The following is a 453,749-nucleotide window of genomic DNA, read 5'->3' as shown; positions in this document are numbered from 1 at the left end:
CCGGCACCAGGGCGACCGGTCCGGAGCGGGTCATGCAACTGGCGCACGAGCGTGCTCCACAGGGCTTCGGCGACATCGACGACATCATCCCGCTCTCCGAGCGCGAACGGATCGCCGCCGACTACAAGACCGCCGCCGGTTTCCTGCCGACCATCCTGAATGAGCGCCCGTCGCTCACCCCGGCCCGATGACCGCGTTCGACGCCGCGCGCCTTGCCGCGGTCATCTCCCCGCTGCGCCGAGCTCTGCTCGCGGCGACCCGCGCCGCGGCCCGGCTTCCGGAGCTGCCCGATGCGCAGATCGACGTCATCCGCGCGCTCCCGCGAGGCACCGCACGGGGGCCGGCCGAGATCGCCGCGCAGCTGCGGCTCAGCCGTCCGACGGTGAGCAATCTGCTCGGCACGATGGAAGCCGCACGCCTCGTCGAGCGCACCTCCGATCCGTCCGACGGCCGCCGCGTCCTCGTCCAGGCTTCGGATCGCGCCCTCGACCTGTTCGCGCGTTTCGATGCCGCGAGCGCCGCCATCCTCACGCAGGCGAGCAGCATGCTCAACGCCGGTGAGCGCGCCATCCTCGCGGACGCACTGCCCGTGCTGGAGCGGCTGAGCGCGGTTCTCAGCGAAGCAGATGCCGCGGCATCCGATGCACCGACAGCTCCGGAGGAGACCTCGCCATGAGCACCCCGCACACCCTGCTGCCCGTTCCAACACTGGAATCCGCGTTCGACGTCACCGTCGAGCTGGGCCCGATCGAGGACCACCATTCCACCAGCGCGGGCTCACGACGCGTCGTGCCGATCCTCGGCGGCCAGATCTCCGGTGCGGTGGATGCGGAGATCCTCGCCGGCGGGGCCGACTGGCAGCTCATCCGCCCCGACGGCACCATCGAGATCGACAGCCGGTACACGGCGCGCACGGCATCCGGTGATCATCTTCTGCTGCATGCCCGCGGCCTGCGTACCGGGCCTCCCGAAGTGCTGGATCGCCTGCGCCGGGGTGAGGACGTCGACCCTCGCGAGTATGTCTTCCGCACGACGGTGCAGATCGAGACCGCGGCCACGCACCTGGCCGATCTGCAGCGCTCACTGTTCGTCGCTGCGGCCCAACGGCAGGCGAAGGCCGTGCGGTACCGCGCCTATCGAGTGGACTGACCCGCCGCCGTGTCGGCTTCGCTCAGGCGATCCCGGTCACCTCTGCATGCGGCATCCGCTCGCGCATCACGCGGATCGCCTCGGGGTTGTCGTCGACGAGCACGGCATCGCGGCCCAACGCCGAGGCCACAGCCCCGGTGGTGCCGCTGCCGGCGAAGAGGTCGAGGACGCGGTCGCCTGGCCGACTGGACGCCCGCACGATCCGGCGCAGGATGCCCTCGGGCTTCTGCGTCGGATAGCCGGTCTTCTCGCGACCGGTCGTCGGCACGATGGTGTGCCACCAGACATCGGTCGGCAGCTTCCCTCGCGCCGCCTTCTCGGCGGTGACCAGGCCGGGGGCCATGTACGGCTCGCGATCGACATCGTCGGAGTTGAACACGTACTCCCGCGGATTCTTCACGTAGACCAGGATCGTGTCATGCTTCGTCGGCCAGCGGCGGCGCGACTTCGCACCGTAGTCGTAGGCCCAGATGAGCTCGTTGAGGAAGCACTCCCTGCCGAAGACCGCGTCGAGCATCACCTTGGCGTAGTGCGCCTCGCGGTAGTCGAGGTGCAGGTACAGCGTGCCGTCGTCCGCCAGCAGCCGCCAGGCCTCCTCCAGCCGCGGCATGAGGAACGCGCCGTAGTCGTCGAAGCGGTCGTCATAGGTGCGCAGCATCCCGCGCACCCGCTCGTAGGCATGGCCGTGGAAGCCGTGTCGCACCTCGCTCGCGGCCGACTGCGGTTCGTAATTCAGGAGATTCGGCTCGACCCCGGTCGTTTCGGCAGTGTCTGCGCCCGGTTCGGCAGGTTCTTCCTGAGTTGTGAACGTGCGCCGGGCGGTGACCACTTGCCGCTCCTGCGTACGCCCGGTGTTGAACGGCGGATCGAGGTAGACGAGGGTGAAGGATGCCGATGGCAGGCCTCGAGCGGCGGCGAGGTTGTCGCCTTCGAGGATTGAGACGGACCCGACCGCGGGCCCTTCGACGGGCTCGGGGATCGAAGGCGTCACGGCACCCGCTGCAGCCACGCCTCGGTGGCGAACTTCGACTCCACGAGGGCTTCGGCGGCGGCGAGCTCGTCCGGCGCGACCGCGCCGTCCTCGGCATCGGTGAGAGAGCGGAAGGTGTCCTTGAACCGCTCGATGATCTCGGCGCGGCTGAGTCCGGTCTGGCTCCGCAGCGGGTCGACGCGCTTCGCCGCCGATGTCGTGCCCTTGTCGCTGAGCTTCTCGCGGCCGATGCGCAGCACCTCGGTCATCGTCTGACCGTCGATGTCGTACGACAGCGTGGCGTGGTGCAGCACTCCCCCGTTGGCGAGGCGCTTCTGGGCTGCTCCGCCGATCTTTCCCGAGGGCGACGCGATGTCGTTGAGCGGCTGATAGACGGCGTCGATGCCGAGCGAGCGCAGCGCCTGCAGCACCCAGTCGTCGAGGAACGCATAGGAGTCGGCGAAGGTCATGCCCTGCACGAGCGAGGCCGGCACGTACAACGAGTACGTGATGATCTGCCCTGCGGCCATCAGCATCGCGCCGCCGCCGGAGATGCGGCGCACGACGTCGAAGCCGTGCCGCGCAGCACCTTCGGGGTCGACCTCGTTGCGGTACGACTGGAACGATCCGATGACGACGGCCGATTCGTCCCACTCCCAGATCCGCAGGGTCGGGCGTCGGCGCCCTTCACCGACGCGCGCGGTGAGCACCTCGTCGAGAGCGAGGTTCATGCGCGGCGAGACCGCCTTGTCGTGCACGATCTCCCAGTCGAAGTCGCGCCAGCCCGGCGCGGTCACGAGAGCGCGGCGCACGGCGGTGCCGACGGCATCCGGGGTGAACCCGAGCAGCTGTGCGCCTTGAGGAAGAGCCTGCCGCACGGCGGCAGCGATGGCCGTGGCGTCCGTCTCCACCGGCAGCCCGGTCACCGCGGCATTGATGTCCTCGAGTGCGGTGTCGGGCTCGAGGAAGAAGTCACCCGCGAGGCGGAACCGGGCGATCGCCCCGTTCTCGACTTCGAGGTCGACGACGACGAGCTTTCCGCCAGGAACCTTGTATTCACCGTGCACGGATCCAGCTTAAGCCGCGGCCCGTCGAGCTGCGCTCAATCCCGAGGCGGAATGTGCTTGTTCAGCCAGGAGAGCACGTCGGCACGCACTTCGGCCTGCTGCACTTCATTGAAGATCTCATGCCGCGCGTCGGGATAGACCAACGTCGTCACGTCGGTCAACCCCGAGCGCGTGCGGTATTCCTCGGCGAGCTTGTGCACACTGCGCGGCCCGCCCACCGGGTCGTCCCGGCCGACCATGAGCAGCAGCGGGATGTCCCGGCCGAGGTCCTTCGCCGGGCGGCCGTAGAGCTTCGCCGCTTCCACCGGACCGAAGAGCTTCAGCAGCGGCACGTCGGTGGTGAGCGGATCCTCGTCGAATGCGCGCCACACCTCCGGATCTGTCGAGAGCCACTCGAAGCCGGTCGCCTCAGGTCCCGCCCAGCGCGCGTTCAGCGGTGCCGGGTTCATCATCGTCGGCGTCCGCAGTGCGGATCCGGACAGGATGACGGCGTCCCATGCCTCCGGATGCTCGTTGACCAGCATCTGAGCGAGGAACGAACCCCACGAGTGTCCGAGCAGCACGAGCGGCAGGTCAGGGTTCTCCGTGCGGATGATGCGCGTCAGCTGCCAGATCGCGTCCTTCGCGGCGCGGATTCCGCCTTTGCCGAGCCGACCCAGCTTCGCCGGCCCGTCGTGCTGACGGATGCCCGTGCGCCCGTGCCCTCGATGATCGTCCGCGTAGACGGTGAATCCCGCAGCGTTGAGTGCGGCGATCAGCGCCGGATAGCGACCCGCATGCTCGCCGACACCGTGCAGCAGCTGCACGACTCCTCGCGGCGTGCCCTGTGCGGGATGCACGTCGTAGACGATGGCGATGCCGTCAGCATCAGTGAACTCACGCGTATCCATCACGCCCCCACCCTACCCACGGGCGCCCTCGTCGTGCAGAGTGAGTCAGCGCCCGAGCGCGGTGAGCACGGCGAACGCGGTGTCCCGATCGGTGACCTCGTAGCCGCCGACGCCGTCCGAGGCCGATCCCATCCGCACGCCGCCCGTTTCGACCACGGCGCGCTTCGCGGAGAAGTGCAGAGCATCGACACCGATCGCTGCGAGCACGGGAGCGGTCGCAGCATCCACCCCGCTGCCGGCCATGATCTCGATCTGCCCCGAGGCCTCGGCGACGAGGGCGCGGAGCGTGTCGATGCCGTCGATCGCGGCCGAGGCTCCCCCCGACGTGAGCACGCGGCGGAGCCCGAGATCGCGCGCGGCCACCAGGGTCGCGAGCGGGTCGGCGGTGACGTCGATGGCACGGTGCAGGGTGACGGATGCTCCGCCGCCTGCATCGCGCAGTCGCGTCATCGCGTCGATGTCGAGGCGCCCCGCGTCGTCGAGCGCGCCGATCACGACACCGGCAGCGCCCGCTCCGACGGCCCAGCGGACGTCGCGCTCGGCGATGGCGAGTTCGTCGGCGTCGTAGTGGAAGCCGCCGGCGCGCGGACGGATCAGCACGTGCACTTCGGGACCGGCCGGGCCCGCAGCCTCGAGGGTGAGCTCCAGCGTCGCCGGCGAGGGGGTGAGCCCGCCGAGGGCGAGGGCCTGAGCGAGTTCGACGCGCGCGGCGCCGACCTCCCGGGCGATGCGCATTCCGGGGGGGTCCTGCACGGCGATTTCCAGGGCGAGCGTTCGAGTCACGACATCCATTCTGCCCCGGGCTGCCGCCGTCCCCCGCATCAGCCCTTCCCTCCCGAAGAAGATTAGATAGACTAACTAAGTAATGTCTGCGTCTGATGAATCCCTCTCCCTCACCGCCACCGAACTCCGCATGGCCACGTTCCGGCTGGCGCGACGCCTGCGATCCGCGCGCGCCGCCGACTCGATGAGCGATACGCAGCTCGCCGTGCTCGCGGGCCTGCGCATCCACGGCCGCCGCACCATCTCTGCGCTCGCCGTGAGCGAGCACGTGACGGCCCCGTCCATGAGCAGCATCGTCAACGGCCTCGAGGAGCAGGGCTGCGTCGTGCGCATCCCCGACGAGGATGACCGCCGCCGAGTGCAGGTGGAGATCACGGATGCCGGCGTCGAGATCGTCGCCGAGACCATCCGCCGCCGCGACGAACTGCTCGCGGCGATGCTCGACGACGTCGACTTCACCGACGAGGAGCTGACGACCCTCCGCGAAGCCAGCGCACTGATGCGAAGGGTGGCCGAGCGATGAGCGCGATGTTCCGCTCCTTCTCCAACGTCAACTACCGGATCTGGTTCGCCGGCGCCCTGGTCTCCAACATCGGCGGCTGGATGCAGGCGACCGCCCAGGACTGGGTCGTGCTCACCGAGCTCACCGACAACGACGCCGCGGCGATGGGCGTCACGATGGCCCTGCAGTTCGCCCCTCCCCTGGTGCTGGTCAGCCTCACCGGCTGGGTCGCCGACCGCTTCGACCGCCGCCATATCCTGCTGGTCACCCAGACCGTGCTGCTGCTGCTGGCGGTCGCGGCCGGCGTCCTGCTGCTCACCGACGTGATGACGCTGCCGATGATGTTCGGTCTTGCCCTCGGATTCGGCGTCGCCAACGCTTTCGACGCCCCGGCCCGCCAGGCGTTCGTATCCGACATGGTCTCCACCGGCGAAACGTCGAACGCCGTCGCCCTCAACTCGGCATCGTTCAATCTGGCGCGCATGATCGGCCCGGCCGTCGGCGGACTGCTCATCGTCGCGATCGGCTCAGGATGGGTGTTCATCGTGAACGCCGCCACCTTCCTCGCGATGATGCTCGCCCTCCTGATGATGCGCACGCATCTGCTCGCCCCGCGCCTCAAGAACCGCAACCGCGGCGGCCTCGCCGCCGGCTTCCGTTACGTCTGGGGACGCGGCGACCTGCGCGTCGTGTTCGTGATGGTGTTCCTCATCGGCGCCTTCGGGATGAACTTCCCGATCTTCGCGTCGACGATGGCGCTGGAGTTCGGCAGCGGTGCAGACGGCTACGGCGTACTGAGCTCGATCCTCGCCATCGGCGCCCTGCTCGGCGCGCTGCTCGCCGCGCGGCGTGATCGGGCCAGAGTGCGGGTCGTCATCCTCGCCGCCGGCGGCTTCGGCATCTCGGCGTTCGTCTCGTCCGCCATGCCCTCGTACGCCACCTACGCGGTCACCCTGATGTTCACCGGATTCATGATCGTCACGCTGCTGACGACCGCGAACGGCTACGTGCAGATCAGCACTGATCCGGCGCTGCGCGGCCGGGTGCTCGCGCTGTACATGGCCGTGATCATGGGCTCGACCCCGGTCGGCGCCCCGATCGCCGGTTGGGTGGCGGACGCGTTCGGGCCCCGCGCCGCGATCATGCTCGGCGGTACCGCTGGTCTCATCGCCTGTCTGATCGGCGCCCTGTGGGTGCTGTCATCCGGACGACTGCACCGCCGGGAGGAGAGCCGCTTCCTGCTGACGCTCGACGAGACCCGCCCGCTCAGCATCATCGACGAGATAGACCCGGTCGAGTTCAGCGACACCGCCGCCCAGACGACGCCGATCCGCACGCCGCGCAAGGACTGAAACGCGCGCTGTCAATCCCTTCCGCTGCGCGCCCCGACTCGACGTACGCTCCTGCCATGGACGAGAACATGGAACGCAGACCCTACTCCGACGACCCGGCCGAAGGCCGCTCCCGCGTCGACGAGGACGGCTCTCCCAGCGATGATCGCGGAGCGCCGCTCGGGGGCGACGACGTCACAGAGGATCAGCTGCAGGCCGACAACCCGACGGAGCGCGACACTCTGAAGTCGCTGGACCCCGACGACTCGCCGGCCTGAGTGGTGCGCGCGTCCGCTACGCCTCCAGCACCAGCCGCAGCTGCTCGACGGCCCAGTCGAGCTCGGTGGCACGGATGACGATGGGCGGCGCGATGCGGATGGTCTGACCGTGCGTGTCCTTGACGAGCACGCCGCGCTCGAGCAGCTTCTCGGCGATCTGCCGCCCTGTTCCCTTGGCCGGATCGATGTCGACGCCGGCCCAGAGTCCAGCGATGCGGACGGTGGTGACACCGTGGCCGATCAGGGGTTCGAGAGCGGCGAAGAGGTGCGCGCCGAGTGCACGGGCCCGCTCCTGGAACTCACCCGACTCCAGCATCTCGACGACGCGCAGACCGACGGCAGCGGCCAGCGGGTTTCCGCCGAACGTCGAGCCGTGCTCACCGGGGCGGATGACGCCCAGCACATCACTGTCGCCGACGACGGCGGAGACCGGAAGGATGCCGCCACCCAGCGCCTTGCCCAGCAGATACAGGTCGGGAACGACGCCTTCGCGGTCGCAGGCGAACGTCTCGCCGACGCGGCCGAGTCCGGACTGGATCTCGTCGGCGATGAACAGCACATTCCGTTCATCGCAGATCTCGCGGATGCGGCGCAGGTAGCCCTCCGGCGGGATCACAACGCCGCCTTCGCCCTGGATGGGCTCGATGAGGATCGCAGCGGTGTCTTCTGTGATGGCCGCGGCCAGCGCATCCGCATCCCCGTACGGAACCACATCGAATCCGGGCGTATACGGCCCGAAGTCGTCGCGAGCCTGCTCGTCGTCACTGAAGCTGACGATCGTCGTCGTGCGCCCGTGGAAGTTGCCGGCGGCGACGATGATGCGCGCACGGCCTTCGGCGATGCCCTTCACCCGGTAACCCCAGGCGCGAGCGACCTTGATGCCGGTCTCGACGGCCTCGGCGCCGGTGTTCATCGGCAGCACGAGTTCCTTGCCGCAGAGCGCCGCAAGGGCGGCGGCGAACGGCTCGAGCCGGTCGCTCATGAAGGCGCGGCTGGTGAGCGTGACCCGGCCGAGCTGCTCGGTCAGCGCGGCTACGAGCGCCGGATGCCGGTGTCCGAAGTTCACGGCCGAGTAGGCGGCGAGAAGATCGAGGTAGCGCTTGCCCTCGACATCCGTCACCCACGCGCCCTCGCCGCGGGCGATGTTGACCGGCAGCGGGTGATAGTTGTGCGCGACGTGCGGCTCGACGACCGTCTCGGCGGAGGTCGTCTCAGCCTCGACCGCCGTCACTTCGCACCGCGAAGCTCGAGGGTGCAGCACTTGATGCCGCCGCCGCCGAGCAGCAGCTCGGAGAGGTCGATCATGATCGGGTTGTACCCGCGCTCGCGGAGCTGCGCTTCGAACCCCTTCGCCCGCGGCGAGATGATGACGTTGTAGCCGTCGCTGGCGGAGTTGAGACCGAACACGGAGCCGTCCTCATCCGAGACGAGGATCGCCTCCGGGAAGCGCTCCTCGAGGATGGCACGGCTGGCGTCGTCGAAGGCGCCGGGCAGGTAGGCGATGTTGGCGCGCTCGGGGCCGCCGTTCTCGACGCCCTGCACGGGGTCGAGCACGGTGAGGGCGGTGTCGAGGTGGTAGAAGCGCGGGTCGACGAGGTTGAGCGATACGACCTCGCGGCCGAAGACCTCGCCCACCTCGCGGTGGCTGTCGCCAGTGGAGCGGAACCCGGTGCCGGCGAGGATCACGTCGCCGACGAGCAGGAAGTCGCCCTCGCCCTCGTTGACCTCTTCTGGGATGACGGTGTCGTAGCCAGCGCCGCGGAACCAGTCGGCGAAGGCCGGTGCCTCACCGGCGCGCTCCTCGAATCGGAACTTCGGCACGTACGCGCGGCCGTCGATGAGGAACCCGCCGTTGGCCGTGTAGACCATATCGGGGTAGTCGGCGAGCGGCTCGATGAGCTCGACCTCGTGGCCCAGCTCGAGGTAGAGGTCGTACAGCTTCTGCCACTGCGCGACCGCCTTGGCGGTGTCGGTCGGCTTCGCCGGCTCCATCCACGGGTTGATCGTGTAGCTGACGGTGAAGTGTGCGGGCGTGCACATCAGGTAGCGGCGGTGGTGCGCGGTGCGCACGGGTGCGGACGTGACGGTGGTCTCGGGCGTCGACATGGATGCTCCTCGAAAGGGGTGCGGCGGACGCTGTCCAGGGGCCCGGCGGTCCTTCGACCGGCCGCTCGTCAGAGTCGGCGCGGGAAGATGCGACCCGGGCACGCCAGTCTCCATTGTGTCACCCGTCGGCTGTGCGACGCCAGAGCGTCGCTTTCTGAGTTCAGAGAGCGCAAACGGCTGCATCCCCGCCGAATATCGAGCCGTTTGCGCTCTCCGAACCGGGGGTCAGGCCCCGCGGACGACGATCTTGCCGACGGTGTGGCCCGCCTCGATGTGAGCCAGAGCAGCAGGCGCTTCGGCGAACGGGTACTCCCGCTCGATGACGGGGACGATGCGCCCTTCGGCGGCGAGCGCGAGGAGCTTGCGCAGCACCTCCGGCCGGTTGACGGCGGCGACAGAGCGGATGCGGCGCGGCGACCCGATGGAGAGGAGGGCCGCCTTCAGCATCCGGGGCACCGGCCCCATCACATGGCCACCGTCGCCGGTGACCAGCGCCGCTGTGCCGCCGGGGGCGAGGAGCCGCTGCAGCTGTCTCAGCGGGATTCCGCCCGCGATATCGATGATCGCGTCGAACCGCCCCGCGGGCAGGTCCTCCAGTGGCTCCGTGCGGTGATCGAGGGTGCGCGTGGCACCGAGAGCCTCGATCAGGGGAGCATTGCGATCGCCGCAGGAGGCCCAGACCTCTGCGCCGCGGAGCGCGGCGAGCTGCACGGCGAAGACGCCGACTCCGCCCGATGCTCCGATGATCAGCACGCGCGGGGTGGCCCGATCAGTCAGCCCGACGCCCGCCACGTCGAGTGCCTGCCACGCCGTGCCTCCGGCGATCGGAAGGCATGCGGCGGATTCCGGCTCGAGCCCGCGCCCCATCGAGACGACACGCGAGGCGGCGACGCAGGCGTAGCCGGCGAGGCCCCCTCCGCCCGGGAGTTCGACGATCACGTCTTCACCGACTTCGGCGCCGACCACATCGGGGCCGACGGCGACGACGGTGCCGGCGACGTCCATTCCGCGCACCGGATTCTTCGGTCGGGTCAGACCGACGAACGGCCGGACGAGGAGCGGATCCCCGAGCATGAGCCGGACATCCCCGGCGTTCAACGCCGTCGCTCTGATGCGCAGCAGCACCTGGCCGCGACCGGGCGTCGGCACCGGCGTCTGTTCGAGGCGGGTCCCGTCGGCCGCCCCATAGGAGTCGCGACGCCAGACGGGCATCGTGTCGGGGATCGTGTCGGTCATGTCAGTCCTCTGTGTGGGAAGGCGCCGGATACTGGAAGAGATCGTCGAGTCCGACGGCGAAGGCGTGGGCGATCTGGAAGGCGAGTTCGAGCGTGGGCGAGTATCTGCCCTGCTCGATGGCGATGAGCGTCTGCCTCGTCACGCCGATCGTGCGGGCGAGGTCGGCCTGGGTCATCCCGGCCTCTTCGCGGTGAGTGCGGATGCTGTTGGAGACGAGTGTCGGCTTGACCATCACACGAGTCCACGACGGTAGGCGATGACCCGTGCGATGCCGCCGACGAGATTGGACACCGCGAATCCCAGGTACATCGTGTTCGCGATCCAGAACACGTCGGCGCCGACCGCGCACAGCGCGATCACGCCGAGACCGGCGATCACGAGGAATGCCTTCTCGACGCGGCCGCCCATCTGGCTGATGTCCCGGTCGCGGACGTCGGCCTTGCCGACACCGCCGTCGTCGGTGAGACCGGCGACGATGCCCGAGATGATGCTGATCACGATCATGATGGCGATGCTCACGCCGATCGTCCAGAGCATCAGGGGCAGCCAGTCGACCGCCGTGAGCGGACCGCCGGCGGCCTGCTGAAGCACGAGCCAGACGTAGACCGCCATTGAGATGACTCCGACGACGAGCCCCGCCCACGCATTGCGCTCTTCATAGACCATGACGCCTCCGATGTAAAAGATTCTTGACATGAGCGTACGCTTCGCCGTCGACTCATGTCAAGAATTCTTTACACCGCGTGAGCGCGCGATTCGTTCAAAGAGCGCAAACGGCTCCTTCTTCGCCGATTATCGAGCCGTTTGCGCTCTTTGAACGGCCGAGAATGCCAAACCGACATCAGATGACGCCGGCGCTCCAGGGATCGGGGTTGCCGTAGCGATGCGCGGTGATCGAGATCGACTGCTCGCGCACGAACGGCAGCAGCTCGATCCGGCCGGCCGAGGTCACCTCTCCGGCGTAGACCGCGAGGTCGGGGTCGCCCTCGACCGCCGAGGCCAGCATCCGGTGCAGCGCAGCGACCGATTCCCGCGAGCCGACGAGCCGCGCCCGATCGGGGCGAGGCGCAGGCTCGAACTCATTCTCGTCGACGACGGGTCGCCGCATCCGCTCCACCCATTGCTCATCGCTCTCCATGAACACGACGGCCTGGAGCTCACCGAGGGCATGCCGCACCGGGGCGGGCAGGCCGACCGGGGTGGACAGCACGAATCCGGCGCCGGCGCGCACGGCCGCGATGACGACGCGCAGCACCTCTTGCCACTCGGCATCCGCCGTCGCCCTGATCGCGACCGGCACGGGGCGATAGCGGAACAGATTGCGCTCCACCTCGAGGCGCGACACGTCTCGGACCCGCCCGAACTCTCGATCCCAGGCCAGCGCGTCCGACAGCGCTGCACGACGCAACCACTCGAAGGCCTCGAAATCGAGGGAGGGCTGTGCGGACTCGATGAGCGTGGTGATCCGGGAGTCGAGTCCGCGCAGATGCAGGGTGCTGGATGCCGCTCCGCCGGAGTTCGAGCGCCACGACCCGAGCCCGAACAGGTAGTTCGGCCCGCCGGCCTTCGCCCCCGGCCCGACGGCGGAGCGCTTCCAGCCGCCGAACGGCTGGCGCTGAACGATGGCACCCGTGATCCCGCGGTTCACGTAGAGGTTGCCGGCTTGCACGCGGTCCAACCAGAAGTCGAGCTCATCAGGATCCTGCGTGTGCAGACCCGCGGTGAGGCCGAAGGCGACGGCGTTCTGCAGCTCGACCGCCTTCGCGAGCGTCGGTGCATGCATGATGCCGAGCACCGGTCCGAAGAACTCCTCCAGGTGAAAACGCGATCCGGGTTGCACTCCGACGCGGATGCCGGGACTCCACAGCCGTCCACTCGCATCGCCGTCGGCGAGCGCCGGCTTCATGAGCCACTGCTCATCGCCTTCGAGCTCGGAGAGAGCCCAGGCGAGCTTGCCCTGCGGCTTCTCGATCACCGGCCCGACCTCGGCGAGCGGGTCGGTGGGCCAGCCGACATGCAGTGAGCGCGCGGCGTCGCCGAGCTGACGTGCGAACCGCTTGGACCGACCGACCGGTCCGACCAGGATCGCCAGCGACGCCGCCGAGCATTTCTGCCCTGCATGCCCGAAAGCGCTGCGCACGAGGTCGGCCGCGGCGAGATCGAGGTCGGCAGACGGCGTGATGATCATCGCGTTCTTGCCACTGGTCTCGGCGAGCAGCGGCAGGTCCGGGCGCCAGGAACGGAACAGCGCTGCCGTCTCCCAGGCACCGGTGAGGATGACGCGATCGACGTCAGGATGCGCGATGAGCTCGCGCCCCAGTTCCCGCTCGGCAAGGTCGACGAGTGCGAGCACATCGCGCGGTACTCCCGCCTCCCAGAGTGCCTCGGCGAGAACGGCGGCGCAGCGGCGGGCCTGATGCGCCGGCTTGAACACGACGCCGGAACCGGCGGCGAGCGCGGCGAGCACCCCGCCGGCCGGGATGGCGAGGGGGAAGTTCCAGGGCGGCGTCACCACGGTCACCTTGGCCGGCACGAATGCGGCACCGGCGACGGCATCCAGCTCCCGCGCCCTTGCCGCGTAATAGCGGGCGAAATCGATGGCCTCGCTGACTTCGACGTCGGCCTCGGCGAACACCTTGCCGGTCTCGGAGGCGGCCACCTCGATCAGTTCACCGCGGCGCGCCTCCAGCGCCGCAGCGGCGCGCAGCAGCACTTCCGCGCGCTGGGCGGCCGGGCGCGCACCCCAGCCGGCAGCGGAATCCCGCACGCGCGTCACGGTCTGGTCGAGGGCGTCGGACGCCGTGATCCTCGCGCGCTCCACGCTCAGCTTTCCGGCCGTGGATGCCGAGATCCGCTCTCGCACGAGACGCGCCCAGTCCCGGCTGGCGGGGAGCGCCGCGTCGCTGTCCGGAGTGTTGACGAAGCCGGGAGCACCACCGGCGTCTGCCGCGATCTCGTGCGCCGAGTAGACCGCCGTCTCGAGGAAGGCCTCCTCGTCGGATCCGCGAGAGATCCCGAGCACGGCCTGGGTGAGATTCGTCTCCTCGGCCGGCATCGCCGGAGCCTGGCGCACCGATTCGTGCACCGGGGCGAGGCGGTTCTGGGTGCGCCGCGGGCCGGTGCGCAGCGTCGGGTCGGTCGAGCGGTCGAGCGCGTCGAGGAACCGGTCCTGCTCCCGGACGAACAGACTCTCGTCCTCATCGAGCCGGAAGGCCGCGGAGAGGAAGTTCGCCGACGAGGCGTTCTCCTCGAGGCGCCGCACCAGATAGCTGATGGCCACATCGAACTCGGCGGGCTTGACCACCGGCACGTAGAGCAGCACCGGGCCGACCTCGCGCGACACGGCCTGCACCTGCCCCTGCGCCATGCCGAGCAGCATCTCGAACTCGATGCGCTCGCGGACTCCGCGCTCGCCGGCCAGCAGCCACGCGTAGGCGATGCCGAACAGATTGTGGCCGGCGATCCCCAGTCGCACCGCCGCGGTGTTCTCCGGCGTGAGCGCCCAATCCAGGCAGCGCAGGTAGTTCGCATCGGTGTCGAGCTTGGTGTCGTAGGTCGCCGGCGTCCACCCGTGCATGCGTGCCTCGACCCGCTCCATGGCGAGGTTCGCGCCCTTCACCAGACGCACCTTGATGGCGGCTCCGCCGTGCTCGACCCGGTCTCGCGCCCACGCCGTCAGCTCCTGCAGCGCAGGAAGGGCGTCAGGAAGATACGCCTGCAGCACGATGCCGGCCTCGAGTCCGCGCAGCCGGGGATCCTCGAGGATGCGGGTGAACACCGCGATGGTGAGGTCGAGATCGCGGTACTCCTCCATGTCGAGGTTGATGAACGTGCCATCGGAGGCAGCCGTGAGGTACAGCGGCAGCAGCCGCTCCCCCACGGCGTCGACGACCTCGTCGAACGCCCACATCGAGATGTGGCTGATGATCGCGGAGACCTTCACGGACACGTAGTCGACATCGGGTCGGCGGATGAGGTCATGGATGCCGTCGAGCCGGCGCTTCGCCTCGGCTTCGCCGAGCACGGCCTCGCCGAGCAGGTTGAGGTTGAGCTTCGCGCCCGACTCACGGATCTTCTCGATCGCCGGTCCGAGCTTCGCCGGACGGGCGTCGACGACGAGATGCCCGACCATGTCCCGGAGCACCCTCCGCGCGATCGGCACCACCGGGGTGGGCAGGATCTGCGCGACGCCGCCGCCGAGCCGCACGGCACCGCGCACGTACCAGGGCAGGAATTCGGGCACGATCGGAGCGATCCGGTGCAGCTGGGCCGCAGCGGCACCGAGACTCTCCGGCCTCATCACGCCGTCGACGAAACCGAGGGTGAAGGGCAGTCCGTTGACGTCCTGCAGCACGCCCGCCAAACGCTCGGCGGCAGGGTCGACCTCGGCGGCTCCCGCCTCGATCACCCACCGGCGGGCGAGCTGGACCGCCCGCTCGGCGAGAGGAGCGGATGCCGCGGCATCCGACGGAGTTGACGACGGCTCAGCCATGCTCTCCACCCTAGGTCTGCGGCCGTTCCGGCCGTCGGCACCGCGCCCGTGGATACCGTGAGCCACGAGGTCCTGACTCATGAGCCGCAGGGGTCGCACATGGTCGCTTCAAGGTCCTCGACGCGACCATCTGCGCCACCTCTCGGTCGAGTTTCAGCGAGGAGGGGTCGAATATGGTCGCTTCAAGGTCCTCGACGCGACCATCTGCGCCACCTCTCGGTCATGCTTCGGCAGAGTGGGGTAGCGCCACCGCGCCCGTGTCACAGGGCCTGGATGATGTCCTCCACCCGCTCCTTCGCGTCGCCGAACAGCATCGAGGCGTTGTCCCGGAAGAACAGCGGGTTCTGCACGCCCGCGTAGCCGGCGGCCATCGAACGCTTGAACACGATGACGTTCTCGGCCTCCCAGACGTGCAGCACCGGCATCCCGGCGATCGGGCTGCCCGGATCCTCGGCGGCGGCCGGGTTCACGGTGTCGTTCGCGCCGATGACGAGCACCACCGACGTCGCTGCGAAGTCGTCGTTGATCTCGTCCATGCTCAGCACGATGTCGTACGGCACCTTCGCCTCGGCGAGCAGCACGTTCATGTGCCCGGGCAGGCGACCGGCGACGGGATGGATGCCGAAGCGCACATCGACGCCGCGCTCACGCAAACGGCGCACCAGGTCGGCGACGGGATACTGCGCCTGCGCGACAGCCATCCCGTAGCCCGGCGTGATCACGACGCTCGAGGCGCTCGCGAGCAGCTCGGCCGCGCTCTCGGCGGTGATCTCTCGGTGCTCGCCGTACTCCGCATCCGATGATGTCGCCGCGACGATCCCGAAGCCGCCGGCGATCACCGAGAGGAACGAGCGGTTCATCGCCTTGCACATGACATAGGAGAGGTACGCACCCGAGGATCCGACGAGAGCTCCGGTGACGATCAGGAGATCATTGTTCAGCAGGAAGCCCGCGGCCGCGGCCGCCCAGCCCGAGTAGCTGTTCAGCATCGAGACGACCACCGGCATGTCGCCGCCGCCGATCGATGCGACCAGGTGCCAGCCGAGGGCGAACGACAGCACGGTCACCGCGATCAGCAACCACAGCTGCTGATCGTTCACGAACCAGACGGTGAGTGCGACGAAGGCGACCAGAGCGCCGATGTTCAGCGCGTTCTTGCCCGGCAGCATGAGCGGCTTCGACGAGATCTTCGCGGAGAGCTTCAGATAGGCGACGATCGACCCGGTGAAGGTCACCCCGCCGATGAAGATGCCGATGAAGACCTCGGCGTTGTGAATGCCGACGAGCTGCGGCGCGACCTCCGGGTGCGCCAGGTGGCCGTTCCAGCCGACGAGGACAGCGGCCAGGCCGACGAAGCTGTGCAGGAGCGCGATGAGCTCGGGCATCCCGGTCATCGCGACCACGCGCGCACGCCACAGCCCGATGGCCGCACCGATCGTGAGGGCGACGAGCAGCAGCACGAGTCCGATGACGGCGCCCGTGGTCCAGGCATCCGCGATCGTGAGCGCGAGAGTTGCGAGCAGAGCGATCGTCATTCCGGTGATGCCGTAGATCACGCCGGATCGTGCGGACTCGTGCCGGGAGAGCCCGGCCAGGCTGAGGATGAAGAGGAGGGCCGCGACGATGTAGGCGGCCCCGGCGAGGGCGTCGACGGTCATTTCTGGCCGCCCTTCGTGAACATCGCGAGCATTCGGCGGGTCACGGCGAAGCCTCCGAAGATGTTGATGCTCGCGAGCAGAACCGCGATCGCCGCGAGCACCTGCACGACCGGATTGGCGGACGTGACTTGCAGCATCGCACCGACGACGATGACGCCGGAGATCGCATTCGTCACCGACATCAGCGGCGTGTGCAGGGCGTGGTGCACCTTGCCGATGACATAGAAGCCGACGACGACCGACAGCATGAGCACGGTGAAGTGCTGGGGCAGCGGCGCGGGAGCGAACGCGTTGACAGCGAAGAGCGCGGCGATTCCGAGCGCGATGAGCAGGACTTTGCTCCCCGCCGACATCTTCGTGGGCGCGGCGATCTCGGCGGTGGCGGCCTGGGCGACGGCGGCCGGTGCCGCCGCGACCTGCACGGGTGGTGGCGGCCAGGTGACCTCGCCGTCGCGGACGACGGTGACCGAGCGCTGCACGACGTCGTCGAAGTCGATGGTCAGCTGCCCGTCCTTCGCCGGCGTCAGCAGGGCGACGAGATTGGCGACGTTCGTACCGTAGAGCTGCGAGGCCTGGGTCGCGAGGCGCGAGGCCAGGTCGGTGTAGCCGAGGATGATGACGCCATTGTCGGTGACGATGCGCTGGCCGGCGACGGATCCCTCGACGTTGCCGCCCTGCCCTGCCGCCATATCGACGATGACGCTGCCCGGTGTCATCCGGGCGACGTCGGATGCCGTGATCAGCCGCGGCGCCGTCCGCCCGGGGATGAGAGCGGTCGTGATGATGATGTCGACCTCGGATGCCTGTTCGGTGTATATCTCCGCGGCGCGACGGTCGTAGTCCTCGCTGGTGGCCTTCGCATAGCCATCGGTCGACGCCGCGACGGCCACGTCGACCGGCAGGTACTCGCCGCCGATCGATGAGACCTGGTCGGCGACCTCGGGGCGCGGATCGGTGGCGCGGACGATCGCGCCGAGGCTGCTGGCCGCGCCGATCGCGGCGAGGCCGGCGACGCCGGCACCCGCGACGAGAACCTTCGCCGGCGGCACCTTGCCCGCCGCGGTGACCTGTCCGGTGAAGAAGCGGCCGAACTCGTGCGCGGCTTCGACGACCGCTCGGTATCCGGTGATGTTCGCCATCGAACTCAGCACGTCCATCGACTGCGCCCGCGAGATGCGCGGCACCGCGTCGAGAGCGACCGCAGTGATGCCGCGCTGCGCGAGCGCCTCGACCAGATCGGGACGCAGCGCAGGCGAGAGCAGGGCGATGATCGTCGCGTCATCGGAGAGAAGACCGATCGCCTCGGCATCCGGTGCGGTGATCGCGAGCACGATCTCGCTCCCCCAGGCACTTGCGCGATCGACGAGCTCCGCACCCGCGGCCGCGAACTCCTCATCGGGGTACGACGCAGCGGTGCCGGCTCCGCGTTCCACAACGACTTCGTAGCCCAGCTTCCGAAGCGAGCCGACGGTCGCGGGCGTGGCCGAGACTCGAGACTCGCCTCCCGGTTCCCGCACGATTCCGATGACTGCCATTGCAACCTCCTCCGCCCGTCCGCATCGACGGGCTCCCGGGACGATCCCCGAATGTTCCCGCTCAGACTACTGACGCAGGGGCCGCCCACCGCCCGTCGGCGGGCGTATGACGCGTGAAGATTCGAGGTTCTTGAGGAAAGCGGATGAACGACAGGGCGCCCCGCCGAAGCCTTCAACGGGGCGCCCTGGGAGGCTGAGGTTGTCACACCATCAAGACCACCTCACACCTTCGCGATCGCCCCTCGCGTAGCTGTTGATCGCCGCCTGCAACGCGTTGGCGACCCGGATCATGATGTTGTACCCCTCAGTGGCATCTCCGCGCGCGAACGCATTGCGCATGTCCTGCTCGGCTCTCAGCAAGGCCGAGGCACTCGTTCCGCCAAGGTAGTTACCGACTTGCTGCATCTCGGATGCAGCATTGTTGATGAGTCTCACCGTGTGGTCGGTGGGTCTTGCGGTCCCCTTGATTCCCGCTGCACTTCTCAGAATCTCGCTCCTGGCCGCTTCGAGAACCCCAATATCGACCGGAATACCGGCGACGACTCGACTGATTGTGGGAGATTTGTCCCCCGCAGCTGACGTCTCATTCGACGCCGCGAGCGCGGGGCTGTTTCCACCCACCAGCATCACCAACACTGCGGCAGCGCCTACCATCATCGTGCACTTCTTAGTCATTTCCATGAAGCAATTCCTTTCTGTCGCGAGCGACTTTCACGACGCTACGTTGCTGCTATTCGCCTGTATGTAGGACCTTCGGGGGACATACAACGCGCGTGTCATCTGATACGGCGATCCACGATCGCTCCATGACGAGCGCCGAGGATCAGGTGGCTTGCCGCACGCGGAGACCCAGAGCTCGGCAGCTCTAAGCTGGTGCCGTGAACACGACACGGCCGGAGGGAACGGCGCATCCTGCCGATGCCACCACTACGTCGGCATCGAACGCCAGCGCACGGGCGAAGGTGCTCGGCTGGGCACGCCGCACCATCGACCTCGTGCCGACGTCGTGGCTGATCACCGGAGCCGGGGCCGTCCTCCTCGCGACGACCGCGGCCTTCGGCGGCCTCGCGACCGCGCCCGCTGATCCGGTCCCCGAGGTCGCCGTCGGCGACACGTTCAAGGGTTCGGACTTCGAGTTCACTGTCGTCGGCGTGGAGCTCTGGGACAACAACGGCAACGCAGCCGTGTTCCCCGATGAGGAGAAGGGCGAGAAGGTGCTGGTCGTCACCATCGATGTCCTGAGCACCTTCGACAAGCCACGCCGGTCATCGAGCATCAGCAATGACGGTCTACTGGATCACGTCCGGGTCAGCGGATTCGATATCCCCCCGGAGGTCAGCCTGGCCGCCGACGGAACTTTCAACGTCGTGCTCCAACCGGATGTGCAAGCGCGGCTTCTGCTCTCCTGGATCGTCGAACGCGGAGAGCTCGCGGACGACGACCACGTGACCGTCACCCTCCCTGACTCGACCCATCACGTTGGCCAGAACGTGTGGAGGGGCGTCGACTACTGGGACGACCTCCGTGTCGGCGCCACGGTCACCGCGTCCGTCTCGGCGAAGGATGTGCAATGACGGACCTCCAGAAGACCGCGCCCCGTCCTCGCCTCAGCGGACACGTCGCGCGCTGGGCGCTCACTCTCCTGCTACTCGCCGGTGCCTGGTTCCTGGTGAAGGTGACTCTCCCCGAGGGCTCCTCACTCGCACCTTTCCCGACAGTGGCCACGATCGGCGAACAAGCGTCGGCCCGCAACCTCGTCGTCACCATCACCGACGTGCATGCAGCTCGACGCGTGACGAGTTCCGAAGGCTGGTCGGCGGACGGTACGTGGCTCGTGGTCGACCTCGAAGCAGCATCGGTACAGAAACCCTCGCTCCTCAACCACGCGAATCTGTTCATCGGCGAGCGCACCTTCGCACCTACCGATCGCGGCACCACCTTCGCACGGCATCAGCTCATGACCGGCGTACCGCAGTCCGGAAGCCTGGCCTTCGAACTCCCCGCGGATGCGTTGAGGGGCACAGCGACTCTCCGGCTGGGTCTGCTGACCGCTGACGACGGAACCGTACCCTTGGACGGCGTCATCGAGTTGATGATCGATCTCGATGCCACCCCGGTCGAGGCTGAGGTGCCGTTGCAGGAGAACGGATGGGCACGATGAGCATCCCCGAGCCGATCGCCCCGCGCAACACTCCCGCGGAGCCCGCTGTCCGCCCGTCGTGGTGGAGGCGTAACGCTCTGGCGCTCGTGGCGCTCGCCCTGCTCGCCCCTTCGACCGCAGTGACAATCGGATGGCAAGGCTGGTATGAGCACTACGGCTACGGCATGCTCCCATACAAGCCGATTCTCGTGGAGAAGAAGAGCGACGCCGAGTTCATCGGAGCCACATTCGGCCCAATTCGCAGCGGTCTGATCGAAGATCTGAGCGGACTCGACGTACCCTCGGACGCCCGTTTGATCGCCGCAGCGATTCCGGTTCACACCGGCACGACCGGTGTCTCGTGCCAGGTGGTACTGGTCCAGCAGGCGACCGGCCACGAGTGGAGGCCGGCCCGCAGCGAGATCGGACTTCCGTCGAACATCGACGAACCCGAGTACTGCACGACCGCCGATACCGGGGATTACGAGCTCATCGCGCCGTTCGTGTTGCCCGATGACGTCGACGGTCCGTTCTGGGTCGAGATCCGTTCACCCGGTGAGCTTTCAGGCGGATCGTTCCTCAGATTCTCGATCGACCCCTGACCGCCGACCTCATCAGGTCTCGGCGCAGAGACGATCGAAGCGGCCACGGCGTCGGCGGAGACAGGCAGCAGCCCGGCAGCATCCGCTACCGCGCGCATCTCCTGCTCTTCGACGGACACCGATCCGGAGTCCGCACGATCGGTGCGTTTACGCAGTCGTGCGAGAGTCGCGTCGTAAGCGCCGGCGACGAGGGCGATCCTCAGAGGCTCCGTGAATAGCAGCGGCACGAGCGAAACCACCGGTATGGCGATCGACCAGAACACGAAGTCCTGCGCACCGATCACACGCGTGAGTCCCAGCTGCAGGTAGGACTCCAATGCCTTCACCGCCACGTATAGGAATGCATACGAAGCGACCAGTACCGGGCCAGCACGCCACATCAGCACGACAGCGCGCCAGAGCGGTCGGAACCGTGCTCCGAGTTCGTCCCCGAGGTCTTTCAGTCGTCGCGCGACGGGATTCGGAATCGCCTTCACATGTTCGCGAACCCGAGAAGCGAGGTCGTTTTCGACGCGCAGCTTCTCGGCGACGATCGCCTGTCCGAACACCACTCCGGCGATCGTGAGCCACGCGAGCGGAGCGAGCAGCACCGGCCCGACCTCGGTGAGAACCCAACCGATCGCCTCCCAGAGCCAGCGCAGCGGTGCGACCGCGTTGAGGATGCCTTCACGGACGTCTTCAAGAACCGCCATCGCCACGCGTGTGTCGACCCAGCTCTTCACGGTGTCGAAGAGATCACCGAGAAGGATCACCGAGAAGAACACCCAGACGACTTCGAAGTACACCGCGACCGGTGAGAACCAGCGGCTCAGGCGCGCTGACCATTTCGACCACGCCCAGCGACCGGCGAACGCCAACACGATGATGGCGACCGTCCATCCACTCAAAGGCAGATCAGTCACCGCGTCGCCCTGGGGCAGAGGTCCCGTTCCGTCCACCACCGCCTGCCACCCGAGCCCGTCGCGCACATAGAGTGCCCGCGCCGAATAGGCGTTGATGTCTTCCCGCAACAGCCCCTGCGCCCAGTACACCGCGAAGAAGGGGAGGATGCCGGCGAGCAGCGCGGAGAGGAAGGTGCGACGACGTTCGACCGACGACTCCGGAAGGGGCGCTACCTCCTGCAGATTGCGTAAACCGTCGCGCAGTACGAGGAACATCGCGACCAGGCTGATCAAGCGCGCCAGGATCGCGATCGGCAGCACGAGCAGGCCGACCGTGGCCGAGTAGGCGCCGATCGATCCGGCCGTCTGGACTACGACGTAGTGCACAAGGATGCCCGCCAGATACCACGCAATCATCGCCGGCCAGTGCCGCCACAGCACCCGGCCCGTCGTCGTCAGGATATCCAGCACGACCCGACATTACCGCGCCGGGCGGACGGAGTCAGTTCCAGACGCTCGGCGCCGTCTTCCGCACCGGCGGCAGGGCAGATGCCGCCGCCCAGTCGTGCACCCATTCGTCGATCTCGGGCACGCCCTCCGGCTTGCCGACGGCCGCGAAGAGCTCCTCGTTGCTCACGGTGCCGCCGGTGCGCCGAAGCATCCGCGCCCGCACGATCGCACGCGCGTAGATCTCGCCGTCGACGACCGCGCGGTGCTCCATGAACAGCGCCTTCTCGTCGTGCCCGATGAACCGGGACTGGATCTCGAATCGCTGCCACAGTTCCAGCGACTTGCGGAAGGTGATCGTCTCGCTGGAGACCACCGCATACCAGCCCTGCTTCTTCATCGCATCGAACAGCCCGGTGCGGATCAACTGGTCCCAGCGCCCGAGATCGAACAGCGACAGATACCTGCCGTTGTTCATGTGGCGGAGGATGTCGATATCGGAGGGGAGCGTCGTCGCTCGGATGCTCCCCACCGCCGTCGGGTCGAGGGTCTGCCCCCGCCGCACGCGGCGACGAGCGCCGAGGATCACCAGGAGAGTGCGCCAGATCACGTTCACGAGGATCGATCGTAGCCATCGGTGCACGTTTCGCGAACATCGTTGTGCGAACCCTCCATCCGGTGCGCGTGCGTCTTGGATGGCATCTGCTCGATTTCCTGTTCGCGGGAGCCGCGCGTAGAGTCGCGGCATGAGCGCCGAAGCCCACTCCGAAGTCATCGTCCGTCCGGTCCGTGATGTCGATGCGGAAGCCCTCGGTCGCGTGCACGCCCAGTGCTGGCACGAGACCTACGACCACCTGATCAGCAAGGCCGCCCTCGAGAAGGTGTCTCCGCGCCGCATGGCGGAGCTCTGGACGCACTGGGCCGCACAGGGCGAGGATTTCCGGATGAGCGCTGCGCTCGTCGACGGTGAGATCGTCGGTTTCGCCGGCTCCGGCCCCGCCCGCGACAAGGACGCCCCGGCCTTCCGGGAGCTGTACTTCATCTACCTGCTCGACGCCTGGCACGGTACGGGAATCGGCCAGCGCCTGTTCGAGTCCGCTGCCGCCGACGACGAGTCGCTGTACCTCTGGGTCGCGGAGGACAACCCCCGCGCGCACCGCTTCTACACGCGCAACGGATTCACGCTCGACGGCGCTTCGCACACCGAGCCCTTCCTCGGCGAGACGCTCACCGAGGTCCGCTTCGTGCGCTGAGCGCGTTCGCGACTCCTGAGAAACGGCTTCCCCGCTCGCGCGGGGAAGCCGTTTCTGCGTGTGCGCCAGGAGCCGTGAGGATTCCGGATACCCCGAGTCAGGCTTCGGGTTTCCCGCGTTCCTGCGGGTATGAGCGCTCGCCTAGAGTCCTAGACGCGCAGAGTCCGCGCGTCCGCTCCTCACACGAACCGAGGTCACCATGGTTGCGTCTCCCCCGCTCGCCCGCTCTGCCCGATCGACGGTCACCGATGTCACGTGGTTCTTCGCGATCGCCATCCTCCTGTGCTTCTCGCTGTCGGTTCCGATGGTCTTCCGACTCGTCCCCACGGACTTCAACAACCTGATCACGCCGCTCCTGCAGCTGACCCCTCTGCTCGCAGGGATCATCATGTGGCTCGCCCGGCGACCAGGGACGTTCCGAGAGACGTTCGCCACCGGGTGGCGCGGCACGCCTCGGTGGATCGGTATCGGTATCGGCCTCATCGCGGCGATCGCCGCGATCCAGACCGCCGTTGCACTGGCATTGGGCATCTGGGAGTTGAACCCGCTCGACCAGATCGCCGCGGCGACCATGTGGGTCGTTCCGGTCCTCCTCATGCAGTCCGTCTTCGCCATCGGCGAGGAGTTCGGCTGGCGCGGCTGGCTGGCGACGCGCGCCGCGTCGTGGGGTTTCTGGCCGCTGGCTCTGGTCAGCGGTCTGGTCTGGATCGTCTGGCACCTGCCCGTGCTCGCAGTGATCGGCGATCGACCGCTCTGGGACATCGTCATCTACTTCGCGGGCATGCTGCCGTGGGCGCCGCTCCTGCTCGCCCTGCGCTGGCGATCGGGCAGCGTCTGGCCTGCGGTGCTGGCGCACGGGGCGATCAACAGCATCCGGGTGTACCTGCTGCAGTCCGTCCCCAACGCGACGGATCACCTGCTCATCGAGGTGATCGGCTGGGTGCTCACGCTCGCCGCCGCCGCGTGGTTGATGCGCCCCCGCAAGGCGTAGCCCCTCGGGGGCTCAGCGGCCGGAGACGTTGCCGAAGAGCTTGGCGATCGGTGCGAGCACCAGGGGCCGGGCGGCGATCCAGGCGACGATGATCACGACGACGGATGCCGTGAACACCCAGAACCCGGTCCAGCCGACGGCATCCGACGACGCGAACATGTGGTTCAGGTTGCGCAGGAAGCCGGTGAGGAACACCAGCGCCACGTGCCCGATGATGAACGCGACGAAGTACAGCATCACGGGGAAGTGCACGGCGCGCGCCCATTCGACCGGGTACGCCTTCGACAGGCGCTCCGCCTTCTTCGGCCACATCCCCGACATCCGGAACCCGGTGGCAGCGGCCAGCGGCGCGGCGAGGAAGACGGTGGTGAAGTAGGCGAGCTGCTGCAGGCTGTTGTAGTTCACCCAGCCGTGTTCGGTCGGCCAGTTGAAGGAGACGTACTGCAGCGCTGCGGACAGAGCGTTCGGCAGCACCTCCCAGCTGGTCGGCACGATGCGCACCCAGTGCCCGGTGACGAAGATCAGCACGACGAAGGTCACGCCGTTCACGAGCCAGAGGATGTCCAGCGCCTGGTGGAACCACAGGGTGAGGCTGATCTTGCCCTTGCCGTTGGTACTGCCACGGGGAGCCCAGAACACGGTCGGACGCTTCTCGGTGCGCACGCGCAGGCCGGAGCGGATGATCAGCACGATCAGGAACATGTTGAAGAAGTGCTGCCAGCCGATCCAGGGCGCGAAGCCGGGGGCGACCTCGATGGCGGGGTCGTATTCGCCGGGGAACGCCGCGAGGAAGTCCTGCATGAACGGCATGCTCAGCAGCGCACGCACGAATGCGACGGCAGCGCCGGCGAGGATGCCGAGGGCGGCGGCTCCCAGCAGACCCGCGATTGCTTGCGTCCAGGTCGGGCGACGGCGATCGGATGCCGGAGTAGGAGCATGCCGCGGAGCGCTGCCGTGCCACACCGTGCGCGTGAACGGGATCGGCGCCAGTTCGCCGGCGGTGACGATCGGCGAGACCGCCTTCTGCTCGGGCGCTCGCTCTTCAGCGACGACGACCGGCGACTCGACGCCTTCGTACGCGGCCTCGTCGATCTCGCTCACCGTCGCTGCGGCGAGAGGAACCGTCCCGGCGGGCGGCCACGGGTCTCCCCCGACCGCACGCGGGAGTCCGCGCCGGACAGGAATTCCGCCATCGTCCGCGGCGCTGGATGCTGCCGCGCGGACTGCATTCCCGCCACCGGCCGTCGAGTGCGCCGCAGGCGCACTCCCGGTCGTTGAGCGAGCCGCAGGCGAGTCGGCACGCGCCTCTCCGGCGTTCGGCGCGGGCTGAAGCGTGGAATCGCGCTCCGCTGCACGCGGCGACAGCGAATCGGGAGTCGCTGTCGCGACCGCATCGGCGGGCGGCCATGGCTCGCCACCGACGACACGGGGAAGGCCGCGGCGGAGCGGGGCCACCGCGTTGCTCTCGGTCGTTGAGCGAGGGAGCGGAGCGACCGAGACGAAACGCTCATCTCCGACCGGAGACTCGGAACCGTGCTGCGTTTCGTCTCGCTCCGCTCGCTCAACGACCGGGGAAGACGCCTCCGCGGCCTCGACCACAGCCTCGGCGGCGACCTCGGCGACGGCATCCGCGGGCGGCCACGGCTCGCCGCCGATCACGCGGGGCAGTCCCCGCCGCAGCATCCGCGTCGCCATGTCTACTTCTTCCGCGCCTCGAGCGCGGCGATGATCTGGGGAACGATCGTGAACAGATCGCCGACGATGCCGAAGTCGGCGACGTCGAAGATCGGCGCCTCCGCATCCTTGTTGATCGCCACGATCGTCTTCGACGTCTGCATGCCGGCGCGGTGCTGGATCGCGCCGGAGATGCCCAGAGCGACATAGAGCTGCGGCGACACCGAGACGCCGGTCTGTCCGACCTGGTGCGACTGCGGGATGTATCCGGCGTCGACCGCCGCACGCGAGGCGCCGACGGCCGCACCGAGCGCATCGGCCAGCTCTTCGACGAGCACGAACTTCTCCTTGGAGGCGAGTCCGCGCCCTCCGGACACGACCCGGGTCGCACCGCGCAGATCGGGCCGGGAGGACGCGACCTCGACGGCTTCGACGGCTCCGGCCTTGGCCGCGATCGCGCCGGACGGTGCGACCTCGAGCGCTTCGACGACGGGGGCGGCGACAGCTTCGGCCCGCGCATCGACGGCACCCTGACGAACCGTGATCACGGCTGCGCCGTATGTCGGCGCCGAGTCGACGAGATACGCGCCGCCGTAGACCGAGTGATGCGCGACGATGCCTTCTTCGTCGCGGGAGACGCCGATCGCGTCCACCGAGAGGGCACTCTTCGTGCGGACGGCGAAGCGCCCGGCGACATCACGCCCGGTGATCGAGTTCGAGATGAGCACGGCATCCGGGCGCACCTTTTCAGCGGCCGCCTGCAGTGCGTCGACGATCGGAACAGTGAGGGCGGCGTCATCGCCCTGCGCGGTGAGTACGACGGATGCTCCCGCAGCGGCCGCCGCGTCGACGGCCGCCTGTGCGCCGCCCACCACGAGCGCCACCGGTGAGCCGACCGCCGCAGCCGCACCGATCAGCGCGGCGGTGCTCGACGCCGCATTCCCTGCCGGGTCGACGTCCACCAGGACGAGGATCGAGTTCTCGGGGTAGCTCATCGTCACACCAACCTGTTCTGCACGAGGTACTCCACCAGCTGGTTGCCGGCATCGCCCTCATCGGTGATCTTCACGCCGGCCGCACGGGGCGGCTTCTCGGCGATCGCGGTCATGATCGTGCGGGGTGCCGCCGCCGGATCTGCCGACACCTCGAGGTCGGCCAGCGAGAGCACCTCCAGGGGCTTCTTCTTGGCCGCCATGATGCCCTTGAAGTTGGGGAACCGCGCGTCCGGAAGCGCCTCCGTCACCGAGATGACCGCTGGCAGCTGAGCGGAGACCGGTTGCGCGCCGGCATCCGCCGCCCGCGTACCGGAGATGCTGTCCGCGCTGATCTCCACGGCGTTGAGCGCGGTCGCCTGCGCGAATCCGAGGTGCTCGGCCAGCATCGCCGGGATGACTCCCCCGGAGCCGTCGGTGGAGAGATTGCCGGTGATGACCAGGTCGGCCCCGCCTCGGCGGATCGCCGCGGCCAGCACCTCGGCGGTGAGTCCGAGGTCGGCTCCCGCGAGCTGTTCGTCGGCGATGTGCACCGCAGATGCCGCGCCGATCGCAAGGGCCCTGCGCACCGAAGCCGTCGACGATTCCGGCGCCATCGAGAGTGCCACGACCTCGGCGTCCGGATTCTTGTCGGCATAGCTCAGCGCGACCTCGAGAGCGCGCTCGGTGATCTCGTCCAACACCACGTCACCTGCGGACCGCTCGGCGAGTCCCGTCTCGAGATTCAGCTTGCGATCGCCATAGGTGTCCGGCACCTCTTTGACCAGGACGAAGATCTTCATCGATTGCTCCTCACGACTGTGTCGATTCTAGACCGTGATACTCAGTTTCACTTGCCATGCTACTGAGCGTCACGGCTGGTCGCTCCCGGCCGCGCCCTGCAGGATGGCCTACCGTAGAGCCGTGGCCCAACTCCGTCCGCTCCCCGTGGATCCGCTCGCCGAGGCGAAGCGGCAATGGGTCGCGCACGGATGGACGGATGCCGCGGACGGCATGACTGTGGTGATCTCGGTGATGCGCGCGCAGCAACTGCTGCTCGCCCGCGTCGAAGCGACGCTGAAGCCGTTCGAACTCAGCTTCGCCCGTTACGAGGTGCTGCGCCTGCTCGCCTTCAGCCGCAGTGGGCGCCTTCCGCTGTCGAGCGTGGTCGCGCGCCTGCAGGTGCACGCCACGACGGTGACGAGCACTTCTGATCGACTGGTGCGTGACGGACTCATCGTGCGCGAGCCCCATCCGCATGACGGTCGGGCCGCACTCCTCGCTCTGACGGATGCCGGCCGCGAGCTGGTCGAACGCGCAACGAAGGCGCTGAACTCCGAGGTTTTCGCCGCCCCCGGCATCAGCCGCGACGACGCGGCCGACCTCGTCGGGATCGTCGCCCGCCTGCGCAGAGACGCCGGCGACTTCACCGATCCTCGCCCGCAGCCCGACCCGCTCTGAGATGGCGCAGTTCCTGCTGGAGCGGATCATCGCCGCTCCCCCGGCCGAGGTCTTCGCCGCATCCCTCGACCCTGGCCTGCACGTGCGCTCGATGGCGCGGTTCGGAGAGACCATGGTGGAGGCGCCGGAAGGCGGCGTCTTCCGCGAGGGGTCGACGGTGACCTGGCGCGCGCGGCACTTCGGCATCGCGTTCCGCCTGCGCTCGGTCGTCTTCGACATCGATCCGCCTCGCGGTTTCCGCGACCGGCAGATCAGCGGGCCGTTCGGTGCGTTTCTGCACGAGCACGCCTTCGAGGAGCATCCGCGGGGCACGCTGATGCGCGACACGATCACGTTCCGATCTCCGTTCGGTCCGATCGGGCGACTCGTCGATGCGATCTTCATGCGCGCGTACATGCGACGGATCATCGATGAGCGCAACGCGGTGCTGGCTGCCGAGGTCGAGGGCCGGCGGCGTACGCTGACGTCATGACCGCGCTGCACCTGCACACCGTCCTCATCGGCCGGGGACCGGCCGCGGCGATCTTCCTCAGCGATGAGCAGGTCGCCTCTCTCGGCGCCGGCAAAGCCTTCCCCGTCGTCGTCTCCTTCGGCGACCGGAGCGCCCGGTTGCGGCTGTCGCGGATGGGAGGGGAGAACATGATCGGCTTCAGCAAGGCGACGCGGGCCGACCTCGGGCTGGAGATTGATCAGGAGATCGAGGTCACGATCACGGTGGACACGGCTGAGCGGGTCGTCGAGATCCCTCCGGCCCTCGCCGAAGCCCTGGCTGCCGAACCGGAGCTGCGGGCGCTGTTCGACGCCCTGCCGCACTCGATCCGCAAGGAGCACGCCCGCACCGTCGCCGAGGCGAAGCAGGATGCCACCCGCGAGCGGCGTCTGGCGAAGATCCTCGATGGACTGCGCGGTTGACTCCGACCCGCCCGCGGCGTGCATGACTGCGCAGTTGTGAGCCACGCTCAGCGGTTCTGGAAGTCCGGCACACGCTTCTCGCGGAAGGCCGACATGCCTTCCTTCTGATCCGCGGTGTCGAACAGCGCGGCGAAGGCCTGCTTCTCGTGCTCGAGACCCTCGGCGAGCGTCGTCTCCATCGCAGCATCCAAAGCAGCCTTTGCCGCGTAGACGGAGGGCAGCGACTTCGAGGCGATCGACTCGGCGAGCTTCGACGCTTCGGCGAGCAGATCGGATGCCGGAACGACGCGCGACACCAGACCGGCGCGCTCCGCCTCCTCGGCGCCCATGAAGCGCCCGGAGAGCACGAGTTCGGCCGCCTTGTAGTAGCCGACGGCGCGGATCAGTCGCTGCGTGCCGCCCATTCCGGGGATGACGCCGAGGTTGATCTCGGGTTGACCGAACTTCGCGGTGTCGGCGGCGAGGATGATGTCGCACATCATCGCGAGCTCGCAGCCGCCGCCGAGAGCGAAGCCGGAGACTGCCGCGATCACCGGGGTGCGCACGGCGGCGAAGTCGCGCCAGGAGCCGAAGTGGTCGGTCTCGAGCATCTCTGATGCCGACATCCCCTCCATCTCCTTGATGTCGGCACCGGCAGCGAAGGCCTTCTCCGACCCGGTCAGCACGATCGCGCCGATGCCCTCGTCGGCATCGAAGTCGACGGCGGCCGCGGTGACCTCTTCGGCCACGCGCCCGTTCAGCGCGTTCAGCGCCTGCGGCCTGTTGAGCGTGATCCAGCCCACGCGTCCCCGCTGCTCGACCAGGATCGTCTCGTACTCGGCCATCGTGCCTCCGCTTCGTCGTGGGTGGTTTCAGTATTGCGGGAGTTGCGTGATTGAGAACGCGTTTCGTCTCGGTCGCAGGCTCCCTCGCTCAACGACCGGGGGGGGAGTGCTGCGACGCGTCAGACGCGGTCCTCGCGAATGTCGGTAATGATGCCGGAGAAGTCGCGCCCTGCCCCGTCGCCGGCCGCGTACGCCGCGTAGATCTGCTGGGCGAGGCGGCCCATCTGCGCATCCGTCGACGTCTGCTCGATCGCCTGCAGCGCGAGGCCGAGATCCTTGGCCATCAATGCACCGGCGAAACCCGGCTGGTAGTCGCGGTTCGCCGGGCTGGTCGGCACCGGGCCGGGCACGGGGCAGTTGGTCGTGATCGACCAGCACTGACCGGATGCCTGCGACACGACGTCGAACAGCGCCTGGTGTTCGAGCCCCAGCCGTTCGCCGAGCACGAACGCCTCGGCGACGGCGATCTGCGAGACCGCGAGGACCATGTTGTTGCACACCTTCGCCGCCTGACCGAGTCCGGGCCCGCCGCAGTGCACGATGCGCTTGCCCATGGCCTCGAGCAGCGGCAGCGCAGCGGCGAAGTCGTCGTCGGAGCCACCGACCATGAAGGCCAACGTGCCGTTCTCGGCACCGACGACACCACCCGAGACCGGGGCATCGACGTTGCGGTGCCCCGCGGCGAGCGCGAGCTCGTGCGCGGTGCGGGCCTCATCGACGGCGATCGTCGAGGACTCGATGAACAGCGTTCCCGGCCGGGCTGCCGCCAGCAGCTCTCCCCGATAGGCGTCGATCACGTGCCTGCCTGCGGGGAACATCGTGATCACGACATCGGCGTTTGCGACGGCATCCGCACCGCTCGCTGCGACCGGGATGCCTGCCTCTCCTGCGGCCTCGACCGCGGCGGGAACCAGGTCGAAACCATGCACCTCGTACCCGGCCTTGACCAGGTTGACGGCCATCGGCAGTCCCATGTGCCCGAGCCCGAGGAAGGCGACCACTTTCGATGCGGTCGCGGTCATGATGCGCTCCGCATCGAGCCGGAGCCGGCGGGCCGCAGCATCTCTCGTCCGACGATCAGGCGCATGATCTCGTTCGTCCCTTCCAGGATCTGGTGCACCCGCAGATCACGGACGACCTTCTCGATCCCGTAATCCTGAAGGTACCCGTAGCCGCCGTGGAGTTGAAGAGCGCGATTGGCGACATCGAAACCGGCATCCGTCGCGAAGCGCTTGGCCATCGCACAGCGCATCGTCGCGTCGGGCGCGTGCTCGTCGACCGCCTGAGCACCGTCGCGGACCATGAGCCGTGCCGCCTGCAGATCGGTGCGCATATCGGCGATGGCGAACAGGATCGACTGCTTCTCGGCGAGCGGCTCGCCGAACGCGACCCGCTCGTGCACGTACTGCACGGCGCGGTCCAAAGCCCACTGCGCGCCTCCCAGCGAGCAGGCGGCGATATTGAGACGACCGCCGTTGAGCGCCGACATCGCGATCGCGAAGCCCTTGCCCGGCTCTCCCAGCATGGCGGACGCCGGCACACGCACGCCGTCGAGGATGACCTGCCGTGTGGGCTGAGCGTGCCAGCCCATCTTCTTCTCGAGGGACCCGAAGCTCAGCCCCTCGGCGTCACCGGCGACGAGGAACGCGCTGATTCCGCGCGCGCCCGGCTCACCGGTGCGCGCCATCACGACGTAGACCGCGGCTTCGCCGGCGCCCGAGATGAACTGCTTCACGCCCGTGAGCACGTAGTCGTCACCATCGCGGACAGCGCTGGTCGCGATGTTCGCGGCGTCCGAACCGGCGCCGGGCTCGGTGAGGCAGTAGCCGCCGAAATCGGTCATCGCCGTGAGCTTCGGCAACCACTCGCCGCGCTGCGAATCATCACCGTAGGTGTCGATCATCCAGACGACCATGTTGTGGATCGAGATGTAGGCGGCGACCGCCGGGTCTCCCTTGGCGAGTTCCTCGAAGATCGCGACGGTGTCGGTGCGGCTGAGGCCGGTGCCGCCGAACTCCTCGCGCACGTAGATGCCGCCGAGGCCCAACTCGCCTCCGCGCTGCAGTGACTCCCTCGGGAAGACGTGCTTCTCGTCGCGCTCATTCGCGTGCGGCGCGAGCTCGGCGTCGACATACTCGCGGACGGCGTCGAGGATCGCCTCGCGTTCTTCGGCGGTCGTGGTGGTGACGGTACTGATTGTCATGGTGGCTCCGGGAGATCAGTGCATTGTGGGGATGACGAAGCTGGCGCCATCGCGGATGCCCGCCGCCGGCCAGCGGCTGGTGACCGTCTTGGTCTTCGTGTAGAAGCGGAAGGCGTCGGCGCCGTGCTGGTTGAGATCGCCGAAGCCAGACCTCTTCCAGCCGCCGAAGGTGTAGTACGCGATCGGGACCGGGATCGGCACGTTGATGCCGACCATGCCGACGTTGACCCTGGCGGCGAAGTCGCGGGCGGCGTCGCCGTCACGGGTGAAGATCGCGACGCCGTTGCCGAACTCGTGCTCGGATGCCATCCGCAGCGCCTCTTCGTAGTCGGCGGCCCGGGCGATGACGAGCACCGGCCCGAAGATCTCCTCCCGGTAGATCGTCATGTCGGTCGTGACGTGGTCGAACAGCGTCGGGCCGAGGTAGAAGCCTTCCTCGTGACCGTCGACGCGGAAGCCGCGACCGTCGGCGAGGAGGGTGGCGCCTTCGTCGACGCCCTGCTGGATGTATCCCTCGACGCGCTCGACCGCTGCGCGGTTCACGAGCGGACCGTAGTCCACGTCCTCGGCGAGCGAGGGGCCGATGCGCAACTGTGCGACGCGCTCGGTGAGCTTCGCCGCCAGCGCATCCGCCGTTTCTTCGCCGACCGGCACAGCGACCGAGATCGCCATGCACCGCTCGCCCGCAGAGCCGTAGCCGGAACCCATCAGCGCGTCGGCAACCTGGTCGAGATCGGCATCCGGCATCACGATCATGTGGTTCTTCGCGCCGCCGAAGCACTGCGCCCGCTTGCCGTGCGCGGCAGCGGTCGAGTAGATGTACTCGGCGATCGGCGTGGAGCCGACGAAGCCGACGGCCTGGATCCGCGGATCGGTGAGGATCGTGTCGACGGCTTCCTTGTCGCCGTGCACGACGTTGAGGATGCCGGCCGGAAGGCCCGCCTCGAGGAAGAGCTCGGCCAGTCGCACCGGAACCGAAGGGTCGCGCTCGCTGGGCTTGAGCACGAAGGCGTTGCCGGCCGCGATCGCGGGGCCCGCCTTCCACAGCGGGATCATCGCCGGGAAGTTGAACGGGGTGATGCCTGCGACGACACCGAGCGGCTGCCGCATCGAGTAGACGTCGATACCGGCCCCTGCGCCGGTGGAGTACTCGCCCTTGAGCAGATGCGGCGCGCCGGCCGCGAACTCGATGACTTCGAGGCCGCGCTGGATGTCGCCCTTCGCGTCGTCGAGCGTCTTGCCGTGCTCGCTGGAGAGGAGCCGGGCGATCGCCGTCATGTCCTTCTGCACGAGATCGAGGAAGCGCAGCAGCACGCGGGCGCGCTTCTGCGGGTTGGTCGCAGCCCATTCCGGCTGCGCCGCCTCGGCGTTGTCGATGACGCGTCGCACTTCGTCGGGCGAGGCGAGCGGCACGCGCGCCTGCACCGATCCGGTGCTCGGGTCGAAGACGTCGGCGAAGCGTCCGCCGTCAGGGGTGAGAAGCGATCCGCCCACGAAGTGCGGGATAGTACGAGTCATTGTGTGACATCCCTCCGTGCCTTCATTGGCACAATGACGATGTTACTCCGGCATCCGATTATTTACTAGGAGATCCTTGTATCTGGATGACTGCACCGAAGCCACACGAATCTCCCGCCACCTCTTCCGTTGCGGCGCGGTGCACGGTAGATCTTGTTCGGTGCGCCTGATCGGCGCACAACCCGATCGCACCGTGGCGATGACCTTTCGCCCTGGCGCGCGCGAAAAGGAGAAACATGTCTCAATGGACGGCTCAGGCACGACGACGTGCCTTCGCCACGAGCACGGCGTTCGCACTCGCGGCCACCGGGTTCGTGACACTCGGATCCGGCTCGGCCACCGCGGCCCCACCGGATGCTGATGCCCCACCGGCACCGGCAGTCATCGGCGCCGACGAGTACTACATGAACTACGTGGCACCGCGGGCGGAAGGGGCATTCGACTCCTCCGATGATTCGGTGATCACCAGCGGCAACGCCAGAGGGCCCTATGGCGGCTCCCCTCTGGAGCATGCGCAGAAGAACGATGAGAAGCACGCGCACGGCAATCCGGTGGCGGCCAGGCAGCTGGCGAAGACCGAGGCCCAATCCATCAAGACGGGCAAGAGCCCGAAGGCGTTGAAGCACTCCAAGACCACTCAGCAGGCGAAGCTGCTCACGATCCTCGTCGAGTTCGACGGCACCGACGACTTCTCCGACGTCTATGTGCCCACCGAGTTCGGCGCCACGACCTGCATGCCCGGCAGCGAGCAGGGGCCCACCCTGCACAACAACATCCCGAATCCGGCGGATGCCGCACAGGCGGACAACAACAGCATGTGGGTGCCGGACTTCTCGTCCGAGCACTACAACAAGATGCTCTTCTCTGAAGACGGCATCACGGAGCGCGTGCGCACCGACCTGACCGGACCTGACGGACAGCCCGGCTTCGACATCTCCGGCTACACGATGAAGAACATGTACGAGGAGATGTCCCGCGGCGCGTACTCGCTCAGCGGCGAGGCGACGGCATGGGTCTCGGTGCCCCACTCCGAGGGCTACTACGGCGCAACGGTGTGCCACCTCAACGACGAGGGCGAGTATGAGGCCGGCCCCATGCAGGACCAGCAGGGTCACCCGGACAACCCACTCGGCCCCGGACAGCTGCCGATCGACGCGGTCGCGGCAGTCGCCGCAGACAACCCCGACTTCCCGTGGGCCGATTACGACATCGAGGACCAGGGCGACCGCGACGGTGACGGCAACGTCAACGAACCCGACGGCGTCATCGACCACGTCGTGCTGGTGCACGCGGGCGAGGACAAGTCGGGCGGCGGCGGAAAGGAAGGCACCTACGCGATCTGGGCGCACTCCTCAGCCGTGGCCGGCGGAGCCGTCATCCCCGGCACCGACTTCCAGATCTCGAACTACATCGTGCAGCCCGAGGACTCCGGCGTCGGCGTATTCGCGCACGAGTACGGTCACGACCTGGGCCTGCCCGACCTGTACGACACGTCGAACAACGGCAACTCCGACATCGACTTCTGGGATCTGATGAGCTCGGGATCGCACTCGGGGCCGATCTTCCAGTCGATGCCGACCCACATGGGCCTCTGGGACAAGTGGGTGCTCGGCTGGGTCGACCCTCAGGTCGTGAACCCCGGCGATGACACCACCACCGTCAAGGTCGGTCAGACGTCGCGCCCGAAGAAGGGCACGAAGGACGGCATCAAGATCAACCTTCCGGACAAGGAGATCGTTCTCGCCCAGCCGCACAGCGGCGCGGAGATGTGGTACTCCGGCGCGGATCAGAGTTGGGCCGATGTGCGTCTGACCCGGACGATCGAGTCGGTACCGGCCGATGCCAGGTTCTGGATGTGGAACGACTACGTCATCGAAGAGGACTGGGACTACGGCTTCGTCGAGGTCTCGGCCGACGGCGGAACCACCTGGACCGAGCAGAAGGTCTACGACGAGTCCGGTGCACTGGTCTCGACCGATGACGGCTATTCCGACCCGAACGGGCGGATGAAGGACTACGGGAACAAGAAGTACGGTCTCACGGGTTCTTCCGGTGGATGGCGTCACGACTACGTGGACCTGTCGGCGTTCGCCGGCCAGAACATCCAGATCCGCCTGCGGGAGGCGACGGATGCCGGCTTCGAAGAACGCGGATGGTTCTCGGATGACTTCGCGCTCACCAGCGCGGGCGCCGGGGTGTGGACCGACGACGTCGAGTCCGGCGACAACGGCTGGACCGCGACCGTCGAAAGCTGGACCGACACGACAGGAGCCGGATGGCACCGCGACAGCGGCACCCAGGTCAAGGCGCAGTACTACCTGGTCGAATGGCGCAACTACGACGGCTTCGATGAAGGCCTGAAGTACGGGTACACCACCGTGTACTCCGCTGAAGGCTGGAAGGTCGAGAAGGTTCCGTACAACGCGCCCGGCGCACTGATCTGGTACCGCGACACCGCCTACGGTGACGTGAACCACGTCAGCTCGAACCTGACCAACCTGCCGAGCTACGGCGCCAAGGGCGGCCTGCTGCTCGTGGACAGCCACTTCGACCCGCTGCGCCGCACCGGCGCCGAGGCTGAGCTCGACCCGTCGCTGCTGAAGAACGTGTCGACTCGCGCGCAGTCGTCGAACGCCGCATTCGGCCTGGTGCCGACCGCGTCGTTCAAGGACTGCCTGGTCGACGCCGCGCTCAGCAACGAGGCGTGCACGACCTTCGCCCCGCAGGCGCCGGTGAGCACCTTCACCGACGACCAGGGCTGGGTCGCCGGCATCGAGCTGCGCGACGGCCAGCTGCTGAACCGCCTGCGTGACGCGTCTGTGGTCGTGCCGTCGGTGAATGAAGCGCCGTACTCCACGCGAGTGGTGAACCCGGACGGCACCCCCGCAACCGACGTGTACGGCCTCGACCTCGGATTCACGGTGCTCGGCACCGGAAACCCGGCGGATGCAGGAGTCGGTTACGGCACGGTGGTCACCGTGAAGAAGTCGATGCAGAACGACACCGCGGCGCTGATCACGGTCACGCCGCCCCGCGCGGAGTGATCCCGACGGGCTGAGCACAGAAGCGCCGGTTCTGACACAGGTCAGAGCCGGCGCTTCTTTGTGGGCGACGTCCGGTCGCCTCGATTCAGGCGGCGCTACGCCGCGCGAGCAGGAGCCAACCGGCGGCGAGCAGGAGAAGTGCCGCCGCCGCGGCGAACCCGCTGAACTCTGCTTCCGCTCGATGCTCAGGCGCACGAGGAGACCTTCATCGCCGGTTCACCATCCGGACACCTTCGTTCCGTATACCTGCAGGTGCGCGGATGGACTTAGACCGGATCGGGTAGTCATTTGATTCCGCGCACGGTGAGCGCTCTCGTCGCTCCCACCGCGGTTCACAAACCGCAAGACCCCCGCCGAATCGGGTCGGCGGGGGTCTTCTCTTTCCTCTCGGTCCCTTTCAAAGAGCGCAAATGGCTCGATCTCCGGCCATTTTCGAGCCGTTTGCGCTCTTTAAAAGTTGAGGAGGGGCCTCCTGTGGACAACTTCTGCGAAGCCGGCGACGATCCTGGCACGGTGTCGCCATGGGACGAAAGCAGAATCTGCCGACACACCTCGGCTCCGCCTTCACTGTCACCGTCGCGAAAGCGAACGGAATCGGTCGAGGAAGGTTGCGCGGTTCAGACCTCGCTCGCCCCTTCCACGGCGTGCGCATTCAGACGCAGGCCGCCGATGGCCCAGACACGGTGCAGACCGATGATCCGTACGAACGACAGCGGCTCTTTCGCGTGATGCGTGCCAGAGAGTATGAAGCACGGCTTCACCCGGGGCATTGTTTCAGCCGGCAGACCGCCGCGTCGGCGTGGGGCGCCCCGCTGCCGCTCGAGGTCGACCCGCGAGGCAGACCGCTGGACTTCGCGCACCTCGACCTCCACGTGTGCGCGCTTGGTCCGGCACCGCTCCCGCGCGCGGCGGGAGTCGCCGGGCATCGCACACTGTCCAGCCTCATGACGGTGCGGGAACACAGCGGGCTTCGGCTCTCCTCACCTGCCTCGACGTGGGCGTCTCTCGGTTCCCTGTCGGTTCCCGATCTGATCGCACTCGGCGACTACTTCTGCCGTCGATGGCGGGAGAGTTATGGCCGTCCGCATGCCGGACGCGAGCCGCTGGCAACCGTCGATGACCTGAAGGCAGCCGTCGACGCCGGACGCCGGCACGGAGCATCCCGCCTCCGCGAGGCGCTCGAATGGATCCGCGAAGACTCCTGGTCGCCGCGCGAGTCCATGGTCCGGTACATCCTGGTGAGCGCCGGCCTGCCGGAACCCGAACTCAACGTCGACCTGTTCGACGGGCGCGGCCACTTCCTCGGATGCGTAGACATGGCCTATCGCGAGAAGCGGGTCGCGATCGAGTATCTCGGGATGCTGCACGGCGAGAGCTGGGCGCGTGACGTCGAGCGGATCGCTGCCCTCCGCGCCGACGGCTGGAACGTGATCGAGGTCACCTCGTCGCTGCTGAAGAACCGGGCCGAACTCATCCGCCGCGTCGCCGCCGCTCTCAGCCGCTGAGAACCCGATTCAGAGAGCGCAAACGGCTCAATCCGGGCGGTTTTTCGAGCCGTTTGCGCTCTCTGAAACCCCAGCCGGCTGCCGGAGTAGAATTGACACAGCGCCGATACCCTGGCGCATCCGCACTCGGGCGTGCCCGTGATCCGGGCACGCCTGCTTTCCTGAGGCCACGATGTCCCGCGAATCCCGCACGCTGCCCAGCGAGCCGATCACCGTCTCCATCCGTCGAGAGGTGGATCCCGCCCGCATCGCCGAGGCGACCGCATGGGTGCAGACGGGCCTGAACCTCGCGAGCAAGTATCCCGGGTTCCTCGGATCTGGGTGGGTGCGAGCCGGCGAGAACTCGCAGGTGTGGCACATGCTCTACCGGTTCGCGGGCACCGAGACCCTCGAGGCCTGGGAGCAATCCGCTGAGCGCGAGTGGTGGCTGTCGATGGGCGAGGGTTTCGTCCGCAGCGAGCGCTCGAAACGTCGCACCGGCATCGAGGGCTGGTTCGATGAGCCGGCGACCGGATCGATCACGGTGGTGGATGCCGCCACCGGTGCGACAGAGGTCGTCACCGCACCGCCGCGCTGGAAGCAGGCCGTCGCGATCTGGCTGGGATTCTTCCCGCTGAACGTCGGCTTCACCTATCTGATGAACCCGATACCCGGTTGGGGCGACGTGCTGCCGATCTGGCTGCGCGTACTCATCACCACGCTCGTGCTCACCCCGATCATGACCTATTGGGTGCTGCCGTGGGTCACGCGCTCGCTGCGGAACTGGCTCGCCCGCTGACAGACGTTTCGAATCGCTCGAGTGGAATCCGTATCAGTCCACGAGACGAACGCGATCCTCGGTCTCGACGACCTCGTGCAGTTCGGCACGCACACGCGGGGTCCCCATCCCGCGGTGCAGCACGAGCATCGTGCGCCCGTCGAACGTGTCGAACAGCATGCCGTGGCCCGCGTTGCCGTCGACCAGGGTCTCGAGCTGCTCCCAGGGTCCCGTCAGCTGTCCGTTGCGCGACACGGCCATCGTCTCGACGTAGTCGGATCCGTCGTCGCGCGGATGATAGGTCGCCCACAGCATCACGAGCGCGCCACTGCGCAGCCGCCTCAGCTGCGGACCGTCGGTGACGTACGGCATCCGGGTCCTGGCGCTCGGCGGCAGCGTTCTCAGCAGCGCCGCCTCCGAGCCGCGGAAGAGCAGAATCGGATCACCGGAGGCCGCCGTGAGGTCGAGCGCGAGCGGTACGGCCTCGATCGTCCCGTCGAAGATCTGCACCCATTCGTGCGCGTAGACCATCCACGCCGCACCGTCGTCATCGACGAACAGGGTGCCGTCGAGCGTCATGAACTCGGCCGGCGCGACGGGCGCGTCGGCGCGCAGCAGCTCGAACGGCCCGGCCGGATGATCGGCCACGGCGATCACCGTGCCCCTCGCCGTCGGAATGTACGCGGAGCCGCCGTCCTCTGCGAACGCTCGGAACCGCGCTCCACCGGGCACGTCCAGCTGCCGTGACGAGTCGTGCAACGTCGTGAACAGGTAGAAGCGACCACGGTATTCGTGGACTTCCGGCGCCCACGGCGCTTCGGTCGCGGAGGCCCATGATCCCTCCGGCACGCGGAACACGACGACCGGCTCATCATCCCAGTTATCGAGGTCGGCACTGCGGTACGCGACGACGGCCGGCTGGTCCCGCGCCGCGGTGTACAGGTAGTAGGTCGAATCCGCCGCGTACGGGAGGATGAACGGGTCGTGCGCCCAGAAGTCGTCGAGTCGTTGCATCGTCATGATCCCTTCACGAGGTGGGAGCCTCAGACGCCCGCGACGTCTGCCCGAACGGTGACGACGCTGCACGGCGGCACGTCCAGCACCAGCCGCGACCCGGTCACTGCAACGCCTTCGAACGCCGTCAGACCCACGGCGGATGGCACCTCGAAGGTGTTGTGGTCGGTCGATGATCCGGCGAGGATCTCGCTGCGCCGGATGGTGCCGATGGCCCCTGGCAGGTCGATCTCGATCCGGGCAGGGCGATCCAGCGCGTAGTTCACGGCGCTCACGGTGACGGCCCCGTCCTTGCGAGAAGCCGTGACGTCGGTGTGCGGCGGCAGCGAACCCTCGATCGGCAGCAGTGTCGCGTCGTGGTGATCGGTGTACAGCGCGAAGGCGAAGTACGTCGGCGTCTTGATCAGGCTCGGGCCGTCGGTGAGCAGCATCGCCTGCAGCACGTTGACCATCTGCGCGATGTTCGTCATCCGCACGCGCGCCGCGTGCCGATGGAAGACGTGGAAGTTCAGCGCTGCCACCACGGCATCGCGCATCGTGTTCTGCTGGTACAGGAAGCCGGGATTGGTGCCCTGCTCGACGTCGTACCAGGTCCCCCACTCGTCGACATAGATCCCGACGCGCTTCGCGGGGTCGTAGCGATCCATGATCTCGCCGTGGCGAGTGAGCAGGGTGTCCATGAACAGGGTGCGACGGATGGTCTCGTACCACGCCGCGTCGTCGAAGCCACGAGCAGCGCCCTTCACGTCCCAGTTCCCGGTCGGGAGCGTGTAGTAGTGCAGGCTCAGCGCGTCCATGTGACCCGCAGCGCGTGCCATCAGGACATCGGTCCATTCGTAGTCGTCGGCGTTGGCGCCGCAGGCGACTTTGGTGATGCGATTGTCTCCGTAGTCGCGCACGTACGTCTGGTACTGCCGGTACAGGTTCGCATAGTGCAACGGCATCATGTTGCCGCCGCATCCCCAGCTCTCGTTCCCGACGCCGAAGAACTGCACCTTCCACGGCTGCGCGCGCCCGTGGCTCTTACGCAGTTCGGCCATCGGCGTGTGGCTGTCGAGCGTCATGTACTCGATCCAGTCCTGCATCTCGGCGACGGTGCCGCTGCCCACGTTGCCGTTGATGTATGCCTCGGCATCGAGCTGGTTCAGCAGCTCGAAGTACTCGTGGGTGCCGAACTCGTTCGGGTCGACCACGCCGCCCCAGTGCGTGTTCACCATCGCGCCCCGGTCGGGCCCGATCCCCTGCAGCCAGTGGTATTCGTCGGCGAAGCATCCGCCCGGCCACCGCACGACCGGCACCTTGATGTCGCGCAGGGCCTGGATCGCGTCGATCCGCAAGCCGTTGCGATTCGGGATGTCGGAGGATTCACCCACCCAGAGACCCTCGTAGATGCCGCGCCCCAGATGTTCGGCGAACTGTCCGTAGATGCGGCGATCGATGACGGGCGAGGCAGATTCAACGACGGCGGTGATCATTCCTGCAACGTTATAGAGCCTGGCGGCGGAACCGCAAGTACTTTTTCTCACCGTTGTTTTAACCCTTGAGTATTAACGCCTCCCGTGCAACGCTGGCCGAGTGTCGATACCCGTCGACGCCCGCGCAGAGTCGCGCACCCGAACCGAACGGATCCCGATGAAGAGACAGATCGGAGCGGCCGTCGCGGCCGCCGCCCTCCTGATGGGCATCGCCCCGTTGCCCGCCACCGCAGCTCAGGGAGGCCCGCACAGTACCAACGAATTCCGCGGGGTGAACTGGGCCGACCCCCGAGACAACTATGCAGACGACGAGGTCGTGCCGTCCAGCCTCAGCACCTCCGACGACTACGACACGACATACGACAAGTCGGCCGCCATCATCGGCGAGTTCCGCGCGGAGGTCAGGGCCAACACGGTCCGCCTGCCGATCAACCCCTCGAGCGTCGGCACCGACTGGTGGGCGTCGTATCAGGCGGCCATCGACGCCTCGGTCGACAGCGGTTTCAAGGTCATCCTCAGCTACTGGGAGGCGGACAACGCGAAGGACGGGCGAGCGGACGACGCTGCCGCCTTCGACGCGATGTGGGACACCGTGGTGGCCGAGTACGGCAAGAACCCGAAGGTCTACTTCGAGCCGATGAACGAGCCGTTCGGCTACACGCTCGACGAGTGGGTGTCGCTGACATCCGGATGGCTCGACGACCATGCCGCCGTGCCGCGCAAGCGCGTGATCATCTCCGGCACGGGCTACAACGACGACGTGACCGGCGTCGGCGCAGCCGAAGAGCTGGAGGGCACGCTGCTGTCGCTGCACTTCTACGGCTTCTGGGCGAGCCACACCACGGAGGACGAGTGGAAGGCGAACCTGCTGCCCCGCATCGGCGAGTACGGCTGGCGCACCCTGGTCTCCGAGGCTGGATCCCCGATGACCACCGGCCTGAACTACGGCAACCACGAGGGCGACGTGTCGACCGCGTACCTCGGTGCTCTCACCGAGGTCACTCGCGACCAGGGGATGGGCGTCGTCTACTGGCCCGGCCTTCGCACCGGCGATTCGTACACGCTGACGGAGCAGACAGATGACGGCGGGCTCGAGGTGACGAACGAGTCCGGTCTCGCCCAGCTCCAGTGGGGCTGGGGCCTGCTCAAGAAGGAGCAGCTCAACGACCTGCCGCCGGCTCCCCCCGGTGAACCCCTGAAGAGCGTCGCGCACGGCGTGTGCGTCGACGTGCCCGGCGGCTCGACGACTCCCGGCACGCAGCTGGGCCTGTGGCACTGCAACGGGGGCGGCAACCAGTCGTTCCACGCGACGGATGCCGGCGAGCTCTCGGTCTACGGAGACCTCTGCGTCGAAGCCGTCGGCGGCCTGGTCGCGGGTAGCCCCCTCGCCATCGCCGACTGCTCGGGCGACGCGGCACAGCAGTGGCTGGTGAACGCCGACCTCACCATCAGCAGCGGCGCAGATCCAGGACTCTGCCTGGCGACGCCGGCCAACGAGTGGGGCCTCGCGCTGGCACCCTGCGACCCCGCCTCGCCGACCCAGCAGTGGACGCGCGGGTAGCCACCGCCATCATGGAGAAGCCCCGCGACCCGATCGGGTCGCGGGGCTTCTGCGTCTCACCTGCGCTCAGAGGGCGACGGGGATGTGCGTCGTCAGCAACCCCGCGTCGACGAGAGAGCGCTCGAGTGCGATCAGGGCGACGCCGGTCGCCACCGGGTTCCCCGACACCGTCGACACCACCAGCTCTACGTCTCCGCCCGCATGCCCCGGCGACTGCTCCCGCAGGTGACGGCGAGCCGGTTCGAGCAGGTGGGAGCCCAGCCCCCAAGTGGTCCAGCCGGTGAGCGTCACGACCTCGGGGTTGACGATCGCAACGAGGTCTGCGAGTGCGGACCCGAGATAGTAGGCGGTCCGGTCGAGCGTCTCCGCGACGGCCGGATCCGGCTCGGGCGCGTTCGCGGCAGCCGCGAGTGCGGCGATGAAGTCGGCCTGCAGGGCGACGTCGGCCAGCGGATGGTCCTGCGCGATCTCGCGGAGCGTCTGCTGGATGCCGGGTGCCCCGATGTACGCCTCGACGCAGCCGTTTCGCCCGCAGCGGCAGCGCCGTCCGTCGAGGACGAGCAGGGAGTGCCCCCACTCCCCCGCAGAGTTCGTCGCACCGCGCAGGATCCGCCCCTCGAGGACGATGCCCGCTCCGACGCCGGTGCCGAGGTTCACGGTGACGAGGCTGGCCGCCGAGCGGCCTCGACCGAGCCAGAGTTCGGCGGCGACCATGGCCTTCAGCGGGTTCTCGATCACAAGCGGCAGGCCGACCCGGGTGCGCAGGTGCTCCAGCTCGACGGAGTGCCAGGTCCAGTTCGGCACTAGCACCGAGACGCCGGAGGGTTCCTGCACGAGGGCGGGAAGGGCGACTCCGACGCCCAGCAGCGCATCCCGCGAGACGTTCTCCTGCAGCAGCATCCGATCGAGCGCGCCCCCGATCTCCTCGACGACGGATGCCGGGTCGAGGATGTGCTCGTCGCGCTCAGTCACCGTCGTGGCGAGCTGGGTCAGTGCGGTGTCGAAGAGCACGGTGCGCACGTAGGTCTCGGCGACATCGATGCCGACCACCCGCCCGCGGTCGCCGTTCATGCCAATCACCGCGGTCGGTCGGCCGATGCCGCCCGCGATACCGCGGGTCTCGGCGATGATGCCCTCGTCGATGAGCTCGCCGACGATGGTCGCCACCGTGGCCGGGCTCAGCCCCGTGGACTGTGCCACGCCGTTCCTCGTGGTCTGGCCCGCAGACAGGACGGCATGGAGGACGTCGACGCGCGAGTCGCTGCGGATATCCCGCGATGTCCGCCTCGCCAGCCCCATACTCACTCCCTCTGCTCGTGCACCGCGTTCCCGCCCTCACTCGGCGCACGTCGGGCGCTGTGCGCCGACCTTCGCCAGTATCCCATCACTCGATCACCACGAGGGCATCTTCCAGCCCCTCGACACGAAGCCGCACGGATGCCGGTCCGCCGGCGCGCACGAAGACGATCAGACGCCCGTCCAGCGTGCGGCGCTGCGGAAGCGCATAGGGGGTGACGTCGGCGAGATCGCCGTTCTCCAACCCGAGCAGTTCCCCGCCCTCGATACTCGCCTCCACGAGCACGTCGCCGCGCGCGACGGCACCGCCCGCGTCGCGGATGGTGCATTCGATCTGCACGATGGCCGCGGCGGGCAGCCCCGCAGCGGCGCACCGCGCTAGTGCGTCCCCGGGCGACTGCCACACAACGGCCTCGAGGTTCGCCGGCTCGCCCGCGCTCTCGAGACGATCGGTGGCGACCACGGTGCCGCCGCGCAGCGTTTGCACCTCGACGGGCCCGGTCAGCGCCGGCACCACCCCGCGCCAATAGCCGTGCTCGTCGTCCCACTCGACATCGACCTGCTGCCCGCCGACCGTCAAACGCACCTCGTCGGCCCGGGCGAAGCACAGGACCTCGGTGGGACCAGCCGCAGCGAAGTCGACCGACCGCGAGACCGGGTGGCTCCAGAACGACGTCTCCCCCTCGGTGAACGGCCGGACCACGAGATGGGCGAGCGGCTCATCCGACCACCAGCTGCGACGCAGATGCCACGTGTGCTTCGGGAAGCCGGCGAGGGTGAGCAGACCCGCACCCGACCCGTGGATGGGCCAGCCATGGGCCTCGCCGAGATAGTCGATGCCGGTCCAGAGGAACTGGCCGGCGATGAACTCGTTGCCGGTGACGGCCTGCCAGTCGGCATATCGATGGGAGTTCTCGCTGCCCAGGAACGGCGTGCCAGGGAACCGACGGTGGTCGTCCTCGTACAGGTGCTCCTTGTAGTTGTATCCGACGACGTCGAGCGGTTCGAAGAGCCCGGTGCGGCTGGAGAGCTCAGGGAACGCCGCGGCCAGCGTCACCGGCCGGGTCCGATCGCTCTCGCGGACGATCCGCGCGAGGTTCCTGGCGATCGTCGTGAGGCGGCGGATGTCAGGACGGGTGGGGTCGTACACCCGCTCGGCATCCGGCTTGTTCGCGTCGTTGTTGCCGGTCATCTCGGTGAACAGCGGGCTCGCGTACGGGTCGTTCGGATAGTCGATCTCATTGCCGATGCTCCAGGCGATGATCGACGGATGGTTGCGACCGCCCTCGACCATCGAGGTCAGATCACGTCCGTGCCATTCGGGGAAGTCGGAGGCGTAGCCCTGGTGCCGCGGCGGGTAGACGTTGTGCCCCTGCCACCATTTGTTCTTCGCGTTCTCCCACTCGTCGAAAGCCTCGTCGATGACGTAGAACCCGAGAGCGTCGCACAGCGTGTACAGCTCCGGCCCATGCGGATTGTGCGCCATCCGCACGGCGTTGCAACCCATCTCCTTGAGGGCCAGGAGGCGCCGCAACCACACCTCGACCGGCACCGCGGTGCCGAGGCAGCCGGCGTCCTCATGCAGGCAGACGCCGGTGAGAATGCGCGCGTCGCCGTTGATCGAGAAGCCGTGGTCGGGGTCGAAGCGGAAGGTGCGGATGCCGATCACCTCGCTGTACTGCGCCTCTCCCGATGCCGCGCCGCCGGTCCACGAGAGTGTCGTCGTGAGCCGCTGCAGGCGCGGGTCGTCGTCCGACCAGAGTTCCGGCTCCGCGATCCGCATGTCCGTCGAGGTCGACGAAGACGCACCGGGCGCGATCTCTGCGGACACCTCGGCGACATGGATCCGACCGGTCGTCAGGGAGGTGAGCTCGTGCCGCGCGTGCACGGCGACCTGCTCTGCCGTGCTGTTGATGAGCGTCTGCTCGATGCGGATCGTCGCCTCAGCCGCATCCGCCGCCAGTGTGGTCACCACCGTGCCGTGCTCGCGCAGGTGCACCGGCTCGTGCACCTCGAGGTCGACGCGACGCGTGAGCCCCGAACCGTTGTACCAGCGGGAATCGGAGATGTCGGTGTGGTCGACGCGCACGCTGATCACCAGATCATCGTCGGTGGCGTAGGCGAGGATCTCGCTGACGTCGAATGAGAAGCGCGCATGCCCGGACGGGCGGCGACCCAGGTGGTAGCCGTTGACCCACACCTCGGCGTTCTTGTAGACGCCGTGGAAGACGAGGCGCACCACGTTGTCTTCGCGCAGCCCGAGCCCTGCCGTGGGAACATGCGCCCGGTACCAGCCGATGCCCCCTGGCAGGTATCCGGTGCCGCTGGAGAACGTGGCGGAGAACTCCTCCTCGACGCTCCAGTCGTGCGGCACGGCGACCGCCCGCCATGGTGCGTCGTCGTACCGCTTCGCCCAGGCATCCGGGTCGTCCGCTCGCGAGAAGAGCCACTGATCGATGGTCTGCGTGTGCACGGGGTGCTATTCCTCTTCCTGGTCGCTGACGAGTGCGGATGCCGATATGTATCTCTGGAACACGCGGGCGAAGAGTGCGCCGCCCAGGAAGGCGATGCCGGCGAAGCCGATCATCAGCCAGAGCAGGCCCCACGCGGTGGCCTGCGGATAGTAGATGGTCACGATGACGCTGAGCGCGGTAAGGGCGGCGACGGTGAGCGGCGCGAGCGGATGCCGGATCGACATCCGGCGGGCGTTGCGCAGCACTTCGCCGATGCTGCCCTCGAAGCGAGCCACGTAGGGGAACACATAGAGCGCGGCCATCACGAACATGAACGCGAGCAGGTACCAGATCGCCATCAGCACGATCACGGCGATCGACGGGAGGGGGGCTGTGGTGACGACGTAGTACCAGGCGGCGAGCGCACTGCCGATGCCGGCGAGGATCAGCGCGAGCAGCGTCGACTGCTTGAGATTCCGGCGGAACGAGCGGAGGTAGTCGCCGACGATCGTGCGGTCGGTGTCGGTGGCGATCCGCATGCCCACGAAATTCAGTGCCGTGAGCGACGCGCCGATCGTGACGATGGGGAGCGATGTGAGAACGAACAGGACGTTCAGGATCATCAGATCCGCGATCCGCGTGAGGAATCGCATCAGCGTGGAATCCGGCGCGAGGATGCTGCTCGACATGTCGTCCCCCCTCTTTCTATGAGAGCTTCTGCGGGAGCCGGGCGGGCGAGATGGCCCCGCCCGCCCGGCTGTGGTGCCTGCTCAGCCCTCTCGGGCTTCGTCCCAGGCCTTGATCTGCGCTTCGACATCGGCCCTGGCGTCTTCGTAGCCGACGTCCTTGAGCTTCTGACGCATCTCGGCGATCGCCGCCGCCGGGTCGTCGAACTTGCCGTACTGCAGCTGCGGGATGTACTCGGAGAGCACGCCGCTCATGGCCGCAAGGGTCGATTCGATCGGCGTCTTGTCGACCACGAGCGTCGAGTACGGGTAGTCCTTGGCATCGGCGTCGAGCGCGTCGTAGATCTCGTCCTTGTTCGGCGCCTCGGACGTCCGCGGCAGCTCGAACTCGTCCATGCGTCCAGCCCAGAAGTTGGCGCCGAGACCGTCGGTCGACGAGTCGTAGCCCTCCGGGTAGCCGAGCTTGCCGTCGTCGGTCACGACGTAGTCGGTGCCCTCGATGCCGAAGTTGATCAGGTTGTACGCCTCTTCATCGTTGCGGAGGAGGTCGTAGACCTGCAGCGCCTTCTCCGGGTTAGACGAATTGGCGCTGACCGCCATCGCTCCATGCGTCTTGATGTCGCGGAAGTAGTTGCCGTTCTCGGACCCGAAGGAGAACAGCTTCGGGTCGGAGCCCGGCTGCTTGGTCGTCATGTTGTCGACGATCTGCCCGACGAACGTCTGCGTGTGGTGCTGGTCGGTCCCGGTCAGTCCTGCGTAGAGGAGCTCACGCGTGACTCCGTCGTAGTTCAGCGCATCCTCGCGCCACACGCCGATGTCGTTCCATTCCTTGGCGAGCTCGGCCGCGGCGAGCAGCTCGTCGCCCTCCATGTACCAGGAGGTGACATCGGTCTCGTCGCCCTCGGGCGTCTGGAACGGGAAGTAGTTGCCCGCGGTGATCTGCTGAATGGTCTGCAGGTCGGTGTGCCCCTGGAGGTATCCGGTGAGGGCGAACTCATTGGCACCGGCGACATCCCAGGGGTACGCGTCCGGCACGTTCGTCTTGATCCACTGGAAGTACGTCGTGAAGTCCTCGAACTTCGTGATCTCGCCGTTCGCGAAGCCGGCTTGAGCTGCCCAGTCTCCGCGGTAGAAGAAGCCGTGGTTGGTCCACTGCGTGTAAGCGTCCTCGGGGATGAAGTAGATCTGGTCGTTGTCGAGCTTGGTGAGCTCCCAGTCGCCTGCAGCATCCACCTGCTCCCAGGTCTTCGGCGCGTTCTCCTTGAGCATGTCCTCGCTCAGCGGCAGGAAGGCGCCCTTCTTGGCGTTCTCCCACGCGTAGAGCCAGTCGGTCGCGGTGGTGATGAGGTCGACGTTGTCGTCGCCGGAGAGGAGCTGGAGGTTGTACTGCGTCTGCCAGTCGGCCCACTCGACGTAGAACAGGTCGAGCTTCGCGTTCGCCTTCTCGACGAGCCGCTCGTTGAGCTTGTCGAGCATGGCCTCCAGGCGACCGTTGGTGGGCTTGTCGCCGAGTACGAGCATGGTGATCTCGGTCGGCGCACCCCCCTCTTGGTCGCCGTCGCCACCGGTGCAGGCGGTCAGCGCGGTCGCGCTGATGCCGAGCGCGATCAGCGCTGCCGTGGACGTGATGATCCTTCTCTTCATGTGAGACTCCTTCGGCTCATATCTGTTGGTGCGGGTGGTGTTGCTGCGGGTAGGGGCGGGGATCAGCCCTTGACGGCGCCGACGGTGATGCCGCTGACGAAGTACTTCTGGACGAACGGGTAGACGAGCAGGATCGGGCCGGTCGCGACGACCGCGCTCGCCATCTTCAGGGTGTTGCTCGGCAGGTCGGTGATGCTGACGTTGGAACCGGCGACGGAGTTGCGCAGCGCGTTCGCCGTGTTGATCACGTTGTAGAGCTGGTACTGGAGCGGTTTGAACTCGACCGTGCTGCCGAGATACAGCGACGACAGATACCACTCGTTCCAGTAGCCGAGGGCGAGGAAGAGCCCGACGGTCGCGAGTGCGGGCTTCATCATCGGCAGCGTCAGCTGCCAGAAGATGCGGAAGTCGCCGGCGCCGTCGATCTTGCCCGACTCCACGATCTCGAAGGGCACGGTGCGCATGAAGCTCTTCATCAGGATGATGAGCCACGGCGTCATCAGCAGCGGCAGCCAGACGGCGAGATAGTTGCCGCGGAGATCGAGCGTGCGACCGATCCAGAGGAAGGTCGGCGCGAGACCGGCGGAGAACAGGGTGGTGAAGTAGATGAAGAAGGAGATCTGGTTGCGGAACCGGAAGTCCGGGCGCCAGAGGGCGTACCCGGTCATCGAGATGACGAGCAGTCCCACGGCGGTGCCGGTGACGGTCATGATGATCGTGACGACGTAGGACCCGATGATCTGACCCGGCGCCTTGAAGATGTACTCGTAGGCCGTGAAGGTGAAGCCTTTGGGAAGCAGTCCGAAGCCGGTCTTCATGATCTCGGACTCGCTGGAGAACGAGGCCGACACGATCAGCACGAACGGCAGCAGGCAGAACAGGGCGAACAGCGAGACCGTGACGTACGAGATGCCGCGCAGCAGGTAGTCGCCGCGTTCGAGCTTGATGGGCCTGCCGGCCGGCTTCCTGCCGCGCGGCTTGCGCCCGGCGAGGACGATCGCCTCGGTGGTCACAGGGTCGGAGATGACGGCGGGTGCGAGTTCAGAAGAGCGCATAGTCCTTGTTCATCCTTCGTACGATCCAGTTCGCCGTCATGACGATCGCGAACCCGAACAGCGACTGGTACAGCCCCACGGCGGTGGACGTCGTGAAGTTGTTCTGCGACATGACCATGCGGTAGACCGCGGTCTCGATGATGTCGGTGGTGGCGAAGAGTGCGGCGTTGTTGCCGACGAGGTTCCAGAACAGGCCGAAGTTGCCGTTCATGATGCCGCCGAGGGAGAACAGCAGCAGGATGATGAAAGTCGGCTTGAGGCTGGGCAGGATGACGTGGCGGATGCGCTGCCAGGCGGAGGCACCGTCGATGGATGCCGCCTCGATCAGCCCCTTGTCGATGCCCATGATGGCTGCGAAGTACACGATGGAGCCGTAGCCGGTGCTCTGCCAGAGCTGGACCAGGATGATGATCAGCGGCCAGGCGCCGGCGGTGCTGTAGATCTTGACCGGATCGCCGCCGGTCTGCACGATGAGGGCGTTGAGCGCGCCGGTGTCGTAGTTGAGCAGGTTGAAGGCGATGACGCCGACGAGGACGACCGAGATGAAGTAGGGCAGGAACATGACGCCCTGGCTGATCTTCTTGAAGTACTTCAGCCGCACCTCGTTGAGCATGATGGCGATCGCGATCTGCAGGATGTTGCCGAGCACGATGAATGCGACGTTGTACAGGATCGTGTTGCGGGTCAGCAGCCAGAGTTGACCGGACTTGAGCAGGAACTCGAAGTTCTTGAGTCCGACGAACGGGCTGCCGAAGATCCCGTCGTTGTAATTGAAGTTCGTGAACGCGATCCAGATACCGGGGAGCGGCGCGTAGCTGAAGAGCAGGAAGAACGCGATCGCCGGCAGGCACATGAACAGGAGCATCCTGTTCTGGATCATGCTCCGCCACACTGATGCGCGCGGTCGGGAGGTCTGCAACTGTGCCATCTTCGCCTCTCTGCGGGATGCCATCGCTTCGTCGTCGAAGCAATTCCAAGACTAAAACTAACCGTCGATGAAAGTCAACAGAAGAAAGTGACGGGCGGCGCCGGTTGACCGACTCCGCCCGTCAGGACAAGGATCAGCCGCAGTTCTTCGCGGCGTAACCCGCCGTCACCGTCGACTCTCCGACGGAGACGACGACCTCGTCGGCGGCGATCGAGGCCTTGCGCGTCGCGGCCACGGCAGAACCCTTCTCCCCTGCGCCCACCGCTTCGACGACCCTGCGCCCGAATGGCGTCTCGACGACGGCATCCACCGGTTCGGCGCCCGCATTGTGCACACTGGAGACGAGCTGCACCTTGCCGGCGATGCAGCGCGTGGAGACCGCCGGAACGAAGTCCGAGGACCGCGCCCCGACCGCCAGGACCGGGATCTTCAGGAACGACCCCGGTGTCGCGAACGTCATCCGGACGGCCGACGCGACGACCGCGTCGAACGAGATCGACGTCGGTGCGCCATTGGCGCTCGGCACGACGTTCTGCGCGCTCGTCGCATGCCAGCTGCCCTCGACATCGCGGTACTCGACCCCCACGGCGGTGATCGTCCCCTCGATGTTCGTGAAGCCGACGCTGTCGACGATGCGGGCCGCCGCCGGCTCGACGGTGAACGTCGCCGAGTCCTTCATGGTGCCGCCGGTCCAGGTCGACCAGGAGGTCGCGGCGCTGCCGTCACAGGCGTTCCGGGCGGGCATCGTCTCCCACTCGGTCTGCGAGAAGCTCGCCGACACGGCCGTGCCCTCAGCCGAGCAGATGTCCTCGACGCCGTCGGCGCCCCAGATCTGCACCTCCGAGATGGACTGCCAGGTGTTGGTCGCCGTCTTCAGCTGCAGGCGGACGCCGTTGGTCCGCGGCAACGCCGAGACGTCGAGCGCTGCGACGGGTGCGGTTGCCGTGGCATCCTGCGCCAATTCGACGCTCACGTCCGCCGAGACCCAGGCGCCCGACGCGTCGAGGTACTCGGCCGCGATCGTCGACGGCCAGGTCGCGCCCGCGCCGTCCTTGTACGTGTGCACGACGACCTCGTCGACGTCCTGCGCCAACGGCCACGAGAACGAGAGCCAGCCGGACTTCGGGTAGACGCCGCCGCCGACCCAGTCATCCCAGCCCTTGCCCTTGACGTTGCCGTCCACGACCGTGGGCGCGAGCGTCGGACGGCTGGATGCGGACACCGCCGACTCCGGCGCGAGATTCACGACCCCTGGGGTGGCGACCTCGATCGTCCGGGTGAAGGTGCGCCCAGCCGTGAACTGCGCGTCCGCCGGGAGCGTTCCGATGATCGCCTGCGTGCCGCGCTCAGTGAACGAGCTCGCGCTCCACTCCACGGCCACGTCGGTGGTCACACCACCGACGTCGACGGAGACAGTCGCCGGGAGGGCATCCGAGAAGTCCTCGCCGGGTTCGACGGTCTCGGGAAGGCCGTCTTCGACGACGCGCCAGATCTCGGTGCCCGTGCCCTTGTCATCCCAGTACGACGCGTCCCAGCCCGCAGCCCACCTGGTCGGATCCTCGGTGGCGGGGTTGCGCATCTCGGCACGACCGTTCTCGCCGATCGTGATCGGCAGCCACACGTATGTGGAGTCGGCAGCGCCGGAGTTCCAGCGATCGCCCATGTAGACGAAGCGGCCGCCGCCGAGGTCGAGCACGTTGGTCGACTGCGATCCGAACGACGTGCGCCGGGTGTCGCCGACGGACAGCAGCCCGTCGCCCCCTTCGGGAATCGCGTTGTAGGCCACGTTCTCGTAGACGTCGCCGGTCTCGACGCCGCGGATCCAGGTGCCGAGGATGCTGTCGGCCGTGTGGTACGTCTGCGGGTTCGGTGCCCACCCGGTCGCGCCGGATGCCACGGCGTAGTACTTGCCGCCGTGTTGGAAGAGCGCGGGCGCCTCGAGCATCCCGCATTCCTTCACGATCTGGAAGTCCTCGCCGCGCACCGGAGCGTCGGCGGTGCCGTCCGCGAACAGATACGGGTAGCGGCCGTCGTCGGAGTACTGTCCGGCGTTCGCCATGTCGACGTCGGTCGTGTGCGTGACGTTCGTGTACGACGCGTCGAGTTCGGCGACGTAGAGCGAGCGGTTCTCCTCGGACGAGTAGACGATGTACGCGGTGCCGTCGTCGTCCTGGAAGACCGTCATGTCGCGCGCCTGACCGGGAACTGCGGCCGAGATGCAGGCCTTGTAGTCGGTGCGGTTCGGCATCCGATAGACACCCGTCAGGCGGAAGGGACCCGTCGGGCTGTCGGAAACCGCGACTCCCGCCATCGATCGGGCGTACATGCTGCCGCCGGCCGAGGTCTGCCCGTCGGAGTGCCACCACAGCACCCATTTGCCCGTCGACTCGTTGAAGAGCACCTTGGGCCGCTCGAAGATCGTGGTGAGCTCGGCGGCGTCGTTGGTGTTGAGGTGGTAGTTCAGCGTGGAGATGCGCTCAGCCCGCGGCTGTCCGGCGTCGTCGACGGTGTCGTAGAGCGTGTCGAAGTACTCGGACTCGAGCTCGGCGGCGTCGGACACCGAGCGCAGCACGACGCCCTCGTCGGTCCAGTTGAGCGTGTCGTAGGACTTGTAGGCGTGCACGCCGGGGCTGCCATAGTAGCCGTTGCTGCGGTCTTCGCCGTACCAGTAGTAGACGGTGCGGTCATCCTCCTCACCGGTGACCACATCGCCTCCTTCGACACCGAGTTCCTGGGCGGAGACGACCGCGCCGCCGTGCGCCTGGATGTGGGCGCCGTTGTCGTCGAACCAGTACGGCTGGAAGTAGCTCGGCGATGCACTCCCCGGGTCCTGGATGCCGGGATAAGAGGTGTACGTCGCGGGGTCGCCGGTGGGAACGGCGGCCTGCGCCGAACCCACAGCCGAAACCGTCAGTACCGCAGCGGTGCAGACCGCCATGGCGACAGCCTTCGTTCTCTTCATAACCACTCCCTTGTGATCGAAGCTTCATCGCTCCGTGTGTTGACGTTAACGGTTGACGTCAACACACATCCAAGCAGGACGGGCACTCGCCGGGCAAGCCCTTTCCCGAATGCGTCTTCCTCAGGCGTCAGTCGCGGTGCCGCAGCAGCGCGGCGCCGTGCGGCTGGAGGGTCAGTCGCAGAGCGGCGCTGCCGGGAGCAACACCGCGCGCCGCGTCGCTCTGCACGGAGACCGGCTCGAGCACGACCGCGTGACCGCTCCAGAGCTCGGTGACCGTTCCCGATGCCGGGAAACCGATGTTCACGGCATCCAACACGGCCTCGAACGGCTCGTCGCCCAGGTTGAACGCTGCCGCGTACCGCTCGCCGGCCGGTCCGTCGGCGGCCCAGAGCACGAGTCGCCCTTCGCGGAACACCTCGCGGTTCCGCGAGGACTGCCTGATCACCGCGAGCGCCTCGGCGTTCTGGAACAGGGCGATCGTGGCGGGATCCGTGGACGGCAGATCGCCGCCGATCATCAGCGGCGAGCGCGCGATGATCCACAGCGTCATCAGCGAGATGCGCTCGTGCGGTGTCAGCCGGTCGTCGCGAGGCTCACCGCGTTCGGCACGGATACCGATGCGTCCGAGCGGGAGCATGTCACCGTCCGGCCAGCCGTGCTCGCCGGCGAACGGCGCCCATCGGGCGAAACGGGCGAAGTTCGCCGCGACGTCATCCCACGAGTCCCACAGGTCGTCGCAGATGCGCCACATGTCCGCATGCGCACGCAGGTGATCGAGCCGTTCGAGCGACAGGTCGCGCCCGGGCGAGAGGCTGAGCACGATGTCGCGGCCGGACCGGCGGATGGCCTCCGCATATGCCTCGATGTCGGCCGCCTGATACGGCCAGAGCATGTCATCGGACTTGATGAAGTCGACACCCCACCCGGCATACAGCGCGAGGGTCGAGTCGTAGTAGGCCTGGGCCGCAGGGTGCGTGTGATCGATACCCACCATGTCGGGGTTCCACTCGCAGACGTTGGTCACGTCGGCGACATCGGCGGCCTGCGCATCCGTTCCGAGGATCGGCAGATTCTGCGCGACCGCCCGGCGCGGGATGCCCCGCATCGTATGGATGCCGAAGCGGAGTCCCAGCGCGTGGATACGGACTGCAAGCGGGCCGAAGCCCGCCCCGCCCGCTGAACTCGGAAATCGCACGGGGTCGGGGATCAGCCGCCCCCACTCGTCGAGCTCCAGCGGCGCATCCGTGTTGTAGCCGTGCGAGCGCGCGGCAGGATCGGACCAGTCGATGTCGACCACGACCGTGTCCCAGCCGTGAGCCAGCAGGTGCGCGGCCATGAACTCGGCGTTCGCGAGCACCTCGGCCTCGGTCACCGTGGTGCCGTAGCAGTCCCAGCTGTTCCACCCCATCGGCGGGGTTACCGTGCTCATAGCGCCCGGATGGTCCAGGAGGCGGAGTGCGTGTCTCCGGGCTCCAGCACAACGAGGTCGACGGCGGAGTTGAACGCATCGGGCGGGCACGTCATCGGCTCGACGGCGAGGCCGATTCGGTGGATGCCGTCGAGCCCTGGATTGTCGGCGGTGTGCACCTGCACCCACGGGCAATGGTCATCCCAGGTCATCGCGACACCGGTGCCGTCGGTTGCCGTCAGGCGGACCTCGGCGACGCCGTCGAAACGCGACAGCCCCGTGAACGCGTGGTCGATGAACACATCGCCGATCGCGCGGGGGGCGCGGAAGTCCCACTCCGGATGCTCCGCCACCGATTCCACGGAGACCGGACTCAGACGGTCGGGGGTCACCGTCAGCACCTCGGATGCCGGCAGCGTAAACGTCCAGTCATCGACCCGGCCGGGGCCTGCGACGAGATAGGGATGCGGTCCGGTGCCCCAGGGCGCGGCATCCGCCCCGAGGTTGCGCGCCGTGACCGTCTGCGTGAGGCCGCCGGAGTCGAGGCGGTACTCGGTCTCGACCTCGATACGGAACGGGTATCCGCCCTGCGGTTCGATGACCGCGGCGAGCACGACGCGGTCGTCCTCGACGACGCGGTCCGAGAACTCCGCCCACGACAGCAGCCCGTGCAGGGCCTGCCCCCGAGCCGGCTCGGTCAGCGGCAGCTGGTGCTCGACGCCGCCGAACGTGTAGCGGCCGTCGACGATGCGGTTCGGCCACGGCGCAAGCGTCGTGCCTCGATACCCGGGGCGCACCTCGTCTGCCTCGAACGGCACGACGAGGTCGCGGCCGTCGAGCGTGAGCGTGCGCAGCGAGGCGCCGACACTCGCGATCACGGCCTCGTACCCGTGCGCCGCGATGCGCAGCTGACGCCCCGACCGCGACACCATCAGAAGCCCTGCGCCAGACGGTAGTACGCCTGGTTCCAGCGCACCTGCTTCTGGAACTCCGGCAGGGTCGTCGCGTCATCGATCACGAGCAGCTCGACTTCGGCCATCTCGGCGAAGTCGCGGAACGCCTCGATGCCGACCGCGGTCGACATGACCGTGTGGTGGGCGGCGCCGGCCGTCAGCCAGGCCGCCGCGCTGGTGTTGAAGTCGGGTGCGGGCTTCCATACCGCGCGACCGACCGGCAGCTTCGGCAGCGACGCGCGCGGAGGCACGTTCTCGACGATGTTCGCGGTGAGGCGGAACCGATCGCGCATGTCGCTGAGGGCGACGACGACGGCAGGGCCGGGGTCGGCCGTGAAGACCAGGCGCACCGGGTCGTCCTTGCCGCCGATGCCGAGCGGGTGGATCTCGAGCGTCGGCTTCGCCGTCGTGAGCGACGGAGAGACCTCGAGCATGTGCGCGCCGAGGATGAGCTCATCCCCCGGCGTCATGTCGTAGGTGTAGTCCTCCATGAGGCTCGCACCGCCGGGCAGGCCCGCTCCCATCACGTTCGCGACGCGCACGAGCACGGCCGTCTTCCAGTCGCCCTCCGCTCCGAAGCCATAGCCCTCCGCCATCAGGCGCTGCACGGCCAGTCCCGGCAGCTGCTTCAGGGCGCCGAGGTCTTCGAACGAGGTGGTGAAGGCGCCGAAACCGCCCTCCTCGAGGAACGAGCGCAGCCCGAGCTCGATCGCCGCGCCGTCGCGCAACGACTGGTGACGATCGCCGCCCTTGCGCAGCTCGGGGACGACCTCGTACAGCTCCTCATATTCGGCGACGAGGGCGTCGATGTCGGATTCGGATGCCGCCGCGACGGCATCGGCCAGATCGTTGACGCCCCACGTGTTCACCTGGACACCGAAGCGCAGCTCGGCTTCGGTCTTATCGCCCTCGGTGACCGCGACGAAACGCATGTTGTCGCCGAAACGGGCGAGCTTCAAGGAGCGGGAGGCCGCGAGACCGGCTGCGGCGCGCTGCCAGGTGGCGAGTTCCTGTCGCACGCGCGGGTCGCTGGCGTGACCGACGATCGTCTTGCGCGGCACGCCGAGACGCGTCTGGATGTACCCGAACTCGCGGTCGCCGTGCGCCGCCTGATTCAGGTTCATGAAGTCGAAGTCGATGTCGGCCCATGGGAGCTCGACGTTGGCCTGCGTGTGCAGGTGCGCGAGCGGCTTCTGCAGCGCGTCCAGGCCGGCGATCCACATCTTCGCCGGGCTGAAGGTGTGCATCCAGGCAACGAGACCGATCACCGAATCGTCGGCGTTCGCCTCGAGGGCGATCCGCTTGATGGCGGCGGAATCCGTCAGGACCGGCTTCCAGACGATCTTCACCGGGACCTCGCCGGCCGCGTCGAGGATGCCGGCGATCTCCTGCGACTGCGCGGCGACCTGGGCGAGCGTCTCCGGGCCGTACAGGTGCTGGCTTCCAGTGAGGAACCAGACCTCGTAGCCGTCGAGGGAGGTGGTGAGCGGAGTACGGGTCATGAATGGTCCTTCAGTGTTCTGGGTGGAGATCAGAGCGATGCGACGGCGGCGGCCTCGATGGCGAGGCCTCCACGGTAACGGTCGAGATACGAGGCGAATCCGGCGACGTCGGACGGGTCGGGATCGACGACGGCGAGAGATGCGCCGGCGAAGACCTGCTGGTCGAGGTACGTCCCGAGGTCGGCAGACTCGGCGTGCGCGAGGTACGACGCCAGCACGGCGATGCCCCACGCTCCGCCCTCGGCGGCGAGTTCGCCCACAGCGACGGGAGCATCGAGTGCTCCCGCCAGGAACCGCTGCGCGACGCCGGCGGTGCGGAACATGCCCCCGTGCGCGAACATGCGGTCAAGACCCACGCCCTCGGCCGCGAGCACCTGCATGCCGAGAGCGAGCGTGCCGAAGACGCCGTAGAGCTGCGCGCGCATGAAGTTCGCCAGAGTGAAGGCGCTGTCGGGCGTGCGCACGAACAGCGGGCGCCCCTCGGCGAGACCGGCGATCGGCTCACCGGCGAGATGGTTGTAAGCGAGCAGCCCACCGGCATCCGCTTCGCCGAGCAGCGCCTCACGGAACAGCGCGTCGAACACGGCGTCGTCGTTCAGCGGGTGGCCGGCCGCTGCCGAGAAACGGGTGAAGAGACCGGCCCAGGCAGCGAGCTCACTCGCGCCGTTGTTGCAGTGCACCATCGCCACCGGGTCGCCGGCCGGCGTCGTCACGAGGTCGAGCTCGTGGTGGACATTCGCGAGCGGATGCTCCAGCACGACCATCGCGAAGATGCTGGTACCGGCGGAGACGTTGCCGGTGCGGGGAGCGACGGAGTTGGTCGCGACCATGCCGGTGCCGGCATCGCCCTCGGGCGGGCAGAGCGGGATGCCAGGCTTCAGGGCGCCGGTCGGATCGAGGAGTCTCGCACCATCGGGTGTGAGCGTTCCGGCCGCGGCACCGGCGGGGAGCACAGCCGGGAGCAGGCGGATGACCGGGGCGGGCATGCGGTCACCGACGAGGGCGTCGTATGCGGTGAGCATCCGCTCGTCATAGTCGCCCGTCGCGGAATCGATCGGGAACATGCCGGACGCGTCGCCCACGCCGAGCACGCGCTCGCCGGTGAGCTTCCAGTGCACGTAACCGGCGAGGGTGGTGACGAAGTCGAGCTGCGGCACGTGCGCCTCGCCGTCGACCACGGCCTGATGCAGGTGAGCGATCGACCAGCGCAGCGGGATGTTGACGCCCAGCAGCTCGGTGAGCTCGGTGGCCGCGACCCCGGTGTTCGTGTTCCGCCAGGTGCGGAACGGCACCAGCTGCTCACCCGCATCGTCGAAGGCGAGGTAGCCGTGCATCATCGCCGAGATGCCGATGGCCCCGAACGAGTCGGGGCGGATGCCGAAGCGATCGTGCGCGTCGGCGACGAGGTCGGCGAGCGCCGCCTGCACCCCCTGCCAGACCTCCTCGAGCGCGTAGGTCCAGAGGCCGTCCTCGAGTTTGTTCTCCCACGCGAAGGATCCCGTGGCGAGCACCTCGGTGGCATCCGCGCCGATCAGGCATGCCTTGATGCGGGTCGAGCCGAGTTCGATGCCGAGGCTGGTGCGACCGGTGAGGAGGTCGTCGCGGCCGCTCATCGGCGGGTGTCCGAGTTCTGGCCGTACACATTCTGGTACCGGTTGTAGAGGCTGTCGATCGCCTCCTGCGGGATCGGGATGAGCGGACCGGCCTCCCGCGCGTGGTGCACGGTGCGGGCGACGTCTTCGACCATGACGGCCGCCTTCACCGCATCCTTCGCGTTCACGCCGATCGTGAACGGTCCGTGGTTCTGCATGAGCACCGCGCGGCTGCGGTGCCCATGCAGGGTCTGTACGATCCCGCGGCCGATCGAATCGTCGCCGATGATCGCGAAGGGGCCGACCGGAATGGGGCCGCCGAACTCGTCGGCCATGGCCGTGATCACGCAGGGGATCTCCTCGCCGCGCGCTGCCCAGGCGACCGCATAGGTCGAGTGCGTGTGCACGACGCCGCCGACCTCCGGCATGTTCCGATACACGTAGGCGTGCGCCGCGGTGTCGCTGGACGGTGAACGGTCGCTGCCCGGCGTGCCGGGGATGACGTTGCCGTCGAGGTCGCAGAGGATCATGTTCGCCGGCGTCAGGTCGTCGTACGAGACGCCGGACGGCTTGATCACGAACAGGTCGGCGCCGGGAACGCGGCCGGAGACGTTGCCGCCCGTCCAGACGACGAGGCCGTACCGGACCAGTTCGCTGTGCAGACGTGCGACATCGGCCCGCACGGCCTGGATCGATGCGTCGATCTCGGTGGAGAAGACGGGGGCTTCGTTGCTCACGGGTACCTCTGGTTCGTCGGCGATCACTGTGACCGGTCACAGTAGTGTGTCACGGAGCCCGCCGACCGTCAAGACGACGGACGCGGTTCAGGCGCGCGGCGGCACCACCGAGTCGCGCACGATCAGCTCGGGGGCGACGGGGGCGAGGTCGGATGCCGGAGCATCTGCCCCTCCGACGACGGCGGCGACCGCACGGCGCGCGAGCTCGTCGAAGTCCTGGCGGACGGTGGTGAGCCGGGGCCAGTAGTACGCGGCATCCGGCACGTCATCGAACCCCACCACACTGAGATCGCGCGGCACGGCGAGACCGATCTCCTGAAGGCCGCCGAGCAGCCCCAGCGCCATCTGGTCGTTCGCGGCGAAGACCGCGGTGACGCCGGAATCCCGCAGCGCCGGTACGGCGGCATAGCCGGATCCCGCAGACCAATCCCCCGCGATGACCGGTCCGATCGGCAGTCCCCGCGCGGCCAGCTCGGCGGCATAGCCGTCAGCGCGCGACTCCGCCTCGAGCCAGTCCGCTGGACCGGCGAGATGCGCGATGCGGGTATGTCCGGCATCCGCCAGCGCGGCGACCGCGAGTCGCGCTCCGGCCGCCTGGTCGACGGAGAGACCGCGTGCACCGCGCCCCGCCGAGTGCAGGGTGACCACCGGCACGCCGGTGCGGAGCGCGTCGAGCACCTCGAGGGTCCGCGCGTGCGGGGCGACCACGACGATGCCCTCGACTCCCTGGGCGATCAGATGGTCGACGGCGGCGACCACCGCCCCGGCATCCCCGGCGTCGGCGAACGCGGCGCTCACCCAGTACCCGGCCCCGCGAGCGGAAGCCTCGATGGCGGCGATGCTGCGCGACGGTCCGTACTGCAGCGCATCCGATGCCAGCACGCCGAGCGTGCGCGAGCGTCGGGTGCCCAATGCTCTGGCGGCGTTGTTCATCCGGTAGCCGAGCTCGGCCATGGCGGCAAGCACGCGCTCCTTGGTGTCGGCAGCGACCTCGGGATGGTCGTTCAACACCCGCGAGACCGTCTGCCGGGAGACGCCGGCGAGCGCCGCGACATCGCGTACGCCGACGGTGCGGCCGGGGGTGCTGCGGGACTCACTCACGCCGTTGAGTGTATGACCCCGCGCCCCGGCCGCGCGCCTTCGTGCCACTCTGGTGACATGCGCATCGCTCTCACTGGCTCATCCGGCAAGCTCGGTCGCGTCGTCGCACGCGAACTGCGATCGAACGGCTACGAGGTCATCGGCATGGACCTCTCCGGCCCTCGAGGAGCCGGCTTCGTGCAGGTCGATCTGACGGATTACGGCCAGGTCATCGACGCTTTCACCGCCGTCGGCGATCGTCACGACGGCATCGACGCCGTCGTGCATCTCGGCGCGATCCCCGCCCCGGGCATCCGCAGCGATGTCGCGACGTTCCACAACAACATGCCGGCGACGTTCAACGTGTTCTGGGCAGCGGTGCGCCTCGGCATCCGTCGCATCGTGTACGCCTCGAGCGAGACCGTGCTCGGGCTGCCGTTCGACGTGCCGCCCCCGTACATCCCCGTCGACGAGGAGTATCCGGCCCGCCCCGAGTCGGTGTACTCGCTCGTGAAGACACTCGAGGAGCAGCTCGCATCGGAGCTGGTCCGCTGGCACCCCGATCTCTCGATCACGGCCCTGCGATTCTCGAACGTGATGGACCCGGAGGACTATGCGGAGTTCCCCGACTTCGACGCCGATGCCCTGCGCCGCAAGTGGAACCTCTGGGGCTACATCGACGGGCGTGACGGCGCGCAGGCCGTGCAGCGCGCGCTCGAGGTGGCCGCACCCGGCTTCGACCGGTTCATCATCGCCGCGGCGGACACCGTGATGTCTCGACCGAACGCCGAGCTCATCGCCGAAGTGTTCCCCGGCGTGCCGGTGACCCGCGAGGTCGGACCGCACGAGACTCTGCTCTCGATCGAGAAGGCGCGGAGCGTGCTCGGTTTCGAGCCGCGGCATTCCTGGCGCGACCACGGGTGAACCGCCCCGGCTACGCGCACGCGGGCCGGGGCGGACTCATCGCTTTCGCTGTCTGCGCTACTCCTTCTTGCGCGTCACCGCGCGCTGCAGCAGCACGAAGACGAGCAGGATGCCGCCCGTGATGATCGTCGTCATCTCCGGGGGGATCCCGCCGTCGCGCGTGATCAGCACGTTCATGAGCCCGAGGACCAGCGCGCCGATGACCGAGCCGAGCACGTAGCCGTAGGCGCCGGTCAGCAGCGTGCCGCCGATGACCGCCGCGGCGATCGCGTCGAGCTCCCAGCCGATGCCCGTGATGTTCTGCGCCGTGCCGAGGCGGGCCGTGTAGAGGACGGCGGCGAGACCGGCGAGGGCGCCGCTGATGACGTAGACGAGAACCTTGGTGCGCTGCACCGACAGGCCCATCAGCAGGGCGGAGCTCTCGGAGCCGCCGATCGCGTAGACCGTGCGCCCGGTGCGGGTGCGGTGCAGGACGAAGAACGCTGCGAGGACGACGATGACCGCGATGATGACGGCCGGCGTGATCACCAGGTCGTTCACCTTCGGGCCGTCGACCACCTTGAGCTGGACGCCGATCCAACGGATCGGGGAGTCCTCGCCGAGACGCTCCGGCTTGGTGCTCAGCAGCGATGCCAGGCCGCGCCCGAGGAACATCATCGCCAGCGTGGCGATGAACGGCTGCACGTTGAAGTACCGGATCAGCACGCCGGACACCACGCCGAAGAGCGCGCCGATGCCGACCATCACGACCATCACCGCGATCGCGTTCCACCCTGCGTTGGCCAGCATCACGCCGGCCACCGAGGAGAACGCGATGATCGAGCCCACGGACAGGTCGATGCCGCCGGTGATGATGACGAACGTCAGAGCCACGGCGAGCACGATCAGGTGCGCGTTGTTGATGAGCAGGTTCGACAGGGTGCTCGCCTGGAGGATGCGCCCATAGGCCACCTCGCCGTAGACGACCATGCCGACGAAGATCACGACGGAGGCGATCGTCGGCAGGACAGAAGGGTTCGCCTGGATCATCCGGCGCACCCGGTCCAGGATGGCCACAGGTTCGTCGCGCACGCGTGCCGCGGTCAGGGCGGTCATGCCTGCACCTCCTCTTTCATGGTCTTCAGCTCTGATGCTGCCGGTTTCTCCCGCCGACGCGTGCGGAACCAGCTGCGAACGCGCTCGGACTGCAGCAGGCAGAGCACGACGATCACGATCGCCTTGAACGCGGGTGTCGCCGACGAGGAGACGCCCAGGAACAGCACGGTCTTGTCGAGGGTCGCGATGAGCAGGGCGCCGACGAATGCCCCGCTGAGCGAGAACTTTCCGCCGGCCAAGGATGCTCCGCCGATCACGACCGCGAGGATCGCGTCGAGCTCCAGCTGGTAGCCGGTGCGGGAGATGTCGACGGTCATCACACTGCCGACCGACATGATGCCGGCGATCCCGGCGAGGATGCCACTCAGGATGTAGGTGGTCAGCAGCAGGCCCTTGGGCTTGATGCCCGCCATCCGGCTGGCCTTGGGGTTGATGCCGATCGCTTCGATCATCAGACCGAGCGCGCTGCGGCGCACGACCCAGCCGACGAGGATGACGATCAGCACGGCGAGGATGAACACCACGGGGATGCCGATCAGGTACCCGTTCGAGATCCACCGGAACGGATCACTGGATGCCGCGGTGTTCTGCCCGCCGGTGATCACCTTCGCGATTCCGCGACCGGCGAGCATCAGCACGAGCGTGGCGATGAAGGGTTGCAGTCCGACGTACGCCACCAGCACACCGTTGACGGCGCCCAGGATGGCGGTGATCAGCAGCGCGAGACCGGCGGCGGCGAATGCGACCCCCACCGAGCCAGAGTCGCCGGCGGCGTTGAGGAACTCCATCGACACGGCACCGGCGACGGCCATCAGCGATCCGACCGAGAGGTCGATGCCGCCGGTGGCGATGACCAGCGACATCCCGATCGCGATCATCATGATCGGCGCCGCCTGGCGCAGGATGTCGATGAGGTTTCCGACGAGGTTGCCGTTGTTGGGGTTGACTGACATCGCGAGGTACGCGGGGTCCTTCACCACGTTCAGCGCGAGCAGCGCGAGGATCGCGACGATCCCCCAGAAGAACGGCTTGTGGATGAGTTCACGCCAGAGCGACGTGCGAGATGCGGCGGTCATCGCGCCTCCTCCTTCTCGGTGATGTGGGCGATCGTATCGGGTGCCGCGCCGTCGGTCTCCTCGAGGGTCTCAGCGGCCGCATCCACCCCGTGGGCGGCGATCACGTCGACGATCTCCTGCGCGGTGATGTCCGGGCCGTTCTGGATCTCGCCGATCTTGCGATGGTCCTTGAGGACGACGATGCGCTCGGAGAGGCGCACGACCTCCTCGAGTTCGGAGGAGATGAACACGACGGCCACGCCTTCCTCGGCGAGCATCGCGACGGCCTCCTGGATCTCGGCCTTCGCGCCCACGTCGATTCCTCTGGTGGGCTCGTCGAGGATCAATAGCTCGGGCTTCGTGGCGAGCCAGCGACCGAGCAGCACCTTCTGCTGGTTGCCGCCGGAGAGGTTCTTGATCATGCGTTCCGGGTCGGCCGGGCGCACGTTGAGTTCAGCGATGTACTTTTCGACGATCGCGTCCTGCTCCTTGCGCGACATGGGCCGCGCCCAGCCGCGTTCGGCCTGGACGGCGAGGATGATGTTCTCGCGAACGGTGAGATCGCCGATGATGCCCTCGTCGCGGCGGTTCTCGGTGGAGAACGCGATGCGCCGGGCGAGCGCTTCGGCAGGCGATTTCAGATCGGCCTTCGCGCCCTTGACCGTGATCGTGCCCTCGTCGGGGCGGTCGGCACCGTAGAGGAGCCGGGCGAGCTCGGTCCGGCCCGAGCCGAGCAGGCCGGCGAAGCCGACCACCTCTCCCGGGCGGATCTCGAGGTCCGTCGCTTCGACAGCACCGCGGCGGGCGATGCCGGATGCCGAGAGCACCGGCTTCTCTCCCGCTTCGCGCGGTGCGCGGCGGCGGTTGCCGCCCAGCGACTTGAGGGTGTCGAGGTCCTTGCCGATCATCGTCGAGATGAGCGCATGCCGATCGAGATCGCGCGTGAGGTACTCGCCCTCGTACCGTCCGTTGCGCAGCACCGTGAGCCGGTCGCTGATCGCGTAGATCTGGTCGAGGAAGTGCGAGACGAAGAGGATGGCGACGCCCTGATCGCGCAGGGTCCGCATGACGGTGAAGAGGCCTTCGACCTCGGCGGCGTCGAGGCTCGAGGTGGGCTCGTCGAGGATCAGCACCTTGGCCTTGATCGCCATCGCGCGGCTGATCGCGACGAGTTGCTGAAGGGCGATCGAGAGCGTCGAGAGCGGCTTGTGCGTGTCGAGGTGCTCGAGACCGAGACGCGTGAGGGCCTCGGTCGCCGCGCGGTGGGTCGCACGCCAGTTGATGCCGAACGGGCCGCGGATCTCGTGTCCGAGCATCACGTTCTCGCCGATCGACAGGTTCGGCGCGAGGTTGACCTCCTGGTAGACCGTCGAGATGCCGGCCTCCTGCGCATCTGCCGTGCCCGCGAAGCTTCGTTCGCCGCCGGCGACGACGATCGAGCCGGCACCGATCCGGTACACACCGGTGAGCGCCTTGATCAGGGTCGACTTGCCGGCGCCGTTCTCGCCCATGAGCGCGTGGACCTCGCCCTGGAAAAGCCGGAAGTCGACGCCGTCGAGGGCTTTGACGCCGGGGAACTCGATGGAGATCCCGCGCATCTCGACGATGGGGAGTTCTTCGTTCATCGCTGACTCTCAGTTTCGAAGATGGTGTTGCCCGGGTGGCGGACGCGCCGCCACCCGGGCCGGTCGCCGGATCGCTCCGGCGGAGTGATCAGTACTTGCGGTCCGCCAGGACGGCCTTGGCCGCCTCGGCCGAGTCGAACTCCTCGCTCGGGACGACGATGTAGGAATCGACCTTCTCGCCTGCGAGAGCCTTCTCGACAACCTCGAGGGCGGTCTCCCCGAACAGCGGGTTGTACTCGTGCACGTAGCTGAGCTGGCCGTCGGCGAGCGCCGTCATGGCGTTCTTGGTGCCGTCGATCGTGGCGATCTTGACGTCCTTGCCCACGACCAGGCCCGCCTCTTCAGCTGCCTGAGCCGCGCCGAGGCCCATCTCGTCGTTCTGGGCGAACACGAGCTGGATGTTGTTGCTGTTGGCCTTCAGCATCGTTTCGAAGACGCTCTTGCCCTCTTCGGCAGACCAGTTCGCGGTCTGCGCGTCGAGCTTGGTCAGCTTCGTGTCTCCGAGGCCCTCGTCGAAGCCCTTGTTGCGCTCGTTGACGACGCCGACGCCGGCCGGGCCCTCGAGGACGACGTAGTTGCCGCCATCGGGGAAGGTGGCTGCAGCCCAGGCGCCGACCTCCTTGGCGACCTCGACGTTGTCGGGGGCGATGCGGGTGACGTAGAGGCTGTCGTCATCGGGCTCGATGCCGCGGTCGAGCAGGATGACCGGGATCTCGGCCTCCTGCGCACGCTTGAGCGAGTCCTCCCAGCCGGACGCCTCGGTGGCGGACAGCAGGATGACGTCGACGCCCTCGTCGACGAAAGACGTGAATGCGTCGATCTGCGACTTCTGGTCGAGGTTGGTGGCTGGTGCGTACTTGAGCTCGTATCCGGCGTCCTCGGTGAAGGTGTCCTGGATGTTCTGCTCGTTCGCCTCGCGCCATGCTCCCTCGGGGCCGACGGCGACGAAGCCGACGGTGGTCAGCTCACCGGAGCCGCCTCCGTTGCCCTCTTCCGGGGCCGCGGTCGAGCAAGCGGCAAGACCCAATGCGAGCGCGCCGACTGCGGCCAGCCCCAGTGCGGTGCGGATGCGCGTGTTCACGGACATGTTCTCCTCCTTGAGAGGCCGGGGTTCTCCCCCGGCAAGCGTGCGGACCGACGTGGTCCCCTGCGTGATTGCAGGACGCCTGGTCGAGCGCCCTGCGGCGATGTTACCGGGAACAATTCGTGGAACACAACATTTCTCGCAAAGTTCTTTCAAAGTCGCGGCCGCGTTCTCGTTACCGGTCACAGTCCGGTCACGATTCGTCGGTCGACCCCCTGTCTGCGGCGATCATCTCGACGACCGTGTCGACGGTCACCCCGGGGCCGTTGCTCAGCTCGCCGATCTTCTCCCGGTCCTTCAGCACGATGATGCGATCGCTCAAGCGCACGACCTCTTCGAGTTCGGAGGAGATGAACACCACCGCCACGCCGTCGCCGGCGAGCTGTGTGATCCGGCGCTGGATGTCGAGCTTCGCGGCGATGTCGATGCCGCGCGTCGGCTCGTCGAGGATCAGCACGTGCGGGCGCACCGCGAGGGCGCGGGCCAGCAGAACCTTCTGCTGGGTACCACCGGAGAGCAGCTTCACCGGCCGATCGAGGTCGGCGGGGTCCAGGTGCAACGCCTCCACGTAGGTGTCGATCAGCGTCGCAGCTTCCGACGGCGACAATGGTCGCGACCAGCCACGCAGCGCCTGCAGAGAGAGCACGATGTTCTCGCGCGCCGTGAGCTCGCCGATCAGCCCCTGCGTGCGGCGGCTCTCGGCGGTCATCGCGATGCGGTGCCGCAGCGCCGTCGAGGGACTGCGCATGTCGACTTTCGCGCCGTCGACCCATATCTCGCCGCTGTCCGCCCGGACGGATCCGCTCAGCAGGGAGGCCAGCTCGGTCCGCCCGGAGCCGCGCAGCCCCGCGAGGCCGACGATCTCGCCGCGCTGCACCTCCACATCCATCCGGTCCAGTTCGCCGCGGCGTCCCAGATCCGTCGCCTGCAGCACGGGTGTGGCGTCCGAGGCGTAGTGGTGGGCCTTGCGCTCCGACTTCAGCGCTCGCAGGCTCTCGATGTCCTTGCCGAGCATCTGCGAGATGAGGTCGGCGCGCTCGAGGTCGCGGGTCGCGTGCTCTCCGATCCAGCGCCCGCCGCGCAGCACCGTCATCCGATCGCTGATCGCGAAGGCCTGTTCGAGGAAGTGCGAGACGAACAGGATCGCGACCCCGCGTTCCCGAAGGCCCCGGATCACGCGCATCAGGATGGCGACTTCGGCCTGATCGAGGCTCGAGGTGGGTTCGTCAAGCACCAGCACCCGGGGGTCATCGACGACGGCGCGCGCAAGCGCCACGAGCTGTTTCTGCGCCGGCGAGAGCATCGACAACGGAGTCTTCGGGTCGAGGTCGTCGAGACCGAGCCGTGCCAGTGCGGCAGCCGCATCCGCTCTCGTCCGGCGCCAGTCGATGCCGAACATGCCGCGGCGCTCGCGCCCCAGCATGACGTTCTCACCGACACTCAGGTTCGGGCTCAGCTGCGTCTCCTGGAAGACGGTCGCGATCCCCGCGGCACGGGCATCGGCCACACCCGCGAAGCGGCGCTGCTCACCGGCGACGCTGACCGTTCCGGTCACCGGTGCGCAGGTACCGGTGAGGACGGCGATCAGCGTGGACTTGCCTGCGCCGTTCTCACCCATCAGCGCGTGCACCTCGCCGGGGAACAGCCGGAAGTCGACATCGTCGAGAGCGCGCACCCCGGGGAAATCCACGGTGATTCCTTCGAGCTCGACCAGCGGCTGCGGGTCGGGGAGCGCCATCAGCGCACCTCCCGCGGCGCGGCAGACGACGCCCGCGGCACGAGTTCGGTCGGGATGCGGGTCAGCGGCGGGATCTCGCGCTCCTCCATCGCAGCGCGGAGCATCTCGACGACGGCGCCGCCCAGCGCGTGGAAGTCCTGGCGCACGGTCGTCAGCGGCGGCAGGAAGTGGCGCGCCAGCGGCACATCATCGAAGCCGACGATGCTGAGGTCCTTCGGCACCTCGAATCCCTTGTCATGCAGTCCGTGGATCAGCCCGATCGCCATGTCGTCGTTGGCCACGAAGATCGCGGTGTAGTCGGGGAGGCGGTTCAGTCCCATGGCGAAGTCGTAGGCGAAGTCGGCGGTCCAATCGCCGACCACGATCGGTCGCTCCCGGATACCCCAGGACTTCGCCCTGGAGTGGAAGGCGCGTTCTCTGGCCCGAGCGTCCAGCCAATCCAGGGGGCCGGCGAGGTGCAGGATGTCGCGATGCCCGAGCGAGACGAGGTGGTCGACGACGAGCGTCGTGCCGGCGTGCTGGTCGATCGATACCGTCAGGAACGTGGGGTCGGCATCCGCCTTCACCACGAGCATCGGCACGCTGAGCGAGATCCTGCGCAACGCGGCCACCGACGACGATCGCGGCGCAATCACGCACAGCGCGTCGACGCCCTGCGTGACGAGGTTGTCGACGGCATCCTGCGGGGTGAGCGCATCGCCCTCGTGCAGCGCGACCGCTGTGACCGAGTACCCGGCGGCCCTGGCGGCGAGTTCGACGGCCCGGAGGATGCTGGTCGGACCGAAGGCCACCGGACTCTCGATGATGACGCCGATGCGCCTGGTGCGCTGAGTCGCAAGCGCGCGGGCAACGAGGTTGGGACGGTAGTCGAGCTCTTCGATGGCCTCGAGCACGCGCCGTTTGGTGTCCGGTTTGATGTTCGGGTGATCGTTCAGCACCCGCGAGACGGTCATGTGCGAGACGCCGGCGATCACCGCCACCTGGCGGATATTGGGCTTGTCCGAGCCGACGTTCACCATGCGCACCTCCGTCGGCCCCGCCTTCGATGATGTTACCGAGAACAGCTCCGGCGGCGCAATCGATGCGCAGAAGGACCCGGGCATTGCCCGGATCCTTCTGCACGTCAGAGCGTCAGAGCATCAGCCGCATGCGGCCGCCTCGGTGTCGACCTGCCGCTGCACCTGCACCTGTTCGCCGCCGACCGTGGCCGTGGCCTCGACCGTCACCTCGCCGGCCGGGATGGTCGCCGCGCGGGTGTTGATCGCGGCAGACTTTCCGGCATCCGGCAGCACCGTGCCGAGATCACGACGCCCGAAGTCGGACACCGCGGTGAAAGCGATCCCCACCGCATCCTCGTTCACCACCCGTACGGTCTGGGTCAGGTTCTTGCCCGCGACGCAGCGCGTGGTCACCTCGACCGAGAACTCCAGCGACGCGGCGGCCGTGAAGGACCAGTTGTCCACTTCGACGAGATCGGCCGTCGCTTCGGCACCCTCCGGACCGGCGAACACGAAGAACACGTCATGCTCTCCGGTGGCTCCCGTCACGGCCGCCTGCACACTCGTCCACTCACCGACGGTGCCGCCGACAGGGATCTCGGCGATGACCGGACCGTCGACGTCATCCAGGCGCACCTGGATGCTGCCGCCGGCGACGAGCGGCTTCACCGTGGCCGAGACCGTCGCGGCGCCTGCCCCGAAGTCGACTCCGGCGATTCCGGCGAAGTCCCCGTCATCGATGGCGGAAAGCATCATGTTGCCGCCGCCGTTGTGCTTCGGGAACTCCACCGAGGCGGCATCCGTCTTCGCCGTGCTGATTCCGCGCTGCCACGCCAGGGTCTCGGCCTCGAAGGTGCGATACGGATCGAAGCTCTCGACCTGCTCGACGCCGGCCCGGGTTCCGGTGACCGGCTTGATCGTGCCGTCCGCGTTGAACTCGAGCTTGTCGATGTGCACGGAGCGGTAACCCTGAGTCGCACCCGGCGTTCCCAGCGCCGCCGCCCATGCCGCACCCCTGGTTTGGGCGTGGTAGGTGAAGTACGTGCCGCCCTTGTAGTCGAACATGTCGGAGTGGTTGTTGCCCCCGTTGCCTGCGCCGAAGAAGGTCGAGGGGTTCTGGAATGCCACGCCCGCGTACTGTGCGGCCGTGAGATCCATCGGGTCATCGGTCATCATGTACGCGATCGCGCCCCGCGACGGGTACGCCCCCGGCACCTCGTTGACCTGGAAGTTCGACGAGTACGAGTAGTAGTACTTGCCGTCGTGCTTGAACATGCTCGAGGCCTCGAACATCCCGGGCCCGTCGATCTCGACCGGGTCGCCGTCGAGGGTGACCATGTCGTCCTTCAGCTTGACCACTCTGGTCGACTTCGGGTTCTGCGGTCCCTGCACGTTTGGTGAGGTGCCGATCTGCGAGTTGCCGCCGAAGTACAGGTAGCCCTGTCCGTCGTCGTCGATGAACACCTCGGGGTCGAACAGCCACATCCCGGCCGGGAATCCGCCGCCGGCGATGTACTCGGGCGACACGGTGTCCGGGATGATCTTCTTCCCGAGCGGGTCCTCCCACGGCCCGAGCGGCGAACCGCCGACGACCACGGCCGTTCCTGTTCCGCTGTCGCAGAAGTACAGGTAGACCTTGCCGTCCTTCTCGATCGCGGCCGGTGCCCAGGAGTTCCGGCTCCACGGCGCCGCGCCGCCTTCACGCGCGACGGGAACCGTGCCGTGATCGACCCAGTTGACCATGTCACTGGTGGACATCACGTTCAGCCGGGTGATCCCGCCGTAGCCATTGGACTGCGTCGGCAGTCCGTTCGCGTCCTTGCTGTTCAGGTCGTACTGCTGCGTGTCGTCCGTCGAGTAGATGTACAGGCGACCGTCGTAGACGAGGTGGTGCGGATCGGCGCCGAACTTGTGGCCGACCAGCGGGTTGTGGTCGCCGATCGGCTTGGTCTGCACGTTCTCCAGGCCTGCGAAGTCGGGCCCTTCCGGCGCGTCGGCGATCTTGATGAGAGAGACCTCGTCGACGCTGAACGCCTGCAGCGCGCTGGAGCCCCACGGCGTCTCGACGAAGAGCCAGTCCGCGGCGACGTGCTTCGCCTCGGCGGTGAACTCCCGCGAGAAGCTGCCCCACTCACCCTTGGTGAAAGTCTGGCCATAGTCGGCGCAGCCGTTGAAGTTCGCCGGGCAGAACGTGAAGTTGAACTGCTGCGTGGCGTTGCCCTCGTCGAACTTCAGCTTTCCGGTCAACCGGTACACGGCGCCGAGCTCGATCTTGCCGGTGACACTGGCGAAGGGACCGGACTGGGTGTTCGCGCGGGCCGTCGCCTGCAATGAGTGCGCACCGCTCGCGGCATCCTCGCTCAATGCCAGCGTTCCCCCGCGCGGAGCGCTCCAACCGGCGAAGTCGCTGACGAAGCGGCCATCCGGCAGCAGGTTCCCCGGTACGGCCGGCGGGTCGGCCACGGCCGTCACGACGGCGCCGGCTGCCGGCACGATGCCGGAGAGCACGCCGCTCTCGACGATGCCGGCAGGTGCGGTGTACACCGCGCTGCTGCCGAACGCCGCCATCGGCGATGCGACGAGTGCGGCGGCGCCCACCAGCGCCGTGGCGAGTCGGATCGACCTGCCTCGCGCCCGTCCGGTATGCGGCGCCGTCCTGGCGCCGTCGATGATCTTCTTCATGCGGTCTCCTCTTCGAGATGCGGCGCGAGACGCCGACAGCTCGGATGTTACCGGTATCAGAAAACGAGGAGCAACGGTTTCGAAAAGCCTTGACAGCGCTCGCGTGCGGTGCTCAGGCGCGCGGCGGCGCCGACGAGGCACGCACAACGAGCTCGGGCTGGATGAGCTCGCGCAGATCCGATTCGCCGCCGTCGATCGCGATCAGCAGCTCGCGCATCACCAGTCGTCCGAGCGCGGCGAAGTCCTGCCGCACAGTGGTCAACGGCGGCAGATAGTGGCGGGCGTCGGGGAGGTCGTCGAAGCCGACGACGCTGATGTCTTCGGGCACCCGGAGGCCGCGCTCGGCGAGTCCATGGATGAAGCCGAGCGCCATCTGGTCGTTCGCGACGAACACGGCGGTGGCGTCGCCCAGTTCGAGCGTCCGCCCGAACTCGTACCCGGAGTCGGATGACCAGTCGCCGATGGCGAGGTCGCGCACCTCAAGCCCGTCCTGTTCGAGGCAGCTCCGCCATGCCTCGGTCCGCGCCTTGGCATCGAGCCAGTCCTGCGGACCGGCGACGTGCAGGATCACCCGGTGCCCGAGGTCGATGAGGTGCCGCACCGCGGCCGTCGCACCGGCTCGCTGGTCGACCGCGACCGTGTGCATGCGGTCATCCGGCTCTTCCTTCACCACGAGCGTGGGGACGGTCGCGAGCCGCACCGCATCCAGAGACGAAGCACGCGGTGCGATCACGCACAGCGCATCGATGCCCTGGGTGACGAGCTCCAGCACCCCGGCATCGATGCCGCCGGCCTCGGCATCGACGACCGAGAACGCGCTGACCGCGTACCCCTCAGCGCGCGCCGCGGTCTCGACTGCTCGAAGAGTGCTGTTCGGACCGAACTGCTCGGGGTTGTCGACGATCGCGCCGATCCGCATCGACCTGCGGGTCGCGAGGGCGCGGGCGATCGAGCTGCGGGTGTAGTTCAGTTGCTCGATCGCATCCATGACGCGATGCCTGGTCGATTCCCGGATGTTGGGGTGGCCGTTGAGCACGCGCGACACGGTCATGTGCGAGACGCCGGCGCGATCCGCGACGTCGTAGATGCTCGGACGTGCCGAGTCGCCTGAGGGCGCCGAACCACTGCTCATGCCTCCCCCTCCCCGCGACCGCGAACATCGCAAGACTACCCGGGCGGCGGGGAAGGGCGCGCCGAGCCGCGCTGGGGCGATTCGCCCAGCGCGGCTCGATGCGGTGCGGCGCTACTCTGTTCCGGCCTCCCGTCAGCCGCAGGTGCGGGTCTCGTAGAAGGTGCTTGCGGAGTACGAGGCGTCACTCGCGGTGCCCTGCACGGCGATGGATGCCGCCGCGATCGCGCTCTGCCTGGTCGACACGGTCTGCGTCACTGTCTTACCCGCCTGCAGGGCCTTGACCGTCTTGTCGCCGAAAGGGGTTGTGATGACGACATCGGCCGCCCGGCTGTCGTCGTTCGTGACCGAGACGGCGAGGGCCACCTTGCCGGCGACGCAGCGCGTGGTGACCGCCGAGCTCAGTTTCAGGTCGGGATCGGCGCCGACTCCGGCGTAATGGAACATCACGCGCTGGTACTCCGCCGCGGTGATCGGCACGATGCCGCCGTGACGCTTCTTGATCGCACCGAGGTTGACGTCGCTCGCCTTGCTCCACACTGTGTTCGACGTGGAGGCGAGGTCGGTCGTCCGGAAGGGCACATAACCGCGACCGGTCGCGTACTGGTCGGCGAGCAGCCCGTAGAGCTGTTGCGCGCCGGCACGATCGTCGTCGTTGTACTGGAAGAACTCCGGACCCTCGAGGCAGGCGCCGGTGTAGTTCGTGCCGACGGCGCAGGTGCCGCTGCCCTGCAGGATCGACTGCAGCGTCCCGACGAGCACCCACTGCTGATCGGTGCCCGTGGCGGCCGGCAGAGCCGACGCCGTGGTCGCGGCGAGGTTCTTCGATCGCTCGATCGTGATCTCACCGTCGCCCGAGGCACGGTAGTACCAGTCACCCACCTTGATCACCGTGGTGTCGATGATGGAATGCTCGCGGTCGATCCACTTGACCGGAGTCGAGAAGGTACGGAAGTCCCGCGTGGTCGAGAGGTAGATGTCGACGCTGTCCCCGAATGCGGTGTTCCCGTCGGCGCGGGTCGCCCAATACACGTAGTACTGACCCGTGACCTCATCCCAGATCGCTTCGGGCGCCCAGGCCATCCCGGCGTTCGGGATCTCGCCGGCGACGTCCGAGAGACGCGGCTCGCTCCAGTTCACGAGGTCGGTGGATTCCCAGATCACGAGCTCGGTCGAGCCGTCCTCGGTGGCATGGGCGTTGCCCCAGCCGCCGCGGTGGTAGATGCTCAGGTCGGTCGCGATCAGGTAGAACCGGTCGCCCTCCGGCGAGCGCACCAGGAACGGGTCGCGCACGCCGCCCTCGCCCTCTCCGGCGTTGCGTTCGGTCGACAGCACCGGGGCGCCTGCAGGGCGGGTGTCGGTAAAGACCTTGGCGTCGCGGCTGGTGGCGAAGTAGATCTGCTCGTCGGACGCAGAGCCCTCCGTACCGGTGAAGTGGGCGAAGATGTAGTCGGTCGTCGCGGGCATGTCGTAGGCCGCACGAACCACGAGCGCGATTTCGCGGGTGGCGGTCTCGCCATCGATCGTCGCGGTGACGGTCAGCATGACCTTGGCGTCGCCGCCCTCGGGACGCGTCACGATTCCGGGTGCGGTCTGCGCGGTGCCGGCCACATCGACGATCGAAGGAGAGGAGCTCTGCCAGGTCAGCGCGGAGCCGTAGCGGGATCCGGATGCGGGCAGCGCGAAGTTCGAGCGGATGTCGTCGGTGCCCGCGATGCTGATCGCATCGAGGTCGCGCTGGGCCTTGTCCGAGGCCGCGGGATCCCTGAGCACAGTGACCGGGAAGGTGCGAGGCGTGCTCTGCACTCCGCGCACGGCGGAGACCGCCGTAAGGGTCACGCCCGTGTCGGACTCCGGCTGCGTCACGGTGCCGTCGGCGGCGACGATGCCGGGCTCCGACGAGGTCCACGTGACGCCGCCGGCGGTGGGCAGCGTGAGGTTCGTCTCCACGGCGTCGAGACTCTGCGCGTTCACGGCGGCGAGATCGATCGCTGCGACCGTCTCGGTCGCGGCGCTCGCGGCATCCGTCGCTGCGATCTCGGTCAGCGTCGCCGCCGGCAGTGCCTCCTCGTACACCCGGAACGTCGAGACCTTGCCCTGATACAGGGTGTCTGCGGGGTAGGCGCTCTTGCCGATGTAATTGACGGTGTGCGTCAGCAGGTCGGTGAGGTTGACGCTCGAGTCGGTCTTCTCGGCCACCTGCGCTCCGTCGATGAACAGCCGCAGGGTCGACGTGGTGCCGTCGGGGTTCTTCGCGATGGTCGCGGCGACCGACTGCCACTGCCCTTCGACGAGCTTCGTCGGCGACGTGACCGTCTGCTCACCGGACCAGTTCGTCTTGGTGATCGCGACGCGGGGTGCGACCGGCTGGATGAAGAACTGGCCCTGACCGCTCGACGGGCCGGCGGTGCCGCCGATGTTCCACAGGAACTTCGCGCCGGTGAGCGCCTGCGGCGAGGTCTCGATGACGATCGTCGCCGCGCTGCGTCCGGCCAGCAGGTCGTTCGGCATCTTCACGTGGTTGGCGCCGGTGAACTGCATGTATCCGCTGTTCCAGGCGTCACCGCCGACCACCGTGGCGTCGTTGCCGTGCGTGCTCGCATCGTGCGCGATCGTGCCGCTCTCCTCCGAGAAGTCGTACAGCGCCACGAGTGACGCCGGTTCGTCGGCTCCTGCGGCACGGACCGGTGCCGCATTCGCCGCCGCCGGGACGGTGAGTGACAGACCCCCCACCAGCACCACGCCCAGTGCGCCCGCGATCACGCGCCGGCCGCGGCTGCGCGTCTGTTCAGAACTCATCATGAGAACCCCTTCGTTCTTTCGTGCATCGGTGTGTGTGTCAGTGATTCAGCCGCAGGCGCGGGCGGAGTAGGACTCGGTGATCTCGGTCGTGCCCGATTCGCCTGTCGCCACCACGGTGGCGGAGCCCGCATCGATCGACGCGAGCCTCGTGGAGATCGCCAGCGAAGACGACCTGTCCGGCATTACCTCCGCGACGGTCTTCGTGCCATGCGGCGTGCTGATCTCCACGCTCACCGCAGCATCGTCCCTGTTCCAGGTCGTAACGACGAGCGTGACCTTGCCGGCGGTGCAGCGCGTGATGAGCGCGACCTCGACATCGGGCCCCGTCGGCGGCTGCTCCACGATCTGCGCCGGCACGCTCTCGAGCGTCGGAACGACCGGCTTCATCAGACCGTCGGCCCCGAACTCAAGCCTGTCGATGGTCGTCTCGCGGTTGTTGCCGTTGCCGCCGTGAATCGCGAACCGGTGATAGGCGATGTACCAGTCATCCGTGCCGGGGACGTTGATGATCGAGCTGTGACCGGGGCCCTTGATGCCGAGGCCCAGGTTCTTCTGCAGGATCACTCCGCGATAGGTCCACGGCCCGTTCATGCTCGTCGCCGTGGCGTACCCGACGCGGTAGTTCTCCGAGCCGGTGTCGTCGATCGCGTAGGTGAGGTGGTACAGCCCGTTGCGATGGTTGAAGAAGACCCCTTCACGGAAGTCGGTCAGCCCGGTGATCCGCTGGTAGCTGCCCGGCTTGATCGAGACCATGTCGTCGCCGAGCTCAGCGAGCACCGGTGATCCGTTCCCCCAGCCCAGGTACCACTTGCCGGTCACCGGGTCGTGGAAGGCGGCCGGGTCGATGGCCTGACCCGAGGTGACGGTCTCGTTGTTGAGGATCATCGCGCTCGGCTCCGCAATGAACGGCCCGTACGGGCTGTCCGCGACGGCGACCCCGATCGTCTTGCGATTCAGGCTCTCGTTGTGACCGCTGAAATAGAAGTAGTACTTCCCCGCACGCTCGATGATGGTCGGCGCCCACGCGTTGCCCGTGGCCCACGGCACGTTGCCGTTCGCGCCGTCGAGCGACAGGAAGGGCTGATCGGAGCGGACCCAGTCCACCAGGTCCTTCGAGCTCCACACGTAGAAGTCCTTGCCTCCCCACCCGGCGTAACCGTCAGAGGTCGCGTAGATGAAGTAGGTGTCGCCGAACACCGCGATGTTGGGGTCTGCGTAGAGACCGGGCAGCACCGGGCTGTTCACCACTCGCGCCTCGATCGTCCAGGTCGCGGTCGCGCCACCTGCGGCGGTGAGCGTGTAGGTCACCGGAGCGCTCAGATCGACGACGGTGCCGGATACCGGCGAAACCGTGACGCCGTCGGCCGCGCCGAACGTCGGTGCGAGCGCGGTCACGTCCGTTCCCTTCACCACCGGGAGCACGACCGTGTGCGCTGTCGCGTTCACGATCGGAGCCAGCTTGAGCGTTGCGGGGTCGGTGAGCGAGACATCGATGAGCTGATCCGTCACGCCGGCGTTCCCCAGCACCTCGGTGGCCGACAGCGCCCGGTCGTAGATGCGCACGTCGTCGAACCAGCCCTTGAAGTACTCGTCACCCGCGTAGAACGACTTGCCGAGGTATCCGGCGAGGTCGGTACCCAGTTGTTCCACCGTCGTGCCCAGCGCGGCGTTCTCACCGAGTTTCACACCGTCGGCGTACACCGTCATGGCGGTGCCGTCGAAGACGACATCGATCTTGTGCCACTGCCCGCTCGACACGGTGCCGGTCACTGCGGACTCGTTCTGCCACGAGTTCTGCGTGATCGCGCTGCGCACATCGGCCCCGCGCACCCGAAGGAAGTGGTACTTGTTCGCATCCGCACCAATCGCGAACGTGAAGAAGTTGCCGCTGGTCTTCTCGGACTTCACGTCCATCGACACCGTCATGGTGCTGCGCCCGTCGAAGAACCCGGCCGGGAACGCGGCGAAGCCGTCGGTTGTACCGTCCAGCCGCAACGCCTTGCCCTTCTCCGCGTCGGTGGTGACGACGGCCGTGCCGCTCGCGGTGAGGTCGGCTCCGCCGATCGAGTCCGCAAGCGTGCCGTCGTCGAAGTCGTATTCGGCGATGGGCTCCGGTTGTGCGGCTGCGAGGGCGGGCTGCGTCACGATCAGAGCACCTGCGAGGCCGAGCGTGAGCGCGGTGAGACCCGCGATGGTCCGTCTGGTGAAAGTCTGCATCATTGCACTTCCTGGGTATCCGGCAGCCGCCGGGGTGAGGATCAGAGGATGGCGCCCGAGGTTGCCTGGTCAGTCCGGATGCGACGGCGAACATTCCTGATCGCCAGGAATGCGACGCCGACGACGATCAGCACGAGGCCGATGGCCAGCAGAACCGCTGGCACCTCGCCGCCCGTCGCCGGGAGTCCGACGCAGGATTCGAGGCACGTGCGCGGGAGGATCTCGACATGGATGTAGACGCCGACCGTTCCGTCTGCGAGTTCACCGCCCTCGCGCTCCAGGGCCGCGATCGCGAACGGATTCATACGCTCTCCGTCTGGACGGAGGATTCTCTGAGCGCCTGCTCACGGCCGCGCTCCACGGCCTTCTCGATGAGGCCGTCCAATCGCCGACGCGAACGGATGCGGTTCCACAGCAGCGCGACCAGGAGAAGTCCGACACCCAGGATGACCAGGAGATGCGGCCACGGCATGGCCCAGAGGAACTGCGTGGTGGTCGCGGCAGTGACGACAGTTGTCTCTTCGGCGGATGACGACACCACCGGTGCGACGGTGAGGTCGGCGGGGAAGCCGAAAAGCGGCCACACGTCATCGACCGCTAGCGCGTACGACCTCTCCTCGCCCGGCAGGAGCTCGCTGCGACGCTCCCCCTCGGCGGGGAAGACGATCGTCTGACCGGCGACGTCTAGCGCGCCCTCGACCATCAGCCGGGTGTTGCCCGTGTTGACCACGGTGAACGTCGTCGCGATGTCACCGGGTCGGAACGGGTTCCAGGAGAGCAGATAGTCGGTCTGCATCTTCTCGACGGAGAACGCCGGCTTCAGCGGGCCGGTGACCTGAGTCATCACCTTGAACCCGACGCGGCTCTCCACGCCGACTCCGGTGCCCTCGCCGTTCGACCCGGAGACCACAGACGCGGTGATGCCGGCAGCATGGTCACCCGGCTCCGCATCCTCGGGGACCGTCAGGGAGAACGGAACCACCGCTGTCGCCCCGGGTGCGACGGTGACGCTTTCCGGCAGCGTGATCCAGGTTCCGGCCGCCACCGACTCCTCATCGGAGCGGAGCATGTCGAACCGGCCGTTCGCGTTGTAGAAGCCGTCAGCGGCGGAAAGGCGGAAGGTGACCTGCTCGGCACCGAGGTTGCGCACCGCCAGGTGATCGTCGACGGTCTCACCGGGGTCGATGGCGTGCTCCACGAACACGCGACCGTCCGGCCCGGACTCGTCAGCCGGGGTCACCGACCACGAGATCGGCGCGTCGCCTTCGGCAGCAGCCGCCACGGCGGGTGCACCGAGCAGAGTGAGAGCGGCCAGCGCACTCACCAGCAGCGAACGGAATCGCACAGAGTTCACGGGAGTCCTGATCAGGTGATGGGGGCTGGGCCGGTCACCCGGACCCAGCCCCTCGTCGGAATGGTGCTCAGAACGTGTCTTCGAAGAGCGACAGCGTCAGCAACGACGTGTAGCTGCCCGGAGCGACGTTCACGTCGGTCTTCAGGACGAGGCCGGCATTCGCCGTCCACTGTCCGGCCGCGGCCTGCGCCTCGGCAGAGTCGAGCGCGAGCTGCAGCATCTCCTGGCCGACGAGTCCTACGTTGTTCGGCACCGGCGGCGTCGGGTCATCCTTCGAGGTGGCGACGGCATCGCCGGCGGTGACCTCGCCGTTGCCCGTAGTCACCAGGGCCGGGGTCCACCCGAGGTGGTCGGGCGTGATGCTCGGCTGTCCGGCGGCTCCAGTGAAGTCACCGGCCTGACCCGTGACGTACCAGTACACGCCGGCGGGCACGTCGGTGCGGGTATCCGTCACCGTCACGTTCGGCAGGGTGCCGGTGAACTGGCGGTACGAGGCCGTCGACCCCGTCTCGGTCAGCACGGATTCGGTGCCGTCGACGGTCAGGCTCAGTGCGCCGCCCGCCACCGGGGCGATGTCGACCTTGACGTCGACGCCCGAGCTGTCTTCCTCGTCCGGCCACGCCGCGAAGGCGGCGCTTCCGACGCCCGCCAGCAGCACTCCGCCGAGGATGCCTGCGGCGCAACGTGCCGCGGTTCCCTTGGTGATCTTCATGGTTACTCCAATTCCTCGGTCGGCGTCTGCCGTGCCGAATCAGCGATCAGCCCCAGGCTGTCGGTTCGCTTCTCAGGCTTCGCATGCGACCTCGGTCGGCATCGTCGCCTTTTCGTGTTCCGTCTGTGGACCACGCTCCCGCCCCAATGTTAGCGGGAACAAAGTTAGATTAGGTAACCTCCATCCATCCGTCAAGCGTCCGTTCAGCGGCAGGTCGCGGCGAGATGGCTCACGGTCGTCCGTGTCACGATCAGTCGGCCACCGACCTCCGCTGACGCCTCGACCACGACCTCGCCGGCCGCGATCGCCGGCTGACGGGTGGCGATCGACGTCGAAGCGCTCCCGCCCGCACCGACCCGCAACCGGGCGCTGCCGAACGCGGACATGATCACGGCGTTCACCGGGGCGTCCGCACCGTTGCGCACCTTGACCACGAGCACGGCCTTGCCGGCGACACAGCGCACCGAGGCGTCGGATGTCACCTCGAGTTCGGACTCGCGCACGATGCGGATCGAGTACTCGGCGGTCGTGACGTGGTCCTGTGCGGTCGCCTTCACCGCGACGACCGTGGGTGCCTCCCCCGGCGCCACCGCCACCGTACGCGGCAGGGTGTCGTCGATCAGGATCCCGTCGACGTGGACGAGCCCGCTCGGAACGGCCGGCGTCAGCGTCAGCGCCACCTCGGTCGCCCCCACCGGCACGGTGACCGTGTAGTCAACCACCCCCGCGGTGAGCGCAGGGCTGAGGGCTCCGCCGTCGACCGCGAGGGCCGAGAGCTCGGCATCCGTCGCATAGTGGTCGACCGCCGAGGTGTACACCCCGAAGACGCCGCCGACGAAACTCGTCCCGTTGCTCTGGAAGCGCACGGTGACGATCGGGATGCGCTGCCCTTCGGCATCCAGCACATACTGGCCGTTCTGATCGCGCTTGTAGCTGTCCTTCGCCACGATGCCGTCGAGCACCTCCTGCGGGATCCTGTCGTACTGGATGTACCAGTCCTGCGCGCCGTGCGCGTCGGTGATCCGCTCGTGCTTGAGCAGGACGTCGTTGAGGTAGACGTCGAACGTGCGCCCCACGTCGCCGCCGTAGTAGCGGACGCCCAGGTGGTTCGCCGGCAGTGCGGGATCGACGATCATGTCGTATTGGAAGAAGGCGTCGGCCGCGCGTTGTCCGTCGCGGTACGGCTGACCATTGAAGACACCGACCGACGACTTGTTGTAGCGGTGGTTCTTGTCGGCCTCACTGTTGTTGTTGTCGAATGACGTCAGCGCGTCGATCGTCGTCTCGTCGATGCGCAGCTGTTGTTTCTCCCTCAGGATCAGCGCCTGCGCCTCGGCCGAGTCCGGCTGCACGAGCGTCATGTAGGTCGCGTAGCGCGCGCCGTAGAGGCTGTAGTACGGCTCGAAGGTGAGGGCGGATGCCGCCGGGTCGACGCCGTGAAGGGCGAAGCGCATCGTGGTGCGGCCGTTCGCGTTCACGCCGTCGGCGAGGCGTTCGACGTTCTGTGCGACGGCGGCCTTCCATGCGGGCGCGTCATCGACGACGACGTTCGCGTTCAGTGACTTGTCGGCCACGCCCATCTGCACGAGCACCCCTGCCGTGTAGCTCGCTTCGACGTTCGCACGGCTGAGCTCGGTGCCCAGCAGCACCGGCCCGTACTTGAATGCGACCCAGTTGGCATTCTCGGTGCCGTCATCCACCGTGACCTGCGCCGGGAGCGTGTACGCGAGCTCGTCTCCGGCCGCCACTTCCAGCGTGATGTAGCCGTCGACAGGGGCGATCTCGGTTGGAGTGCCGTTCACCGTGAGCGTGGGAGCGGATGCCGCCCACGACGGCACGCGCAGGCGCAGCAGCGTTCCCTCGGCGACGGTGGTGCCGTCGAGCGCGTCGATGGAGATGCTCACCAGCGGATCTGCCGGTACGTTCGCGGCCTGCGTCACGCGCAGGTTATGCGCCGGATCGCGGAACTCGGAGCTGTAGAACTGGTTCAGCCACACGCCGTCTGAGTCGGTGAAGTACATCGAATCGCCGAGCTTCGTGAAGCTCTCGATGCCGGTGCCGTGGTCGCACCAGAACTGGTCGAGCGGAGTGCCGAAGACCTTGGCGTAGCCGGCGGTCTGCGGCTGGAAGTATGTGACCATCCCGGTCTCGGGGTTCTGTGAAGCGAGGATCGTGTTGATGAACGTCGATTCGTAGTAGTCGGCGTACTTCAGTTGCGGCTCCACGGCGAACAGCGCATGGGTGAGCTTGAGCATGTTGTACTCGTTGCACCCTTCGGCGGTGGAGTTCTCGCCGTAGCCGGTGGTCACCCCGTTGGTGGCGTACGCGTACAGACTGTCCGCCCCGTGGAAATGCTCGGACTGGCTGTTCGCACCGTTGGCGTAGGTGTGGTCGTCGACGACGATCTGCCAGAAGTTCTTCGCCGCAGCGAGATACATCGGCAGAGCCGCCTTCTCGGCGTCGCTCAGCGTCTCATAGAGCCCGGCATCGCTCGTGAAGAGGGTGTATCGCTTCAGCGCGCCGATCAGCTTCGGGATCGTCGTGTTCGCATGCAGGCCGTTCAGGACGTCCTGCCCGTTCGCGAGCTTCTGGAACAGTGCGACCTCGTCGAAGTACTCCGCCGCCCGCTTGTGCGCCGGGTCGCGGGTGAGTTCGTACAGTTCGTATAGGGCCTCGTTCATTCCGCCGTACTCGGTGTTCAGGATCGTGGCGGGGTTGGGGAGAGACGCGGCGTAGTCGCGCACCCAGGTGCCGAATCCGGATGCCACGGACAGCGCATCGTCGGCGAGAGCCTCGGGGGCGTACTGGTGTGCGTCGATGAGCCCGGCGAGCACCTTGTGCAGGTTATAGAACGGCACGAGCAATCCGTCCTGACCGCTGGGGAGGGCGCTGATCGGGAAGGGCGCCATGAAACCGGCGCTCTCGGGGTGCGCGGCCGCCCACGCGTCCTGGCATCGCTTGAGTCCTTCGACACCCGCGGTGAGCTTGGCCAGAAGCTGCGCCTTGACCTCGGCATCCGTCGTCGTCGCGTAGGCCTGGGCGAGCGCCGACAGATAGTGGCCGAAGAAGTGGCCGGAGAACCGGGTGCCGCTGGTCCGCTCCCAGCCGCCATAGCCGGAGGCCGTGGTCGGGGTGAGCCCCGCCTGCTGATACCAGCCGTACAGGAACTTCTCCGGATCGAGGCTGAGCAGATAGTCGATCGTCTGACCGTTCGCGTTCCCCAGATACTCGTCGGTGACAGCCAGGTTCTCGAGCCCCGCATCGAGCAGGTACTCCGATGCGCCGGCCGGCGGTGTGACGGTCACCGCGAACTCCCGGGTGGCAGGCGCACTCGCACCATACGTGGCCGAGGCCGTGAGAGTGGCTGTGCCCTCCCCCTCAGCCGGAACGGTGACGTGCGCGGTCGCGCCGTCGACCTCGATGAGATCGGTGTCCGACGAAGACCACGCGACGGCGCTGCCGCTCGCGCCCTCGATCGGCAGCGGGAAGTCGACACTGACCGTGGCGGGCAGCGTCAGCGCTGCGATGTCGGCGCCGGCGACAGTGGCGGGGTCGAAATCGGCGGTACCGCGCTGCGTGAGCGCGACGACATCGTCGATCGTGGCCACGCCGTCGTAGACCGCGTAGTCATCGAGCAGGCCCTTCAGGTGCGAACCGTTGTACTGCGGTCCGTTGTAGCCGATCGTCTTCACGGTGGTGCTCTCGGAGCCCAGCACACCGCTCGCGGCGGCACTGACCGGGTACTTGACCGAGGACACCTGCCGCACGCCGTTGCGGTAGAACGTAACCGCTTTGCTCTGGTGGTCGTAGGTGGCGACGATGTGCGTCCACGTGCCGGCTGGGAAGAACGTCGAGCGGGTGCCCTCGACCGCGACCTTGTAAGGCTGACCCGACGACGGTCCGATCGACAGCGCGAGCGGGGCGGTGTCGTTCTCGCTGGTGAGATACCAGCCGTCGGAGTTGTAGGCGGCTTTGTTCCAGGAGAACACCTGCTCGCCAGTCATCGGCGCACTCGGGTTGTACCAGAACGAGACGGTCAGGTCCTGCGGCTGCAGGTAGGCGTCGGTGCCGAGGCGCAGCGCGGTGGAACCGTCGAACGCGAATGCCTGCCCGCGGATGCCGGCCGCATACACCGCCGATCCCTTCTGCAGGCCGATGGCGGCTCCGCGCGGGCTGGTGTCGGTCAGGGCACCGTCGAAACCGAGCTCGAGGACTTTGGACGATTCGATGCTGATCTCCTCTGCGGCGACCGCGGCGGGTGCGGAGCCGACGACGAGAGCACCGCCGACCAGGCATGCGATGGTGGCGGATGCCGCGACGCGGGTTCTCCGTGACATGCTGACGCTCCTCAGGTGGGTGATGACAGTTCGGGCGGCTGACGGATCAGCGAGCGCAGGTTCGCGCGGCGTACTCGGCGACGGCAGTGGTGGTGCGAACCGCTCCGTCGATCAGGGCGGATGCGGTCACCGTGACCTCACCGGATTCGACCGCGGCCAGGCGGGTGCTCGTGCTGCGACTGACGGACTTCCCTGCGGCGAGGGTTCCGGCATCCGTCACACCGAACGCCGTGGTGACGGTCAGTGAGACCGGCGTCGTCCCGGCGTTCTCGACCTCGGTGACGAGCACGACCTTGCCGGCGACGCAACGGGTGATCGCGGTCGCGGTGATGGTCGGCGTGGCGGCATCCGTCACGGTGACCTGCGCGGTGACCGTGAGCGCCCCGCTGCGAGCGAGCACACGATCGGGGGCGTTCCAGGCGGTCGAGCCGCCGGCGCCGGTCCACGAGTCGAGGTTGGCGCCGAGCGTCTGCACGATTCCGGTGACCTCGTAGGCTCCCGGTGCGGACAGGTCGACGGACGAGGTGTCCCACGAGACCGGCTGCGAAGCCGCGCCTCGGCCGTAGGCGAGTGTGATGTCGGCCTCCTGCGGAAGCGCGGCGACGAGGTCGCCGGTACCGGCGCCCGCCTCGACCTCGACCACCCCGAGATCCGCCGTGACGACGGAGACGGCATCCGCGGCTCGCACCCGGTCGTACTCGCCCTTGGTCAGCGAGACGATGCCGCCGTGCTTGGTGTGCGGGGCCATCGAGAACGAGGGGTCGTTCAGCTGCGTCCACCCGGCATCGAGATCCGTTGTGACCATGGGCCGATATCCGGTGCTCGGGATCACGTCGACGTACAGGTACCACTTCTCGTCGCTGTGGCTCTTGAAGACGGCGGGCCCCTCGACTCCGCCGGCGTTTCCGCCCGCCCATGCCGCGCCGATCTCGGTCTGCAGGGTCGTCCAGGAGGTGCCCTGCTCCCACCACCGCTCGGCCGTGGTGGACTCCATGTAGATGCCCTTGCCCAGGCCGTTGTCCTTGGTGACGCGGTAGGTCGTGCCGTCGTCCTGGATCATCGTCGTGTCGATCGTGTTGGCGCCGGTGTTGACGAAGTCACCGCCGTACGAATAGGTCTCCTGGGAGAAGTCGGTGGTGGCACCCCACAGAACCCGGTTGTGGCTCGGACCGGTGTGCGAAGCATCCGGGTACACATTCGACGACCAGTACATGACGAACGCGCCCCGACCGTCCGGGTGGTAGTCGTCGACCCACAGCGCCTCGGGTGCCCAGGCCATGCCGAGCTCGGCCACCTGGGCGCCGCTGCTGTCCAGCGCCGTGTCGAACGTGCGCGGCTCGCCCCAGTTCACCAGGTCGTCGGATTCCCAGACGACCAGGTCGGTGCTGCCCTTCGTCGTCCAGTGGCACCAGCTGGTGCACGAGCCGGAGCCGCCGTCACCGCCGAACACCCGCAGGTCAGTGGCGATGATGTAGTACCGGCCGGTCTCGGGGTTGCGCGTCAGGAACGGATCACGCACGCCGGTCGTCCCGAGCTGCGAGGCGAGGATCGGCTTGCCGCTGTTGAGCGGGTCCCACTTCTCGGGGTCGTCACCGCGCGAGACGTCGAGGTAGATCTTCTCGGCGTATCCGTCGGCATCCTCGATGAAGTGCACCATGAGGTATCCGTAGTCGTCTGCTTCGGTCGCCGCGGGCTGGATCGTCACGGGGATCTCTCTCGTCGCAGCGACTCCGCGCACCGTCGCGGTCGCGGTGAGGGTGGTCTCCACGGGCGCGGACCCTGCCGCCGGCTGCGTCACGGTGGCCGAGCGGCCGTCGGCGCCGATCACGATGTCGTCGCTCGACGACGTCCAGGTGACGGCCGCGGAAGTCGATCCCGGCAGCGTGACATGCGCGTCGTCGATGGTGACCGGGGCGAGCGCGTCCACCGCGGTCTGCGCCGCTGCCTCCATCTCGTCTGCGTGCGCTACGGCGTCTGCGATCGACACGTCTGCGACCTCTTCCTGACTCAGGGCCCGGTCGTACACCCGGAATGCGGCGACCTCGCCCTTGTAGAGCGGGTCGGGGTACGGCGCACGGCCGATGGTGTTCATGGTCTGCGCGGCGATGGAGCCGGGCGTGAGCGTCGTCGGGGCGCTGCCCGCGCGCACGCCGTCGACGTAGAAGGTGATGACGTCGGCGGCGCCGTCGATCACGCTGGTCACGCTGTACCAGCGGTCAGGGGTGAGCGGCGCGGGGCCGCGCGCGTTCACCTCTGCGCCGCCGCCGCCGGTGGTGATCGCGGTGCGCGCGGTGTCCTTCAGCGAGGCGAACCAGTATGCCGAGGTGCCCTCGCTGCCGATGTTCCAGAGGAAGTGCCAGGCGGATGCCATCGACGCATCGAACTTCGTCTCGACCGTGATCGTGGCCGATTCCTCGCCGGCGAGCAGGCTGTCGGGCAGCCGCACCCAGTCGCCGGTGCCGCCCTTGTCCCCGCCGGTGAGCACGAGAGACGATCCGGTCCAGTGCGCATCCGTGCCGTTGACGACCGTGGCGGCGCCGACGGCGCTGCCTGCGGTGTTCGGGACGGCGGTTCCGGCCTCCTGCGAGAACAGGTACTCGGCGACGAGTCCGGTGCGCGGGGCCGTGATCTCGGCACCGGACGCGCTCGTCGGACCGATCAGTCCCGGGGCGATGACCGCGGCGAGTGCGAGCGCACCGGCGCCCCGCAGAGACAGCGGAAAGCGTCGTCGCGCCGGACGGGCACAGAGAGAAGGGGACTTCGCCATCGAGGACTCCTGGTTGTGGCGGCAACACTCACTGTTACCGGTAACCAGGAACCGTAGCACAGCACGGTCGCGTCTCGCGAGGGTTTGTTTCGGCAACCTTCGCGTCACGAGAAACTCCTATGTTTCCGCCATTGTGTCCGGTAACATTCACGTACCCCGGGCATTGGATCGCACGACCCGACCACGTGCGGCCGACCGTCAACGATGACAAGGACTTTCGCATGAGAACACCCGAAACCCGCTCCCGGCGACTGCTCGCCGCCGGGATCAGCGTCGGTCTGGCAGCCTCGCTGTGCACCCTCGCCCCTGCCGCGTCTGCGGCCGACGTCCCCGCGCCGACCGCGCACTACGACATGTCCCACTCCGGCAGCACTCTGCTGGATGTCTCCGGCAACGGCCGCGACGCGACGCTCACCGGCCTGACGGACGCCTCATTCACCGACGCCGACGGCGATGCGGTGCTGCGCTTCAAGCGGGACGGATATGCGGCGCTGCCGCAGGGCCTCGTGACCGGCACGGACAACGCCTTCACCGTGGAGTACACCGTGTCGGCATCGACGTCAGGCAACCAGTTCGGCTGGGTCATCGGAGACGGCGTCGGCGCGTGGAACACCACCGCACTCGGCAACCACGTGTTCGTGAATCCGCGCTCGGCAGAGGGTTCGTACAGCGGCCAGGTCCTCTCCGGCATCCGGGTCAAGACCGGTTCGAGCAACGGCGAGGTGCGCGTTCCCGCCGGCGGCGGCCTGAACCCCGGATTCTCCACGATCACGATGGTCGGAAGCGGCGACCGGATCACCCTCTACCGCGACGGCCAGCAGATCTCGACCGTGACGCACGCCTACAGCCTCTCCTCGATCGTGCCGACGGGCAGCACCCTCGGCTACCTCGGCCGCTCGCTCTACGCGCCTGACCCGCTGCTGCAGGCGGATGTCACCGATGTGCGCTTCTGGGACACCTCACTGACCCCCGAGCAGGTGACCGCGAGCATGCCCACCGCCGAGCGGAAGGCTGCCAGCACCGACGCCCTGCTGCGACTGGATCTGCCGGCAGTCGTGCGGGGAGAGAACGCCTCGCTGGATGCGGTCCGCAGCGACCTCGTGCTGCCCGCGTCGTCGAACGGGATCACGCTCACCTGGTCGAGCTCCGACCCGTCCGTCATCTCCGCCACCGGCACGGTCTCCCGCGCCATCTCGTCCGACACCTCCGTGCAGCTCACGGCGACCACGTCGCTCGGCACCAGCATCCAGCTGACGGCCGTGGTCGTCGCACCCTCGGCATCCGCCGACCTGGACGCCATCGCCCTCGCACCGCGCACGACGGAGAACCTCCCGCTGGTGACCACCGGATCCGTGGACGGCTCGCAGATCACCTGGACGTCGTCCGATGCGTCACTGGTCTCCCCCACCGACCCCGGCTACACGGCCCCGGCCGCCGGCATGTCCGACCCGTACCGCGGAGGCGGGATCGTCAGCCGGCCGGCATACGGAGCGGGCGACCGGTCCGTGACCCTCACCGCGCACGCGACGGCGGGCGGCACGACGATCGAACGCGAATTCTCGGTCGCGGTGGCCGAACGCGCCCGCACCGCCCCAGATGCCGGCTATGCGGCGGCGTACTTCCGCTCCGACTCCGATGAGAAGATCTACCAGGCGGCGACGAGCGGCAACGACTTCTTCACCTTCTCACCCGTCAACGGCGGCGCTCCGGTGATCACATCGACGACCGATACCCGGGGACTCCGCGACCCGTACATCCTGCGCTCGCACGACGGCGACAAGTACTACATGATCGCCACCGACCTCTGCATCGGCTGCGGAACCGGCTGGGGACCGGCGCAGTCCGAAGGCAGCCTCAAGGTCGAGGTCTGGGAATCCACCGATCTCGTGCACTGGGACAGGACCAACGGCGAGAACACCGGCATCACGATCAACCAGCCAGAGGCCGGGATGACCTGGGCGCCCGAGGCGTACTGGGACGACGACTTGCAGTCGTACGTCGTCTTCTTCGCCTCACGTCTGTACTCGGACGCCTCGCACACGAACTCCGACAATCTGCACGCGCGGATGTTCGCCGTCCTGACGCGCGATTTCCAGACGTTCACCTCTCCACCGGCGACGTGGCAGGACACCGGTTTCGCGCGCATCGACTCGACGGTCACCAAGATCGGCGAGTATTACTACCGGTTCACCAAGAACGAGGACGGCGGCGCGGCCGGCCCCCTCGAAGCGGGCAAGGACATCTTCCTGGAGCGGTCGAAGGTACTGACCGCGCCGACCACGACCTCGAACTGGAACGCGGATCCCACGCAGACCTGGCAGCTCACCGACACCCGGATGACGGGGCTGGAGACGGGGCAGGCCGGCGAAGGCCCGGAGATCGTGAAGCTGAACGCCGGCGACCCGAGCAACACCGGCGGCGACGGTTATGTCTTCCTCGTCGACAACTACGGCGCCGGGGGCTACCGGGCATTCGTGACCACCGGTGACGAGATCGCGTCGAGCACGCAGGCCGATCGACTCTCGAAGCGGCCCGAGTGGAACGTGCGCCCGGCCGGCGGACTCCCCGCGAGCCCGCGCCACGGGGCGTTCGTGAGCGTGCCGCAGACGGTGCTCACCGCGATGCACGACTGGACCTCGATCGCGGCTGTCGCCTCGGCGACGGAGCTCACGGTGAATGGCCGCGAGGCCACAGCCACGGTGACGGCGGCCGACGACGGCGAGGTCGTTGGCACCGTCACGTTCTCGGGCGACGGCTGGACGCAGTCTGCGACGCTCGCGGATGCGGCGGCCACCGTCACGGTGCCCGCAGGAGTGACCTCCGTCACGGCCACCTACGACGGATACGCCGACGGCGCCGTCGCGACCTCGACGTCGACCGCCGAGACCGTGGCCGGCGACCTCGACCTCACCGCCTCGACCGCCGTGCGTTGCGTCGCCGGCAAGGCGCAGGTCGTCGTCACCGTTCGCAATCTCGACACCGTTCCCGCCGACACCGTGATCCGCACCCCGTTCGGCACGAAGACCGCCACCATCGCCGCGGGGGCTGCAGCCTCGACCTCGTTCCCGACGCGCCTCGCGTCGATCACGAGCGGCACGGCGACCGTGACCGGCATCGCCGCTGACGGCCAGCGCTACGAAGGCTCCGCGCCGATACCTCCGGGAGCCTGCGGCTGAACCACTCGGGTGCATCCGTCGTCCGACGGATGCGCCCACGGGTGGCTGAATCCGCCCGAACCCGAACACCCCAGACTGATCAGAGGAGATCATGAACGGCACCTTCAGCCAGCGCGTGCGCAGAGCGGCGGCCCTCACCGCCGCCGCCGCGACGGTCATCGCCATCGGCGTGACCACGTCACCATCTGCGACCTTCGCCGCCGACGGCCCCACCCCGCTCATCCACTACACCTTCGACGCCGCCGAGAGCGGCATCGTGGCCGATTCATCGGGCAACGGCAACGACGGCATCATCCGGCAGAGCGGAGCCGCCGTCGCAGACGGTCGGCTGTCGCTGCCGGGCGGAACGCGCGGCACCGCCGGGTATCTGGAGATCCCGACGGCGCAGCTCACCGGAAAGCAGCAGCTGACGGTGTCGACATGGCTCGCCGGTCGCTCCGGCCCCGGGAACACGGCAGCGGCCTTCATCGGCGCCCCGGTCGCCTCTGGCGCTTCGTACTCCAGCGGGTACTGGTTGCTCAACCCCGCGAACCCGAGCGGGTACGTGAAGTCGGTCGTCACCGGCACCGTGAACGCCGGTGCGCCCTGGGGCACCGAAGTCGGTCCCGGCTCCACGAACGCCGCCACCTCCGGCATCCGCACGCCAGCCACGATGTCGCTGTACACGACTGTGATCGACGGGGCGAGCAAGCAGCTCACCGTCTACGTGAACGGCACCCAGATCGCACAGCAGGCGCTGAACCGCGACGTGTCGTCGTTCGGATCGCAGCTGGTGTCGTACCTCGGCCGATCGACCTACAACGACCCTGGCTGGGCCGGCGACGTCGACGACTTCGCGGTGTACGGCGAAGCGCTCAGCGCCGCCGACGTGCAGCAGGTGTTCGCCGATCAGGCGCTCGAGCGCGCGGTCGCCGCGGTGACGGTGCCGGCCACCGCCGATGCCGATTTCACCCTGCCGACGGCTGCCAGCGGGGCCACGATCTCGTGGGCATCCGACAATGCCGCCGTCACGATCATCGGCGGCGATGCCGCGGTCGTCCGGCCCGCAGCGGGGTCGGCAGACGCAACCGCCACTCTCACCGCGACCTTCACGGCCGCTGGGGAGAGCACGACCCGCACCTATACGGTCACGATCCCCGCTGAGCTCACGGATGCCGCAAAGGCGGAGGCCGACATCGCCGCCGTCGACCTCGGCGCGACTGATGACATCCGCACCAGCATCGCCGTCCCCACGACGGGGGCGCACGGCTCGACGCTGACCTGGTCAGTCACGTCGGGTTCCGCGCACGCGGAGATCCGCGACGGGGTCAAGGCGGGTTCGGCGACCGTGTCGATCACCCGTCCGGCAGCGGATGCCGCGGCCGTCGACGTGGTCCTCACGGCCACGGCGACCAGCGGCTCGGCGACAGCCGAGCGCGAATTCACGCTGACGGTGCGCCCGATGCCCGCAGCATCCGCCGACCCGGAGGCCTATGTCTGGGCCTTCTTCACCGGTGAGGGGGCCGGCGCCGAACGCGTCAGTCTCGCCGCGTCTCAGGGGAACGACGCACTCCGCTGGAACACCCTGAACGACGGCGAGCCGATCTTCACCTCCACCCAGGGCACGCAGGGACTGCGCGACCCGTTCATCATCCGCTCGCACGAGGGCGACAAGTTCTACATGCTCGCCACCGACCTGAAGGTAGCCGGACTCCCCGGGGGCTTCACGACGGCGCAGATCTCCGGCTCCCGCTCGATCGAGGTGTGGGAATCGACCGACCTGGTGAACTGGTCGGCGCAACGGCACGTCGAGGTCTCATCGCCGTTCGCCGGGAACACCTGGGCGCCCGAGGCGTACTGGGATGACGAACTCGGCCGCTACGTCGTGTTCTGGGCATCGAACCTGTACCCCACCGCCGATCCCGCCGACCGCACCGGCGTCACCTACAACCGCATGATGTACGTCACGACCGACGACTTCGTGACCTTCTCGGAACCGCAGGTCTGGACGGACGTCGTCAACAACAACTGGGGAACCATCGACTCGACCGTCGCGAAGAAGGACGGCACGTACTACCGCTTCAGCAAGGACGAGTCGTCGATGACGCTGCGCCTGGAGAAGTCGACCGACCTGCTCGCACCGATCTCGGGAACGTACCCCGGTACGACCGGGCCGGCCGACGAGTGGACGCTGATCAAGGACGAGGTGGCCACCGGCCTGCCGAACGGCGAACCGGGCGGCACTTACACCCACGGGGAGGGACCGAGCGTGTTCCCGTCGAACCCCGGTGATGTGAACGGCTTCGACTGGTACCTGTTCATCGACCAGCCGTCCTACCACGGCGGACCGAACCACTACATCCCGTTCGGCTCGACCGACATCACGGACGGCGACTCCTGGCAGCCGTTGGGCGAGACGCTGCGCGCGAACCTGCCGCAGAACAGCGATGGGGGCAAGCCGCGTCACGGCACGGTGCTGCCGGTGACCCGCTCCGAGTACGAGAAGGTGCTCGAGGCGTACGCGCCGGCGATCGCCGTCGCGCAGGTCGACCCGATCGCGGTGTCGACGCGGGCAGGCACTGCACCGGTGCTGCCGGATGCGCGGCTGACCACGGCCGACGGCACGGTGAAGACCGCATCCGTCGCCTGGGAGGGCATGGATCCGGAGGACTATGCGACCACCGGCACGTTCACCGTTCGAGGCGTCGCTCAGGACGAATCGCGGATGCCGGTGACGGCGACCGTCACCGTGACCCCGGGAATCAGTGTCGTCGCCTCGACGCGCTGCGTGGCCGGAAAAGCGGTCGTCGTCGCGACGGTCGCGAATGCGGCGTCGCAGTCGGCGTCCGTCGTGGTGGCATCACCGTACGGGACGCGCACGCTCACCGTCGCCGCGGGATCGAGCGCCTCGGCATCCTTCTCATCCCGTCTCGCCACGGCACCAGCCGGCGAGATCTCCGGCACCGTCGACGGCGCCGTCTCGACCGCAAGCTACGGAGGTCGCTCATGCTGAAACCCATCCGCACCGCGCTGCACATCGCGCTGACCGCGGCGATCGCGCTGGGCGCTCTCGGCGCGGCCGGGGTCGCACAGGCGCCCGCCGCGCAGGCCGTCGGCGAGGACACGTTCACCAATCCGCTCGCTCCAGACACGGCCGATCCGACGATCGAGTTCCACGACGGCAACTACTACATGGTGTCGACGACGTGGGACAACAGGGTGGTGATGCGCAAGGCGCCGACGCTCGCCGCGCTCGGCACCACCAAGCCAGTCACGGTCTACTCCGACACCAACGCCGGGCGCAACGGGAACATGTGGGCTCCGGAACTCGCGCGGATCGCGGGGCCGAACGGCACGCGCTGGTATCTGATGTACACGATGGGCGTCGCGGGCAACTACGGCACTCAGCACCTGCAGGTCATCGAGAGTGCAGCCGATGACCCGATGGGTCCGTACACCTACAAGGGCCGGCCGATCCCGACCGACGACTGGAACATCGACGGCTCCTACATGGAGCTGAACGGCGAGCTCTTCGTGCTCTGGTCGGCGTTCGCGCCGGACGGGCTGCAGAGCAACTACATCGCCCGAATGTCGGACCCCTGGACCGCGACCGGACCTCTGAACATCCTGTCCCAGCCGGTCGAGGCCTGGGAGACGATCGGCCAGCCCGTGAACGAGGGACCGATCGCGTTGCAGAAGGACGGGCGAACCTGGGTCACCTACTCGGCGAGCTTCTGCGGCACCGAGGACTACCAGCTCGGCACGCTCGAGTACCTCGGGGGCGACCCGGTGCTGTCGTCATCGTGGCAGAAGAGCGACGGGCCGGTGTTCTCGAAGGCCAACGGCGCCTACGGCACCGGTCACAACGACTTCTTCACCTCGCCGGACGGCACCGAGACGTGGAATCTGTACCACGCCAACGCCCGACCGGATGGTGGATGCAGCCGCGAACGCTCGGCGCGAGCGCAGGAGGTGACCTGGGATGCAGCCGGCGAGCCCGACTTCGGCATCCCTCAGGCCACCACCACCGCGGTGATGGTGCCGAGCGGCGAGAACGCGCCGATCACGGCGCAGGTCGAAGGGGCGCGCTGGAACCTCGTCAGCCGCAGCACCGGTCAGTGCGCCACGGTGGGATCGGATGCCGACGGAGCGGCGCTCGCGCCCGGAGACTGCTCCTCGTCGCGGTCGCGCTTCGTGCTCGACTCGACCGGTGACGGATATCTGCGCCTCGTCGGCGCGGCGAGCGGTATGACTCTCGGTCCTCTCGACTGCGCCTCCGCCGAGGGCACGGCGGTGCAGCAGACACCGTTCCGCACCTCGGGGTGCCAGCAGTGGACGGTGACCCCGACGACGGGCGGCTGGTCGATGCTGACGAACCGCACGAGTGGCAAGGCTCTCGCGGCGGGCGACGGGGCGATCGTGCAGTCGGCGGCGGATGCCTCGGCCGCCCAGGACTGGGCGCTGCGCCCGGCCGGCGCTGTCGCGGTCACCTCGATCGTCTCGGGCAAGGCGCTCGAAGTGCCGAACTGCTCGAGTGCAGACGGTGCGATCCTGCAACAGCGCGAGTACACCGGTACTGCCTGCCAGAGCGTCACGTTCACGACCGCGGCGAACGGCGAATCCGAGATGCACCTCGGCTCGGCACCGGAGAAGTGCCTCGCGGTGAGCGGCGGGTCGACTGCCGACTCCGTCGCCGTCACGCAGGGCGCCTGCGGCATCGCTGGCAGCACGTGGCGAGTGCTGGTCTCGGGCGACGGTGTCATCGAGTTCCGCAACGGCACGAGCGGCAAGGCACTGGATCTCTCGTTCTGCGCCGTCTCCGACGGCACGCGCGTGCATCAGTACAGCGTGCTGAATAACGACTGCCAGCGGTTCCGGCTGTCGTCGGTCGCGCCGGATCCGGTGGCACCGGTCGTCACAGTGGAGGCCACTGCCGCGACGCGCTGCGTGGCAGGCAAGGCGGTCGTCGTCGCGACGGTGCGCAATGCGGATGCCGTCGTGCTCGACATCACCGCGACGAGCACCTACGGCACGAAGTCGTTCGCTCTCGCGACCGGCGAATCGCGCAGTGCGTCCTTCAACACCAGGGTGGCCTCGCTGCCGGCAGGGTCGGTGCAGGTCACCGCGACGGGGCCGACAGGGAGCGCGACCGTGTCTGCTGCCTACGCGGCGAAGGGCTGCTGAGTCCGGCGCCGGGTCGGCCGGGGAGAACCTGGCCGGCCCTTCGCATGGTCAATAGTGATCGGCAGGTTCGGGCCGTCGCGCTCGGGCCCGTCAGTTCAGGCCAAGCCCGTCAGGTTCCGGCCGGGTACGTCAGATTCCGGCCCACCACCTGATCAGGCCGTCATGCTCACGCACTCACCGTTACGCTCGCCCCTCGGCTCGCTATGCTCGCCCACCACGCACGACGCGGCCCACATTCGGCGGGTGTGCTCGGTGTCACCTCGATGCCCGACATTCACGCTGACCCGAAATTACTTCTGGGTCATGGGCCGCCCCTCTCCCCCGGTTCAGAAGGGCGGTGGGGTGTCATCTTCAGTGAAGATGACGGTATTCGGGGGTGGTGGCCGATCGAGGTAGACCTTCCCGGTGGGGCTGGTCCACGCGAAGACACCGCCTTCGAGTTGTTCGACGTGCCATGGGGAGTTGTGTTTGAGGACGTGATGTCGGCGGCAGAGATCTCCGAGGTTCTCCTCGCTGGTCGCCCCGCCCAAGGCTGCATCCTGATTGTGATCGATGTCGCAATCCGCGGCGGGGAGTCCGCAGGTGGGGAAGCGGCAGCGTTGATCCCGTGCCCGCAGCAGTCGCTTGAGGTGTGCAGAAGGCCGGTATCGGTCCACGGCGAGCAACCCGCCGGTGATCGGGTGCGTGAGGATCCGGTCCCACCCGGATGCAGCCCCGGCAAGCCGCCGGGCGGTGGCGGGGTCGATCGGGGTGCGACCGTTCAACTCCGCCGGAGTCGTGCCGACGCCGATCAGCGTCGTGATCGGTACGGTGACCGATACGTGCGCGGTGATTCCGGCCAGGAGAGCCTCAGGGGTGTCGTGTCCGGCGGGGGTCCCGGTGAGGAGGAGGTCGAGGGCGAGGTCGCAGCGGATCTGATCGAGCGTGCGCTCGTCACCGGCGTCCGCCTGCCCCTGCACCGCCTTCGCCATTGACGTGACCCGGTCGAACGCTCCGTGCACGAGCGCGGCGGGCCCGCGCAGACCGAACTCCGCGATCCCAGCGGCATCGTCTCTCGCCCACACGCCCCGCTCGTCGAGGGCATCCTGGTGCCGGTCCTGGATCGGACGCACCTGCAACCGTTCTGCGACCCGTCGGGCCATCCGCCCCACCCGATTCGGGGACTCCGTCTCGGCGAATTCGATCATCTGCTCCGAGTACGCGTCCCGCGCGGCCGGATCCTCAAGATGTTCGGCGGCGTCAACAATGACACGGGCATGCCCAGCGCTGATCCGCCCGGCGCCCTGCGCCTGCCACACCGACGGGAACTGCTCCACCAGGAACGATGCTTCCGTCATCCGTCGTTGCACCGTCCGGTCGCTGACCCGCAGCGCGGCACCCATCTCCGCCGCGACCGTCCGCAACGCCATGTCGCCGTAATCGGGGTGCCCGGCCTGCTGGGCGACGTCAAGAGCGACCCGGGAGCCGAGGGCGAGCATCCCGTCCCTGGCGGCCTGCAGACTACTGATCGTGCGCTCGATCTCCACGACCGAGTCGGTGAGCGCAGCCAGCGTCGCCACCTGCTCCACTGTCGCATCCATCAACGCCGTCATAACCCCCAGTACACCAGGGGCCACCGACATTCCAACCCCAGATCAGGGGGCATAACTGCCCCGAGAATCACACTTGGATAACGACGGCTCAACGGCGGTAATAGATCGACCACCTCCCCGCTGATAACGATCAGTCGCGGTGTGGTCCAGGGCTGTCAACGACCGCCTCCGTGCACGGTTCCCGACTACTCAGTGACGACGAATGCGAGACGCGGAAGCTCGCGGCCGGGAATGGAACCGCTAGGCGTGGTACCGATCCGTCGAGCACCGAATCGTAGATAGAACGACTCCGCACCGGGATCAGCGTCGAGTTCCAGGCGCGTGAACCCTGCGGCCCGCGCGGCGTGCAGGGCATGCTCAAGCAGCATTCGGCCGCAGCCGGTGCCTATCGCAGACGGATCAATGAACAACGCCGACAGTTCGCCGTCATTCGGCTCACCTCCCAAGAGGCAGAAGCCAAGAACCGTGTCGCCCTGCTCCACGACCCACATCAGTCCAGATCCGCAGACGGTCGCATCGAACGTCAGCTCAGCTCGGCACGCTTCAAGAAACTCGGCCGAGTATCCCCAGTGGCCCTTCGAACGCAACGCCAACGCGGAGATCTCGCTATGCTCCTCGGCCCTTGCCCCCCGTATGTGCAAATCACTCACGAGTCTCACTATGCACGCGATGACGCGCGAGACGCCAGCCGCTAGCGACGGCCTGCCGCAAACGATCGTTCACGGCAGGTTGACAATCCGGTTCACGCACGCTCGACACGCCTGCTGGTGGCCACCAGAACGCCTTGCCGGCAAGATCGGACACAGTAGCTCGATGACGGCCGGAGGAATCGCGGTGATTCCCCTCCCCTCAAATAGCTGTCCTCCCGAGGTCACCACGAGCGGCCGGGGCAGGCGCAAGGGACTCGCCCTCGTGGAACTCCCCCATCAGGAGTTCGTGGCGGAGGGCGCCCAGCGTGCCGTCGAGCCGACCGACGAGCGTCTCGACACCCAGCCGACCGAGTTCTGCGGCCGGCGAGACCACGACAGCCAGTTCGGGATCCGCCATGGCGGAGATCTCGATCGTCGACCCTATGAGGACGACCGACAGGTCGCGAGGGACGGATACGCCCAGCCTGCCGAGCCCGCTCACCAGACCGACTGCGGCGTGTTCGTTGAGGACGAGCATCGCCGTCGCCTCGGGCGCCTCAGCGATCAGTGTCGATGCGAATGCGCGCCCGGCGGCCGGAGTCGCCGTGCACCGGAGCGTCCGCCCGCGCAAACCGCGCGCCGCGCAGACGGCATGGAACGTCTCGTCCACGCGGACGGCCGGGCCATACCCTTCGAGACCCGGACTCTCGGACTCCTCGAGCAGGACGAAGTCCCGGTGCCCGAGCGATTGCAGGCGGTCGATCGACTGCTCGACCATGCCCTCGAAGTCGACGTCCACGTAGTCGAGGCCGGACGGATCGCGGTTGCGGCCGATGAGGGTCAACGGGGTCTTCGCGGCGAGCAGCTGATCGATCCGGTGGTCGTCGAGCTGCACCTCCATGAGGATGACGCCGTCGACGAGCCCGTCCGATGTGAGCTCGCGCAGGGAGTCGGAGTCGTTCGCCACCGGCCAGAGGACGACCGTGTACCCGAGCTCGGACGCAGCCTCGGCGGCTCCGGTGAAGAATCGGGCGGCGGTGTCCGAGAGACGGTGCTGCAGGACGGGGAACAGCAGCGCGATGATGCGCGTGCGGCGGCTGGCGAGCGCCCGCGCCACGGCGTTGCGACGGAAATCGAGTTCGGCCATCGCCGCCTCGACGCGAAGCCTGGTGCCCGGAGCAACCGGCTTGGAGTCATTCACGACGAATGAGACAGTGGCGACGGAGACACCGGCGAGCCGCGCGACGTCACGCATCGTTGCCATGAATCCTCGTTTCCCCACTGTCGATCCTCGGTCAGTCTCTCACGGATCCCGATGCAGTAAACCGGTTAAATTTCTCTTGACTTTGGCTGAGCCCCCGAGGCAAGCTGGTCTCCGAAGCGCCCAGTAAACCGGTTAACTATTCGGTGACGGGTACCACGACCTCGACCGGCGAAGGAGCCGCGATGACACCCACCGGGCCCGACACCGACCCTCGTCCCGGTCACGCACTCCGCGTCGCGATCATCGGTTACAGCTTCATGGGCACCATCCACGCGCAGGCTTGGACCACCGCTCCCCGCTTCTTCGATCTCGCTGACGGCGTCGAGCTCGTCGCCGTCAGCGGCCGCGACGCCGGCGCTGCTCGCGCCTTCGCCGACAAGTTCGGCATCGCCGACGTGGAGACCGACTGGCGCGCGCTGCTGACCCGCGGCGACATCGATGTGATCGACATCTGCACCCCCGGGCATCTGCACGCGGAGATCGCGATCGCCGCCCTCGACGCCGGCATCCACGTGCTCTGCGAGAAGCCGCTGGCCAACTCCGTCGAGGAGGCCGAACGGATGGCGGCCGCAGCCGAGCGCGCCGCAGTGAAAGGCGTGCAGGCGATGGTCGGCTTCAGCTACCGCCGCACTCCCGCGCTCGCCTACGCCAAGCGCTTGATCGAGGATGGGCGGCTCGGCACCATCCGCCACATCCGTGCGCAGTACCTGCAGGACTGGATCGTCGACCCCGAGTTCCCCCTCGTGTGGCGACTCGATGCCGAGCAGGCGGGCTCCGGGGCGCTGGGCGACATCGGCGCGCACATCATCGATCTCGCCCGATTCGTGACCGGGCACGAGCTCACCGGCGTGAGCGCCCTGTCGTCCACCTTCGTGACGGAGCGCCCGCTTCCGACCGCCTCCAGCGGTCTGAGCGCCTCCGCAGACAGCGGGTCGGGCGACGACCGGGCGATGGGACGTGTCACCGTCGATGACGCGGTCGTCTTCATCGGCCGCACCGACGGCGGCGCACTCGCATCCTTCGAGGCGACCCGCTTCGCCTCGGGACGCAAGAACGCCATGCGCCTTGAGGTCGACGGATCACTCGGTTCGATCTCCTTCGATTTCGAGCGGATGAACGAGCTCCAGTTCCACGACCACACGCTCCCGGCAGAGGAGGCGGGGTTCCGCCGCATCCTCGTGACCGAGCCGGGGCATCCCTACGCAGCAGCGTGGTGGCCCGCCGGCCACGGCCTCGGCTACGAGCACACCTTCGTGCACGAGGTCGCCGACTTCGCCCGCGACCTCGCCGCCGGCCGCGCGCCGGCACCCGGATTCGCCGACGGTCTCATCGTGCAGCGCATCCTCACCGCCGTCGCGGCGAGCGCAGCGGCCGACGCCGCGTGGACCGAGATCCCCCACTGACAGAACGACCCGCACCACCGACGCCGCACGCACCCTCACCAGGCAAAGGAGCCACGATATGAGATCCACCAGCACATCGAACCCCCGCCGGCCGCTCCGCAGGCCGCGCGTCATGGGTTCGCTCGCGATCCTCGCGATCGCCCCGCTCGCCCTGACCGCCTGTGGCGGCGGCGGCGCGGCATCCGGCGGCGACCCGGACACCCTCACCATCCTCGATTACTACAACAACGAGCCCGACAAGACTCTGGTCGGCGACGCGCTCGACCGCTGCGCCGACGAGATCGGCGTCACGATCAAACGCGAGACCGTCCCCGGCAAGGACCTCATCCAGAAGGTCCTACAGCAGTCATCGTCCAAGACGCTGCCGGACGTCCTCATGCTCGACAATCCCGATGTCCAGGAGATCGCCGCGACCGGCGGCCTGTCTCCGCTCAGCGACTACGACGTCGACACATCGGGGTTCGCGCAAGGCATCCTCGACGCCGCCAGCTACGAGGGCGAGGTCTACGGACTCGCCCCGACCGTGAACACCATCGGCCTGTTCTACAACGAGGATCTTCTCGCCGCCAAGGGCATCACCCCGCCGACCACCTGGGCCGAGCTCAAGACCGCAGCGGCCGCGCTCACCGAGGGCGACACGTACGGTCTGGCGTTCAGCTCGATCGCCACCTATGAGGGCAGCTGGCAGTTCCTTCCGTTCATGTGGACCAACGGCGGCGATGAGACGGATCTCACGTCACCCGCGGTCGCCGAGGCCCTCCAGTTGCAGGTCGACCTCGTCGAGTCCGGCTCCGCCTCGAAGAGCGTCATCAACTGGTCCCAGGCCGACGTCAACGACCAGTTCATGGCCGGCAAGGCCGCGATGATGATCAACGGACCGTGGCAGATCCCGGCGCTCAGCGCAGACGCCGACCTGAACTACGGCAGCGTCCAGGTGCCGGTCAACCAGGCCGGCCAGACACCGGTCGCACCCCTCGGCGGCGAGGTGTGGACCGTCCCGGTGACAGGCGATGACGCCAAGCAGGCAAAGGCGGCCGAGTTCGTCGAGTGCATCTCGAACGACGAGAACCAGCTCGCACTCGCCGAGGCCCGCTTCACCGTCCCGACGAAGACCGCCCTGGCGGAGCAGTACGTGGCGAAGGTGCCGGAGATGGCAGCCTTCACCGAGCAGGTCGCGAACGCCCGTTCACGCACCGGCGAGCTCGGCGAGGACTGGCCGGAAGCCGCCACCGAGATCTACACCGCCATCCAGCTCGCCCTCACCGGGCAGGCGACGCCCTCCGAGGCGTTCGAGCAGGCAGCGGCGGGCTGATCCTGGTGAGCAGCAGCATCGCCGGAAGCGGCCGGACGCACTCCCGCCGCTTCCGGCGCGAGGAGCTCGTGAAACTCGGCTTCGTCCTGCCCGCGGCGCTCTACATCGTCCTGTTCTTCGGCTACCCCGTGGTCAAGAACATCACGATGAGCCTGCAGGAGTACACGACGAAGACCTTCTTCACCGGCGAGGCGCCCTGGGTCGGGTTCGCGAACTACGCGACCGTGTTCGGTTCGCAGCTGTTCACGCCGGCCCTGCTGAACACGGCACTGTTCACGATCGGTTCGATCGCCGGGCAGTTCCTCATCGGGCTCGCCCTCGCCGTGTTCTTCAAGAGGCGTTTCCCGCTGAGCTCGTTCCTGCGGGCGATGCTGCTGCTCCCCTGGCTGCTGCCGTTGATCGTCTCGAGCGCGACCTGGCGCTCGATCCTCGATCAGGACAGCGGCGTCCTCAATGCCGCACTGGAGTCGATCGGCCTCTCCGGAGTCCCGTGGCTGACCAGTCCGTCGGTCGCGCTGCTCGCCGTGGTGCTCGTGAACATCTGGATCGGCATCCCGTTCAACGTCACCATCCTCTACGGCGGACTGCAGGACATCCCCGACGAACTGTACGAGGCGGGCGCACTCGACGGTGCCACCGGCTGGAAGGCGTTCCGCCACATCACCTGGCCGAACCTCCGGCCCGTCGTGAGCGTGGTCCTCGTCCTCGGCGTCGTGTACACGATCAAGGTGCTCGACATCATCCTCGGGCTCACGAACGGCGGGCCGGCGAACGCGACCCAGACCCTCGCGGTCCGGAGCTACCAGGAGTCGTTCGTGAACTTCGAGTTCGGTGTCGGGGCGGCGTTCAGCAACATCCTGATCGTCATCTCGCTGCTCTTCGCCATCGTGTACCTGCGCGCCAACCGCCGCGCCGTCGACGAGTAAGGACCGACCATGACCACGACCAGCATCGTCACCGGCGGGGCCCAGCGGCGTCGGCCGTTCGATCCGGCCGGCGCACGCAGGCGACCCGGCCCGCGGCGGCACCTGGGCTACACGTTCATCGGCATCGTGATCCTCGCGATCATGCTCTTCCCCGTCTACTGGATGGTGAACGCCTCGCTGCAACCGTCGGGGAACACGCTCACGGGCGACTTCTTCCCCGTCAACCCCAGCTTCGCCGGCTACGAGAAGGCGTTCGCCGACCAGGGCGGCCACCTCCTCACGAGCCTCGCGATCTCCCTCGGGACCGTCGTGCTGACCCTCGCGATCGCCGCCCCGGCCGCCTATGCACTCGCGCAGTTCCGCTTCCGGTGGATCAGCATCGCTCTGCTCGTCATCCTGATCGCACAGATGATCCCTGGCATCGTGATCGCGAACGCCCTCTACTCGGCCTACAACGATCTCGGCATGCTGAACTCCATCCCCGGGCTCATCCTCGCCGACGCCTCGCACGCGATCCCCTTCGCGATCCTCATCCTGCGGGCGTCGATGCAGACCATCCCGCCATCCATCGTCGAGGCCGCACGAGTGGACGGAGCCGGCCTGGTCCGCGCGTTCGTCTCGATCGTCGTACCGGTGAGCCGCAACGCGCTGATCACGGCCGGCCTGTTCGCCTTCCTGTTCTCGTGGAGCGACTTCCTCTTCGCCCTCACCCTCACCACCACCGAGGACGTGCGACCGGTGACGCTCGGCATCTACCAGTACCTCGGCTCGCAGGTCTCGAACTGGAGCGCCGTCATGGCGACCGCCGTGCTGTCATCACTGCCCGCCATCCTGCTGCTCGTCATCGCCCAACGGTTCATCGCGGCCGGCGCCACCGGCGGTGCCGTGAAATGACCTCGAACACACCAGACCACCCGACACATCCCCGAAGGAGCACGACCATGTCCGACACCCGAGCCACCCCCATCCGGGTCCTCGTCTGGGGCGAGAACCGCCACGAGCAGCTGGAGGAGAAGGTCCGTGCGATCTATCCGGACGGCATGCACACCACGATCAAGGAGGGCATCGAGGAGTATCTCGGCGCCGAGGCGATCGTCACCACGACGACCCTCGACGAGCCGGAACACGGCCTGACCGAGGAGGTCCTCGCCGCGACCGACGTGCTCGTCTGGTGGGGGCATGCCGCGCACCACGAGGTCTCCGACGAGGTCGTCGAGCGCGTGCATCAGCATGTGCTCGCCGGCATGGGCCTGCTCGTCCTGCACTCGGGCCACTGGTCGAAGATCTTCGGCACGCTCATGGGCACCAGCTGCACGCTGCGGTGGCGTTCCGAAGAAGACCGTGAGATCGTCTGGACGGTCGATCCCACCCACCCGATCGCACAGGGCATCCCGCACCCGTTCATCATCCCCGCGCAGGAGATGTACGGCGAGTTCTTCGACGTCCCGGCGCCGGACGAACTGATCTTCCTCTCGACCTTCACCGGCGGTGAGGTCTTCCGCTCCGGCATGACCTACAAGCGCGGCTTCGGGAAGATCTTCTTCTTCTCGCCCGGCGATCAGGACTACCCCGTCTACCACCACGAGCACGTGCGCCGCGTGCTCGCGAACGGCGTCCGCTGGGCCGTGACCCTGCGCCCGGAGCGGGCCGTGCCCGTGTTGCTGCGCTATGAGACCGAAGACTTCTACAACGGCCGCGGTTACCAGGGAGCCCTCGTCCGATGAGTGCACCGCTGAACGGAGACTTCGCCACGCTCGCGGACTCGGCAGCTCCCGTCCGAATCGTGCTCGTCGGGGCCGGAGGAATGGGCCGCGCGTGGTTGGGGACCATCCTCGCGAATCCGGCCACCGAGCTCGTCGGCGTCGTCGACCTCGATACCGCGCTCGCCGAAACAGCCGTCTCTGACGCCGGGCTGCAGCCGGGCGAGGGCGGCGTGCTCGTCGGGACCAGCGTCTCGGAGGTCGCCAGGGCGACCGGTGCCGACGCCGTCGTGAACGTGACCGTTCCCGTGGCCCACCACCCGGTGAACACGGAGGCGCTGTTCGCCGGACTGCCGGTGCTCTGCGAGAAGCCGATCGCGCCGACGGTCGCGCAGGCGCTCTCGCTCGCGGCGACGGCCGAGGCCAGTGGACAACTGCTCATGACCAGCCAGTCACGGCGGTACTACGCCTCGATCGCCGCGTTCCGTGAGCAGATCGCGTCCCTGGGAAGGCTCGGATCCGCGACGACCGAGTTCTTCAAGGCGCCGCATTTCGGTGGTTTCCGCGACGAGATGCCGCACGTGCTGCTCGTCGACATGGCCATCCACGCCTTCGACGCCGCGCGCTTCCTCCTCGGCAGCGACCCGGTCTCGGTCTACTGCGAGGAGTTCAACCCGCCGTGGAGCTGGTACGCGGCCGACGCCGCGGCCACCGCGGTCTTCGAGTTCGAGGGAGGCGTGCGCTACACGTACACCGGCAGCTGGTGCGCCGACGGACTGGAGACGTCGTGGAACGGCATGTGGCGGGTCAACGGTGAGCACGGTTCGGCCGCCTGGGACGGCGATACGGCGCCGCAGCGCCAGCTCGCCCCGCAGAACGGCGTGCCAGCGGCGATCGAGACGCCGACGGCGATGGCCACCGTGCCCGCGGAGATCGCCGGGTCCCTCGTGGAGTTCGTCGGCGCCCTACGCGACGGCCGCGTACCGTCGGGAGAGGTGCACGCGAACGTTCTGAGCCTCGCGATGGTGGAGGCCGCCGTCCGCTCCGCCGAGTCGGGGACGCGCGTCGCGATCGCCGAGGTTCTGGAGCAGGCGTATGCGCAGGCGGTCTCCGACGAGCCGCGCGACGATGTCCGCCAGGCCCTGGTCGCCTGGGGCGCTGCTGCGGACGGGCTCACCTGACCCGAGGCGGGTCGTCGTCCGTCCGGGGCCCCGGACTCAGAGACCGAGGCGCTCCAGGTACTCGTTCACGAACCGACGCTCGGGGTCGCACGACGCGGCGAGCGCGGCGAAGTCGTCCCAGCGCGGGTAGCGGGCACGCACCGCGGCGCCGTCGAGGGTGAACACCTTTCCCCAGTGCGGGCGAGCGGATGCCGGCAGCGCCGCCTCGAGGGTCGGGAGGAACTCCCGGACGGCGGCCTCATCGGGCTTCCACGTGAAGTGCAGGCCCACGGCATCCGTTCCGGAGGAGGAGCTCAGCCAGAGTTCGTCCGCCTTGACCGTGCGGATCTCGTTCACCAGCAGCAGCGGCGCGATCCGGTCGGCGAGCGAGCGGACCGCCTCGATCGCCGCGACGGCGTCGGTCCGCGGCACCAGGTACTCGCTCTGAATCTCTGCTCCGGCGGAGGGCGTGAACTCGAGCTTGAAGTGCGGCAGCCGCTGGAACCAGGCACCGGCGACGCCGCCCTGCTCGGTGCACGCCTCCGGATCGACGCCGAGGATCGGGTGCCGCTTGCCCTCGGCGGCCGCCGCGCCGAGACGAGCGGCGAGGTCGTCGCGCTGCGACTGCCCGGCTCGAGCATCCGCCCGGGTGGCCGCGACCCGCTGCTTGATCCAGATCTGGTCGGCGACGTCCGTCTGCTGCCACGTCGAGAAGATGCTGACGCTGGTTCCGGCGCCGGTGACCGCGCCCAGGTCGGCGAGGATCGCGTCCCATGAGGGATGCTCGAAGACGTGCTGAGCGATCTGGTAGGTCGGCTCGACGTCGAGCGTGACCTCGAGCACCGCGCCGAGAGCGCCGAGGCTCACGACCGCCCCGTCGAAACCCTCATCGCCGCGCGCGAGCGTGCGGATATCGCCGGATGCGGTCATGATGCTGAGGCCGCGCACGGCAGTGGACAGCGCGCCGATCCCGTCACCGGATCCGTGGGTACCGGTGGCGACCGCACCGGCGACCGAGATGTGCGGCAACGAGGCGAGGTTCGCCAGCGCGAGCCCCTCGTCTTCGAGTCGTGATGCGATGTCGCCGTAACGGAGCGCACCCGCGACCCGGACCGAGTCCCGTGCTGCGCCGACCTCGTACGTCGCCGGCATCCGATCCAGCGCGATCAGCGCGCCCGCCGTGTCAGCGATGTCGTTGAAGCAGTGACGCGTGCCGAGAATCCGGGTCTGGCCACCGGTCGCGATCAGCGCGCGCAGCTCATCGACCGACTCCGGGTGTGACACTCCAGCGGCTCGATACTCGAGGTTGCCCGCCCAGTTGCGCTCAATGCTCATCGTGTCAGGATAGCGATCGAACTACATCGTTGTACTCCGCGATCGCCCAGGCTCCCCGTTAGGCTGACCGGATGACAGCGATGCCGCCGCCGCGGGCCACGATGAAGGACGTCGCTGCCCTCGCCGGCGTCTCGCCGAAGACCGTCTCCAATGTCGTCACCGGCACTGTGGCCGTCCGCGACGAGACCAAGGCCCGCGTCGAGGCGGCAATGGCGGAGCTCGACTTCGTCCCGAATCTGAGCGCCCGAGGACTGCGCAAGGGGCGATCAGGGATCATCGCCCTCGCGCTCCCTGACCTTGCCACCGCGTATTCGGCGGAGCTCGTGCACCGCATCGTCGAAGCCGCCCATGAACGCGGGCTGGCGGTGCTGATCGAGGAGACGGCGTCGGAGCCGGAGCGCGAGAAGGAGCTGCTGTCCCGCGCCCGCGCCCAGCTCATCGACGGCATGATCCTGAATCCGGTCCGCCTCGAGGACAGCGTCGTCAAGTACGCCGACCGACTGCCGCCGCTCGTGGTGATCGGCGAGGTCGAGCAGAACAGGGCCGATCATGTGCGCATCGACAGCCGCCTCGCGGCCGCCGACGCGACGCGCCACGTGCTGTCGCGTGGCGCCCGCCGCATCGCCGTGATCGGCGCCGATGAAGACCGATCGGTCGCGACCGCGACGAGCCGACTGAGACTCGAAGGCGTCCACGATGCGCTGCGCACCGCCGGCCTCGCGGCCGATCCCGCTCTGGAGGTCAATCTCCTGCCGTGGTCGATGTCCAGTGGCGCCGAAGCAGCGCGGATCCTGCTCTCGCGCGGCGTCGATTTCGATGCGATCATCGCGCTCACCGACTCTCTCGCACTCGGCGTGCTGCATGCCCTGCATGAGCACGGCATCCGCGTTCCCGAAGATGTGATCGTGACCGGGTTCGACGATGTGGAGTTCTCGGAGTTCACCTCGCCATCGCTCACCACGATCGCGTTCGACCGCCGCGAGCTCGCCGAGGCCGCGCTGGGCCTCCTCGAATCGCGGATGGATGACCGCAGCGCCGCGCCGCGAGGCCTGACCCTCTCTCACCGGCTCATCGAGCGCGCCAGCACCGCCGGGCCCCCTGCCGGCCACCATCCCTGAACCCGCACCCCGCTTCAAAGAGCGCAAACGGCTGCATTCGGACCGTGGATGCAGCCGTTTGCGCTCTTTGAAAGCGGGGCGCTCTTGCGCTCGGATTACCACGATGTAATGATGGGTGCGCCCCCAGCCCGCAGTCACGAAGGAGTGACGAATGACGCCCCCGATAGAACCCGCAGGCCTATCCAGACGACAGTTCCTGAGCGTCGCCGGGCTGACAGCCGGCACCGCCCTCCTCGCCGGGTGCGCCCCCGGCGCCACCCTGGGCTCCGGCCCCCAGACCCTGCAGTTCTGGCACCTGCTCTCCGGCGGTGACGGCGTCACGATGTCGACGCTTCTGCAACAGGCGAACGACGCGCAGGATGCGTTCCGCATCCGTCCGACCGTGCTCGCCTGGGGCACCCCGTACTACACGAAGCTCGCGATGGCCGGCGCCGGTGGCCGTGCTCCCGATGTCGCCGTCATGCATGCCACCCGCACCGTCGGCTGGGCACCCGGCGGCCTGCTCGACCCGTGGGACCTGGACCGCCTCGCCGAGCTCGGCATCGACGGCTCGAAATTCCCGGATCCGATCTGGGAGAAGGGCTTCGTCGGCGAGAACATGTACAGCATCGCCCTCGATGCCCACCCGTTCGTGATGATGTTCAACACCGATATCTGTGATGCGGCCGGCGTTCTCGACACCGACGGCGCACTGAAGAAGACGTCTTCTCCGGAAGAGTTCGTCGACCAGCTCCGAACGGTCAGCGGCACGGCGGAAGGCCACGCGCTCTCCTACGGATACCTGGGCGACGGCGCCCAGATGTGGCGCCTGTTCTACTGCCTGTATGCGCAGCACGGGCTGGCGATGGAGCTCCCGATCGGCGGCAAGGCCATCATCGACAAGGATGCCGCGATCGAATCGCTCGAATTCATGCAGACCCTGCTCGACGGCGAGATCGCCGCGGCGCAGAACGACTACGGCAGCGCAGTGGCGGAGTTCGCGACCGGCAAGAGCGGGATGCTCTTCACCGGCGTCTGGGAGCTGCGCACCATGCAGAACGCGAAGCTGCCCTTCGATGCCACCGTCATCCCCACGCTGTACGGCACTCCGGCCGTGTACGCCGACTCGCACTCCTTCGTCCTGCCGAATCAGACCAACCCGGACCCGGCGAAGCGGGATCTCACGTACCGATTCGTCGCCGACATGCTGAAGGGCTCGTTCGGCTGGGCGGAGGCCGGGCACGTTCCCGCGTTCCTGCCGGTCACGCAGTCGCCGAAATACGACGACCTCCTCCCGCAGGCGCACTACGCCGAAGCCGCCGAGCACGTCGTCTACGACCCGACGGCCTGGTTCACCGGGTCGGGATCGAGCTTCCAGGGCGAATTCGGCGCCGCCGTGCAAGGAGTGCTGCTCTCCGGCGACGACCCGGCAGCCGCGATCGACCGCTTCGAAGCCCGCGTCAACACCCTGCTCGCGCAACCCAACCCGGCAGACCCCGAGGGGACGTGGAAGCCATGACGAACACCGCCACCTCCACACGCGCGATCGTCACCGGCGGAGCATCCGATCTCCGTCCGCGTCGCGCGGGCACCGGGCGCCGCGAGCAGCTGGTCAGCTGGGCGTTCCTCGCGCCGTTCGTCGTCGCGTTCGTCCTGTTCCTCATCTGGCCGATCGTGCACGGGATCTACCTCAGCTTCACCGACCAGTCCCTCACCGGTGCCGGCGGATCGCTCGTGGGCTTCGCGAACTATGCCGAGGCGCTGACGGACCCCGTGATGTGGCGGTCGATGGGGAACACGGTGTGGTTCACCCTGCTCTCCACGGTCCCGCTGGTGGCGATCGCCCTGCTGATGGCCGCGCTCGTCGACCGGGGGCTTCCCGGGCAGTGGCTGTGGCGACTGTCGTTCTTCATGCCGTATCTGCTCGCCTCCACCGTCATCTCGCAGATCTGGGTGTGGATCTTCAACCCTCAGATCGGCGCGGCGAACAACGTCCTCGAGGCCTTCGGACTCGAGCCGCTCGCATGGCTGCAGAACCCCGAGACCAACATGATGTCGATCGTGATCGCCACGGTCTGGTGGACGGTCGGATTCAACTTCCTGCTCTATCTCGCCGCGATGCAGAACATCCCGCCGCAGCAGTACGAGGCGGCGTCGCTGGACGGCGCGAGCACCTGGCGTCAGTTCTGGTCGATCACGCTGCCGCAGCTCGGTCCGGCCACCGTACTCATCCTGCTCCTGCAGATCCTCGCCTCGCTGAAGCTGTTCGACCAGGCGTACCAGATGCTCGGCGGCGTCGCGAGCGACACCACCCGTTCGATCGTCCAGTACATCTACGAAGCCGGTTTCACCAGCTACCGATTCGGCTACTCGGCCGCGATCTCGTACGTCTTCTTCGCCCTCATCGTCATCGTCGGCGTCGCGCAGGCCGTGGTCTCGCGCCGCCGGAAGGAGCAGCTGTGATGTCTGCCACCACTCTCGCACCCACGACCGAGACGATCGTCGCTCCGCAGGCGCGCGCGAGGCGTCGCCCGCACGTCCCCGGCCAGAAGCCGTTCGGCCCGCTGCGCATCGTCGCGTTCGCCGTGCTCGCGCTGCTCGCGATCGGCTGGCTGCTGCCCTTCCTCTGGGCGGTCGCCACCGCGTTCAAGACGGAGACGGATGCCGCATCCGGCGACCCCGGATGGATCGGCGCCTCCGGTCCGACGATCGAGGCGTTCACGGCGATCCTCTCGCAGGGGAACGTCTACACCTGGGCGTTCAACAGCCTGTGGACGTCGGCGGCGGTGACCTTGATCACCCTGGCGATCTCGGCCCTGGCGGCCTACGCGTTCTCGCGGCTCGACTTCACCGGCCGCAAGTGGCTGTTCGCCGTCATCATCGCGTCGATCGTGGTGCCGCCGCAGGTGCTGATCATCCCGCTGTTCTACCAGATGCTCACCTTCAACATGATCGACACCTACTGGGGCCTGATCCTGCCGCAGGTGGTGGCGCCGGCGATGGTGTTCATCCTCAAGCGGTTCTTCGACGCGGTCCCGATCGAGCTCGAAGAGGCGGCACGCGTGGACGGCGCCAGCCGGTTCCGGATCTTCTGGTCGATCGTGCTGCCGCTGTCACGGCCGATCCTGGCATCGGTGGCGATCTTCGTGTTCATCGGCGCGTGGAACAACTTCCTCTGGCCGTTCCTGGTCATCAACGACACCACGCTGATGACTCTTCCGGTGGGACTGCAGACCGTCATCAGCGCCTACGGCGTCCAGTACGCACAGGTCATGGCGCAGGCGGTCCTCGCCGCACTCCCCCTCATCATCGTGTTCATCATCTTCCAGAAGCAGATCGTCAAAGGCGTCGCGACCAGCGGCTTCGGCGGTCAGTGAACCCCTCAATTGGAGAGCAATGAGTAGCGCCCGCATCACCATCGACCGCGACTTCACGATCGCCGACGTCCCCCGGAGACTCTTCGGATCGTTCGTCGAGCACATGGGGCGCTGCGTGTACACCGGCATCTACGAGCCGGGGCACCCGCAGGCCGATGAACGCGGCTTCCGCACGGACGTGCTCGCGCTGGTGCGGGAGATGGGCCCGACGGTCGTCCGCTACCCGGGCGGCAACTTCGTCTCGGGCTACCGGTGGGAGGACGGCGTGGGTCCCGTGGAGGGTCGTCCCGTGCGCATCGACGGCGCCTGGCACACGATCGAGACCAACGCCTTCGGCCTGCACGAGTTCATGGACTGGGCGAAGGAGGCCGACGTCGAGGTCATGGAGGCGATCAACCTCGGCACTCGTGGCGTCGAGGAGGCCCGGTCGCTCGTCGAATACGCCAACCACCCCGGCGGAACGTACTGGTCGGACCTGCGTCGCAAGAACGGCGCCGAGCAGCCGTTCGACATCAAGCTGTGGTGCCTGGGCAACGAGCTCGACGGCCCGTGGCAGATCGGCGGCAAGACAGCCGGCGAGTACGGGCGACTGGCGCAGGAGTCGGCCAAGGCGATGAAACTCGTCGACCCGTCGATCGAGCTGGTGGCCGTGGGCTCGTCCTCCCGTTCGATGCCGACCTTCGGGACATGGGAGCACACGGTGCTCACCCACGCGTACGACGAGGTCGACTACGTCTCGATGCACGCCTACTACCAGGAGCACGACGGCGACGCCGAGTCGTTCCTCGCCGAGTCGGTCGACATGGATGCCTTCATCGAGGGTGTCATCGCGACGGTCGATGCGGTCAAGGCCGCGGGCAAGCACACCAAGCAGGTCGACATCTCGTTCGACGAATGGAACGTCTGGGACCAGGTGAAGTACAACGACGTCGAGGCAGGCGAGATCGCGAAGGCGGGGTGGCGAGAGCATCCGCGTCTGATCGAGGACACCTACGACGTGACCGATGCCGTCGTCGTCGGCACCCTGCTCAACAGCCTCCTGCGCCACGGCGACCGCGTGAAGATCGCGAACCAGGCGCAGCTGGTGAACGTGATCGCGCCCATCCGCTCGGAGGAGAACGGACCGGCCTGGCGACAGACGAGCTTCTGGCCGTTCGAGCGGATGGCGCGTCTCGCACAGGGGCGCATCCTGCGGCTCGCGGTGTCGGCGCCGCAGATCGAGACGAAGCGCTACGGCGGCGTCGATGCGGTCGACGCCGCCGCGACCTGGGATGAGGAGACCGGACGCGTCGTGGTGTTCGTCGCGAACCGCTCGCTGAGCGAGGAGAGCGACCTGACGATCGACCTGCGCGGGATGGGCGGGCTTCGGGTCGTCGGGGCCGAGACGCTCACGATCCCGGAGGGCGGCGACCGCCTGACCACCAACCTCGAGACCACTCCGGATGCCGTGCACATGGTCCCGCTCGCCGCGGCCGAGATCGTCGACGGTGCCGTCCGCGCAACTCTCCCGGCGCTCTCCTGGTCGGTGATCGAGCTGGAGGCGACTCGCGCGTAGCTCAGTCAGCGACCTCAGGCCAGCCGTCGCGCCAGGTGAGCGGTCGAAGGCCCAGAGTCGGGATGCCATCGGCGGCACCGTCGTAGAAGTGGAAGGCGAGCATGTCCTCGAACACGGACTGCCCACCCGGCCCGACGCGGGAGCCATCGGTCGTCAGCACCACGGTGCCGCCGTCGTCGAGGAGCTCGCCGCCGTCCGCATCCAGATACGGCCCCGTTACCGACTTCGATCGCCCGACGATGATCTCGTACGTGCTGTCGACGCCCTTGCAGCAGAAGTTGCGCGACAGGAACAGGTAGTACCAGCCGTCGTGCGGCACGATGTACGGCGCCTCGATCGCGTTCTCGACGAGTCCGCGATCCGCGATGCGGATCGGCTCGTCTGCGTCGGATGCACGCAATCCGCTCGGCCACTCCAGCTGCACCATATGGATGCCGGAGAAGAATGAGCCGAATGCCATCCACGGCACGCCGTCCGCATCCTCGACGATGCCCGGATCGATCGCGTTGAAGTCGGCGCCGGCAGAGGAGATCACCTCGCCTCGATCGACCCACTCATACGACGGATCCTCCGGGTCGAGAGTCGTGTTGGTAGCGAGTGCGATCACCGAATCACTGCTGCCGAAGGTCGACGCCGAGTAGTAGAGGTACCAGACGCCGTCGTGTTCGTAGAGCTCAGGAGCCCAGAGGTTGTCGACGCCGGGCACGGCATCCGACAACCAATCGGGCTTGGACGCCCAGACCTCGCCGACGTACTCCCAGCTCGCCCCGTCATCGGATCGGCGGATCTGGATGTTGCCGTCACCGATCTGCCCGTTCCCCGTCGAGTACACGTACTCGCCATCGGCCGTCTGCACGTAGGCCGGGTCGTGCACGAAGATGTCGCCGGACAGTTGGGGCGCGGCCGCGGCCGCGGTTCCGCATCCGGCCAGCGCCGCCGTCACCGCGACGACTGCGACGGCGCCGGCCAGACGCAAGAGAGGATTCATCGGATCAGCTCAGCGCGATGGCCGACCATGACACCGGCGGCAGCATGACGGTGAGCACGCCGTCGGCGAGCGCGGCGCCCTCGAGCGTCTTCAGTCCGACGCGGGTCTGGTTCTCGAGCGTGTTCTTGGCGTACACGTCGTCGTCCCAGACCGTCACGGCTTCGTCGATCGACGTCGCGCCGAGCTCGGTGACGGCGATCTGCACCTCGATGGATTCGGTCTGGCTGCGGTTCACCAGGAAGACCGCCGACTGCGGACCGTCGGTGGTGACCACCGAGTCGACCAGGGGTGCCTCGCCGTACACCTTCGTCTCATACGTGCCGACGTCGATCCGCGGCTTCACGATCTCGCCCTTCGCGAGGCGCGAGGTCACCGAGAACGGGAAGAACGTGGTCTGACGCCAGGCGTCGCCGCCCGGTTCGGTCATGATCGGCGCGATCACGTTGACCAGCTGGGCGAGCGAGGCGGATGCCACGCGGTCGTGGTTCTTCAGCAGCGTGATCAGCAGGTTGCCGAGCACCACGGCATCCGCCACGCAGTACACGTCCTCGAGCTGGCGGGGCGCGACGCGCCATTCGTCGTTGACCTCGTCGGATGCCTGGTGCTCGTCGAGGTACCAGATGTTCCACTCATCGAAGGAGAGCTTGATCTTCTTCGACGACTTCAGCTTGTTGCCGACGTGGTCGGCCGTCGCGACGACCGTCTCGATGAAATACTGCATGTCGACCGACGATGCGAGGTACGAGGCCAGGTCGCCGCCGCGCTCCTGGTAGTAGGCGTGGCAGGAGATGTAGTCCACGTGCTCGTAGGCGTGCTCGAGCACCGTGCGCTCCCAGTCGCCGAAGGTCGGCATCGACGAGCTCGACGACCCGCACACGACGAGCTCGAGAGTCTTGTCCGCGGTCTTCATCGCCTGCGCCGTGCGGGCGGCGATCTTGCCGTAGTCCTCGGCCGTCATGTAGCCGGTCTGCCACGGGCCGTCCATCTCGTTGCCCAGGCACCACATCTTGATGCCATGCGGCTCGACGGAGCCGTTGGCGATGCGCTGGTCGCTCAGCGCCGTACCGGAGGGGTGGTTGCAGTACTCGAGCAGGTCGAGGGCTGCCTCGATGCCGCGCGTGCCGAGGTTCACCGCCATCATCAGTTCGGAGCCGGTGAGCGCGAGCCAGCGCGAGAACTCGTCGACGCCGACCTGGTTCGTCTCGATCGAGTGCCAGGCCAGGTCGCGCCGCACCGGGCGCTGCTCACGCGGGCCGACCGAGTCCTCCCAGCGGAAGCCGGAGACGAAGTTGCCTCCGGGGTAGCGGATGGTGCTGGAGCCGAGCTCGCGGACGAGGTCGACGACATCGAGGCGGAAGCCGTCCTCGTTCGCCGTGGGGTGGCCGGGTTCGTAGATGCCGTCGTAGACGCAGCGGCCGAGGTGCTCGACGAACGAGCCGAAGATGCGCCGATCGATCGGAGCGACGACCGCCTCGCGGTCGATGGAGATGCGTGCCTTGGTCACGGATTTTCCTTCTCTGGGACAGGCCGGCTGCACGCGCAGCACGGCGAGGTACTCGGGCTATGGGAAACGGATGGGGATGCCGGTCAGCCGGCGTGGTCGATGCGGTCGAGTCGGCGGTCGATGAGCCGGACCGCGATCGCCATCGGAATCGAGACTCCGAGCAGCGGCAGGAGCACTGGGAAGGCCCCGACGATCGCCGCCCACGCCGCGATGACGACGAGCACACCGAGCGACATGGGAACGGACGTGAGCGGCAGAACCAGCGCGAAACGCAGCACCGGAACCGGGCGGTCGTCATAGCGGGAGAGCAGCACGACCGCGGTGATCGCGATGGTCGCGGTGCCGATCACGACGACGCCGGTGAGCATGAGCAATGCGGCGGAGAGCGGGCCCTGCAGCGTTGGCAGGAGCGCGGCGTCGGCAGCGAGCAGCAGGCCGGCGATCCCGAACGGGATGCCGGCGAGGTTGGCACGGGCGAACTCCGCCCGGTAGCGAATCCAGAAGGTGCGGACCACGCCGCCTTCCGCGGTACCGGAGAGCAGGTCGCCCTGCCGGAGCACTGCGGATGCCGCGACCGCAGCCGGCATGAGCCCGAGGATGCCGAGCCCGAGCAGCGTGCCGAGCAGGAACATCACGTTCACGGCGATCAGGGAGGTCACCACCTGCAGTACCTGCATCACGCGGCCGGTCCAGCCGAGACCGCCCAGCGCGGGGGCGGTCACGACGTCACCGCCTTCGAGCCGCTCCAGACGACACCGTTCGGGTCGATGCCGCTGAAGGCGAGGACGGTGCGCGAGGCGACCGGATCCCAGGCGCCGAACACGACCGCGTCGAGCTCGACTCCGTCACGCGTTTCGTCTCGCTCCGCGCGCTCAACGACCGGGTGCGTGACCCCGGTCGTTGAGCGAGGAGCGAAGCGACGAGACGAAACGCCCTCCACGAGGATCGTCACCGCGACAGGCTCGCCATCCGACACGGCATCCGATACGAGAGTCACCCTCTGCGCTTCGACGAGCGCGGACACCTCGGGCGCGAAGCGCACGGCATCCCACTCCCCTGCGACCTGCTCGGGCGCGGTCAGGCGCTCCGTCCCGGCCCCGGCGAAAGGATGCGGCGACACCACGGGCCAGCCGCTCCGGGTCCAGTGCACGCGGCGGATCTGCGCCTCGTGCCGCGTGGGCGCATCGGCCAGCCGCACGTGATGCACCATGAACGTCGCATCGCCGTCGGTGAAGATCGAGTTGTGCCCAGGCGCGATGAACCCGGTGCCACCAGGGAAGCGGTGGCCGCCGAGCACCTTGGTACCGGTCGCGGCAGCGCGCTCATCCGTCGGCGAGGTCAGATCGTTCCCCGCCGCATCCCGATACGGACCGGTGATCTCATCGGCGACTCCGACGCGCACGCTGTAGGTGTCGACGAGCGAGTCGTAGGAGACGAACAGCACGAAGCGATCGTCCTCCGGGCGGTACTGGATGTACGCGCCTTCGATCGCCCCGTCGACGCTGGCCGGACGCCGGGCGATGAGCGCACCGGGTTCGTCGCGGAGCCGCGTCCCCGTCTCCGCCGAGAGTTCGACGATATGGATGCCTCCGAAGAACGATCCGTAGATCATCCACGGACGTCCTGCGCGATCGAATGCGATGGCGGCGTCGATCGCGTTGTACGCGTCGCGGTCGTGCCGCGTCGCTATCACGATGCCCTGATCGGCCCAGGGACCGGCCGGGCTGCTCGCCGTGGCCAGGCCGATCGCCGAGGTGCGTGAGCCGAACGTCGAGGCCGAGTAGTACATGTGCCAGCGCGACGTGCCGTCCGCTGTCGGCCAGCGCACCACCTCGGGAGCCCACAGCCCTTCGGCACCGCTCCATTCCTTCGCCGCGGCCGGCACCTCGCCGAGCGCGGTGCCGTGGAACGACCAGGTGACGAGATCTGTCGAGGTGCGGATGTGCGCACCGACCGGGAAGTCCGAGACGCCGGCGGCGGCATCCGTCGAGAACATGTACCAGAGCCCGTCGTCGCCGCGGACCACGGTCGGGTCATGCGCGTTGCGCGCGCCCCAGGTGCTCGGGTCGTTCGTCATGGTCGACATCTCAGGCCTTCGATCCGCTCAGAGCGACCGATTCGATGATCTGCCGCTGGAACACGACGAATACGACGAGCACGGGCACCAGCGCGATGAAGGACGCCGCCATGATCAGCGGGTAGTCGGTCTGGCTGGCATAGGTGGCGTTGAAGCTCGCGATCACGAGCTGCAGGGTCTGCTTCTCGGGCGAGTTCAGGTAGATGATCGGCGCGAGGTAGTCGTTCCACATCGCCATGAACCAGAGGATGAACTGCGCCGCGATCGCCGGACGGATCGCCGGGAAGATCAAGGTGAAGAAGATCCGCAGGTAGCCGGCGCCGTCGAGCTTCGCCGCCTCGATGATCGAGTCGGGAACCGAGTCGAGGAACTGCCGGAGGAAGAAGATCATCACGATGTTGCCGAACAGGCCGGGCAGGATCAGCGGCCACAGGGTGTCGACCATTCCGGCATCCGCGAACATCTTGAACTGCGGGATCATGATCGTCGGGAACGGGATCATGATCGCCGAGAGCATCGCCAGGAACACGACGTTCTTGAACGGGAGCCGCATCTTCGCGAAGGCGAAGGCCGCGACCGCCGAGGTCACCGTGCCGACGACGGTGACGCTCACCGAGACGATGATGCTGTTCCAGATGCCACTGGCGAGCGGGCCGGCGGTCCAGACGCGGATGTAGGTCTCCCACTGCACCGGATCGGGGATCCACTGCGGCGGGAGGGCGAACACGGCCTCTTTGGTCTTCAGCGAAGTGCTGAAGGTCCACAGCAGCGGAGCGATCATCACGATGCCGCCGATGGACAGGATGATCGTGACGATGACGTTCATCGCACGGTAGGAGCGGGAGCGCGTGCCGACCGGGGCATCCGATCCGCCGGAGACGCGGCGCGGGAGCCGGCGGCGGGCGGTCACCGGTAACACGGTGGTCATCGTTCCAGGCGCTGTCTCCGTCTCGCGGACTGCCTGCATTCCAGGGGCTGAAAGAGTCATGGCTGCCTCACTCGATGGAGAACTGGGACCGACGGTTGACCTGGAACTGGATCGCCGTGATGACGAAGACCAGCAGTCCCAGCACGACCGACATCGCTGTCGCGTAGCCCATCTGGAGGTAGTTGAACGCCTTCTGCCAGATGTACCAGACGATGGATGCCGTGGAGAACTCGGGTCCTCCGGTGGGGGTCATGATGTTGATCTCGATGAAGATCTGGGCACCGCCGATGATGCTGGTGACGACGAGGAAGAAGGTCACCGGGCGCAGCATCGGGATCGTGATGTGGCGGAACTGCGAGAACGCGCCCGCCCCGTCGATGGCCGCGGCCTCGTACAGGTGCCGCGGCACCGACTGCAGCGCCGCCAGATAGAGGAGCATCGAGAACCCGAGGCCCTTCCACACGGCCATGATCACGATCGCCGGCTTCGCGGTGTCGGCGTTCTGCAGCCAGTTCGGGCCGTCGATCCCGAAGAACGCCAGCACCTGGTTGACCAGGCCGAAGTCGCCGTTGTACGCCCACTGCCAGAGGATGGCGACAGCGGCGAGCGAGGAGATGACGGGCACGTAGTACACGGTGCGGAAGAACGTGGTGCCGCGCATCTTGCGGTTGAGGGCGAGCGCGAGCAGCAGCGAGATGACCAGTCCGATCGGGATGCCGATCATCATGAACACCGTGTTGCCCATCGCCTGCCAGAAGTACGGGTCGTTCCACATCTCGACGTAGTTGTCGAGGCCGTTGAGCACCGGCTCGCCGAGACCGTTCCACTTGGTGAACGACGCGTACACGGCGAACAGCAGCGGGTAGGCGATGAAGATCAGGAACCCGAGCACCGGGACGGCGATGAAGGCGGCGGCGGCGAGATGCTCGCGCCGGTGCAGCCGGGAGCGACGAATGGTCGTCGTGGACATGGTCACCTCTTCTGTGAGACGTACGGATGGTGCCGGGGCCGGCCGTGGGGGCCGGCCCCGGGGGATCCGCTAGCCGATGCCTGCGTCGGCGTTCGCCTTGTCGAGCAGCTGCTGCATGCGCGGCTGCACCTCGGCGAGGTAGTCCTCGGCGGACTGCTCGCCGTCGAGGACGGGCTGGATGTTCTTGAAGAGCTCGTCGTACCACTCGGCGCTGTAGGTGGTGTTGGCCGGAAGCGCCCTGCCGTACTCGTTCGCGATGTCGAGGAACTCCTGCTTGTTCGCCGGCGGCAGCGTCGCGGAGGCGACCCACTCGTCGGCCATGTCCTTCAGGTTCGGCACCTGCACGCCCGCATCGACGAGGGACTGCTGCGCCGTCGGATCCGTGGACAGGTAGATCGCGAGTTCGGTCGCGATGTCGGCGTTCTTCGTCGTCTCGGCGACGGCGATGCCGAGCGTGCCCGTCCAGGTCGCGGTCTCGCCGGTGGCGCCGACCGGGTAGGGGATCAGATCCCACTCGAAGTCCAGCTTCTCGTAGGTGGGCACGTCCCACGGGCCGACCGGGAAGAAGCCGATCTGTCCCTGCATCCAGCGCTGGTAGGTGTCCAGCGTCTGCGCGTCGGAGGTGGACGGCGTGACCTTCTCGACATTGGACATGTCGGCGAAGAACTGCAGCGCCTCGGCGAACTCCGGAGTGTCCACCGTGACCTTGGTGCGATCCTCGTTCAGCCAGTCGCCGCCGTTGGACCAGACGAACGGCTGCAGATTCCACTGCACGTTGAGTCCGGTGCCCCACTGGTCGAGCGTTCCGTCGGAGTTCGTGTCGAGGGTCAGCTTCTTGGCGACGTCGACGAACTCGGCCCAGGTGTACGGGACCTCCGGGTCGGGCAGCGGGATGCCGGCCGCATCGAACATGGTCTTGTTGTAGCCGAAGGAGAACGGGCCGATGTCCTTGGGCATCGCGTAGATCGCGCCCTGTCCCATCAGCTTGCCGTCGAAGCGGTAGCTGTCGACGCCGTACTCCCAGATGTTGTCGAGGTCGACGGACTCCTCGACCTTGTCGGTGATGTCCTTGACGATGCCGGACTTGACGTAGGCCTGGACGCTGCCCGGGTCGATGTAGAAGACATCCGGGATCTGCTTGCCGGTGATGGCGGCCTTGAGCTTGGTGGAGTACTCGTCCGCCGTCGTCATGATGATCTTGACGTCGACGTCGTGGTCCTTCTCGAACTGCTCGATGGCCGCGGTGTACGCCGCCTTCTCCGCGTCGTTGCCGCGGAACATGAACGTGATGGTGTCGCCGTCGCTGCCCGCAGCGCCGCTCGAGCATCCGGTGATTGTCGCCAGGGCGACCGCTGAGACGGCCGTGACCGCCAGGATCCGTGACTTCATTGTGCTGTGTTTCCTCTCGGGAGCTGACTTCGATGTCGTCGCTCGGGCTGGGCCGCAGGAGCGATCTCTCTCGTTCTACAACGTTGTAGTAAACGTTGTAGAGACATTGTGACCCGAACGCCCCGCCCTGTCAATCGCGATTCGTCAGCGCCTGCCGCTCTCGTCGCTCACAGAGATGGAATCGGCTGGTCCAGAGACCTGGGGACCAGCGAAAAGCCTCTCCGAAGACTCGCGACGGCCAGAGGGTGGCGGGTCGGGCGACGGGCGAGGTCAGGTGGCGGGAGCGGACTCTCGGTCGAGGATGCGGAAGTCGGCCAGGAGCGTGCGCGGCGGCGCATCCGCATCTCCGGCGATGCGCGCCAGCAGCGTCGCCACGGCGGTCTTGGCGATCCACTCGCGGCCGGGATCGACGGTGGTGAGGCTCGGAATGGAGTACTCGGCCTCATCCAGACCGTCGAAGCCGACCACTGCGACGTCTTCCGGGACCTTGCGCCCCGCTTCCTGCAGCACGCGCATCGCGCCGAGCGCGAGCGTGTCGTTCAGCCCGAAGACGGCATCGAACTCGCCGCCCCTGGCGAGGATCTCGCGCATCGAATGGGCGCCGTTCGCACGATGCCAGAGCGTCGTGTACCCGACGATGTCGTCGTCGTAGGGGATGCCGGCCGCTTCGAGCGCTTCCCGGTAACCCCGAAGGCGCAGAGCCGCCGAGCCGATGACTTCGCCCTCGTGAGCACCGACCACGGCGATCCGCCGGCGCCCATGGGCGATGAGGTACTCGGTGGCCGCGCGGGCCGCTTCGACGTTGCGCATCGTGACGTGGTCCGTAGGGCCGTCGAAGATGCGCTCGCCGAGCAGCACCAGCGGGAAGCCCACGTCGAGCGCGGCGGCATCCTCCTGCCCCATGCCCAGCGGACTGAAGATCAGTCCGTCGGTGAGCTTGAGACGCGAGCTGCGCAGCAGTTCGAGTTCCCTGGTGCGATCGGCGCCGGTCTGCTCGACGAGCACGACGACGCCGGCGGCTTCGGCCTCGTGGATGACCTGGGCGGCGAGCTCAGCGAAGTAGGCGAGGCTCAGATCGGGCAGTGCGAGAGCGATCGCGCCGGTGCGGCCGGAACGGAGGTTCCGCGCGGTGAGGTTGGGCGTGTAGCCGAGTTCGGCGATCGCCGCTTCGACCTTCTCCCTGGTCGCCGGGCGGATATGCGGGTAGTCGTTGATGACATTCGAGACCGTCTTGATCGAGACGCCGGCGAGCCCCGCCACGTCGTGCAACGTCACCGCCATCCGATCCCCCTGTTCCGACATCATTCTACAACGTTGCAGAATCGTGTCATTACGACGAGATCACCCTACAGCCGCACCCGTGCGCCCTCAGACACCACCCTCGGTCACCTGGAGCACCGCCCCCACCGAGAGGTCGTCAGCCGACGGCCCCGCCGCGACCCGATACGCGCCCGCCTGCACGCGCAACGCTCCCTGGTGCAGCCAGTCGTCGACCGCGCCCTCCACGCGGATGCCGTCGTCCCAGACCGCGAGCCGCGCCGGGTCGAACCCGATCTCGACGTCGCGCTCCTCCCCCGGCTCGAGCCTGACGCGACGGTAGCCGACCAGCACGCGGCGCGGCGTCGGAATCGGCAGATCCGAGGGAGCGAGCGCGTACAGCTGCACGAGCTCCTCCGCCACGCGCGCGCCGCGGTTCGCGACGCGAACGGTGGTCCGAACCGATGCGTCCGACGGGTCTGTCGCGACCAGCGGTGCATGCCGATGCGACGGAGCCGGCGCCTCGACCGCGGGGTCGTCGAGCGTCACTCCGAGGTAGGCGACCTCGCTCAGCGTCAGCCCGTGCCCGAACGCGAAGGCGTACGGCGACGGCTGGTGCCGATAGGTCGCCCCCTGCCGCAGCGTGTCGTAGTCGAACAGGTCACCCGCCTGAGCGGCATCCGTCGGCCACGACTGCGCGAGCCGACCGCTCGGCGGCACATCACCGCTGAGCACGTCGGCGACGCCGTTGCCCAGCTCCTGTCCGCCATGACTCGACCAGACGATGGTGCCGGCATCCGCCATGCCCTCCCCGAGCACGTACGGGTAGCTCGACACGATCGCGAGCACCGCGTCGGCGTTCTGCTCGCGCGCGGCGCGCCAGACGGCGACCGCCGACTCCGGCAGCATCAGATGCGGGCGATCCTCGGTCTCGCGCCCCGAGAGGTGCGGGTCGTTGCCGACCGCGACGATCACGACGTCCGCCTCGGCGGCGGCCTCTACGACCGCGGCCTGCCCTGAGCGAATCACTCGCGCGGCGAAGCGCGACGCGTCGCCGACGGTGATGCCCTCCGCCACCAGAAGCCCGACCTCGCGCGACACCTTGACCCAGCGCCCTGAGCCGAGGTGCAGCAGCGACCACGACCCGTCCGCGTGCACGTGCTTCCGGAAGGTCTCCTGCACGACCCAGCCCCCGACGCGATCGGCGTCGGCCCGCATCGGCCACGCGCCGCCGGTGAGCAGCCGCCCGCTCGCATGCGAGCGCAGGGTCAGGATGCCGTCGCCCCAGTCGGTGAGGTCCCACATCGCGGCCTCGCCGGCAGCATCCGCCGACGCGTCCACTGCCGCGCCGTCGTGATCGGCGGCGACGTAGCGCCCGGACGCGAGGTCGCGCAGGGCGATCGTGTCGGCGCCGGTCTCGACGCGCACGGCGGCCGAGGGGTAACGGGCACCGATTCCCTGTGCGATGCCCACGGCATAGGGCGGCGTCCCGGCGTACCAGTCCGTGAGCACCAGATCGGCGAGCGGTCCGACGACAGCCACGGATGCGGGAGCCGCGAGCGGCAGCAGCGCAGCGTCGTTCCGCAGCACCACGACCGAGCGGGCGACGACCTCTCTGGCGAGGGCACGGGATGCCGGCGCGTCGATGTCGTCGGCAGTGATGCCGGCATAGGGGTCGTCCGCACCGTCGAACTCACCGCTTCGCACCCGCATCTCGAGCACGCGGGCGACCGCGCGGTCGACGTCGTCCTGGCTCAGCAGTCCTGCCTCGAGCGCACGGCGGACGTGCGCGATCGTCGGCTCGGCGTCGGCGCCGTCATCGGTGAACGAGTCCATGCCGCTGCGCACCAGGGCCGCGGCGGCGTGCTCGTGGTCCGGCTGCGCGCGCTGCACCTTCACCACGAAGGTGGGCGCGCCGGCATCCGACACCACGGCGAGCGAACCGGGCGCCCATGAGCGCGCCTCGTCGACGAGTTCGGGTTGAGTGTGGGCGGGCGTGCCGTTGACCTGGTTGTAGGCGAGCATCATGCCTCCGGCGACACCGCGCTCGATCGCGTCGCGGAAGGCCGGCAGCTCCTCCTCGTGCAGGGTGCGCAGCGACATCTCCGATGAGGTCGCCGAGCGGTCCGTCTCGTTGCTGTACCCGAGGAAGTGCTTGAGCGCGGGAACCGTGCGCCAGACGCGTTCGTGCCTTCCGCGCAGCCCCTGCGAATATGCGGCCCCGAAATGACCGGTCACGTGCGGGTCCTCGGAGTACCCCTCCTCGTTGCGTCCCCAGGCAGGATGGCGCAGCGTGTTGACGACCGGCGCCCACACGTTCAGGCTGACCAGCGGGTTCTCCGCGCGCTTGGCGCGCACCTCGGTCGCGGCCACCTCGCCGATGCGCTCGATGAGGTCGACATCCCACGTCGCCGCCATGCCGACCGGCTGCGGGAAGACGGTCGCCGTCCCGAGCCACGCCGCCCCATGAAGCGCCTCGCAGCCCGTGTGGAATGCCGACACCTGCAGCCGTTCGACCGCCGGGGCCGCCTGGTGCAGCATGGCGATGCGCTCGTCGGCGGTGAGCCGGCTCAGCAGGTCCTGTGCACGCTGGGCGACCGTCAACGACGTGTCGCGGAACGGCTCGGCGGTCATCGGGTCTCCTCGATCGTGATGGTGATGTCTCCGGCGCCCGCCGCATCGGCCGAGACGTCGCCGGCCTGCAGCGACCACGGCGCGCGGGCATCGGTGGAGCCGGCGGTGATCCGGTCGCCCTCGCGCCGCACACGGAACGCGGTCGAGGCACCATCGGCACCGAGTACGGTGACCGTGCGGTCGAAGCCGTCCGGCAGGGCGAAGCACCGCAGAGTGACACCGTCTGCCCAGTCGTAGTCCGGGCGATCATCGCGTGCGCCCCACGGCAGCACGGTGCCGGGGCGCACGCGCACGGGCAGCGAGTCGAAGCCGTGGCGTTCGCGCAGCCAGCGACGCCCGTCCTGCAGCCCGCCGTCGAGCAACGACGTCCAGTCGCCCTCGGGGAGGTAGTACTCGACGTCGCCCTGCTCGCTGAAGACCGGCGCGACGAGCAACGAATCGCCGAGCATGTACTGCGCATCGGCGTCGTAGCCGCTCCGGTCCTCGGGGAACTCGAGCACCATCGGACGCATCATCGGGGTACCGGTCTGGTGCGCCTCTTCGGCGGCGCCGATCAGGTACGGCATCAGCCGCATCTTCAACCGCGTGAACTGCCGGGTGATCTCCACCGCCTCGTCGTCGAACGCCCACGGCACCCGCAGCGACGAGGAGCCGTGCAGCCGCGAATGCGAGGAGAGCAGGCCGAACGCGAGCCAGCGCTTGAAGACGCCGGCGTCCGGCGTGCCCTCGAAGCCGCCGATGTCATGGCTCCAGTAGCCGAAGCCGCTCATCGCCAGCGACAGCCCGCCCCGCAGCGACTCCGCCATCGACAGGAACGTCGAGTCGCTGTCTCCGCCCCAGTGCACGGGGAACTGCTGCGTGCCCACCGTCGCCGAGCGCGCGAACACGATGGCCTGCCCCTCGCCGTAGCGCCGCTCGAGCGCGCGGAATACGGCCTCGTTGTAGAGGTACGGATAGTAGTTGTGCATGCGGGCGGGGTCGGAGCCGTCATGCCACACGACGCCCTCGGACGGGATCCGCTCACCGAAGTCGGTCTTGAACGTGTCGACGCCCTGCGACATCAGTCGCTCGAGGTGCTCGACGTACCAATCGGTGGCCTCCGGGTTCGTGAAGTCGATGATGCCCATTCCCGCCTGCCACAGGTCCCACTGCCAGACGCTGCCGTCGGTCCGGGTCAGCAGGAAGCCGCGCTCGCGCGCCTCCTCGAACAACCGCGAGCGCTGCGCGATGTACGGATTGATCCACGCCGAGACCTTGAGCCCGCGGTCGTGCAGGCGCGCGAGCTGCCCCTCGGGGTCAGGGAACGTCCGCGGGTCCCACTCGAAGTCCGTCCACTGGTACTCGCGCATCCAGAAGCAGTCGAAATGGAACACGCTCAGCGGCAGATCGCGCTCGGCCATGCCGTCGATGAACGCGTTGACGCTCGCCTCGTCGTAGTCGGCGGTGAACGACGTGGTCAGCCACAACCCGAACGACCAGGCCGGCACCCTGGCCGGGCGTCCGGTGAGTCCGGTGTAGCGGCGCAGCACGTTTTTCGGGGTCGGCCCGGCGATCACGAAGTAGTCGATCGTCTCGCCCGGCACGGAGAACTGCACGCGGGTGTTGACCTCGGAACCGACCTCGAAGGAGACGTTGTCGGGGCTGTCGACGAGGACGCCGTAGCCCCGGCTCGACAGGTAGAACGGGATCGACTTGTACGACTGCTCGCTGGAGGTGCCACCATCGGCGTTCCAGGTGTCGACGGTCTGACCGTTCTTGATGAGCGCGCCGAACCGCTCGCCGAGACCATAGATGCGCTCCCCCGGCTCGAGCGTCAGCTGCTGATGCACCCAGGCGCCGTCCGGCCCCGAGATGTGACCGCTCGACCGGGGCAGGGCGCGGGTGATCACGGTGTCGCCCTGCTCGAAGTCGATCTGCCACTGACCGGTGCGACGCACCCGAACGCGGAGTCCGTCGGCGTCGAGCACGCCGTACTCGTCGTCGAGGCTCACGACCGGGAGGAACCCCGGCTGGGCGGCGATCGCGAAGTCGGGGCGAGGGTGCACACCACCCGCATGGCGCTGCACCCTGGTGCGCACGACGCCGGGCGACGGTGCCGAGAACGTGATGGTCAGCATCGGACGATTGAGGGTGTCGCCGCGGTGGCGGATGCCGGCGGTGGCGGCGTACACGGTGAGCGTGCCCGCCTGTTCGTCGACACGGATGTCATCGACTTCGACCCCGAAGAGCGGAGTGAAACCCGGCCTGGTCAGCCAGTAGCCGTCGGTGAACTTCACGAGTCCGCCCTTTCGATCAAGGCCCGGACTTCGCCGGGGCGCACAGTGACGACGTGATCCGTCGCCTCCGAGGTCAGGAGGTCCACGAGTCCGGGGCGCACCGGAATGCGCTGCTCCTCGGTCCCGTGGTTGAGCAGGAAGAGCACCGGTCCGCGCTGCACGGCCTCCAGGAGGTCCGGCAGGACATCGAGCTCCGGCACGACGCCGCGCACTCCGGCGGCAGCGGCGGCCTCGCCGAGGATCTTCGACAGGACAGCATCCGAGACGACAGCGCCCAGGTGCCAGGCGGCGCCGGCTCCGCGGGAGTTCCGCGCGACTGCCGGCAGACCCGCGAGAGGACCGTCGGCGTAGGACAGCAGCACCTCGGCACCGTCCGTCCGCAGCCGCTCGCCGAGAATCGACGCTTCGGCAGCACCGTCCGTCTGCTGCCACCAGTCGCCGACGAGTTCGGCATCGTCATCGGGAAGTGCGCACCATTCCTCGCCGCTCACGCCCATCACCTCGCGCAGGAGCGCAGGCGAGCGGCCGATGAGGACGTGGGCATTGCGATCGGCAACGCCGCTGAACGGGCCGACGACGAGGTGCGCACCACGCTCCACCGCGCGCTCCAGAGCCGCAGCGGCATCCGGTTCGGTGATGTACAGCTGCGGTGCGAGTACGAGCCGGTAGCGGTCCAGATCCGCGTCGGGCGCCACCACGTCGACGGCGATACCCCTCCGCCAGAGTTGGCGGTACCAGCGGCCGAGCTGCTCCATCGCGACGAGCCGTTCCGTGGGGCGGGCCGGCTCTTCCGCGGCCCACCACGACGACCAGTCGAACACGATCGCCACCTCGGCCTCGACCGTCGACCCGACCACAGGACGCAGGAGCCGCAGATCCGCACCCTGCCGGCACACGCCGCGGAACAGGTCGGTGTCGGCACCGGCGTGCGGGAGCATCGCCGCATGGAAGCGCTCGGCCCCGGCGCTGGAGGCCCGCCACTGGAAGTAGCAGACGCCGTCCGCGCCGCGGGCGACGGCCTGCAGCGAATCGAGGCGCGCCTTCTGCGGGCTCTTCGGCAGATTGTGGGAGCGCCACGAGATCGCCGTCGTGGCCTGCTCCATCAGGATCCATGGTCGCCCGCCGCCGAGCGAGCGCATCAGATCCTGTGTGAGTGCGATGTCGACGGCCGACTGCGGGTCGGCGGGATCGGGGTACTGGTCGTCAGCGATGACATCGACGTCATCTGCCCAGGACCGGTAGTCGACGAGTGCGAAGAACCCCATGAAGTTGGTGGTCACGGGCTGCGTCGCTCCGGCCTCGCGGATCGCGTCGCGGATCTCGCGGTAGCACTCACGCAACAGGTCGGAGGTGAAGCGGCGGAAGTCCAGCGACTGCGTCGGGTTGATCAGGTAGGGCGCCCGGCGCGGCGGCAGGATCTCATCGAAGTCGGCGTAGTGCTGCGACCAGAACGCCGTCCCCCAGGCTGTGTTGACTCCGTCGACGCCGCCGTACCTCGTGTGCAGCCAGCGCCGGAACTCGCGTGCCGCCTCGTCGCCGAAGTCCACCTGACCGAACTCGTTGCCGACGTGCCACATGCGCACCGCAGGGTGGGTGGCGTAGCGCGCTGCGAGGTCACGCGAGATCGCCAGCGCGTGCTCGCGGTAGACGCGTGACGCAGGAGAGAACTGGTTGCGTGAACCCGGCACCAGCCGAACGCCGTCCTGATCGACAGGAAGCGTCTCCGGGTAGCGGATGCCGAGCCACGGCGGCGGCGATGCCGTAGGTGTGGCCAGGTCGACGGCGATGCCGGCGGCGTGCAACAGATCGAGCACCTCATCGAGCCAGGCGAAGTCGCGGACGCCAGGAGACGGCTCGATGCGGGCCCAGCTGAACACCCCGACGGTCACGAGATTCACGCCGGCCCGTTGCATCAGTTCGACATCTTCACGCCAGACCGAGGAGTCCCACTGCTCGGGGTTGTAGTCGCCTCCGAAACAGATTCCTCGTTCGGCCGTCACGGCACCGAACGAACCGGTGGCGGATGTCTCCGTCGACATTTTCTCTCTCATCTCTGCGATTGTCGAAGCGCTTCAACAACGAGACCATATACTAGCCGGGTGCCGATGTCCACGATGCTTCGCGAAGCGCTTCACATGCTGCGCTCCGATCGCGCGGCCGCGCGATGGACCGATGCCTTCCCGGTCGGCAACGGGGTGCGCGGAGCGACCTGTCAGGGCGGCCCCGGCGCTGAGCGCTTGTGGCTGAACGACATCACCGCCTGGTCCGGCCTCCCCGACCAGGACCCGCTCGCCGGCGTGGTCGATCGCGGTCCGGATGCTCTCCACGCGGTGCGCGCTGCCATCGCCGGCGGCGATGCCGCCGCAGCCGAACGGCTCCTCCAGCGACAGCAGACGCCGTGGGTGCAGGCCTTCCTGCCGCTCGGCTGGATCGACGTCGAGGTCGACGGAACCTTCGACGACGGATGCCGTCGCCGTCTCGACCTCACGACGGCGACCGCCCATCTCGAGTACGCCGGCGTGCGCCATACGACATGGGCGGACTCCGCCGGCGGGGCGATCGTGCACCGGATCGAGGCGGATGCTCCGGTGCGCGTGCGGCTGCGTGTCGGGAGCCTGCTCCGCTCCGCGGGGCCGGATGCCGGCATCCCCGACGGAATCGTCCGCGAGCTGCTGCTGCCGATCGATGTGGCTCCGGGGCACGAGACCCCGCCGGAGCCGGTCCGGTACGGCGACGGACGCACCGGCGCGATCGCCGTGCGGTCGGCGGGCCCGGCGACCGTCCAGGCCGGAACGCTGGTCACCGAGCTCGCCCGCACCCACGTCTTCGTCATCGGCACCGCGACCGCGCCGTCGATCTCCGGAGAGCCGGAGTCGGAGGCCGATGCTCCGACACGCGCGGTCGCCGTGCTGGGGCAGGTCGGATCGGATGCCGTCGCCGAGTCCGCGCGGCTGTACGGGACGCACGTCGCCGCGCATCAGGAGTTGTATCTGCGCTGTGCCTTGACCCTGCCCTCTGCGGACGGTGCAATGGAGCTCAGCACCGAACAGCGGATCGCGGCAGCGCAGGAGCGGCCGGACCCCGGCCTCGTCGCCCTGCTCTTCCACTACGGTCGCTACCTCCTGCTGTCGTCGTCCCGGCACACCGGACTGCCCCTCACGCTGCAGGGCCTGTGGAATGCCGAGCTTCCCGGCCCATGGTCGAGCGCGTACACGACGAACATCAACTTGCAGATGGCGTACTGGGCTGCCGAGACCACCGCGCTCAGCGAATGCCACACCCCACTGCTGCGCTTCATCCGGCGGCTCGCGGCCGGATCCGGCAGCACCGTCGCACGTGAGCTGCACGGTGCGGACGGCTGGGTGGCGCACCACAATTCCGACGCCTGGGGGCACGCTGCGCCGGTCGGGGCCGGTCACGGCGACCCTGCCTGGGCGTTCTGGCCGATGGGCGGGGTCTGGCTGAGCCTGCACCTCTGGGAGCGCTACGCGTTCACCGGCGACATCGATGAGCTGCGCATGCAGTCGTGGCCGGTGCTCGCCTCCGCCGCACAGTTCGCGCTGTCATGGATCCGGGATGACGGCACCCGCACGTACACGAGCCCCTCGACGTCACCGGAGAACCACTTCCTCGCCGATGACGGCACCGCGACCGGCGTGGGCGAATCCTCGACGATGGACGTCGCGCTGCTGCGGGCCCTCGCGACGGCGTGCGTGCAGGCCTCGATGGCACTCGGCATCGACGAGCCGTGGATCGCCGAGCTGCTCACCCTGACCACCGCCCTTCCCGACGCCGAGGTCGATGCCGACGGCACCCTGCGGGAATGGGACCGCCCCCGCGAGGACACCGAGCCCGACCACCGGCACCTGTCTCATCTCGTCGGCCTGTTCCCGCTTGCGCAGATCACGCCGGCCCGGTCGCCTGAGCTCGCCGCCGCTGCGGCAGCCTCGATCATCTCCCGTGGACGGGAGTCGACGGGGTGGGCACTGGCCTGGCGCACCGCGATGTGGGCACGCCTCGGGGATGGCGCGCAGGTGCTCGACCAGATCACGATGGCGCTGCGTCCTGCGGTCTCCGACGGCGGGGGCCACCGCGGCGGTCTCTATGCGAATGGATTCAGCGCGCATCCGCCGTTCCAGATCGACGGGAACATCGGCCTCACCGCCGGTGTCGCCGAGGCGCTGCTGCAGTCCCATGACGAGCGGATGCTGCTGCTGCTGCCGGCACTGCCACCGGACTGGCCGGTCGGAAGCGTGCGCGGGTTGCGCGCACGAGGGGGCGTGACCGTCGACATCGACTGGGAACACGGCGAAATCGTGAAAGTACGGTTGCGCAGCGATGGGAACACCACAATAGAGATGAGCGGGCCGGGGATCGGCATCCGATCCGTCGTCCTCACTGCAGGGCAGCCCGCTCTCATCGAGCCGAGGGAGAACCGATGGTGACCATCGCAGACGTCGCACGGGCAGCCGGCGTCTCCATCTCGACCGTCTCATACGTGATGAGCGGCAAGAGGACGATCTCTCAGGACACGAAGGAGCGCGTCGAGAGCGCCATCGATGCGCTGGAGTACCGACCGCACGCGAGTGCCCGCTCGCTCGCTTCGCGATCCACCAGTGTGATCGGCCTGCAGGCACCGCTGCGCTCGGGTGTCGACGTGCACGTCGTCATGGAGATCGTCGCCGGCATCGTGCGCGAGGCGCGGGTGCACCAGTACGACATCCTGCTGCTCACCAGTGACGACGGCGAGGGCCTGCGCCGCGCGACCGGCGCCTCGATGGTCGACGCCCTACTGTTGATGGATGTCGAGTCGGACGATCCGCGCATCGCCACCCTGCGCGACCTCTCCGCCCCCAGCGTGCTGATCGGCCTGCCGCGCGGGGCCGAGGAGCTGACCTGCGTCGACTTCGACTTCGAGAGCGCGGGACGCGCGGCTGCGGAGCGGCTGATCGCCCTCGGTCACCGCCGCGTGGCGCTGCTCGGCTCGCCCCGTGAGGTGATCGACCGGCGCACCTCGTATGCCGAACGGCTCTCCACCGGCTTCCTCGCCGTGTGCGCGGAGCGCGGTGTTCCGGCGACGGTGCACCCGTGCCCGACCACGCACGAATCCGTCGAGGTCCTGGACGCGGTCCTCGCCGAGCATCCTGATGTGACAGGCCTCTTCATCCACAACGAAGGTGCTCTGGCACACCTCGCGGCACGCGCGGCGACGGTCGAAGGGCTCGAGGCGATCGCGCTCTGCCCGGCGGATACGGCACGCACCGTGCCGACCCTGGCCGACAGCATCGACCTGCCGGCCGAGGGCCTCGGCATCGCCGCCACGCAGGCGCTCATGGCCCTGCTCGCCGGTGAGAGCACGCCGAAGGTGCGGCTGCTGCCGCCGGTTCTCGCCTCGTCGCGACAAGAGTCAGCCCTCGAGCAGGCCGAAGTCATCGCCCGATGAGGATCGACCCGAACAGCCGGTCCGTGCAGGGGCTGTCGACGTTCATCGAGTTCGTCGCGCTGAACGTGATGTATCTGGTCACGTGCCTTCCGATCGTCACGATCGGCGCCGCGACGAGCGCGCTGTTCCAGGTCACCATCCGCTATTCCGATGACGAGACCGGGCGGCCGGTCGCCGATTTCCTCCCCGCGTTCGTGAAGAACTTCCGCCGCGGTGCGCTCACCGGCCTCGCACTGCTGGTGCCGGTCGCGCTGCTGGTCTTCAGCGCCGTGTTCTGGTTGTCCACGCCGAGCGTGCTGGGAACGACCGGCGGCGTGGTCGCCGCACTCGCCGCCGTCTTCCTCTTCACCGCTTTCCTCTATGCGATGGCGCTGGTGGCGACGTTCGACGACGGCGTCCGACGCACCCTGAAGAACGCCGTGCTGCTCGCGGCTGCCGAGCCGGCACGCACCTTCGGCCTGCTGATGATCCCGGTGACGCTGGCGTGCATCAGCATCCTCTTCCCGCCGTTCCTGGTGATCATGGGAACAGTCGGCTTCTCGGTCGGCGCCTACGCCGCCGCCTTCCTCTTCCGCAGCGTCTTCGCGCGGCACCGCCGGTAACCCGCAACCCCACGCAGAACGCCCCCGGGACCACATGGTCCCGGGGGCGTTCTGCGAGGAGGGTCAGCCGGCGTCTGCCGCCACCGCCTCACGTTGCTTGTTCTGCGACTCGGCGTTCTCCATGTCGAACTCGAGCACCTTGTCGTATCCGAGACCGGCTGCCTGCTCCTGCAGCTGGGCCTTCAGTGACTCGAACTCGTCGTCGCTGGCGGCGAATGCCATCTGCCACGAGTACTGGATGACGATGGCCTTGACCTGGTTGCGGAGCGTCTCGATCTCCGAGGGGTCGGCGGGGGCCGCATAGCTCGCGCCGGGGGCGACCAGCAGCTGGTCGTTCGTCTCCAGGTACTCCATGGTGGTGGCGGCTCCGCCCATCTTGGCCGACCAGTCCTCCGAGAGCGGCGTCTTCACGAGCTCCTGGTACGACGGCCATGCCTTGTAGCTGAACGGCAGCCCGGTCTCCTCGTCGATGTCGACGGGAAGGACGGCGGTGACGTTGAGCGCGGAGGCGCCGTCGGTGTACGTGCCGCCGCCCAGCTCAGCCGGAACCTGCGCCTCACCGCTGATGAAGGCCTGCTTGCCGAGTTCGGTCAGCACCGGCTGACCGGCGTCGTCGAGCTCCCAGGTCATGCCCTGCGGGCCGGCTGCGCCCATGGTCTGGCTGTTGTTGGCGTAGGTGCCTTCGGCCGAGTACAGCCAGTCGATGAACGCCGCGATGCGCTCCGGGTCCTCGGCCTTCGAGCCGATCGCGATCACCGGCTTGCCGCCATAGGCCTCTGCTCCGTACGAGAAGATGTTGATGTCCTTGACCGGCGCGAGCTCGAAGCCCTTGCCCGCCGCGGTGTTCACATCGGTGTTGTAGGCGGCCTGACCGAGCCACGGCCACCACGAGAAGAGGACCTGTCCGTTCTGCACCTTCGACCACATGGTGTCGTAGTTCTGGGTGGTCGATTCGGGGTCGACGAGGCCGAGCTTGTTGGCCTCGTGGTAGAACTTCAGCGTGCGCATGTACTCGCCGTCATCGTCGAGGATGCCCTGGTAGTCCGAACCGTCGGCCTTCGCCAACACGAAGCCGAGCTCGTCGTAGCCGTAGAAGGTGGTCGGCTGCTTGGCGGTGACCATCATGTTGCCGTCCCAGTCCTTGAACAGCGACAGCGCGTACACCTTGCCGCCGTTGGGGGCGGTCGGCTCAAGATCCTGCATGTCCTTCAGCACCGGAACGAGATCCTCGAGGGTGTTGAGTTCCGGATAGCCGAGGGCCTTGTAGAGATCCCAGCGGACATACGGGCCGAACGTCGGGTCCAGCCCCTCAGACGGCTGGGTCGGCTTCAGCGAGGAGACCGAGGTCGGGAAGGCGAAGACGCCGTCCTTTCCGTCGTTGAGGTGCTCGACGGCCGTGTCGAACTCCTCGACGTTGCTCATCGCGGGGTAGAACGGCGCGCTGTCCATCACCAGCCCGCCCTGGACCAGCTCATCGAGCTTCTCACCCTTCTCGGTGATGATCATGTCGCCGAGATCGCCCGCCGAGACCCGCGTGTTGTAGAGGGTGTCACCGCCGCCGGCGACGTTCGGGGCGATGATGTTCAGCTTCATGTTGAACTTCTTCTTCACGATGTCGGCGAACCAGCCCTCCTGGATCCCCATGTAATTCGCGAGCCCGTCGAAGACGTCGATCGTGATCTCCTCATCCCACTTGTCGGGGAAGGAGGAGATGGACTCCTGTTGCTGCGCGTCACCTCCGGTGCAGGACGTGAGCAGGCCCGCGGCAACGAGCGCCACCGCGGTGAGCGCCACCTTGCGCTTGAGTTTCATTGCATTTCCTTTCTTGGATGCAGTGACGTCGTCAGCCCTTGACGGCGCCCAGCATGATGCCCTTCACGAAGAAGCGCTGGAACAGGGGATAGATGAAGATGATCGGCAGCACGACCAGCACGGAGACGGTCATCCTGATCGACGTCGGCGTCTGTGTGGTCGCCGCCGTGATGATGCCGGTCAGGTTGCCGCCGGAGTTCTGAGCGGCTTGAGCCAGGCTGTTGGCCTGATTGATGAACATGTAGAGCAGGTACTGCAGGGTGTACAGACTCTGATCGGTGATGTAGATCAACGTGTCCTGGAACGAGTTCCACTGGGCGACCGCCGAGAAAATAGCGACCGTCGCGAGGATCGGGGTCATGTTCGGCAGGAAGATGCGGAAGAAGATCTGCACGATGTTCGCGCCGTCCATCTCGGCCGCTTCCTGGAGCGACTCGGGCATCGCCTCGACGTACGTCTTCACCAGGATGATGAAGAACGGCTGCACGATGAACGGCAGCACGTAGACCCAGAAGTTGTTGGTGAGGCCGAGCGTCTTCATCACGATGAACACCGGGATGAGTCCGGCGCTGAAGTACATGGTGATGATGACGGAGCGGTACCAGAACTGGCGGCCCCACATCTTGCTCTGCGAGAACATGAACCCGAGGAAGGCGGAGGCGAGGACGGCGGCGAAGGTGCCGATCGCCGTGCGCCCGATGCTGACCACGGCCGCCATCGGGAGGCCGTTCAACTGCAGCACCTGCGAGTAGTTCTCGAGGTGGAGATCGACAGGGAACCAGCGCACCTGCCCGAGGGCCGAGACGTCGTTGGCGCTGATCGAGTTGATGATCAGGAAGTAGAACGGGTAGGCGCACAGGAAGGCGAGCGCGATGAAGACCGTGTAGTTCGTCATCGCGAAGATGATGTCGCCACTGCTGCGACGGCGGACCCCGAAGGTCGTGCTGCTCATGGGTGTCTCCTTCTCAGACGATGGACTGGCCGCGGACGCGCTTGGCGATCCAGTTGACGGTGAGCAGGAGAGCGACCGAGATGATGCTCTTCAGCATGCCGATCGCGGTCGCCATCGACAGGCTGTTGCCCGTGATGCCGATGTTGTAGACGTACAGATCGAGGACCTGGATGGTCTCCTTGTTGAAGGCGTTCTGGAACACGAAGTACTGCTCCATGCCGTTGTTCAGCATGTTCGCGACCGACAGGAGCAGCAGCACGAGGTAGGTCGGCATCAGCTGCGGAATGGTGATGTACCGCATCAGCTGGAATCGTCCGGCGCCGTCGATCTTGGCCGACTCGTACAGCGACTGGTCGATGCCGGCGATCGCGGCGAGGTAGATGATCGCGCCCCAGCCGAGGCCCTTCCAGACGCTCCACAACGTCATCGTGAGCCAGACGTTCTGATCGCTGTCGAGGAACTTGAGCGGCTGCGTGATGAGCCCCGCGTCGTTGAGCACGTTGTTGACGAGGCCCGAGCTGGAGAACAGCGAGAACGCGATCATGTAGACGAGCACCCACGAGATGAAGTTCGGGAGTGTGGTCAGCGTCTGCACGGCGTTGCGGAACCACGGAGCACGCACCTCGTTGAGGAAGATCGCGAAGAACAGCGGGAGGATCGAGGTCGCGATGCCGAGGAAGCTGATGGCGAGCGTGTTCAGCAGCACCTGCCCGATCTGGGCCACCTGCGTCGGTGAGCTGACGAGGAGCTCGAACCACTGCAGTCCGACGAACTCGCTGCCGGCGAGCCCGAGGGCCGGCCGGTAGTCGAACAGCGAATAGATCCAGCCGTAGAGCGGGAAGTAGGAGAAGAGGAAGACCAGCACCAGGAAGGGCAGGATGCACAGGAACATCCCCATCGAACGGCGGCCGCCGGCCTGCTGTCGCTGGCGGCGCCCACGGCGTCGGCGCGAGGTGGGCGAGTCCTTGATCACCACGGATTGGACCGCGGTCGTGTTCCCGATCGTCAAGGTCATGAGTGAACCTCCGCGTTCTCGTTGGCGGCTTCCCGTGGCTCGTACGCCACGTCCGTGAACAGCGCCGCTGTGCTCGCCGCGCGCAGACCGACCGTGCGCCCCACGAACCCACCGGCGACCTCGGTCGACAGATACCGTCCGTCCAGGCGCGCGAGTTCCCGCTCCCCGTCGGCGTCGGCGATGGCGAAGACGAGGTCGTCCGGGCCCCCGGACGTCGCTGGTCGGGATTCGATGATCAGCGACCGCGCACCGGACGCCGCGGTGCGGTCGTCGTCGATGGTGCGGGTCAGCCCGCCGATGTGAAGTGCGGCCCGCGCGCGACCGGAGTCGATGCGGACCTCGCCCCAGTGCCGATCGTCCATGCGCACGCGCACCGCGGCCGCCTCGGAGGCCTCGGTCGTCGCCGAGAATCGCCAGTGCGCGTCGAGGGTGCGGGTCGCGAGCATCGACGGTGCCCCGTTGGGCGCGTCATCCTCGACGGCGATCCGGATGCCGCCCGGTGTGCTCTCGGCGATCTCGGCGGGGGCGAAGCCCGGAGAGGTCCATCGGGGGTGCAGCGGTCCGTCGAAGCGGTCGGTGAACCCGGTCGGTGCGGGGGTGAAGGTGAAGCGGTCCGGGACGACCACAGGCCAGTCGTCGACCCAGTCGATGCCGGCGAGGAACGTCTCACGACCGTTCACGTGGAACTGAGGGGTGGCTCCGCGCGGACGGACGCCGAGATAGACCATCGCCCAGGAGCCGTCGAGGCGCTCGATCAGGTCGGCATGGCCGGCGTTCTGCACCGGGAAGGTGGTGCTGCGGCGGGTGAAGATCGGATTGTGCGGATGAAGTTCGAACGGTCCCGTCGGGGTCTTCGCCCTGGCGATGCCCACCGTGTGCCCGCGCTCCGTGCCGCCCTCGGCGTAGAGCAGGTACCACCAGTCGCCGCGCCGGAAGACATGCGGAGCTTCGGGGTACGCCAGTCCGGTGCCGCGCGAGACGGTCCGCGGCTCGTCGAGCACTGTGCCCGTCTCCAGGTCCACTCGCACCTGGGCGATTCCCGGAGCCGATGACATGTTCGAGCTGAACGTCATGTAACAGGTGCCCTCGTCGTCCCAGGCGAGGTCGGGATCGATGCCGACGGCGCCCTCGATCACGATGCCCGGCGACCACGGACCCTCGATGCTCGGGGCCGAGGTGACCAGCTGGCCGACCTTTCCTGAGACGTTCGTGGTGATCATCCAGAATCGTCCGGCGTGATGACGAAGCGTCGGCGCGTACACGCCTCCACCGGGTCCGGCGATGCCCGGGCGCAGGTTCTCATCACCGTCGAGGGCGTGACCCACCTGCTCCCACGTGGTGAGATCCGTGCTCCGCCAGAGGGGAACACCCGGCGAATACTCGAACGATGAGTGCGCGAGGTAGTACGTGTCTCCGGCCCGGCAGATCGTCGGGTCCGGGTGGAACCCGGGGACTACAGGATGCTCCGCGGAGTTCACGGCATCGGTCATCGGGGCTCCACTCGCCTTTGGGTTGGATCGCTCGCGCGCCCCTGTCGATCCTCGGGTGAGATCTGTCGAAACGCTTCGACTTAGAGAGTAAAGCGGAACCGCCGCAAGCACAAGGCCGAAAATCGAAACGCTTCGCCTTGCCAAAAAATCTTGCGCTAATGTGACGCCGGTGACCTTCACTGATCTCCCCCTCGACCAGCTCCGCTCCTTCCGCCCCGATGTGGCCGAACCCGCGGATTTCGATGACTTCTGGGCGCGCACCCTCACGGAATCGAGAGCGCTCGCGACCGCACCGCAGCTGCAGGCGGTGACGACTCCGATCACGCAGCTGATCGTCGAGGACCTCACGTTCAGCGGCTTCGGTGGCGAACCGATCCGCGCATGGATCACCCGCCCGCACTCGGATTCCCCCCTGCCGACGGTCGTCGAGTACATCGGCTACAACGGAGGTCGCGGCGTTCCGGGCGAACGTCTGCAGTGGGCGGCGGCCGGCTACGTGCACGTGCTGATGGACACCCGGGGCCAGGGCAGCGGATGGGGCACCGGGGGCGACACCCCCGACCCGCACGGCTCGGACGGCTCGGTTCCCGGGTTCATGACCCGCGGCATCCGCAGCCCCGAGACCTACTTCTACCGCCGCGTGTTCACCGACGCCGCGCTGCTGATCGACGCGGTGGCGCAGCTGCCAGCCGTCGATGCGAGCCGGATCAGCGTCACCGGTGGCAGCCAGGGCGGTGGGATCAGCCTGGCCGCCGCCGCACTGCATCCCGGTGTCGTCGCGGCGATGCCCGACGTCCCGTTCCTCTGCCACTTCCGCCGTTCGGTGGAGCTGACGCCGGAGCATCCCTTCAAAGAGATCGAGCGCTACCTCGCCGTGCACCGCGGAGTGACGAACGAGGTCTTCGGCACCCTGTCGTACTTCGACGGGGTGAACTTCGCCCGCCGCATCTCGGCGCCGGTGCTGTTCTCCGTCGCGCTGATGGATGCCGTCGTACTGCCCTCGAGCGTGTTCGCGGCGTTCAATCACTGCGGCTCTGCGGATGCCGAGATCGAGGTCTACGAGTTCAACGGCCATGAAGGCGGCCAGACCGTGCAGTGGCTGCGCCAGGCGGAGTGGCTCGCCTCGCGCGCCTGATCACGTCGGTGGTCGCTTGTCACGACTCGACTCTTGTGCGATTCGAAGCGCTTCGATAAAGTCGCGGCGGACCGTGCGGTCCGCCATCGACACGAAGGAGTGCGAATGTTGCAGGTCAGGATGAGAACCACGACGGCGATCCTCGCCGCGGGGGCGATGATCGCCGCGGGGGCGGTGGTGGCGAGCGGGCCCGCTTCTGCGAGCACGCCGGAACAGACCGGTCCCGAATACGACTGGTCGAACGTCGAGATATCCGGCGGCGGATACGTGCCAGGCATCATCTACAACCCCACCGAAGAGGGGCTGGTGTACGCGCGCACCGACATCGGCGGCGCGTACCGGCTCGATCGGGAGGCCGACCGCTGGGTGCCCCTCCTCGACCACGTCGGCTGGGACGACTGGAACTGGCTCGGCGTGCTGAGCCTCGCCACCGACCCGGTCGACACCGCACGGGTGTATGCCGCGGTCGGCATGTACACGAACGACTGGGACCCGAACAACGGCGCTGTGCTTCGGTCCTCCGACGCCGGGGAGACCTGGCAGGCGACGCCGCTGCCCTTCAAGGTCGGCGGCAACATGCCGGGGCGCGGAATCAGCGAACGCCTGCAGATCGACCCGAACGACAACGACGTGCTCTATTTCGGCGCCGAACAGCGACAGGGACTCTGGCGCTCGACCGATGCCGGCGTGAGCTTCCAGCGCGTGGAGAGCTTCCCGAACGTGGGCGATTTCGCACCCGATCCCGCCTCCGAGAACTCGTACCTCACCTCCGAGCTCGGCGTGCTGTGGACCGCGTTCGACGCGGCGTCCTCCCCCGCGGGCACCGCGACCTCGACGATCTTCACGGCTGTCGCCGACAAGGAGCACATCCTCTACCGCTCCGACGACGCCGGCGCGACCTGGGCCGAGGTCGAGGGCGCCCCGACCGGGTTCCTCCCCCAGCGCGGCGTGATCGACGAGAGCGGTCGATTCCTGTACATCACGACCACCGACACCAGCGGTCCCTACGACGGGTCCGACGGCGAGGTATGGCGATACGGGATCGATACCGGCACGTGGACGGACATCACGCCCACGCAGCGTCCGGCCGGCGGCGACTTCGGCTTCGGCGGCCTGACCGTCGACCAGAACGACCCGGACACGATCATGGTTGCATCGCAGATCCAGTGGTGGCCCGACATCCTGATCTTCCGCAGCACGGATCGCGGCGAGACCTGGTCGCCGATCTGGGACTACGTCACCGGCAGCGACGGCGCCGTCTCGCTCGATCGCCGCTATGAGCAGTCCATCGACGGCGTGCCGTGGCTCGCGTTCGGCAAAGAGGTCGGCGAACCGGTCCCGGGGAGCGAGCCGACGCCGAAGCTGGGCTGGATGGTGTCGTCCCTCGAAATCGACCCGCACAACTCCGACGAGCTCATGTACGGCACCGGCGCGACGATCTACCGCGCCGACGACCTCACCGCCTGGGATGAGCCCGGCGGTCGGATCCACCTCGCTCCATCCGCCGACGGCATCGAGGAGACGTCCATCCAGGGGCTCGCCGCCCCGCTCGGCGACGTCGACCTCGTCTCGGCGATGGGCGACCTCGGCGGCTTCGTGCACGACGACATCGACACCATCACGAACACGTTCCAAGCCCCGTATTTCGGGGGCGGGACGTCTGTGGACGCGGCGGGTCTGGCCGACGGCGTCATCGCCCGTGCCGGCACCGACGGCACCGGCGCCCACCTCGCCGCGTTCTCGAGCGACGGCGGCGACACCTGGTTCTCCTCTCCCGCGGTCCCCGGCTCGACCGGCGGCGGCAGCGTGGCGGTGACGGCCGATGGCGGCGGAGCAGTCTGGGCGCCGGCGAGTGCCGCACCGCAGGTCACCCGGGATGCCGGCGCGACCTGGGTCCCGGTCGCGGGGCTGCCTGCCGGAGCGAGGGTCGAAGCGGATCGCGTCGATCGCGACATCGTCTACGGTTTCGCAGCGGGCACGTTCTACCGCTCCGAGGATGGCGGATCGAGCTTCGCGGCCGTGAACGCGGGGACCCTCCCCGCCGAGGGCAACGTGCGCTTGGGCGCGATGCCGGGGCACATCGGAGATGTCTGGCTGGCCGGCGGAGATCCGGACGGCGCCTACGGCATGTGGCGTTCGACGGACCGCGGCGGCACCTGGCAACAGGTCGATGGATTCGACGGGGCGGACACAATCGGCTTCGGCAAGGCCGCACCGGGCGAGACACGTCCCGCGATCTACTCCGCCGCGCGCCGAGACGGCGTGCGCGGCGTCTTCCGGTCGACCGACGGTGGCGACACCTGGATCCGCATCAACGACGACGACCACCAGTGGGGTTATCTCGGCGCCGACATCGAAGGGGATCCCGACGTGTTCGGCCGGGTCTACGTCGCGACGAACGGCCGAGGCATCGTGGTCGGGAATGACGCAGCGGCCACCGAGCCCGCCCCGTGGAGCTCCTCGGCGACGTACGCCGAGGGAGACCTAGTCTCCTTCGACGGTTCGACGTGGCTCGCCTCATGGTGGAGCCGCAAGGACGTGCCCGGCGCGAAGCGGGGCCCCTGGCAGGAGATCGTCACGGCGCCGACAGGCGTCGCGAAGTGGACCCTGACGCGCACCTTCGTGGCAGGCGACATCGCCGAGCACGACGGCCACCTCTGGCGCGCCAAGTGGTGGTCGCGCGGAGACCTGCCTGGTGCGAAGCGCAGCGCGTGGGAGCGCATCGGCTGATCCCCTGACGCGCCGTCCGGCCTCGAGCCGGACGGCGCGTCAGACGGCGATGTGCCTCAGACGGCGATGTGCCGCTCGGCGACGCCGTTGTAGGCGGAGAGCGGGCGGATGAGGGCGTTCGCCCCGGCCTGCTCGATGATGTGCGCGGTCCACCCGGTCACCCGCGCCGCGACGAACAGCGGAGTGAAGGTGAGGGTGTCGAAGCCGATCAGGTTGTACGCGGGACCCGACGGATAGTCGAGGTTCGGGTAGATCCCCTTGCGGGCGACGAACTCCTGCTCGAGCGCGGCGTAGAGGTCGGCGACGTCGGTGCGACCGTAGTGATCGACGAGGGTGTCCAGTGCCGCCTTCATCGTGGGGACGCGCGAGTCCCCGCTCTTGTAGACCCGGTGCCCGAAGCCCATGATCTTGCGCTTGGCGGCGAGGGCCTCATCGAGCCACGGCTTGACGTTCTCGGCCGTGCCGATCTCGTCGAAGATGTGCAGCACGGCCTCGTTAGCGCCGCCGTGCAGCGGACCCTTGAGCGCGCCGATCGCACCGACGACCGCGGAGTACAGGTCGCTCAGCGTCGAGGTGATCACGCGAGCGGTGAACGTCGACGCGTTGAAGGAGTGCTCCGCGTACAGGATCATCGACCGGTTGAACGCGTCGACGACGACCGGATCCGGCAGCTCGCCGAAGGTCATCCAGAGGAAGTTCGCGGAATAGTCGAGATCGTCGCGCGGAGCGATCGGCTCCTGCCCGCGGCGGCGGCGCTGACCGTAGGCGACGATTGCGGGCAGGGCGGCGAACAGGCGGATGCTGCGCGCCAGGTTGTCCTCGGGGCTCCCTCCGGCGTCGAGCACGGATCCGCCCGCTGCCGGGTCGGTCGCGCCGAGGAGGCTGACCGCGGTGCGGACCTCATCCATCGGATGCGCCTCGAGCGGAACGAGATCGATCGCGGCCTTGACGTTGTCGGCGAGCGCGCGGTGGGCGCGCTCCTCCGCACGGAACGCCGCCAGCTGCGCGGCGTCCGGGAGCTCCCCATGCCACAGCAGGTACGCCACGGCCTCGAACGGCTGCGTCGCAGCCAGCTCCTGCACCGGGTAACCGCGGTACAGCAGACTGTTCGTGTCGGGGTTGACCTTCGAGATCGCCGTCGTGTCCACGACGACGCCGGCGAGGCCCTTCTTGATGTCGGGATCGGTCATTGCCTGCTCCTTTTGCTACTCCCGGTCGTTGAGCGAGCGAAGCGAGTCGAAACGCGTTTCGTCTCGTCGCTGCGCTCCTTGCTCAACGGCCGGAGGTGTCGATGGTGAAGTTGAAGACGCCGGAGTCGAAATGGTTGTACGACTCGTAGTCGATGAGGTCGTAGAGATCGGCGCGGTGCTGCATCTCGCCGAGCCTGCTGGTCAGATGCCCGTCGTCGTTCAGCGTATCGAGTGCCCGCCCGGCCGCCCCCATCGCGATGCGCAGCAGCGAAACCGGCCAGATGACGATGCTGACGCCGGCGTCCTGCAGCTGCGCCGTGGAGAACAGCTCGCTCTTGCCGAACTCGGTCATGTTCGCGAGGATCGGCACGTCCAGAGCCTTCGCCATCGCCTCGAACTCGGCGAGGTCACGCATCGCCTCCGGGAAGATCGCATCGGCGCCGGCATCCACCAGTGCCTTCGCACGGTCGATCGCGGCATCCAGCCCTTCGACGCCACGGATGTCCGTGCGCGCCATGATGAGGAAGTTCGAGTCCCTTCGGGCGTCGGCCGCCGCGCGGATGCGCTTGACCGCCGTGTCCTCGTCGACGACGCTCTTGCCGTCGAGATGACCGCAGCGCTTCGGGTTGACCTGGTCCTCGATGTGGGCGCCGGCGAGGCCGGCATCCTCGAGCTCCTGGATCGTCCGGGCGACGTTCATCGGCTCGCCGAATCCGGTGTCGGCATCGACGATGGCCGGGAGGTCCGTCATCCGGGCGATCTGCTTCGCGCGTCCGGCGACCTCGGTGAGGGTGGTCAGGCCGATGTCGGGCAGGCCGAGGTCGGCGGCGAGCACCGCACCCGAGATGTAGACCCCGTCGAAGCCCTTCTGCTCGATGAGGCGCGCAGAGAGCGGGTTGAAAGCGCCGGGGAACTGTAGCAGTTCCCCGCCGGCGAGCCGCTCTCGGAACAGCCGCCGCTTCTCCGCGGGTGTGACGGTGGAGTACAGCATCAGAACAGCCCCTTCGGAGCATCCGCTGCCTCGAGCAGGCCGGGCTTCGCGATGATCGACAGCTCGCCGACCTCGGCGACCGTGAGCTCGGGCAGACGCTGCACGAGCGCGAGGAAGCGCTCGATCTCGGCCGGCTCGAGCACCGGCTCTGCCAGCAGCCGGAACTTCGCGACGTAGTTCTCGCGCACGAACGGCCGAGCCCCCAGCGGGTGGGCGTCCGCGACCGCGATCTCGTCGACCACGGTGGTGCCATCGGTGAGGCGGATCTCGACGCGGCCGCCGAACGCCTTCTCGTCGGGGTCTTCGGAGTGGTACCGACGCGTCCACTCGGCATCCTCTGCCGTGGTGATCTTGTGCCACAGTGCGACGGTGTCTTCCCGGCCGGCCCGCTCCGGGGTGTACGAGTCGACGTGGTGCCAGCCGCCGTCCTGCAGGGCGACCGCGAAGATGTACGGCACCGAGTGGTCGAGGGTCTCGCGCGACGCGGTCGGATCGTACTTCTGCGGGTCGTTCGCGCCGGAGCCGATCACGTTGTGGGTGTGGTGGCTGGTGTGGATGACGATGGCCTCGACGTTCGCCGGGTCCCGCAGTGCCGGGTTCTCGATGCCGAGCTTGCGTGCGAGGTCGATCAGCGCCTGCGCCTGGTACTCGGCCGAGTGCTCTTTCGTGTACGAGTCGAGGATCGCGCGCTTCGGCTCGCCGGGGGCGGGCAGTGGCACCTGGTAAGACGCATCCTTGCCGTCGAGCATCCAGGCGATCACGCCGTCCTCGCCTTCATAGATCGGAGACGGCGAAGTCTGTCCGCGCATGGCCCGATCCACAGCTTCGACCGCCATCTTGCCGGCGAACGCCGGAGCGTGCGCCTTCCACGTGGAGATCTCGCCCTTGCGGCTCTGCCGAGTGGCGGTGGTGGTGTGCAGCCCCTGACCGACCGCCTGGTAGATGGTCTCCACGTCGAGTCCGAGCAGGGTGCCGATGCCGGCGGCGGCCGAGGGGCCGAGGTGTGCGACGTGGTCGATCTTGTGCTTGTGCAGGCAGATGGCGCGCACCAGGTCCATCTGGATCTCGTACCCGGTCGCGATGCCGCGCACCAGGGCCCGGCCGTCTGCCCCGACGTGCTGGGCCACCGCGAGGATCGGCGGGATGTTGTCACCGGGGTGCGAGTACTCGGCCGCGAGGAACGTGTCGTGGTAGTCGAGCTCACGCACCGCGACGCCGTTCACCCAGGCCGCCCACTCGGGGCTGGTCCGGTCGTCGAGCGCGGCTCCGAACACGGTCGCGCCGGCCCCGCCCCTCGACACCGGGTGGCTGAACGCCTGCGCGCGGGCGGCGTTGATCGGGGCGCGGGTGAGGGATGCCGCGGCGACCGAGGCGTTGTCGATGATCCGGTTGATGATCATGTCGACGACGTCCTGCTCGACCTCGACCTGGTCGGCGGCGACCTCGGCGATCTTCCAGGCGAGCTGGTCTTCTCGCTCGAGCGTCTCGGAGCTGGGGTAGACGCGGACGTGGTGGTTGATGGTCATGCTGATCCTTCCGGAAGGGATTCGAGGATGCTCGTGAGCGCGTTGTGCAGGTGCACGTGCGTGGCGTGGGCGGCGAGATCGCCGTCGCGAGCGGCGAGCGCCTCGGCGATGGTGCGATGCTCGGAGGCGGAGGCTGCGAGTCGCGCCGGCTTGTCGCGGGCCATGCGTCGCACCCGCACCAGGTGGGTGCGCACCGTGCGCAGTGCCGAAGATATGTAGTCATTGGCGACGGCCGCGTCCAGTGCGGCGTCGAAGCGTGCGATGAGCGCGTAATACGCATCCCGGCCCTCTGCGGCGGTGAGATCGACGTGCGCGAACTCGCCGGCGAGGTCCTGGAACAAGGCGGCGTCGCCACGGGCGGCCGCGAGCCGAGCAGAGGTCTCCTCGAGCGCCCGGCGGATCTCGAAGAGGGCGCGGATGTCGTCGGCATCCAGATCCGCCACGACCGTCACGCGCGGCGACTGCTGCACGACGAGGCCGTCGGCGGCGAGCCGACGGAGGGCCTCGCGCATCGGCGTGCGGCTGATACCGAGGCGTGCCGCCTGTTCGACCTCTCCGAGCACCAGCCCCGACGGCAGGGCGCCCGACTGGATGCCGTCCAGCAGATCGGCATAGGCGCGATCGCTCGCCGTGGTGCGATCGGCGGCGAGAGTCATGAGATTAGTGTATACATAAACAGCTCGCTACGGCATCCGCGCATCCAATGCTGGACCCCTGGTATACATTCGTCGATCTGTCAGGCCGTCACGGCAGCAGGGGCGATCCCCGCGCCTGCACCAGCGCTCAGCGCTCAGCGATGCTCTCCGCCACAACTTCGGGAATCGGCTCGACGAACTCGGGGGCCACCGGCTCCCCCAGCTTCACCACCACGACCCCGACGAGCACCAGAGCCCCGCCGAACGCCTGCAGCAGGTTGGGCAGCTGACCGAGCAGCAGCCAGCCGAACAACAGCGCGGCGACCACCTCGGCGAGCGCGACGAACGAGGCGAGGCGAGACCCGAGCATCCGCGTCGAGGCGATGCCGAGCAGATACGCGACCGCCGTCGCCAGAATGCCGATCGCGAGCACGGGAACGAACCACGGCACCGTGCCGAAGCGGTACGCGATGTCCTGCGTGGTCCACGCGAGCGGCAGTACGCCGATGGCTCCCGCAATGGTGAGCCCGATGGCTCCCAGCAACAGACCGAGACCCGCCATCGCGACAGGGGGCACGCCGGTGTCGGCCCGCCCGGAGAGCACGAAGTACATCGCAGCGCCGACCATGGCGCCCAGCGCCCAGAGGATGCCGCCGCCGTTGACCTGTGCACCGGTGAGGATGTCGAGCATGAGCACGAGACCGACGAAAGCGATGGCGGCGCCGAAGACGCTGCGACGACTGGGGCGCTCACCGCGGCGCAGCCAGAGCCAGAGGACCACGGCGACGGGTGCCGTGTACTCGATGAGGAGCGCCAGCCCGACGTCCATCACGGCCACGGCCTGGAAGTAGCAGACCTGAGTCGCGGCGACCGCGAGCAATCCGTAGGCGGCGATCATTCCGGCATTGCGCCGAAGGACGCCCCATCGGCCGCGCATGGCGATGAGTGTCGGCACGAGGAGAACAAGGGCGGCCACCCAGACCCGCGCAGTGACCGCGGCCCCTGGTGTCCATCCCGCGTCGATCAGACCACGCGCCCACCCTCCCGACATTCCGAAGGCGAACGCGGCGCCGATCGCCAACGGCAGGCCGAGACGCACCCCTCGCGCCTTGTCATTTGCCATTGCGTCCATGACATGTGACGTTACGCTCCGCCGATGTAACATGTCAATATGCTCTTCACCGATGACACCGCGGAAGGCCTGCGCGCGGCCGTCTGGCTGGTGAACTCCGCAGAGGATCCGGACACGCTCGACAGCCTCGACGACGAGGGCGCCTTCCTCTCGATGTTCCCGTACAACGGCCGACTGGACCGCGATGCGGAAGAGCTCGCCTCATTGCGCGCGCTCCGCCCCCGCCTGCGCGCCATGCTGCTCGCCCCGCGCGACGAGATGGCGGCGCACGTCAACGCCGCGCTCGGGGAGTCGAATCTCGCCCCCCAGCTCGTCAGGCATGTCAACGCCGACTGGCACCTGCACGCGGTCGCCGACGAGCAGCCGCTCGCCGAGCGCGTGCTCATCGAGACCACCATGGCGCTGATCGACGTCATCCGCGCCGATGAGGGGTCGCGCATCTCCGTCTGCGACGACGACACGTGCAATGCCCTCGCCCTCGACCTCTCCCGCAACCGCTCGAAACGCTACTGCTCGGCCACCTGCGCGAATCGAAACGCCGTCGCGGCGTACCGTGCGCGGCGCGCTGGCGACGACTGAGGTCCTGCCCGCCGCGCGTCAGCGGGCGTCGCGGGCGAGCGCGGCCTCCCGCCAGGCGTCGGCGATGATCTCGGACCCGAGCCTGGTCGGGTGCACGCCGTCGGGCGCGAGGTCGGCGATCGGATGCTCGGATGCCGCCGCCGTGAAGATGTCGTGCAGCGGCACCAGCTCCGCGCCGAACTCTGCCGCGAGCGAGCGGACCACGGCGCGCTTCTCATCGAGATCGGGCAGCCATTCCTGCTGCTCGGCGAGAACCGGCAGGAAGAACGGCTCCATGAGGATGAGCCGCGGTCGGTGCGCCTCGACCACTTGAGTGAGCAGCGCACGCAACGTCGACTCGAAATCGGCTGCGGACGTCGGGTCGCCACTGTCGAAGCGCCGCCACATGTCGTTCACACCCACGTACACGGTCAGCAGGTCGGGCCCTGTCGGCATCAGCTCGGCGTCCCACCGTGCGGCGAGATCCTTCGCCCGATTGCCGCTGATCCCGAGGTTTCGCACGGTCGCGCCCTGGGCGGCGAACCCGTCAGCGAGCAACGAGACGTAGCCGTCGCCCAGCGAGGCCGGGTCCGCGCGATCGCGTCCGGCATCCGTGATCGAGTCCCCGATGAAGACGATGCGGTCGAGGTGATCCATGAGTGCTCCTTCGTCGAACTCCGATCACCCTATCGGAAGACTCACCCCTCCCCCACGACCCCCTCGAACAGTCCGACGTGGTTGCCGTCGGGGTCGACGATCACCGCCCAGGAGCTGTTCTCGTCGATCGGCTGCTTCTCCATCGCGACAGAGCCTCCCGCGGCGAGCGCCGCCGCGACTGTGTCGTCGATGGAGTCGACCTCGACGTATGAGCGCGGATGCGTGAAGTCGTCGCTGCGCGGCGCGAGCCCGCCGCCGGAGATGCCGTTCGGGGCTCGCCACATCGGATAGCCCTCGAACCCGGGCATCTCCGCGATATCCCAGCCGAACAGGCCCGAATAGAACGACTTCGCCCTCTCCATGTCGCCCACCGGGATGTCGATGTGCGTGATGTCGCCGTGCGCCATGATGCTCCCTTCCACCGAGTTCTCGTCGAGTCCCCGTCGAACCGACGAGAACAGTCTCGTCCCCTCGACAGGGCCCGACAAGAGCCTCCGCTCGGCTTCACGGAAACGCGGATCTCAGGCGGAGACGTGCCCGACCACACCCTTGCGCAGCAGGGCGTTGCCGTACTTGCGGGTCTCGCCGGTGCGCACCATCAGATACGCCTCGCGGGCCACCTCGTAGTACGCGAAACGCTCGACGAAGCGGGTGGTGTCCAGCGTCGTGCCGGCGGCATCCATCAGCTCGCTCTGCACGTCGAGCACCTCGCCGTCGGCCGATGTCATCAGGTCGATGCCGGGCGCGTCATCCAGCGGAATCACGGTGCGGATCGCGGCGAGTACCTCGGGGGTGGTCGTGCCGGGCAGGTCGATCACGTGGCGCCCCAGCGCCCACGCCGGGAAGTGCGCGTCGGCGATGACGACCGAGTCGGAGTGACCCATCCGATCGAGGTGCAGCAGCAGCTCTCCGGTGAGCAGCGGGTGGATGCCTTCCAGCACGTGTTTCTCCTTCAGATCGTTGCGACGGAAGCCTGGATGAGGCCTTCGGCGGCGAGGTTCTGCCAGAGTGCTTCGGGAATCTCCAGGGCAGCGTAGTCGGCGTTCTGCTGCAGCTGCGCCGGGCGGCTGCCGCCCACGACCACGGAGCGCACCTCGGGAGCCTGGAGCGGGAACTGGATGGCGGCCGCCGGAAGCGGCACGTCGTGGTCGTCGCAGACGGCGGCGATCCGGACGAGCCGTTCCCACAGCGCATCCGGCAACTGCCCGTATTCGTAACGCCCGTCGCGCCGCGGCGCGCTGGATGCCAGCAGGCCCGAGTTGAAGACGGATGCCGCGACGATGCCGGTTCCGGTCTCCCGGCACGCCGGCAGCACGTCGGCCGCCGCGGGCTGCTCGAGCAACGTGTACCTCCCGGCGACCATGATGAGGTCGAGGTCGGCCCCGCGCACGGCGGCAGCGAGAGCATCCGACACCATCGAGCCGATGCCGATCATGGGGGCCTCCCCCTCCTCGCGGAGCTGCTCGAGCGCGGGCAGCGCCTCGGCAAGTGCAAGTTCGAGATCGTGCCGTTCCGGGTCGTGCAGGTAGACGAGGTCGATGCGCTCGATGCCGAGCCGCTCGCGCGATTCCTCGAGGCTGGTGCGAACGCCCGCCTCCGAGAAGTCCCAGACGCGCCGGAGATCGGCAGGCACGTGGAAATCATTGGCCGTGTCGAGCCCGCCGTCGTGGTCGGGGTTCGGCCGCAGGAGGCGGCCGACCTTGGTCGAGAGCACGTACTCGTCGCGCGGCTTCGTCTGCAGGAACGCACCGAGGCGCCGTTCGGAGAGCCCGAGGCCGTAGTGCGGCGCGGTGTCGAAGTAGCGGATGCCGCTCTCCCACGCGGCATCCAGCACCGCCCAGGATTCATCGTCGGTGAGTTCGCGGAAGAGGTTGCCGACGTTGGCGGCACCGTAGCCGAGGCGGGGGAAGCCCGTGCGGAGATCAGGCGACGACGACATGCTCGCCCTTCCAGGTGTAGGCCGCGATGCTGGACGCTTTCATCTCCATGCTCGTTCCTGGCGCCGTCGGCACCATGTAGGAACCGCCCTGGATGTTCGTCGGCACGACGAAGTGCTCGTGCAGGTGGTCCACGTATTCGATCATGCGGCCGTCACGGCTGCCGCTCACCGCCACGAAGTCGAACATCGACAGGTGCTGCACGGCCTCGCAGAGGCCGACGCCGCCGGCGTGCGGACAGACCGGAACTCCGAACTTCGCGGCGAGAAGCAGGTTGGCGATGTTCTCGTTGACGCCGCCGACGCGGACGGCGTCGATCTGCATCACCGCGATGGCATCCGCCTGCAGCAGCTGTTTGAAGATCATCCGGTTCTGCGCGTGCTCACCGGTGGCCACGCGGATGGGCGCCACGCCGCGGGCGATCTCGGCGTGCCCGAGGATATCGTCGGGGCTGGTGGGCTCCTCGATCCACGCGGGGTGGAACTCGGCGAGCGCGTTCACCCACTCGATCGCCTCGGAGACCTCCCAGCGCTGGTTGGCGTCGATCGCGATCGGGAAGTCGGGGCCGCACACCTCGCGTGCCTTGCGGAAGCGACGGATGTCGTCATCCAGATCGGCGCCGACCTTGAGCTTGATCTGAGTGAAGCCGTCGGCCATCGCCTCTCGGGCGAGGCGCTCCAGCTTCTCGTCGGAGTAGCCGAGCCAGCCGGGGCTGGTCGTATATCCGGGGTACCCGGTGGCCAGCAGCTCCTGCTCGCGAGCGGCCCGCCCGGGTTCCGCGTCCCGCAGGATCTTCAGGGCGTCCTCGCGAGTGAGCGCGTTGGTGAGGTATCGGAAGTCCACGAGATCGACGAGCTCTTCCGGCGTCATCCTCGCCAGGAGCTGCCAGAGCGGGAGCCCGGCGCGCTTCGCCTTGATGTCCCACAGCGCGTTGATCACCGCACCGATCGCCATGTGCATGACGCCCTTCTCCGGGCCGAGCCAGCGCAGCTGCGAGTCGCCGATGATCTCGCGGAACGTGCCGCCCATGTCATCGATGAGCGGCTCGAGCTCGCGCCCGACGAGGTGACCGGCGAGCGCGTCGATCGCGGCGACCTGCACGTCGTTGCCGCGGCCGATCGTGAACACGAAGGCATGACCCTCGATATCGTCCCCGGCGTCGGTGCGCACGATCACGTAGGCAGCCGAGTAGTCGGGGTCGGGGTTCATCGCGTCCGAGCCGTCGAGACTGAGCGACGTCGGAAAACGGATGTCGGTGGTGTCGAGTGCGACGATACGGCTCACGGGTTCCTCTCCCTGGCATGAGCGAATGACTCATGCGGATCTCTTGGAGTGTAAACATCGGATGTCTATACTGTCAACGAGGGCGGCTGAGAAAGCGACCCACCGATCGAATCATCCAGACGAAGCAGGAGAACCATGAAGTTCGCACGGCTTGGCGACCCGGGGACCGAGATCCCCGTTCTCGTAGAGGGCGACCACTACCTCGACCTTCGGGCCGTGACATCCGATGTGAACGGTGATTTTCTCGCCGGTGACTTCCGTGCGCGCATCGCGGCGGCCCGGGAGGCGGACCAGCTCCCCGTGCTCGAGGATGCGGCGGCGATGCGTATCGGCGCGCCGATCGCCCGCCCGAGCGCGGTCATCTGCATCGGCATGAACTACGCGGCGCACGCCGCAGAGTCAGGCTCAGAGCCCCCGACCATCCCGATCGTGTTCCTGAAGACGCCGAACACCGTGGTCGGCCCGAACGACACCGTGATGATCCCCCGTGGCAGCGAGAAGACCGACTGGGAGGTCGAGCTCGGCATCGTCATCGGACGCCGAGCGGCCTACCTCGACTCCCCCGAGGAGTCGCTCGACCATGTCGCCGGATTCGTCGTCGCGAACGACGTGTCCGAGCGCGACTTCCAGATGGCCGTCTCCGGCGGTCAGTGGTCGAAGGGCAAGATCGCCTTCGGCTTCAATCCGACCGGCCCGTGGCTGGTCACCCGCGACGAGGTCGACCACCAGGCGCTCGGGTTGCGCAGCTTCGTCAACGGCGAGCCGCGTCAGGACTCGAACACCGCCGACATGATCTTCTCGGTCGAGCACATCGTGCACCACCTCTCGCAGTACGTGACCCTCGAGCCGGGCGACCTGATCCTCACCGGAACACCGCAAGGCGTCGCCCTCTCCGGCAAGTACCCCTACATAGCACCCGGTGACATCGTCGAGGTGGAGATCGATGGACTGGGCCACCAGCGCCAGGAATTCGTCGCATGGGAGGCACGGAAATGACCCGCTCACTTGAGGGACTGGTGGCGATCGTCACCGGCGGCGCCTCCGGCATCGGCGCAGCCATCGCCGAACGACTGCACGCCGACGGTGCGCAGATCGCCGTGCTCGATCGCGACACGGCCGGCGCGGATGCCGCGTTCGCCGCCTTCACGGCCGATGTCTCGGACCGCGCGTCGGTGGATGCTGCGGTCGCCGCGGTGGCTGAGAAGTTCGGCCGCATCGACATCGTCGTGAACAACGCCGGCATCGGCGCCCAGGGCGATATCGCCGCGAACGACGATGACGAGTGGGCACGAGTGCTGTCGATCAACGTCACCGGAATCGCCCGTGTCACCGCGGCAGCGCTGCCATGGCTGCGGAAGTCTCCAGCGGCGGCAGTCTGCAACACGGCATCCATCGCCTCCACCACCGGGCTCCCGCAGCGCGCGCTCTACAGCGCGTCGAAGGGCGCGGTATCGGCCCTGACGCGGGCGATGGCCGCCGACCACCTCCGTGAGGGCATCCGCGTGAACGCCGTGAACCCGGGCACCGCCGACACCCCCTGGGTGCAGCGCCTGCTCGATTCGGCTGCGGACCCCGCCGCCGAACGTGCGGCACTCGAGGCGCGTCAGCCGCATGGCCGCCTCGTCTCCGCCGGCGAGGTCGCTGCAGCCGTGGCCTACCTCGTCAGCCCCGCGGCCGGATCGACGACCGGCACCTTCATCGAGGTCGACGGCGGCATGGCGCGGCTGCGGCTCCGCTCCGAGTAGCCTTCGACGCCGTCTCTTCCGCTCCCGTCGCGAAAATGCCCGGTATTCCGAACGGATACCGGGCATTCTTGCGACCGGAACACCGGAAGCCGGCGACGGGAGCACCAGCCACTGGCAGACCTCAGCCTTTGAGACCGGAGTGCGCGAGCCCTTCCACGAACTGACGCTGGGCCACGATGAACACGATCAGCATCGGCACCACCGTCATGGTCGCGGCGGCGAGCTGCGTGTTCCACATCTGTCCGCCATACGCATCCGTGAACCGGGTCAGTGCCTGCGGCAGCGTGAACAGCTCCGGCGACGTGAGGTACACCGTCGGTTCGAGATAGAGGTTCCACGACGAGAGGAAGGTGAGGATCGCGACCGCCGACAGCGCCGGCTTGGACAGCGGAAGACTGATCCGCCACCAGATCGCCGGCCTGCCCAACCCGTCGATGCGCGCCGCCTCCTCCAGCTCGACGGGCAGCGACAGGAAGAACTGCCGCATGATGAACGTCGCGAGGACGCACGGGGCGGCGAGCGCCGTCACCAGTATCAACGGCCAGTGGGTGTTGATCATCCCCCACTGCTTGAACATCTGGAACAGCGGCACGATCGTCACCTCGCCGGGCACGAGCAGACCGACCAGCACCACGAGGAACAGCGCATCCGCAAAGGGAAAGCGGATGCGGGCGAAGGCGTAGCCGGCGAGACTCGACACCGCCATCACGATCGCCGTGACGAGCACCGCGATGTACACGCTGTTGAAGTACTGCTGCGCGAACGGCTGGAAGGTGAATGCCTCGACATAGGCGGCGACCGTCGGGTTCTCCGCGAACAGCGCGGGCGGCGAGCGGAAGATCTCTGCCAGCGGCTTGAACGATGACGTGATCATCCAGATCGTCGGCACCGCGAACGGCACGGCGAGGACGATCAGCGCTGCGATGAGGATCACTCGGCGGATGCGGGATCCCTCACTCCTCATAGAACACCCACTTCCGGCGGAGCTGCCACTGCAGCATGGTCAGCAGCATCACGAAGGTCAGCAGCATCAGGGCGAGCGTCGACCCGTAGCCGATGTCGTTGAACTCGAACGCCTGCTGGAAGACGTAGTAGACGAGCACGGTGGTCGACAGACCGGGGCCGCCGCCGGTGAGTACCGCGACGTTGGCGAATGCCTGCAGCGATCCGACGATGGTGATGACGGCGGTCAGCATGAGCGTCGGTGAGATCAGGGGCAGGGTGATCCGGAGGAAGATCCGCCCCGGTCCTGCACCGTCGATCCGGGCCGCCTCGTAGAGCTCCGACGGCACGCCTTGGAGCGCAGCGAGGAAGAGCACCATGTTCACCCCGACGCTGCGGATGACCTGGGTGACGATGACCGAGATCATCGCCGTGTCGCCGGAGAGCAACCAGTTCGGCCCGTCGATACCGAAGACCGCGAGGAGCGCGTTGATGCCCCCGTTGTCCTGCAGCAGGAATCCCCAGACCAGCGTCCACGCGACCACCGAGACGATCACGGGCGAGAAGAAGATCGTGCGGAAGATCGTCACGCCGCGGAAGCGGCGGTTGAGGAGAACCGCGAGGCCGAGGCCCGCCGCGATGTTGAGCACGACGATGCCGAGTGAGAACACCGCGGTCGCACCGAGCACCGCCGGTAACTGCGGGTCCGTCAGCAGAGCGGCGTAGTTGTCGCCGCCGACGAACGTGAGTTCTCCGCGGAAGATGTTCCACTCGTTGAGGCTGTACCAGATGCCCAGTCCCACGGGCACGAGCACGAACAGCACGACGCCGGCCAGTTGCGGCGCGATGAAGAGATAGCCGGTGAGGTGGTCGCGCCGCCGCATCGTCCAGAACGGGCGGTGCGGATCCCGGGGCGCCACCGCGCCCCGGGACTCGATCACCGTGTCGAGAGCGGTCACTTCGACAGCAGCGGCTCGATGGCTTCGCAGGTCGCAGCGAGCACGGCCTCGACGTCGGCATCCGCCGCCCACATCGCATCCAGAGCGGTCTTGCCCGCAGCCTTGATCTCCGCGGGTCCCGTGTGGTTGGGCAGCGTCACCGCGTCGGGCAGCTGGTCGATGACGACGCTCTCGAGCTGGTCGGCCGTGAGCTTCGGGTTGTTCGCGGCGAGCTGCTCACCGGTCAGCAGCGACTCACGGGGCGGCGGGAAGTACGCGGCGAGCTTCTCCGCGTTCTCCGGGTTCGTGAGGAATGCGAGGAAGTCTGTCGCCTCCTGCACGTGCGGGCTCGTGGCGAGCACGCCCACACCGGCCTGACCGATGACGGAGTATTCGCCCTCGGGCCCGTTCGGCAGCGGGATCACGTCGTACGCGAAGGATCCATCGAGCAGCGCCGCGCGCGACACCTGGGCGACAGTGAAGGCTGCGTCGCCGGCGAAGAAGTCCGCGGTGGTCCCCGGCCCTGGCATCGACTGATCGACGAAGGCCGCGTCGTGCAGGAACGTGAAGGCGTCCACCATCTCCGGACTGTCGAAGGTGCAGGTCTTGCCATCCGCGCTCCAGGCGCTGGCACCCCAGCCGGTCCACACCGTCGCGAGCTGGCCCCAGTTCGCGTAGTCGAAGTCGCGGATGACGAAACCGGCCTTGCCGGTGGCCTGGTGCACGGTGGCGCCGAGTTCGCTGATCTTCTCCCACGTGACGTCGCCGTCGATGGCGGCTCCGGCCTGTCCGAGGAGATCCTTGTTGACGTAGAGGGCGAAGGGCGAGTTCGAGAACGGGTAGGCGTACAGCTCATCGTCGACCGCGAACTCCGCGGTGACGCTGCCGACGAGATCGTCGTAGTTCCAGCCCTTGGTGGCCTTCAGAGCATCGGTCAGCGGCACGAGGGCGTCCGCCTCGATGAGGTCGCGAGACAGGTCACCCATCCAGGCCAGATCCGGCGCGTTGCCGCCGGCGATCTGCGTCGTGAGGGTGGTGTTGTAATCGGCGAAGGGCAGCGATTCGTACGTGATCTCGCCGATCTCCGGGTGGTCCGCCTTGTATGCCTCGGCGATCTCATCGAAGAGTGCGAGCTGATCCTCGTTCGACGTCCACACCGACATGCGCAGGTCCACGCTTCCCGGGGCGGCAGTGGTCTCGACGGGAGTCGGCGCGGCTGCCCCGCATCCCGCCAGTGCCAGGCCCAACGCGGCGATTGCGGTCGCCGCACCCAGCTTCTTTGCTGTTGACATCTTCCTTCTCTTCTCTAGTAGCCGATGATCTCGGGCCAGTGGATCTCGATGCCCGCCTCGACGAGGCGGGCCTGGAAAGCGATGACGAGTGCCCGGTCCGCCAGAACGGCGCCGGGATCGAGCGCGCCTTCCAGACAGAAGGCAGCGAGCTCGCCGGCCGACTCGCCGATGTTCCACTCGACGGGGTGCAGGCGATAGGCGCCGTTCGTGATGTGGGTGGTGCCGATGTTCTTCGCCGCCGGCAGGAAGTTGCGCAGCCGCACGGGAACGAGCGCGCCCAGGGGGATCTCGAACGGCGCGCACTCGACATCGATGTAGTTGTCACCACCTGTGGAGGGGTGGATGTCGATCCGGTACATGCCGACGCCGACGGAGTCGTCGAAGGTCGCGGGCCCGCCGTGTCCGCGGAGCGCCACCGAGATGTCCTGCTCAACGACCGTGCGTCGTGCGACGATCCGCCGTGACTCACGGATGTAGGGCGCCTGAGCGAATCCGTCTTCGGTACCGGCGACGTCTCCCCGCAGGCGGAGCCCCGGAAAACCGAAGCCGCCGTCGGGTCGCGGAGCCTCGGTCTGCAGCCAGTACACGTACGACCGCGCGAGTTCCTTGGCGCCGGCCAGGTGGTCCGCGGCATCCGCGGTGTCGATGACAGAGCCGTCGAGGTAGTCGAGCATCGGCCAGTTGGCCACGACCACGTCGCTGTCGAGGAAACCGGGGACGAAGTTCTCACGGGCGAGAATGCGACGGAACTCCCAGAGGTCTCGGTCTCCCGCGTCGGTTCTCTGATCGGATGCTCCGCGCTCGACGATCGGCGGGTTGACGTTCATGGTGCGCGTCACGGGTTCCAACGTGCGCGGATCCGGTGCGGTGAACGAGAGCAGCGGGGCGCCCCAGAACTCCGGATGGGCCGCCCGAAAACGGTCGTACTCCGCAGGTCGCTCGATCGTGTGATCGGCGCCCTCCTCGTGGTCGAACGCGAAGCACCAGGTGATCGCCTGCACGTTCTGCGGGTCGGACACCTCGGCGGCGTTCGGCTCCCCTGTCTCGGCGCGAGATTCGGCGCCGACGACGTACTCGGCATTGACGAGAGGGAGGAGATCACCGGTTTCGGTGGCGTCGAGGACGAAGGACGCGGTGATCTCGCGCCGCTGCCCGTCGTGCTCGACAAGGACCGACGTCACGAGGTCGCCATCGACGGTCGCCGCGACAGGCAGCGCCGGCTGCAGAACGGTGAGCAGCCCGCTGGCACGGTAGGGCGCGAGCAACGCATCGAGCACTGCGACCGCGACGCGCGGCTCGTGGCACAGCCGACTGACCCGACCGAGTCCGGGGTTCAGCTCCTTCGTCGAACGAGCGCGCTCGGTGAGCGGATAGTTCTGGCGGTAGTAGTCGCGGATGCCGTCGCGGAGCGCGCGATAGGACGCGGTGATCCCGAACTGCTCGACCCAGTACGACTCGTCAGGCGGAACGATCTGCGAGGTCAGCTGCCCTCCGAGCCAGGGGTACTGCTCGGTGAGGATCACCTGGCGACCCCGCCGGAGCGCGGCCAGCGCAGCCGCGACCCCGCCGAGTCCTCCGCCGACGATGAGAACGTCGGTCTGCAACGACGTCATCGACTCACCGCGTGAAGGGTCGCGCCGTCGACGATCTCGCCGGTCAACAGCACCTGCTTCTGCAGGTCACCGCGTTCGGCCACGTCGGTGAGGATGATGTCCTGGAGCAGCGACAGCGCCCGCGACGCGACGGCCTCGCGGCGCAGATCGAATCCGCTGAGCGGTGCGCCGTCGATGGCGTGACCGGCGACGTCGGCGAGCGCGACGTAGCTGAGGGCGGCATCCGGCGCCTCTGCGGCGAGCGCGGACGCTGCGGACTCGGCGAGGAACGCGTCCTCGGCGATCACGGCGGTGGAGTCCAGCTCGAGTACGCGACGAGCGATCGCCGCGCGATCGAGGCCGGTCACATCGATCGAGGTGACCGCGATGCGCAGCCCTGAGGCCGCCTGGGCGATTCCGGAACGGCGGTCGGCTGCGGCGGGGGCGACCGTGCCGTGGTGGAGGTAGACCGCGCGCTCGTGACCGAGAGCCGCGAGGCGGCGGATGATCTCGCCGGTGAGCGACAGGTAGTCGATTCCGACGTACGGCACATCCGGCTCATCCCGACGTCCGACGGCGACGAACGGGAAACCCTCGGCGACCAGTCGTGCGAGTTCTGCGCCATTCATCTGCTGCCCGAGGAGCAGGCAACCGTCGGCGAGGCGGAACCGGGTGTTCTTGTGGAACAGGCTGCGCGAGCCGTCGACGAGCGGAGAAGCCGTGAAGAAGAGGAGATCGCAGCTGAGCCGTTCAGCGGCGCGTTCGATGCCGTTGAGGAGCGGACCGTAGAAGTCCATGCTCTCGGCCGACAGTGCCGGCTCGTAGGTGAAGATGCCGAGGATCTTGTTGTCGAGTCCGGCGAGGCGACGCGCTGCGGGGTCGACGACGTAGGTCGTCTGCTCGATCGCTCGCAGCACCCGCTCACGAGTGGCCTCGGGGATGCGGACGTTGGAGTAGTCCTTGTCGTTGAGCACCATCGACACGGTCGCCTGGCTCACCCCGGCGATCTTCGCGATCTCGCGCTGGGTGATGCGCCCATTCTTGTTCGTCGTCATTGACCTCTCCTGATCGAGCTCTCCTGATAGTTCGGATTATCAGAACTCGAAGATGACCATAACAGACCGGATCGGATCCTTGTCAAACTCTTGTGCTGGAATCGTTACTCGGTGCATAGTTCCTTGATAATCCCTATCATCATGGAAAGGACAATGATGTCCCCCGATCCCCTGCACCTCACGCTGTCCCGTCGGCACTTCCTCGGCGCCGGTCTGCTCGCGGGCGCCCTGATCGCGCTACCTCCGAGCACCGTCACCGCTTCAGCCGCGGGAACCGACGTCACGCTCACGGCCACCGGCATCCGTGTCGTGGCATCCGTCGGCGGGCGCATCGCCGTGCACAACGCGACCGGAACGCTGCTGATGGCGGGCTCCCGCTTCCAGACGAAGGACACCGTCCACGGCATCCAGACCTCCACCGGCGGCACGCCGTCCCTGGTGACAGTCGGCGGTGAGCAGGCGATCCGGATGGACTACACGATGCCTGTCGCGGCGGGCGGGCAGACCGTGTCTGCCGTCATCCGCGTGCAGACCGCGCAGATGCACGTCGAATGGACGGTGTCGGGATCGACGACCCTCAACCCGGCCGGCTTCATGTTCAGCAGGGCGATCAACCTGCCCACTGCCGCCGACGAGTACATCCCGACGTCGGAGTGGCAGCGCGACGGCGCGGGCGGCGTCCCCTACGAGGTTCCGACGGGCGTCGTCTACCGGTCCGCGTGGGCCGCCGGCCACGGGCTACTGCTGCTGGACTCGTCTCGCAAGGCCTGGACCACATCCACCTGGGTGCACGCCCCCGGCAGCTCGGTGGATGCCACGACCGCCGTGACCCGCGCGAGCCTGATCCTCACCGATGCACGTCCTGCCTCGGGTGCCGCCATCGGGCGCGGAGACGGAGTGGGCATCGAGCTCTCCACGCAGCGGCCGTACAACGTGTGGGATGCGGCGGGCGACGTGACGGCGACGGTCACGGTGACCAATGCCCACGCGGTCGACGACACCTTCGCGCTGGACTGGTGGGCGCGTGACGACAACGGGGTCGTCGTCACCTCCGGCACGCAATCGATCACGATCCCCGCTCTGTCCACGGCGGATGCGGCGATCACGGTCCCTCTGGAAGCGGAGGGGATGGTGCTGCTCGAGGCGACCGCCACGACGACGAGCGACAGCGCATTCGCGCGCACCACACTCGCCGCGCTGACCCCGTTCGGCTACACCGCGGGTTCGGCCAGCATGTTCGGGATCGCGAACTACCCGTGGCTGCTGAACGCCGGCGAGCAGGCGACCCTCGACCTCTGGCAGAAGATCGGCATCCAGTGGATCCGGATCGCCTACGACGGCGGGCCGGGGCTGCCGCCATCGGCGTACGACGCTCGAGGGATGGATCACAACCTCGAACTGCAGCCCGACCTCACGGCGACCGATGCCGCTCTGGTCACCTGGGCCGGGTCCAGCACGGCCACGGCCATCGCAGCAGGGGCAACCTGGTTCGAGGTGGGCAACGAGCTCAACCGTCCGTTCAATACCGGCGATGCCGCCCCGGCATACGTGGAGCGCGTGCTCAAGCCGGTGCACGCGGCGCGCGCCGCCCAGGGCGCCGACTTCCGGATCATGAACAACGGACTCGCGGGAATGGATCGTCCATGGTTCGAGGAGTTCCACGCTGCCGGCGGGTGGGATCTCGTCGACGGCGTGGCCTTCCACCCCGGGCGTGGGAACTTCACTCCCGACTTCGTCCCGGACGGAGACGGCGGCGAATGGAGTCCCGGGGCCACCGGAACGTACTGGAACTTCCTCGGTGGCCTTCGCCAGCTGAAGGAGATGATGTCCGAGTACGGCGAGAAGGAGATCTGGCTCACCGAGGCCTATGCCTGCACCCGGCCCAACGCGTGGTGGAACGACACCTATCGGCACGCCGCCGAGAACGTGCTGCTCTCGCTCGCTCTCGCCAAGGCCGAGGGTGTGCGGGCCGTGTGCTGGTATCAGTTCTTCGATTCGTACACGATCAGCCCGATGGGCGCCGACCCCGAGGACACGGAGTACCACTTCGGGCTGGTGAATCGAGACCTCGGGCCCAAGCCGTCGCTCCTGGCCTATGCGACGGCAGCCCGCGCGTTCGATCAGGCCGAGTTCGTCCGCTGGGTGCACCTCGATGACGGAACCACCCACGGCCTGCTCTTCACCACGCCGGAGGGCCCGCTCGCCGTGCTCTGGAACCGCAGCGACGGATACCTGCTCAACACCGCCGGTGCCCGCACGGACTGGCGCTTCCCCGCGCCGGAGATCTGGCAGGACGGTTGGTCGACGAAGACCCAGGTGACGCTCCCGGCCACGGCGACGGTCACAGAGACGGACTCCTTCGGCCGAACGAGCGCACTGGCCTCGTCGGGCGGGCAGGTGCAGCTCAACCTCGACGGTGCGCCTCGGATCTACCGAGGGCTGCTCCTCGACGGCCTCGACGCCGGGCCGGTGGCGACCTCGGGCGCGGTGTCCGTCCAAGCCACGCGAACCGACGGCAGAGCCGCCCTCACCGTGACGGTGCAGGGTGCGGGTGACCGCGACACCGACGTGCGCATCGAGACGACGCTCGGATCGGATCGGATCAAGCGCCTCGCCCCTGGCGAGACCCAGACGCGCACGTTCGTCGCCGACGGGCTGACGATTCCCGCAGGAGCGGCGACCGTCCGCACGCATGCGCTCGGCTCCGGACAGCCCGAGACCCACACGATCGAATACGTGGCGTTCGACGCTCGTCCGATCGGCTGACGGGCGCCGCCCGAGCCACCGCCGGTCGCGGGAGGCATCGATCCCATCCGGATCGATGCCTCCCGCTGCGACCGGCTATCGTCCGCGTATCGAGATCTGCATACGAGACCACAACAGCTCGACGCATTGACTGGGTCGATGACCGATCTCGTCTCACCGTCCCCGCTGACCCCGCACCGCCGTCATTCTCCGCCCGAACTACCGACGCCGCCCGCACCGCCTACGCCGCCTGCCGAGTCAGCCGCAGCCGACGCCGCCGATCACACAGGATCGACGAGCTCACGGCCGATCGAGTCGGCTCGGTCGCAGCGCCGCATTCCTTCGCTCGACGTGATCCGCGGAGTCGCCATCATCGGCACCCTGGCGAGCAACATCTGGCTGTTCGTGGCTTTCACCGGCGATCGCGCCGTGGACATCTGGTGGCAGGATTTTCTGGGGTGGATCCCGGATGGCAAGTTCCTGGGTCTGCTGACCATCATGTTCGGCATCGGTCTCGAGATCCAACGCCAAGCGGCCCTGCGGCGGGGCCTGCGCTGGCCAGGCACGTACCCCATCCGAGCCGGCCTGCTCTTCCTCGACGGCGCCTTGAACTACATCTTCGTCGTGCAGTTCGACGTCCTGCGCGCGTACGCCATCGTCGGCTTCATCGTCGCATTCGTCCTCCTGCTGCCGGAGAAGCGGCAGTGGGTCTTCATCGGGGCGGCGCTCGCAACGCACCTCGCCATCCTCACGATCGGGATCTTCGCTCCAGGCGGTGTGAGCCTCCCGGGGATCGTGCTTCCCGGCGAATTCCCCGTGTACGAAGCCCGGCCCACCTACTGGCAGACCGTCCACGAGAACGTCCTGACGGTGTTCTCCGACATCACTCTCGGCACCGACGCCGGCACGATCATCACCCTTGGTCTCGCCGTCTTCACCCTCGGGGCTGTGCTGTACCGAAACGGCATCTTCGAGAGCCGCGGAGCCCGGCTCAGGAAGTGGCTCATGGTGATCGGCTTCGGCGTCGGCCTGCCACTGGACCTCCTCGCGTTCGTCACCGGCGACACTTTCAACTTCGGCAGATACGTCACGGCACCCATGGTCGCCTTCGGCGTGCTCGCGCTCATGGCCGAGTTCTATCAACGTCGCCCCATCGGATTCGTCGGACGTCGACTCTCGATGGTCGGCCGGATGGCTCTCACCTGCTATGTGCTGCAGAACATCCTCGGGCGCGTGGGACAGTACGTGATCGGTAACTCGCCACTCTCCGGTCTGATCGACCCGGTGCTCGGCACACTGGCGATGTTCGTCGTGATCACCCTGCTGCTCGTCCTCTTCGCCGAGCTCTGGCTGCGAGCATTCCCTCGGGGTCCCCTCGAGTACGTCTGGCACGTGTGCTTCGAACTCATCACCAGGAAGCTACGCCGGTCGTCCTGACCCTTCCGGTCGCGAAATGTCCCGGTATTCGCGAGGAATACCGGGACATTTTGCGACGGGAACGACGTGGGGCCGAACGGTTGCAGGGCGCTAGCCCCGGTCGCCGCGCAGCCAGCCCAGGATGCCGCCGCGGCGGGGCGCGCTGTCGATGCCGTAGAAGCGTGCGGCATTGGCCCACAGGATCGCATCGACGTCGTGGCCGCGACTCGTCGCCCACGCTACGACCGTCTGCGCCCAGCGGGTGCGAGCGGTCGGCTGATACGTCGGAGCACCGTCGGCCGGAGCGTGCGGGTCGCCGGGCTCGGCCGGCCCGATGACCGAGACCGGCCAGTCGCTGCCCCACATCAACCGCTCCGGGCCGAACGCCGCCGCGGCGGCGTCCAGGAAGGGCGCGACCTGCGCAGCATCCCAATCTCCGCCGGCCTCGCCAGGGAGCCCGGACAGCTTGCAGTAGACATTCGGATGCTGCGCCAGAGCGGTCAGGTCCGACACCCACTGGGCCGATGGCGCGAGCGGGGCGGATGCCATGCCCACCGCGGGCTTGCCGACATGGTCGAGCACCACTCGCAGTTCCGGCACGGCCGCGGCGAGCGCCGTGATGTCCGGCAGCTGCGCGGCTCGAACACAGGCGTCGAACGTCCACTCGCGCGCGGCGAGGGCGCGGGCACCGGCGATGAACGCGGGTGTCGCCGCGAGGCCGTCGCGCTCCCCCTGCAACAGGTGGCGTACCCCGACGACCAGCCCGAACTCCGCGAGCGCCTCGAGATGCGCCGTCGTCGAAGCACCCTCGTCGAGCCGCGCACCGGCGACGATGGCCTTCACACCGGCCTCACGGGCAAGACCCGTCACCCAGCGCACCTCGTCGAGGAACTGTGCTTCGACGCATTCTGCCTGGACGAAGACGGCACCCACCTCGGTGGCGCCCTCGATCCGGGCGTGCTCCAACTCGAGAGCCGCGAATTCGAAAGCGAGCGGCCCTTCCAGCCAGGTGTACTCCAGAAGGTCGGGTCTCCACAGGTGCAGGTGTGAGTCGAGGACGCGCATGGCTCCATCCTGCCCCAGACATCCGATGAATGTGCGAGGATGACGCCATGGCTGTGACTGACGAGGCGATCGAGAAGATCAAGGCGATGATCGTGTCCGGCGAGCTCGGCCCCGGCGACCGGCTCCCGCCGGAGAAAGAGCTGTCCGAGAGGCTCGGCCTGTCCCGGAACTCGATGCGCGAAGCGGTGAAGGCGCTCGAGGTCATTCGCGTGCTCGATGTGCGCCGTGGCGACGGAACCTATGTGACGAGCCTCGAGCCGAACCTGCTCCTCGAAGCCATCTCATTCGTCGTCGACATGCACGGCGACGACTCGATGCTGGAGATCTTCGCCGTGCGACGGATGCTGGAGTCGCAGGCCACCGGCCTCGCCGCCACCCTGGGCAGCGGTGACGAGATCGCCGAGCTCGAACGGGAGGTCGGCGGGGTCGACGCCTCCGTCACCGTCGAGGAGCTCGTGGAGCACGACATCCGTTTCCACCGCGATATCGTGCGCATGGCCGGCAACGCGTACCTCTCGAGCCTCATCGATCACCTCAGCAGTCAGACGGTGCGCGCCCGCGTCTGGCGCGGTCTCACCGAGGAAGGCGCTGTCGAGCGCACGCTCTCCGAGCACCGCGCGATCGCAGATGCCATCGCACAGCGCGACCCCGCTCTCGCAACGTCGCTGGCCACCGCGCACATCGCCGGCATCGAGCGGTGGCTGCGTCAGGCCGCATCCGCCTGACGGACGGGTCCCGCCCGGAATCGCCCGGCCGATACCCTCGAACAATGACCACCTGGACCAGCACCGCGATCGCCCTGCTGGAGGCCGACGCCAATCGCAGCGCAGACACGCACCTGCACCTGTTCCCGTTGCCGTCGGAGTGGGGCATCGATCTGTACCTGAAGGATGAGTCGGTGCATCCGACCGGCTCCCTCAAGCACCGTCTCGCCCGCTCGCTCATCCTGTACGGCCTGGTCAACGGCCGCATCCATGAGGACAGCACGCTCGTGGAATCGTCGAGCGGGTCCACGGCCGTCTCCGAGGCCTACTTCGCCCGGATGCTGGGGCTGCCCTTCGTCACCGTCGTGCCGCGCTCGACCAGCCAGGAGAAGATCGATCTCATCGAGTTCTACGGCGGACGCTGCCACTTCGTCGACCGGGCCGAAGACATGTCGCCCACCGCGCAGCGCCTCGCCTCGGATTGCCGCGGCCACTATCTCGACCAGTTCACCTACGCCGAGCGCGCCACCGACTGGCGCGGCAACAACAACATCGCCGAGAGCGTGTTCAGCCAGCTCGCCCAGGAGCGGCACCCGATCCCCCGCTGGATCGTGGTCGGGGCCGGTACCGGCGGCACCAGCGCGACGTTCGGGCGCTACGTCAAGTACCGCCGCCACGAGACGCAGGTCGCCGTCGTCGACCCCGAGGGCTCGGCGTTCTACGACGGATGGGCAGGGACCCCGGATGCTCCGGCCGGACGCCCGAGCCGCATCGAAGGGATCGGTCGTCCTCGCGTCGAGCTCTCCTTCGTCCCGAGCGTGATCGACGAGATGATCCGCGTCCCCGACGCGGGTTCCATAGCGGCGATCCGGCTGCTCAAGGAGCGCACGCTGCACTGGGCCGGCGGATCGACCGGCACCAACCTCTACGGAGCGTTCCAGCTCATCGCGCGGATGCGCGCCGCGGGCGAGACCGGCAGCGTCGTCACGCTCATCTGCGACAGCGGCATCCGTTACGCCGGCACCTACTACTCCGACGCCTGGGTCGCCGAGCAGGGCTGGGACCTCACCCCGCACCGTGCACGGCTGGAGCAGTTCCTGGCGACCGGCGACTGGATGGAGTGACCCCGGCCCGATGTTCACCGGCGACGGCATCTCGATACGCTGACCCCATGACAACTCTGATCCTCACTGTCGCGGGCGCAGATCGTCCCGGCCTCGTGGCCGCCGTCGCCGATGTCGTCGATGCGCACGGAGGCAACTGGGAGAACAGCCAGCTCGCCGAGCTCGCCGGCACCTTCGCCGGGGTGATCGAGGTCTCGGTCTCGGCCGATCGCACGGCCGAACTGGACGCCGCATTGCGCGGTCTCGACGGGCTGCTGACGATCGCGGTGGTCACCGGCACGGATACGGCGGCCACCGCCGACGGCGATCGGCGGCTGACCATCCAGGTGCTCGGCAACGATCGGCCCGGAATCGTCCGCGAGGTGTCCGCCGCACTCAGCGCGCACGACCTCAGCATCGAGGACCTGACCACGACGACCCGCGATGCGGCGATGTCGGGTGGGCGCCTGTTCGAGGCGACCGTGGTGGCGAAGGTGCCTGCGTCCGTGGACCTCGAGACGCTGCGCTCCGATCTCGAACGCCTCGCGGCCGAGATCCAGGTCGACATCACTCTCGCCTGAGACGCTCGCCGCGGGAGCGGCCGCGAGCGACGTCCTCTACTCGACAGAGTAGGTGATGCAGTAGATGCCGAGCACCACCTGATCCCCTTCGTATTTCTCGCCGTCGAACGTGACACCCTCCGGGAATGCCATGACCTTGACGAGGCCCTCCTGCCCGTCGAGATCGCTGTCGAACACGCTGAGCGCGGTGGTATAGCGTCCGTCTCCGGCGTCCTCCCAGTTGCCTGCCGAGTAATCGGCGGGCACGCCGTCGACGAACTTCAGCAACTCGAACGTGGGGTACAGCCCCGCCCCGATCGAGGTGGTGAATGCGATCTCGCTGCCGTCCCCGTACACCGCGTGATCGGGAATCGGCTCAGTGACCAGATCGCTGCTGAACGGCTTGAGGTCTTCGTCGAGGTCGCCGGCGCAGGCCCCAGTCGCCGCACCGTCGCCCTCGCCGTCACCCTCCACCGTGCTCGGCGCACTCCCGCCATCCTCCGCGGGCGGCGCCGCCTGAGTGCATCCGGTCAGCAGCAGCAGCAGTGCCAACGCGCCAACGCTCTTCGAATGCCTCATGTCACCGATGATCGCACCGCGACGCCGACCGGCGTGAGTAGGGAAACCTCGCGCCAGACCCGGTCAGGTTTCGATTTCGAGCACCGGGGCATCGATGATCATCCGCGCGATCCCCGTGCGTGAGGTCAACCCGCATCGACGCAGGATCTCGCTCACGTTCTTCTCGACGGTCTTCACGCTGACGTCGAGTCGTCGGGCGATCTCGGCGTTGCCGAGACCGGTGGCGACGAGCTCCGCCGTGGTCTGCTGACGCGGGGTGAGCGCCGGCACGGGGACGATCGGGGCGCCGAGGTGGCCCAGGGTCAACGCCGGGATGCCGCTGCGTGAGGTGATGGCGAGCGCCGCGAGGATACGGGAGACATGCCCCTCGACGGTGCGCTCGGAGAGGAACAGCGTCGATGCGATCACCCTGTTGCTCGCCCCGCCGGCGACGAGGGTGGCGACCTCGCGTTCACGCGCACTGAGCGCACCCCAGCCGGATCCGGGCGTGGGCCGCGGCCGATGACCGAGCTGGCGGAGCTGGCGCCGTACCTGGCGTTCGATGCCGCGATCGCCCGTGATACCCGGATCGCGCAGGGTCGACAGGTTCTCATGGACCGCCTCCTCCGCTTGTCCGAGCGCAGCGAGGGCACGGGCCCGCAGCATCCGCACGTGGGCGGCGTCGCGGTAACGCCCGGCGAGTTCGGCGCGCGCGCCCGCGATGGCCGCGCGCTCTGCCGCCTCCGTCATGCGGCCGCGTGCGACGTCGATACGCGCGAAGGCCTGCTCGACGAGAACCTGCGCACCGGGGTGCACGATCAGCGGCAGCAGTTCGGTCGCGATCCGCTCGGCGCCTTCGAGGTCGCCTCGCTCGATCGCTGCGGCGATGAGGATGTCGGTGCACATCGCGCGATCCGCGACCTGCATGAACGGGAACGCCGGACCACCGGCGGCGAGCAGAATGGCCTCCGCCCTGGCCCACTGCCCGAGGCCGGCTCGCGCATAGGCGATGAAGGCGAAGACCGCTGCTTCGATGTACCCGCGAGGTGCCTGCGTGGGGTCGATGAGGTCGCGTTCGGCCTGATCGAGATGTCCGCTCTCCCCTCCCAGCACCGCGGCGAACGCGGCTGCGGAGGCGATCGCGCGCACCCAGACCTCGTCGCCCTGCTCCCGGGCGATCGCCGCTGCCGCTTCGAGATGGGGCGCAGCGCTCGACGCATCGCCGCGGAACATCAGCAGTCGAGCGGGTTGCAGCACGAGAGCAGGAAAGGCATGGATGCCGCTGAGCCCGGCGTCGACGCCGACGACTTCGCCGATCGGACCGAGCACCTCCGCTGCCTCGTCGAACCGCCCGGTCGCGAATGCGGCCTCGACGAAGGCGAACCGGGCAAGCGGAAGGATGCTCGGGTCGAACGAGTCCAGCACACCACGGCGCGCCCACAGCTCCGGAAAGCCGTCGTCGGCGGTCGGATCTTCCCAGACCACTCCGGCGGAGGCGAGGACGCGGAAGGACAAGGCGAAGTGCAACACCTCGGCGTCCCCGGCTTCGAGGGCGGTGAGCCGCGCCCGCTCGGTGGTGATGACGGCCCGCTCGAACTCGCCGGCGGCGAACTCCGCCGCTCCGAGAAGGGCGAGGGCGAGGGCCGGATCGACATTGTGCCTGCCGCTGCCCGTACCGAGGGCCGCGACGAGCGCGACGTCACCCCGGCACGCAGCGGCCGTCAGCTGCCAGCACGTCGTCGTGTCGACCGGCATCCTCGCCCTTCCCCTCTCGCGGGGTTCTCTTCAGACCAGGCGCTCCTTCGGCGACACCGTGTAGGTGTCCTCGGCGTCCCGGTTGACCGCATCACCGAGGGCGACGTCGATCGCAGCCATCGTATCGGCGTCGAGCTTCACGCCGGATGCCTTCACCGTGTCGGCGAGCTGCTCGGGACGGGAGGCTCCGACCAGAGCTGCGGCGATGTTCGGGTTCTGCAGCACCCAGGCGATCGCGAGCTGCGGCATCGAGAGTCCGGCCTCGGCTGCGATCGGCTTCAGCCGCTGCACGGCGGTGAGCACGTCATCGTTCAGGAAGCCCTTGATGAAGTGCGCACCGCTCTTCTCGTCGGTGGCGCGCGATCCCTCAGGTACCGGCTGACCCGGGAGGTACTTGCCGCTCAGCACGCCCTGGGCCATCGGCGACCAGACGATCTGCGAGATGCCCAGCTCTTCGGAAGCCGGCACGACCTTGCCCTCGATCACGCGGTGCAGCATCGAGTACTGCGGCTGGTTCGAGATGAGCTGCACCCCGAGCTGCTTCGCGAGCGCGTGGCCTTCACGCAGCTGCTCCGCCGTCCACTCGGAGACGCCGATGTAGAGCACCTTGCCCTGCCGCACGATGTCGGCGAACGCCTGGAAAGTCTCCTCGAGAGGGGTCTCGTAGTCGAAGCGGTGCGCCTGGTACAGGTCGACGTAGTCGGTGCCGAGACGCTTCAGCGAGCCGTTGATCGATTCGAGGATGTGCTTGCGGCTGAGGCCGGTGTCGTTCGGGCCCTTCGAGCCGGTCGGGAAGTAGACCTTCGTGAAGATCTCCAGTCCCTCGCGCCGCTGGCCGGAGAGCGCCTTGCCGAGCACGACCTCCGCGGCTGTGTTGGCGTAGGTGTCCGCGGTGTCGAACGTGGTGATGCCGGCATCCAGAGCGGCGTGGACCGTCTTGAGGGCGGCGTCGTCCTCGACCTGCGAGGCGTGCGTGACCCAGTTGCCGTAGGTGATCTCAGAGACCTTGAGACCGCTGTTGCCGAGATAGCGATAGTTGACCATGCTCCAACGCTACTGGCCGGAACCGACAGCGGGGCTGATTTTCCGTGACCGGTCTCAGAGACTGCCCCGGTACTCCCGCCATGCCGCACCGAGGCGCCGGATCCCCTCGGTCAGAACCTCGTCTGGAGCAGTGAACGGAAGGCGGATGTGATCGTCCGGCGAAACCGACGCTGCGAACGACGCGCTCCCGGCGACAGAAACTCCGTGCATGGCGGCGACCCGCGCGAGCGCATCGGCAGACCCGATCGGAAGCGCCGCCCAGAGCGACAGCCCACCGCGCGGCGGAACGTAGGTCCAGTCCGGCAGGTGCTCAGCCATCAGCTCCTGCAGGAGGCCCAGTCTCCTGTGATGGGTGCGACTCGTGTCCCGGCGCAGTTCGTCTGCATGCGCGAGAAGATCGAGCGCGAGGAGCTGCCCCGGGACGCTTGTGGACTGGTCGGCGAGCTGCCGGGCTCCGCGCAGGCGTCGCACGAGGACCGGATCGGCGCGCAGCCAGCCGATCCGAAGACCGGCCCATGCCCACTTCGATACCGACTCCGCGACGATGACGGGAGCATCCGCCCTCTCGGCGGCGAGTGACGGGGGTACGACTCCGTCGAACGAGATGTCGGCGACGACGCGGTCTTCGATGATGGGCACGCCGTACTGCGCGGCGAGCTCGGCGACGCGGTAACGGGCGGCTGCCGGCAATCGCGTTCCGGTCGGGTTGTGGTGATGCGGATTGATCGCGACGAGCACCGGCCGCATCCGGGACATCGCGACCTCGAGCGCATCGACGTCGAGGCCGTCGTCGCCCATCGGAATGCCGTATACCGTGCCGCCCCGCAGACCCACCGAGTCGGTGACACCAGGCCAGGTCACCTCCTCGGCGAGCACCACGTCACCGGGCCCGACGAGGGCATTGACGACGAGACTGATCGCCTGCTGCGCGCCGTGGGTCACCAGGATCTGCTCCGGCGTCGTCGGCGTGCCCTCCGCCGAGAACAGCGCGGCGATCTGCTCGCGCAGCGCGGGGAGGCCGGCCGGGTCGGTCTCCGGCAGCAGGGCGAGATCGAGCCGTGGCTGATGATCGCGGATCAGCTGGACGCCCAGATCGGGAATCCGCGGCACGGTGCGGAGCAGATCGATCGAGTTGGGCAGGGCGGAGAACAGCACCTCACCACGGCCGGGGCGCTGAACGAGAGCCGCGGATGCCGCGACACCGGCGATCCGGGTGCCGCTCCCCTGCCGCCGCTCGACGAGTCCTCGCTCGGCGAGATCGGCATAGGCCGAGACGACGGTGCCCCGCGAGACCGAACCCGCCGCCGCGAGCGCGCGTTCGGCTGGCAGGCGGTCACCGGGTCGCAGCTCGCCGCTCGCGATCAACGCGGCGATTCCTCGCGAGAGGCGGGCCGCGAGTGTGCCGTCGCCATGCGTCCAACGGCCGAGCCGAGCCGAGAGTTGGTCGGACGACACCTCGCCGGCACGCACCAGCGGCACACCGGTGGCCGATTGCTGGTCCACTGGCCGACCATTGGCCCTGTCTTCAACGCTCATGACATCCGATTCTGGACCAATGGACACGATGACCACCAGAACAGGGATGCTTCTTGATCCAATCGACTCGGAATGGACCATTGCCCAGTTGCTCGACTGGCTCAGCGACGACTCCCGTCAGCACGATGACGCCCTCCGGCATCCCCTTGCCGTGATCGAGGCTGCGCTCACGGGCGCACCCTGGAGCGCGACCCCCTCGACCGTCGCACTGATCCGCTCGATCGCCGACGCAGCGCGCACGACCCCCGCGCTCCGCAGGATCCGGATCAGTAGCCTCGCCCAGCGCGGCCGCACCGACCCGTCGCCCCTCGCGCCGGACGCCCGCCTCGGCGAAGTGCGCTTGCCTCGGCCGCTCTCCGCGAATCCGGCCGAGGCAAGCGCATTCGGCCGAGCGAAGCGAACGCCTCAGCGCACGGAACGCAACGCTCAGGTGGCCTGAACAGGAACTCGACGCGTGGCGGCCGGCTCAACGGGCTCAACGGGCTCCGCAACCGAGACCGCAGCATCCGTCGCGCTCGCCCCGGATGCGACGATCTCGGCCCGATCGCGGAAGCCCTCAGCGGTCACCCGGTCGAGGGCGACCTGCTTGCGGATCGCCGCCGCCTTCTCGTACAGCGTCGGCTCTCCGTACGAGGTGAGAACCTTCACCAGCACGGGCAACAGCTCGATCATGAAGAACAGCGCCGCGATCAGGAGGTGCGCCCACAGGATCGTCGGCTCCTTCTCGGAGAGCCTGTTCAGGCCGCTGATCTGGCTGAGCAGGCCGATCGCTCCCGCGTTGCCCTGCGCCACGGCATCCGCTCTGCCGTTGTATGCGGCGAGCGCCTGATCGTACGACTCCTGAGCGGCCGGCAGCTGGTCGTTCGCCTGCTGGCGGTTCTGCGACTCCGAGGCCGAGGTGTTCTCCTTCGCGGCGCTGCCGGCGGCGGCGAGCTCCTCGTTCGCGACCCGCAGCTGCTCCGCGAGCGCGTCGTAGGTCTGCTGCGTCTGCGCGAGCTGCGCCTGCGCGGCGTCGGAGCTCGCGCCCTCGCCGTTCACGCCGGTGCAGCCGGGCACTGTGCCCACGCCTTCCCCGGTGAGCTCGCACTGGTAGAGCGCACGTGCCTGATCGATGACACCCTGCTGGGTCGTCATCTTCGCGGTCAGGTCGTCGACGGTCGCCTGCGCCGCCGACTCGCTCGCCGAGGCCGACCCGGTGCCGGCGACGATACCCGTCGCCGCCTGGTTCTCGAGTTCGGCGAGACGGGCGGATGCCTCGTCCAGCGCCTTCTTCTCGGGCCCGCTCTCCAGCGCATCCTGGTCGGACTGCGACTGGGTGATGTTGGTCGATGCCACCTCACGCGCGATGTCATTGTGGAACACCTGCAGCACGAGCGGCTCGGCCACGACGAAGCCGATGATCGCCGCCATGATGACGCGCGGAATGGCGAGGCCGATGAGCTTCCAGACGTTCCTGGTCGAGGTCATGGTCGACGTGAGGAAGCGGTCCAGGTTGAAGATGATGAGCGCCCAGACCATCGCGAGCGGCACGGCCAGCCAGATCGCTGCCTGCACGCCAGTGGTCAGGGCGAACAGCATCGAGATCGCCGAGACCAGCGCGGTGCCCGCGAGCACGAAGAACATCTGCACGAAGCGCGGGGTCTCGCCGGGCACCTTGTCGAGGATCTCGCCCTCGGCACCGCCGAGGATCGCGAGGGTACGGGCCACCCGAGTCTTCTTCACACGCTTCTGGCGGGGTGCGCGCGGCGGCCTCGGAGCGGGCGCCGGCGCTGCAGACGCTGGCACATCGGCCGGGTCGATCACGGCTGTCGGGCGCGTGGTGGTGTCGGGAGCATCCGGCACCGGAGTCGTCGGGGAGTCGCTACCGGTGGGTTCGAAACTGCGCAGGAAGTTGAGGTCCTCGTCGGAAACCGTGCCGTCGGGGGCGCCGGATTCGAAGGTGATCCGCCCCTGCGAATCCATCTGGCCGGGGCGATGCGCGGAATAAGCCATCCTTCGAGAGTAAGAACCCACGCCTGGGCGAACCCCGGAAGATCCCTGCGAGCGGCTCACAGGTTGGGGATGCGCATGCGCTCCGCCGATGCCAGGCTTGTCCCATGAAGACCCTGCTGCTGGCCCGCCACGCGAAGTCGGACTGGGCTTTTCCGCACCTCTCCGACCATGATCGGCCGCTCAACACTCGAGGGCGTCGCGATGCCCCTGCGATGGCGCGGCGCCTCACGGACGACGGAGTCGGCGTCGATCACATCGTCTCGAGCACTGCGACGCGCGCCCGGAGCACCGCCGACGAGTACGCCGCGGCGTTCGGCATCACGGTGGTCGAGGAGGCGCAGTTGTACGCGGCATCCGCCCGTTCGATCCTTGCGATCGCGGCAGCCCTTCCCGAGCAGAGCAGCGTCGCCATGCTCGTCGGCCACAACCCCGGCATGAGCGACGCCGTGGCCGAGCTCACCGGCGAGTTCGTGCAGTTGCCGACCTGCGCCGTCGCGGAATGCGCTGTCGACGTCGGATCCTGGAGCGAACTCATCGAGGGCAGCGGACGGCTGCTGAGGATCCACACGCCCTGAGCGCACCAGGGGGTGCGGGCATCACCCCCGCAGCATCCGCCGCAGCGTCGAGTCGCTGACCAGCAGCGCCGCATCCAAAGGGAGATGCCCGGCCCCGCACAGCAGACCGAGGCCGTGCACGAGCCCCCAGACGCCCAACGCATCCTGCGCGTCGGGGAGACCGGCGGCGACGGCTGCCGATCCCAAGACCTGTTCGAGCTCGGCGATCAGTGGAGCCATGGTCTCGCTGGGCTCACCGGGGACGCACACCGTGGGGTCGTAGATGACGTCGAAGCCGTGCGGATGCTCCACCGCGAAACGCAGGTACGCGGCGCCGCCGTCGACCAGCGCAGCGACCGGGTCGGCGGCATCCGCGATCGCCGTGCGCACGACATCGACGAGGTCCGCCATGCTGCGCTCGGCGAGAACCTTCAGCAGCCCTCGCCGGTCGGCGAAGTGATGATACGGGGCGTTGTGACTCACGTCTGCGGCCCGTGCCACCTCTCGAAGGCTGATCTCCTGGGCGGGTTTCTCGGCGAGCAGCTGCATCGCCGCGGCCTCCAGCGCATGCGCGAGATCGCCGTGGTGATAGCCGGATCGAGAACTTGACACGAGCAACATTCTCTCCTATGTTGACACTGTCCAGCAAGTTGACACTGTCCAGATCGGAGAAATCATGGCAACCGCACTCGTCATCGACGGCCACCCTGACGCACGTTCCCTCACCGCAGAACTCGCCCGTCGCTACGCCGCGGCGCACGGCGATGCCCGCGTGCTCGCGCTGCGCGACCTCGACTTCGACCCGCATCTGCGGTTCGGCTATCGCGAGCGGATGCCGCTCGAAGACGACCTCGCCGATGCCAAGCTCGCCCTGCAGGCGGCGAAGACGATCGTGATCGCGACCCCGCTCTGGTGGGGCTCGGTTCCGGCAGTGCTCAAAGGTTTCTTCGACCGCGCACTGCTTCCGCAGCAGGAGTACCGCTACACGAGTCTCGGCCTGCCCCAGGGGCTGCTCCCCGCTCGGCGCGGTCGACTGCTCCTGCTCGCCGACACCCCCTGGTACGCGGCGCCATTCACCGGCCTGCCTGCGCAGACGCAGGTCGCCCGCAACACCATGCGCCTGTGCGGCATCCGCTCCGTCCGCACGCATCGGATGCTCGGCGTCAAGGGTGCCGACGAGGCGAAGATCGCTCGCTGGCTCACGCGTGCAGAGCAGCTGGGAGCGGCTGATGCCCGACGCGATCACTCCGATTCAGACGCCGGTCGGTCCGGCGTCCCGACGCCTGCCGCATCGGTTCGCGATCAGGCGGGCGCCGTCGAGCCGGTTCCCTCGTCGGCCGCATCGCTGGTGCTCGGCTGAAGCTGACGGAGCCAGTACTCGGTCTGCGCGACGTGGGCGGCCGCCGCTGCAGAGGCGGCCACCGGGTCTCGCGCTTCGAGCCCCCGCAGAATGGCGCGGTGACCGGCGTCGGAGTGGAGCTTGAGCTGGGCGGCATCGACGGGGTCGGCGATGCGGAACTCTCGAGACCGCGAGCGGAGCACATCGACCAGACTGGTCAGTGCATCATTGCCGGCCATGGCGGCGATCGTCATATGGAAGGCGTGGTCGAGCTCTGAGTGCTCATCGAAGTCCGAGCTCGACTCGATCTTCCCGAGCAGGGCGTCGAGCTCACCGATGATCTGCGGATTCACCCGCGCCGCCGCCAGCGCCGCGGAGTGCGACTCCAAGGCGCGTCGGAGCTCGATCAGCTCGAGTACGCCGTCCATCGGCAACAGGCCGACCGTCAGCGACAGCACGGTGATGAGGTCAGCGGCGTGCAGCTCGCTGACGTAGCTTCCCGACCCATGACGGGTGTCGAGAACACCAAGGGCTGCGAGCATCCTGATCGCCTCACGCAGAGAGCCACGAGAGACGCCGAGCTGCTCGCAGAGATCTCCTTCGCTCGGCAGGCGATCACCCGGGCGCAGCGTGCCGTCGGCGATGAGGGCCCGCAGTCCGTGCAGAGCAGTGTCGAGCGCAGTCATTGGCCCTCCTTCTCAGCAATTGTGCCACGGCCGGATGGCGGTCACGATCAGCGCCGCATCGCGAGTTGTATAACGACTTTCGTGATTTTCTCGTTCTGGGTGGCGAATACGGCGACTTCATGGCAAGGTTGTGCAACAACTTGGTTCACGACATTGTGAGGATGCATGGCACAGCCCGAGATCGCGACTGCCCCGGTGCGTTTCGCATCCGGCGGACCGGCCCGCGATGCCTGGCCGCTGGACCCCGAGGTGATCCACCTCAATCACGGATCGTTCGGCGCGGTGCCGACCGAGGTCATCACCGTTCAGGAGGAGCTGCGGCGGCAGGCCGACCTCAGCCCGGTCGCCTGGTATCCGCGACTGGGTGACCTCGTCCGCCAGGCGCGGGAGCAGACCGCGCCGTTCGTCGGGGCGAGCGCAGAAGCGAGCGCCTTCGTCCCGAACGCCTCCGCCGCAGCGACCGTCGTCTACAACAGCCTCCGCCTCGAGCCCGGCGACGAGATCCTCGTCACCAACCACGGGTACGGTGCCGTCACGATGGGCGCGGCGCGTCTCGCCCGACGCTTCGGAGCGCGCGTTCGCACGGTGAACCTGCCGCTGCACGCCACGGACGATGAGGTCGTCAGCATCTTCCTCTCCGCGCTCTCTGCACGCACCCGACTCATCGTGATCGATCAGATCACCTCGCCGACCGCCCGGATGCTCCCGACACGTCGTGTGGCGGACGCGGCTGCAGAGCGCGGAGTGCGCACCCTCGTCGACGGGGCGCACGCACCGGGGCTGGTCCCCGATGCATCGGCAGTCGGCGGAGGCGACTGGTGGTTCGGGAACATGCACAAGTGGCCGTGTGCGCCGCGCGGTTCGGCCCTGCTGGTGACGGCCGCGTCCGATCGCGATGACCTCTGGCCCCTCATCGACTCCTGGGCTGCGGAGCAGCCGTATCCGGACCGATTCGACACACAGGGCACGATCGACGCCACGACGTATCTGAGCACCCCGGCCGCGATCGAGTTCATCGAGCGCGAGTACGGCTGGGATGCCACCCGTCGCACGATGGCCGACCTCGCCGACCAGGGTGCCGAGATCATCGCGGCGGCGCTGCAGCCCTACACGAGCCAGCGCGCGCTCACGCCACTGCCGTCCCCCGTCCCGTCGATGCGGCTGATCCGCCTTCCGGACGGCCTCGGCGCGACACGCGAGGACGCCGACGAGCTCAGGATGCAGCTGCTCGACGAGACGCGTGTCGAAACGGCGTTCACCAGTTTCGAAGGCACCGGCTACTTCCGTCTCTCGACGCATCTGTACACCGAGATCGGTGACTTCGAAGCGTTCGTCGAACGCTGCGTTCCCGCCATCCTGGCGCGAGCCGGCATCCGACGTTCGCCGGACTCCGTCGTGCTCTGACCCACCCACCCCCATCAAGAAACGAGGCACACCGTGAAGCACAAGCGTTTGGCACTGGCCGCGGGGATCGGCACCGTCGCCGCCCTCGTCCTGTCCGGTTGTACCGGCGGATCGTCGAACGGCGAATCCGCCGACGGCACCGTCACCCTGCAGATGGTCGAGAGTCTGACCAATCCGGCCCGCACCGATCTCATCCGCGGGCTGCTCGACACGTTCGAGGAGGAGAACCCCAAGATCAAGGTCTCCTTGATCTCGCCGCCCACCGAACAGGCCGACCAGAAGATCCAGCAGATGCTGCAGTCCGGCAAGGGCGTCGATGTGCTCGAAGTGCGCGACATCACCGTCGGGCCCTTCGCGAACAACGGCTGGCTGTACGACATGAACAAGGACCTGTCCGACTGGGACGGCTGGGATGCGCTCACCGACAACGCGAAGGCGGTTGCCGAGGGAGGCGGCAAGAGCTATTTCGTCCCCTACGGCTTCTACGGCCTGTCGCTCTTCTATCGCACCGACCTCATCAAGGAGGCGGGCTTCGATGAGCCGCCGCACAGCTGGGAGGAACTGCTCGAGCAGGCATCCGCGATCCAGGATCCGGCGAACAACATCTACGGCTACGCCTTCCGCGGCGGTCCGAACGCGAACAGCAACGTCGTCGCCGCGATCGAGGCCTACGTGATCGACGACCTCGATGTCGATGACGCGTTCCTCCTCGAGGACGGATCGACGATCTTCGCCGCCCCCGAGGCGAAGGACGCGCTGGCCGACTACTTCGCACTGTTCGAGAAGGCGTCCCCGCCGTCAGCCGTGTCGTGGGGCTACCCGGAGATGGTCGCCGGGTTCACCAACGGCACGACGGCGTTCCTGCTGCAGGACCCCGAAGTCATCGCCACCGTTCAGGACTCCTCGTTGACCGACGACCAGTGGAACACCGCACCGCTCCTGGTCGGCCCGACCGGCAAAGCGGCGCAGCCGCTGGCCGTCGCCGGCTGGGGAGTCGCCGAGGGGAGCACCCAGAAGGAGGCGGCGGTCAAGCTGGTGGAGTTCCTCTCCTCCGCGGAGCCCGCCACCGAGTTCGCCCAGGCCAACAGCCTGGTGCCGATCATCGCCGACGCGGCCGAGGACGACTTCTACTCCTCCGGTCCGTGGACCAGCTACGTCACGATGACCGAGGACCCGGAGACCTACGTCAACGTGCAGCAGCCTCGCTGCGTGAGCTGGTGGACCGAGTGGATCCAGAAGGCCGACCAGGAAGTGCAGAGCGTGCTGCTCGGAAACATGACCCATGAGGAGCTGCTGGCTTCGTGGGACACGTTCTGGACCGAGAAGTACGCCGCGGAGAAGGGCTGACCCGGTGAGCACGGCGACGAACACGAGAGGTCCCGCCGGTTCGACCGGCGGGGCCTCCCCCGGCGCGAGGAAACGACCGTTCCGCGGCCGTCATGCGTGGACGATCCTCGCGTTCCTGGCCCCGGCGATCGTGTTCGTCGGCTGGTTCATCTATTACCCGATGCTGCAGGGCGCGAGGATGGCGTTCCACGACTGGAACCTGTGGGACCTCACCTCGACTCCCTTCGTCGGCTTCGACAACTTCCTGACGATCTTCCGCGACCCGGCGTTCCCGACGGTCGCGCTGAACACGGTGCTGTGGGTCGTCGGCTCGCTCGTGCCGCAGTTCGTGATCGGCTTCCTCATCGCGCTGGCCCTCCGCAAGCGCTTCCGCTTCCGCGGCCTCTATCAGGCGCTGATCTTCTTCCCCTGGGCCGTGTCGGGGTTCCTGATCGGGATGCTGTTCCGCTGGATGTTCAACGCCGAGTTCGGGGTCGTCAACGACCTGCTCATGAAAGCGGGCCTCATCGAGGCCCCGCTGCCCTGGCTCGCTGATCCGAAGCTCGCGATGTTCGCCGTGATCATCGCGAACATCTGGTACGGCGTGACGTTCTTCGCGATCATGATCCTCGCCGCCCTCCAGTCCGTTCCGGACGAGGTGCTGGAGGCGGCGAGCCTGGACGGCGCAGGGCGGGTGCGGCAGTTGTTCTCGATCGTCATCCCGTACATCTCGATGACGTTGCTCCTGACGATCCTGCTGCGAGTGATCTGGATCTTCAACTTCCCCGACATCATCTACGCGATGACCGGCGGCGGGCCCGCGAATCAGACGCACATCATCACGACCTGGATGATCAACTACACCCAGCAGGGAAACTACGGCATCGCCAGTGCGATCGGACTGATCGTCGTGGCGTTCCTGTTCATCTTCTGCGCGTTCTACCTCATGACCATGAGGAAGGTGAACCGATGACCATCACGCAGACCAGGCGCATCACGGTGCCCGATGCCGCCAAGGCTCCTCGAACCGAGCGACGCCTCACCATCGGCGGGGTGCTGAAGGCGGCCGGGCTCGCGCTCTGGCTGCTCCTCACCCTGTTCCCGCTGTACTGGATCGCCCTGACGTCATTCAAGGCGCCGGCCACGATCAGCCGGTTCCCCATCGAGTACTGGCCCAGCGAACCCTCGCTCGCCAACTACGTGAGCCTGTTCGAGAACAGCAGCTTCGGCGTCTTCCTCGCGAACTCCGCATTGATCTCGCTGGCTGCAGGGCTCACCTCCACGCTCATCGCACTGCTGGGCGCTTACGTGATCGCCCGCTTCGAGTTCCGCGGCAAGGGAATGGTGCTGATCGCGTTCCTGCTCACGCAGATGATCCCGACGTTCATCGCACTCGGACCGCTGTACTCGATGATGAGCGATCTCGGTCTCGTCGACAGCAAGTTCGGCCTCATCCTCGTCTACGTCGCCGTCTGCATCCCGTTCTCGACGGTCATGCTGCGCGGGTTCTTTGAGAACGTCCCGAACGCGCTCGAAGAGGCCGCGATGATCGACGGATGCTCGCGCATCGGAGCGCTGTTCCGGGTGCTCGTCCCGGTGATGACGCCCGGCATCGTCGCCGCGTTCATCTTCAACTTCGTCAACTGCTGGAACGAGCTGTTCCTGTCGGTGGTGCTCATGAACACCGACTCGAATCGCACGGTGCCGTCGGCACTGAACGGCTTCATCTCGACGTTCAACATCGACTGGGGCTCGATGTCAGCGGCCGCCGTGCTGACGATCCTGCCCACGATGGTGATGTTCGCCGTCGCCAGCCGCTGGATCGTGCAGGGCCTGACCGCCGGCGCGGTCAAGGAGTAGCCCCGCTTTCATCGGCGGGAGGGCCGAGTCAGGCCATCGCCGCCGAGGCGGCTTCGTCCTCTGTGGTCGCGACGAGCTGGCCGCAGGCCCCGTCGATCTCCTTGCCGCGGGTGTCGCGGAGGGTCGTCGGGATGCCGGCGTCGTTGAGGCGGCGCACGAATTCGTTCTGCACGTCGCGGGTCGACGAGGTCCAGATCGAGCCGGGCGTCGGGTTCAGCGGGATCGGGTTCACGTGCACCCAGCCGCGACCGCGGGCGTTGAGCTTCTCCGCGAGGAGGTCGGCGCGCCAGGCGTGGTCGTTCATGTCCTTGATCAGCGCGTATTCGATCGAGACCCGGCGGCCGGTCTTCTCGTAGTACTCGCGTGCAGCGTCGAGGGCCTCGTCGACCTTCCACTTCGAGTTCACCGGGATGAGCTCATCGCGCAGGTGGTCATCCGGAGCGTGCAGCGACAGGGCGAACGTGACCGGGATGCCTTCGTCCGAGAGCTTCTTGATGGCCGGCACGAGTCCCACGGTCGATACCGTGATGCCGCGAGCGCTCATGCCGAGGCCGTCGGGCTGCTCGGCGACCATCGTGCGCACGGCATGCATCACCCGGTTGTAGTTGGCGAGCGGCTCCCCCATGCCCATGAACACGATGTTGCTCACCCGCTCCATCGAATGGTCATCGGCCTTCTTGCCGCCGAGACCGCCCTCGACGATGAGGCGGTTCGCGCGGACGATCTGCTCGATGATCTCGGCCGCCGACATGTTGCGGGTGAGCCCCGCCTGGCCTGTGGCGCAGAACGGGCAGTTCATGCCGCATCCGGCCTGGCTCGACACGCACAGCGTGATGCGCCCGGGGTACCGCATCAGCACGGACTCGACGAGCGCGCCGTCGTGCAGCCGCCAGAGGAACTTGATCGTGTCTCCGCGGTCGGTCTCGAGGCGCCGCACCTCGGTGAGCAGCGGCGGCAGGAGCCCCGCGACGAGCTGGTCGCGGATGTCGGCCGGCAGGTCGGTCATCTGCTCCGGGTCGGAGGTGTAGTGCTTGAAGTAGTGGGTCGCGAGCTGCTTCGCGCGGAACCCGGGAAGGCCGAGCTCCTTGACCTTCTCGGTGCGCTCCGCCGGGGTGAGGTCGGCCAGGTGCACCGGCGGCTTGCCACGCTTCGGGCTGGCGAACTGCAGGAGCGGACGCCCCTCGGCATCCTTCTTCTGCGTCCAGCCCTCTGTCGCGGGGCGCACCTGCGCGGGCTTCGTGGAGCGGACCTTGCCCTGCGGGGACGCGGATGCTGGTCGCGTGTCGCGCGCGCGGGGATTCTCGGTCATTCTCCCAGGGTACGCGTTGTCGGATGAGAAGCACCTGGGGCGCGGATGCCCGTCTCTCTAGACTGAGCCCATGGAGATCTTCTGGATCATCGGCATCGTCGTCGGCTTGATCGCCGTCGTCGCCATCCTCGCCGCCGCCCTCCGCGGAATGCGGCCGAAGATTCCGGAAGCGCAGACGTTCACGCCGGTACCGGTCATGAGGTCGTCGACGGCGAGCCCGAAGACCGCGACCCCCGCGGGGACCTCGCCCGAAGTGATCGCGCAGATCGATCGACTCATGGCGGCCGGCAAGAAGGTCCAAGCGATCAAGGTGCTCCGCGACCACGCGAAGCTCAGCCTCAAGGAGGCGAAGGACCGGATCGATCACTGGTCGATCAGCACCACCGCTGCGCACATCGCCGCCGTCTCCAACACCTCCCCCACGCGTTCGTCGATTCCGACGGCCTACTCGTCGAACGCCGCGCCGCACTCGTCCGGTTCCGGTCGGTCCGCGCTTCCCGCTTCCGTCGTCGCCGATGTCGACAGACTCATCGCCGGGAATCAGAAGATCCACGCGATCAAGTTGGTGCGCGAGCACACCGGCCTGGGCCTCAAGGAGGCCAAGGACATCGTCGAGGCCTGGGTTCCTGGCCGCTCGCGCTGACTCCGGCTCGCGATCGGGCGCCAGCGCGGAGAGAATGGGCTGACGTCCGTTCCCGAAGGAGACACATGTCCGACCGCCTCGACCGCGCCCGCAGCACCGGGGTCCTCGCCGTGCTCCGCGCCTCCACCCCCGAACTCGCACTGGAGGCATCCGAGGCGATCATCCGGGGCGGCGTCACCGGGATCGAGGTGACCTTCTCCACGCCCGATGCTCCGGCCGTGATCCGTGAGCTCATCGCTCGACACGGCGAATCCGCCTACATCGGCGCCGGCACCGTCACCACTCCCGAGCAGGCGACCCTGGCCGCAGAGGCCGGTGCGGAGTTCCTCGTCAGCCCGGGCACCCTCCCCGACCTCACCCGCGCGATGCTCGACACCGGACGCGCAGTGATGACCGGCGCCATGACGCCGACCGAGGTGATGACGGCGCTCGCACTGGGCGTCGATGTCGTCAAGATCTTCCCGGCGTCGCTCGGCGGTCCCTCCTACCTCGGGTCGCTGCGCGGACCGTTCCCGGATGCTCCGCTCATGCCGACCGGTGGGGTCACCCCCGACAATCTCGCCGCCTGGTTCGCGGTCGGCGTTGTCGCGGTCGGCGCCGGCGGCGACCTCGCGAACGGTGCGTCGATCGCCGCATCCGACTGGGCCGATATCGAGCAGCGTTCGGCACGCTTCGCGGCCTCCCTCGCGGCTGTCCGGGGCTGAGCATCACACGGGCCCGGGCGCGCGGAATGCGCACAGGACCGGCGCTCTTCGCGGCAGCGATCGCGGCGAGCGCGCCGGCGCTGTCGGCGTGTACCGCGCTCGAGCCCACAGCATCCGCCGGTTCATCCACCGAGGAGTCCGCCATGTCGCACGCCACCCGTGACCTGCTCGCCGCAGCCGCCCAGGGCGACGCCGGCGCTGTTCGCAATGCGCTCGATGCCGGTGCCGACATCGACGCGCGTGGCGACGGCGGAATGACGGCGCTAGTCGCGGCCACCAAGGCGAACCACGTCGACGCGGCGCGGGCGCTGATCGAGGCCGGCGCCGACGTCAACGCCAAGGACGACATCCAAGACTCTGCCTACCTCTACGCGGGCGCTCGCGGTCACGACGAGATCCTGCGTCTCACCCTCGACAACGGCGCCGATCTGAAGAGCACCAACCGGTACGGCGGCACCGCGCTGATCCCGGCATCGGAGCGCGGCCTGCTCAGCACCGTGCGGATGCTGCTCGACGCGGGCGTCGATCCTAACCACATCAACAACCTGCACTGGACCGCTCTGCACGAGGCGATCGTGCTCGGCGACGGCTCGGAGCGCTACGTGCAGGTGGTGCGTGCTCTCATCGACGGCGGTGCGGACATCACGATCCCTGACGGCGATGGCGTGCTCCCCCGCCAGCTCGCCGCTTCCCGAGGGTACGACGCCATCATCGCTGAGCTCGATCGGTGATCGAACTCAGCGCGTGGGCATGGGCGGCACTCGGACTCGCCGCGGTCATCACCGGAATCTCGAAGTCGGCGATCCCCGGCGGCTCGACCCTCGCCGTCGTGCTGTTCACTGCGGTGCTGCCCGCACACACCTCGACCGCGGCGATGCTGCTGCTCTTCATGGTCGGCGACGTGTTCGCGCTCATCGCCTACCGGCGGCACGCGCACTGGCCGACGCTGATCCGTCTGGCTCCCGCGGTGATCGCCGGCCTCCTGGTCGGTTTCGCGTTCCTCGCGTTCGCCGACGACGCCATCGTGCGGCGGGCGGTCGGCGGCATCCTGCTGCTGATGATCGCGGTGACGCTCTGGCGCCGACATCGGCAGTCGACGGCGGATGCCGTGGCATCCGGAGTCCTGCTGTCCACCACCTACGGCACCCTCGGCGGCTTCACCACGATGGTCGCCAACGCGGGCGGACCGGTGATGGCGATGTACTTCCTCGCGACGCGCACACCGGTGCAGGTGTTCCTCGGCACCTCGGCGTGGTTCTTCGCGATCATCAACCTGGTGAAGGTGCCGTTTCTCGCCGGCCTCGGACTGATCGACACTCAGGTGCTGCTGATGGATCTGGTGCTCGCTCCACTCGTCGTGATCAGCGCCCTTGTGGGGCTGCGCATCGCGCGCCGCATCCCCCAGCAGTTGTTCGACAGGATCGTCATCGCGCTGACGGTCGTCGGCGCGGTGTACCTGCTGATCTGAGCGAAGACTCCCGGACGACCGCGCCTCAGTCGAGGAAGATGTCCGGGAACAGCGCGTTGTCGGGAGTGCCGGGAATCGCCGCGTACTTCGAGAAGTCCGTCACGCCGTCCGCCTCGAGCACGTCTTCCACGATCAGGGTCTGACCTGTGTACTCGCGCGCGGGCTTGAGGAGCACCGCGTAGGCGGCATCCGCATAGATGTCCGCCGTGCGGCTCGCCGCCATGACCTTGTCGCCGCCGAGGAGGTTCTGCACCGCCGCGGTCGCGATCGTGGTGCGCGGCCACAGCGTGTTCGCGGCGATGCCGTCGCGAGCGAACTCGGCCGCGAGCCCGAGCGTCACCATCGTCATGCCGAACTTCGCGAGCGTGTAGCCGGTGTGCGCGCCGAGCCACTTCGGCGACGGGTTCAGCGGCGGTGACAGCGAGAGGATGTGCGGGTTCGCAGCATCCTTGAGGATCGGCACCGCGGCGCGCGAGAGCATGAACGTGCCACGGACGTTGACGTCCTGCATCAGGTCGTACTTCTTCGCGCCGAGTTCCAGCGAGCGCGACAGGTCGATGACACTGGCGTTGTTGATGACGATGTCGATGCCGCCGAACTCGCCCTGCGTCTTCAGCACGGCCTCGGTGATGTCATCGTCATCGCGCACGTCGCCGACGATCGGCAGCGCGTTGCCGCCGGCCGCGCGGATCTGCTCTGCGGCGGAGTGGACCGTGCCCTCGAGCTTCGGGTGCGGAGTGTCGGTCTTCGCGAGCATGGCGATGTTCGCGCCGTCACGCGCTGCGCGCAGTGCGATCGCCAACCCGATCCCGCGGCTGCCGCCGGACATCAGAATCGTCTTTCCAGCCAGTGTGCTCATGTCTCTCCTTCGTCCAACCGGTCGTTCCCGTCGCAGAGGAGCCCGGTATCGGTGGATCTTTCCGTGCTCTTCTGCGACGGGAGCGGATTACTTCGGTGCCATGCGGATCGCGCCGTCGAGGCGGATCGTCTCACCGTTGAGGTAGCTGTTCTCGACGATGTGCTGCACGAGCGCCGCGTACTCATCGGGCCGGCCGAGACGGGACGGATGCGGCACCTGCTGGCCGAGAGAGTCCTGGGCCGCCTGCGGCAGACCCATCAGCATCGGGGTCTCCATGATGCCTGGCGCGATGGTGCAGACGCGGATGCCGTAGCGAGCGAGTTCGCGGGCGATCGGCAGCGTCATCGCGTGCACGCCGCCCTTCGACGCCGAGTACGCCGGCTGGCCGATCTGGCCGTCGAATGCGGCGACGGATGCGGTGCTCACGATCACTCCGCGGTCGCCGTCGATGAGTTCGTTCTTCGCGATGACGGCGGATGCCTGCGAGATGACGTTGAACGTGCCGATCAGGTTGATGCGGATGATGCGCTCGAAATCTCCGAGGACGGCAGGGTTGCCTTCGCGATCGAGCACCTTCGCCGGCGGCGCGATTCCGGCGCAGTTGACGACGATGCGCAGCGGGGCCGCTGCCTGCGCCGTGGCGACGGCGGCTTGCACCTCTTCGACGCTGGTGACGTCGGCCGGGGCGAATGCTCCACCGATCTCGGCGGCGAGCTCGGCCCCATGGGAGGAGGCGAGGTCGACGATCGTGACGTGGGCGCCGGCGGCGGCGAGCCGTCGGGCTGTCGCGAGGCCGAGCCCTGAGGCTCCGCCGGTGACCAGCGCACCCTGTCCGGTGATCTGCATTGTGTTCTCCTTCGAACGTCGTTGTGCGACTGAGTCTCAGCTTACGTGGTTCTTGGTGTCACCACGAGATCTTGTTGCCACCCCGCGAAGAGTGTGGGCTGAGAGCATGGATCTGCGTCGGAAACGAGCCTACGACACCGCCACTGCCGACGACGCAGCGGAACGTGCTGCCGGCGCGAGCGCGGGCGTTCGCGGTTCACAACTCAGGAAGCTCTTCGGCTCTTGGCGCGGATCTCGACGTTCAGCCCCGACTTTCCGGCGTCCCAGCCTTCGACCCGTGCCGATTCTCCTGAGTTGTGAACCGTATCCGGCCGTGACCCGAGGCGGGAACGGCAGGATGGAGGGATGTCGATCCCCGCCGAACCTGTTGCGATCCCCGTGCAGGTCGCTGTTCTGGCGCGCGGTGCTGCGCTCACTCCGGTGTGGCGGAACGGCATCGGCGGCCTGACCTTCCGCACCGACGACGGCCGGTTCATCAAGTGGGGACCGTCGGATCCCGAAGCGAACATGCACGATGAAGCCGAGCGGATGCGGTGGGCGCGGCGTTGGATCACGGTTCCGGAGGTGCTCGAGCAAGGGCAGGATGCCGAGCACGAGTGGCTCGTCACGATCGCGCTCGACGGCCACAGCGCCGTCGAGCCGAGGTGGGCTGAGGATCCCGGAACCGCCGTGCGCGCGGTCGGCGAGGCGCTGCGCGCGATGCACGACGCGCTGCCCGTGGCGGACTGCCCATGGGAATGGAGCGTGCCGACTCGAATCGCGAACGCCGAGCGGCGCGGTATCGAGATTGCCGATGCCTTCCGCGATGCGCCGGAGATCGATCGACTGGTCGTCGCCCACGGGGACGCGTGCATGCCGAACACCCTGCTCGCCGCCGACGGCCGCTGGACCGCGCACGTCGACCTCGCGGCCCTCGGCACCGCCGACCGCTGGGCCGACATCGCGGTCGCCTCGATGAGCACCGAGTGGAACTGCGGCCCCGGATGGGAAGACGCGCTCATCGAGGCCTACGGCGTCGAACCCGACCGCGAACGACTCGCGTACTACCGCGACCTGTGGAATGCGACCTGAGCCGCCCCTCGGGCTCCGAACCTGAGGAGCGAGACGCTTAGAATGACGCGATGACCCCGCCGTCCAGATCCCTCGCCGGTATGCGCATCCTCATCGTCGGCGGAGGCGGTGGCGGTATCGGGTCTGCGATCACGAGGCATCTCGCGAGTCTCGGCGCGCGCCTGGCGATCGCCGACATCGACTCCACGCGCGTATCGGACGCGGCTGCGGAAGTCGCCGCGGCCGGGGGCACGGCTGCAGGCTTTCCCGTCGACGTCCGCGACGCAGCACAGTTGACCCAGCTCGTCGCCGAGACCGTCGCGGCCTTCGGAGGAATCGACGCCGTGGTCACCGTCGTCGGCGGACAGGTCGCTTTCGTGCCATCAGCGCGCCTGCACGAGATGCGCGACGAGGACTGGGACACGATGTACGAGATCAACCTGCGCTACGTCGCCCGCCTCATCCGACTCGTCCTGCCGCACTTCCTTGCTCAGAAACACGGGGTGATCGTCAGCGTCGGGTCGGTCACCGGCTTCATGGGCGCGCCGGGTCAAGGCGCCTACGGAGTGATGAAGGCCGGACTCGCCAGCCTGGCGCGAACCGTGGGTGCCGAGTACTCGGCCGACGGCATCCGGATGAACGTCGTCGCCGGCGGCGCGATCAGCACACCCGTGGCGAACAGCGACACCGCCGATTGGATCGATGAGATACCGATGGGTCGCACCGGAACCCCCGATGAGGTGGCAGCGGCCGTGGCCTACCTCTGCTCATCGGAATCCCGCTACATGACCGGACAGCAGATCGTCATCGACGGCGGGGTGTCGTCTCGGGGACCGTTCCACTAGCCTCGCGGCTCTCAGGGCGCCTGCCGAAGGTTCTCCGCCGCCGTGAGCACGGTGCTGGCGGTTGCGAGGTCGCGCGGAGTGGTGTCGAGTGCCTCGGCGAGGCGTGCCAGATCAGCCAGCGTGAAGCCTCCGCCACGGACGCCTGCGTTCAGATCCGCGGCGGTCATCCCCACCTCGCCGAGGACCTGAGTCACCGATTTTCCGTTGCGGCGGCGAAAGCGCTCCAGCGCATGCACATGGATCACGATCTGGTTCACCATGTTCTCGCCTTCCTCGCTCTGGCTCTGTCGACGGTCTCGCCATGCGTGGATGAGCCCACGCATGGATCAGGAACAGGGGAGGAGGTAGCCACCCGTCCTCCCCTGCCGGGCCGAGACCCGGATCCTCCCCGGCGTGGGAGCGTCGGCGAGGAGAGTGAGCGACCCCAGATCACTCACCACGGGCGCGGCTGCAGGGGCAACCGTCACCCATCTATAGAGATGGCCGGCTGCCGATTCCATTACGCGACACTCCATCTCCGGTGCCCGATGGCGTCGGAGTTCCGCGTAATGGAATCGCCGTGGCGGACTCTCCTCATATGGAGAACCGTCTACTACACCCCGAGAATCCGAGAACCATGGCACCCCTTCCCATCGCCCCCGTCGTATCCGAACTGCTCACCGCGATCGGCCAGATCGGAGTCTGGACGGCTGTCCTCGGTGCGGTGGCGCTAAGCGTGGCGATCGCATTCGACGCAGCCGGGCTCGCGGGCGGTGCAGCGGCCATCTGGCTGACGGGAGGCATCCTCAGCCTTGCGCTGTGGCACTCCGGTGACGGGATGACGCCACTCGCCTCCGGCCTCGCACTGCTGCTCGCCGTGGGGGTCGGAGCCGCCTGGCGATCCGCGAGGAGAACGGCACCGGCAACCAATCCGACGCTCGCCGCGTCCTCCCTGCACGGCGCGCAGCCGCGCCCCGTGCTCGAACGATGACCGGCCCGCGCATGGGGGCAGATACCGCCCGCCGCCGGGGCGAAGAACGTGCGCCCCGGCCGCAACCGGCTCGCTCGACCCATATCGCTTCGCAGACGGTCGTGCCGGCTCAGACGAACACACTCGCCATCGTGGCGTTGATCAGCGGCCTCGCCGGGGTCGTCTTCCTCGTGCCCGTTCTCGGTCCGCTGGTCGCAATCGCGGCCGGATATGCCTCTCGTCGCCAGATCACCGCGCGCCGCCAGGGCGGGCGCCGACTCGCCGACGCGGGAGTCGTGCTCGGCTGGGTCGGACTCGCACTGACGTGCATCCTCATCGGCGTTCTGGTGCTGCACCAGTGGATCTGACGATCTGACGCAGGTCCCTCAGAGCGATTCGGGAACATGTTCCCGAATCGGAGCCGATGTGGCTCGCGTCAGCTCGGCCCGAGGATGAAGTTCCAGGCGCCGGTGACGACGGCCGCGGCGATCGCGAGCGCGGAGATCGCGGCACCGACTGCCAGCAGCATCCATTCCCGCCAGCCGAAGCGCGATTCGCGCGCCCACGTGCGGGCCACCGGTGCGCCGAATCCGCGCGCTTCCATCGCCGTCGCGAGTTTCGCTCCCCGGCGGATCGACAGCACCAGGAGCGCGAACGCCATGCCGAAGAAGCGGCGGATCCTGCCTCGGTCGGCGACGCCGCGCGCCCGGCGGGCGAGCTCGAGCGCACGCCAATCGTCGATGAAGAGCCCGACCATACGCAGCCCCGCCAGTGCGCCGAGCACGAAACGCGCGGGCAGGCGGACGATCTGCGCCAGCCCATCGGCGAGGTCGGTCGGATCGACCGTGATGAACAACACGACCGACGGCAGAGCGATCGCGAGCACCCGCAGCATCGTCGCCAGCGCCAAGGCGAGGGAGCCGTCACTGATGCGCAGCACGAACCAGTCGACGTAGACCGTGCCGCTCGTCTCGCCGTAGAGGACGATCGTGAGCCCGGTGAGCGGAGCCGCGAGCCACACCGGCCAGGTGCGCACCCAGAACTCGCGCCAGCCGATCCCCGTGAAGAGGAACAGCACGCACTCCAGGACGAGGGCCGTCGATGCCGATACGGGATCGAGCGTGAGGATCAGCGGGATCGCGATCAGTGCGCTCACGCCGAGTTTGGCGACCGGGTTGATCTGCGCGAGCCCACCCGTGCGCGCATGCGAGTCGAGGACCGTCATCCCGCACCGCCCAGTTCGAAGCGCTCGGCGTGCAGCGCCCTCGCGACATCGACGTCATGGGTGATCGTCACGATCGCCGTCCCGTCGTCGCGAAGGGCGGCGAGCATGGCGACGAGTTCCGCCCAGGTGCGGGCATCCTGCCCGAAGGTGGGCTCGTCGAGGACGAGCACGCGCGGTCGGGTCGCCAAAGCCGCCGCGACCGTCAGCCGTCGCTTCTCCCCGCCGGAGAGCGTGTACGGATTTGCCAGCGCGAGGCGGTCGAGCCGCAGCCGCGTGAGCAGTTCGTCGCTGCGTTCCGCGATCTCGTCCTCCGCCATGCCGAGCGCGCGCGGTCCGACGGCGAGCTCGTCGCGTACGGTCTTGGCGAGCAGCTGATGCTCAGGCTCCTGGAAGACCATGCCGATACGCGTCAGCAGGTCGCGCGATGCCCAGTGGATGGGTTCCTCGCCGATGTCGGAGGCCAGGGCGACGGATGCCGTGAGCCGGCCGGCGGCCGGCGGCAGGAGTCCAGCGAGCGTGAGCCCGAGCGTCGACTTTCCGGCACCGTTCGGCCCGGTGATGGCCAGCACCTCCCCGGCGCGCACGTCGAGGTCGATGCCCGAGGCGACCGGTCTGCCCTTCACCCGTGCGACCGCAAGGTCTCGGGCCGATAGCAGCGGTTCCCCAGGTCCGCGGCGCGGGGGCGGCGGCGGTACGGGGGCGAATCCTGGCACCCAGACGCCGTCGGCTGCGAGCCGAGCGCCCTCGACGCCGAGCACGCGGTCCGGCGAGCCGTCAGCCACGACGCCTCCCTGGCCGATCACGATGACCCGGGTGATCAGCGGCAGCCAGACGTCGAGGCGATGCTCGACGACGATCAGCGTGGCCGGCTGCGCCTGCAGCATCCGCTCGACCGCGTCGCGCACCTCGATGACGCCCTGCGGATCGAGGTTCGCCGTCGGCTCATCGAGAAGCACGAGCCCCGGTTGCATCGCGAGGATGCCGGCGAGCGCGAGGCGTTGCTTCTGCCCGCCGGAGAGCGCCTTCGTCTGCCGGTCGAGGGGCACGTCGAGGCCGACCGCGTCCAGTGCGGCGCCGACGCGCGACCAGATCTCCGGCCGCGGCACACCGAGGTTCTCGCATCCGAAGGCGACATCGTCGCCCACCCGCGCGAGGATGACCTGCGAATCCGGGTCTTGCAGCACCAGGCCGCTGCGGCCTCTCGTGGCCGACGCCGGCGCCCCGTCGACGAGCAGTTCACCGGTGCTCTCGCCCTCTTCGTCGCCGCCGAGGACGCCGGCGAGTCCGTGCATCAGGGTCGATTTCCCCGACCCCGATGCTCCGAGCACGAGCACCCGCTCCCCCGGGTCGATGCGGAAGGAGATCTCCTCCAGCGCCCAGGCGAGACGGCTCGCGTGCCGCCAGCCCCAGCCGCGCGCCTCGACGGCGGCGGGGCCGGTGGTACTCGCGCTCATCAGACCCGGACGCGCGCCTCGCGCCCGGAACCGAATCTGTCGAGGGCTCCGGTGGCGGCGATGCCTCGCGCCAGCACCCAGGACAGGATGCCGGCGATGACGGCGCCCGAGATCACGGCGCTGATCAGGTAGACGACGGTGAAGGTCGGGCCGGATCCCGCGTACCAGAGGATCAGGTTGTTGATGCCTCCCGCAAGAGCCGCACCGGCACCGGCGAGCGCCGCGACCGGCAACGACCAGCGCTTGTAGAAGAAGAGCAGGAAGATGAGTTCGGCGCCCAGCCCCTGCACGAGTCCGGCCTCGATCGTGAGGAACCCGCCCCACTGGTTGCCGACGAGTGCGGACACGACCGCAGCGAGCACCTCGGTGTAGATCGCAGCGCCCGCCTTGCGGATGATCAGGCCCCCGAGCACACCGGCGAACAGCCACGGCCCGTCGAGCAGGCCCTGCACACCGGGAAGCAGCGGTTCGAGCAACGCTGCAGGGCCGAGATAACCGACGTTCCAGGCCAGGAAGATCAGGCCGGCGGCGACGCCGATGACACTGGCGACGACGATGTCGACGATGCGCCAGCGCCAGATCTCAGGACGACGCAGGCCCTTTGCCTCGGACGTGGCCACCGATGTGGGCGTGGATGTACTCATCTGAACTCCTCCCTGCGCTGGCATGACCCAGATCAGGTTCGACGGTCGAAGCGCGATCGCTCCCTCTCAGCCCGGCTCGCCGGACTCCCGTGGTTGTGCTGTCGATCTTACTCTCGCCGCTGCCCGCCCGATTCCCCTCTCGCGGCGGACGACTTTCACAGGCGCGGAGGCGGGATACGCCGCGAATTCCTTGAATGATTCGGTAGCGTGTGCAGGTGACCCTTCGTGACGCGCGCCCGGATACGGGATCGGATGCGGCGGCCGCACGCGCGTCGATCGATGACGCGGCGGTGGCCGAGCCCGCACTGTCTGAGCCCGCACTGTCCGATGCTGGATTGCCGGATCCCGCGCTGCCGGATGTCGCTGCGACTACCGGATCCGGAGCAGTCGAATCCACCGCCCCCGCTCGCTGGGCCGATGCCGGACGCGGCGCGACCGCGCTGACCTGGGTCGATCCGGCGACGATCGCGAACGAGACGCGGCCAGGGACGCTCGACGGCCCGATCGCAACGGCGAACGGCGCGAGCCTTTTGAAAGGTGCCCGACTGCGCAGCGGTTTCGCCCAGCCGCAGACGCTGGTGCCGCTCGGGATCCTCGCAGGGCTCGTCACCGCCTATGCCGGAACGACGTTGCTGTGGCCCCTGCACGAGATCGCGCCGACAGTGCAGGCAGTCGAGTTCGAAGCGGCATCCGCACCGCCCGCATCGCTCACCTGGCCGACGCAGGGCAGCGCGGCCGTCGGCGTCGAGGGCGTCGGCGCGGTCGCCTCCGCTCTGGACGAAGCGGGCATCGCCAGCATCACGAAGGTCGTCAGCACCCTGATGGTGCTGGACAGGCTCCCGCTCGCCGTCGGCGAGCAGGGCCCGGAGTACTCGTTCACTCTCCAGGACAGCGAAGACTACTGGGATTACCGGATCGCGGATCAGTCCTCACTGGATGTTCCCGTCGGTGGCACGTTGACGGAGTTCCAGATGCTGCAGGGCATTCTGCTGGGTTCTGCCAACAACTACATCGACCGGCTGTCCGACGAGATCTGGGGCTCGGAACGCGCCTTCGCCGATGCCGCCGAGGTGTGGCTGCGCGAACGCGGACTCGAAGGCATCACCGTGGTGACGCCTTCTGGCTTCGATGAGGGCAACACCGCGACGCCGGAGGCGCTGGTCAAGCTCGCGCAGCTCGCCATGGAGAACCCGGTGTTCGCGAGCATCGTCGGCACGAAGTCGGTCGATATTCCGGGTGTCGGCGTGGTGACCAACGGCAACGGGATGCTCGCCGATGCGGGCGTCGTCGGCATCAAGACAGGCACCCTCGAGTATTACAACCTCCTCACGGCGAAGGACGTGCCGGTCGGAGACATCACCGTCCGGCTCTACGCCGCCGTCCTCGGTCAGAACGGCGACGACGAACGCCTCGCCGTGACCCGCACGCTCTTCGCCGAAGCCGAAGCAGCTCTGCAGACGCAGAAGCCGACGGTGCCCGCGGGCACTGTCGTCGGCGAAGTGCAGACGGTGTGGGGCGAGTCGGCGAAGATCGTGACGGATGCCGATGCCGCCGTCATCCTCTGGAACGCGGGCACCGCAGAAGTGACCCCCGAGCTCGACCTGGGCGACACCCAGGCGGCCGGCGACGTGGTCGGAACGCTCACGGCGACCGGCCCGCTGAATACCGCCGAGACGAAGCTCACCCTCGCCGATGAACTCGCGGGTCCGAGCCCGTGGTGGCGACTGACGCACCCTCTCGAACTGTTCGGGATCGCCGAGTCCGCTCAGCGCTGACCGGTCTCGCCTGCAGCATCCGCTTCCCCTGCCCTCTCATCTGACACCTCGGGTCGCCATGACGCCCGAGTACCGACCCGACGTGCCACACGAACCAGGGCCACCCATACTGGCGCCCCTTCATCTGGCACCTCGGGTCGCCATGACACCCGAATACCGGCCCGAGGTGTCACACGAACGAGGCGCCACCTGAGGGAGCTGCACGAGGCAGCCGCCCAACACCCCAGGGGACCCGCACAACGCGAGACGCCCCACCCCGCGCGATGCGGAGTGGGGCGTCTGCGTGATGGAGGTCAGGCCTTGCGGTCAGGAGCCTCCGGGCTTTCGAGGATCGCCTCTGCGGCTGCAACCTCGGCCGCCGGCATCCCGACGCCGACCGAGGCGCCGATCCGCGCAGCTTCTGCTTCTACTTCCTCAGCGTCACCCGTGACGACGACCGGAGTCGACGCGGTGAGGGCTTCCTCAGCGTCGATGTCGGTCGCAGCCTGCTCGAACTGCGACTGGTACAGGCGCCAGTAGGCCCCCTGCGCAGCGATGAGCTCGTCGTGCGTGCCCTTCTCCACGATGTCGCCGTGCTCCATCACCAGGATGAGGTCGGCGTCGCGGATGGTGGACAGGCGGTGCGCGATGACGAACGAGGTGCGTCCTTCGCGAAGCGCCGCCATCGCGTGCTGCAGCAGCAACTCGGTGCGCGTGTCGACCGCCGAGGTCGCCTCATCGAGGATGAGGATCGACGGCTGAGCGACGAACGCCCTCGCGATGGTGATGAGCTGACGCTCACCCGCCGAGACGTTGGAGGCGTCCTCGTCGAGCACGGTGTCGTAGCCCTCGGGCAGGGCGTGCACGAAGCGATCGACATACGTCGCCTTCGCTGCGGCGAGCACCTCTTCGTCGGTGGCCGTCGAACGCCCGTAGCGGATGTTCTCGCGGATGCTGCCCGCGAAGAGCCACGGGTCCTGCAGGACCATACCGGTGCGGGAGCGCAGGTCGTCGCGCGTGATCTCCGCGATGTCCTGCCCGTCCAAGGTGATCCGGCCGCCGCTGAGCTCGTAGAAGCGCATGATCAGGTTGACCAGCGTCGTCTTGCCGGCACCCGTCGGTCCGACGATCGCCACCGTCTGCCCCGGCTTCACCCGGAACGAGAGGTCCTTGATCAGCGGACGCTCCGGCGTGTACGAGAACTGGACGTTCTCGAACTCGATGACGCCCTTGCCGTCGACGAGCTCCGGTGCGTCATCGGCATCCGGCTCCTGCTCATCCTCGTCGAGCAGCTCGAACACACGCTCTGCGGATGCGGTACCCGACTGCACGACCGCGGCCATACCGCCGAGCTCCGCCAGCGGCTGGGAGAACTGCTGCGAGTACTGGATGAACGCCTGCACGTCACCGAGCCGCAGCTGGCCGTTGGCCACCATGAGGCCGCCGAGCACGGCGAGTGCGGCGTAGCTGAGACTGCCGACGAAGGTCATCGCTGGCATGATGATGCCGGAGAGGAACTGCGCCTTGAACGCGGCCTGGTACAACTCTTCGTTCTCGACCTGGAACTTGTCCAGGGCGTCCTGCTCGCGACCGAAGACCTTGACCAGCGCGTGACCGGAGAAGGCCTCTTCGACGCGCGCGTTCAGGCGGCCGACCTTGCGCCATTGGGTGCCGAAGGCCTTCTGCGAACGCGGGCCGATGACACCGAAGATCACGCCCATCAGCGGCAGCGCGATCAGGGCGACGAGCGCGAGCTGCCACGAAATGGAGAACATCATCACCAGCACGCCGATGACGGTGAGCACCGAGGTGAGCGCTCCGGAGAGCGACTGCTGCATCGTCTGGGTGATGTTGTCGATGTCGTTCGTGACGCGCGAGATCAGCTCGCCGCGCTGCACCTTGTCGAAGTACGACAGTGGCAGACGGTTGATCTTCGCCTCGACCTCTTCACGCAGGCGCCACATGGTGCGCACCATGATGACGTTGATGACGTAGCCCTGGATCCAGCTCAGCAGCGCCGCGACGACGTAGATCGCCAGTACCGCCGTGATGATCCAGCGCATCGCCTCGAAGTCGATGCCGGCGCCGACGGTGAAGTCCCGCAGTGCCGCTACTTGGTTGGCGAAGTCGGTCTGTCCGAACTGGCGCAGTTGCTCGACGACCTCGTCCTTCGGGGTTCCGACCGGGAACCCGGGGAAGTCGCCCTGCGGCTGTGCCAGCTGGTTCGACATGAACCCGGCGTAGACGAGGTTCGTCGCTTCGCCGAGCACCTTGGGCGCGGCCACTGTGAGCACGACGCCGATGGCGCCGAGGATCGACACGAACACGAACCAGACGGCGGAGGGCTTCAGCAGCCCGATCATCCGCCCGAAGCTCTTGCCGAAGTTGTCGGCCTTGCCCGGCGCCACGCTGTCCCAGTCGCCCGAGTTCTGACGGGCTTGCTCAGCGAGCTCTGCCTCGTACTTCTCCTCGTCGGTGAGTTCCGGTTCGACGGTAGCGACGGCCCCGGCGGCCGCTGTGCGCTCGCGGCGGTTCTTCGGCTTCTGCTCGCTCATGCGTCCACCCCCAGCTGCGACTCGACGATCTCACGGTAGGTCTCGCTGGTCTCGAGCAGCTCCTCGTGGGTGCCGACACCGACCATTGTTCCTCCTTCAAGGACGACGATGCGATCAGCATCCGTGATCGTCGACACGCGCTGGGCGACGACGATTTTGGTGACATGCGGCAGCTCTCGCCACAGCGCCTGCCTCAGGCGCGCATCCGTGGTGAGGTCGAGCGCCGAGAACGAGTCGTCGAAAACGAGGATCTGCGGCTGGTGCACGATCGCGCGTGCGATCGCCAGGCGCTGGCGCTGTCCGCCCGAGACGTTCGTGCCACCCTGGGAGATGCGTGACTCCAGACCATCCGGCATCTCCTCGACGAAGTCGCGCCCCTGCGCGATCTCGAGCGCGTGCCAGAGATCTTCGTCCGTCGCCTCCTCCCGGCCGTAGCGGAGGTTGGATGCCACAGTGCCGGTGAACAGGAAGGGACGCTGCGGTACCAGGCCGATGCTCTTCCAGAGGGCTTCGACGTCGGCCTCGCGCACGTCCGTGCCGCCGACGAACGCGGCACCGCCGGTCACGTCGAACAGGCGGGGGATGAGCGAGATGAGCGTCGTCTTGCCGGCACCGGTGGAGCCGACGATGGCGACGGTCTCACCCGGTTCCGCGGCGAAGCTGATGCCACTCAGCACCGGCGACTCGGCTCCGGGGTAGGTGAATTCGACGTTGTCGAGGGCCACCGAGCCCGGTGTCGGGAAGTCGACGACGCCGTTCTCGGGGCGGCTCATGCCCGCCTCAGCGTCGAGGACCTCGCCGACGCGCTCGGCGGAGACTGCCGCACGCGGGATCATCATCGCCATGAAGCTCGACATGATGACGCCCATCATGATCTGACCGATGTACTGCATGAAGGCGAACAGGGTGCCGACCTCGACGGTGCCCTCATTGACCTCGATGCCACCGAACCAGATCACCGCGACGACGGTGACGTTGAGGATCAGCATGAACAGCGGGAACAGCAGAACGAAGAGCGAGCCGATCTTGCGGCCGACCACCATGATGTCGGTGTTCGCTCCACGGAAGCGCTCTTCCTCGATGCCCTCGCGCACGAACGCACGCACGACGCGGACGCCGGTCAGCTGCTCGCGCATGATCCGGTTGATCGTGTCGATCTTCGTCTGCATGCTGCGGAACAGCGGCACCATGCGGCTGATGATGAGCACGGCGACGATGAGCAGCACCGGCACCGACACCGCGATCAGCCAGCTCAGGCCGACGTTCGTCGTGACGGCCATGATGATGCCGCCGATCGCGAGCAGCGGTGCGGTCACGAACATCGTCGCGCCCATCATGGCGAGCATCTGCACCTGCTGCACGTCGTTCGTGTTGCGGGTGATCAGGGAGCCGGCGCCGAACTGCGAGACCTCGCGCTCGGAGAAGCCGCTCACCTTGGCGAAGACGTCGGCGCGGATGTCACGGCCGGCGCCCATGGCGGCACGCGCGGCGAAGTAGGTTGCGATGACGGATGCGACGATCTGGCCGAACGACACGGCCAGCATGAACAGGCCGGTGCGCCAGATGTAGCCGGTGTCGGCCTGTGCCACGCCCTTGTCGATGATGTCGGCATTCAGACGCGGGAGGTACAGGGCTGCGAGGGCGCTGAGGAACTGGAACACCAGCACGCCGAGCAGCAGCCATCGATATCGAGAGAGATAGCGGACGAGGAGTTTTCCCAGCACAGGCGGACTTCCTTGAGAGGGTTGAACGGCGGATTTCTCGGCAGGCGGATGCCGACCGACAATCGGCCACAACAAAGATTGCCACGAAGGTCGGACATTCGTATCCCCCTTAAGGCGGACCTTCGCTGACAGCGAACGAATCCCTGACCGGTGCTCATTTTCTGCACCGAGACGAAGAAGCGGATGCCGCGGCATCCGCTCCCGATCACCAACCGCGTTCCACTTGCATGACCGAAGCACGGTTGCAGGGCCGAACAGCCGGATCCGCCGCCGTTTCGACACTGTGGTCATGCAAGTTGTACGCCCGATCGAGGCGGCGGGCCGCGCAGGCAGTGACCGGGGTCAGAACAGCGGCTGCGCCGGAACGTGGGCGCGGGCGCCGGCGCCGGCATCCGCTTCGAGCTCGGCGATCGACGCGGGCTGCCAGCGCGGGTTGCGGTCCTTGTCGACCAGCTGCGCACGGATGCCCTCGACGAGGTCGGGGTGATGCTCGGCGAACCAGAGCACACGGCGGTACTCCCCCTCGAGTGCCGCGCGAAGGCCCGGCAGTTCGCGCGCCTCCCGTACGGCTTCGAGGGTCACCGTGAGTGCGGTCGGTGAGAGATCCTCGAGAAGGTCGGCGATGGCCGCAGCATCCGGAGTCCCCTGTGCGCGCAGCCGCTCGATGATGTCGGCGACGGTCGGCGCCGAGAACGCCTCGTCGATCCACTCGCGGTCGGCGGGAAGCGTCGAAGGTTCCGGCGTCTCGTCGAACAGCAGGACGATCTCGCTCGGACCGGTCGGATCGGCGCGATACGCCAGCGCCTCACGGAGCGCGTCGAGGTTCTCCGTCGGCACGTAGTGGTCGGCGAACCCCAGATAGATGGCGTCCGCACCGGTCATGGTGCTGCCGGTGAGTCCGAAGTACTCGCCGAATCGCCCCGGCGCCCTGCCGAGCAGCCATGTGCCGCCGACGTCCGGTGTGAAGCCGATCCGCGTCTCCGGCATCGCCAGCTTCGACCGCTCGGTGACGATGCGGATGGCGGCGTGCCCGGCGAGGCCGATCCCGCCGCCCATGGTGACGCCGTCGGCCACGGCGACCACCGGTTTCGGGTACTCCGCGATCAGCGCGTTGAGGGCGTACTCGGAGCGGAAGAACTCCGCGGTGCGCTCTGGGTGCCCCGCCACGATCTGCGCGTGCAGGGTGCGCACATCGCCCCCTGCGCACAGGCCGCGCTCACCCGCCCCGTCGATGAGGACGATCTGCACGTCGGTGTCGTCGCGCCAGGCGTTCAGCGCGTCGGCGAGGAGGTCGATCATGCCGAGATCGAGCGCGTTGATCGCCTCGGGGCGGTTGAGAGTGAGGCGTCCGAGTGCTCCTTCCGTGCGGGCGAGGACACGGGGTGCGGCTGCGGATTCGGTCACGCGTGCCAGGCTACTCCGATCGCAGGGCCGTCGGTTCGCGCGCAAAATGCAGGGAATGACGGCATTTTCCGGCAGGATAGGGAGGAACTGCTCACGCAAGGAGAGGTCGCGGATGCCCGAAGGACAGGTGCTCGAGTTCACGCGCGTGACGAAGCGCTTCAATGATGTGACGGCGGTCTCCGACTTCTCCGCGCGTGTCGAGCCCGGTGTCGTCACCGCGTTCCTCGGCCCGAACGGCGCCGGGAAGACGACCACGCTGCGGATCCTGCTGGGTCAGCTGCGGGCGACCTCCGGAACCGCGACGATCGGCGGGGTCTCCTACGCCGAACTGCGCCAGCCGCTGCGCACGATCGGCGCGGTCCTGGAGGAGACTCCGTATCGTCCGCGCCGCACGGCGAACCGCCAGCTCACGATCGCCGCCAAGGCGAACGGCATCCCGCTGTCCCGCATCGACGAGGTGCTCACGATGGTCGGGCTCGCTGGCGAGGGCGAAACCCGCCTCGGCGGCTACTCGCTCGGCATGCGGCAGCGCCTGAACGTCGCGACCGCTCTGCTCGGCGACCCGGGAGCGCTCGTCTTCGATGAGCCCGCGAACGGACTCGACCCCGAGGGAATCCGCTGGATGCGCCTGCTGATGCGCCGCCTCGCCGACGAGGGCCGCACCGTGCTGGTCTCCTCGCATGTGCTCAGCGAGGTCGAGCAGGTCGCCGACAACGTACTCGTGCTCTCGAAGGGCCAGCTGGTTCTGGCGAGCGGCATCGAGAAGCTCGCAGATCCGGCCGCCGGGTCGGTCGTCGTGGATGCCGATGACCGCGCAGCCCTGACCACGGCGCTCTCTGCCGCCGGATTCGACGTGGAGGTGCTCCGTTCCGGCCTGACCGTACGCGGCGGCGACGCCGCCACCGTCGGCGCTGTCGCCGCATCCGCCGGCATCGCGCTGAGCACGCTCGTGCAGCGCGGCCCGACCCTCGAAGACGTCTTCATCGACCTGGTTCGCGGCGGCACTCTCGAGCCGCGCGCCGAGGCGGTGGCCTCGCAGCTGGTCGATCAGGAGCGCAACGGCACGGTGCCGGTCGCGCCCGTCGCCGGTCCCGCGAGCGCGGAGCCGGGTTCGGACGCGGTCGACGCGGATGCCGACACTGACGCTGACGCTGACGCTGACGAGGCCGATGCTGCCGACGCCGAGCCCGCCGCTGATTCCGCCCCGGTGCCGTCACCGGTCGCGGCCGGAGTGGTCACTGCCGGCGCTGCCGGCTTGTTCCGGGCGACCGTCGCGGATGAGGCCCCTGCCGACCCCGCACCAGTCTCCGCACCCGAGGACACCGCGGCCGCTGAGGCTCCGGAAGGCCCGCTCGGGCTGTTCGGGGATGCTGTCACCCCGGTTGATGTCCCTTCTGAGGACCTCGCTTCCGACGAGGTCGAGTTCGAGGCCGGTCCGGATGAAGCCGAGGTCGAGGACGACGCGCACGTTGCTTCGACCGACGCGGACTCCGACGCGACCGATGACTCCGACGACTCCGACGCGACCGAGCCCGAGCCCGCGACGGGGACGGGCATCGATTGGCACGCGGCACCCGCCGCTGAGCCCGTCGCGTCCGACGGCGAGCCTGTGACCGCTGCCGCCGAGGGCGGCGTCGCCGGATGGACTGAGACCGACGCGTCGGACGACGAGGAAGCCTCGACGCCGAAGCCCTCTTTCGACGACATCCTGTTCGGTGCGGCTCCGGTCTCCGCGACTGCGGCAACGGCCGCCTTCTCTCCGGTCATCGAGTCCGATGAGTCGACCCCCGAAGCGACCGATACTGCCGCGGACGGCGACGCAGAGTCGGCACAGGAAGACGCCGCGAGCCAGGATGCAGGCGCCGCGCCGGCCTCGGAGACGATCTCCGAGAGCGACGTCGAGACCGAGGGTGACGTCGTCGCTGCCGAGGGCGACGCCGCCGACAGCGACGACGACGAGCACGAGCACGAGGGCATCGAGATCTTCGCGGCGCTCGGCGATGACCACGAAGCGACCTCCGAAGAGCACGACGATGACGACCCGCGCTCCGCCGCCGTGTCCTCGATGCTCGCCGCAGCCGCACGGGCGTACTTCGAAGACGAGCCGAAGGACTACCCGCTGAATCAGGCGATCGCGAGCTCCGAGGACGAATCCGTCGATGACGGTTCATCCGAGGATGACGGCGCGCACTGGGCGGTCGCCCCGACCGGCGTCATCGACACGGTTCCCCTCGCGAGAGCAGAGGGCGAGCCGTCCGGCGACGAGCCCTCGTCGTCGACCGATCAGGAAGCCGAACCGACCGCAGACGACGCGAACGAGTCCGGCGACAACGATCACGACGCAGACGCGGCTCAGCAGGGCGACGAGCATCACAGCGAGCATGGCCACGAGCACGAGCAGAACCACGACCACCATGGGGACGAGCACCACCACCACGGCTGAGCGCCCTCACGTCACGTGACAACGCCCTCCGCACCTTTCGGGTGCCGGAGGGCGTTTCTGTCAGGGGTGGTGCCGCTCAGGCGGGCCGGGGGCGGATGACCGGACGCCGGCGACCCGAGCTGGTCGGCGTGGGCGCGGTCAAGACGATCTCTTCGACGTCGGCAGGTTCGGACGAGACATCCAGTCGGAGCGCCTGGGTCAGCGCGAGTCCGTGGCTCGTCGTGAGGATGAGCCTGCCGTACTGCTCATCGCCCTCGAGATCGATCACGACGCTCGGTCGACGTCGGCGGATGAGAACGAAGTCGACAGCGCCGGCGGTTTTCCAGCTTCCGGCCGCGAGAACACCGGGGATGTGCGTCCCGGGGTTGGGCACGCCACGCAACCATGTCCAGGCGTCATCGGTGAGCTGCACCTTGGTGATGGTGTCCCGCGCAATGAGGAGACTCTTCTTGTGGAAGGTCGCGGCACGCTCGATCGGCGAGAGCACAACTTCCAGTTGCGTCGAATCCAGCAGCAACGTCACCATGAGTCCAGTCTGCCAGCGCCTTCCCGCGAGTTGGCTGCAACTTGTTCACAGGAAGGCAACGATCCGGTTGTCGGATTGACCCATCCTCGCGTGGAGGCGGTCGGAGACGCCGCCTAGACGAAAGTCCTCTTCGTTTTGGCCGAACGTCACTCTTGCACTCTGGTATACCAAACGGTCAAAGTGGAGTCGCGTCCTCCGGACGCTATCCCCAACGGGCTTCGGCCCACCCCAGAAGAAGGAATGAAAAATGGACGCTGTACTCGGCCTCATCACCTCTCTCCTCAACACGCTCCTCGCCCTGCTGGGCGGCCTCGGCGGCTGATCCGCTGTTGCACGAAAGCACCCCTGCGGCATCGCCGCAGGGGTGCTTTCGTCTCAGCGCGTGGCGGATGCCGCAGCGGCCGCCGCGATCGGAAGCGCGGCCTCGATCCGCTGGAGCTCCTCGTCGCCATGCGCGGCCGTCAGGAACCAGGCTTCGAAGACGCTCGGGGGCAGCGCCACCCCCTGCTCGCGCATCGCGTGGAAGAACGGCGCGTAGCGGAACGACTCCTGCGCCTGCGCCTCGGCGTAATCGCGTGGCGCGGATGCCCGGAACGCGGCGTTGAACAGGCTTCCCGCGTTCGCGACGGCGTGCGTCACACCGGCGTCGGTCAAGGCGGCATCCAGTGCCGTCGCCACGCGCGCGGCCGCGGCGTCCACCGTCGCGTACACCTCGGGAGTCGCGAGCCGCAGCGTCGCAAGCCCCGCGGCGACCGACAGCGGGTTCCCGGAGAGCGTGCCTGCCTGATACACCGGGCCAAGAGGGGCGAGCAGATCCATAATCTCCGCCCGGCCGCCGAGGGCGGCCAACGGCATCCCGCCGCCGACGACCTTGCCGAACGTGATGATGTCGGGGACGAACTCTTCGCCGCCCTCGACCTGCAGTCCCCAGAATCCCGCCGGGTGCACCCGGAACCCGGTGAGCACCTCGTCGAGGATCATCAGGGCTCCGTGTGCGTGCACGGTATCGGCGATGAGCCGGTTGAACCCGGGAAGCGGAGCGACGACGCCCATGTTCGCGGCAGACGCCTCGACGATCACGGCGGCGATCCGCGGCCCATGCTCGGCGAACACAGCCTCAAGAGCAGCGGGGTCGTTATAGGAGATGACAAGCGTCTGCGCGGCGATCGGCGCGGGAACACCGGCCGACCCCGGGAGCGCCAGCGTCGCGACGCCCGAACCCGCCTCGGCGAGCAACCCGTCGGAGTGGCCGTGATAGTGCCCAGCGAACTTCACCAGCAGATCGCGACCGGTGGCGCCGCGCGCCAGGCGGATCGCGGTCATCGTCGCTTCGGTGCCGGTCGACACGAGACGCACCCGCTCCACGGGCCGGGTATCGCCCACCCGCACGCGCCCGGCGATCAGCTCGGCGAGTTCGACCTCGCCCTCGGTCGGCGCGCCGAAGGAGAGACCGCGCGTCGCAGCATCCTGAACGGCGGCGACGACCTCGGGATGTGCGTGGCCGAGGAGCGCCGGCCCCCAGGACGCGACGAGGTCGACGTACTCGTTGCCCGCGGCATCCGTCACCGTCGCCCCGCGCGCCGAGGCGAGGAACCGCGGCGTACCGCCGACCGAGCCGTACGCGCGAACCGGCGAGTTCACACCGCCGGGGATCACAGCGCGGGCAGCGGAGAACAGGTCGTCATTGCGGTCGGTCATTTGATTTTCCTCATGTTCGTGTGCCGCGTTTCGTCTCGCGAGACCTGTGCTGAGCGAGCGAAGCGAGTCGAAGTGTCACTCAACGACCGGGGCCCCGCAGCGTTCAACGAGCGTCGTCGCGCAGCCAGCGCGCGGCCTCGGTCGCCCAGTAGGTGAGGACGGCGTCGGCGCCGGCGCGACGGATCGACAGCAACGACTCGAGCACGGCCGCGCGGCGGTCGATCCAGCCGTTGGCCGCAGCCGCCTCGATCATGGCGTACTCGCCGGAGACCTGGTACGCCCAGACGGGAATGCTCACCGTGTCACGCACTTCGCGCAGCACATCGAGGAACGCCATGGCCGGCTTGACCATCACGATGTCTGCGCCCTCTGCCTCGTCGACGACAGCCTCGCGTACGCCCTCCCGGCGGTTGCCCGGGTCGAGCTGGTACGTGCGACGATCACCCGTCAGCTGCGAATCGACGGCCTCGCGGAACGGCCCGTAGAAGGCGCTCGCGTACTTGGCGGCATAGGCCAGGAGCAACGTCTGCGCGAAGCCCTCGGCGTCCAGAGCGGCGCGGATGACGGCGACCTGTCCGTCCATCATCCCGGACAGGCCCAGCAGGTGCGATCCCGCGCGAGCCTGGGCAATCGCCATCGCCGTGTACCGCTCCAGCGTGGCGTCGTTGTCGACCGAACCGTCGGATGCGAGAACCCCGCAGTGCCCGTGATCCGTGAACTCGTCGAGGCACAGATCGGTCTGCACGACGAGCGCGTCGCCGACCTCGGCCGCGACAGCCGCGGTCGCGATGTTCAGGATGCCATCCGGGTCATCCGCCCCGGAGCCGATCGCATCACGCGAGGCGGGCACTCCGAAGAGCATGACCCCGCCCACACCGGCTTCGGCAGCCTCGACGGAAGCGGCGCGCAACGAGTCCAGCGAGTGCTGCAGGACACCGGGCATCGAGCCGATCGGAGACGGCTCGTGAAGTCCCTCGCGCACGAACATCGGAAGCACGAGGTGCCCCGGCCGGAGCGAGGTCTCCCGAACGAGGGAACGAACCGCGGGCGACTGTCGCAACCGCCTCAGGCGAACATCCGGAAAGCTCACGGCGCGAACTCGTCCGCCGCGTGCGGAAGCGTGAACTGCGAGACGGCGTCGATGAGAGCGTCGACGGTCTGACGATCGGCGACGACCGAGATGGGCAGCCCCGCTTTGCGGGCGTCGTTCGCCGTTCGGGGGCCGATCGCGGCGAGCAGCGTGCTGTCCGGGATCTCCGGGAACTGCTCCCGAACCTGCGCCGCCACAGAGCCGCTGGTGATCAGGATCGCGTTGATGCGCCCGTTCTCGACATCGCGCATGATGCGCTCCGTGACCGGGACGCCCACCGTGCGATAGGCGACGACGCTCTGCACGTCGTGCCCGGCCTCGATCAACGAGCGGCTGAGCACCGGCTTCGCGATCTCGCTGCGGAGGGTCAGGATGCGGCGCGGCGCGGACTCGAGAGCGATGAGTTGCGCGGCCATGCCCTCGGCGGAGTTGTCGTCCTCCGGCACCAGGTCGACCTCGTAGCCGACCGCCTGAAGAGCGGCAGCGGTGGTCTCGCCGACAGCGGCGATCCGCGTGGAGCGCGGAACGACAGCCCGGTGCGCGAACAACACGTCGACCGTCGTCGCGCTGGTGATCGTGAGCCAGTCGAACTCGCCGGCCGCCAGTTGCGCCAGGGCGTGGTCGAGCGTCGCCTGGTCCGTGGTCGGCGCGAAGTTGATGAGCGGCGCGACGACGGGAATCGCGCCCTGGGCGCGCAGACTCGCGGCGACGCCGTCGCCCCACGGCCCGCCACGGGGCACGAGTACGCGCCAGCCGTCCAGCGGTCGGTCTTGCTTCGAATCGGATGATGTCATGAGGAAAGCTCTCGGGAGACGAGGTCAGCCGCCCCTTGTTCGAGCAGCCGACGGGCAACAGTCAACCCGAGCAAGCGTGCCGCGTGCATCGGGTCTGCACCATCGGCAGCATCCGCTCCATTGCCACTGCCGTTTCGACGAATATACTCCCCGTTCAGCGTCTCCGTGACGTCGAGCCCGATCCGGCGGCCGTCATCCGGCGAGTAGACGACCGTCCGAACGCGGACGGATGCCCCCGTCACGACGGCATGAGCGGCCATCGGCGCCTGGCAGCCGGCGTCGAGTCCCTCCAGGATCGCGCGCTCCACGGTGACTGCGATACGCGTCGCCTCGTCGTCCAGCGCGGCGAGTGCGTCGAGCAGTTCCGCCGGAGCTCCCGTCGTGGTCTCGACGGCCAGCGAACCCTGCCCCGGCGCGGTCGGCCATTCGGCGAGGCCGAGCTCCTCGCGCCTCAGATCTGTGTCGGACTCGAGACGGGAGAGACCGGCGGCGGCGAGGATCACGGCATCCAGCTCGCCGGAGGTCACCCGCGCGAGGCGGGAGTCGACGTTGCCGCGGATGTCGACGACGGCGGCGTGCGGAGCCCGGCGCCGCACCTGGGCGATGCGCCGCGGGGAACCGGTGCCGATGGTGCTGCCGGGACGCAGCTCATGCAGCGGTGTGCCCCCGCGGGTCAGGACGACGTCGCGGGCGTCTTCCCGGCTGGGGGTCGCTGCGATCATCAGGCCGTCGGGGATCGCCGTGGGCAGATCCTTGAGCGAGTGCACGAGGATGTCGCACTCACCCGCGAAGAGCGCCTCGCGCAGTCGCGTCGCGAAGATGCCCTGGCCGCCGATCTCCGACAGTGAGGCGCGATTGGTGTCGCCTTCGGAGACGATCGGAACGAGCTCGACCGGGCGCCCGGAGAGCTTCTCGATGGCGGTGGCGACATGGCCGGACTGCGCCAGCGCCAGGGCACTGCGGCGGGTGCCCAGGAGGATCGGGCGCTCTCGGCTCGAGGTGTTCATCACGACTACTGAAGAACGTCGGCGATCTCGTCGAATCGAAGTCGGCGCCCCGTGTAGAAGGGCACCTCCTCCTTCACGTAACGGCGCGCATCGGTGTAGCGGAGGTCACGCATCAGGTCGACGAGCTCGGTCACATCGTCGGCCTCGAGCGGCAGCAGCCACTCGTAGTCTCCGAGGGCGAAGGCGGCCACGGTGTTCGCGATGACCCCGGTGAATGCCGCGCCCTTGCGCCCGTGATCGGCGAGCATCTTGCGGCGCTCCTCTTCGGGTGCGAGATACCACTCGGGCGTGCGGACGAACGGGTACAGGCACAGCCACTGCTTCGGTTCGACACCCCGCAGGAAGCCGGGCACGTGCTGACGGTTGAACTCGGCGTCGCGGTGCACGCCCATCACGTTCCACACCGGCAAGAGGGTGCGCAGCAGCTCGGTACGGCGCAGGCGACGCAATGCCCGCTGCAGCTCCTCGGCGGTGTCGCCGTGCAGCCAGACCATCAGGTCGGCGTCGGCCTTGAGGCCGGAGACGTCGTAGAAGCCGCGGACGGTGACTCCCGAGTCCTCGATGTACCCGACGATCGTCTCGAGTTCGGTCGCGTCGGTCTCGGTGACCGGCATCTCGGGATGGCGTCGCCAGACGGCCCAGAGGGTGAAGCCGGACGGGTTCTCTTCGAGCTCTTCGGACATGCTTCCAGTCTGCCTCCTTTACGCGGGGGCGGCGACCGGATGACCGGACCCTCAGCGCGAGAGCGCCCTGGCGATCACCCAGATCGCACCGCCGACGGCTGCCGCGATGCCGATCGTTGCAGCGATGGCGCCCACCGGATTGCGATCGGCGAACACCCGAGCCTTCGCCGCGGCGCGCTGTGAGGCCTTCTCGATCCGGCGAGGGAAGTTGCCCTTCACCTCGATCGCCGCGAGAGCCGCCTTGAGCTCGGCACGGGCCGAGGCGACGGGATCGACGATCCCCGCGGGCACGACGGTGCGGGGCGTGTTCTCAGATACGGTCATCGCCGGCGTCCTTCACGAGTCGGATGTCTTCAGCCACGGCCTGCGCGGGATTCTGGCGGGCGAGTACCTTGCGGAACTTCAGGATGCCCAGCAGCGCGAAGAGCAGGACCGCGAGCAGGAGGATGCCGAACACCGCCAGCGCCGAAAGCCAGACCGGCCACCAGGATGACAGTCCGGCGATCGCGAAGACGAGAATCACCGGAACCGCCCAGAACAGGAAGAACAACGCGACCAGGAACCAGACCGATCCGATTCCGGCGTCCTTGGCGGTGCGTGAGATCCACGCCTTCGCCGCGTCGACTTCCGCCTTCACCAGGTTGGTGACCAACTCGGGCAGGTCGCCGAGCAATGTCAGCAGGCTGTCATCAGCCCTGTCGCGCTTTCCTCGCAGCATCTCAGCTGCCGCTCTTCGCGGACCCTGAGCCTGTCGTGGAGTTCTTGGCTGCCGGCTTCTTGGCGGCCGGCTTCTTCACCTCGGCCTCGGTGTCCTCCGCTGCGCGGGCGACGTCTTCGACGGCATCCTTGCCGGTCGCGATCACCGAGTCGAGCTTCTGACCCGGGGTGCCGGATCCGCCCACGGACTGGACGACCTTGACGGCCCCGTTCCACAGCGCGCCCGGAACGGCCGCGGCCTGCGACTTCGCGAAGGTCTTGACCTTGTCGACCTGGTCCTGCACAGGGTCGAGGTTCCACACCTTCAGCCACTGCTTCTTGATCTGCTCATAGCGCTCGCGCCCGGCGCGCGTACCGAGGACGTATCCGGCGCCGAGTCCGACGACGAGTCCGATCTTCCCCTTCATAGGGTGCTCCTCACGTTGTTCCGGTCGAGCCGCAGGCTTCGATCCCCGCCGGCCAGATACCAGCGTAACCCTGTATGCCGATTTCGGCATCAATTCTTGATGGGGGTTGACACACGCCGCCATTCAGTCCCAGATCAGGGCGCGCCGCAGCCGGTCGGCCTCGTCCTTGGCGTCCGGGATGACCTGGGCGAGCCCCGTTCCGGCCACCCACGCCCCCACGACAGCAAGACCTGGGACCGCCCGCACTGCGGCACGCGCGGCAGCACGTCGTTCGCCCACTCCGATGATCGACGCCGGCTGCGACTGCACGAAGCGGGAGCGGTGCGCGGCGACGAGCGCGGTCCGCGGAATGGTCACACCGAGGAGCGCGGATGCCTCGCTCAGCGCGAGCACCGCGGCAGCCTCGTCGTCCAGGGTGGCGGTCGTCGGCGGCTCGCCCTGCGCGCCGAAGGAGACCCGCACGAGGTGACGCGCGCCTGCAGCCTCGCGCAGCCAGCCCCATTTCGCGGTCGAATGCGTGAGCGCCTTGGCCGTGTGACTGCCGGGAACCGTGAGCACGCCGGTGCCGCGCGGCGCGGCGTCGAGCGCCGGCGCGTCGAGCAGCAGGGTGACGATCTCGATCTCCGGCGCCGACGATGCCGCCGCCGAGGCGGCGAGTCCGGGCACGAGGGGATCGAGGAGCAGTCGTGCGACAGCCTCGTCGGTGGCGAGGATGACGGCGTCGGCCTCGATCTCCTCGGTCGGTGCCACCGCCTCAGCGAGCTCATCGTCGGTGGCGACGTCGGCTGTGTCATCCGGCTCCACATCTGCCGCGACCAGCCACGCCTCCCCCGCTCGGGAGAGCGACCGCGCGTGAACCTTCGTGCGCACGACCCCGCCGAGACGCAGCAGCTCGGCTTCCAGCGCATCGACGAGCACCGACATGCCGCCCTCGATGCCCTCGACGGCAGCTCCCGGCGCCTTGGCCGCGCGTGCCGCGCCCTCGTCACGCAGCACCTGCACCGCGCCTGCCAGTGAGCCGGCGCGAGTGAGGGCGGCGTTGAGTCCAGGAGCTGCGACGTCGACATCGACATCTTCGGGCGATGCGGAGTAGACCCCGGTGGTCACCGGGGCGACCAGTCGATCGCGCACCTTCGTGCCCATCCGGGACGAGACGAGCCTGCCGAGGCTGTGCTGGTGGCCGATCGTGAGCGGGGGGCGCACGCGGTCGAGGTAGGCCCGCCAGGCGCCCGACCAGCCGATGATGCGGCGCACGTCGTCCTGGAACGGGTTCGCCGGGATGCCGAGAATGCCGCCGACGGGCAGCGGCGCGGCCCCCACGCCGGGGATACCGGCCAGCCAGGCCCCACCGGCGGCGGGTGCCACGATCCGATCCGCAAGACCGAGTTCGGTGAGCAGGCCGCGCACATGACCGCCCCGGGTGGCGAAGCTCTCCGCTCCGATGTCGACACGGACGCCGTCGAGGTCGGTCCGGCGGATCGCTCCGCCCAGAGCATCCGCGGCTTCCAGCACGGTGACCCGCATGCCGACCTTCACGCATTCGCGGGCGGCGATCAACCCGCCTATCCCCCCGCCGATCACGACGACGCGCGTCGCGGCGGCGCGGGCTGCGAGCGACTCGGGGCCGGCTGGTTCGGTCACACCGAGGCTCCGTGTCCCGACGAGTGCACCAGCTCGACGATACGAGTGAGCTGGTCGGGGTCTGTCTCCGGCGGCACGCCGTGTCCGAGGTTGAGGATGTGCGCACGAGCGGCGCGACCGCGCTCGAGCACGTCGAGCACGTGCGCCTCCAGCACCGGCCAGGGCGCGGAGAGGAGCGCGGGATCGATGTTGCCCTGCACGGTGACGTCAGGCCCGAGGATGGCCGCGGCCTCGTCGAGCGGTTGACGCCAGTCGACGCCGACACCGTCGGCGATGCCACCGAGTCGCATATCGCCGAGGAACGGCCCGGTGCCGACGCCGAAGTGGATCGTCGGGATGCCGATGCCGTCGAGGGCGGACCGGGAGTGCGGTGCGACGAAGGTGCGGTAGTCGGCGGTGCTGAGGGAACCCGCCCAGGAGTCGAAGAGCTGCACGACGGATGCTCCGGCGTCGCGCTGCGCCTCGAGGAACGCCCGTGAGATCTGCGCCAGCCAGCCGGCCAGCTTGTTCCACGATGCGGGGTCGGCGTGCATCATCGCCCGCGCACGCATGTGCTCCTTCGAGGGGCCGCCCTCGACGAGATAGGCGGCGAGGGTGAACGGCGCACCGGCGAAGCCGATCAGCGGAGTGTCGCCGAGCTCGGCGACCACGAGGCGCACGGCATCGGCGATCGCAGTCGCGTCCAGCGAGGCGGGGTCGATCGCGGTGATCCGATCGACGTCGGCCGCGGTGCGGACCGGGTTCGCGAACACCGGACCGCGTCCCGGTTCGATGACCACGTCGACGCCGGCGAGGCGCAGCGGGATGACGATGTCGCTGAAGAACACGGCCGCGTCCACTCCGTGCCGGCGAACCGGCTGCAGCGTGATCTCGGCGGCGAGGTCCGGCGTGAGGCAGGCGTCCAGCATCCGCGTCCCGACCCGCAGTTCCCGGTATTCGGGCAGCGACCGGCCCGCCTGGCGCATGAACCAGACCGGGGTCTGCGCGGGGCGATCACCGGCGAGGGCGCGCAGCAACGGCGCGTCGGAGAGAGGCATGGCACCATTCTCCCAGCCGGGCCTATGGGCGTGCTGAGGTGCTTGCAAGTCTCCGGATATCGGCCCCGCCGACGCACTCGACGAGGGCCGGTACAATCGAACTGTGCTGCTCTGCGTCTCGGCGAGTCACAAGACCGCCTCCTTCGATCTGCTCGAACGTCTGAGCCGCACCCCCGATGACGTCGCTCCGACCCTGGTGAGCATGGCGCCGGTCGTGCAGGGTGCGGTCGTCCTGGCGACCTGCAACCGGTTCGAGGCGTACATCGAGATCGACGAGCCGGTCACCGCAGCCGGCGCCATCGGCGTCGAAGCCGTGCTCGAAGCCGTCGAGGCAACCACCGGCGTCGCCGCCAAGGACCTCGAGGGCGCATACGCCGTGCATTCCGGCAGGCGCGTCGCCGAACACCTGTTCTCCGTCGCCGCCGGCCTCGAATCCGTGGTCTCCGGCGAGGGCGAGATCGCCGGCCAGGTCCGGCGCGCATTGAAGACGGCGCGCACGGACGGCACGACCTCGCCCGAGCTCGAACGACTCTTCCAGCGCGCGAGCCAGGCGCAGCGCAAGGTCAAGAACGTCACCGCGCTCGGCCGCGCCGGCCGTTCGCTGGTACGACTCGCGCTCGAGCTCGCCGACAGCCGCATCGCCGACTGGTCCGCCGAGCGTGTGCTGCTCGTCGGCACCGGCGCCTACGCGGCCGTCACCCTCGCCACGCTCCGTGAGCGCGGCGCCGTGAACATCTCGGTCTTCTCGCCGTCCGGCCGCGAAGCGGCGTTCGCCGCGAAGCACGGCATCCGCCCGATCACCGCCGACGAATACGCGTACACCGCGTCGCGCTCGAGCCTGCTGATCACCTGCACCACGGCGACCGAGCCCGTCCTCGGACCCGAGCACCTGAGCGCTCCCCTCGGGATCGCTCCGGCGGGATGCCCGGTCGGCGATCACAACCGCCTCATCATCGACCTCGGCATGCCGCGCAACGTCGACCCCGCGGTCGCGCACCTCGCGGCAACGGCTCTCCTCGATCTGGAGACCATCCGGCTGCACGCACCTCTCGAGGAACTGCAGGCGACGGATGCCGCGCGCAGCGTCGTCCGCGATGCCGCCGATACCTTCCACGTCGTGGGTGCACGACAGAGTGTGACCCCCTCGATCGTCGCGCTGCGCACGCACATCTTCGGGCTCCTCGAGAACGAGATCGGGCGGGCCCGCGCCCGCGGCGACGAGGATGGACGCATCGAACAGTCCCTGCGTCACCTCGCCGGCGTTCTCCTGCACGCACCGACCACGCGTGCGCATGAACTCGCCGCCACCGGTCGTGCCGACGACTTCGCGGCCGCCCTCGAGACGCTGTACGGGATCGCGCCCGAGGCAGACGCCGCCGCGGCATCAGAATCCGCCTGAAGCCCGCATCCCGCGGCGACGTGGTCGGTGCGAGACTGGTCGCATGGCCCTTCACATCACCGGAGACACCGCCGCCGACGCGCTCCTCACCGACAATCCGCTCGCGCTTCTGGTGGGGATGCTCCTCGACCAGCAGGTGCCGATGGAGACGGCGTTCGCCGGACCTCTGAAGATCGAACAGCGGACCGGGGCGGCCGACGCCGCCACCATCGCCCGGATGAATCCCGACGAGTTCCTCGAGGCGTTCAAGCAGACGCCAGCCGTGCATCGCTTCCCCGGTTCCATGGCGGCCCGAGTGCAGACGCTCTGTCAGGAACTCGTTGACCAGTGGGGCGGTGACGCCTCCGCGCTGTGGACCGAGGGCGACCCGAGCGGCGCCGAGGTGTTGAAGCGGCTCAAGACACTCCCCGGTTTCGGCGAGCAGAAGGCGAAGATCTTCCTCGCGCTGCTGGGCAAGCAGTACGGCTTCACCGGTGAGGGCTGGCGCGAGGCGGCCGCACCCTACGGCGAAGAAGGCTCATTCCGCAGCGTCGCAGACATCGTCTCGCCGGAGTCGCTCACGCAGGTGCGCGAGCACAAGAAGGCCATGAAGGCCGCAGCCAAGGCCGCGAAATGAAGCCGACCGGTGACGATGTCGCGGCTCTGATCGCGCGGTCGACGCCGGAGAAGCGCCGGCGGGATGCCGAGACGCTGACCGCGCTGATGCAGGAGGTCTCCGGCCGCGAGCCCGTGGTCTGGGGCACGATCATCGGCTTCGGATCGTGCCACTACCGTTACCCGACCGGCACCGAAGGTGACACCGGCCTGATCGGCTTCGCACCCCGCAAGGCTGCGACCACGGTGTATCTGCTCGACGGGGTTGATGCTCACGCGGCAGCGATCGCGAAGCTCGGCCCGCACACGGCTGGCGCCGGCTGCCTCTACATCAAAGACCTCGAGGAGATCGACCTCGAGGTGCTCCGCGGCATCCTGGAGCGATCCCTCGCCTGGGCGGAATCCGGTGGCACCGAGGGCATGCAGATCGAGGTGCGCAGCTGAGCGCCGTGACGGTGCGCGAGGCCACCGAGAATGACTGGCCGCACATCTGGCCGATCTTCCGCGAGGTCGTCCGGGAGCAGACGACCTTCGCCTACGACCCCGGGATGAGCGAGGACGAAGCGCGCCGGACGTGGTTGCGCGGCGAGCCCGCCCGCACCGTTGTCGCCGTCGCGGACGACCAGGTGCTCGGAACAGCGAACATGTACCCGAATCGCGCAGGGCCCGGATCGCACGTGGCATCGGCGAGCTTCATGGTGGACTCCGCCGCGAGAGGGCGCCGCGTGGGCCGCACCCTCGTGGAGGACATGATCGCCTGGGCGCGCCGCCGCGGTTTCGTAGCGGTCCAGTTCAACGCCGTGGTGGAGACGAACACGGCCGCCGTTCAGTTGTACGAGAACCTCGGCTTCCGCACGATCGGCATCGCGCCGGGCGCGTTCCGGCATCCGTCCGAAGGCGATGTGGGCCTGCGGATCATGTGGCTCGATCTGCGCGAGAACTGACGCCTGCAACCTGACACCGAGACCCCCGTTCAGCGCCGAGACCCCCTCGTACAGACGTCTGTACGAGGGGGTCTCGGCGGTATCAGGGGGTTTCGGCACTGAGGCGACGGGCTCAGCGCAGCCCGGCGAAGAACGCCCGGATGTCGCCGACGAGCACGTCGGGCCGCTCCAGTGCGGCGAAGTGCCCGCCCTCGTCGAAGCGGCTCCAGTGCACGATGTTCGAGTTGTCGCGCTCGGCGAAGACCCGGATCGTCTGGAAGTCGTCCTTGAAGACGGCCACACCGGTCGGCGCGGCGTTGATCTGCGGAGCAGCGTCCTCCCCGCCGTCAGCCCGAGCGTTCTCCAGGTAGCTGCGGCTCATGCCAGAGGCGGCGTTGGCGAACCAGTTCACGCTCACCTCGAGCAGGATCTTGTCGAGCGAGACCAGCGAGGTGCCGTTGCCGAAGTTGTTGAACAGCTCGCTGTAAGCGAGAAGCCCGATCGGCGAGTCGCTGATGCCGACCGACACGGTCTGCGGACGGGACGAGTTCATCGTGTTGTAGCCACCGACTGACTGGAACCACTGCATGTGCTCGAGACCGGCGTAGTCCGCGGGCTCCAGCTTCTCGAACTCGGCAGGGTCGCCGGAGGGGAACGAGAACAGCTGCATCACGTGCAGACCGAGGAAGCCTGCAGGGTTGAGCAGACCGAGCTCGCGGGCGACCATCGCGCCGTTGTCAGAGCCGTGGATGCCGTAGCTGTCGTAGCCGAGGCCGCGCATCAGCTCGTCGTACGCGGCGGCTACCCGTGCCGTGGTCCAGCCGGCAGAGGCGAGCGGCTGCGAGTAGCCGTAGCCCGGAGCATCCGGGATCACGACATCGAACGCGTCTTCTGCGCGGCCGCCGTGCGCCACCGGGTCGACGAGCTGGTCGATCATGTCGAGGTAGTCGATCGACGAACCCGGGTAGGTGTGCGCGAGCAGCAGCGGAGTCGCGCCCTCGTGCGCCGAACGCACGTGGATGAAGTGGATGCTCTGACCGTCGATCTCGGTGGTGAAATGCGGCACCGCGTTGATCCGTGCCTCGGCGGCGGCCCAGTCGAAGGAGCGCCACGCGTCGATGGCTTCGCGGAGGTACGAGTTCGGCGTGCCGGCATCCCAGTCGTCGACCGGCGACGGCTGGGGCAGGCGGGTACGGGCGAGTCGGTCCTGGAGGTCGGCGACCTCGGCAGCGGAGACGGAGACGGAGAAGGGGCGGAAGGTGAGGTTGATGTTGTTCATGTCTACGACGATATGAGCCTAATAGGCGGGATATCTTCCTAATAGAAAAGAGAATCTCATCCGATTTCCGGAGGCCGTCGAGCCTCCGAATCGGATGGGGGTGGTGGCACGAGGCGCAGCCGTGCAGACTGGGGCGATGGCTTGGATGGATATCGACAGGACCATACGCGGCGCATGCCGACGTGATGACCCCTGACGCGGGAGGGCGGGCGGCTTGTCGACGCCGTCCCGCCGACAGCCCTTGTTCTGCTCGGCATCCTCAGCGTCCAGCTGGGGTCTGCCCTCGCTAAAGGGTTGTTCGAGACCGTAGGGAGCTTCGGCACCGTCGCCCTGCGGTTGTTCTTCGCGGCTATCGTGCTGGTCGTGCTGTGGCGCCCTCCTCTGCGCATGAATCGTCGCGCCTGGGCGATCGTGCTGGCGTACGGCGTGATCCTCGGCCTGATGAACCTGTTCTTCTATCTGGCCCTGAATCTCATACCGCTGGGAATCGCGGTGACCATCGAGTTCCTGGGGCCGCTCGCCGTCGCTCTCGCCGGTTCCAGACGATGGTCGGATGCCTTCTGGGCGCTCCTGGCGACCGGTGGTGTCGTGCTGCTCATGGGAGGTGTCGGCGACCTCGAGCTCGCCGGCGTGCTGTTCGCGCTGGGAGCGGGAGTGTGCTGGTCGCTCTACATTCTGGTCAGCGCGGCTCTGGGTCGTCACACCCACGAAGGCAACGGCCTCGCTCTCGGGGCGGTCGTCGCCGCGTGCGTGGCGTTTCCCGTCGGCGTCGCCGAGAGCGGGCTCGCCTTGATCCAGCCGTGGGTACTGGCGGCCGGAGTCGGGGTGGCGCTGTTGTCTTCGGTGATTCCGTCATCATTCGACCTGGAGGCCCTTCGGCGGATGCCGCCTCGGGTCTTCGGCATCCTGATGAGTCTCGAGCCCGCGATGGCGGCGGTGATCGGCCTCGTGGTGCTGCAGGAGGCGTTGCTCTGGTCGCAATGGCTGGCTGTGGCGTGCGTCGTCATCGCCTCCATCGGCGCGGCGCGCAGTGCACGCCCGGCCGCCCCGAAGACATCGCCCGACGGATGACGTGGCGGATCGTGAGCGCGCCCGGTGGATACGCTCCTCTAGTACACGTTTCCCGGGAGGAAACCATGGCCGATCCGACCGCACGCCTGCTGGCACTGCTGTCCCTGCTGCAGGCCGGCCCTGAGCGCTCAGGGCGCGAACTGTCCGAGCGTCTCGGGGTCTCGACACGCACAGTACGGCACGACATCGACCGGCTCCGCGAGTTGGGATATCCCGTCGACGCGACGCGCGGCGCGATCGGCGGTTACCGCCTCGGCGCCGGCGGAAAGCTGCCTCCGCTGCTGCTCGATGACGAGGAAGCGGTCGCCGTCACCGTGGGACTCCGCGCCGCCGCCGGCATCGCCGGGGTCGCGGAGTCGGGCGCCAGGGCGCTCGCAAAGCTCGAGCAGGTACTGCCATCGCACCTGCGTCCGACGGTCGAGGCTCTCCGATCGAGCGTCGACCGCGCCCCGGAGAACAACGACACCGATGCTCCGGATCCCGAAGTCGATGCCGCAGTCCTGCAGGCCGTCGCGAATGCCATCCGCAACCAGGAATGGCTGCGCTTCGACTACGAGGGACGGCCCGTACTGGTCGAGCCGTACCGGCTCCTCACCTGGCACCGGCGCTGGTACCTGGTGGCTCGCGACCCCCAGACCGCAGAATGGGGAACGCACCGAGTCGACTGGATGGAACTGCGGATGGCGACCCACCGCCGGTTCGAACCGCAACCACTCCCCGGTGGCGACTACACGGCGTTCGCCATGCGGACCATTGCCGTGAGCGGCTGGGTCGTGCACGCCCGCTTGCGCATCGACGCTCCAGCCCAGGCCGTGCTCGACCGGATCCACGCGGCAGTCGGAGTGGTGGAGCCGATCGACGACGACCACTGCATCCTGGTCACTGGAGCCGACAGCCTCGACACGGTCGCCGCCTACATAGGGATGCTGATGATGGACTTCACCGTCGAGTCACCGGCCGAGCTGATTCCAAGGCTCCAGTTGTTGTCGGAGAGATACAGCCGCGCCGTGGCCGGCTCAGCGGGCACGACCTAGTATTTCGTTAGGCGATACCGGGGGAGGCCGAGATGCGCAGGATGATGACGTCCGCTGCGGTCGTGGCACTGGCGGTGGGGCTGCTGACCGGCTGCACCAGCGGGCCGAACCAGGAAGCGGTGAAAGCGGCGGCGGAGTACAGCGAAGAGCTCACCGCGTGGGCGGAAGAGCTCACGGCGGCTACGGCGAAGGCCAGGACCGGCACCAGCGAAGAGTGGGCCGCCCTGCCCGACGGAGTGGAGGAACTTCCGTTTGCGGAGGTCGGGATCGGCGAAGCCCTGAAGAACGCACCCGCGCTGAAAGAGTTCGACAAAGGGGCCGTGGAGAACACGCCGACATATCTCGCCGCCGCAGCCGTCGAGGAGCAGGTGGGGGTGATCGTCGAGGAGCTCGCCGGTTTGGAGCCGGAGTCGCTCCTGACGCTGCGCCTCGCTTCTTTCCACAGCTACTGGCCGCTGGCCGACCTCTACTACAACACCCTCGGCGGGCCCGCTGCCGACCGGGTCAACGCGTCGACGGACTCCCTGGACTACGTGTCAGACGACCCGGCGAAGTACTACGAGATCAACAGAACGGCTGGCGCGGCGTTCGCCGAGGAACGGCTCGACCTCCTCGGCGTCGCGGTCACGGCCCTCGAAGGTGTGGCTCTGGGCGACGAGGAGACCAAGATCATCCCCGAGTCCGCGCTCGGAGTATCCGTCGGCGCGTTCATCCTCGATTGGCTGCACGAGGAGGAGGCGTTCCAGAAGGATGCTGTCGAGGAACTCGAATCGTGGAAGGCGATCGGAGACCCGTACAACTCGTACTGGAACTACGGCAATCTGAACTCGGTCTTCGAGGCTCCACTTCAGTACGCGTCCTCGCTCCGCCCGGCATTCGCCGCGCAGGTCGCCGACCTGTCCGCCACCCTGGCCGATGCGACGAAGGCCTCGCCGGCCCCGAGCGCTCCCCCGGATCTCGCATCAATCGGCGATCCGTACCGGCAGGCACTGATCGACGGGTACCTCCCCTGGGGCGACCCCGCCGAAACCCAGGAGCGCACCGCTGATCGACTCTGGCTGCTGTGGCGCATCCGCGAACTCGAGAGCACACCGGATGCCGCGTACGCACAGGCGCGCTCCGCCGTGCTCGAGGAGTTCAACCGCAGCATCGAGGAGGGCGAAGGCGAGGACTTCCGCCCCGGAGCGACCCGGATGCTGCTGGTCGTCGAGGAGTACACCGGTGCGTTCGAACCGGGGTTCGACGCCGCCGAGAACGAACGGACGCTCGCGCTGCTGAAGGAGATCGTCGCCTACGGCGAGCGCATTCGCACCTACCCGCTGCTCCCCGAGGTCGCCGCAGACTTCGATGCACTGCTCGCGCTCCTCGCCGAGGCGAACGAAGACGTCGCCGACGCCCTCGAAGCCAATCCGGACGAGGACGATCAGTACGACGCTCTCGCCGACCTCTCCGACGAATATGCGGACAAGATCTTCGAGACCGTCTCACCGTCGGCGGGGATGCTGGACGACGACGCCCAGGTGCAGGCGCTCATCGCCGACGCCGTCGCAGCGACTGCGCCGGGCGCGGCATCCGCCTCGCCGAGCCCTGCTCCCTCGCCCTGACCGGCGCGGGCGCCCGTTCAGGCGCCCTTGAGGCGTTCCGCGAGGTACTCGTGCAGGTCGTCGATCGAGATGCGCTCCTGCGCCATCGTGTCGCGGTCGCGCACGGTGACGGCCCGGTCATCGAGCGAGTCGAAGTCGACCGTGACGCAGAACGGCGTGCCGATCTCATCCTGACGACGGTAACGGCGTCCGATGGCACCCGCGTCATCGAAGTCGATCGCCCAGCGGCCACGGAGTCCGTCGGCGACCTCGCGGGCCAGCGGTGACAGCTTCTCGTTGCGCGACAGCGGAAGCACGGCGACCTTCACCGGCGCGATCCGCGGGTCGAGCTTGAGCACCGTGCGGATATCGGTGCCGCCCTTGGCGTTCGGCACCTCTTCCTCGCGGTAGGCGTCGACGAGGAACGCCATCATCGAGCGGGTGAGGCCGAACGACGGCTCGATCACGTACGGCGTGTAACGCTCGCCGGATGCCTGATCGAAGTACGACAGGCTCTGGCCGGACGCCTCGGCGTGGCTGGAGAGGTCGTAGTCGGTGCGGTTGGCGACGCCCATCAGCTCGCCCCACTCCTTGCCGGGGAAGCCGAAGCGGTATTCGAAGTCGATCGTGCCGGCAGAGTAGTGCGCCCGCTCGTGCTCGGGGACGTCGAACTGGCGCATGTTCTCGGGGTTGATGCCGAGATCGATGAACCACGCCCAGCAGACCTCGACCCAGTGCTCGAACCACTCCTGCGCCTCGGCGGGCGGGGTGAAGTACTCGATCTCCATCTGCTCGAACTCGCGGGTGCGGAAGATGAAGTTGCCGGGGGTGATCTCGTTGCGGAAGGCCTTGCCGACCTGGCCGATGCCGAACGGCGGCTTCTTGCGGCTCGCGGTGAGCACGTTGGCGAAGTTCACGAAGATGCCCTGCGCCGTCTCGGGGCGCAGGAAGTACAGGCCCGATTCGTCGTCGACGACGCCGAGGTAGGTCTTCACCAGGCCGGAGAACGCCTTCGGCTCGGTGTACTGCCCCTTGTTGCCGCAGTTCGGGCAGGGGATGTCGGCGAGGCCGTTCTCGGCCTTGCGGCCCTTGCGTGCCTCGAAGTCCTCGATGAGGTTGTCGGCGCGGAAGCGTTTGTGGCAGCTGAGGCACTCCACGAGCGGGTCGGTGAAGGTCGCGACGTGACCGGATGCCTCCCACACGCGCTTGGGGAGGATGATCGAGGAGTCGAGGCCGACCATGTCACCGCGACCGCGGACGAAGGACTGCCACCACTGCCGGCGGATGTTCTCCTTGAGCTCGGTGCCGAGGGGGCCGTAGTCCCAGGCTGAACGCGAACCGCCGTAGATCTCACCCGCTTGGAACACGAACCCGCGGTGGCGGGCGAGGGCGATGACCTTGTCGAGGCGGGACTGTTCGGCCATGGTGGCTCCAATGGTCGGATGCTGCGGGGAAATACCCGTGATCACGGGCATCCCCGATTCTATCCGCGACAGCGGAAACGCAACGCCCTCACTCTGTGAACAGGTAACCGCGCTCGACGTCGAATCCGGCGATGCGCAGGCCACGGCCGAGCAGCTCCTCCATCTCGGAGCGCAGCCGCAGCCGCCACTCGTGGGCGGCATCCGGGTCGGTGGCACGCATGGATTCGACGTCTGCGGGGATCTCCAGTGTGGCGACGACGCTGTCGGGCGCCGGCGGCTTCGCGATGTCCGCCAGCCCCCACGCGACGTCGAGCCGGTCGCTCTCGTCTCCGGCATCACCGCCACCGAAGATGCCGTAGCGGTTCACGGCGTAGCCGGTGACGCGGGCGCCGAGCACCGTCAGGAAGAAGTGCGCGTTGCGCGCGACGAGCGGATCGAACGTCCAGGTGATGCGGCCGACGTCGCGCGAGAAGGCCCACTGGCGCTGGTGCTCCTTGAGCTCGCGCCCCCAGCCTCGGCCGCGGTATTCCGGCAGCAGGGCCGTGATGTGCGAGTGCATCGCGCGGTTGCCCGGTTCGCCGAAGAACGCGATCGATGCACCGACCATGCGCGCATCATCACCGTCACCGTCGAACAGTCCGACGACATAGTTGCCGGACTGCTGCAGCGCCCGCAGCGTGCCGGCGTCGATGACGCGCTCCCGGCCCCGGATGGAATCCAGCAGCCCTTGGGCGTCGATGATGAGTTCAACGGTGTCGAGATCGCGGATGGTTCGCACCCACCCAGGCTATCCGAGCGGGCGTACGGTGGTGGCATGCCTTCATCGAAAGCCGGGTCGCCGCAGACCTCGGAAGACACCCGCTTCTTCGGTCAGCCCTGGGCCCTGGTGCACGTGTTCGGGGTCGAGATGTGGGAGCGGTTCAGCTTCTACGGCATGCAGGGGATCCTGCTCATCTACCTGTACTTCTCCGTCACCCAGGGCGGACTCGGGCTGCCGGAGGCGGTGGCCGGCGGCATCGTCGGCGCCTACGGGGGTTCGGTGTACCTGTCGACCATCCTCGGCGCATGGGTCGCAGACCGCCTTCTCGGCTCCGAGCGCGTTCTGTTCCTCAGCGCGATCGTCATCGTCGCCGGGCACATCGCTCTCGCCGTTCTTCCCGGATTCATCGGGGTCGGCGTCGGACTCGTCCTCGTCGCCCTCGGCTCCGGAGGGCTCAAGGCGAACGCGACCTCGGTCGTGGGGAGCCTGTACGGCCCGGAGGATACGCGTCGCGATGCCGGCTTCTCGCTGTTCTACCTCGGCATCAACCTCGGTGCCTTCATGGGTCCGATCCTCACTGGACTTCTGCAGTCCTCGCTCGGCTTCCACTTCGGCTTCGGGCTCGCCGCGATCGGGATGACCCTGGGGCTCGTGCAGTACTCCTTCGGCAGGAAGGCACTGCCGGAGGCGGCGAGGCAGGTGCCGAACCCGCTTCCCGCCGCGCGCTACCCGCTCATCGCGATCATCGCCGTAGCCGGGATCGCGCTGATCGTCCTCCTGGTGCTGCTGGGCGTGATCCGCGCCGACAACCTCGCGACCATCGTGATCCTCGGCACCCTGGCGGCCACCATCGCCTACTTCGCGGTGATCCTCAGCAGCCGGCGCATCGATGCGACCGAACGCTCGCGGGTCTGGGCGTTCCTGCCGCTGTTCGTCACGAGCGTGGCCTTCTGGTCGCTGTACCAGCAGCAGTTCACGGTGCTCACCGTCTACTCCGACAAGCAGCTCGACCGGAACCTGTTCGGCTGGGAGATGCCGGTCTCGTGGGTGCAGTCGATCAACCCGGTTTTCATCATCGTGCTCTCCGGCGTCTTCGCCGCGATCTGGACACGTCTCGGCACGCGTCAGCCCGCGACACCGGTGAAGTTCGCCCTCGGCACGATCATCATGGGTGCGGCGTTCCTGCTGTTCCTGCCGTTCGCCGGAGGCGGTGCGAACTCGACGCCGCTGCTCGCCATCGTCGGCATCCTGTTGGTCTTCACGATCGCCGAGCTGCTGATCTCGCCGGTCGGCCTCTCCGTGGCGACCAAGCTCGCACCGGCAGCGTTCCGCACGCAGATGGTCGCCCTGTTCTTCCTGTCGATCGCACTCGGCACCGCGATCTCGGGGTGGCTCGTGCAGTTCTACGACCCGAAGAACGAGGTGCCGTACTTCTCGATCCTCGGCGGCATCGCGATCGTCGTCGGCGCGGGACTTCTCGTGTCGGTGAAACCCGTGCTCGCGCTCATGAAGGGCGTGCGCTGAGACTCGCCGTCAACGCGAGATCGTGAACGCGTCCGGATCGCCGTCACGTGGCGGGCGCAGCCGATCCGGAATCGGCCACGGCAGCACGAACTGCTGCGTGGGCGGCCGTGTGACATCGCCGAAGTCGTCGACCTTCACCACGATGCGCCCGGGCGCACCGTCGTCGTCGGGTGTCACCTCGACGATGCGCACGCGCAACGGACGCTCGCTCTCCCCCTCCAGCATCCAGGCGTCGGCGAGCCATGCGATGCCGTGCTCCTCGAGCGCCGCCTCGGCATCCAGCCACTCGGTCGCCGCCGAAGCCGGGCGCCCGAGCACGTCGACCGCCGCCCAGTCGTCGCCCTTCGGATGGATCCACCCGAGCAGTTCGCCGTCATCACGGCGGTGCGGGGTCCAGTCTGCGCGGGTCATCTCACGAGCCTAATCGGGGCACGCGAGCGGATCTCAGTGCGTGTACTCCATGAGCTCGACACCGAGCACTCGGAACGCGTCGTGGGCGCGCAGGCGGTGCGTGATCGAGAGATCGTCGAAGCAGACGATCAGCGTGTAGGCGACGCCGGAGCGGGGGCCCGCGAGCACACCCGATTCCGCCCGTACCCCGCGGTCACGCCCGGTCTTGTTGATGAACAACAGGCCGTGCGCGTCGTGATCATGGGCGAACGGATCAAGGCCCGTGGATGCCGCGACGAGACTGAGATCCTGATTCAGGCTCAGCCATTCCGACACCTGTGCGCTGACCGCCGCGTCGACGACTGCCGAGTTGACCAGGGCGGAGAACAGGCCGGAGATCTCCCGCGCCGAACCCACCGCCACCTGCGGGGCGTCGTCGGGGCCGCGTTTGTCGCGGAAGCGGTCGAGCAGCGCCGTGCTGACGAGCCCGAGGGCATCACTGCGCTCACGCACTCGTTCGTGACCGACGCGTTGCAACAGCGCGTTCACGGCGATCGGGTCGCCGGCGGTCGCCGCGAGAACAGCCAGATCGGAGAGCGGCAGCGCCGGTGCACGCAGATGACGCCACAACCCGGACGAGGACACCGGATCGACCGAGTTCCGCTCGATGATCTCGAGGGGATCCAGCGACCCGCTCTCGAAGCCCGCCGCGACCTCGATCAGCAGCGGCACCACGCCCAGACCGGCGATCGGCATCGTGACGTGGTCGTCACCGGAGAGGACCGGATCGCCGCTGTCGAGATCGACGACGTGGACGGAGACCTGGGCGCCGGCATCCGCCAGCATCTCGAGCGCACGCAGCGTCGATGTGAACGACCGGCGGCCGATGGCGGCACGACGCGGCAGACGCCTGCTGGTCCGCTGGGAACGGCGCAGCATGGCGTGCGAAGGCTCGGGGGGAGTGCCCACGCGTGATCCTTACCGAGGGGGGTGGATAGCGGGATACCGCGGGGCTCATCCCCCGGCGGCACGGCTATCGTAACCCCCACCGGGTGAGGAACCTTCACGAACTCAGGAGATGGTCACCAGATCGTCACACGCGAGCTCTGCGGAAGCCACAGCGCGTCGGACTCGGCCACGTCGAAGGCCTCGTAGAACGCGCCGATGTTGCGCACGATCTGGTTGCAACGGAACTCGTTCGGCGAGTGCGGGTCGATGGTCAGCAACCGCAGCGTCTCGGCGTCACGGCTCTTCTGCTGCCACACCTGCGCCCACGACAGCAGCAGGCGCTGCACACCGGTCAGCCCGTCGATCACCGGAGCTTCTCCCCCGTCGAGGGAGAGCTCGTACGCCTTCAGGGCGATCCCGAGCCCACCCAGGTCGCCGATGTTCTCACCGATGGTCAGCGCCCCGTTGACGTGGTGCTCGGCGTCCAGACCCAGCGGAACGAGCGCGTCGTACTGCGCGATGAGGGCCTTCGTGCGCTCTTCGAATGCCGAGCGGTCGGCGTCCGTCCACCAGTCCTCGAGCTTGCCGGCACCGTCGTAGCGGCTGCCCTGATCATCGAAGCCGTGGCCGATCTCGTGGCCGATGACGGCACCGATGCCACCGTAGTTCGCGGCCGCATCACGCGCGGCGTCGAAGAACGGGTACTGCAGGATCGCCGCCGGGAACACGATCTCGTTCATCGACGGGTTGTAGTACGCGTTGACCATCTGCGGCGGCATGTGCCACTCGGTGCGGTCGATGGGCTTGCCCACCTTGTCGACGTGACGGTCGTGCTCGAACATCGCGGCGCGACGCACGTTGCCGAACAGGTCGGCGCGGTCGATGTCGAGCGTCGAGTAGTCGCGCCACACATCGGGGTGGCCGATCTTCGGGGTGAAGGCATCGAGCTTGGCGAGCGCGCGCTCGCGCGTCTCCGGGCTCATCCACTCGAGGTCGGTGATGCTCTGCCGGTACGCCTCGATGAGGTTCGCGACGAGCTCGTCCATCGCTGCCTTCGCCGTCGGCGGATAGTGGCGCTCGACGTAGACCTTGCCGATCGCCTCACCCAGGGCACCCTCGGTGAACGAGACGCCGCGCTTCCAGCGCTCGCGGATCGTCGGGACTCCGGAGAGCTCGGTGCCGTAGAACGAGAAGTTCTCCTGCACGATGTCGTCGGTGAGGTAAGGGGCGGCGGCGTGCACGACCTGGGCGCGCAACCAGGACTTCCATGCGTCGAGGCGCTCGGCGGTCAACAGCGTGCCGAGGCCCTCGAAGAAGCTCGGCTGCGAGACGACGACCTCATCGAACGCATCGGGGTTCGAGGGGCTGACCGCCTCGCGCCACGGCGCGAGGTCGACTCCGGCGAGATCGAGGATCTCGGCCCACGTCTTCAGGTTGTAGGTCTCGACCGCATCGCGGCTGCGCACGTTGTCCCAGTGGTGGGTCGCGAGTTCGGCTTCGACGGCGATCGCGCGGTCGGCCTCGGTGACGGCATCCGCGACTCCGGCGAGCGTGAGCAGGCGCTCCAGGTGCGCGCGGTACGCGGCCCTGGTCTCTTCGAACGTGTCGAGGCGGTAGTAGCTCTCATCGGGCAGCGAGAGGCCGGACTGCACGAGAACGGGGATGTAGCGCTCGGGGTTGCCCGGGTCGCCATCGACGTACAGGCCGATCAGGTGCGCGCGGCCGTCTCGGTCGTAGGCGCCGACGGTGCGCAGGAACGCCGGGATGCTGTCGATGGCGTCGATCTCGGCGAACGTCTCCGCGAGCGGTGCGGTGCCGGCCGCGTCGATGCGCCCGGTGTCCATGAAGCTGGCGAACAGGTCGCCGATCTTGCGTGCCAGGGTGCCGGGCTCGGCTCCCTGCGACTCCTCGATGATCGTGCGGACGTCGGCCTCTGCCTGCTCGGCCAGAAGGTGGAACGAGCCCCAGCGGGCCTTGTCCCCCGGAATCTCGGTGCGATCCAGCCACGCCCCGTTGACGTAGCGGTACAGGTCGTCCTGGGGGCGGATGTCGGCGTTGAACTCTTCAGTGGCGAGGCCGGAGGTGAGCACATCTGTCATGCGTCCCAGCCTATGGCCCGAGGCGGACACGCGGCCGGACGGATGTACGGGCGAGCACCTGGCTCGGAGATGTGCGCTTCGCTCGGCCGAATTCCGAGAATCTGGCCGAGGGAAGCGCATTTCACCGCGCGACGCGCCCGCGCTCGAAACAGTCAGCGACGGCGACGGATGCCGAAGCGGCGGCGAGGAGCGGGTGGGGCGGGTTCCGGGACGGATGCACGTCTGGCCGCGCGGCGCGCGGCCCAGGAAACGACTTCGGCTTCCACGTCACGGGGCGATGTGACGACCGGCGGTCCACCCTGGAGCTGCCGCCGCGCCTCGATCACCCGGCGGTTGAAGTCCTCCAGGACTTCACGTACGTCGGACTCACGGCCGAGCAGGTCGAGCTGATCGTTCAACTCGCGGTCCTCGGTGCGGAGCAGGATCGCCGGCGGGCCGAGACCGGTGAGATTCTCCCGCTCGATCTTGCGGCGGATCCACCAGTCCGGGTCGTGGTGCGTACCGAGCCCCTCGAGCGGCTTGCCCGCGCCGGGGAGATCATCGAACTCGCCTCGGCGGATCGCGAGCTGGATCGCCGTCTCGATGAAGGCCGCCTTGTTCTCGGCGTTCAGCGTCATGGACGCCGTCTGCTCTTCCTCGGCTTCCGACGTGGGATCCTCGCCGGCCTGTCGCTGCGCGCGGTAACGGGCGGCATTGTTCATGGCATCTGACACGGGCACCTCCGGCTGCGTCCGGTGTCCCTTCAGAATACGACGACGGGTCCGGCATCCGTCCGTGTCGTCCACGACCGCGGTGTCTCCGCCAGCCCCTAGGCTCGTCGGGTGACCACGCGCGCCTCCCTGAATCGAGAGATCCTGCGCCTCGCCGTCCCCGCGCTCGGCGCTCTGGTCGCCGAACCGGCCTTCCTCATCGTCGACGCGGCTCTGGTCGGTCACCTCGGCACGACCCCGCTCGCCGGCCTCGGCATAGCCGGCGCCGTGCTGCAGACGATCGTCGGCCTGATGGTCTTCCTCGCATACTCGACCACGCCGGCCGTCGCGCGGCGCTTCGGAGCCGGAAAGCCCGGGGACGCCGTCTCGGCGGGCATCGACGGGATGTGGCTGGCGCTCGGCCTCGGCGCCGTTCTGGCGATCGTCGGCGCGGTGTCGTCACCCTGGCTGGTCTCGCTCTTCGGGGCGAGCGACGCGGTCGCCGCCCAGGCGAACGCCTACCTGGTGGTGTCGATGTGGGGCCTGCCCGCGATGCTCATCGTCTTCGCCGCCACCGGCCTGCTGCGCGGCATGCAGGACACCGTGACACCCCTGTGGATCGCGGGCCTCGGCTTCGGCGCGAACGCCGTGCTGAACGTCCTGTTCATCTACGGCTTCGGGTGGGGCATCGCCGGTTCCGCGTTCGGCACCGTGGCGGCACAGTGGGGAATGGTCGCCGCCTACGTCATCGTGATCCGGCGCCTCGCCACGAAGCACAAGGCCTCGATGCGGGCGAATGGCGGCGGCATCCGCAGCTCTGCGCGCTCCGGCGGCTGGCTGTTCCTGCGCACCGTCAGTCTGCGCGTCGCGCTCCTCGTCACTGTGGGCATCGCCACCGGAATCGGCACCACGGAACTCGCCGGATGGCAGATCGTCTTCACGATCTTCTCGGCGGCGGCGTTCGCGCTGGATGCTCTCGCGATCGCTGCTCAGGCCCTCATCGGCAAAGAGCTCGGTGCCGGCGACGAGCGGCAGGTGCACCGCGTGCTGCGGCGAACCGTGGCCTGGGGCGCATGGTTCGGCGTCATCGTCGGCGCGCTGATCGCGGCGCTGTCCGGGGTGCTCGGCATCGTCTTCACCGGAGATGCGGAGATCGCCGCTCTCGTCCAGCCGGCGCTTCTCGTACTGGCCGTCGCCCAACCGATCGCGGGTGTCGTGTTCGTTCTCGACGGGGTACTGATGGGGGCGAACGACGCCCGCTATCTCGCGATCGCGGGAGGCCTGAATCTGGTGCCGTTCCTGCCCGCGCTGTGGATCATCGCAGCGACCGGGGTCGCCGGCAGCGTCGGACTCATCTGGCTGTCCGTGGCATTCTTCGGCGTCTATCTGCTGGCACGCCTCGCGACGCTCGGCTGGCGGGTGCGCTCCGGCCGCTGGGTAACCGCAGGCGGCTGACTCAGGCGTTCTCGAGTTCAGCGATCACGATCTTCTTCATCTGCATCAAGGCCTGCATCTGCTCCGGGCGTTCCATGAGCCGGCCGAGATCGTGCGGGATCACCTGCCAGCTGACACCGAACCGGTCCTTGCACCAGCCGCACGCCTCCGACTCCGGAACGGCCGAGAGCGCGCTCCAGTAGTAGTCGATCTCGGCCTGGTCCGCGCACGTGATCACGAAGGAGACCGCCTCGTTGAAGGTGAACGCAGGGCCGCCGTCGATGCAGCCGAACGGCGCCCCATTGAGCGTGAATTCACCGTTGATGACCTTGCCGCTCATCCCCTCGAAGTGCTCGCTGAGCGCTTCATCCGGATAGGTGACGACCTGGTCGATGGAGGAGTTCGGGAAGACGGAGACGTAGTACTCCATCGCCTCCTGCGCGTTGGTGTCGAACCAGAGATACGGACGGATGGGGGTGAGATCTGCCATGACGGCCTCCTTGATCGGCACTCACGCTACGCCGGCCGCTTCGACCTGTCGAGAGGTTTCGATGACGTCGACCGCCCGGCGATGCATGACGTAGCCCCAGGTGGACAGTCCGAGCAGCGGGCCCCACAGCCAGAACGGGAACGTGGCCAAGAGCAGCAGAGTTTCACCGGTCGCGGGTCCCACTCCCTCGATGGCGAACTCGATCCCGGCCGCCGTGAACAGCACGCTCACCATGGTCGCAGGGATCACCGCGAGCCCCACCGGCACCGCGCGGCCACCGATACCCGCGAGGAACCGAGGAAAACGCTCGCCCCACGGCAGGATCAGGCCAAGGGTGAGCACGCCCCCGGTGAGCATCGCCAAGCCGAGCAGAAGCCCGGTGAGCCGCACCGCCGGCTCGGCGGCGAGTACTTCGGCACCGCCGCCGAGCAGCGGCCACGGCGTCAGCCATGATGCCCGCGCCACCGCGTACGGCAGCGCGCAGGCCGCCGCCACGACGGTGATCGCCACCCGGTGCCGCAGCACGCCACGTGCGAACGCACCGGGGGTCGCAGCCGCGGTGATGGCCCAGACCACGAGCCCCGCCGCCGCGATGACGTGAGCGAGCGCGATCGAGGCCAGAGGCAGCACCGACCCGAACGAGATCACGATCTTCGGCAGCAGCACGGCTGCTTCGAGGTGGAGAACGGCGTAGGCGCCCAGACCGACGAGCGCCGCGGCGAGCACGAGGCCGACCCATGGCCGGCGCAGCACGGTCAGGGCGACGAACGCGGTGATCCCGATGAGCACGGCGAGCATGAACGCGTAACCGGCGGCGGGGATCACACCTCCCGGGGTGGTCGCCGCCAGGAGGGCGGCTACCAGAAGAGCTACGACGCGCACACCTCGAACGCGCACTCGCCTGTCGGCGGAGCGCCGGGAGGCCAGAGCGACGACCGCCACGACGACAGCGCCGAGCGCTCCACTGAGCGCGACGGCGAATTCGACCCCGCTGCCGAGACGGCCCAGCAGGCTGACGGGGAGGGTGCTGAAGAACGTGGGGATGAGCATCCGCAGCAGCGAGAGCACGGCGACCGCGGATGCTGCTGCGACTGTCGCGAGAAGGACGAGAACACGAGACCGATCTGACATGCTTCCACGCTAGGAACCCACTCGAGCGCCGCCATCCCCCGTGCGGGTCGACCTTGTCACCCGCGCGGGTGAGCCTTCACAGAGCGCAAAGGGCTGCATTTCGGCCCGAGATCGAGCCATTCGCGCCTTCTGAACCGAGTTCAGGCCCTCGGTCGCAGCACGCCGTTCTCATACGCCCAGATCACGACATGCACCCGGTCGGGCACCCCGAGCCGGGCGAGCACGGCCTTCACATGGGTCTTCACGGTGTTGACCGAGAGGAACAGGGTCCTCGCGATCTCCTCGTTCGACGCTCCGGTCGCGAGCGCGAGCGCGACGTCCTGCTCACGCGCGCTGAGCCCCGCCAGAGCGACGTCGGGGTCGGCCTTCGGGCTCCCGCCGCGGACGAAGCCGATCACCGCAGCCGTCGCGCGCGGCGACAGCACCTGCTCGCCGGCGGCGACCGCGACCGCGGCATCCGCGAGCTCGGCGGCGCTCGCATCCTTGGTGAGAAAGCCGCTGGCTCCTTCCCGGATCGCGGCATACACGTATTCGTCCAGGTCGAACGTCGTCAGCACCAGAACCCGAAGACCGGGGCGGACGCGCAGCACTTCACGGGTCGCGGCGATTCCGTCGATCCCCGGCATCCGGATGTCCATCAGCACCACGTCCACGGTGTGCGCGCGGACATGCTCGATGGCCTCCTCGCCGGAGCCGACCGTGGCGACCTCGGCGATCCGCTCGTCACGGGCGAGCATCACGGCGACCGCATCGCGGAACAGCTCCTGGTCGTCGACGAGCAGGACGCGGATGCTCATGATTCCCCCTTCTGCAGCGAAACGGGTAGGTCGATCCGCACGGTCCAGCCGCGCGGGGCGAGTTCCTCGGTCGCCAGCGCGCCACCGGCCTGGCGCACGCGTTCGGCGACGCCGATCAGCCCGGTCCCGGTTCCGAGCTCACCGCCGAGGTCGCCGCGTGCGGGGCCCGCCCCTCCGTCATCGGTCACCGTCGCCCGCACCCCGGTCGGCGACCACGCCAGCCGCACGTCGATGCACACGGGCGGTTCCGTGTGCCGCACCGCATTGGTGAGCGCCTCGCGCACGGCGTGATGGAGCGCCAGCGCGGCCCCGGCCCGAAGAACCGCGCGGTCGCCGACCTCGACGAAGTCGACCTCGCTGCCCGGCCGGCGCACCGCCTCGACCAGCTCGGAGAGAGAGTCGACGGTCGGCAGCGGCCGCAGCGGTGCGTCGCCGTCCGCCGCGACAACGGATCTCATGCCGCGCAGGGCTTCCCGCCCGGTGTCCACCACGATTCCCAGCGCACGTTCGCTGCGAATCGGATCGTCGTCGATCAACGCTCGTGCCACTTCAGCCTGGGCGATCATCACAGTCATCGAGTGGGCGACGATGTCGTGCAGATCGCGGTTGATCCGCATCCGCTCGTCGGCGATCGCCCGCTCGACACCCGCCTGCATCCGCTCTTCCGATTGCGTCCGGCGCAGCCGGAGCAGCCGCCCGACCGCCCACGCGGCGCTGACGGCACCGGTCAGGCCGATGAACGCACCGAAGCGCGGGCCGTCATGGAACTCCAGCTCGGTGGAGGCGATCAGCGCCGCCCCGAACACACCGCTCCCGAGCCCGAGCAGGCCGATGAGTGGTCGGCACTGCAGTGCGACCTGACCGAGCACGAGCAGGTAGACGAAACTCGACGGGAACAGCGCACCGGAGACGTCGCGCAGCCCCGGCACCAGGGCGAGTGCGCTCATGATGGCGCTCGCCCCCGCGAGTGCGGCGAGCGGGTATCGAACGGCCAGCAGGGACAGGAGATGCAGACCGGAGAACAGTCCGATCGCCAGCGCTGTCATCGGGGCGTCGGGGCGCGTCTCCGGCTGGGTGAGGACGGCGATACTCGCCGGCAGCAGTACGACCAGACCCACGAGCGCCACGAGGACATCGACGCGCAGCCAGGCGCGCCACCCGCGCGTCGACCGCGCAGCATCCGATTCCGCGTGCATCCTGCTCATGCTCTCACGCGGCCTCGAGACGCGGATCACCCGTTCGGGTGATCTCCATCGGCGTAGCGGCGGCACCACTCGTACATGATCACGGCCGCCGCAGCGCTCGCGTTGATCGAGCGGGTGGAACCGTACTGGGTGATCTCGATGTGCCCGGATGCCGCGGCGAGCGCCTCTTCGGACAACCCCGGCCCCTCCTGCCCGAACAGCAGCACGCAGCTCTGCGGCAGGTCCGCGCGATCGACGGGCACGGCGCCGTCGACGTTGTCGACGGCGATGACCGGAAGACCCTCGGCGGCCGCCCACGCGGCGAACGTCGCGATGTCCTCGTGGTGCACGACGTGCTGATAGCGGTCGGTGACCATCGCGCCGCGCTTGTTCCAGCGACGGCGGCCGATGATGTGCACGGTGTCGGCGAGGAACGCGTTCGCACTGCGCACGATCGAGCCGATGTTCATGTCGTGCTGCCAGTTCTCGATCGCGACGTGGAACGGATGCCGCTTCGTGTCGAGGTCGGCGACGATCGCCTCCATCCGCCAGTACCGATACCGGTCGATGACGTTGCGGGTGTCGCCGTTGGCGAGCATCTCCGGGTCGTACTGCTCGCCGTCCGGCCATTCCGAAGGTCCGCCGGGCCAGGGGCCGACGCCGTGGGTGGTGCGCTCGGGCGTCTGCTCATCCATCCCGCCAGGCTATCCGGCAGAAGCGCGGCGCCAGGTCAGTCGACGATCACGAAGAGCGTGCTCGACCAGATCACGAACCAGATCGCGCCGATCGCGATGAGCGGCAGGAGGGACATGAGCCTTCTCCCCGACCCGCCCTGACGCAGCGCGAACGCGGTGACGATGAGGCAGATCGCGGATCCGATCAGCGCGGCGACAGTCACCGGCCAGCCGGTCTGCGTCTCGACCCCGCTCCTCCACTCGCAGTGGCGTCCTGCGGGCATCGCCGTGATCTCTGCGCTGCTGACTTCACGGTCGTGCGTATCGCTGCTGTCGCGGCAAGAGTCCACGACATCCGCACCGGCATCCCCGGCCTGCGAGATCGCGGCCGTCGCCACCGGGAACACGCACAGCACCGCCAGCAGCAGGAGCACCCACCAGGTCGTACTCGCTCGCTTCACCGGCATGTCGGCCTCCCCCTCGTGCGGTCACCTCTCTTGTAGCATGCGAACCTGCTGAGCGGGTGCTCCGGCTGGGCTGATCCGGGCGTGACAGGCGATTAGGCTCGACATCATGTCTGCAGAAACCGCACGCCGCTCCGTCCGGATCCTCACGTGGGCCGGGCTCGCGACCGGCGTGATCGGTGGTCTGCTCATCGCGTTCCCGAAGGCGCTGGCCTTCGGGGGCCCCTGGGTGCAACTCGCCCTCGGCATCGCGACGCTGATCCTCGCGTTCCGCGCGCGCAAGGCGGGCATCGCCGAGGTCCCGGACTTCGACGGCCGCCTGTCGCTCCTCGCCGCCCTCCTCGGCTTCGCCGTGGTGTTCTTCGCAGGTCAGGTCGCCTTCGGCATCCTGATGTCCGCCGGCTCCTGAGACGCAGGCCCCAATCGTGGAATCCCCCGCAGCGGACGACTACCTGAAGACGGTGTACGCGCACACCGAATGGCAGGATGCGCCGATCACCCCGTCGGTCCTGGCCGCGAAACTCGGCATCGCACCGTCGAGCGTCACCGAGATGGTGAAGAAGCTCGCCGCCGCAGGGCTCGTCTCGCATGTGCCGTACGGGGCGGTGCGGTTGACGGATGCCGGAACCCGGCGCGCCCTCGCGATGCTGCGGCGGCACCGACTCATCGAGACCTGGCTGGTGCGCGAGTTCGGCTACGCCTGGGACGAGGTGCATGACGAGGCCGAGGTGCTCGAGCACACCATCAGCGACCGGTTGCTGGAAGGCATCGACACGCGTCTGGGCCGCCCGCGGTTCGACCCGCACGGGGATGCGATCCCGGATGCCGACGGCAACGTCGAACGCGAGCCGTTCGTGCTGCTCGCCGATGCCGCGCCGGGGCACAGCGGCCGCGTGCTCCGTGTCGACGATCGCGACCCCGCGCTGCTGCGCGCGCTGGAAGCGGCAGGAGTCACCGTCGGTGCCGAGATCGAGGTCGTGGCCGGCGGCATCGCTGTCGAAGGCAACGAGATCGACGTCGACGGCGCCGCGCGCTCGGTCTGGCTCAGCACCTGAGTCACGATCGGACTCCTCTCGCCACGGCGAGGTCGATTTCGCATCTGCACAGCGAGATTCCGGCGCACTTCTGACCCCGCAGCGCGGTCGACGTGCACAATCGACCACTCGACGCACGCCCGTAACCCGCGCGCTCTAGGCTGTGCGCATGGCACAACGTGATGACATCGAATGCTGGCTCACCGACATGGACGGCGTGCTCGTCCATGAGAACGTCGCCATTCCCGGCGCATCCGAGCTCCTCGCCGGCTGGGAGAGCGCGGGCATCCCCTACCTCGTGCTCACCAACAACTCGATCTTCACCGCGCGCGACCTCTCGGCCCGCCTCCGCACGAGCGGCCTGCACGTGCCGGAGGATCGCATCTGGACCTCCGCGCTGGCCACGGCCGACTTCCTGCACTCCCAGCTGCCTGGCGGATCCGCCTTCGTGATCGGCGAGGCCGGCATCCTCACGGCCCTGCACGACGCCGGATACATCATGACCGAGACCGATCCCGACTTCGTCGTGGTCGGCGAGACACGCAACTACTCGTTCGAGGCGATCACCAAGGCGATCCGCCTGATCCTCGGCGGCGCGCGGTTCATCGTCACGAACCCCGACGCCACCGGCCCGAGCGCCGACGGACCCCTTCCGGCTACCGGGGCGATCGCCGCCCTCATCACGAAGGCGACCGGCAAGGAGCCGTACGTCGTCGGCAAGCCGAACCCGATGATGTTCCGCTCGGCGCTGAACAAGATCGGCGCGCACTCGAAGCGCACCGGCATGATCGGCGACCGCATGGACACCGACGTCGTCGCCGGCATCGAGGCGGGCCTGCACACCGTGCTCGTCCTCACCGGCATCAGCGACGACGCCGAGATCCAGAAGTACCCGTTCCGCCCGGACGAGATCGTGCAGTCGGTTGCCGACCTGCTTCCGCGCATCACCGAGACGATCACGACCGTCAAGACGAAGAAGTGACGCATGGGTGTTCTTGACGAAGGCGAAAGGGTCAGGGCCGCGGATGCCGACACCTGGCGCTCCTGGCTCGACGAGAACCACGCGCGCGCTGCCGGAGTGTGGCTGCTGAGCGTGCGAGGCAACAGCGCGGTCGGCGTCGGTTACGAGGACGCGGTGCGTCAGGCGCTGTGCTTCGGATGGATCGACGGCCCTGTCCGCACCTTCGACGACGAGACCGTCGGGCAGTGGTTCTCCCCGCGCCGCGCGTCGAGCGGCTGGGCGGCGACGAACAAGGCGCGGCTCGCGGAGCTGGAGTCCGCGGGGTTGCTCGCGCCGGCCGGCATCCGGGCGATCGAGGTCGCGAAGGCGAACGGCGCCTGGGAGGTGCTCGACGGACCTGAGGCAGGCATCGAACCGGCCGAGTTCGCCGCCGCGCTCGATGCCGTCCCCGCCGCCCGTGCCGCGTGGGACGCGTTCCCGAAATCGGTGAAGAAGCTCGGTCTCACGCTCATCGCGACGGCGAAGCGCCCCGAGACCCGGAGCAGCCGCATCGCGAAGATCGTGGCGGATGCCGCAGAGGGGAAGCGACCGTGACCGAACGCGACGTCTTCTTCATCGTGATGATCGCCATCAGCGCATCGGCGCTTTCGGTGTTCATCGTGCAGCTCGTGCGTTCGCGCCGCCGCCGCGACGACGACGACGGCCGATCCGGCAACTGGTGGGAAGGCCCCTGGGACGACGACAAGCGCTGAGTCCGTGGGCCGGAGGAAAGACTCCCCCGACCCACGAATTGTTCATGCGTATCCGACGATCTCAGCCCCGACCCCGGGGGATGACGGTCACCTGCACCGTCACCTCGGTGCCGTCGGCCCGGACCACGGCAAGCGTGTACTCGCCCGGCGCGGTGTTACCCGTCACCGGTATCGTGCGACTGAAGGTGCCGTCCTCGTCGGCCGTCGCGGATTTGGCCTTGCTCCGGTCGGAACGCAACTCGATCGTCACCTTCTCGGACGGATCGAAGCCGGTGCCGGAGACCGTGATGACGCCGCCCGCACGAACCGACTCCGCGCTGACCTCGACGGCCGGCGCGGGTACCTTCCACATCGTCGGCACCAGTGGGGTGACCGTGATGCTCTCGATCGTCGCCTCGCCGCCTTCGGACCACGCCGAGATCGTGTCCGCGCCCGCCTCAGGGAACACCTGATCGGTGATCGTCAGTTGCCCGTTCTTCGTGAACAGCTCGACCGACGCACGATCGAGGTAGAGCTCGAGGGTGATCGTGCCGTCCTCCTCGAGCGCGAGGGGGGCATCCTCGACAGACAGGAACGACGGATGGAAACCGACGTTGCCGGAGTTGGTCCGGTCGAGGAAGACGCGCTTGAGCTCGCTGTCGTAGCCGATCCTGGTCCCGGTCGAACCGTTCGAGAAGACGGTGATGCCGGCCTTCGTCGCATCGCCGGGGAGTAGCACGACGTCGACCTTCGCGACATCACCCGACAATCCCAGCGTGGTCTCGCCGTTCACCGCGACATCGGTGAGCGACTCTGACGCCGCGGTGTCGAGCTGGCCGTCGATCTGCGCGACGACCTCCTGCTTCAGTCGAGGGCCGTCCGGCGTACTGACGAGCGTGACCTCACGAGGCAGCGACATCGAGCTGCGCCACGGCGACGTGGGAATGTCGTTGGCGTAGTCCCAGTTGTTCATCCACCCCTGCATGATCTTCGAACCCGACGGGGTTCCGAAGTACGAGACTGCGGCGTAGTAGTCACGACCCCAGTCGAGCCAGTCGTATCCTTCCAGCGCCGTTGTGGCCGGAGCATCCGAGAACATCACCTGGTCGAACAGTACGTGCCCCCATCCAGCGCGGTTGTTGTCGACGACGCGGATCGTCGCCTCCTGTCCGTGGAACTCGTCGACGTTCCATGACGTCCAGTCGAGGTTCTCGCTGTTCGATCCGGTGGCCGTACGCACCACCTGCCCGTCGACCATGAGGTTCACACTGGTCTCGTCGGAGCGCACCTGCGCCGGCTCGTCGCCGACCACGACGTGATCGAAGGTGAGATGGCCCCACCCGCCGGTCGCCTCGTCGCGGATCTGAATCCGCGCCTGCTGGCCGTCGTATGCAGAGACATCCCAGGACGCCCAGTCCAGCGCCCCGTCGTTGCGCCCGCTCTGCGTCTGGACCACCTGACCGTCGACGACGAGCTCGGCCTGAAGGGTGCCATCGTCTCGTCGCCCTCCGCCGATCAGGAACGAGACGTAGTCGCCGTCGATGGTGAACTCCGGCGAGGTCAACGTGCCGACGTTGTCGTCACCGTTCGGTCCGCCCTCCCAGGTGTTTACCCGCTTGGCGCCGAGGTAGTAGTCGCCGCCGCTCGTCGACGGATTCCGTCCGGGATCCGTGGCGAAGTCGCCGGTGATCTCCCAACCGGCGCCGGCGAGCGTTTCGCCGTCCGGGAGCTCGAAATCGAAGACCGTCCGGCCCGCGGGAGGGTTGTTCTCCAGCTGACCACCGGGGACGTGTGGATGCTTTCCGCCGCCGACGAGGAAGTTGATGTACTCGTCATCGATCGTGAACGCCGGTGACTCGAGCTGGCCGATGGCCCAGTCGCGGTCGAGGAAGCTGTTCACCAGACCCGACCCGACGAAGCCGGTCACCGGGCTCTGCCCCTCGAGCGCACCCGCAGCCGGTACAGTGCCCCACGGCCCGCCCGCCCAGTTCCCCGGCTCGTTGGACACCGTCCACCCCTCGTAGTCGCCGTCGTCGAACCCCGCGAAGGTGGTGCCTGCCGGCGGTGCGGCCTGCCCGTCGGTGGACTCCGAGGTGAAGGCCACCCCGTCGAACTCGCCGACGAAATACTGCCCGCCGCTACCGCCGTTGACGGCGCCCGGGTTGAGGTTGACGACCATGACCCATTTGGTGTTGCCGGGGTCGCCGTCGACAGGGAGCTCGAAGAGGTCTGGACATTCCCAGATGCCGCCGGTCGAATTGGCCGGGCCGAAGTCGGAGAGGTGCTCCCAGGACTTGAGGTCGGTGCTCTTGTACAGGACCACCTTGTGGTCTGTCGCCTCGACCGCGGTCATCACCCAGTACGCACCGGCGGGCCCGTCGTACCAGAACACCTTCGGGTCGCGGAAGTTGCCCGAGTCGCGATTGAGGACCGGGTTTCCGTCGTGCTTCACCCAGGTCTGGCCTTCGTCAAGGCTGTAGGCGAGCGACTGCGCCTGGATTCCCGGATGCTCGGGATGCTGCGGTGTGTACGCGGAGGTGTAGATCGCCACGAGCGGGCTGGAGCCGTCAGGACCGAATCCGGCCGTGTTGTTCTCGTCGACCACGATGGAGCCGGAGAAGATGTCCTCGATCGACTGACCGGCGTCGTTGAAGGTCTGCGGAATCGCCAGCGGCTGCTCCTCCCAGTGCAGCAGATCGGTCGATGTCGCATGACCCCAGCTCATGTTCCCCCAGGTGTTCCCTGCGGGATTGTGCTGGAAGAACAGATGGTATTTGCCGCCCGCATAGACCATGCCGTTCGGGTCGTTCATCCAGTTCTTCTCCGGCGTGAAGTGCGCCAACGGACGATACTGCTCGTCGCCGGGCGTCACCTCGACAGCCATCGCCGGGATCGTGCAGCTCAGCATCAGCGCTGCGCTGATCGCACCGCCGAGGATGATCTGGGCCGGCCGGCGGGATCTGATCGGTCGTGTGCGGATTGCTTCGGGCACCATGCGCGCTCCTTTGTGCGGTCCTACCGCGTCGTCGGGGAGGATTCGAAGATTGACATCGATGTCAACCGTCACCGCGAGAGCATATGCGCTCTCCGCACGAAAGCGCAACCGTGTCAGTTCACACGGGCGTCAGGGCAGCGATCGCCCGCGGGGCGCGATCTCGCCGGTGCCGCGCGGGATGAGGGCGGTCGGCACTCGCATCCGGATCGGGGCGCTGCCGTCACCCTCGAGGCGAGCGAAGATCCGCTCCGCCGCGAGCATCCCGATCCGGTTCGGATCCTGGGCGACGACGGTGACCCCCGGCTCGACGAGGTCGGCGAGCGGAAGATCGTCGAACCCGACGAGGGCGACCGATTGCGAGAGCCCGGCGCCCCGAAGCGCATGGAGCGCGCCGATGGTGATGATGTTCTGCGCACTGAAGACCGCCGTGGGCGGGTCCGGCTGCGCAAGCAGTACGGCGAGCGCCGTCGCTGCCGCCTCGGCATCCGCCAGCTCGGTGACGATGATGTCCTCGGCGACGGGGATTCCGGCTGCGGCGAGCGCGTCGAGGTAACCGTCGCGGCGCTGGCTCGCGGTGACGAGTTCCAGGCGATCCGCGAGCAGCGCGATGCGCCGGTGCCCGTGCGCGATGAGGTGCGCCGTGCCGATCTCCGCGCCCTCCCGGTTGGCGCTGGCGACGGTGTCGAGGTCGGATTCCTCCGGCTCGCGGTCCACGTACACGACCGGCACCCCGCGATCACGGATCAACCCCAGGTACTCGGGGTGACTGACCGCCGTCGTCAGGATCAGTCCGTCGACGCGGCGCTGCAGGAATGTCCGCACGGCATCCGATTCCCGCCGGGCATCGTCATCCATGCTCGCGGCGAAGACCGCGACACCGCGTTCGGCCGCGGCATCCTCGACGGTCCGATGGATGACACCGGCGAACGGGTTGTCCACGCTGCCGACGAGCAGTCCGAGAGTGCGGGTGCGACCGTCGGCGCGGCGCAGGCTGCCTGCCTGCAGATCGACCTGGTAGTCGAGTTCCCGCACGGCATCCCACACGCGCTCGGCCATCGCCGGCGTGACGTTCGGCTCGTTGTTGATCACCCGGGAGACGGTCTTCACTCCCGCGCCCGCCAGCGCGGCTACGTCTTTCATCGTGGCTCGGCCACGCGGCGGGATGGGCGCCGACATCGATGTCACGGTTAGATCTCATTCCTCGAAAGTCACCTTGACTCTAGTTCAACCTTCGACTAGAACTACCTTTGACATCGTTGTCAACCAGGCGACGACCGCCGAGAGGAATTCAATGAAGAACATCACCCGACGCAGCCGCGTTCTTCTGGCTGCCGTTTCCACCTCCGCAGCGCTCGCGCTCACGCTGACCGGCTGCGCGGGCGGCACCAACGCCGGATCCGGCGACCAGCCCGCCGGCGACACGATCGGCGTCTCGCTGATCGTGAAGACCAACTCCAACCCGTTCTTCATCGCGATGCAGGACGGCGCCAAGGCCGCTGCTGAGAAGGACGGCGTCACGCTGACCCTCGCCGCCGGCAAAGAGGACGGCGACGAGGACACCCAGATCCAGGCCATCGAGGCGGCGATCTCCAAGGGCGACAAGGGCATCCTGATCACCCCGAACGGCCCCGCCGTGCTCGACGCGATCGAGAAGGCCCGCGACGCCGGCATCTTCGTCATCGCACTGGACACCGTGCCAGACCCCGCCGATGCCGTCGACATCACCTATGCGACCGACAACTACCTCGCCGGCCAGTACATCGGCCAGTGGACCGCCCAGAAGCTCGACGGCGCCGAAGCCGTCATCGGGCTCATCGACCTGTTCGACGACAAGGCCGTCAGCGTCGACTACAACCGCGACCAGGGCTTCCTCGACGGTCTCGGCATCGAGCTCGGTGACGATGAGGTCAACGGCGACGAGAAGCCGAGCGGCTCGTACTCCGGAGGCAAGGGGGGCGAATACACGATCGTCGGCAGCGAGGCGTCTCAGGGCGCCGAGGACGGCGGACGCACCGCGATGGAGAACCTCCTCGCCAAGAACGCCGACATCAACGTCGTCTACACGATCAACGAGCCGGCAGCATACGGCGCCTACCAGGCGCTCGAGGCCGCGGGCAAGACCAAGGACGACGTGATCATCGTCTCGATCGACGGCGGTTGCGCCGGCGTCGGCCAGGTCGAAGAAGGCATCATCGACGCCACCAGCCAGCAGTATCCGGTCGCGATGGCCGAGCTCGGTGTGAAGGCGATCGTCGAGCTGGTCAAGGACGACAAGAAGCCCGAGGTCTCTGAGGGGCTCGACTTCTTCAACACCGGCGTCAAGCTCGTCACCGACCAGCCGGTCGATGGCGTCGAATCGATCGACACCGCCGAAGCCTCCAGCATCTGCTGGGGCGGCAAGTAAGCACCTGACCTGCGGATGCCGCGGCTGAGCGATCTCGCCCGGCCGCGGCATCCCCGGACCTACTGACGGAAGTGAAACCGTGACGCAACCAGCTACATCAACCTTGGATCTCGCCGCCGAGTTCCTCGATCGGCGTACGCCGGTCGACCGACTTCGCGGGGTCCTCCACCGCTACCCCGCCATCAGCCCCGCCGTCGTTCTGGTGATCGCCGTCATCGTCTTCGGCGTGATCAACCCGCGCTTCTTCGCCGCGGCGAACCTCTCTCTCGTGCTCGACCAGGTCTCGGTCGTCGGCACGGTCGCGATCGCCCAGACGCTGATCATCCTCACAGCGGGAATCGACCTCTCGGTCGGCGCGCTGATGATCGGCACGTCGATGGTGATGGCGCAGACGGCCGCGAACAACGGCCTCCCTGCTCCCGTCGCCCTCTTCCTCGGTCTCGTCGCGGCACTCGCCGCCGGCGCGCTCAACGGCCTGCTCGTCACCCGGGTGAAGCTCCCGCCGTTCATCGCGACGCTCGGAACCTTCAACGTCTTCATCGCTCTGACCCTGCTGTACAGCGGCGGTCAGACGATCCGCAAGACCGATATGCCCGAACTGATGACCTGGACGGCCACCGCTCTTCCGCTCGGCGATGTGCGCCTCACGGTCGGCGTCATCATCATGCTCGTGCTGTACGCGATCGTCGCCTACATCCTGGGCCGCACCGCATGGGGTCGCCACGTCTACGCCGTCGGGGACGACGAAGACGCGGCCCGCCTCGCCGGCATCTCGACCAAGAAGGTGCTCCTGAGCGTCTACATCGCCGCCGGGGCCATCCTCGCGGTCGCCGCCTGGATCCAGATCGGGCGCTCGGGCGCTGCCAGCCCCAACGCGGGTGCCGATCTGAACCTCGACTCGATCACCGCCGTCGTCATCGGCGGCACCTCGCTCTTCGGCGGCCGCGGAATCATCTGGGGCACGCTGCTCGGCGCGATCATCGTCGGAGTCTTCCGCAACGGCCTCTTCCTCGCCGGGGTGGACGGTCTGTACCAGACCCTCGCCATCGGCATCCTCGTCATCGTCGCGGTCGCCATCGACCAGTGGATCAGAAAGGTAAGAAAGTGACCCAGACGGCTCAGGAATCAGCCTCGGCTCCGGCCCGCACCGGCGTCCCGGTGCTCGAGGCCAAACGCCTCGTGAAGACGTTCGGCCGCGTCGTCGGCCTCGACGGCGTGAGCCTCCAGCTGCACGCCGGCGAAGTGCTCGCCGTCATCGGCGACAACGGCGCGGGCAAGTCGACACTCATCAAGTGCCTCACCGGCGCCTACATCCCCGACGAGGGGCAGCTTCTCCTCGACGGTCAGGAAGTGCATTTCAAGGGTCCGCAGGACGCGCGAAACGCCGGCATCGAGACGGTGTACCAGAACCTCGCCGTCTCTCCGGCGCTCGACGTCGCCTCGAACCTGTTCCTCGGGCGCGAGCGTCGCAAGCCCGGCATCCTCGGCTCGGTGTTCCGCGCCCTGGACACCTCGGGGATGCGGAAGGAAGCGCGCGAACAGGTGCTGAAGCTCGGCATCTCCACCCTGCAGGACGTCACCGTCTCGGTGGAGAACCTGTCCGGTGGTCAGCGCCAGGCCGTCGCGGTGGCGCGAGCCGCAGCGTTCGGCTCGAAGGTCGTCGTCCTCGACGAGCCCACGGCGGCGCTCGGTGTGCGCGAGTCCAACCAGGTCCTCGAACTGATCGAGAACCTGCGCGGAAACGGCGTGCCCGTCATCCTCATCTCGCACAACATGCCGCACGTGTTCCAGGTCGCCGACCGGATCCACGTGCAGCGTCTGGGCAAGCGTGCAGCCACCATCACGCCGCAGTCGCACAACATGACCGATGCGGTGGCGATCATGACGGGAGCGGCGCAGGCGTGAGTTCCGATCGGGTGGTGCTGTACGCGGAGTTCACCGCGGTTCCGGGCTCGGCGGACGCCGTCGAGGCGCTGATCCAGGGGTACGCGCAGATCGTTCGCTCAGAACCCGGGAACGTCGTGTTCGACGCCTACCGCCGGGTCGAGGCACCGGAACGGTTCTTCGTGTTCGAGGTGTACCGCGACCGCGCCGCCTTCGACGATCACCTCGGCGGGGAGGCGGGACGGGCGTTCAACGCGACGCTCACGCCGATGATCGTCGAACCGCAGAGCGCGCTGTCGTTCCTGACGCCGAGCGCAGGGTCGTGAGCCGCGCGCGCGTGCTCGTCATCGGTGAGGCTCTCGTCGACATCGTCCACCGCTCGGGTGGGCGGGTCGATGAGGCTCCCGGCGGCAGCCCGGCCAACGTCGCCCTCGCGCTGGGCAGGCTCGGCGATTCTCCGCGGCTGCTGACGCAGCTCGGCGACGACGCGCACGGTCGGCGGATCCGGGAGTGGCTGGACGGCTCTGATGTCGAGATCATCGCGGCACCGGCTCCGCGTACCGCCACGGCGACCGCCCACCTCGACGAGAACGGTTCCGCCCGCTACGACTTCGACATCACCTGGACCCTGGGCGGGCGCGCTGCCGAAGTGCCGGCGGACGACACCTCGATCGTGCACACCGGTTCGATCGCGGCGCTGCTCGATCCGGGGGCGGATGCTGTGCGCAGCATCCTCACCACCCTGCGCGCGACGGCGCTGATCACGTACGATCCCAACGTCCGTCCGGCCCTGCTCTCCGACCAGGACGGCGCGCGGCGCGACGTGGAATCCTTCGTCGCGCTCGCCGATCTCGTCAAGGCCAGCGACGAGGATCTTGCCTGGCTGTACCCCGGCGCCGATCCGCTCGATGTCGCGCGTGCGTGGCTGGAGACCGGACCAGCGGTGGTCGTGGTGACCATCGGCGCCGGCGGCGCATTCGCCGTCTCTCGCGACGGCGTCTCCCGCGTTCGCGGGCACCGCGTCGACGTCGTCGACACCGTCGGCGCCGGCGACACGTTCATGAGCGCCCTGATCCACGGCCTCATCGAGACCGGCTTCTCCGGAGTCACCACGCGCGATCGTCTCCGCGGTATCGATACGGATGCCGTCACCGGCCTTCTCGCGCTGGGAGCGCGCGCCGCGGCGATCACCGTCTCGCGGCCGGGTGCCGACCCGCCCCGTCTGGCCGAACTGCTCGCGGCGCCGCTCTCGCACTGAGCGGCGCCGCGCACCACCCTGGTTCAGGTCAGGGTGAGACTCGTCACTTCCGCGACCGGCTCCGGCATCCGCAGCGGGCCCGCGCCGGGGGTGATCGTTCCGAGGATCCGCGGTTCCCGGGCTCCGGTTCCACCCGGGACCACCGCTGGCACACCATGGAGCGTGCACCAGCCGATCAGGGCGAAGAGGATCGCCTCTTTGCTGTCTGCGGATGCTCCGAGCTCGTCGGCGAGGACGACGGCCACGTCGGGGAGGGCCGCACGCAGTCCCTCCATGATCAGCGGGTTGTGGCAGCCGCCGCCGGAGACGGCGAGGAACCCGATGCCGGCGGCCCGTACATCCTGCGCCACGGTGCGCACCGTCAGCTCGGTGAGGGTGCGCACGAGATCGGCGACGGGAATCTCCCGTCCCACGAGGTTCTCGCGCACGTAGCCGAGATGGAAGTGCTCTTTGCCGGTGCTCTTGGGGGCGGCGAGCGCGTAGTACGGGTCGGCCAGGAGCCGGGCGAGCAGCGCCTCGTCGACGGCACCCTCGCGCGCGATCCGCGCGTCATCGTCGTAGCCGACGTCGTTCAGCCCCTCCGCGACGACCACCGCATCGACGAGAGCATTGGCCGGGCCGACGTCATAGGCCGAGACACCTTCGGGGCCGACGACGGTGATGTTGGCGATGCCGCCGAGATTGAGCGCCGCCGAGACTCCCGCGCGTCCGCGCAGGAGCAGTTCGTCGAGGAACGACACCAGCGGTGCGCCGTGCCCGCCGACGGTGATGTCGCGAATGCGCACGTCGGAGATCACCGGAGCGCCGACGCGTTCGGCGATCCACGCCGGCTGGCCGATCTGCAGTGTGCCGCGCGCGTGGCCCCCGTCGACCCAGTGGTAGACGGTCTGGCCGTGGGTGCAGACTGCATCGACTCCGCCGACGGATGCCGCGGCGTCAGCGGCGACCTCGGCGAAGGCCTGGCCGATCAGGGTGTCCAGCTCGCAGACCTCGGCCAGCGTGGTGGGCGCCGGTGGGAGCGCGGCGACGAGACGCGCCCGCAGCTCGGGGGCGTACGGGACGCTGTCCTCGTGCAGCACGGTTCCGCGCAGTGCGCCGTCGCGCTCTTCGAAATCGACGACGGTCACGTCGATCCCATCGTGCGAGGTGCCGGAGAGCAGGCCGAGGATGCGCATCCGGCTACCGCAGCACCAACGCCGCGGCGCCGATGAGCGGCCCCTCGTCACCGAGGCCGGAGCGCACGACGCGTGTCCGGCGTGAGTAGTCGTGGGCCGCGCTGGCGGTCAGTGCCCGCTGCACGAGTTCGATGTAGTCATCAGATACTCGCGAGAAGCCTCCGCCGATCGCGACGACATCGAGGTCGACGAGGGTGGCGGCATCCGCCAGCGCCTCACCGACGGCCTTCGCCGAGCGCTCGATCGCGGCGCGCGCGACGGTGTCGCCGGCGGCCGCATCCCTGGCGAGGTCTTCCCCTGTCTCGCCGGTCCACCCCTGCTGGCGCGCCCAGGCCGCGCTCGCGGGACCCGAAGCGATCTGCTCGAGAGTCAACCCGCCTTCGCGGCGCACCTGCCCGAGATGACCCGCGTTGCCGGATGCTCCAGGAATGTAGGCACCGTCGACGACGAAGCCTCCGCCGACGCCGGTGGACACGACGATCGACAGCGACGCGCGCGCCTCGGTCGTCGCACCGAGCCAGGATTCGGCGAGCGCGAGTGCGCCGCCGTCATGTCCGAACACGACCGGGATCGCACGTCCGAGCACCGTGGATGCGGCATCCCGCACCGCGCCGACCAGGCCGTAGCCGTCGGCCAAAGGCATGTTCACCGGGAGGATCCGGCCATTGTCCCGATCGATCGGGCCGGCACTGCCGACGCCAGCGCCGACCAGTTCGGCATCGTCCGGCAGCTGCGCCAGCGCATGCCCGATGATCGCGGCCACCGCGGCGTCGAGCGTCTCGACTGTCGCCTCGCGACCCGTCGGCTGCCGACTGCGGCTGCCCGGCACGAGCGTGCCGTCGTCGGCGACGAGCGCGGCTTCCATCTTGGTGCCGCCGACGTCGACAGCGAGCGCGAAGCGCGTCACTGCGGGTCGAGCCCGAGGTCGTCGAGGTCGAAGGCGGCGCGCCACTCCAGGCCTTCGGCCTCGATCGCGGCCTGCGCGCCGGTCTTGCGGTCGACGATCACCGCGACGGCGATGACTTCGGCTCCTTCGCGACGCAGCACTTCGACGGCCTTGAGCGCAGACTGGCCGGTGGTGGAGGTGTCCTCCAGCACGACGACGCGCTTGCCCGCGATGTCGGCGCCCTCGATCTGGCGTCCGCGGCCGTGATCCTTCGGCTCCTTGCGTACGACGAAGGCGTCGAGCGGGCGCTCGGTCTCGACGGATGCGTGCATCACCGAGTTCGCGATCGGGTCGGCGCCGAGCGTCAGACCTCCGACGGCGGCGATGTCGAGGTCGCCGACGAGCTCGAGCATGATGCGGCCGATGGCCGGGGCGGCTCGATGGTCGAGCGTGAGCTTGCGCATGTCGACGTAGTAGGTCGCCTGCTTGCCACTGGAGAGGGTGAAGTCGCCGTGGAACACCGCCTCCGCCTTGATGAGGTCGAGGAGGGACTGGCGGTCTGCGTCGAGTGCGGTCACGGCATCCAGTGTAGAAGGCGAGGCGAGCGGATGCTGCCGGCATCACTGCCAGGGGTCGAGGGCGTGCTTCCCGGTGGTGCGGCCCGCCTCCAATTGCCGCAGCACGGCGGGGCCGTCGGCAAGGGGATGGATCTCGGGTGTTCCTCGCGGGTAAACCCCCTGCGCGATGAGCGCATCGATCTCGACGAGGAGTGACTCGTAGACAGCAGGCGCCGCAGCGGCCAACGCGCCGATGTGCAGACCTTTGATCTGCACCGGGTGCTCGAAGACGAGTTCATGGGTCGAGACGACCGCGTCTCCGGAGGCGGCACCGAAAACGACGATCCGGCCGGTGAAAGGCTTCGCGACCGCGAGACTCGTGGGGAACGTCGCCTGACCGACCGATTCCAGCACGATGTCGACGCCGCCGGTCAATCGAAGGATCTCGTCGGCGAGATCAGGGCGCGCGCTGTCGAGAACCACATCTGCGCCCAGCGCTGAGACCACATCGTGCTTGGCGGGAGAAGCGGTGGCAACCACACGGGCCCCGTAGTGTTGGGCGATTCGAACGGCGGCTTGTCCCACGCCGCCGGCCGCCGCCAGCACGAGAACCACGTCTCCGGATGCGACCTCGCCCAGGGTCTTCAGCGCCGCCAGTGCCGTCGCCCAGTTGAGTCCCAGGCCGAGCGTTTCGGCATCACTCCACCCCGAGGGCACCGGCACCACGCCTGCGGCCGGCATCGTCATGTACTGCGCGAATGCCCCGGGCCCGGTACCGACGACGTGGGTGCCGAGCGAGAGCGGATCGACGATGCCCGCTCCGACTCCCACGATCTCCCCCGCCGCCTCGAAGCCTGCCGCGTAGGGCGCCTCCGGGCCGTTCGCGTAGGTTCCGCGCGTCTGCATGACATCCGCGAAGTTGACTCCGGCCGCGCCGACACGAACCAGGTAGTCACCTGCCCCTGCAATCGGGAGACGCCGGTTGCTCGTGAGCTGCAGGTCGCCGGGCCCCTCACGCGTCCCCTGAACCAGCGCACGCATCGTGGCCGCACCGGTCACACTCTGCTCTCCGATCTCCATATGGGAAACCTATTAGCCGCGAGGAGCGGGGCGGGCCGAATGACAGCGATTGGTCGGCGGGCTCCTCCGGGCGCGGCATCCGCATGTCGGCCCTCGGCCGTAGGCTGGACGCATGCGCTTGGCCACCTGGAACGTCAACTCCATCCGCACCCGTGTCACCCGCACCGTCGAATTCGCCGTGCGCGAAGACATCGACGTGCTGGCGATGCAGGAGATCAAGTGCAAGCCGGAGCAGTTCCCGTACGCGCAGTTCGAAGAGGCCGGGTACCACGTCGAGGTGCACGGCCTGAATCAGTGGAACGGCGTCGCCATCGCGAGCCGCCTCCCGATCACCGATGTGCAGACCGCGTTCGCCGGAATGCCCGGTTTCGCGAAGGGGCATGAGGGCCCAGACGCTCCGCTCGAGGCCCGCGCGCTCGGTGTGATGGTCGACGGCGTGCGGGTGTGGAGCCTGTACGTGCCGAACGGCCGCTCTCTGGACGACCCGCATTACGCCTACAAGCTGCACTGGCTCGAGGCGCTTCGCACCTCGACGGCGGCCGAGCTCTCGGCGAACCCCGAGCTGCCCTTGGCGCTGGTCGGCGACTTCAACATCATCCCCTTCCCGCACGACAACGGCGATCCCGACATCGTCGAAGGCGTGTCCACGCACGTGTCACCGCTCGAGCGCGATGCGTTCTTCGCGCTCGCAGACGCGGGCGTCTCCGACGTCGTGCGCCCCCTCCTCCCCGAGGGCTTCACCTACTGGGACTACCAGCGGCTGAAGTTCCCACGCAACGAGGGCATCCGGATCGACTTCATCCTCGGTTCGCGGACGCTGGCGGATGCCGTCACCGGCGCATCCATCCACCGCAACGAGCGCAAGGGCGAACAGCCCAGTGATCATGTGCCCGTCGTCGCCGACCTCTCGTTCGGATCCGCGGAAGACGACGACGATCTGCCGATGATCTTCTCGTGAGCCGCTGCCTGTGACTGTGCGGCTGATCGCCACCGATCTCGACGGGACTCTCCTCGACTCGGCATCCACGGTCACGCCCCGCACGCGTAATGCTCTCGATGCCGCGCGGTCTCGCGGCATCCATGTGATTCCGGTCACCGCCCGGCAGCCGATCGGCCTGCGCGCGATCGCCGCCGACGCCGGCTTCGAGGGTTGGGCCCTGTGCGGCAACGGCGCCTACGGAGTGCACCTGACGAGCGGGCGGATGCTGTTCGCCGAGGAGCTGCCTCCCGAGACGATCCGCACGCTGGCCGAAGCGCTGCGCGCCAGCATCCCCGGGCTCCTCTTCGCGAGCGTGCGCGAAGGCGGCGAGACGTTCGTCGCCCAGCACGGTTACGCCGAGATCGCCCAGCTGACCGACCACAAGCGCGATCCGCGCACGATGGGCGGCGTGCCGCTCGACCAGGTATTGGCCGCTCCCAGCCTGAAGCTGGTCATCCGCCATCCCGAGCTGGCGCCGTCGGCGCTCTTCGACAAGCTGCGCTCTCTCGGCCTGGTCGGCTTCGAGGCCACCCTGTCGGGTGCGCCGTTCGTCGAAGTGATGGCCGAGGGCGTCACCAAGGCCACGGGGCTCGCGCGCCTGTGCGAGCATCTCGGGATCTCACGCGCGGATGTCGTCGCCTTCGGAGACGCGCTCAATGACGTCGAGATGCTGCGCTGGGCAGGTCACGGCGTCGCGATGGCCGGTGCCGATCTGGTCGTACAGGATGCCGCCGACGAGATCGCGGCATCGAACGACGACGACGGGCTCGCCCGAGTCGTGGAACGGCTGCTGGGCTGACCCCGCTCGATGGGCAATTCTGCCCATCGCCCCTTCCCCGTCGCGCGCATACACTGACGACGCAGAACTACACCCATGCACTCCGGGGAGGAACATATGGGCAGCGGAGACGACGGCGTCAAGATCAGCCAGGAGGAACTGGCAGCCACGCTCATCACGTTGGCTCAGACGATGGATCTGTTCGCGAACTTCGAGACCAAATTCTCGAACATGGCGTTCAACGTGCCGTACTGGAGCAACCTCGGCCCGATCGATGACACGAGCGGCAACCTCGATCAGACCCTCGAGGCCCTCACAGACACCACCAAGGACCTGGCCGAGACCATCGCCCTCGATCTCGGCGCGTTCTTCAACAAGGTCGATCACGTACGAGACTCATGGGCCGAACTCGATGCCGCGCTCGCCCAGCTCGAGGGGAACGACTGACGTATGAGTGAGTACGGCATCGTCAAGAACGGCACGCGCGTCGTCTCCGTGCCCGACTATCGTCCGACCGAGACCGAGGCGGGCTCTCCCGTTCCCGACAACGACAGGAACGTCGGCGGCACATTCAACCTCGATGATGCGACGTACTTGGCGAAGAAGGCCGGCGAGATCGTCGTCATCGGCACTCAGCTGCAGACAGCCGTCGTCACGCTGAAGAGGATCAGCGAAGCGACGGAGCTGGGAGACGGCGACTCCCTCGACGATCTTCGCAAGTACGCCGGACAATTCTCCGAGCAGTTCACACCGCTCAGCGACAATCTGATCTCGATCGGTTCCGCCCTTCTCATCTACGCCTACGGACTCGAATGGATGATCCCGCAGTGCGTTCGCCTCTCCGAGCGCATGCCGGAGCTGTGGCCACCGATCTGGCAAGCCAACGAAGAACGCGAGACGGTCAAGGAGAAGAACGACGGCCAGTACGGCCCGTTCGATCCTGAATCCGAACAGGGCAAGGAGATCTACGCCGCTCAAGCAGCTCTCGACAAGGCTGTGGCGAACTGGGACGCGAAGGGCGAGCGGATCGACACGCTCTGGTCCTCATGGATCGACCTCCACCAGGTGGCCAACAATGCGGTCAGCACGGGCCTCGACGATCTCAAGTGGGATGACGTCATCAACGAGACGTCCGACAAGATCTACTCGGTGGCCAAATGGATCGCCAAGTACGCGGGAATCGTCTCGCTCGTGCCGGTGCCCGGCGTCCAAGAGGTCTTCGGCGGCATCGCGCTGACGGCGGGTGGCGTCGCGCTCTACATCTCCATCGACCAGGCCATCGACGGCACAGGGACGTGGGGCGACGTCGTCACTGACGGCATCGACGTCATCCCGGTCACCGACATCGTGCTGCTGAAGGACATCGCGAAGATCCCCGGGGTGGCCGAGCAGCTGGTCAAAGCCGGCGGCAGGGGCCTCGACGTCGATGATGCCGCGTTGCGGGCGCTGGTGGACAGGTGGAAGCGCCAGTACGGACAGAAGGTCCTCGATGAGGGCTTCTCCGACGAGAGGATCAAGGACTCACTGAAGGCGTTCCTCGAAGAGCAGGTGAAGAGCACCGTCGGCTCGACGGTGCCGGATCACGCTCCCCCGTCCGGCGGCAGGGTCGACTCTCCCCCGGCCAGTGACGCCGAGGTCCTGCGTCGCAAAGCGGAGCGCATCGCCCAGGAGCAGGGCAAGGGCTGATCGTGCCGAAGCGCGCCCTGCTGTTCGATCCGCCCAGCGGGGTCATCGTCGTGCCGAGAGCGGATGCTGAGCTCAACGATGCGGCAGCGCAGCTCCCCGGCGATGCTCCCGGGGCCGAGCGCATCCGCGTGCTGACCTCGATGGCGCGAAGCGCCGCCGACACGGATGCGACCGTCGTGCTCGTCTGGCCGGAGGGCGTCGAACCGTTCGGACTGTGGATCCAGCTCACGGCGATCTCGAACATCCGGCTCGCCCGTGAGTTCGTGCTCAGCGGTGCGGACGGCTGGGTCGGAGCTCTGCGCGCGGAGCTCATCGGCGAGGGCCTCGAATGGTTCTCCTCTGCATCCGATGAGGACTCGGACCCGAGGTGGTCGGCAGTCTTCGCCGACGACGACCTCTTCGTCAACCTGACCCTGAGCGCACCGTCGTTCTCCGATCTCGTGATGCGACGCGCGTTCGTCGAGAGCATGGTGCTCCCCTCGCTGTTGTTCGCGGAGGGCTCTGAGCTCTGGCGCTCCGACCCCGCACTCGCCTCCGATGTGGTCGTGGCGAAGGAAAGCTGGCCGCAGTTGGCTGGCGCCGAGGCCACGGCATGACCGCTTCACTGCGCCAGCAGCTCACGAGCGTCGAGCCGAGCTACGAGATGCCCCTTCACGACGGTTGGGAGCGGATGACCGCAGACGACTCGCGACTGGCTGAACGATGGCCGAAGGGCGTGGGCTCGCTGCGCGTTGACTCGATCGTGGCGATCATGATGCCGGTGAACCGCGAGTCGCCCCTCGCCTTCCCGATCATCGAACGGCATGTCCGCGGTGAGAGGTTCGGCACGCTCGACGCGCTGGTCGACGAGCGCATCACTGCCGGCGCCGAGGCGACCCTCGGTGATACAGCGATCCTGCGACACCGCACGCTCGAGGCGAGCGCTGGCACCGAGGGCTATGTCGTGCGTTACCTGCTCGCGACTCCCGGTTCCGGGCGCCGACGCGGCGTGGAGTTCCTCGTCGCGTTCCCGAAGCTCCCGGACGAGAGGCTTCAGCCGCTCGAGACGTTGTACGACGGCATCATCGCCTCCGGCTCGTGGCGCATGCCCGGCGCGCAGTGACCGCGGCTCAGGTCAGCCCACCGGAACCTTGTTGGTGCTGATCGAACTCGGGTTGACCGTGTTGATCACCGTGGGGGTGCCGCTGGACGTATCGATGAAGAAGACGCCGGTCTGCCCTTCGTCCTTCACCGGGAACGCCCACGTGCCGCCGGCCACATCCGGCTGCGGCCCCTGCACCACATCGAGCGGCTCGGGCATGTCTCCCTTGAGCACCTCGATCGGTTTCAGGGTCGCCGATGCCGCATAGTCCGCCGGCGGAGTGTGCACCACGATGTCGTCGTCGGCGCCGCGTGCGCTGGCGAAGACGATGATGTCTGCCTGCGCGGTCCATGCCGCCAACTCAGCCTTCGTCGCGCCGGGCGCGTGTTCCGGGAGTCCCGCGAGCACACGTTCGAACTTCTGCCAGTTACCCCAATCGTCATGCACTCCGAGGTTGCCGAACAGCTCGTACCCGGCGTCACCTGCGTCCTTGAGGACGAATATCCCCTCGTGCCGGGAGTCGTAGGAGAACGTCGACTGGTCGGTGAGGTAGTACGTGGTGCCGGCGGGCTTCGACACGGTGATCGTCGCCGCAGCATCGCCCTTCAGGAGGTCGTCGACTCGCACGACGGCCGTCTGCGCGGGGAATTCGTCGGCATCGGCATCCTCCACCACCGGATCGACCGACTCGACCGTACCGAAGGCGATCACGTCGGCGCCGCTGACCAGTTCGCTGATGGGCTCGGAGGGATTCGGAGCGGAGACGCCCTGTGTCGTCGATGGCTGCGGGGTGGGCATTGCGTCCTCCTCAGGAACGGGACTGCACGCGGTGAGAACCATCAGTGCGGCGACGATCGCCGCGGGGCCCTGCCACTTGGACGTTTTCATCGGTTCGCGATCGCGACGTCGGAGAACGAGTTCGCGAACTCCTCCATGGTCATAGTGAAGTATCCGTCGTCGGGGTTGTTCAGCACACCACCGGCGTCGGTGATCTGGGATTGGTGATTGTTGTTGTGGCCCCAGGGATTGCGGATCACGACGTACTGCTCGCCGTCGACCTCGTATGTCTTGGTCACGGTCAGCGCATGGCCGCCACCCTCGAACCCGAGCTGGCCGTTCGACGCGGTGGCAACGACCGGGCGTCCGCCGTCGAGGGCGTCCTGCACCGCGTCGTAACTGTCTTCGATGTCGTTTCCGCCGGTCGCGAAGTCCCAGAAGCCGGAGTCATCGTCCTTCTTGTCGGCACCGTGGCCGAAGATGTCCTCCATGACGTCGTGGGGCCATCCGCCGTTGTTGAACTCGTCGTAGCTGCCCTCGTGGACGACGTATGCGGCTTCGATGACGCGCACCCAGTCGGCCTGGTCGTTGTCCAGGAGCTGATCGCTGCTGACCGTGATGTCGCCGTCGGCGAAGTGCACGGTGTACGTGCCGTCAGGGTTGACGGTGATCATGTCCTTGATCTTCTGCGGGTCGCCATCGGCGAGGCCGGCGAGCACCGACAACAGGTAGCAGTCTCCCGCGCCGCCCTGGTGGACGTCTTCGGGGTCGGGGTCGCCGTTCGGATACAGGCCCGACGCGCCCGGGAGCTTCTCTCCCGACCGGATGGCTTCGAGATCAGGGTCCGAGAGGCAGGAAACCGCCTGGTCGTAGACCGATCGCCAGTCCACGAACATGTTGTTCCACTTCGCGGCGACCTCGTCCCACGCTGCTTGGGCATCCCAGATGTCTGCTTCGAGTTGCTGACGCTTCTCCACCTGATCGTCGTAATCGGGGTCGCCCTCGATGAGAATCTCACCCTCGGCGTACTCGCTCCGCAGGTCCTTCAACGTCGTCCAGCGCTCTTGACACTGCACCGCGAGGGCGTTCAAGCCCTCCTGACACCCGACCGTATCCGAGCCGTAGGTGTGCAGCGCGTTCCCGATGGGTCCGTAGATGGCGCCGGCGACGGCGATCCGTTCGGCGGCGTCGCCGATCGAGGATCGCAGCTTCTCGGCCGCCTTTCCGGTGATGCGCCAGTCCGACATCTCGGAGTCCCTGATCGTGCGCAGGTGCGTGGCGAGCTGGGTCATCACGTTGCCGTGATCGGCCATCTTGCGGCCGCTCGACGACACGGTGTCGGGCTCGCCCTTCATCGAGCGGATCTGCTCGCCCGTGCCCGCGGCCTCGCCTGCGGTACCTGGTTCGACGTTCGCAGCCACGGTCAGAACCACCTGTCCAGTCCGTAGTACGAGTCGACGACATCGCCGATGTAGGCCGAGATGTCTTCGAGCGTTGAGATCAGATCTTCGCGCTTCGGCTCCCACGAGCCGCAGAAGTCACCGGCCAGGCCGCTCAGCTCTGCCTTGTCGAACGGCATGTCGATCGCGCCCGCGATGTCGGCGCTGCGCTCGGGCGCATCCTCCAGCTCGGCGATCGCCGTCTTGATGGAATCACGAACGCCCGTCAAGAGGTCGTAATCGATGATGACCTTGTCTGCACTCATTCCCGCACCCCCCGCGCGTCGTCATTGATGACGCTACCTGACGTGGTCGTTCACACCGATGGGGAGAAGTCCCCATCGGTGTGAACGGCGAGTGGTCAGCTCATGGACCGCCGGCGACGGAGGAGGAAAGCGCCGAGTACGGCCAGGAAGAGCCCAGCCAGAGCAGCGGTCACGGGAACGCTCGCACCGGTGTTCGCCAGACCCGAACCGCCCCCACCACCGACCGTTCCGGTTCCACCGCCACCGGCGACCGCGGTCACCTCGATGGCAACACTCACTTCGAACGCGGACTCCGCACCCAGGGCGACAACGTGGTGCGCGCCCGCAGGAACCGTCGACGGGATGCGGAAGGTTCCGCTCAGGGTTCCGTCTTCGCCGGCTACGAGCTCGCCCAGCGAGATCGGCTCCGAGTGAAGCTCGAACGCGACCTTCTCACCGGGTGCGAAGTTCTCGCCGGTCACTGTGATGTCGCCGCCGGCCTTGACCGAGGTGGAGGAGAGCTCGAGAGTCGGCTTCGGCTCCGGTTCGACGCACTCGGTCAGCAACGTCACGTCGATGCTCTCGAGCGTTTCACCCGGGGCGAGCTCGAACGAGTCAGCATCTTCGAGCGAACCGGCACCGCCATAGAACTGCGTGCAGAACCCCTCGGCCTCGACGCCGATCGTGTAAGTACCGGCCGGAAGGAGGCCGCCGTCAGCGGAAAGGGGCCATCCCGTGCCCCCGAGGACGTACTCGCCCACCGTGTATGCCCGGGCGACCGCACGCCATTCCCTCGCGCTCCAGAGGTATGCGGTGACCTCCGCACCCATACCTTCCAACTCCGCATTGCCTGCGGCAACGGTGCCCTGGATGGAACCGCCGACTGCCAGATCGAAATCGACCCCTGTGCGGTCGGCGTCTGATCCGAGCGTCACTGCGGTCGCTTCTGACGCCGTATCCGCCGAGTCGTAGTACTGCTTTGCATAGGTCGCGTCATACGAGCTTCCCCATGCACTGACGGTGTACGTACCAGCCGGCAGCATGAGTTCGTACTCGCCGTCCATATTCGCGTACGCCATGCCGACATTCTGTCCGTCGCGCCACGCCTCTACGATCGCATCGGCGAGCGGTGCCCCATCAATGAGTACGACGCCAGTGATCGCCGAGGCGGCGTCAAGCTGTGCGCTGAGCGTGAGCGACTGACCGGGGACGACTGTGATGGCGGTTGCCTCAGCTTGGGTTCGAGCGTTCTCCCAATACTCGGAGAGCACGCGGGAGTCATAACTGGAGAACTGCACAGAGTACGTGCCCGGTCCGACGGAGAGGCTGTAGGAGCCGTCCGGATTGATCGGGGCGCTGACGTAACCGCCGCCATCGCTCGAAGCCGAAACCGAACCGGAGACTGCGCTGCCGTCAGCCGCCGTGGTGACCTGTCCGGAGATCGTTGCTCCCCCAACAAGCGACGCATCGATGCCAGGGGTCTCCTCGCCCGCAATGACCTGAACGCGCGTCGCCGACTGCTGGTCGTGAGCGCCGTCCCAGAACTCGTCGGCCAGACTGCCGGTCGGAGCGTCGAATCTCACCATGTACTCACCCGGCACCAGAGCGTCGACTCGATAGGTGCCGTCTTCGGCGGTCCTCGCTGTCGCTGGTGCTAGCGACAGCGAGTTCGGGGAGAAATATACGGTCACGCCAGACTGTGGCGCACCGTCGCTCTCTTGCGTGACCCGACCCGAGATCGAGCCACCCTGCTGCAGGGTCGCATCGATGCCGTTGATCGTTTCGCCGTCAGTCAGAGTGATGCGCTGCGCGCTGCTCCGATCCTGCGCCCCGTCCCAGTACTCCGAGAGGAGTCCGCCGCCAATGGTTTCGGTTGCGAAGCGAACGGTGTATTCCCCCGGCTTGAGTCCGCTAACGGCATAGTCACCGTTCTCGTCGGTGAATCCGACGCCGTTCTTGGTGAAATCCGTGCTGTTTACGAAGATCGAAGCGAATGCGACCGGCGACCCGTCGCCCTCACGGGTGACATGGCCGGTGATGGTCGCCGTTGCCGCGGCATCCTCGGCGACGGCCGTGACCGCGCCTGTGAACACCATCGCCAGGACTGCAGTCCCCGCAAGCAGCGCGCGAAGCGCTCCCCGTCGAACCGTGCGTCGTAGAGTCAAGGCTCTTCCCCCTCGAGAGTCCGCCGACGCGCGTCAACAGTGCGTGCGCCGATCTGAATGAGTCACTCGCCGATCGCGCGGCACTGTGCTGATCCCCAACCTAGGGGATAGTCCACACATTTGAGAAAGAAATTTCTCAAATGTGATCGACCTCACCGAGATCACCCGAGATCAGCTGAAAGTCACTCGAACGTCCCCACTCCCGGCACCCGGTCGGTCCGCCCGAAGCGCAGCAGCGTGACTCCCCCGTCATCGGCGACAGGCGGCTCGAGCAGCTCGAGAACAGAAGGCATCGCGCCGTCGTCGAAGACCTTCTTGCCTGCGCCGAGCAGGATCGGATACACCCACAGATTGAGCTCGTCGAACAGCCCTTCGCCGAGCAGCGTGTGCACGAAGTCGACACTGCCGATCACGTGCGTCTCCCGATGCCGGGCACGCATTCCGGCGATCTCGGAGGCCAGGTCGGCCCCGACGCGTGAGGATCCCTCCCACTCGAGCGCGATGCCGGCGTCCCTCGACGCGACGTACTTGGGTACACGGTTGAAGAGCTTGCCGATGTCGCCCGACTCGCCGTCCGTGTGGTGCGGCCAATAGGAGGCGAAGATGTCGTAGGTGCGCCGCCCCAGAAGCAACGCGTCGAGGCCGGCCATCCCCTTCATCACCTGGTCGCCGACGCCCGAACTCGGGTGCCCTGCCTGCCAGCCGCTGAAGCGGAAGCCGCCCGAAATGTCCTCGTCGGTGCCACCCGGTCCTTGGGCGACACCGTCGAGGGTGGTGAACAGGTCGATGATGATCCGTCCGGATTCTGCAGTGCTCATGCCACGCTCCTCTGCGCGATCAGCGGTGCGATGTGGAAGGTACGGGCGAACGACTCCAGCCACGAGACCTCGCCGCGCACCACGGCGAGGAGGTCCTGGGCGATCGCCTCGGCCGGCGTCACGTCGCCGCCGATCAGGTGACGGATGCCGGGACCGGCGACGATCACGGCATCCGCCTCGCTCGACGGCAATGCTCCACCGACCGGCGGGGCGGGCGGAGCGAGCTGATACACGCGCAGCGCACCGTCGCGCACCGAAGCGCGCAACGCGACCTCGCCGACGTGCAGTTCGTATTCGGCATCCGTCGCCGCATCCGGCTGGAACGCCGTGCGCAACGCCATCGTCAGCGAGTCAGCTGTGACCACGTCATCGGGCGACGGGTCTCCCATCGTCTGGAAACCCCACCGGCCGAGCGCGAGGACGACCGGTTCGAGCGCACGTCCGTAGGGGGTGAGCTCGTAGACGAGACCGCAGTTCATCAGCGGAACGCGGCGCACAACCCCGCCCTCCTGCAGTTCCTTCAGACGCGTGGACAGGATGTTGGTGGGGATGCGCGGCAGGCCCTGCTTGAGATCGGTGTAGCGACGGGGACCGACGAGCAGATCGCGGACGATGAGCAGAGCCCACCGCTCCCCGATCAGCTCGACGGCCGTCGTCACACCGCAATACTGGCCGTAACTGCGCGCGGCCACGTCAGGCCGATTCTGTCGCGCCCTGCTCGGCCAAGTAGGCCTCGGGCCCCTGCTCGGCGGCCTGCTCGCTCATGTACATGAACTCGAGCACATTGCCGTCCGGGTCCTCCAGGTCGCGGGAGTACATGAAGCCGTAGTCCTGTGCGTCCTTCGGCTCGACGCCACCCGCGGCGAGGCCTGCGGCGAGAATCGCGTCGACGTCGTCGCGGGAATCGCGGCTGAGGGCGACGAGCACCTGGGCGCTCTCCTTCGGATCAACGACCGTCTTCTCCGTGAAGGTGCCGAAGAACTCACGAGTGAGGACCATGAAGAACACGTCCTCGCTCCAGACGATGCAGGCAGCGTTCTCGTCGGTGAAGAGCGGGTTGATGTCGCATCCGAGCGCCGTGTAGAAGGCCTTGCTGCGCTCGAGGTCGGCGGTGGGCAGGTTGACGAAGATCTTGGTCACGATGACTCCTCTGTCGGTGATGTCCGGTCCGGACAGGATCGATACTTGCAAAAAACAACCATGCTTGTCAATAGCAAGTCCGACGCGAATCCGTCGCGTGGGGGATGCTGCCGGCATCCGTCCCGCATACGGTGGAAGGATGCCCACCGCCCCGTTCACCCGCACCCCGACCCCGCGAGAGCTGCGCAGCGACCTCGTGCTCGCGACGGTGATGTTCATCGGGGCGATCCTCAGCGCGGCGCTGTCGACCATCGCCGAGATGTACGGCAAGGAACAGGCCGAGCCGTGGACGGCGCTCGTCTACGCTGTCGCGGTCACCGCCCCGCTCGCCGTGCGTCGCCGCTGGCCCGGAATCGTCGCCGTCGTCGTGGTGCTGGCCTACTTCTTCGCGATCACGTTCAAGGTGCCGGAGATCTACGTCGGCAACATCGCAATGTTCGTCTCGCTCTACACAGTCGGCGCCTGGATGAACAACAGACGTCGCGCCTTCATCGTGCGGATCGCCATCATCCTCGGCATGTTCGTCTGGCTGATCATCGTCATGTACCGCGACGCGATCGACGAGGCGAACAAGGCGGAGATCGCCGCCGGTGCATTCTCGCCTTACGTCGCGTTCATGCTCATCCAGATCCTTCTGAACGTGCTCTACTTCGGCGGTGCCTATTACTTCGGCGAGCGCTCCTGGATCGCCGCCTCCGAGCGCACGGCGCTCGAGCACCGCACGATCGAGCTCGAACGCGAGCGCGAGGTGACCGCCGCGCAGGCCGTCGCACTCGACCGGGTAAAGATCGCCCGCGAACTGCACGACGTCGTCGCCCACCACGTCTCGGTGATGGGGGTGCAGGCCGGGGCCGCGCGGATCGTGCTCGACCAGGACCCGGAGCAGTCGCGTCGCATCCTCACCGGCATCGAATCGTCGGCCCGCGACGCGATCCACGAACTCCGACAGCTTCTCGAGACCCTCCGCACGCCCGGCGGAGAGACGACGGATGCCGCCTCCACACTCGGCCTCGATGACATCGGCGATCTGGCTGAGGCATCCACCGAGGCCGGGCTCCCCACCGACTACACCGTGATCGGCGAACCGATTCCGGTGCCCTCGCTCGTCGCCGTCAACCTGTACCGCATCGCGCAGGAGTCGCTGACCAACGCCCGCCGCCATGCCGGAGCCGGGGCGACCGCCGACGTCCGCGTGCGATACGCGGACGACAACGTGGAAGTCGAGATCGTCAACACCGGGCGAGCAGTGACGGCGCTCCGACCCGGCCTGGGTCAGCTCGGCATGCGCGAGCGCGCCATCGCCTCCGGCGGCACGATCGACCTCGCCCCGCGCCCGCTCGGCGGTTTCCGGGTGCGGGCGACGGTCCCGCTGCCGGCTCGCCCGACCACGACCACCACCGCGTGAGGACCACCCGCATGCCCGACTCCCCCATTCGCGTGCTCCTCGTCGACGACCACGCGATGCTGCGCGCCGGCTTCCGCACGATCCTCGACAGCCAGCCGGACATCACCGTCGTCGGCGAGGCGTCGACCGGCGCCGAGGCCGTCGCCCAGGCATCCGCGCTCCGCCCCGACGTCATCACGATGGACGTGCAGATGCCCGACATGGACGGCATCGAAGCCACCCGGCTGATCGTCCGCGATCCCGAGGTCTCTGCGGCGATCGCGATCGTCACCACCTTCGACCGCGACGACTACCTCTATCAGGCGCTGGATGCCGGAGCGAGCGGCTTCCTGTTGAAGAACGCCGGAGCCGAGGATCTGATCACGGCAGTGCGCGCGCTGGCTGCCGGCGACGGGATGCTGGCGCCCGAGGTCACGCGTCGGGTGCTGGCGAGATTCGCCGCGGCCGGGGCCGGCCCCGCATCCGTTCCGGTCGCAGTTCCCGCCGCTTCAACACCCCGGGAACCCGCACAGAGTGCGACCGGAGCGGGCACGGCCCGGATGCTTCCCGACCCGCTTCCGGAGCCGCTCACCGACCGCGAAGCCGAAGTGCTCACGCTCCTCGCCGACGCCCGCAGCAACGCCGAGATCGCCACCGCCTTGTTCATCGGCGAAGCGACCGTGAAGACGCACGTGTCCCGCATCCTGCAGAAGCTCGGCGCCCGCGATCGCGTGCAGGCCGTCGTGCTCGCGCACCGGCGAGGAATGGCCTGACCGGATTCCTCCCGCGGCCGCGGGGCTCGACGCGGAGCCTGCCGGAACGACCGATAGCCTCGGAGCATCCGTTCCCGTCCGAGGCACCCATGACCATCACCACAGCTTCGCTTTCCCGCCCCATCCTCGCGGGGATCGTCACCGCGCTCGTTGGCTTCACGAGCGCGTTCGCGGTAGTTCTCACCGGACTCAGCGCGGTCGGAGCGACCGCAGGCCAAGCCGCGAGCGGCCTCTTCGCGGTCTGCCTGACCATGGGACTCGCGTGCATCGTGCTCGCCTGGCGGTACCGGATGCCGATCACAGTCGCCTGGTCGACGCCGGGCGCCGCACTCCTCGCCGCCACCGGCACGGTCGATGGCGGCTGGCCGGCTGCCGTCGGAGCGTTCCTCGTCACCTCGGTGCTCATCCTCCTCACCGCACTGTGGCCGGCGCTCGGAGGGCTCATCGCGCGCATCCCTCCGTCGATCGCCCAGGCGATGCTCGCCGGTGTGCTGCTGCCGTTGTGCCTCGCACCGATCACCGGGATCGTCGCGAACCCCTGGGGCGTCGTGCCGGTGGTGCTGACCTGGCTGATCTTCGCGCGCCTCGCCCCGCGCTGGGCCGTGCCGCTCGCCTTCGTCGCCGCCGCGGCGGTCGTCGCGATCTCGCTCGTCCAGAAGGGCGCACCCGTCGAGCTCGGGCTGCTGCTGCCGCACGTCGAACTGACCGCGCCCACGTTCACCGTCGGCGCCCTCGTCGGCCTCGCGCTGCCGCTGTTCATCGTCACGATGGCCTCGCAGAACGTCCCTGGCATCGCCATCATGCGCAGCTACGGCTACGAGGTTCCGTGGCGACCGGCGATGCTCGTCACGGGCCTCGGCACCGCGATCGGCGCACCGGCCGGAGGACACGCGATCAACCTCGCGGCGATCAGCGCCGCACTCGCGGCATCGCCCGATGCCGACCCCGATCCTGCGCGACGCTGGGTGGCCGGCGTCTCGACCGGAGCGTCGTACCTCGTGTTCGGCGGGTTCTCGGCGGCGTTCGCCGCGCTCGTGCTGCTCGCGCCGGAGGCCGTGATCCCGGCCGTCGCCGGTCTCGCGCTGTTCGGCGCGTTCGGCTCCGCGGTGCAGCAGGCGATCGACGACCCCGGTGAGCGCATCCCCGCCGTCGTGACGTTTCTGGTCGCCGCATCCGGCGTCGCAATCCTCGGGGTCAGCGCCGCGTTCTGGGCCCTGGTCGCCGGGCTCATCGTGCGCACCGTGCTGCACGCCGGTCGCCGCTGAATCCGACTCGGTCGGATGCCGTCCACCGCACGGGGGACGCCACACGATCAACCGCGTGGGGGATGCCGGCGACACCCCGCATCCCTAGCGTGGAGACATGACCACAGGACAGCTCGAACTCCACGGCATCACCAAGAGCTACGGCTCGCGGCGAGTGCTCGATGACGTCTCGTTCCCCGTCGCCCCAGGGCGACTCACCGGCTTCGTCGGCGGCAACGGAGCCGGCAAGACCACCACGATGCGCATCATCCTCGGCGTGCTCGCCACAGATGCCGGGCGCGTGGATCTCGGCGGCTCGCCCGTCACCACCGACGACCGCCGCCGCTTCGGCTACATGCCGGAAGAGCGCGGGCTCTACCCGAAGATGAAGGTGCTCGAGCAGATCGTCTACCTCGCCCGCCTGCACGGGTTCAGCAAGGCGGATGCCACGGCCCGGGGAACCGAGCTGCTCACCGAACTCGGTCTCGGCGAGCGCCTGAACGACACGATCGAGTCGCTCTCGCTCGGCAACCAGCAGCGCGCGCAGATCGCCGCTGCCCTCGTGCACGACCCGAAGGTGCTCATCCTCGACGAGCCGTTCTCCGGCCTCGACCCGCTTGCCGTCGACGTCGTCGCCGGCGTGCTGCAGGCCCGCGCAGCGGACGGCGCCGCCATCCTGTTCTCCTCGCACCAGCTCGACGTGGTCGAACGGCTCTGCGATGACCTGATCATCCTCGCCGGCGGCACCATCCGGGCATCCGGCTCCCGTGATGCCCTGCGCGCCGAGCATGCGAACGACCGCTACGAGCTCGTCTCCGCCGGCGATGCCGGCTGGCTGCGTGCCGAGCCCGGCGTGACCGTCGTCGACTTCGAGGGCGGATACGCGCTGTTCGACGCCGATGGCGCAGAGACGGCGCAGCGGGTACTGCGCTCTGCCGTCGAGCGCGGCGACGTCGCCAGCTTCGCCCCGCAGCATCCATCCCTCGCCCAGATCTTCAAGGAGGTCATCCAGTGAGTACTCCTGCCCCCGTCCGCGAGACCAACGCCATCTGGCTCGTCGCCGAGCGCGAGATCGGCTCGAAGCTGCGCAGCAAGACCTTCATGATCTCCACCGGCATCCTGCTGCTGATCGCACTGGCCGGCATCCTGATCGGCGGCTTCGCGAGCAAGAACCCGGAGGCCACGAAGATCGCTGTGACCTCGGAGACGGCATCCGTCGTCGAGGCCCTGCCCAACGTCGCGATCACCGAGGTCGCGGATCGGGCGGACGCCGAAAAGCTCCTGCGCTCCGAGAAGGTCGAAGCCGCGGTCCTCCCCGGCGACGGTCCCCTCGGATACACGGTGATCGCGCTGGAGAATGCTCCGGACTCGATCGTGATGGGTCTCGCGGAGGCACCGGAAGTGGAGATCCTCGAACCGGCGACGACGAACCCCGCGCTGCGATACCTCATCGCCCTGGGCTTCGGGATCGTGTTCCTGATGGCGGCCTCGACCTTCGGCGGCACGATCGCTCAGAGCGTCGTCGAGGAGAAGCAGACGAGAGTGGTGGAGCTGCTCATCTCGGCGATCCCGGCTCGCACGCTGCTCGCCGGCAAGGTCGTCGGCAACACAGTTCTCGCCATGGCTCAGATTCTGGCGCTGGCGGCGATCGCGACCGTCGGCCTCATCGTCACCGGACAGACGGAGGTGCTCGCGACCCTCGGATCGCCGATCATCTGGTTCGCCGTCTTCTTCCTGTTCGGCTTCATCCTGCTGGCATCGCTGTTCGCCGCTGCGGCATCGATGGTGTCTCGACAGGAGGACATCGGAGCGACGACGACGCCGATCACGATGCTCGTGATGGCGCCGTACTTCCTCGTGATCTTCTTCAACAACGACCCCGTGGTGCTGACGATCATGTCGTACGTACCGTTCTCGGCACCGGTCGGGATGCCGATGCGCCTCTTCGTCGGCGAGGCGCAGTGGTGGGAGCCGATCCTGTCGCTGCTCATCCTGATCGTGAGCTGCGTCGCAGCGATCGCGGTCGGCGCGAAGATCTACGAGAATTCACTGCTGCGCATGGGGGCGCGCGTGAAGCTCACGGAGGCACTGCGCGGCTGATCGCCTTTCGCGAGACCCCCTGTTATCGCCGAGACCCCCAGATAGCGCCGAGACCCCCTGCCGTAGCAGGGGGTCTCGGCGTTAAGCGGGGGTCTCAGCGAACCGTGGTCCGCTCAGATCACGCCATCGGCGAGCGTCGTCGGGTTGCCGAAACGGTGGTTCGTGATGGAGACGGCCTGCTCGTGCAGGAACGGCAGCAGCTCGACCCGTCCGGCGCCGGTGACGGCGTGCGACCAGACGGCCACGTCCGGTGAACCACCGAGGGCAGTGTGCAGAGCGCCGGCGTCGCCGCCGACCAGACGCACCCGCTGCCAGCTGCGCTCGCCCTTCGCGTAACGCTTGACCCAGGCGGCATCCGACTCGTGCTTCACGGTGACGCCCTCTGCACGCAGCGCCTTCTCGACCCGACCGGGCAGTGCCGGCGCCGACACCGTGAACGAGCTACCGCTGCGCAGAGCGGCGGCAAGCACGCGCACCGTCTCGACGAGAGGTGCGTGCTCAGCGATGCGCACATCGACGTCGACCGGGCGGTAGCGGAACACGTTGCGCTCGACACCGAGCTGCGACTTGTCGGTCACGGCGCCGAACTCGTCGACCCATGCACGCTCATCGGATGCCGTTGCCCGCTGCAGCCAGTCGTTCTCGACCGCATCCAGATCACCGGAGGACGCCTGCACCAGCGACTGCACGGCCGGAACGACCGCCGCACCCGCGGCGGCGGCCGGCAGCTCGGCCGGCGCCCAGTCGCCGAGTCCGAACAGGTAGTTCGGGCCGCCGGCCTTCGCTCCTGCTCCGACGGCGGAGCGCTTCCAGCCGCCGAACGGCTGGCGCTGCACGATGGCGCCGGTGATCCCGCGGTTCACGTAGAGGTTGCCGGCCTCGACACGGTCGAGCCAGGTGGAGACCTCTTCGGAGTCGAGGGAGTGGATGCCGGCGGTCAGGCCGTAGTCGACCGCGTTCTGCAGGCGGATGGCCTCGTCGAGGTTCTTCGCGCGCATGATGCCCAGCACCGGACCGAAGAACTCGGTGAGGTGCGTGGTCGAGCCCGCGACGACTCCGGTCTTCACACCCGGCGTCCACTGCTTGCCGTCGGCGTCGAGCTTCTCGGGCTTCACCAGCCAGCGCTCGCCCTTGTCGAGCGTGGTGAGCGCCTTCAGCAGTTTGCCGGATGCGGGCTCGATGATCGGCCCCATCTGCGTCGTCGGGTCGGACGGCACACCGACGCTCAGCGACGTCACCGCGTCGACGAGCTGGCGCTCGAAGCGCTGCGAGTCGCCGACGGAGCCGACGAGGATCGCGAGAGATGCCGCGGAGCACTTCTGCCCGGCGTGCCCGAAGGCGCTGCGCGCGACATCGGCGGCGGCGAGATCGAGGTCTGCCGAAGGCGTGACGATGATCGCGTTCTTGCCGCTGGTCTCGGCGAGCAGCGGCAGGTCGTGCCGGAACGAGCGGAACAGCTGCGCGGTCTCGTAGGCACCGGTGAGGATGACCCGGTCGACGACCGGGTTCGAGACCAGGCTGGTACCGAGGTCGCGCGACGCGAGGTCGACCAGAGCGAGCAGGTCGCGCGGCACACCGGCAGCCCACAGCGCCTCGACCATCACGGCGCCGCAGCGCTGGGTGAGCTTGGCCGGCTTGATGATGACTGCCGAACCCGAGGCGAGACCGGCGAGTACGCCACCGGCGGGGATCGCCACCGGGAAGTTCCACGGCGGGGTGACCACGGTCACCTTCGACGGCACGAACTCGGCGCCGGCGATGTTCTCCAGGTCGAGGGCGCGCTCGGCGTAGTAGTGCGCGAAGTCGATCGCTTCGCTGACCTCGGGATCGCCCTCGGCGATCGTCTTGCCGGCCTCGTTGGCCATGATCTCCAGCAGCTGGCCGCGGCGGGCCTCGAGCTCGTCACCGGCACGGTGCAGCACCGCGGCGCGATCGCGTGCCGGCAGGGCCGCCCACTTCGCGGCGGCGGCCTCGGCGGCGGCGAACACCTCGTCGAGCTGCGCGCCGGTCTCGACGCGCGCATCGGCGATGGCATCCTGCCCGAGCGTCGTGGCCACCGAGCGACGGAGGATGTCGCGGCCCCACGCGCGGTTCGCGGCGATGGCGGGGTCGGTGTCCGGCTGGTTCTCGAAGCCGTCGGTGGTGGCGGTCTGCGCAACCGCCTCGGCGGCACGGTCCTGGATGCGGTTCGACTGCGGCACCGAGCGGTCGACCTCGAGCGCCGCCAGGGAACGCTCGAAGCGCTCGCGCTCTCGACGCAGCAGCGTGCTGTCGGTCGCCAGCTCGAACACCGCCGACATGAAGTTCTCCTGGCTGGCGTTCTCCTCCAGGCGTCGCACCAGGTAGGCGATCGCGACGTCGAACTCGGCCGGGTTCACGACGGGCGTGTACAGCAGCAGACGGCCGACGTCCTTGCGGACGGCCTCGGCCTGGCCGGTCGCCATGCCGAGGAGCATCTCGTACTCGACCCCGCCGGTCACGCCGCGCGCCTGCGCGAGCAGCCAGGTGTAGGCGATGTCGAAGAGGTTGTGGCCTGCGACGCCGATGCGGACAGCATCCAGACGCTCCGGTGTCATCGCCCAGTCGAGCACGCGCTTGTAGTTCGTGTCGGAGTCCTGCTTGGTCGAGTACGTGGCGAGCGGCCAGCCGTGGATCGCGGCGTCGACCTCTTCCATCGCGAGGTTCGCGCCCTTGACGACGCGCACCTTGATCGGCGCCCCGCCCTTCGCGCGGCGCGCGGTCGCCCACTCCTGCAGGTGCTGCATCGCGGCGAGCGCGTCCGGCAGGTAGGTCTGCAGCACGATCCCGGCCTCGAGGTCCTGGAACTGCGGCTGGTCGAGGATGGTCGTGAAGGCCGCGATCGTCAGATCGAGGTCGCGGTACTCCTCCATGTCGAGGTTGATGAACTTCGCCTTGCCTGCGGCCTCTGCCTTAGCGGCGAGCTCGTAGAGCGGGGTGAGCTTCGTGACGACGTCGGCGACGGCCTCGTCGAACGACCACATCGAGAGCTGGCTGACGACGCTGGAGACCTTGATCGACACGTAGTCGACGTCGTCGCGCGCCAGGAAGTCGTAGGTGCCCTTCAGACGGTGACCGGCTTCGCGTTCACCGAGCACGGCCTCGCCGAGCAGGTTGAGGTTGAGGCGGTTGCCGCTCTTACGCAGCTTCGCGATCGCCGGGCCCAGCTTCGACGGCGTCGCGTCCAGCACGAGGTGGCCGACCATCGCGCGCAGCACGCGACGGGAGATCGGCACGACGATGCCCGGGAGCTTCGGAGCCATGACACCGCCGACGCGGATCGCGGACTGCAGGTACCAGGGCAGGAGCTTCGGCGTGATCGTGGCGAGTTCGGCGAGCTTGCGGCCGGCGACCGAGAGATCTTCGGGGCGCATCACGCCGTCGACGAATCCGACGGTGAATGCGAGGCCGTTCGGGTCCTTGAGAACCTCGGAAAGACGCTGCGCTGCGGGCTCGACGGGGTGCGTCTCGCTCTCGGTGAGCCAGCGCTGAACGAGGGCGGCGACGTCCTCGGTACGGGGGGTGGTGTCGACGACGGTCATTGGCGGGAACCTTCCAGGGATCGCACACCCGGGTCGTGTGCGGCTGGATCATTCTCATCCCGCTCGGTAGGCTCCGTCTATCAACCGATTTGCATGAATTCTGTTCATGTTTGCTGAACAATGGGGAAGCGGATGCTGGACGTCAATCGACTGCGGATGCTGGTGGAGCTCAGCCGCCGCGGAACCCTGTCCGCCGTGGCCGACGCCCTGTCGTACAGCAAGGCCTCGGTGTCGCAGCAGCTGAGTGCACTGGAGCGCGAAGTGGGGGTGCCGCTGCTGCGCCGGGTCGGCCGTGGGGTGCAGTTCACTCCGCAGGGCAACGTGCTCGTCGCGGAAGCGATCGGCATCCTGGATCAGCTCGAGCATGCGCGGATCGCCGTCGCCGAATCGCTGATCGAGGTCACCGGCACGGTGCGCGTCGCGGTGTTCCAATCCGCAGCGCACTCGCTGCTGCCGAGCTCCCTGAAGTCGTTGAAGGAGCAGCATCCGGCCCTGCGCGTCGAGGTGACCGAGTGCGACCCGGAGACTGGGCTCGTCGGCGTCTCCAGCCGCGACTTCGACCTCATCCTCGCCGAGCAGTACCCGGGGCGAACCCGGCCGATCCACGCCGACCTCGATCGGGTGGTCCTCGCCCACGACGCGATCGCTCTTGCCCGCCGAGCCGGCAGCGCCGGGGACGCGGATGCGGTGGCCGCCCTGTGGTCGACCCGTGATGAGCCCTGGGTGCTGGAGCCGGCCGGCACGGCATCCCGCGCCTGGGCCGAGCAGCTCTGCCGCACGGCCGGATTCGAGCCGGACGTCCGTTACGAGATCGCCGACCTCACCGCTCATGTCCGACTGATCAACGCCGGCCTCGCGGTCGGACTGCTGCCGGAACTCGTCTGGGGCGGCGACAGCCCCTCGGTCGACCTCGACGCCCTGCCGGAGACACCACGCCGCGAGATCTTCTCCTCCGCCCGACGCGTCTCCGCCGCCGCCCCCTCGATCCGTGCCGTGCGACGGGCTCTGGAGGATGCGGCCGCCCGCATCCTCCCCGACTGATGACCCACCCCTTCATGCTCAGCGCAGGAGGGGTCGAACATGGTCGCAATTTCCTGAAGGTAGCGGCCATCTGCGACCCCACCTCCATACGAGGGGTCGAACATGGTCGCCATTCCACCAAGGAAGCGGCCATCTGCGACCCCCGCCCAGGGCGTCAACCAGCCGCCCGCAGGAGGGGGCGAACATGGTCGCAATCTCTTGAGGGATGCGGCCATCTGCGACCCCACCTCCTTACGAGGGGTCGAACATGGTCGCCATTCCACCAAGGAAGCGGCCATCTGCGACCCCTCCACTCGCCGCACCCTCCAGACCCCTCACTCAGTGCACGTGCACGTGCTCCGCGCCGTGGCCCGCGGCGACCGGGTCGTCCGCCCGATCCGCGGTCGGCTCGACGAGGGCGCCGGCCGAGTGCGCGAAGCGCCCACCCACGACGGTGATCTCCGCGTGCTCGTCGAGCAATCCCGATGGCTCAGCCTCGTGCCGGTAGAGATCACCCGACCAGACGACGAGGTCGGCGAGCATCCCTCGGCGCACCCGGCCGCGATCCCCCTCCGCGTGCCAGGCACGTGCGCCGTGCACGGTGTACGCCTCCAGCGAGCGATCGATACCGACCCGCTCCGCGGACGTCCAGGCATCCGTGCCGTCCAGGCCCGCCCGCGTCGCCGCGGAGTACAGGCCGATGAGCGGATCCATCTCGCCCACCTGCCAGTCGCTCGAGAACGCGACCGTCGCGCCGCTGTCGAGCAGACTCCGGAACCGCCATGCACGACCCCAGCGCTCCTCACCGACGTTCTCCATCCAGGTCCCTGCGACGAGGTCGGGCGAGCAGTGCCGCGGCTGCATCGCCGCGGTGACCCCGAGCTGCCGGAATCGAGGCAGATCATCCGGATGCAGGCACTCGACATGCACGATGCCGTGACGCCGATCCTGCGTGTCGTTGCGCCGGCCGGCCTCCTCGATCGCGTCGAGAGCGAGCCGGATTCCCGCATCTCCCGTGGCGTGGGTGTGCGTCTGGAAGCCGAGCCGATCGAGCTCGCTGATCACCTCGACGAGCTCACGTCCCGGATAGCTCGCGCGCCCGCGGACGCCAGGCCGGTTGGCGTAGTCGTCGAGCATCAGCGCGGTGTGCGGTTCGATGACATCGTCGGCGTAGAGCTTGAGCGGCCCGAGCCGGAGCAGCCCGTCTGGGTCGGCCTGGGCGTTCGCATCGCTCACCGCCTGCCGCAACGCCTGACGGAAGGCGCCGTCGGCGCCGACCGGATGGAACAGCGCCGTGATGACCCGCGATGACAGCTCTCCTGCGGCGAGCGCACGCTGGAACAGCCCGATCTCGGCGAGCGGCACCTGCGGCTCGACCGCGGTGGTGATGCCGCTGGCGGTGGCCATCCGAATGCTGGAGAGAAGCTTGCGGTAGCGCCGCTCCGGCGAATACATCGGGATGTCCCGTTGCAGTTCGGCGAGACCGGCGGTCGTCATCGCGCTGGTGTAGAAGTCGGTGACCCAGCCGGTCGCCTCGCCGGAGCGCTCATCGCGTTCCGGACGCCCCCAGGCGACGTCGCCTCCGGTGGCGATGCCGAGCACGCTCAGCGCCGCCCGGTTGAGCCACACCGAGTGCTGGTCGTAGGTGGTGACGAACACCGGCCGGTCGGTGAGCCCGTCGAGGTCGGATGCTCGGGGGCGGCGCCCCTCGACGACGGAGTAGACCGCGTTCTCCGCACAGATCCACGACAGCTCTGGGCGCCGGTCGGCGAACTCGGCGATGCGACGGCGCACTTCCGCGAGCGTGGTCGCACCTTCCAGGGACACCGCATCCTCGTCGAAACCGAGCAGCAGGTGATTGTGACTGTCGATGACGCCCGGTGTGAGCAGCCGTCCCTCGGCGTTGATCGTGCGGCGCGCGGCCGGAGCACCCTCGGCGGATCCGACGAAGGCGATCCGGTCGCCGTCGATGCCGACGGCCTCCGCCCACGGCTGCTCCGGATCGAAGGTGCGCACGCGCGCACCGGTGATCAGTGTGTCGACGGTCATGCAGCGACCTCCTCTGCTTCTGCATCCGCCTCGAGCAGATGAATCGCGCCGGGGTGCGTCCGCAGGTACAGCGCGTAGTACAGGAATCCGGCCGCCACGATGGTTCCGGCGATTCCGAGACTGAGCCATTGCGCCGGGTCGAGGATGCCGATGACGAAGATCGTCGCGATGGCGAGCAGCGCGACCACCGGCGGCACCGGCCAGACGGGCATCCGGTAGCTGCCGGGGGCGGCGCCGGACTGCTTGCGGACCACCAGAGCGGCGAGCGCGATGAACCCGTAGGAGAACGCAAGGGTGGAGCCGGTTGCGTTCAACAGGACGTCGAAGGGGACGAAGCAGGCGATGAGTGCGATCACGCCCATCGTGATGGTGGCGGCGACGGGCATCTTCGTTCTGGGCGAGATGCGCGCGAGAGGCCGAGCGAGTGCGGCGGGCAGCGCCTGATCGCGCGCCGCGGCGAACAGCAGGCGTCCTGCCTGCAGCGCGATCGCGATGATCGCGTTGATGATCGCGAGCGCGATGGCGATCAGGATGATCGTCGACACGGTGTCGCCGGCGTGCGCCGAGAGGAAGGACTCCACCGGAAGGTCGGCACCGAAGAGCTCTTCCAGGGATTCGGCGCCGAGCAGGATCGCGGTCAGCGGGACGATCTCGGCGATCACGGTGATCAGGGCGCTCCACAGCAGGGCCTTGGCGATCGTGCGGCGGGCGTCCTTCGTCTCCTCGGCGAAGTAGATCGCCCCGCCGTAGCCGTTGTAGGCGAAGATGCCCTGCGTGACGGCGAGCACGAGGCCGGCGATGCCGAGGGGCGCGAGGCCGCCGGCGGCATCCAGCGCCTGCGGGTCGAAGAGATCCGTGATCGGGCGCTCGATCTGGATGATGCCGAGGAACGCGAGGTAGACGAGGGCCGCCATCTCGATGAAGAGGAACGCACCGGTGACCCAGGCGTTGGTGCGGATGTTGAAGCACGCCGTGATGGTCGCGAGGACAATCACGATCACGGCGGTCCACAGGGGGTCGAGCCCGGCGATCGCGACGCCGAGATAGTCGGCGACGCCGAGGGCGAAGATCGCGATGATCAGCGGAAGCGAGATCAGGCTGATGAAGAACACGGCAGCGCCGGGGGCGGGACCGAGAACGCGGCTCACCAGGGTGTAGTCGCCGCCGGCGAGTGGATGCCGCGAGCCGAGTTCCGCGTAGCAGAGGGCGATGAGCAGGCTGATGACACCGGCGAGGATGAATCCCCAGAAGACGCCGGTGCCGTAACCGGCGAATGCCGCACCGCCGAGGATGAACACACTCGACGCGGGCGAGATGCCGGAGAGGGTGATGAGCACGTTACCGCCGACGCCGAGCGAGCGGGAGAGCTGTCCTCCGTGCGTCGTCGTCGCCGCGGTGTCGAGGGCCGGCGGAGCGGCGCTCGCCGCAGGGTTCGGGTGGGACATCATCGGGCTCTCTTCGTCGTGGATCCGAGTCGGGTAATTCTTTGACTCCAATGTCAAAGAATTACCCGAGTGTGGCACTCTCCTCGGGTAGTGTCAAGGAATGGCGCGACCACGACGACAGGAAGAACGCCGCGCAGCCCTCATCGACGCGACCTACGCCGCGGGCCGGGAGCACGGGCTCCGGTCGCTGTCGCTGACGGATGTCGCTGCGGCCGCCGGACTCACCCGCGGCGCGATCCTGTACTACTACGAGGACCTCGACGCCCTCCTCGTCGAGGCGCATGCCGCCGGCATCCAGAGATTCTGCGATGAGCGAGACGCGGTGCTGGCCGAGATCGAAGACCCTCGGGAGCAGTTCGGCGCCGCCATCGACGCCGGCCTGCCGGACGGGCCGGATGACGCCCTGATGAGCCTGCTCTACGAGTTCGATGTGCTCGCCGGCAACTCGGCCCTGCACGACGAGCTGGTGCAGAAGCTGTACCTGCGCCAGCTCGAGACCTACCGCGGCGTGATCGCCCACGGACGCTCGACGGGCGTCTTCGCCCCGCGACTCGACGACGAGCAGCTCGCGATGACTTTCGTCGCCCTCGAAGACGCCTATGGCTTGCACATCGTCGGCGGCAACGCGCTGATGACGGTACCGAAGGCGGCAGCGGCGATGCGCGCGGTCGCCGAGCAGCTGGGGTGCCCGACCCACGCCTGAGCAGCGATCCGAAATTCGCGGGAATATGCATGCGAATGAATCGGTTGGTCCTGAGGTACCCGGACGATGGAGTCCGATCGACTCCATCCGAAAGGCACTTCTGTGAGCACTCCCATCATCGACCGCACCGCCCCGACCGAGCACGACGTCCTCGACGTCCTCGCCGGGCGCTGGAGCCCGCGCGCCTTCGACGCCGACTCGACGATCGACGAAACCAAGCTCTCCGCAGCCCTCGAGGCAGCCCGCTGGAGCCCCTCCGCCTACAACCTGCAGCCGTGGCGCTTCATCATCGCCCGCCGTGGCACCGCGCTGCACGCGCAGGTCGTCGACTCTCTCGTCGAGTTCAACCAGCTGTGGGCTCCTCACGCCGCCGTACTCATCGTCGCCGTCGCCGAGACGGAAGCCGAAGACGGCACGGCGATCAGCCACGCGGTCTACGACCTCGGCCAGGCTGTCGCTCACCTTTCGGTGCAGGCCCACCACGACGGCCTGCTCGTGCACCAGATGAGCGGCTTCGACCCCGAGGTCGTCCGCGAGTTCGCCGACCTCCCCCCGCGCTTCGCCGCCACCACGGTCATCGCCATCGGTGAACTCGGCGATGCCGAGGCTCTTCCCGAGGGCATCCAGCAGGGCGAGACCGCCCCGCGCGTGCGCCGCGCGATCGACGAGACCGTCATCCTCAGCGCCTGACACCCCCGCCGGCGCTTTTCCCGGCGAGCACGACTTCGGATGCCGCGGCAGAAATGCCGCGGCATCCGTCGTCTCAGTCCTCGAGCAGCTCCGCCTCGATCACGTCGTCGTCCCCCGCGTCTTCGACCGTCGCGGGCGCCGCTGTGAGCACCAGGCCCGAGCCGTCCGCCGCGATGTCCACCCGCACTGTGTCGCCGTCGTGCACACTGCCGGACAGCAGCGCCGTCGCGAGCTTGTTCTGCACTTCGGACTGGATGAGGCGACGCAGCGGACGCGCACCGAACATCGGGTCGTAGCCGCGCTCGGCGAGCCACGTCCGCGCATCGGGGGTGACCGCCAGCGCGAGGCGGCGGTCGTGCAACCGCTTCTGCAGCTGGTCGACGGAGAGCTCGACGATCTGGGCGAGGTCATCCTCCGACAGCGCCTGGAACATGACGATGTCATCCAGCCGGTTCAGGAACTCGGGGCGGAACGACTGCCGCACGAGCGTCATGACGGCGTCGCGCTTCACCTCCAGCGACAGCGCCGGGTCGATGAGGATGGGAGACCCGATGTTGCTGGTGAGGATCAGGATGACGTTCGAGAAGTCGACCGTGCGCCCCTGACCGTCGGTCAGGCGCCCGTCGTCGAGCACCTGCAGCAGGACGTCGAAGACCTCCGGATGCGCCTTCTCGACCTCGTCGAGCAGGATCACGCTGTACGGGCGACGCCGCACGGCCTCGGTGAGCTGACCGCCCTGCTCGTAGCCGACGTACCCGGGAGGAGCCCCGACCAGGCGCGAGACTGAGTGCTTCTCGCCGTACTCCGACATGTCGATGCGCACCATGGCGTGCTCGTCATCGAACAGGAACTCGGCCAGAGCCTTGGCGAGCTCGGTCTTTCCGACACCGGTGGGGCCGAGGAACAGGAACGAGCCGGTCGGACGACCGGGGTCGCTGATGCCGGCGCGCGAGCGGCGCACCGCATCCGACACCGCTCTCACGGCCTCTTTCTGTCCGATGAGGCGCTTGCCGAGCTCGGACTCCAGGTGCAGCAGCTTCTCGCTCTCGCCCTGCAGCAGCCGGCCGACCGGGATGCCGGTCCATGCTGCGATCACCGCGGCGATGTCTTCGTCGGTGACCTGCTCGTTGACCATCCGGCCCTCGGTCGACGTCGCGGCCTCCGCCTGCTCCGCCTCGGCGATGTCACGCTCGAGGCGCTTGATCGTCTCGTACTCGAGCTTGGACGCGCGCGTGTAGTCGGCCTCGCGCATCGCGAGGTCGCGCTGCGTGATCGCATCGTCGAGCTGCTTCTTCAGGTCGCCGACCCGGTTGAGGCCCTGACGCTCGCGCGCCCAGCGCTCCTCCAGCGCGGCCAGTTCCTTCTCCATCGTGGAGAGCTGCTCACGCAGAGTGCTCAGCCGCTCCTTCGACGCGGCATCCTTCTCCCTCTTCAGCGCGAGCTCTTCCAGGCGCATCCGATCGACCTGCCGCTTGAGCTGGTCGATCTCGACGGGCGAGGAGTCGATCTCCATCTTCAACCGCGACATGGACTCGTCGATCAGGTCGATGGCCTTGTCGGGCAGTTGGCGACTGGGCAGATACCGGTTCGACAACGCCGCCGAGGCGACGAGCGCACTGTCCGAGATGGTCACGCCGTGGTGCGCCTCGTAACGGCCCTTGAGCCCGCGCAGGATCGCGATCGTGTCTTCGACGCTGGGCTCGCCGACGTACACCTGCTGGAAGCGGCGCTCGAGCGCAGCATCCTTCTCGATGAACTCCCGGTACTCGTTGAGGGTCGTGGCGCCGATCATGCGCAGCTCACCGCGAGCCAGCATCGGCTTGAGCATGTTGGATGCCGCGACCGACCCCTCGCCGCCGCCCGCACCCATCAGCACGTGCAGCTCGTCGATGAAGGTGATGACCTTGCCCTCGGACTCGGTGATCTCTTTGAGCACGCTCTTCAGGCGCTCCTCGAACTGGCCGCGGTACATGGCTCCGGCGACGAGAGCGGAGATGTCGAGCGAGACGAGTTCTTTGTCCTTGAGCGATTCGGCGACGTCGCCGGCGACGATGCGCTGGGCGAGCCCCTCGACGACGGCGGTCTTGCCGACGCCCGGCTCACCGATGAGAACGGGGTTGTTCTTGGTTCGCCGTGTGAGCACCTGGCTCACCCGACGGATCTCGCTGTCTCGTCCGATGACCGGGTCGAGCTTGCCCTGCCGGGCGCGGTCGGTGAGATTGATTCCGAACTGCTCGAGTGCGGACCGCTGATCTTCCTGTGCGGGGTTGGCCATTTCTTCCTCCTGAGGAATCTCCTTAAAAGTTGAGTCTTATTGACTCAACTTTACCACGGCGTCCCAGATCGCTCGGGCGACCTCTCTCTTCGACCCGGCGGCAGAACCGACGACCGCGCCGCCGGATCCGAGAATGCGTACGGCGTTCTCCGCTGCCTCGAACCCGCGGTCCCAGCCGACCTCGTTCACCACCAGGAGATCGACTCCTTTGCGCTGTTGCTTGCGACGCGCGCGCTCCATCAGCTCGGCGTCGTCGACCCCGCCGCCTGCCTCCGGAGTCTCCGCCGCGAACCCGACGACAACCTGCCCTGCTCGACGGTCACGCACGAGCCCGGCCACGATGTCCTCGTTCTCGACGAGTTCGATCGAGGTCAGAGGCCCCGATTCCTTGGTGAGCTTGTGCTCGGCGACCTCGGCCGGCCGGTAGTCCGCGACTGCCGCCGCCATCACGACGACATCGGATTCCGCGGCCGCTTCGCGCATGGCGGCACCGAGTTCGGCCGCCGCACCGACACCGACGACCCGGATTCGGGGATGCTGCGCCGCCGCGAGCACATCGTGCGACACGTTCGCCGCGACCAGTACCACCTCGGCACCGCGCTCGGCGGCTTCCACCGCGAGGGCGACCCCCTGCCGGCCGCTGGAACGGTTGCCGAGATAGCGCACCGGATCGATCGGCTCCCTGGTACCGCCCGCAGAGACGGCGATGCGGCGACCGTCGAGATCACCAGGCGTGATCGCGGCGAGCGCCGCCGCGAAGATCTCCTCCGGCTCCGACATCCGCCCGGGTCCGCTGTCGCCGCCGGCCAGCTCGCCGTCGGCAGGTCCGACGATGCGCACACCGCGCTCACGCAGGGTCGCGATGTTCGCCTGCGTCGCCGGATGCTGCCACATCTCGGCATGCATCGCCGGGGCGATCACGACGGGCGCGACGGTCGCGAGCAGCGTGGTGCCCAGCAGGTCGTCGGCGAGCCCGGCCGTCATCTTCGCGATCGTGTTCGCCGTCGCCGGTGCGACGATCACCAGCTCGGCCGCCTGGCCGAGGGCCACGTGACGCACCTTGGCGACGTCCTCGTGCACGCTCGTCGTCACCGGATGCCGACTGATCGCCTCCCAGGTGGGGAGGCCGACGAAGCGCAGCGCATCCTCCGTGGGGATCACCGTCACCTCGTGCCCGGCTTTGGTGAGGAGGCGCACCAGGTGCACCGTCTTGTAGGCGGCGATGCCACCGGTGACTCCGACGACGATGTTCACGGTTCGATTCTGCCTGACTGCAGGGCGACCGGGGCCTTCAGAGAGCGCAAACGGCTCGATATCGGACGAGGATTGGTGCGTTTGCGCTCTGTGAAGCGATGGCTCGCTCTTAGACTGACGGTGTGTGCACGGTCATCATTGACATCGCGGATGCCGGTACGGCCCACCTCCTCGCCGTACGCGATGAGGACCCGCAGCGGGAGTGGGATTCGCTCGGCGCCTGGTGGCCCGAGCGGTACCCGGGCGTCATCGGCATCCGGGATCGCCGCGCCGGCGGTGCCTGGCTCGCCGCGAACCCCGCGGAACGCCGACTGGCTGTGCTGCTCAATCGGGCCGACGTCCTCGGTCTTCCGGAGGATCAGGTGCTCTCCCGCGGATCGCTCGCGCTCGAGTCCGTGGTCGGACGGTCACCGGCCGCGCCCCTGCCGATGCACGGCTTCAACCTGCTCGAGGTCGGCCCCGATGCCGCCCGCGTCCTCTCCTGGGACGGTGCGGATCTTCGTGAGACCCCGGTTTCCGCCGGCGTGCACATGATCGCGCACGACGACCTCGACGACGACGCGACCCCGCGGATCGCCGCATGGCTCCCGGAGTTCCAGGCTCTGAGCCGCCCGGAGAGCGATACCGACTGGGCCCGGCCGTGGATCGACCTGCTCGCCAGGAGTGCGCAGCTCCCCCCGGAAGATGACAGGGCGATCATCCGCGACAACCGACCGCACGGCTATCCGACGCAGTCACTGCTGTACTGCACGGCATCCGTGACGCCTGACGGAATCGACGTGCGCGACGTCACCCTGCCCTCGCCCGGGCACTGGGCAGCCTCTTCCTGACCCGGAAGAACCGCGGCTCCTCCGTTCTTGACCATTGCGCATACCGTGCGCCTCGATGCATGATCTTTGTAAAGAAGATTTCCTAATAACCTTCACCGGAGGAATCATGCGTCAACGTAGACCACTTCTCGGCCTTCTGGCCGCCGCCATCGCCATCCCCCTCACCGGCATCGTGGCCATGTCCGCACAGGCCGATACGCCCACCCTGATCTCGAAGAATCGTCCGTCATCGTCCTCCACCACCGAAGGAGCAGGCTTCGAGGCGTCCCGGGCGTTCGACGGCAACGCGACCACGCGCTGGGCGAGCACCGAGGGCGTCGACAACCAGTGGGTGCAGGTCGACCTCGGCGCGGGCTCCACGGTCGACCGGGTCGTCCTGAACTGGGAAGCCGCGTTCGCCTCCGACTACGACGTGCAGATGTCCGCCGACGGCTCCACCTGGACGACCCTTACGCACGAGGCCGCGAGCGACGGCGGAACCGACGAGCACACCGGACTGAACGGCACTGGCCGCTACCTGCGCGTCTACGGCACCGAGCGCGCCACCAGCTACGGCTACTCGCTCTTCGAGGTCGAGGCGTACGGCACCGCCGGCGTCATCAGCACGCCGACCCCGACGCCGACCCCCACTCCGACGCCGACCCCGAACCCCACCGACACGCTGATCACCACGGGCAAGCCGGTCACGGCCTCCTCGGTCGAGGCCGCAGGCCACGAGGCCGGCAAGGCGGTCGATGCGAACGCGACGACCCGCTGGGCCAGCGTCGAAGGCGCCGCACCGCAGTGGATCCGAGTCGACCTCGGCACCGGCGCGAAGGTGAACAAGGTCGTCCTCAAGTGGGAGGCCGCGTACGCCAAGAAGTACACCATCGAGATGTCGAATGACGGCACCACCTGGACGCCGCTCAAGGCCGAGACCGCCGGCAACGGCGGAACCGACGAGCACACCGCCCTCAACGGCACCGGCCGCTACCTCCGAATCAACGCCACCGAGCGCGGCACTGCCTACGGTTACTCGCTCTTCGAACTCGAGGCCTACGGCACCGCCGGCACCCCCGGCGGCGGCAACCCCACCGAGCCGACGGACGGCCCCTGGCCCGGCAGCTCATCGATCTCGACGGTCGATGCATCCGGCACCTTCGGCACCGACATGAGCGGTCTCTCCTTCTCCGACGACGGCACGGTGCTGTGGGCGGTCAACAACGGCAGCGGCACACTCCACCGCCTCACGAAGCAGGGTGCGAACTGGGCACCCTCCTCCGGCTGGTCGGGCGGGCGCACGCTGCGCTTCCCCACTGGCTCGGGAACGGTGGATGCCGAGGGCGTGACCGTGGTCGGCAGCGACGTCTTCGTGGCCTCCGAGCGCAACGCGGCGAGCAAGAGCACCAGCCGCCTGTCGGTCCTGAAGTACGCGACGAGCGGCACCGGCACGATCCCGGCCAGCCGCGAGTGGAACCTCACGAGCGACATTCCGTCGGTGGGATCGAACGACGGCCTGGAGTCCATCGCCTGGATTCCGGATGCCGACCTCACCGCCGCCGGATTGGTCGACCAGAGCACCGGCTCGGCGTACAACCCCGCGAATTACGCGAACCACGGCACCGGCCTGTTCTTCGTCGGCGTCGAGGAGACCAGCGACGTGTACGCCTACGCACTCAACCAGGGAAGCTCGAGCTTCACTCGCATCGCGAAGTTCACGTCGGGCCTGGCGAGCGTGATGGAGCTGGAGTACGACCCGAGCACGAAGACGCTGTGGAGTGTCTGCGATGACACCTGCGACGGCGGACTCGCCGCTCTCAAGGTCACCGCCGGCGCTTTCACGGTGGTCGCGCACAACGACCGCCCGTCCGGCATGCCGAACCTCAACAACGAGGGCTTCGCGCTCGCTCCGCAGTGCGTCAGCGGCTCGCGTGCCGTCGTGTGGGCGGATGACGGCGAGACCGACGGTCACGCACTGCGCGCGGGGTCGATGAACTGCAGCTAGAGAACCGACGACCAGAACGGATGCCGGCGGGCGATCAGGCCGCCGGCATCCGTTCTTCGTCTGCACACGAGAAGCGGGCGCGGTAAGCGGTCGGCGTCACGGCGAGCACACGGGCGAAGTTCTGCCGCAGCACCGCGGCCGAACCGAAGCCGCACTCCTCGGCGATCTGGTCGAGCCCGAAGTCGGTGCGCTCCAGCATCCGCTGCGCGTGGATGATGCGCTGCCGCGCGAGCCAGGCCGCCGGTGTCGCGCCGTACTCCGCCTTGAACCGCCGGGCGAAGGTGCGCGGCGACATCAGCGCCTTGGCGGCGAGCAGGTCGACGGCGAGGTCATCCTTGAGATGCTCGACGGCCCAGTCGGCAACGCTCGCGAGCGAGTCGCTCTCGACGACGGGGATCGGTCGGTCGATGTACTGCGCCTGACCACCGTCGCGCTGCGGGGGCACCACCATGCGGCGGGCGATCCGGTTCGTCACCTCGGCACCGAGCTCCTGGCGCAGCAGGTGGAGACAGGCGTCGAGTCCGGCGGCGGTGCCGGCGCTGGTGATGATGCGGCCGTCCTGCACGAACAGCACGTCAGGATCGACGTCGATCTGCGGGTACATCGATGCCATGACGTCGGCGTACATCCAGTGCGTCGTCGCCCGGCGGCCGTCCAGAACACCGGCGGCCGCGAGGATGAACGAGCCGCTGCACACGGTGAGCACCCAGGCCTCGCGGGCGACCGCGTCGCGAGCGAGATCGAGAAGGAGCGGGTCGATCTTGCCCCAGTAGTCCCGCGGGATCGGGCAGAAGACGACGAGGTCTGCTTCATATGCGAACGAGAGGTCGTGCTCGACATTGATCGAGAAGCCGATCTTCGACTGCACGACGCCCGGCCGCGGCGTGACGATCCGGAAGTCGAAGTTCGGCACGCCGTCATCCGAACGGTCCAGACCGAAAGCCTCGCAGGCGACACCGAACTCGAACGGGGCGAAGCCATCTTGAACCACGCAGGCAACCGTTTTCATGCGTTCTCCCATGCTTGGCAGTTTTCGAACGATCATAGTCATTTCCGCCACTCGTGGCGGAACGGCTTCGACCGTAGCGTTACTGCCATGATACTCCTCATCGCACTCATCGCCATCGCCGCCTGGGCGACCGTCGCGACCGTCCTCGAAGTCCGCCGCGACGGTTACCGTCCGACAGCCACCGACTGGAGCCGCGTCGCCGGTCGCGACTCACTGCACCAGGCCGAGTCCGGACACGTCTACCGCTGAACGCTCTCGGCCGATGCGCTGAGGCGCACCCGGCAGATTCGGATGTCCTCGGTGAAGACGACGGAAGCTGCGTTGGGAGACGCGGCACCTCCACGCAGCACGGTCCCTCGCTCCAGCTGCTCGCCGGCCGCAGTCCGGCCGTCGCCGAGCAGCACGACGAACTCGTCGGGCAGGGTCGGCAGAGCGACCCGCCGCCCGGGCCCCTCTATCCAGAACTCGTAGCGCACCGCATCGCGCGACACCATCAGGTTGACGTCCGTGGCCCCGATGGTGAGCGCTCGCCCCGAGACGGCCGCTTCGCCGGCGAACTCCACGAAGTCACCGGGTCCGAGTTCGCGCTCGACGCCATCCATCCGCAGGGCGACACTTCCCGAGAGCACGATGAGAAGCCGGTCGATCCCTGGCAGCGATGAGAACTCGGCCTCGGTGCCGATGTCGGCCAGGCTGAGCCGCCAGGCGCCGTTGTCGTCGCGGGCGAGTTCTCTGGTCGTACCGAGCCCGTTCGCCCAAGGGGTCGGCACCACCCCACTCGGGCGGATCACGTGCATGGCTGAAGTGCTCACGCACACACTCTAAGCATGATCCTTTGATTTCATCTAGTGGCACGTGTATTTTGTCTAATGGCAATACTTCGAGAACACTGCGGAGACGTCCCCCGTTCTCATCGTCGAAGAAGTCGATCCGGAGACACATGAGCGAACAGTCCACCCGCACCGTCGAACGCGCACTCTCACTGCTCGCGATCGTCTGCGACCGGGGCAGCGCCACCCTCGCCGAGGCATCCCGCGCCGTGGACCTCTCCCCCAGTACCGCGCTGCGTCTGCTGCGCACTCTGGAGGCGACCGGATTCGTGCGGCGCGATGACGAGGCGACCTACCGAGCGGGATCACGACTGATGCAGCTCGGCGCGCAGGCGCTCGGCCACGAATCGCTCATCACCATCTGCCACGACGAGATGGTCGGTCTCGAAGAGGCCACCGGCGAATCCGTGTACCTGAGCGTGGAGGGTCACGCGGCATCCGCCCTCTACATCAGCATCGTCGAGGGGTCGCATTCCGTTCGGCACACGACCTGGGTGGGCCGCACGATTCCGCTCGACGGGTCGGCGGCCGGGCTCGCCCTTCGCGGGCAGACGCCGGAATCGGGATACGTGATCGTCGAGCGGGGCATCGAACGCGACGTGACAGCGATCGCCGCACCGGTGATGGCCTCCGACCGCATCATCGCCGCACTCAGCATCCTGGTGCCCAGCTACCGTGTGACGCCGCAATCGGCAGAGCAGTGCGGACTGCTGCTGGCGGCGGCCGCCCACCGACTCTCGGCCGGGCTCACCAACGGCACCACCCTCGAGAAGCAGTAGGAGAAACTGATGACGAACGATTTCGGCGCACTCCGGCTCCTCGGCGAGATCGAGGACACCGGTCGCGACCCCCACCGCGGCGGATACTCCCGGCACGTCTTCGATGCTGCCGAGCACGACCTGCGCGACTGGTTCATCGAGCGCGCACAGCGTCTCGGACTGAACGTGATCCCCGATCGCAACGGCAACCTGTGGGCGTGGTGGGGTGAGCCCGGCCCCGATGCCTTCGTGACGGGCAGCCATCTCGACTCCGTGCCCGGTGGCGGCGCGCACGACGGCCCCCTCGGCGTGGTGAGCGCTCTCGCCGCCGTCGGACGACTGCAGCAGCGGGGCTTCGTGCCGAACCGACCGTTCGCGGTCACCGTCTTCGCCGAAGAGGAGGGCTCGCGCTTCGGTATCGCGTGCCTCGGCTCGCGGCTGCTCAGCGGCGCGATCTCGGTCGAGCGGGCGGGAGACCTGAAGGACGCCGGCGGCAACCGCTTCGCCGATGTCGCCCGCGCAGCCGGCCTGCCGACCCCAGGACGAGACGCCGAGGCGCTCAGCCGGATCGGCATGTTCGTCGAGCTGCACGTCGAACAGGGCAAGGGGCTCATCGACATGGATGCTCCGGTGGCCGTCGGCTCCTCGATCCTGGAGCACGGCAGATGGCGGATCGACGTGCGCGGCCAGGGCAACCATGCCGGCACCACCGAGATCACCGATCGACGCGACCCGATGCTCGCCGCCGCCGAAGCTGTGCTCGCGGCCCGCAGGGCCGCGTCACGACGCGCGGGATCACGCGCCACGATCGGCCGCATCGAGCCGGTCCCCGGCGGCACGAACGTCATCGCTTCTCGAGTGTCCGCCTGGCTGGACGTGCGCGCCGATTCCGAGCGCGACACCCGCGACATCATCGCCGAGGTCGAGCAGGCCGTCATCGACGCGGCCGCGGCCGAGGGCTGCACTGCCAGCGTCGTCGAGGAGTCGTACAGCGGCGAGGTGCGCTTCGATCCCGCGCTGCGCGATCGCATCGCCGCGACGCTCGGGAACGTTCCAGTGCTGCCGACCGGCGCCGGTCACGACGCCGGCGTTCTCGCCGCTCACGTGCCGACCGCGATGCTGTTCGTGCGCAATCCCTCCGGCGTCTCGCACGCACCGGAGGAGGGCGCGGATGACGCGGCTGTGGAGGCAGGGGTCGACGCGCTCGTGCGCACGATCGAGGAGCTGGCGTGAAGGTCTGGGTCGATCGACTGATCCGCGACGGCGTCGTCGAGCGCGGGGTGCTGTTCGAGGCGGATGACGCGGGTACGGTGCTCTCCGAGACGACGACCGAAGCGCCGGCCGACGCTCTCCGGCTCGATCTCGCCGCCCCGGGCTTCGCGAACGCACATTCGCACGCGTTCCACCGTGCGTTGCGCGGTCGCACGCACGAGTCCGGTTCGTTCTGGACGTGGCGCGAGCTCATGTACCGGGCCGCCGGACGGCTCGACCCCGGCAACTACCGCGAACTCGCCACCGGCGTCTTCGCCGAGATGGTGGCGTCGGGGTGGACCGCGGTCGGCGAATTCCACTACGTCCACCATCGGCCGGACGGCACCCCCTATGAGAACCATGCGATGGAGCTCGCCCTCGCGGATGCGGCGACGGATGCCGGCATCCGCCTCGTGCTGCTGGACACGTGCTACCTGACCGGCGGGATCGGCACCCCGCTCTCTCCGGAGCAGGCGCGCTTCGGCGATGGGAATGCCGCGTCATGGCTGTGTCGCTGGCACGCGTTGCGCGATGCCCTGGCCGACCGCGCGCCGTTGGTCACCCTGGGAGCAGCCGTGCATTCCGTGCGGGCCGTCCCCCGGGAGGAGATCGCCCGCATCGCGCGCGAGCTCCCCGCCGACGTGCCATTGCACATCCATCTCTCGGAGCAGCCGGCCGAGAACGAGGCCTGCGTGGCGGCGTACGGTCGCACGCCCACAGAGCTGCTCGCCGCCGAGGGACTCCTGGCGCCGCGCCTCTCCGCGGTTCACGCGACGCACCTCACCGAGAACGACATCCGGCTGCTCGGCGACGCGGGCGTTCACGCCGTCTTCTGTCCCACCACCGAGGCCGACCTCGGCGACGGCATCGGGCCGGCGACCGAACTCACCGTCGCCGGAGCGAAACTCGCGGTCGGCTCGGATCAGAACGCCGTCGTCGACCCCCTCCTGGAGCTGCGCGGCTTGGAGGCCGGCGAGCGCCTGCGGTCGCTCCAGCGCGGTCGCATCGCGCCGGCCACCCTGTGGAGCATCGGGTCGGCGGGTGGCTATTCCTCACTCGGCCTGGCACCCGCAGCGCGCGTGGGCGGACCCCTCGACCTCGTCGAGCTCGACACGATGTCCCTTCGCACGTCAGGCAGTCGAGCGGAGCAGCTTCCCCTCACGGCGACGGCATCAGACGTGCGCCGCGTGATCATCGGCGGGCATCCCATCCCGATCGATGCGCACGCGACCGCCGCGCGCCTCGCACGCTCGATCTCGTCCCTGTTCGGGGAGGATGCCCGAACGCACGGGTGAAACCTCGGGTATATCGTCGATTCATGATCCCGCTCGACAACCTGCTGGCGTTCCTCGTCACCGCTGTCGTGATCATCGTGATCCCCGGCCCGAGCGTGCTGTTCGTCATCGGCCGATCGATCGCCCTCGGCCGCCGAGCGGGAGTGCTCAGTGTGATCGGGAACGCGCTCGGCACCGTTCCGGCCGTCCTCGCCGTGGCATTCGGGGTCGGCGCCATCGTGGCGTCGTCCGTCGTCGCGTTCACGGTGATCAAGATCGTCGGAGCGCTCTACCTGGTCTGGCTCGGCATCCAGGCGATCAGGCACCGCAACGACCACTCGACCGGTGCGATCGGAAATGCTCCGACGTCGGCCGTGAAGCTGCTCCTGCAGGGGTTCATCGTCGGCCTGACGAACCCGAAGACGATCGCGTTCTTCGTCGCCGTCCTTCCCCAGTTCGTCGACGCCGCCGCCGGGCCGGTATGGATGCAGTTGCTGCTGCTCGGGCTGACCTTCCAAGCGCTCGCACTCGTCTGCGACAGCGTTTGGGCGCTCGCTGCCGGAACCGCGCGCACCTGGTTCGCCCGGTCGCCCCGACGAATCTCTGCGCTGTCCGGGACCGGCGGCGTGATGATGATCGGACTCGGCGGCACCCTCGCGCTGACCGGTGCGAAGAGCTGATGAAGGCCCACCGGCCAGGGCAGCGGACTACGCTCGTCGCATGAGCGACCCTCAGCAGCCCCCCGTTTCCCCGTACGCCTCGGGCGACCACAGGTACCCGCCCGCGACACCGCAGCCCGCCTATCCGCCGGCCCCTCCGCAGCCGGGCTCTCCCCTGGCCGGCCAGCCTCAGCCCGCTCACCCGACCTATCCGACCCACCCGACCTATGGCGCGCAGCCGCCCGCGGCGTCCGGCAATGCGCTCGGCAGGGCCGCGTTCCTCATCGCGCTGATCACCTTCGGCATCGGGCTCCTGGGAACACTGGCGATTCCGCTCGTGTACACCGTCGGCATCGGCACCGTCTTCGTCGAGATCATCACGAGCGCCAGCGGCCTGATCTCGGTGATCGGATATGCCGCCGCACTAGTCCTCGGGATCGTGGCCCTGCGTCGTCCCGCTCCGCACATCCTCGCCGGGATCGCCATCGGCATCGCTGGCAGCGGCATCGTCGGCACCGCGGTCGCGTGGATCGCGACGTTCTTCTACCGGTTCATCTGAGCGGCGAGCACTCGCTCGTAGATCTCGATCATCGCCGCCGTGCGGGACGACTGCAGGAATGCCTCGGCCACGTCCGGCAGGGGCATGGGCGCAGTGCCTTCGGCGATGTCGGATGCCGCGCGCCGCAGCGTCTCGGCGAGCGCTGCCGCACGCTGGGCTTCCCGCTCGGCTGCTGAACTCGACGAGGCATCCGGAACAGCCCAGAGTCCGCCACCCAGCTCCGCCGCGATGTCGGGGTCGCTGATCACCGAAGGCGTTCCCAGGGTCGCGGCCTCGAACGGCGTCATCCCCTGCGTCTCGAAGCCGATCGACGTCTGCACCAGCGCGTCGGCCGCGGCGATGCGCGCCAGCGTCTGCGGGTAGGTGAGCCGGCCGGCGAAGCGCACGTTCGGCTGCCCGGCGACGATCTTCTCGGCGGCCGTCCGCTGCGCGCCACCGCCGATGATCTCCAGCTCCGCATCCACCCCAGAGGCCACGAAGGCCTCCAGGAACGGGAGCAGCCGTTTCTCCGGGCTCATCCGTCCCAGCCAGATGAAGCGCGGCCGTCCCGGCGCTCGCTCGGCGGGGGCCGCAGTGAGGGTGGCGGCCCGCACGTCGTCATCGATTCCGTTCCAGACGATGTCGACCGATTCGAAGACGCCGTTCTGCTCGAGGCGGTGGGCGAAATGCGTCGAGGGGGCGGTCACCGCGGCGGCACCGACCGCGAGACCGCGCAGGTACGCCCAGCCGTCGCTGCCCGAGACCGGTGCGCCGATTCCGCGCAAGGCGCGGCGCCGCCAGGCATTCAACGCCGCGAGCACCGGGCGATGCAGCGGCGTCACCGCGGCGATGCCGACATCGACGCGGTTGTGCATCGTGTGCACCACCGGGATGCCGTGCCGGTGGGCGTAGCGATGACCGACGAAGGCGCCCCAGAAGTCGGCCTGCACGTGCACGAGATCGGCGGGCGGGCGATGCCTGAGCGCACGATCGAGGAATCGGTCGGTGCGGCGTCCTGGCCAGCTCATCGAGTATTCGCGGTCCAGCGTGATCGGCACCGACGGCAGATCCAGGTACGCCGCATCGACGGCACCGGATCGCTGTCCGTGCATCCGCGGCGCGACGACCGTCACCGTGTGACCGGCACGCTCCAGGAACTCGCGCTGCAGCCGCATCGACACCTGCGCACCGCCGAGCGAGTCCAGGTGCTGATCGCCGAAGAAGACGATGTGCATGATTACGCGGGCAGCGGCTCGTCGCGGTACAACGCCTCGAAGGTGTCGAGGGTGCGGTTGATGTCGTGGATCGCGACACCGTCGAGCGATGCCTGCTGCATCCGCTCGTACTCAGCGGGCTCTGCCGTCATCACGTCGGTCAGGCGAGCGGTCAGCTCTGCGACGTCGCCCGGCTGGAAGAGGTACCCGTTCTCGCCGTCGTGCACGAGGTGCGGGAGAGCGACCGCATCGGCGGCGACGATCGGGAGCGCCGAGGCCATCGCCTCCATCGTGGCGATCGACTGCAGTTCGGCGATCGACGCGATCGCGAACACGGACGCCCTGGACAGCAGCGCCCGCAGTTCGGCGTCATCGATGCGCCCGTGGAAGACGACGCGATCGGCGAGCCCGAGCTGAGCGGCGAGGTGTTCGAGAGCCTTGCGCTGATCGCCACCGCCGACGATGTCGAAGGTGACCTCGAGAGTCGGGTCGAGCGATGCGATCGCCTTGAGGATGACGTCGATCTGCTTCTCCGCAGTGAGTCTCCCGACGAAGACCACGCGGTTCTTCTCGCGCACGCCGATCACCGGCGTGTACTGATTGCGGTCGATGCCGCAGCTGATCGGGATCACGCCTTCGATGCCGATCGTGCGCTCGAGGAAGTCCGCGGCACGGCGGGTCGGCGTGGTGACGGCGCGGGCGCCCCCGAAGGTGCGACGCCCATCGGCCCAGGCAAACTTCACGATGTTGCGGTCGACGACGTCGGGGAAGATCGAGTGGTCGAGGAGATTCTCGGCCATCACGTGGTTCGTCGCGATCACCGGGATGCCGCGCTCCTGGGCGATCCTGGCAAGACCGCGGCCGATGATGATGTGCGACTGGATGTGCACGACGTCGGGCTGCACCCGATCGAGCACCTTGCGCGCATAGTGCTTCGCGCGCCACGGCCAGACGAAACGCAGCCAGTCATGAGGAGGCCAACGCACCGACGGCAACCGGTGCAGGGTCATCGGCTCGCCTTCGACCACCTCGGTGCGCGGCTGGGCGCGGCGATACGCCTGGTTGGGGGCGGCGACGTGCACCTCGTGGCCCCGCTGGACGAGACCGGCGGCGAGACGCTCGGCGAAGCGGGCGGCACCGTTGATGTCGGGAGCGAAGGTGTCACAGCCGAGCACGATCTTCAGAGGGCGTCCGGGGGTGGGGGCACTCGACGGGGCGATCGAGTCGATCGGATCGTCGGAGGAGGTCACAGACATGCTGCCTTACGGTACGGCGGCCAAGGGAAGCCCTGGTCGGGGCGCTGGCCACTCTACCCGAGGGGCCTGTTCGCGCCGCCCCGCCATTCCGGCGCCCCCAGCCTCCGCATCCGTTCTCCGCGTACCGTGGGGGTATGCGACTGACCTCCGACGCCGATGCCGCGCTGTGGATCCCCGTGACCGATTCGTTGGGCTGGAAGGGACGCCGGCATCGCAAGGCGGCGATCCGGATGCTGCTGAGTCAGATGAACGGCGCGATGGGTGCGGTCGAGCGACCCGGGTCGAAGTTCGGCGCGTGGGCGATGAGCCAGGCGGCGCCGCTGCTCATGAAGCGGGCTGATGGCCGGGTGCTGGTGTGGACCTGGAAGGCCGAGCCCGACCTGATCGTCGCGATGGCGACCGCGCAGGCCCTGACTCCGGATCTGCGGATCGCGCGGGCGTCGATGCCGATGGACTACGACGACACCGAATCGTTCCGCAGCAGCAGTCTCGGCGTGGGCGAGAAGCTGGTCGTGCCGGTGCCGCAGACGCCGGCGTCGCCGCCGTTCGCCTCGTACACCTGGGACACCGGCACGCATCTCGTCACGCTCACCGCGATCTGCAGCGATCGCGAGCGCTTCGGCACGTTGATGGGCGCTTTGGATGACCTCGCCCGCAGCATCCGGGTCGCCGACGACGTGACCGGCGGGGAATCCCCCGACGTCCTGAGGCTCGACCCGGCCTGAGTATTTAATGAAGAAGGGTAATCATGTAGTAGGGTAACAATATGACGCCCCTGCTGCTGGACCGCCTGCTCCAGATCGCCGACCTGTTCCAGAAGGACATGGCACGCGCGTTCGAGGGCACCGGACTCACCCCGGCGCGGGTGCACCTGCTCTGGGTGCTGCAGCACGCCGGGCCGTCGACGCAGCAGGCCCTCGCGCAAATCCTCGAGGTCAGCCCGCGCAACATCACCGGCCTCGTCGACGCACTCGAGGCGACCGGGCATGTGCGCCGGGCACCGCATCCGACCGACCGCCGTGCCGTGCTGGTGCAGTTGACTGCGGATGCCACCGAGACCATGACCCGGATGCAGCAGGAGCACGACGAGCTCAACGCGACCCTGGTCGCCGCTGTCGCACCGGCGGATCTCGCCGCGGTGGAGCGCGGGATCATCGCGATCGCAACGCATCTGCAGACCCTGGTGACGGATGCCGCGGCGCAGGCGGATACCGTGAGGGCGCTGCCATGACGACCCAGACGCGCACGGCCGCCCCCTCTCGCACCGCACGCGTGCTGAACATGCTGCATCGCGCCCTCATCGCCGAGCTGCGCGTTTACTCGAGCATCGGTCGCGCGATCGTGCGGCGCCCCGCGATCCCCGCCGGCGCCACCGGCATCGGCTATCACCGCCCCGTGCTCACCATCCTGTTCATCTTCATCGGCCTCTCCGCGGTCGAGATCCCGATCTTCGACCTGATCGTGCACCAATGGCCTGTCGTGCGGATCACGATGCTGATCCTGGGAATCTGGGGCGTCACCTGGATGCTCGGCTACCTCTTCGCGATGCTGATGCGTCCGCACACGGTCGGACCGGACGGCATCCGGGTGCGCAGTGGGCTCGAGATTGACGTGCCTGTCCCCTGGGAGGTGATCGCCTCGGTCGCGATCAGTCGCCGGGTCGACGAGCCGAAGCAGCCTCGGATCACCGAGACGGAGGCCGGCGCCGAGTACGCAGAGCGGATGCAGAACGAGACGAATCTCGAGATCGAACTCGAGCGTCCTTTCGTCGTGCGCCTCCCCGGGCTGGCGCCGAAGGGCGGAGAGCACCAGGTCACGAGCATCCGCCTGTGGGCCGACGACCCGCGCGCCTTCCTCGATGCGGCGCGGCCCTTCCTGATCGCGGACTGACCCTCACTCCAGCCCGCGCTCCGCGAGCCAGGCCTTCGCCGCCTTGACCGGAGCGCGCACCAGCCAGGCGTCGTCGATGATCTCGGCCAGCCGCTCCCGATCGACGCCCTCGAGGTGCACGAGCAGGGCGGGGTAGCCGTCGAAATGCGGGATCGTGAAGAAGATCTCCGGCTCGGCCGCGAGCAGGGCTTCCTTCTCCTCCACACTCGCGACGCGGACACCGAGCACTGGGCCGGGCGGCCAGTCACGGTCGAGGGCGGCCAGCTGGGCGAGATCCCGGGCACTCGGTCCGCGCAACCAGGCGATGTCGCCCTTCACCGCACGCCAGGCGGGCTCACCGGTGTGGCCGTTGATCCGTTCCTCGACGCCGGGAAGCGCGAGTGCGATCTCGCGCACGTCCTCGATCGTCGCCATCCCGCCATCGTCCTCCAGGCCGGCGACCGTCACAAGCACCTCCCGGCCCGTGCGAGGTCAGAAATGCATCCGACCTCAGCGCACGATGCGGAGCGTGCGCACCTCGAACGGACGCAGGTGCAGCTCGGTGCCGACGCGGGCGTCGTCGAGTGCATCCTCGATCAGTGAGATCTCGCGCACCTCACGATGCTCGAAGTCGACGGCCATTGCCCCGGACACCCGTCGTCCGAGCGACTCGTACACGCGCACGATCACGTCGCCGGACCCGTCGTCGGCCATCTTCACACCAGACACGACGATGCCGCCGCCCTGCACGGAGACGAGCGGTGCGACATCGCGTGCGCCCCGCAGCACCGCGGCGGGCGCGTTCAGCTCGATGCCGGCGCGCGTCGCCTCGGCGGGACCGGCGCCGATGACCAGGCCCGTCGTGATGATGTGCCTGCCGTGGTCGGTGTCGGGGTCCGGGAACCGCGGCGCACGCAGCAGCGACAGGCGCACCGTCGTCGTGACCGCGTCATCCGAGACCTCACGCGAGGTGTCGTAGCCGTAGATCGAGTCGTTCACGAGCGCGACGCCGAAGTCGGCCTCGCGCACCAGCACGAAACGGTGCATCGAGGTCTCGAACTTCGCCGCCTCCCAGCTCGTGTTCGTGTGCGTGACGCGAGCCTGGTAACCGAACTGCGTCTCGGCCTCGGAGTGCGTGGCCTGCACATCGAGGGGGAAGGCGAGCTTGAGCAGCTTCTCGGTCTCCCGCCAATCGATGTCGTTCACGATCTTCACGGTCCGCGAATCCGGTGCGAGCGTGAGCGTCTGAGTGATCGTCGACTGCGAGAACTCGCGCACGATCACGACCTCGGCGCCGGCATCCGTCAGCCGTGCCGTCAACGACGTGACATCGCGCAGGTCGGTCACGCTGTTGCGGTAGTACCGGTCGATGTCCCAGGCATCCCACATGTTCGGGAAGTCCTGGTGCAGCTGCAGCAGGTTCGCCTCGCGACCGGATGCCACGGCATCGCGGCCGGATGCGAGATCGACGGCCGAGACGATGAGCCCCTCGTCCGAGATCCGCACACGCACGAGCGCGTTCTCGAGCAGGATGCCGTCACCACTGTCGTCGACGGCCACCCGGTCCGTGACCGGAAGTGCGACGGCCGCGCCCAGCGGTGCCGGCCCCGCGACGGAGAACGGCGAGAAGACGAGCTCGCGCTCGCCCTCCCCCGCGAGCGAGCGACGGGCCGCATCCGAGATGGCGCGCGCCCTGGCGATGACGTCCTCGAGCACGGTGACGGCCTCGCGGTGCACCCAGGCGATCGAGGTGCCGGGAAGGATGTCGTGGAACTCGTGCAGCAGCACCTGCTCCCACAGCGTGTCGAACTCGGCCGCGGGGTACGCGGCGCCGGTGCGGACGGCATCCGTCGCCGCCCATAGCTCGGCCTCGACGAGCGCGTGCTCGGCCCAGCGGTGGCGCGACTTCGTGCCGTGCTGGCTGGTGAGGGTTCCGCGATGCAGCTCGAGATACAGCTCGCCGACCCAGACGGCCGGATGCGGCAGCTCCGCCTTCGCCGCGTCGAAGAACGTGTCGGGGTGCTCCCACTCCACCCGCGCACTGCCCTCGAGGTCCTTGAGGCGCCGTGCGCGTCCGGTCATCTCCCGCGTCGTGCCGCCACCGCCGTCACCCCAGCCCACCGGGGCGATCGAGCGCGACGAGAGCCGGTTCTCCTTGAACTGGCGCGACGCCTTGGCGACCTCCATGCCGCTCAGCTGCGAGTTGTAGGTGTCCATCGACGGGAAGTGCGTGAACATCTGCGAACCGTCGATGCCCTCCCACAGGAACGTGTGGTGCGGGAAGACGTTCTGCTGGTTCCAGGAGATCTTCTGCGTGAAGAACCATTCGAATCCGGCCCGGCGCATCAGCTGCGGCAGCGCCGGCGAGTAGCCGAAGCTGTCGGGCAGCCAGACGCCCTTGGAGCGGATCCCGAACTCGCGCTCGAAGAAGCGCTGGCCGTACGAGAACTGGCGCACCAGCGACTCCCCCGTCGGCATCACCGTGTCGGACTCGACCCACATGCCACCGAGCGGCAGGAACCGACCTTCGGCCACGGCGGCCTTGACCCGCTCGAACACCTCGGGTCGATGCTCCTTGAGCCAGGCGTACTGCTGTGCGCTCGACATGCCGTACTGGAACTCCGGCTGCTCCTCGAGCAGCGCCGTCATCGACGACGATGTACGGGCGACCTTGCGGATCGTCTCGCGCACCGGCCACAGCCAAGCGGAGTCGATGTGCGCGTGGCCGATCGCCGAGATGCGGTGGGCGCTTGCTTCGGCCGGGGCGGCAAGCACACCTTCGAGCTTCGCCCGCGCGTCGGATGCCGTCGCGGCGATGCGCTGCAGGTCGAGCACGTCGAGGGCGTCGTCCATCGCCTGCAGGATCTGCATCCGGCGGGGCGAGGTCGGCGGCAGCTCGGCCTGCAGCTCGAAGAGCACCTCGAGGTCGAGGGAGAGCTCGAAGACATCCTGCTCGAAGACCGCGAGGTCCATGCGCCGGGTGCGGTAGAGCGGCTCGGGCGATGAGGTGAGGATGTCACCCTCCTGCGTCGGCAGGAAGGGGTGGTAATCGAGGAGCACCGGGTTGGCCGCCGCCTCGAGGTACAGCTCGACCGGCTCGTCACCGTGCGCGTCCGCGGCGACCGGAAGCCACTGGTTGCGCGGATTGATGCTCTTCACCGGTGTCCCGTCGGCCCGGTAGACGAGCGCCTCGCACTGGAAGCCGGGCATGTTGATGTCGAAGCCGAGGTCGATGACCGCTTCGACCCGGCGTCCGGCCCATTCTGCGGGCACCCGACCGGTGAGCCTGAACCACGTCGTCCCCCAGGCCGGTCCCCACTGTGCCGGCACCGTCGTCGGCGCGAAGTCGAGCGCGAGGCCGTCGACGGGACTGATCGGCTCGCCGGGCAGCTCGTGGATCTCGACCGTCAGCGGCGTCGATGCCGAGTGGATGGCCGGGCGGATGCGCTCGTCGAGCACTCGCTTGACGCGGCCGACTGTGAGCGAGGTGTCGTCATGCATGTGTGATTCGGTCTCCGAGCTGGACGGTAACTAAAACGATCTAGTAGATGAGTCTAGGACAGTGCGTCGCGGTCGACGCTACCCGCCGGAAGTCGTCGAGTCACGCGTAAAGACCAATTTGCACATCGATTGTGCAAAATGCGTCGTGCGTCACACTACTCCCGCCATTCCACGCCCGCTCGGCCATCGCACGGAGGGGCCGGCGGATGCCTGCGGCGACCTCCTGCGGCGTCTGCGCCTCCTCGGCATCGGACCAGACCGAGAAGGCCACCCCGATCAGCTGCGCAGGGTACGGAGCGGGGATCTCCTGCACCACGCCACCGGGAAGGGACGGGAAGAGCCCCGGATGCCAGTCGGCGCCCCAGATCCGTTCGCTCGTCGGATACTCGTACCCGGCCTTCTCACCGAGCACGTAGTAGAAGAGGGAATCGTTGAAGTTCACGAGCCCGTGCGAGGAAGCGATGGCGTCCGCGAGCGGTCGCATCTCAGCGTGCCAGTTCGTCCACCACGTGAGGACGGTCTCACGGTCGAGTTCCACGGCGCTGCTGCGCAGCATCCCGTCATTCCACACGCGAGGATCGAACCCGCGCGAGCGCAGATGCGCGCTGATGCGATTCACGAACACGGTGAGCAGATCGAACCCGGTGGCGTCCGCCCCATACCGCTCGCGCGCGGCCGTCACCAGAGCCGGATACTCGTGGATCCGGGCGAAGTCGACGAACTCGTCGCCACCGAGGTTCCAGCTGGTACTGCGCGGGAAGAGCGGGGCGATGTCGTCGATCAGCGCCTGGGCGAAACGCACCGCATCCTCGTTGGCGATATCCAGCGCGTGGTCGGTCTCGAGTCCACCTGCGGCCGCCAACCGGAACTCCGGGTGCGCGGCCAGGGCATGCCGGAGATGCCCTGGCATGTCGAGCGATGGCACGAGATCGATGTGGAGGTCAGCGGCAGCGTCCGCCACCCGCCGCGCCTCGTCGCGCGTGGCATGCTGCGCCGACACGATCTCCGGGAAGGCGTCGGAGCCGATCCTGAAGCCCTCGTTCTCGGAGAGATGCCACTGGAAGCTGTTGATCCCCACATCCGCGAGGGCATGCAGCAGGTCGACCATCCAGTCCGCTGGAAAGTACTTCCGCGCCGCGTCGAGGTGGAAGCCCCGCTCCTCGACCGCCGGCGCCGATTGCACACGACCCTGCGGCACAGCACCCTGGGCGCGCAGGTTGTGCAGCAGCTGGCGCGTCGCTCGGAACACCCCGACCGGGGCCCCCGCGACAACCTCGACGTCGTCGCCAACGGTGAGCCGGAACGCCTCACCGATGGGCTCGCCTGTGCGCAGTCGGATGACTGCGCCGTCGCCCCGCGGAATACCGAGCGCCGCGAGTTCGCGCTCCAGACGTGCCGCCTCCGCGGCGAACTCCGGAACGTCGGTGGCGACGAGGACCGACGAGGGCCGCCATTCCCCTCCGGTCAGAGCGGCTGTCGTCGGCTGCGGGAGGGCGAGCCATTCAAGACCGCCCGCCTCGGCATCCGTCGGATCCGTCATCCCTTGACGCTTCCTTCCTCGACGCCCTTGAAGAACTGCTTCTGCAGCACCGCGAACAGCACGATGATCGGCACCAGAGCGATCATCGTTCCTGCCGCGATCACTCGAGGATTGGCGGCGAAGTTCGAGCTGAGATACTGCATGCCGACGGTGAGGGTGTAGTTCGCCGGATCCGAGAGCACGACCAGCGGCCACAGGAAGTCGTCCCATGCGCCGATGAAGGCGAACAGCGCAACGACGGACACCATGCCACGCACGTTCGGCCAGACGATGTGGCGCAGTCGCTGCATCGTGTTGGCGCCGTCGATCGTGGCCGCGGCCAGGGTGTCCGCCGGGATCATCCGGCAGGCCGCCATCATCAGCAGGATGTTGATCGCCGCGATCGCACCGGGCAGGAACACGCCCCAGAGGGTGTTGGCGAGCCCGAGCGACTTCACCGTGAGGTACTGGCTGGTCAGCGTGACCTCGCCGGGAAGCAGCAGCGTCGAGAAGAAGATCGCCAGGAAGACCCATTTGAATCGGAACTTCATGGTGCCCAGCGCATAGCCGCCGATCGTCGCGAAGACGACGTTGGTGATCACGGTTCCGACGCCGACGAGCAGGGAGTGCCACGCGTAGTCGAGCACCGGAATGGTGCGGAACACCTCGGCGTAGTTGTCCAGAGTGGGAGCCGTCGGGATCAGCGATGGTGGGAAGTCGTAGATGTTCTCCGTCGCGCCCTTGAAAGAGGTCGACATCTGCCAGAGGAACGGGAACACCATGACGGCGAGCACGACGAGCAGCAACGCGTACTTGCCGATGAGCCCGGGAAGCGACGGCTTCATGATGTCGGCGGAGCCCCGCGTGCGGTACGGCTTGTCCCTCGGCAGCTTCACGTCGCCGGCGGCCTTCGTGACGCTCATCGGACGGCTCCCTCTGCGACCGAGAGGCGAGCGGCCTTCGCGGCCTTCCCTGCCCGCCTGGACGACAGCGCTTCTTTGATCGCATCACTGTTGTTCAGGATGCCGACGATCGCCAGCGGCACCAGCGTGAACAGGAACAGCACGAGCGAGATCGCAGATGCATAGCCCACCTGCCCGTTGAGCCCCTTGCCCATCGATTGGATGAGCATCACCATGCTCATGGCCCTACCGCCGGGACCGCCGGAACCGTTGGAGAGCACGTAGAGCTCCGTGAAGACCCGCATCGCGCCGACGCATACCAGCACGGAGACGAGCATCATCGGCCCGCGCACGCCGGGAACAGTGACCGACCAGAACCGGCGCCACCGCCCTGCCCCGTCCATCGCGGCTGCCTCGTGCAGCTCGCGGCCGACATTCCCGAGGGCGGCGAGGTAGACCACCATGTAGTAACCCAGGCCCTTCCAGACCGTCAGCCCGATCGCACATCCGATCAGCAGCCAGCGATCGGAGAGGAACTCGATCGGTCGATCAATGAGGCCGAAGAAGCTCAGCGCCGAGTTGACGGTTCCACTGCCCGAGAAGAGGAACTCCCACACGATCGCGACGACGACCGCTGAGGCGATCACCGGGAAGTAGAACGTCGTGCGGAAGAACCCGATCGCCGGGATCTTGGCGTGCACCAGCAGCGCCAGCAGGAGCGGGATGAAGGTGAGCAGTGGCACGCACACGACGACGTAGACCAGCGACGTCGTCAGCGCGTACGCGAATCGCTCATCCTCGAACAGCTTCGCAAAGTTCGCGAGCCCGACGAACTCCGCGGGACGAAGGGGCCGGGCATCCGTGAACGCGAGTCCGATCGTGTTCACGAACGGCCACAGGGCGAACACGAATACCCAGATCACACCGGGGAGGATGAGCAGATACGGCGTGTACCAGCGTTGATGTCTCATGGTGAGTCCCGGCCCCTTCGTTCGTCGTCGTCGGATCAGCCGACGACGTTCTGCTCCGCGTACTCGACGGACTTCTGCAGCGCCTCCTTGGCGGAGATCTCACCCTTGACCGCCAGGGCGATCTGCTGTTTGGCGAAGGTCTCCATCGCCTCAGTGAACTGCGGGGCGCCGATGAGCTGAGCGTCGTTCATCTGCGAGGCGGCGAGCTCGTTCGCGACGGCCTGCATCTCGTTCTGAGCCGTCTCAGCGAACGCAGAGGGGTCCTCATTCGCCGCCTTGGTTCCGGGGAAGAAGCCGGTGGCGAGCTTGACGAACTCGATCTGGTTCGAGGTGTTCGTGAGGAACTCGGCGAAGGCAAGGGCTGTTGCGGAGTTGGTGGAGTTCGCCGACACGCTGATCCCCTGCACGAACAGCGGCGGGTTGCCGAAGCCGTTGGTGACGTCGACGTCAGGCAGGAGCGTCGGCGCGTTCACGGCGATGTCCTTGTCGATGTAGTTCGGCCCGGCGGTCGCCCAAGCGACGGTGCCCTTGTTGAAGTTGTTGATGTTGGCGTTCGCAGTGCCGGCGTTCTGCAGGGCCTCCGGCGAGATCGCTCCCGCCTTGTAGAGCTCGGCATAGCGCTCGATGATCGCCTCAGCCTCGGGAGTGTCGAAGCCGAACTCCCCGTCCTTGTAGACGCTCTGAGTGCCTCCGCCATCGGTGACCATGATCTGCAGCGACTTCGGGCTCGGCACATCCGAGATCGTCTGGATGCCGACTGCGGCGAGCTTCTCGGCAGCATCGAGGGTCTCCTCGAAAGTAGTCGGCGTCGCGTCGACGCCGCCCTTCGCGAGCAGCGCCTTGTTCCAGTAGTTGAGCTCGGTGCCCAGGTACCACGGGAACCCGAACGAACCGTCGATGCCGTCGTAGGTGTACGCCGCGACACCGCCGTCGACGTAGTCGTCGATCACGTCGGATGCGCCGCCGAGGTCGAGCAGCTGTCCGGCCTCGGCGAGAGCGTACGCGTACTCCGGCGGAAGGTTGATGACGTCGGGCAGCTCGCCGGATTCGGCCTGCTGCAGGATCTTGTCCTCGTAGCCGTCGGCCGGCTGGTCGATCCAGTTCACCGTCGTGCCGGGGTTCTCCTTCTCGAACGCGTCGATGACGTCCTCGAAGTAGGGAGTGAACTTGTCGTTCTTCAGAGACCAGGTCTGGAAGTCGATCTCACCCTTGATCTCACCATCGCCGCCCGCAGGCGCCGGAGCGCCTCCGGTGCATCCGGCGAGAACGAGGGATGCCGCAACCGCAATGCCCGCGGCGGCCGTCGTACGAATCTTCATGGACGTTCTCCTTCGAAGTGGTCCGGCCGCTGCGCCTCGTCCGAGTCGCCATCACAGCCTCTACTAAAACGATATAGTGACCATAGCATGCCATAAGCACCGCCGATTCGCCCACACCGTCGCCGCCGACCGGCACCAGACTCCACGAAAGGATCGCCATGTCGACCGCGATCGCCCCACTGCGCTTCGGCGCGAACTACACGCCACGCTCCGAGTGGATGCACGCGTGGATGTCGCTGGATCTCGATGAGGTGCGTCGCGACTTCGCCGCCCTCGCCGACCTGGGCCTCGACCACGTGCGGATCTTCCCGCTGTGGACGGTCCTGCAGCCGAACCGCACGCTGGTCCGCGCCGAAGCCGTCGAGGACGTCCGTGCCGTGGTCGACATCGCCGCGGAGTTCGGACTCGACGCGAGCGTCGATGTCATCCAGGGTCACCTCTCGAGCTTCGACTTCGTCCCGTCCTGGTTGTTCACCTGGCACGACAAGAACATGTTCACGCACCCCGACGCCCTCAGCGGGCAGGTCGCCCTCGTCGAGCGGCTGGGCGCACGGCTCGGGGACGCCGGGAACTTCCTCGGTTTCACTCTCGGCAACGAGACGAACCAGTTCTCGGCGAAGACGCACCCGTCTCCGTGGCCGGTCACCGAGGCCGAGGCCGCGAACTGGATCACGACGCTTCTGGATGCGGCGCAGAAGGCCGCGCCCGCACAGCAGCACGTGCACAGCGAATACGACGCCGCCTGGTACATGGACGGGCACGGCTTCACGCCGGCACTCGCCTCGCGCCTCGGCGCGATGAGCACGGTGCACTCGTGGATCTTCAACGGCACAGCGCAGCGCTACGGCGGACGCTCGGTGGCGTCGGATCGGCATGCCGAGTACATGATCGAGCTGGCGCGGGGCTTCGCCACCGATCCCGATCGCGCGATCTGGCTGCAAGAGGTCGGCGCCCCTTCGAACTGCCTGACGCCCGAAGAGACGCCGGACTTCCTCGAGGCCACCGTGCGCTCGGCAGCCCGCACCGAGAATCTCTGGGGCGTCACCTGGTGGTGCTCCCACGACGTCAGCCGATCCCTGGCCGACTTCCCGGAGCTGGAGTACACGCTCGGCCTCGTCGATCAGGACGGCGCGGCGAAGCCGATCGGCCGTCGCTTCGCCGAGATCATCCCCGAACTGCGCGAACGGCAGCCCGCGCCGCCCCGTCCGCTCGGCATCGTCGTCGAGGTCGATGAGAACGAGACGCCGATCAGTCGCGCGGCGATGAGCCCTGGCGGTTCGATCTTCCAGGCGTGGGTGGATGCCTGCACGGCCGGCGTCGACCCGGCCATCGTCACGTCGCTGGATGCCGACAAGCCCGAGGTGCTCGCGGCACGCGGCATCACCGAGCTCGTCCGCCCCGCGCTCAGCGGCGAGGACTACACGTCGCAGAACACCGTCGTCTGAGCATCCGGCCGGGTCCGGTCGCGAGCAGGGTCAGCGCGGCGCCGCGGTGCTCTCGCGCACGGTGAGGCTTGGCAGAGGCCCGATCCGATCGGGAAGGATCTCGGCCGAGTCGATCTGATCGAGCAGGAATTCGGCGGCATCCGCGCCGAGGCCGAAGGTGTCGCGGGTGATGCAGGTGATCGACGGGTGCACGAGCCCCGCCACGACGGAATCGTCGAACGATGCGATGGAGAGCTCGTCCGGCACCGAGATCCGCATCTCCTGCGCGACCCGCATGCCGGCGATCGCCATGACGTCGTTGTCGAAGACGACCGCCGACGGCCGCTCCCGACGGCTGAGCAGGCGGCGCATCGCGGTCGATGCCTCGCCCGGCGAGAAGTCGGTGGCGATCACTTCTCCGACCACGCCGCGATCCTGCTGGCCCAGGAGCACCTCGGTGCGCATCCGGGTGTGCTGGAACTCGGCCGGACCCGCGACGTACACGATCGAACGGTGCCTGAGCGCGACCAGGTAGTCGAAGAGGGCGTGTGCGACCTGGCTGTCGTCCAGCCAGATCGACGCCGGATGGGCGTCATCGGACGCATGGCTTCCGATGACGACGGCCGGTAGGGCGAGATCGCGGAGCACAGTGAGACGCGGGTCGTCGTCTCGCGGATCGATCACGATCACGCCGTCGACCTGATTGGCACTGCTCCAGCGGCGGTAGGTCGCCACCTCTTCCTCGATCGAGGCGACGAGCACCATCTGCATCGCGATGCGGTTCTCGGCGAGCGCCGATTGCACACCCGCGATGAGGTCGGTGAAGAAGGCCTCGGCCCCGAGGGTCCCTGCCGAGCGGTTCACGGCGAAGCCGATGACCCCGGCTCGCGAACCGACCAGCGCTCGTGCCGCCGAGCTCGGCAGCCATTGGTGCGCCTCGGCGATCTCGAGGATGCGCTGCCGCGTCTGCTCGCTGACCCCGGGGCGACCGTTCAGAGCGAAGGACACCGCACCCGGCGACACCCCGGCCAGACGCGCGATATCCGTGATGGTCACGCGCTTCGGTTTGGACATTCCCCAACTGTAGCTATCGGGGACGAAGCAGGGGACCGGCTCGACGCCGATCCCCTGCTTCCTTCATGCGCGCTGCGCGATCAGGTCAGCCAGGCGGGAACGCGCCCGCGGAGCAGCGCCCTGTCGAGCGAGAGCCGGCCGGCACCGATGAGCGCCAGTGCCAGAGCGGCGGCTCCGAGCACGGCCACGAACTCGTAGCCTCCGTTGCCGACCCAGAGTCCGGCGGGAAGGTGCACGAGGACGAGCGCGACGACCATGTTGATCGCCAGGAGGATCCCGACCAGGCGGGTGAAGAAGCCGAGCACGAGGAGGATGCCCCCGCCGAACTCGACGAAGGCGACGACAGTCGCGGCGATGGCGGGCAGTGGTACGCCCATCGCGGTGAAGCTCTCGATCGTGCCGGGGAGGGTGAATACGAAGATCTTCTGGGCACCGTGGGCGATGAAGATGGCGCCGACCACGACGCGGAGGACGAGAAGTCCCAGCGACGCAGCAGCGGAGGGGGCGGAGGTGTTCGTCATGAGGAGTGGTTCCTTCGTGGCAGGACACGCGCCAAGCGCGGAGCAGGGAGGTTCCCTGCTCTCACCGTAGGAACTTCACTTTTCATTCCGCTGAATAGGTGTCGCCGTGTTTCGTCGTCACACGGAATCGGCAGACCGGCCTCCGCTTTTCGGCATTCGCGTCGACACAAGGTGTTGTTGGATGCCGGGTCCTTGTCGCAGCGAGGGCTCGGCGTAGCCGTCGGCCCACGCGATCTGCGCGAGTTCGAGCTTCGATCGGGCCGGGCGACCCGCGGACGTGAATTTGTCGCGGACGCGGTTCAGGTACTTTCGCGCCGTGTCGTGGCGTATGCCCATGACATCAGCCGCTCGACCGATGGTCAGACCACCCGCATAGAGCGCGAGCACCCGTGCCTCTTGCGCGCTCAGACGCGTGCCCTCGGATGCGACACGGATGATGGCGTGTGCGCGCGCGGTCATGATCGTTCCTCCCCTCAGCACGATCTCGGCAGCAGCGACGAGGTCGTCTTCCGAATCGGCGGTGGTTATGAACCCCTCAGCGCCGGCGTCGGCGACACGACGCGCTGTCATCCGCGCGGTCGGTGTCGTGAGGGCGAGGACACGGATGCCCGCCTCTCGCAAGGCTGTGAGTGCCGAGATGTCGTTCGGCGACCAGGAATCGAACGGGATCCCGAGAACGAGCAGATGCGGCCATCGCGTCCTCTCGGTATGACGCAGCCACTCCACGAACTCGCGGATCGTGTTGCAGACTCCGACGACTTCCAGGCCCGCGATCCCCGTCAGCAGCTGTTCGATGCGGGCGCGCTGTATGACGAACTCATCGACGATCAAGGCGCGACGCATACGGTGTGCATCCGCGGGCGTGCTCAGCACCGCGCGTCGCCCGATGCCCGAGAAGTTCTCGTGCTGTCAGCCGTCGTTGCGCGCCGAGGAAGATCCGTCATACAGAGAAGGTGTGCGTTCCCTGCGAATAGTGACGCGTGCGCTGCCGATTCGACGGTGACCCCGTCGAATCCGGCGGGTGAACGCTCCGTAGACTCGCCAGAGAGCGCGAGAGCCGCGACGCGACAGGAGGCAACAGGACGGTGACGGCACGAAGTACCTTTGCGCTGACCCGTCTCGCCGCGGCGGCGGTGTGCCTGGCCGCGCTGATCCATCGACTGGCATGGGGTCTCAGCTCGCAGACGATCGCAGGGCAGAACTTCTTCGCCTACCTGACCGTCCAGTCGAATTGCGCATTCGTCCTGCTGTTCATCGTCGCCGGCGTCATCGCCTACCGCCGCCCGGCCGATCCTCGGTGGCTCACCGTCGCCCTCGCGATGGTGCTCACGTGGACGATCACAGCCGGTCTCGCCTTCGCCCTGATCGTCTGGCAGGCGGGGGTCCGCGGCATCCGCGTCGACGTCCCCTGGTCGGACCAGCTGATGCATTTCTGGCTGCCCGCTTGCACGGCGCTCGCGTGGATCTTGACCCCCGGCCACCGCCGGGTGCCGTGGTGGGTGGTTCCGGCTTCACTGGCGTATCCGCTGCTGTGGGGTGCGGTGACGATGTGGCGGGGCCCGCTCATCGGCTGGTACCCGTACTACTTCCTCGACCCGCGGCAGGTCAGCGGGTTCGGGGAGTTCGTCGTCACCGCCGGCATCGCACTGGCGATCTTCGCCCTCGTCGCGACCGTGCTCGTGATCATCAGTCGAGTACGGCCGCTCAGCTGGTCATGGAGCGTGCGGATGCGCTCAGGGGCTGTCCGCGCGCACGAAGGAGCCGAGTGACTCGGCCGCGGCGGCGATCGCCTCATCCGGCTTGAGCGCCGCGAACTCCTGGGCGGCCGCTCCGCCGACGATGCCCACCAGCACGGCTTCGCCGGTCGTCGGGAAGAGGTTGATCCAGGTGCGGATCGTCGCTTCGCCGCCGACGACGTGCCAGATGCTCGCCTCGGCGTCCCAGAACGGCTCCTCGAACTGCAGCCACACCGTTTCGATGTGGCCCATGGCGAGCGCGGTGATCGCACCTCGGTGCGCGAGCGGCAGAGCAGGATCGAACTCGATCGCCTGTTGCTGCAGCACGCCCAGCGGCACCGTGACGATGACGCGATCGAACGACAGCGACTCCCCGGTTCCGAGGCGGAGGCTGACGCCGGTGTCGTCGTAGGCGACGTGACTGACCGGGGAGGACAGCCGAACCTGCGACCCGTCCAGCAGACCGTCGAAGAGCGCGGAGACATCGCCGGTCGGTGCGGCGAGGTCACCGCTGATCAGTGCGGGCGGGAACCACGCGGACACCTCGGCGGCGTCAGCACCTGACGTCGCAGCGACGAACGCGAGCAGCGCGGCGATACCGGGATCGGCGGGGTCCACTCCGGCTTCCGAGAGGGCATCGGCGAGGGGGACGTCGGCGAGCAGACTGCTCGCCGCGTCGAGGGCCGACCGCACCGGCTGCACCTCGACGGGCTCGATCTCGCCCTCGGCGGAGAACCATCCGGCCGGCACGAGATCAGCGATCGGGATGCCGGATGCTTCCAGATCTCCACGGAGGTTCGTGTCCGCGCCGTCGAGCAGCCATCCACCGAACTGCACCGGCACCGGCCACGCATCGTCGGACCACGACTCGACCCGGCCGCCGACACGAGGCCGAGCCTCCAGAACGGTGACGTCGAGACCCACGTCCCGCAGTCGCGCCGCGGCGCCGGCACCGGCCAGCCCGGCACCGATCACCGCGATCCGCTCGCCTCCGCCGCCGACCTCCAGCAGCTCGGCTGCGGCGCGCTGGCCGGAGCGGAGCGCACCGCGCATCGTGCCCGGAGCATCCGCACTCGTCGCCTCACCCGCGAAGAAGATTCGACCTCCGACGGGGCCCGCCAGCGTTTCCCGAACTCCCGGTTGCGCGCCCACAGGCATGTAGCTCGCAGCTCCGCGCGCGAAAGGATCGGTCGACCACGCGCTTCGCACGACGCCGGTCGGCAGCGGAACGCCGTTCGACGGGGTCGGCCCTGGTGTGGGCGCAGTGGTCTTCGTCGGCCCGGGTGTCGGATCAGGTCCCGGTGTGCACGAAGCGAGCAGCACGGAGAGGGCGCCGGCTCCGGCGCCGGCGAGCAGCGTTCGACGGGTCATCCTCATCGTGTCGCCACACTATCGCGCCCGCTCATCTCCGTCGCTCTCGTCGGCGTTGCGATGTGCGCGCGGACTCCACAGCATCACCTCGGTGGAACGACGGACGCGGCGGCCGCCGAGCATCGGTGTGACGCCGGCCGATCCTGCCGCGAACACGCGCATGCCCGGACGGTTCTCGCGCTCGGTGCGGAGCGCGTTCTCGAGCTCGGCGACGCGGCGACGCAGCATCCGATTCTCGTTCTCCAGGGCGAGCACCCGCGCGATCGCGGGGAGGCTCATGCCCTCTGAGGAGAGCTGCGCGACCTCACGCAGCTGTTCGAGGTTGCGCGTCGAGTAGCGGCGGGAGCCGCCGGAGGTGCGGCCGGGGACGACCAGGCCGATGCGGTCGTACTGACGCAGCGTCTGCGGGTGCATGCCCGCGAGCTCGGCTGCGACGGCGATCGCGAACACCGGGGTATCGGCATCCATGCGCCGTTCAGCCATGATCCCTCACCTCTGCCCCCGGTGTTCCGTCGTCGCCGTCGCGATGTTCATCGTCGCGCCTTGGCCATCATCTCGGTGCGCGGGTTCTCCTTGGGCTCGGCCTCCTGGAAGGCGAGCAGCGCCTCGCGAGCGGCCTCATCGAGGTGCGTCGGCACCGCGACCTGCAGCTCGGCGAGCAGGTCGCCCGTGCCCTTCGTCGTCGCCACGCCGCGGCCCTTGACGCGCAGCACCCGCCCGGAGGGGGTGCCAGGCGCGACGCGCAGCTTCACGACGTCGCCGCCGAGCGTGGGGACCTCGATGGTGGCGCCGAGCGCAGCCTCGGTGAAGGTCACCGGCACCGTGATGCGGAGGTTGAGCCCGTCGCGCGTGAACACCGGATGCGGTCGCACGGCGATCTGCACCACGATGTCGCCGTTCTCTCCGCCGTCCGGCGATGGCCGGCCTCGCCCGCGCAGCCGGATCTTCTGACCGTCGGCGACGCCGGCCGGGATCTTGACCTTGAACGGCTTGCCGTCCTCACCCTGCAGGCTGATCGTCTCGCCCTGCACCGCGGTCGCGAAGTCCAGGGTGGTCCGTGCGGTGACGTCGGCGCCGCGCTGCGGACCGCCGTAACCGCGGAAGCCGCCCGAGGTCTGCCCGAACCGCCCGTTTCCGAAGGAGGCGCCCTGGCCCTGGTTGAACATCGCGAAGATGTCCTCGAAGTCGGCCGACTGGCCGCGCCCCTGCTGACCGAACCGGCTGAACACGTCCTCGAAGCCGCCGGCGCCGGCGCCGCCTGCGGTGAAGCGGGCGCCGGAGCCCATCGCGCGGATCTCGTCGTACTCCTTGCGCTGCTCAGGATCGGAGAGCACCGAGTACGCTTCGCTGATCTCCTTGAACGTCGCCTCGGCCTTCGCATCCCCCTGATTGGAATCCGGGTGATACTTGCGCGCGAGCTTGCGATACGCCTTCTTCAGTTCGGCCTCAGTGACCTCTTTCGAGACCCCGAGGGTCTTGTAGAAGTCCTTGTCGAACCAGTCCTGGCTAGCCATCGGCGCCTACTCGGCCGGCACCGCGACGACGACCTTCGCCGGGCGCAGCTCGACGTCACCGAGACGGTAGCCCACCTCGACGACCTCGAGCACCGTGGTCTTCTCGGCGCCAGGGGTCGGCTGCTGGAAGATCGCCTCGTGGCGCTGGGGGTCGAACTCCTCGCCCTTCTCGCCGTAGGAGACCATGCCCATGCGCTCGGCGACGAGGCGCACCTTCTCCGCAATCGCGAAGAACGGCGTGCCGTCGGTGAGGTCTCCGTGCTGAGCTGCGCGATCGAGATCGTCGAGTACGGGGATGAGACCCTTGGCGGCCTCGCCCTTCGCGCGCTCGATCTCGACCTGACGCTGCTCTTCGGTGCGGCGACGGTAGTTCGCGTACTCGGCCTGCAGCCGCTTGAGGTCGTTCAGCAGGGTCGACTCGAGGTCGGCCAGCACCGCGTCCTCCGCAGCGGCCTCACCGGTCTGCTCGGCGTTCAGGATGTCGTCGACCGTGAGGTCGTCGTCAGAGCCTTCGGCGCCCATCGCTTCGGTGGAGTCCGGGTTCTGCGGCGCGGGGCCGGATGCCTGAGCATCCGACCCCTCACCGGGAACCTCGGCGTTGTCGTCGAAGTTCTTGTCCGTCATGACTACTTCTTCTCGTCCTCGTCGTCGACGACCTCTGCGTCGATGACGTCCTCGTCGGAGGAGGTGTCATCGGCCGCGGGGGCCTCGCCGTCGGCGGGGGCGCCGGCTGCGGCGTCCGCCTGCGACTGGGCGTAGATGGCTTCGCCGAGCTTGGTCTGCGACTCGTTGAGCTTGTCGAACGCCGTCTTGACCGCGTCGTCGTCCTCGCCGGCAAGCGCCGTCTTGAGGGCGTCGACGTCAGCCTGGACCGACTCCTTGACGTCAGCGGGAAGCTTGTCGTCGTTGTCCTTGATCAGCTTGTCGATCGAGTACGCGAGGGTCTCGGCCTGGTTGCGGACCTCGGCGGCCTCACGGCGCTTCTTGTCGTCGGCCGCGTTCTCCTCGGCCTCGCGCACCATGCGCTCGATGTCGTCCTTCGACAGCGACGAGCCGCCGGTGATCGTCATCGACTGCTCCTTGCCGGTGCCCTTGTCCTTGGCGGACACGTGCACGATGCCGTTCGCGTCGATGTCGAAGGTGACCTCGACCTGCGGGATGCCACGGGGAGCCGGGGCGATGCCGGTGAGCTCGAAGGTGCCCAGCGGCTTGTTGTCGCGGGTGAAGTCGCGCTCGCCCTGGAAGACCTGGATGGCCACGGACGGCTGGTTGTCGTCTGCGGTGGTGAAGGTCTCGCTGCGCTTGGTCGGGATGGCCGTGTTGCGCTCGATGAGCTTGGTCATCATGCCGCCCTTGGTCTCGATACCGAGGCTCAGGGGGGTGACGTCGATGAGCAGCACGTCCTTGCGCTCACCCTTGAGGACACCGGCCTGCAGGGCGGCGCCGACGGCGACGACCTCATCCGGGTTGACGCCCTTGTTCGCTTCCTTGCCGGTCTCGCGCTTGACGAGTTCGGCGACGGCGGGCATGCGGGTCGATCCGCCGACGAGCACGATGTGGTCGATGTCGGCGACCTTGATGCCTGCTTCGCGGATGACATCCTCGAACGGCTTCTTGGTGCGGTCGAGCAGGTCCTTGGTGAGGTCCTCGAACTTCGCGCGGGTGATGGTCTCGCTGAGGGAGACCGGGCCCGAGTCGGTGAGCGACAGGTACGGGAGGTTGATCGAGGTGCTGGTCGAGGAGGAGAGCTCCTTCTTCGCCTGCTCCGCGGCCTCCTTCAGACGCTGCAGCGCGATCTTGTCGCCCGAGACGTCGACACCCGAGGTGTCCTTGAACTGCTTGATCAGGTAGTCGACGAGACGCTGGTCCCAGTCGTCTCCGCCGAGGCGGTTGTCGCCGGCCGTGGCGCGCACCTGGATCGTGGAGAAGTCGTCGTCCTTGCCCACCTCGAGGAGGGAGACGTCGAACGTTCCGCCACCCAGGTCGAAGACCAGGATGAGCTCGTCTTCCTTGCCCTTGTCGAGGCCGTAGGCGAGTGCCGCGGCGGTGGGCTCGTTGATGATGCGGAGCACGTTGAGACCGGAGATCTCACCGGCCTCCTTCGTGGCCTGACGCTCGGCGTCGTTGAAGTATGCGGGAACGGTGATGACGGCATCCGTCACCGTGTCGCCCAGGTAGGACTCGGCGTCGCGCTTGAGCTTCATGAGGATGCGCGCGGAGATCTCCTGCGGCGTCCACTTCTTGCCGTCGATCTCGACGGTCCAGTCGGTGCCCATGTGGCGCTTGACGCTCGCCTGGGTGCGGTCGACGTTGGTGACGGCCTGGCGCTTCGCGGTCTCACCGACCAGCACCTCCCCGTCCTTCGTGTAGGCGACCACCGACGGGGTCGTGCGGAAGCCCTCGGCATTGGCGATGACCTTCGGCTCGCCACCCTCGAGGACGCTGACGACGGAGTTCGTCGTACCGAGGTCGATTCCAACAGCACGTGCCATGTGTTTCTCCTTTGTTGCTGAGGTTGTGTGGTTCGGAAATCTGCGGCAACTCAGCAAACCTGAGTCGCGATGACTCAACCGTACTCGCACACTCGATGCGTGTCAAAACAAAGTTGATACGAGGTGGCTCAAGTTTGCTGGGAATCGACCCAGTGGCCGAGTTCCGCGCCCAATTGAGCGGGCGCATCGAGCTGGATGAGATGACCCGCTCGCTCGACGACCGTCAACGTCGACCCCGGGATCATCGAGTTCAGCCGGTGCGCCCGATCGACCGGGATCCAGGTGTCGTCCGCGCCCCAGACGATGTGCACCGGCTCGTCGATCGTCGGGTACAAGGGCTCCATGTCCGTCGTGTACCGCTCATCTGCCTGCGCGATCTGCCGGTAGAACGCCGACTGTCCGTGGACGCCCGTCCACGGATCGACGAGCATTGCGAGATCGTCGTCGCGGATGCCGCGGTGACTCGCTCCTCGCACATAGGCCTCGACGGCACCCCGATGCACCGCGGCGGGCAGTTGCGTGAAGACGTCTGAGTGCTGCTGCACGAGGGTGAAGAAGGGCGAGCCCCACGGACTCAGTGCGACGACGTCGACGAGACAGAGCGATCGGTAGCGCGCGCCGTGCAGCAGTCGCGCGCGCAGCGCAACTGCTCCACCGAAGTCGTGCGCGATGACGTGCGGTCGTTCGAGGTTCCACTCTTGAAGCAGACGGGCGAACAGTTCGCCCTGGAACCCGAGATCGACCTTGTGGCCGGGTTCCTTCGAGGACTGGCCATATCCGGACATGTCCCAGACGTGCACCGTGTACCGCACCGACAAGGCGTCCGCGATCGGCCGCCAGAGGGCCGAGGACCACGGCGTGCCGTGCAGAAAGACGATGTCGGGCCCCGAGCCCCAACTGTCGTACGCCACGTCTCGGCCCTGCCAATGAAACGTCTTCGTCAATCGTCGCGTGGCCATCGCCTCATCCTTGCCGAGACCGCCGACATGGCGAGATTCGGGATACTCGGAAAAGATTGAGGGCATTGTCGATCCACGGCGTCGCCGTTCGACGTCTGTATGAAGGCCGCGCATTCGCGGGGCCGCGACAAGGAGATAAGCAGATGACTCGTGAATTGGTCTACACCGGATTCATCACCCTCGACGGCGTCGTCGACTCCCCCGGCGGCACCGCTGAGGGCCACCCTGGCGGCGGCTGGGTCTTCGACACCGACTTCGTGCCGGAGGCTTTCGCGCTCAAGGGCGAGGAGCTCGCCGAGACGAGCGCCCTGCTCTTCGGCCGCCGCAGCTACGAGGCGTTCTCGGCCTTCTGGCCCGGGTCGGAGGATCACGCCGACTATCGCGATCTGCCGAAGTACGTGGCGTCATCGACACTGGGAGAGGACGCGATCGTCGACAACTGGGGCCCGACGACGATCCTCCGCAACACCCAGGACATCGCCGACCTCAAGCAGACGGAAGGCGGCGCCATCTTCATCCACGGCAGCGCCGAGCTCGCTCTCCACCTCGGCGAGGCAGGGCTGATCGACCGCTACAACCTACTCATGTTCCCGTACCTCCTCCCCGGCGGTAAGACCATCTTCGGAGCGGGCGGTGCCGACCGTCGCGCGCTTTCCCTGCGCGAATCGGAGTCGTACTCCAACGGAGTCCTCAAGCTCGTCTACGACGTGAAGCCGGCGCGCGGCTGAGAGACGGATGAGGCTCGGGCGTCGGGCGGCATGCCGCCCGGTTCTATCGCCCCGCCAGTCTCGCTCCCGACCCCATCCCTAAAACGGTGGTGGGGTGTCGTCTTCGGTGAAGGTGACGGTGTTCTGGGGTGGGGGTCGGTCGAGGTAGACCTTGCCGGTGGGGCTGGTCCAGGCGTAGACCCCGGTGTCGAGTTGTTCGATGTGCCACGGGGAGTGGTGTTTGAGGACGTGGTGTCGGCGGCAGAGGTCGCCGAGATTGTTCACGGTGGTCGCACCGCCGAGGGCGGCGTCTTGATGGTGGTCGATGTCGCAGTCTCGGGCGGGGAGTCCGCAGGTCGGGAATCGGCAGCGTTGATCGCGGGCTTTCAGGTGTCGTTTGAGGTGCGCACTGGGCCGGTAGCGGTCGACGGCGAGGACGGCGCCCGTGATCGGGTGGGTGAGGATCCGATCCCACCCGGATGCCGCTCCGGCAAGTTCCTTCGCAGTGGCGGTGTCGATCGGGCAGCGTCCATTCAGCTCGGCCGGTGTCGTTTCGGTGCCCATCTGATCGGCGCCCATCAGGGTCGTGACCGGGACAGTCACGGACACGTGTGCGGTGATCGCGGCGAGCAGCCCGTCGGGGGTGTCGTGCCCGGCGGGGGTTCCGGTGAGGAGGAGGTCAAGGGCAAGATCGCAGCGGATCTGATCGATCGTCCGCGGATCGGCGTCGTCACCTTCGCCGGACGTCACCTTTACGACTTTCGCCATCTGCGTAAGGCGATCGAACGCGCCGTGCACGAGGGTTGCCGGTCCGGACAATCCGAAGGTCGCGGCCCCATCGACGGCACCTTTCGTCCACGCGCCACGCCGGTCGCGGGCATCCTGGTGTCGCTCATCGATCGACCGCGGCTGGAAACGTTCCGCGACCCGGCGCGCCATCCGGGCCACCCGATTCGGGGACTCCGTCTCCGCGAACCCGATCAGTTGCTCCGCATACGCATCCCGATCCGCGGCATCGTCGAGATGTGCGCCGGCGTCGATGATCACTCGGGCATGTCCAGCGCTGATCCGCCCGGCACCCTGCGCCTGCCACACCGACGGGAACTGCTCCACCAGGAACGACGCTTCCGACATCCGTCGTTGCACCGTCCGGTCGCTCACCCGCAGCGCCGCCCCCATCTCCGCCGCGACCGACCGCAACGCCAGATCCCCGAAATCGGGATGCTCGGCCTGCTGGGCGACGTCGAGCGCGAACCGGGACCCGAGAGCGAGGAGACCATCCCGCGCCGCCTGCAACGAACTGATCGTGCGCTCGATCTCCACGACCGAGTCGGTGAGCGCGCCCAGCGTCGCCACCTGCTCCACTGTCGCATCCATCAACGCCGTCATAACCCCCAGTACACCAGGGGCCACCGACATTCCAACCCCAGATCAGGGGGCAAAAATTCGCAATCGAGTCACGGATCCATAACAGTCTCTTGCACCCGATCCCTGTCGGGCCGAACCCCTCTTGCTGATACCTGCAGCTATCCGTTACCCGTTGTCTTGGCCACAGTGAACACGATGTTCGCGATCACGGCGTAGACGCTGATGAATATCAGTGCGGACACGGGAAGCCAGACATTTGAAGTCCGCCGCACCCAGAGCACGATGGATGCGCTGACCACCAGCACCAGCAGGACCCCATTGATCCAGAGGAATGGCTGCACCGCGTAGTACATGACTACGCCGTCGCAGGTGCCCGTCGCGCTGCACGTCACCCCTTCGAACTGGCGGAAGAAAGTCACGAAGCCCGCCGCAAGCGATACGAACACGTAGAGGACGAACCCCACTGCCGATTTCTCTTGCGGAGTATGACGGCGTGATTCCTGAGGCACGACTGCTTCCTTCCCGTCAGTGTGTCCGGGTGATCGTGCGATCTCAGCGGGCGACGAGTCGGAATCAATCATAGGAAGGCGATGATCCGGGACAAGAGCACCACGGCAATGGGAGTCAACGCCACGATGATCGTTCGAGGACGGCGCCCGCGAACCACGAGCACCGTCATTGCCACAACGTCGCGACACGCGCCACGGTTTCCCCCACCCCGGAAACACCGCCGTCACACGCACCGCTTAGGCTGACCGCATGCCCCGCCCCACCCTGCTCGCCGTCTCTCACGGGACGTCGGATGCCGAAGGCGCACGCACGATCGCCGAGCTCGTCGACCGCGTCGCCGATGCGCTGCCCGACGTGGCCGTCAGAGCCGCCTTCGTCGACGTGCAGCAACCCGACGCCAAGGACGCGGTACCCGCGATCGAAGGGCCGGTCGTCATCGTGCCCCTCCTGCTGTCGAGCGGATTCCACGTGCACCACGACCTGCACGGCATCGCCGGCAAGCGAGCGGATGCCGTCGTCGCCGACCCGATGGGACCGGACCCCCGCCTCGCCGAAGTGCTCGCTGAGCGGCTCGCTGCGCACCTGCCCCCGGCATCCGACGGCCCCGTCATCCTCGCCGTCGCGGGCTCCCGCGATCCGCGCTCGCTGACGGATGCCGAGGGCATGGCCGCTCTGCTGCAGCAGCACCTCGGGCGAGCCGTCGAACTCGCGTATCTCGCCGCACGCCAACCCGACCTGCCGACCGCCCTCGAGAACCACCCGGACGCGGTCGTGTCGATCTACCTGCTCGCCCGCGGCTATTTCTTCGACCTGGCCGAGCGTCAAGCCCCCGGTCGCACGATCACACTCCCCCTCCTCGACGGCGGCCCCGTTCCCCAGGCCCTGATCGACCTCGTCGTGGCCCGCTACGTCGACGCCGAAGCGCGTCTCGACGACTGACTCCCGCCCGTTCCGGTCGCAGTTCGTGTGGCTCCGGACGCCGAGAAGCGGCACAAAGTGCGACCGGAGCAGGCGCGACCCCGCAGCCGAAGCACATGACAACGCTTCAGCACCAGTGTTCGGCGTCATATTTCGCGCTGCATGACGCCATATGACGTTGCTTGACGCACTGAGTCACCCCCTGTTAATGAACAAGGTCCCACTCCTTAGGTTGAGAGACAGCCATCCAGGGAGCAGACCCATGACCATCGAGCAGCCGACGCCAGTCCGCGGTGCCCGCACGCGCACTGCCCGCGTACCAACGAAGCCGCACGGGCAGTGGCTCGTCGACGGCACCGAGCCCCTCAACGCGAACGAGCAGTTCAAGCTCGACGACAACGGGCTCAACGTGCGCGAGCGCATCGAGAACGAATACGCCAAGGGCGGCTTCGCTTCGATCGATCCGACCGACCTGCACGGACGCTTCCGCTGGTGGGGCCTCTACACGCAGCGCAAGCCCGGGATCGACGGCGGCCGCACCGCGCAGCTCGAGCCGCACGAGCTCGAGGACGAGTACTTCATGCTGCGGGTCCGCATCGACGGCGGCCAGCTCACCACCGAGCAGCTCCGCGTGATCGGCGAGATCTCCACCGAGTTCGCCCGCGACAGCGCCGACATGACCGACCGCCAGAACGTGCAGCTGCACTGGATCCGTGTCGAGGACGTGCCCGAGATCTGGCGCCGCCTCGAGGGGATCGGCCTGAGCACCACCGAGGCCTGCGGCGACGTGCCCCGCGTCATCCTCGGCTCCCCGGTCGCCGGCATCGCCGCCGACGAGATCATCGACCCGACCCCGCAGATCCACGAGATCGCCGAGCGCTTCATCGGCGACCCGACGCTCGCGAACCTCCCCCGAAAGTACAAGACCGCGATCACCGGCCACCCCAGCCAGGACGTCGTCCACGAGATCAACGACTGCGCCTTCGTCGCCGTCGTGCACCCCGAGCTCGGCATCGGCTATGACCTGTGGGTCGGCGGCGCCCTCTCCGTTGTCCCCCGTCTCGGCGAGCGCCTCGGCACCTTCGTCGCCCCCGAGCGGGTCGCCGAGGTCTGGCACGGCATCACCCAGATCTTCCGCGACTACGGCTACCGGCGCCTCCGCAACAAGGCCCGCCTGAAGTTCCTCCTCGCCGATTGGGGCACCGAGAAGTTCCGCGAGGTGCTCGAGACCGAGTACCTCGAGAGCCCTCTCCCCGACGGACCGGCCGCGCCCAAGCCGACCAGCATCGGCGACCACGTCGGCGTGCACGCGCAGAAGGACGGCCGCTTCTTCGTCGGCGCCGCTCCCCTCGTCGGACGCGTCTCCGGCACCACGCTCACCGCACTCGCCGACCTCGCCGAGGCGCACGGCTCGCAGCGGGTTCGCACCACGCCGTACCAGAAGCTCATCGTCCTCGACATCCCCGAAGAGAACGTCGAAAGCCTCGTGAAGGGCCTCGACGAGATCGGACTGTCAGCCCGGCCCAGCCTGTTCCGCCGCGGCACCATCGCCTGCACCGGCATCGAGTACTGCAAGCTCGCGATCGTCGAGACCAAGGCGAACGCCGCCCAGGCTATCCTCCAACTCGAAGAGCGCCTCGGAGCCCTCGAGCCCGAGATCGGCCGCCCGATCACCCTGCACGTGAACGGATGCCCGAACTCCTGCGCCCGCATCCAGACGGCCGACATCGGCCTGAAGGGCCAGCTCGTCCTGATCGACGGCGAGCAGGTACCCGGCTACCAGGTGCACCTCGGCGGCGGTCTCGCCGGCGTCGACCGCGAAGAAGCCGGTCTCGGCCGCACCGTGCGCGGCTTGAAGGTCGCGGCCGACGGCATCGCCGACTACGCCGAGCGGGTCATCCGCCGCTATCTCGCCGACCGCGAGAACGCGGAGAGCTTCGCGCAGTGGGCGCACCGAGCGGACGAGGAGGCCCTGCAGTGAGCACCCTCGTCGACATCCGTCCTGCACGCCGCTCCACCGAAGAGCTCAAGGCCCTCGCTGAGCGCGGCGCGATCGAGCTGCGCAGCCGCGCGGCCGACGAGGCGAGCCCTGCCGAGGTCGTCGCGTGGGTGGCCGAGAACTTCGCCGTCGCGCAGGCCGCCGTCGCGTGCTCGATGGCGGATGCCGCGTTGCCGCACCTCGTCGCGCAGAGCCTGCCGGGCGTCGACGTGCTCTTCCTCGAGACCGGCTACCACTTCGCCGAGACCACGTTCACGCGCAACGAGGTGGCCGCCGCGCTCGACGTGCGCATCGTCGACGTGAAGCCCGAGCAGACCGTGCGCGAGCAGGACGCCGAGTTCGGCGCCGAACTGTTCGCCCGCGACCCCGGCCTGTGCTGCGCACGCCGCAAGGTCGAGCCGCTGCAGCGGGCACTCGGCGGCTACGAACTGTGGTTCACCGGTGTACGCCGCGAAGAGGGCCCGACGCGCGCCGACACCCCGCTGATCGTCTGGGACGAGCGCAACGGACTGGTCAAGGTCAACCCGGTCGCCGCCTGGAGCTTCGACGACCTCATCGACTACGCCACCGTGCACGAAGTGCCGGTGAACCCCCTCGTCGCGAACGGCTACCCCTCCATCGGCTGCGCGCCGTGCACGAAGGCGGTCGCCCCCGGCGAGGATCCGCGATCCGGCCGCTGGGCGGGACTCTCGAAGACAGAATGCGGGCTGCACCTATGAGCACCATCACGTCGCTGAGCACCCTCGACCTGCTCGAGGCCGAGGCGATCCACATCATCCGCGAGGTCGTCGCCGAATTCGAGCGACCCGTGCTGCTGTTCTCCGGCGGCAAGGACTCCGTCGTCGTGCTGCACCTCGCTGCCAAGGCATTCGCACCGGGCAAGGTGCCTTTCCCGGTGCTGCACGTCGACACCGGCCACAACTTCCCCGAGGTCATCGCGTTCCGCGATGAGACCGTCGCACGTCTGGGCATCCGGCTCGAAGTCGCCAACGTCCAGGACTACATCGATGACGGCCGCCTCGCCGAGCGTCCGGACGGCACCCGCAACACCCTGCAGACGCAGCCCCTGCTCGACGCGATCGCCGCGGGCAAGCACGACGCGGTGTTCGGCGGCGCACGACGCGACGAGGACAAGGCGCGCGCCAAAGAGCGCATCATCTCGCTGCGCGACGAGTTCGGGCAGTGGGATCCGCGCAATCAGCGCCCCGAACTGTGGAGCCTGTACAACGGCCGCCACCTCCCTGGGCAGCACGTGCGCGCGTTCCCGATCTCGAACTGGACCGAGCTCGACATCTGGAGTTACATCGCCCGCGAGGACATCGCGCTGCCTCCGCTGTACTACGCGCACGAGCGCGAGGTGTTCCGCCGCGACGGCATGTGGTGGGCGGTCGGCGAGTTCTCGCAGCCGCGGGCCGGCGAGCAGACCGAACGCCGGGTCGTGCGCTACCGCACGGTCGGCGACTCGAGCTGCACGGGCGCGGTCGAATCGGATGCTGTGGACACGGCATCCGTCGTCGCCGAGGTCGCCCGCTCGACGCTGACCGAACGCGGCGCCACCAGGGCGGATGACCGCATCAGCGAAGCCGCCATGGAAGATCGCAAGAAGGACGGGTACTTCTGATGACCGAGACCTCGATTCTCGACGCACCAGGCGAGGCGTCCGCCCTGCTCACCGACGGCTCCACGCTCTTCCGTTTCGCGACCGCCGGCTCTGTCGACGACGGCAAGTCGACGCTCGTCGGCCGACTGCTGCACGATGCGAAGGCGATCCTCGCCGATCAGCTCGAGCAGGTCGCCGCGACCTCCCGCGACCGCGGCTTCGCCCATGGCGACTTCGACTTCGCGCTGCTCACCGACGGACTCCGTGCCGAGCGCGAGCAGGGCATCACGATCGACGTCGCCTACCGCTACTTCGCCACCGGCCGCCGCAGCTTCATCCTCGCGGACTGCCCCGGCCACGTGCAGTACACCCGCAACATGGTCACCGGCGCTGCGACCGCCGACGCGGTGATCGTGCTCGTCGACGCACGCAAGGGAATCGTCGAACAGACCAGGCGCCACCTCGCCGTGGTGTCGCTGCTGCGCGTCGCACACGTGATCATCGCGGTGAACAAGATCGACCTGATCGACTTCGACGAGGCACGATACGACGAGATCGAACGCGAAGCGGGTCGCGTCGCGACAGAGCTCGGTCTCTCCGGCATCCGGGTGCTGCCCGTCTCGGCGTTGGAGGGCGACAACATCGTCGACCGTTCCTCGCGCACCCCCTGGTACGACGGCCTCACCCTGCTGGAGCTGCTGGAGACGCTCCCCAGCCAGCAGGAGACGGTCTCGCACGCCGCCGAGTTCCGGCTGCCGGTGCAGCTGGTGCTGCGGCCGCAGGGCGGCCTGTCGCCGACGATCCCCGCCGAGCAGGCCGAGCAGTATCGCGACTTCCGCGGCTTCGCCGGCCGGATCAGCTCCGGCACGGTCCGCATCGGCGATCGCGTCGAGGTGCTCCCCGGGCGACTCGCGACCACGGTCACCGGCATCCATGTCGCCGGCGACGAGACGGATGCCGCGACGACCTCGCAGTCGGTGACACTGACGCTCGCCGACGACGTGGATGCCGCGCGCGGCGCCCTCATCGTCGGAGCCGGCACGGCACCGACCGGGCAGAAGGAAGCCGTGGTCGAGCTGTTCCAGCTCGACCCGCGCGCCGTCACCACCGGCACCCGGGTTCTCGTCAAGCACGGCACCTCCACGGTGCAGGCCGTCATCGCCGAGGTGCTCTCCCGGTACGACCTGGAGACGCTGGCGCACCACGATGCCGACGCCCTCGCAGTGAACGAGATCGGCCGAGTACGGCTCCGTCTCGCATCCGAGCTGCCGCTGGAGCCCTATGCGCGGGGCCGCGAGGGCGGCGCCCTGCTGCTCATCCACCCCGCCGACGGCGCGACCCTCGCTGCGGCGACCGTCATCGACGCACCCTGACCTGCTCAATCCCCCACTGAAACACCCACCCTGAAGGAGGCGAAACCGTGAAGATCAACCGCACCGCAACGACACTCACCGCTCTAGGAATCACCGCAATGATGCTGGCCGGTTGTGCCTCCGCATCCGCAGACCCCGGCTCCGGCGAGGCCACGGGCGACGATCTGACCGAGGTCCGCCTCGGCTACTTCGCGAACGTGACGCACGCTCCGGCCCTGGTCGGCCTCTCGGAGGGCCTGTTCCAGGATGCTCTGGGCGACGTCGACCTGAAGACGGAGGTGTTCAACGCCGGCCCCGCGGCGATCGAGGCGCTCTCCGCCGGGGCGATCGACGCGACGTACATCGGACCGAACCCGTCGATCAACACCTTCATCCAGTCGGGCGGTGAGTCCGCACACATCATCGCCGGCGCGACGTCCGGCGGAGCGGCCCTGGTGGTCCGCGATGGCATCGATACTCCGGAAGACCTGGCGGGCAAGAACATCGCGACGCCGCAGCTCGGCAACACGCAGGATGTGGCGCTGCGCAGCTGGCTCGCCGAGGAGGGCTTCGAGACATCGACTTCGGGTGGCGGCGATGTGACCATCACGCCGACCGAGAACGCGCAGACCCTGACCCTGTTCCAGGACGGGCAGCTCGACGGCGCCTGGCTGCCGGAGCCCTGGGTCTCGCGACTGGTCGTCGAGGCCGGGGCGCACGTGCTCGTCGATGAGCAGGACCTCTGGCCTGACGGGAACTTCCCGACCACGGTGCTGCTCGTCCGCGCGGAGTTCGCCGCGGAGCACCCTGCTGTCGTCGAAGAACTGCTCGAGGGACACATCGCCGCCGTGCAGTGGCTCGATGAGAACAAGGAAGAGGCACCGACCGTCATCAACGACGCGCTCGAGGAGGCCACCGGCAAGAGGCTCGCCGACGAAGTGCTCACCAGGGCACTGGAGAACGTGACCTTCACGGTGGACCCGCATGCGGAGACCTTCGAGACGCTCGTCGAGAACGGACTGGCCGCCGGCACGCAGAAGGAGGGCTCGATCAAGGGCCTCTTCGACCTGCGCGCGCTGAACGCCCTCCTCGAGAAGGACGGCGCGGAGCCGGTCTCCGCCGCCGACCTCGGGGAGGAATGATGACTGCGCCCGCGGGGAAGACGGTGGGTGCGGAGGCGCCCGTGACCAGGCTGACGCCGAGCTTCGACAGCGTCACGCCCGTCACGGCACCGGCACCCCCCGTCGACCCCGCGGTGCGCATCTCGAACGTCACCAAGCGCTACGGATCCGGGCCGGTCGTCCTCGACGACGTCTCGCTCGACATCGCCCCTGGCGAGTTCGTCTGCCTGCTCGGCGCCTCCGGCTGCGGCAAGTCGACGCTGCTGAACCTCATCGCCGGACTCGAGCCGGTGACCTCCGGCTCGATCGGCACTCCCGCCGGCGGTGCCGCGGTGATGTTCCAGGAGTCCGCGCTGATGCCCTGGCTCACTGCGCGCCACAACGTCGAACTCGCGCTGCGCCTTCGCGGCGTCCCGCGCCGCGAGCGCCGCGAGGAGGCCGAGCGCCTGCTCGGAACCGTGAACCTGTCGGAGGCTGCGGACAAGCGCCCGCACGAACTCTCCGGCGGCATGCGGCAGCGCGTCGCCCTGGCCCGCGCCCTCGCCCAGGACCGCTCCGTGCTCCTGATGGACGAGCCCTTCGCGGCGCTCGACGCGATCACCCGCGACCTCCTGCACGAGGAGCTCGAGCGCGTCTGGCGTGCGACCGGCCGAACGATCGTGTTCGTCACCCACAACGTGCGCGAGGCTGCCCGGCTCGGCCAGCGCGTCATCCTGCTCTCCAGTCGCCCCGGCCGTGTGGCCGGCGAGTGGAAGGTCGCCTCGACCCGCGGCCGGCGCATCGAGTCGCCCGAAGTGGCGGCGCTGGCCACCGAGATCACCGCCGAGCTCCGGAAGGAGATCCGCCGCAATGCCTCCTGAAGCCGCATCCGTCGTGCAGAGCGAGGCCGCCGTTCAGACAGAGAACGACGACCTGGCCACCCTCTCCGCCGGCCTGGACCGCCTGCAGTCCGACACTGCACCGCAGAGGTCGCTCTGGCGTGAGGTGCTGAGCAAGACCCTGCCGCCGGTGGGGTTGCTGCTCGCCCTGCTCGCCGTGTGGCAGCTCTACATCGTCATCGCGAACCCGCGCCCCGACAAGGCGCCGAGCCCTGCGGCAGTCGCCGGCGCCCTCGGCGATTCCTGGGAGTCCGGCCGCCTGCAGGAGGCGGTGACCACCAGCCTCGAGCGCGGCGTCATCGGGTTCCTGATCGCGATCCTCGTCGGCACTGTGCTCGGGATGCTGCTCGCCGAGTGGAAGCTGCTCCGTCGCGCCGCCGGTCCGCTGATCTCCGGCCTCACGGTGCTTCCCTCGGTCGCCTGGGTGCCCGCGGCGATCATCTGGTTCGGGCTCAGCGATGCCACCGCATACTTCGTCATCCTGATGGGCGCCATCCCCTCGATCGTGAACGGCCTCCTCTCCGGCATCGATCAGGTGCCGCCGCAGTTGCGCCGAGTCGGCATCGTACTCGGCGCGAGCCGCTGGCAACTCGCGACCTCCGTCACTCTCCCCGCGGCTCTCCCCGGCTATTTCGCCGGCCTCAAGCAGGGCTGGGCTTTCTCCTGGCGGTCACTGATGGCGGCTGAGATCATCACCAGCGGCGGAACGATCGGCTTCGGCCTCGGCACGATGCTCAACCAGTCGCGCGAACTCGCGGATCTCGCCGGCGTGCTCGCCACGATCCTGCTCATCCTCGCGATCGGCATTCTGATCGAGCTGGCGCTGTTCGGCCCGATCGAGCGGCGGATGCTCCGCAACCGCGGCCTGATGCTGGGCGGTTCGCGATGACCGGCCGCGTCACTCTCGTCGGTGCCGGTCCGGGCGATGCCGGGCTGCTGACCCTGCGCGGGCTCCGCGCTCTGCAGGAGGCCGACGTCATCGTCGCCGATCGACTCGGCGCGCGCACGGTGCTGGAGCAGCTCGTGGACGAGGGCGAGCAGATCGACGCCGAGGTGATCGACGTCGGCAAGCTCCCTGGCCACCACCCGATTCCGCAGGACGGCATCAACGCCCTGCTCGTCGAGCTCGCGGTCGCCGGGAAGCGTGTCGTCCGCCTGAAGGGCGGCGATCCGTTCGTGTTCGGCCGCGGCCGCGAGGAGCAGTTGTTCTGCGAGGCCGCCGGCATCCCGGTCGACGTCGTGCCCGGCGTCACCAGCGCCGTCTCGGTGCCGGCCGTCGCCGGCATCCCGCTCACCCACCGCGGCATCGCCGCATCCTTCACCGTGGTGAGCGGCCACGACCAGATCGAACAGGTCCGCGGTGGCGGCGAACACACCGTCGTGCTGTTGATGGGCGTCGGCAGCCTCGCGCATTCCGCGCATGTGCTTGCCTCAGGACCACGTGGCGCCGACTGCCCGGTCGCGATCATCGAGGACGGGTTCGGTGATGGGCAACGGATCACCCTCGGAACACTCGGCACGATCGCGCACCTCGCGGCCGCACGTCAGGTGCGCTCCCCCGCGGTAGTCGTCATCGGCGATGTGGTCCGTCTCAGCCCGGATGCGAATTTCGCGGTCCCCGACGCTCTTCCGGTGGCATCGAATGCTGCGCGCCCTGCTCGTTCGCGCTGGACCGATGCCCTCGACGCCGGCCTCGCAGCCGACACCGGCCTGATCCAGGCCGTCGACACGCTCAATCCGTCGTCTGGTCGCCAGCCCCGTTCTTCTGCCCCCTCCCTCTTCTCGCGCACCCGTTGAGCCTGCAGCCCGAAAGGCCTCCTTCGTCATGACCTCTTCCTCTCCCACCCTGCGCGTCGCGATCGTCGGCGCCGGCCCCGCCGGCATCTACGCGGGCAATCTGCTCGCCGGAGCCGTCGCCGAACGCGGGCGTCGCGTCGAGATCGATCTGTTCGAGTCGCTTCCCGCCCCGTACGGTCTCATCCGCTACGGCGTCGCTCCCGATCACCCCCGCATCAAGGGCATCGTCAACTCGCTGCACGAGATGCTCGACGCCTTCCCCGCGGCATCCGATGACGAGCCGGCGGCGACGCGACGCACCATCCGCTTCATCGGCAACGTCGAAGTCGGCCGCGACATCTCCATCGACGAGCTGCGCGAGCGCTACCACGCCGTGATCCTCGCCACCGGCGCGATCCGCGATGCCGCGCTCGACGTGCCAGGGGTCGACCTTCCCGGCTCCTACGGCGCCGCCGATTTCGTCGCCTGGTTCGACGGGCACCCCGATGTGGCGCGCACCTGGCCGCTGGATGCCGAATCGGTCGCGGTCATCGGCAACGGCAACGTCGCCCTCGACGTGGCCCGCGTGCTTGCGAAGCACGCGGTCGACCTGCGCACCACCGAGGTGCCGGACAACGTGCTCGAAGGCCTCGCGTCGTCGGCGGTCACCGACGTGCACGTGTTCGGCCGCCGCGGCCCCGCCGACATCAAGTTCACGCCGATCGAGTTGCGTGAACTCGGCGAGGTGAACGACGTCGACATCGTGCTCTACAACGAGGACTTCGACGGTGTCGACCCGGCATCCGCTTCGACCAACCAGTTGAAGGTGATGCTGCGCACGCTGAACGGCTGGCGCGACCGCCCCCAGTCCGGAGCATCGCGGCGGCTGCACCTGCACTTCTGGCACGCCCCGGTGGAGATCACCGGTGACGATCGCGTGACCGGCATCCGCTTCGCGCGCACTGCTCCCGGCGCCGATGGCACCCTCGTCACGACGGGCGAGTTCCGTGACTACCCGATCCAGGCCGTGTACCGGGCTGTCGGCTACTACGGCACCCGCGTCGCAGGCGCGCCTTTCGACGAGAAGCGCGGTGTCGTGCCGAACGACGGCGGCCGGGTCGACGGCGAGCCAGGGCTGTACGCGACCGGCTGGATCAAGCGCGGACCGGTCGGCCTCATCGGGCACACGAAGTCGGATGCTCTGGAGACGATCTCGAACGTGGTCGGGGATGCCGAGGCGGGGCTGTTGACCGCACCCGACGACTCCGAAGACGTCCTCACGGTTCTGGAGGAGCGCGAGACCGAGTACACGACGTGGGACGGCTGGCTCGCCCTCGACGCGCACGAGCGCCACCTCGGCGAGAACCACGAGCACACCCGCGAGCGCGTCAAGGTCGTGCCCCGCGATGAGCAGGTGGCGGTGTCCCGCGACGGAGCGCTGGTGCAATGACGTATGTGATCGCTCTGCCGTGTGTCGATGTGAAGGATCGTGCCTGCATCGACGAGTGCCCCGTGGACTGCATCTACGAGGGCGAGCGTTCGCTCTACATCCACCCGGATGAATGCGTGGACTGCGGTGCCTGTGAACCGGTGTGCCCGGTCGAGGCGATCTACTACGAGGATGATCTCCCCGAGGAGTGGGCCGACTACTACAAGGCGAACGTCGAGTTCTTCGACGAGATCGGTTCCCCTGGTGGCGCGGCCAAGACCGGCGTCCTCACCTTCGACCACCCCGTCATCGCGGCCCTCCCGCCCCAGGACGGCGAGCATGGCTGAGACGGCTGCGGCGGAGGTGCCACCCGGCCCCGCCGCCGACCCGCCGACAGAGTACGACGTCCTCATCGTCGGCGGCGGACCGGCTGGACTCTCCGCCGCCCTCAACCTCGGACGCTCTCTGGTGCGCGTGCTCGTCATCGACGCGGATCGCCCGCGGAACGCCGCCACCCTGAACTCGCACGGCTTCCTCACCCGCGACGGCGTGCCCCCGCACGAGCTGCGCCGACTCGCGCGGGAAGAACTCGCCGCCTACCCCAACGTCGAGGTGCGGACCCGGGTGCGGGTCGCGTCGCTGGCGAAGACGGATGCCGGCTTCACGGCCGCCATCGGCCGGCGCGAGCCCACCGAAGTGGTCTCGGCGCGGTCGGTGCTGCTGGCCACCGGGCTTCGCGAGACGCTGCCGGATGTGCCGAATCTGCGCGGCTTCTACGGCATGAGCCTGTTCAGCTGCGCGGCCTGCGATGCCTGGGAGCTACGAGGGCGGCGGCTGGCCCTGATCGGAGAATCCGCGGATCTCGCCGACCGCGCCCGGCTCATCGGACGCTGGACCGAGAGCCTCACGGTGTTCACGAACGGCGCCGATACGGTCACGACGACCGAGGAGGCCGAGCTGGCCGCGGCCGGAGTGGCTGTGCAACGGCATCCGATCACCGAACTCGTCGGCGACCGAGGCCGGCTCGAGGCCGTCCGCCTCGCCGACGGCAGCGAGGTCATCCTCGACGGCGGATTCGTGCGCCCCGTCTGGGAGGCGGATCTGTCGTTCCTCGACGGCATCACGCCGCCGCTCGACGACGCAGGGCATCTGCTGACCGACCGCTCCGGGCGCACCGGGGTTGCCGGGTTGTACGCCGCCGGCGATGTCGCAGCTCCCGGACCTCAGCAGCTCATCGTCGCGGCCGGCGCCGGCGCGCGGGTCGCCGCGGTGATCGTGCACGACACGATCGGCGTCGCGACGGCGCACTGACGCGGCCCTGCTCGCCGAGGCCGAGGGATAGGCTGACCGGCATGACACGCACCGACGAGGTCCCGACGACGTTCCGTCTCATGGCCGTGGCTGCGGTGATCGCCCTGGCTCTGCCGCTCAGCGGATGCATGTTCGGTCAGATCCCCCCGAACGATCCGGGTGTCGACAAGCCTGTCGACGAGCCGGAGCCCAGCGACGAGCCGGCCGAAGATCCGGCCGGGGATCTCCCCGCCGCTCTGTCGTTCGCCCAGGGCCAGGAGCTCCCCTCGACCGCGTACATCGAGTGGGGCGACGGCCTCATGACCGACGATGGCTGGACCGTCGTGTCACCCGACAACGGCGACGGCGGTTGGAAGTACGGCACGGCCGACGGCACCTGCACCGCCCAGTTCTGGCAGGGCTTCATCGCCGACGTTCCGGTCGTCGCCGGCGACGACAGCGCGTCGTCGGATGCGATCCTCGGTGTGCTCCTGAAGACCGATACCGCCACCATCACGCCCGCCGCGACCACCGGTGAGTTCGGTTACCAGCCCGGTGGAGACGGGGGCGTCGAGAACCGTCAGGTGCTCGGCATGGAGGGCGATCGGTCCTGGATCATGGCCGCTCGCGCGTTCACCGCCACCGGCGTCGGGCTGTATCTCATCGTCGACTGCACCGGCGGCGACGCGAACGCCGTGCTCGCGGAGGTCATCGAGAAGAACGCGATCGTCGTCACTCCCTGACCCGACGCCGTTCGAATAGCGCAAACGGCTGCATTTTGGCTCGGAATAGAGCCCTTTGCGCTATTCGAACGGTCATTTCCCGCCGGGCGGACCGACCAGCAGCAGGATGACGTAGAGCGCGACGATCCCGACGACGAGGAGAGCCGCGAGCATCCACGGGCGGCGCAGGAACCAGCGCATCAGCCGGTCGAACCAGCGGCGGTCGCGCGAATCGTCGGTCTCCTCCAGGCGCCATGCGCCGCGCAGACGCCCGGTGCGGTGCAGCCACATCTCGACGGGGATCGTCGCGTAGGGCACGATCGCACTCGCGACGGCGAGCACGGCGACGCTCAGTTTCCAGCGCTGGTTGATGGCGACGAGGACTGCCGTCGCGGCGTAAGCGAGGAAGACGAAACCGTGGATGCCGCCGCCGATCGTGACCACGACACCGGGGGCGCCGAGCGCGCGGGCGATGATCGCCGAGATCAAGATCGTCCAGGTGATCGCCTCCGCGATCGCAAGAACACGGAACAGACGGTCGGGCGTACGGAACACGGCACTCCTCGGGTGGTTTCTGTCAGCGTAGAGGAGCGGAGCTATGGGTCAGCTCGGGCGGAATAACCTGCCGTCCGCCGACGTTCCTCACGTCATGGCGACAGTCGACTCGGATGCCCTCTCCCAGGTGCTCGGCTCCGTCGACCTCCGCGTCGGCGTGGCTCGTCGCGTGAGCCTGTCCGCCGGCTCGCTCCTGCCGCTTGCGCCCGGGGCGGCCACCCTGATCTATGTCGCGGCCGGCAGCGTGCACGGGCATCCGCCCCTGAGCACCGGGTGCCATCTCGATGTCGACCGCGCATCGCAGCACGTCGCCGTCGACCTGCGGGGCGACCGCGAGCATCTCGTCGCCGGTGACGCGTTCCTGACCCTGGGCGAACGGCCCTTCGCACTGGAAGCCGACGCCGATGCGGCCCTGATGATCGTCGACCTCGAGCTCTCGGACGCTATGGCGCAGTTGGGCTCCGTGCTGCCCCAGAACATCACCGTGACCGGGTTCGATGCTCTCGAGCCCGCCGCTGCGGCCCTCGCCGAGAACATGGGCCAGGTCGATGCCGGCGCGTGCCCGGTGCGCCAAGGCGACCCCGTCATCTGCCGGATGATGGCGACGACCGTGCTGCTCTCGGTGATCCGCGCGTGGGCCGAGAACGGATGCGCCCCCGAGGGCTGGCCCTCCCTGTCAAAGGATCCGTTCCTCGACCGCGTCGTCGACGCGATTCACGACGAACCGGGTCGGGACTGGACCGTCGAACGCCTCGCGAGCGTCGGAGCCATGTCTCGGTCGGTGTTCGCCGAGCGCTTCCGCAGCGCCTTCGGTCGCTCCCCGGCGGACTACGTCACCGAGGTGCGCGTCGACGCTGCGAAGCGGATGCTCGACGCCGGCCACCCCGTCTCGACGATCTCGCGCGACCTCGGTTACGCCTCGGACGAGGGCTTCAGCCGCGCCTTCCGCCGTCGCACCGGGCTGACGCCCTCCGCCTGGCGGATGGCCAACCGCACCGCCGTTCCGGCGTAGCGGCAAGGGCCCGCGGCATCCGCCCCCCGCCCCTCAGGCCCGGATCCGGTTCGACAGCCCGAACAGCACCGCACCGACCATGAGCGCCGCCGCACCGGCGATGTACACGAGCTCCACGCCGAGGGTGTCGACGAGCAGCCCGCCGACGCCGGCCGCGACCATGATCGCTCCCTGGAAGCCGACCACCACGAGGCTGCCTCCGGCCTCGAGTCGGTCCGGCATCCGGTGTCCCACCCAGGTGTTCACGACGATGAGCCACGAGGCGAAGAAGAAGCCCCAGACGGTCACGACGATCCCGAGCCCGACCACCGTTCCGGAGAGCAGGATCATCGCTGCGACGGCCACCGCGATGACCACCGGCGCGAGCACCGCGAAGAACTCGAAGGAACGGTCGATCACGATGCCGATGATGATGTTGCCCACGAGTCCGCCGGCGCCGAAGAGCGCCAGCAGCACCACGATCGTGGAGGCATCGACGTCGGGAATGCGCTCCAGCGCGAGGCGCACGTAGGTGTAGGCGAGGAAGTGGCCGAGCACGACGAGGACGTGGCCGATGAGGCCGAGACCGACGCCCGGCCGGCGGACGGTGTCGACGAGCAGGCGGATGCTGGACGCCTGAGCGGCGGGGACCGAGGGCAGAAGCGTGCGCAGGCCGATGGCCAGCAGCCCGGTCGCGACGCCGGCAACCGCGAAGACCACGCGCCAGTCGGCGAGCTCTGACAGCATCACACCGAGCGGGACGCCGGCGACGGTTGCCAGTGACGCACCGGCCGAGGTGAACATGACCGCTCGGCCGAGGCGCTCGGGACCGGCGATCCGGACCGCGACCGTGATCGACATCGACCAGAAGGCGCTGATCGCCGCACCCAGCAGGAATCGTGCGAGCAGCACGATCAGCAGGCTCGGCGCGATGGCGACGATGAGGTTGGAGACAGCCGCGGCGAGCGCCATCCAGACGAGCAGCGAACGGCGATCCAGCCGCGGGAACATCAGTCCGACCGTCGGCGCGACGATGAAGCCGACGAGCGCGGTGACCGTCACCGTCTGGCCCGCCTGTCCTGGCGTGACGCCGAGGGCTTCCGCCATCTCGGTGAGCATGCCGTTGGGGAGGAACTCGGCGGTCACCAGCAGGAAGCTCATCAGCATGACGACGATGAGCCCGCCGTAGCGGATTCTCTCCGCACGGGAGGCGGGGGCGGTGGGAACAGGAGCGGTGATCGTCATGGTTCCACGTTCGCACCGAACGGATGCCTCCACCCGACCGGTCGTCCACCGCATCCGACCATTCGTCCGGCGCCGCCTTCAGGAGGCTCGCAGGCGGGGCCGCAAGAGTGAGCGGGTGCGCATGACGGGGCGGAGGCGACGGATGCTGCGCCTCGCCGCGCTCGCGACCGCCGGCCTCGTCCTCTCGGCGTGCGCTCCCCAGGTCGGGGACGATGACTGGACGCTGGAGCCGATCGGCTTCCACAACCAGATGACCGGACGCCCTGGCGACACGTTCTTCGGCGACACCCCGTTCGCGAACGAGCCTCGGATCGACGTCGCCTTCGGCATGTCGATGCTCGCGGCAGACGGCACCGGCGGATTCTGGGCGATGTCGGCCGGCTCGTGGCCGCACCTCGGAGCTGATGGCGAGAAGCTGGCACGCTTCAACACCGAGTTCGACGATCCGCTCACGCGCATCAAGGCGATCTCGGCGCTCTCCTCCACCGAGCTCGCGGTGGTCCGCGACGACGGGCACCCGGTGCTGGCCGTGCTCGACACCACGACAATGACGATGCGCGACCTGCCCGGCGAGCCGCCCACCGAGTTCCCCGACTTCGGCGACTTCGTCTTCGGCGATGTGGCCGTGCACGACGGCGACGCGATCGTGGTGCGCTACCAGCCCCGGCCACCCGCGTACATGGACTACGAGGTGCTCCGCATCGACCTGGACGACGGCGAGCGCGAGCTGCTGTACGGCCGGCCGCTCGCGCTGTCGGAAGCGGATGCCGCACCTCCCGCCGTTCCTCCGATCGACGTCGATGTCGACGCTTCGGGGCGCATCTATCTCGCGACCCCCACGGCCCGGATCGTGCTCGACCCGGACGGCACCGAGCGAATCGTCGAACGGCAGGACGCCGATCTCGCCCGGGTCGCCGTCCGTCCGGACGGAGTGGCCCTGTGGTGGGGCGGCGCCCCGGGCCCACCCGCCGCGAACGGAGTGATCGTGGGCGGTTCGGGCGAGGCGCGCGCCTCGATCGAGCTCCGCGAAGGATGCGCCGAGCCCCCTCTGTACCGCGCAGATGCCCTGCGGATGACGGACGGGATGGCGGAGCATCCGCTGCCCTTCCTCTGCGGCGCGAACGCAGCAGTCTGGACCGGGTCGTCGTGGGTGGTGGCGATCGGCGGCGAGGGTGACGGCGTGCTCGTGCGACTGACACCGCCGGCAGACTGACTCTGGACACCCGACCTCGTCAGGGCCTAGGCTCGACGACGCACCGGGATGAGCCCGGAAGGCCAGAGCGAGAGGAGCCGAGGACATGAACACCGTCTTTGTCGCGCCCCTCGCCGACATCCTTCCCTGAGGCCGCCCGCTCCTGTTCCGCGGTGTGGCCCTTCTCCTGGAGCCACCCCTTGTCAGAACTCTTCGCGTCTTTCGACGCATCCCCTTTCGAAACCACCCTCGCCTTCGCCGACGTCGAACCCGGCGAGGGCCAACGCTGGACCACCTGGCCGGCGGTCACCCCGTCCGAGCGCGGACCGGAGCCGCGCCCGTCATGGGTCGTGACGTCGGCCGGCGCACTCGACACCGAGCTCGGCATCCTCAAGACGGGCAAGGAAGCGGATGTCTTCCTGCTCGAGCGCGCGGTGCCGGATGACCCCACCCAGCGCACCCTGCTGGCGGCGAAGCGGTACCGGAGCAGCGACCATTCGAGCTTTCACCGCTCGGCCGTCTACACGGAGGGCCGCAGCACCCGCAACACCCGCGACACCCGAGCGCTCGCGAAGAAGTCGAGTCACGGCCGTGAGGTCGCAGCCGGCGCCTGGTCGTTCGCCGAGTTCGAGGCGCTGTGCCGGATGTGGGAGCTCGGCGCGCCGGTGCCCTACCCGGTGCAGGTCAGCGGCACCGAGGTGCTGATGGAGTTCCTCGGCGATACGACCGGCACCGCCGCTCCGCGCCTCGCACAGGTGCGGAGCGACCGCGCCGAGCTCGCGGATTTCTTCGTGCAGATCGTCGACCTCATGCGGATCTTCGCCGCCGCCGGCTTCGCCCACGGCGACCTGTCGGCGTACAACCTTCTCGTGCACGAGGGCCGAGTGCGGGTCATCGATCTGCCGCAGATCGTCGACATCATCGCGAATCCGCAGGGACTCGACCTGTTGCACCGCGACTGCGTGAACGTCTGCGACTGGTTCACCCGCCGCCGCGTGGAGTGCGATGCCGAGGAGCTGTTCGCCGAACTGCTCGCAGCGTCGTACACGTGAGGCCTCGGCATCCACCCTTTCCCCACCGCTCCCGTCGCGAAATAGCTCGGTATTCGGCCGCCATACCGGGCTGTTCTGCGACGGGAACGAAGGGAAGCACGCTCCGCGACCCGTTCACGGGGTCGTCCGGCGCCGAGAACGCAGGAACTGCTCTCATTCCCGTCGGTTGAGAGCAGTTCGCGCGTTCTCGACGGATTCCGGATGCTGCAGCACCGCATCGAGCAGAGCGACCAGGGGCGGCGGCATCCGCTCGATCGGTAGCGCATCGACGATGTCGGCCGCGAACCGTGCCTTGCGCCCCGCGGCCGTACCGGCGAAGCGATGCAACTGCGCCTGGATCGTGCGGGCACGCTGCGCCGGCTGATCCTGGAAGACACGAAATCGCGCAAGCTCGCCACGCTCGGCGAGGGTGTCCAGCACGAGGTCCGACCCTGCGGCCGCGATCACCTCATCCTCGAGGTCGCGCTCACAGCCGAAGAAGCCTGCGGCATCCGGCTCGCCGCCCTCCTCGAGGATCCCCGAGTCGACGAGGACACCGACGACGTATCGCCGCTCAGCGGTGTCGTAGAGACCGAGCACTCGTGTCGAACCGGACTCCCCTGCCGAACCGGCGGCAGGGCGCATCTCGGCGAGTCGGCGACGAAGGTTCGTGATGCCGCCCATGTTGACGAGGCTGACCGCCTTCGGATCGATCACCGCGTCGAACCGGCGCCCGAGCGCCTCGAAGGCGAGCAGGTCGCTCTCCCCTTCGAACAGCACGACCGTGTGCGACGCGGCATCCGTCTTCGGCATGCGTCGACACTACTTGAGCCCGATGCCGGCCGGATTGCGCGCGGCGCGCCGTCACCGGCCGTTCACCGGGCAGCGCCAGACTTCGATCATGAGCGACGATGCGATGATCCCGAAGCCGCAGGCGCCCGCGAACAGCGGAGCCGTCGGCGTGATCGGGCTGGACCTGCGCGGCGAGACACCGGCGCCGAAGAAGCAGGTCTACTCCTGGGCTCTGTGGGACTGGGCGACGCAGCCGTTCAACACCGTCATCCTCACGTTCATCTTCACCGCACTCTACCTCGTCACCGATGCGTTCCTGCCGGCCGACATCGCGGCGCTCGACAAGAACGACCCGGTGAAGGAAGCAGCGATCGCCGAACTCACCTCGGGCCTGGGGCTCGGGTCGACCATCGCCGCGTTCGCGATCCTGCTCGTCGCTCCGGTGCTCGGCCAGCGGGCGGATGCCGCCGGGCGGCAGAAGCTCTGGCTCGGCATCGGCACCGGGGCCCTCGTGCTGTGCATGTTCGGCCTGTGGTTCGTCGAACCCGTGCCGAGCCTGTTCTGGGTGGGCGTTGCCCTGATCTCGGCAGGATCGGTGTTCGGTGAGATCGCAGCGGTGAACTCGAACGCCATGCTGATCGGCATCGCCAATCCGAAGACCGTGGGACGCATCTCGGGACTCGGCTGGGGCTTCGGCTACCTCGGCGGCATCGTCGCGCTCGTGATCGTCGTCGTGCTCGACGCCGTCGACTGGCTGGGGATGTCCACCGACAACGGCCTGCCGTTCCGGCTCATCGCGGTGGGTTGTGCGGTGTGGGCGATCGTGTTCAGCATCCCGATCTTCCTGAACGTGCCGGAGCCATCGCTCGGCCGGCCCGACCGGAAGGTGGGATTCTTCGCGTCGTACCGGCTGCTCGTGCACGATGTGGTCGGCCTGTACCGCGACCCCGAGACGCGGCCGACCTTCTGGTTCCTGCTGTCGAGCGCCGTCTTCCGCGACGGCCTGGGCGGTGTGTTCGCGTTCGGCGCGGTCATCGCCGGCACCGTGTTCGGGTTCGAGTTCCAGCAGCTGGTGATCTTCGGCATCGCCGCCAACCTCATCGCCGGCGTCTCGACGATCATCGCCGGCCGGTTCGACGACCGGTTCGGGCCGAAGCCCATCATTCTGGTGTCGCTCGCGTCGATGGTCGTGGCCGGGCTCGCCGTGTTCTTCCTGGTGGATGCCGGCACCACGGTGTTCTGGATCGGCGGCCTGATCCTGTGCGCCTTCGTGGGCCCCGCGCAGGCGGCGTCTCGCTCCTTCCTCGCCCGAGTGACTCCGGCCGGACGCGAGGGCGAGATCTTCGGCCTCTACGCGACGACAGGCCGGGCCGCGAGCTGGATGGCGTCGGGAGCCTGGACGGTGCTGATCGCCCTCACCCACCAGACCTCGTTCGGCATCCTCGGCATCGTGATCGTGCTCCTGGCCGGATTCCTCCTGCTGCTCCCGGTCAAGGCGGCCCGCTGAGTCGGACCTCCGGCCGTCCGGCGGCGCCAGGTGGTACATCCGTCGGTCGAAAAGTACGAATGTCGGTCGAAACGGCCGATTCTGGCCGACATCCGTGATTCTGAGCCGACAGGTGTACCGGCCTCGGCGTACCGGGGCGCCGCTCCGACTTCAGTCCCAGTTGTCGGCGAGCTTGCCGAGAAGGCGGGCGAGGTCGCGCTGCTCGTCGTCGGTGAACGCCGCGAGCGCGCGACCGAGCAGTTCGCGCCGTTCTCCCCGCATCCCTCTCGCGAGCTTGCGCCCCTCATCGGTGAGCGCGATGCGCGTTCGACGGGCGTCGTCGGGGTCGGCCTCGCGACGCACGTAGCCGAGTTCGACGCCCTGCTGCACGAGGCGTGAGGCACGCGGCTGATCGACACCGATCGCCTCTCCCAGCGCGCTGACGCTGAGCGGGGTGGATGCGGCGGCGAGCGCCTCCAGCATCCGCAGCCGCGCGGGCGCGCCGAGTCGTCCCGGCCCCTCGGCCATCCACGGCGGCATCCCCGGGTGCCCATGCCGGCCGAACTTCTCGCCGCGCGGACCGTCATGCCCGTGCGGGCCACCATGCCAGCCGTGCGGACCACCGTGGCCGCGCCCCTGCGGGCGGCGTCCGCGCAGACGAGACAACGCCTGGGCGATTGCTTCAGCGGGGTCGATCTCTTCGGAACTCACCCTCTGACTTTACATGCGACTTGACATGCATTCACATCGCATGTCACACTACATATACATGCATGGTGACAACCACATGCACATTGACATTCACTATCGAGATCAAAGGATTTCACCCATGAACACCACCGACACACACAACCCCGACCACACGTCCCGTCCCTTCGGCTACTGGCTGAAGGCCGCTGACCGGCTCATGGCCGCCGAGTTCATCACTGCTTTCGAGTCCGAGGGCATCACCCGGCGCGACTGGCGGATGCTGAACATCATCGACGGCACGGTTCCGTCGCGGCGCCCCGTGAACGAGCACAAGCTGCACCGACTCGTGGAGCGCGAGTGGGTCGTCGCCGACGGCGACGGCTGGACACTCACCGATGACGGCCGCGCGGCCAAGGAGCGCCTCGGCGCGACCGTCGACGAGATCCGCGCCCGCGTCTCGAATGCCGTCTCCCCAGAGGACATGGCGATCACCCTCGCCTCGCTCGAGAAGATCGCCAAGGCCTTCGGCTGGGACGAGGAGACAGAGATTCCTCGCGGTCGCGGTCGCGGCCGCCGGTTCGCATTCGGTCCTCGCGGTTTCGGACGGCACGGCTTCGGCCCGCACGGCTTCGACCCTCGCGGGTTCGGACCCCACGGCCACGGCCACTGCGACCAGGCCTCCGAGGGCGGCCATGGCCACGGCCACGGCCACGGCGACCGTCGCCGCCACGGGCGGCCCCCGTTCGCGCACGTCGCGCAGGGGGCCTACGAGCGGGGCTTCGACGCCGGCTTCACCCGCGGGCGCGACGCCTGACGGACACTCATGAATCCAGGGGGACGGATGCTGCGGCATCCGTCCCCCTGGTGTTTCCACCGACGGATACCGGTACGACCGCGCTCATGAAGACATCGATGGGGTCTTCCGCGTCGACGACGAAGCCGTGCCGTTCGTAGAGCCGACGCGCCGGGCTCCCGGCGAGAACATTGAGGCGAACGCACTGCCCGGCGTTCTCCGCCAGCACGGCCGCGAGAATCGCAGCCCCGATCCCGCGCCCCTGCAGTTCGGGTCGGAGGTAGAAGTGCTCCAGCCAGACGCTGTCGCCGTCGGGGCGCATCGAGATCGAGCCGGCGTCCGTGCCGTCCACGACGATCACGCGCGTCCGCGCAGGAACGAAAGCGTCGATGAACCGCTGCCGGACTCGGGCCGCGTCGTAGCGCCCCAGCCTCTGCAGGTCATCCAGGAGGACGACAGCACGGAGCTCAGCGATCCACCCGGCATCCGCAGCTGCACTCGGCCGCAGGCTCCACATGCCTCGAGCCCCGCTCAGATCGGCAGCGAATAGTAGAACTGTCGGACGGCCTCATCGTCGGGACCTTCGACGAACAGCACCCAGGGCTGTGACTCGTCACCGGTGACGGACCACAGGATGCTCAGTGATCCGGCCCCGAGATAGTCGTTCCGGATTCCCTTGCCCTCGAAGACCTCGTCAGTGACGTCGGCTTCGCCGCGCTCGCCGGCGAGCGTCGCGTACGCCGCATCGGCTCCCGCATCGTTGTCGAAACCCCAGACGGTGAAGCTGATCGTGCCGACCGACGACTCGTACTTCGCTCCAGCTGTCTCCGAGGCCGGGACCACGGCGACGTCGGCGGTCTCCCATGCGTCGGAGAGCTGCCAGGTGACCGCACCATCAGCACCGGTCACGCTCTCACCGACCACGGACGAGACCTCGACGCAGAGCTCGCCGGCGAGCGTCGCGTACGCCGCATCGGCTCCCGCATCGTTGTCGAAACCCCAGACGGTGAAGCTGATCGTGCCGACCGACGACTCGTACTTCGCTCCAGCTGTCTCCGAGGCCGGGACCACGGCGACGTCGGCGGTCTCCCATGCGTCGGAGAGCTGCCAGGTGACCGCACCATCAGCACCGGTCACGCTCTCACCGACCACGGACGAGACCTCGACGCAGAGCTCGCCGCACTGCTCTGAAACCGGCTGTGCGACGGGTACGGGTTCGGCGGCCGTGGTCTCGACGGGGCGTGCAGCGCTCGGCTCCGCCGTCGACGATTCGATCGCCGAGGGCTCCTGGGCCGCGAACTCCCAGGGAGCGTTGTTGAAGAGATAGACGAGCGCGATGACCGCGCCGATGAGCAGCACGACGAGCCCCGTGAAGATGCCGATCGTCCAGCCGCGGTAGCTGTTGGGAGCCGCCGTCCCCGGCACGAGGTACGGATTCGCGTCGGTGTAGCCGCTCGAGACGGCTTCAGTCGGGGAGTCCGCGATGGCCTCGTGGGTCACCGGCGCAGGAGCGGGCGGGGCCGGCGGTGCCGCGGGTGCGGGTGGTACGACTCGCTCCGGCAGAGCCGATGCGGGGAGCACCGGCTCCGGGATGATCGGATCCGGGACGACCGTCTCCGCGCCCGGAGCAGACGTTGCGCTGCCGAACGTCGGCGGAGCCGGCACCTCGAAGTCGGGCACGACCGAATTCGGGTCGGCGAGGTCCGGCTCGACCACGGGCGGGTTCGCGGCCGTCAGAGCCGGCTCGCCCACCGGCATCGGAGGTGCGGCGGCAGCATCCGGATTCGAGTCCTGCGGAGCATCCGTACTGTCGCCGCTCATGTCAGCCTCCGAGGGAGCCGACATCGGTGGTGCCGACGTCGGTGCGGTGGAAATTCTGGAAGGAGCGGGATGCCGTCGGCCCGCGCTGCCCCTGGTAGCGGTTGCCGTACGGGCCGGAACCGTAGGGATTCTCAGACGGCGATGTGAGGCGGAAGAAGCAGAGCTGACCGATCTTCATGCCTGGCCACAGCTTGATCGGCAGCGTCGCGACGTTCGCCAGTTCGAGCGTGACATGCCCCGTGAAGCCCGGGTCGATGAATCCGGCCGTGGAGTGCGTGATGAGGCCGAGACGACCGAGTGACGACTTGCCCTCGAGGCGCGCGGCGATGTCATCCGACAGCGTCACCTGTTCGAATGTCGCGCCGAGCGCGAACTCCCCCGGGTGCAGGATGAACGGCTCGTCCGGATCGACCTCGATCAGCCGCGTGAGTTCGGGCTGATCCTCGGAAGGATCGATGAACGGGTATTTGTGGTTGTCGAACAGGCGGAAGTAGCGGTCGAGGCGCACATCGATGCTCGACGGCTGGATCATCTCCGGCTCGTGCGGGTCCAGGCCGATGCGGCCTGATGCGAGTTCTGCCCTGATGTCGCGGTCGCTGAGAAGCACGGCCCCAGCCTACGGGCAGATGGCGCCCGGCGCTTTTGCCATCCGCGACGCGGCAGGTAGGCTTGCCTTCACCTGATCCCTCGGGATCGGGTCCGGGACTGTAGTTCAATGGCAGAACTTCTGCTTCCCAAGCAGATAGCGCGGGTTCGATTCCCGTCAGTCCCTCCACGAGATGTTTCCTGTCGCAGCGACCGTCAGCTGGGCCGCTCGAAGGCCCCGGCTGACGGCACGTCACCGGCCGAGCCGGGAACGATCAGTCCCATCTCGTACGCGCTGATGGCCGCCTGGGCCCGATCGCGCAGATGGAGCTTGGTCAGCACGTTGCTCACGTGCGTCTTGACCGTGTGCTCGCTCACCACGAGCTCTGCGGCCATCTCCGCGTTCGAGCGGGCGCGGCCGAGCAGGACGAGGATCTCCAGCTCTCGCGCGGTCAGCACGTCGCGGTACCGCACAGGGATGTCGGGAAGAGGCCGCCCCTGCACCACCGCTTCGATGAGGCGCCTGGTCACCGAGGGCGCGATCAGCGCGTCACCGGCGGCGACCACTCGTACGGCCTGCACGAGGTCGTCGCGGCGCAGATCCTTGAGCAGGTAACCGCTGGCTCCGGAGCGGAGTGCGTCGAAGACGTAGTCGTCCTGGTCGAAGGTGGTCAGCATGATGACCCGGGTCGGCGTGGCGGCGCAGATGGCCTTCGTCGCCGCGATGCCGTCGAGCTGCGGCATCCGGATGTCCATCAGCATGACATCGGGCCGGTGCACGTGGGCGGCCGCGATCGCCTGCAACCCGTCGCTCGCTTCTCCGACGACGTCGATGTCCGGCTGGGCGTCGAGGATCATGACGAAGCCCGTCCTGACCAGCTCCTGATCATCGGCTACGACCACCCGGATGCTCATGGGGTGGGAATCCGAGCTGCGACCTCGAACCCGTTCGCGCCCACTCGCGGACCGAACCGCGCCGATCCGCCGCACGCCGCCGCTCGTTCCCGGATGCCGATCAGTCCAGCCCCGCTGCCGATGTCCTCTCCCGGCACGGCGGCATGGGCGCCATCATCGACGACCGAGATCCTGAGCTCGGCATCCTCCCATCGCAGCCCGACCACGACGCTCTCGGCGTCGGCGTGCTTGATCACGTTGGTGAGCGCCTCCTGGACGATTCGGTACACCGCCACCTCGACGTCGGGCGGCAGGGCACGGGGGGTGCCGCTCGACTGGAGGGTCCCGTGCAGGCCGACGCCGGCGACGAGGTCGGGGAGCCGGGCGAGAGTCGGTTGCGGCGCGCGGGCGAGGTCCGGCTCGGCGAGCAGTCCCAGTGTTCTTCGCAACTGCGTCATCGCGTCGCGGCCCGCCTCTGCGATCGCGTCGAAGATGGCTTCGGTGCGCCCGGGGACAGCAGCCCCGGCCGCCGCGCCGGCTTCCGCCTGCACGACCATCAGGCTGACCGCGTGGGCGAGGATGTCGTGCATATCCCTGGCGATCCTGGCGCGCTCCCGCTCGGCCGCGCGCTCCGTCTCCACCGCACGCTCGCGCGCCACCCGCGCCGCCCGTTCCTCGAGCATCGTCGTGTTCTCCCGGTGCAGTTCAGCGCTTCGGCCCAGCGCGTAGGCGGCTCCCCACAGGATCGCCTCCCGGATCCCGACCGCCAGCGATCCGAACACGCCGCCGATGACCGTGATGCCGACGGCCGCCAGGACGAGGGTGATCCGTCGCTGGCGCTGCGGCGCCCGATCCGCCACCGCATACATCAGCATGAGCGCGCCGTACCAGATCGGCTGCTCCGGCCCCTCGCTTCCGACGACGGCGTAGACGCCGATCCCCGCCGCGGAGATCAGCAGACACACGATCGGTGCGTAGCGTCGACCGAGGACAGGAAGCGAGACGAGCAGGACCGGGAGGAACTCAGCGGCGGTCCACGGGCGGCCGTCGCTGCGGGTGGTGGCCAGGAACGGCGTGACCTGCCCGGCCAGCGCCAGCACTGTGAGCGCCGCGTCGACACCGGCGGGTGGAAGTCTGCGCAGGCGCGCAGACCAGCCGTGCAACGCACGTCGTATCGCTGAACCGTCGGACATCGACTCCTCCTCGGATCGCGCCTGCGACCGACGCTACTCCCGTGGCGACCTGCCGTCCTCACTCGTGCGAGGGAGGGAGGAGATCGGTCGCACCGGCGATCCGCTCTCCCCTCGGAACGAGCACTGTGGGCGGTGTCCCATCCAGCGGAGGAGTCGTCATGTCATCGAATCACCTGTCCACAACGTCATCATCGCCTCGCCAGGAACCGTCCCGTGCGACACGGGCGGCTGCCCTGGTCACCGGGCCCGCTCTGCTCCTCGTCGGCGTGGTTCTCATGATCCTCCCGGGGTTCTGGACGCTGTCCCACCTGGTCTTCCTCGCCGGCAGTCTCGCGATGCTGTTGACCGGCCTCGCGCTGATCGGTCTGTGTGCCGACAGGCGTCCGGCCTGGCCCGGCCGGACAGCACTCGCACTGACCGCGGCGGGCGCGTTGGCGCTGGCCGGCCAGTTCGTCATCGACTTCGTCGTCATCCGCCTCGGTGACGGTGATGCCGAGGCTGTCGATCGCCTGTTCGATCGGATCCAGAGTGCTGCGCCGCTGGATCTGATCTTCTACACCGTCGGCCCCGCGCTGCTGTTCACAGGACTCGCGGTCTTCGGCATCCTCCTGGTGCTTCGCCCGCGCCTGCAGCGTGTGCCGGGATGGATGCTCGTGGCCGGCGCCTCACTCATGGGTGTGGCCCGGGTCGTCGAGTCCCGGCCGACGGAGGTCGTCGCGCTCGCAATCATCCTCATCGGGCTCGCGCTGACCGCGCGGGCAGCCGGTGGCCGAGAGGGATCGTACGACGTGACGATCGACCGGCCCACGAACACGAACACCACTGCAGGAAGGAACGCACATGAATGATCGACTGCTCACCGACAGGACCGCCGTGATCTACGGAGGCGGTGCCATCGGCGGCGCCACCGCACGGGTGTTCGCCCGAGAGGGTGCGAGGGTGTTCATCGCCGGACGGACGCCGGCACGTCTCGACGCCCTCGCGAGCGCCATCGCAGCCGAGGGCGGAACGGTTGTGACCGCGCAGGTGGACGTGCACGATCAGCGCGCGGTCGAGCGGCATGCCGAGCAGGTCGCATCGACCGCAGGAGGCATCGACATCGCCATGAATGCGGTGAGCATCCCGCACGATCAGGGCACGGTCTTCGCAGATCTCTCGGTGGAAGCGTTCATGGAGCCGATCGACGGCTTCCTGCGGGCGCTGTTCATCACCAGCAAGGCCGTCGCGCCGTTCATGGGTCGTGAACGCCCGGGCGTCATCCTCACGCTTTCCGAGCCGGGCGCCAAGCTCGCGGCGCCCGGAATCCTCGGGCACGGCGTCAGCGCAGCAGGCAAGGAGGCGTTCTCGCGGCTGCTCGCAGCCGAGCTGGCGCCGAGCAACATCCGGGTCGTGGACATCCGTCCGCACGCGATCGTCGATGCTCCGGCCGCGGGCTCCTACACTCGTGAGCTCTTCCACCCGTTCGCTGAGGCGGGCGGGACATCGGTCCAGGGATTCCTCGCGGACGCGCTCGCGCAGGGAACCCTCCTGAAGCGTCTCCCCACCCTCTCGGAAGTCGCGGAGATGGCGGCCTTCCTCGCGTCGGATCGAGCAGGGTCCGTGACCGGAACCGTGATCAACCTCTCCGCCGGCGCGCTCGTCGATTGACGACGCGTGTCAGCTCCATTCAGGGCAACAGGATCGTGGCGAGCGTCACGGCTCGAGCACCCTTCCTGTCGGCATCGGCGTAGGGCGCGAGCAGTTCCCCGAGGCGCATCTGCAACTCGGCGAGGTCGTCCGTGGTGACGTGGAGCTGAGTCATCCCGAAGCCGAGATAATCTCGCGCCTGCGCCTCGCCTGATGCCAGCGAAGCGTCGAAGCGCTCAGCCACCTGCCCCAAGTAGGTGAGGAAAGCGTGGCGCAACTGCTCAGCACCCATCGCCTGCAGTTCGTCGCGGTCCACATGCGCCATCCGCTCTCCGAGCGCGAGTGTCCGCTCGACCGCGCCGCGGATCTTCCTTTCGCCGACCACCGCGACGATGCCGGCATCGACCAGCGCGGCCACATGACGGTAAAGGGTTGCCGTCGCGACGTCGGGGAGTGCCTCGCGCAGCGCGGTCGTCGTGACTTCGTGCGTCCCGATGTGCTGGATGATCCGCATCCGCAGGGGGTGCATGATCACGTCGGCGATCGGTGTCGTCTTGCGCATCGGCTCTCGTTTCATTATTCTCATGATGAGAACATTCGCATTGTTCTCATGTCTGAAGACTAACCGAGGAGGCAACATGGCCACTATCCCCGTCGAGGCGAAAGCCGTGCGGATCGAAGTCCGCGGGATCTCGAAGGCGTTCGCCGGGGTCACCGCAGTGGACGACATCACGTTCACAGCCGAGCCGGGTCGGGTCACCGGATTCCTCGGCCCGAACGGCGCCGGCAAATCGACAACCCTGCGCATCCTGCTCGGACTCACCCGCCCGGATGGCGGAGCCGCCCTCATCGGCGGGGTCCGCTACCGCGATCTGCCCGCACCGGCGCGGACGGTCGGCGCCGTCCTCGACATCGCGGGAGCGCACCCCGCGATGACGGCCAGAGCACATCTCAGCGTGAGCGCAGCCCTCGCCGGCGTCCGCGATCGTCGCATCGAAGAGGTGGCGGAGACAGCAGGCATCACCGAGTTCCTCGATCGTCGTATTCGCGGTTTCTCGACGGGCATGCGGCAACGACTCGCAATCGCGAACGCCCTGATCGGCGATCCGAAGGTGCTGGTCCTCGATGAACCGTCGAACGGCCTCGACCCCGCGGGAATCGCCTGGCTGCGATCCTTCCTCCGTGATTTCGCCACCCGTGGAGGCACCGTCGTGCTCTCGAGTCATGTGCTGTCCGAGCTGGAGCAGGGCATCGACGACCTCGCGCTCATCGACCGCGGCCGCATCACGTGGGCGGGATCCCTCCCCGAATTCATCGCAGAGGGCGGAACTCTCGAAGAAGCCTTCCTGCGCGCCACTCAGAACCTCGAACCCGTCGCCCCCACGCTGGAGCACACGTCATGATCCCCTTCGTCCGCGGAGAGTTCCGCCGGCTGTTCGCCACACGTCTCGTCTGGTGGTCTCTGCTCACCGCCGCCCTGTGCGGTGGGCTCCTGCCCGGACTCATCGCCGTCATCGGACCCGAGAACGCCAACCCTCCGCTACCAGGACTCGACACGGGCGCGGGCGTCGAGATGCTGCTCAGCCTCACCTCCGTCCTCCTGTTCGTTCCTGCCCTGATCGGCACGGTCGCGATCACCTCGGAGTATCGGCATCGCACCGTCGGCACGACCTTCCTCCTCGCGCCTCGCCGCGTCGGTGTCGTGCTCGCCAAGCTGGTGGTCTACGCGCTGTTCGGTCTGGCCTACGGCATGATCGCATCCGCTTCCGCGGCGGCGGCAGTCGCCGGTGGCGCCGCACTCCACGGCGAGACGCTCGGAATGCCATGGAGCGAGCTCGTCCCGCTCCTCGTCCGACTCGCTCTCGCGGCGGCGATCTACATGATCATCGGCGTCGCGATCGGTGCCCTCGCCCGCCACCAGCTGATCGCGATCGGCGTGACTCTGGGATACTTCTACGTGCTCGAGTACGTGCTGATGCTCATCCCAGGAGTGAACACGGTCTACCCCTTCCTCCCAGGCGGCGCGACGGCCGCGCTCACCGATTTCACGTTCCTCCGCGACGCCCTCTCGGCGGAGCTCCCGGCCGCGGCGCCGCCCGCAGGCCTCACGCCTCTGGGCGGGGGCATCGTGCTCCTGGCCTACGCCGCCGTCGCCATCGTCGTTGCCATCGCCGCTCCCCTGCGGCGCGACCTTCGCTGAAGCCAACCGCCCATTCCGCCGTCGTACTCCAGTACGACGGCGGAATGAGGTGGGCACCCGAGTCCGACGCGAGGGCGATACCCCCACTTCTACCGTCTTGATATGCCCTTCTTCGAGACCGTCTCCACCCCTGTCCGCAATGCCGTTGCCGGCATCGGAAGCACCTTCGTCGGCGTCGCCCTCGCAATCATCTGGGTGGCACGCCTGAGCGTCGATCGCCCGATCTACGTGAGCGGGCTCGGCGCGCACAGCGAGCCGACCGCCGGGTGGTTCGAGGCCGCGCTGCTGTTGCTCGTCGCGGGCGGATTCATGGTCTCGTGGGTGACGAAGGGCTTGCGTTCGACCGCGACTCTGCTCCGGCTCTGGACCCCGTCACTCTCCGTCGCGATCGCGTCGAGCCTGTTCCTCGTCGCATCCCAGGCGCCCTGCACCACTGGTTGCCCGCTGCCTGTCGGCCCCACCTTCACCTGGCAGGATCTGATCCACACGACCGTCGCCGTGCTGGCCTTCGCCTTCGCCGCCTGGGCGATGCTGCAGACGTCCTTCGTCAGCGGCCACACGACGTTGCGCCGGCTCTCCCTCGGCGCCGGAATCGCCACCGCTCTCGTCGCCGCGGCGGGCGGCATCCTGTCTCTCCTGCAGTTCCGCACCGACATCGGGAGCATGCTCGAACTCGTCGCGACGACCATCGGCATGGGATGGCTGATCATCTTCGGTCTCGCGACCGCTCTCTCGCCCGAAGCGCGAGCCGAAACGCGCAGCGCACACAGACTGGCCGCGATGCCGGAGCTGGCAGCTGCTCGCGCCTGAGGCCGGGTGCGTAGAGTCGTCCCATGCGCGCTACGCCCCGTGCTTCCCGCACGACGGATCGACCGGAAGAGCTTCCACGCCCGACCGGCCCGATCCGTCGATTCTGGCGTGCGCACCCCTGGCTCGTCGACTCACTGCTGGCTGGCGGATATCTGGTCATCGCCGCATTCTGGGCGCTCGTCACGCCGCTGTCATCCGGGGTGTGGGAGCCGATCGTCGTCGTGATCGCGCCGGTGGCAGGAGTAGTCCTGGCCGCGGTGGCTCTGCTCTTCCGCCGCCGCCATCCGTGGATCTCGTTCTCCGTCCTCATCGCGATCGCGGCGATCGCGAGCCTCTCCGATACTGCGGTCGAGCCGTTCGGCCTCGCCTTTGCTCTCTACGCGCTGTTCGTCTACCGATCGAACCGGAGCGGGTGGATCGGCTTCGCGATCGCCGCCACCCTGATGGTCGTTCTCCTTCCCGCGACCTCCCACGTCATCCGGACAGGATCTGCACCGCCCGTCACCTTCGATCCGGCGGGGTCGCTCCTGCTCATCGTGCTGCTGATCGCCGCCCTCGTAGGGGTCACGGTGGGTGACCGTCGGAGGTACATCAGTGCGCTCCTCGAGCGTGCCGATCAACTCGCCAGGGAACGCGACCAGCAGGCCCGACTTGCGACACTCGCCGAGCGCGCACGGATCACGCGAGAAGTTCACGACGTCGTCGCGCACAGCCTCTCGGTGATGGTGTCGCTCGCCGACGGCGCCGTCGCGCTGGCGCAGAAGGATGCGATCCGATCGCAGGATGCGGTACGCGAGATCGGCGATGTGGGGCGGCAGTCACTGGCCGAGATGCGTCGGCTGCTCGGGGCACTCGGCGATGAGCACCCGGACGGCGACCCGACGCTGCTGCGCCCGAACCCCGGCGTCGACGACCTCGCTGATCTGTTCGGCACGTTCCGGGCCGCGCGGCTTCCGGTCCGAGTGGAGACCCAGGGGAACGCACCGTCGTCGCCGGCACTCCAGAACGCCATCTACCGGATCGTGCAGGAGGCTCTCACCAATGCGCTGCGCTATTCGCGCGAGCCGACAGACGTCCTCGTGCGGCTGGACTATCAGAGCACCGGAACGACGATCACCGTGACCGACGACGGCAAAGCAGGACCGGCGCAACCGTCCGTCGGCTCGGGGCGTGGACTCATCGGAATCCAGGAGCGGGTTCGGCTGTACGAGGGATTCGTGGAGACCGGTCCGCGCGCCGGCGGCGGTTGGCGCGTGCAGGCCGAGATCCCCGCCGCGAAGGAGAAGGAATGAACACCGAGCCGATTCGCGTGCTGCTCGTCGACGATCACGAGCTGATCCGTCGCGGCATGAAGATGGTCCTGGATGCCGAAGACGATCTGCGTGTGGTCGGCGAGGCGTCGAACGGCGCCGAGGCTGTGCACCTGGCCGCGCAACTCTCCCCCGACGTCGTGCTGATGGACATCCGGATGCCGGAGATGGACGGCATCGAGGCGACACGGCGCATCGCCAGGAGCTCCCCGTCGAGCAAGGTCCTCGTGCTCACGACGTTCGACCTCGACGAGTACGCGTTCGGCAGCCTGCGCGCTGGTGCCAGCGGATTCCTGCTGAAGAACACTCCTCCCCCGCAGCTGACCGCTGCGATCAGGGCGATCGCTGCGGGCGACGCCCTCGTCTCACCCCGAGTCACCCGCGCGATGCTCGATCTCTTCGCGACTCGGCTGCCCCGTGAGGCCAAGGCAGACGACGATCCTCGCCTGAACGTCCTCACCGAACGGGAGCGAGATGTGTTCCTCGCCATGGCGAAGGGCCTCAACAACACGGAGATCGGTGAGGCTCTGTTCGTCAGCGAGTCCACCGTGAAGACTCACGTCGGCCGTGTCCTCCTGAAGCTCGACCTCCGCGATCGCGTCCAGGCCGTCATTCTCGCGTACGAGATCGGGCTGGTCTGAACCCGGGTCCATGACGGGCGCCGGCCACGATTCCGGAGCCAAGATCCGTCGGGGCGCTACGAGGGCCTCGCGAACCTGAGCACCTGCGCAGACGTGGCGACTGCACTCAGGGGCTCTGCCGAGTCGAAGATGATCGCGGACTCCCTGCCCGCAGCCACCGACCCGACCTTGACGCCGCCGCGCAGAACGACGAGAGCGAGTGTGCTCGGCGACACCCGGAAGTCGCCGTCGGCCGCGGTGGCGTCGAACGTTGCGTCAGCCAAGGAGGCGGCGGAACTGAGAACCAGCACCCGGCTGAGACCGATGCCGCGGATGCCCGGTCGATGGAAGTCGACGAACGAGGCATGGCTGAGGAGAGCCTGGTCGCGGCGGAGCGGAGCAGGTCTTGTGTTGTCGGCCTGAACATTCACCTGAGCGCCGGAGATTCCGACGATGAGCTGGTCCGTGTCCTCCGGCAACTGTATGAGTCCGTGCGGCCCTCGCAGTTCGACCAGTTGCAACTGCCATTGAAGGCCCCGAACGTCATCCCGCTCGACCCACAGGTCGCGGACACCGCCTGCCCCGGCGGCGAGCGCGTGCCGTGGAGACTCTGCGAACCGTTGAACCCCCGCCGATGACATCGCGAAGTCACTCCCGCCGCGAATGGATCCGTGTGTCACGTTGCCTCGTCAAATACAGAGTGTCACTGTGCTGGACGCGCGGCGGCGTCCAGCACAGTGACACCGCGAGCGAGCTATGCGCGGATCGGGTCGAGGACGTAGCCCTCTTCTCCGTGCACGACGGTGTCGATTCCCGCGACCTCGTCTTCGTTCTTCACCCGGAATCCGATCGTCTTCTGGATGGCGAAGCCGATGGCCAAGGCCAGTACGAACGAGTAGATCATCACGCTGAATGCGGCGATCGCCTGGACCAGCAGCTGGGTTCCGTCGCCGCCCATGAACAGGCCGGTGCCGTTGGCGAAGAAGCCGAGGTACAGGGTTCCGATGAGGCCGCCGATGAGGTGGATGCCGACGACGTCGAGCGAGTCATCGAAGCCCAGCTTGTACTTCAGCTCGACGGCGAGGGCGCAGGCGGCACCGGCGATGAAGCCGAGGAGGATCGCCCACACCGGGTGCAGCGACGCGCACGCGGGTGTGATCGCGACGAGTCCGGCGACAGCTCCAGACGCAGCACCCACCGAGGTCGGCTTGCCGTCTTTGAACTTCTCGACGACGAGCCAGGCGAGGAGCGCCGCAGCGGGAGCGGCGATCGTGTTGACGAAGGCCAGAGCCGCAGTGCCGTCGGCGGCGAGCTCGGAACCGGCGTTGAAGCCGAACCAGCCGAACCAGAGCAGACCAGCACCGAGCAGGACGAACGGCGGGTTGTGCGGCACGTGCGCGCCCTTTTGGAAGCCGACGCGGCGGCCGAGCACGAGCGCCAGAGCGAGAGCCGCGGCACCGGCGTTGATGTGGACGGCCGTGCCACCGGCGAAGTCGATCGCGCCGAGCCCGAAGGTCTCCTGGAGTCCGTGCGTGATCCAGCCGCCGTACGCGAAGCTGCCGTCGTCTGCGAGACCGAAGTTGAACACCCAGCTCGCGACCGGGAAGTACACGATCGTCGCCCAGATTGCGGCGAAGATCATCCAGGAGCCGAACTTCGCGCGGTCGGCGATCGCTCCCGAGATGAGTGCGACGGTGATGATCGCGAAGGTCGCCTGGAATGCGACGAACGCCAGCGGCGGGTAGGCGGCGCCCTCCGGCGTCTCGAGGAGGCTGTTGAGCCCCACTGCCGCCGCGTCGATCGACCACGGCGCCACGGTGCCCTCGGCGCCGGGGAACGCGATCGCGTATCCGTACAGCACCCATAGAACTCCGATGAGCCCCAGCGCACCGAAGCTGAGCATCATCATGCTGATGACACTCTTGGCTTTCACGAGGCCGCCGTAGAAGAACGCCAGTCCTGGCGTCATCAACAGCACGAGTGCGGCAGCTATGAGAATGAACGCGGTATTGCCTTGATCCATGACGGTCGAGCCTCTCTCCGAGGACGCACGGAGGCGTCGGGTGAGTCTCAGAGTGGCGCACCGTCGTTTCGTGACCAGGTCCGGTTCGTTACAGTCGCATTTCCAAGATCACGCCACCACGCTCGCGTCGAGCGCCTGCACGATGACGGGAGCGTCGTCGTCCGGCATCCCGACGCTCCAGATCCGCACTCGGGAACCGATCGCGGGGATTTGCGTCTGCAGCAGGGTCTCATCGCGATTGTCCGGATTGCTGCGATGCCAGCGCGCGCGGATCGACCAGCCGGCATCGCCGGCAACAGTCAACGTGAAGGCCGACACCCCGCCGTGCTCCATGAGAGACACTTCACGATCGCTGACGCGTCCTCCGGTCGAGGTCGCGCGCTCTCGCGTCAGCGCCCACCGTTCGGCGAGCCGCCCTTCACGACGAGAGAGACGCCCTGATTCCCCCAGCGCGACCGCGCACCCGAAGACGAAGAATGCGGGCATCAGGGTGAAGATCACACCGAACCACCAGGGCGGGCCATCCGTCCACAGCATGACGACTATGAAGACCGTCCCGATGGCGGCCAGACCGACGAGTATCCAGAGCACCATCCGCGTGGTCGGACGCAACCGCGTACCGAATCCCGCACGAGCCGGCGCCCCGCTCTCGTCGAATGCCCGAACCAGGTGCACGACGTGCCCGACCGGTGCTTCTTCGTCCACGACCGCCTCCATCCGCCCCGAGCCCGGGGTCAGATCATCAGATCAGACCGTCGTGAACTCCAGGGGAACTCGGTGTGACGCGGCTTCGCGTTCCAGTATCGGCAACAGCGGGCTGATCTCTGCCGCCGGCTTCAATCCCAGCGCGCACTGGGCATAGCCCGCCTTACCGCCGATGTCATCGATGAGGGCGAGCTTCTGCATCTTGGTCGCACGGGCGATGGCGGCCTTGCAGTCATGCAGGTGGATCCGCACCGCGATGTCCGCGCCCTCGTGCTGAGCGAGCCGCGAAGCGAGGAAAGCTCCCGCCTGAGCAGGAACGCTTCCGCGCACCGACCTCGGTACGAAGGTGACGACCTCGAGCTTGCTCACTTCTTGCCACGGGATCACGAACCCGCCCTGTGTGATGAATCCCTGAGGCACCACGATCAGGTCGATGAGGTCGTCGCCGGTCAGGCCAGCGGCCTTGCGGGCGCCGACGAAGAGAAGCGTGAAGAGCAGTGCGCTCACGACGGCCAGAACCGCGACCACGATCAGGAGCGGACGCTGGCCAGGGAAGAACGGGAACGCGAGTCCGGCGAGCACCAGGATCACGATCGAAGCGATGAGGATGCGCAGGTGTCGGCTGGCCGCGCCGGACTGCTCCTGCGGCGTGCTGACGAAGCGGATGAACTCACCCTCGCGGAGTGCGGGCACGGAGATGGATGTTTCGGCGGGCATGCTCTCACCGTAGCGGCGCGACTTCCGCACGCCCGGGACCTCCAGAAGTTTTTTGCTATTCAGTGTTGCTAACTACCGGTACTTAGTGTTACCGTCTACCAGTAGCCAGCAACACTAAGTAGAAGGAGGTGATCCGAATGGGCAACCAGATGACGGAGATGCTGAAAGGCACTCTGGAGGGCATCGTCCTCGCGACGCTGTCCGAACACCCGGCATACGGGTACGAGATCACAGCACGGCTTCGCGACGAAGGATTCGCCGAGATCGCCGAGGGCACGATCTACGCCCTGCTCGTACGGATCGAGCAGCGCGGTCTCGTCGATGTGGAGAAGGTCCCGTCCGAGAAGGGCCCCCCACGAAAGGTCTACTCGCTCAACACACAGGGGCGAGAACAGCTCGACGAGTTCTGGAAGACATGGCGCTTCCTCTCGGAACGGATCGAACAGCTCCACCAGCACATCGCACGCACACACGACAACTCGCAGGACGAAGGAGAGTAATCATGGCCGCGAAATGGATCGAAGCCCTCACCGGCTCACTCGAACAGAAGAAGCAGTACAAGCAGGACAAGGCCCGCATCGACGGCCTTCCCGAGCCGTACGCCACGGCAGCCAAGGCGATGCACCGGTACTTCATGTACTTCGGCGGCATCACCGACGGCGAGACGCTCATGAAGATGTTCACCGATCTGGCGGACCTCTGGGAGCGCGCCGCGGTCGACGGCACTCCGGTCGGCGACATCGTCGGCGACGACCCCGTCGAATTCGCCGAGACCTTCGCGCAGTCCTACGGAGGCAAGCACTGGATCGATAAGGAGCGCGCCCGTCTGCTCAAGGACATCGGCGACGCGAAGCGGGGTGAGCAGCGATGACCACCACGCCCGCCATCCGCGTCCAGGGCATCACGAAGGCCTTCAAGGAGCTGGAGGTGCTGCGCGGCGTCGACTTCGAGGTCAAGCGCGGCAGCATCTTCGCCCTCCTCGGCTCCAACGGCGCCGGCAAGACCACGCTCGTCCGCATCCTCTCCACCCTGCTGAAGGCGGATGCCGGCACCGCCGTCGTCCACGGCTTCGATGTCGCTGCGGCTCCGAACGACGTTCGTCAGTCGATCAGCCTCACAGGGCAGTTCGCGGCCGTCGACGAGGTGCTCAGTGGTCGGGAGAACCTCGTGCTGGTCGCGAAGCTCCGGCACCTGAAGAATCCGGGTGCGATCGCCGACGACATGCTCGCCCGCTTCTCGCTGACGGATGCCGGCAGCCGCAAGGCCGGCACCTACTCCGGCGGCATGCGCCGACGCCTCGACATCGCGATGAGCCTGATCGGCAACCCGCCGATCATCTTCCTCGACGAGCCCACCACCGGACTCGACCCGCAGGCGCGCATCGAGGTGTGGCAGACCGTCAAGGAGCTCGCGAACGGCGGCACCACCGTGCTGCTGACCACGCAGTACCTCGATGAGGCCGAACAGCTCGCCGACCGCATCGCGATCCTGCACAAGGGCACCATCATCCAGAACGGAACCCTCGCCGAGCTGAAGAAGCTCCTCCCGTCCGCCAAGGTCGAGTACGTCGAGAAGCAGCCCTCCCTCGAGGATGTCTTCCTGGCCCTCGTCGGCGAGACCGGCGTCGGCGAGCCTGCAGCAGTAGAAGGGAAATGACATGGCCTCCCACGTCCTCAGCGACACCCGCGTCCTCACCGGCCGGTCGCTGCGCCACATCCTCCGCAGCCCCGACACGATCATCACCACGGCGGTCACCCCGATCGCCCTGATGCTCCTGTTCGTGTACGTGCTCGGAGGCGCGATCAACACCGGATCCGACGAGTCGTACATCAACTACATGCTTCCCGGCATCCTGTTGATCACGATCGCCTCCGGCATCGCGTACACCGCGTACCGGCTGTTCCTCGACATGCAGGGCGGCATCTTCGAGCGGTTCCAGTCGATGCCGATCGCCCGGTCCAGCGTCCTCTGGGCGCACGTGATCACGTCGCTCGTATCGAACCTGGTGTCGGTTGCGATCGTCATCGGCGTTGCCCTGCTGATGGGGTTCCGCACCGGAGCATCCGTCGGCGCCTGGCTCGGCGTGACCGGGATCCTGGTCCTGTTCACCCTCGCCCTGACCTGGCTCGCAGTGATCGCCGGACTCTCCGCGAAGACGGTCGACGGCGCGAGCGCGTTCAGCTACCCGCTCATCTTCCTGCCGTTCATCAGTTCGGCGTTCGTGCCCACCGACACGATGCCAGGACCGGTGGCCTGGTTCGCCGAGAACCAGCCGGTGACCTCGATCGTGAACTCGATCAGGGCGCTGTTCGCCCAGCAGCCGGTCGGCAACGAGCTCTGGATCGCCCTCGCCTGGTGCGTCGGCATCCTCGTGGTCGCCTACGCCTTCGCCATCGCGATCTACCGCAAGAAGATCAGCTGACGCCGCGGCTCCTGTTCGCAGAGCGCAAACGGCTCTATCCGCACCTCGGATAGAGCCGTTTGTGCTCTGTGAACGCCAGCTCAGGCCGCAGGCACCCCGAGCTTCGCGAGCCGCAGCCAGGTCTCCACGACGGTGTCGGGGTTCAGCGACATCGACTCGATGCCCCGGCCGACCAGCCACTCGGCGAGGTCGGGGTGGTCGCTCGGGCCCTGACCGCAGATTCCGACATACTTGCCCGCACGGCGGCAGGCCTCGATCGCCATCGACAGCATCTTCAGCACAGCGGGATCGCGCTCGTCGAAGGTCGCGGCGACCAGACCGGAGTCCCGGTCCAGGCCCAGAGTGAGCTGGGTCATGTCGTTGGAGCCGATCGAGAAGCCATCGAAGTACTCGAGGAACTCGTCGGCCAGCACGGCGTTCGACGGCAGCTCGCACATCATGATGACGCGCAGGCCGTTCTCGCCGCGGCGCAGCCCGTTCTCGCCGAGCAGCTCGGTGACCGCGTGCGCCTCGCCGACCGTGCGTACGAACGGCACCATGATCTCGACGTTGGTGAGACCCATCTCCTCGCGTACGAACCGCAGCGCCTCGCACTCCATGTCGAAGCACTCGCGGAAGTCGGCGGAGATGTACCTGGACGCGCCGCGGTACCCGAGCATCGGGTTCTCCTCGTGCGGCTCGTAGATGTCGCCGCCGATGAGATTCGCGTACTCGTTGGACTTGAAGTCGCTGAGCCGAACGATCACCGGCTCCGGCGCGAAGGCCGCGGCGATCATCGAGACGCCTTCGGCGACGCGCTTGACGAAGTACTCGCGCGGTGAGTCGTACGCCGCGATCCGCTCGGAGATGTCAGCACGCAGCTCGGCGGGCAGGGTCGCGTGGTCGAGCAGCGCACGGGGGTGGATGCCGATCTGGCGGTTGATCACGAACTCCAGGCGCGCGAGGCCGACGCCCTTGTTCGGGAGTTTCGAGAACGCGAACGCCTGGTCGGGGGTTCCGACGTTGAGCATGATCTTCGTCGGGCTCTCCGGCATCTCGTCGAGCCGGGTGATGACCTCTTCGAACCCGAGGATGCCCTCGTAGACGAAGCCGTTGTCGCCCTCGGCGCAGGAGACGGTCACATCCTGTCCGTCGCGCAGTACGGCGGTGGCATCGCCGGTGCCGACGACGGCAGGGATGCCGAGCTCGCGCGCGATGATCGCCGCGTGGCAGGTGCGTCCGCCGCGGTTCGTGACGATCGCCGAGGCGCGCTTCATGATCGGCTCCCAGTCGGGGTCGGTCATGTCGGCGACGAGCACGTCGCCGGGCCGGAACGCGTCCATCTGCTCCAGCGAGGTCATCACCCGTACCGGACCCGCGCCGATCTTCTGCCCGATCGCGCGCCCCACGGTGATCACCGAACCCGGCTCCTCGAGCACGAAGCGGCGCGTGACGTTGCCATCGGTGCGTGAGACGACCGTCTCGGGGCGTGCCTGCAGGATGTAGAGCTTCCCGTCGACGCCGTCCTTGCCCCACTCGATGTCCATCGGACGTCCGTAGTGCGCCTCGATGGTCAACGCCTGCCGCCCGAGTTCTTCGACCTCGGCATCCGTGATGCTGAAGCGCGCACGCTCGGCCGGCGCGACATCGGTGAAGACCGTGCTGGCGCCCGCGTGGGTGCCGTCGGCGTAGACCATTTTCACGGCCTTCTCGCCGACCGACCGCTTCAGGATCGCCGGGCGCCCCTCGCGCAGGGCCGGCTTGTAGGCGTAGAACTCGTCAGGGTTCACCGCGCCTTGCACGACGGCCTCACCGAGACCGTAGGAGCTGGTGATGAACACGGCCCGGTCGAAACCCGACTCGGTGTCGACCGTGAAGAGGACGCCGGACGCACCGACATCCGACCTCACCATGCGCTGGATGCCGGCGGACAGCGCGACGTCGTGGTGATCGAACCCGTGGTGCACCCGGTACGCGATCGCCCTGTCGTTGTAGAGGGAGGCGAAGACGCTGCGGATCGCGGCGAGGATGTGGTCGATTCCGCTGATGTTCAGGAACGTCTCCTGCTGCCCGGCGAACGAGGCGTCGGGAAGATCCTCGGCTGTCGCGCTGGAGCGGACGGCCCAGGAGACGGATTCCGGCTGCGGGTCGGCGGCGACCAGGGTGGCGTACGCCTCGCGGATGTCGGTCTCGAACGCGGACGGGAGCGGCTGGTTCTCGATCCACTCGCGCACGGTCGCCCCCACGCGAGCGAGCTCGGCGACGTCATCGACATCGAGGGCTTCGACGGTTGTGCGGATGCGGTCGTACAGGCCGTCCGCTGCGAGGAATTCGCGGTACGCGTCTGCGGTGGTGGCAAAGCCGCCGGGCACACTCACTCCCGCCCCCGAGAGGTTGGAGACCATCTCGCCCAGCGAGGCGTTCTTGCCGCCGACCTGGGCGACGTCGGCCATACCGATCTGCGTGAACCAGAGGATGTTGGTCATGAGGGCTCCTGAGAGGTGTGCGTTGTGCGCGGGTCGAGGATGAAACGTGGATGCTGCGTGGGCTGGTCAGCTGCGCAGTCGCATGGACTGCATGATCACGGCGGACATCTCCTCGACCGACTTCGTCGAGGAGTTGAGGAACGGAACGCGGTTGCGGCGGTAGAGATCTTCGGCGCGACGGATCTCGAGCGTGCACTGGGCGAGGCTCGAGTAGGTGCTGTCCGGGCGTCGCTCGTGACGTACCTGACTGAGCCGGAGCGGCGTGGTGGTCAGGCCGAAGCACTTGGCGGCGAACTTCGCGACGGTACGAGGCAGCGCATCGGCGGGGAAGTCGTCGTCGGTGAGCGGGTAGTTCGCGACGAGCAGCCCGTACTGCAGGGCCAGGTACATGGTCGTCGGGGTCTTGCCGCAGCGGGACGGCGCGATGATGATCACGTCGGCGATGTCGAGGGCGCGCATGCTCTGCCCGTCGTCGTGTTCGATCGCGTACTCGACGGCGCGCATCCTGGCGAAGTAGCGTTCGATGTCGCCCACGCCGTGGTACTGCCCCAACTGCTCGGATGCCGCGCTGCCCAGGCTCGTTTCGAGCTCACGCAGGTGCCCGCCGAGGAGATCGATCATCACCGCGCCGGACTCGCCCAGTGCCGTGAGGATCTTCGCCGACTTCACGGTGGTGAAGACGATCGGGACGCCGCCAGCCGAATCGCTCGAGCGGATGCTGCCGACGACGTTCTGCGCGCCTTCGACCGTGTCGACGAACGGCACGGTGTGCCGACGGAACCGCACGCCCGGGAAGTTCGCGAGCAGCGCGTTGCCGAGGGTTTCCGCGGTGATACCCGTGCTGTCGGACACGAAGTAGGCGTCGCGGGTCTCGACGACAACGCCGAGGGGCTGCACGGGATTCGTCAGAGACACAGTGGGCGAACCTCACTTCGGGAACGGGAACTAGGTCGAGCCTAAGAAAGAAGTGCGGTCAGCGTTCCGGAAGTCGACGATAAGAATTACCACATTTATCATCACGGCAAACGTTCGAACCGCCCCGATGACCTCTGCGGATCCTAGGGTGGAGCCATGCCCCTCAGCGACAGCTCGCGACGCGTGGTCTTCCGACGCTTCGGCGGACCCGAAGTGCTGGAGATCGAGCGGCGCCCGACACCTGTTCCGGCATCGAACGAGGTTCTCGTGCGCGTCGCCGCCGCCGGAGTGAACCCCGTCGACTGGAAGCTTTTCAGCGGCAAGCCCATGCACGATCCCTACGAGCGCAGCCTGCCCTCGGGCAACGGCTACGACTTCGCGGGAACCATCGCCGGGATCGGCGCAGATGTCACTGACTGGAGCGTGGGGGAACGCGTGTTCGGCGGGCTGCGCTTCCACGCGCAGGCCGACCACCTCGTGATCGACCCCTCGTTGCTGGTCCGCGTTCCGACCGGCCTGTCGCTCATCATCGCCGGGGCGTTGAACGTGGTCGGGCGCACCGCCTTCGCGAGCGTGGAGTCCCAGTCCATCGGCGCGGGCGACACCGTGCTCGTCAGCGGAGCCGCCGGCGGCGTCGGCATCCTCACGGCTCAGCTCTGCGTCCTCCGTGGCGCGCGCGTGATCGGCACCGCGAGTCCGGGCAACCACGACAGGCTCCGCTCGTTGGGGATCGCCCCCGTCGCCTACGGCGCGGACCTCTCCGCAGCTTTGCGAGCGGCCGCACCCGAGGGGTTCACGGCCGTCCTCGACACGGTCGGCCACGGCACGGTCGACATCGCGCTCGGACTCGGCGTGAGCCCGGAGCGGATCAACACGGTCGCCGACTACGACGCCAGACATCGGCATCCCGTCGGCGGAGTCGGCGGCGCAGCGGCAGGAGCAGCTGAACTCGCGATCGTGGGGCAGATGCTGGCCGACGGCGACCTCGACCTGCCGATCGACTCCGTGCACCCGCTCGAGCGAGTGCGCGACGCCTACGTCCGCTCGATCGCCGGCCATGCCACCGGCAAGATCGTCATCGTCACCGAGGGGACGGATGAGGCCGCCTGACGAGCAGCGCCACAGGCGTGCCCATCGCCGCAAGACCCGTCAGATTGACGGTGCGAGAAGCGGCGAGATCAGCTGTAGAGGCAGTAGTCATGAATGAGGGCCCAACCGAGCAGTCCGAAAGCGAGTCCCCATGACGTGTCTCTGCACATAGTGTTCCCCCCGAATAGGCTTCCGACGGAGAGGGTCGCCTCCCCGCGGTTAAAGTAACATGCCTACCCCGGCAGGTGAAGAGCCTGGGGCCTCTTCTCCGGCTGACCGCACCGCGACAGCGCTGCAACGAAGAACGCCGCGTACTCGTGAGAGCACGCGGCGTTCTTCGTTGCAGGTCTTACTCGCCGGCGATCTTCTTCGCGTCGTCGGTGTTGATCACGCGGAAGAGCAGCGCAGCCAAGGCAGCACCGACGAGCGGCGCGACGATGTACAGCCACAGCGAGCTCCACGCGAAGTGTCCGCTGACGGACAGACCGAGAGCGACCGCGGGGTTGAAGCCGCCGCCCGAGATGGCTCCGACCGTGGTCGCGCCGACGAAGACCGTGCCGCCGATGGCGAGACCGTAGAAGGAGTTGCCGTCGTTCGCCTTGGTGGTCGCGACGTTCAGCACCACCCACACGAGCACGAAGGTGAACAGCGCTTCGACCAGGAACGCCGGGCCGACCTCGATGACCATCGCCTTCTCGCCTGCCGGCCACACGACGCTGCTGACCAGAGCCGCGAGCGCGCCAGCGACGAACTGTGCGATGACGTACGCGATCAGGTCGACCACGCTCATGCCACCGCGCAGGAAGACGCCGAACGAGACGGCCGGGTTCAGATGAGCGCCCGAGATGTGACCGACCGAGTAGATGAGTACCGCGAGCGCGAGACCGATCGCGAGGGTCGTCAGAGGGCTTCCGCTGTTGATCGCACCGATGATGCTGAAGACGAAGAGGAACGTGGCGACCGCTTCCGCGACCACCTTTCGTGCTGTACCGGTCATGAGAATGCTCGTTTCTTGTCAGGTGATGATGAGGACGGTCGCACCGCCGCCCTCGTGCCTCGGCCGGCACACCCGCCTCCGACGCGTCGACAATATATCGGCAAGTTCGCGGGGCTGCTGGTGCGCCGCGCGGACGAGCGGCAGCTCCGCGGATGTCGGAGACGGACCGTAGGCTCAGCACATGCGATACTTCGGCACGCTGCAGACGCCGGTCGGCACGATCGGCGTGGTGTCCGATGGCGCGGCGATCACCCGCGTCAGCTGGCGGCCGACGCGGCCCGACGACGCCTCCGATGAACCCGACCCGTTGCTGACTGAGGCACTGCAGCAGTTGACGGCCTACTTCTCCGGCGAACTGCAGCACTTCACGGTGCCGGTCGATCTCGGAGAGCAGTCCGCCACGACGCGCGCGGTGCTGACGACCCTGTTCGAGGGCGTCGGCTACGGCGAAGCAGTCACCTACGGCGAGCTCGCGGCGTTGAGCGGCACCGGCGTGCCGGCCCGCGGCATCGGCGCGATCATGGGCGCGAATCCGATCCCGATCATCGTTCCGTGCCACCGAGTGCTGGCAAGCGACGGCCTGGGCGGATACTCAGGCGGCGACACCGGCGCCGGGCTCGAAACGAAGCGCGCCCTGCTCGAACTCGAGGGTGCACTCCCGGCGCCGCTCTTCTGACACGAGAGCTTCTACAGCCAGCCCTTGCGCTTGAACACCGCGTACAGTCCGATCCCCATGGCGAGCATGAGGCCGATGGCCATCGGATACCCCCACGCCCAGTGCAGCTCGGGCATGACGTCGAAGTTCATGCCGTAGATGCCGCCGATCAGGGTGGGCGCGAACAGGATCGCCGCCCAGCCCGAGATCTTCTTGACCTCGTCGTTCTGACGGATGCTCAGCTCCGTCATCCGTCGCATCTCCTCATTCTGCCGGCGCGCCACGATCGTCGACTCGACGGTGAGCGCGTTGTCCAGCACCGTGCGGAAGGTCGTGGCGCGGTCGGTGACCCGCAGGGTGTGGTCGAGCACGTCCCGCAGGTAGCGCTGCAGTTCCACGTCGACCTGGTACTTCTCGGATCCGCGCAACAGCGCATCGAGCATCCCGGACAACGGCTGCGTCGCACGCTGGAAGTCGATCACTTCGCGACCCAGCTCATAGATGCGCTGCGTGGCGTCGACGTCATCCTCGAAGAGTTGGCTCTCGATCTCGTCGATATCGTTCTCGAGTCCGGCGAGCACCGGCGAGTACTCGTCGACGACCTCATCCAGGATCGCGTAGAGCACCGCCTCGGGGCCTCGAGCGAGAAGCTCGGGGTCGCCCTCCAACCGCTGGCGCACCCGCCCGAGGTCGGGCGACTCCGCATGCCGGATGGTGACGACGAAGTCGGGTCCGACGAGCACGTGCACCTCGCCGAACTCCACCTCCTCGACGGCATCGAGGTAGCGGGCGGGGCGGAGCACCATGAAGAGCACTTCGCCGTAGCGCTCCAGCTTCGCCCGCTGATGGCCGGCGAGGGCATCCTCCACGACCAGTTGGTGGATGCCGAATTCATCGGCCACCTCGCGGATCTCCTGCGCGCTCGGTCGGTACAGGCCGATCCAGCTCATGCCGCCGCGTTCGCGCATCCGCTCGAACGTCTCACTCAGGCTCTGCGGATTCTCCGTGCGGATGCCGTTGACGTAGATCGCGTTGTCGATGATCGCCATCGCGCCACCCCTTCACATTCCGCCCAGCGGGCGGCTCGGCTCAGACGGCTCAGCCCTCGGGCTCTTCTGCGGGCTCCTCCGCCGGCGGTGCGACACAGGGCAGCGCCCGCTCCGCGATCGCCTGGTGGAACTGCTCTGCGGTGAACGGCAGGCCGAACTCCGGGACGGTCTGGCCGGAAGCCGCCGGGGCCTTGGAGGCGATCGCCGCGAGCTCCCAAGCGAGGTTTCCGGCGATGCTGCCGCCGGTCGTGGAGTTGTTGAGCACCACGACGACGGTGAAGCCGGTCGCCGGATCCGCATAGGCCGCTGTCGCGTAACCGGGGGTCCAGCCGTGCTGCCCGATCATCGATCCGACGATCTGGGCGCCGCCCGTCGCCTGATGCCAGGAGGGGGCGCCGTCGTAGGCCGGCAGCGGAGCGGCGAAGCGGTCCGGCGTCTTCTTCGACCGCAGCACCTGTGCGGCTTCCGCCTGCGCATAGCGACCGAGATCGGTGATCGTGGAGACCGCTCCGGAATCGGTGTAGCCGGAACTCGCCGACAGCGTCGTGATGTCCGCGGGAGCAGCGCAGTCGAATCCACCCTCGACGGGGTTGGAGTAGTGGCCGTTCAGCACGGGTCCCGTCGACGGCGGCGCCGCCGTCCTGCCGGGCAGCGACGTGTTCTTGAGATCGAGGGGGCCGGCGACGTACTTGGCGATCAGCGCCGATGCGCTCATCCCGGAGGCGCGCTCGAGGGCGAGGCCCAGCAGGAGATAGCCCGCGTCGGAGTCACGGTAGGTGGTGTGCGCCGGAACCCGAGCGCGGCCGAGCCCGTAGCTGGCGAGTTCGAGCGGCGACCATTCGCGCTCCGGAGTGTTCAGCCAGGAGGACTTCACGACGTCTTCTGACGAACCGGCCCCACTGGTGCCGTTGCAGAGGTCGAGGAGGGTGACGTCTTTCATATCGGCCACGCCGGAGACGTAGGCGGGCACCTTGGCGTCCGCCTTCACGACACCATCGTCGATGAGACCGTAGAGCACGTCGCAGGTCATCAGACGAGTGACGTCGGCGATTCGGAACGACATGTCGGTGCTGAGTTCGGCTCCGCCCGGCTCCTGCGTCCCCGTGGCGGCGACCCAACTGCCGCTCCACGGAACCCAGACGCCGACGATGGCCCCGGATGCTCCCGCCGCCGCCATGGCGGCGTTGACGGCGTCCTGCATGGGCACGACCGTCTCTTCGGCGAGGTCGCCGTCGACCTGCGCTGGTGGCGTGTAGGTGAAGGTGCTGTCGCCGGGCGCGCAGCCCGTGAGGATGAGCGCGAGTGCGGCGGCACCGGCCGCGGCCGCGCGCCATTTGCGCGACGAGAGAAGCTGCATGGATGTAACCCCCGGAGACGTGTTCCCCGAGTCTAGAACGCGTATCCTGAGAGATCACATCGGAAGGGGTCTCCGGCACACCCGTACAGTGAGTTCGTGCCGCACATCTTCGATGCCGACGTGGTGACCGCCGTCCTTCGCCACATGAACGGCGATCATGCCGATGACAACCTTCTCATCGCTCGCGCGTTCGCGGATTCCGGAGACGGCGCCGTGACGGATGCCGTGATGATCGGGTTCGACGGCGACGGCGGCGTCTGGGAAGTCACGCGCGACGCAGCCGTGAGCGAGTTGCGGGTGGCATGGCCGGGCGGCCGGATCTCGGATCGACCGGCCGTGCGGCGCGAGGTCGTCGCGATCTATGACGCCGCGTGCGCACGGCTGGGCATCGAGCCCCGCCCGCACGCCTGAAGTCTCAGTCCAGCCAAAGGGTTGGCTGGAAGTTAGGTGAGCCTTACACTGGGGCCATGTCCGAGCTCCTCTCCTTCTCCGCGGCCCTGCGCGAGCGCTCCTCCGGATCGCACTCCACCAGCGAGCACGCCGGCTTCATGGCCAGCCTCCTGAGCGGCGACGCATCGCGTGATGACTACACCGCGCTCGTCGCGCAGCACTACTTCATCTACGAGGCTCTGGAGAGCGCCGCCGAGCGGATGCGCCACGATGCCGTGGCATCCGTCTTCCTCAGCGACAAGCTCACCCGCCTGCCCGCACTCGAGGCCGACCTCGAGTTCCTCGTCGGCCCGGACTGGCGCGAACGGATCACGTTCCTCCCGACCACGCGGCGCTACGTCGATCGGATCCGTCAGGTCGGCGCGACGTGGCCGGGCGGCTTCGTCGCCCACCACTACACGCGCTACCTCGGCGATCTCTCCGGCGGCGTCTTCATCGGCCGAGTGATGGCACGTCGATTCGGGTTCCAGACCAACGGCGTCGGGTTCTATCTCTTCGACGACATCGCCGACCCGTCCGCCTTCAAGGACGTCTACCGCGAGCAGCTCGACGCCGCCCCGTGGGACGAGGCCGAGCGCGAACGCGTGATCGACGAGGTGCTCCTCGCCTACCGCTTCAACACCGAGCTGTTCGAGGACCTCGACCGCGCCCGCGCGGCCGCTTGACGCTCGCCTCGTCGGCGCGCGGAACGGTCAGGACTTCGGGATCTCCGGAGTGGACGCGGCGAGATATGCCTCCCGCATGAATCGGCGCACGTCTTCGTCGACGCGGATGTCGCTCGGCCGCAGCGCCCGTGACAGGTAGAGGCCGTCCAGGGACGTGAGTCGGCTCAGCGCCACGTAGGTCTGTCCCGGCGCGAACGCCCCCGAGCCGAGATCGATGATCGCGCGCTCATAGGTCTTGCCCTGCGACTTGTGGATGGTGACCGCCCAGGCCAGCCGAAGCGGGAACTGCGTGAACTCGGCGACCACATCGCGGCTCAGCTTCTTGGTCGACGGCTCGTAGGCGTAGCGATACCGCTCCCAGACGGCCGGTTCGACGTCGACCTCCTCGCCGTCGATGTCGACGCGCACCGCGCCGCCGAGGATGCGGGTCACGGTGCCGATCGTGCCGTTCACCCAGCGCGGCGGCTCCCCGGACATCGATGTGTCGTTGCGCAGGAACATCACCTGCGCGCCGACCTTCAGCTTCAGCTCGGCCTCGGCGGGCAGCGCCGCTTCTCCGCGGCCGAAGTCACCGGAGACCTCGGCGCGCGCGGTCTGCTCCTTGCCCGGCAGCGCGGTGAGGTGGCGCCCGTTGATGTTGTTGACGATGTCGTTGCGCGTGGCGAGGGTGATCATCGGCGTCTCGCCCGGGTCGGGATCCGGCGGAGTCCGCGCGCCCTGCGTGTTCAGCACACCGGCGATCTCGGCGGTGACCCGCCCGTATCGCACGGCGTTGAGCATCGCCTTGAATCCGTCGTCGGACTGGCGGTGGATCTGCACGAGTTCGCGGACGTGCAGCTCGGCACCATGTCGCCCCAGGTCGAAGAGTCCGCCCTCGGCATCCGACGACCCGGCCCACACCTTCGCATCGAAGAACCAGAACGATCGGTAGTGATCCTTGATGTACCGCAGCTCGTCGCCGCGCGGCGGCACCGGAGCCAGCTGGTACGGGTCCCCGAACATCACGACCTGCACGCCCCCGAACGGTTCTCCTCGACGGCCTCGAGCCTGTCGCAGCGAACGGTCGATCGCGTCCATGAGATCGGCGTTCACCATCGAGATCTCATCGATGACGAGCGTCTCGATCGCATTCAGGATGCGTCGGGTGGCGTCGTTCTGATCGATGTCGCCGCCGGCGATGAGCCCGATCGGCAGACGGAACAGCGAGTGGATCGTCTGCCCCTCGACGTTGAGCGCCGCCACTCCGGTCGGCGCGCAGATCGCGATCTGCTTCTTGGTGTTCCACGCGAAATGCTGCAGCAGCGTCGACTTGCCGGTGCCGGCGCGTCCGGTGATGAAGACGTGCTCGCTGGTGTCCTCGATGAGACGGAACAGCTCTTGCTGTTCCTCGGACAGGGCGGGAAGGGACACGGATCTCTCACGGGGAGCGGGCGGATGCGGATGCCCATCCATGCTACGGCGCGGCGGCACCTCGGTATCCGCCCGACACCCGCGACGCTCGGCATCGTCTCAGGCCGCCCTCTTAGACTGGCGCCATGAAGCCGGTAGAGACGAAAGCGCCTCGGCGTTCCCGTCTCGGCGTCGACCTCGCGCTCCTCGCCCTCGTCGGCGTGATGCTCATCGCCGCCATCGGCGCCGGCGGGGCAACGCTCTACCAGCAGTTCTACGGGCCTGCAGCCTTCGTGGAGCGCTATCTCGACCTCCTCTCGTCCGGACGCGCCGCAGATGCGCTCCACGTGCCCGGTGTCGCACTCGACCGCGAGACGCTGGCGACGGCCGGCATCGACCCCGCGGCCTCCGAGGCCCTCTTGCGCCAGACGGCGCTCGCGCCGCTCACCGCAGCCGAGATCGTCTCCGAGGAGACCGTCGACGGCATCACATCCGTGGCCGTGTCCTACCGGGCGGGCAAGCACGAGGGATCCACCACCTTCACCGTCGAACAGGACGGGTGGGTGGGCGTCACACCGAACTGGCGCTTCTCCACCAGCCCGCTCGCGGCCATCGAGCTGACCGTGCGCGGCGCCGACCAGTTCGCCGTGAACGGCTTCGAGATCGACCGGCGTCAGGTCTCGGTGGCGGGTACGGAGGCGGCACCGCTCGACCCGCTCCCGCTCCTGGTGTTCACCCCCGGCCTGTACTCGGTCACTGTCGACACGCCGATCTCGACGTCACCCGGAGTGAGCGTGCTCGCGGACGCCCCCCTGGCGACGACCCCCATCGAGCTGCAGACCGAACCGACCGCGGAGTTCGTCGCCGTCGTGCAGGAACGGGTCGAGGAGTTCCTCGTCGAGTGCACGGCTCAGGAAGTGCTGCAGCCCACGGCCTGCCCGTTCGGCATGGAGGTGGCGAACCGGATCGCATCCGCCCCGAAGTGGACGATCACCGCGCAGCCGGAGGTCACCGTCGCCCCGGACGGCGCGCACTGGATGATCCCCGCGGCGGATGCCGTCGCCCACATCGACGTGGACGTCAAGTCGCTGTTCGACGGCTCGGTGGACCCGATCTCCGAGGATGTGCCCTTCCAGGTGAACGGCACGATCGTGATCCTCCCTGACGGGTCGGCCTCGATCAAGGTCGGATCCCCGAGCGACGTGCCCGAACCGGACTGACCGGCGCTCAGCGCCCCGCGCGCTCCTCGCGACGCCGCTCGCGTTCAGCGAGCGCCACCAGGTTCGCGTTGTACTCCTCGAGCTCGGCTTCGCCCGTGCGGTCGGCATGGCGGTCCCGGCGACGCTGCAGCTTCGTATCGCTGCGGCTCCATTGGATCGCGACGGTGATCGCCAGGATCAACGTGGGGATCTCACCGATCGACCAGGCGATGCCGCCCCCGACGTACTGATCCTGCAACGGCGTCAGGCCCCAGTCACGACCCATCGCGCCGAACCAGTCGGCGACCATCAGGCCTTCCTGCATCATGATCGCGACGCCGAAGAAGGCGTGCATCGCCATCACGGCGATGAGCGTGATGAGGCGCCCGGGGTAGGGCAGCCGGTACGGAACCGGGTCGGCGCCGATAAGGCTCATCACGAACAGGTAGCCGGATGTCAGGAAGTGGATGACCATCCACTCGTGCCCGAGGTGCTCGAACATCGACCAGCGGACGAGGTCGGTGAAGTAGAACGCCCAGAGCGACACGATGAAGACCGCGGCGGCGACGAAGGGATGGGTGACGACGCGGGCGAAGGGCGAGTGCACCGCCCACATGATCCACTCACGGCCGCCGCGGGTGCCGTCGTCGCGCTTGCGGACCGCGCGCAGCGCGAGTGTGATCGGGGCGCCGGATACGAGCAGCAGCGGGATCGCCATCGAGAGCATCATGTGGCCGAGCATGTGCACGCTGAACAGGTACTCCTGATACGCGTTGATCGGCCCGCCCGTGACCCACACCAGCATCAGCATCCCGAGCACCCAGAAGACGGTGCGGTGGATCGGCCACCGATCGCCGCGCCGGTGGAGTCGCCAGGCGCCGGCGAGATAGAAGAAGAGCCCGAATCCGGCGACGACGAGCCAGAGGACGTCGAGGTCCCAGGATGTGAACCAGCGGTCGAGGGTGAACTCCGGCGGCAGCGGCGAGCGGGTGAGGATCTCGGCGGGCGTCTGCGCGAACGACTCCTCTCCCGTCGGTGGCGGAGTGCGCGCGAGGGCTGCGGCGGCACCCGAGGCGAGGCCCATCAGCCCGACTTCGCAGAGCACGAGCATCCAGAACCAGCGGGCGGCACGCTCGGCCGCGAGCTTCGGGATGAGGCGGGCGCGGTACCAGGCGCCGAGCGCGCCCATGGCGACGAGCAGCACGACCTTCGCGAGCAGGATGGTGCCGTACGGCGTCCCGAGCTGGTTCCAGTCGCCGAGCGCCACCACTGAGCGCGCCACGCCCGAGACGGCGACGACGGCGAAGGCGGCGATCGCGAGGGTCGAGTAGCGGCTCACCAGCGCCGTGAGGTCGACATCACGGCGCCCGCGCAGCAGCACGACGAGCAGCAGACCGCCCAGCCAGACCGCGGCGCCGATCGTGTGCAGCAGGATCGAGTTGACCGCGACGTTGTGGCCGGCGAGGTCTCCGGCGTGCCCCTGCGTGGCGAGCGGGAGGAAGGATGCTGCGGCCAGAAGCGCTGTGAGGAGGGTGGGCGTCCAGGTGCGCCACGCGAAGGCGAGCACCGTGATCACGCTGCCGAGGATCGTCGTGATGAGCCACGACTGACCCAGCGGCAGCTCCAGCAGGAAGCGGCCGAGCTGGCTGCCGAACTCGCGCTCGATGCTGAGCTTCGGGTTGAACGCCGCCATGAACGCGAGGAAGCCGGCGAGGCCGGACGCGATGGTGAAGACCGCGGCTCCGATCGACGCGATGTTCAACGCGAAGTCGAACGGCTTCTCCTCGCTGCGCAGGCCGAAGAGGGCCAGCACGAGGGAGCCCAGCATCACGGCTGCGCCGAGGTTCATGACCGTTTTCGCGAGCGGCGTCGCCCAGCGCACGAACGGCCCTGGGTCGCCGAGCAGGAGAGGAGCCGCACCGCCGCCCACGAGCAGCCCGATGACGAGCGCCGCGAGAGCTGCCGCCGCCAGAACCATGATCCCGGCGACGCGATACGCCGAACTGCTTCGGGTCGACTTCGCAGGGGAACTCACCTGTCAAGCCTAAGCCGCGCGGTCGGCGTCGCGTTCCGCTCGGGGCGGCCGGCGGCGGCGCCCGCTGTCGATCCCCGGGAACGCCGAAGGCCGTCCCCGACGGATCGGAGACGGCCTTCGAAGAGGAGCAGTCTTACTTGACGGCAGCCTTGAGCTTGGAACCAGCGGTCACCTTGACGCGCTTGCCGGCCGGGATCTTGATCTCGGCGCCGGTCTGCGGGTTGCGGCCCGTACGAGCGGCGGTGTCGACCTGCTCGAAGGAGATCCAGCCCGGGATCGAGACCTTGCTGCCCTTGGCAACAGCGTCGGAGACAGTGCCGAAGAGCGCGTCGAGGACACCCGAGACGGTGGCCTGGCTCTGGCCGGTGGCGGAAGCGATGCTCGCGACGAGCTCGGTCTTGGTGATGGACTTGTCAGCCATGTCATCCTCCAGCGACGAGGTTCCCGTCGCATCGTTGTTGGTGTCGGAGCGGGTGCTCCTGGTCGAGTGACCGCCTTGAATGTATCAACGACAACCCACATTTCCGCGTCATTTCGCGGGTTTTGGCCAATTCCGTGGCGTGTCGCGCCACATTCGTCACTCTGGCAACAGATTTCGGGACCGATCGGGAGCCTGGCGGGGTGCGTGGGCAGGCTTCGCGCGGCAGACGGGAGGTCCTCTGCGGGCGATCGAATCCTCAGAGCGTGTGGTTCTCGATCAGTGATCGGGCGGTGCGCTCGAACGCGGTCGTCGCTTCCTCGCCGTCGAGGTAGCCGCCGACGAGGGCGGCGTCACGGAGCAGGACGAGGGATGCCGCGACCGCGGCCGCGTCGTCGAGACCGGCCAGAGCCGCGGCCTCCGTCAGCGTCGCGCGAAACCACTCTCGATGCTCGGTGATGAGCTGCCGGACGGCACCCGTCGCGTCGGGGAACTCTGCGGCCGCGTTGATGAACGGGCACCCACGCGTGTGACGCTGACGGATATCCGCGACGATGCCGTCGATCACGGCATCCATCAGGTGCCCCGGTTCCGTGATCGTGGCGCTCGCCGCGGCGAACATCCCGCGCAGCAGCTCGTCCTCACTGCGCAGGTACGCGAGGACGAGGTTCTCCTTGCCGCCGAACTGCTTGTACAGAGTCGCCCTGGTGACACCCGCTTCTTCGATCACTCTGTCCACGCCGACGGAGTGAATGCCCTCGGCGTAGAAGAGACGCGTGGCGGCATCGATCAGCCGTGTGCGGGCAGGGCTCGGTGGTTTCTGAATGCTGGTGCTCATGATGGTCCTCCCTCATCGTGGCATCCGTTTCCCGGATCTTCACGATTTCGGGAATAGGTTGCGGTAGATAGAACGTTCGGTCTACTATCAGCGTAACGCAATCCCGACACCCGGGATCCGAAAAAGGAGAAGAACCATGAGCAGCACCGAGAAGACCCCCATCGTCCTCATCCATGGCCTGTGGATGACCCCGGCCAGCTGGAACACCTGGGCCGAGCGCTTCCGCGCACAGGGCCACGAGGTCATCGTCCCGGGGTGGCCTGGGATCGACGACCGGTCGGTCGCAGACATCCGCCGCAACCCGGAGGCCCTCAAGGGCATCGGACTGAAACAGATCGCCGACAACTACGAGCGCATCATCCGCGCCCTCCCGGTGAAGCCGATCATCATGGGGCACTCGTTCGGCGGCGTGCTCACCCAGATGCTCGCCGATCGAGGACTCGGCGCCGCCTACGTCGGCGTCGCACCGGGACAGACCGCCGGCATCACGACGCTCCCGCTCTCGACCCTGTGGACCGGCACGCCGATCCTGTCGAACCCGTTCGGCATCAATGGAGCGAAGCCGCTGTCGAAGCGGCACTTCCACTTCACCTTCGGCAACGACCTCTCCCGCGCAGCATCCGATGCCCTGTGGGAGGAGTACGCCGTGAACTCCTACAACCGCGTGTTCTTCGAGGGCGTCAGCTCGGTGCTCGACGAGAAGGGCGGCGTCACGCACGTCGACTACGCGCGCAAGGACCGCGCACCCCTGCTCGTGATCACCGGCGAGATCGACCATGTCGTGCCGCCGGCGATCGGTCGCGCGATCGTGAAGAAGTACCGCTCCTCGGGGAGCCCGGCGACCGTCGACTACAAGGAGTACGCCGGCCGCACTCACCGGCTCGTCAGCCAGGACGGCTGGGAGGAGATCGCGGACTACGCCCTGAACTGGGCGGTGTCGCACGCCGGCGTGACCGTGGCCTGATGCGGACACGCAAAAGGGGCGAGGATCCGAAGATCCTCGCCCCTTTCAGAAAGCGATGCTTACCAGCTCGACTTGGTCACGCCGGGCAGCTCGCCACGGTGCGCCATGTCACGGAAGCGGACACGCGAGATGCCGAACTTCGTGAGGACACCGCGGGGGCGGCCGTCGATGACGTCGCGCGAACGGACGCGAGCCGGCGACGCGTTGCGCGGCAGCTTCTGCAGTCCGACACGAGCGGCCTCGCGGGCCTCATCGGTCGCGTTCGGGTCGACGAGGGTCTTCTTCAGCTCGGCGCGACGCTCTGCGTAACGCTCGACGATGACCTTGCGCTGCTCGTTACGAGCGATCTTGCTCTTCTTCGCCATGATTAACGCTCCTCGCGGAATTCGACGTGCCGACGGATGACCGGGTCGTACTTCTTCAGAACCAGGCGGTCGGGGGTGTTGCGACGGTTCTTCTTGGTCACGTAGGTGTAACCGGTGCCTGCAGTCGAACGCATCTTGATGATCGGACGAACGTCCTGAGCCTTCTTGGCCATTAGAGCTTCACACCCTTCGCCTGGAGGTCCTTGACGACGTTCTCGATGCCGCGCACGTCGATCACCTTGATGCCCTTGGCGGACACGTTCAGCGTGACCTTACGGCCGAGCGACGCGACGAAATAGGTCTTCTTCTGCACGTTCGGGTCGAAGCGACGCTTCGTCCGGCGGTGCGAGTGCGAGATGTTGTGTCCGAAGCCGGGAACAGCTCCGGTCACCTGGCACACTGCTGCCATGATGTGACTCCTTCATTACCGTGAGACCGGACGGCCTCACCCAAGATCCCTTGTCTGCGCGCCGCCCTTGCGGGCCGGCACACGAACTGCGCACAGGAGTGTGCGCAGACAAAGAGTCAGTTTAGCACGGATGCCGCGCTCGGTGATCCGGCTGCCCCGTCGCCGACCTTTCAAAGAGCGCAAAGGGCTGCATCCGAGCCGGTTATCGAGCCGTTTGCGCTCTGTGAACCGAGAGGAGGGGCCTTAAACCGGGCGGGGCCGATCAGGCGAGAGACCTGGCCGCTTCGGCGGCGCCGCGTCCCCAACGGAACGGCGATACCGTCGGGTCGTCGGCGATCCAGAACCGCCATGGGAAAGCGGCGGTTCCGGCGACACCGGCGACGCCGACCCGCGGACCCGAACTCCACTCCACGGGCTGCCCCGGCATCCAAAGCTCGGCCCGAGCCCCGTGCAGCTCGATGCCCGAGATCGCGTCGATGCCGTCGTGCAACGGATGCCGGAGCCCCACCGCTTGCCCGAGTCGGCCGGGGCCGCGCGCGAGGTCACGCAAGGCCGTGCGGCTCAGCGGCGTGGCGATGCCGCGGCGCGAAGCCGCGGCATCCGCCCCGAACACGACCTCGCCCGCGCGCAGCAGCACACCGCCCGCCTGCCCTTCCGACCCGCACACGACATTGACGCAGGAGTGGATGCCGTGGCTGAGATACACGTACAGATGACCGGGCTCGCCCCACATGGTCGCGTTGCGTGCGGTGCGCCCCATCCGCGCGTGCGATCCCGGATCCGGTTCGGTGCCCGTTCCGTGCCCGTGGTAGGCCTCGACCTCGGTGATGCGCAGGTACATCTCCACGTGCTCATCCCCCGTCGTCACGACGGTGCGCAACTGCCCACCGAGCAGTCGCGGCGCGACCTCGAGCGGGAGGCCGCTCAGTTCGGCGCGGGTGGCGCGCCGGAGCGCACCTGCGCCCATCAGAACCGCGGAGCCGTCTGGCACCAGGAGGCGTCGAACCCGGTGAGTGCGACGAGTTCCTTGCCGGAGGCGAGGTCGATGAGGTGGGTCTCCAGGGTCCGCGGAAGCGGCAGCAGCATGTCGTCGTAGGGATTGTCGACGAGTTCCGGCGCGATCACGACCGCCGCGTACTGACCGCTCGGTGAGGCGCATGCCTGCAGGATCGAGTCCGTGGATCCGACTTCGACGAGCGGCTCGGCCGCACCCTTGTCGTCGACGCGAATGATCGCCTGACCGGTGGGCATCCCGACGTCGTTCCTGGCGACGATGTGACGCAGTGTGCCACCCGGGAACGGCGTGATCGTCGTTGCGATGCCGTAGTCGGGATCGGATGCCTCGAGCGGCTCCTCCGACCCGTCGGCGAGGTTCAATTCGACGACGGCACCGTCGACGCGTTCCACGATCGCCGTGTAGGTGCCGCGCGAGATCCCCTGGATCGTCGCGGCGAGACCGAGCGACTGCACACCCGCATCGCTGGAGTGGTCGACGAGAGCGAGCGCTCCGTCGAAGTCGATGAACAGCACAGCCGCGCTGTCCGGCACGAACTGCCAGGAGAAGATGCTCGCCTCCTTGTCCCCGACCTCGACGACCTGCGGCTTGTCGTCGCTGTTCAGAGATTGCGTCACCAGCACGCTGGCGCGGCCGGAGGTGTCGCTGAGCTCACGATCGGAGTAGCTGTAGCCGACGAGGCCACCCCGCTCGGACACCTGGATCGCGCCGACGTACCCCTCGCCCGGAAGCGCCAGCTCGCGCTCGTTCTTGCCGTTGCGATCCATCACGAGCAGCCGGGAGAGATCGTCCTTGCCCTCGGCGACCGACACGACGAGCTGCGTCGACGTCGCCCGGAAGTCGTTGATGCGCTCATGCGAGAACACCGGCACGGCCTTCTCGCCGCTCAAGTCGGTGCGGAAGATCTTGTCCTTGCCGTCGGCGTCGCGGCGCAGCAGATAGATGCTGGATGCCGGCGTCTTGAAGCTCGTGGTCAGGTCGGCGCTCGGGCCGCCGCCGACACCGACCGCATCATTGACCGTCACGGTGTACTTCGTCGAGTCGTCCAGGGGAACCGTGAATCGGATGCCGACACCGCGGCCGGCGGCATCGACGGTGAAGGGCACGGCCGGTTCGACCGTGACCTGCGCGGGGTCGATGTCGGCGAGCGCCTGGTTCGCGGTGAGGATGATCCTGCTGCCGGAGGAGTCGATGGCTTCTGCCGGATCGACCTGGGTACTGGTCAGCCGTGGCCCCTGCACCAGGCTCGCGGCTCCCAGGCCGGCGCCGACGAGCACCAGGACGCCGACGACGGCGGCGAGCGCGACCAGGAACCGACGGTTCGGGCGCGCGGGGGATGCTTTCGCGGGGAGAGTGTCTTCCGGCGGAGCGCCCTCGGGTGGGATGCCCTCGGGTCGAGCATCGTCACTTTGTCGGCTCAGATCACGAATGTCGGTCGGAACCTCCGCGTTTCGGCCGACAACTGTGCGTTCAGCCGACAAAGTGGCCAGCACGGGGTCGGATGCCGGGACGAGGACCGGGGCGGGGTCGGATGCCGGGACCGGGTCGGATGCCGGGACGGGTTCCGGTGCCGCCGCGGGGACGGATGCCTGCGCCGGGTCGGGGTCGGATGCCGGGACGAGGACGGGGTCCGGGTCGGGGTCGGGGTCGGATGCCGGGGTCGGAGTGCTGGCTTGGGTCTCTGCCGCCGCAGCCGCCTCGGCGGCTTCCCGCGCCGCGCGCATCTCGGCGCGCGTTCGGGGGATGGCCGGCGTCTCCTCCGGACGCTCCTCGTCAGTACTCATACGGGTCACCCGGCTCGTCGATCTCGACCACCGATGTCGGCACGATACGCAGTGTGCCGTCGGCATCCGCCTTCACCGTCCCGGTGACCTCCACCCACTGCCCAGTCGCGTAGGTGCCGGCGTCGGCGCTGACCGACACCGCGGCCGGCTGCGCGTCGATGACGCAGTGCGTGATCACCATGCGGGTGAGCCGCACCTCGTCCGAGCGGGAGTCGGCCGGCGTCACGAATCCGGTGAGGGTGACGGATGACCCGTCGTACGCCTCGGGCCTGGTGGCTGTCGCGAACACGCTCGCCCAGTCCCCCACCCCGAAGGTGGTGGTGTCGGCGACGCCGAGCGTGACGTCATCCGCACCGGCGAACAGCGTGGTGTCCACCCTCGCACGAGACATCGCGAGGTCGACCGAGAGAGACGCGGGCGGCAGCACGAGGGCCGCAGCGACGACTCCGGTCGCCACGATGCCGGCCGAGACCGTGCCGACGCGGGCGAGGGTGCGACGCGGAGCACCGGCGGGAGCATCCGCGTCATGCCCGTGATCGTGCCCGTGATCTCCCTCGCTGCCGAGCGGGAGGGTGCACGACCAGATCGCCCCGGCGAGGGTGAGGACGGCAGCCGCGCACGCGAACCACACCGTCTCCGGACTGATGTACAGCGTCAGCCGACCGGAGATGCCGAGTCCGAGAGTGACCACCGCGATGACGGCCGCGAGCCCGACGCCGAGCCAACGGGAGCCGAGCGCCTGCGCGCGCGAGGGAGCGTGATCAGACAAAGACGTTCACCCCGATCCCGATCGCGAACGCCGCGAGCACGACCACGCCCACGATGCCGGCAAGAGTGCGGGTGGTGAAGGTGGTGCGCATGATCGCGAGCATCTTGATGTCGACGAGCGGGCCGACCAGCAGGAAGGCGATGATCGCTCCTGAGGAGAAGGTCGAGAGGAAGGACAGCGCGAAGAACGCATCGACGTTGGAGCAGATGGCAACCGTCATCGCCAGCACCATCATCGCCACGATCGACAGCACCGGGTTCGATCCGATCGCGATCAGCACGTCCTGCGGGATGAGCACCTGCACGGCTCCGGCGAGCGCCGATCCGATCACCAGCGCCGGCATCACCGCGCGCAGCTCGACGAGGAACTGCGTCAGGCTGCGCCGCACCGGTGTGCCGTGTTCGTGCGTCACGCGATCGCAGGTGTCGACGAAGCGTTCGGTCAGGAGCGCGTTCGGCGAGGGGTGCCGGCTGTAGAGCCAGCCGATGAGGTTGGCGATCAGGTAGCCGCCGACGAGACGGGCGACGAGGATGCCGCCGTCCCAGCCGAACGCGGCGTGCGTGGTGAGGATCACGATCGGGTTGACGATGGGAGCCGCGATCAGGAACGTCAGCGCCTCGGCGGGTGCGAGGCCGCGCATCATCAGGCCGCGAGCGAACGGCACGTTGCCGCATTCGCAGACCGGAATCAGCATCCCGAGCAGCGACAGCACCGCGCGCCGGGCCCACGCCCGCTTCGGCAGCCAGCGATGGATGACGTCGGCCGGAAGCCAGACCTGCACCACGATCGACAGGATGACCCCGAGGATCACGAACGGCAGCGCCTCGATGAGCACGCTGAGTGCGAGCGTCAGGCCGTCCTCGGCCCGCGTCGGCAGCGACGCGGTGAACAGCGTCGGCAGGAACCCGTCGATGAGGAAGAGCGCGGCGAGGATGCCGACGCCGATGCCCAGCCCGACCCACGCCGACCGCGGCGAGCGCGACGTCTGGTGTGCATGCCGTGACGGGGTGAGCACGCTCACGCGGTCGGCGCTCCCTCGGCGTCTCGCTTGTTCGCACACGGCGTGCAGAGGCCGAAGATGTCGACGACGTGCGCGGCTTCGGTGAAGCCGTGAAGCGCCGCTGTGCGATGCGCCCACTGCTCGACGTCTTTCGCCTCGATCTCCACGGTCAGCCCGCAGGATCGGCAGATGAGGTGGTGATGATGCTCCTGGGTCGAACAGGCACGATAGAGCGCCTCGCCCTCAGGGCTCTGCAGCGAGTCGGCATCGCCCGTGGCGGCGAGGCCGGCGAGTGCACGATAGACGGTTGCCAGGCCGATGCCGGTGTTCTCTCCGCGGAGGGTGGCGTGCAGGCTCTGCGCGCTCACGAATCCGCGCGCGTCGCCGAGTGCTTCGCGCACTCGTTCACGCTGCCAGGTATTGCGCTGAGCCATACCGAGAGTCTAAGCGGCGTGGCTTGCCCGCGGCTGGGAGGGCGATCACGGCCATCTAGTCGCGCAACCGCGCCGCGCGCGCGTGGAGGTACTCGCGTTCCGGGATCGACAGCGTCAGCTGCGCGGCGGCGAGGTACGCCTCCACGGCTTCGCCGTCTCGACCCGCCCGCTCGAGGAGGTGACCCCGTACCGCAGCGATCCGCCGATGGTCGGCGAGGACACCGCTCTGCGCGAGCTCGTCGACGACCGCGAGCCCTGCGGCCGGACCGTGCACCATGGCCTCAGCGACCGCCCGGTTGATCGTCGCGATCGGGTTCTGGGTGGACTGCTCGAGCATGCGGTACAGCGCGAGGATCTGCAGCCAGTCCGTCGACTCGGCGTTCTCAGCAGCGTCGTGCAGCGCCGCTATCGCCGCCTGAATCGCATAGGGGCCGGGCGCGCCCCTACCCAGCGCCTGGTCGAGGATGGCGGTGCCCTCGTCGATCGCAGCACGGTCCCACATCGAGCGATCCTGTTCGTCGAGGGGGATGAGCTCGCCTCGCGCGCCGGTGCGCGCCGCCCGACGAGCGTCCGTGAGCATCATCAGCGCCAGCAGACCGGCCACCTCGACATCGTCGGGGCGATCCTCATGCAGCTCGCGACCGAGGTGGATGGCTTCGTCGCTCAATCTGACGTCATGCACATTCGCACCGGCGCTGGACGTGTGTCCTTCGGTGAACATCACGTAGATGACGGCGAGCACCGATTCCTGTCGGTCCACGCCATCCGTCGGGCCGGGAAAGACGCCGCCCTCCGCACGGATGCGCGCCTTCGCGCGGCTGACGCGCTGCGCCACGGTCGCCTCGGGGAGAAGAAAGGCCCGTGCGATCTGCGCGGTCGTCAGCCCTGCCACCGCACGCAGTGCAAGCGACACCTGTGACGAGCGCGTGAGGGCAGGATGGCAGCACAACCGCAGCAGCCGCACGCCGTCATCCCTCGAGGGGGCGGGGGCATCGGCGAGCGGATGCCACACGTCGAAGTAGCTGCGCTCCCGCTCCCGACGCTGGTGATCGCTGCGGATGCGGTCGATCATCCGCCTGTGCGCCACGGTCAGCAACCACGCGTGCGCGTCCGTCGGTGCACCATCGCGTGGCCATTGACGATGTGCTGCAAGAAGCGCCTCCTGCAACGCGTCCTCGCAGAGGTCGAACTGGCCGGTGCCGTATCGGCGCAGCAGCGCTACGAGAACCTGCGGCGCCGTGCGACGCCACAGGTCCTCGTAGCCCGGTTCGCTCAGATGTCCGCCCCTGCGGAGAACATGACCGGGCGAACTTCCAGCGCCAGCCCGTCGATTCCGGCATCCGGGATCTGCGTGGCGAGCTCGATGGCCCGTTCCTCGGAATCCACATCGATCAGGTAGTACCCGCCCATGAACTCCTTGGTCTCCGCGAACGGGCCATCGACGACCTCTGTTCTGCCGCCGACGCTGCGCACCAGCTTCGTCTGAGCCGGTCCGCCGAGCGCGTGCGTGCTGAGCATCTCACCGGTCTCGGTCGCGTTGGCGATGAACGCCTGGTGCCCGGCGCCGATGGCCTGCTGCTGCTCGGCCGTCAACGCGTTCAGGACGTCCGGGCTCACGTGCATGAGAATCATGTACTTCATGGTTCGTTCTCCTTCTATGACACGAGGCGGCCAAACGCCTGCCTCGCTGTGTGGTCGGAGCCGTTGCCGGTTCCTCGACACTAATCCCGAACAGTTCGATGGAGCGAGGCTCCATGCCCGGGTCACGTGCACCGGATCATTACGGTGGATGCCGGCTGAATGGGTCACCTCCTCTCCACGCCGGTATGGTTGCCGCATCGAGACGAAGGAGCCTCATGACCGGCTGGCGACTGCGCGAGTTCCACAACGATGACCTGGGCGGCATCCTGCACCTGTGGGAGGAGCTCAAGCGCGCCGGCAGCGAACCGGTCTACGACCTCAGCGAGGTGGTGGCCTCGTGCCAGAAGGATCACGCGATCGTCGCGGTGCACGGCGATGACATCGTCGGCGCCATCGTCGGTCGGGCAGCCCATGACCAGGGCTGGATCGTGTTCTTCGCCATCGACGACGACTGGCGTGGTCGCGGAATCGGATCGGCGCTCCTGGCCGCGCTGGAGAAGAGCATGGCGCAGCACGGTCTCACCAAGCTGTCGGCCCTGATGCCGGAGGTGGAGACGCGCCTCGCCGCGTTCGACGCCCAGGGCTTCGAACTCAAGCAGCACCTGCGGTACTTCGAGCGGCGCATCCCGGTGCAGCGGCAGGAGCTCTCCTCCCTCGCCGAACTCGGTGGGCGCCTGATGCCGCGCGACCTGTGGGGGTCGGTTTCGGGGATGCGCCGGGAGAAGGAGATTCTCGAACAGCGGCTGGTGCTGCCGCTCGCAGAGCCCGACCTGGCCGAGAGCTTCGGCGTCGTTCCGCCCCGTGCGGTGGTGCTGTTCGGTCCCCCAGGCACCGGTAAGACGACGTTCGCGAAGGCGATCGCCTCGCGCCTGGAGTGGTCGTTCGTCGAGGTCTTCCCCTCGCGACTCGCCGCCGATCCGAAGGGACTGGCCGGCGCTCTGCGGGAGACGTTCAACAAGATCTCCGAGCTCGAGCACGCGGTGGTCTTCATCGACGAGGTCGAGGAGATCGCCGCACAGCGGTCGGGCGAGCCGCCGTCGCCGCTGCAGGGCGTGACGAACGAGCTGCTGAAGACCATCCCGGCGTTCCGCGAGCAGCCAGGGCGCCTGCTCGTGTGCGCGACGAACTTCATCCGCGCGCTCGACAGCGCCTTCCTCCGGCATGGCCGCTTCGACTACGTGATCCCGATCGGGCTTCCAGATGAGGCAGCGCGGCGATCGATCTGGCGCCGGTACATCCCCGAGCTGGTCGTGGATGCCGTGGACATCGACCTTCTCGTCGCGCGCACGGCCGGGTTCTCCCCCGCCGACATCGAGTTCGCGGCGCGCAGCGCCTCGCAGCGTGCGTTCGAGGCGGCGGTCGGCGCCGGGGATGCGGCATCCGATACGACCGGACCGGGTACCGACGACTACCTGCAGGCGGTCGCAGGAACCCGCACGACCGTGTCGGCAGAGACCGCCGCCGAGTTCCTGGAAGACATCGAGGCGCTCGCGCGGGTGTAACCGGATTCAGGAACGCGGCGCGCGACGCACGCGCGCCCTGGCCCGCTGCACCAGCCAGCACAGGGCGTAGATCAGGAACGACAGGGTCGTGATGTACGGACTCACCGGCAGTGTGCCGGCGAGCGCGAGCAGGATGCCGCCGACGGCTGAGACGAAACCGAACAGCGCGGCGAGCAGCGGCACCGCGACAGGGCCGGCGCTGACGCGCATCGCTGCGGCCGCAGGGGTCACCAGCAGCGCCATCACCAGCAGCGCGCCGATGATGTGCACGCTGACCGCGACGATGAGACCGAGCAGCACCATGAACACGAGACTCACGACCCTGGTCGGCACGCCGCGCGCCGCCGCCGACTCAGGGTCGAGCGAGTCGAAGCGCAGCGGGTTCCACATCAGCAGCAGTCCGAGCAGCACGACGATGCTGATGCCGAGCAGCCAGCCGAGGTCAGGACTGGACACCGAGACGATCTGCCCGGTGAGCAGGCTGAACCGGTTCGCGCTTCGGCCCTCGTAGAGCGACAGGAACAGGATGCCGAGGCCGAGGCCGAACGGCATCAGCACGCCGACGATCGAGTTGCGGTCCCTGGCCTTCGCGCCGAGGATCCCGATCAGGATCGCCGCGATGAGCGCACCGCCCAACGAGCCGGCGACCACGCTCCCGCCGAACAGCAGCGCGGCGGCGGCGCCGGCGAACGAGAGCTCGCTCACCCCGTGCACAGCGAAGGCGAGGTCACGCTGCATGACGAAGACGCCGATGAGCCCGCCGACGATGCCGAGCACGGCGCCGGCGAGGATCGAGTTGGCGAGCAGCGCGACGAGCGCGCCGTAGTCCTGGAACGAGAACACGTCCGACCAGTCAACGAGGAGCCTCATGCGATCTCCCCGTGGTCGTGGTGCGGCTCGGCATCCGGCACTCCGACCACGACCAGGCGGTCGCCGGCACGGAGCACGAAGACGGGGGTTCCGTAGAGGTCGGTGAGGACGCGGCTCTGCAGGACTTCGTCGGGGGTGCCGAGGACGAAGCGGCCGCCGGCGATGTAGAGGATGCGGTCGACGCGGCCGAGGATCGGATTGATGTCGTGGGTCACGAACAGCACAGCGGCACCGCGATCACGACGCTCCCGGTCGATGATGTCGGTGATGCCGCGCTGGTTGGCCAGGTCGAGGTTCGACAGCGGCTCGTCGCACAGCAGCAGGCTCGGCGCATCGGCCAGGGCCTGGCCGACCCTGAGACGCTGCTGCTCACCTCCGGAGAGCAGTCCCACCGGTCGTTCGGCGTAGTGCGCCGCACCGACGCCGTCGAGCAGGGCGTCGACGCGCGCTCGATCACCGCGCCGCGGAATCGGGAATCCGAATCGGGTGCCCTGCACGCCGAGAGCGACCACATCGCGCGCACGCATGCTGGTGTCGGGGGCCATCGGTCGCTGCTGAGGGATGTACCCGATGCGCGGATTCCCCCGATGCACCTTCTCGCCGCCGACGAGGATGTTCCCGGCCGACAATGGCTGCAGGCCCAGGATGCTGCGCAGCAGCGTGGTCTTGCCGGAGCCGGACGGACCGAGCACGGCGATGAACTCCCCGGGCTCGACGGTCAGGTCGAGGCCTGCCCAGAGCTCATGGTTGCTGCGATGAAGGGCTGCCCCGGTGATCTCGAGGATGGGTCCTGGTGCGTGGGCGCGCGCGTCAGCGCCGCCGCTCACGAGTGGAGTGCGTCGGCGAGGTTCTGGATCGCGTCGCGCATCCACTCAGAGTACGACGATCCGTCCTCGAGAAGTTCACTGAAGGCGACAACCGGGATGCCGGCCGCTTCGGCCGCATCCTCGACGCGCTCCGTCTCGGATCCGCCGGTCTGCGCGTTGGTGAGCAGCACCTTCGCCTGTCCGTTCTCGATCACCGCGAGCGCCTCGAGCAGTGTGGCCGGTGCGACATCGGCGCCTTCTTCGACGGCCTCGGCGAACCCTTCCGGGGTGACGTCGGTGAGGCCGGCCGCGGCGGCGATGTACCCGGGAAGCGGTTCGGTGATGAAGACGGGTGCACCCGCGGCTTCGGTCTTGAGCGTGTCAAGGTCGGTCTCGAAACCCTCGAGGTCGGCGACGATCTCGGCGGCCGCTGCCGTGAAGTCGGCTTCGCCCTCGGGGTCGAGCGCGGTCAGCTCGTCAGCGATGGCCTCGACGACGTGGACCATCGTGTGCGGGTCGAACCAGACGTGCTCGTTGAACCCTTCGATGTGATCGTGCCCCTCGTGGTCGTGCCCTTCTTCGGCGTGGGCGTCGCCTTCCGCTTCGTCCGCGTGATCGTGCTCGGCCTCGGCTTCGTGTCCCTCGTTGCCGGGGAAGTCGTGCGAGAACTCGACGGCCGTGACCACTTCGGGGTCGGCGCCCTCGAGGAGTTCGTCGATGAACGAGTCGTAGCCGCCGCCGTTCTCGATCACCAGTTCAGCCTTCTGCAGGGTCAGCCGATCGCGGGCGCTCGACTCGTAGGAGTGCGGGTCCTGCGCAGCCGACGTGATGATCGACGTGACCTCGACCCGGTCGCCGCCGATCTGCGCGGCGAGCGAGCCGTAGACGTTCGTGCTCGCAACGACCTGGATCTTGCCGTCATCCGCTCCGCCCGCGGCCGGTGCAGCTGAGCATCCGGCGAGCGCGAGAGCTGCGACCGAGACGAGGGAGAGGGCGAGAGCAGGCTTCTTCATGCTCCCACTCTAAACGCTAATGAGAACCATTATCAAACGCGCGTTGTTGCCCTGCTCCCCCGCCCCCAGAAATATGCGGCTCAGCCGACGAGTCCCGCCGGGGCGATCCAGACCGTCGTCTCGCCGGGAACCGAGCGTCCGTCGACGGTGCCGCTCGAGAGCACGATGCCCTCGGCATCCGCACCGATCTCGAACGGCTCGGTGCCGAAGTTCGCCACGATCTGCCAGCCGTTGGGGCGCTCGAACCGCAGCACGTCATCGCGGCCAGTGGGGACCCACTCCAGGCGCTCGTCCGTCTGCAGGCGATGCCGCAGGCGCAGGGCCTCACGGTAGAGCGACAGCGTCGAAGCCGGGTCCGCCGCCTCGTCATCCACCGCGTACTCCGCGAACCAGGCGGGCTGCGGCAGGTGCGCATCGCCGGATCCGAATCCGAACGACGACCCGGTCGCCGTCCACGGCAGCGGCACACGGCATCCATCCCTGCCGAGCCCGTCGAATTCGCCGCCGCGGAAGAAGGCAGGGTCCTGTCGCTCCTGCGGTGCGATCTCGGCGACCTCGTGCAGTCCGAGTTCCTCGCCCTGGTAGAGATAGGTGCTGCCGGGCAGGCCGAGCAGGAGCAGCGTCGCCGCACACGCCCGGCGCCGCCCCCGTTCGCGGTCGAGCCGGTCTTCGGGCCCGCCCGCCGCGACCCATTCCGTGCCCTGCTTGACCGGGCGCCCGTTCAGCGCCGGCAGCCCGTAGCGGGTGGCGTGCCTGGTGACGTCGTGGTTCGAGAGCACCCAGGTCGTCGATGATCCGCTCATCTGCGACTGCGCCAGATTCTCGGCGATGATCGAGTGGAACTGCCCGGCGTCGAAGTCCGCGACCAGCAGATCGAAGTTGAACGCCTGGCCGAGACCCTCTGCCGAGGCGTACTTCGCGCGGCGCTCGGGCGTGGAGACCCAGGCCTCGGCGACCGCGGTGCGGGGCGGGTCGTACTCGTTGAACACCCGCCGCCACTCGGCGTAGATCTCGTGCACGTCGTCCCGGTCGATCAGCGGATGCTTGCCGTCCTGCGGGATGAGCTCGAGCTCGGCGCGCGACGGCAGCGGCTCAGCGAGATCCTTCGTCAGCATGTGCGCGACGTCGATGCGGAACCCGTCGACGCCGCGGTCCGACCAGAAGCGCAGGGTCGTCAGGAAGTCCTCGCGGACCTCCGGGTTGTCCCAGTTCAGATCCGGCTGCTCGGTGGCGAAGTTGTGGAAGTACCACTGGCCGTCTTCGACGCGCTCCCATGCGGGCCCGCCGAACACCGACACCCAGTCGGTCGGCGGCAGTTCGCCGTTCTCGCCACTGCCCTCGCGGAAGATGTAACGGTCGCGCGCGGCGGACCCGCGCCCGGCGGCGAGCGCCTCCTGGAACCACTCGTGCAGGTCCGAGGTGTGGTTGGGGACGATGTCGACCACGACGCGGATGCCGCGGGCGTGGAGAGCGGCGACCATCGCGTCGAAGTCCTCCAGCGTCCCGAGACGCGGATCGACGTCGCGGTAGTCGGCGACGTCATATCCGCCGTCGGCGAGCGCCGACGGATAGAACGGGCTCAGCCACACGGCGTCGATGCCGAGGTCGTCGAGATAGTCGACACGGGAGACGATGCCGGGGATGTCCCCGAGCCCGTCACCGTTCGCATCGGCGAAGCTCCGCGGGTAGATCTGATAGACGGCGGCCTGTCGCCACCAGGTGGCGGGATCGGCCTTGCGGGTCTCGACGAGTAGCGCGTCGGTCATGAGTGGTACTGCTCCTTCTTGTGGGGGTTTCGAGTGTGCCTTGTTCTCGCCGGACCGGCTCAGCCCTTGACAGCGCCCTGAGTGACGCCTTCCATGACCCAGCGCTGCGTGAACAGGTAGGCCACGATGGCAGGCGCCATCGCCATCAGGTACGAGGCGAAGGACACGTGATAGTTGTTGCTGAACTGCGTCTGGAAGAGGTTCTGTCGCACGGGGAGCGTCTGCAACGCAGGGTCGGAGATGATCAGCGACGGCATCATGAAGTCGTTCCAGGCGTACAGGAAGGCGAAGATCCCGACGGTGGCGCTCATCGGAGCGAGCAGCGGGAAGATCAGCTTCCAGAAGGTCTGCCAGGTCGTCGCGCCGTCGATGCGCGCGCTCTCCTCGAGCTCGAGCGGTATCGACCGCAGGAACGCGGTGAACAGCAGGACGCTGAAGCTCATCTGGAACATCGTCGCGAGGATGATGACGCCGAAGGGGTTGTCCAGCCCCACCTGTCCGGTGAGCTGGATCTGCGGCAGCGCGACCACGGGGAACGGGATGAACATCGCGGCCAGCAGGTAGAAGAACGAGTACCGGAAGAGCTTCCGATCCCAATTGCGCACGATGGCGTAGGAGGCGAACGCCGCCAGCACGATCGTGGCGAAGACGGTGCCGGCGGTGACCAGCAGCGAGATTCCGGCACCCACCGGGAACTTCGTGAGGGTCCAGGCCTGAACGAAGCCCTCGATGCTGAAGGGCGCCGGGAACGAGAAGGCGTTGCCGTCGACAGCCTGCGCCTGCGTCTTGAACGCCATCGAGAGCGTGACGTACAGCGGCAGCAGCACGGTGACGGCGCACAGGATCAGGATGATCGTTCCCGACCAGTTCACCCGTTCCATCTTGATGCGAGGTTTGCGGCCGGAGGCGGTGACGGTGGTGAGCGTCTGCGTCGACATCAGAGTGCGTTCCTTCCGCGTGTCAGCGAGAGCTGGAAGAGGGAGATGATGATCGCGACGATGAAGAAGATCGTCGCATTCGCCATCTGGTAGGCGTAGTCGCCGCCGTTGAAGCCGGCGATCACTGTCATCGAGATACTTCTCGTCGCGGTGCCCGGCCCGCCGTTGGTGAGGCCGACGATGATGTCGTAGGCCCCGAGGAAGCCCTTGAATCCGAGGATGACGTTGATCACGACGTAGCCGGCCACCAGCGGCAGCGTGATGCGGGTGAGCTGCTGGAGCTTGTTGGCGCCGTCAATGTCGGCGGCCTCGTACACCTCGCCCGGCACCGAAAGCAGCCCTGCGATGTAGATCAGGAGCGTGCCAGGGACGGCCTGCCATGCGGTCACGATCACGATCGCGACCCAGGCCAGATCGGGGTTCGCCAGCATGCTCGTCTCGAGCCACGGGATGCCGGTCGCGGCCCCCGCTGCGGGGAGGGAGTTGGAGAACAGGAAGTTGAAGACGTAGGCGATGATGATGCCCGAGATCACCATCGGGATCACGAAGATCGTCCGCAGCCCCGTCTTGAAACGGATGCGGGAGGTCAGCCCGACCGCGAGCAGGAATGCCACCACGTTGACGGCGAGCACCGTCGCGATCGAGAACCCGAACGTGAACAGGTAGCTCTGCAGGATGGCGGGGTCGCTGAAAAGCGCGATGTAGTTGGTCAGCCCGTTGAAGCTCCAGTCCCCGATGCCGATGGAGTCGGTGAAGCTGAAGAAGATGCCCATCACCGCCGGCACGGTGATCGCCAGGGTGAACAGCACCAGTGTCGGCACCAGGAACAGGTAGTAGATCGGCTCGACGCGCTTCGTAGGGCGGCGCAACCGGCGCGCGCCGCCGGTGACGATGGTCGTTGTCGTGGTCATTTCGCGGACTCCTCTGTCTCGCTCGACACGGCGGGGGCGCGGAAGGCGACACGCGCCCAGTCCGCGTCCATGGTGCGCAGGGTGGCGGCGGGGTCGGCGCCGAGTACGATCGCCTGCACGTAGTTGAAGACCGGGATCGTCTTCGGCACGAGCACCGAGGGGCCTTGATACACCTGGGCGTCGTCGTAGTACTCGATCATCCCCTCGATCCGCGGATCGTCGGGGGCAGCGGCATCCTTCGTGGGCGTGAACCCGAGCTGGGACGCGTTGTACGCCTCGATGTTCTCGGGCTCGTAGAGGAACTCCAGGAAGTCTCGGGCGGCATCCTGATGACGCGAGCCCTCCGGGATCATCGCGGCGAGGTCCATGTTGACGCGCACCGCGAGGTCGGACGGGTCGTCCGTCATCGGCAGGGGGAAGGTGCCGAGCTCAAGGTCCGGCGCGGTCTTCGCGATCTCGCTGAACGCCCACGGCCCCTGCAGGTACATGGCGGCCTCGCCCTTCGAGAAGGCGAGGTTGCCGTCGCCGTAGCCGCGGCTCGACGCATCCTCGTTGACATAGTTCTCCGTGAGCTGGAGCATCCTGTCGATCGGCTCGGCGAAGTCGTTCTGGAACGAGACGGCCGAATCCGGGCCGACGTCGGCGCCCTCCGCGGCCAGCTGCTCGAAGAAGTCGATGACGTCGATCGAACCGCCCAGCGCGTAGTCGTACCAGCCCTGGCCGGCCGTCCAGTCGTCCTTGAATGTCGCGTAGAACGGCGTGATGCCGGCGGCCTTCAGCTGCTCGCACACGGCGATCAGCTCGTCCCAGGTCTGCGGGACCTCGAGGCCGTTGGCCGCGAAGATGTCCTTGTTGTAGATGACGGATGCCGCCATCACCGAGTACGGCAGGGCGCTGGTGCGCCCCTCGCAGAACCCGTACTGGTCCAGCAGCGGCTGCAGGTCCTCGCGGGTGCTGGCTGCGGCTTCGGTGCCGGCGAGATCGGACAGCGTGCAGCGCTGCACGAAGCGCGCGATCTCCATGTTGTAGTTGGCCAGCATGATGTCGGGCGGGTTGCCCCGCACGAAGCTCGCCGAGACGACATCCACGCCGGAGGTGTCGATCTCGACGCGGACCTCGTCCTGCGCGGAGTTGTACTCGGCGACGAGTTCAGTCATGAACTCGATCGCCTCTCGCTTGCTGAACGTGAAGCGGATGGTTTCGCGATCCGATCCGGCCGCGCAGGCGGTGAGCGATGCGGCGAGCAGCCCGAGGGCGGTCGCGCCGGCGGCGAGCCGGATCGAGCGTGTGCGTTTCAGAGACACCGTTGTCCTTTCATGCGTAGATTCATGGATTAAATCTAGTGAGCAAATCTACTGATGAAGGGTACTCTCTCATCTGAGGGAGAGGGAGGTCAAGAGCTGTGGCAGATGTTTCCGCAGACCTCGGCACCGGGCGCGCGAGCGTCGGCGCTGTTCTCGACTTCGCCTGGACCGCGGGAGAATTCACCGCCACAGAGGCGATGGCGAGCACTGCGCTGACCCGATCGACGGCGATCGATGCCATCGACACGCTCGTCGGCGCCGAGGTGCTTCAAGAGCTGCCCAATGCGCGAGCCGCCGGCAGCTACCGTTCTGGTCGTCCCGCGCGGCGCTTCGCGCTCTCGCCCGACATCGGCATCGTGATCGGCGTGGACGCCGGCGACACCCACCTCGCGGTGACGATCGCCGATCCGCTGGATCGCACCCTCGTGCACCACCGCACCGATCTGGATCCCTCTCAGTCGGCGGCCGAGCGACTCCGGACGATCATCGGGCAGTTGCAGCTCGCTCTCGATGAGGCCGATCGCTCGCGAGGAGACATCCTCGCGATGTGCATCGGCGTCGCCGCGCCCGTCGACCGCGACGGCGTCTCACCGCCGCATCCGGACGGCTTCTGGGAGCGCACCAACCCCGGCCTCGCCGAGGCCCTGCGCGACTGGGCACCCGTCGTGGAGATCAAGAACGACGCACAGCTCGCAGCGATAGCGGAGGGCTCGGCCGGAGCCGCGATCGGATGCCGCGACTACGTGGCACTTCTCTCCAGCGAACGCTTCGGCGGGGGTGTCGTGGTCGACGGCCACGTGCTGCACGGCGCTCATGGCGGAGTCGGCGAGGGCGTCGTCTTCGACCACATCATCGGCGTCGGCTCGGCGTTCGGGCTCCGCTATGCGCTGCAGGATCAAGTGCGCGCCGGCGTCGAGAGCGGCGAGATCGATCGCGGCGGCGCGATAGGCCGGCTCACCGACGCTCGCCGTATCGACCCGCGCGCGGTTCTCACCGCAGCCGCGGCGGGCGATCCGGATGCCCTTCTCGTCAGCTCCCGGGTCGGCGAGACCCTGGCACGCGTGGTCGGCGTGCTCGGAAGCATGTACGACCCGGCGCGCGTGATCGTCTGCGGCGCCGTCGCCGAGAGCGTCGAACCCGTTCTCGCCGCCGCTCGCCGGATCCTCCCGGAGCAGCTGCACCTTCCGGCCCCCGAACTGCTCGCCTCGACGCTCGGCGGCGAGGTGGTGTCGCTCGGCGCCGTCGCCACTGCTCGCCGCGCGGCGCGGGAACAGGCCGTGCCGCTGCTCGCCGAACGGCGACTGAGCGCGCGGGCGTAGGCCGCGGCATCCGCCTCGGCGTCCCGGGCTCAGGAGATATCCCCTGCTCAGGAGGATTCGGCGCGGATTCTCCTGCCTGCCCACGGGATTTCTCCTGCCGCCGTGCCGGCCGAGATCAGTTATTGGCCGTTACTTATCCTGATCCGGGTCTGGCATAAGTGATCCAGGTAAGCACTAGCTTCTCGGAATAGAACACGTCTGGCGGGATCGTCAAACTATGTGATCCGGTGCGGCATGCTCCCACACGGTGGGGCTCTGGTCCATGTTCGGTCTCGCCGCTTGAGACCCGGAGCCTAGGGCGTGACTACAACAACAACGGCTGGTGGGTCAGCTGGAATCGGCGTCGCCCACGCGGTTACGTGCGCAGTAGCGAGCGGGATGAGTCCGATGAGGGCGATGACGAACGCATCCCTGAACACGGTGACAACGGCTCGACGTGTACGCGAAGTCTCGTGAGTGGCGGCAATGTACTGCCGAAGCTCTTCGCGTTCGCTGTGCTTCTTTGCGCTGTACGCCCACGCGTCCACCTGACCGAGCCTCTTGGAAGCGACCGCGACGCCCGCGAACACGAGCACGGCAAAGACTTCGATGGCGAGGCCCACGGACCACAGGATGAGCGGAATCGGCGATTCGGTCGCAGACGCCCACAGGCGCTCGAATCCGCTGGCGCTTAGCCCGGCGGCGGCGATGATGGCGGTCAGAGCGAACTCAGCGCGTCGGCGCACCGCTTCGATTCCCTCGGACTCGCGCGCAAGCCCCTCCCGGTACAGGGAGGTGATGCCCGGCACGTTCTTGCGGCGCGTTTCGTCGACCCACTCGGTCTTGAGCACCTTCTCGTCCGGGAGCCAAACCTCGCGGCCAAACCAGAGACCGCCGATGGTGCTCAACACCATGCGTGTTTCGACGAACTTTTCCGCCTTCTCTTCGACGACCTTGTCGGGCTCCTTCACTTGACCATGATCCGATCTGCGAGCGCCCCCGCGACGCCTAGACCGATGGCATCAGGGAGAAATAGCCATTGCCCCGATGGGTTGACGTCGAGGAGGACGGTGCGCCCCTCGGGCGTCTGTACCCAATCCTGACTCGAGTAGCCGAGCGCGAGTTCGTCTGCAATGGCTGTCGCGCCCGTCGCCACACATGGGATCGCGTCTGGAGCCTCGACGAAGGCAACGTGGTTTGCAACAGTCCGGCGCCAATCTGCAGGGTCTGCGGAGGACGTCGTTAGTGCAGCCACCCATACCTGGTCGCCGACCGTCACCACCCTCAAGTGGCGCTGGGCATCCACGAGTTCCTGCACAATGAATGGCGCTTCGCGGAGGTTGCTGAGGCGCGGATCGCCAGGCGCCATCTTCTCCGCGTAGACGGTTTTGACCTCCCCGCCCTGGAGGAATTGCCCAGAACCGAGCGGCTTAACGATCACGTCGTCATGAAACTCGGCTTGAACGTCCTCGGCCGAGCTCGTAACGAGTGTCCGTGGGTAGTCGATGCCGAGGCGGCGTGCTGCCTTCCACTGCTCGAGTTTCCCTTCAGCCCTCCGCAGGGTCTGTGGCGAGGTGACCCAGCTGATGCCCTCGCCATCGAGCATCCACGTAAACGCAGAATGCCAGGTGCCGAGTTCTAGCGCTTCAACCGAACCTGTCTCGATCCCGAGTCCCCAAGGAGCCCGGTGCATTCGGCGCAGCCATCCCCCTCGCCGTTCGGCGAGATCAAGGGACTCGCCGTCTATTCTCAGCACCATCCGATCATCTGAGATACTGAGCCCGGCAGTCATCACAGACTCGAGATCCAGGATCACTGGTCGCGCTCCTCGAGCGGTGAGCGCGACGCGAACGGCCTGAACGTGCGGGTCGTCGAGGTCACCGACAATGAGCGGTCGGTGCACGGCTGCCTGGGTCATGAACGAAACGTGAGCAGACTTGAGACGAACTCGTCCCTGTCGTTAGTCTCGAGGGAAGACTCCGTGAGGGTCGACGACGAGGTTCGGACGTCCAACGGGTGCAGCACGCCGGGTGAAGCGAGTACAGAGAACAACGAGGGAGCTGTCGCGCGACTCGATGTCACGCTGACTGCCCGGATACCAGGGCGACGCCGTAACCGTACCCATGGTCCGAAGTCTCGATGGTCATCGTGAGCGTGTTCGGTTCGGGCTGAGGCTTCGGCTGCGGGTCGCTCTCCCCTGCACTGACCGAGAGCTTCGTGAACAGCGAGTTCGATTGCCCCATGTACATCTCCTCAGTCCAGTTACACCAACGACTTGAGGATACATGGGCCCTCCACCGGAACGTTCACGCGACGTGACCGCGTGCAGTGACAGGGACCCCGCCCCACCGGCAACAGTACGGCCGCAGCGGACGCTTGACAGTGCCAAAGGAAGAGCCTCTACGTGCAGTGCGAGGGTCCGTCTCAGCCAGCCGCCGGCGTGTCCCGGTCCTTGCCCGGGACGCTTCGGCCCGGAGGGGCACACCCGCAACCCGCCGCGTGCTGGCGTCCAGGTCGCGAGCGTCGGCACCACAGCGCCCCTTGACCCATAAAAATACATTGATAATAATGTCACTACGGTGGCACGACGAACAGCATCCGAGATTGACCCGAACCGCCTAGCGCAGTCCGGGTCACTGGGCACGCTGCTAGGGGACGCACGGCGATACGCGGGGTTGAGCCAACAGTCACTCGCACACAGCGCAGGGGTGTCTATCGGGTCGGTCGCGAAGATCGAGGCGGGACGCAGTCCGGAGCCCGGGTTCTTTCTCGTCGCACGCCTCGCGGCAGCGTTGTCTACGCGCCTGCCGGGGAAAGTGAAGCAAGAGTTCACGGACTCGTTGTACCGATACTTCGAGGCCGCACGCTGAGTGGGACGCCCCACTCAGACACGTTAAGGTGAGGGAATGTCGTTGCAACGAGACCACCAACTCGATGCCGAAGTCGACGGCGCGCAGCTGCTGGTGTCCTTCGGGTTAGACCTGGAGGAACATCAACGCCGACACAAAGCTGGCGTCGCGGCAGTCCCTGACGAGACCTTGCTCGCGGCACTGCTCAGCATCCCTGAAGACCGCTTGGGCCCCGTGGAACCTAGGTTCGTCCACCTCTTTGACGACCCCGCGACGAGCGCATACGCGACAGTCATCGACGATCCCGACGGAAACCGCTGGGCACAGTGCACTCTCCGAGCGCCCGTGTCCGTGTCGCAGATCGATGCCTACGCCGACTCGTGGCGAGGTGGTCTTCGCCTCGCTCATGACTGGGTGGGCTACGCCGCTCGGGTCATCCACCTATCAGCCATCGACGACGTGGGGCTGCCGTGCATCGAAGCCGCGGAGTACGGTGTCGGGCTGGTGACGGACGCAGGAACCCTGGTCACCCCGTCGGAGTATCGACCACGTCGTTGGACGGCGGCACGGTGGCGATTCGCGGAACTGGTGTACGACCAGTTCTTGAATCAGGCGATCCCTTCCGCCCACACCTGAAGGTCGTTCGGGCGCCCCAGCTGGACTCCGATGTGCTCTTCGAGCTGCTCGTAGGCGTCGAGGGCGCCACGCACGAGGTTGCCCCAGTGAGCCTTGAGTTCCAGCTGGGTCATTCCGATGGTGCTGGAGTGCATCCGCGTGAGTTCAGCGACGGTGTGCAGGTGCCCTTCCCGACGGTCTGCTTCGAGGTGGGTGAACCGGTCGATGCTTCGTCCGCGACACACCACGCAGAAGCACAGGATCGGTTCGGCTTCCGCGAACCAGCGGCGACGCATCTCCTTGGAGCGTACGAATCGCAGCATGTCGCCGATGAGTTCGTGGGGTGCGAGGTCCGTGGGATCATCGGGCGAACCGCCCGAGCCGGGAGGAGTCAGACGGCGTGCCGATGGCAATGCTCCAATGGCGGAGGCGATGGCTCCGAGGGCTCGGGCGTCGAAGCCGGCCATATCGGTCCGGTATGCAACGACCGGCCGCGTGGATTCCTCCATGATCCGCCGGTAAGCGCGGATGCGCTTCTTACCTCCCATGGGGTTTGCTGTTCCGACGAACGACAGCAACACCGGGTGGTTGCTGCGGTTGATGACCGACCGGATGAACTTCACGTTCTGCTCGTCGTTGAGCCAGCCGCCCTCGAATGCTGCGGCGAACAGGACGTCCTTGCGGTCGAGAGCGTTCACTTCCTCCAGCGCCTTCCGCACGGTGTCTGTGTCGCCGGTGCGGAACTGTCCGGTCGGTGTGATCGCGAGGTCGCTGCCCATGTCGAGCCGCTGCTTGTCCAGGGCAGCATCCAATGTCGCCGGGAACAGCTCGTTGTCACCGATGTCGATGAGGAACGGAGCGTCCTCGTTGGCACGGTATTCGCTCAGCGAGCGGGGCTCGAGCATGAACGGGACGGTCGGGAACTGGCGACGAAGTCGCTGGACGCGACTCGGCCCGTAGGCGCCGGTGACGAACACACCACCAGCGTGCGGGTCAACGTAGGGCAGTGCCCCCAGGACGATGTCGCCACACACGTGGAACTGTCGACCGGTGAGGACGCCCAGGGCGTCCCCCGTCTCGAGCGTCCGCTCGGGTACCTGGATGCCTTCCAGATGCGGGTTGCTGATCACGCTGTATCGCTGAGTCATGAGTACTGCTCCTTCGGCAAGAATGTGGAGGAGAATTCGAGTTCACTCATGTGGGCCTGGGCTGCGAGCTCCCCCACGCTCGCACCCCCTTCGATGGCCTCGTTGATGGCGCTCCCCAGTGCCGTCGGGTCTTCGCGTGGCAGCGATGCCGGCTCCCGCCGGTGCATGCCAGTGGTGGACAGTTCGATGCTCCAGTTACGGTATTCGTCCTCAGTGAGCAGCCCCGTGTCGTGGCCACGGTGGATTAGAGCTGCGAGTGAGATCCCCCACCGCTGCTTCAACGTGATCAAGGCATCCAGGCTCGGCTGGGCCGGCCATTCTTTCCGCAGCGCCACCCACGGTATGAGGAACTCGCCGGCGAACGCGTCAGCTTCCTTCTCCTGGTCGACAGTCGCCTCATCGACGTGCTCATTGATGTGCATGACGGCGTGACCGAGCTCGTGGGCCATGGTGAATCGTTGGCGTTCAGCGGTGACGTGCTCGCCGACGAGGATCACTGGTGCCGATTCGTCGGGCCATGCGGCGACCGCGTCGACGCGAATGGACTCCAGCGGCCAGCGCATGATGATGGCACCGGCGTCCTCAAGTATCGCGACGAGGTTGGAGATGGGCTCAACGCCGAGGCCGAGGTCTTTGCGGACCGAGCGCGCGATGTCTTGAGGGGTGATGAATCCGTCTTCGAGCTCGTAGTGCCGAAGAGATGTCGGATGCGCGCCGAGGAGGTCACTGAGCCGCTGAGTCATCAGCGCGATCTCGGCACCGACCTTGTTGACGGCACCTTTCGGAGTGCCGCGCTGTTTGCGGTGGAAGACGTGAACCGGGGCGAGGCCAGGGTCGACCGCACGGAACGCCGACGAGGGCACGCCGAGCGCTCGTCCCAGCTCCTCCCAGTGCGCATCGTCGATGTCGGTGCCGGACTCTACCTTGGAGAGTGTGGATTGTGACACGTTCACGCGACGGGCCATCTCCGCCTGCGTGAAGCCGCGCGAGAGACGGAGCGCTTCGACGAAGGCGCCTCGTGCGGGATTGATTGCCATGCACTGATCATAACAGGTGTTCGGAATATTCCAAACTCTCTTTATGCCCCTCGCATGCCTAGGGCTTTGCACGGGATCATCAAGGTGTGAACCTTGACGCCCTCAAACGACTCCCCGTCGCTGATCAACAGATATTCCTACTCGGCCGAATCACCGCCGAAACAGTGCGCATGGACGTGGCACACAGCCGAAGCAAGTCATAGAACTGCCGAGCGTGCCGTGACCGTTGCCGGAGGAGACGTCCTCGCGCCGGGGCCCGTGCTCAGCAAAGTACAAGTCAACAGCGACGATCCCCATCTCATCGAGGCACTCGAGCTTGACTGCATCGAAGCTCGCAGTGGAACGAATCCGGCGCTGGCACGGCGTGGCTTCGGCACTCGGCATCCACCCATAGGCGGCGTGTTCGCTGTACAGTCGGGTTCGATTGGGGATGGGGATATGGCTATGACAGCGAACTTCCAGGTGCTCCGGAGCGCGGTCATCACCGCATCGGACGCAACCAAATGGAAGAAGGCGCTCCTCGAGTGGGACGTGACGTCTGTCGAGGAGCATCCGACCAGCGACGGCGAATGCGTGTGCGGGCAGACCGGTCTGCTGTGGATGTACACGATCACCAACGAGGTCAACGGGGCGGAGCTGTTCCCCATAGGTAGTTCCTGCGTGAACCACTTCGGTCGCACCGAGCTCAACCGTCGAGTCGACGTGTTCCGGAAGCTCGTGCTCGTGCGGGACACCGTGAACGACGGCAACACTGTGGAGATGACAACGGAATTCTTCTCGCGGGCTGTCCTGGAGTTTCTCTACGAGGAAGGTGTGTTCACCCCTGACGCCTTCAATCATGGCGACGGTTGGGACGACTGCGAGTTCCTGCTCAAGATGTTCGGGAAACGGGACAAGAGCACCATCAACTCGAAGCAGCGGTACAAGATGCGCATGCTGCTCGAGAGCAAAGTGATCCCGTTCGTCCTCGCCGACAAACGACTGGGCTAGGGATTCGGCGAAGGCGGCTCGTCGCGGGAACGAACAGCGCCTTCAGGATTCGCCTCGACCACGAGCTTCGTCACCACCTCCTCGACGCGCCTCCCGCCAGCATCGAGCGTTAGTTGATCAGCTCGCTGTCACTCGCCGCCAGCCTTGTACCGCGACCTCCTCAATAACGTCCTGCGCATGCTCCACGAGTGCGGCAAGTGTTCTATAGAGGGTGACGTATTCCTCGAGGCCGTCCGACTGCCAGTGCGCGGCGGCCTTGGTGAACGCACGTCGCACCAAGGCCGACGCAAATGGAAGATAGGCGTCCTCCAGCCGCTGTTCGAGACGCCGCACTGCGTCATTGTAAGAGTGTCGAACCTCGCGGTAGTGTTTCGCTGCCCCGGTGGGGTCCGGCTTCATCCCCAGCTCCATCTTGCGCCGCTCGATAGGTGTCACGGGGAGCGCGTCTGCCGCATCTGACAGCCGGCGTGATGCGGTCATCGCCTGCCGGATGCCATCGTCGATGGCAGGGTCGACGGGCATGGCGAGCCTCGGCACGGGGAGCGCGATCCTTTGCACAGCGAGGATCGCTTGCGGTCGGATGGCCAAGGACAGCGTTCCGATGGCCTCGTGCACGTTCAGATACCGCACGGCCAACAGATCCTGCTCATCTAATTCGTGTGTGGTGATGTCTGACGCGATCTCATGATTTTCGTCGCGGAACCCGTCGTTGATGCGTGTCGGGTCCAGGTTCAGCGCAACGCGGTACAGGTAGAACTGAGAATGAGAATCGAGCTCGTCGTTCATCCGACGCAGCATGTTCTCGATTGCTGCCTCGTACGTCCCCACGTGCAGCGCCTTCGACGTGGGCTCTGCAATGTAGGCCTCACGGCTCGGCATCAACAAGTCGCGGTCATCGATCCCCTGCACGAAGTCCACAGCGAAGTTCGGGGATGGCCAGACTGGTTCGGTGCTCGTGTGGTACCACGCGAACGAAGAGAGCGCCGCGTCGTCGAGGGCGGGGTCGGCGGGGTCTCGGAGCGCAGCGACGGCAGGCCCGTAGTGAATCGATTCTCCGCAGTGCGAGCAGGCCATCCGCGCCCCGTGAGAGCCCTCCTCGTACTCAGCTGCGGACAGAGGGGTAGCCTCTCCGCAGGCGCACATCATCCTCAGGTCGTACTCGAAGCCGTCGGATCTCTCCGTGAGCAGAGGGTCGGTCACCTGCGTCGCACCTCGTTCTCGTCAAAGTACTCAACGAACAGTCGCCCGAGCTCTTTCCAGTCCTCTGCCGTCACTTCTCTGGACGCGTGATGGTCCAGCGCTTCGTCGACAGTCCAGTCGTAGCGAATGTACGGGGTAGCGCAGTCATCGTCGTTCAAGGCCGCGCACGCGACGTGTCGCCCCTCGGATCTCCCCATCCCGATCCAGAACAGGTTTCCGGGATCGTGGCCGGCGATGCTCGGGAACTGGGATGCCTCCGACCAGCGTCGCCATGCGTAGTTGAACGCGAACTCGAGCGCCGTCTTGCTGCTCGCGACCGCGACAATGTCGAGTGCGAGGACGCCGAGAGCAACACCCACGACGACCTACTTGATCTGCTGGACTTTGGTCTGACGCATGACCTGACCCTATTCGCGCTCACCGACATGCCGGCGTGCCGGTCCGCCCATCAACGCCGAGGAGGCAGGTGGGCGCGAACGTAGTTGACCTGTGCGGTACTCAGCGGCTCCCAGCGGCTGTACCGTTCATGGTCGGGAAAACCGCGACGCAGGAGCCGACGTACCACTCGACCTTCGTCCGCATAGCCGAGCTGGGCGGCGAGCTCTCCTGGCTTGCTGGGTGGGAGGTCGAAGTCCTCGTCCGTGAAGGAGACGTCTGGGACGTCAACCCCCATCGCTCGGATCTCTCTGAGATCGCGCTGTACATCGACTTGGATTTGGAGCGGAGTCTTGCTGTCGTCGCGCGCCCGTTCATGGAGCACGTCCATCAGCGCCCGGTAGGCAGCGGACATGAGCGCAAGATCGTCTCCGTTCGTGGCGTGACTACCGATTCGCTCTGCCAGCTCGAACAGCATCCGTCGGACGGGAGAATCCGGAATTCCGGATGCTTCAACGCTCTTCCAGGTTGCCGCAACCATCGCGACCTCGGAGGTGTGAGATGACTCCATTCTCGAATCCTGGCAGACCTCGGCGACTTGCATGTCTGTGGAACGTGAGAGCGATACGCTACGGCCACCACCCGTAGTGGACATCACGACAACGAAGCAGGAGACAGCATGGGCAACGGCAACGTGCACACCTCATTCGACGACGACTCCCAGAAGTGGGTCAACCGCCGAGAAGGCAGCCAGAGAGCGAGCAGCACACACGACACCGCTGCCGAAGCGTCGGAGCGAGGCAAAGACCTTGCACGCAACAGCGGCAGCGAGTGGTTGAAGCACCGCAAGGATAACGGCCGTATCCATGACCGCAACACCTACGGTGACGACCCGAACCCGCCGAAGGGCTGAGGCAGGTCGCACCTTGCCCGATCTTCCTGAACGAAGGCTCTCCGGTGTCATAGCGGGGCCTATAGAAGAGCGGCAATCGACCAGCGAATATCCACAGGGTGCGTCTTAGCTTCCGGGACGCGCAATTGCTCGCTCGCTCGGTGCACTGGGCTACAGGACCGTGGACGACAAGCGACTCGTCCTGCCAAGCAACCAACCTGGCTGAGAGTCCGTCAAGAATGCCATGCCCAGGCGTCATGCTCAGCATCGCGGAGAACCTCGTCGAGACGTCCGGCCTGGAGTGCATCGATGGCGCGCGGCACGTTCTCGTCGGGGAGCGCTGTGTTCAGCCACTGCGCCCAGGTCCAGTGGCTAGCAGTCCCTGTCTGCAGAACGGCCACGACGTCACTTAGTCCCTCCACCAGCTGCCCATCTTGGAGCTGAAATGCGGGGCAGAGCGTACCCCGTCGTCGGTCTCGAGCGAGAGGAGCCGAAGCGTCTCGCCGGCCTCGGTGACCTTAGCCTCCGTCCACCCGAGGGCCCGAGTCAGGCTGGTCACCGTGTAATCGGGACCCACGATCTCCGCCAACGGACCGTCAGTCGACGAGCAGCGCCGGCTCCTCGAGAATCGATGCCACGTCGGCGATGAACCGGCTCATGCCATCGCCGTCGACCACACGGTGATCGAACGAACCGGCGACCGTCGTCACCCAGCGCGGGCGCACCTCGCCGTCGACGACCCAGGGCTTCTGGCTGATGGTTCCCAGCGCCACGATTCCGGCCTCGCCGGGGTTGATGATCGGCGTGCCGGCATCCATCCCGAAGACGCCGATGTTCGTGATCGTGATCGTGCCGCCCTGCTGGTCGGCCGGCGTCGTCTTTCCTTCGCGGGCGGTCAGCGTCAGGCGGTTCAAGGCACGGGCCAGATCCTTCATCCCGAGGTCCTGCGCATCCTTGATGTTCGGGACGAGCAGACCGCGCGGGGTCGCCGCGGCGATGCCGAGGTTCACGTAGTGGCGCACGGCGATCTCGGCGCCGCCATCCTTGTCGACCCAGGCCGCGTTCACCATCGGCGTGCGGCGGGCGGCCCAGATGACCGCGCGGGCCATGATCAGCAGCGGCGATACCCGGATCTCGGCGTAGTCCGGCGACGCCTTGAGCCTCTTCACGAGCTCCATCGTGCGGGAGGCGTCGATCTCCTTCCACACCGTGACGTGCGGCGCGGAGTAGGCGCTCTGCACCATGGCCGACGAGGTGGCTTTGCGCACGCCTTTCACCGGGATGGATTCGGTGCGGTCCTCGGATGCCTCAGACGAAGCGATGCCGCGGGCGATCCCGCCCGGTGCCGCGTGCGGGGCCGGAACGGTCTCCTCGCGCACGTCTCCCCACTCCGGAGTCTGGATGTTGCGGAAGACGCTGGCCTGAGATGCGTGATTCACGACATCGTCGCGCGTGACCTCGCCGTCGCCGCCGGTGGCGGTGACCGCGGTGAGGTCGACCCCGAGGTCGCGGGCGAGCTTGCGGATCGGCGGCTTCGCGATGACGCCGACCGAGGAGAGCACCGAGCGCTCCGGCGGCTTGCGTCGGCGCGAGGTGGCGCCTCCTCCGGTGCCGTAGCCGACGAGCACCGAGCCGCCGGCCTCCTCGACAGCAGGTGCCGGAGCGGCGGGTGCAGCATCCACCGCATCCGTCAGGAAGGTGATGATCGGCGACCCGACCTCGACCGTGGTGCCCTCACCGACGAGCAGCTCGCCGACGATGCCGGCATGCGGCGACGGCAGCTCGACCAGCGATTTGGCGGTCTCGATCTCACAGATGACGTCGTTGATCGCGACCGTGTCGCCGGGGGCGACCTTCCACGTCACGATCTCGGCCTCGGTGAGACCTTCGCCGACATCGGGGAGGTTGAAGTTCTGCGTGCTCATAGCGAGTCCTTCCGGACGGTGGAGTCAGTAGGCCAGCGAGCGATCGACGGCCTCGAGGATGCGGTCGGCATCGGGGAGATACGTGCCCTCGAGCTTCGCGGGCGGGAACGGGGTGTCGTACCCGGACACACGCAGCACCGGCGCTTCGAGCGCATAGAAGGCGCGCTCCATGACGGTCGCCGCGACCTCGCTGCCGAGGCTGGTGAAGCCCTGCGCCTCCTGCGCGTAGACCATACGACCGGTCTTGCGCACCGAGTCGAGGATCGGCTCGTAGTCGACCGGCGACAGCGAACGCACATCGACGACCTCGCAGCTGGTGCCCTCGGACTCGGCGAGCGCTGCTGCCTGCAGCAGCGTGGTGACGATCGCGCCGTGACCGACGAGAGTGACGTCCGAGCCCGTGCGCACCACACGTGACGAATGCAGCGGAACGGCGGATGACTCGACGTCCACCTCGCCCTTCTGCCAGTACCGGCTCTTCGGCTCCATGAAGATCACCGGATCGTTCGAACGGATCGCCTCCTGGATCATCCAGTACGCGTCGTTCGGCGTCGACGGCGACACCACCCGCAGTCCGGGGGTGTGCGTGAAGTACGCCTCCGGGCTCTCCTGGTGGTGCTCGACGGCGCCGATGTGACCGCCGTACGGGATGCGGATGACGATCGGCATCGAGAGCCGACCCTCATGCCGGTTGGTCAGCTTGGCGAGCTGGGTGGTGATCTGGTCGAACGCGGGGAACACGAATCCGTCGAACTGGATCTCGCAGACCGGGCGGAAGCCGGTCATCGCCAAACCGATGGCGGTGCCGACGATTCCGGATTCCGCGAGCGGGGTGTCCAGCACGCGCCGCTCGCCGAAGTCGCGCTGCAGGTGCTCGGTGACGCGGAACACGCCGCCGAGCTTGCCGATGTCCTCGCCCATCATCAGGACGCGGGGGTCGTCTTCCATGGCCTTGCGCAGCCCGGCGTTGAGGGCCTTGCTGAACGGCATCGTCTCGAGGGTCACTTCGCGCCCCCTTCGAACGACGACTCATAACTGTCGCGCCAGGCGCGCTGTTCGTCGATCAGCGGATGCGGCTCGCTGTAGACATGGTCGAAGACCTTGGATGCCGGCGGCGGGCCGAGCTCCACGGTGCGGGAGCGCAGATCCTCTGCAGCATCCGCCCCTTCGGTCTCGACGTCGTCGAAGAACGCAGCCGATGCCCCGCGGCCTTCGAGGAAGGCGCGCATCCGGATGATCGGATCGCGCTCAGCCCAGGACTGCTCCTCGTCGGAACCGCGGTACTTCGTCGGGTCATCGCTCGTGGTGTGTGCACCGAGGCGGTAGGTGACGGCCTCGATCGCACGAGGGCCGAGGCCGCTGCGGGCCTCGTCGAGAGCGACACGGGAGACCGCGTAGCTGGCGAGCACGTCGTTGCCGTCGACCCGAACGCTCGGGATGCCGTAGCCGGCACTGCGCTGAACCAGCGGCACCGGTGACTGTGTGGAGACCGGGACCGAGATCGCCCAGTGGTTGTTCTGCAGGAAGAAGACCTCTGGCGTCTTGTAGCTCGCCGCGAAGACCATGGCCTCGTGCACGTCGCCCTGGCTGGAAGCGCCGTCGCCGTAGTAGACGATGACGGCCTGGTCGCTGTCGACGTCGCCGGTGCCGGACTTCCCGTCGAAGGCGAGGCCCATCGCGTAGCCCGTGGCGTGCAGCGCCTGCGAGCCGAGCACCAGCGTGTACAGGCGGGTGTTGCCGTTCTTCGGATCGCTCGGATCCCAGCCGCCGTGCGAGACGCCGCGCATCAGCTTGATGATGTCGAGCGGGTCGACGCCGCGGATGCGGGTGACCGCGTGCTCGCGGTAGGAGGGGAAGATCGTGTCCTGCGGACGGGCGGCGCGAGCCGAGCCGACCTGCGCGGCCTCCTGACCACGGCTCGGCGGCCAGAGGGCGAGCTGTCCCTGCCGCTGCAGATTGGTGGCCTGGACGTCGATCGCGCGGATGACGACCATGTCGCGGTAGAACTGCTCGAGCTCTGCGTCCGTGATCGCATCGATCAGGGGCAGGTACGGCTCGGCGGCGTCCGACGGAGTGAACCGTCCGGTCGCATCGAGGACGCGCACGAGGGGGGTCTCGGAGGTAGTCACGGCTCTTACGCTACCCGCGCCGGCATTCCCGGGCACGCATACCTAGGACGCCCTTGTATCTGTCGGGAACCCGGAGGAATGCGCCGATCAGCGGGTGGCGGCGGCGACCTCGAGCACCCGGGCGATGGACGCCTCCTCCCCGACGGAGATGCGGATGCCATCGCCGCTGAACGGACGCACGACCACGTCGGCCGCAGCGAAGGCGGCGGCCACCTCATCGGTGCGCTCTGCTGCGGGCAGCCAGACGAAGTTGCCCTGAGCGTCCGGGACATCCCACCCCTGAGCGCGCAGACCGTCGCGAAGGAGCGTGCGCCGCTCGACGATCACGGCGACCCGATCGAGCAGCTCGGCTTCGGCGTCGAGGCTGGCGATCGCCGCGTTCTCAGCGGCGGACGTGACCGACAGGGGGATGCCGGTGGCGCGCGCGGCATCCAGCACCTTGCTGTTGCCGATCGCGTAGCCGATGCGAAGCCCGGCGAGTCCGTAGGCCTTGGAGAACGTGCGCAGGACGACCACGTTGGGATGCGCTTCGAATGCGCGTTCCTTCAGCCCGTCGACAGCGTCTGGCGCGGTCACGAACTCGGCGTAGGCCTCATCGAGGACGATCAGCACATCGGCCGGAACGCGGCCGACGAAGGACGCGAACTCGGCGCTCGTGATGATCGGGCCGGTCGGGTTGTTGGGGGTGCACAGGATGATGGCGCTGGTGCGTTCGGTGACAGCATCCGCCATCGCGTCGAGGTCGTGGCGCGACTCGTCCGTCAGCGGCACCTGCACACCCGTTGCCCCGGCGACGAGAGGAAGGCTCGGGTAGGCCTCGAACGAGCGCCACGCGTAGACGACCTCATCGCCCACGGAGGAGGTGGCGAGGATCAGCTGGTGCAGGATCGAGACGGAACCTGCGGCGACGTGCACCTGGTCGGAGTCGACGCCGTAGCGGACGGCGAGGCGCTCACGCAGGCGGCCGGCCGATGCATCCGGGTAGCGGTTGATCGGGGTCGTGTGCTGCAGAGCGGCGACGACCGAGGGCAGCGGATCGAAGGGGTTCTCGTTACTGGACAGCTTGAACGCGTCGGGTCCTGCCTGCTTGCCTTGCCGGTACGGCGCGAGCGCGGCGATGGCGGGGCGGATGCGGGGCAGAATCGGCTCGGTCACGAGTCGAGTCTAAGAGCGGGCGTCGAGCTCTGGCGAGCGTCCGCCCGTTGAACCGCTGACATCCGGCGCCGATCGTGCCACACTGAAACGACCATGCGCTTCATCATTCGAGTCATCGTGAACGCCTTCGCCCTCTGGGTGGTGACGTTGATCCCCGTGCTGCAGGTGGCGATCACCGCCTTCCCGCCCGCCGAGACGCTGCAGCTGGTCCTCACGCTGCTCGCCGTCGGTGCGATCTTCGCCCTGGTGAACACGATCATCGGCACCGTCGTGAAGATCGTCGCCTTCCCGCTCTACATCCTCACCATCGGCCTCATCGGGTTCGTCATCAACGGCTTCCTGCTGTGGCTGACCGCCTGGATCACGAGCGGCTTCGGCTGGGGCCTCACCGTCGGTCACTTCTGGTGGGGCGTGGTCGCCGCGATCATCATCTCGATCATCAACGGCATCTTCGGCTTCATCCTGCGTCCGCAGCGCAAGAAGTCCCGCCGCGACTGAGCGATATCCGCTCAGCCGGACCACCCGGTCCGCTCGGCGCGGTACTCCGTCGACTCGATCACCTCGGCGGCGTCGAGCGTCTTCCAGTACTCGTCGAGCGCAACGGCTCGCGGGTCGCTGGATCTGTCGACCATCTCGGCGGTCTCGATGTACGAGTGCATCCAGTGAGTGTCGGCCCAGACATCCTGCACACCGTCTGACGAATCTCCTTCACGGGTTGCCGTGAAGGAGTCGGGCGAACCGGTACCGCCGGGGGAACCTCCGCCGGCGAGCGAGGACACGATGTCGTCGGAATGGATCAGCTGAACGAGCAGCTGATCCTCACGCAGTGTCGGCTCGGTGGGGCTGCCTGCCGTCGCCACCACCTGCACCTCGAACTCGCTCTCCATGGCGAGGCGAGACGCGATCATTCCCGCCTGCGAGTGCGCGAACAGATCAACTCGATCTCCCGGCCGGGCACCCGCGGCCGCGAGCGCGTCGAGCGTGGCCTGATAGGAGGCCGAGGTCTTGCCGGCGTAGAGCTCGATGTTCGACTTCATGTCCCACGGCTCACCTGCGCCGAAGAACGGCGACTGTGTTCCCTTGATGTACGCGATGAACTGCGTCGAGCCGTCGCCCATGGTGAGGCGATCGACTCTGATCTGCGCTCCTGGCGCTTCCGGGAAGCGGCGGAAGGCATCGGCGAGGCTCGCGGGCGTTCCCACCGGAGTGGACGCCGCGACCGGCCGCACCGTCACCGGATCAGCCTTCCCGATCAGTGGCTTCCCTGCGTGCACCTTCCCGAGACCCAGCGTCGATCCGATCAGGCCGCCGCCCACGAACAAGTGCGCCATCGCGCCGCTGAGGTCGAACTGCGAATCCAGCCCTTCGAAACGCCGGTCCTTCCAGCCGGCGATGAGCATGTCGGCCATGCCGCCCACGCGGTCATCGGATGCCTCGAGCTGCTCGATCCGCGCGTACAGCGCATCCGCGGCGGCCGCATCGGTGAGCGCAAGAGCCTCCGCCTGCGCGCGGAGCTCGACGAGTTCGTAGGCGTCGGCCATCAACAGGGTGCCGACGCTCGCCTCTTCGCATCGACGCTGCAGTTCGTCCACCCGATCGGCGCTCGCCCACAGCGCGACCGTATCGAGCTGAGCACTGAGCCCCGGTGCGTCGACGATGATCCCGTGCGCTCGGCGGATCGATCCCTGGGTGTCGGCGAGGCGCTCTGCAACGACCGCGATGCGTACGCCGACATCGCGCAGCACCTCGGTGTCGACGGCGATCGCCCCACCGTGCGTGATGTCCAGGTCATCACTCATGCGAACCCGACCCTCTCCAATTCCCGCGCCCGTTCGGACAGGCTCGCGATCTGCGCGGACGCACGCGACCGAAGATCGGAGAGCAACGCGTGCAGTGCGCGCACGCCGTCGGACTGCCAGTCGCTGTCCGCGACCAGTGCCACGAGGGTGGCTGCGGCTTCGTCGAGAGCGGCGATCGCCGACTCGATCTCACGCCGGGCCGCGAACCAGGCCCACAGGGCTTCCGAAGACCCGGCCCCGGCGATTGCGAATGAGTACATGCGCCCAGCATCCTTGTTCGCCACCGTGACCGGCCTCCCGATCCGCACGACCGGTGCAGAGTCCGCGGGGAATCGGTTCGGTGCAGAACGAGTGCACGCAGTCGACTGTGCAGAAGCGCCACCGGCGGGCACAATGGACTCTGTGACATCCCCGGATCCCTTTCGCGTGATCTTCGTCTGCACGGGGAACATCTGCCGCTCGCCGATGGCAGAGGTCGTGTTCCGCGATCTGGCAGAACGACAGGGCCTGGGCTCGCGGATCGTGTCCCGCAGCGCCAGCACCGGCGATTGGCACCTCGGCGAACGCGCAGACCACCGGACGATCGACTCCCTCGCCCGGCGCGGCTACGACGGGTCGCAGCACCGGGCGCGGCAGTTCACCAGCGCATCCTTCGCCGACAACGACCTGATCGTCGCCCTCGACCGCACGCACGAGCGCGTCCTCCGCGAGTGGGCGAACAACGAGGACCAGGAGGGCAAGGTCACCCTGCTGCTCTCCTTCGACGCGAACGCCGACGGCCTCGACGTCCCCGACCCGTACTACGCGGGCGCGGATATGTTCGATTCCGTCCTCGGTATGATTGAGACCGCGACCAGGGGCCTCTTTCTTCAGCTCGAACCCGCCCTGCGTCTCCCCCGCACGCCCCGCGTTTGACGGGCCCGATCAGGAGGACTCCCCTGACTTTCCAGCCTTCGCTTCCGCCGCAGCCCCTGAGCCCGCTCGACGGACGCTACCGCGCCGCCGTCGCCGGTCTCGCCGACTTCCTCTCCGAGGCGGGCCTCAACCGCGCCAGGGTCGAGGTCGAGGTCGAGTGGCTGATCGCCCTCACCGACCGCTCGCTGTTCGAGACCTCGCCGCTGCCGGATGCCGACAAGGAGCGCCTGCGCGCCCTCTACCGTGACTTCGGGCAGACCGAGATCGACTGGCTCGCCGAGAAGGAAGCCGTCACCCGCCACGACGTGAAGGCCATCGAGTATCTCGTGCGCGACCGGCTGTCGACGCTGGGCCTCGACTCGATCTCCGAGCTCACCCACTTCGCCTGCACCAGCGAAGACATCAACTCGGTCTCCTACGCGCTCACCGTGAAGCGCGCGGTCGAGAACGTCTGGCTGCCCGCCCTGGACTCGGTGATCGCCAAGCTCCGCGAGCTGTCGGTGGAGCACGCGGATGCCGCCATGCTGTCCCGGACGCACGGCCAGCCGGCGACCCCGTCGACGATGGGCAAGGAGATCGCCGTCTTCGCGTGGCGTCTCGAGCGGGTGCGCGCGCAGATCGCGGCATCCGACTACCTGGCGAAGTTCTCCGGCGCGACCGGCACCTGGTCGGCGCACCTCGCCGCCGACCCGTCCGTCGACTGGCCCGAGGTCGCCCGCGAGTACGTGGAGGGGCTGGGGCTCGGCTTCAACGTCCTCACCACGCAGATCGAGTCGCACGACTGGCAGGTCGAGCTCTACGACCGGGTGCGTCACGCCGGCGGCATCCTGCACAACCTCGCCACCGATATCTGGACATACATCTCGCTCGGATACTTCGCGCAGATCCCGGTCGCCGGAGCCACCGGCTCGTCGACGATGCCGCACAAGATCAACCCGATCCGCTTCGAGAACGCCGAGGCGAACCTCGAGCTGTCGGCGGCCCTGCTCGGCTCGCTGTCGCAGACGCTCGTCACCAGCCGCCTGCAGCGGGACCTCACCGACTCGACGACGCAGCGCAACATCGGCGTCGCTTTCGGGCACTCGCTGCTCGCTCTCGACAATCTGCGCCGCGGCCTGAACGAGATCTCACTGGCGCGCGATGTGCTGCTCGCCGACCTCGACGTGAACTGGGAAGTGCTCGCCGAGGCGATCCAGACCGTCATCCGTGCCGAGGTCGTCGCCGGCCGCTCCACGATCAGCGACCCGTACGCGCTGCTGAAGGAGCTCACCCGCGGTCACCGCGTCGGCGGGCCGGAGCTGGCCGAGTTCGTCGAGGGCCTGGAGATCGGGGATGCGGCGAAGCAGCGTCTGCTCGCCCTCACTCCCGCGACCTACATCGGTATCGCGGAGCGTCTCGCGCAGTAGGTTTCCGCTCTGCGGGATGGATTACGCCGGTTCAGGCACGCTTGAGCCGGCGTGATCCATCTCCATCACCGGTGGGTGGTCGGAAAAGCATCCGAATCGACCTCCGCCCGTGCGCTTTCGACCCCGCAGGCCCACGCGCAGGCGCGGCTGCGGCGTCGCGGAAGACTACGCGCGCGGAGCGCCCCCAGGATTCACGTCATCCGCGTCATCGGCCGGCTCCTTGTCGAAGAGCACCGGGCGATCGACCCTCTTGGTGACGTCGGCGGGATCCACGGCGAGGATCAGCATGGCCAGGATCAGCAGGGTGGCGATGAACGCGCCACCGCCGACGACGAGTCCCAGCGCGATGGGCGTCAGCCCTTCATAGGTGCCGGCGGCGATCGCCGCGTTCACCCGCGCGGTGAAGGCACCGGTCGAAACCAGCGTCACGACCATCGCGAAGACACCGCAGACGAGCGCGATGCCGAGCAGGTGCAGCGGTCGCAGGATGTCCCGACGGGTCGGTTTCTCGTCGCTCATCGCTCTCCTCCGCGGTCCGCCGCTTCCGGCGCCGCGCTCTGGTCGGGTTCGGTGATTCCGGCATCCTCTGCTGCGGCCTTGGCTCGGGGCGTGAGCCCGGCGATGCCGAGGAACACCGCGACGATCGCCGCATAGGCGCCGAACATCCCGACGCCGAGGATGATCCCGGTGAGTTCGAATGTGCCGGCGCTCTCGATCGAGTACTCCTGCACGAGGCCGGCCGGGATCAGCAGGAGCAGAATGCCGAGCAGGACGCCGAAGGCGCCGACCGCGATGGCGTCACGGGCAGTCGGGTCGTCGGAGCGGCGGGCACGGATGCCGGCGAGCAGCTCGACGCCACCGGAGACCAGCGCCCACGTGCAGACGACGCCGAAGAACAGATCGTCATTGCGCCACGGTGGGATCCCGCTGACCATTCCGGCCGCGAAACCGAGTGCCGCCAGCAGCAGGTACGACCAGCGGGAACCCGCAGGAAGGACGAGCCAGGCGGCGAGCACGAGGACGAACGCGCTGACGAAGGCGAAGCCGCTGAAGACCGACAGCCCGACGGCCGCCGAGTGGTCCGGCGAGAAGGTGATCATCACGGCCGCAGCCGCCGCGAACAGTGCACGAATCAGCTGTACGTTGCGTACCGTGAACGTGCGAGCAGGGGCAGACATGACGATCCAGAGTCCTCCGGGGTGTTCCTCCCAGTCTACGCGGGCGTTCGCGGCCGGATCGCCGTGCCCGGGGCGCCCACGCGGCAACACGCAGACTCGAGGCGGCACATGATGAGGCCCGGCGGGTCTCCCCAGAATCGCCGCCGGGCCTCATTCAGTTTCGCAGCGTGGGTGTCCGCTGCGTCAGGCTGAATCCCTGCGCAGGGTCGGGCCCCTACCTACGTCGGATACCGCCTGTTGACCCCACATCAGCGCCTCCTCCCCTTGAGACGCCCGTACGGTCGTATGCTCACTGTAAACGGGAGTTCTTCACATACCGGAGGGGGTCTGTGATGAAGATCGAAGAGGATCAGCACGACCCGGAATCGGCGCAGATCGCACCGGCGCTGCGCGACGCCATCAACGCCCGCAGAGTCACGCTGGCCTGGCTGCACGAGCGGCTCAGAGAACGTGGCAACACCGTCTCGATGGCAACGCTGAGCTATTGGCGTTCCGGCGCCCGGCGCCCGGAAGGCGCGCAGTCCGTGGCCGCGCTGACCGACATCGAGTCACTGCTCGACCTCGAAGTCGGCGCGCTCACCCGTCTGCTCGGACGCAGCCACCGGACGGGTCCGGTGGGATCTGCCCACTTTCCGCTGGATGCCAACGACATCGAACGAGCGGTGACGGATGCGTACGCCGCGCTCGGGGTCCCCTACCCGAGCACGTCTCGCGAAGTCACCACCCATTCCGTCACCGACGTCGGACCCGACGGGAACGTCGCGCTGTGCAGCATCCGGAGCATCGTGCAGGCGACCACCGGCACCGTCGATGCGATCCCCTTTCTGGAGATGACGCCGGGCATCGACGCGCCGGCTCCGACCTTCACCGCTGTGGCGGGTGGGCGCCTCAACGCGCTCTACTCGCACCCGAACGGCGAGGTGCACGGCGGGCGCTTCGACCTGGACGCGCCGCTCACGGCGCCCGACACCACGATGGTCGAGTGGTCGATCTCCTATCCGCAGGGTTATCCGCCGACCCGCGAGTCCGGCTACGCCGTCAGCAGGCAGTGCCGCGAGCTTGTGCTGTGGATCCGGTTCCACCCTGATGCGCTGCCCGACTGGTGCGAGGAACGAGTGGAGACGCCGGAAGGGTCGGTCATCACTCCGGTGTCCGTGAAGCACGGGCGCGCGGTTCATCTGGTGCATCGCGCGTTCGGACCGGGAGCGGTAGAGCTGCGCTGGGGGTACGGCCCGCGGGAATGAGCCCGGCCGCTCAGCCCGGTTCCGACCCGATCGCGACGGGGCGACCAGACGTGTTCGACCACTGACTCCACGAGCCGGGGAACACCTTCGCGTCGACACCGGCTTCGGCGAGGACCATTGCCGTGTGCGCGGCAGTGACGCCGGAACCGCAGTAGGCGGCCACCGGGGTGCCCGCGGTCACGCCGAGCTCTGCGATGGTCGCACGGATGCTGTCGGGGTCGAGGATCGTGCCATCGGCATCCAGATGACGCAGCGTCGGCAGGTTCAGCGCGCCCGGGATGTGTCCGGCGACCGGGTCGAGCGGCTCGGTCTCACCGCGGTAGCGTTCCGGGGCGCGCACGTCGAGGAGCACGCCGGATGCAGGGAACGCGGCGGCCTCATCGATCGAGAGGGCGTCCGCGCCGATCTCGTCGAGGACGACGTCTCCGAGGGCTGGGGTCACATCGTCTGTGGTGAGTCCGTGCCCCGCCGCCGTCCAGGCACCAAGGCCGCCGTCGAGCACCCGCACATCGACCCCGGCCTGACGGAGCAGCCACCACGCGCGGGCCGCGGAGATTCCCTTCGCATCGTCGTACGCGACGACGACATCGCCTTCGCGGACGCCCCAACGGCGTGCCGCCTCCTGCAACGTCGCGGTCGACGGCAGCGGATGCCGCCCCTCGTCCGCCCGGCCGTGTGTGGAGAGCTCGGTGTCGAGGGGAACATAGACCGCACCGGGGATGTGCCCGGCGAGATAGTCGGCGCGGCCGTCCGGCCGATCCAACCGCCAGCGCACATCGATCAGGCGCACCGGGGCGCCCTGGGCGAACAGAGCAGTCAGCTCATCGACACTCAGGAAGTTCCTCATGATGCGAGGCTACCGGCGGTGGCGAGCACTCCAGGTCACACCGTGAGCAGCACCTTCGTGGCTCGACGCTCGTCCATGGCCCGATAGCCCTCGGCTGCGTCCGCGAGCGGCAACGTCAGGTCGAACACGGTGCCAGGGTCGATCTTCCGATCCCAGATGAGCTGAATAAGTTCCGGCAGGAACCGCCGCACCGGCGCGGGACCACCATGCAGGTGCACGCCGGAGAAGAACAACTCCTCGCCCGGCAGAGCGACCTCGTGCGCGACGCCCACGTATCCGACATGTCCGCCGGCGCGGGTCGAACGGATGGCCTGCATCATCGACTCCTGCGTACCGACGGCCTCTATCACCGAGTGGGCGCCGAGCCCGTTCGTGAGCTCTTTGATCCTCGCGACGCCCTCGTCTCCGCGCTCTTCGACGATGTCCGTGGCCCCGAACGTCCGCGCCAGCTCCTGGCGGTCGTCGTGACGGCTCATGGCGATGATGCGCTCGGCGCCGAGCTGTTTGGCCGCGAGGACGCCGAGCAGCCCGACCGCTCCGTCACCCACGACGGCGACGGTCTTGCCGGGACCGGCCTCGGCCGCGACGGCGGCGAACCAGCCTGTGCCGAGCACATCGGATGCCGCGAGCAGCGCCGGGATCAGATCGGCATCGGGCTGACCGGGCGTCGCGACGAGCGTGCCGTCGGCGTGCGGAACGAGGGTGTACTCGGCCTGCGTCCCGTACTTCCCCATCGGCACGACATGTACGCAACGGGACTGGTAGCCCGCCTGGCAGATCTCACACGTGTTGTCGGATGCCATGAACGACCCCACGACGAAATCGCCGACCTTCACGTTCTTCACCTCCGCGCCGACCTCCTCGACGACTCCGACGTACTCGTGCCCCATCGGCGTCGCGTCGACGGCGTCAGCACCGCGGTAGGGCCAGAGGTCGGACCCGCAGATGCAGGTTGCGGCGATCTTGATGACGGCATCCGTCGGCCTGGTGATCGTCGGCTTCTCACGTTCTTCAACCCGGACATCACCGGGTCCGTGCATGACTACTCCGCGCATGTGTGCTCCTTCTGTTGTTCTTGTTCGATCGTCGGGTCGGTGCTCGCCGAGATCGTCATTTCTCCAGTGTGGGTGCGCCCTGGCCGAGAAGGGAGGGCCTGTCGGAACCCCTGTCCGGCCGGGCTTCAGCCTCCGCAGACCCTGGTACCGGCAGAACCTCCCTTCTTACGTCGCAACGGCGTAGCGTCGGGGCATGGACACCCGTAGCGAGGTGCGTGAATTCCTCTCCACGAGGCGCGCACGCCTCACCCCCGATCAGGCCGGACTTCCCGCGTACGGCGGCAACCGCCGCGTACCGGGCCTGCGCCGCGAAGAAGTCTCACTGCTCGCCGGGGTCAGCGTGGACTACTACACCCGCCTCGAGCGCGGCGATCTCTCCGGAGTGTCCGACAGCGTGCTGGAGGCCCTCGCCAGAGCTCTCCAGCTCGACGACGCCGAGACGGCGCACCTGTTCGATCTCTCCCGCGCCGCGAACGCCTCGCCGATCGCACGGAAGCCGCGGAAGAAGGCTCAGTCGATCCGCCCCAGCATCCAGCGACTGCTCGACGCGATGACCGGCGCTCCTGCGCTGGTGCGCAACAACTACTTCGAGTATCTCGGCGCGAATACTCTCGGCCGCGCCCTGTACGCCCCGGTTTTCACCGAGCCGGTGCCGAACAGTGCGCGTTTCGCCTTCTTGAATCCGGCCGCGCAAGACTTCTACGTCGACTGGGAGCAGGTCACCCAGGACCTCGTCGCGGCGATGCGCGGCGAAGCCGGGCGCAACCCCTACGACCGAAGGTTCAGCGACCTCGTCGGAGAGCTCTCGACGCGCAGCGAGCGATTCCGGACGCTGTGGGCCGCGCACAATGTGCGCTATCACCGCAGCGGGGTGAAGCGGCTCCGGCATCCGATCGTCGGTGAACTCGAGATCGTGTACGAGGCGTTCGAGCTCCCCGCCGACCCGGGCTTGCACCTGTCGACGTACACGGCCGAGCCGGGAACGCCCTCGGAGGAGAAGCTGAAGATGCTCGCCAGCTGGGCGGCAACGGATGCCGACCAGGCATCGACGAAGACCGAAGCCTGAGCCTGTTCGTCTGACTGGTGCGCGCCGCTGAGCGGTTCGCAATTCAGGAATCTTCGGGGCGGTGCATCCGACCGCCCGCGGAAATCCACGGGTCTCCGGCCGGGACGACAGCAGAACCGGAAGAATCTCCTGAGTTGCGAACGCGAGACGCCGGCGTTCTGCTCTGAGCAGAACCACTGGAGCCGACGGCGGGCGCGGAGTTACGGTGAGGCATGGCCGAGCTCCTGCATCTCCCGCGCAATCCCCGCCCGAAGGCGACCGACCCCGAGCCGCTCTGGCGCCAACTGCTCGGCGACCAATTGCGCCGCCGTCGCCACGACCGTGAAGAGACCCTCACCGAGACCGCCGAGAAGGCCGGCGTCTCGCCGCAGTACCTCTCCGAGGTCGAGCGCGGGCTGAAGGAGCCGTCGAGCGAGATGATCGCCGCGATCAGCGGGGCGCTGGAGACCTCGCTCATCGAGCTGACCAGTGCCGTGGCCGACGAGCTGCGCTCGACGACGGCATCCGTCGCCGTCTCGGCCGGCCGCGCGGCCTTCGCTCTCGCCGCCTGACTTCAGGCCGCGGCACCTGGGTCGAGCATCCGCTCGCTGCCGTGCGACTTGCAGGACCGATGCAGCTGGGCCAGCCCGAATCAGGGGTTTTCGTCCTGCATCCGTGATCCGGTCATGCAGATGGCACCGCTGCCGCACGGTTCAGGGCACGGTCCGCTCCCCCAGCACGCTGTCGATCAGTCCGTAGTCGAGGGCCGCGGCTGCGGCGAACACCCGGTCGCGATCGGTGTCGGCGCGCAATTCTGCGAGCGAGCGACCACTGTGCCTGGCCAGGATCTCCTCCATGTCGGCGCGCACCCGCACCACCTCGTCGGCCGCGAGGATGAGGTCGGGGATCGCGCCCCGCGACTGACCGGCCGGCTGGTGCAGCACGATCCTGGCGTGGGCGAGAGCCGCTCGTTGACCGGGCGCGCCCGAGGCCACGAGCAGCGCCGCCGGCCCGATCGCCTGACCCACGCACGTCGTCGCGATCGCCGGGCGGATGTGCTGCATCGTGTCGTAGATCGCGAGAGCCGCGCCGGGATCGCCGCCCTCGCTGTTGATGTAGAACTGGATGCCGGACTCAGGACTGTCGGCATCGAGGTGCAGCAGTTGGGCGATCAGCGCGTTCGCGACCCCGGCGTCGATGCCGGTGCCGAGATAGATGACCCGCTCGGCGAGGAGGTGCGAGTACACGTCCATGATGCGCTCACCACGCGGATGCTGGGCGATGACGTTCGGAATCGTGTAGCTGCTCATGACTTCGCTCCTTTCGGGGCGGATGCCGCGGCATCCGTTCCCAGTCCGACCCGCGCGCGTCGGCGCGGCATGACGTCTCCGATCGACGTGACGATCTCGTCGATGAAGCCGTACTCCTGCGCCTGGCCGGCGGTGTACCAGCGGTCGTGCAGGGAGTCCTCGAAGATGCGCTCGAGCGGCTGACCCGTGTCGCCGGCGATCAGGCCGAGGACGGTGTCGCGCATGTGCCGCAGATCGTCGGCCTGCGCCTCGATCTCGACCGCGGAGCCGCCGATGCCCGCCGATCCCTGGTGCATGAGGATCCGCGCGTGCGGCAGCGCCCGCCGCTTGCCCGGGGTTCCTGCCGAGAGCAGGAACTGCCCCGCGCTGCAGGCGAGGCCGAGGGCGAGGGTGGCGACGTCGTTGGGGATGAGCCGCATGATGTCGCGGATCGCGAGCATCGACGGCACGGAGCCGCCGGGCGAGTGGATCCAGAGGGCGATGTCGGTGACGGCATCCTCTGCGGCGAGCGCGAGCAACTGCGTCATCAGCAGTGTGCCGTTGTCGTCGTCGAGCACGCCGTCGAGCACGAGCACGCGTTCGTGGAACAGGGCGCGGCGCGCTTCGGGGCCGAACTGCGGGATGGGATTCTCTTCGCTCATGCCCCCATCGTGCGTGCCCATGCTGAGGCGCGGGGCGGAATCTGCTCTGAGCTGTTCTGCCCTGAGCAGTCCGACCTCGAGCAGGGCAACCACTGGTATGTTTTCGGTGTGCCTAAAAATTTGGTCCGTCGTGTGACTGCCGTCGTCGCTGCGTTGAGCGCTCTCGGCCTGACGGGCTGCGGAACCAGCCAACCCGACGAAGGCGATGGGCGGCCTGTCGTCCTGACGACGTTCACCGTGCTCGCCGACATCGCCGAGAACGTCGCCGGTGATCACCTGGTCGTGGAGTCGATCACCAAGCCGGGCGCGGAGATCCACGGATACGAGCCGACGCCCGGCGATATCCGCAAGGCCACCGACGCCGACCTGATCCTCGACAACGGGCTGAATCTCGAGGTGTGGTTCGGTCAGTTCGTCGAGTCCGTCGACGTGCCGCACGTCGTCGTGTCGGACGGTGTCGACGTGATCGACATCGCCGAGGACACCTACGAAGGAAAGCCCAACCCGCACGCGTGGATGAGCCCGGTGAATGTGCAGCTCTACGCCGACAACATGGCCGAGGCGTTCAGCGAACTCGATCCAGCGCACGCCGAGGACTTCGCCGCCAACGCCGAGAAGTACAAGGCGCAGGTGCAGGAGGTTCAGGACCAGCTGGTCAGTGAGCTCTCGGCGCTCCCGGAGAAAGAGCGCGCGCTGGTGACCTGCGAGGGGGCATTCTCCTACCTCGCCCGCGATGCCGGACTGACCGAGGCGTACATCTGGGCGGTGAACGCCGAGCAGCAGGCGACGCCGCAGCAGATCGCCGGAACGATCGAGTTCGTGAAGAAGAACGACGTCCCGGCGGTGTTCTGCGAGTCCACGGTGTCCGACAAGCCGATGCGACAGGTGGTCGAAGCCACCGGCGCCGAATTCGGCGGCACGCTCTACGTCGATTCGCTCTCCGAGCCGGACGGCCCGGTTCCGACCTACCTCGATCTGATCCGGCACGACGCGAAGACCATCATCGACGCCCTGACGGGACGCACCCCATGACCGCGGCGATCGAGGTGCGCGGCACGACCGTCCGCTACGGCGATGTCCTCGCCCTCGACGACGTGTCGCTGACCGTCGAGGCCGGACGCGTCACCGGTCTCATCGGCATGAACGGATCGGGCAAGTCCACGCTCTTCAAGACGATCGTCGGCATGGTCCGGCCGAGCACCGGGAGCGTCCTTCTCGACGGGGTCGACGCCGCCGCCGCACGCCGGCGCGGACTGATCGGATACGTTCCGCAGAGCGAAGACGTCGACTGGGCCTTCCCCGTCTCCGTCCGCGACGTGGTGATGATGGGACGGTACGGACGCCAGGGATTCACGCGCCGAACGAGGCCTTCCGACCGCGTCGCGGTGGATGAGGCTCTCGAGAGGGTCGAGTTGACGGCGTTAGCGGATCGCCAGATCGGTCAGCTCTCCGGCGGGCAGCGCAAGCGCGCGTTCGTCGCCCGCGGCATCGCCCAGGGGGCGGACATCCTGCTGCTCGACGAACCGTTCGCCGGCGTCGACAAGAGGTCGGAGGCGACGATCGTGCGACTCCTGCGCGAGCTCGCCGCTTCCGGGCAGACGGTCTTCGTCTCGACGCACGACCTGCACGCGCTTCCGTCTCTCGCCGATGAGGCGGTGCTGCTGCTGCATCGCGTGATCATGCACGGCCCCGTCGAGGAGGCCCTTCGGCCCGCGAATCTCGCTCGCGCCTTCGGGCTCGAGGACCCTACGCCCGAGGAGGGGTCCGCATGAGCATCCTCGATCTCATCTTCGAACCGCTGCAGTACGACTTCATGGTGCGCGCCCTGGCCACCACGGTGATCGCCGCCATCGTGTGCGCGCTCCTCTCGTGCTGGCTGGTTCTCGTCGGGTGGTCGCTGATGGGCGACGCCGTCTCGCACTCGGTGCTGCCCGGCGTCGTGCTCGCCTACATCTTCGGCGCGCCCTTCGCGCTCGGCGCCCTCGTCTTCGGGTTCCTCGCGGTCGCGCTGATCGGGCTCATCCGCGGCACGAGCAGGATCAAGGAGGATGCCGCGATCGGCATCGTCTTCACGACCCTGTTCGCCCTGGGACTGGTCCTGATCTCGGTCACGCCGAGCCAGACCGACCTGAACCACATCATCTTCGGGAACATCCTCGGCGTCTCGGTCTCGGACCTCGTGCAGATCAGCATCCTGGCGGCGATCGCATTCACCGTGCTCATCGTGAAGCGACGCGACCTGACGCTCTACGCGTTCGACCCCACGCACGCGTTCGCAATCGGTCTCTCCCCGCGCATGCTCGGCGCCCTCCTCCTCGGCGTCCTGGCGCTCACCTCCGTCGTCGCTCTGCAGGTCGTCGGCGTGGTGCTGGTCGTGGCGATGCTCATCATCCCCGGAGCGACGGCTTATCTGCTCACCGACAGGTTCGGGCGGATGCTGGTGATCGCGCCGATCATGTCGGCGGTGTCCAGCGTCATCGGCATCTACCTCAGCTACTGGATCGATGCCGCCTCCGGCGGGCTCGTCGTGGTCGTGCAGGGTGTCGTGTTCGGCCTCGTCTACCTGTTCAGTCCGCGGCAGGGCGTGATCGGGAAGCGCCTGGTGCGGGCGCGACGGAGCTGAGACCGCACTGCCGTCCCGAGAAGGTTCGGAACGGCAGTGCGGCTGGCAGGAACCCGGATGCTCCGGGTGCCGTCACGCCGTTGCGAGACGGTTGCGGTGACTGACGCGGTGCCCGATCCAGAATCCGAGCGCGATGAGTCCGACGAGTCCGATCCCGAGCGCCCAGGGGAGAACCGTCGGGGCGGCACCAGCGGTCGCCGTGGCGAGTGTTCCGGTTCCTTCGGCGATCAGACCGTTGCCCTCGGCGAGGCCGGTCGCACCGGTGGCGAGCTTGTCGCCCCCGGCAGCCAGGGTGTCGGTTCCCTTCGCGACCGTCGTCGCACCCTCGGACAGCGCATCGAGGCCGGACACGAGACCGGCTGCGCCGGAGTGCAGCGTCGCAGTGCCCTCTGCGAGGGACGCCGCACCGTCGTTGAGTCGGCTTGCACCGGAACTGAGGTTCGCGGTGCCATCGTGCAACGAGATCGCGCCGGTCGAGAGCGTCTCCAAGCCAGCGGCAAGCGAGGAGGCACCGCCCGCCAGTCCCGCGGTGCCATCCTTCAGCGGCTGCAATCCGGATGCGAGCGTGGACGCGCCGGCGGAGAGCTTCGATGTGCCGTCCTTCAGCGCTTGCGCACCCTTCACGAGCGCCGGAGCCGCTGCCGGATCGACGAGGGCCACCGTGCCGGGCCATCCCTTTGTCGGGTCGCCCGCGACGATCGCGTTCACGCCACCCACCAGCTGCTGCGCGCCCTGCGAGGCCGCGATCACGCCCTGAGCGAGCACGGGTGCTGTCGCGGCCGGTGCCGCCAGCGCGTCGACCTGCTGGTCGACACCGGCAGCGAGCCTGGCGAGCTCCTGAAGCTGGGCGTTGCTCGGATCGGCCGCAGCGAGCGCGGCGATCGAATCCGCGAGCGTCTGCGCATTTCCCGGCGCCGTTGCGGCGACGTTCGAGAGCGCGACCCTGGTCTCTTCTGCGGCGAGCCCCTGGAGTTGCGGCGTCACCTTCGACGACAGCGCGGTGCTGAACTCCGACGCCTTGGCGAGGACGCCGGACGAGTACTGGTGAGCCCCGGCGACACCGGCAGCGAGCCTGGTCGCGCCGTCGAGCACTGACTGCGCCCCGGCGTCTGCGGTGATCATGCCCGTTGACAACTGCTGCGCGCCCGAGAGCGCCGTGGCTGCACCGGCATCCGCTCGGGCCATGCCCGATGACAGCTGCTGCGCACCCGACAGGGCAGACTGCGCGCCGGCGCTGAGCCGCCCCGCCCCGGCGAGGGCGTTCGATGCGCCGATCGAGAGAGTGTCCGCCCCCGCAGCAAGGTTCACCGCCCCGGCCGCGGCGTTCGCCGCGCCTGCGCTGAGCTTCTCCGATCCGACGTGGGCGTTGGTCGCCCCCGTCGAGAGCTTCTCGGTGCCCTCGGCGAGGTCGCCCGCACCGTCGGCGAGGTCGTCGGCACCGGCCGCGAGCTGGGCGGAGCCCTCCTGCGCCGAGGTCGTGCCATCGGCGAGTTCGGCAGCGCCGGCGGCGATCCGGCCGGTGGTGGCGAAATAGAGGATCACCATTGCAGCCAGCAGCAGGCTGAGCACGATCACGGTGATGCGCATGCCGAGGCCGTGCGCGTGGGGTCTTGTACTCGTCATTGAGGACTCCAGGGGTCAGTGGCGTCGTTGCCACCGGCGAGCGTATGGGCCGTCCTCCTGGTTGTGAGAACCTTGCCCGTCGGCATCAAGTTTCACCGCACCTGGAACTGAGTTTCTTGTCTGGAGTGCACAAACGCCGCGGAATGCGGCCCGGCTCAGCGAATGGGGTGCAGGGCCTCCGTGAGGACGGATGCGGCAGCATCCTGCCCCGCCGGCGCCGCCTCGAACGCCTGGCGCAGATCGGCGATCAGATCGTCGACATTCTCCAGACCGATCGAGAGGCGGAGCACGTCGGCGGCCGGCCGAGCCTCGGGGGGAACCGGGCGGTGCGTGAGGGCGGCAGGATGCTGGATCAGCGAGTCGACCCCGCCGAGCGAGACAGCGTGGGTGAACAGTCCCACCGCCGATGCGATGGAACTCGCCGCCGCGTAACCGCCACTGAGACGCATCGCGATCATCGCTCCGGTGCCGCGCATCTGCCGGGCGACGATTCCGTGCGGGTCGCCGTCGAGGCCCGGGTAGTACACCTCGGCGACCTCGGGACGGTCGATCAGCCACTGCACGATCTGCCGCGCATTCTCCTGCTGCTGGCGCATGCGCACCGGCAGTGTGGTCAGTCCGCGGTGCAGCAGGTACGCACCGAGCGGATGCAGCAGCCCGCCCGTGACGGCGCGCACGCGGCGCAGCGCCTCGGCCGTCTCCTCACTGCAAGCCACGACGCCGGCGATGACGTCACCGTGCCCACCGAGGTACTTCGTCGCGCTGTGCAGCGACATCGCCGCACCCAGGTCGATCGGATTCTGCAGGACCGGCGTCGCGAAGGTGTTGTCGACGACCACCGGCACGCCTCCCGCCTGCCGGACGATCTCGGCGATGTCGGTGAGTTCGAGGGTGGGGTTGGCCGGCGTCTCCACGACGACGAGACCGGTGTCCGGGCGGACGGATGCCGCAACTTCGTCCGGGTGACAGTACGTGGTCTCGACGCCGAGCAATCCAGAGCCGAGGAGGTGGTCGGTGCCGCCGTAGAGCGGACGCACCGCGACGACGTGAGGCTTGCCCGCCGCCGCGCAGTGGGCGAGGATCACCGCGGTCATCGCGGCCATGCCGGAGGAGAACGCGACGGCCGCCTCGGCGTGCTCGAGCTCCGCGAGCGCCTCCTCGAAGCGGGCGACCGTGGGGTTCCACAGCCGGGCGTAGACCATGCTGCCGTCGGCGGGTGGCCGGCCGCCGGTCGCCATCGCCTCATAGGAGTCGCCGCCGCGCTCGATGTCCGGAAGCGGGTTCGTCGTGGAGAGGTCGATCGGCAGCGCGTGCACGCCGAGTCCCTCGAGGTCGGAACGGCCGCTGTGGACGGCGACGGTGTCAGGATGCAGCGGTGCAGTCATCCCTCCACATTGCCGGAAACACAATGCCAGTGGTAAGAATCGATTGAGTCCGCTGGAATCAGGGCGATTGCCGCTATTCTGTGCAACATCTGCGGTATCGAGGAGGCGTGAGTTGATGAAAGCACAAGAAGTCGCGAGCCCTCTCGACGAGATCGACCTGGAGCTGCTCGCCGTCCTCACCCGCGATGCCGACATCACGAACAAGGCACTGGCCAACCGGCTCGGGCTCGCCGAATCCACGTGCGCGCACCGGGTGCGTGCGCTGCGCACTCGCGGGATCATCCGCGACACCCGCATCCGCGTCGACGAGGCCGCGCTGGGATTCCCGCTGCAGGCGATCATCAAGGTGCGGCTGGCGAATCACACCGGACCGAAGGTCATCGCCCTGTTCGATGCCCTCGTCGGCATCCCGCGGGTCCTCCAGGTGTTCCATGTCGCGGGGGTCGACGATTTCCTGGTGCACGTGGCGGTGCAGGACGCCACGGCGCTGCGCGACATCGTGCTCGAGCACATCACGATCCATCCGGTCGTGCGCGGCACCGAGACCCAGCTCGTGTTCGAGCTGCGCGACGGCAGCGGGCTGCTGCCGCGGTGACCTTCGGCGCTCTACGCCGCGTGAGCGGACTTCTGGACCGCGAGCGTTCCGGTCACCGGTGCCACCGTGCGGGTCGCCGCGCGAGCAGCCTTCGGCGCCACCACCGGCGTCGCGGCACTGCCGGTCGCCGGGGCCTGCGCCGTATTCACGATCGCACGCACGACGGCGCCGATCACGAGCATCCCGATCAGCGCTGCGGCGGACACCTGCAGTGGCATCCACTGACTTCCGAAGGAGGCCGAGGCGCTCACGATCGCGCACGGGATCCACAGCCCGACCGCTCCTCCGCACAGGCCTGCCGCCCCGCGCATGATCGCGATACCGGCGACGATCGCGCAGATCACGGCGAGTGCCGCCCCCACGATTCCGATCGGCACCATGATCGCCGAAAGTCCGTTAGCCACGCTCAGCGTTGTTGTCATGATGACCCCCCGGTCTGCGGAACTTCCGCACCATTCGACACTATGAAATGTACGTGACGAAGACATCCACCTCAAGGCCGATCAGGGTCATCCCGTAGGAGGACATTCCGGATCGGAGTGCGGGTCAGCGTCGCTTCAGGAGACGGCGGCGCGAAGGTCGCACGATCGGCACCGGCTGCGTGAAGACGGCATCGACGACCATCGACCCGTCTGTCGGGCCGACGATCGCGATCGCCGACGTCGCCGTCGGCTCGGCCGGCGACACGGGCATCCGTCCGAGTGCGCGGTGCGCGCTCACGTACGCCGGCACGAGCATCAGGATCGCCCCGACCCAGGCCAGCGGGTTGCTCAGGGCGACGCCGGTGAACCCGATGATCCCGCCCAGCACCACCGCTGCGCCCACCCGCATCACCAGTTCGATCACACCGGTCACCGTCGGAACGAGGGTGTGGCCGAGGCCCTGCAACGCGCCGCGGAGCACGAACAGCACGCCGAGCGCCCAGTAGCCGCATCCGTTGACGATGAGCATGAGGTGGGCGAGCTCGACGACCTCGTCGGAACCGTCTCCGATGAACAACCGCACCATCGGAACCCCGAAGGCGATGAGCAGCCCGCCGAGCACGAGGGCTACGACCACCGCCATCCATGTGGCCTGGACGACGCCACGGCGGATGCGATCCGGCCGCTGCCCGCCGTGATTCTGCGCCGCGTACATCGAGACGGCGAGCCCCAGCGAGCCGAGGAGTGCGACGGCCAGACCGTCGATTCGAGACGCGGTCGTGTAGGCGGCCACGGCGTCTGCACCCAGCGTGTTCAGCGCCACCTGCACGGTGAGGGTCCCGATCGCGATGATCGATGCCTGGAAACCCATCGGCAGGCCGAGCCGCAGGTGCTCGGCGAGCTCGGCACGATCGACGCGCCAGTCCTGCGTACTCAGATGCAGCGTCGGCAGCCGGCGCCGGACGAATTCGAGACAGAGCAGAACCGAGACGGCCTGGGCGACGACCGTCGCGAGCGCCGCCCCGCCCACGCCCCAGGCGAGGGGGCCGACCATCAGGATGACCAGACCGACGTTGAGCGCGCAGGAGACCGTGAGGAAGACCAGCGGAGTGCGCGAGTCGCCGATCGCCCGGATGATCGCCGAGAGGTAGTTGAAGAACATCGTCGCGCCGGCGCCGATGAAACTGATCTGAGTGAACACGACGGCCTCGTCCATCAGCTCCGGCGGTGTCTGCAGCAGCGCCAGCGTCGGCGCAGCGATCAGCGGCGCACCGATGGTGAGGATGACGCTCGCGATGCCGGTGAGGATGACCCCGGCCGCAACCGATCGGCGTACGGCGGCGTCGTCACGCGCTCCGTATGCCTGTGCGATCGGAATCGCGAAGCCGCTCGTCAGACCCCAGGCGAAGCCGAGGAGCAGGAAGAGCAGGCTGCCGGTCGCCCCGACGGCGGCGAGCGAGTCCACGCCGAGGTGGCGGCCGACGACGACCGCGTCGACGAACTGGTACAGCTGCTGGACGACGTTGCCGATGAGAAGCGGCACGGCGAAGGCGAGGATGACGCGCCACGGTTTGCCCGTGGTGAGGGGGGTGGCCATGAGAGAAGCGGCTCGCAGAACTCGGGGGCGGATCGTGGAATGCACCCGTCACTGGGTGCATTCCCGTCAGCTTATCGAATCGATTCGGTGCTCCGCATCCGTTTTTCTCCGCTCCGCCTGCGGATCGTTCAGTCGGCAGCGACGGCGGGCTTCACTGCGAACAGGCGCGTGCGCAGCGCGAGGAACAGCAGCACCATCCCGGCCGTCAACAGCATGTGGCCGACGCCCGCGATGCCGGCGATCATCTTCGACGACTCCTGACCGAGCACCGTGAGGCAACCGTGCCACACCAGCATCGCCGAAGTCAGCACGAGTCCGGCGTTGTAGACCCAGAAGAACCAGCCGAACAGGCGACTCTCGGAAAGCCCGAACGCCTTCTCCAGCAGCAGCACGATCAGGAGCACGACGAAGCCGAGCACGAGCAGATGCGTGTGCACGAGGCCGAGTTGTGTCGACTGACCCTCGGGGAAGTCGTTGAGCTTGGTGAACTCACGGTAGAAGAGGCCGGAGGCGACGCCGATCAGCATGTAGGCGAACGCGGCATAGAAGAGCTTGCGCAAGGGGATCCTTTCGAGACTGAATCCAGCCTCGCGCCGGCGCCTGTCGCGTGAATCCATCGAACGGTTGAGATCCGGTCAGAGCACGCCGGTGTCCCGGGCGATCGCAATCGCACGGGCCCGACTGTCGGCACCGAGCTTGTCGAAGATGTGCACCAGATGCGTCTTCACGGTGGCCTCGCTGACGAACAGCGTCTTCGCGATCTCGCGGTTCGACGCACCGGTGTCGAGCAGCCGCAGCACGTCGAGTTCACGCTCGGTCAGCCGCACCCGCGGGGCACGCATCACTTGCACGACACGTTCGGTGAGTTCGGGACTGAGTACCAGCTGGCCGGCGGCAGCGCGGCGGATCGCGTGCACGATGTCGTCGGGCGCGACGTCCTTGAGCAGGTATCCGGCGGCTCCCGCCTCGATCGCGCCGAGGATCTCGGCATCCCGGTCAAAGGTCGTCAGGATGATCACGGCAGGGGCCGGATGCTGCGACCGCAGCGCTGCCGTCGTCTGCACGCCGTCCATGCCGTCGCCGAGACGCAGATCGCACAGCACGACGTCGGGATGCAGGTGCCGGGCGAGCACCACCGCCTCCTCGCCAGAAGCCGCCTCGCCGACGACGTCGACGTCATCACGGCGGTCGAACAGCGAACGCACGCCGGCGCGCACGATCGGATGGTCGTCGACGAGAAGCACCCGCACGGCGGTCATGACCGACCCCCGAGCGGCACGTGAGCCGAGAGTGCGGCGCCGTCCCCGGGGGCGCTCTCCACATCGAGGCCTCCGCCGAGTTCCCGCAGTCTCGCCCGCATGGCGCGCAGGCCGTAGCCGCCGCCGGAACCGGGCGCGTCCAGCCGCGCCGGATCGAAGCCTCGCCCATCATCGACCACGTCGAGGCGCACCGCGTCGCCGGCATCCGCCAGTGTCACCACCACGAGCGCCGCGCCGGAGTGCGTGCGGACGTTCGCCAACCCCGACTGCGCCGTGCGCAGCAGCGCGACCTCGACATCGAGTCCCAGAGACGGCAGATCGTCGTCGCTGTGCAGCGTCGCGGCGATCCCGGTCTCGGCGGTGAACCGCTGCAGCATCCGCCGGAGCGCATCACCGAGGGCCGTGCCGTCGAGTTCCGCCGGCATGAGGTCGTTCACGATGCGCCGCGCATCGGCGAGCCCCTCCGCGGCGAGCGCGCCGATCTGCTCCAGCGCGCGGGCGCGGTCGGCGTCCGAATCAGATTCCAGGGCCGAACGGGACAGCATCCCGATCGAGGACACGCTCTGCGCCACGGTGTCGTGGATATCGCGCGACACCCGGGTGCGCTCGGCGCTCGCCCCGGACTCGCGCTGCGTGCGGGCGAGCTCGTCCTGCAGCGCCGCCATCTCCTCCTGCGTGGCGACGAGCGAGGCGATCAGACGCCGCCGTTCGCGGCCGTCTCGAACGAGTTCGAGATAACCGCGCGAGATTCCCAGCGCGAAGACCCCGCCGACAAGGGGACCGATCACATTCGCGTAGCTCGTTTCGCCGTGATGGAGCACCGGTGCCGCGATCACGACGGCGAGGACGATCGCGCTCAGCAGCACGGCCCACGGCATCCGCATCACGAAGCCGGCCAGCAGCCAGAGCGGGAAGGCGAGCCAGATGTACTCCGGGGAGACGGCCACGGCGCCGAGCCAGATGAGCGTCAGCCCCAGCAGCCACCACGTGGCGAGCCGGCGGTCGCCGGTGCGCTCGGCCAGCAGCAGGCCGCCGGCGTACCAGCCGAGGAAGACGAACGATACCGCGAGGATCCACGGCAGCGGGATGCCGTCACCGACCGCGCGCACGGCGCCGACGGCCGTGAGCACGAGAGCGATCGCGGCCTGCCCGATGCGGATCGCGCCGACCAGCCCGGCCCAGGTGCGCGTTCGCGCTCCCGACTCCGCCACAATGGCCGCGTCCTCAGCGGACTGCTGAGGGGAAGGAGTGCGTCTGGGCATCCTCACATTCTTCCCCCTGCGCTCCCGCTTCGCTCTGCTCCCTCTGGCGGGGCGGCCGCGGTGCCCGAGAAGGCCACCACATCGCGTCGCCGATCACCGCGAACAAGGCCGGAACGACCACCGTGCGCACGACGAACGTGTCGACGATCACGCCGATGCCGACGATGAGCCCGATCTGGCCGAGCGTGACCAGCGGCAGCAGCCCGAGAGCGGCGAACACAGCGGCCAGCACGATGCCCGCGCTGGTGATCACGCCGCCCGTCGAGGCGACGGCGTTCACCATGCCAGCCGTCGTCCCCACAGATCCGGCCTCGGCGCGCGCCCGGTGCACGAGGAAGATCGTGTAATCGATACCGAGGGCGACCAGGAACAGGAACGACAGCAGCGGCACCTGCAGGTCGAGGGAGTCCCAGCCGAACACTGTGCGGCTGATCCAGGTTCCCGCGCCGATCGCCGCGACGGCGCTCAGGGTGTTCACGACGAGGAGAACGACCGGCGCGACCACGGCGCGCAACAGCATCATGAGCACGAGCAGGCAGACGGCCAGAACGAGGGGCACGATCAGCAGGAAGTCCTGCAGGTTGCCGGCACGCGCGTCGACATCGACGGCGACGGGTCCGCCGACCAGGGCGCCTGCTCCGGCGACGCCGTGCGCGGCCTTCCGAACATCTTCCACGAGACGCAGGCTCTCATCGGTGCCGGGTGCGGGCTCTCCGGTGACGACCAGCCGCGTCCGGTCCCCGTCGGAGCTCTCGCCGGCCGGCGTGACCCGGATGATGCCGTCGACACCCTCGATCGCCTCGGTCGCGGCATCCGCCTCCGCGCTGTCGACAAGCACGATCATGGGTTGCGCCTCGCCGGGTGGGAAGTGCTCCCCGAGCACCTCGAGTCCGACCGCCGACTCGGACGGCACCCGGAACTTCTCCGCCTGGCTCAACCCGACGGAAGCGCCGAGCACGCCGGTCGCGAGCACGCCGAGCAGGGCGACTCCGCCGAGCAGCGGCAGCCAGGGGCGGCGCGCTACTCCGGTCGCCACCGCCCGCCAGCCCCGGCCCCCCGCCGGCGTGGACGAGCCGTCCTCGCTCACCCGTGGCACGAAAGGCCAGAACACACCGCGTCCGCATACCGCGAGCGCGGGCGGCAGCACCAGCAGGACGGCCGCGAGCGCGATGATCAGTCCGATCGCCGAGGCGATGCCGAGTCCTCGGGTTCCGGGGATGACCGCGAGCACGAGCGTCAGCAGCGAGAGCACGACCGTCGCGTTCGAGGCGAGGACCGCGGGTCCCGTGCGCCGCCACGCGGTGACGAGTGCGCGGCGATGGTCGCTCTCCCTGGTCAGCTCGTCCCGATACCGCGAGACGAGCAGCAGGGCGTAGTTGGTTCCGGCCCCGAACACCAGCACGCTGACGATCCCGGAGTCGAACTGCAGCCCCATCGCGGTGCCGATCGCCGCGGTCGCCTTGTTCGCGGCCTGGTCGGCGAGCGCGACGACGACGAGCGGCACGATCCAGAGCACCGGGGATCGGTAGGTGAGGACGAGCAGGAGCGCCACGATGCCGAGCGTCACGAGCAGCAGGGTGAAGTCGGCGCCATCGAAGGCGGCGGCGACATCGACGCCGAATGCGGGCCCGCCGGTGACCTGCACGGTCAGGCCGTCGAGCGGGTGCTCCTCGAGCAAGGTACGAAGGCCGTGCACCGCGGTCTCGGCGCCCTCGTCGTCGTCGCCGATCTCGACGGTCACCGGGAGGACGGCCGCCTCGCCGTCTTCGCTCGGGATCGGCCCGGATGCGGTGGCCCCCGTCTCCGCCTCGATCGCGGGGAGCAGTCCGGCGAAGGCTTCGAGATCATCAGCGGCCAACTCGGCCCCGTCCGCTCTGCTCGCCACGAGCAGGACGGTCTGCTCATCGGCATCCGGAAAGGTCTCCGCCTCCGCGGCGGCCAGGGAGGATTCGGATGCGGCGGGCGCGGCGGCGTTCCCCGCCGGCACGGAGGCCCGGCCGAGCGCACCGATCACGGCGACGAGAGCGAGGATCCCGATCGCCAGCGCGATCCAGGAGCCGCGACGGGAGGTGAGACGTTCGGGCAGGGAGCGGAGCGCACGGAGCATTCCCCCAGTCCATCGGGAGCATCGCAGGCGGGGATCGAGGAGAAGGCGGAACCCGATCTCCACCTTTCAGACGATGTGCGACCGTCTCCGCGCATCACGCACCGGTATCGTTGCGTCGATGACCTCCGGCAGCTCCTATCCGGCGACGATCGCCGCCGCCGTGGAGAAGGAGATCGTCATCAAGAAGTCCCGCTTCATCGCGCGCATCGAGCCGGTCCGTTCGGTCCCGGAGGCAGAGGCCGTGATCGCCGGCATCCGCAAGCGGGCGTGGGATGCCGGGCACAACTGCACCGCCATGATCACCGGGTTGCGCGGAGATCAGGCGCGCTCCTCGGACGACGGCGAGCCGTCGGGAACCGCGGGCGTGCCGATGCTGGAGGTGCTCCTCCGCCGCGAACTGACCGACGTGGTCGCCGTCGTGACGCGGTACTGGGGCGGCGTGAAGCTCGGCGCCGGCGGACTGGTGCGCGCCTACTCGTCGGCCGTCTCGGAAGCCCTCGATGGCGCGTCGCTTCTGCGCCGGGAATCGCTGAAGCAGGTGACGATCGAGGTCGCGCACGCGGATGCCGGGCGATTCGACAACCTGCTGCGGGAGTGGGTCGCACAGCACGGATCGACCCTCGGCTCGCCGCTCTACGGCGCCACCGCGGTGCTCGAGGCGTGGGTTCCGGCCGAGGAACTCGACCGGCTCTCGGCGGATCTCGCCGCGGCATCCGGCGGGGCGGTCCTCCCGGTGTTCGGCGGCGAGCGCATCGTCGACGTTCCCGCATAGAGGGGTACCAGCGGACCCTCCCGCGTCGGTACGGACCGGGCGTAGCGTCGGGATCACACGGTCTCCACGATGAAAGGACCACTCATGCACACGCGCACTCTCGGACAGGGCCTCGAGGTCTCGGCCATCGGACTCGGCTGCATGGGCATGTCGCAGAGCTACGGACCGAATCCCGGCACGCGCGAGGAGATGATCGGCGTGCTGCGCTCTGCACTCGATCTCGGCGTCACCTTCTTCGACACCGCGGAGGTCTACGGACCGTACGTGAACGAGGAACTCGTCGGCGAGGCGCTCGCGCCGATCCGCGACGAGGTCGTCATCGCCACGAAGTTCGGCTGGGACATCGTGGACGGCAAGAGCGTCGGACTCGACAGCCGGCCGGAGCAGATCCGTCGCGTGGCGGAGGAGTCGCTGCGACGCCTGCGCACCGACGTCATCGACCTCTTCTACCAGCACCGCGTCGACCCCGCCGTTCCGATCGAGGACGTCGCCGGAGCCGTGGGCGAGCTCATCGCCGAGGGCAAGGTGCGGCACTTCGGGCTCTCCGAGGCATCCGCCGACACGATCCGCCGCGCCCACGCCGTGCACCCGGTGACTGCTCTCCAGAGCGAGTACTCGCTGTGGACCCGCGATCCGGAGGCGGAGATCCTGCCCGTCCTCGGCGAGCTCGGCATCGGCTTCGTACCGTTCAGCCCGCTCGGCAAGGGATTCCTCACCGGGACGGTCGACCAGAACACCGACTTCGCCGCCGGAGACATCCGCGGCACGATCCCGCGCTTCTCCGAGGAGAACAGAGCAGCCAATCAGGCGCTGGTCGGTCAGATCGCAGGACTGGCCGCGGCCAAGCAGGCCACCGCCGGGCAGATCGCCCTCGCCTGGCTGCTCGCCCGCCAGCCCTGGATCGTGCCGATCCCCGGCACCCGCCGCACGTCTCGCATCGCCGAGAACGCCGGTGCCGCCGCCGTCGCGCTCTCCGCAGACGAGGTCGCCGACCTCGACCTCCTCGCCGCCCGGGTCGGTGTGAGCGGCGACCGGTACAACGCGCAGCAGATGTCCTTCGTCGATCGCTGACGGTCATCGGCCGGGCCGGAGGCCCGCCGGCCCTTCTCGCGCCTCCTGAGACAGGCCCGACAAGCAGCCGGGATATCCTGGATGCCGCGGTCGGAGGGAGAGCGATGTTCGACAGTCCGCTCTCCGCCTCGGCGTACGAGGTACTCGGCGTCGCGCCCACGGTCGACCACGACGAGTTGCGGCGCGCATACCGACTCCGGATGCGTCAGACGCATCCGGACACCGGCGGCGATGCGGCGGTGTTCATTCAGGTGCAGTACGCCTGGGAGCTCGTCGGCACCCCGGAGGGACGAGCCGCGTACGACCGCGGTCACGGATTCGCCGCGCAGAGCGAGTGGAGCGGATGGCGCCCGCCGGCCGCTCGGACGGATACGCGCCCGAGAGCCCGATCGTACGGTCATCCGGGCGGATGGCGCCGGGAGCGCTACCTGCTGCTCATCCGGGAATGGGCCGGTCACGGCGTCGAGGTTCCCGACCCGTACGACCCGGCACTCGTACGGCAGGCGCCACGCGAACTGCGCCGCCTGCTGGCCGACGCCCTTGCCGAAGAGACGACCGCACGCACGGTCGCCGACCTCGGCATGGGCTTCACCGTGTGGCACGACGTCGCCGTCGGCACGGATCCCGAGGACAAGCTCGACCACGTCGTGCTGAGCCCCTCAGGCTTGTACGGCGTGATGTCGGAGGACTTCGGCGGCGTCGTCGGATTCCGCAGGGGCGAGATCACCGGCCCCAGCCTCGGGCATCGCGCGCCGGTCACCACGCTGCTCGCCCGCATGCGATCCTTGTCGCGCGCGGCCAAGGTGCGCTTCGGCGGTGCGATCATCGTGCTGCCCGATGACGACCTCGCACTCGCGGTCACGCCACTGGGAAGCATCCGCGGTGTCCCGGTGGTCGTCGTTCGCCGCAGCGCACTGGCGATGGTGCTGCGCCAGGGCGTACCGGGGGCACGGGCGATCGGCGGCAACGAGCTGTTCGACGTCCGCACCCGCCTGCAGCAGACCGTCCGGTTCGTCTGATCAGACTCGCGGCTCGCCTGGTATTTTTAGCAATTCAAAACAACTCGTGTAGCGTGAAGGCATGGAAACCGATCTCGACACGGCGTTGCGCAGCGTCGGGCTGAGGGCGACTGCGGGCCGCATCGCGGTTCTGGAAGCTTTGGATTCCATGGCTCACACGGATGCGGAGCGGGTCTACCGCACCGTGTCCGACGTGCTTCCGACCACGTCGATCCAGTCGGTGCACAACATCCTCGCGGACCTGACGACGGCGGGCCTGCTCCGTCGGATCGAACCGGCAGGGTCCGCAGCGCTCTACGAGCGGCGCATCGATGACAACCACCACCACGTCGTCTGCACCGAATGCGGTGCGGTCGCCGATGTGGACTGCGTCATCGGCGAAGCGCCGTGCCTCACCCCGTCCTCTGCGGCGGGGTTCACCGTCCAGACAGCCGAAGTCACCTTCTGGGGCGTCTGCCCCAGTTGCCAGAACGCCGCGCAGTAGCATCCCCCGTTCATCTGTGTCTGCTGACATGGCTGTTCGTCGCGCTCGCGCGCAGAAGGAGAAGAATATGACCGACCCGTCCACGACCACCCAGACCGGAACCCCGGTCGCCAGCGACGCACACTCGCTGACCGTCGGGGCCGACGGCCCCACCGTCCTGCACGACCGCTACCTCGTCGAGAAGCTCGCCTCGTTCAACCGCGAGCGGGTGCCGGAGCGCAACCCGCACGCCAAGGGCGGCGGCGCCTTCGGCACGTTCACCGTCACGGAGGACGTCTCGGCGTACACCCGCGCCGCAGCCTTCCAGCCCGGAGCGGTGAGCGAGACGCTGCTGCGCTTCTCGTCGGTCGCCGGCGAACAGGGCTCCCCCGACACCTGGCGCGACGTGCGCGGCTTCGCGCTGCGGTTCTACACGCCGGAGGGCAACCTCGACATCGTCGGCAACAACACCCCGACGTTCTTCCTGCGCGATGCGATGAAGTTCCCCGACTTCATCCACTCGCAGAAGCGCCTCGGCGACTCCGGGCTGCGCAACTCCGACATGCAGTGGGACTTCTGGACCCTGTCGCCGGAGACCGCGCACCAGGTCACCTACTTGATGGGCGACCGGGGCCTCCCCCGCAGCTGGCGCCACATGAACGGCTACGGCTCGCACACCTACCAGTGGGTGAACGCCGAGGGCGAGCGGTTCTGGGTGCAGTACCACTTCCTCTCCCACCAGGGCGTGGAGAGCATGGGGGCCGACGAGGCGCAGCAGCTCGCGGGCTCGGATGCCGACTTCTACCGTCGCGACCTGTTCGACGCGATCGATCGTGGCGAGCACCCGTCCTGGGATGTCTTCGTGCAGGTCATGCCCTACGAGGAGGCCAAGGAGTACCGGTTCAACCCGTTCGACCTCACCAAGACCTGGTCGAAGAAGGACTACCCGCGCATCAAGGTCGGCACGTTCACGCTGGACCGCAACCCGCAGAACTTCTTCGCCGAGATCGAGCAGGCCGCCTTCTCCCCCGGCAACCAGGTTCCCGGCACCGGCATCTCGCCGGACAAGATGCTGATGGCGCGCGTCTTCGCCTATGCCGATGCGCAGCGCTACCGCATCGGCGCGAACTACAACCAGCTGCCGGTCAACCAGCCGCATGCGGCCGAAGTGCGCAACTACATGCACGAGGGCCAGATGCAGTACAAGTTCAACGGGCCCGAGCACCGGGTCTACACGCCGAACTCGTTCGGCGCGGCCGGCGGCCCGGTCGCCGACCCCGCCGCCGGAGTCGAAGCCAGCTGGGAATCGGACGGCGAGCTGATCCGCTCGGCCGCGACTCTGCACCTGGACGACGACGACTTCGGGCAGGCGGGAACGCTGTACCGCGTGGTCTTCGATGACGAGCAGCGCGCTCGCTTCATCGAGACGCTCACCGGTCAGGGCCGGTCGATCACGATCCCCGAGATCCGTGAGCGCTTCTTCCAGTACTGGACGAGCGTGGACGCATCGCTCGGCGAGGAACTGCGCACGCGGGTCTGACCTTCGCGAGATCGGGAACGCCGGTGGGATCCACATCCCCCGGCGTTCTCGGCGTTCAGGCCGGGACTTCGAGCCGCTCCGCGCCGCCGGTCAGCTCTCCGGTGAGGAGACCGCCATCTCGACCATGGCCTCTGTCGACTCGGCGACGATCGCCTGCATCGCCCGCTCTGCCCCCGCCGCATCCCCGGACTGCACGGCAGCAGCGACATCCGCATGCAGCTGGAGGGCCGCCGCCTCGGCGACGGACGGCATCAGCGCGTGATGCGTACGCCCTTCGAGTACCGCGATGACGATAGACCCGAGGCTGGCGAGCATCACGTTGCCGGATGCCTGCAGCATCACGGTATGGAAGTCGATGTCGTGGCGGAGGTAGTCGTCGGCGTTGGCCGCACGCGCGGTCGAGGCCATTCCGATCACTGCCGCGGCGAGCGCGCCGCACTGCTCCGGAGTGGCGCGCTCGGCCGCGAGTCGCGCAGCCACGGGCTCGACGGCACCGCGCAGTTCGCTGAGACTGCGCAGCAATTCGACGCGATCGGGCCCGTCCAGGCGCCAGCGCAGCACGCGCGAGTCATAAGGACTCCACGAGTCGGGCGAGAGCACGGTGATGCCCACGCGCTGACGGGACTCCACCATGCCCAGCGATTCGAGCACGCGCACCGCCTCGCGGATCGCACTCCGGGAGGCCCCGAACTCGAGCACGGCCTGGTCCATGACGATGCGGCTGCCTGCGGGGCGCCGCGCCGCGCCGATGTCGGCACCCCAGCGCTCTACGATCACGTCGTGCAGCGGAGTCTGGCCCATGCCGCCAGGGTACGGGACGAGACCGATCTTTCCCCAGCTGATCGATCGATAACCACGTTATTTTAGACCGATCCTTGCAATAGTCCTACTATTTGGCTATCGTGGCTTCAAATATCTGACAGAAGCGCAGTCGCTCTCGCTGCACATCCCTCAATGGAGAGGAACACTATGGTTCCCTTGTCACTTCTGCCGATGGCCGATCCTGCACCGATCGTCCCCGTCGGCTCAGATGCGCAGCTGATCACGGCCGCGCTCATCGGCTTCACCGTCATCATCGTGCTGATCACCTGGCTGAAGGTGAATCCGTTCCTCGCCCTGACGGTCGGCGCACTCGGCGTCGGCATCGGTGCCGGAATGGCGACCGACCAGGCCCTGACCAGCTTCGCGACCGGCTTCGGCTCGACGATGGGCGGGGTCGGCGTCCTCATCGCCCTCGGCGCGATGTTCGGCAAGCTGCTCGCCGACTCCGGCGGTGCGGATCGTGTCGTCGACACCCTGGTCGCGCGTTCGAGCCCCCGCGCGCTTCCATGGACGATGGGTGTCGTCGGCGCTGTGATCGGCCTGCCGATGTTCTTCGAGATCGGGCTCGTCCTCCTGATCCCGGTGATCATCCTCGTCGCCCGCCGTTCCGGCGTCGCACTCATGAAGATCGCGATCCCCACTCTCGCCGGACTCTCCGCGATGCACGGCCTGGTACCGCCGCATCCGGGTCCCCTCATCGCGATCGACGCCCTCGGGGCGAACCTCGGACTCACCCTCGCGTTCGGCGTGATCATCGCCATCCCGACCATCATCGTCGCCGGCCCGCTGTTCAGCGGGTTCGCCGCGAAGTGGGCCCCGGTGCCGGTGCCGGACATGTTCGTCACCGCCGAAGATCAGGGTGAAGACGTCACCCGGCGTCCGCGCCCCTCGTTCATCGCGGCACTCGCCAGCATCCTCCTCCCCGTCGTGCTGATGATGGCCAAAGCGCTCTCAGCAGTCTTCGCACCCGACTCCACCGACGCGTGGAAGGGCTTCATCGACTTCATCGGAACACCCACGATCGCGCTGCTCATCACTCTCGTCTTCGGAATCTTCGTGCTGGGCGCCGGTGGCAAGATGAACCGCACGTCGGTCGCGCACTCGCTCGAGAGCAGCCTCCCGCCCATCGCGGCGATCCTGCTCATCGTGGGAGCCGGCGGCGCTTTCAAGCAGGTGCTGATCGACACCGGGATCGGCGAGGTCATCACCCGGGCCGTCCTCGAGAGCGGCATCTCGGTGCTGCTGCTCGGCTGGCTCGTCGCAGTGCTGGTCCGGATCGCGACCGGTTCCGCCACCATCGCCACCATCACGGCGGCAGGACTGATGACGCCGGTCGCCGCGACGCTTCCCAGCCCTGAGGTCGCGCTCCTCGTGCTCGCGATCGGCTCGGGATCGGTGTTCCTCTCGCACGTGAACGACGCCGGATTCTGGCTCGTCAAGCAGTATCTCGGCACGAGCCTCCCCCAGACGTTCAAGACCTGGACGGTGCTGGAGTGCCTCATCTCGGTCGTCGGCCTGGCCGGCGTGCTCCTTCTCGACCTGGTGGTGTGATCATGACGACGAACGAATCCGCATCTGAGACCGCCGTCAGGCCCGACCCGCCGATCGTGCTGGTGGTGATGGGCGTCTCCGGCTCAGGCAAGTCCACCGTCGCCGGCATGCTCGCCGGCCGCCTCGGCTGGGACCTCGAGGAGGGTGACGATCTTCACCCTGCGGAGAACGTCGCCAAGATGGCGTCAGGTGTGCCGCTCACCGATGAGGATCGGTGGCCCTGGCTCGACAAGATCGCCGCCTGGATCCACCTGCACACCGCATCGGGCACCCCGGCCATCATCACCTGCTCCGCGCTGCGCCGCGTCTACCGCGACCGGCTGAGCGGACCCGGTGTGGCGTTCGTGCATCTGGACGGCACGCGCGAAGCGATCGCGACCAGGCTGAGCAACCGGCTCGACCACTTCATGCCTCAGAATCTGCTCGGCTCTCAGTTCGCGACGTTGGAGCCACTGGAAGAGGACGAGAATGGTGTCGTCATCCAGCTCGGCCGCGGGCCGAAGGACGAAGTCAAAGAGATCATGCGCCGGCTGCGCCTCGAGGCGCTCCCGGCACCCGAATACAACGAGGACGGCCTGCTGGCCGACTGAGACGAAGGAGCAGGCATGCAACTCGGAATGGTCGGCCTCGGCCGAATGGGCGCCAACATCGCGCGGCGCATCATGCGCGATGGCCACGACTGCGTCGCCTACGACGTCAATCCCGAATCGGTCGCGGCCCTCGTCGCCGACGGGGCGACCGGTGCCACGAGCCTGGCCGACCTCGTCGCCTCGATGACCGCACCCCGCGCGATCTGGCTGATGATCCCGGCGGGATTCACCGGCGGGGTCGTCGACGAACTCGCCGCGCTCCTCGACCCCGGTGACATCCTCATCGACGGCGGCAACTCCAACTACCGTGACGATGTCCGTCGGGCGGCGGCGCTGCGGGAGCGCGGCATCGACTACGTCGACGTCGGAACCAGCGGCGGCGTCTTCGGTCTCGAACGGGGCTACTGCCTCATGGTCGGCGGTCCGGACGCAGCCGTCGCGACGATCGACCCGCTCCTGCAGACGATCGCCCCCGGATCGGGAGAGATCCCCCGCACACCCGGCCGCGACGGAGAGCTCGCCCCCGAAGAGCGTGGATACCTGCACTGCGGACCTGCCGGCGCGGGGCACTTCGTGAAGATGGTGCACAACGGCATCGAGTACGGCATCATGGCCGCGTTCGCGGAGGGACTCAACATTCTGGAGAACGCGGATGCCGGCATCCGCGAGGCGGAGCACTCCGCCGAGGTGGCGCCGCTGGAGGAGCCGGAGTTCTACCAGTTCGACATCGACACCGCGAAGGTGTCGGAACTGTGGCGACGCGGTTCGGTCATCTCCTCCTGGCTGCTCGATCTCACGGCGGCCGCGCTGCATGCGAACCCCACCCTGGACGGACTCGCCGGCCGCGTCTCCGATTCCGGCGAGGGCCGGTGGACCGTCAAGGCCGCCGTCGACATCGGCGTGCCCGTGCCGGTACTCGCCGCGTCGCTCTTCGAGCGCTTCGCATCACGCGATGAGGACCGCTTCGCCAACCAGGTGCTCTCCGCGATGCGACAGCAGTTCGGTGGACATCAGGAGCTTCCGGCCGGCGACGTCCTCGAGGCCGGAGGGAAGAAGGCCGACTGACGCGCTGACCTCAGTCATAGCCGGGATGATCGAGGTCGACGTCATCGATTCTTCCTCGCGTCGTACCGCGCACGGGACTTCTCGATGGCCGGGTGGTTCTCCATGGCCCAGTCGCCGATGGTCCGAGCGATCAGGATCAGCGTGCCGCCGAGTTCGGTCAATTCGTACTCGACCCGTGGCGGCACTTCGGCGTGAGTGGTGCGGGTGATCAGCCCGTCGCGTTCGAGCTGGCGAAGCGTGAGCGTCAGCATCCGCTGCGAGATCCCGGGGATGTGCCGCAGCAGTTCACTGAAACGAAGCCGATCACCCTGCAGGGTCGCGATGAGCAGCAGCGACCACTTGTCGCCGACCCGATCGAGCACCTCGCGGATGGCGCGTCCGGCATCTTCATCCACCGAGCACGAGCTCTCGTAGCCGGGGAATCCCGCGAGGGCGCTCTCATCCATGTGCGTCAGTGACACCGATGTGCCTTTTGTATCGGTCATGACTGTGCTCCATTCTTGTTACTGATCGTAACAAGCGCACAAGAAGGAACCTAGGAGAATCATGCTCATCGCCCTGTGGATCGTCAACGGACTGCTCGCCCTCGCGATGCTCGGCGGCGGCGCCATGAAGCTGATCACGCCGAAGGAGACACTTGCCGCACGAGGCATGGCATGGACCGAGGACTTCTCCGTCGGCGCCGTCAAGGCGATCGCGGCGCTCGAGGTCGTCGGAGCGCTCGGACTGATCCTGCCTCTGCTCACCGGTGTCGCGCCGATCCTCGCGCCGCTGGCCGGCGTCGGCCTCGCGATCATCATGATCGGCGCAACCGTCGTGCACCTGCGCCGCAGGGAGCCCTTCGCTCCCGCACTGGTTCTGGCTCTGCTGGGTGTGGCAAGCGCGGTACTCGGCTTCCTCGTCGTCCTCTGAGCCGTACCCGCCGGATGGGGCCATGATGGATGACGTGGCCCTTCCTCTCTCCGATCTGACGACGATGCCGGAGCCGCAGCATGTGTACACGGCTGATGGCATCAGGCTCGCGACGTACACCTGGGGCGATGTCGATGCCCCCGTGATCGTGGCCGTGCACGGCTTCGCGTCCAACGCCCGCGACAACTGGGTACTCACGGGCTGGGTGCGCGACCTCACCCGTGCGGGATACCGCGTGCTCGCCCTGGATCAGCGCGGACACGGCCTGAGCCAGAAGCCGCACCTGCCGCCGGACTACGCCATCCGCACCCTGGCGACCGACGTCGAGGCGGTGATGGACGCGTACCTCGTGGATGACGCGTTCTACGTCGGCTACTCGCTCGGCGCGCGGGTCGGCTGGGAAGTGGTCCGCGATCTGCCGCAGCGGATCGGGCGCGCGGTGCTCGGCGGTGTGCCGGACGGCATCCCCCTCGCCCGACTCGATCTCGACCAGGTGCGGGCATTCGTCGCCGACGGCACGCCGGTGCAGGATCCCACGACGCAGAACTACATCGCCCTCACCGAACGGGTTGCCGGCAACGACCTGCAGGCCCTCGTCGCTCTGGCCGAGGGGATGCGGCGGTCACGGACAATCGACCCGGATCCGGCGGATGCTCCGCCTCAGCCGATCCTGTTCGCCACCGGCTCGAAGGACGCCATCATCGAGGGCTCCCGGAATCTCGCCTCCGCGGCCCCGCAGGGACGCTTCTTCGAGATCCCGGACCGGAACCACTTCAACGCCCCGGGCTCGAGGGCGTTCCGCGAGACGGCGCTGGCGTTCTTCGCAGAGGCCTGACGCCGGCGATGCGCGGGGTCAGGCCTCGCGCCGCGGCAGCACCCAACCCGCACGAGGGAAGTGGCACGTGTAGCCGTTGGGGTAGCGGATCAGGTAGTCCTGGTGCTCGGGCTCGGCCTCCCAGAACGGCCCCTCCGGCTCGATCGCGGTGACGGCCTTCGCCGGCCAGAGGCCGGACGCATCCACGTCGGCGATGGTGTCGCGCGCGACCTGCTCCTGCTCGGGCGAGAGCGGGAAGATCGCCGAGCGGTAGCTCGAGCCGACGTCGTTGCCCTGGCGGTCCAGGGTCGACGGGTCGTGGATCTGGAAGAAGAAGGCGAGGATGTCGCGGTACGTCGTCTTGGTCGGATCGAAGACGATCTCGACGGCCTCGGCGTGCCCCGGGTGGTTCCGGTAGGTGGCGTGATCGTTCGATCCGCCGGTGTAGCCGACGCGCGTACCGAGCACGCCGGGCTGGCGGCGGATCAGGTCTTCCATGCCCCAGAAGCATCCGCCGGCGAGGACCGCCGTCTCAGCGCCTGGGGTGCGGGTGATGTTTCCGGTGTCGCTCATGGTGTCTGCTCCTCGATGCTGATGAGTCTGGTGCCGCCGGCTCGTGGCACCACCGGGTACAACGCACGGATGCTTCGTTTTGGTCCCGCGATGTCACCAGTCTTGCGCGTCCCGCTTCGGAGCGCACGCTCCGGCGTTCGCCGCGCCATCCGACGTGGATAGAGTTGCTAACCGAATCCACACACAGGGGGACACATGTCGGTTGGTCTGCTCGCCGTCGTCGACGACATCCTGAGCGCAGCGCTCAAGGCATCCGCGAAAGCCGCGGGCGTCGTCATCGACGATGCCGCCGTGACCCCGCAATACGTCCAGGGCATCACGCCCGCACGAGAGCTGCCGGTCGTCGGCAAGATCGCCCTCGGATCGCTGGCGAACAAGTTCCTCGTCATCATCCCGGCCGCACTTCTGCTGACGGCTTTCGCGCCGTTCGTGCTGCCGTACCTGCTCATCATCGGTGGCGCGTATCTGTGCTTCGAAGGCGCCGAGAAGGTGCTGGAGTGGTTCGGAGTGCAGCACGGACACGGCGAGGAGGAGTCCCGCGATGAGAAGCGCCTCGTCCTCGGCGCCGTGCGCACCGACCTGATCCTCTCCACTGAGATCATGCTCATCTCGCTCGCCGGCCTCGACGCGGACATGGGCATCTGGATGACCCTCGCCGTGCTCTCGGTCATCGCCCTGCTGATGACCGGTGTCGTCTACGGTGCAGTGGCGCTGCTGGTGAAGATCGACGACATCGGCTTGCGGATGGCCCAGAGCGGCACCGCGCACGTCGTCCGCACCGGCAACCGCATCGTGAACTCGATGCCCGCCGTGTTCCGCTTCATCAGCATCCTCGGGACCGTCGCGATGCTCTGGGTCGGTGGCCACCTCGTGCTCGTGAACCTCGCCGAGGTGGGTGTGCACTTCGGTGCCGACATCCTGCACGGCATCGAGCACGCCCTCGAACCTCTCGGGCCCGTCATCGTCTGGATCGGCGACACGCTCTTCTCCGCGATCGCCGGCCTGGCGTTGGGCCTCGCAATCGTCGGGCTGGTACTGCTGGTCGTGCGGATGCTGGGCAAGAAGCCGAACTTCCACGAGGGCGAGGTGTCCCCGGCAGACGTTCACGTCTGACCGGCCGCTGACCGACCAAAGGAGCCTCCCGTGACCGATGCTCTGCACCCCGCTCATTCGGCGACATCGACCAACCTGCGCGCCGCGGTCTTCGTCTGGATTTCCGCTCTCGGGCCGGCCATTCTTGCGTGGTACTCGCTGACCGCTGGATTCTCGATGCTCGGCGCAGAAGGCCTGAGCGGTGCATTCGCTCACGTCCCCCTTGCACTCGGCGTGCTCGCCGTCGTCCTTGTCGCTGCCACGATCTACCTCGGCGTCCTCGCTCACCGCGGATCCCGCATCGCTCTGGTCTGGTCGATCATCTTCGCCGCCCTGCAGGTGCTCATCCCGATTTTCCTCGCGCCGATGCCCTTGTCCGCTGCGCTCGACCCCGCCTTCGGGGGCGACAGGTCCGCCTATCTCCTCGTGGGCTTCGGTCCCATCGTGAGCGCGGTGCTCGCCATCATCGCCGTGATCATCATCGCGCGGTCACGCAAAACACCGGCGCGCACCTGAGGCTCATGCTGTCGTCATGAGCCTCAGGGCGTGCAGGGCTGTTCAGCAGAAGGAGGTCGCCGCCTCCCAAGCCTGCGGAACCTCGGCCTGTCCCTCGCGGGTCACGGTCGCCTCGATCAGGCCGTAGGAACGGTCGGAGGCGAAGAAGACCTCGTTCGGGTTGTCGAGTCCGAACGGGGAGAGATCGACGACGAAGTGGTGCTTGTTCGGCATCGACAGGCGGATCTCGGCGATCTCGGGGTGCGCTTCGAGCACGAGGCGCCCCATGTCGAACAGAGTCGTCTGCAGAGCTGCCGAATAGCGACGGGTGAATTCCTCCAGGAGCAGTCGCTTGACGTCGTCGTAGATCGCGGTGAAGTCGAGGTCTCGCGCACCTTCACCCTCGGCATAGCGCCAGCGAGCGGTGACATCGGTCGCGAGGATGCGGTCGGTCGTCTCCTGCAGCGAGGTGTATCGATCCTTGGGGTAGCCGACGAATCCCGACTGCGTGGTCTTCAGCACGGTGAGGCCCTTGAGCCCCGCGATGATGTGCCGCCTCTGCCCCTCGGCGACGACGACCGCGGTACGTGTGACCTGGCCGTTGCGGACGAACGAGTGATCGTGGTCTGCGCCGTCGACCTGGATGCGGTCCCAGGTGTAGCTCTCGGCGAGCCAACGTCCGCCGTCGACCCAGGCGAACTCACCCGTGAAGTGGTCGGACAGGCGCAGCAGGAACTTCTCGGGCGAGCCGATGCCGTCGCGGGCGAAGGCGAAGATGGTGTTCTTCTGGGTATCGGTGGCCACGACGTGCGCGTTGTCGCCCGCCAGGTGCGCGGCCTGGAAGTCGCCGCGCAACTGCGAGGTGACGTTCAGATCTTCGATCTCGTGTCGTTCGCTGTCGCGAGTCACCTTGACGACGCGGACCTCCGCTTTGCCGTATTGGTTGTGGCCCAGGACGATGCGGTCGGTCTCGGTCATGTTCTCGGTCTCCGTCGAGCGAGTCAGGGTGTCGGTCATGATGGTTCAGCTTCCTCGGTAGGTCGAATAGGCGAAGGGGCTCAGCAGCAACGGCACGTGATAGTGGCGTGCTTCGTCATCAATGACGAAGGTGAGCTGCGCCTCCGGAAAAAAGGTCGGAATGCTCCGGGTCGCGAAGTACGCTCCGGTGTCGAACCGGAGGCGGTAGGCGCCGGCGGGGACAGTCTCCGGGCCGAGCTGCTTCGCTCGGCCATCGGCATCGGTCACGGCTTCGGCCAGGAGCTGCCACTCCCCGTCACGGAGAGCGGACAACTGGACCGCCACACCAGAGGCGGGAAGCCCCTGCACGGCATCGAGCACGTGCGTCGTGATGTGCGAGACGGTAGGCGATGCACTCATGCGGTCACGGTTCCTTTCAATCGGAGCAGCGCGATCTCGCGCAGTTGACCTGCGACGACGCGTTCCTCGGCGACGGCATCATTCTGCAGGCGATCCTGCAGAATCGACAGGATCTGGTCGGCACTTCGGCCGGCAGCACGGATCAGGAAGACCCGACCGAACTGCTCTTCGTAGCGCCGGTTCCCCGCTTGAAGCGCCTGCTGGATCTCGCTGTCCGCGGGGTCGATGCCCGCCTGCTCCGAACGCGACATCGTCGCCTCGCGGCTCTGGCCGTCGGCACGCTCACCGATCCGCGGATGGTGCGCCAGAGCCGCCTCGATCTCTTGGGCGGTGAAGGGGTCGGCGGCTCGAGCGGCCTCAGCCAAGAAGTCGTCGACGGTGGCATACGGCCGGCGATCGGCGATCTCCTGACACCATCGCGTCACGTCGACGCAGGGCCGGAGCACGGCGATGGCGTCGCTCCGATCCGCGCGGTTGAACTCATCGAGCAGCATCCGTCACTCTCCGCTCTGCATCGCAAGCGACTCCCGGAGCCGGGCGACGTGCCCTGCCGGGTCGACGTTGTACTCGATCGACGTGACCACACCCGCTGCGTCGATGACGGCCGTCGTGCGGATCAATCCGTCGAAGGTGCGCCCGTTGCGGGTCTTCTGCCCCCACGCTCCCCACGCCTTGGCAACGTCCGCGCTCTCGTCGGAGAGCAGCGGGAAGCTCAGCTGCTCCTCCGCCGCGAACTCGGCGAGCTTCGCGACCGGGTCGGGCGAGATCCCGATGACCGCGTAGCCCGCCCCCTGGAAGGAGCCGAGATTGTCACGGAAGTCGCATGCTTCGGTCGTGCAGCCCGGGGTGAAGGCGGCCGGGTAGAAGTAGACGATCACCGGCGTGCCGCGCAGCTCTGCGAGGGTGCGCACCGTGCCGGTCGCGTCGGTGAGGGAGAAGTCGGGGGCGGTCTGACCGACCTCCAGTTCTTCTGAGGAGTTGATCATGAGCGTGCTCCATTCTCGATACCGGCGCGACGCAGCAGCCGTCCGCGCGGAACGTCCTTCTCGACCGGAATCCCGGCCAGGTAGGTCGACCGCACGACACCGCTCAGCTCGCGGCCGTCGTAGGGGGTGATCGGATGCCGGTGCGCCAGCGCCGCAGCATCCACGGTGAACGTCTCGTCAGGAGCGAAGACGGCGAAGTCCGCCGCGTTGCCTTCGCGGATGCGGCCCTTGTCGGACAATCCGACGCGATCCGCCGGCTTCGCGGACATGAGCGCGACGACGTGCTCGAGCGTGAGACCGCGTCGGCGGGCCTCCGTCCACACCAGCGGAAGACCCAGCTGCAGTGAGGCGATGCCACCCCACGCGACCGCGAAGTCTCCGTCGCCGGCGAACTTCATCTCGGGCGTGGAGGGCGAGTGGTCCGAGACGATGAAGTCGATCACACCGTCGGCGAGTCCTCGCCACAGCTCGTCGCGGTTGCCCTCCTCGCGGATCGGCGGGCAGCACTTGAACGCCGTGTTTCCGGCCGGAATGTCTTCGGCGGCGAGCGTCAGGTAGTGCGGACACGTCTCGACGGTCAGGTCGACGCCGTCGGCGCGGGCAGCGGCGATGCGGCCCAGCGAATCGGCGTTGGACAGGTGCAGGATGTGCGCCCGCACGCCGGTGTCGACGGCCCCGCGGATGACTTCGGCGATCGCCGCGTCCTCGGCGGACCGAGGGCGCGAAGCGAGGAACGGCGCGTACTCGCGGCTGCCCGGCTGCACGGATTCCTCGATGATGTGCGCGTCTTCGGCGTGCACGATCAACATCGATCCGAGGCCGGCGAGCACCGCCATCGCCTGACGCATCTCTTTCACCGACAGGTCGGGGAACTCGTCGACGCCCGACGGCAGCAGGAAGCACTTGAAACCGAAGACGCCTTCGTCGTGCAACGGCGCCAGGTCGGCGAGATTGCCCGGAACGGCACCGCCCCAGAATCCGACGTCGACGAAGACGCGGCCATCGGCGACGGCACGCTTCTCATCGAGGGCTGCGACCGAGACGGTCGGCGGGATGCTGTTCAGCGGCATGTCGACGATGGTGGTGACGCCGCCGGCTGCGGCGGCGCGCGTCGCGGATTCGAAGCCCTCCCACTCGGTGCGGCCGGGCTCGTTGACGTGCACGTGCGTGTCGACGAGGCCGGGGAGCAGCACCTCGTCGTCGGCGAGTTCGACGATGTGGTCGGCATCCAGTTCGGCCCCGGCAGGAGCGATCCGAGCGATGCGGCCAGCGCGCACGCCGATCTCAGCATCCGCGAATGCGCCGTCGATGAGCGCGCGGCCGCGAAGGACGACGTCGTAGCGTGGCACCGGCATGGCCCGCACCATACTCTCTGCGAGCTCTTCGAGCAGCACCCCGGCGTTCTTCATGCTCCGCTCGGGATCCGGCTCCAGCTCCGAGAGCGCGCGCACCCCGGCGAAACCGGCATCGGCGACGACCTCTGCGGAGAGCGTGCTGCGCCCGCACACGGCGTACACGGGAACCCCGGCAGCGGCTGCGGCACGGGCGACCCCGATCGGAGTCTTGCCCATCAGGCTCTGCTCGTCGAGGCTGCCCTCGCCGGTGATGACGGCATCAGCCCCGCGCAGACGATCGGCCAGAGCTGTCATCTCCAGGACGACGTCGATGCCCGCTCGTCGGACGGCGCCCAGAGCGATGGCCGCGAAACCGACCCCGCCCGCCGCTCCGGCGCCGGCACTCGACGCCGCCTCAGCGGCCGGGACCGGAAGCGCGCCACGGGCCGCGCCGAGCACCGCGACCAGATGCGCGAGTGCGGCATCCAGCACAGCGACATCGTCTGGCGAGGCGCCCTTCTGCGGGCCGAACACCGCTGCGGCGCCCGTCGGCCCGACGAGCACGTTGTCGACGTCGCTGGCGAGAACGATCTCCGCCTCGGCGATGCGCGGATCGAGGCCCGTCAGGTCGACCCCGGCCAGGCGCGCAAGAGCGGCACCACCGAGCGGAAGCTCGCGACCCGCATCGTCGAGGAAGCGCGCGCCGAGCCCTTGCAGCAGGCCGGCGCCGCCGTCGGTGGACGCACTGCCGCCGATTCCGAGCACGATCCGCCGGCATCCGGCATCCAGCGCCGCCCGCACGAGCTGACCGGTGCCCAGACTCGTCGCGCCGAGGGCGTCTTTGCGGCCCTCGGGAAGCAGATCGAGTCCTGATGCCCGCGCCATCTCGACGACCGCCTCATCATCGCGCACGGCGAACGCCGCCTCGACCTGCGCACCCGTGGGGCCGGCCACCACCGCGGTGCGCTGCTCGAACCCGGCTGCGAGCACGGCGTCGAGCGTTCCCTCGCCGCCATCGGCGACGGGGACGGTGAGGACTTCGATCGAGGAGTCGGCTCGACGAGCCCCCGAGGCGACCCGTTCGGCCACCTCGGGAGCCGTGAGCGACCCCTTGAACTTGTCCGGAGCGATGACCAGCCGCATGTCAGACCCTGGCGAGAGAGAGGATCGCCGTCGGAGCATCCTCCGGCGTGATCGCGAGATCTTCGAACTCGTTGATGCTGTCGATCTCGGCGCCCATCGGCACGTTGGTCACGCGCTCCAGGATCGCCTCGACCACGACGGGCACCTGGAACCGCTCGATGAGCGCCTGGGCCTCGGTGAACGCCGCGGCCAGATCCTCGGGCCGCTCCACACGGATCGCCTTGCAGCCCAGGCCCTCGGCGACCTTGACGTGGTCGACGCCGTAGCCGTTCGCCGTGCTGCCCTCGACGTGGGGCGAGTTGACGTTGTCGAAGGCGAGCGAGACGTGGTAATCCATGTCGAACGGGCGCTGCGACTGGCGGATGAGCCCCAGATAGCTGTTGTTCACCACGACGTGGATATAGGGCAGCTTGTGCTGCGCGCCCACCGCGAGCTCTTCGATCATGAACTGGAAGTCGTAGTCGCCGGACAGCGCGACCACGGTCTCCCCCGGCTTGCCGCGGACCACGCCGAGGGCGGCGGGGCCGGTCCAGCCGAGCGGCCCGGCCTGCGCGGCGTTGATCCACCGGCGAGGACCAAACACGTGCAGCAGCTGTGCGCCGGCGATCTGCGAGAGGCCGATGGTCGTGACGTAGGTGACGTCCTTGCCGAAGGCGCGGTTCATCTCCTCGTAGACGCGCTGCGGCTTCATCGGCACGTTGTCGAAGTGCGTCTTGCGCTGAAGCGTCGCCTTGCGCTCGCGGCTCTCCGCCGCCCATGCCGAGTAGTCCGGCAGGGTGCCAGCGGTACGACGCTCCCGAGCGACCTCGATGAAGGCGTCGAGGGCGGCCCCGGCATCCGAGACGATCCCGAAGTCGGGAGCGAACACGCGACCGATCTGCGTCGGCTCGATGTCGACGTGCACGAACGTACGGCCCTCGGTGTACTTCTCGACGCTGCCGGTGTGACGGTTCGCCCACCGGTTGCCGATGCCGATCACGAAGTCGGCCGCGAGCATGGTCTGGTTGCCGTAGCGGTGCGACGTCTGCAGACCCACCATGCCGGCGTTCAGCTCGTGGTCGTCGGGGATCGTGCCCCAGCCCATCAGGGTCGGGATCACCGGGACGCCGAGGATCTCGGCCAGCTCCACGAGCTGCTCCGACGCACCGGCATTGATGATGCCGCCACCCGCGACGATCAGCGGGCGTGCGCTCGCGGTGAGCATGTCGATCGCCTTCTCGGCCTGACGGCGGGATGCCGCAGGTCTGGCCACCGGAAGCGGCTCGTACGTGTCGATGTCGAACTCGATCTCGGTCTGCTGCACGTCGATCGGCAGGTCGATGAGCACCGGCCCCGGCCGCCCCTCGCGCATCAGCTGGAAGGCCTTCTGGAAGGCACCGGGAACCTGGGCCGCCTCGAGGACGGTCATCGCCATCTTCGTGAGCGGCTTCGCGATGGTCTCGATGTCGACCGCCTGGAAGTCCTCCTTGTGCAGCTTCGCCACCGGCGCCTGGCCGGTGATGCAGAGGATCGGCAGCGAATCGGCCCACGCGGCGTAGAGGCCGGTGATCATGTCGGTGCCGGCTGGGCCGGACGTGCCGATGCAGAGGCCGATGTTGCCGTCGGCGGCACGGGTGTAGCCGTCGGCCATGTGGGCTGCGCCCTCGACGTGACGGGCCAGGGTGTGCCGGATGCCGCCGTTGGCGCGCATCGCGGAGTAGAACGGGTTGATCGCCGCCCCGGGAAGGCCGAACGCCTCGGTGGCGCCCTCCTTCACCAGGATGGCCACGGCGGCATCCACCGCACGCATACGAGTCATGAGAGTCTCCTGTTTTCTGGACGTCAGCTGCGGCCGGCGAATGCGGCGGTCAGCTTGAAGAGTCCGGAGTGGTCGAGGCCGCCGTCGCCCTGCTGCACGGTCGAACCGACGAGCTGGGCCACGTGGGCGCCGAGCGGGATGGTGATGCCGGCCTGTCGTGCGGCGGCGGTGATGATGCCCATGTCCTTGTTGTGCAGGGCGAGGCGGAAGCCGGGGGCGAAGTCGCGATCGAGCATCTTCTGACCCTTCTGGTCGAGGACCTTGGAACCGGCGAGGCCGCCGCCGAGGACCTTGAGCGCGGCGTCCGTGTCGACGCCGTACGCCTCGAGGAAGATGATCGCCTCGGCGAGCGCCTGGATGTTCACCGCGACGATGAGCTGATTGGCGGCCTTGACCGTCTGTCCGGCACCGGCAGGGCCGACGTGGACGATGGTCTTGCCGACGGATTCCAGGATCGGGAGCGCGGCGGCGAAGTCCTCGTCGGTACCGCCGACCATGATCGACAGCGCGGCGTCGATCGCGCCCTGTTCGCCGCCCGATACGGGGGCGTCGACGGCACGCAGGCCGCCGGCGATCGCCTCTTCGGCGAGCTCCTTGGCCACGTCGGGACGGATGCTGGATGCATCGATCCACAGCGCACCCTGGCGGGCGTTGGCGAAGACGCCGTCTTCACCGCGGACGGCAGCCGCGACATCCGGCGAGTCCGGGACCATCGTGATGATGATGTCGGCGTCGGCGACGGCATCCGCGATACCGCTCGCGCCCTGGCCTCCGGCCTCGACGAGAGCGTCGATGCGGTCCTGAGTGAGGTTGAATCCGATGACGGAGTGGCCGGCGGCGAGGAGGTTCTTGGCCATGGGCAGGCCCATGATTCCGAGGCCGATGACTGCGATGCTGCTCATGATGTTTCCTTCTGTACGGGATGCGGCAGACGATGCTGCCGCAGAGTCGGGGGGGGTTCAGCGGGTCCCGCTGATGCTCTCGGTCGCCCAGGTGAAGGCGGTCTCGATGGGCGCCTTGTACTCGAGCCCGATGTAGCCGGAGTAGCCGAGTTCTTGACTGCGGGCGATCCAGGCGTCGATCGGGAGCGTTCCGGTGCCGGGAGCGCCCCGGCCCGGGTTGTCCGCGATCTGGATGTGACCGAACGACGGGGCGTGCTCCTCGATCACGGCCGCCACATCGTCGCCGTTGACGGCGAGGTGGTAGAAGTCCGCGAGGAGGGCGAGGTTGCGTGCGCCGGTCGAGGTGCGCACGTGGTCGATGACGTCGAGCGCCTGAGCCGCGGTGCGCAGCGGGTAGCGGTCGGCGCCGCTGACCGGCTCGACCAGCACGGTGCCCCCGATCGGGGCGATGGCCGCGGCCGCTGCGGCGAGGTTCTCCACCGCGACAGCATCCTGCGCCGCGGGATCGATGCCGACGATGCGGTTGCCGTACAGGGCGTTGAAGCCCTTGGTGCCAAGCATGTCGCCGATTCCCGCGACGACCGCGAGGTTGTCACGGAACTCGGCGCCGCGCGCCGGCCAGGACAACAGGCCGCGGTCTCCGCCCGGCATGTCGCCCGCGTTGAAGTTCAGGCCGGTCAGCCGCACTCCGGCGTCGCGGACCGCAGCGATGAACGCGTCGACCTCGGCATCCAGGGGCACCGACGTGGAGAAGGGCCACCAGAACTCGACCGCGTCGAATCCGGCCGCCTTCGCAGCCGCCGGACGCTCCAGCAGGGGCAGCTCCGTGAGGAGGATCGAGCAGTTCACCGTGTACGTCATCGTTCACTCGCTTTCACGTTTTCGGTTCCACGATACGGAAGAAGATTTCTACTAGATGAAACTATAGGCGAAGGGCAGGATCGCGTCAACCATCCGATCCAGGCTCGATCCGGACTCCGTCGGATACGCACGAACGCCTCGCACTCCGAGGAGTGCGAGGCGTTCGAGGGCTCTCGGGACTGACCCGCTGCTACCGGGTGCCGCCGGGGGTCAGCAGCACCTGACGGTTGACGTCCTTGTACAGCAGGTACCGGAACGGGCCGGGCCCGCCGGCGTAGCAGGCCTGCGGGCAGAAGGCGCGAAGCCACATGAAGTCCCCCGCCTCGACCTCGACCCAGTCGTCGTTGAGTCGGTACACGGCCTTGCCTTCGAGCACGAAGAGTCCGTGCTCCATCACGTGCGTCTCGGCGAACGGGATCGACCCGCCCGGCTGGAAGGTGACGATGTTCACGTGCATGTCGTGCGCGAGGTCGTCAGGGTCGACGAATCGTGTCGTCGCCCACGCACCGCCGGTGTCCGGCATCGGTCGGGGCTCGACATCCTGGTCACGCGTGACGAACGATGACGGCGCGTCGATGCCCTGCACCTTCTCATACGCCTTGCGCACCCAGTGGAATGAGGTCAGCGCCGAAGCGTCGTTGGACAGCGACCAGCTCTCGCCCGCCGAGAGATACGCGTAGCCGCCTTCGCCGAGCACGTGCGGCGCCCCCGCGATGGTGACCGTCAGCTCTCCGGTGGTGACGAAAATGACGCCTTCGACCGCCGCCTCCGGCTCGGGGTGCGCAGCGCCGCCACCCGGTTGGATCTCGACGATCAGCTGCGAGAACGTCGTCGCGAATCCCGCGATCGGCCGGGCGATGATCCACGAGCGCGTCTTCGTGAACCCCGGCAGGTTGCTGGTGACGATATCGCGCAGCACCCCTTTCGGAATGACGGTGTACGCCTCTTTGACGATGGCGCGATCGGTGAGCAGTTCGCTCTGGCCCGGTAGTCCTCCGGCCGGCGTGTAGTAGCCCATGTTTCTCCTCGGTGTGGGGTTGTTCGGCCGTCAGACGTGCACGAGCCGGGGGTGGGCGAGGGCGGTGAGGCCGTCGATGTCGATGCCGATGTCGGTGAGGATCTCATCACCGTCGATCGCGCCGCACTGCGCACCCCGCAACACGAACCACGCCAGCGCGCGAGCCGTCGCCGGTTCATCGAGCACGGCTCCCGTCGCCTGCTCGAGGTAGACGCGCAGCCGCGATGCGGCGTCGGGATACCCCTCGCGGTAGAAGGCATAGGTGGCCAGGTAGCGCGTCGGCAGCTGATGCGGGTGCAGATCCCAGCCCTGATAGAAGCCGCGCTCCAGCGATCGCCGGACGAGCCGCGCGTGCAGCTGCCATGCTTCCTCGGCGCGCTCACCGAGCGGCAGGATGTTGGTCGATCCGTCGGAGACGCGGATCCCGGTGCCGGCGACGGCGAGCTGCATGATCTCCTTGGCGAGGTCGGCGACCGGATGCTCCATGGATTGGCATTGCGCGGCGATGCCGAGTGAAGCGCTGTAGTCGTAGGTGCCGTAGTGCAGCCCCGAGATCCGCCCGGGAGCGGCCAGGGGCAGCTGCGCCAGCGGCGAGCGCCCGTCGGGTCCGAGCACGAGTTGCGGGGTCTCCACCTGCACTTCGAAGCGGATGCGACCGGGCGCCAGACCGTGCGCCTTTTCGAGCGTCTCCGCGACGTCGACCATCGCCTCGACCTGCGCCACCGTGGTCACCTTGGGCAGGGTGAGCACGAGTCCTTCCGGCAGGCCCCCGGCGTCGATCAGCCCACCGACGAAGAGGTCGAGGGTGCGCAATGCCCGCGCTCGTGTCGGCTTCTCGAAGCACTTGAAGCGGATGCCGATGAACGGCGGCGCCGTTCCGGCCGTGACGGCGGCCGACACCAGCGCGGCCGCCTGCACGGCATCCGCATCCTCGATGGGGCCGCGGTCGCCGTAGCCGTCCTCGAAATCCAATCGGAGGTCTTCGATGGGCTCTGCACGGAGTTTCGCCGCCACCCGGTCCGCGATGCTGTCGATGAGCGACGGCGAGATGCCGATGAGTTCAGCGAGCCGCGCCATGCCCCCGGCGCTCTCGACCGCGGCGAGCGCCTGTGCTCCCCACTCCGCGGCGAGCGCGGGGGCGAATCGGTCGGCCGGCACGTAGACGGTGTGCACCGGTTGGCGCGCGCCGCTGTCACCCGGGTACGCGCTCTCGAGCAGTTTGTCGGTCGCCGCGAGGCGATTCTCGATCCGCAGCAGGTCCGCATCGCCGAGTGCGGTGCTCACGCGGGTTCCCCGGCGTTCACGGAGTGGATGAGCAGCTCGTACGCGGGCAGGGTGAGGAAGTCGACGTAGTCGTCGTCGAGGCAGATCGTCGAGATGAGGCGAGCGGCCGGCTGATAGAACGTGGCGAAGTCGGCATCCGGAACCTGCGCGCGGAGCTTCGCGACCTCTTCGGTGAGGAGCCGCTCGACGAGTGCCGGGTTCACCTGCTCGCCCGTATCGGCGAGGCGGGTGCCGTTGCGGAGCTGCTGCCAGACCTGCGAGCGAGAGATCTCGGCAGTGGCCGCATCCTCCATCAGGTTGTTGATCGCGACGGCGCCGTTTCCGGAGAGCCACACGGCTGTGTAGGTGACCGCCACAGCGAGATTGGTTCGCAGGCCGACCTCGGTCGCACTCCCCGAAGCGGAAGCCACATCCAGCAGTTGATCCGCGGTGACCGACACCTCCGGCCGCTGGCGATCGAGCTGGTTGGGTCGCTCGCCGAGGACCGCATCGAAGACTTCACGGCACACCGGCACGAGGTCGGGATGCGCGACCCATGATCCATCGAACCCGTCGTTCGCCTCACGGGTCTTGTCGGCCCGCACCTTCTCGAACGCCGCCCTGGTCGCGTCGAGGTCGTTGCGGTTGGGCACGAAGGCGGCCATCCCGCCCATCGCGAACGCGCCTCGGCGATGACAGGTCTTGACGAGAAGCTCCGTGTACGCGCGCATGAAGGGGGCGGTCATCGCGACGTCGGCACGGTCGGGCAACGTGAAGGCCTCACCCTGATCGCGGAACACCTTGATGAGACTGAACAGATAGTCCCAGCGGCCCGCGTTGAGACCCGAGGCGTGGTCGCGGAGCTCGTAGAGGATCTCGTCCATCTCGAATGCCGCCGGAATCGTCTCGATCAGCACGGTGGCTCGGACCGTGCCCTGCGGGATGCCGAGCGCGTTCTGCGCGTGCACGAAGATGTCGTTCCAGAGCCGCGCCTCGAGGTGGCTCTCCATCTTCGGCAGGTAGTAGTAAGGCCCGTGCCCGTTGGCGATCAGCTGTCGTGCGGTGTGGAAGAAGTGCAGTCCGAAGTCGACGAGTGCTCCCGCCGTGGGCTCGCCGTCGACGAGCACATGCCGCTCCGGCAGGTGCCAGCCGCGAGGCCGGGCGACCACGGTGGGGCGATGCACGTCGGTGCGCAGCGCGTACGCCTTGCCGGCCGGGGACGTGTACGCGAGCGTGCCGCGTGCGGCATCACGGAGGTTCTTCACTCCGGCGACGACGTTCTCCCAGGTGGGGCTCGCGGCATCCTCCAGGTCTGCCAGCCAGATCCGTGCCTGCGAGTTGAGCGCGTTGATCGCCATCTTCGGCGGCGCCGCCGGTCCGGTGATCTCGACCCGCCGGTCCTGCAGGGCCTCGGGCGCGGGAGCCACCTGCCACTCGGATTCGCGGATGTGCGCGGTCTCCGGCAGGAAGTCCAGTCGTCCAGTGCGGGCGACCTCTGCTCGGCGCTCGCGACGTGCGTCGAGCAGCTCGAGCCGACGGGCATCGAACCGGCGATGCAACTCTTCGACGAAAGCGAGCGCATCGGCGGTGAGAATGTCTTCTGCGCCGTCGATGCGGCATTCACGGGTGATCTGGATGGTCATGCGACCGCTCCTCCTTCGTCGGCGCGAGCTCCGGGTCCGTTGTTCGTTATGTGGATATTAACCTCCACTATACGGAATTTCAAGAGTCGGCGAGTGGCTGATCTGACCATCCTGGCCCTCCTGCCCCGCGCCGCACCGATGGGATAGCCTGTTCGACAGATCATTTCCACGATGCGGATACTTTGCCGCAGACAAGAGGTTCGCGAATGCCCGCAGGCGCAACCGACGGCGTCAAGTCCGTCGCCCGAGTCTTCGACTTGCTTGAGCTCATCGCCGATGCCGGCGGTGACGTCACCCTGAGCGAGCTGTCGACCTCAGCGAACCTGCCGCTGCCGACGATCCATCGGCTGCTCCGCACGCTCGTCTCGCTCGGGTACGCACGCCAGCTCGCGAACCGTCGCTACGCACTCGGCCCGAAGCTGGTGCGCCTGGGCGAGGTGGCGAACCGCAAGTTCGGGCAGATCGCCATGCCTCAGCTGAAGGACCTCGTCGAGCGCCTCGGCGAAACGGCGAACCTCGCCACCATCGACGGCGACCGAGTGATCTACGTGTCACAGGCTCCTTCTCCGCATGCGATGCGAATGTTCACGGAGGTCGGGCGGCGCTCGTTCCTGCACTCGACCGGCGTCGGCAAGGCGATCCTCGCCCAGCTCGACGACAATGCCGTGCGCGAGATCATCGCCCGTACCGGAATGCCCCGCGCCACTGAGCGCTCTCTCGACTCCATCGATGCACTCCTGGCCGATCTCGCGCTGACGCGGGAGCGGGGATATGCGATCGACGACGGCGAGCAGGAGATCGGCGTGCGCTGCTACGCGATGTCCGTGCCCGACATGCCGGTGCTCACTGCGGTCTCGGTATCCGGCCCGGTCGCGCGCGTCGACGAAGGCTTCGCCGAGCGCTCCGTCCCGGTGCTGCGTGAGATCGTCGCGGAGATCTCCTCCCTCGCCACTTGACCACATCCTCAGACCGGCATACCCTTTCCATAGTTCAAAATTGCATTTCCGAATCATGGAATAAGGCAAAACGGACTCTCGATGGAAAAGGGACGGCCCGGAGCATAGACTCGCATCACTCGAGTCGGAACCGGCACCGCTCCCCGCACCACCGCCGGATCTGAGGAGATCTCCATGAATGACATCGCCGTCAACGTCAATGGCAAGCGCCGCCCACTCGCCGGCACCGCAGCTCATGCGACCGCGCTCGACTGGCTGCGCGACACCGGACTGACCGGAAGCAAAGAGGGCTGCGCCGAAGGCGAGTGCGGTGCGTGTGCGATGCTGCTGGCCACGCCGACGCCGGATGGCGGCACGGCCTGGACTCCGGTGAACGCGTGCCTCGTGCCCGTCTACGCCCTCAACGGCCAGGAGATCGTCACGGCCGAAGGACTGGGATCGTCGGAGGCCCTGCATCCGGTCCAGGAGAAACTGGCCGAGGCGGGAGGATCTCAGTGCGGCTACTGCACCCCCGGTTTCGCGTGCAGCATGGCGGGCGAGTTCTACCGCAGCGACCGCGCGCCCCAGGCTGTCGATGAGCACGCCGACGGATGCCCCGAGCATGACGCCGA

422 protein-coding genes, 1 tRNA gene and 1 riboswitch (2 of these 424 running past the window's edge) are annotated in these 453,749 nt (G+C 68.0%); of the genes, 174 read left to right on the top strand and 249 right to left on the bottom strand.

What is annotated here, in order from left to right; genetic code table 11:
• The 3 genes in view from MRBLWO13_RS07450 to MRBLWO13_RS07440 are tightly spaced (each overlapping or abutting the next) and all read left to right on the top strand, a layout consistent with a single transcriptional unit that may run on beyond the window.
• On the top strand, positions 1-191 hold the final stretch of the coding sequence (locus MRBLWO13_RS07450) for a flavin-dependent oxidoreductase (protein ID WP_341977525.1). 1,054 nt of this gene lie to the left of the window's left edge; the window shows 191 of its 1,245 coding nt (coding positions 1,055-1,245); its start codon lies beyond the left edge, outside the window; its stop codon occupies positions 189-191.
• Complete coding sequence (locus MRBLWO13_RS07445) at positions 188-676, top strand: MarR family transcriptional regulator (protein ID WP_341977524.1); 489 nt, start codon at positions 188-190, stop codon at positions 674-676. The genes MRBLWO13_RS07450 and MRBLWO13_RS07445 overlap by 4 nt, the downstream gene beginning before the upstream one ends.
• The gene (locus MRBLWO13_RS07440; protein WP_341977522.1) at positions 673-1,149 is read left to right on the top strand and encodes a DUF3237 domain-containing protein; all 477 of its coding nucleotides are present in this window, start codon (positions 673-675) and stop codon (positions 1,147-1,149) included. Before MRBLWO13_RS07445 ends, MRBLWO13_RS07440 begins: the two co-directional genes overlap by 4 nt.
• A 22-nt stretch (positions 1,150-1,171) precedes the next feature.
• On the opposite strand, the gene MRBLWO13_RS07435 is transcribed toward MRBLWO13_RS07440, so the two are convergent.
• The 4 genes from MRBLWO13_RS07435 to MRBLWO13_RS07420 are packed head-to-tail and all read right to left on the bottom strand — an operon-like array spanning position 1,172 to position 4,868.
• Positions 1,172-2,140, bottom strand: coding sequence for a site-specific DNA-methyltransferase (locus MRBLWO13_RS07435; protein WP_341977520.1), 969 nt, complete (start codon positions 2,138-2,140; stop codon positions 1,172-1,174).
• Positions 2,137-3,186 (bottom strand): lipoate--protein ligase family protein, encoded by a 1,050-nt coding sequence (locus MRBLWO13_RS07430; RefSeq protein ID WP_341977518.1) that lies wholly within the window; start codon positions 3,184-3,186, stop codon positions 2,137-2,139. The genes MRBLWO13_RS07435 and MRBLWO13_RS07430 overlap by 4 nt, the downstream gene beginning before the upstream one ends.
• A 35-nt stretch (positions 3,187-3,221) precedes the next feature.
• Positions 3,222-4,076 (bottom strand): alpha/beta fold hydrolase, encoded by an 855-nt coding sequence (locus MRBLWO13_RS07425; protein WP_341978319.1) that lies wholly within the window; start codon positions 4,074-4,076, stop codon positions 3,222-3,224.
• A 45-nt stretch (positions 4,077-4,121) separates the two neighbouring features.
• Positions 4,122-4,868: a copper homeostasis protein CutC gene (locus MRBLWO13_RS07420; protein ID WP_341977516.1), complete on the bottom strand. Its 747-nt coding sequence runs from the start codon at positions 4,866-4,868 to the stop codon at positions 4,122-4,124.
• A gap of 73 nt (positions 4,869-4,941) precedes the next feature.
• Here MRBLWO13_RS07420 and MRBLWO13_RS07415 point away from each other — a divergent pair, with 73 nt between their 5' ends.
• The 3 genes from MRBLWO13_RS07415 to MRBLWO13_RS07405 are packed head-to-tail and all read left to right on the top strand — an operon-like array spanning position 4,942 to position 6,970.
• Positions 4,942-5,382, top strand: coding sequence for a MarR family transcriptional regulator (locus MRBLWO13_RS07415; protein WP_341977514.1), 441 nt, complete (start codon positions 4,942-4,944; stop codon positions 5,380-5,382).
• Positions 5,383-5,387: 5 nt separating this feature from the next.
• Entirely contained in the window at positions 5,388-6,713 is a 1,326-nt protein-coding gene (locus MRBLWO13_RS07410) for an MFS transporter (protein WP_341978317.1), read from the top strand.
• A 56-nt stretch (positions 6,714-6,769) separates the two neighbouring features.
• Positions 6,770-6,970: a hypothetical protein gene (locus tag MRBLWO13_RS07405; protein ID WP_341977512.1), complete on the top strand. Its 201-nt coding sequence runs from the start codon at positions 6,770-6,772 to the stop codon at positions 6,968-6,970.
• Between the two features lie 16 nt (positions 6,971-6,986).
• Here the strand turns inward: MRBLWO13_RS07405 and rocD are convergent, their stop codons facing one another.
• From rocD to MRBLWO13_RS07360, 9 genes are all read right to left on the bottom strand, one after another.
• Positions 6,987-8,201, bottom strand: coding sequence for an ornithine--oxo-acid transaminase (rocD, locus tag MRBLWO13_RS07400; RefSeq protein WP_341977509.1), 1,215 nt, complete (start codon positions 8,199-8,201; stop codon positions 6,987-6,989).
• Positions 8,198-9,076, bottom strand: coding sequence for a dimethylargininase (gene ddaH, locus MRBLWO13_RS07395; RefSeq protein WP_341977507.1), 879 nt, complete (start codon positions 9,074-9,076; stop codon positions 8,198-8,200). Before ddaH ends, rocD begins: the two co-directional genes overlap by 4 nt.
• Positions 9,077-9,301: 225 nt before the next feature.
• The gene (locus MRBLWO13_RS07390) at positions 9,302-10,312 is read right to left on the bottom strand and encodes an NAD(P)-dependent alcohol dehydrogenase (protein ID WP_341977505.1); all 1,011 of its coding nucleotides are present in this window, start codon (positions 10,310-10,312) and stop codon (positions 9,302-9,304) included.
• A gap of 1 nt (position 10,313) precedes the next feature.
• Positions 10,314-10,544, bottom strand: a complete 231-nt coding sequence (locus MRBLWO13_RS07385) for a helix-turn-helix transcriptional regulator (protein WP_341977503.1) — start codon at positions 10,542-10,544, stop codon at positions 10,314-10,316.
• Positions 10,544-11,008, bottom strand: a complete 465-nt coding sequence (locus tag MRBLWO13_RS07380) for a hypothetical protein (protein ID WP_341977501.1) — start codon at positions 11,006-11,008, stop codon at positions 10,544-10,546. Before MRBLWO13_RS07380 ends, MRBLWO13_RS07385 begins: the two co-directional genes overlap by 1 nt.
• A gap of 145 nt (positions 11,009-11,153) precedes the next feature.
• The gene (locus MRBLWO13_RS07375; RefSeq protein ID WP_341977499.1) at positions 11,154-14,804 is read right to left on the bottom strand and encodes a bifunctional proline dehydrogenase/L-glutamate gamma-semialdehyde dehydrogenase; all 3,651 of its coding nucleotides are present in this window, start codon (positions 14,802-14,804) and stop codon (positions 11,154-11,156) included.
• Between the two features lie 260 nt (positions 14,805-15,064).
• Positions 15,065-16,462, bottom strand: coding sequence for a Re/Si-specific NAD(P)(+) transhydrogenase subunit beta (gene pntB / locus MRBLWO13_RS07370; protein WP_341977497.1), 1,398 nt, complete (start codon positions 16,460-16,462; stop codon positions 15,065-15,067).
• Positions 16,459-17,997, bottom strand: a complete 1,539-nt coding sequence (locus tag MRBLWO13_RS07365; protein WP_341977495.1) for a Re/Si-specific NAD(P)(+) transhydrogenase subunit alpha — start codon at positions 17,995-17,997, stop codon at positions 16,459-16,461. Before MRBLWO13_RS07365 ends, pntB begins: the two co-directional genes overlap by 4 nt.
• A gap of 210 nt (positions 17,998-18,207) precedes the next feature.
• Positions 18,208-18,678 (bottom strand): hypothetical protein, encoded by a 471-nt coding sequence (locus tag MRBLWO13_RS07360; RefSeq protein ID WP_341977493.1) that lies wholly within the window; start codon positions 18,676-18,678, stop codon positions 18,208-18,210.
• A 197-nt stretch (positions 18,679-18,875) separates the two neighbouring features.
• On the opposite strand from MRBLWO13_RS07360, the gene MRBLWO13_RS07355 reads away from it, so the two are divergent.
• Together MRBLWO13_RS07355 and MRBLWO13_RS07350 are read left to right on the top strand one after the other, a co-directional pair.
• Positions 18,876-19,571 (top strand): hypothetical protein, encoded by a 696-nt coding sequence (locus tag MRBLWO13_RS07355; protein WP_341977491.1) that lies wholly within the window; start codon positions 18,876-18,878, stop codon positions 19,569-19,571.
• Complete coding sequence (locus MRBLWO13_RS07350) at positions 19,568-20,158, top strand: hypothetical protein (protein ID WP_341977489.1); 591 nt, start codon at positions 19,568-19,570, stop codon at positions 20,156-20,158. The genes MRBLWO13_RS07355 and MRBLWO13_RS07350 overlap by 4 nt, the downstream gene beginning before the upstream one ends.
• Positions 20,159-20,618: 460 nt before the next feature.
• Here MRBLWO13_RS07350 and MRBLWO13_RS07345 read toward each other — a convergent pair whose 3' ends face one another.
• A complete protein-coding gene (locus tag MRBLWO13_RS07345) occupies positions 20,619-22,091 on the bottom strand; it encodes a hypothetical protein (protein WP_341977487.1) in 1,473 nt (490 codons plus the stop codon).
• 31 nt (positions 22,092-22,122) lie between these two features.
• Positions 22,123-22,683 (bottom strand): acyl-CoA thioesterase, encoded by a 561-nt coding sequence (locus MRBLWO13_RS07340; RefSeq protein ID WP_341977485.1) that lies wholly within the window; start codon positions 22,681-22,683, stop codon positions 22,123-22,125.
• Between the two features lie 130 nt (positions 22,684-22,813).
• Between MRBLWO13_RS07340 and MRBLWO13_RS07335 the strand changes: the two genes are divergently transcribed.
• Together MRBLWO13_RS07335 and MRBLWO13_RS07330 are read left to right on the top strand one after the other, a co-directional pair.
• Positions 22,814-23,320: a GNAT family N-acetyltransferase gene (locus tag MRBLWO13_RS07335; protein ID WP_341977483.1), complete on the top strand. Its 507-nt coding sequence runs from the start codon at positions 22,814-22,816 to the stop codon at positions 23,318-23,320.
• A 199-nt stretch (positions 23,321-23,519) separates the two neighbouring features.
• A complete protein-coding gene (locus MRBLWO13_RS07330; protein WP_341977481.1) occupies positions 23,520-24,311 on the top strand; it encodes a CPBP family intramembrane glutamic endopeptidase in 792 nt (263 codons plus the stop codon).
• 12 nt (positions 24,312-24,323) lie between these two features.
• Here MRBLWO13_RS07330 and MRBLWO13_RS07325 read toward each other — a convergent pair whose 3' ends face one another.
• From MRBLWO13_RS07325 to MRBLWO13_RS07315, 3 genes are read right to left on the bottom strand one after another with little or no spacing between them, the layout of a single operon-like run.
• Positions 24,324-26,006 carry a cytochrome b/b6 domain-containing protein gene (locus MRBLWO13_RS07325; protein ID WP_341977479.1) on the bottom strand — a complete coding sequence of 561 codons (1,683 nt, stop codon included), beginning with the start codon at positions 26,004-26,006 and terminating at the stop codon, positions 24,324-24,326.
• A 2-nt stretch (positions 26,007-26,008) separates the two neighbouring features.
• A complete protein-coding gene (locus tag MRBLWO13_RS07320) occupies positions 26,009-26,980 on the bottom strand; it encodes an electron transfer flavoprotein subunit alpha/FixB family protein (protein ID WP_341977477.1) in 972 nt (323 codons plus the stop codon).
• Between the two features lie 2 nt (positions 26,981-26,982).
• A complete protein-coding gene (locus tag MRBLWO13_RS07315; protein WP_341977475.1) occupies positions 26,983-27,759 on the bottom strand; it encodes an electron transfer flavoprotein subunit beta/FixA family protein in 777 nt (258 codons plus the stop codon).
• Between the two features lie 121 nt (positions 27,760-27,880).
• Here MRBLWO13_RS07315 and MRBLWO13_RS07310 point away from each other — a divergent pair, with 121 nt between their 5' ends.
• From MRBLWO13_RS07310 to MRBLWO13_RS07300, 3 genes are read left to right on the top strand one after another with little or no spacing between them, the layout of a single operon-like run.
• Entirely contained in the window at positions 27,881-28,417 is a 537-nt protein-coding gene (locus MRBLWO13_RS07310; protein WP_341977474.1) for a MarR family transcriptional regulator, read from the top strand.
• Between the two features lies 1 nt (position 28,418).
• Complete coding sequence (locus MRBLWO13_RS07305) at positions 28,419-28,889, top strand: SRPBCC family protein (RefSeq protein ID WP_341977472.1); 471 nt, start codon at positions 28,419-28,421, stop codon at positions 28,887-28,889.
• Complete coding sequence (locus MRBLWO13_RS07300; protein ID WP_341977470.1) at positions 28,886-29,329, top strand: YdeI/OmpD-associated family protein; 444 nt, start codon at positions 28,886-28,888, stop codon at positions 29,327-29,329. The genes MRBLWO13_RS07305 and MRBLWO13_RS07300 overlap by 4 nt, the downstream gene beginning before the upstream one ends.
• A 47-nt stretch (positions 29,330-29,376) precedes the next feature.
• Here MRBLWO13_RS07300 and MRBLWO13_RS07295 read toward each other — a convergent pair whose 3' ends face one another.
• From MRBLWO13_RS07295 to MRBLWO13_RS07280, 4 genes are all read right to left on the bottom strand, one after another.
• Positions 29,377-30,153: an enoyl-CoA hydratase-related protein gene (locus MRBLWO13_RS07295; RefSeq protein WP_341977468.1), complete on the bottom strand. Its 777-nt coding sequence runs from the start codon at positions 30,151-30,153 to the stop codon at positions 29,377-29,379.
• 119 nt (positions 30,154-30,272) lie between these two features.
• Positions 30,273-31,175 (bottom strand): 3-hydroxyisobutyrate dehydrogenase, encoded by a 903-nt coding sequence (gene mmsB / locus MRBLWO13_RS07290; RefSeq protein ID WP_341977466.1) that lies wholly within the window; start codon positions 31,173-31,175, stop codon positions 30,273-30,275.
• A complete protein-coding gene (locus MRBLWO13_RS07285; protein ID WP_341977464.1) occupies positions 31,172-32,356 on the bottom strand; it encodes an acyl-CoA dehydrogenase family protein in 1,185 nt (394 codons plus the stop codon). The genes mmsB and MRBLWO13_RS07285 overlap by 4 nt, the downstream gene beginning before the upstream one ends.
• Positions 32,357-32,371: 15 nt before the next feature.
• Complete coding sequence (locus MRBLWO13_RS07280) at positions 32,372-33,874, bottom strand: CoA-acylating methylmalonate-semialdehyde dehydrogenase (RefSeq protein WP_341977462.1); 1,503 nt, start codon at positions 33,872-33,874, stop codon at positions 32,372-32,374.
• Between the two features lie 236 nt (positions 33,875-34,110).
• Here MRBLWO13_RS07280 and MRBLWO13_RS07275 point away from each other — a divergent pair, with 236 nt between their 5' ends.
• The 3 genes from MRBLWO13_RS07275 to MRBLWO13_RS07265 all read left to right on the top strand — a co-directional run bounded on the left by MRBLWO13_RS07275 (position 34,111) and on the right by MRBLWO13_RS07265 (position 39,201).
• The gene (locus MRBLWO13_RS07275) at positions 34,111-36,918 is read left to right on the top strand and encodes an immune inhibitor A domain-containing protein (protein ID WP_341977460.1); all 2,808 of its coding nucleotides are present in this window, start codon (positions 34,111-34,113) and stop codon (positions 36,916-36,918) included.
• 521 nt (positions 36,919-37,439) lie between these two features.
• Positions 37,440-38,423 (top strand): hypothetical protein, encoded by a 984-nt coding sequence (locus MRBLWO13_RS07270; protein WP_341977458.1) that lies wholly within the window; start codon positions 37,440-37,442, stop codon positions 38,421-38,423.
• Between the two features lie 172 nt (positions 38,424-38,595).
• Entirely contained in the window at positions 38,596-39,201 is a 606-nt protein-coding gene (locus MRBLWO13_RS07265) for an antibiotic biosynthesis monooxygenase (RefSeq protein ID WP_341977456.1), read from the top strand.
• Between the two features lie 33 nt (positions 39,202-39,234).
• On the opposite strand, the gene MRBLWO13_RS07260 is transcribed toward MRBLWO13_RS07265, so the two are convergent.
• Together MRBLWO13_RS07260 and MRBLWO13_RS07255 are read right to left on the bottom strand one after the other, a co-directional pair.
• Positions 39,235-40,200: a glycoside hydrolase family 43 protein gene (locus tag MRBLWO13_RS07260; RefSeq protein ID WP_341977453.1), complete on the bottom strand. Its 966-nt coding sequence runs from the start codon at positions 40,198-40,200 to the stop codon at positions 39,235-39,237.
• A 23-nt stretch (positions 40,201-40,223) separates the two neighbouring features.
• Positions 40,224-41,669, bottom strand: a complete 1,446-nt coding sequence (locus MRBLWO13_RS07255; protein WP_341977451.1) for an alpha-L-arabinofuranosidase C-terminal domain-containing protein — start codon at positions 41,667-41,669, stop codon at positions 40,224-40,226.
• Positions 41,670-41,826: 157 nt separating this feature from the next.
• Between MRBLWO13_RS07255 and MRBLWO13_RS07250 the strand changes: the two genes are divergently transcribed.
• Positions 41,827-43,230 carry a ricin-type beta-trefoil lectin domain protein gene (locus tag MRBLWO13_RS07250; protein ID WP_341977449.1) on the top strand — a complete coding sequence of 468 codons (1,404 nt, stop codon included), beginning with the start codon at positions 41,827-41,829 and terminating at the stop codon, positions 43,228-43,230.
• 66 nt (positions 43,231-43,296) lie between these two features.
• Here the strand turns inward: MRBLWO13_RS07250 and MRBLWO13_RS07245 are convergent, their stop codons facing one another.
• From MRBLWO13_RS07245 to MRBLWO13_RS07185, 13 genes are all read right to left on the bottom strand, one after another.
• The gene (locus MRBLWO13_RS07245) at positions 43,297-44,529 is read right to left on the bottom strand and encodes an ROK family transcriptional regulator (protein ID WP_341977448.1); all 1,233 of its coding nucleotides are present in this window, start codon (positions 44,527-44,529) and stop codon (positions 43,297-43,299) included.
• 85 nt (positions 44,530-44,614) lie between these two features.
• Positions 44,615-46,999 (bottom strand): glycoside hydrolase family 2 TIM barrel-domain containing protein, encoded by a 2,385-nt coding sequence (locus tag MRBLWO13_RS07240; protein WP_341977445.1) that lies wholly within the window; start codon positions 46,997-46,999, stop codon positions 44,615-44,617.
• Between the two features lie 6 nt (positions 47,000-47,005).
• Positions 47,006-47,668, bottom strand: a complete 663-nt coding sequence (locus MRBLWO13_RS07235) for a DUF624 domain-containing protein (protein WP_341977444.1) — start codon at positions 47,666-47,668, stop codon at positions 47,006-47,008.
• A gap of 81 nt (positions 47,669-47,749) precedes the next feature.
• Positions 47,750-49,309 (bottom strand): ABC transporter substrate-binding protein, encoded by a 1,560-nt coding sequence (locus MRBLWO13_RS07230; RefSeq protein ID WP_341977441.1) that lies wholly within the window; start codon positions 49,307-49,309, stop codon positions 47,750-47,752.
• Positions 49,310-49,371: 62 nt separating this feature from the next.
• On the bottom strand, positions 49,372-50,364 hold the full coding sequence (locus tag MRBLWO13_RS07225; RefSeq protein ID WP_341977439.1) for a carbohydrate ABC transporter permease: 993 nt from the start codon (positions 50,362-50,364) through the stop codon (positions 49,372-49,374).
• Complete coding sequence (locus MRBLWO13_RS07220) at positions 50,351-51,244, bottom strand: ABC transporter permease subunit (protein WP_341977437.1); 894 nt, start codon at positions 51,242-51,244, stop codon at positions 50,351-50,353. The genes MRBLWO13_RS07225 and MRBLWO13_RS07220 overlap by 14 nt, the downstream gene beginning before the upstream one ends.
• Positions 51,245-51,425: 181 nt before the next feature.
• On the bottom strand, positions 51,426-54,254 hold the full coding sequence (locus MRBLWO13_RS07215) for a glycoside hydrolase family 43 protein (RefSeq protein ID WP_341977435.1): 2,829 nt from the start codon (positions 54,252-54,254) through the stop codon (positions 51,426-51,428).
• Positions 54,255-54,381: 127 nt separating this feature from the next.
• Positions 54,382-55,683: a glycoside hydrolase family 27 protein gene (locus MRBLWO13_RS07210; RefSeq protein WP_341977433.1), complete on the bottom strand. Its 1,302-nt coding sequence runs from the start codon at positions 55,681-55,683 to the stop codon at positions 54,382-54,384.
• On the bottom strand, positions 55,680-56,594 hold the full coding sequence (locus tag MRBLWO13_RS07205; protein WP_341977431.1) for an aldose 1-epimerase family protein: 915 nt from the start codon (positions 56,592-56,594) through the stop codon (positions 55,680-55,682). The genes MRBLWO13_RS07210 and MRBLWO13_RS07205 overlap by 4 nt, the downstream gene beginning before the upstream one ends.
• Entirely contained in the window at positions 56,594-58,117 is a 1,524-nt protein-coding gene (gene araA, locus MRBLWO13_RS07200; RefSeq protein ID WP_341977429.1) for an L-arabinose isomerase, read from the bottom strand. Before araA ends, MRBLWO13_RS07205 begins: the two co-directional genes overlap by 1 nt.
• A 29-nt stretch (positions 58,118-58,146) precedes the next feature.
• The gene (locus MRBLWO13_RS07195; protein ID WP_341977427.1) at positions 58,147-59,730 is read right to left on the bottom strand and encodes an FGGY-family carbohydrate kinase; all 1,584 of its coding nucleotides are present in this window, start codon (positions 59,728-59,730) and stop codon (positions 58,147-58,149) included.
• Positions 59,727-60,446 (bottom strand): L-ribulose-5-phosphate 4-epimerase, encoded by a 720-nt coding sequence (locus tag MRBLWO13_RS07190; RefSeq protein ID WP_341977425.1) that lies wholly within the window; start codon positions 60,444-60,446, stop codon positions 59,727-59,729. Before MRBLWO13_RS07190 ends, MRBLWO13_RS07195 begins: the two co-directional genes overlap by 4 nt.
• Before the next feature lie 87 nt (positions 60,447-60,533).
• Positions 60,534-61,547, bottom strand: a complete 1,014-nt coding sequence (locus MRBLWO13_RS07185; RefSeq protein ID WP_341977423.1) for a LacI family DNA-binding transcriptional regulator — start codon at positions 61,545-61,547, stop codon at positions 60,534-60,536.
• A 57-nt stretch (positions 61,548-61,604) separates the two neighbouring features.
• Here MRBLWO13_RS07185 and MRBLWO13_RS07180 point away from each other — a divergent pair, with 57 nt between their 5' ends.
• Positions 61,605-62,450, top strand: coding sequence for an NAD(P)-dependent oxidoreductase (locus MRBLWO13_RS07180; protein WP_341977421.1), 846 nt, complete (start codon positions 61,605-61,607; stop codon positions 62,448-62,450).
• Between the two features lie 57 nt (positions 62,451-62,507).
• Here the strand turns inward: MRBLWO13_RS07180 and MRBLWO13_RS07175 are convergent, their stop codons facing one another.
• The 15 genes from MRBLWO13_RS07175 to MRBLWO13_RS07105 all read right to left on the bottom strand — a co-directional run bounded on the left by MRBLWO13_RS07175 (position 62,508) and on the right by MRBLWO13_RS07105 (position 88,045).
• Positions 62,508-63,545 carry a sugar ABC transporter permease gene (locus MRBLWO13_RS07175; RefSeq protein ID WP_102194521.1) on the bottom strand — a complete coding sequence of 346 codons (1,038 nt, stop codon included), beginning with the start codon at positions 63,543-63,545 and terminating at the stop codon, positions 62,508-62,510.
• Entirely contained in the window at positions 63,542-64,621 is a 1,080-nt protein-coding gene (locus MRBLWO13_RS07170; RefSeq protein ID WP_341977417.1) for an ABC transporter permease, read from the bottom strand. The genes MRBLWO13_RS07175 and MRBLWO13_RS07170 overlap by 4 nt, the downstream gene beginning before the upstream one ends.
• Positions 64,618-66,225 (bottom strand): sugar ABC transporter ATP-binding protein, encoded by a 1,608-nt coding sequence (locus tag MRBLWO13_RS07165; protein ID WP_341977415.1) that lies wholly within the window; start codon positions 66,223-66,225, stop codon positions 64,618-64,620. Before MRBLWO13_RS07165 ends, MRBLWO13_RS07170 begins: the two co-directional genes overlap by 4 nt.
• Before the next feature lie 88 nt (positions 66,226-66,313).
• Positions 66,314-67,312, bottom strand: coding sequence for a substrate-binding domain-containing protein (locus MRBLWO13_RS07160; protein WP_341977413.1), 999 nt, complete (start codon positions 67,310-67,312; stop codon positions 66,314-66,316).
• A 190-nt stretch (positions 67,313-67,502) separates the two neighbouring features.
• Positions 67,503-69,047 (bottom strand): sugar ABC transporter ATP-binding protein, encoded by a 1,545-nt coding sequence (locus tag MRBLWO13_RS07155; RefSeq protein ID WP_341977410.1) that lies wholly within the window; start codon positions 69,045-69,047, stop codon positions 67,503-67,505.
• Positions 69,047-70,150, bottom strand: coding sequence for a LacI family DNA-binding transcriptional regulator (locus tag MRBLWO13_RS07150; RefSeq protein WP_341977407.1), 1,104 nt, complete (start codon positions 70,148-70,150; stop codon positions 69,047-69,049). Before MRBLWO13_RS07150 ends, MRBLWO13_RS07155 begins: the two co-directional genes overlap by 1 nt.
• Before the next feature lie 36 nt (positions 70,151-70,186).
• On the bottom strand, positions 70,187-72,727 hold the full coding sequence (locus MRBLWO13_RS07145; RefSeq protein WP_341977405.1) for a glycoside hydrolase family 43 protein: 2,541 nt from the start codon (positions 72,725-72,727) through the stop codon (positions 70,187-70,189).
• 112 nt (positions 72,728-72,839) lie between these two features.
• Positions 72,840-73,859, bottom strand: coding sequence for a LacI family DNA-binding transcriptional regulator (locus MRBLWO13_RS07140; protein WP_341977403.1), 1,020 nt, complete (start codon positions 73,857-73,859; stop codon positions 72,840-72,842).
• Between the two features lie 132 nt (positions 73,860-73,991).
• A complete protein-coding gene (locus tag MRBLWO13_RS07135; protein WP_341977401.1) occupies positions 73,992-76,658 on the bottom strand; it encodes an immunoglobulin-like domain-containing protein in 2,667 nt (888 codons plus the stop codon).
• A gap of 45 nt (positions 76,659-76,703) precedes the next feature.
• Positions 76,704-78,878 (bottom strand): family 43 glycosylhydrolase, encoded by a 2,175-nt coding sequence (locus MRBLWO13_RS07130; RefSeq protein ID WP_341977400.1) that lies wholly within the window; start codon positions 78,876-78,878, stop codon positions 76,704-76,706.
• 38 nt (positions 78,879-78,916) lie between these two features.
• The gene (locus MRBLWO13_RS07125; RefSeq protein WP_341977398.1) at positions 78,917-79,180 is read right to left on the bottom strand and encodes an LPXTG cell wall anchor domain-containing protein; all 264 of its coding nucleotides are present in this window, start codon (positions 79,178-79,180) and stop codon (positions 78,917-78,919) included.
• On the bottom strand, positions 79,177-80,229 hold the full coding sequence (locus tag MRBLWO13_RS07120) for a DUF916 domain-containing protein (RefSeq protein WP_341977396.1): 1,053 nt from the start codon (positions 80,227-80,229) through the stop codon (positions 79,177-79,179). The genes MRBLWO13_RS07125 and MRBLWO13_RS07120 overlap by 4 nt, the downstream gene beginning before the upstream one ends.
• Before the next feature lie 67 nt (positions 80,230-80,296).
• Positions 80,297-80,941, bottom strand: coding sequence for a hypothetical protein (locus MRBLWO13_RS07115; RefSeq protein ID WP_341977394.1), 645 nt, complete (start codon positions 80,939-80,941; stop codon positions 80,297-80,299).
• A 203-nt stretch (positions 80,942-81,144) separates the two neighbouring features.
• Complete coding sequence (locus tag MRBLWO13_RS07110) at positions 81,145-85,278, bottom strand: beta-L-arabinofuranosidase domain-containing protein (protein ID WP_341977392.1); 4,134 nt, start codon at positions 85,276-85,278, stop codon at positions 81,145-81,147.
• Positions 85,279-85,324: 46 nt separating this feature from the next.
• Positions 85,325-88,045: a LamG-like jellyroll fold domain-containing protein gene (locus MRBLWO13_RS07105; protein ID WP_341977390.1), complete on the bottom strand. Its 2,721-nt coding sequence runs from the start codon at positions 88,043-88,045 to the stop codon at positions 85,325-85,327.
• Positions 88,046-88,266: 221 nt separating this feature from the next.
• Between MRBLWO13_RS07105 and MRBLWO13_RS07100 the strand changes: the two genes are divergently transcribed.
• The 3 genes from MRBLWO13_RS07100 (at position 88,267) to MRBLWO13_RS07090 (ending at position 96,384) form a co-directional block, all read left to right on the top strand.
• A complete protein-coding gene (locus MRBLWO13_RS07100) occupies positions 88,267-91,221 on the top strand; it encodes an immunoglobulin-like domain-containing protein (RefSeq protein ID WP_341977388.1) in 2,955 nt (984 codons plus the stop codon).
• Between the two features lie 91 nt (positions 91,222-91,312).
• Positions 91,313-94,213 (top strand): immunoglobulin-like domain-containing protein, encoded by a 2,901-nt coding sequence (locus MRBLWO13_RS07095; RefSeq protein WP_341977386.1) that lies wholly within the window; start codon positions 91,313-91,315, stop codon positions 94,211-94,213.
• Positions 94,207-96,384 carry a family 43 glycosylhydrolase gene (locus tag MRBLWO13_RS07090; RefSeq protein ID WP_341977384.1) on the top strand — a complete coding sequence of 726 codons (2,178 nt, stop codon included), beginning with the start codon at positions 94,207-94,209 and terminating at the stop codon, positions 96,382-96,384. Before MRBLWO13_RS07095 ends, MRBLWO13_RS07090 begins: the two co-directional genes overlap by 7 nt.
• 326 nt (positions 96,385-96,710) lie before the next feature.
• Here MRBLWO13_RS07090 and MRBLWO13_RS07085 read toward each other — a convergent pair whose 3' ends face one another.
• From MRBLWO13_RS07085 to MRBLWO13_RS07075, 3 genes are all read right to left on the bottom strand, one after another.
• A complete protein-coding gene (locus MRBLWO13_RS07085; protein ID WP_341977382.1) occupies positions 96,711-97,976 on the bottom strand; it encodes a DUF222 domain-containing protein in 1,266 nt (421 codons plus the stop codon).
• A 185-nt stretch (positions 97,977-98,161) separates the two neighbouring features.
• Complete coding sequence (locus MRBLWO13_RS07080) at positions 98,162-98,626, bottom strand: GNAT family N-acetyltransferase (protein ID WP_341977380.1); 465 nt, start codon at positions 98,624-98,626, stop codon at positions 98,162-98,164.
• A 199-nt stretch (positions 98,627-98,825) separates the two neighbouring features.
• On the bottom strand, positions 98,826-99,869 hold the full coding sequence (locus MRBLWO13_RS07075) for a LacI family DNA-binding transcriptional regulator (protein ID WP_341977378.1): 1,044 nt from the start codon (positions 99,867-99,869) through the stop codon (positions 98,826-98,828).
• A gap of 182 nt (positions 99,870-100,051) precedes the next feature.
• Between MRBLWO13_RS07075 and MRBLWO13_RS07070 the strand changes: the two genes are divergently transcribed.
• The 6 genes from MRBLWO13_RS07070 to MRBLWO13_RS07045 all read left to right on the top strand — a co-directional run bounded on the left by MRBLWO13_RS07070 (position 100,052) and on the right by MRBLWO13_RS07045 (position 106,391).
• Positions 100,052-101,272: a Gfo/Idh/MocA family oxidoreductase gene (locus tag MRBLWO13_RS07070; RefSeq protein WP_341977376.1), complete on the top strand. Its 1,221-nt coding sequence runs from the start codon at positions 100,052-100,054 to the stop codon at positions 101,270-101,272.
• 58 nt (positions 101,273-101,330) lie between these two features.
• Entirely contained in the window at positions 101,331-102,584 is a 1,254-nt protein-coding gene (locus MRBLWO13_RS07065) for an ABC transporter substrate-binding protein (RefSeq protein ID WP_341977375.1), read from the top strand.
• 68 nt (positions 102,585-102,652) lie between these two features.
• Positions 102,653-103,510 (top strand): sugar ABC transporter permease, encoded by an 858-nt coding sequence (locus MRBLWO13_RS07060; protein ID WP_341978315.1) that lies wholly within the window; start codon positions 102,653-102,655, stop codon positions 103,508-103,510.
• A gap of 9 nt (positions 103,511-103,519) precedes the next feature.
• Positions 103,520-104,404: a carbohydrate ABC transporter permease gene (locus MRBLWO13_RS07055; RefSeq protein ID WP_341977373.1), complete on the top strand. Its 885-nt coding sequence runs from the start codon at positions 103,520-103,522 to the stop codon at positions 104,402-104,404.
• A gap of 47 nt (positions 104,405-104,451) precedes the next feature.
• Complete coding sequence (locus MRBLWO13_RS07050; RefSeq protein ID WP_341977371.1) at positions 104,452-105,234, top strand: ThuA domain-containing protein; 783 nt, start codon at positions 104,452-104,454, stop codon at positions 105,232-105,234.
• Entirely contained in the window at positions 105,231-106,391 is a 1,161-nt protein-coding gene (locus MRBLWO13_RS07045; protein ID WP_341977369.1) for a Gfo/Idh/MocA family oxidoreductase, read from the top strand. Before MRBLWO13_RS07050 ends, MRBLWO13_RS07045 begins: the two co-directional genes overlap by 4 nt.
• A 36-nt stretch (positions 106,392-106,427) precedes the next feature.
• Here MRBLWO13_RS07045 and MRBLWO13_RS07040 read toward each other — a convergent pair whose 3' ends face one another.
• A complete protein-coding gene (locus tag MRBLWO13_RS07040) occupies positions 106,428-107,705 on the bottom strand; it encodes a D-arabinono-1,4-lactone oxidase (protein WP_341977367.1) in 1,278 nt (425 codons plus the stop codon).
• 71 nt (positions 107,706-107,776) lie between these two features.
• On the opposite strand from MRBLWO13_RS07040, the gene MRBLWO13_RS07035 reads away from it, so the two are divergent.
• The 5 genes from MRBLWO13_RS07035 to MRBLWO13_RS07015 all read left to right on the top strand — a co-directional run bounded on the left by MRBLWO13_RS07035 (position 107,777) and on the right by MRBLWO13_RS07015 (position 113,734).
• A complete protein-coding gene (locus MRBLWO13_RS07035; RefSeq protein WP_341977365.1) occupies positions 107,777-108,823 on the top strand; it encodes a LacI family DNA-binding transcriptional regulator in 1,047 nt (348 codons plus the stop codon).
• 151 nt (positions 108,824-108,974) lie between these two features.
• Positions 108,975-110,321, top strand: coding sequence for an extracellular solute-binding protein (locus tag MRBLWO13_RS07030; RefSeq protein ID WP_341977363.1), 1,347 nt, complete (start codon positions 108,975-108,977; stop codon positions 110,319-110,321).
• Positions 110,318-111,265, top strand: coding sequence for a sugar ABC transporter permease (locus MRBLWO13_RS07025; protein WP_341977361.1), 948 nt, complete (start codon positions 110,318-110,320; stop codon positions 111,263-111,265). The genes MRBLWO13_RS07030 and MRBLWO13_RS07025 overlap by 4 nt, the downstream gene beginning before the upstream one ends.
• A complete protein-coding gene (locus MRBLWO13_RS07020; protein WP_341977360.1) occupies positions 111,265-112,179 on the top strand; it encodes a carbohydrate ABC transporter permease in 915 nt (304 codons plus the stop codon). Before MRBLWO13_RS07025 ends, MRBLWO13_RS07020 begins: the two co-directional genes overlap by 1 nt.
• A 19-nt stretch (positions 112,180-112,198) precedes the next feature.
• Complete coding sequence (locus tag MRBLWO13_RS07015; protein ID WP_341977358.1) at positions 112,199-113,734, top strand: alpha-N-arabinofuranosidase; 1,536 nt, start codon at positions 112,199-112,201, stop codon at positions 113,732-113,734.
• Between the two features lies 1 nt (position 113,735).
• On the opposite strand, the gene MRBLWO13_RS07010 is transcribed toward MRBLWO13_RS07015, so the two are convergent.
• The 11 genes from MRBLWO13_RS07010 to MRBLWO13_RS06960 all read right to left on the bottom strand — a co-directional run bounded on the left by MRBLWO13_RS07010 (position 113,736) and on the right by MRBLWO13_RS06960 (position 129,808).
• The gene (locus MRBLWO13_RS07010) at positions 113,736-114,722 is read right to left on the bottom strand and encodes an arabinan endo-1,5-alpha-L-arabinosidase (protein ID WP_341977357.1); all 987 of its coding nucleotides are present in this window, start codon (positions 114,720-114,722) and stop codon (positions 113,736-113,738) included.
• Between the two features lie 4 nt (positions 114,723-114,726).
• A complete protein-coding gene (locus MRBLWO13_RS07005) occupies positions 114,727-116,226 on the bottom strand; it encodes an alpha-N-arabinofuranosidase (protein ID WP_341977355.1) in 1,500 nt (499 codons plus the stop codon).
• An 83-nt stretch (positions 116,227-116,309) separates the two neighbouring features.
• Complete coding sequence (locus MRBLWO13_RS07000; protein WP_341977353.1) at positions 116,310-116,948, bottom strand: DUF624 domain-containing protein; 639 nt, start codon at positions 116,946-116,948, stop codon at positions 116,310-116,312.
• Positions 116,945-118,303, bottom strand: coding sequence for an arabinan endo-1,5-alpha-L-arabinosidase (locus MRBLWO13_RS06995; RefSeq protein ID WP_341977351.1), 1,359 nt, complete (start codon positions 118,301-118,303; stop codon positions 116,945-116,947). Before MRBLWO13_RS06995 ends, MRBLWO13_RS07000 begins: the two co-directional genes overlap by 4 nt.
• A gap of 10 nt (positions 118,304-118,313) precedes the next feature.
• Positions 118,314-119,231 carry a carbohydrate ABC transporter permease gene (locus MRBLWO13_RS06990; RefSeq protein ID WP_341977349.1) on the bottom strand — a complete coding sequence of 306 codons (918 nt, stop codon included), beginning with the start codon at positions 119,229-119,231 and terminating at the stop codon, positions 118,314-118,316.
• Between the two features lie 67 nt (positions 119,232-119,298).
• The gene (locus tag MRBLWO13_RS06985) at positions 119,299-120,201 is read right to left on the bottom strand and encodes a sugar ABC transporter permease (protein WP_341977347.1); all 903 of its coding nucleotides are present in this window, start codon (positions 120,199-120,201) and stop codon (positions 119,299-119,301) included.
• Between the two features lie 69 nt (positions 120,202-120,270).
• Positions 120,271-121,590 carry a sugar ABC transporter substrate-binding protein gene (locus MRBLWO13_RS06980; protein ID WP_341977345.1) on the bottom strand — a complete coding sequence of 440 codons (1,320 nt, stop codon included), beginning with the start codon at positions 121,588-121,590 and terminating at the stop codon, positions 120,271-120,273.
• A 270-nt stretch (positions 121,591-121,860) separates the two neighbouring features.
• Positions 121,861-122,871: a LacI family DNA-binding transcriptional regulator gene (locus tag MRBLWO13_RS06975; protein ID WP_341978313.1), complete on the bottom strand. Its 1,011-nt coding sequence runs from the start codon at positions 122,869-122,871 to the stop codon at positions 121,861-121,863.
• A gap of 87 nt (positions 122,872-122,958) precedes the next feature.
• Positions 122,959-125,481, bottom strand: a complete 2,523-nt coding sequence (locus tag MRBLWO13_RS06970; RefSeq protein ID WP_341977343.1) for a glycoside hydrolase family 3 C-terminal domain-containing protein — start codon at positions 125,479-125,481, stop codon at positions 122,959-122,961.
• A complete protein-coding gene (yicI, locus tag MRBLWO13_RS06965; RefSeq protein WP_341977340.1) occupies positions 125,478-127,757 on the bottom strand; it encodes an alpha-xylosidase in 2,280 nt (759 codons plus the stop codon). Before yicI ends, MRBLWO13_RS06970 begins: the two co-directional genes overlap by 4 nt.
• Positions 127,754-129,808: a beta-galactosidase gene (locus MRBLWO13_RS06960; RefSeq protein ID WP_341977338.1), complete on the bottom strand. Its 2,055-nt coding sequence runs from the start codon at positions 129,806-129,808 to the stop codon at positions 127,754-127,756. The genes yicI and MRBLWO13_RS06960 overlap by 4 nt, the downstream gene beginning before the upstream one ends.
• Positions 129,809-129,862: 54 nt before the next feature.
• Here MRBLWO13_RS06960 and MRBLWO13_RS06955 point away from each other — a divergent pair, with 54 nt between their 5' ends.
• From MRBLWO13_RS06955 to MRBLWO13_RS06945, 3 genes are read left to right on the top strand one after another with little or no spacing between them, the layout of a single operon-like run.
• Positions 129,863-132,202: a glycoside hydrolase N-terminal domain-containing protein gene (locus MRBLWO13_RS06955; protein ID WP_341978311.1), complete on the top strand. Its 2,340-nt coding sequence runs from the start codon at positions 129,863-129,865 to the stop codon at positions 132,200-132,202.
• Positions 132,196-133,200, top strand: a complete 1,005-nt coding sequence (locus MRBLWO13_RS06950; RefSeq protein ID WP_341977336.1) for a LacI family DNA-binding transcriptional regulator — start codon at positions 132,196-132,198, stop codon at positions 133,198-133,200. Before MRBLWO13_RS06955 ends, MRBLWO13_RS06950 begins: the two co-directional genes overlap by 7 nt.
• The gene (locus tag MRBLWO13_RS06945; RefSeq protein ID WP_341977334.1) at positions 133,197-133,802 is read left to right on the top strand and encodes a YesL family protein; all 606 of its coding nucleotides are present in this window, start codon (positions 133,197-133,199) and stop codon (positions 133,800-133,802) included. Before MRBLWO13_RS06950 ends, MRBLWO13_RS06945 begins: the two co-directional genes overlap by 4 nt.
• 63 nt (positions 133,803-133,865) lie before the next feature.
• Here MRBLWO13_RS06945 and MRBLWO13_RS06940 read toward each other — a convergent pair whose 3' ends face one another.
• From MRBLWO13_RS06940 to MRBLWO13_RS06925, 4 genes are read right to left on the bottom strand one after another with little or no spacing between them, the layout of a single operon-like run.
• Complete coding sequence (locus MRBLWO13_RS06940; RefSeq protein WP_341977332.1) at positions 133,866-135,614, bottom strand: ABC transporter substrate-binding protein; 1,749 nt, start codon at positions 135,612-135,614, stop codon at positions 133,866-133,868.
• Between the two features lie 31 nt (positions 135,615-135,645).
• The gene (locus tag MRBLWO13_RS06935; RefSeq protein WP_341977330.1) at positions 135,646-136,566 is read right to left on the bottom strand and encodes a carbohydrate ABC transporter permease; all 921 of its coding nucleotides are present in this window, start codon (positions 136,564-136,566) and stop codon (positions 135,646-135,648) included.
• Between the two features lie 13 nt (positions 136,567-136,579).
• The gene (locus MRBLWO13_RS06930) at positions 136,580-137,581 is read right to left on the bottom strand and encodes an ABC transporter permease subunit (RefSeq protein WP_341977328.1); all 1,002 of its coding nucleotides are present in this window, start codon (positions 137,579-137,581) and stop codon (positions 136,580-136,582) included.
• On the bottom strand, positions 137,578-139,071 hold the full coding sequence (locus MRBLWO13_RS06925; protein ID WP_341977326.1) for a glycoside hydrolase family 43 protein: 1,494 nt from the start codon (positions 139,069-139,071) through the stop codon (positions 137,578-137,580). The genes MRBLWO13_RS06930 and MRBLWO13_RS06925 overlap by 4 nt, the downstream gene beginning before the upstream one ends.
• A gap of 169 nt (positions 139,072-139,240) precedes the next feature.
• Here MRBLWO13_RS06925 and MRBLWO13_RS06920 point away from each other — a divergent pair, with 169 nt between their 5' ends.
• Positions 139,241-140,206, top strand: coding sequence for an acetylxylan esterase (locus MRBLWO13_RS06920; RefSeq protein ID WP_341977324.1), 966 nt, complete (start codon positions 139,241-139,243; stop codon positions 140,204-140,206).
• Between the two features lie 120 nt (positions 140,207-140,326).
• The gene (locus MRBLWO13_RS06915; RefSeq protein ID WP_341977322.1) at positions 140,327-142,936 is read left to right on the top strand and encodes a carbohydrate-binding protein; all 2,610 of its coding nucleotides are present in this window, start codon (positions 140,327-140,329) and stop codon (positions 142,934-142,936) included.
• Between the two features lie 56 nt (positions 142,937-142,992).
• On the opposite strand, the gene MRBLWO13_RS06910 is transcribed toward MRBLWO13_RS06915, so the two are convergent.
• From MRBLWO13_RS06910 to MRBLWO13_RS06890, 5 genes are all read right to left on the bottom strand, one after another.
• The gene (locus MRBLWO13_RS06910) at positions 142,993-144,126 is read right to left on the bottom strand and encodes a bifunctional 2-methylcitrate synthase/citrate synthase (RefSeq protein WP_341977320.1); all 1,134 of its coding nucleotides are present in this window, start codon (positions 144,124-144,126) and stop codon (positions 142,993-142,995) included.
• An 82-nt stretch (positions 144,127-144,208) separates the two neighbouring features.
• Positions 144,209-145,117: a methylisocitrate lyase gene (gene prpB / locus MRBLWO13_RS06905; RefSeq protein ID WP_341977318.1), complete on the bottom strand. Its 909-nt coding sequence runs from the start codon at positions 145,115-145,117 to the stop codon at positions 144,209-144,211.
• Complete coding sequence (locus MRBLWO13_RS06900) at positions 145,117-146,643, bottom strand: MmgE/PrpD family protein (protein ID WP_341977316.1); 1,527 nt, start codon at positions 146,641-146,643, stop codon at positions 145,117-145,119. The genes prpB and MRBLWO13_RS06900 overlap by 1 nt, the downstream gene beginning before the upstream one ends.
• A complete protein-coding gene (locus tag MRBLWO13_RS06895) occupies positions 146,640-147,299 on the bottom strand; it encodes a GntR family transcriptional regulator (RefSeq protein WP_341977314.1) in 660 nt (219 codons plus the stop codon). The genes MRBLWO13_RS06900 and MRBLWO13_RS06895 overlap by 4 nt, the downstream gene beginning before the upstream one ends.
• Positions 147,300-147,426: 127 nt before the next feature.
• Positions 147,427-148,401 (bottom strand): EamA family transporter, encoded by a 975-nt coding sequence (locus tag MRBLWO13_RS06890; protein ID WP_341977312.1) that lies wholly within the window; start codon positions 148,399-148,401, stop codon positions 147,427-147,429.
• Positions 148,402-148,449: 48 nt separating this feature from the next.
• Here MRBLWO13_RS06890 and MRBLWO13_RS06885 point away from each other — a divergent pair, with 48 nt between their 5' ends.
• Complete coding sequence (locus MRBLWO13_RS06885) at positions 148,450-148,989, top strand: CGNR zinc finger domain-containing protein (protein ID WP_341977310.1); 540 nt, start codon at positions 148,450-148,452, stop codon at positions 148,987-148,989.
• 18 nt (positions 148,990-149,007) lie between these two features.
• Here the strand turns inward: MRBLWO13_RS06885 and MRBLWO13_RS06880 are convergent, their stop codons facing one another.
• From MRBLWO13_RS06880 to MRBLWO13_RS06860, 5 genes are all read right to left on the bottom strand, one after another.
• The gene (locus MRBLWO13_RS06880; RefSeq protein ID WP_341977308.1) at positions 149,008-149,625 is read right to left on the bottom strand and encodes an SGNH/GDSL hydrolase family protein; all 618 of its coding nucleotides are present in this window, start codon (positions 149,623-149,625) and stop codon (positions 149,008-149,010) included.
• A 41-nt stretch (positions 149,626-149,666) separates the two neighbouring features.
• The gene (locus tag MRBLWO13_RS06875) at positions 149,667-150,032 is read right to left on the bottom strand and encodes a VOC family protein (RefSeq protein ID WP_341978309.1); all 366 of its coding nucleotides are present in this window, start codon (positions 150,030-150,032) and stop codon (positions 149,667-149,669) included.
• Positions 150,033-150,146: 114 nt separating this feature from the next.
• Entirely contained in the window at positions 150,147-150,566 is a 420-nt protein-coding gene (locus MRBLWO13_RS06870) for an RbsD/FucU domain-containing protein (RefSeq protein WP_341977306.1), read from the bottom strand.
• A gap of 11 nt (positions 150,567-150,577) precedes the next feature.
• Complete coding sequence (locus MRBLWO13_RS06865; RefSeq protein WP_341977304.1) at positions 150,578-151,564, bottom strand: aldo/keto reductase; 987 nt, start codon at positions 151,562-151,564, stop codon at positions 150,578-150,580.
• The gene (locus MRBLWO13_RS06860; protein WP_341977303.1) at positions 151,548-152,846 is read right to left on the bottom strand and encodes an L-fuconate dehydratase; all 1,299 of its coding nucleotides are present in this window, start codon (positions 152,844-152,846) and stop codon (positions 151,548-151,550) included. The genes MRBLWO13_RS06865 and MRBLWO13_RS06860 overlap by 17 nt, the downstream gene beginning before the upstream one ends.
• A gap of 135 nt (positions 152,847-152,981) precedes the next feature.
• On the opposite strand from MRBLWO13_RS06860, the gene MRBLWO13_RS06855 reads away from it, so the two are divergent.
• Together MRBLWO13_RS06855 and MRBLWO13_RS06850 are read left to right on the top strand one after the other, a co-directional pair.
• A complete protein-coding gene (locus MRBLWO13_RS06855; RefSeq protein WP_341977301.1) occupies positions 152,982-153,842 on the top strand; it encodes a fumarylacetoacetate hydrolase family protein in 861 nt (286 codons plus the stop codon).
• Positions 153,839-154,591: an SDR family oxidoreductase gene (locus tag MRBLWO13_RS06850; protein WP_341977299.1), complete on the top strand. Its 753-nt coding sequence runs from the start codon at positions 153,839-153,841 to the stop codon at positions 154,589-154,591. Before MRBLWO13_RS06855 ends, MRBLWO13_RS06850 begins: the two co-directional genes overlap by 4 nt.
• A gap of 121 nt (positions 154,592-154,712) precedes the next feature.
• Here the strand turns inward: MRBLWO13_RS06850 and MRBLWO13_RS06845 are convergent, their stop codons facing one another.
• From MRBLWO13_RS06845 to MRBLWO13_RS06825, 5 genes are read right to left on the bottom strand one after another with little or no spacing between them, the layout of a single operon-like run.
• Positions 154,713-155,555: a carbohydrate ABC transporter permease gene (locus MRBLWO13_RS06845; protein WP_341977297.1), complete on the bottom strand. Its 843-nt coding sequence runs from the start codon at positions 155,553-155,555 to the stop codon at positions 154,713-154,715.
• Positions 155,545-156,492, bottom strand: a complete 948-nt coding sequence (locus MRBLWO13_RS06840) for a sugar ABC transporter permease (RefSeq protein ID WP_341977295.1) — start codon at positions 156,490-156,492, stop codon at positions 155,545-155,547. Before MRBLWO13_RS06840 ends, MRBLWO13_RS06845 begins: the two co-directional genes overlap by 11 nt.
• Positions 156,489-157,763 (bottom strand): sugar ABC transporter substrate-binding protein, encoded by a 1,275-nt coding sequence (locus MRBLWO13_RS06835; RefSeq protein ID WP_341977293.1) that lies wholly within the window; start codon positions 157,761-157,763, stop codon positions 156,489-156,491. Before MRBLWO13_RS06835 ends, MRBLWO13_RS06840 begins: the two co-directional genes overlap by 4 nt.
• Positions 157,764-157,777: 14 nt before the next feature.
• On the bottom strand, positions 157,778-159,376 hold the full coding sequence (locus MRBLWO13_RS06830; RefSeq protein WP_341977291.1) for an FAD-dependent oxidoreductase: 1,599 nt from the start codon (positions 159,374-159,376) through the stop codon (positions 157,778-157,780).
• Positions 159,373-160,410, bottom strand: a complete 1,038-nt coding sequence (locus MRBLWO13_RS06825) for a LacI family DNA-binding transcriptional regulator (protein WP_341977289.1) — start codon at positions 160,408-160,410, stop codon at positions 159,373-159,375. Before MRBLWO13_RS06825 ends, MRBLWO13_RS06830 begins: the two co-directional genes overlap by 4 nt.
• A 156-nt stretch (positions 160,411-160,566) precedes the next feature.
• Here MRBLWO13_RS06825 and MRBLWO13_RS06820 point away from each other — a divergent pair, with 156 nt between their 5' ends.
• Together MRBLWO13_RS06820 and MRBLWO13_RS06815 are read left to right on the top strand one after the other, a co-directional pair.
• The gene (locus MRBLWO13_RS06820; RefSeq protein ID WP_341977287.1) at positions 160,567-163,176 is read left to right on the top strand and encodes a hypothetical protein; all 2,610 of its coding nucleotides are present in this window, start codon (positions 160,567-160,569) and stop codon (positions 163,174-163,176) included.
• Between the two features lie 138 nt (positions 163,177-163,314).
• Positions 163,315-164,592: a DUF418 domain-containing protein gene (locus tag MRBLWO13_RS06815; RefSeq protein WP_341977285.1), complete on the top strand. Its 1,278-nt coding sequence runs from the start codon at positions 163,315-163,317 to the stop codon at positions 164,590-164,592.
• 90 nt (positions 164,593-164,682) lie between these two features.
• Here the strand turns inward: MRBLWO13_RS06815 and MRBLWO13_RS06810 are convergent, their stop codons facing one another.
• Positions 164,683-165,636, bottom strand: a complete 954-nt coding sequence (locus MRBLWO13_RS06810; protein ID WP_341977283.1) for an amidohydrolase family protein — start codon at positions 165,634-165,636, stop codon at positions 164,683-164,685.
• 47 nt (positions 165,637-165,683) lie between these two features.
• Between MRBLWO13_RS06810 and MRBLWO13_RS06805 the strand changes: the two genes are divergently transcribed.
• The 3 genes from MRBLWO13_RS06805 to MRBLWO13_RS06795 are packed head-to-tail and all read left to right on the top strand — an operon-like array spanning position 165,684 to position 168,024.
• Positions 165,684-166,361, top strand: coding sequence for a FadR/GntR family transcriptional regulator (locus MRBLWO13_RS06805; protein WP_341977281.1), 678 nt, complete (start codon positions 165,684-165,686; stop codon positions 166,359-166,361).
• 44 nt (positions 166,362-166,405) lie between these two features.
• Complete coding sequence (locus MRBLWO13_RS06800) at positions 166,406-167,464, top strand: PLP-dependent cysteine synthase family protein (protein WP_341977279.1); 1,059 nt, start codon at positions 166,406-166,408, stop codon at positions 167,462-167,464.
• Positions 167,465-167,511: 47 nt separating this feature from the next.
• On the top strand, positions 167,512-168,024 hold the full coding sequence (locus MRBLWO13_RS06795; RefSeq protein WP_341977277.1) for an ACT domain-containing protein: 513 nt from the start codon (positions 167,512-167,514) through the stop codon (positions 168,022-168,024).
• Between the two features lie 36 nt (positions 168,025-168,060).
• Here the strand turns inward: MRBLWO13_RS06795 and MRBLWO13_RS06790 are convergent, their stop codons facing one another.
• The 4 genes from MRBLWO13_RS06790 to MRBLWO13_RS06775 all read right to left on the bottom strand — a co-directional run bounded on the left by MRBLWO13_RS06790 (position 168,061) and on the right by MRBLWO13_RS06775 (position 172,896).
• On the bottom strand, positions 168,061-168,582 hold the full coding sequence (locus MRBLWO13_RS06790) for a hypothetical protein (protein ID WP_341977276.1): 522 nt from the start codon (positions 168,580-168,582) through the stop codon (positions 168,061-168,063).
• A 63-nt stretch (positions 168,583-168,645) separates the two neighbouring features.
• Entirely contained in the window at positions 168,646-170,316 is a 1,671-nt protein-coding gene (locus MRBLWO13_RS06785; RefSeq protein WP_341977274.1) for a LuxR C-terminal-related transcriptional regulator, read from the bottom strand.
• Positions 170,317-170,346: 30 nt separating this feature from the next.
• Complete coding sequence (locus MRBLWO13_RS06780) at positions 170,347-171,360, bottom strand: aldo/keto reductase family protein (protein WP_341977272.1); 1,014 nt, start codon at positions 171,358-171,360, stop codon at positions 170,347-170,349.
• A gap of 54 nt (positions 171,361-171,414) precedes the next feature.
• Positions 171,415-172,896, bottom strand: a complete 1,482-nt coding sequence (locus MRBLWO13_RS06775; RefSeq protein ID WP_341977270.1) for a PLP-dependent aminotransferase family protein — start codon at positions 172,894-172,896, stop codon at positions 171,415-171,417.
• Positions 172,897-172,942: 46 nt separating this feature from the next.
• Between MRBLWO13_RS06775 and MRBLWO13_RS06770 the strand changes: the two genes are divergently transcribed.
• Entirely contained in the window at positions 172,943-173,335 is a 393-nt protein-coding gene (locus MRBLWO13_RS06770; RefSeq protein ID WP_341977268.1) for a hypothetical protein, read from the top strand.
• On the opposite strand, the gene MRBLWO13_RS06765 is transcribed toward MRBLWO13_RS06770, so the two are convergent.
• Positions 173,323-174,888: a DUF4407 domain-containing protein gene (locus MRBLWO13_RS06765; protein WP_341977266.1), complete on the bottom strand. Its 1,566-nt coding sequence runs from the start codon at positions 174,886-174,888 to the stop codon at positions 173,323-173,325. The two genes, MRBLWO13_RS06770 and MRBLWO13_RS06765, sit on opposite strands and share 13 nt — an antisense overlap.
• Positions 174,889-174,992: 104 nt before the next feature.
• Between MRBLWO13_RS06765 and MRBLWO13_RS06760 the strand changes: the two genes are divergently transcribed.
• Positions 174,993-175,463, top strand: coding sequence for a histidine phosphatase family protein (locus tag MRBLWO13_RS06760; protein ID WP_341977264.1), 471 nt, complete (start codon positions 174,993-174,995; stop codon positions 175,461-175,463).
• Between the two features lie 21 nt (positions 175,464-175,484).
• Here MRBLWO13_RS06760 and MRBLWO13_RS06755 read toward each other — a convergent pair whose 3' ends face one another.
• Positions 175,485-176,054 carry a TetR/AcrR family transcriptional regulator gene (locus MRBLWO13_RS06755; protein WP_341977262.1) on the bottom strand — a complete coding sequence of 190 codons (570 nt, stop codon included), beginning with the start codon at positions 176,052-176,054 and terminating at the stop codon, positions 175,485-175,487.
• 64 nt (positions 176,055-176,118) lie between these two features.
• Here MRBLWO13_RS06755 and MRBLWO13_RS06750 point away from each other — a divergent pair, with 64 nt between their 5' ends.
• Complete coding sequence (locus MRBLWO13_RS06750; protein WP_341977260.1) at positions 176,119-176,802, top strand: NAD(P)H-dependent oxidoreductase; 684 nt, start codon at positions 176,119-176,121, stop codon at positions 176,800-176,802.
• Here the strand turns inward: MRBLWO13_RS06750 and MRBLWO13_RS06745 are convergent.
• On the bottom strand, positions 176,745-177,467 hold the full coding sequence (locus MRBLWO13_RS06745) for a FadR/GntR family transcriptional regulator (protein ID WP_341977258.1): 723 nt from the start codon (positions 177,465-177,467) through the stop codon (positions 176,745-176,747). The genes MRBLWO13_RS06750 and MRBLWO13_RS06745 overlap by 58 nt on opposite strands.
• A 165-nt stretch (positions 177,468-177,632) precedes the next feature.
• Between MRBLWO13_RS06745 and MRBLWO13_RS06740 the strand changes: the two genes are divergently transcribed.
• From MRBLWO13_RS06740 to MRBLWO13_RS06725, 4 genes are read left to right on the top strand one after another with little or no spacing between them, the layout of a single operon-like run.
• Positions 177,633-178,871, top strand: coding sequence for an aminotransferase class V-fold PLP-dependent enzyme (locus MRBLWO13_RS06740; RefSeq protein ID WP_341977256.1), 1,239 nt, complete (start codon positions 177,633-177,635; stop codon positions 178,869-178,871).
• Positions 178,872-178,904: 33 nt separating this feature from the next.
• On the top strand, positions 178,905-180,218 hold the full coding sequence (locus MRBLWO13_RS06735) for a sugar ABC transporter substrate-binding protein (RefSeq protein ID WP_341977254.1): 1,314 nt from the start codon (positions 178,905-178,907) through the stop codon (positions 180,216-180,218).
• Positions 180,219-180,222: 4 nt separating this feature from the next.
• Positions 180,223-181,170 carry a sugar ABC transporter permease gene (locus MRBLWO13_RS06730; protein WP_341977252.1) on the top strand — a complete coding sequence of 316 codons (948 nt, stop codon included), beginning with the start codon at positions 180,223-180,225 and terminating at the stop codon, positions 181,168-181,170.
• Complete coding sequence (locus tag MRBLWO13_RS06725) at positions 181,167-182,057, top strand: carbohydrate ABC transporter permease (RefSeq protein ID WP_341977250.1); 891 nt, start codon at positions 181,167-181,169, stop codon at positions 182,055-182,057. Before MRBLWO13_RS06730 ends, MRBLWO13_RS06725 begins: the two co-directional genes overlap by 4 nt.
• Positions 182,058-182,085: 28 nt before the next feature.
• Here the strand turns inward: MRBLWO13_RS06725 and rlmN are convergent, their stop codons facing one another.
• On the bottom strand, positions 182,086-183,366 hold the full coding sequence (rlmN, locus tag MRBLWO13_RS06720; protein WP_341977247.1) for a 23S rRNA (adenine(2503)-C(2))-methyltransferase RlmN: 1,281 nt from the start codon (positions 183,364-183,366) through the stop codon (positions 182,086-182,088).
• 70 nt (positions 183,367-183,436) lie between these two features.
• Between rlmN and MRBLWO13_RS06715 the strand changes: the two genes are divergently transcribed.
• The 4 genes from MRBLWO13_RS06715 (at position 183,437) to MRBLWO13_RS06700 (ending at position 186,181) form a co-directional block, all read left to right on the top strand.
• On the top strand, positions 183,437-184,009 hold the full coding sequence (locus MRBLWO13_RS06715) for a ribosomal protein L7/L12 (RefSeq protein WP_341977245.1): 573 nt from the start codon (positions 183,437-183,439) through the stop codon (positions 184,007-184,009).
• 65 nt (positions 184,010-184,074) lie between these two features.
• A complete protein-coding gene (locus MRBLWO13_RS06710) occupies positions 184,075-184,713 on the top strand; it encodes a bifunctional 4-hydroxy-2-oxoglutarate aldolase/2-dehydro-3-deoxy-phosphogluconate aldolase (protein ID WP_341977243.1) in 639 nt (212 codons plus the stop codon).
• A gap of 26 nt (positions 184,714-184,739) precedes the next feature.
• Complete coding sequence (locus MRBLWO13_RS06705) at positions 184,740-185,444, top strand: ankyrin repeat domain-containing protein (protein WP_341977241.1); 705 nt, start codon at positions 184,740-184,742, stop codon at positions 185,442-185,444.
• On the top strand, positions 185,441-186,181 hold the full coding sequence (locus MRBLWO13_RS06700) for a sulfite exporter TauE/SafE family protein (RefSeq protein WP_341977239.1): 741 nt from the start codon (positions 185,441-185,443) through the stop codon (positions 186,179-186,181). Before MRBLWO13_RS06705 ends, MRBLWO13_RS06700 begins: the two co-directional genes overlap by 4 nt.
• A gap of 25 nt (positions 186,182-186,206) precedes the next feature.
• Here the strand turns inward: MRBLWO13_RS06700 and MRBLWO13_RS06695 are convergent, their stop codons facing one another.
• Entirely contained in the window at positions 186,207-187,040 is an 834-nt protein-coding gene (locus MRBLWO13_RS06695; RefSeq protein WP_341977237.1) for an NAD(P)-dependent oxidoreductase, read from the bottom strand.
• 87 nt (positions 187,041-187,127) lie between these two features.
• Positions 187,128-187,886, bottom strand: a complete 759-nt coding sequence (locus tag MRBLWO13_RS06690) for an SDR family NAD(P)-dependent oxidoreductase (RefSeq protein WP_341977235.1) — start codon at positions 187,884-187,886, stop codon at positions 187,128-187,130.
• Between the two features lie 345 nt (positions 187,887-188,231).
• Here MRBLWO13_RS06690 and MRBLWO13_RS06685 point away from each other — a divergent pair, with 345 nt between their 5' ends.
• Both MRBLWO13_RS06685 and MRBLWO13_RS06680 read left to right on the top strand, forming a co-directional pair.
• Entirely contained in the window at positions 188,232-188,957 is a 726-nt protein-coding gene (locus MRBLWO13_RS06685) for an aminoglycoside 3'-phosphotransferase (RefSeq protein WP_341977233.1), read from the top strand.
• A gap of 50 nt (positions 188,958-189,007) precedes the next feature.
• The gene (locus MRBLWO13_RS06680) at positions 189,008-189,781 is read left to right on the top strand and encodes an SDR family oxidoreductase (protein ID WP_341977231.1); all 774 of its coding nucleotides are present in this window, start codon (positions 189,008-189,010) and stop codon (positions 189,779-189,781) included.
• Positions 189,782-189,792: 11 nt separating this feature from the next.
• On the opposite strand, the gene MRBLWO13_RS06675 is transcribed toward MRBLWO13_RS06680, so the two are convergent.
• Positions 189,793-190,041, bottom strand: coding sequence for a hypothetical protein (locus MRBLWO13_RS06675; protein ID WP_341977229.1), 249 nt, complete (start codon positions 190,039-190,041; stop codon positions 189,793-189,795).
• Positions 190,042-190,397: 356 nt separating this feature from the next.
• Here MRBLWO13_RS06675 and MRBLWO13_RS06670 point away from each other — a divergent pair, with 356 nt between their 5' ends.
• Together MRBLWO13_RS06670 and MRBLWO13_RS06665 are read left to right on the top strand one after the other, a co-directional pair.
• Complete coding sequence (locus MRBLWO13_RS06670; RefSeq protein WP_341977227.1) at positions 190,398-190,751, top strand: hypothetical protein; 354 nt, start codon at positions 190,398-190,400, stop codon at positions 190,749-190,751.
• Positions 190,748-191,098, top strand: coding sequence for a DUF4190 domain-containing protein (locus tag MRBLWO13_RS06665; protein ID WP_341977225.1), 351 nt, complete (start codon positions 190,748-190,750; stop codon positions 191,096-191,098). The genes MRBLWO13_RS06670 and MRBLWO13_RS06665 overlap by 4 nt, the downstream gene beginning before the upstream one ends.
• Positions 191,099-191,166: 68 nt before the next feature.
• On the opposite strand, the gene MRBLWO13_RS06660 is transcribed toward MRBLWO13_RS06665, so the two are convergent.
• The 3 genes from MRBLWO13_RS06660 to MRBLWO13_RS06650 form a co-directional block, all read right to left on the bottom strand.
• The gene (locus MRBLWO13_RS06660) at positions 191,167-191,955 is read right to left on the bottom strand and encodes an energy-coupling factor transporter transmembrane component T (RefSeq protein WP_341977223.1); all 789 of its coding nucleotides are present in this window, start codon (positions 191,953-191,955) and stop codon (positions 191,167-191,169) included.
• Positions 191,952-193,409, bottom strand: coding sequence for an ABC transporter ATP-binding protein (locus tag MRBLWO13_RS06655; RefSeq protein ID WP_341977221.1), 1,458 nt, complete (start codon positions 193,407-193,409; stop codon positions 191,952-191,954). Before MRBLWO13_RS06655 ends, MRBLWO13_RS06660 begins: the two co-directional genes overlap by 4 nt.
• Entirely contained in the window at positions 193,409-194,053 is a 645-nt protein-coding gene (locus tag MRBLWO13_RS06650; protein ID WP_341977219.1) for an ECF transporter S component, read from the bottom strand. The genes MRBLWO13_RS06655 and MRBLWO13_RS06650 overlap by 1 nt, the downstream gene beginning before the upstream one ends.
• Positions 194,044-194,154: riboswitch (TPP riboswitch) on the bottom strand. Its footprint overlaps the gene before it by 10 nt.
• Positions 194,155-194,268: 114 nt before the next feature.
• Here MRBLWO13_RS06650 and MRBLWO13_RS06645 point away from each other — a divergent pair.
• A complete protein-coding gene (locus MRBLWO13_RS06645) occupies positions 194,269-195,828 on the top strand; it encodes a D-alanyl-D-alanine carboxypeptidase (protein ID WP_341977217.1) in 1,560 nt (519 codons plus the stop codon).
• 293 nt (positions 195,829-196,121) lie between these two features.
• On the opposite strand, the gene MRBLWO13_RS06640 is transcribed toward MRBLWO13_RS06645, so the two are convergent.
• The 3 genes from MRBLWO13_RS06640 to MRBLWO13_RS06630 form a co-directional block, all read right to left on the bottom strand.
• Entirely contained in the window at positions 196,122-198,362 is a 2,241-nt protein-coding gene (locus MRBLWO13_RS06640; RefSeq protein WP_341977215.1) for an ABC transporter ATP-binding protein, read from the bottom strand.
• Complete coding sequence (locus MRBLWO13_RS06635) at positions 198,359-200,086, bottom strand: ABC transporter ATP-binding protein (RefSeq protein ID WP_341977213.1); 1,728 nt, start codon at positions 200,084-200,086, stop codon at positions 198,359-198,361. The genes MRBLWO13_RS06640 and MRBLWO13_RS06635 overlap by 4 nt, the downstream gene beginning before the upstream one ends.
• A 342-nt stretch (positions 200,087-200,428) precedes the next feature.
• On the bottom strand, positions 200,429-201,490 hold the full coding sequence (locus MRBLWO13_RS06630; protein WP_341977211.1) for an enoyl-CoA hydratase/isomerase family protein: 1,062 nt from the start codon (positions 201,488-201,490) through the stop codon (positions 200,429-200,431).
• A 112-nt stretch (positions 201,491-201,602) separates the two neighbouring features.
• Between MRBLWO13_RS06630 and MRBLWO13_RS06625 the strand changes: the two genes are divergently transcribed.
• Positions 201,603-203,933 carry an ATP-binding cassette domain-containing protein gene (locus tag MRBLWO13_RS06625; protein WP_341977209.1) on the top strand — a complete coding sequence of 777 codons (2,331 nt, stop codon included), beginning with the start codon at positions 201,603-201,605 and terminating at the stop codon, positions 203,931-203,933.
• 76 nt (positions 203,934-204,009) lie between these two features.
• Here the strand turns inward: MRBLWO13_RS06625 and MRBLWO13_RS06620 are convergent, their stop codons facing one another.
• The 11 genes from MRBLWO13_RS06620 to hemE form a co-directional block, all read right to left on the bottom strand.
• Entirely contained in the window at positions 204,010-204,459 is a 450-nt protein-coding gene (locus tag MRBLWO13_RS06620; protein WP_341977207.1) for a hypothetical protein, read from the bottom strand.
• A 375-nt stretch (positions 204,460-204,834) separates the two neighbouring features.
• On the bottom strand, positions 204,835-206,157 hold the full coding sequence (locus MRBLWO13_RS06615) for a glutamate-1-semialdehyde 2,1-aminomutase (RefSeq protein WP_341977206.1): 1,323 nt from the start codon (positions 206,155-206,157) through the stop codon (positions 204,835-204,837).
• 103 nt (positions 206,158-206,260) lie between these two features.
• Entirely contained in the window at positions 206,261-207,247 is a 987-nt protein-coding gene (gene hemB / locus MRBLWO13_RS06610; protein ID WP_341977204.1) for a porphobilinogen synthase, read from the bottom strand.
• Complete coding sequence (locus MRBLWO13_RS06605) at positions 207,244-208,041, bottom strand: uroporphyrinogen-III synthase (protein ID WP_341977202.1); 798 nt, start codon at positions 208,039-208,041, stop codon at positions 207,244-207,246. Before MRBLWO13_RS06605 ends, hemB begins: the two co-directional genes overlap by 4 nt.
• Positions 208,038-209,048 (bottom strand): hydroxymethylbilane synthase, encoded by a 1,011-nt coding sequence (gene hemC, locus MRBLWO13_RS06600; RefSeq protein ID WP_341977200.1) that lies wholly within the window; start codon positions 209,046-209,048, stop codon positions 208,038-208,040. Before hemC ends, MRBLWO13_RS06605 begins: the two co-directional genes overlap by 4 nt.
• Positions 209,049-209,053: 5 nt before the next feature.
• Positions 209,054-209,731 (bottom strand): hydrogen peroxide-dependent heme synthase, encoded by a 678-nt coding sequence (gene hemQ, locus MRBLWO13_RS06595; RefSeq protein WP_341977198.1) that lies wholly within the window; start codon positions 209,729-209,731, stop codon positions 209,054-209,056.
• Between the two features lie 51 nt (positions 209,732-209,782).
• Entirely contained in the window at positions 209,783-210,055 is a 273-nt protein-coding gene (locus MRBLWO13_RS06590; protein WP_341977196.1) for a hypothetical protein, read from the bottom strand.
• Positions 210,042-210,449 (bottom strand): phage holin family protein, encoded by a 408-nt coding sequence (locus MRBLWO13_RS06585; RefSeq protein WP_341977194.1) that lies wholly within the window; start codon positions 210,447-210,449, stop codon positions 210,042-210,044. The genes MRBLWO13_RS06590 and MRBLWO13_RS06585 overlap by 14 nt, the downstream gene beginning before the upstream one ends.
• Position 210,450: 1 nt before the next feature.
• On the bottom strand, positions 210,451-210,855 hold the full coding sequence (locus tag MRBLWO13_RS06580) for a hypothetical protein (protein ID WP_341977193.1): 405 nt from the start codon (positions 210,853-210,855) through the stop codon (positions 210,451-210,453).
• A gap of 123 nt (positions 210,856-210,978) precedes the next feature.
• Positions 210,979-212,496, bottom strand: coding sequence for an FAD-dependent oxidoreductase (locus MRBLWO13_RS06575; RefSeq protein WP_341977191.1), 1,518 nt, complete (start codon positions 212,494-212,496; stop codon positions 210,979-210,981).
• A complete protein-coding gene (hemE, locus tag MRBLWO13_RS06570) occupies positions 212,493-213,533 on the bottom strand; it encodes a uroporphyrinogen decarboxylase (protein ID WP_341977189.1) in 1,041 nt (346 codons plus the stop codon). Before hemE ends, MRBLWO13_RS06575 begins: the two co-directional genes overlap by 4 nt.
• Before the next feature lie 103 nt (positions 213,534-213,636).
• On the opposite strand from hemE, the gene MRBLWO13_RS06565 reads away from it, so the two are divergent.
• From MRBLWO13_RS06565 to MRBLWO13_RS06550, 4 genes are read left to right on the top strand one after another with little or no spacing between them, the layout of a single operon-like run.
• Positions 213,637-214,932, top strand: coding sequence for a glutamyl-tRNA reductase (locus MRBLWO13_RS06565; protein ID WP_341977187.1), 1,296 nt, complete (start codon positions 213,637-213,639; stop codon positions 214,930-214,932).
• A 43-nt stretch (positions 214,933-214,975) separates the two neighbouring features.
• A complete protein-coding gene (locus MRBLWO13_RS06560; protein ID WP_341977186.1) occupies positions 214,976-215,548 on the top strand; it encodes an HhH-GPD-type base excision DNA repair protein in 573 nt (190 codons plus the stop codon).
• The gene (locus tag MRBLWO13_RS06555) at positions 215,545-215,970 is read left to right on the top strand and encodes a DUF1801 domain-containing protein (protein WP_341977184.1); all 426 of its coding nucleotides are present in this window, start codon (positions 215,545-215,547) and stop codon (positions 215,968-215,970) included. Before MRBLWO13_RS06560 ends, MRBLWO13_RS06555 begins: the two co-directional genes overlap by 4 nt.
• 5 nt (positions 215,971-215,975) lie before the next feature.
• Positions 215,976-216,470: a GNAT family N-acetyltransferase gene (locus MRBLWO13_RS06550; protein ID WP_341977182.1), complete on the top strand. Its 495-nt coding sequence runs from the start codon at positions 215,976-215,978 to the stop codon at positions 216,468-216,470.
• A 112-nt stretch (positions 216,471-216,582) separates the two neighbouring features.
• Here the strand turns inward: MRBLWO13_RS06550 and MRBLWO13_RS06545 are convergent, their stop codons facing one another.
• Complete coding sequence (locus tag MRBLWO13_RS06545; protein ID WP_341977180.1) at positions 216,583-217,728, bottom strand: epoxide hydrolase family protein; 1,146 nt, start codon at positions 217,726-217,728, stop codon at positions 216,583-216,585.
• Positions 217,729-218,022: 294 nt separating this feature from the next.
• Between MRBLWO13_RS06545 and MRBLWO13_RS06540 the strand changes: the two genes are divergently transcribed.
• From MRBLWO13_RS06540 to MRBLWO13_RS06530, 3 genes are all read left to right on the top strand, one after another.
• A complete protein-coding gene (locus MRBLWO13_RS06540) occupies positions 218,023-218,799 on the top strand; it encodes an EamA family transporter (RefSeq protein ID WP_341977178.1) in 777 nt (258 codons plus the stop codon).
• Between the two features lie 65 nt (positions 218,800-218,864).
• Positions 218,865-219,833 (top strand): WYL domain-containing protein, encoded by a 969-nt coding sequence (locus tag MRBLWO13_RS06535; RefSeq protein ID WP_341977176.1) that lies wholly within the window; start codon positions 218,865-218,867, stop codon positions 219,831-219,833.
• 41 nt (positions 219,834-219,874) lie between these two features.
• Entirely contained in the window at positions 219,875-221,437 is a 1,563-nt protein-coding gene (locus MRBLWO13_RS06530; protein WP_341977174.1) for a hypothetical protein, read from the top strand.
• 17 nt (positions 221,438-221,454) lie between these two features.
• Here MRBLWO13_RS06530 and MRBLWO13_RS06525 read toward each other — a convergent pair whose 3' ends face one another.
• Complete coding sequence (locus MRBLWO13_RS06525; RefSeq protein WP_341977172.1) at positions 221,455-222,840, bottom strand: glycine--tRNA ligase; 1,386 nt, start codon at positions 222,838-222,840, stop codon at positions 221,455-221,457.
• Positions 222,841-222,928: 88 nt separating this feature from the next.
• Positions 222,929-223,618, bottom strand: a complete 690-nt coding sequence (locus tag MRBLWO13_RS06520; RefSeq protein ID WP_341977170.1) for a GNAT family N-acetyltransferase — start codon at positions 223,616-223,618, stop codon at positions 222,929-222,931.
• Positions 223,619-223,654: 36 nt separating this feature from the next.
• Between MRBLWO13_RS06520 and MRBLWO13_RS06515 the strand changes: the two genes are divergently transcribed.
• Positions 223,655-225,124 (top strand): peptide MFS transporter, encoded by a 1,470-nt coding sequence (locus MRBLWO13_RS06515; protein WP_341977168.1) that lies wholly within the window; start codon positions 223,655-223,657, stop codon positions 225,122-225,124.
• Between the two features lie 9 nt (positions 225,125-225,133).
• On the opposite strand, the gene MRBLWO13_RS06510 is transcribed toward MRBLWO13_RS06515, so the two are convergent.
• The 4 genes from MRBLWO13_RS06510 to MRBLWO13_RS06495 form a co-directional block, all read right to left on the bottom strand.
• Positions 225,134-225,535: a hypothetical protein gene (locus MRBLWO13_RS06510; protein WP_341977165.1), complete on the bottom strand. Its 402-nt coding sequence runs from the start codon at positions 225,533-225,535 to the stop codon at positions 225,134-225,136.
• A 33-nt stretch (positions 225,536-225,568) separates the two neighbouring features.
• Positions 225,569-226,453, bottom strand: a complete 885-nt coding sequence (locus MRBLWO13_RS06505) for a serine hydrolase (protein WP_341978307.1) — start codon at positions 226,451-226,453, stop codon at positions 225,569-225,571.
• Between the two features lie 143 nt (positions 226,454-226,596).
• Positions 226,597-228,561 (bottom strand): M13-type metalloendopeptidase, encoded by a 1,965-nt coding sequence (locus tag MRBLWO13_RS06500; protein ID WP_341977163.1) that lies wholly within the window; start codon positions 228,559-228,561, stop codon positions 226,597-226,599.
• A gap of 152 nt (positions 228,562-228,713) precedes the next feature.
• The gene (locus tag MRBLWO13_RS06495) at positions 228,714-229,262 is read right to left on the bottom strand and encodes a DUF1992 domain-containing protein (protein WP_341978305.1); all 549 of its coding nucleotides are present in this window, start codon (positions 229,260-229,262) and stop codon (positions 228,714-228,716) included.
• A gap of 120 nt (positions 229,263-229,382) precedes the next feature.
• Here MRBLWO13_RS06495 and MRBLWO13_RS06490 point away from each other — a divergent pair, with 120 nt between their 5' ends.
• Entirely contained in the window at positions 229,383-230,705 is a 1,323-nt protein-coding gene (locus MRBLWO13_RS06490; RefSeq protein WP_341977161.1) for an MATE family efflux transporter, read from the top strand.
• A 1-nt stretch (position 230,706) separates the two neighbouring features.
• Here MRBLWO13_RS06490 and MRBLWO13_RS06485 read toward each other — a convergent pair whose 3' ends face one another.
• The 6 genes from MRBLWO13_RS06485 to MRBLWO13_RS06460 form a co-directional block, all read right to left on the bottom strand.
• Entirely contained in the window at positions 230,707-231,174 is a 468-nt protein-coding gene (locus tag MRBLWO13_RS06485; RefSeq protein ID WP_341977159.1) for a VOC family protein, read from the bottom strand.
• A 21-nt stretch (positions 231,175-231,195) separates the two neighbouring features.
• The gene (locus MRBLWO13_RS06480) at positions 231,196-232,305 is read right to left on the bottom strand and encodes a hypothetical protein (protein WP_341977158.1); all 1,110 of its coding nucleotides are present in this window, start codon (positions 232,303-232,305) and stop codon (positions 231,196-231,198) included.
• A gap of 140 nt (positions 232,306-232,445) precedes the next feature.
• Complete coding sequence (locus MRBLWO13_RS06475; RefSeq protein WP_341977156.1) at positions 232,446-233,102, bottom strand: response regulator transcription factor; 657 nt, start codon at positions 233,100-233,102, stop codon at positions 232,446-232,448.
• Positions 233,099-234,307, bottom strand: a complete 1,209-nt coding sequence (locus MRBLWO13_RS06470; RefSeq protein WP_341977154.1) for a histidine kinase — start codon at positions 234,305-234,307, stop codon at positions 233,099-233,101. Before MRBLWO13_RS06470 ends, MRBLWO13_RS06475 begins: the two co-directional genes overlap by 4 nt.
• Before the next feature lie 26 nt (positions 234,308-234,333).
• Positions 234,334-234,981, bottom strand: a complete 648-nt coding sequence (locus MRBLWO13_RS06465) for a TrmH family RNA methyltransferase (protein WP_341977152.1) — start codon at positions 234,979-234,981, stop codon at positions 234,334-234,336.
• Between the two features lie 35 nt (positions 234,982-235,016).
• Complete coding sequence (locus MRBLWO13_RS06460) at positions 235,017-235,427, bottom strand: hypothetical protein (RefSeq protein ID WP_341977150.1); 411 nt, start codon at positions 235,425-235,427, stop codon at positions 235,017-235,019.
• A gap of 106 nt (positions 235,428-235,533) precedes the next feature.
• On the opposite strand from MRBLWO13_RS06460, the gene MRBLWO13_RS06455 reads away from it, so the two are divergent.
• From MRBLWO13_RS06455 to MRBLWO13_RS06435, 5 genes are all read left to right on the top strand, one after another.
• Complete coding sequence (locus tag MRBLWO13_RS06455; protein ID WP_341977148.1) at positions 235,534-235,833, top strand: hypothetical protein; 300 nt, start codon at positions 235,534-235,536, stop codon at positions 235,831-235,833.
• A gap of 16 nt (positions 235,834-235,849) precedes the next feature.
• Positions 235,850-236,479, top strand: coding sequence for a metal-dependent transcriptional regulator (locus tag MRBLWO13_RS06450; protein ID WP_341977147.1), 630 nt, complete (start codon positions 235,850-235,852; stop codon positions 236,477-236,479).
• 148 nt (positions 236,480-236,627) lie between these two features.
• Positions 236,628-237,440: an HAD-IIA family hydrolase gene (locus tag MRBLWO13_RS06445; protein WP_341977145.1), complete on the top strand. Its 813-nt coding sequence runs from the start codon at positions 236,628-236,630 to the stop codon at positions 237,438-237,440.
• 3 nt (positions 237,441-237,443) lie between these two features.
• On the top strand, positions 237,444-238,013 hold the full coding sequence (locus MRBLWO13_RS06440) for a YdeI/OmpD-associated family protein (RefSeq protein WP_341977143.1): 570 nt from the start codon (positions 237,444-237,446) through the stop codon (positions 238,011-238,013).
• Positions 238,010-238,171, top strand: coding sequence for a hypothetical protein (locus MRBLWO13_RS06435; RefSeq protein ID WP_341977141.1), 162 nt, complete (start codon positions 238,010-238,012; stop codon positions 238,169-238,171). Before MRBLWO13_RS06440 ends, MRBLWO13_RS06435 begins: the two co-directional genes overlap by 4 nt.
• Positions 238,172-238,232: 61 nt before the next feature.
• On the opposite strand, the gene MRBLWO13_RS06430 is transcribed toward MRBLWO13_RS06435, so the two are convergent.
• Positions 238,233-241,058 (bottom strand): GH32 C-terminal domain-containing protein, encoded by a 2,826-nt coding sequence (locus MRBLWO13_RS06430; protein ID WP_341978303.1) that lies wholly within the window; start codon positions 241,056-241,058, stop codon positions 238,233-238,235.
• A 216-nt stretch (positions 241,059-241,274) separates the two neighbouring features.
• Positions 241,275-242,285 (bottom strand): LacI family DNA-binding transcriptional regulator, encoded by a 1,011-nt coding sequence (locus MRBLWO13_RS06425; protein WP_341977139.1) that lies wholly within the window; start codon positions 242,283-242,285, stop codon positions 241,275-241,277.
• Between the two features lie 151 nt (positions 242,286-242,436).
• Here MRBLWO13_RS06425 and MRBLWO13_RS06420 point away from each other — a divergent pair, with 151 nt between their 5' ends.
• From MRBLWO13_RS06420 to MRBLWO13_RS06400, 5 genes are all read left to right on the top strand, one after another.
• The gene (locus MRBLWO13_RS06420) at positions 242,437-243,549 is read left to right on the top strand and encodes a substrate-binding domain-containing protein (RefSeq protein ID WP_341977137.1); all 1,113 of its coding nucleotides are present in this window, start codon (positions 242,437-242,439) and stop codon (positions 243,547-243,549) included.
• Positions 243,550-243,628: 79 nt separating this feature from the next.
• Positions 243,629-244,657, top strand: a complete 1,029-nt coding sequence (locus tag MRBLWO13_RS06415; RefSeq protein ID WP_245861205.1) for an ABC transporter permease — start codon at positions 243,629-243,631, stop codon at positions 244,655-244,657.
• On the top strand, positions 244,654-245,454 hold the full coding sequence (locus MRBLWO13_RS06410) for an ATP-binding cassette domain-containing protein (RefSeq protein ID WP_341977131.1): 801 nt from the start codon (positions 244,654-244,656) through the stop codon (positions 245,452-245,454). The genes MRBLWO13_RS06415 and MRBLWO13_RS06410 overlap by 4 nt, the downstream gene beginning before the upstream one ends.
• Positions 245,451-245,759: a putative quinol monooxygenase gene (locus MRBLWO13_RS06405; protein ID WP_341977129.1), complete on the top strand. Its 309-nt coding sequence runs from the start codon at positions 245,451-245,453 to the stop codon at positions 245,757-245,759. The genes MRBLWO13_RS06410 and MRBLWO13_RS06405 overlap by 4 nt, the downstream gene beginning before the upstream one ends.
• A complete protein-coding gene (locus MRBLWO13_RS06400) occupies positions 245,756-246,691 on the top strand; it encodes a carbohydrate kinase (protein WP_341977127.1) in 936 nt (311 codons plus the stop codon). Before MRBLWO13_RS06405 ends, MRBLWO13_RS06400 begins: the two co-directional genes overlap by 4 nt.
• A 23-nt stretch (positions 246,692-246,714) precedes the next feature.
• Here the strand turns inward: MRBLWO13_RS06400 and MRBLWO13_RS06395 are convergent, their stop codons facing one another.
• From MRBLWO13_RS06395 to MRBLWO13_RS06380, 4 genes are read right to left on the bottom strand one after another with little or no spacing between them, the layout of a single operon-like run.
• Positions 246,715-247,866: an anhydro-N-acetylmuramic acid kinase gene (locus MRBLWO13_RS06395; protein ID WP_341977126.1), complete on the bottom strand. Its 1,152-nt coding sequence runs from the start codon at positions 247,864-247,866 to the stop codon at positions 246,715-246,717.
• Positions 247,867-247,870: 4 nt separating this feature from the next.
• Positions 247,871-248,773 carry an ROK family protein gene (locus tag MRBLWO13_RS06390; protein ID WP_341977124.1) on the bottom strand — a complete coding sequence of 301 codons (903 nt, stop codon included), beginning with the start codon at positions 248,771-248,773 and terminating at the stop codon, positions 247,871-247,873.
• A complete protein-coding gene (gene pyrE / locus MRBLWO13_RS06385) occupies positions 248,770-249,330 on the bottom strand; it encodes an orotate phosphoribosyltransferase (protein ID WP_341977122.1) in 561 nt (186 codons plus the stop codon). Before pyrE ends, MRBLWO13_RS06390 begins: the two co-directional genes overlap by 4 nt.
• 42 nt (positions 249,331-249,372) lie before the next feature.
• Complete coding sequence (locus MRBLWO13_RS06380) at positions 249,373-250,389, bottom strand: zinc-binding dehydrogenase (RefSeq protein ID WP_341977120.1); 1,017 nt, start codon at positions 250,387-250,389, stop codon at positions 249,373-249,375.
• A gap of 112 nt (positions 250,390-250,501) precedes the next feature.
• Here MRBLWO13_RS06380 and MRBLWO13_RS06375 point away from each other — a divergent pair, with 112 nt between their 5' ends.
• The 6 genes from MRBLWO13_RS06375 to MRBLWO13_RS06350 all read left to right on the top strand — a co-directional run bounded on the left by MRBLWO13_RS06375 (position 250,502) and on the right by MRBLWO13_RS06350 (position 254,934).
• Entirely contained in the window at positions 250,502-251,347 is an 846-nt protein-coding gene (locus MRBLWO13_RS06375; RefSeq protein WP_341977118.1) for an exodeoxyribonuclease III, read from the top strand.
• A gap of 10 nt (positions 251,348-251,357) precedes the next feature.
• Positions 251,358-252,167, top strand: a complete 810-nt coding sequence (locus tag MRBLWO13_RS06370; RefSeq protein WP_341977116.1) for an HAD family hydrolase — start codon at positions 251,358-251,360, stop codon at positions 252,165-252,167.
• A 96-nt stretch (positions 252,168-252,263) separates the two neighbouring features.
• Entirely contained in the window at positions 252,264-252,593 is a 330-nt protein-coding gene (locus tag MRBLWO13_RS06365; RefSeq protein WP_341977114.1) for a hypothetical protein, read from the top strand.
• Between the two features lie 3 nt (positions 252,594-252,596).
• The gene (locus MRBLWO13_RS06360; protein WP_341977112.1) at positions 252,597-253,832 is read left to right on the top strand and encodes a hypothetical protein; all 1,236 of its coding nucleotides are present in this window, start codon (positions 252,597-252,599) and stop codon (positions 253,830-253,832) included.
• A 2-nt stretch (positions 253,833-253,834) separates the two neighbouring features.
• Positions 253,835-254,428, top strand: a complete 594-nt coding sequence (locus MRBLWO13_RS06355) for a hypothetical protein (protein WP_341977110.1) — start codon at positions 253,835-253,837, stop codon at positions 254,426-254,428.
• On the top strand, positions 254,425-254,934 hold the full coding sequence (locus tag MRBLWO13_RS06350; protein ID WP_341977108.1) for a hypothetical protein: 510 nt from the start codon (positions 254,425-254,427) through the stop codon (positions 254,932-254,934). Before MRBLWO13_RS06355 ends, MRBLWO13_RS06350 begins: the two co-directional genes overlap by 4 nt.
• Before the next feature lie 12 nt (positions 254,935-254,946).
• On the opposite strand, the gene MRBLWO13_RS06345 is transcribed toward MRBLWO13_RS06350, so the two are convergent.
• The 7 genes from MRBLWO13_RS06345 to MRBLWO13_RS06315 all read right to left on the bottom strand — a co-directional run bounded on the left by MRBLWO13_RS06345 (position 254,947) and on the right by MRBLWO13_RS06315 (position 261,500).
• Complete coding sequence (locus tag MRBLWO13_RS06345; protein WP_341977106.1) at positions 254,947-255,711, bottom strand: hypothetical protein; 765 nt, start codon at positions 255,709-255,711, stop codon at positions 254,947-254,949.
• An 86-nt stretch (positions 255,712-255,797) separates the two neighbouring features.
• Positions 255,798-257,111, bottom strand: a complete 1,314-nt coding sequence (locus MRBLWO13_RS06340; RefSeq protein ID WP_341977104.1) for a C2 family cysteine protease — start codon at positions 257,109-257,111, stop codon at positions 255,798-255,800.
• Positions 257,112-257,113: 2 nt separating this feature from the next.
• Positions 257,114-257,395, bottom strand: a complete 282-nt coding sequence (locus MRBLWO13_RS06335; RefSeq protein WP_341977102.1) for a hypothetical protein — start codon at positions 257,393-257,395, stop codon at positions 257,114-257,116.
• 95 nt (positions 257,396-257,490) lie between these two features.
• Positions 257,491-259,470, bottom strand: coding sequence for a carboxypeptidase regulatory-like domain-containing protein (locus MRBLWO13_RS06330; RefSeq protein ID WP_341977100.1), 1,980 nt, complete (start codon positions 259,468-259,470; stop codon positions 257,491-257,493).
• Between the two features lie 251 nt (positions 259,471-259,721).
• Positions 259,722-260,357, bottom strand: a complete 636-nt coding sequence (locus tag MRBLWO13_RS06325; protein WP_341977098.1) for a dihydrofolate reductase family protein — start codon at positions 260,355-260,357, stop codon at positions 259,722-259,724.
• Positions 260,354-261,049: a helix-turn-helix domain-containing protein gene (locus tag MRBLWO13_RS06320; protein ID WP_341977096.1), complete on the bottom strand. Its 696-nt coding sequence runs from the start codon at positions 261,047-261,049 to the stop codon at positions 260,354-260,356. Before MRBLWO13_RS06320 ends, MRBLWO13_RS06325 begins: the two co-directional genes overlap by 4 nt.
• Position 261,050: 1 nt before the next feature.
• Positions 261,051-261,500, bottom strand: coding sequence for a VOC family protein (locus MRBLWO13_RS06315; protein WP_341978302.1), 450 nt, complete (start codon positions 261,498-261,500; stop codon positions 261,051-261,053).
• A gap of 136 nt (positions 261,501-261,636) precedes the next feature.
• Here MRBLWO13_RS06315 and MRBLWO13_RS06310 point away from each other — a divergent pair, with 136 nt between their 5' ends.
• The 5 genes from MRBLWO13_RS06310 to MRBLWO13_RS06290 all read left to right on the top strand — a co-directional run bounded on the left by MRBLWO13_RS06310 (position 261,637) and on the right by MRBLWO13_RS06290 (position 266,998).
• Positions 261,637-262,902 carry a sensor histidine kinase gene (locus tag MRBLWO13_RS06310; protein ID WP_341977093.1) on the top strand — a complete coding sequence of 422 codons (1,266 nt, stop codon included), beginning with the start codon at positions 261,637-261,639 and terminating at the stop codon, positions 262,900-262,902.
• A gap of 11 nt (positions 262,903-262,913) precedes the next feature.
• Positions 262,914-263,654 (top strand): response regulator transcription factor, encoded by a 741-nt coding sequence (locus MRBLWO13_RS06305; protein ID WP_341977091.1) that lies wholly within the window; start codon positions 262,914-262,916, stop codon positions 263,652-263,654.
• An 89-nt stretch (positions 263,655-263,743) separates the two neighbouring features.
• Positions 263,744-264,919 carry a benzoate/H(+) symporter BenE family transporter gene (locus MRBLWO13_RS06300; RefSeq protein ID WP_341977089.1) on the top strand — a complete coding sequence of 392 codons (1,176 nt, stop codon included), beginning with the start codon at positions 263,744-263,746 and terminating at the stop codon, positions 264,917-264,919.
• 97 nt (positions 264,920-265,016) lie between these two features.
• Entirely contained in the window at positions 265,017-265,913 is an 897-nt protein-coding gene (locus MRBLWO13_RS06295) for an ATP-binding cassette domain-containing protein (RefSeq protein WP_341977087.1), read from the top strand.
• Positions 265,910-266,998 carry an ABC transporter permease gene (locus tag MRBLWO13_RS06290; RefSeq protein ID WP_341977085.1) on the top strand — a complete coding sequence of 363 codons (1,089 nt, stop codon included), beginning with the start codon at positions 265,910-265,912 and terminating at the stop codon, positions 266,996-266,998. The genes MRBLWO13_RS06295 and MRBLWO13_RS06290 overlap by 4 nt, the downstream gene beginning before the upstream one ends.
• A 113-nt stretch (positions 266,999-267,111) precedes the next feature.
• Here the strand turns inward: MRBLWO13_RS06290 and MRBLWO13_RS06285 are convergent, their stop codons facing one another.
• Positions 267,112-270,558: a bifunctional proline dehydrogenase/L-glutamate gamma-semialdehyde dehydrogenase gene (locus MRBLWO13_RS06285; protein WP_341977083.1), complete on the bottom strand. Its 3,447-nt coding sequence runs from the start codon at positions 270,556-270,558 to the stop codon at positions 267,112-267,114.
• Positions 270,559-270,690: 132 nt separating this feature from the next.
• On the opposite strand from MRBLWO13_RS06285, the gene MRBLWO13_RS06280 reads away from it, so the two are divergent.
• Complete coding sequence (locus MRBLWO13_RS06280) at positions 270,691-271,599, top strand: LysR family transcriptional regulator (RefSeq protein ID WP_341977081.1); 909 nt, start codon at positions 270,691-270,693, stop codon at positions 271,597-271,599.
• Positions 271,600-271,917: 318 nt separating this feature from the next.
• Here the strand turns inward: MRBLWO13_RS06280 and MRBLWO13_RS06275 are convergent, their stop codons facing one another.
• On the bottom strand, positions 271,918-273,627 hold the full coding sequence (locus MRBLWO13_RS06275) for an amidohydrolase (protein WP_341977080.1): 1,710 nt from the start codon (positions 273,625-273,627) through the stop codon (positions 271,918-271,920).
• Complete coding sequence (locus MRBLWO13_RS06270) at positions 273,624-275,075, bottom strand: APC family permease (RefSeq protein WP_341977078.1); 1,452 nt, start codon at positions 275,073-275,075, stop codon at positions 273,624-273,626. Before MRBLWO13_RS06270 ends, MRBLWO13_RS06275 begins: the two co-directional genes overlap by 4 nt.
• A 97-nt stretch (positions 275,076-275,172) precedes the next feature.
• On the opposite strand from MRBLWO13_RS06270, the gene MRBLWO13_RS06265 reads away from it, so the two are divergent.
• Positions 275,173-275,775, top strand: coding sequence for a TetR family transcriptional regulator (locus tag MRBLWO13_RS06265; protein WP_341977076.1), 603 nt, complete (start codon positions 275,173-275,175; stop codon positions 275,773-275,775).
• A 102-nt stretch (positions 275,776-275,877) separates the two neighbouring features.
• The gene (locus MRBLWO13_RS06260) at positions 275,878-276,465 is read left to right on the top strand and encodes a nitroreductase family protein (protein ID WP_341977075.1); all 588 of its coding nucleotides are present in this window, start codon (positions 275,878-275,880) and stop codon (positions 276,463-276,465) included.
• Between the two features lie 73 nt (positions 276,466-276,538).
• Here MRBLWO13_RS06260 and MRBLWO13_RS06255 read toward each other — a convergent pair whose 3' ends face one another.
• Positions 276,539-278,740, bottom strand: a complete 2,202-nt coding sequence (locus MRBLWO13_RS06255) for an AAA family ATPase (RefSeq protein ID WP_341977073.1) — start codon at positions 278,738-278,740, stop codon at positions 276,539-276,541.
• 36 nt (positions 278,741-278,776) lie between these two features.
• Positions 278,777-279,994, bottom strand: a complete 1,218-nt coding sequence (coaBC, locus tag MRBLWO13_RS06250) for a bifunctional phosphopantothenoylcysteine decarboxylase/phosphopantothenate--cysteine ligase CoaBC (RefSeq protein ID WP_341977071.1) — start codon at positions 279,992-279,994, stop codon at positions 278,777-278,779.
• 122 nt (positions 279,995-280,116) lie between these two features.
• Between coaBC and MRBLWO13_RS06245 the strand changes: the two genes are divergently transcribed.
• Together MRBLWO13_RS06245 and MRBLWO13_RS06240 are read left to right on the top strand one after the other, a co-directional pair.
• A complete protein-coding gene (locus MRBLWO13_RS06245) occupies positions 280,117-280,824 on the top strand; it encodes an NRDE family protein (protein ID WP_341977069.1) in 708 nt (235 codons plus the stop codon).
• Positions 280,825-280,930: 106 nt separating this feature from the next.
• Complete coding sequence (locus MRBLWO13_RS06240) at positions 280,931-282,808, top strand: discoidin domain-containing protein (RefSeq protein ID WP_341977067.1); 1,878 nt, start codon at positions 280,931-280,933, stop codon at positions 282,806-282,808.
• A gap of 34 nt (positions 282,809-282,842) precedes the next feature.
• Here the strand turns inward: MRBLWO13_RS06240 and MRBLWO13_RS06235 are convergent, their stop codons facing one another.
• Positions 282,843-283,817, bottom strand: a complete 975-nt coding sequence (locus tag MRBLWO13_RS06235; protein WP_341977065.1) for a helix-turn-helix domain-containing protein — start codon at positions 283,815-283,817, stop codon at positions 282,843-282,845.
• Between the two features lie 87 nt (positions 283,818-283,904).
• On the opposite strand from MRBLWO13_RS06235, the gene MRBLWO13_RS06230 reads away from it, so the two are divergent.
• Positions 283,905-284,066, top strand: a complete 162-nt coding sequence (locus MRBLWO13_RS06230; protein ID WP_341977063.1) for a hypothetical protein — start codon at positions 283,905-283,907, stop codon at positions 284,064-284,066.
• On the opposite strand, the gene MRBLWO13_RS06225 is transcribed toward MRBLWO13_RS06230, so the two are convergent.
• Positions 284,057-284,629, bottom strand: a complete 573-nt coding sequence (locus tag MRBLWO13_RS06225; RefSeq protein ID WP_341977061.1) for a HutD family protein — start codon at positions 284,627-284,629, stop codon at positions 284,057-284,059. The genes MRBLWO13_RS06230 and MRBLWO13_RS06225 overlap by 10 nt on opposite strands.
• A gap of 128 nt (positions 284,630-284,757) precedes the next feature.
• Here MRBLWO13_RS06225 and MRBLWO13_RS06220 point away from each other — a divergent pair, with 128 nt between their 5' ends.
• The 5 genes from MRBLWO13_RS06220 to MRBLWO13_RS06200 are packed head-to-tail and all read left to right on the top strand — an operon-like array spanning position 284,758 to position 289,148.
• Complete coding sequence (locus MRBLWO13_RS06220; protein WP_341977059.1) at positions 284,758-285,426, top strand: helix-turn-helix domain-containing protein; 669 nt, start codon at positions 284,758-284,760, stop codon at positions 285,424-285,426.
• 9 nt (positions 285,427-285,435) lie between these two features.
• Entirely contained in the window at positions 285,436-286,638 is a 1,203-nt protein-coding gene (locus MRBLWO13_RS06215; RefSeq protein ID WP_341977057.1) for an allantoate amidohydrolase, read from the top strand.
• Positions 286,635-287,951: a formimidoylglutamate deiminase gene (locus MRBLWO13_RS06210; RefSeq protein WP_341977055.1), complete on the top strand. Its 1,317-nt coding sequence runs from the start codon at positions 286,635-286,637 to the stop codon at positions 287,949-287,951. Before MRBLWO13_RS06215 ends, MRBLWO13_RS06210 begins: the two co-directional genes overlap by 4 nt.
• A 23-nt stretch (positions 287,952-287,974) precedes the next feature.
• On the top strand, positions 287,975-288,610 hold the full coding sequence (locus MRBLWO13_RS06205) for a LysE family translocator (RefSeq protein ID WP_341977053.1): 636 nt from the start codon (positions 287,975-287,977) through the stop codon (positions 288,608-288,610).
• Positions 288,611-288,650: 40 nt separating this feature from the next.
• A complete protein-coding gene (locus MRBLWO13_RS06200) occupies positions 288,651-289,148 on the top strand; it encodes a hypothetical protein (RefSeq protein ID WP_341977051.1) in 498 nt (165 codons plus the stop codon).
• Here MRBLWO13_RS06200 and MRBLWO13_RS06195 read toward each other — a convergent pair.
• Both MRBLWO13_RS06195 and MRBLWO13_RS06190 read right to left on the bottom strand, forming a co-directional pair.
• Positions 289,133-290,362, bottom strand: a complete 1,230-nt coding sequence (locus MRBLWO13_RS06195; protein WP_341977049.1) for a glycosyltransferase family 4 protein — start codon at positions 290,360-290,362, stop codon at positions 289,133-289,135. The two genes, MRBLWO13_RS06200 and MRBLWO13_RS06195, sit on opposite strands and share 16 nt — an antisense overlap.
• A 2-nt stretch (positions 290,363-290,364) precedes the next feature.
• On the bottom strand, positions 290,365-291,597 hold the full coding sequence (locus MRBLWO13_RS06190; RefSeq protein ID WP_341977047.1) for a glycosyltransferase: 1,233 nt from the start codon (positions 291,595-291,597) through the stop codon (positions 290,365-290,367).
• Positions 291,598-291,731: 134 nt separating this feature from the next.
• On the opposite strand from MRBLWO13_RS06190, the gene MRBLWO13_RS06185 reads away from it, so the two are divergent.
• The 3 genes from MRBLWO13_RS06185 to MRBLWO13_RS06175 are packed head-to-tail and all read left to right on the top strand — an operon-like array spanning position 291,732 to position 293,487.
• A complete protein-coding gene (locus MRBLWO13_RS06185) occupies positions 291,732-292,322 on the top strand; it encodes a hypothetical protein (RefSeq protein ID WP_341977045.1) in 591 nt (196 codons plus the stop codon).
• A 41-nt stretch (positions 292,323-292,363) separates the two neighbouring features.
• Positions 292,364-292,828 carry a MarR family transcriptional regulator gene (locus MRBLWO13_RS06180; RefSeq protein WP_341977043.1) on the top strand — a complete coding sequence of 155 codons (465 nt, stop codon included), beginning with the start codon at positions 292,364-292,366 and terminating at the stop codon, positions 292,826-292,828.
• Positions 292,825-293,487 (top strand): hypothetical protein, encoded by a 663-nt coding sequence (locus MRBLWO13_RS06175; RefSeq protein WP_341977041.1) that lies wholly within the window; start codon positions 292,825-292,827, stop codon positions 293,485-293,487. The genes MRBLWO13_RS06180 and MRBLWO13_RS06175 overlap by 4 nt, the downstream gene beginning before the upstream one ends.
• Positions 293,488-293,490: 3 nt before the next feature.
• Here MRBLWO13_RS06175 and MRBLWO13_RS06170 read toward each other — a convergent pair whose 3' ends face one another.
• The 6 genes from MRBLWO13_RS06170 to MRBLWO13_RS06145 all read right to left on the bottom strand — a co-directional run bounded on the left by MRBLWO13_RS06170 (position 293,491) and on the right by MRBLWO13_RS06145 (position 301,678).
• A complete protein-coding gene (locus MRBLWO13_RS06170) occupies positions 293,491-293,901 on the bottom strand; it encodes an MmcQ/YjbR family DNA-binding protein (RefSeq protein WP_341977039.1) in 411 nt (136 codons plus the stop codon).
• A gap of 75 nt (positions 293,902-293,976) precedes the next feature.
• Positions 293,977-296,967 carry a glycoside hydrolase family 38 C-terminal domain-containing protein gene (locus tag MRBLWO13_RS06165; RefSeq protein ID WP_341977037.1) on the bottom strand — a complete coding sequence of 997 codons (2,991 nt, stop codon included), beginning with the start codon at positions 296,965-296,967 and terminating at the stop codon, positions 293,977-293,979.
• Positions 296,968-297,067: 100 nt separating this feature from the next.
• Entirely contained in the window at positions 297,068-298,507 is a 1,440-nt protein-coding gene (locus tag MRBLWO13_RS06160) for a family 20 glycosylhydrolase (RefSeq protein WP_341977036.1), read from the bottom strand.
• Positions 298,504-299,409, bottom strand: a complete 906-nt coding sequence (locus tag MRBLWO13_RS06155) for a carbohydrate ABC transporter permease (protein WP_341977034.1) — start codon at positions 299,407-299,409, stop codon at positions 298,504-298,506. Before MRBLWO13_RS06155 ends, MRBLWO13_RS06160 begins: the two co-directional genes overlap by 4 nt.
• A complete protein-coding gene (locus MRBLWO13_RS06150) occupies positions 299,406-300,359 on the bottom strand; it encodes a sugar ABC transporter permease (RefSeq protein WP_341977032.1) in 954 nt (317 codons plus the stop codon). Before MRBLWO13_RS06150 ends, MRBLWO13_RS06155 begins: the two co-directional genes overlap by 4 nt.
• 35 nt (positions 300,360-300,394) lie before the next feature.
• Entirely contained in the window at positions 300,395-301,678 is a 1,284-nt protein-coding gene (locus MRBLWO13_RS06145; RefSeq protein ID WP_341977030.1) for an extracellular solute-binding protein, read from the bottom strand.
• 158 nt (positions 301,679-301,836) lie between these two features.
• On the opposite strand from MRBLWO13_RS06145, the gene MRBLWO13_RS06140 reads away from it, so the two are divergent.
• A complete protein-coding gene (locus MRBLWO13_RS06140) occupies positions 301,837-303,123 on the top strand; it encodes a glycosyl hydrolase (RefSeq protein WP_341977028.1) in 1,287 nt (428 codons plus the stop codon).
• Positions 303,124-303,153: 30 nt separating this feature from the next.
• Here the strand turns inward: MRBLWO13_RS06140 and MRBLWO13_RS06135 are convergent, their stop codons facing one another.
• The 3 genes from MRBLWO13_RS06135 to MRBLWO13_RS06125 form a co-directional block, all read right to left on the bottom strand.
• Positions 303,154-304,176, bottom strand: coding sequence for a LacI family DNA-binding transcriptional regulator (locus MRBLWO13_RS06135; RefSeq protein ID WP_341977026.1), 1,023 nt, complete (start codon positions 304,174-304,176; stop codon positions 303,154-303,156).
• 80 nt (positions 304,177-304,256) lie between these two features.
• Positions 304,257-304,697 carry a DoxX family protein gene (locus MRBLWO13_RS06130; RefSeq protein WP_341977024.1) on the bottom strand — a complete coding sequence of 147 codons (441 nt, stop codon included), beginning with the start codon at positions 304,695-304,697 and terminating at the stop codon, positions 304,257-304,259.
• Positions 304,698-304,814: 117 nt separating this feature from the next.
• Positions 304,815-305,540 carry a DNA-binding response regulator gene (locus MRBLWO13_RS06125; protein ID WP_341977022.1) on the bottom strand — a complete coding sequence of 242 codons (726 nt, stop codon included), beginning with the start codon at positions 305,538-305,540 and terminating at the stop codon, positions 304,815-304,817.
• Between the two features lie 242 nt (positions 305,541-305,782).
• On the opposite strand from MRBLWO13_RS06125, the gene MRBLWO13_RS06120 reads away from it, so the two are divergent.
• On the top strand, positions 305,783-306,466 hold the full coding sequence (locus MRBLWO13_RS06120; RefSeq protein ID WP_341977020.1) for a Pr6Pr family membrane protein: 684 nt from the start codon (positions 305,783-305,785) through the stop codon (positions 306,464-306,466).
• Here MRBLWO13_RS06120 and MRBLWO13_RS06115 read toward each other — a convergent pair.
• From MRBLWO13_RS06115 to MRBLWO13_RS06090, 6 genes are all read right to left on the bottom strand, one after another.
• Positions 306,431-307,804 carry an FAD-dependent oxidoreductase gene (locus MRBLWO13_RS06115; protein WP_341977018.1) on the bottom strand — a complete coding sequence of 458 codons (1,374 nt, stop codon included), beginning with the start codon at positions 307,802-307,804 and terminating at the stop codon, positions 306,431-306,433. The two genes, MRBLWO13_RS06120 and MRBLWO13_RS06115, sit on opposite strands and share 36 nt — an antisense overlap.
• 18 nt (positions 307,805-307,822) lie before the next feature.
• Positions 307,823-308,287, bottom strand: a complete 465-nt coding sequence (locus MRBLWO13_RS06110) for a MerR family transcriptional regulator (RefSeq protein ID WP_341977016.1) — start codon at positions 308,285-308,287, stop codon at positions 307,823-307,825.
• Positions 308,288-308,334: 47 nt separating this feature from the next.
• Positions 308,335-309,318, bottom strand: coding sequence for a DnaJ C-terminal domain-containing protein (locus MRBLWO13_RS06105; RefSeq protein WP_341977014.1), 984 nt, complete (start codon positions 309,316-309,318; stop codon positions 308,335-308,337).
• A gap of 6 nt (positions 309,319-309,324) precedes the next feature.
• Entirely contained in the window at positions 309,325-309,942 is a 618-nt protein-coding gene (locus MRBLWO13_RS06100) for a nucleotide exchange factor GrpE (RefSeq protein ID WP_341977012.1), read from the bottom strand.
• A 2-nt stretch (positions 309,943-309,944) separates the two neighbouring features.
• Positions 309,945-311,810: a molecular chaperone DnaK gene (gene dnaK, locus MRBLWO13_RS06095; protein WP_341977010.1), complete on the bottom strand. Its 1,866-nt coding sequence runs from the start codon at positions 311,808-311,810 to the stop codon at positions 309,945-309,947.
• Positions 311,811-311,938: 128 nt separating this feature from the next.
• Complete coding sequence (locus MRBLWO13_RS06090) at positions 311,939-312,769, bottom strand: alpha/beta hydrolase (RefSeq protein ID WP_341977007.1); 831 nt, start codon at positions 312,767-312,769, stop codon at positions 311,939-311,941.
• A gap of 143 nt (positions 312,770-312,912) precedes the next feature.
• On the opposite strand from MRBLWO13_RS06090, the gene MRBLWO13_RS06085 reads away from it, so the two are divergent.
• Entirely contained in the window at positions 312,913-313,497 is a 585-nt protein-coding gene (locus MRBLWO13_RS06085; protein WP_341977005.1) for a dihydrofolate reductase family protein, read from the top strand.
• Between the two features lie 78 nt (positions 313,498-313,575).
• On the opposite strand, the gene MRBLWO13_RS06080 is transcribed toward MRBLWO13_RS06085, so the two are convergent.
• Both MRBLWO13_RS06080 and MRBLWO13_RS06075 read right to left on the bottom strand, forming a co-directional pair.
• Positions 313,576-314,865: a DUF222 domain-containing protein gene (locus MRBLWO13_RS06080; RefSeq protein WP_341977004.1), complete on the bottom strand. Its 1,290-nt coding sequence runs from the start codon at positions 314,863-314,865 to the stop codon at positions 313,576-313,578.
• A gap of 137 nt (positions 314,866-315,002) precedes the next feature.
• Positions 315,003-315,353, bottom strand: a complete 351-nt coding sequence (locus MRBLWO13_RS06075; protein WP_341977001.1) for a hypothetical protein — start codon at positions 315,351-315,353, stop codon at positions 315,003-315,005.
• Positions 315,354-315,603: 250 nt separating this feature from the next.
• On the opposite strand from MRBLWO13_RS06075, the gene MRBLWO13_RS06070 reads away from it, so the two are divergent.
• The 13 genes from MRBLWO13_RS06070 to MRBLWO13_RS06010 all read left to right on the top strand — a co-directional run bounded on the left by MRBLWO13_RS06070 (position 315,604) and on the right by MRBLWO13_RS06010 (position 328,460).
• A complete protein-coding gene (locus MRBLWO13_RS06070; RefSeq protein WP_341976999.1) occupies positions 315,604-316,293 on the top strand; it encodes a CbiX/SirB N-terminal domain-containing protein in 690 nt (229 codons plus the stop codon).
• Between the two features lie 241 nt (positions 316,294-316,534).
• Positions 316,535-318,253, top strand: a complete 1,719-nt coding sequence (locus MRBLWO13_RS06065) for a nitrite/sulfite reductase (protein ID WP_341976996.1) — start codon at positions 316,535-316,537, stop codon at positions 318,251-318,253.
• The gene (locus MRBLWO13_RS06060; RefSeq protein ID WP_341976994.1) at positions 318,250-318,990 is read left to right on the top strand and encodes a phosphoadenylyl-sulfate reductase; all 741 of its coding nucleotides are present in this window, start codon (positions 318,250-318,252) and stop codon (positions 318,988-318,990) included. Before MRBLWO13_RS06065 ends, MRBLWO13_RS06060 begins: the two co-directional genes overlap by 4 nt.
• The gene (gene cysD, locus MRBLWO13_RS06055) at positions 318,987-319,892 is read left to right on the top strand and encodes a sulfate adenylyltransferase subunit CysD (protein ID WP_341976992.1); all 906 of its coding nucleotides are present in this window, start codon (positions 318,987-318,989) and stop codon (positions 319,890-319,892) included. The genes MRBLWO13_RS06060 and cysD overlap by 4 nt, the downstream gene beginning before the upstream one ends.
• Positions 319,892-321,244 carry a GTP-binding protein gene (locus MRBLWO13_RS06050; protein ID WP_341976990.1) on the top strand — a complete coding sequence of 451 codons (1,353 nt, stop codon included), beginning with the start codon at positions 319,892-319,894 and terminating at the stop codon, positions 321,242-321,244. The genes cysD and MRBLWO13_RS06050 overlap by 1 nt, the downstream gene beginning before the upstream one ends.
• Positions 321,245-321,291: 47 nt before the next feature.
• Positions 321,292-322,365, top strand: coding sequence for an ABC transporter substrate-binding protein (locus tag MRBLWO13_RS06045; protein WP_341976988.1), 1,074 nt, complete (start codon positions 321,292-321,294; stop codon positions 322,363-322,365).
• On the top strand, positions 322,365-323,204 hold the full coding sequence (locus tag MRBLWO13_RS06040) for an ABC transporter ATP-binding protein (protein WP_341976986.1): 840 nt from the start codon (positions 322,365-322,367) through the stop codon (positions 323,202-323,204). Before MRBLWO13_RS06045 ends, MRBLWO13_RS06040 begins: the two co-directional genes overlap by 1 nt.
• Positions 323,194-324,111, top strand: a complete 918-nt coding sequence (locus MRBLWO13_RS06035; RefSeq protein WP_341976984.1) for an ABC transporter permease — start codon at positions 323,194-323,196, stop codon at positions 324,109-324,111. The genes MRBLWO13_RS06040 and MRBLWO13_RS06035 overlap by 11 nt, the downstream gene beginning before the upstream one ends.
• Complete coding sequence (cobA, locus tag MRBLWO13_RS06030) at positions 324,108-325,019, top strand: uroporphyrinogen-III C-methyltransferase (protein WP_341976982.1); 912 nt, start codon at positions 324,108-324,110, stop codon at positions 325,017-325,019. Before MRBLWO13_RS06035 ends, cobA begins: the two co-directional genes overlap by 4 nt.
• Before the next feature lie 28 nt (positions 325,020-325,047).
• Positions 325,048-326,448, top strand: coding sequence for an FAD-dependent oxidoreductase (locus MRBLWO13_RS06025; protein WP_341976981.1), 1,401 nt, complete (start codon positions 325,048-325,050; stop codon positions 326,446-326,448).
• Positions 326,445-326,774, top strand: a complete 330-nt coding sequence (gene fdxA, locus MRBLWO13_RS06020) for a ferredoxin (protein ID WP_341976979.1) — start codon at positions 326,445-326,447, stop codon at positions 326,772-326,774. Before MRBLWO13_RS06025 ends, fdxA begins: the two co-directional genes overlap by 4 nt.
• The gene (locus tag MRBLWO13_RS06015; protein WP_341976977.1) at positions 326,767-327,738 is read left to right on the top strand and encodes an NAD(P)/FAD-dependent oxidoreductase; all 972 of its coding nucleotides are present in this window, start codon (positions 326,767-326,769) and stop codon (positions 327,736-327,738) included. The genes fdxA and MRBLWO13_RS06015 overlap by 8 nt, the downstream gene beginning before the upstream one ends.
• 41 nt (positions 327,739-327,779) lie before the next feature.
• Positions 327,780-328,460 (top strand): hypothetical protein, encoded by a 681-nt coding sequence (locus tag MRBLWO13_RS06010; RefSeq protein ID WP_341976975.1) that lies wholly within the window; start codon positions 327,780-327,782, stop codon positions 328,458-328,460.
• 72 nt (positions 328,461-328,532) lie between these two features.
• Here the strand turns inward: MRBLWO13_RS06010 and MRBLWO13_RS06005 are convergent, their stop codons facing one another.
• On the bottom strand, positions 328,533-328,994 hold the full coding sequence (locus MRBLWO13_RS06005) for a DUF3817 domain-containing protein (protein ID WP_341976974.1): 462 nt from the start codon (positions 328,992-328,994) through the stop codon (positions 328,533-328,535).
• A 94-nt stretch (positions 328,995-329,088) separates the two neighbouring features.
• On the opposite strand from MRBLWO13_RS06005, the gene MRBLWO13_RS06000 reads away from it, so the two are divergent.
• Positions 329,089-330,006, top strand: coding sequence for an AraC family transcriptional regulator (locus tag MRBLWO13_RS06000; RefSeq protein WP_341976972.1), 918 nt, complete (start codon positions 329,089-329,091; stop codon positions 330,004-330,006).
• Between the two features lie 33 nt (positions 330,007-330,039).
• Here the strand turns inward: MRBLWO13_RS06000 and MRBLWO13_RS05995 are convergent, their stop codons facing one another.
• A complete protein-coding gene (locus tag MRBLWO13_RS05995) occupies positions 330,040-331,230 on the bottom strand; it encodes an MFS transporter (RefSeq protein ID WP_341976969.1) in 1,191 nt (396 codons plus the stop codon).
• Between the two features lie 115 nt (positions 331,231-331,345).
• Between MRBLWO13_RS05995 and MRBLWO13_RS05990 the strand changes: the two genes are divergently transcribed.
• Positions 331,346-332,443, top strand: coding sequence for a hypothetical protein (locus tag MRBLWO13_RS05990; protein WP_341976968.1), 1,098 nt, complete (start codon positions 331,346-331,348; stop codon positions 332,441-332,443).
• A 179-nt stretch (positions 332,444-332,622) separates the two neighbouring features.
• Entirely contained in the window at positions 332,623-333,474 is an 852-nt protein-coding gene (locus tag MRBLWO13_RS05985; RefSeq protein ID WP_341976966.1) for an RIO1 family regulatory kinase/ATPase, read from the top strand.
• Positions 333,475-333,627: 153 nt separating this feature from the next.
• Here the strand turns inward: MRBLWO13_RS05985 and MRBLWO13_RS05980 are convergent, their stop codons facing one another.
• The gene (locus MRBLWO13_RS05980) at positions 333,628-334,266 is read right to left on the bottom strand and encodes a TOPRIM nucleotidyl transferase/hydrolase domain-containing protein (RefSeq protein ID WP_341976964.1); all 639 of its coding nucleotides are present in this window, start codon (positions 334,264-334,266) and stop codon (positions 333,628-333,630) included.
• An 88-nt stretch (positions 334,267-334,354) separates the two neighbouring features.
• Between MRBLWO13_RS05980 and MRBLWO13_RS05975 the strand changes: the two genes are divergently transcribed.
• Entirely contained in the window at positions 334,355-335,752 is a 1,398-nt protein-coding gene (locus tag MRBLWO13_RS05975; RefSeq protein WP_341976962.1) for an MFS transporter, read from the top strand.
• A 150-nt stretch (positions 335,753-335,902) separates the two neighbouring features.
• Here MRBLWO13_RS05975 and MRBLWO13_RS05970 read toward each other — a convergent pair whose 3' ends face one another.
• Positions 335,903-336,442 (bottom strand): MarR family transcriptional regulator, encoded by a 540-nt coding sequence (locus MRBLWO13_RS05970; protein WP_341976960.1) that lies wholly within the window; start codon positions 336,440-336,442, stop codon positions 335,903-335,905.
• Positions 336,443-336,560: 118 nt separating this feature from the next.
• Between MRBLWO13_RS05970 and MRBLWO13_RS05965 the strand changes: the two genes are divergently transcribed.
• Positions 336,561-337,235, top strand: a complete 675-nt coding sequence (locus MRBLWO13_RS05965; protein WP_341976959.1) for a hypothetical protein — start codon at positions 336,561-336,563, stop codon at positions 337,233-337,235.
• 7 nt (positions 337,236-337,242) lie between these two features.
• On the opposite strand, the gene MRBLWO13_RS05960 is transcribed toward MRBLWO13_RS05965, so the two are convergent.
• The 3 genes from MRBLWO13_RS05960 to dcd are packed head-to-tail and all read right to left on the bottom strand — an operon-like array spanning position 337,243 to position 339,642.
• Positions 337,243-337,731, bottom strand: a complete 489-nt coding sequence (locus MRBLWO13_RS05960; RefSeq protein WP_341976957.1) for a GNAT family N-acetyltransferase — start codon at positions 337,729-337,731, stop codon at positions 337,243-337,245.
• Between the two features lie 14 nt (positions 337,732-337,745).
• Complete coding sequence (locus MRBLWO13_RS05955) at positions 337,746-339,035, bottom strand: hypothetical protein (protein WP_341976956.1); 1,290 nt, start codon at positions 339,033-339,035, stop codon at positions 337,746-337,748.
• Position 339,036: 1 nt separating this feature from the next.
• Positions 339,037-339,642 (bottom strand): dCTP deaminase, encoded by a 606-nt coding sequence (dcd, locus tag MRBLWO13_RS05950; protein ID WP_341976954.1) that lies wholly within the window; start codon positions 339,640-339,642, stop codon positions 339,037-339,039.
• Between the two features lie 94 nt (positions 339,643-339,736).
• On the opposite strand from dcd, the gene MRBLWO13_RS05945 reads away from it, so the two are divergent.
• Positions 339,737-339,810: transfer RNA gene (locus tag MRBLWO13_RS05945), tRNA-Gly, on the top strand.
• 26 nt (positions 339,811-339,836) lie between these two features.
• Here MRBLWO13_RS05945 and MRBLWO13_RS05940 read toward each other — a convergent pair.
• Together MRBLWO13_RS05940 and MRBLWO13_RS05935 are read right to left on the bottom strand one after the other, a co-directional pair.
• On the bottom strand, positions 339,837-340,535 hold the full coding sequence (locus MRBLWO13_RS05940) for a response regulator transcription factor (protein WP_341976952.1): 699 nt from the start codon (positions 340,533-340,535) through the stop codon (positions 339,837-339,839).
• Positions 340,532-341,707: a histidine kinase gene (locus tag MRBLWO13_RS05935; protein ID WP_341976950.1), complete on the bottom strand. Its 1,176-nt coding sequence runs from the start codon at positions 341,705-341,707 to the stop codon at positions 340,532-340,534. The genes MRBLWO13_RS05940 and MRBLWO13_RS05935 overlap by 4 nt, the downstream gene beginning before the upstream one ends.
• A gap of 158 nt (positions 341,708-341,865) precedes the next feature.
• On the opposite strand from MRBLWO13_RS05935, the gene MRBLWO13_RS05930 reads away from it, so the two are divergent.
• Together MRBLWO13_RS05930 and MRBLWO13_RS05925 are read left to right on the top strand one after the other, a co-directional pair.
• The gene (locus tag MRBLWO13_RS05930; RefSeq protein ID WP_341976948.1) at positions 341,866-342,555 is read left to right on the top strand and encodes a hypothetical protein; all 690 of its coding nucleotides are present in this window, start codon (positions 341,866-341,868) and stop codon (positions 342,553-342,555) included.
• Positions 342,548-343,354: an SDR family oxidoreductase gene (locus MRBLWO13_RS05925; RefSeq protein ID WP_341976946.1), complete on the top strand. Its 807-nt coding sequence runs from the start codon at positions 342,548-342,550 to the stop codon at positions 343,352-343,354. Before MRBLWO13_RS05930 ends, MRBLWO13_RS05925 begins: the two co-directional genes overlap by 8 nt.
• A 19-nt stretch (positions 343,355-343,373) precedes the next feature.
• Here MRBLWO13_RS05925 and MRBLWO13_RS05920 read toward each other — a convergent pair whose 3' ends face one another.
• The gene (locus MRBLWO13_RS05920) at positions 343,374-343,895 is read right to left on the bottom strand and encodes a helix-turn-helix domain-containing protein (protein WP_341976944.1); all 522 of its coding nucleotides are present in this window, start codon (positions 343,893-343,895) and stop codon (positions 343,374-343,376) included.
• Positions 343,896-343,971: 76 nt separating this feature from the next.
• Here MRBLWO13_RS05920 and MRBLWO13_RS05915 point away from each other — a divergent pair, with 76 nt between their 5' ends.
• From MRBLWO13_RS05915 to MRBLWO13_RS05895, 5 genes are all read left to right on the top strand, one after another.
• A complete protein-coding gene (locus MRBLWO13_RS05915) occupies positions 343,972-344,736 on the top strand; it encodes an ATP-binding cassette domain-containing protein (RefSeq protein WP_341976942.1) in 765 nt (254 codons plus the stop codon).
• Positions 344,733-345,533 carry an ABC transporter permease gene (locus MRBLWO13_RS05910; RefSeq protein WP_341976940.1) on the top strand — a complete coding sequence of 267 codons (801 nt, stop codon included), beginning with the start codon at positions 344,733-344,735 and terminating at the stop codon, positions 345,531-345,533. The genes MRBLWO13_RS05915 and MRBLWO13_RS05910 overlap by 4 nt, the downstream gene beginning before the upstream one ends.
• A 102-nt stretch (positions 345,534-345,635) precedes the next feature.
• Positions 345,636-346,343 (top strand): hypothetical protein, encoded by a 708-nt coding sequence (locus MRBLWO13_RS05905; RefSeq protein WP_341976938.1) that lies wholly within the window; start codon positions 345,636-345,638, stop codon positions 346,341-346,343.
• Between the two features lie 23 nt (positions 346,344-346,366).
• The gene (locus MRBLWO13_RS05900; RefSeq protein ID WP_341976936.1) at positions 346,367-347,635 is read left to right on the top strand and encodes a histidine kinase; all 1,269 of its coding nucleotides are present in this window, start codon (positions 346,367-346,369) and stop codon (positions 347,633-347,635) included.
• Positions 347,632-348,294, top strand: a complete 663-nt coding sequence (locus MRBLWO13_RS05895) for a response regulator transcription factor (protein ID WP_341976935.1) — start codon at positions 347,632-347,634, stop codon at positions 348,292-348,294. The genes MRBLWO13_RS05900 and MRBLWO13_RS05895 overlap by 4 nt, the downstream gene beginning before the upstream one ends.
• 56 nt (positions 348,295-348,350) lie before the next feature.
• Here the strand turns inward: MRBLWO13_RS05895 and MRBLWO13_RS05890 are convergent, their stop codons facing one another.
• The 4 genes from MRBLWO13_RS05890 to MRBLWO13_RS05875 form a co-directional block, all read right to left on the bottom strand.
• Positions 348,351-348,953: a hypothetical protein gene (locus MRBLWO13_RS05890; RefSeq protein ID WP_341976933.1), complete on the bottom strand. Its 603-nt coding sequence runs from the start codon at positions 348,951-348,953 to the stop codon at positions 348,351-348,353.
• Positions 348,954-349,027: 74 nt separating this feature from the next.
• Positions 349,028-350,296 (bottom strand): ammonium transporter, encoded by a 1,269-nt coding sequence (locus MRBLWO13_RS05885; protein WP_341976930.1) that lies wholly within the window; start codon positions 350,294-350,296, stop codon positions 349,028-349,030.
• A 108-nt stretch (positions 350,297-350,404) separates the two neighbouring features.
• The gene (locus MRBLWO13_RS05880; RefSeq protein ID WP_341976928.1) at positions 350,405-351,001 is read right to left on the bottom strand and encodes a hypothetical protein; all 597 of its coding nucleotides are present in this window, start codon (positions 350,999-351,001) and stop codon (positions 350,405-350,407) included.
• A gap of 42 nt (positions 351,002-351,043) precedes the next feature.
• Positions 351,044-351,718 (bottom strand): hypothetical protein, encoded by a 675-nt coding sequence (locus tag MRBLWO13_RS05875; RefSeq protein WP_341976926.1) that lies wholly within the window; start codon positions 351,716-351,718, stop codon positions 351,044-351,046.
• A gap of 137 nt (positions 351,719-351,855) precedes the next feature.
• Between MRBLWO13_RS05875 and MRBLWO13_RS05870 the strand changes: the two genes are divergently transcribed.
• From MRBLWO13_RS05870 to MRBLWO13_RS05855, 4 genes are read left to right on the top strand one after another with little or no spacing between them, the layout of a single operon-like run.
• On the top strand, positions 351,856-352,218 hold the full coding sequence (locus tag MRBLWO13_RS05870) for a PadR family transcriptional regulator (RefSeq protein ID WP_341976924.1): 363 nt from the start codon (positions 351,856-351,858) through the stop codon (positions 352,216-352,218).
• Between the two features lie 2 nt (positions 352,219-352,220).
• The gene (locus tag MRBLWO13_RS05865) at positions 352,221-352,589 is read left to right on the top strand and encodes a DUF1048 domain-containing protein (RefSeq protein WP_341976922.1); all 369 of its coding nucleotides are present in this window, start codon (positions 352,221-352,223) and stop codon (positions 352,587-352,589) included.
• The gene (locus MRBLWO13_RS05860; protein WP_341976920.1) at positions 352,586-353,374 is read left to right on the top strand and encodes an ATP-binding cassette domain-containing protein; all 789 of its coding nucleotides are present in this window, start codon (positions 352,586-352,588) and stop codon (positions 353,372-353,374) included. Before MRBLWO13_RS05865 ends, MRBLWO13_RS05860 begins: the two co-directional genes overlap by 4 nt.
• A gap of 1 nt (position 353,375) precedes the next feature.
• On the top strand, positions 353,376-354,140 hold the full coding sequence (locus tag MRBLWO13_RS05855) for an ABC transporter permease (RefSeq protein WP_341976918.1): 765 nt from the start codon (positions 353,376-353,378) through the stop codon (positions 354,138-354,140).
• Between the two features lie 80 nt (positions 354,141-354,220).
• Here MRBLWO13_RS05855 and ppsA read toward each other — a convergent pair whose 3' ends face one another.
• The gene (gene ppsA, locus MRBLWO13_RS05850) at positions 354,221-356,605 is read right to left on the bottom strand and encodes a phosphoenolpyruvate synthase (RefSeq protein WP_341976916.1); all 2,385 of its coding nucleotides are present in this window, start codon (positions 356,603-356,605) and stop codon (positions 354,221-354,223) included.
• A gap of 66 nt (positions 356,606-356,671) precedes the next feature.
• Positions 356,672-357,520 (bottom strand): pyruvate, water dikinase regulatory protein, encoded by an 849-nt coding sequence (locus MRBLWO13_RS05845; RefSeq protein ID WP_341976914.1) that lies wholly within the window; start codon positions 357,518-357,520, stop codon positions 356,672-356,674.
• Positions 357,521-357,676: 156 nt separating this feature from the next.
• On the opposite strand from MRBLWO13_RS05845, the gene MRBLWO13_RS05840 reads away from it, so the two are divergent.
• Positions 357,677-358,630, top strand: a complete 954-nt coding sequence (locus MRBLWO13_RS05840; protein ID WP_341976913.1) for an NADP-dependent oxidoreductase — start codon at positions 357,677-357,679, stop codon at positions 358,628-358,630.
• A 328-nt stretch (positions 358,631-358,958) separates the two neighbouring features.
• Here the strand turns inward: MRBLWO13_RS05840 and MRBLWO13_RS05835 are convergent, their stop codons facing one another.
• Positions 358,959-359,606 carry an aquaporin gene (locus MRBLWO13_RS05835; RefSeq protein ID WP_341976911.1) on the bottom strand — a complete coding sequence of 216 codons (648 nt, stop codon included), beginning with the start codon at positions 359,604-359,606 and terminating at the stop codon, positions 358,959-358,961.
• 181 nt (positions 359,607-359,787) lie between these two features.
• Here MRBLWO13_RS05835 and MRBLWO13_RS05830 point away from each other — a divergent pair, with 181 nt between their 5' ends.
• Positions 359,788-360,282 carry a methylated-DNA--[protein]-cysteine S-methyltransferase gene (locus MRBLWO13_RS05830; protein WP_341976909.1) on the top strand — a complete coding sequence of 165 codons (495 nt, stop codon included), beginning with the start codon at positions 359,788-359,790 and terminating at the stop codon, positions 360,280-360,282.
• A gap of 11 nt (positions 360,283-360,293) precedes the next feature.
• Here the strand turns inward: MRBLWO13_RS05830 and corA are convergent, their stop codons facing one another.
• Both corA and MRBLWO13_RS05820 read right to left on the bottom strand, forming a co-directional pair.
• A complete protein-coding gene (gene corA / locus MRBLWO13_RS05825; RefSeq protein WP_341976907.1) occupies positions 360,294-361,310 on the bottom strand; it encodes a magnesium/cobalt transporter CorA in 1,017 nt (338 codons plus the stop codon).
• A 49-nt stretch (positions 361,311-361,359) separates the two neighbouring features.
• On the bottom strand, positions 361,360-362,667 hold the full coding sequence (locus MRBLWO13_RS05820; protein ID WP_341976905.1) for a serine hydrolase: 1,308 nt from the start codon (positions 362,665-362,667) through the stop codon (positions 361,360-361,362).
• Positions 362,668-362,763: 96 nt separating this feature from the next.
• Between MRBLWO13_RS05820 and MRBLWO13_RS05815 the strand changes: the two genes are divergently transcribed.
• Together MRBLWO13_RS05815 and MRBLWO13_RS05810 are read left to right on the top strand one after the other, a co-directional pair.
• Positions 362,764-363,078 carry a DUF2470 domain-containing protein gene (locus MRBLWO13_RS05815; protein WP_341976903.1) on the top strand — a complete coding sequence of 105 codons (315 nt, stop codon included), beginning with the start codon at positions 362,764-362,766 and terminating at the stop codon, positions 363,076-363,078.
• Positions 363,079-363,134: 56 nt separating this feature from the next.
• Positions 363,135-363,782: a biliverdin-producing heme oxygenase gene (locus MRBLWO13_RS05810; protein ID WP_341976901.1), complete on the top strand. Its 648-nt coding sequence runs from the start codon at positions 363,135-363,137 to the stop codon at positions 363,780-363,782.
• 27 nt (positions 363,783-363,809) lie between these two features.
• Here the strand turns inward: MRBLWO13_RS05810 and MRBLWO13_RS05805 are convergent, their stop codons facing one another.
• Positions 363,810-365,192, bottom strand: a complete 1,383-nt coding sequence (locus MRBLWO13_RS05805) for an AAA family ATPase (protein WP_341976899.1) — start codon at positions 365,190-365,192, stop codon at positions 363,810-363,812.
• Positions 365,193-365,317: 125 nt separating this feature from the next.
• Here MRBLWO13_RS05805 and MRBLWO13_RS05800 point away from each other — a divergent pair, with 125 nt between their 5' ends.
• Complete coding sequence (locus MRBLWO13_RS05800; protein WP_341976897.1) at positions 365,318-366,391, top strand: hypothetical protein; 1,074 nt, start codon at positions 365,318-365,320, stop codon at positions 366,389-366,391.
• A 7-nt stretch (positions 366,392-366,398) separates the two neighbouring features.
• Here the strand turns inward: MRBLWO13_RS05800 and MRBLWO13_RS05795 are convergent, their stop codons facing one another.
• The 3 genes from MRBLWO13_RS05795 to MRBLWO13_RS05785 form a co-directional block, all read right to left on the bottom strand.
• Complete coding sequence (locus MRBLWO13_RS05795; protein ID WP_341978297.1) at positions 366,399-368,348, bottom strand: cytochrome c oxidase assembly protein; 1,950 nt, start codon at positions 368,346-368,348, stop codon at positions 366,399-366,401.
• A gap of 190 nt (positions 368,349-368,538) precedes the next feature.
• A complete protein-coding gene (locus MRBLWO13_RS05790; protein ID WP_033105720.1) occupies positions 368,539-368,826 on the bottom strand; it encodes an HU family DNA-binding protein in 288 nt (95 codons plus the stop codon).
• A gap of 256 nt (positions 368,827-369,082) precedes the next feature.
• On the bottom strand, positions 369,083-369,661 hold the full coding sequence (locus MRBLWO13_RS05785; protein ID WP_341976893.1) for a helix-turn-helix domain-containing protein: 579 nt from the start codon (positions 369,659-369,661) through the stop codon (positions 369,083-369,085).
• 136 nt (positions 369,662-369,797) lie between these two features.
• Between MRBLWO13_RS05785 and MRBLWO13_RS05780 the strand changes: the two genes are divergently transcribed.
• Positions 369,798-370,625 carry an alpha/beta hydrolase gene (locus MRBLWO13_RS05780; protein ID WP_341976890.1) on the top strand — a complete coding sequence of 276 codons (828 nt, stop codon included), beginning with the start codon at positions 369,798-369,800 and terminating at the stop codon, positions 370,623-370,625.
• A 59-nt stretch (positions 370,626-370,684) separates the two neighbouring features.
• On the opposite strand, the gene rpsN is transcribed toward MRBLWO13_RS05780, so the two are convergent.
• The 10 genes from rpsN to MRBLWO13_RS05730 form a co-directional block, all read right to left on the bottom strand.
• On the bottom strand, positions 370,685-370,990 hold the full coding sequence (rpsN, locus tag MRBLWO13_RS05775) for a 30S ribosomal protein S14 (protein ID WP_017829734.1): 306 nt from the start codon (positions 370,988-370,990) through the stop codon (positions 370,685-370,687).
• 2 nt (positions 370,991-370,992) lie between these two features.
• Positions 370,993-371,163, bottom strand: coding sequence for a 50S ribosomal protein L33 (gene rpmG, locus MRBLWO13_RS05770; RefSeq protein ID WP_102193483.1), 171 nt, complete (start codon positions 371,161-371,163; stop codon positions 370,993-370,995).
• On the bottom strand, positions 371,163-371,399 hold the full coding sequence (gene rpmB, locus MRBLWO13_RS05765) for a 50S ribosomal protein L28 (RefSeq protein ID WP_341976884.1): 237 nt from the start codon (positions 371,397-371,399) through the stop codon (positions 371,163-371,165). Before rpmB ends, rpmG begins: the two co-directional genes overlap by 1 nt.
• Before the next feature lie 262 nt (positions 371,400-371,661).
• A complete protein-coding gene (locus tag MRBLWO13_RS05760) occupies positions 371,662-372,366 on the bottom strand; it encodes a DNA-3-methyladenine glycosylase (RefSeq protein ID WP_341978295.1) in 705 nt (234 codons plus the stop codon).
• Positions 372,366-374,198, bottom strand: coding sequence for a hypothetical protein (locus tag MRBLWO13_RS05755; RefSeq protein ID WP_341976883.1), 1,833 nt, complete (start codon positions 374,196-374,198; stop codon positions 372,366-372,368). The genes MRBLWO13_RS05760 and MRBLWO13_RS05755 overlap by 1 nt, the downstream gene beginning before the upstream one ends.
• The gene (locus MRBLWO13_RS05750; RefSeq protein WP_341976881.1) at positions 374,188-374,967 is read right to left on the bottom strand and encodes a TIGR03943 family protein; all 780 of its coding nucleotides are present in this window, start codon (positions 374,965-374,967) and stop codon (positions 374,188-374,190) included. The genes MRBLWO13_RS05755 and MRBLWO13_RS05750 overlap by 11 nt, the downstream gene beginning before the upstream one ends.
• Positions 374,960-375,982 carry a permease gene (locus MRBLWO13_RS05745; RefSeq protein ID WP_341978293.1) on the bottom strand — a complete coding sequence of 341 codons (1,023 nt, stop codon included), beginning with the start codon at positions 375,980-375,982 and terminating at the stop codon, positions 374,960-374,962. Before MRBLWO13_RS05745 ends, MRBLWO13_RS05750 begins: the two co-directional genes overlap by 8 nt.
• Before the next feature lie 2 nt (positions 375,983-375,984).
• The gene (locus MRBLWO13_RS05740; protein WP_341976879.1) at positions 375,985-376,401 is read right to left on the bottom strand and encodes a transcriptional repressor; all 417 of its coding nucleotides are present in this window, start codon (positions 376,399-376,401) and stop codon (positions 375,985-375,987) included.
• A gap of 55 nt (positions 376,402-376,456) precedes the next feature.
• Positions 376,457-377,653 carry a DUF6596 domain-containing protein gene (locus MRBLWO13_RS05735; protein WP_341978291.1) on the bottom strand — a complete coding sequence of 399 codons (1,197 nt, stop codon included), beginning with the start codon at positions 377,651-377,653 and terminating at the stop codon, positions 376,457-376,459.
• Between the two features lie 20 nt (positions 377,654-377,673).
• Positions 377,674-378,042 (bottom strand): YciI family protein, encoded by a 369-nt coding sequence (locus MRBLWO13_RS05730; protein WP_341976878.1) that lies wholly within the window; start codon positions 378,040-378,042, stop codon positions 377,674-377,676.
• 215 nt (positions 378,043-378,257) lie between these two features.
• On the opposite strand from MRBLWO13_RS05730, the gene MRBLWO13_RS05725 reads away from it, so the two are divergent.
• Complete coding sequence (locus MRBLWO13_RS05725; protein WP_341976876.1) at positions 378,258-379,544, top strand: GNAT family N-acetyltransferase; 1,287 nt, start codon at positions 378,258-378,260, stop codon at positions 379,542-379,544.
• Between the two features lie 6 nt (positions 379,545-379,550).
• On the opposite strand, the gene MRBLWO13_RS05720 is transcribed toward MRBLWO13_RS05725, so the two are convergent.
• From MRBLWO13_RS05720 to MRBLWO13_RS05690, 7 genes are all read right to left on the bottom strand, one after another.
• Positions 379,551-380,414 carry a metal ABC transporter permease gene (locus MRBLWO13_RS05720; RefSeq protein WP_341976874.1) on the bottom strand — a complete coding sequence of 288 codons (864 nt, stop codon included), beginning with the start codon at positions 380,412-380,414 and terminating at the stop codon, positions 379,551-379,553.
• Complete coding sequence (locus MRBLWO13_RS05715) at positions 380,411-381,241, bottom strand: ATP-binding cassette domain-containing protein (protein ID WP_341976872.1); 831 nt, start codon at positions 381,239-381,241, stop codon at positions 380,411-380,413. The genes MRBLWO13_RS05720 and MRBLWO13_RS05715 overlap by 4 nt, the downstream gene beginning before the upstream one ends.
• Positions 381,238-382,233 (bottom strand): zinc ABC transporter substrate-binding protein, encoded by a 996-nt coding sequence (locus MRBLWO13_RS05710; RefSeq protein ID WP_341976870.1) that lies wholly within the window; start codon positions 382,231-382,233, stop codon positions 381,238-381,240. Before MRBLWO13_RS05710 ends, MRBLWO13_RS05715 begins: the two co-directional genes overlap by 4 nt.
• Before the next feature lie 80 nt (positions 382,234-382,313).
• Complete coding sequence (locus MRBLWO13_RS05705) at positions 382,314-383,999, bottom strand: glycoside hydrolase family 13 protein (RefSeq protein WP_341976869.1); 1,686 nt, start codon at positions 383,997-383,999, stop codon at positions 382,314-382,316.
• A gap of 59 nt (positions 384,000-384,058) precedes the next feature.
• Positions 384,059-384,937 carry a carbohydrate ABC transporter permease gene (locus MRBLWO13_RS05700; RefSeq protein ID WP_341976867.1) on the bottom strand — a complete coding sequence of 293 codons (879 nt, stop codon included), beginning with the start codon at positions 384,935-384,937 and terminating at the stop codon, positions 384,059-384,061.
• Complete coding sequence (locus tag MRBLWO13_RS05695) at positions 384,937-385,848, bottom strand: sugar ABC transporter permease (RefSeq protein WP_341976865.1); 912 nt, start codon at positions 385,846-385,848, stop codon at positions 384,937-384,939. The genes MRBLWO13_RS05700 and MRBLWO13_RS05695 overlap by 1 nt, the downstream gene beginning before the upstream one ends.
• Complete coding sequence (locus MRBLWO13_RS05690) at positions 385,845-387,095, bottom strand: extracellular solute-binding protein (RefSeq protein ID WP_341978290.1); 1,251 nt, start codon at positions 387,093-387,095, stop codon at positions 385,845-385,847. Before MRBLWO13_RS05690 ends, MRBLWO13_RS05695 begins: the two co-directional genes overlap by 4 nt.
• A 155-nt stretch (positions 387,096-387,250) precedes the next feature.
• On the opposite strand from MRBLWO13_RS05690, the gene MRBLWO13_RS05685 reads away from it, so the two are divergent.
• Positions 387,251-388,471, top strand: a complete 1,221-nt coding sequence (locus tag MRBLWO13_RS05685) for an ROK family protein (protein ID WP_341976863.1) — start codon at positions 387,251-387,253, stop codon at positions 388,469-388,471.
• A 293-nt stretch (positions 388,472-388,764) separates the two neighbouring features.
• Here the strand turns inward: MRBLWO13_RS05685 and MRBLWO13_RS05680 are convergent, their stop codons facing one another.
• From MRBLWO13_RS05680 to MRBLWO13_RS05670, 3 genes are all read right to left on the bottom strand, one after another.
• On the bottom strand, positions 388,765-389,421 hold the full coding sequence (locus tag MRBLWO13_RS05680) for a hypothetical protein (RefSeq protein WP_341976861.1): 657 nt from the start codon (positions 389,419-389,421) through the stop codon (positions 388,765-388,767).
• Positions 389,418-390,368, bottom strand: a complete 951-nt coding sequence (locus tag MRBLWO13_RS05675) for a hypothetical protein (RefSeq protein ID WP_341976859.1) — start codon at positions 390,366-390,368, stop codon at positions 389,418-389,420. The genes MRBLWO13_RS05680 and MRBLWO13_RS05675 overlap by 4 nt, the downstream gene beginning before the upstream one ends.
• Positions 390,369-390,528: 160 nt before the next feature.
• Positions 390,529-390,693: a hypothetical protein gene (locus MRBLWO13_RS05670; protein ID WP_341976857.1), complete on the bottom strand. Its 165-nt coding sequence runs from the start codon at positions 390,691-390,693 to the stop codon at positions 390,529-390,531.
• A 663-nt stretch (positions 390,694-391,356) separates the two neighbouring features.
• On the opposite strand from MRBLWO13_RS05670, the gene MRBLWO13_RS05665 reads away from it, so the two are divergent.
• On the top strand, positions 391,357-391,935 hold the full coding sequence (locus MRBLWO13_RS05665) for a hypothetical protein (RefSeq protein ID WP_341976856.1): 579 nt from the start codon (positions 391,357-391,359) through the stop codon (positions 391,933-391,935).
• Here the strand turns inward: MRBLWO13_RS05665 and MRBLWO13_RS05660 are convergent.
• Positions 391,908-393,062, bottom strand: coding sequence for a hypothetical protein (locus MRBLWO13_RS05660; protein WP_341976854.1), 1,155 nt, complete (start codon positions 393,060-393,062; stop codon positions 391,908-391,910). The genes MRBLWO13_RS05665 and MRBLWO13_RS05660 overlap by 28 nt on opposite strands.
• On the bottom strand, positions 393,059-394,099 hold the full coding sequence (locus MRBLWO13_RS05655) for an XRE family transcriptional regulator (protein ID WP_341976852.1): 1,041 nt from the start codon (positions 394,097-394,099) through the stop codon (positions 393,059-393,061). Before MRBLWO13_RS05655 ends, MRBLWO13_RS05660 begins: the two co-directional genes overlap by 4 nt.
• Before the next feature lie 219 nt (positions 394,100-394,318).
• On the opposite strand from MRBLWO13_RS05655, the gene MRBLWO13_RS05650 reads away from it, so the two are divergent.
• Positions 394,319-395,089, top strand: a complete 771-nt coding sequence (locus MRBLWO13_RS05650; protein WP_341976850.1) for a hypothetical protein — start codon at positions 394,319-394,321, stop codon at positions 395,087-395,089.
• Between the two features lie 117 nt (positions 395,090-395,206).
• Here MRBLWO13_RS05650 and MRBLWO13_RS05645 read toward each other — a convergent pair whose 3' ends face one another.
• The 3 genes from MRBLWO13_RS05645 to MRBLWO13_RS05635 all read right to left on the bottom strand — a co-directional run bounded on the left by MRBLWO13_RS05645 (position 395,207) and on the right by MRBLWO13_RS05635 (position 397,235).
• Positions 395,207-396,289: a hypothetical protein gene (locus MRBLWO13_RS05645; RefSeq protein ID WP_341976848.1), complete on the bottom strand. Its 1,083-nt coding sequence runs from the start codon at positions 396,287-396,289 to the stop codon at positions 395,207-395,209.
• The gene (locus MRBLWO13_RS05640) at positions 396,286-396,648 is read right to left on the bottom strand and encodes a hypothetical protein (protein ID WP_341976846.1); all 363 of its coding nucleotides are present in this window, start codon (positions 396,646-396,648) and stop codon (positions 396,286-396,288) included. The genes MRBLWO13_RS05645 and MRBLWO13_RS05640 overlap by 4 nt, the downstream gene beginning before the upstream one ends.
• Before the next feature lie 89 nt (positions 396,649-396,737).
• Complete coding sequence (locus tag MRBLWO13_RS05635) at positions 396,738-397,235, bottom strand: hypothetical protein (RefSeq protein WP_341976844.1); 498 nt, start codon at positions 397,233-397,235, stop codon at positions 396,738-396,740.
• 108 nt (positions 397,236-397,343) lie between these two features.
• Between MRBLWO13_RS05635 and MRBLWO13_RS05630 the strand changes: the two genes are divergently transcribed.
• Complete coding sequence (locus MRBLWO13_RS05630; RefSeq protein WP_341976842.1) at positions 397,344-397,577, top strand: DUF2188 domain-containing protein; 234 nt, start codon at positions 397,344-397,346, stop codon at positions 397,575-397,577.
• A 575-nt stretch (positions 397,578-398,152) separates the two neighbouring features.
• On the opposite strand, the gene MRBLWO13_RS05625 is transcribed toward MRBLWO13_RS05630, so the two are convergent.
• From MRBLWO13_RS05625 to MRBLWO13_RS05610, 4 genes are all read right to left on the bottom strand, one after another.
• On the bottom strand, positions 398,153-399,481 hold the full coding sequence (locus tag MRBLWO13_RS05625; RefSeq protein ID WP_341976841.1) for a dihydrolipoamide acetyltransferase family protein: 1,329 nt from the start codon (positions 399,479-399,481) through the stop codon (positions 398,153-398,155).
• A gap of 24 nt (positions 399,482-399,505) precedes the next feature.
• A complete protein-coding gene (locus tag MRBLWO13_RS05620; protein ID WP_341978288.1) occupies positions 399,506-400,471 on the bottom strand; it encodes an alpha-ketoacid dehydrogenase subunit beta in 966 nt (321 codons plus the stop codon).
• Positions 400,472-400,482: 11 nt separating this feature from the next.
• Positions 400,483-401,610 (bottom strand): thiamine pyrophosphate-dependent dehydrogenase E1 component subunit alpha, encoded by a 1,128-nt coding sequence (locus MRBLWO13_RS05615; protein WP_341976839.1) that lies wholly within the window; start codon positions 401,608-401,610, stop codon positions 400,483-400,485.
• Between the two features lie 87 nt (positions 401,611-401,697).
• A complete protein-coding gene (locus MRBLWO13_RS05610; RefSeq protein WP_341976837.1) occupies positions 401,698-402,765 on the bottom strand; it encodes a histidinol-phosphate transaminase in 1,068 nt (355 codons plus the stop codon).
• Between the two features lie 93 nt (positions 402,766-402,858).
• Between MRBLWO13_RS05610 and MRBLWO13_RS05605 the strand changes: the two genes are divergently transcribed.
• The gene (locus MRBLWO13_RS05605; RefSeq protein ID WP_341976835.1) at positions 402,859-403,263 is read left to right on the top strand and encodes a phage holin family protein; all 405 of its coding nucleotides are present in this window, start codon (positions 402,859-402,861) and stop codon (positions 403,261-403,263) included.
• A gap of 11 nt (positions 403,264-403,274) precedes the next feature.
• Here the strand turns inward: MRBLWO13_RS05605 and MRBLWO13_RS05600 are convergent, their stop codons facing one another.
• Complete coding sequence (locus MRBLWO13_RS05600) at positions 403,275-404,564, bottom strand: hypothetical protein (protein WP_341976833.1); 1,290 nt, start codon at positions 404,562-404,564, stop codon at positions 403,275-403,277.
• Positions 404,561-404,824, bottom strand: coding sequence for a hypothetical protein (locus tag MRBLWO13_RS05595; RefSeq protein WP_341976831.1), 264 nt, complete (start codon positions 404,822-404,824; stop codon positions 404,561-404,563). Before MRBLWO13_RS05595 ends, MRBLWO13_RS05600 begins: the two co-directional genes overlap by 4 nt.
• A gap of 133 nt (positions 404,825-404,957) precedes the next feature.
• On the opposite strand from MRBLWO13_RS05595, the gene MRBLWO13_RS05590 reads away from it, so the two are divergent.
• Positions 404,958-405,479, top strand: a complete 522-nt coding sequence (locus tag MRBLWO13_RS05590) for a low molecular weight protein-tyrosine-phosphatase (RefSeq protein WP_341976829.1) — start codon at positions 404,958-404,960, stop codon at positions 405,477-405,479.
• Complete coding sequence (gene purB, locus MRBLWO13_RS05585; protein WP_341976828.1) at positions 405,476-406,885, top strand: adenylosuccinate lyase; 1,410 nt, start codon at positions 405,476-405,478, stop codon at positions 406,883-406,885. Before MRBLWO13_RS05590 ends, purB begins: the two co-directional genes overlap by 4 nt.
• 165 nt (positions 406,886-407,050) lie before the next feature.
• Here purB and MRBLWO13_RS05580 read toward each other — a convergent pair whose 3' ends face one another.
• Together MRBLWO13_RS05580 and MRBLWO13_RS05575 are read right to left on the bottom strand one after the other, a co-directional pair.
• A complete protein-coding gene (locus MRBLWO13_RS05580) occupies positions 407,051-407,404 on the bottom strand; it encodes a hypothetical protein (RefSeq protein ID WP_341976826.1) in 354 nt (117 codons plus the stop codon).
• Positions 407,401-408,063: an acyl-CoA synthetase gene (locus MRBLWO13_RS05575; protein ID WP_341976824.1), complete on the bottom strand. Its 663-nt coding sequence runs from the start codon at positions 408,061-408,063 to the stop codon at positions 407,401-407,403. Before MRBLWO13_RS05575 ends, MRBLWO13_RS05580 begins: the two co-directional genes overlap by 4 nt.
• A gap of 332 nt (positions 408,064-408,395) precedes the next feature.
• On the opposite strand from MRBLWO13_RS05575, the gene MRBLWO13_RS05570 reads away from it, so the two are divergent.
• Positions 408,396-409,307, top strand: a complete 912-nt coding sequence (locus MRBLWO13_RS05570; protein ID WP_341976822.1) for a hypothetical protein — start codon at positions 408,396-408,398, stop codon at positions 409,305-409,307.
• A gap of 10 nt (positions 409,308-409,317) precedes the next feature.
• On the opposite strand, the gene MRBLWO13_RS05565 is transcribed toward MRBLWO13_RS05570, so the two are convergent.
• Both MRBLWO13_RS05565 and MRBLWO13_RS05560 read right to left on the bottom strand, forming a co-directional pair.
• Positions 409,318-410,154 (bottom strand): sulfurtransferase, encoded by an 837-nt coding sequence (locus tag MRBLWO13_RS05565; protein ID WP_341976820.1) that lies wholly within the window; start codon positions 410,152-410,154, stop codon positions 409,318-409,320.
• Between the two features lie 35 nt (positions 410,155-410,189).
• Entirely contained in the window at positions 410,190-411,209 is a 1,020-nt protein-coding gene (locus MRBLWO13_RS05560; protein WP_341976818.1) for a zinc-dependent alcohol dehydrogenase family protein, read from the bottom strand.
• A gap of 193 nt (positions 411,210-411,402) precedes the next feature.
• On the opposite strand from MRBLWO13_RS05560, the gene MRBLWO13_RS05555 reads away from it, so the two are divergent.
• Positions 411,403-412,275 carry a helix-turn-helix transcriptional regulator gene (locus MRBLWO13_RS05555; RefSeq protein ID WP_341976816.1) on the top strand — a complete coding sequence of 291 codons (873 nt, stop codon included), beginning with the start codon at positions 411,403-411,405 and terminating at the stop codon, positions 412,273-412,275.
• Between the two features lie 212 nt (positions 412,276-412,487).
• A complete protein-coding gene (locus MRBLWO13_RS05550; RefSeq protein WP_341976815.1) occupies positions 412,488-412,826 on the top strand; it encodes a helix-turn-helix transcriptional regulator in 339 nt (112 codons plus the stop codon).
• Between the two features lie 141 nt (positions 412,827-412,967).
• Here MRBLWO13_RS05550 and MRBLWO13_RS05545 read toward each other — a convergent pair whose 3' ends face one another.
• Together MRBLWO13_RS05545 and MRBLWO13_RS05540 are read right to left on the bottom strand one after the other, a co-directional pair.
• The gene (locus MRBLWO13_RS05545; RefSeq protein WP_341976813.1) at positions 412,968-413,564 is read right to left on the bottom strand and encodes an ATP-dependent Clp protease proteolytic subunit; all 597 of its coding nucleotides are present in this window, start codon (positions 413,562-413,564) and stop codon (positions 412,968-412,970) included.
• Positions 413,561-414,205: an ATP-dependent Clp protease proteolytic subunit gene (locus MRBLWO13_RS05540; RefSeq protein ID WP_341976811.1), complete on the bottom strand. Its 645-nt coding sequence runs from the start codon at positions 414,203-414,205 to the stop codon at positions 413,561-413,563. The genes MRBLWO13_RS05545 and MRBLWO13_RS05540 overlap by 4 nt, the downstream gene beginning before the upstream one ends.
• Positions 414,206-414,313: 108 nt before the next feature.
• Between MRBLWO13_RS05540 and MRBLWO13_RS05535 the strand changes: the two genes are divergently transcribed.
• The 3 genes from MRBLWO13_RS05535 to MRBLWO13_RS05525 are packed head-to-tail and all read left to right on the top strand — an operon-like array spanning position 414,314 to position 416,828.
• Positions 414,314-415,237, top strand: coding sequence for a metal ABC transporter substrate-binding protein (locus MRBLWO13_RS05535; protein ID WP_341978286.1), 924 nt, complete (start codon positions 414,314-414,316; stop codon positions 415,235-415,237).
• A complete protein-coding gene (locus tag MRBLWO13_RS05530; protein ID WP_341976809.1) occupies positions 415,234-415,977 on the top strand; it encodes a metal ABC transporter ATP-binding protein in 744 nt (247 codons plus the stop codon). Before MRBLWO13_RS05535 ends, MRBLWO13_RS05530 begins: the two co-directional genes overlap by 4 nt.
• A complete protein-coding gene (locus MRBLWO13_RS05525; RefSeq protein ID WP_341976807.1) occupies positions 415,974-416,828 on the top strand; it encodes a metal ABC transporter permease in 855 nt (284 codons plus the stop codon). The genes MRBLWO13_RS05530 and MRBLWO13_RS05525 overlap by 4 nt, the downstream gene beginning before the upstream one ends.
• A gap of 72 nt (positions 416,829-416,900) precedes the next feature.
• On the opposite strand, the gene MRBLWO13_RS05520 is transcribed toward MRBLWO13_RS05525, so the two are convergent.
• Positions 416,901-418,451 (bottom strand): hypothetical protein, encoded by a 1,551-nt coding sequence (locus MRBLWO13_RS05520; protein ID WP_341976805.1) that lies wholly within the window; start codon positions 418,449-418,451, stop codon positions 416,901-416,903.
• A gap of 155 nt (positions 418,452-418,606) precedes the next feature.
• Entirely contained in the window at positions 418,607-419,836 is a 1,230-nt protein-coding gene (locus MRBLWO13_RS05515; RefSeq protein ID WP_341976803.1) for a PLP-dependent aspartate aminotransferase family protein, read from the bottom strand.
• A 115-nt stretch (positions 419,837-419,951) separates the two neighbouring features.
• On the opposite strand from MRBLWO13_RS05515, the gene MRBLWO13_RS05510 reads away from it, so the two are divergent.
• Positions 419,952-420,431: an Lrp/AsnC family transcriptional regulator gene (locus MRBLWO13_RS05510; RefSeq protein ID WP_341976801.1), complete on the top strand. Its 480-nt coding sequence runs from the start codon at positions 419,952-419,954 to the stop codon at positions 420,429-420,431.
• 11 nt (positions 420,432-420,442) lie between these two features.
• Here the strand turns inward: MRBLWO13_RS05510 and MRBLWO13_RS05505 are convergent, their stop codons facing one another.
• The 6 genes from MRBLWO13_RS05505 to MRBLWO13_RS05480 all read right to left on the bottom strand — a co-directional run bounded on the left by MRBLWO13_RS05505 (position 420,443) and on the right by MRBLWO13_RS05480 (position 427,078).
• Positions 420,443-420,853, bottom strand: a complete 411-nt coding sequence (locus MRBLWO13_RS05505; protein WP_341976799.1) for a hypothetical protein — start codon at positions 420,851-420,853, stop codon at positions 420,443-420,445.
• A 124-nt stretch (positions 420,854-420,977) separates the two neighbouring features.
• Positions 420,978-422,450, bottom strand: a complete 1,473-nt coding sequence (locus MRBLWO13_RS05500) for an MATE family efflux transporter (RefSeq protein WP_341976797.1) — start codon at positions 422,448-422,450, stop codon at positions 420,978-420,980.
• 128 nt (positions 422,451-422,578) lie between these two features.
• Entirely contained in the window at positions 422,579-423,010 is a 432-nt protein-coding gene (locus MRBLWO13_RS05495; RefSeq protein WP_341976796.1) for a DUF2871 domain-containing protein, read from the bottom strand.
• 75 nt (positions 423,011-423,085) lie between these two features.
• Positions 423,086-423,709 carry a response regulator transcription factor gene (locus tag MRBLWO13_RS05490; protein WP_341976795.1) on the bottom strand — a complete coding sequence of 208 codons (624 nt, stop codon included), beginning with the start codon at positions 423,707-423,709 and terminating at the stop codon, positions 423,086-423,088.
• Positions 423,706-424,971 carry a sensor histidine kinase gene (locus tag MRBLWO13_RS05485; RefSeq protein WP_341976794.1) on the bottom strand — a complete coding sequence of 422 codons (1,266 nt, stop codon included), beginning with the start codon at positions 424,969-424,971 and terminating at the stop codon, positions 423,706-423,708. The genes MRBLWO13_RS05490 and MRBLWO13_RS05485 overlap by 4 nt, the downstream gene beginning before the upstream one ends.
• Positions 424,934-427,078, bottom strand: a complete 2,145-nt coding sequence (locus tag MRBLWO13_RS05480; RefSeq protein WP_341976793.1) for an MMPL family transporter — start codon at positions 427,076-427,078, stop codon at positions 424,934-424,936. The genes MRBLWO13_RS05485 and MRBLWO13_RS05480 overlap by 38 nt, the downstream gene beginning before the upstream one ends.
• A 118-nt stretch (positions 427,079-427,196) precedes the next feature.
• Between MRBLWO13_RS05480 and MRBLWO13_RS05475 the strand changes: the two genes are divergently transcribed.
• From MRBLWO13_RS05475 to MRBLWO13_RS05455, 5 genes are all read left to right on the top strand, one after another.
• A complete protein-coding gene (locus MRBLWO13_RS05475; protein ID WP_341976792.1) occupies positions 427,197-427,850 on the top strand; it encodes a YigZ family protein in 654 nt (217 codons plus the stop codon).
• Positions 427,851-427,934: 84 nt separating this feature from the next.
• Positions 427,935-428,921 carry an aldo/keto reductase gene (locus MRBLWO13_RS05470; protein ID WP_341976791.1) on the top strand — a complete coding sequence of 329 codons (987 nt, stop codon included), beginning with the start codon at positions 427,935-427,937 and terminating at the stop codon, positions 428,919-428,921.
• Positions 428,922-429,025: 104 nt separating this feature from the next.
• On the top strand, positions 429,026-429,940 hold the full coding sequence (locus MRBLWO13_RS05465) for a DnaJ domain-containing protein (RefSeq protein WP_341976790.1): 915 nt from the start codon (positions 429,026-429,028) through the stop codon (positions 429,938-429,940).
• Positions 429,941-430,001: 61 nt separating this feature from the next.
• Positions 430,002-430,424, top strand: a complete 423-nt coding sequence (locus MRBLWO13_RS05460; RefSeq protein WP_341976789.1) for a Fur family transcriptional regulator — start codon at positions 430,002-430,004, stop codon at positions 430,422-430,424.
• A gap of 67 nt (positions 430,425-430,491) precedes the next feature.
• On the top strand, positions 430,492-431,943 hold the full coding sequence (locus MRBLWO13_RS05455; protein ID WP_341976788.1) for a catalase: 1,452 nt from the start codon (positions 430,492-430,494) through the stop codon (positions 431,941-431,943).
• 90 nt (positions 431,944-432,033) lie between these two features.
• On the opposite strand, the gene MRBLWO13_RS05450 is transcribed toward MRBLWO13_RS05455, so the two are convergent.
• Positions 432,034-432,744, bottom strand: a complete 711-nt coding sequence (locus MRBLWO13_RS05450; RefSeq protein ID WP_341976787.1) for an FCD domain-containing protein — start codon at positions 432,742-432,744, stop codon at positions 432,034-432,036.
• Positions 432,745-432,936: 192 nt separating this feature from the next.
• On the opposite strand from MRBLWO13_RS05450, the gene MRBLWO13_RS05445 reads away from it, so the two are divergent.
• Genes MRBLWO13_RS05445 through gnd form a run of 3 tightly spaced genes read left to right on the top strand, consistent with a single transcriptional unit; the run spans position 432,937 to position 435,971 of the window.
• Positions 432,937-434,316, top strand: coding sequence for a gluconate:H+ symporter (locus MRBLWO13_RS05445; protein ID WP_341976786.1), 1,380 nt, complete (start codon positions 432,937-432,939; stop codon positions 434,314-434,316).
• Positions 434,317-434,318: 2 nt separating this feature from the next.
• Positions 434,319-434,906 (top strand): gluconokinase, encoded by a 588-nt coding sequence (locus tag MRBLWO13_RS05440; protein ID WP_341976785.1) that lies wholly within the window; start codon positions 434,319-434,321, stop codon positions 434,904-434,906.
• A gap of 15 nt (positions 434,907-434,921) precedes the next feature.
• Entirely contained in the window at positions 434,922-435,971 is a 1,050-nt protein-coding gene (gene gnd / locus MRBLWO13_RS05435) for a phosphogluconate dehydrogenase (NAD(+)-dependent, decarboxylating) (protein WP_341976784.1), read from the top strand.
• A gap of 41 nt (positions 435,972-436,012) precedes the next feature.
• Here the strand turns inward: gnd and MRBLWO13_RS05430 are convergent, their stop codons facing one another.
• Positions 436,013-436,456: a helix-turn-helix domain-containing protein gene (locus MRBLWO13_RS05430; RefSeq protein WP_341976783.1), complete on the bottom strand. Its 444-nt coding sequence runs from the start codon at positions 436,454-436,456 to the stop codon at positions 436,013-436,015.
• A 61-nt stretch (positions 436,457-436,517) separates the two neighbouring features.
• On the opposite strand from MRBLWO13_RS05430, the gene MRBLWO13_RS05425 reads away from it, so the two are divergent.
• Positions 436,518-436,883, top strand: a complete 366-nt coding sequence (locus MRBLWO13_RS05425; RefSeq protein ID WP_341976782.1) for a DoxX family protein — start codon at positions 436,518-436,520, stop codon at positions 436,881-436,883.
• A gap of 25 nt (positions 436,884-436,908) precedes the next feature.
• Positions 436,909-437,718, top strand: coding sequence for an alpha/beta fold hydrolase (locus tag MRBLWO13_RS05420; RefSeq protein WP_341978284.1), 810 nt, complete (start codon positions 436,909-436,911; stop codon positions 437,716-437,718).
• An 18-nt stretch (positions 437,719-437,736) separates the two neighbouring features.
• On the opposite strand, the gene msrA is transcribed toward MRBLWO13_RS05420, so the two are convergent.
• A complete protein-coding gene (gene msrA / locus MRBLWO13_RS05415; RefSeq protein WP_341976781.1) occupies positions 437,737-438,270 on the bottom strand; it encodes a peptide-methionine (S)-S-oxide reductase MsrA in 534 nt (177 codons plus the stop codon).
• A 195-nt stretch (positions 438,271-438,465) separates the two neighbouring features.
• Here msrA and MRBLWO13_RS05410 point away from each other — a divergent pair, with 195 nt between their 5' ends.
• Together MRBLWO13_RS05410 and MRBLWO13_RS05405 are read left to right on the top strand one after the other, a co-directional pair.
• Entirely contained in the window at positions 438,466-439,383 is a 918-nt protein-coding gene (locus MRBLWO13_RS05410) for a DUF808 domain-containing protein (RefSeq protein WP_341976780.1), read from the top strand.
• A 30-nt stretch (positions 439,384-439,413) separates the two neighbouring features.
• Positions 439,414-439,878, top strand: coding sequence for a hypothetical protein (locus MRBLWO13_RS05405; protein WP_341976779.1), 465 nt, complete (start codon positions 439,414-439,416; stop codon positions 439,876-439,878).
• Positions 439,879-439,920: 42 nt separating this feature from the next.
• Here the strand turns inward: MRBLWO13_RS05405 and pucL are convergent, their stop codons facing one another.
• From pucL to aceB, 11 genes are all read right to left on the bottom strand, one after another.
• Positions 439,921-440,835: a factor-independent urate hydroxylase gene (gene pucL, locus MRBLWO13_RS05400; protein ID WP_341978282.1), complete on the bottom strand. Its 915-nt coding sequence runs from the start codon at positions 440,833-440,835 to the stop codon at positions 439,921-439,923.
• Positions 440,836-440,880: 45 nt separating this feature from the next.
• Positions 440,881-441,234 (bottom strand): hydroxyisourate hydrolase, encoded by a 354-nt coding sequence (uraH, locus tag MRBLWO13_RS05395; protein WP_341976778.1) that lies wholly within the window; start codon positions 441,232-441,234, stop codon positions 440,881-440,883.
• The gene (gene uraD, locus MRBLWO13_RS05390) at positions 441,231-441,728 is read right to left on the bottom strand and encodes a 2-oxo-4-hydroxy-4-carboxy-5-ureidoimidazoline decarboxylase (RefSeq protein WP_341976777.1); all 498 of its coding nucleotides are present in this window, start codon (positions 441,726-441,728) and stop codon (positions 441,231-441,233) included. Before uraD ends, uraH begins: the two co-directional genes overlap by 4 nt.
• 3 nt (positions 441,729-441,731) lie before the next feature.
• Positions 441,732-442,220 carry a thioredoxin-dependent thiol peroxidase gene (gene bcp / locus MRBLWO13_RS05385; protein WP_341976776.1) on the bottom strand — a complete coding sequence of 163 codons (489 nt, stop codon included), beginning with the start codon at positions 442,218-442,220 and terminating at the stop codon, positions 441,732-441,734.
• On the bottom strand, positions 442,217-444,697 hold the full coding sequence (allB, locus tag MRBLWO13_RS05380; RefSeq protein WP_341976775.1) for an allantoinase AllB: 2,481 nt from the start codon (positions 444,695-444,697) through the stop codon (positions 442,217-442,219). Before allB ends, bcp begins: the two co-directional genes overlap by 4 nt.
• A gap of 1 nt (position 444,698) precedes the next feature.
• Complete coding sequence (gene gcl / locus MRBLWO13_RS05375) at positions 444,699-446,495, bottom strand: glyoxylate carboligase (protein ID WP_341976774.1); 1,797 nt, start codon at positions 446,493-446,495, stop codon at positions 444,699-444,701.
• Between the two features lie 23 nt (positions 446,496-446,518).
• On the bottom strand, positions 446,519-447,397 hold the full coding sequence (locus tag MRBLWO13_RS05370; protein WP_341976773.1) for a 2-hydroxy-3-oxopropionate reductase: 879 nt from the start codon (positions 447,395-447,397) through the stop codon (positions 446,519-446,521).
• 57 nt (positions 447,398-447,454) lie between these two features.
• Positions 447,455-448,258, bottom strand: coding sequence for a TIM barrel protein (locus MRBLWO13_RS05365; RefSeq protein ID WP_341976772.1), 804 nt, complete (start codon positions 448,256-448,258; stop codon positions 447,455-447,457).
• Positions 448,259-448,448: 190 nt separating this feature from the next.
• Entirely contained in the window at positions 448,449-449,276 is an 828-nt protein-coding gene (locus MRBLWO13_RS05360; protein WP_341976771.1) for a bifunctional allantoicase/(S)-ureidoglycine aminohydrolase, read from the bottom strand.
• 30 nt (positions 449,277-449,306) lie between these two features.
• The gene (locus MRBLWO13_RS05355; RefSeq protein ID WP_341976770.1) at positions 449,307-450,560 is read right to left on the bottom strand and encodes an aldolase; all 1,254 of its coding nucleotides are present in this window, start codon (positions 450,558-450,560) and stop codon (positions 449,307-449,309) included.
• Positions 450,557-452,182: a malate synthase A gene (gene aceB / locus MRBLWO13_RS05350; RefSeq protein WP_341976769.1), complete on the bottom strand. Its 1,626-nt coding sequence runs from the start codon at positions 452,180-452,182 to the stop codon at positions 450,557-450,559. Before aceB ends, MRBLWO13_RS05355 begins: the two co-directional genes overlap by 4 nt.
• 206 nt (positions 452,183-452,388) lie before the next feature.
• Between aceB and MRBLWO13_RS05345 the strand changes: the two genes are divergently transcribed.
• Positions 452,389-453,138 (top strand): IclR family transcriptional regulator, encoded by a 750-nt coding sequence (locus MRBLWO13_RS05345; protein ID WP_341976768.1) that lies wholly within the window; start codon positions 452,389-452,391, stop codon positions 453,136-453,138.
• A gap of 174 nt (positions 453,139-453,312) precedes the next feature.
• Positions 453,313-453,749: the start of an FAD binding domain-containing protein gene (locus tag MRBLWO13_RS05340; RefSeq protein ID WP_341976767.1), read on the top strand. The gene runs 1,072 nt beyond the window's last position; only the first 437 of its 1,509 coding nucleotides appear in the window; it begins with the start codon at positions 453,313-453,315; the stop codon falls past the right edge of the window.

It is taken from the genome of Microbacterium sp. LWO13-1.2 (assembly GCF_038397725.1).
GTDB lineage: Bacteria > Actinomycetota > Actinomycetes > Actinomycetales > Microbacteriaceae > Microbacterium.
Note: the sequence above shows the minus strand (reverse complement) of the source record. Positions and strands in the feature narration are given on the sequence as shown.

Bases quoted from the DNA above. Each gene is read 5' to 3' on its own strand.
- MRBLWO13_RS07445 (WP_341977524.1), top strand. From the start codon at position 188: ATGACCGCGTTCGACGCCGCGCGCCTTGCCGCGGTCATCTCCCCGCTG.
- MRBLWO13_RS07440 (WP_341977522.1), top strand. From the start codon at position 673: ATGAGCACCCCGCACACCCTGCTGCCCGTTCCAACACTGGAATCCGCG.
- MRBLWO13_RS07425 (WP_341978319.1), bottom strand. From the start codon at position 4,076: ATGGATACGCGTGAGTTCACTGATGCTGACGGCATCGCCATCGTCTAC.
- MRBLWO13_RS07420 (WP_341977516.1), bottom strand. From the start codon at position 4,868: ATGGATGTCGTGACTCGAACGCTCGCCCTGGAAATCGCCGTGCAGGAC.
- MRBLWO13_RS07415 (WP_341977514.1), top strand. From the start codon at position 4,942: ATGTCTGCGTCTGATGAATCCCTCTCCCTCACCGCCACCGAACTCCGC.
- MRBLWO13_RS07410 (WP_341978317.1), top strand. From the start codon at position 5,388: ATGTTCCGCTCCTTCTCCAACGTCAACTACCGGATCTGGTTCGCCGGC.
- MRBLWO13_RS07405 (WP_341977512.1), top strand. From the start codon at position 6,770: ATGGACGAGAACATGGAACGCAGACCCTACTCCGACGACCCGGCCGAA.
- ddaH (WP_341977507.1), bottom strand. From the start codon at position 9,076: ATGTCGACGCCCGAGACCACCGTCACGTCCGCACCCGTGCGCACCGCG.
- MRBLWO13_RS07390 (WP_341977505.1), bottom strand. From the start codon at position 10,312: ATGACCGACACGATCCCCGACACGATGCCCGTCTGGCGTCGCGACTCC.
- MRBLWO13_RS07385 (WP_341977503.1), bottom strand. From the start codon at position 10,544: ATGGTCAAGCCGACACTCGTCTCCAACAGCATCCGCACTCACCGCGAA.
- MRBLWO13_RS07380 (WP_341977501.1), bottom strand. From the start codon at position 11,008: ATGTCAAGAATCTTTTACATCGGAGGCGTCATGGTCTATGAAGAGCGC.
- MRBLWO13_RS07375 (WP_341977499.1), bottom strand. From the start codon at position 14,804: ATGGCTGAGCCGTCGTCAACTCCGTCGGATGCCGCGGCATCCGCTCCT.
- pntB (WP_341977497.1), bottom strand. From the start codon at position 16,462: ATGACCGTCGACGCCCTCGCCGGGGCCGCCTACATCGTCGCGGCCCTC.
- MRBLWO13_RS07365 (WP_341977495.1), bottom strand. From the start codon at position 17,997: ATGGCAGTCATCGGAATCGTGCGGGAACCGGGAGGCGAGTCTCGAGTC.
- MRBLWO13_RS07360 (WP_341977493.1), bottom strand. From the start codon at position 18,678: ATGGAAATGACTAAGAAGTGCACGATGATGGTAGGCGCTGCCGCAGTG.
- MRBLWO13_RS07350 (WP_341977489.1), top strand. From the start codon at position 19,568: ATGACGGACCTCCAGAAGACCGCGCCCCGTCCTCGCCTCAGCGGACAC.
- MRBLWO13_RS07335 (WP_341977483.1), top strand. From the start codon at position 22,814: ATGAGCGCCGAAGCCCACTCCGAAGTCATCGTCCGTCCGGTCCGTGAT.
- MRBLWO13_RS07330 (WP_341977481.1), top strand. From the start codon at position 23,520: ATGGTTGCGTCTCCCCCGCTCGCCCGCTCTGCCCGATCGACGGTCACC.
- MRBLWO13_RS07325 (WP_341977479.1), bottom strand. From the start codon at position 26,006: ATGGCGACGCGGATGCTGCGGCGGGGACTGCCCCGCGTGATCGGCGGC.
- MRBLWO13_RS07320 (WP_341977477.1), bottom strand. From the start codon at position 26,980: ATGAGCTACCCCGAGAACTCGATCCTCGTCCTGGTGGACGTCGACCCG.
- MRBLWO13_RS07315 (WP_341977475.1), bottom strand. From the start codon at position 27,759: ATGAAGATCTTCGTCCTGGTCAAAGAGGTGCCGGACACCTATGGCGAT.
- MRBLWO13_RS07305 (WP_341977472.1), top strand. From the start codon at position 28,419: ATGGCGCAGTTCCTGCTGGAGCGGATCATCGCCGCTCCCCCGGCCGAG.
- MRBLWO13_RS07300 (WP_341977470.1), top strand. From the start codon at position 28,886: ATGACCGCGCTGCACCTGCACACCGTCCTCATCGGCCGGGGACCGGCC.
- MRBLWO13_RS07295 (WP_341977468.1), bottom strand. From the start codon at position 30,153: ATGGCCGAGTACGAGACGATCCTGGTCGAGCAGCGGGGACGCGTGGGC.
- mmsB (WP_341977466.1), bottom strand. From the start codon at position 31,175: ATGACCGCGACCGCATCGAAAGTGGTCGCCTTCCTCGGGCTCGGGCAC.
- MRBLWO13_RS07285 (WP_341977464.1), bottom strand. From the start codon at position 32,356: ATGACAATCAGTACCGTCACCACCACGACCGCCGAAGAACGCGAGGCG.
- MRBLWO13_RS07280 (WP_341977462.1), bottom strand. From the start codon at position 33,874: ATGACTCGTACTATCCCGCACTTCGTGGGCGGATCGCTTCTCACCCCT.
- MRBLWO13_RS07275 (WP_341977460.1), top strand. From the start codon at position 34,111: ATGTCTCAATGGACGGCTCAGGCACGACGACGTGCCTTCGCCACGAGC.
- MRBLWO13_RS07270 (WP_341977458.1), top strand. From the start codon at position 37,440: ATGGGACGAAAGCAGAATCTGCCGACACACCTCGGCTCCGCCTTCACT.
- MRBLWO13_RS07265 (WP_341977456.1), top strand. From the start codon at position 38,596: ATGTCCCGCGAATCCCGCACGCTGCCCAGCGAGCCGATCACCGTCTCC.
- MRBLWO13_RS07260 (WP_341977453.1), bottom strand. From the start codon at position 40,200: ATGACGATGCAACGACTCGACGACTTCTGGGCGCACGACCCGTTCATC.
- MRBLWO13_RS07255 (WP_341977451.1), bottom strand. From the start codon at position 41,669: ATGATCACCGCCGTCGTTGAATCTGCCTCGCCCGTCATCGATCGCCGC.
- MRBLWO13_RS07250 (WP_341977449.1), top strand. From the start codon at position 41,827: ATGAAGAGACAGATCGGAGCGGCCGTCGCGGCCGCCGCCCTCCTGATG.
- MRBLWO13_RS07245 (WP_341977448.1), bottom strand. From the start codon at position 44,529: ATGGGGCTGGCGAGGCGGACATCGCGGGATATCCGCAGCGACTCGCGC.
- MRBLWO13_RS07235 (WP_341977444.1), bottom strand. From the start codon at position 47,668: ATGTCGAGCAGCATCCTCGCGCCGGATTCCACGCTGATGCGATTCCTC.
- MRBLWO13_RS07230 (WP_341977441.1), bottom strand. From the start codon at position 49,309: ATGAAGAGAAGGATCATCACGTCCACGGCAGCGCTGATCGCGCTCGGC.
- MRBLWO13_RS07225 (WP_341977439.1), bottom strand. From the start codon at position 50,364: ATGCGCTCTTCTGAACTCGCACCCGCCGTCATCTCCGACCCTGTGACC.
- MRBLWO13_RS07220 (WP_341977437.1), bottom strand. From the start codon at position 51,244: ATGATCCAGAACAGGATGCTCCTGTTCATGTGCCTGCCGGCGATCGCG.
- MRBLWO13_RS07215 (WP_341977435.1), bottom strand. From the start codon at position 54,254: ATGAAGAGAACGAAGGCTGTCGCCATGGCGGTCTGCACCGCTGCGGTA.
- MRBLWO13_RS07210 (WP_341977433.1), bottom strand. From the start codon at position 55,683: ATGAGCACGGTAACCCCGCCGATGGGGTGGAACAGCTGGGACTGCTAC.
- MRBLWO13_RS07205 (WP_341977431.1), bottom strand. From the start codon at position 56,594: ATGGTGTCGCGGTCGGGGCGTCAGCTGCGCATCGCGGCGCACGGGTAC.
- araA (WP_341977429.1), bottom strand. From the start codon at position 58,117: ATGACCCGTACTCCGCTCACCACCTCCCTCGACGGCTACGAGGTCTGG.
- MRBLWO13_RS07195 (WP_341977427.1), bottom strand. From the start codon at position 59,730: ATGAGCGGCCGCGACGACCTCCTCACCGGTCGCACCAGCCTCGGCATC.
- MRBLWO13_RS07180 (WP_341977421.1), top strand. From the start codon at position 61,605: ATGCGCATCGCTCTCACTGGCTCATCCGGCAAGCTCGGTCGCGTCGTC.
- MRBLWO13_RS07175 (WP_102194521.1), bottom strand. From the start codon at position 63,545: ATGACCGCCCTGACCGCGGCACGCGTGCGCGACGAACCTGTGGCCATC.
- MRBLWO13_RS07170 (WP_341977417.1), bottom strand. From the start codon at position 64,621: ATGACCGCCGCATCTCGCACGTCGCTCTGGCGTGAACTCATCCACAAG.
- MRBLWO13_RS07165 (WP_341977415.1), bottom strand. From the start codon at position 66,225: ATGAACGAAGAACTCCCCATCGTCGAGATGCGCGGGATCTCCATCGAG.
- MRBLWO13_RS07160 (WP_341977413.1), bottom strand. From the start codon at position 67,312: ATGTCCGTGAACACGCGCATCCGCACCGCACTGGGGCTGGCCGCAGTC.
- MRBLWO13_RS07155 (WP_341977410.1), bottom strand. From the start codon at position 69,047: ATGGCGCTCCCCGACCCGCAGCCGCTGGTCGAGCTCGAAGGAATCACC.
- MRBLWO13_RS07150 (WP_341977407.1), bottom strand. From the start codon at position 70,150: ATGCCCGGGTCCTTCTGCGCATCGATTGCGCCGCCGGAGCTGTTCTCG.
- MRBLWO13_RS07145 (WP_341977405.1), bottom strand. From the start codon at position 72,727: ATGAAGAAGATCATCGACGGCGCCAGGACGGCGCCGCATACCGGACGG.
- MRBLWO13_RS07140 (WP_341977403.1), bottom strand. From the start codon at position 73,859: ATGAGCAGTGGTTCGGCGCCCTCAGGCGACTCGGCACGTCCGAGCATC.
- MRBLWO13_RS07135 (WP_341977401.1), bottom strand. From the start codon at position 76,658: ATGATGAGTTCTGAACAGACGCGCAGCCGCGGCCGGCGCGTGATCGCG.
- MRBLWO13_RS07130 (WP_341977400.1), bottom strand. From the start codon at position 78,878: ATGATGCAGACTTTCACCAGACGGACCATCGCGGGTCTCACCGCGCTC.
- MRBLWO13_RS07125 (WP_341977398.1), bottom strand. From the start codon at position 79,180: ATGAATCCGTTCGCGATCGCGGCCCTGGAGCGCGAGGGCGGTGAACTC.
- MRBLWO13_RS07115 (WP_341977394.1), bottom strand. From the start codon at position 80,941: ATGAAGATCACCAAGGGAACCGCGGCACGTTGCGCCGCAGGCATCCTC.
- MRBLWO13_RS07110 (WP_341977392.1), bottom strand. From the start codon at position 85,278: ATGTCACGGAGAACCCGCGTCGCGGCATCCGCCACCATCGCATGCCTG.
- MRBLWO13_RS07105 (WP_341977390.1), bottom strand. From the start codon at position 88,045: ATGGCGAAGTCCCCTTCTCTCTGTGCCCGTCCGGCGCGACGACGCTTT.
- MRBLWO13_RS07100 (WP_341977388.1), top strand. From the start codon at position 88,267: ATGAGAACACCCGAAACCCGCTCCCGGCGACTGCTCGCCGCCGGGATC.
- MRBLWO13_RS07095 (WP_341977386.1), top strand. From the start codon at position 91,313: ATGAACGGCACCTTCAGCCAGCGCGTGCGCAGAGCGGCGGCCCTCACC.
- MRBLWO13_RS07090 (WP_341977384.1), top strand. From the start codon at position 94,207: ATGCTGAAACCCATCCGCACCGCGCTGCACATCGCGCTGACCGCGGCG.
- MRBLWO13_RS07085 (WP_341977382.1), bottom strand. From the start codon at position 97,976: ATGACGGCGTTGATGGATGCGACAGTGGAGCAGGTGGCGACGCTGGCT.
- MRBLWO13_RS07075 (WP_341977378.1), bottom strand. From the start codon at position 99,869: ATGGCAACGATGCGTGACGTCGCGCGGCTCGCCGGTGTCTCCGTCGCC.
- MRBLWO13_RS07070 (WP_341977376.1), top strand. From the start codon at position 100,052: ATGACACCCACCGGGCCCGACACCGACCCTCGTCCCGGTCACGCACTC.
- MRBLWO13_RS07065 (WP_341977375.1), top strand. From the start codon at position 101,331: ATGAGATCCACCAGCACATCGAACCCCCGCCGGCCGCTCCGCAGGCCG.
- MRBLWO13_RS07055 (WP_341977373.1), top strand. From the start codon at position 103,520: ATGACCACGACCAGCATCGTCACCGGCGGGGCCCAGCGGCGTCGGCCG.
- MRBLWO13_RS07050 (WP_341977371.1), top strand. From the start codon at position 104,452: ATGTCCGACACCCGAGCCACCCCCATCCGGGTCCTCGTCTGGGGCGAG.
- MRBLWO13_RS07045 (WP_341977369.1), top strand. From the start codon at position 105,231: ATGAGTGCACCGCTGAACGGAGACTTCGCCACGCTCGCGGACTCGGCA.
- MRBLWO13_RS07040 (WP_341977367.1), bottom strand. From the start codon at position 107,705: ATGAGCATTGAGCGCAACTGGGCGGGCAACCTCGAGTATCGAGCCGCT.
- MRBLWO13_RS07035 (WP_341977365.1), top strand. From the start codon at position 107,777: ATGACAGCGATGCCGCCGCCGCGGGCCACGATGAAGGACGTCGCTGCC.
- MRBLWO13_RS07030 (WP_341977363.1), top strand. From the start codon at position 108,975: ATGACGCCCCCGATAGAACCCGCAGGCCTATCCAGACGACAGTTCCTG.
- MRBLWO13_RS07025 (WP_341977361.1), top strand. From the start codon at position 110,318: ATGACGAACACCGCCACCTCCACACGCGCGATCGTCACCGGCGGAGCA.
- MRBLWO13_RS07020 (WP_341977360.1), top strand. From the start codon at position 111,265: ATGTCTGCCACCACTCTCGCACCCACGACCGAGACGATCGTCGCTCCG.
- MRBLWO13_RS07015 (WP_341977358.1), top strand. From the start codon at position 112,199: ATGAGTAGCGCCCGCATCACCATCGACCGCGACTTCACGATCGCCGAC.
- MRBLWO13_RS07010 (WP_341977357.1), bottom strand. From the start codon at position 114,722: ATGAATCCTCTCTTGCGTCTGGCCGGCGCCGTCGCAGTCGTCGCGGTG.
- MRBLWO13_RS06995 (WP_341977351.1), bottom strand. From the start codon at position 118,303: ATGACGAACGACCCGAGCACCTGGGGCGCGCGCAACGCGCATGACCCG.
- MRBLWO13_RS06990 (WP_341977349.1), bottom strand. From the start codon at position 119,231: ATGACCACCGTGTTACCGGTGACCGCCCGCCGCCGGCTCCCGCGCCGC.
- MRBLWO13_RS06985 (WP_341977347.1), bottom strand. From the start codon at position 120,201: ATGTCCACGACGACCATTCGTCGCTCCCGGCTGCACCGGCGCGAGCAT.
- MRBLWO13_RS06980 (WP_341977345.1), bottom strand. From the start codon at position 121,590: ATGAAGTCACGGATCCTGGCGGTCACGGCCGTCTCAGCGGTCGCCCTG.
- MRBLWO13_RS06975 (WP_341978313.1), bottom strand. From the start codon at position 122,871: ATGGCGGTGACGTTGCACGACGTGGCGGGGCTCGCCGGCGTCTCGATC.
- MRBLWO13_RS06970 (WP_341977343.1), bottom strand. From the start codon at position 125,481: ATGACCGCCGAGCCGTTCCGCGACACGTCGTTGACGGTCGCCCAGCGT.
- MRBLWO13_RS06960 (WP_341977338.1), bottom strand. From the start codon at position 129,808: ATGAGAGAGAAAATGTCGACGGAGACATCCGCCACCGGTTCGTTCGGT.
- MRBLWO13_RS06955 (WP_341978311.1), top strand. From the start codon at position 129,863: ATGTCCACGATGCTTCGCGAAGCGCTTCACATGCTGCGCTCCGATCGC.
- MRBLWO13_RS06950 (WP_341977336.1), top strand. From the start codon at position 132,196: ATGGTGACCATCGCAGACGTCGCACGGGCAGCCGGCGTCTCCATCTCG.
- MRBLWO13_RS06945 (WP_341977334.1), top strand. From the start codon at position 133,197: ATGAGGATCGACCCGAACAGCCGGTCCGTGCAGGGGCTGTCGACGTTC.
- MRBLWO13_RS06940 (WP_341977332.1), bottom strand. From the start codon at position 135,614: ATGAAACTCAAGCGCAAGGTGGCGCTCACCGCGGTGGCGCTCGTTGCC.
- MRBLWO13_RS06935 (WP_341977330.1), bottom strand. From the start codon at position 136,566: ATGAGCAGCACGACCTTCGGGGTCCGCCGTCGCAGCAGTGGCGACATC.
- MRBLWO13_RS06930 (WP_341977328.1), bottom strand. From the start codon at position 137,581: ATGACCTTGACGATCGGGAACACGACCGCGGTCCAATCCGTGGTGATC.
- MRBLWO13_RS06925 (WP_341977326.1), bottom strand. From the start codon at position 139,071: ATGACCGATGCCGTGAACTCCGCGGAGCATCCTGTAGTCCCCGGGTTC.
- MRBLWO13_RS06915 (WP_341977322.1), top strand. From the start codon at position 140,327: ATGAGAACCACGACGGCGATCCTCGCCGCGGGGGCGATGATCGCCGCG.
- MRBLWO13_RS06910 (WP_341977320.1), bottom strand. From the start codon at position 144,126: ATGACCGATCCCGACATCAAGAAGGGCCTCGCCGGCGTCGTCGTGGAC.
- prpB (WP_341977318.1), bottom strand. From the start codon at position 145,117: ATGCTGTACTCCACCGTCACACCCGCGGAGAAGCGGCGGCTGTTCCGA.
- MRBLWO13_RS06900 (WP_341977316.1), bottom strand. From the start codon at position 146,643: ATGACCATCAACCACCACGTCCGCGTCTACCCCAGCTCCGAGACGCTC.
- MRBLWO13_RS06895 (WP_341977314.1), bottom strand. From the start codon at position 147,299: ATGACTCTCGCCGCCGATCGCACCACGGCGAGCGATCGCGCCTATGCC.
- MRBLWO13_RS06890 (WP_341977312.1), bottom strand. From the start codon at position 148,401: ATGGCAAATGACAAGGCGCGAGGGGTGCGTCTCGGCCTGCCGTTGGCG.
- MRBLWO13_RS06885 (WP_341977310.1), top strand. From the start codon at position 148,450: ATGCTCTTCACCGATGACACCGCGGAAGGCCTGCGCGCGGCCGTCTGG.
- MRBLWO13_RS06880 (WP_341977308.1), bottom strand. From the start codon at position 149,625: ATGGATCACCTCGACCGCATCGTCTTCATCGGGGACTCGATCACGGAT.
- MRBLWO13_RS06875 (WP_341978309.1), bottom strand. From the start codon at position 150,032: ATGGCGCACGGCGACATCACGCACATCGACATCCCGGTGGGCGACATG.
- MRBLWO13_RS06865 (WP_341977304.1), bottom strand. From the start codon at position 151,564: ATGTCGTCGTCGCCTGATCTCCGCACGGGCTTCCCCCGCCTCGGCTAC.
- MRBLWO13_RS06855 (WP_341977301.1), top strand. From the start codon at position 152,982: ATGAAGTTCGCACGGCTTGGCGACCCGGGGACCGAGATCCCCGTTCTC.
- MRBLWO13_RS06850 (WP_341977299.1), top strand. From the start codon at position 153,839: ATGACCCGCTCACTTGAGGGACTGGTGGCGATCGTCACCGGCGGCGCC.
- MRBLWO13_RS06845 (WP_341977297.1), bottom strand. From the start codon at position 155,555: ATGAGGAGTGAGGGATCCCGCATCCGCCGAGTGATCCTCATCGCAGCG.
- MRBLWO13_RS06835 (WP_341977293.1), bottom strand. From the start codon at position 157,763: ATGTCAACAGCAAAGAAGCTGGGTGCGGCGACCGCAATCGCCGCGTTG.
- MRBLWO13_RS06830 (WP_341977291.1), bottom strand. From the start codon at position 159,376: ATGACGTCGTTGCAGACCGACGTTCTCATCGTCGGCGGAGGACTCGGC.
- MRBLWO13_RS06825 (WP_341977289.1), bottom strand. From the start codon at position 160,410: ATGACGACGAACAAGAATGGGCGCATCACCCAGCGCGAGATCGCGAAG.
- MRBLWO13_RS06820 (WP_341977287.1), top strand. From the start codon at position 160,567: ATGTCCCCCGATCCCCTGCACCTCACGCTGTCCCGTCGGCACTTCCTC.
- MRBLWO13_RS06815 (WP_341977285.1), top strand. From the start codon at position 163,315: ATGACCGATCTCGTCTCACCGTCCCCGCTGACCCCGCACCGCCGTCAT.
- MRBLWO13_RS06810 (WP_341977283.1), bottom strand. From the start codon at position 165,636: ATGCGCGTCCTCGACTCACACCTGCACCTGTGGAGACCCGACCTTCTG.
- MRBLWO13_RS06805 (WP_341977281.1), top strand. From the start codon at position 165,684: ATGGCTGTGACTGACGAGGCGATCGAGAAGATCAAGGCGATGATCGTG.
- MRBLWO13_RS06800 (WP_341977279.1), top strand. From the start codon at position 166,406: ATGACCACCTGGACCAGCACCGCGATCGCCCTGCTGGAGGCCGACGCC.
- MRBLWO13_RS06795 (WP_341977277.1), top strand. From the start codon at position 167,512: ATGACAACTCTGATCCTCACTGTCGCGGGCGCAGATCGTCCCGGCCTC.
- MRBLWO13_RS06790 (WP_341977276.1), bottom strand. From the start codon at position 168,582: ATGAGGCATTCGAAGAGCGTTGGCGCGTTGGCACTGCTGCTGCTGCTG.
- MRBLWO13_RS06785 (WP_341977274.1), bottom strand. From the start codon at position 170,316: ATGCCGGTCGACACGACGACGTGCTGGCAGCTGACGGCCGCTGCGTGC.
- MRBLWO13_RS06780 (WP_341977272.1), bottom strand. From the start codon at position 171,360: ATGGTCAACTATCGCTATCTCGGCAACAGCGGTCTCAAGGTCTCTGAG.
- MRBLWO13_RS06775 (WP_341977270.1), bottom strand. From the start codon at position 172,896: ATGAGCGTTGAAGACAGGGCCAATGGTCGGCCAGTGGACCAGCAATCG.
- MRBLWO13_RS06770 (WP_341977268.1), top strand. From the start codon at position 172,943: ATGCTTCTTGATCCAATCGACTCGGAATGGACCATTGCCCAGTTGCTC.
- MRBLWO13_RS06765 (WP_341977266.1), bottom strand. From the start codon at position 174,888: ATGGCTTATTCCGCGCATCGCCCCGGCCAGATGGATTCGCAGGGGCGG.
- MRBLWO13_RS06760 (WP_341977264.1), top strand. From the start codon at position 174,993: ATGAAGACCCTGCTGCTGGCCCGCCACGCGAAGTCGGACTGGGCTTTT.
- MRBLWO13_RS06750 (WP_341977260.1), top strand. From the start codon at position 176,119: ATGGCAACCGCACTCGTCATCGACGGCCACCCTGACGCACGTTCCCTC.
- MRBLWO13_RS06745 (WP_341977258.1), bottom strand. From the start codon at position 177,467: ATGACTGCGCTCGACACTGCTCTGCACGGACTGCGGGCCCTCATCGCC.
- MRBLWO13_RS06740 (WP_341977256.1), top strand. From the start codon at position 177,633: ATGGCACAGCCCGAGATCGCGACTGCCCCGGTGCGTTTCGCATCCGGC.
- MRBLWO13_RS06725 (WP_341977250.1), top strand. From the start codon at position 181,167: ATGACCATCACGCAGACCAGGCGCATCACGGTGCCCGATGCCGCCAAG.
- rlmN (WP_341977247.1), bottom strand. From the start codon at position 183,366: ATGACCGAGAATCCCCGCGCGCGCGACACGCGACCAGCATCCGCGTCC.
- MRBLWO13_RS06715 (WP_341977245.1), top strand. From the start codon at position 183,437: ATGGAGATCTTCTGGATCATCGGCATCGTCGTCGGCTTGATCGCCGTC.
- MRBLWO13_RS06710 (WP_341977243.1), top strand. From the start codon at position 184,075: ATGTCCGACCGCCTCGACCGCGCCCGCAGCACCGGGGTCCTCGCCGTG.
- MRBLWO13_RS06705 (WP_341977241.1), top strand. From the start codon at position 184,740: ATGCGCACAGGACCGGCGCTCTTCGCGGCAGCGATCGCGGCGAGCGCG.
- MRBLWO13_RS06695 (WP_341977237.1), bottom strand. From the start codon at position 187,040: ATGAGCACACTGGCTGGAAAGACGATTCTGATGTCCGGCGGCAGCCGC.
- MRBLWO13_RS06690 (WP_341977235.1), bottom strand. From the start codon at position 187,886: ATGCAGATCACCGGACAGGGTGCGCTGGTCACCGGCGGAGCCTCAGGG.
- MRBLWO13_RS06685 (WP_341977233.1), top strand. From the start codon at position 188,232: ATGTCGATCCCCGCCGAACCTGTTGCGATCCCCGTGCAGGTCGCTGTT.
- MRBLWO13_RS06680 (WP_341977231.1), top strand. From the start codon at position 189,008: ATGACCCCGCCGTCCAGATCCCTCGCCGGTATGCGCATCCTCATCGTC.
- MRBLWO13_RS06675 (WP_341977229.1), bottom strand. From the start codon at position 190,041: ATGGTGAACCAGATCGTGATCCATGTGCATGCGCTGGAGCGCTTTCGC.
- MRBLWO13_RS06670 (WP_341977227.1), top strand. From the start codon at position 190,398: ATGGCACCCCTTCCCATCGCCCCCGTCGTATCCGAACTGCTCACCGCG.
- MRBLWO13_RS06665 (WP_341977225.1), top strand. From the start codon at position 190,748: ATGACCGGCCCGCGCATGGGGGCAGATACCGCCCGCCGCCGGGGCGAA.
- MRBLWO13_RS06660 (WP_341977223.1), bottom strand. From the start codon at position 191,955: ATGACGGTCCTCGACTCGCATGCGCGCACGGGTGGGCTCGCGCAGATC.
- MRBLWO13_RS06655 (WP_341977221.1), bottom strand. From the start codon at position 193,409: ATGAGCGCGAGTACCACCGGCCCCGCCGCCGTCGAGGCGCGCGGCTGG.
- MRBLWO13_RS06650 (WP_341977219.1), bottom strand. From the start codon at position 194,053: ATGAGTACATCCACGCCCACATCGGTGGCCACGTCCGAGGCAAAGGGC.
- MRBLWO13_RS06640 (WP_341977215.1), bottom strand. From the start codon at position 198,362: ATGAGCGAGCAGAAGCCGAAGAACCGCCGCGAGCGCACAGCGGCCGCC.
- MRBLWO13_RS06625 (WP_341977209.1), top strand. From the start codon at position 201,603: ATGCCCGAAGGACAGGTGCTCGAGTTCACGCGCGTGACGAAGCGCTTC.
- MRBLWO13_RS06620 (WP_341977207.1), bottom strand. From the start codon at position 204,459: ATGGTGACGTTGCTGCTGGATTCGACGCAACTGGAAGTTGTGCTCTCG.
- MRBLWO13_RS06615 (WP_341977206.1), bottom strand. From the start codon at position 206,157: ATGACCGACCGCAATGACGACCTGTTCTCCGCTGCCCGCGCTGTGATC.
- MRBLWO13_RS06605 (WP_341977202.1), bottom strand. From the start codon at position 208,041: ATGACATCATCCGATTCGAAGCAAGACCGACCGCTGGACGGCTGGCGC.
- hemC (WP_341977200.1), bottom strand. From the start codon at position 209,048: ATGAACACCTCGAGCCGAGAGCGCCCGATCCTCCTGGGCACCCGCCGC.
- hemQ (WP_341977198.1), bottom strand. From the start codon at position 209,731: ATGTCCGAAGAGCTCGAAGAGAACCCGTCCGGCTTCACCCTCTGGGCC.
- MRBLWO13_RS06590 (WP_341977196.1), bottom strand. From the start codon at position 210,055: ATGACCGTATCTGAGAACACGCCCCGCACCGTCGTGCCCGCGGGGATC.
- MRBLWO13_RS06585 (WP_341977194.1), bottom strand. From the start codon at position 210,449: ATGCTGCGAGGAAAGCGCGACAGGGCTGATGACAGCCTGCTGACATTG.
- MRBLWO13_RS06580 (WP_341977193.1), bottom strand. From the start codon at position 210,855: ATGAAGGGGAAGATCGGACTCGTCGTCGGACTCGGCGCCGGATACGTC.
- hemE (WP_341977189.1), bottom strand. From the start codon at position 213,533: ATGCCTCTCTCCGACGCGCCGTTGCTGCGCGCCCTCGCCGGTGATCGC.
- MRBLWO13_RS06560 (WP_341977186.1), top strand. From the start codon at position 214,976: ATGGCCCTTCACATCACCGGAGACACCGCCGCCGACGCGCTCCTCACC.
- MRBLWO13_RS06555 (WP_341977184.1), top strand. From the start codon at position 215,545: ATGAAGCCGACCGGTGACGATGTCGCGGCTCTGATCGCGCGGTCGACG.
- MRBLWO13_RS06545 (WP_341977180.1), bottom strand. From the start codon at position 217,728: ATGAACAACATCAACCTCACCTTCCGCCCCTTCTCCGTCTCCGTCTCC.
- MRBLWO13_RS06535 (WP_341977176.1), top strand. From the start codon at position 218,865: ATGGCCGATCCGACCGCACGCCTGCTGGCACTGCTGTCCCTGCTGCAG.
- MRBLWO13_RS06530 (WP_341977174.1), top strand. From the start codon at position 219,875: ATGATGACGTCCGCTGCGGTCGTGGCACTGGCGGTGGGGCTGCTGACC.
- MRBLWO13_RS06525 (WP_341977172.1), bottom strand. From the start codon at position 222,840: ATGGCCGAACAGTCCCGCCTCGACAAGGTCATCGCCCTCGCCCGCCAC.
- MRBLWO13_RS06515 (WP_341977168.1), top strand. From the start codon at position 223,655: ATGCCTTCATCGAAAGCCGGGTCGCCGCAGACCTCGGAAGACACCCGC.
- MRBLWO13_RS06510 (WP_341977165.1), bottom strand. From the start codon at position 225,535: ATGACCCGCGCAGACTGGACCCCGCACCGCCGTGATGACGGCGAACTG.
- MRBLWO13_RS06505 (WP_341978307.1), bottom strand. From the start codon at position 226,453: ATGCTGCGCCGTTCCCAGCGGACCAGCAGGCGTCTGCCGCGTCGTGCC.
- MRBLWO13_RS06500 (WP_341977163.1), bottom strand. From the start codon at position 228,561: ATGACAGATGTGCTCACCTCCGGCCTCGCCACTGAAGAGTTCAACGCC.
- MRBLWO13_RS06495 (WP_341978305.1), bottom strand. From the start codon at position 229,262: ATGAACAATGCCGCCCGTTACCGCGCGCAGCGACAGGCCGGCGAGGAT.
- MRBLWO13_RS06485 (WP_341977159.1), bottom strand. From the start codon at position 231,174: ATGGCAGATCTCACCCCCATCCGTCCGTATCTCTGGTTCGACACCAAC.
- MRBLWO13_RS06480 (WP_341977158.1), bottom strand. From the start codon at position 232,305: ATGTCAGATCGGTCTCGTGTTCTCGTCCTTCTCGCGACAGTCGCAGCA.
- MRBLWO13_RS06475 (WP_341977156.1), bottom strand. From the start codon at position 233,102: ATGAGCATCCGCGTCCTGCTCGTCGACGACCAGGAGCTGTTCCGCGAT.
- MRBLWO13_RS06470 (WP_341977154.1), bottom strand. From the start codon at position 234,307: ATGAGCAGGATGCACGCGGAATCGGATGCTGCGCGGTCGACGCGCGGG.
- MRBLWO13_RS06465 (WP_341977152.1), bottom strand. From the start codon at position 234,981: ATGGATGAGCAGACGCCCGAGCGCACCACCCACGGCGTCGGCCCCTGG.
- MRBLWO13_RS06460 (WP_341977150.1), bottom strand. From the start codon at position 235,427: ATGCCGGTGAAGCGAGCGAGTACGACCTGGTGGGTGCTCCTGCTGCTG.
- MRBLWO13_RS06455 (WP_341977148.1), top strand. From the start codon at position 235,534: ATGTCTGCAGAAACCGCACGCCGCTCCGTCCGGATCCTCACGTGGGCC.
- MRBLWO13_RS06445 (WP_341977145.1), top strand. From the start codon at position 236,628: ATGGCACAACGTGATGACATCGAATGCTGGCTCACCGACATGGACGGC.
- MRBLWO13_RS06440 (WP_341977143.1), top strand. From the start codon at position 237,444: ATGGGTGTTCTTGACGAAGGCGAAAGGGTCAGGGCCGCGGATGCCGAC.
- MRBLWO13_RS06430 (WP_341978303.1), bottom strand. From the start codon at position 241,058: ATGCTGAGCTGCACGATCCCGGCGATGGCTGTCGAGGTGACGCCCGGC.
- MRBLWO13_RS06425 (WP_341977139.1), bottom strand. From the start codon at position 242,285: ATGAAAGACGTAGCCGCGCTGGCGGGCGCGGGAGTGAAGACCGTCTCC.
- MRBLWO13_RS06420 (WP_341977137.1), top strand. From the start codon at position 242,437: ATGAAGAACATCACCCGACGCAGCCGCGTTCTTCTGGCTGCCGTTTCC.
- MRBLWO13_RS06395 (WP_341977126.1), bottom strand. From the start codon at position 247,866: ATGCGCATCCTCGGCCTGCTCTCCGGCACCTCGCACGATGGGATCGAC.
- MRBLWO13_RS06380 (WP_341977120.1), bottom strand. From the start codon at position 250,389: ATGGAGATCGGAGAGCAGAGTGTGACCGGTGCGGCCACGATGCGTGCG.
- MRBLWO13_RS06375 (WP_341977118.1), top strand. From the start codon at position 250,502: ATGCGCTTGGCCACCTGGAACGTCAACTCCATCCGCACCCGTGTCACC.
- MRBLWO13_RS06365 (WP_341977114.1), top strand. From the start codon at position 252,264: ATGGGCAGCGGAGACGACGGCGTCAAGATCAGCCAGGAGGAACTGGCA.
- MRBLWO13_RS06360 (WP_341977112.1), top strand. From the start codon at position 252,597: ATGAGTGAGTACGGCATCGTCAAGAACGGCACGCGCGTCGTCTCCGTG.
- MRBLWO13_RS06350 (WP_341977108.1), top strand. From the start codon at position 254,425: ATGACCGCTTCACTGCGCCAGCAGCTCACGAGCGTCGAGCCGAGCTAC.
- MRBLWO13_RS06345 (WP_341977106.1), bottom strand. From the start codon at position 255,711: ATGCCCACCCCGCAGCCATCGACGACACAGGGCGTCTCCGCTCCGAAT.
- MRBLWO13_RS06335 (WP_341977102.1), bottom strand. From the start codon at position 257,395: ATGAGTGCAGACAAGGTCATCATCGATTACGACCTCTTGACGGGCGTT.
- MRBLWO13_RS06330 (WP_341977100.1), bottom strand. From the start codon at position 259,470: ATGGTGTTCACAGGCGCGGTCACGGCCGTCGCCGAGGATGCCGCGGCA.
- MRBLWO13_RS06325 (WP_341977098.1), bottom strand. From the start codon at position 260,357: ATGAGCACTGCAGAATCCGGACGGATCATCATCGACCTGTTCACCACC.
- MRBLWO13_RS06310 (WP_341977093.1), top strand. From the start codon at position 261,637: ATGCCCACCGCCCCGTTCACCCGCACCCCGACCCCGCGAGAGCTGCGC.
- MRBLWO13_RS06305 (WP_341977091.1), top strand. From the start codon at position 262,914: ATGCCCGACTCCCCCATTCGCGTGCTCCTCGTCGACGACCACGCGATG.
- MRBLWO13_RS06300 (WP_341977089.1), top strand. From the start codon at position 263,744: ATGACCATCACCACAGCTTCGCTTTCCCGCCCCATCCTCGCGGGGATC.
- MRBLWO13_RS06295 (WP_341977087.1), top strand. From the start codon at position 265,017: ATGACCACAGGACAGCTCGAACTCCACGGCATCACCAAGAGCTACGGC.
- MRBLWO13_RS06285 (WP_341977083.1), bottom strand. From the start codon at position 270,558: ATGACCGTCGTCGACACCACCCCCCGTACCGAGGACGTCGCCGCCCTC.
- MRBLWO13_RS06280 (WP_341977081.1), top strand. From the start codon at position 270,691: ATGCTGGACGTCAATCGACTGCGGATGCTGGTGGAGCTCAGCCGCCGC.
- MRBLWO13_RS06275 (WP_341977080.1), bottom strand. From the start codon at position 273,627: ATGACCGTCGACACACTGATCACCGGTGCGCGCGTGCGCACCTTCGAT.
- MRBLWO13_RS06270 (WP_341977078.1), bottom strand. From the start codon at position 275,075: ATGATGTCCCACCCGAACCCTGCGGCGAGCGCCGCTCCGCCGGCCCTC.
- MRBLWO13_RS06265 (WP_341977076.1), top strand. From the start codon at position 275,173: ATGGCGCGACCACGACGACAGGAAGAACGCCGCGCAGCCCTCATCGAC.
- MRBLWO13_RS06255 (WP_341977073.1), bottom strand. From the start codon at position 278,740: ATGGCCAACCCCGCACAGGAAGATCAGCGGTCCGCACTCGAGCAGTTC.
- MRBLWO13_RS06240 (WP_341977067.1), top strand. From the start codon at position 280,931: ATGCGTCAACGTAGACCACTTCTCGGCCTTCTGGCCGCCGCCATCGCC.
- MRBLWO13_RS06235 (WP_341977065.1), bottom strand. From the start codon at position 283,817: ATGAAAACGGTTGCCTGCGTGGTTCAAGATGGCTTCGCCCCGTTCGAG.
- MRBLWO13_RS06230 (WP_341977063.1), top strand. From the start codon at position 283,905: ATGATACTCCTCATCGCACTCATCGCCATCGCCGCCTGGGCGACCGTC.
- MRBLWO13_RS06220 (WP_341977059.1), top strand. From the start codon at position 284,758: ATGAGCGAACAGTCCACCCGCACCGTCGAACGCGCACTCTCACTGCTC.
- MRBLWO13_RS06215 (WP_341977057.1), top strand. From the start codon at position 285,436: ATGACGAACGATTTCGGCGCACTCCGGCTCCTCGGCGAGATCGAGGAC.
- MRBLWO13_RS06205 (WP_341977053.1), top strand. From the start codon at position 287,975: ATGATCCCGCTCGACAACCTGCTGGCGTTCCTCGTCACCGCTGTCGTG.
- MRBLWO13_RS06200 (WP_341977051.1), top strand. From the start codon at position 288,651: ATGAGCGACCCTCAGCAGCCCCCCGTTTCCCCGTACGCCTCGGGCGAC.
- MRBLWO13_RS06195 (WP_341977049.1), bottom strand. From the start codon at position 290,362: ATGCACATCGTCTTCTTCGGCGATCAGCACCTGGACTCGCTCGGCGGT.
- MRBLWO13_RS06190 (WP_341977047.1), bottom strand. From the start codon at position 291,597: ATGTCTGTGACCTCCTCCGACGATCCGATCGACTCGATCGCCCCGTCG.
- MRBLWO13_RS06185 (WP_341977045.1), top strand. From the start codon at position 291,732: ATGCGACTGACCTCCGACGCCGATGCCGCGCTGTGGATCCCCGTGACC.
- MRBLWO13_RS06180 (WP_341977043.1), top strand. From the start codon at position 292,364: ATGACGCCCCTGCTGCTGGACCGCCTGCTCCAGATCGCCGACCTGTTC.
- MRBLWO13_RS06175 (WP_341977041.1), top strand. From the start codon at position 292,825: ATGACGACCCAGACGCGCACGGCCGCCCCCTCTCGCACCGCACGCGTG.
- MRBLWO13_RS06170 (WP_341977039.1), bottom strand. From the start codon at position 293,901: ATGGCGACGATCGAGGACGTGCGCGAGATCGCACTCGCGCTTCCCGGC.
- MRBLWO13_RS06165 (WP_341977037.1), bottom strand. From the start codon at position 296,967: ATGCATGACGACACCTCGCTCACAGTCGGCCGCGTCAAGCGAGTGCTC.
- MRBLWO13_RS06160 (WP_341977036.1), bottom strand. From the start codon at position 298,507: ATGACGGATCCGACGGATGCCGAGGCGGGCGGTCTTGAATGGCTCGCC.
- MRBLWO13_RS06155 (WP_341977034.1), bottom strand. From the start codon at position 299,409: ATGAGCGTCACGAAGGCCGCCGGCGACGTGAAGCTGCCGAGGGACAAG.
- MRBLWO13_RS06150 (WP_341977032.1), bottom strand. From the start codon at position 300,359: ATGAGACATCAACGCTGGTACACGCCGTATCTGCTCATCCTCCCCGGT.
- MRBLWO13_RS06145 (WP_341977030.1), bottom strand. From the start codon at position 301,678: ATGAAGATTCGTACGACGGCCGCCGCGGGCATTGCGGTTGCGGCATCC.
- MRBLWO13_RS06140 (WP_341977028.1), top strand. From the start codon at position 301,837: ATGTCGACCGCGATCGCCCCACTGCGCTTCGGCGCGAACTACACGCCA.
- MRBLWO13_RS06135 (WP_341977026.1), bottom strand. From the start codon at position 304,176: ATGTCCAAACCGAAGCGCGTGACCATCACGGATATCGCGCGTCTGGCC.
- MRBLWO13_RS06130 (WP_341977024.1), bottom strand. From the start codon at position 304,697: ATGACGAACACCTCCGCCCCCTCCGCTGCTGCGTCGCTGGGACTTCTC.
- MRBLWO13_RS06125 (WP_341977022.1), bottom strand. From the start codon at position 305,540: ATGCGTCGCGCCTTGATCGTCGATGAGTTCGTCATACAGCGCGCCCGC.
- MRBLWO13_RS06115 (WP_341977018.1), bottom strand. From the start codon at position 307,804: ATGACCCGTCGAACGCTGCTCGCCGGCGCCGGAGCCGGCGCCCTCTCC.
- MRBLWO13_RS06110 (WP_341977016.1), bottom strand. From the start codon at position 308,287: ATGGCTGAACGGCGCATGGATGCCGATACCCCGGTGTTCGCGATCGCC.
- MRBLWO13_RS06105 (WP_341977014.1), bottom strand. From the start codon at position 309,318: ATGGCTAGCCAGGACTGGTTCGACAAGGACTTCTACAAGACCCTCGGG.
- MRBLWO13_RS06100 (WP_341977012.1), bottom strand. From the start codon at position 309,942: ATGACGGACAAGAACTTCGACGACAACGCCGAGGTTCCCGGTGAGGGG.
- dnaK (WP_341977010.1), bottom strand. From the start codon at position 311,810: ATGGCACGTGCTGTTGGAATCGACCTCGGTACGACGAACTCCGTCGTC.
- MRBLWO13_RS06090 (WP_341977007.1), bottom strand. From the start codon at position 312,769: ATGGCCACGCGACGATTGACGAAGACGTTTCATTGGCAGGGCCGAGAC.
- MRBLWO13_RS06085 (WP_341977005.1), top strand. From the start codon at position 312,913: ATGACTCGTGAATTGGTCTACACCGGATTCATCACCCTCGACGGCGTC.
- MRBLWO13_RS06080 (WP_341977004.1), bottom strand. From the start codon at position 314,865: ATGACGGCGTTGATGGATGCGACAGTGGAGCAGGTGGCGACGCTGGGC.
- MRBLWO13_RS06070 (WP_341976999.1), top strand. From the start codon at position 315,604: ATGCCCCGCCCCACCCTGCTCGCCGTCTCTCACGGGACGTCGGATGCC.
- MRBLWO13_RS06065 (WP_341976996.1), top strand. From the start codon at position 316,535: ATGACCATCGAGCAGCCGACGCCAGTCCGCGGTGCCCGCACGCGCACT.
- cysD (WP_341976992.1), top strand. From the start codon at position 318,987: ATGAGCACCATCACGTCGCTGAGCACCCTCGACCTGCTCGAGGCCGAG.
- MRBLWO13_RS06050 (WP_341976990.1), top strand. From the start codon at position 319,892: ATGACCGAGACCTCGATTCTCGACGCACCAGGCGAGGCGTCCGCCCTG.
- MRBLWO13_RS06040 (WP_341976986.1), top strand. From the start codon at position 322,365: ATGACTGCGCCCGCGGGGAAGACGGTGGGTGCGGAGGCGCCCGTGACC.
- MRBLWO13_RS06035 (WP_341976984.1), top strand. From the start codon at position 323,194: ATGCCTCCTGAAGCCGCATCCGTCGTGCAGAGCGAGGCCGCCGTTCAG.
- cobA (WP_341976982.1), top strand. From the start codon at position 324,108: ATGACCGGCCGCGTCACTCTCGTCGGTGCCGGTCCGGGCGATGCCGGG.
- MRBLWO13_RS06025 (WP_341976981.1), top strand. From the start codon at position 325,048: ATGACCTCTTCCTCTCCCACCCTGCGCGTCGCGATCGTCGGCGCCGGC.
- fdxA (WP_341976979.1), top strand. From the start codon at position 326,445: ATGACGTATGTGATCGCTCTGCCGTGTGTCGATGTGAAGGATCGTGCC.
- MRBLWO13_RS06015 (WP_341976977.1), top strand. From the start codon at position 326,767: ATGGCTGAGACGGCTGCGGCGGAGGTGCCACCCGGCCCCGCCGCCGAC.
- MRBLWO13_RS06010 (WP_341976975.1), top strand. From the start codon at position 327,780: ATGACACGCACCGACGAGGTCCCGACGACGTTCCGTCTCATGGCCGTG.
- MRBLWO13_RS06000 (WP_341976972.1), top strand. From the start codon at position 329,089: ATGGCGACAGTCGACTCGGATGCCCTCTCCCAGGTGCTCGGCTCCGTC.
- MRBLWO13_RS05995 (WP_341976969.1), bottom strand. From the start codon at position 331,230: ATGACGATCACCGCTCCTGTTCCCACCGCCCCCGCCTCCCGTGCGGAG.
- MRBLWO13_RS05980 (WP_341976964.1), bottom strand. From the start codon at position 334,266: ATGCCGAAGACGGATGCCGCGTCGCACACGGTCGTGCTGTTCGAAGGG.
- MRBLWO13_RS05975 (WP_341976962.1), top strand. From the start codon at position 334,355: ATGAGCGACGATGCGATGATCCCGAAGCCGCAGGCGCCCGCGAACAGC.
- MRBLWO13_RS05965 (WP_341976959.1), top strand. From the start codon at position 336,561: ATGAACACCACCGACACACACAACCCCGACCACACGTCCCGTCCCTTC.
- MRBLWO13_RS05960 (WP_341976957.1), bottom strand. From the start codon at position 337,731: ATGTGGAGCCTGCGGCCGAGTGCAGCTGCGGATGCCGGGTGGATCGCT.
- MRBLWO13_RS05955 (WP_341976956.1), bottom strand. From the start codon at position 339,035: ATGAGCGGCGACAGTACGGATGCTCCGCAGGACTCGAATCCGGATGCT.
- MRBLWO13_RS05940 (WP_341976952.1), bottom strand. From the start codon at position 340,535: ATGAGCATCCGGGTGGTCGTAGCCGATGATCAGGAGCTGGTCAGGACG.
- MRBLWO13_RS05935 (WP_341976950.1), bottom strand. From the start codon at position 341,707: ATGTCCGACGGTTCAGCGATACGACGTGCGTTGCACGGCTGGTCTGCG.
- MRBLWO13_RS05930 (WP_341976948.1), top strand. From the start codon at position 341,866: ATGTCATCGAATCACCTGTCCACAACGTCATCATCGCCTCGCCAGGAA.
- MRBLWO13_RS05925 (WP_341976946.1), top strand. From the start codon at position 342,548: ATGAATGATCGACTGCTCACCGACAGGACCGCCGTGATCTACGGAGGC.
- MRBLWO13_RS05920 (WP_341976944.1), bottom strand. From the start codon at position 343,895: ATGCGCAAGACGACACCGATCGCCGACGTGATCATGCACCCCCTGCGG.
- MRBLWO13_RS05915 (WP_341976942.1), top strand. From the start codon at position 343,972: ATGGCCACTATCCCCGTCGAGGCGAAAGCCGTGCGGATCGAAGTCCGC.
- MRBLWO13_RS05910 (WP_341976940.1), top strand. From the start codon at position 344,733: ATGATCCCCTTCGTCCGCGGAGAGTTCCGCCGGCTGTTCGCCACACGT.
- MRBLWO13_RS05905 (WP_341976938.1), top strand. From the start codon at position 345,636: ATGCCCTTCTTCGAGACCGTCTCCACCCCTGTCCGCAATGCCGTTGCC.
- MRBLWO13_RS05900 (WP_341976936.1), top strand. From the start codon at position 346,367: ATGCGCGCTACGCCCCGTGCTTCCCGCACGACGGATCGACCGGAAGAG.
- MRBLWO13_RS05895 (WP_341976935.1), top strand. From the start codon at position 347,632: ATGAACACCGAGCCGATTCGCGTGCTGCTCGTCGACGATCACGAGCTG.
- MRBLWO13_RS05885 (WP_341976930.1), bottom strand. From the start codon at position 350,296: ATGGATCAAGGCAATACCGCGTTCATTCTCATAGCTGCCGCACTCGTG.
- MRBLWO13_RS05875 (WP_341976926.1), bottom strand. From the start codon at position 351,718: ATGCCCGCCGAAACATCCATCTCCGTGCCCGCACTCCGCGAGGGTGAG.
- MRBLWO13_RS05870 (WP_341976924.1), top strand. From the start codon at position 351,856: ATGGGCAACCAGATGACGGAGATGCTGAAAGGCACTCTGGAGGGCATC.
- MRBLWO13_RS05865 (WP_341976922.1), top strand. From the start codon at position 352,221: ATGGCCGCGAAATGGATCGAAGCCCTCACCGGCTCACTCGAACAGAAG.
- MRBLWO13_RS05860 (WP_341976920.1), top strand. From the start codon at position 352,586: ATGACCACCACGCCCGCCATCCGCGTCCAGGGCATCACGAAGGCCTTC.
- MRBLWO13_RS05855 (WP_341976918.1), top strand. From the start codon at position 353,376: ATGGCCTCCCACGTCCTCAGCGACACCCGCGTCCTCACCGGCCGGTCG.
- ppsA (WP_341976916.1), bottom strand. From the start codon at position 356,605: ATGACCAACATCCTCTGGTTCACGCAGATCGGTATGGCCGACGTCGCC.
- MRBLWO13_RS05840 (WP_341976913.1), top strand. From the start codon at position 357,677: ATGCCCCTCAGCGACAGCTCGCGACGCGTGGTCTTCCGACGCTTCGGC.
- MRBLWO13_RS05835 (WP_341976911.1), bottom strand. From the start codon at position 359,606: ATGACCGGTACAGCACGAAAGGTGGTCGCGGAAGCGGTCGCCACGTTC.
- MRBLWO13_RS05830 (WP_341976909.1), top strand. From the start codon at position 359,788: ATGCGATACTTCGGCACGCTGCAGACGCCGGTCGGCACGATCGGCGTG.
- corA (WP_341976907.1), bottom strand. From the start codon at position 361,310: ATGGCGATCATCGACAACGCGATCTACGTCAACGGCATCCGCACGGAG.
- MRBLWO13_RS05820 (WP_341976905.1), bottom strand. From the start codon at position 362,667: ATGCAGCTTCTCTCGTCGCGCAAATGGCGCGCGGCCGCGGCCGGTGCC.
- MRBLWO13_RS05810 (WP_341976901.1), top strand. From the start codon at position 363,135: ATGTCCGAGCTCCTCTCCTTCTCCGCGGCCCTGCGCGAGCGCTCCTCC.
- MRBLWO13_RS05800 (WP_341976897.1), top strand. From the start codon at position 365,318: ATGAAGCCGGTAGAGACGAAAGCGCCTCGGCGTTCCCGTCTCGGCGTC.
- MRBLWO13_RS05795 (WP_341978297.1), bottom strand. From the start codon at position 368,348: ATGGTTCTGGCGGCGGCAGCTCTCGCGGCGCTCGTCATCGGGCTGCTC.
- MRBLWO13_RS05790 (WP_033105720.1), bottom strand. From the start codon at position 368,826: ATGGCTGACAAGTCCATCACCAAGACCGAGCTCGTCGCGAGCATCGCT.
- MRBLWO13_RS05785 (WP_341976893.1), bottom strand. From the start codon at position 369,661: ATGAGCACCAGCATTCAGAAACCACCGAGCCCTGCCCGCACACGGCTG.
- MRBLWO13_RS05780 (WP_341976890.1), top strand. From the start codon at position 369,798: ATGAGCAGCACCGAGAAGACCCCCATCGTCCTCATCCATGGCCTGTGG.
- rpsN (WP_017829734.1), bottom strand. From the start codon at position 370,990: ATGGCGAAGAAGAGCAAGATCGCTCGTAACGAGCAGCGCAAGGTCATC.
- rpmG (WP_102193483.1), bottom strand. From the start codon at position 371,163: ATGGCCAAGAAGGCTCAGGACGTTCGTCCGATCATCAAGATGCGTTCG.
- rpmB (WP_341976884.1), bottom strand. From the start codon at position 371,399: ATGGCAGCAGTGTGCCAGGTGACCGGAGCTGTTCCCGGCTTCGGACAC.
- MRBLWO13_RS05760 (WP_341978295.1), bottom strand. From the start codon at position 372,366: ATGGGCGCAGGTGCGCTCCGGCGCGCCACCCGCGCCGAACTGAGCGGC.
- MRBLWO13_RS05755 (WP_341976883.1), bottom strand. From the start codon at position 374,198: ATGAGTACTGACGAGGAGCGTCCGGAGGAGACGCCGGCCATCCCCCGA.
- MRBLWO13_RS05740 (WP_341976879.1), bottom strand. From the start codon at position 376,401: ATGGCTCAGCGCAATACCTGGCAGCGTGAACGAGTGCGCGAAGCACTC.
- MRBLWO13_RS05730 (WP_341976878.1), bottom strand. From the start codon at position 378,042: ATGAAGTACATGATTCTCATGCACGTGAGCCCGGACGTCCTGAACGCG.
- MRBLWO13_RS05725 (WP_341976876.1), top strand. From the start codon at position 378,258: ATGACCGGCTGGCGACTGCGCGAGTTCCACAACGATGACCTGGGCGGC.
- MRBLWO13_RS05720 (WP_341976874.1), bottom strand. From the start codon at position 380,414: ATGAGGCTCCTCGTTGACTGGTCGGACGTGTTCTCGTTCCAGGACTAC.
- MRBLWO13_RS05710 (WP_341976870.1), bottom strand. From the start codon at position 382,233: ATGAAGAAGCCTGCTCTCGCCCTCTCCCTCGTCTCGGTCGCAGCTCTC.
- MRBLWO13_RS05705 (WP_341976869.1), bottom strand. From the start codon at position 383,999: ATGACCGACGCGCTACTCGTCGAGACCCGCAAGGCCGATCCCGCCACC.
- MRBLWO13_RS05700 (WP_341976867.1), bottom strand. From the start codon at position 384,937: ATGTCGACGCAGACGCTCACCACCGTCACCGCCTCCGGCCGCAAACCT.
- MRBLWO13_RS05695 (WP_341976865.1), bottom strand. From the start codon at position 385,848: ATGACCACGACAACGACCATCGTCACCGGCGGCGCGCGCCGGTTGCGC.
- MRBLWO13_RS05675 (WP_341976859.1), bottom strand. From the start codon at position 390,368: ATGACCCAGGCAGCCGTGCACCGACCGCTCATTGTCGGTGACCTCGAC.
- MRBLWO13_RS05670 (WP_341976857.1), bottom strand. From the start codon at position 390,693: ATGGGGCAATCGAACTCGCTGTTCACGAAGCTCTCGGTCAGTGCAGGG.
- MRBLWO13_RS05665 (WP_341976856.1), top strand. From the start codon at position 391,357: ATGTCGTTGCAACGAGACCACCAACTCGATGCCGAAGTCGACGGCGCG.
- MRBLWO13_RS05660 (WP_341976854.1), bottom strand. From the start codon at position 393,062: ATGACTCAGCGATACAGCGTGATCAGCAACCCGCATCTGGAAGGCATC.
- MRBLWO13_RS05655 (WP_341976852.1), bottom strand. From the start codon at position 394,099: ATGGCAATCAATCCCGCACGAGGCGCCTTCGTCGAAGCGCTCCGTCTC.
- MRBLWO13_RS05635 (WP_341976844.1), bottom strand. From the start codon at position 397,235: ATGGAGTCATCTCACACCTCCGAGGTCGCGATGGTTGCGGCAACCTGG.
- MRBLWO13_RS05630 (WP_341976842.1), top strand. From the start codon at position 397,344: ATGGGCAACGGCAACGTGCACACCTCATTCGACGACGACTCCCAGAAG.
- MRBLWO13_RS05625 (WP_341976841.1), bottom strand. From the start codon at position 399,481: ATGAGCACGCAGAACTTCAACCTCCCCGATGTCGGCGAAGGTCTCACC.
- MRBLWO13_RS05620 (WP_341978288.1), bottom strand. From the start codon at position 400,471: ATGCCGTTCAGCAAGGCCCTCAACGCCGGGCTGCGCAAGGCCATGGAA.
- MRBLWO13_RS05605 (WP_341976835.1), top strand. From the start codon at position 402,859: ATGCGCTTCATCATTCGAGTCATCGTGAACGCCTTCGCCCTCTGGGTG.
- MRBLWO13_RS05600 (WP_341976833.1), bottom strand. From the start codon at position 404,564: ATGAGTGATGACCTGGACATCACGCACGGTGGGGCGATCGCCGTCGAC.
- MRBLWO13_RS05595 (WP_341976831.1), bottom strand. From the start codon at position 404,824: ATGTACTCATTCGCAATCGCCGGGGCCGGGTCTTCGGAAGCCCTGTGG.
- MRBLWO13_RS05590 (WP_341976829.1), top strand. From the start codon at position 404,958: ATGGACTCTGTGACATCCCCGGATCCCTTTCGCGTGATCTTCGTCTGC.
- MRBLWO13_RS05580 (WP_341976826.1), bottom strand. From the start codon at position 407,404: ATGAGCGACGAGAAACCGACCCGTCGGGACATCCTGCGACCGCTGCAC.
- MRBLWO13_RS05575 (WP_341976824.1), bottom strand. From the start codon at position 408,063: ATGTCTGCCCCTGCTCGCACGTTCACGGTACGCAACGTACAGCTGATT.
- MRBLWO13_RS05570 (WP_341976822.1), top strand. From the start codon at position 408,396: ATGAAGATCGAAGAGGATCAGCACGACCCGGAATCGGCGCAGATCGCA.
- MRBLWO13_RS05565 (WP_341976820.1), bottom strand. From the start codon at position 410,154: ATGAGGAACTTCCTGAGTGTCGATGAGCTGACTGCTCTGTTCGCCCAG.
- MRBLWO13_RS05560 (WP_341976818.1), bottom strand. From the start codon at position 411,209: ATGCGCGGAGTAGTCATGCACGGACCCGGTGATGTCCGGGTTGAAGAA.
- MRBLWO13_RS05555 (WP_341976816.1), top strand. From the start codon at position 411,403: ATGGACACCCGTAGCGAGGTGCGTGAATTCCTCTCCACGAGGCGCGCA.
- MRBLWO13_RS05550 (WP_341976815.1), top strand. From the start codon at position 412,488: ATGGCCGAGCTCCTGCATCTCCCGCGCAATCCCCGCCCGAAGGCGACC.
- MRBLWO13_RS05545 (WP_341976813.1), bottom strand. From the start codon at position 413,564: ATGAGCAGCTACACGATTCCGAACGTCATCGCCCAGCATCCGCGTGGT.
- MRBLWO13_RS05540 (WP_341976811.1), bottom strand. From the start codon at position 414,205: ATGAGCGAAGAGAATCCCATCCCGCAGTTCGGCCCCGAAGCGCGCCGC.
- MRBLWO13_RS05530 (WP_341976809.1), top strand. From the start codon at position 415,234: ATGACCGCGGCGATCGAGGTGCGCGGCACGACCGTCCGCTACGGCGAT.
- MRBLWO13_RS05525 (WP_341976807.1), top strand. From the start codon at position 415,974: ATGAGCATCCTCGATCTCATCTTCGAACCGCTGCAGTACGACTTCATG.
- MRBLWO13_RS05520 (WP_341976805.1), bottom strand. From the start codon at position 418,451: ATGACGAGTACAAGACCCCACGCGCACGGCCTCGGCATGCGCATCACC.
- MRBLWO13_RS05515 (WP_341976803.1), bottom strand. From the start codon at position 419,836: ATGACTGCACCGCTGCATCCTGACACCGTCGCCGTCCACAGCGGCCGT.
- MRBLWO13_RS05510 (WP_341976801.1), top strand. From the start codon at position 419,952: ATGAAAGCACAAGAAGTCGCGAGCCCTCTCGACGAGATCGACCTGGAG.
- MRBLWO13_RS05505 (WP_341976799.1), bottom strand. From the start codon at position 420,853: ATGACAACAACGCTGAGCGTGGCTAACGGACTTTCGGCGATCATGGTG.
- MRBLWO13_RS05500 (WP_341976797.1), bottom strand. From the start codon at position 422,450: ATGGCCACCCCCCTCACCACGGGCAAACCGTGGCGCGTCATCCTCGCC.
- MRBLWO13_RS05490 (WP_341976795.1), bottom strand. From the start codon at position 423,709: ATGACCGCCGTGCGGGTGCTTCTCGTCGACGACCATCCGATCGTGCGC.
- MRBLWO13_RS05485 (WP_341976794.1), bottom strand. From the start codon at position 424,971: ATGCCCAGACGCACTCCTTCCCCTCAGCAGTCCGCTGAGGACGCGGCC.
- MRBLWO13_RS05480 (WP_341976793.1), bottom strand. From the start codon at position 427,078: ATGCTCCGTGCGCTCCGCTCCCTGCCCGAACGTCTCACCTCCCGTCGC.
- MRBLWO13_RS05475 (WP_341976792.1), top strand. From the start codon at position 427,197: ATGACCTCCGGCAGCTCCTATCCGGCGACGATCGCCGCCGCCGTGGAG.
- MRBLWO13_RS05470 (WP_341976791.1), top strand. From the start codon at position 427,935: ATGCACACGCGCACTCTCGGACAGGGCCTCGAGGTCTCGGCCATCGGA.
- MRBLWO13_RS05465 (WP_341976790.1), top strand. From the start codon at position 429,026: ATGTTCGACAGTCCGCTCTCCGCCTCGGCGTACGAGGTACTCGGCGTC.
- MRBLWO13_RS05460 (WP_341976789.1), top strand. From the start codon at position 430,002: ATGGAAACCGATCTCGACACGGCGTTGCGCAGCGTCGGGCTGAGGGCG.
- MRBLWO13_RS05455 (WP_341976788.1), top strand. From the start codon at position 430,492: ATGACCGACCCGTCCACGACCACCCAGACCGGAACCCCGGTCGCCAGC.
- MRBLWO13_RS05450 (WP_341976787.1), bottom strand. From the start codon at position 432,744: ATGGGCCAGACTCCGCTGCACGACGTGATCGTAGAGCGCTGGGGTGCC.
- MRBLWO13_RS05445 (WP_341976786.1), top strand. From the start codon at position 432,937: ATGGCCGATCCTGCACCGATCGTCCCCGTCGGCTCAGATGCGCAGCTG.
- MRBLWO13_RS05440 (WP_341976785.1), top strand. From the start codon at position 434,319: ATGACGACGAACGAATCCGCATCTGAGACCGCCGTCAGGCCCGACCCG.
- gnd (WP_341976784.1), top strand. From the start codon at position 434,922: ATGCAACTCGGAATGGTCGGCCTCGGCCGAATGGGCGCCAACATCGCG.
- MRBLWO13_RS05430 (WP_341976783.1), bottom strand. From the start codon at position 436,456: ATGACCGATACAAAAGGCACATCGGTGTCACTGACGCACATGGATGAG.
- MRBLWO13_RS05425 (WP_341976782.1), top strand. From the start codon at position 436,518: ATGCTCATCGCCCTGTGGATCGTCAACGGACTGCTCGCCCTCGCGATG.
- MRBLWO13_RS05420 (WP_341978284.1), top strand. From the start codon at position 436,909: ATGGATGACGTGGCCCTTCCTCTCTCCGATCTGACGACGATGCCGGAG.
- msrA (WP_341976781.1), bottom strand. From the start codon at position 438,270: ATGAGCGACACCGGAAACATCACCCGCACCCCAGGCGCTGAGACGGCG.
- MRBLWO13_RS05410 (WP_341976780.1), top strand. From the start codon at position 438,466: ATGTCGGTTGGTCTGCTCGCCGTCGTCGACGACATCCTGAGCGCAGCG.
- pucL (WP_341978282.1), bottom strand. From the start codon at position 440,835: ATGACCGAGACCGACCGCATCGTCCTGGGCCACAACCAATACGGCAAA.
- uraH (WP_341976778.1), bottom strand. From the start codon at position 441,234: ATGAGTGCATCGCCTACCGTCTCGCACATCACGACGCACGTGCTCGAT.
- uraD (WP_341976777.1), bottom strand. From the start codon at position 441,728: ATGCTGCTCGATGAGTTCAACCGCGCGGATCGGAGCGACGCCATCGCC.
- bcp (WP_341976776.1), bottom strand. From the start codon at position 442,220: ATGATCAACTCCTCAGAAGAACTGGAGGTCGGTCAGACCGCCCCCGAC.
- allB (WP_341976775.1), bottom strand. From the start codon at position 444,697: ATGCGGCTGGTCATCGCTCCGGACAAGTTCAAGGGGTCGCTCACGGCT.
- gcl (WP_341976774.1), bottom strand. From the start codon at position 446,495: ATGACTCGTATGCGTGCGGTGGATGCCGCCGTGGCCATCCTGGTGAAG.
- MRBLWO13_RS05370 (WP_341976773.1), bottom strand. From the start codon at position 447,397: ATGAGCAGCATCGCAGTCATCGGCCTCGGAATCATGGGCCTGCCCATG.
- MRBLWO13_RS05365 (WP_341976772.1), bottom strand. From the start codon at position 448,258: ATGACGTACACGGTGAACTGCTCGATCCTCCTCACGGAGCTGCCCCTG.
- MRBLWO13_RS05360 (WP_341976771.1), bottom strand. From the start codon at position 449,276: ATGGGCTACTACACGCCGGCCGGAGGACTACCGGGCCAGAGCGAACTG.
- aceB (WP_341976769.1), bottom strand. From the start codon at position 452,182: ATGACCATCCAGATCACCCGTGAATGCCGCATCGACGGCGCAGAAGAC.
- MRBLWO13_RS05345 (WP_341976768.1), top strand. From the start codon at position 452,389: ATGCCCGCAGGCGCAACCGACGGCGTCAAGTCCGTCGCCCGAGTCTTC.